The sequence below is a fragment of the Bradyrhizobium sp. B097 genome (assembly GCF_038957035.1).
In the GTDB taxonomy this organism is placed as follows: domain Bacteria; phylum Pseudomonadota; class Alphaproteobacteria; order Rhizobiales; family Xanthobacteraceae; genus Bradyrhizobium.
In genome coordinates, this window is sequence record NZ_CP152412.1 from 113,770 (window position 1) to 567,694 (window position 453,925).

The window sequence follows — 453,925 nt, forward strand, 5'->3', positions numbered from 1 at the left end:
GATCGCCGGCCGCCGCCTCGACCATCGCAAGATGCGATGCGATCAATGCGTAGTCGGCGGCATTGAGCCGGCGCAACAGGTTGTTGAACGGCCGGTCATTCGTCCCGGCCACATCGGTCCGTTTCGCAATCATTGGGAAATCCTGCAGAGCCAACGCGGACCATATTGAAGAAGTTCCAGCTTTTATGTGCACTAGTGAACAGACGCGGCAGCTTACGATGTGATGGGTTTCATCCCGGGAACAACCGGCGTGCTTTCGGGCGCCGGTCGCGGGCCATCCGGCCGGACTGATCCGGTCCTCTCATCCATCATCGAAGCAATGGACACCGAGCCATGGAATCCGCTCCCAATGCCGGCATGCCCGGTGACGTTCTCGTGGTCGAGGACGATCCGATCATCTCGCTCTATTTCGAGGACACCATCCTGGGCTTCGGCGCCCGGACGGTGCGCACCGCTGCGAACGTCGCCCGCGCGCTCGAATTGATCGCCGAGCGCGCGCCGGATTTCGCGCTGCTCGACGTCGGCCTCGTCAGGGGCGAGAAGACCTTCGCGATCGCCGAGCGGCTGGATGCGCTGAAGGTGCCCTTCGCGTTCGTGACGGGTTATGGCGCTGATATCAGGCTGCCGGAATCGCTCGCCGGCAAGCCGCGGTTGACCAAGCCGTGTTCGAGCGAAGCGCTGGAAGCCGCGCTGAAAAACGGACACTGACCGATCGGCGGGCTTCGGCCTCGCCGTCGGTGCGTTCGTCGTCTACCATCCGATCTATCGGATTCGGCGACGCACAGGCATCGGGAAGCCGTCATGGCGATCAGGACATCTGCCGCTGCGCCCGCAGCGGCGCTCTCTCTCGGGCTGCTCCTCGCGCCGGTTGCAACGCATCCGATGGCCGCTGTGGCGTTGTCGTCGCTGGCCTCGGCTGTCGCCATCGGTTTCGTGTCGCCGGCCATCGCCGAGCCGGCCGCGCTCACGAGCGAGCAATCGGCCGCGCTCAAGACTTACGACAATGCCCTGAAGAACTTCGTCTCGATCCTGCGCCAGCGGCGCGCGCAGATCGATTCCCGTCAGCCGCTGCCCGACCTGCCGGGCCAGGCCATCTACCTTGCCCGTGTCGAGATGATGAGCGCCTACAAGGATCTCACCGATGCGCTTCCGTCCAGGATTGGAAAACCCAACCGATTCGGAATCCCGCCGGCCTATTTCGACGCCGACAATGAGCCGCTGCTCGACGAGTACAGGAAGCTGTTCGATGTGATGGAGGCGCCGCCCGCGAACGCGCAAAGCTCCGAGACGCCGTTCAAGGACGTGGTCGACCTGGCGACGGTGATCGCGCGCGCCAGGGGCCTGGATGCCGTTGGCGCCGCTGCCGCCGGCCGGATCAGCCTCGGCCTGTTCTTTGCCGAGACAAGCGGCAAGCAGAATGCCGGGAATGCGCGGTCGAACACCTACAAGGGCAGCCTGCAGACCGGTCCGTCCGAAGATCGCAATGGTCGAAAGAAGTGGGCCGCCATCAAGCCATCGATCGCGGCCCTCGATCCTGCGCTCGGCCGTCGCGACGACATGGAAGAAGCGCGCGTCGGCAATCTCGATCACCGGTTCAATCACTGGACCGCGGTGCGCGATGCGCTCATGAACCAGCACGCGGATATTTTCCCGCAGGTCCCGGCGATCGCAAAGGCCCTGCCCAATCCGATCGATCAGATGAAGCTCTTCGAGCTCATCCAGATCATTCCCAGCCCGACCAGGTCAGCCCTGAAATCAGGCGACCTCGTCAACTACAGAATTTCCGAGCCCAGGATCATGGGATATCTGCGCAACAACAGCATCTTCGCCTTCGGTCGGGCCGACAGGGCAAGGACATCCGCGAGCTTCCGCGAAATCCTCGACGCGATGTGGCTCTTCAGCCCCAAGTTCGAACAGGCGCTGGCCAAATTCGCGGAGATCAAGGCCGGCAAACCGGGCTGAGCCGATCGCTCGGCGGTCAGAGCGGACCGAGGAGCGCCCATCGCGGCTCGCAGAATTCCTTGACGGCAGAGGCGACGCTGCTGCTGATCGCGTTGCGACGCTCGGGCGAGTCCATCTTGAGTTCTTCGTCCCGGTTGATGATCGATCCCGCCTCCAGCAGGACGGCGGGCATCGCGGTTTTTCGCAGCACGATGAGCTTATCGTAGCTGTAGACGCCGGTGTCCTTGTTCAGCAGGGGATGCTGGTCGTGGCCCATGATGGGCTGGCTGTATTGCTCGGCATATTGCAGCCCCTCGGCCTTCAACTCCCTGGCGACCAGCTCGGCGAACAGCAGGCTGGTCTCGAAGTCCGGATTGCTGCGGGAGACGAACACCGAGTAGCCGCTGAAGCGGTCGCTGAAGTGGCGTTTCTTGCCCTCGAATTCCCAGTCCTCGAGCATCTTGTTGGGCACGGAATCATGATGGATCGACAGCAGGAGATCCGCGTGCAGATTGTTGGCGGCGGCAACCCGCCTGAACAGGCTGGGCCTTGCCTTGCCTTCGGTCAGCAGCAGCCTGGTTTCGGCAAAGCCTTCGGCCTTCAGCTTCTCCTCGATCAGCCGCGCAAGGCGCAGGTTGAAGGCGAACTCGGCGACGTTGCGTGCGCTGATCGCGCCTTCCGATTCAGCGGTATGTCCGACGTCGAGAACGATCCGCAATGTCGAGGGATCGCATTTGGCTGAGGCCGGCTTTGAAGCGGAAGGCGGCAGGGCGACCGGCCCAAGGGCGGCAAGCCGCGTGGCGCGTGGCTTTGATGGCGCGTGGTGCCTTGCCAATCTGGCCGGCTTTGCCGATTTCGCGCGCCTTGGCGCTTTGGGATGCTTCGATGAGCTCTTGAAGAGATCAGGCAGCCAGCCGGCATCGCTGATCTCGATCGGCAGCAGCGCGAACACAGCGATCGCGACGACAAGCAAACGGTGCGGCCGAAGCCCCACGACGATGCCACCGAGCACGCGAATCAATTCGCAGCGCCTCATGCTCCGCCCCTCCGGGCCCCCAGCATAACGGCTCTGATAGAGGTACCGGAAGAGGCAGGTCGCGTCCATCCCCCGTCAATCGCGACGCCCCTGCCTTGGGGCAAGGGCGTTCAGCACGGGGAGGTGGTTCCGTCGCGGCTGCGACCTGATTACACCGGCTTCGGATCGAGCGTGATCGCCCACAGCTCGGCGTCGACGCGGTCGCGAAGGCTCACCGTCATCTGCCCGCTCTTGCCGTCGATCTTGACGTGACCGAAGAACTGCATGCCGGCCGACGGCGGCAGGTTCTGGTTGGCTTCGCCCGGCGCCTTGACGAACTTCACCTCGGGACCAAACGTGTTGTCGAGCTCGTTCGGACCGAATGTGCCCGCATGCAGCGGGCCGGAGACGAACTCCCAGAACGGATCGAACTCCTGGAACTGGGCCTTGTTCGGGTTGTAGTAGTGCGCAGCCGCATAGTGCACGTCCGCGGTCAGCCACACCGTGTTAGCGATGCCGGCGGTCTTGATGAAGCGCAGGATGTCGGCGATCTCGAGCTCGCGGCCGCGCGCCGGGCCGTCGCCCTGCGCGAAGGCTTCCGAGCCCTTCTTGTTGGCGGCATCGTCATAGACGATCAGCGACAGCGGCATGTCGGAGGCGATCACCTTCCAGGTGGCGCGCGAGTTGAGCAGCGCGCGCTTCAGCCAGGCCATCTGATCAGGCCCGATGAAATAGGCGTCGGGGCCGTAGGTCTCCTGCAGATTCGGACCGTTGGGGCCGCGATAGCTGCGCTCGTCGAGCATGAACACGTCGAGATGCGGGCCGTAGCTCAGCGTGCGATAGACGCGGCCCGGCTCGACGATGCTCTCGCGCATCGGATACATCTCGTGGAAGGCTTTTGCCGCGCGCGCGGCGAGCACGTTGATGTCGCGCTCCTTGTAGGCGGCCGGCAGCTGCTTCGACAGCGACCAGTTGTTGGTCACCTCGTGGTCGTCCCACTGCACGAAGATCGGCACCTCGGCATTGAAGGCGCGCAGATTGCCGTCGAGGAAATTGTATTTGTGCGCGGCGCGGTATTCGTCGAGCGTCTCGGCGACCTTGGCCTTCTCCGGGATCGTGATGTTCTTCCAGATCTTGCCGTCGGGAAGCTTCACTTCGGAGGAGATCACGCCGTCGGCGTAGATGGTGTCGCCGGAGTGCAGCAGGAAATCCGGATTGTGCTTCTTCATCGCGGCGAAGGTGATCATGCCGCCGTCGTCGGGGTTGATGCCCCAGCCCTGACCGGCGACGTCGCCGCCCCACACGAAGGAGACGTCGCGGCGGTCGCTCGGCGCGGTGCGGAAGCGGCCGACCACGGGCTCGCCGACAACGTCGATATGGGCGAGGTCGCGGAAGCGGACGCGGTAGAAGATGTCCTGGCCGGAGGGCAGATTCTCCAGCAGCATTTTTGCGGTGAAGTCGCTTTCCGGCAGCGCCGTGATCGGCGGCAGCGCGCGGGCATTCTTGAACGAGTCTGACGTCGCGACCTCGACCATCATCTGCGAGGGACGGTCCGCGCGCGCCCACACCACGCCGCCGTCGACGCCGACATCGCCGGACTGCACGCCATGGGTGATCACGGGGCGGTCGGCCGCGCGCGACAGATGAGGCATCGCGATCACGCCGGCGCCGGCCGCAGCAGCCGTCGAGAGAAAGCGGCGGCGGGTCAGATTTCGCGAGAACCGGATCGTCATGGGGAGCCTCCTCAGGTCACAGCGACAATGCGCCGCGGGTGAGCACAGACCTAGAAAAATTCCATGACGGAGAGATTACAGGGAGGGTGTGTGAGGCGAGCACGTCTGTCGGGCTCCCTCTCCCGCTTGCGGGGGAGGGTGGGGTGGGGGCTCTCTCCACGAGTCGTATCGCGGGGAGAGCCCCCACCCGCCGCGCTCTGACGAGCGCGTCGGCCTCCCCCGCAAGCGGGAGAGGCGAAGGGAGTTCGTGGATAGAGTGGCGATGCTTCTACGCCGTCCCCGCGGCCCTGAACTGGCTCGCGGTCCGCTGCAAATTCTGCGGCATGCTGAGCAGCAGCGCCTTGCGGTCGGCCACCGCGTTGTGGAACTGCTCGAGCGCGATGTTGAACGCGGTCAGCGTGCCTTCCTCGATCGCGCCATGCTCGAAACAGTCGAGCGTGTGGCGCAGGATGTCGTCGGCTTCCGCCTGCAGCTGGTCGAGCTCGTCGGTCGAATCACTCTGCCGCGCGGTCTTCAGCATCTCCAGCAGGCGCTCGCGCTGCGAGGTGTTGGTGTTGCGCTCGTCCTGCTTGAGATAACCGGCGAACCACGCGCCGGCCGAGCCCATCGCCGAGAACGCCATCAGGCTCCACCAGATGTAATCGCTGTAGCGGTCGAGGAAGGTCTTTTCCTCGCCGTCGACGAAGGCCGCCGCGCCCGGATGCACCGGGATGGTGGCGTCCTTGTCGGTGTCGGGCGTCTCGATCTTGGCAGCGAGCGGAAAATCGTTCTTGAGCGATTGCCGGATCGCGAACAATTGCCGCGTGAATGCCGCGACCGTCGCGTCCGACAGGCCCTTTCGCGCGACGATGTGGTGCGAGAAGCTGATCGTCTTCACCTCGTCGTCGGGCCGGTCGGCCGAGCCGAGCGAGCCGGCGGGAATTTCCGCGGCCTCATAGGCCGGATGGTTCTGCGCGATCGCCTCGGACGCATCGATCGGCAGGAAGGTGGGCTCGCCGCCGTCTTTGGTCGACGCCGTGATCGCATCGATCGTGAGCTTGCTGTTGGCCGGGCCGACGGCGAGATAGGCATCGGCCTTCAGGTTCTTGATGGCCTCGACCGCTTCATTGGCCGGGAATTGCACGATCTCGACCTTCATCGGGTCGACGCCGTATTGCTGCAGGATCAGTTTCAGCAGATTGACGTTGGCCGGCGTGCGGCCGACGACGCCGATCTTGCGGCCGCCAAGCTGCGCGATCTTGGTGATCTTTGCGGCCTTGCGGCTCTTGCCCTTGGCTGCGGGCGGCACCCACATCACCACGACGTTCTTGCGCAAGGTCGCGACCGCCTGCGCATTCTTTGGCACCTCGAGGTCGCCACGGATGATGGCGAGATCGGCCTTGCCGTCGGCCAGCGTCTGCGCGCTGGCGGTGGCGCCGTCGGTCTGCACCGGGCGCAGCTTGACCTGGGTGTGCTGCTGGTTGTTGAAGGCCTGCGCCAGCGCCTGCACGACCTTGAGGTCGTCGCTGCTTGCGGGGCCGACCGCGATCCGCAGCGTCACCGGACGCACCGCGAAATAATACCCGGCGGCCATCGCGCCGACGATGGCAAGCGCGCCGGCGATCAAGACGAACATCAGCCGTCGCTTTGCAGAGCGCAGCGGCTTGGGCGATATGCTGGCGGAGCCGTCTGTCATCGATCTCGCAAACAATCGTCGGGGCTCAATCTCGCAAAACTACCAACGCGCACACATTCTGCATTTGTAGCAAATTCCTGACCCCACAGATGTTACATCTCCGTCATGGTTACCAGCGGCGATAGGACGCTATTTCGGCCTTAATTTCGGCGTGGATCCCACCCCGGAGGCCGGTTGTTAGGCTAAGGTCGGCGTCAAACGGGAGGGTTGCCATGGTCGAAAGGCTGTCAGCGGAAGCAAGGAAGGCCGCGCTTTGGGAACTGGCCGGCTGGTCGGAGCTGGCCGGACGCGAGGCTATCGCAAAGACCTTCGTGTTCAAGGACTTCAACGAGGCCTTCGGCTTCATGGCGCGCGCCGCTTTGGTCGCCGAGAAGAGCGACCATCACCCCGAATGGAAGAACGTCTACAAGACGGTCGAGGTCGTGCTGGCGACCCACGATGTCGGCGGGGTGACCAAGCGCGATATCGACCTCGCCAAGGCCATGAACGCGATCGCGAGGCAGCTCGGGGTCAACTGACCCGGCTGCGCCCAACCTTGCGCCGGTTGGCCGACATCACCAGATTCGCATCGTCCGCCGCCGATCCGTCGCGCGGCGCCGAAGGGAACCTGGCGATGCCATCGACCGACACCGGCGTGGGATTCGGGCCTGCCGACCGGCTGGCGCAGGACCCGGAAAGCGTGCGCCGCCGCTTCTGGATCAAGTTCAAGAAAGTGGTGGCGCGGCTGCCGTTCGCCGAGGATCTGCTGGCCGCCTATTACTGCGCCTTCGACCGGCAGACGCCGCGCCATGTGCAGGCGGCGCTGCTCGGCGCGATCGCCTATTTCATCCTGCCGTTCGATTTCATCCCGGACATGCTGCCGGTGCTCGGCTTCACCGACGATGCCGCCGTGCTCGCAACCGCGATCCGCATGGTGGCAAGCCACATCACCCCGGAGCACCGCGAAGCCGCGCGCGCCGCGCTGAAGCGCGGGGTGCCGGAAAGCGCGGAATAGTAGCCCGGATGAAGCGAAGCGTAATCCGGGGTCTTTCTCACCATTCGATCGAGCGGCCCCGGATTTCGCTTCGCTCCATCCGGGCTACGACGCTCTCGATCCGTCATCCCCGCGCAACGGCTAAGCCGTTGTCGCTGGAGGTGCGAGCGGAGCGAGCCTCGAAGGATGCACGGCCGCGCCGGTGGCCGTCGACCCTTCGAGAAGCGCGCAAGGGCGCGCTCCTCCAGCGACAAAGGCGGAGCCTTTGCGCGGGGGTGACGGTGATAGGGCGACGCGCGCGGTCGCCCGTCCTCAGCTTCCCGGATGCAGGATCACCTTGCCCATCGCCTTGCGGCCGGCGAGTACCTTCAAGGCTTCCGCGGTCTGCGACAGCGGGAAGGTGCGGTCGACATGCGAGGAGATCTTGCCTTCCGCGGTCCACTGCACGAGCTTCTCGAGGTTCTTGCGGTTCTTCTCCGGGTTCAGCCGCGCCCACGCGCCCCAGAACACGCCGCGGATGTCGCAGCCCTTCAGCAGCGCGAGGTTGAGCGGAATCTTCGGGATGTCGCCGGCGGCAAAGCCGATCACCAGGAAGCGGCCTTCCCATGCGGTCGAGCGCAGCGCGGCCTCGGCATAAGAGCCGCCGACCGGATCGAACACGATGTCGGCGCCCTTGCCGTTGGTCAGCTTGCGCAGGCCTTCTTTCAGATCTTCCTTGGCGTAGTTCAGCGTCAGCTCGGCGCCGTGCTGCTTGGCGAAGGCGAGCTTCTCGTCCGACGATGCGCAGGCAATCACCTTCAGGCCCGTCAGCCTGCCGAGTTCGCACGCGGCGAGGCCGGTGCCGCCGGCAGCGCCGAGCACCGCGAGCGTCTCGCCCGGCTTCGGGCTCGCGCGATCTTCCAGCGCATGCAGCGCGGTGCCGTAGATGATGATGATGCCGGCAGCGCGGTCGTAATCGAGATTGTCGGGAATCTTCACGATCGAATTCGCAGGGAGCGCGATCTTGTCGCGCGCGCCGTTATGGCCGCATGACGCAACGACGCGGTCGCCGACCTTCAGATCGGTGACGCCGGCGCCGACGCTCTCGATCACGCCGGCGACTTCGGCAGCCGGCGAGAACGGGAACGGCGGCTTGATCTGGTACTTGCCCTGGATCATCAGGATGTCGAAGAAATTCAGCGCCGCCGCCTTGATCGCGATCACGGCTTCGCCGGGACCCGCCACCGGATCGGGCACGTCAGCCAGCACGAGATCGTCGGGTTGACAGTATTGCGAGCAGAGGATGGCTTTCATGGACACACCTGAGTTTCGGACGCAGAAAGAGCTGCAAGATCTTGGACTACAAGCTTCATGCCGGATTTGCGGCGGAGCGACAATACAGTGCGGAGGGATCAAACTATGTTTGAAAAAGGCCTGCTAGCGAAAAAGCGCATCCTTATCACCGGCGGCGGCTCCGGTCTTGGCGCAGCGATGGGCGCCCGCTTTGCCGAACTCGGTGCCGAACTGATCATCTGCGGGCGGCGGCAAGAGTTGCTGGAGGAAACCGCGGGCAAATTCCGCAGCGAGCTCGGTGCCAAGGTGTCGACCGCGCGCTGCGATATCCGCGACGGCGCCGCGGTCGAGGCGATGATGGATCAGGTCTGGCAGAAGGCGCCGATCGACGTTCTCGTCAACAATGCTGCCGCAACCTTTATTGCGCAGAGCGAACATTTGTCATTCCGTGCCGCGGACGCGATCCTCGCGCCGACGCTGCATGGCACGATGTACTGCACGCTCGCCGTCGGCCGGCGCTGGATCGACGGCAAGCACAAGGGCGTGGTGCTCTCGATCCTCTCGACCTCCACAATCACCGGCCGCGCCTTCACGGTGCCGTCGTCGATGGCCAAGACCGCGGTGCTGGCGATGACCAAGAGCCTGGCCGTCGAGTGGGGCCCGAAAGGCATCCGCACCGTGGCGATCGCGCCCGGCGCGTTCCCGACGCCAGGTGCCACCGGGCAGTTGCGTCCCGAAGCGCGCGGCGAGACCTGGTCGCAGCGCAATCCGCTCGGCCGCGCCGGCGAGCATTCCGAGCTTGCCAACCTCGCGGCCTTCCTGATTTCCGATCAGGCCGGCTACATCAACGGCGAGATGGTGGTGCAGGACGGAGGCGCGCATTTGCGCAGTTCCGGTGCTGAGGACCTGCTGCAATGGACCGATGCGCAGTGGGAGAGCCAGCGCGCGGCACGCGCCAAGGGCTGATCAGGCGCTGATCAAGGGCCGATGCGCGACAACAAGCGCTGAGCAAGAACTGAGAATCAACGGATGCGCGTGCGGCTGTGGCCAGCGCGCGCGTTCGGGCCTAACTGCCTTCCCAAAAAAGCGTTTCCCGGTTATCCATCCGAGCCGGCGGAGGGGAATCGCCGGGCCATCTTCCAGTCACAATGATGGGGGAACCAGTTGGCCGTGCGGCAGATTCTGACATCACTGGCTGTTTGTGTCGTGTGCGGGATCGTCTCCCTCGCGCCGGCGCAGGCTGCGCCCAAGAAAGATGCGGCGAAGGAAGCGGCCAAGCCGGCGCCTTCGGCTGCCGCGGTTGCCGCCGGCGGTGCGGAGCCGACGCTGATCGGCCAATTCGGCACCTGGGGCGCCTACACCGCATCGCCCAACGGCAAGAAGGTGTGCTTTGCGCTCGCCAAGCCGTCGTCGTCGAAGACCAACCCGCCGAACCGGCCGCGCGATCCGGCCTATGCCTTCATCTCGACCCGCCCGGCCGAGAAGGTCGTCAACGAAGTCTCGATCATGATCGGCTACACCGTAAAGCCGGGCTCGGAATCGACGCTCCAGGTCGGCGGCGGGACCTATGCGATGTACACCCAGGGCGACGGCCTCTGGATCAAGAATGCGGCCGAGGAGGAGCGGATGGTGGAAGCCATGCGCAAATCGGCCGATCTGACGGTAAAAGCCGTCTCGGCGAAGGGTACCGAGACGATCGACAGCTTCTCGCTGAAGGGCCTGGCGCAGGCGCTCGACCGGCTGGGGCAGGACTGCCGGCGTTAAGACCGGCTCAAGGACGTAAAAATTGAGGTATTTGGCGGCTTTCCAGCACCGGCTGGAAGGCCTATTTGAGGTTTCATGACCGACACCGTGACCACCCAAGCCGTGTCCGGCGCCAGCGCGCTGGTCGAAAAGGTTCCGCTCGAGACCTATGTGCCGCCGGCCAAGCCGTCGCTGATCGGGCTGTCGCGCGCCGAAATCGCCGATCGCCTGGGCGAGATCGGCGTGCAGGCCGCGCAGCGCAAGATGCGCACCCAGCAGCTCTGGAACTGGATGTATTTCCGCGGCGCCAAGAACTTCGGCGAGATGACCAACGTCTCGAAGGACATGCGCGCCGAGCTCGAGAAGCATTTTACCGTCGACCGCCCCGAGGTGGTCGCCGAGCAGATCTCCAATGACGGCACGCGCAAATGGCTGCTACGGCTACCGAGCGGCGACAAGGTCGAGCGGCCGCACGAGGTCGAGTGCGTCTACATTCCCGAGACCGATCGCGGCACGCTGTGCGTTTCCTCGCAGGTCGGCTGCACGCTGAACTGCTCGTTCTGCCACACCGGCACGCAGCGGCTGGTGCGCAACCTCACCGCCGGCGAGATCGTCGGCCAGGTGATGGTGGCGCGCGACCGGCTGAATGACTGGGCCGACCGCGAGGACGGCACGCGGCGCGTTACCAACATCGTGATGATGGGGATGGGCGAGCCGCTCTACAATTTCGACGCGGTGCGCGATGCACTGCTGATCGTCGGCGACAATGAAGGCATCGGCATTTCCCGCCGCCGCATCACGCTGTCGACCTCGGGCGTGGTGCCGAACATCCAGCGCACCGGCGAGGAGATCGGCGTGATGCTCGCGATCTCGCTGCATGCGGTGCGCGACGAGCTGCGCAACGAGCTGGTGCCGCTGAATCGCAAATATCCGATCAAGGAATTGCTGCAGGCCTGCCGCGACTATCCCGGCGCCTCGAACGCGCGGCGCATCACCTTCGAATATGTGATGCTCAAGGGCGTCAACGATTCGCTCGATGATGCCAAGCTGCTGGTGAAGCTGCTCAAGGGCATTCCGGCCAAGATCAACCTGATCCCGTTCAATCCGTGGCCGGGCACCGCCTACGAGTGCTCGGACTGGGAGCAGATCGAAAAATTCTCCGAATACATCTTCAACGCCGGCTATTCCTCGCCGGTGCGCACGCCGCGCGGCCGCGACATCCTCGCCGCCTGCGGCCAGCTCAAGTCGGAGACCGAAAAGCTCTCGGCCCGCGAGCGCCAGGCGCTGCGCGCGATGGCGATGACGGATTGATTAGATGGCCCTGATCGGCCGCCTGTTCGTCGTCGCCTTCGGCTTCCTGATGGCCTGCTTCGTGGCCGGGATCATCGTGGTCGTCGCGGTGCTGTATCCCGAGATCAGCGATTTCGGCGGGCAGATCGACCAGAGCGCTGTCAACGTCGTGCTCGGCTTCGGCTTCATCTTCATATCCGGCTTTGCATTGTTGCCCGCGCTGATCGTGGTGCTGATCACCGAGGCCTTTTTCATCAGGAGCGTGCTGGCCTACGCCGTCGGCGGCGCGATCGTCGGCGCGGCCTGCTATCTCGGCCTGGTTCCGTTCGATCCCGACATGATGCAGTTCCACGGCATCGTGCGCCGGCACATGGAGATCATGACCGGCGCCGGCATCGTCGCCGGCCTGGTCTACTGGTTGATCGCCGGCCGCACCGCCGGCGCCTGGCGCGAGCCGTCGCGCCCCTTGCCGCCGCCGCCACCCTTGCCGTCGCAATCGCCGCGGTCGTGATCGGGATTCTCATCCTCCCCTGGAGGGGGAGGATCGGTTCGCATGAAGCGCAAACGCAATGCGAACCGAGGTGGGGTGAAATCCCTCCACATGAGAACTGCCCGTGTTGAGAGATCACCCCACCCCGGCTCACGCTTCGCTCCGCTCAACGTGAGCCGACCCTCCCCCTCCAGGGGAGGGTAAGGCAAGCCGACGCACTTTCCATGCCCCACAGCCTCGGCTAAACCGCGCGCCATGAACCGGACCGGACTTGTCATCGCGCTGGCGCTCGCGCTCATCATCGGCATCCTGTTCGGGATCTATCCCGAGCTCGACCTGAAACTGGCGGCGCTGTTCTACGATGCCGCGCAGAACACCTTCCCGCTGAAGCTCGACGCGGTGGCGTCATTCGCGCGCGATGCGGCGATGTGGATCGCCTGGGCGCTGGTGCTGCCGGCGATCGTGACCATCGTCTGGAAATTCATCCGGCCGGATCGGCCGATGCTGATGTCCGGCCGCGCCGCGGTGTTCCTGCTCACCACGATGCTGCTCTCGGCCGGCGTGCTCACCAACCTCACCTTCAAGAACTATTGGGGTCGGCCGCGGCCGGTGTTCGTGACGCAGTTCGGCGGCGACCTGCAATTCATGCCGTGGTGGGACCCGCGCGGCGGCTGCCCGCGCAATTGCTCGTTCTTCTCCGGCGAGGGCGCCACGGCGTTCTGGACCTATGCGCCGGCGGCGCTGACGCCGCCCGCCTGGCGGCCGCTGGCCTTTGCCGGGGCGACCGTGTTTGGCATCGTTACCAGCGGGCTTCGAATGGCCTTTGGCGGGCACTTTTTCACCGATGTCGCGATTGCCGGCCTGGTGTCGTTCTTCACCGTCTGGCTGTTCTATGCGCTGATCTACCGCTGGGCCTCGACCCGGCTGACCGACGCCCAGGTCGATGCCGCGCTGACGCGGCTGGCGATGCCCGGCTACCGGCTGATGCAGCGCTGGCGCCGGGGCGGTAAGGCCGAGCCCGGCGGTACGGAAGCCTGATTAAAGGCGTGCTCCGCCTTCCGAAATTTGATATCGCCACCCCAGAAACCTCATCGATTTCGACCGATTGGACCGTCCCATGAGTACGATTCTGAAAAGCCTGCCCACTGGCGAAAAAGTCGGCATCGCATTCTCGGGCGGGCTCGATACGTCAGCGGCGCTGCTCTGGATGAAGCTGAAGGGCGCCAAGGTCTTTGCCTACACCGCCAATCTCGGCCAGCCCGACGAAGCCGACTACGACGCGATCCCGCGCAAGGCGATGGATTTCGGCGCCGAGAAGGCCCGCCTGGTCGATTGCCGCACCCAGCTGGTGCATGAGGGCATCGCCGCGATCCAGTCCGGCGCCTTCCACATCTCGACCGGCGGCATCACCTATTTCAACACCACGCCGCTCGGCCGCGCGGTGACCGGCACAATGCTGGTCGCGGCGATGCAGGAGGACGGCGTCAACATCTGGGGCGACGGCTCGACCTTCAAGGGCAACGACATCGAGCGCTTCTATCGCTACGGCCTGCTGACCAACCCGAGCCTGCGCATCTACAAGCCCTGGCTCGACCAGCAATTCATCGACGAGCTCGGCGGCCGTGCCGAGATGTCGGCGTTCATGACCGCGCAGGGCTTTGCCTACAAGATGAGCGCGGAGAAGGCCTATTCGACCGACAGCAATTTGCTCGGCGCGACCCATGAGGCCAAAGATCTCGAGAGCCTTGCGAGCGGCATCACCATCGTCAATCCGATCATGGGCGTGCCGTTCTGGCGCGCCGATTGCGACGTGAGGCCCGAGAAGGTCGTGGTGCGCTTCGAGGAGGGCCAGCCGGTCGCGCTGAACGGCAAGACGTTCGCCGATCCGGTCGCGCTGTTCCTGGAAGCCAATGCGATCGGTGGCCGCCACGGCCTCGGCATGAGCGACCAGATCGAGAACCGGATCATCGAGGCCAAGAGCCGCGGCATCTACGAGGCGCCCGGCATGGCGCTGCTGCACATCGCCTATGAGCGTCTGGTCACCGGCATCCACAACGAGGATACGATCGAGCAGTACCGCATCAGCGGCATGCGGCTCGGCCGCTTGCTGTACCAGGGCCGCTGGTTCGACTCGCAGGCCCTGATGCTGCGCGAGACCGCGCAGCGCTGGGTGGCGCGCGCCGTCACCGGCGAGGTGACGCTCGAGCTGCGCCGCGGCAACGACTACTCGATCCTGAACACCGAGAGCCCGAACCTGACCTATGCGCCGGAGCGCCTCAGCATGGAGAAGGTCGAGGACGCCGCCTTCTCGCCGGCCGACCGCATCGGCCAGCTGACGATGCGCAACCTGGACATCGCCGACACCCGCGCCAAGCTCGGGCTGTACAACAAGACCGGGCTGCTCTCGAGCGGCGAAGGTTCGCAGATCTTCCAGCTCGAGAACGACAAGGATTGAAGGCGACGCTCTTTCACCTCGTCGTCCCGGGCAAGCGAAGCGCGACCCGGGACCCATAACCACCGGCCATGGTGACGAAGCACGCTGGGGCCATGTCGTGCTTCAACGACTGCTCCCTGTGGTTATGGGTCCCTGCTTTCGCAGGGACGACGCCGGGAGAGAGTTCGGCTACTTCACCCTGAGCGCATCCAAGAGCGAACGGAACGCACGCGCGTAATCCGTGCCGGTCTTGCCGATGTCAGGGCCGGCGGAGACCGCGACTGCGGCTTCCGTCACCGCGCCGAGCAACAGCCGCGCCAGCGGCTCGATCGGCTGCTTCGCGATCACGCCGGCATCCATCGCGGCCGTCAGCGCGCGCGGAAACTTGCCGCCGAAATGCTTGGCGTCGATCTCGCGCCAGCGTTCCCAGCCGAGCACGGCCGGACCATCGCGCAAGATGATCTGGCCGGTCGGGCCTTTTGAACACGCCGCGAAATAGCCCTGCGTTCCCGCCGCCATCGCCGCGAGCGGATCGTTCTCGGCGCGCGAGATGCGGTCGAGATCGGCGACGAGGTCCATCGAGACCTGCTCGAACACGGCCTCGAACACCGCCTCCTTGGTTGCGAAGTGATGATAGACCGCGCCCTTCGCGACGCGTGCGCCACTGGCGATGTCGTCCATCGTCGTAGCTGCGAAGCCGCGCTCGCCAAAAATGCGCCGCGCCGCCTTGACGATGGCGGCTCTGGTTTTCTCGCGCCGTTCGGCCTGGGTTGCCATAGCGAATGTCTAGCCCAGGTTCCGGATCGGCGCCAGTTGACTTACCGACTCCTGGTCGATAAATACCGACCATCAGTCGGTAAATGGAGATTGCCCGATGCCCTCGCTCAAGACGCTGCAAGCCTTCGCTGATGCGGTCGAATCCAACGACCATGTCGGCGCGATCAGGAACTTCTATACCGCCGATGCCCGCACCCAGGAGAATGACGGCGAATGGCGCGTCGGCCGCGAGGCGCTGGCGGCGCGCGAGGCGGCGGTGCTGGCCGCGGTCTCCGGCGTGAAGACCACGCGGCTCGGACCGCTGCTGCTCGACGGCGATCATTCGGCGATCTGCTGGCGCTTCGAATTCACCGGCAAGGACGGCAAGGTCCGCCGCATGGAGGAGGTCGCCTGGCAGACCTGGCGCGGTGAGGAACTGGTCGAGGAGCGCTTCTTCTACGATCCGGCGCAGATGGCGCGCTGAGGTCGGGCCGGCCCTTGCGGCAATACGCCCCGGCGCCGCCTCATTGCGGCGTCATCCGCCGCCACTAGCCTCCGCCCCCGCGCGCATCATGCGCAAGGGGGCGGGAGCATCGATCATGATCAAGCTAGTTGCCGGCGTGGCCTTCATGCTGGTGTTGTCGGCGGCGCCGGCGCTCGCCCAGACCATCTATCCGATCGATCGCGCCGATATCCTCGTCGGCGCAAAATTCGACTTCAAGGTCGAACTTTCTGGCGTGGTCGATCAAGCCCGGCTGAAGGTGACGCTGAACGGCGCGGACTATGCCGCGGTGTTCGGCCAGGGCGGCACATTCACCGCGCGCGAGGCGGGCCGGGACCAGTCGGCGTTGCTGCTGCGCGACGTCTCGCTCGCCAAACCCGGCCCGGTGACCGTCGAAGTCAGCGACGGCACGCAGAGCCGCACGGTGAGCTGGACCGTCTACGACACCGGGCCACGCAAGGCGAAGAACGTGATCCTGTTCATCGGCGACGGGATGTCGCCGGCGCATCGCGTCGCCGCGCGGATCCTCTCCAAGGGAATCGCGGAAGGCAAGAGCCGCGGCAAGCTCGCCATCGACGACATGCCGCATATGGCGCTGGTGGCGACCGCTGGCTCGGATTCGATCATCACCGACTCGGCGAATGCCGCGAGCGCCTACGCCACCGGCCACAAGGCCGCGGTCAATGCGCTCGGCGTCTATGCCGATCGCACGCCCGATCCGCTCGACGACCCCAGGGTCGAGACCATCACGAGCCTCCTCAAACGGGCCGGGCTCGCCGTCGGCATCGTCACCAACACCGAAATCGAGGACGCGACGCCGGCAGCGATGGTTGCGCATACCCGACGCCGCGCCGCCTATGACGCGATCGTCGCGCATTATTTCGATGCCAGGCCCGACGTACTGATGGGCGGCGGCGCCGCGAACTTCCTGCCGCAATCGGCCGCGGGATCGAAACGCAAGGACGACATCGATTATCTCGCGCGCTTCCGCGACGCCGGTTATCCGGTCGCGACCACCGCAAGCGAGCTGAATGCGCTCGCCGCACGTCCGGAGACGCGGCAATTGCTCGGCCTGTTCGCGACCGGCAACATGGACGGCGCGCTGGACCGCAAGTTCCTCAAGGGCGGCGGCGTCAAAAAATTTCCCGAGCAGCCCGACCTGACCGAACAGGTCCAGGCTGCGCTCACGGTTCTGTCGAAGCACGAGTCCGGGTTCTTCCTGATGGTCGAGTCCGGCCTGATCGACAAATACGCCCATTTGCTCGACATGGAGCGCGCGGTCTACGACACCATCATGCTCGACAACGCGGTGCGGCTGGCAAAGGACTGGGCCAAAGCGCGCAATGACGACACGCTGATCCTGGTCGTCGCCGACCACAACCATCCGAACAGCCTGGTCGGCACCATCAATGACGACATGGCCACGACACCCAATGTGCCGCTGCGCGAGCGCGTCGGCGTCTATGACAAGGCCGGCTTCCCGAATTACCCGGCGCCCGATGCCGAGGGCTATCCGTCACGCGTCGATGTCAGCCGGCGGCTTGCGATCTTCTCGGCCAGCCTGCCCGACCATTACGAGACGTTCCGCCCGAAGCTCGACGATCCGAACGAGCCGACCGTGAAAGGCGATCAGCCCGACACCTTCAAGGCCAACGACAAGTACAAGGACGTTCCCGGCGTCGTGCTGCGTTTCGGCAATCTGCCGGCGATGATCGGTGCCAGCGTGCATTCTGGCGAGGATGTTATCCTTACCGCGACCGGGCCGGGCAGCGAGCGCGTCCACGGCTCGATGGACAACACCGAGGTGTTTCGCGTGATGGTCGACGCGCTGGGGCTGGGGGCGCGGAAGTGACGAACGACGCAACGGCATACTCGCTGCACCTCTCCCGCTTGCGGGGGAGGTCGGATTGCATCGAAGATGCAATCCGGGTGGGGGCTGCTTCCACAATGTGACTTGCGGAGAGACCCCCACCCCAACCCTCCCCCGCAAGCGGGAGAGGGGGCAGAACGATTGCGTGGCTGGCAGCATGCTTTCATCAAACAAAAATGGCCGGGATCGCTCCCGGCCATTTCGTAGCGTGATGTCGCGCCGGCTCAGCGCGGCGGCGCGGCGGAGGCGGTGCCGCCGTTGAGCAGCGGGGTGATGCGGCGGACGGTGACGCGCCGGTTGATGCGGCTCGGTCCGTCGGTCTGCTCCTTCAGATATTGCGAGCCGTAACCCTGCGAGGTCAGGTTTTCCGCCGGCACGCCGAATTGCTGCGTCAGCAGCTCGGCGGCGGACTGCGCACGGCGGTCGGACAGCGACAGATTGTCGGTGTCGTTGCCGGTCGCATCCGTGTGGCCTTCGATCAGGAACACCTCGCGCGGATTGCGCTGGATGGCCCGGTTGAGGCCGTCGGCGATCGCCTGCAGCTTCGCCGCCTGATCCGGCGGGATCTGCCAGGACCCTGAGTCGAAGTTGATGCTGTTGACGTCGATCGACGGCATCAGCATGCGGACGTTCGGGCTGTAGCGGATTTCGTCGAGCGAATAGCGTCGCGCGATCCGATCCACCGGCGGTGCCTCCATGGTGTCGTAGATCACGTCCGGCGCCGCGCTGTCGGACTCGACGATGTAGCGATCATAGGGGATGCGGACCACCGGCGGAGGCAGGTCGACATAGAAGCCGCCGACCGCGCCCGGATCGCGATAGCTGTTGTCGATGATGACGAGCTCGCGGCCACCGGGCTCCCTGCGGATCCGGCGCAGCATCTGGCCATCGGGACCGACCACGGTGATGATCTCGCTGCCGTCGGGACGAACCACGATGGTGCGGGTCTCGCCGCCGATCGTCTCGGTGCGAATGTCGCGCGCGCCATAGCGGAAGCGATAGACGTCGTCGCCGCGCACATAGGCCTGACCACCCGGATCGCGGATGATGATGCGGTCCGGCTCGGTGTAGATGGTGCGGCCGTCCTCGACGACTTCCTGCCGCTGGTTGTGCAGGTCGGCGATGGTCCCGCCGATGATCGCACCGGCGACCACGCCGACGCCGACAGCGGCACCGATCGCGAGCGGCGAGACGTTGTCACGTCGCGGAGGCGGCGGAAGCGGCGCCGTGACCGTTGGCGCGGCCCGGAACGCCGACGAGACGGTCGGCGGGGCGTATTGCGCCTGGCCGGGCGGGGGCGTTGCGGCCGCCGAGCCGGGGACGACACCCGGCGCGGCGGGGCCGGCCGGACGTGCCGCGGGCGCGCCCATGGCCGCTCCTTGGGCCGGCGGCACTGCGGGCGCAGCACCAGCAGCGGGCGGAATGCCCGGGCGTGCCGGCTGACCCGGAGCCGGTGTCGCGCCGGGGGCGCCCATTGCGGCGCCTGGGGTCGCCGGTGTTCCGGGCGGTGTGGCGGGACGTCCCTGCTGACCCGGCGCCGGTGGCGTCGGCGTCGCGCCGGGAGGCGTCACGGCTGGTGGGGTGCCGGGCGCGCCGGGCCGTGCGGGCGGCTGTCCGCCTGCTGCGGGAGGCGTTGTCGTTGTCGATGGCGTGGGCGTTGCCGGCGCCGTCGCGCCGGGCGGCGTCACCGCGGGCGGCGTGCCCGGCGGTTGCTTGGCACCGCCAGGACGTTCACCGATAGGACGTTCGCCACCCGGACGATCACCAGGCCGGCGCTCGGCCGGCGCCGGTGTTGCAGCTCCCGGAGCTGCCGGTGTCGGCGTTGCAGCCGGCGTGCCTGGGCGTGCTGCCGGAGCGGCAGCCGGTGCTGCGGGAGTAGCCGCCGGTGCGGGGGTCGGCAGCGTGTGCGCGGGTCCTGCGCCGGGCGGTGGCGTGCCCGGCCGCTGCGGTGCTGCAGCGGGCGGCGGAGGGGTCGGCGTGGGATGTGCGGGCGCTGCCGCCGGCGGTGGCGGTGTCGGCTTCGCCGGTGCAGCCGCGGGCGGCTCCGGCCGTGCAGGTGCTGGCGATGGTGCCGGCTTCGCGGCAGGCGGCTCGGGCCGCACAGGCGCGGCTGCCGGCGGAGGCGGAGCCGGGCGCGCGGCGGGCGGTTCGGGTCGTGCGGGAGCGGCCGGCGGAGCAGGATGTGCCGGGGCGGCCGCGGGCGGCGGAGGCGGAGCGGGGCGCGCAGGCGCGGCTGCCGGCGGAGCTGGTGGCGTCGGATGTGGCGGAGCGGCGGCAGGGGGCGGAGGTGGCGGAACGGGGCGCGCGGGCGCTGCGGCCGGCGGCGGAGCCGGATGCGGCGCGGCTGCGGGAGGCGGCGCTTGCGGATGCGGCGCGGCTGCCGGAGGTGGCGCTTGCGGATGCGGTGCGGCGGCGGGCGGTGCAGCTGCGGGCGGTGCCGGATGCGCAGGTGCGCCCGGTGCTGGCCGTGGCTTCGGCTTTCCGTCAGGTCCGAGCTCTTCCTTTGGCTGCGCCTGTGCGACGACCAGCGGCGAAGTTTGTGCGTGCGACGCTGAGGTGGCGAATTGCATCACCGTCAGCGCAGTCGTGGCAAGCAGCACGAGACGAAGCTTTGTCATAATCTTGGAGTCCCCGGCGGAAAGTCTGGGCAGGAAGGAAAGAAAGTCAGAGCCGAACAATTCGGCAGGACGATGAATTGCCAGCCGTTAGGCCGGATTGTGGCGAGCGCCGAATCATCGGCGAAGTTTATTTCGACATTATAACGGGTTGCATCTGCGCTTGTTCACTGCGCGTTCAGAAGAAACGCTCGGACACACTCACAATCGATCTGGAACCTGGGCGTGACGGCGAATCAGGGGACGGCGGGTCGATCTGTCGCAGGCGGCGGGCCGGTAGGTCCGGGCGGTCCGCGCACCGGTGATTCGTCGGTCTTGCCGGACGGCTCGTCCGGTCGCTGCGCCGTTTCCTGAGCGGGCTCATCCGGGCGCGTGGCAGACCGCCTCGATGTTGTGGCCGTCGGGATCGAGCACGAACGCGCCGTAATAGTTCGCATGATAATGCGCGCGAATGCCGGGCGCGCCGTTGTCGCGGCCGCCGGCCGCCATCGCGGCCTTGTAGAAGGCGTCGACGGTGGCGCGATCCTTGGCTGTGATCGCGATATGCACCGGCTTGTTCATCGCGCCTTCGCTGCCGATCCAGAAATCCGGCTTGCCGTTGGCGCCGAAGCCCGCCGCAGGCGCGTGCCCGGTCACTTCCGCTGGCACTTCCATGATCAGGCCATAGCCAAGTGGCGCCAGCGCCGTCTGGTAGAACGCCTTCGCGCGCTCGTAGTCGGAGACCGAAAAGCCGATATGGTCGATCATTGCGAGCTTCCCTCGTTGTGCCGCATTGGCATCCGCGCTTTCATTTCACCTCCCCTTGGAAAGGGGAAATGAAGATGTAGCCCGGATGAAGCGAAGCGCAATCCGGGGTTGCTCTAGCCGCGGATGGTCTGATCCCGGATTTCGCTGCGCTTCATCCGGGCTACGGTCCGTCTTCTTTCAGGGGAAGGAGGACGCAAGTCCGTCGTCCGGCGCGGCCGACCTCGGCCGCGGCTACACCTCAACCGCGTACAAGCAGCGTGTTGCTCCGCGTCCGGCCCCGATCGACGTAACCGCGCGCGTGCATGTCCGCAATACAGTCGTCGGTCCATTCGTCCTTTGACAGATGCTCGATCACGACCGCGCGCGGCCACAGCCGCTCCGGCGCGTCGCGGAAAAAGCCGGTGAGCACGCGGTCCTCGAACCCCTCGACGTCGATCTTCAGCGCATTGACGCTGGTCGCGCCGGCCTCGTCGAGGATGCGTTGCAGCCGCAGCGACGGCACCTTGAACGCCTTGCCCGTGGGCGTGCCGGTGACGATGTGGCTGGCGCCGAGATTGTCGCCGTCGGTCTCGATCATCAGCTCGCCGTCGGTCGGACCTGCGGCGGCTGCAACCAGCCGCACCTGCGGAAAGCCGGAGGCCTGCGTGTTGAATTTGAGCCGCGCATGCGTCATCGGATGCGGCTCGATCGCGATCACCTTGCCATCGGGCCCGACATCGCGCGCCAGCGCCAGCGCATAGGTGCCGACATTGGCGCCGAGATCGACGAAGGTGCCGCCGGCGCCGACATGCGCCCGCAGGAAGGCGAGCTCCTCCAGATTGTAATCGGGATTGAACAGCGCGCCGCGCTCGGTCGCGCTCGCCTGATGATAGAATCGGAACGATGCGCCCTGATAGGTCACATCAAGCGGTCCCGAACCGAACAGATTGACCAGCCGCGACAGCCAGGGCCGGAACGCGCCGCGCTTCAATCCTGAGCCATGCGCAAGCCGGATGATGGCGGCCTGCGCCCCATTCGGCGCCAGGGCGCCGAATGGGGCCGGCGAAATGTCGTTGCTCGGGATCACGCATTGCCTCATCAAAAAGCGCGGCATGCATAGCCGGTTTTGGTCGCAAACTCCAACGGTCGCGTGGTCGCCTTCTCCGTCATTCGGCGCTCAGTCCTGCAGAGCTCGGACAAATCATGTCGCGAGAACGCGGATGCACGCGCAAATCTATCCCCGTCATCCCCCGCGCAAAGGCTTCGCCTTTGTCGCTGGAGGTGCGAGCAGAGCGAGCCTCGACGGATGCACGGCCCGGCTGGTGGCCGTCGATCCTTCGAGACGCGCTACGCGCTCCTCAGGATGACGGAATTGACAATTGTGCTGTGGTTATGGGTCCCTGCTTTCGCAGGGACGACATCGCGTTTGAGGCGCGTGAACGCAATCACCTCACCCCGCTGCCGCCTGGTCCCGCTTCAGCCGGCGCGAGCGCGTGGCCTTGTGCAGTACGCGCGCCAGCTGCTCGGCCGAATACGGCTTCTGCAACAGCTCGAAGCCGCCGCTGCCTTGCTGCGACAGCACCTGACTGTAGCCGGAGGCAAGCACGATCGGCAGATCGAGCCGCTGCCGGCGGATCTCCTCCGCAAGCTCGATGCCGCTCATGCCGGGCATCACGACATCGGTGAACACCAGGTCGAACCTGTCGGGGTCGACGGCCAGCTCTTCCAGCGCGTGGGTTGCGTTCTCGACCAGCACGCAGGTGCAGCCGAGCTGGGTCAGGGTGTCGGCGGCGAACTTTCCGACCTCGGCATTGTCCTCGACGATGAGGACCGACGCACTGGTTTGATCGATCGAAGGTGCATCCTCCGTGAGCGGCGATTGTGCGTTGTGTCTGCCGACGACACGCGGGAGATACAGCGTGAACGTCGAGCCCTTGCCGACTTCACTGGTCACGGTGACCTCGCCGCCGGATTGCTTGGCGAAGCCGAACACCTGCGACAGGCCAAGGCCGGTCCCGTGACCGACCTCCTTGGTGGTGTAGAACGGCTCGAAGATGCGGCCGAACAATTCCTGCGGAATTCCGACGCCGGTATCGGCCACCGACACCGCGACATGGCCGTGCGGGCTCGGCGGCGTGATTGCCTCGGACGGCAAATTTTTCACGGCGCGGACCGCGATCGTAAGCCGGCCGACGCCGTCCATCGCGTCGCGCGCATTCACCGCCATATTGATGATGGCGGTCTCGAACTGGCCGGCATCGGCGTTGACGAGGCAGGTCTCGTCCGGCACCTGCGCTGTGATCTCGATGCGCGAGCCGATCAGCGTTGTGATCATCTCGCTCAGGGTGCGGACATTCTGGCAGACGTCGAACACCTCGGGCTTCAGGGCTTGCCGGCGCGCGAACGCGAGCAGCTGGTTGGTCAGCTTGGCGGCACGGTTCACGGTGTTGGAGATCGCATCGATGTAGCGCTGCCGCCGCGCCTCCGGCAGGTCCGGCCGCCGCAGCATGTCGACCGACGCGCGGATCACGGTGAGCAGGTTGTTGAAGTCATGCGCGACGCCGCCGGTGAGTTGCCCGAGCGCCTCCAGCCGCTGGCCATGCCGCAACGCGTCCTCGGCCTCGATGCGCCGGTCGGCCTCCTCCTGCAGGCGCTCGGTTCGCCGGAAGGCGAGCGCAAGCAGGCCAAACAGCAGCGCGGTGGCCGGTATGCCGAAGATCAGGTGCTGCGCCATGGTCGAGATCCAGCGCGCCTGGATCGCCGAGGTTTCGAGCCCGGCGCTGACATAGATCGGGTATTCGGCCAGCCGCTGATAGCGCATGCGCCGTTCGATACCGTCGGCCGGGGAACGGATCGTCATGCCGCCGGTCTCGGGATTGGCGACGACCTGTCGCCCCAGCGGCCCGCTCGGCTCGAACCTGGCGTCGTGGTCGATGACAGGGAAATGCGCCAGTATCGAGCCATCGGTCCGGATCAGCGCCAGGAAGCTGCCGGGCTCGCGGCCGATCTTGGCGTAGAAATTCTCGAAATATTCCGGAAGCACGGAGGCCTGGATCACGCCGCCAAAGCTGCCGTCCTCGTTGTTGCGGCGGCGGCCGACGCTGAAGAATCGCGAGCCCTGATAGGGTGGCCGCGGCGTCAGCACCTCGCCGATATAGGTGCCGATGTCGCGCTCGGCGTGGATGCGGAAGTAATCCCGATCCGAGAAATCGATGTCGGGGGCCGGTTGCACGAGGCTGTTGACCAGCGCATGGCCGTTGGCATCGAATACCCAGATCGATTTCACCTGGGGGAGCGTGTCGGCGACCCGGCGCAGCCGCTCGTGCAGGCTCTTCTCGCGCGCGGCGATATCGGCATCACTCATGCCGCGGACGACCTCGGTGATCTCGCCCAGGCTGCGGTCGATGGTCTCGAACACCTTGAGCGCGTGCTCATGGGCGACGTCAAGCGTGCGCTGGATTTCCTGGTCGGCGGCCTCGCTGGTCGAGATCCGGGACATCGCGGAAGCGAACAGGAACAGCGCCAGCGGAAGGGCCAGCGAGGCGGCCATCATCCATTGCAGCAGTCTCAGCGAATTGCGGTGTGCGGTCGGCACGTGCGCTCCGGCTCCTTGCGGACCTTAACGCAAACCGTCGCGCCGGAGGAAGCGAAACCCCGACCCGGATGGCGATCCGCCGTCCGCAGGCTGCGAAGGGTGTCCAGAGCGATCGGCCGCAGCCAGTCCGCGCTCGGGCCCGCCGCGGAGAGGCATGCCGCCCGCGTGGCCGACCCAGTCGTGCCGGCCGGGCGGATACCGCCCGGAGGGATCACGACCTCGTTAGCGAGGGCGCGGCAGTCAAGCGGAAAATCGGCCGGAATGACGATCGCGGACGCCGTTTTTAGGAGTTCTAAAACCACTCACGGGCAAATGCTTGACCCTGTGACTACCTGCTGAAACACAGGCCGCATGACAGGCGATCCAAACTCCTCCCAGGATAACTTACAGGACATCCGGCTCGGACATGCGGATCGCGGTTTTGTCGGAAAAATCATCAGGCTCGATGCGCTCGTGACGGGTTCATCGCTCTCTCCGCAGGAGCTCGAGCAGCGTCTGGTGGAGATGGGATTTGTCGAGGGCGCGCGCGTGGAAATCCTGCATGAAGGCACGATCCGGCGGGATCCGATCGCGGTGCGTGTCGACAACATCACGATCGCGCTGCGCCGGAGCGAAGCCATGGCCGTGATCGTCGAATGACAACTGCATCCCTGCGCCTGGCGCTGGTCGGCGCGCCGAACACCGGCAAGACGTCGCTGTTCAACCGGTTGACCGGCAGCAGCCAGAAGGTCGCCAATTATCCCGGCGTCACGGTCGAGCGCAAATCCGGCGGCTTCGTCACGCCGGAGGGCCGCAGCGTGACCGTGCTCGATCTGCCCGGCACCTACTCGCTGCGCGGCCGCAGCCCGGACGAGGAAATCACCCGCGACATCGTGCTCGGCCGCTTCGCCGGCGAGGCGGTGCCCGATCTCGTGCTCTGCGTCGCCGACGCCACCAATCTGCGGCTGACCTTGCGGCTGGTGCTCGAGCTGAAGCGCGTCGGCCGGCCGATGATGCTCGTGCTCAACATGATCGATATCGCCAGGCGCCGCGGCGTCACGATCGATCTCGATCGCATGTCGCAGGAGCTCGGCCTGCCGATCGTGACCTCGGTCGCGGTCCGCAAGGGCGGTGTCGACGAACTCTTGAAGCGGACCGACGAATTCCTGGCGCGGTCTCAAGAGGCGACGGCCAGCGAGTGGGCGGCGCCGACGATTGCCGATCTCAAGGCGGCGCAGCGCGAGGCGGACCGCATCATCGCGGCAGCCGTCACGCTGCCGACCAAGCCCGACACGCTGACCAACCGGATCGATTCGGTCGTGCTGCATCCGGTCTGGGGTCTCGTGATCCTGGCCGTGATCCTGTTCGTGATGTTCCAGGCGGTGTTCACCTGGGCGCAGCCGGCGATGGAATTGCTGGCGGACGGCTTCTCCGCGCTCGGGCAGCTGATCCACGATTTGCTGCCGGAAAGCTGGAGCCTGTTGCAGAGCTTCCTGCAGAACGGCCTGATCTCGGGCGTCGGCAGCGTCATCGTGTTCCTGCCGCAGATCATCATCATCTTCCTGTTCATCCTGCTGCTGGAAGATTTCGGCTACATGGCGCGCGCCGCATTCCTGATGGACCGCATCATGGGCGGCGCCGGGCTGCATGGCCGCGCCTTCATTCCGCTGCTGTCGAGCTTTGCCTGCGCCATTCCCGGCATCATGGCGACGCGGGTGATCGACAACCGGCGTGACCGCCTGACTACGATCCTGATCGCGCCGCTGATGACCTGCTCGGCGCGGATTCCAGTCTATACGCTGATCATCTCGGCCTTCGTTCCGGCGACCTCGCTGTGGGGCTTCGTCAACCTGCAGGGGCTCGTGATGTTCGGCCTCTATGCCGCCGGCATCACCAGCGCGCTGACGGTCTCGGCGATCGCAAAGTTCTTCCTGTGGCGCGACCATGCGCCGGCGCCGTTCATGCTGGAATTGCCCGACTACAAGGTGCCGCGGCTGCGCAGCATCGCGATCGGCGTGCTCAATCGCGCGAAGATGTTCCTGTATCGCGCCGGCACCACGATCCTCTCGATGATGGTGCTGATCTGGTTCCTGGCCTCGTTCCCGACCGCGCCGGCCGGCGCCGAGGGGCCGGCGATCAACTACAGCTTTGCGGCGATGATCGGTCACGCGCTCGAGCCGCTGCTGCGGCCGATCGGCTTCAATTGGCAGATCGCTGTGGCGCTGATCCCGGGCATGGCGGCGCGCGAGGTCGCGGTCGCGGCGCTCGGTACCGTGTATTCGATCGAGGGCGGCAAGGAGGCCGCCGAGCAGATCGGCCAGGTGCTGGCGCAGAAATGGACGCTGGCAACCGCGCTGTCGATGCTGGTCTGGTACATCTTCGCGCCGCAATGCGCCTCGACGCTCGCGGTGATCCGCCGCGAGACCGGCGGCGCGAAGTGGATGGTGGTGACGTTCCTGTACATGCTCGCGCTGGCCTATGTCGCGAGCTTCCTGACCTTCAATCTGGCGCAGGCGCTGGGGCTGCATTAGCCGGGCCGTCGCGTTCTGTCGCGGCGGCAATGGGTGCAACCGGGCGGGCGACGAAGTAGAGTTCGTTCGGGGCGCCTCTCGCGCATCCACGGGTTCCCTGCGAGACCACGCAATGTCGACGTTCGGCCTGGAGCGGGTATTTTCGCCTCGAAGCATCGCCATCGTCGGCGGCAGCCCGCGGCCGTCGTCGCTCGGCGCGGCGGTGCTGCGAAACCTCAGGGCGAGCGGCTTCCCCGGCAGGCTGGGCGTCGTCAACCGGCACTATGTGGATGTTGGTGGCGAGCCGACCGTTGCCGACCTGAAGTCGCTGCCGTTCGTTCCGGATCTCGTCGTCATCAGCGCACCGGCGGCGGCGATCCCGGAGATCGTGGCGGAGGCGGGGCTCGCCGGCGTTGCCGGCGCCGCGATCCTGTCGGCCGGCCTCGGCCATGGCGCAGGCTCGCTCGCGGAGATCGTGGAGCAGACGGCGCGGCGGCACGGCATGCGCCTGGTCGGGCCGAATTGCCTCGGCGTCATGGTGCCGCGTGCGAAGCTCAATGCGAGCTTCGCCTCCCATCAACCGTCGGATGGCCATGTCGCGCTGATCTCGCAGTCCGGCGCGGTCGCGTCGGCGATGATCGAGTGGGCGGCGGAGCGGCGGCTCGGCTTCTCGGGCATCGCCTCGATCGGCGACCAGCTCGATGTCGACGTCGCCGATCTCCTGGATTATTTCGCGCTCGACGATCATACCAGCGCGATCCTGATCTACCTCGAAGCGGTCAAGGATGCGCGCAAGTTCATGTCGGCGGCACGCGCCGCGGCGCGCATGAAGCCGGTCGTCGTCGTCAAATCGGGACGGATGGCGGAGGGGGCAAAGGCCGCCGCGACCCACACCGGCGCGCTGGCCGGCTCCGATGCGGTCTATGACGCCGCGTTCCGCCGTGCCGGCATGCTGCGCGTCTACGATCTTCGCCAGCTGTTCGACTGCGCCGAGCTGCTCGGCCGCGGCTTCGTGCCGCGCGGCAACCGGCTTGCGATCCTGACCAATGGCGGCGGGCTCGGCATCCTCGCGACCGACCGGCTGGCCGAACTCGGCGGCGTTCCCGCGACGCTGCTGCCGCAGACCATTGCGCGTCTCGACGAGTTGCTGCCGCAGGGCTGGTCGTCAGCCAATCCCGTCGACATCGCAGGCGATGCCGATGCCGCCCGTTACGTGGTGGCGCTCAACGCGCTGCTCGATGACGCGAACAACGACGCAGTGCTGGTCGCGAATGTCGAAACCGCGGTGGCGCCGGCCGAGGGCATTGCCGAGGCGGTGGCGCAGTGCGTGCGTGACCGCAGGACCAAACGAAGTGCGGTCGCCGCATTGGTGCTTGCAGCGTGGGTCGGCGCCGACGAGCGCACCGGCGCGATCTTCGAGGCGGCCCGCATCCCGCATTTTCCGACCGAGGACGATGCGGTGCGCGCCTTCATGTATCTGGTGCGCTATCGCGAAGCCTCCACGGCGCTCGCCGCGACCCCGCCGGGCGTCGCATCGGTATTCACGCCGGAGACGGCCGCGGCGCGGCATGTGATCGTGAGGGCGTTGTCGGAAGGGCGCGCCTGGCTCGATCCCGCCGAGATCGTCGCCCTGTTCGAGGCCTATCGCATTCCGATCGTGACGACGGTCGTCGCGGACAGCGCGGAGGACGCCGCCGAGAAGGCGGTGCCGTTCCTCGCCGAGGGGCACGCGATCGTGGTCAGGGTGTTCTCGCGCGACATCAGGCACGCATCCGATGTCGGCGGCGTGATCCTCGACCTGCGCACCAAGGACAGCGTCGTCGAAGCGGCAAGGACGGTGCTCGAACGCGCCCGAAGCGCGCGGCCGGATGCGACGCTGCAAGGCGTCACGATCCAACCGATGATCGTGCGGCGTGCGGCGCGCGAACTGGTCCTCGGCATCGCCGACGATCCGACCTTCGGCCCGGTGATCGTGTTCGGCCGCGGCGGCCCTGCGGTCGAGGTGATCAATGACAAGGCGGTGGCGCTGCCGCCGCTCGACATGAATCTCGCCCATGAGCTGGTCGGGCGGACGCGCGTCTCGCGGCTGCTCGGCGGCTATGGCGATGTGCCGGCCGTCCCGGCCGAACTGGTGCCGCTCACCCTGGTCAAGCTGGCGCAGATGGCGGCCGACATTCCCGAGGTCGCCGCGCTCGATATCAATCCGATGCTGGCGAACGAGACCGGTGTGCTCGCACTCGATGCGCGGGTGGCGATCCGCAAACCGGCGCGGCTGTTCGCCGGCCAAACCAGACTCGCGGTCAGGCCATATCCGTCGCAATGGGAGGGCGAGCTGGCGCTACGCGACGGCTCGCGCGTCACGGTGCGCCCGATGCGGCCGGAGGACGAGCCGATGGTCGCCGCGTTCTTCAAGCGCGTCACCGCCGAAGATCTCCGGCTGCGCTTCTTCCACGCGATGAAGGAATTCTCTCACGCCTTCATCGCGCGCCTCACCCAGCTCGACTATGCGCGCGCGATGGCGTTTGTGGCGCTCGATCCGGCGACCGGCGAGATGATGGGGGCGGTCCGGCTGCATTCGGACTCGCTGTACCAGAACGCCGAATATGCGATTCTTCTGCAGTCCGATCTCAAGGGCAAAGGGCTCGGCTGGGCGCTGATGCAGCTCCTGATCCACTATGCGCGGTCGGAGGGATTGAAGCGGCTGTCCGGCCAGGTGCTGACCGAGAACACCACGATGATCGGGATGTGCCGCGATCTCGGCTTCACCGCCACGATGGATCCGGAGGATCACAGCATCGTCGATGTCGTGCTCGACCTCGATCGACCTGCCGTCGATGCGGTCGGCGCTGATATCCTGATCCGGCGAGCTGCGGCTGGCCGCCTATCATAGCGCCAGCCGCGGCTGTGTCGGATCAGATCTGGCGTTCGACCATCTTGAACTTGAGCTCGGCGATCGCTTCCGAGGGGTTGAGGCCCTTCGGGCACGCCTTGGCGCAGTTCATGATGGTGTGGCAGCGATAGAGGCGGAACGGATCCTCGAGATTGTCGAGCCGCTCGCCGGTCGCTTCATCGCGGGAATCGGTGACCCAGCGCGTCGCCTGCAGCAGCGCGGCGGGACCGAGGAAGCGTTCGCTGTTCCACCAGTAGCTCGGGCACGAGGTCGAGCAGCAGGCGCACAGGATGCACTCGTACAGACCGTCGAGCTTCTCGCGGTCCTCGTGGCTCTGCCTCCACTCCTTCTGCGGCGTCGGCGTCGTGGTCTTCAGCCACGGCTCGATCGAGGCATACTGGGCGTAGAAATTGGTGAGATCGGGCACGAGGTCCTTGACCACCGGCTGGTGCGGCAGCGGGTTGACCTTCACCGCGCCGCCGGCGCCGACGTCGTGCATCGACTTCGTGCAGGCCAGCGTGTTCTGACCGTCGATGTTCATCGCGCAGGAGCCGCAGACGCCTTCGCGGCAGGAGCGGCGGAAGGTCAGCGTCGGATCGATGTGGTTCTTGATCCAGATCAGGCCGTCCAGCACCATCGGACCGCAATCATGGGTGTCGACATAATAGGTGTCGACGCTCGGATTCTTGCCGTCGTCCGGGTTCCAGCGATACACCCTAAATTCGCGGGTCTCGGTGGCGCCGGCCGGCTTCGGCCAGGTCTTGCCGCCGGAAATCTTCGAATTCTTCGGAAGTGCGAATTCAACCATGCTTGCTCGCCTTCGTTCTCAGTAGACCCGCGCCTTCGGCGGGATGTACTGCACATCATTGGTCATCGTGTAGTCGTGGACCGGACGATAATCGATCGCGGTCTTGCCGGCCGGATCAATCCAGGTCAGCGTGTGCTTCATCCAGTTCTTGTCGTCGCGCGCAGAGAAGTCTTCGCGCGCATGCGCGCCGCGGCTTTCGGTGCGGTTCGCCGCCGAATCCATCGTCACGACCGCCTGCACGATCAGATTGTCGAATTCCAGCGTCTCGATCAGGTCGGAATTCCACACCAGCGAGCGGTCGGACACCGAGATGTCGCCGACGCCGCCGTAGACCTTGTGGATCAGGTTCTGGCCTTCCTGCAGCACGTCGCCGGTGCGGAACACCGCGCAATTGTTCTGCATCACATGCTGCATGCTGTCGCGCAGCTTCGCGGTCGGCGTGCCGCCGGAAGCGTAGCGGAAGTGATCGAGCCGGCCGAGCGCGCGGTCGGCCGAATCCTTCGGCAGCTCCGGCTGCTTGGCGTTCGCCGTCAGCTTGTCGGCAAGGCGCAGCGCGGCGGCACGGCCGAACACCACGAGGTCGATCAGCGAGTTGGAGCCGAGGCGGTTGGCGCCATGCACCGAGACGCAGGCGGCTTCGCCGATCGCCATCAGGCCCGGCACCACCGAATTGTCGTCGCCGTTGCGCTTGGTCAGCACCTCGGCGTGATAGTTGGTGGCGATGCCGCCCATGTTGTAGTGCACGGTCGGCACGATCGGGATCGGCTCGCGGGTGACGTCGACATTGGCGAAAATCTTCGCTGATTCGGAGATACCCGGCAGCCGCTCATGCAGCACCTTCGGATCGAGGTGATCGAGGTGCAGGAAGATGTGATCCTTCTTCTTGCCGACGCCGCGGCCTTCGCGGATCTCGATCGTCATCGCGCGCGAGACGACGTCGCGCGAGGCGAGGTCCTTGGCCGACGGCGCGTAGCGCTCCATGAAGCGCTCGCCTTCGGAGTTGACGAGATAGCCGCCTTCGCCGCGGGCGCCTTCGGTGACGAGACAGCCCGAGCCGTAGATGCCGGTCGGATGGAACTGGACGAACTCCATGTCCTGCAGCGGCAGGCCGGCGCGCAGCACCATGCCGCCGCCGTCGCCGGTGCAGGTGTGTGCCGAGGTGCAGGACGCATAGGCGCGGCCATAGCCGCCGGTCGCCAGGATCGTGGTCTGGGCGCGGAAGCGATGCAGCGTGCCGTCGTCGAGCTTGAGCGCGATCACGCCGCGGCAGACGCCCTGGTCGTCCATGATCAGGTCGATGGCGAAGAATTCGATGAAGAACTCGGCCGCGTGGCGCAGCGACTGGCCATACATCGTGTGCAACATGGCGTGGCCGGTGCGGTCGGCGGCGGCGCAGGTGCGCTGCGCCTGGCCCTTGCCGTAGTCCAGGGTCATGCCGCCGAACGGGCGCTGATAGATCTTGCCGTCCTCGGTGCGCGAGAACGGCACGCCCCAATGCTCGAGCTCGTAGACCGCGTCGGGCGCGTTGCGCACCATGTATTCGATCGCGTCCTGGTCGCCGAGCCAGTCCGACCCCTTCACGGTGTCGTACATGTGCCAGCGCCAGTCGTCGGGATGCATGTTGCCGAGCGAGGCCGAGATGCCGCCCTGCGCCGCAACGGTGTGCGAGCGGGTCGGGAACACCTTGGTGATGCAGGCGGTGCGCAGGCCCGCTTCCGAGCAGCCGACCACGGCGCGCAGGCCCGCGCCACCGGCGCCGACCACGACGACGTCGTAGGTGTGGTCCTGGATCGGGTAGGCCTTGCCATTGGTAGCCGGGCCACTGCCGTTGGTGGCCTTGCCGTTTCCTTCACCGGCCATGGGTTATACTCCCGACGACAATTTGAGGATTGCGTAGATCGAGGCCAATGCGACCGCGACGCAGAAGAAGTTGTTCGCCATCACGCTGGCGATCTTCAGCTTCTCGTTATGGATGTAGTCCTCGATCACGACCTGCATGCCGATCTTCATGTGCCAGGTGCTGGCGACGATGAAGAGCAGCAGGATGATGGCGATCGGGATCGAGCCGAGGATCTGCGCCGCGCCGGCATGATTGCGGCCGATCAGCATGATCACCACGACGATCACGGGAACGATCAGGAGCGTCATCGCGACCGCGGTGAGGCGCTGGCGCCAGAAATCGCCTGTGCCGGTATGGGCAGACCCGAGGCCGCGGACGCGCTCCAGCGGCGTGCGCATCGAAGAGGGGCCGCTCATCGTCCACCTCCAACCGCATAGGCAATGATCCAGACCAGCACGGTCAGCGCGATGCCGGCGACCACGGCGCCCCAGGTCAGCGCTTCGCGCTCATTGGCCTTGAAGCCGTAGCCGAGATCCCAGACGAAATGCCGGATGCCGCTGCACAGATGGTGCATCAGCGCCCATGTGTAGCCGAACACGATCAGCTTGCCGATCGCGCTGCCGGTGAAGGCCTGCACGTTGGCGTAGGCGGTCGGGCCGGAGGCGGCCGCGATCAGCCACCAGGCGAGCAGCAGGGTGCCGAAATAGAGTGCCACACCTGTGGCGCGGTGGACGATGGACAGCGCCATCGTCAGCGTCCACCGGTAGGTCTGAATATGGGGTGAAAGCGGTCGTTCGATCCTGGCGGTCATCGGCGGGCTTTATGTTGTGAGGGACCGCGGCCGGCCCATCGGGGAACGCGGTAGAGGAGTTCTATTTACGGAGTCGGATCAGCCCGCGCAACGGCCAAATAGCCTTCGGTCGAACCGAAGTTCATTGTTAGCGTTGCCGAATTCTGATTGATCCGCAGTGTGGTATACCAGATGCAAGGTCGAGTGAACTAAAAAATGAATCAGGAAACCTGAATATTGATCGGCGGGTTTAGCTGCGCACGGACGGAGTCCGGAAGGCATCGATTTTGCCCCATTGTTCCACCAGATAATCGACGAATGCCCTGATCTTAGGCGATGCGAGGCGTGACGGCTGAAGCATCAGATGCAGCGGCGTCGGGGCCGGCTCATGATCGATCAGCAGGCGTTGCAGACGGCCGCTCGCGAGATCGGACTGCACCTGCCACGACGGCACGCGAACGATGCCCGCGCCCTCCCGCGCTGCACTGACCAGTGCCTCGAGGCTATTCATCCAGAGCCGACCGGATATGCGGAATTTGCGACCCGTCTTCGAGCCGTCGGCAAAGCGCCACTCGGCGCTCCCTGGCGAATCGGAAAACACCAGGCAGTCGTGCGACGAAAGCTCGTCCGGCGTCCGCGGCTCGCCGCGCCGCGCGAGATAGTCCGGTGATGCGCACACGATCATCTGCAGATCGGTGAGCTTGCGCGTGACGAGCTGCGAATCGCGCAGGCGGCCGATGCGGACAGCGAGGTGGATATCCTCCTCGACCATATCGACCGCGCGATCGATCAACAGCAGGTCGACGGCGAGTGCCGGATAGCGGCGCAGAAACTCGACCAGCAACGGCGCGATCACGAGCCGCCCGATCAGGCTCGGCGAACTCAACCGAATACGGCCCGACGGCTGATGCGGGTCGCGCGCCAACGCCGCCTCGATCTCCCTGACTTCGCCGAGAACCGATTTCGCGCGCTCATAGAGAATGCGCCCGTCATCGGTCAGCGCGAGCTGGCGCGTGGTGCGCAGCAGCAGGCGGGTGCCGAAATGCTCCTCGAGCGCGCTGATCTGGCGGCTGACCGAGGTCAGCGAGCTCGGCAGCGACCGCGCCGCCGCCGACAGGCTACCGGTCTCGACCGCGCGGACAAAGGCCGCCATCGCCGCAAGCTGGTCCAAGCCCGATCCTTCCGCATTTCGCAACAGAGCCTGCTCAACAGCATAGATACTCCCGAATCCCAAAAGGGGCTATTGCTCTCCGCGAACAGTCTCAAGACGGCGCCAATGCCTGCGTGCGGCGCCAACCACCGTGCGAAGGACATGATGGCCGGCCTCGATCCCAAGGAATTGCTCGAGCTTGCGCTGCTGCTGATCGCGGTCGGCGCGCTGTCCGGCTTTCTCGCCGGCCTGTTCGGCATCGGCGGCGGCGCGATCCTGGTGCCGGTGTTCTACGAATGCTTTCGTCTCGCGGGCGTGCCGCTCGAGGTGCGGATGCCGCTGTGCATCGGCACCTCGCTCGCGATCATCATCCCGACCTCGCTGAGCTCGTTCCGTGCCCATTATCGCCGCGGCGCGGTCGACATGGAGATCCTGAAGCGCTGGTGGCTGCCGATCGTGATCGGCGTTGCCGCCGGCAGCGTCACCGCGCGTTTCGCGCCGGAACGGCTGTTCAAGATCGTGTTCGTCGTGGTGGCGTGGTCGGCGGCAGCACGGCTGCTATTGGCGCGCGAGACCTGGAAATTCGGCGACGACGTGCCGAAGGGTTTTCTGATGCGCATCTACGGCTTCTTCGTCGGCCTGCTGTCGACGCTGATGGGGATCGGCGGCGGCCTGTTCGCCAACCTCTTGATGACCTTCTACGGCCGGCCGATCCATCAGGCGGTAGCGACCTCGTCCGCGCTCGCGGTGCTGATCTCGATCCCCGGCGCGCTCGGCTATGTCTATGCCGGCTGGCCCGCCGCTGCGCGCTTTCCCGACGTCACGGCGCTGCAACTGCCGTTCGCGCTCGGCTATGTCTCTCTGATCGGCGCGCTGCTGGTGATGCCGACCACGCTGGTCACCGCGCCACTCGGCGTCAAGGTCGCGCACGCGCTGTCGAAGCGCGCGCTGGAGGTGGCGTTCGGAGCTTACCTCTTCATTGTCGGCGGACGATTTGTGATCAGCCTGCTGGGCGGGCACTGATCGGCTCGTCGTTCAGCCGTACTTCGCTGTGACCCCACCGTCGGAGGTCTCCGACGCCCTCGATCCGACCGGCGTGGGACAGGAAGCGCAGGCGTGCTCCGATCATTTCAGGAGCTATTGGCAATTTCAGTTTATCGCAGTCTGCGATCGCGACCCCTATAATCATCGCGACCTTTTGCCATCGCGATGTCAGGGCCGACATGATGATGTCGTCGAGCGCTGCTTCCGTAGCTTCGCGGGGAAGACGCACGTCGCTCCACTTCAGTTCGGAGCTCGGGGGAGGCAGTTCTTCGCGAAGCTCCAGCTTCATCAGGTCGCGAAACTGTTCGTAAAGTGGCAGCATCACTTGCCATTCCAGCTCGAGCAGGAGGTCATAGAGCGGGCCATCCAATTCAAGCCGCTCCTGCTTTCCGAGCTCCGCAATCGCGATTCGAGCCTTCTTCATCGCCTCGTGCGCGATGACGAGTTGATCGTTAATCTGGATAGCCTGCTCCCGCTCCATCTACCCCTCACGACGTTCTCGCGGCTTCAACCCTTCGCGTAGATATCCTTATACGTATCCCGCAAAATATTCTTCTGCACCTTGCCCATCGCATTGCGCGGCAATTCGTCGACGACGAAGACGCGCTTGGGCATCTTGAATTTGGCGAGCCGCCCGTCGAGCGCCTTCAGCACCGAGGCCTCGCTGATGTCGGCGCCCTTGCTGCAGACCAGAACGGCGGTGACGCCTTCGCCGAAATCGGCATGCGGCACGCCGATCACGGCGGATTCGATCACGCCGGGCATGGCGTCGATCTCGCTCTCGATTTCCTTGGGGTAGACGTTGAAGCCGCCGGAGATCACGAGATCCTTGCCGCGGCCGAGGATGTGGACATAGCCCTTGCCGTCGATCTTGCCGAGGTCGCCGGTGATGAAGAAGCCGTCGCTGCGGAACTCGGCCTTGGTCTTCTCCGGCATCCGCCAGTAACCCTGGAACACGTTCGGGCCCTTGACCTCGATCATGCCGATGGTTTCGCGCGCAAGCTCTTTGCCGGTCTCGGGATCGGTGACCCGCACCGAGACGCCGGGTAGCGGGAAGCCGACCGCGCCGGGCACGCGGTCGCCCTCATAGGGGTTGGAAGTGTTCATGTTGGTCTCGGTCATGCCGTAGCGCTCAAGCACGGCGTGGCCGGTGCGGGCAGACCATTCGCGATGGGTGTCGGCGAGCAGCGGCGCGGAGCCCGAGATGAACAGCCGCATGTGTTTGGTGGCGTCCTTGTTCAGCCCGGGATTCTGCAACAGGCGGGTATAGAAGGTCGGCACGCCCATCATCACGGTGGCGCGGGCCATCAGCTTCAGGATCGCGTCCGGATCGAACTTCGGCAGGAAGATCATCGAGGCGCGCGAGAACAGCGTCACGTTGCTGGCCACGAACAGGCCGTGGGTGTGATAGATCGGCAGCGCGTGGATCAGCACGTCCTTGTCGGTGAAGCGCCAGTAGTCGACCAGCGAATACGAGTTCGACGCCAGATTGTCGTGCGACAGCATCGCGCCCTTGGAGCGGCCGGTGGTGCCCGACGTGTAGAGGATTGCGGCGAGGTCGTCATTGCCGCGCGGCACGGTGGCGAATTCCTTCGCCGCCTTGTCCGCGGCCTCGGTCAGCGAGCCTCTGCCGGTCGGGTCGAGCGTCTCGACCTTGGCACCCACCTTGGCGGCGATCGCCTTGATGCCCTCCAGCTTGGCGGGATCGCAGACCACCAGCGACGGCTCGGCATCGGTGATGAAGTATTCGAGCTCGTTCAGCGTATAGGCGGTATTGAGCGGCAGGTAGACGCCGCCGGCGCGCACGGTGGCGAGATAGAGCACGAGCGCTGAGACCGATTTCTCGGTCTGCGCCGCGACCCGGTCGCCCGGCTTGACGCCGCGTTCCACCAGCACATTCGCCATCTGGCCCGCGCGCGCGATCAGGTCGCCATAGGAGATCCGGCTGCCGTCGAGCTGCTCGATCGCCAGCCGATTGGTGTCGTCGAGGCCGTCGAACAGGCGGGAAAACAGGTTGGCGTTGGTGGTCGTGTTCATGCAACATCCCCTGAGGGGCGAAAGCGCCGGTAAAGGTCCGGTTGGATTAGCAAAAACGCCCTTCGGAAAGCAACGGAGACAGTTTGCATGACAAATAATGGGAAACGCGTGGCCTGGGTTACCGGCGGCGGCACCGGAATCGGCGAATCCGGGGCGGAATTCCTGGCTGCGGACGGCTGGACGGTGGTGGTCTCCGGCCGCCGCAAGGAAGAGCTCGACCGCGTGGTGGCCAACATCACGAAAAAGGGCGGCAAGGCCGAGGCGATCCCGCTCGACGTCAGCAACAAGGCCGACGTCAACAAGGCTGCCGACGCGATCGTCGGTAAACACGGCCGCATCGACCTGCTGGTCAACAGCGCCGGCATCAACGTGCCGAAGCGCAGCTGGGCCGACATGGAACTGGAAGGCTGGGACAAGCTGGTCGAGGTCAACCTCAACGGCGTGCTCTACTGCATGCGCGCGGTGCTGCCGACGATGCGCAAGCAGCAGGACGGCTGCATCATCAATGTCGCCTCCTGGGCCGGCCGCCACGTTTCGAAGATGCCGGGCCCGGCCTACACCACCACCAAGCACGCGGTGCTGGCGCTGACCCATTCCTTCAACATGGACGAATGCATCAACGGGCTGCGGGCCTGCTGCCTGTCGCCGGGCGAGGTGGCGACGCCGATCCTGAAGCAGCGGCCGGTGGTGCCGAGCGAAGCCGAGCAGGCCAGGATGCTGCAGCCGGAGGATTGCGGCCGCACCATCGCCTTCGTCGCCAGCATGCCGGCGCGGGTCTGCATGAACGAGATCCTGATCAGCCCGACGCACAACCGCGGCTTCATTCAGACGCCGACGAACAGGGATTAGGCTCAACTCCCTCAACGCGTCGTCCCTGCGAAAGCAGGGACCCATAACCACCGATGTCGATTGTTAGCAAAGGCTGGAGCCCCAACCTTCGCAAAACGACCATTCGTGGTTATGGGTCCCGGCTTTCGCCGGGACGACGGCGTGGACGGTTTTGCGATCTACGTCACTCGCTGATCTCGTTCAGCTCCTTGCCGGTATGCTCGGGCACGAACAGGTACACGCCGATCGCCATCGCGATCATCAGCACGGGGATGCAGAGGAACGATAGCGCGAACGAGCCGGTGTGCTGCTGGAGCGCGATCGAGACGAAGGGAAACAGCACGAAGCCGACGAAATAGGCGATCGCCCAGACCACGCCGTTGGCGGCGCCGCGGATGCGGGTCGGGAAGATCTCCGCCGTCAGCGTCGTGCTCGGGCCCCAGAAGCCGAGGAAACCGAGACACCAGGCGAGCCCGAATGCCCACAGCAGGACGCGGTCCTCGGAATAGACCCAGAGCGTCATGAAGATCGCGCCCTCGATCAGGGTCACGATGAAGGTGCGGCGGCGACCGATCTTGTCGATCAACCAGCCGACCAGGCACAGGCCAAGGAAGCCGCACAGGCCGTAGAACACGTAGAACAGGCTGTATTCCGCGGTCGACCAATGTTTCTCGGTCGAGAGGTAAAGCGGCATCCAGGCGCCGACCGTGCCGTAGATGCAGGTGCTGGCGCAGGCCACGAACAGCGCGACCAATGTCGACGGCAGCACGTCGGGCATGAACACCTGGCGGATGCCGACCGATTTGGCCTTGCCGAACCAGGCGCTGTCCTCGTTGTTGACCGTGCCGCCGCGCGCCAGCGTCTCCGAGATGCGCCGCTTGCGATCCTGCGCGCGCACCCAATAGGGCGATTCCGGGCAGGTGGAGCGGATATAGATCGCGAGCAGCGCGATCACACCGGGCACCATCACGGCGATGCGCCAGCCGTAATTGGCGGCAACCAGCCCGGTGATCGCGCCCGCGAGCGTGGCGCCGAGACACCAGGCCGAGCGCGTGATGCTGATGACGCGGCCACGCAGCCGGGCCGGCCAGGTCTCCGCCACCAGCATCGAGCCGAGCGACCATTCGCCGTTGAGCGCGAAGAACAACAGCGAGCGCGCGATCACGAAGACCGTAAAGGTCGGCGACAGCGCCGCGACCGGCATCAGGAGTGAGAACAGCGCGATGTTGACCGCGAGCAGCGTGCGGCGGCCGTAGCGGTCGGCGAGCCACGGCCAGAAGTAGAGCCCGGCGATTCCGACGAACAGCGCGATCTGCATGCCGGAGCGATATTCCGGCAGGCTCAGCTGGAATTCCTTGATCACCATCGGCGAGATGAGCGCGAAGATGACGCCGTCCATGCCGTCAAAGCCCCAGCCGAGCGCATTGGCGGTGGCGATATGCCAATGGGTTTTCGTCAGCTCAGTGCTGCCGGCGACGGCGCGATAGTTGGCGTATTGCAGGTGCTTTTGCTCGAGCGGGCCGACGTCGCTGCCAGCATCGTTCACCGCAGGCGTGGCGTGGCCATCAGCCGTGATGCTGCTCATGATTGCTTCTCCCCACGATCAACTGCCCGCGAAGCTGCGCCGCAATCTCAGGCTGAACCAATCAGGCAAGGGCGGCAAGCAAATTGCTCGCGGCAGCGCACCCGTCCATTCCGCTGAATGGAATGCGCGACGGCTGCGTGAAGCGCCGCATCTACGGAGCGCGCGCCAATCGGTTTCAGGAATCACAAAGAGTTATTTCCGGAAACCGCCCGGAAAACCTCCCGTAGCTCAGGACAACGACGACGCATTGATCAACCAACACGCGCCGTTGTTGCCCCTTCATCGCCGGCGATGACCAAGCCGGCTGGATACCTCATCGGGAGACGAACCATGTCGAAGCGTATTGCCTATCTCGCTGCCGCCGCCTTCAGCGCGCTCGCGATCACTGCCACTGTCGTGGCGCCGGTCCGTGCCGAGGAAAAGACCGTGATGGTCGGCGGCGCCGCGATGTTCCCGTCCAAGAACATCGTCCAGAACGCCGTCAATTCGAAGGACCACACCACCCTCGTCGCCGCGGTGAAGGCCGCCGGCCTGGTCGACACGCTGGAAGGCAAGGGCCCGTTCACGGTGTTCGCGCCGACCAACGCCGCGTTCGGCAAGCTGCCGGCCGGAACCGTCGACAATCTGGTGAAGCCCGAGAACAAGGCGACGCTGACCAAGATCCTCACCTATCATGTGGTGCCCGGCAAGCTCGAGGCCTCCGACCTCACCGACGGCAAGAAGCTGAAGACCGCCGAGGGCGAGGAACTGACCGTCAAGAAGCAGGACGGCAAGGTCTGGATCGTCGATGCCAAGGGCGGCACCTCGATGGTGACGATCTCCAACGTCAACCAGTCGAACGGCGTCATCCATGTGGTCGACACCGTGCTGATGCCGGCGACCTAACACCCGGCGGCCGATTCAGTCCCTGAGCGCCTGACGAAACAGCGAGCCGGAGCCTCGCCCCGGCTCGCATTTTTGTGACCAGATGGAGTGGCGTATATCGAACTGATGATGCGCACCCCCGTAACGGAACGCCGGTTCCCGGCGTATAAGCCGGTAACGACCACGAGCAGAGACATTCCATGACGAGCCTTGCCGTCAGCGACCACCAGGCAGAGACCGCGGCGCCCGCGAAGGTGATCCAGCCGGTCTGGGTGCGGATGGTGCACTGGATCAACGCGTTTGCGATGATCCTGATGATCATGTCCGGCTGGCAGATCTATAATGCCTCGCCGCTGTTCGGCTTCACCTTCTCGCGCAGCATCACGCTGGGCGGCTGGCTCGGCGGCGCGCTGCTCTGGCACTTCGCCGCGATGTGGCTGTTGATGGTCAACGGCCTGATCTATCTGGCGCTCGGTTTCGCCACCGGCCGCTTCCGCAAGAAGCTGCTGCCGATCACCCCCGGCGGCGTGATTGCCGACACCAAGGCGGCGCTGACCTTCAAGCTGTCGCATGACGATCTCAGCAAGTACAATTCGGTGCAGAAGCTGCTCTATACCGGCATCATCACCGTCGGCGTCGTCATCGTGCTGTCCGGCCTGTCGATGTGGAAGCCGGTGCAATTGCATTGGCTGGTGTCGTTGTTCGGCGGCTACGACATCGCCCGCTACGTTCACTTCACCTGCATGGCGCTGATCGTCGCCTTCCTGGTGATCCATGTCGCGCTCGCGCTGCTGGTGCCGAAGAGCCTGCGCGCCATGATCATCGGGCGCTAAGGGAGGGTGTGATGGGTCGTCTCAGAAAACTCCTGATCCCCGGTGTCGACAAGAAGCAGCTGGTGCGCGATGCGGTGAAGACGATGCCGGAGCTGACACGCCGCCGCTTCATCACGGCGGGGACCAGCCTCGGTGCGCTGACGCTGCTGACCGGCTGCGACGTGGTCGATTCGTCGTCGGCGGAGGAATTGCTGAAGAAAGTCTCGAAGTTCAACGACGCGGTGCAGGCCTGGATGTTCAATCCGGATGCGCTGGCGCCGACCTTCCCCGAGAGCATGATCACCAAGCCGTTTCCGTTCAATGCCTATTACGACCTCGACGATGCGCCTGACATCGCAGGCGCGGACTGGAAGCTCGAGGTGCGCGGGCTGGTCGAGAACAAGAAATCGTGGACGCTCGACGAATTGTACAAGCTGCCGCAGGTCAAGCAGGTGACGCGCCACATCTGCGTCGAAGGCTGGAGCGCGATCGGCAGCTGGACCGGCACGCCCTTGCGCGATTTCCTCACGCTGGTCGGCGCCGACACGCGCGCCAAATATGTCTGGTTCCAGTGCGCCGACAAGGACGGCTACAATTCGCCGCTCGACATGCGCACGGCGCTGCATCCGCAGACTCAGATGACGTTCAAATTCGGCGATCAGATCCTGCCGCGCGCCTACGGCTTCCCGATGAAGATCCGGGTGCCGACCAAGCTCGGCTTCAAGAACCCGAAATACGTGCTCTCGATGGAAGTCACCAACGACTACAAGGGCGGCTACTGGGAAGACCAGGGCTACAATTCGTTCAGCGGGAGTTGACTCATTGTCGTCCCGGCGAAGGCCGGGACCCATACTCCGCGGCCGTGGGAACGAGCAGGCGGGGAGACGCTTCCTTCCACCAAAACCGGTTGTGGTTATGGGTCCCGGCCTTCGCCGGGACGACGCTAGGAGGGGACCTTCCGCTGAAACGCCGACAGCACCGCCCCCAGCGCCAGCATCGCGGCCGAGACATTCAACGCAAATGACAGGCTGCCGACGGCGTCGGTGATGGCGCCGACCACGATCGGGCCGAGCGTCTGGCCGATGCCGAAGGCGATGGTCACCGCCGCAATCGCGGTCGGCCAGGCTTCCGGCGGGTAGTTGAGACGCACGAAAGCGGTGGTCGAGCCGACCACCGCAAAGAACGCGACGCCGAACACCAGCGCCGAGATTGCGAGCAGCAGCGGCGAATGCCCGAAGATCGGCAGAGCTGCGCCGAGCGCGTTGACGCCGAGGATGATGGTGGTGGCGAGCCCGCCGCGGTCGAGCGCCAAAACCCGCCGCCAGACCCATGGCGTCACGAACGCGCTGACGCCGATCAGGCTCCAGAACGCGCTCTGTGCACCCGCGCCGCCGCCACCGTCGCGGACATAGGCGATCATGAAGGTCATGTAGGCGATGTAGCCGGCGCCGAACAGGAAATAGGCGGCGAGGTAGATCAGGACCGGCATCGCAGCGAATTTGGTCCGCACGATGCCACCCGCGGCAGTATTGGCGTGCAATGGCGCAAGCAGCAGCGGCACGGTCATGATCGCGGAGAGCAAGGTCATCGCCCACCACACGATCCACCATGAGCCGGCGCCAAAACCCTGCAGCACGTAGGGCGCGATCAGGCCGGATGCCAGGATGCCGACGCCCGGCCCGGCATAGAACAGGCTGAGCAGGAAGTTGGCGCGTTCCGGCCGCGACTGCGCGATCGTCGCCGCCAGCGCGCCACCGCCGACGAAGCCGATCGCGGCGGCGAAGCCGACCAGCAGGCGGGCAAAGCTCAGCACGGCGAAATTGCCCGAGATCGCGCACAGCGCCAGCGACAGTACGCAGGCCAGCGTCGACCAGCGCACCGAGGTGGCCAGCCCGAAGCGCTGGATCAGGCGCGAGGCGAACAGCGCGCCGACCAGATAGCCGGCGGCGTTGATCGTGTTCATGAAGCCGGCGGCCGAATAGGACCAGGCCAGCGCGTCGCGCATGTCGGGCAGCACCAGCGAATAGGCGAAACGGCCGATGCCGAGACCGACCGTCGGTGCGAGCGACAAAATAAGGATCAGCCGCGCGGGATGCGGGTAGGACGGGGCGGGGGCTCTCACAATTTACTCCGGCAATGCGCCCATTGTGGCAGGCCGCGCCGGTCCTGCCCAGCGCCATGGGCAGCAACACTGTCTTGCGTATCGGGCAATCAGGCGATCAGGACCAGCGCGACGCCGGCGACGGTCAGCAGGGTTCCGGCGACGATCCGCGCGGTGATCTCGACATGCTTGAGCATCATCGCGCTCAGCGCCACGGTCACCAGCGGGTAGATCGCAGCGAGCGGCGCCACCAATGTGATCGGGCCGTTGCGGACCGCGGCGAACAGGCTGAGCGCGCTGAGCCCGTTGCTGATCCCGGTCAATGCAAACCAGAAGCGGCCGTCGCGCGGCGCCTGCACCATGAAGCTGCCTTTGCGGATCCGCTGGACTGTCAGCAGCACGATTGACGACATGATGTAGCCGACCAGGCAAGCCCATAGCGGGCTCGGCCAGATCGCCAGCCCGAGCTTGGCAATCGGGGGCACGATGCCGCGCACCAGCGCGCTGGCGAGCGGCAGCAGCAGGGCCCAGCTGCGCCAATGGCCGAGGTCGCGGGGTCGGGTCGCGGTGATGATCGCAGCCCCGGCCACCGCGACCACGAGGCTGATCAGCTGTTGCGGCTCGAGCGGCTCATGCAGCAGCACCACGGCGGCGGCGACCGCAAGCAGCGGCGCCAGATTGCCCAATGTCGAGGTGATGACAGGTCCGAGCGCCCGGTTCGAGGCGAAGGTCAAGAGCGTCAGCGAGGCCGGGAAGAACAGGCCGATCGCCATGAAGATCGGCAGGCCGCGCCAGACCACCGGCTCGCCATGCATGATCAGCGGCGACAGCACCAGGAACAGCAGGGTGAAGGACGGCACGCTGATCGCGGCGCCCGACAGCGGCTCGACAGTGCGCAGGCCAAGCTGCGCCAGCACGACGCCGGCGCCAAGAAAAATGGCCGAGGCGAAGGCGTAGATAATGGCTGCGGTCATGAGGTCCGTCTTGTTGGCTTCTTTTGGGGCGCGGTTGGCTCTTGGCGGGCCATTTTGGCCCTGCGACGGTGCCTTGCCAATCCGCCCGGGGCGTTTTAGCACTCGGCCGGATTTTCCTCCGCTCGTCATGCCCGGGCTCGACCCGGGCATCCATCCATCTTCAAGGGCTTCTTCGAAGCGGGATGGATTGCCGGGTAATCCGTGCGGGGACGCGCTTCGCGCTCTTGCCCGGCAATGACGACAAACAGCTACCTAGAGGTAACGACCATGGCGACCCATAAACTGCTGCTTCTCCCCGGCGACGGCATCGGCCCCGAAGTGATGGCCGAGGTGCAGCGCATGATCGACTGGCTGAATGCGCAGGGCATCGCGAAGTTCGAGACCGAGCAGGGCCTGGTCGGCGGCTCGGCCTATGACGCGCACAAGGTGTCGATCTCCGAGGGCGACATGGCAAAGGCCAATGCGGCCGATGCCGTGATCTTCGGCGCGGTCGGCGGTCCGAAGTGGGACAGCGTGCCCTACGAAGTGCGCCCCGAGGCCGGCCTGCTGCGGCTGCGCAAGGATCTCGGCCTGTTCGCCAATCTGCGTCCGGCGGTGTGCTATCCGGCGCTGGCAGATGCCTCGAGCCTGAAGCGCGAGGTGGTCGAGGGCCTCGACATCATGATCGTGCGCGAGCTCACCGGCGGCGTCTATTTCGGCGAGCCGAAGACCATCACCGATCTCGGCAACGGCCAGAAGCGCGCGATCGACACCCAGGTCTACGACACCTTCGAGATCGAGCGCATCGGCCGCGTCGCCTTCGATCTGGCGCGCAAGCGCAAGAACAAGGTGACGTCGATGGAAAAGCGCAACGTCATGAAGTCGGGCGTGCTCTGGAACGAGGTCATGACCCAGGTGCATGCACGCGAATACAAAGACGTCACGCTCGAGCACCAGCTCGCCGATTCCGGCGGCATGAACCTCGTCAAGACGCCGAAGCAGTTCGACGTCATCGTGACAGACAATCTGTTCGGCGACATGCTGTCCGACATCGCGGCGATGCTGACGGGGTCGCTCGGCCTGCTGCCGTCGGCTTCGCTCGGCAAGGAGGACGCCAAGACCAAGGAGCGCAAGGCATTGTATGAGCCGGTGCACGGCTCGGCGCCTGATATCGCAGGCAAGGGCCTCGCCAATCCGATTGCGATGATCGCCTCGTTCGGCATGGCGCTGCGCTATTCCTTCGGCATGGGCGAACTCGCCGACAAGGTCGATGCCGCGATCGCCGCCGTGCTCGCCAGCGGACTGCGTACCGCCGACATCAAGTCGGCTGGCACCACGTCCGTCAGCACGGCGCAGATGGGCGAAGCGATCCTGAGGGAATTGCAGAAGCTGCACGCGTAAGGCTTATGCGGTCATTCCGGGCGGCGCGATCCGTCCCGGAATGACAACACCAAGATACTCAAAAATGCCGGACTCGCCGGCATTTTTCTTGAAATTGCCGCGGCCCTTGCTAGGCGTGTGAATATCGGCGCAAAGCGAACACGCGGTGCCGGTCTACCCAGGAGCGCGATGCGTGCGTGCCGTCGGTATTGCCGTTGCATCGATATTGTTCGCGCATCCAGCCCTCGCGATCGATTGCGCGACGGCAAACAGTGCCGCGGAAAAAGCGATCTGTTCAGACCCTGAAGCACGCAGTGCCGATGAGGCGCTTGGCAAGGCATACATTCAACTGCGCAATTCGCTGTCCGCCAATGCCGCGGCCGTCTTGCGGCGTTCTCAGACCGAATGGATTCAATCACGCGACGCGGTCTGCGGCGCCCCCACGGCAATCAAGCCATTGTCCGAGTGCCTTGCGCTGCAATCCAGGGAGCGGCAAAGGTTTCTGGACGGAAGGCCGCGTGCCGGCGATGTCGCCGACCGTCTGTTCCGGCGGCTATTCATCGCGCGGCCGGCGAAGAACGGTTCGGCCGATCTTTCCATCAGCGCAATCGAATTCGTAGGCGGAGGCGATTGGCAATCGCGGCTGAACGGAGCGATCGACGCCGCAGTCAAGCGAGCGACCGCCACCGCCGAAGCGGCAAAAGAAAATCCGGGACGCCACGACAACTATGAGGTTGGTCTGGAGATCGACCTCCCCTACGCGTCCTCGCGGCTGGTTTCGGTGCACGTGACGAGCGAAAGCTATATCGGGCAGGCCCACCCGGATTCGGGCTCTTACAACATCAACTTCGACAGGACGCTGAACCGGCAACTGAGGTTCGACGATCTTCTCGCCGAAGCCAGCGCAAAGCCGATTTTCGAATTCTGCCGATCGGAGGTCGCGAAGCAGAAAAGGGAGCGATCGGATGACGCCGATCACTGGAAGGATGACGTCGAACTGACGGAAGTCAGCGAGAATTCAAAGGACCTTAAGTCTTGGAGTTTCGACGCCACGGCAGCCGTCGTCGACTATGGCTCCTACGGTTTCGGAGGGTACGGGCAATGCATGTGCAGCTGCACGATTCCGTATTCGATGCTGCGTCCGCTCGTGAAAAAGGACTTTCCGCTTCCCTAGTGGAAGGCAGGTCACAGGCGTTGCGCCATCAACAAAAAATGCCCGGCCAGAGCCGGGCATTTTTATATCGGCTGTTCGCCGAAATTCTCAGTACAGCGGGAAGCTCCGCGGATAGCCGCCGAGGTCGGCCGGCGGACTGAGCGGCTGGCGGTCGATCGGGCGGTTGTTGTTCTCGCGCGCGAACGACGGATAGCCGACATCCGGCGGGTAGGCGTAGTCGTTGAACTTGCGGTCGCCCGGCAGCACTTCGGTGCCGGCGTCGAGCCACGAGCGCGTGGTAACGTAAACGCGGGTGCGCGGACCCTGCTGATAGACGCGGTTCGGACCCTGCGCGCCGTAGTAGCGGCGGCCATCACGGTCATACTGCTCTTGCTGCTTGCGCTTGCTCGGGGTCTGCTGCGCGCTGGCCGCGGTCATGCCAAACGCGGTTGCGGTGACGGCAGCCGCGGCAAGCAACACCACGAGCTTGTTCGCGGCAGGGAATTTCAAGGTCATCGCATCCTCGTCATTACGGCCCCCTTGGGGGGCTGGCGCATCAGCCAAAATCACTCGGAACACATTGTAGCCATGGAGGGTGGGGCGTCACTAGGTCAATTGCGCCACACCATCAGAGATAATGCGTGTCCAAGCGCAAAAGTTTCATGAAAACCAGTGCCTTGCCACGGTCTCGCCATCAAAGAGCGCCGCGCAGAAGCGGGTTCTCGCTGCCCATCACCCAGTCGGCCGACAGGGCGGGCGGGCCGGAGGTAACGCAGTCGGTGCGCCGCAGCTCGGCATGCGCGAACAGCGCGGCGAGCCGCGGGTCGCTGCCAGCGGCCAGCAGGGTCAGCCGGTTCAGCATGCAAATGATCGTGGCGCGCTGGGCCGGCAGGCTGGCGCCCTGGCAGGTCCAGCCGGAGATGCGCAGATCGGGCGCGTCGGCCTGTTTGAGGAAGCCGAGGCAGGCGCGGCTGCCGTCCTGCCGCGTCGGACGCAGCAGGGTGACACCGCCGAACTTGCTGTCGACGGTGCCGGCGGCCTCGAGCTCGCGGGCACGGCCGGGGTCGAGCCGCCCGGCGATTTCGGTCACCGCAGGCCCCATGGCCTCGCTGCCGGGGCGGTAGATTTCCAGCTCGGCTGCCGGCGCGCCATTGGCATCGGTCCAGCGGAAGACGTCCTTGCGGCCGCCCTCGGGGTGCCTGAAGATTTCGTAAGTCTCTGTTTTATCTCGCGGATCGAGCCTGCTGACGGCAAAAGCCGGCGCCGAGCGGCCAGCCAGGCTCCAGCCTGCGGCCGGAGGTGCGGCCAGCGCGGTTGCGTCCGGCAGTTGCTTCCATAGATAGACGCCGAGGGCGGCGAACAGCGCGAGCACGGCGACATAGGCGAACAGCCGGGAGAGCGTGGCGTACACCTCGTCGACGAAGCTCGTCAGCGCTGACGGATTTCTCGTATGATGGGGCGCGGCCGGATCGGCCCGAAATAAACGCATCAAAACGCTCAAGAGCTACGCAACGTTGTCTTGACGGGGTTTCTCGCATAGAAGCGCTGCCTCTTCCCTTTCCGCAGCTTGCGGGGGAACGGGCATTTTTCGTCGGAGAGTGAACGATGGGTTACAAAGTCGCGGTGGTCGGAGCGACCGGCAATGTCGGGCGCGAAATGCTCAACATTCTCGACGAGCGCAAATTCCCCGCCGACGAGGTCGTCGTGCTGGCCTCGCGCCGCAGCGTCGGCGTCGAGGTCTCCTATGGCGACCGCACCCTCAAGGTGAAGGCGCTCGAGCACTATGACTTCTCCGATGTCGACATCTGCCTGATGTCGGCCGGCGGCTCGGTCTCCAAGGAATGGTCGCCCAGGATCGGCGCGGCCGGCGCGGTCGTGATCGACAATTCCTCGGCCTGGCGCATGGACCCCGACGTGCCGCTGATCGTGCCGGAGGTGAACGCGGATGCGGCCGCCGGCTTCACCAAGAAGAACATCATCGCCAACCCGAACTGCTCGACCGCGCAGCTCGTCGTGGCGCTGAAGCCGCTGCACGACAAGGCGACGATCACGCGCGTCGTGGTCGCGACCTATCAATCGGTGTCGGGCGCCGGCAAGGATGCGATGGACGAATTGTTCTCGCAGACCAAGGCCGTCTACACCAATGACGAGCTGATCAATAAGAAGTTTCCGAAGCGCATCGCCTTCAACATCATTCCGCAGATCGACGTCTTCATGGAAGACGGCTACACCAAGGAAGAGTGGAAGATGATGGCGGAGACCAAGAAGATCCTTGATCCCAAGATCAAGCTGACCGCGACCTGCGTGCGCGTGCCGGTCTTCGTCAGCCACTCCGAGGCCGTGAACGTCGAGTTCGCCAACCCGATCACGGCGGACGAGGCGCGCAACATCCTGCGCAACGCGCCGGGTTGTCTCGTGATCGACAAGCACGAGCCGGGCGGCTACGTCACGCCCTATGAGGCGGCCGGCGAGGACGCGACCTATATCAGCCGCATCCGCGAGGATGCGACGGTGGAGAACGGCCTGTCGTTCTGGTGCGTGTCGGACAATCTGCGCAAGGGCGCGGCGCTGAACGCGATCCAGATCGCGGAAGTCCTGATCAACCGCAAGCTGATCACCGCGAAGAAGAAAGCGGCCTAAAGGCGGGGACCAACGGGGGGGGCGCAACCATGTCGGAACAGCTGGCTCCCACCCCATCGAGCTCTCCGACGCCGCGCATCATGCGCGGCTTCGAATATGTGCTGTTCAACAGCCGCTGGCTGATGGCGCCGTTCTATGTCGGCCTGGTGGTGGCGCTTGCCGTGCTGCTGCTGAAATTCGCGCGCATGCTCTGGGAGTTCGTCCTGCATGCGTCCGGCTACAAATCGACGGAAGTCATCCTCGATGCGCTGGCGCTGATCGACGTCACGCTGGTCGCCAACCTCATTCTGATCGTGGTCTTTTCGGGCTACGAGAACTTCGTCTCGCGCATCGACACGTCGGGCAACCCGAACTGGCCGATCTGGATCACCAAGATCGATTTTGCCGGGCTGAAGCAGAAGCTGTTGGCGTCGATCGTCGCGATTTCAGCGATCCACGTGCTGGAAGCGTTCCTGAACATCGATGCCGCGTTCGACGCGACGCGGATGACCTGGCTCGTCGCCGTGCACCTGGTCTTCGTGATCTCGGCGCTGTTGCTGGCGCTCTCGGATCGCTGGGGCGGCTATCACGGTGACGAGTAGCCGAGCGGCTACGCGCCGGCCTTCATGGCATCGGCGACGCTGATGAATTCCTTCGCGACCCGGTCGAGCACGAACAGCGAGCCCTCGGCGACGCCGAAATAGGCGCCGTGCAATTGCGTCTCGCCGCTCTCGACGCGCTCGCGCACGAACGGGAACGTCATCAGGTTCTCCAGCGAGCGGAACACCGCGGCCTTCTCGATGCGGGTGACGAAGTCCTGCATGCTCTCGTGATCGCGCTGCTCGACGATCTCGCCGGGCTTGATGAACATCTGCATCCATTTGCCGATGAAGTCGCCGGGCGTGAGCGGCTTGATCCTGTCGACGAAGGCGCGGATGCCGCCGCACTGGGCATGGCCCAGCACCACGATGTTCTTCACCTTCAGCACGGTCACGGCATATTCCAGCGCGGCCGAGACGCCGTGCGCATTGCTGTCGGGCTGATAGACCGGAACCAAGTTGGCGATGTTGCGGACCACGAACAACTCGCCGGGGCCGGCATCGAAGATCACTTCCGGAGAGACGCGGGAATCGCAGCAGCCGATCACCATGGTCTCGGGAAACTGGCCGCGCTCAGACAGGTCCCGGTATCGCGACTGTTCGGTCGGCAACCGCTGGGTCGCGAAGGTCCGGTAGCCGTCGATCAACTGCTTCGGAAAGGAATTCATGGCCTCTGGCTAACCACATGCCGGTGACTGGAACAAGACTTTCGGCGTGCATCCTGAGATGATACGGCAGCGTTGAAAGATGGTTCCGCCCAATGCCCAAACAATGGACAGTGGCGGAGCCCGAGCCCCAAGGAGAATGCCGATGACCCGTCCGCGCCGCAGCCTGTTGTTCATGCCGGGATCGAATGCACGGGCGCTGGAGAAGGCCCGCACGCTGGCGGCGGACGGCATCATCCTCGACCTCGAGGATTCCGTTGCCCCCGACGCCAAGGCCACAGCGCGCGAGCAGATTGCCAAGGCGGTCGCCGCGAAGGGCTTCGGCAAGCGCGAGGTCCTGATCCGTATCAACGCGCTCGACAGCCCGTGGTGGGTCGACGACATCGGCATGGCCGGCAAGGCGCAGCCGGACGGGATCCTGGTTCCGAAGATTTCCACCGTCGACGATCTCAACGCGGTCGCCGATCGCCTCAGCGACATCAACGCGCCTGCCTCGATCCGGGTCTGGGCGATGATCGAGACCGCACGTGCCGTGCTCGACGCCGACAAGCTTGCCGCGGCATCGAAGGACTCCGAGGTCCGGCTCGCCGGCTTCGTGTTCGGGCCGAACGACATTGCGCGTGAAACCCGGATCCGGATGAAGCCGGGCCGGGCGGCGATGATCCCGATGATCACGCATTGCATCCTGGCGACCCGCGCGCACGGGCTCGAGATCCTCGACGGCCCCTATGGCGACATCAGCAATATCGACGGCTTCGCGGAGGAATGCGCGCAGGGCCGCGATCTCGGCTTTGACGGCAAGACGCTGATCCACCCGAGCCACATCGACGCCTGCAACGCGATCTTTACGCCGCCGGAGGCCGAGGTCGCTGAGGCGCGCAGGATCATCGCCGCGTTCGAGCAGCCGGAGAACGCCTCGCGCGGTGCGATCCAGCTCGACGGCCGCATGGTGGAGCGCCTGCACGCCGAGATGGCGAAGCGCACCATCGCGATCGCGGACGCGATCGCCGCGATGGGGCATTGACCTTACCCTCCCCTGGAGGGGGAGGGTCGACGCGAATGAAATGAGCGGCGGGGTGGGGTGACGGTCTCTCCACGGATACTCCGCCCGTGTTGAGAGATCACCCCACCCCGGCTCGCATTTCGCTACGCTCAACGCGATCCGACCCTCCCCCTCCAGGGGAGGGTGATTATCGTGCCCCAAGCCTCTCCGACGCCCATGATATGCCATGGCCGCGGGGCGTCCGCATGATTTCGGAATAATAGAAGAATACCGCTGATTTGCCCGACGAGTCAAGCTGCCATGCCGAGCGCCGGCAGCCGCCGGCTACTTTGCATGGGGTTGTTTTCGATATTTTGGTGGTGCGCCCCTCCAGGGGAGGGTGACTAACCTCCAAACTTCTCCGAAGCCCAGGCATAGAGGCTGCCCGGGATCGGCGCCTCCTTGCCGCGTCCCTTCGGGGAAATGTGAAGGCCGACAATTTCGGGATCGTTCAGGTAGCGCGAAAAATCCGACGGCTCGAAGAACAATCTTGGCTCGGCGTGAACCGCGTAGAACGAGCGCTTCGGCAGCGCGTGCTGTAACTCGCCTTCGCGGCGCGCGAGCGCGGTGAGCGCTGCGGGGCCGTAGATCGCGATGCGGATATCCGAGAGGCGATTGGATTTGCCGCGCAGCTTGCGCATCGCGAAGGTCAGGCGGTGACGCAGCGCCAGCCAGTCCGGCGTCAGCTCGTCCTGCTGCATCAGCGCTTCGAATGCGCGCACGATCGGATCGTTGTGCGGCAGATACAGCACGGAGTTGCCGAGCTGCCGCGGCCGTTCCCAGGCAAAATACGGCTTTGCCGGATCGATCTCGACCGGCTTCAAGAGCAACACATCGGCGTCGAGCCAGAGCCCGGCGCGCTGTGTCATCAGCCGCATGCGGAAGAAGTCGCTGAATTGCAGGATGGTCCAGTCGCGCCACGAACCGTCGCGCTCGGCCGGGCGCAGCCGCTCCGAGAACGCATGCGGCAGCACCGCCTCGGCCTCGGCATTGCCGATGCCGTCCGGCAGGCCGGGAATTGGATCGAAACTGTAGACGGTGACCTTGTGACCGGCCGCCACCTGCGAGCGCAGACAGGTCCGGCGCAACGCGTCCATCGAGCCGTGCCAGAAGGTGACGATGTCAGGCAGCATGGGCGTCAGCCATCAGCAGGTTCGTGAGAAGACAATCTCGCAAAGAAAAGCCCCGGCGCCTGAAGGCACCGGGGCGCGATGACAGGCTGCGCCTCAAGCCCAGGCGCGCTCCTTGAGCTTGGCCTCGTAGGTGTCGATCGACGACTTCTTCTCCATCGTCAGGCCGATGTCGTCGAGGCCGTTGATCAGGCAGTGCTTGCGGAACGCATCGATCTCGAACTTCACCGTGCCGCCGTCGGGGCCGCGGATCTCCTGGTTGGGGAGATCGATGGTCAGCGTCGCATTGGCGCCGCGCTCGGCATCGTCGAACAGCTTGTCGAGGTCCTCCTGCGACACGCGGATCGGCAGGATGCCGTTCTTGAAGCAGTTGTTGTAGAAGATGTCGCCGAACGAGGTCGAGATCACGCAGCGGATGCCGAAGTCGAGCAGCGCCCAGGGCGCGTGCTCGCGGCTCGAGCCGCAGCCGAAATTGTCGCCGGCGACCAGCACCTTCGCATTGCGATAGGCGGACTGGTTGAGGACGAAATCGGGGTTCTCGCTGCCGTCATCCTTGTAGCGCTGCTCGGAGAAAAGCCCCTTGCCAAGGCCGGTGCGCTTGATGGTCTTGAGGTACTGCTTCGGAATGATCATGTCGGTGTCGACATTGATGATCTTCAGCGGTGCCGCGACGCCTTCCAGCGTGGTGAACTTGTCCATCGGTGCTCTTCCCGGGCAAAAATAGGGGATAGGGGCCGGATGTTTATCGCGAATGCGACAGCGGTAAAAGGGCCATTTCTGCAGGCCTAGCCCGCATCGGCCTCAATAGCCTCCATATCGGCGTCGGAGAGGCCGAAATGGTGCCCAATCTCATGGATCAGCACGTGGCGGACGATGTGGCCGAGGGTCTCGTCGTGCTCCGCCCAGTAATCCAGGATCGGCCGCCGGTAGAGCCAGACCAGGTTGGGGAGGCGGGCCACATCGCCATGGCTCTGCTGCGGCAGGCCGATGCCGTGAAACAGGCCGAGCAGATCGAACTCGCTCTCGGCCTGCATCTCGTCGAGCACCTCGTCGGTCGGGAAGTCGTCGACACGGATGATCAGGCCCTCGCAGAGGACCCGGAACGCCTCTGGCAGGCGCTCGAAAATCTCGTGCGCCATGGCCTCCATCTCGGCGAGCGAGGGGGCTTTTGCTGTGGTCCACATGACACTCCTTTAGCGCGAGTGGCTCAGCCGGCGCCAGCGCAGTTGACCTTGGCGGTGCAATGGGAGACCGTGCGGCCCAAGATTGAGGCTCAAGAACGGGGCTTGGGTGGCGTGATGAAACGGATCGTGGCGGCAACGCTGTTGGCGGTAGCAGTCGGGCTTTCGCTTCCGGCCGGAGAGGCGCGGGCACAGAGCGCGGCGGCCGAAGCGCGCATCGGTGAGCCGGCGCCGGTTGTGCGCGAGCGGGTCGTCGAGCACCGCCGGCTCAGGCGGGTGCCGATCTACCGGTCGCGGCCCGATCATTGGGAACCGGATGTCATCCCGCGCTACAATCCCGGTCCGAACGCCGTGCGCGATTGCACCGCGACCTATGTGCAGGAGCACCGGCCGAGCGGCACCGTGATCACGCCGCGCATGAACTGCTTCTGGCGGCCGGGCTAGAGCGCATTCGCGCGAAGCGGAATCTAGTGCAAATGTCGGCGCGCTGCGCCGATCAGTCCGGCCGCGACGACCGCTCCCACCGTTCCATAGACCGCGAGCGCCATCAGCACTTGCGTGAGCTGGCTCGCCGTTCCCATGCCGCCGCCCGGTCCTTGCGAGGCGAGCGCGACATCAACTGAAATCATGGACCCAGCGAGCGTTGCCGCGCCGAGTGCCAGCCATTTGCGCGGGCCTTGTTGAGTCATCGGCGATCTCCTGCGCGAAGCTCCTTACAACATACGACCATTGTCTATGCCGGTTTTACGCACAGACACGAAAATTCCAGCGGCTGCGTTGGAACCTGCGTGCGCCAGCGGCATTCACCATCGTGGCGCAGTCATTCACATCCCATTCACGTCGCCTGCACTCTGCTTGCGATCTGCGTCGCGGCAACGGGGGTCGATTCGAATGCCAGAGCGTTTTCGAGCGAAGTTCTTCGCGTGAAGAAAACGTCAAGGCAAGAAGCTCGAGTCGTCGTTGCAAGACGTGACATCAAGGGATCAAGGAGAAAACGTATGAAGGTGATGAAGGTTCTGGGGCTTGCGGCCGTCGGTGCCGTGCTGGTTTTGGCGGCACCGGCCGAGCGCGCGAACGCGATGTCGCTTGCGACTCCGGGCGCCGCCGCAACGGTTCAGGACAACGCGAACCAGACGACCACGCAGGTCCGCTATGGTCATGGTCATGGCTGGCATCGTGGCTGGGGTCGTGGACATCACCGTGGCTGGGGCTGGGGCCATCGCCGCCACTGGCGCCGCTGATCGCGCGGCGTATCAGCGCAGTTGAGACACAGGCCCGTGAGCAGCGGGCCTGTTGCCGTTCTCAGCCATCAAACCGGCAGATTCGCGCGCGCGAGATGAGATCAATCGCAATCTGCAGGAGTTGATCATGATGAGATGGATCTGTGTTGCCGCGGTCGCTTGTGCATTCGCGCTGACGGCGCCGGCATTGGCAACCGCCGCGGCATCAGCCAAGCCGCAGGCCGCGACACAGCAGCGGCAGGCGGGCAAGGCGACCGACTTCAGCGCGCAGCGCCATCATCGCCATTACCATCGTCACCATTATCACCAAGGCTACTATTACCAAGGCTACCGGCCTTATTACCGGCCGTACTACCAGCCCTATTCCTATTACCGGCCGTACGGCTCCTATTATTACGGACGGCCCTATTACTATCGACCGTACCCATATGCGGTGCCGGCGCCGTTCACCTTTGGCTTCGGGTTCGGCCCGTTCTGGTGATGCAGCCGGCCGCGCTGCGATCGTCGCCGACATTCCCGCTCGGCCATACGGGGTCTATTGGTAAGGTCTGAAACGACAGCGGGCGCCAAGCGGCGCCCGTTTCTTCAGGTCACTCTCGCTGGAGAGCGCGCTAGTCCCAGTTCTTCAGCTTCCAGGACTTTATCTTCCACGGCGTCAGGTTTTCCATCCGCCATTGCGTCCAGCGCTCCGGCGGCCAGTGGCTGAGGCGCGAGGTTTCCTTCACCTCGGGAAGCGGATCGATGATGCGTGGTGCGGCGCGGCGGCGCTTCTGCCGCGTCGCCTCACTGATCATGTCGACGAATTCGTTCTTGTCGGCCACGTCCGGCTCCCCACGAAGCTTGTGTTCGCAAGGAGCCAGTGTGCGTGCGCCCCGTTAACGAGCCGTTTCCGAAACGGCTCGAGCTTGAGGCGAAAACCGCGCTTACCCTACCGCCAGTCGCGGACGTCGACGAAATGGCCCGCGATCGCGGCGGCCGCGGCCATCGCGGGCGACACCAGATGGGTGCGGCCCTTGAAGCCCTGGCGGCCCTCGAAGTTGCGGTTCGAGGTCGAGGCGCAGCGCTCTTCCGGCTTCAGCTTGTCCGGGTTCATCGCCAGGCACATCGAGCAACCCGGCTCGCGCCATTCGAAGCCGGCCGCAACGAAGATCTTGTCGAGGCCTTCGGCTTCCGCCTGTTCCTTCACGATGCCCGAGCCCGGCACGATCATCGCGTTGACGTTGGCGTTGACGGTCTTGCCCTCGGCGATCTTCGCGGCGGCGCGCAGGTCTTCGATGCGGCCGTTGGTGCAGGAGCCGATGAAGACGCGGTCGAGCTTGATGTCGGTGATCTTGGTGCCGGCGGTCAGGCCCATATATTTCAGCGCACGGTGCTTGGAGAGCCGCTTCGCCTCATCCGCGATCTTGTCGGGATCGGGCACGAAGCCGGTCACCGAGATCACGTCCTCAGGGCTCGTGCCCCAGGTGACGATCGGCGGCAGCTTTGCGGCGTCCAGCCGGAGTTCGTGGTCGAAATGCGCGCCCTCGTCGGAGCGCAGCGTCTCCCAGTAGCGCATCGCGGCATCCCAGGCCGCGCCCTTCGGCGCCTTCGGGCGGTCGCGGAGGAAGTCGAACGCCTTCTGGTCGGGCGCAACCAGGCCGGCGCGCGCGCCGCCTTCGATCGACATGTTGCAGACCGTCATGCGGCCTTCCATCGACAGCGCACGGATCGCCTCGCCGGCATACTCCAGTACATAGCCGGTGCCGCCGGCGGTGCCGATCTCGCCGATGATCGCCAGGATGATGTCCTTGCCGGTCACGCCTTCAGGCAATTTGCCGTCGACGATCGCGCGCATGTTCTTGGCCTTCTTCTGGATCAGCGTCTGCGTCGCCAGCACGTGCTCGACCTCGGAGGTGCCGATGCCGTGCGCGAGCGCGCCGAACGCGCCATGCGTCGAGGTGTGGCTGTCACCGCAGACGATGGTGGTGCCGGGCAGCGTAAAGCCCTGCTCCGGGCCGATGACGTGGACGATGCCCTGACGCTTGTCGAACTCGTTGTAATATTCGATGCCGAATTCCTTGGCGTTCTCCGCCATCACCCGCATCTGCTCGATGCTCTCGGGGTCGGGGTTCGGCTTCGAGCGGTCGGTGGTCGGGATGTTGTGGTCGACGACGGCGAGCGTCTTCTCGGGCGCGTGCACCTTGCGGCCCGCAGCGCGCAGGCCTTCGAACGCCTGCGGCGAGGTCACCTCGTGCACCAGGTGGCGATCGATATAGAGCAGGCAGGTGCCGTCCTCGGCCTCGTGGACCAGATGGTCGTTCCAGATCTTGTCGTACAGCGTGGTCGGTTTGGACATGAGCTTCAGCTCCAGAAGAAATTCAGTGGTGAATGGCGTTAAGCGCGTCTCGGCGCGCGAGCAGGCGACAGCGTCCAGGCAGCGTTACGCTGCGCGCGTAAGCTCAGACGTTGCCGACGTCGCAAAGCGTCCGAAGAAGCGGCCGGGCAACCGCGAGCGATCGTCGATCACGACGCGCTGGCAGGTCTGACTTGCTTGATCCGGAACCATTCTAAATTTCTAACACAGGGCTTGCGCCCGCGACAATCGATCGATGCTCGGGCCTGTCCATCAGATAGGTATGCCGCAACAAAAAAGCGCGGGGCAGGCCCCGCGCTTTTGGTCACATCCGGTTGTCGTTTGACGCGTTTTCTTGACGCGAACTGGTCCCCACTTCGCTCGAAAACGCTATGAAGGGGAACGTTACTCGCCGACGGCGGTCTGGCGGTCCTGCTTCTCGACGATGCGGGCCGACTTGCCGCGCAGGCTGCGCAGGTAATAGAGCTTGGCGCGACGAACCTTGCCGCGACGCACGACCTTGATCGAGTCGATCATCGGCGACATCACCGGGAAAACGCGCTCGACGCCCTCGCCGTACGAAATCTTGCGCACGGTGAAGCTCTCGTTGAGGCCGTGGCCGGAACGGCCGATGCAGACGCCTTCATAGGCCTGCACGCGGGTGCGTTCGCCTTCGACCACCTTCACGTTGACGATGACGGTATCGCCGGGGCCGAATTCCGGAATGGTCTTGGCGGCGGCGAGCTTGTCGAACTGCTCTTTTTCGAGCTGCTGAATCAGGTTCATCGAAATCTCCATCGGCGGCGCGCCCAGCCTGTGCGGGCTGCGCAAACGTCCATCTATCCTGCGCGTGTGCGGATTAGGCCGTGCCTATAAGGCAAAGCGCAGGGTTTGTCACCCGTCTGTCGTGTTTTTTGTCCCTCGCCGGGCCGCTTTTTGGCTGGCCTTCCGGGCCCAGAGATCGGGCCGCCGGGCCGCCGTCAGGGCCTCGGACTGGGCCAGCCGCCAGGCCGCGACCTTGGCGTGATCGCCGGAAATGAGGATTTCCGGGATCTGGCGGCCCTCGAACTCCTGCGGACGGGTGTATTGGGGGTATTCCAGTAGTCCTTCGGAAAAACTCTCCTCGGTTCCCGAGGCCAGCTTCCCCATCACCCCCGGCAACAGGCGGACGCAGCCGTCGATCAGGGCCATCGCCGCGATTTCACCGCCGGACAGCACGTAATCGCCGATCGAGACCTCCTCGAGCCCCCGAGCCTCGATGACCCGCTGGTCGATGCCCTCGAAACGGCCGCAGACGATCAGGGGGCCAGGTCCGGCCGCCAGCTCGGCGACGTGGCTCTGGGTCAATGGCCGACCCCGCGGGCTCATCAGGAGGCGCGGGCGGTCCTGCGCAATATCAGCGGCGTCGATCGCTGCCGCCAGCACGTCGGCCCGCAGCACCATGCCCGGGCCGCCACCGGCCGGCGTGTCGTCGACGCTGCGGTGCCTGTCGGTCGCCGACGCCCTGATGTCGCGCGCCTCCAGCGCCCAGAGACCACTGGCCAGTGCCTTGCCGGCCAGGCTCACGCCGAGCGGTCCCGGAAACATCTCCGGGAACAGGGTCAGCACGGTGGCGCGCCATGGGATCGCTTGGGATGGGGTCTCTTGCGATGTCATGGCCTCTGGTTACGGCACCACGGCCGTGAGGTCGAGGCTCTGCATCATCGCGGCCGCGTCCACCGCGCGGCGGAAGTCGGCGAGATTGAAGGTCGCGACGTTGATCTTGCGCAGGTCAAGCAGGCCTTCGGCGGCGAGGCCGGCCAGCTGGCCCGGCGCCGTGCGATCGTACATGAACTGCCCGACCACCTCCCAGTCGTTGGCCAGCATCTCGCGGAACGCGAGTTCGAGCGGCACCTCGGCGCTGCCCATCAGCACCATCCGGCCGCCACGCCGGAGCGCGCGCAGAGCGGACAGCGTGGTCGAGGTGCTCTTGGCGGCGCCGAGCAGGTCGAGCGCGACATCGGCGCTGCCGCCGGCGGCGCGGCGGATGATCTGAAGGTCGGCGGCGGCATCGCCGGTCACCACAGCGGGAATGACGCGCGGGCCGAATGCATCGCGCAACTGCTCGAGCGCGGCCTGCTTGCGTCCGACCGCAACGACGCGGCCCGCGCCCATCGCGACCGCGAGCATCACGCCGCCCGAGCCGAAATAGCCGGTCGCGCCGTTCACGATGATGGTCTGTCCGCCGCGCAGGCCGGTGCGCTGCAATCCGCCGAACGGCACGATCAGTTTTGCCAGCCCGATCAGCTCGGTCGCCGGTCTGTCGTCGAGATTGGCAAGCGGCGTGACGCAGGCGGCAGGCCAGTGCGCGATCTCGGCAAACACGCCGTCGCGCCAGCGCGCCTGCAACGCGAACGCCTCCGGCGTCGTCACCGTGGCGGTGAGGCCGATCAGGATCTGCGGCGGATCGCGATCCGGCACGTCGCCGCGCAGATGCGGGCTGAGGAACACGCGGTCGCCGCTCCGCACATGCGTGACGTTCTCGCCGGTGGCGACGACGCGCGCGATCGCGTTGGTGCCGGGCACGAACGGCATCGGCGGCAGGCTGTAGGGCAGCGCGCCGGATAGAAGCTTGTTGGTATATGACAGCACCATGCCGGCCTCGACCCGGACCACGACGCCATCGGGCGCGGGCCCGGGCGTTGCGACATCCTCGAAGCGAAGATCATTGTGGGCGTGTAGCCGCCAGGCCTTGTGCGTGCTTGTCATGGTTTTTGCTTTCAGTTGGTCGTCCCCATCGACACAACGGACTATGTATTGCGAAGCAAGGGCGGCGCCAGACCGGCGATGCAAAGTTACGCGTCAGGCGCCGGCGCGGTGTCCGCCGGCTCCGTCGGCAAGATGCCGCGCGAGCGCCACTGCAAGCGGGCAGATCGCCAGCGCCGTGAGCGCGGTCGCTGCCGTGGCGAGCGTCGGGCCGAGCGCATCACCGAGCAGGCCATAGAGCACCGGCGCGATCGCGCCCGATCCGATCGTCCCCGTATAGAACAGCGCGAAGGCGCGCTCGGTCTGATGTGGCGGCGTGAGCTCGGGCACCGTGCCATAGAGCACTGAGGAGGTGCCGTTGAGCATCACGCCGAGCAGCGGCAGCAGTACGATGGTGGGCGCCAGCGGCAATATCAGCACCGCAACGATCAACGCCGCCGTGCCGCCTTCGGTGATCAGCACGGTGCGCAGCATGCCGACGCGCTCGCCGAGCCAGCCGCAGGTGAATTTCCCGGCGGCGCCGCCGATGAAGACCAGCGCCAGCGCGAGGCCGTTGGTCGGCAGCGAGGCGCCCTTGTCGCGCAACAGGAACGGCAGGAAGGTGAGAAAACCCATCCTGACCGCGGTGTCGAGGATTCCGATCGCGAGCAGCCAATGAAAGCCGCCGCCGGCGCCGTCGCGGCGCGACGCTGCGGCCATCTTGTGCTCGGCGCCCCTGCCGACCGATGGCATCCAGAGCGCGATGCAGATCGCGACGAGCAGACCTGCAAGCGCGAGCACGAGCAGCGCGTGCCGCCACGACATGATCACGAGCAGGATCGATGTCAGCGCCGGGATCGCCGCCTTGCCGAGATCGCCACTGAAATTGTAGATGCCGAGCGGGCCGCGCGCCGCCGCGCCGTAGGCGCGCGACACCGCTGATGATGCGATCGGATGCTGCGTGCTCGAACCCGCGCCGGAGAGCGCCAGCGCCAGGCCAAGTCCGATGACGCCGCCGGAGAGTCCCGCGAACACATAACCGAGCGCCGATAGCGCCGTGCCAGCGATCAGGATGATCTTGCCGTCGATCCGCTCTGCGGTGCGTCCCACCGGAATCTGCAACCCGGCCATCGCGCCGGCATAGAGCCCGCGCAGCAGCGCCAGCAGCCCGTAGCTCAGCGCGAACTCCGACTGCCAGACCGGCAGCAGCACGTAGATCAGGTCGGTGTAGCCGTCATGGAGGGCGTGGTTGAGCCCGGTCACGGACAGTGTACGCGCAGCCCGGGCGTGGTCGGGGCTAGACGTGCCGGCTTCCACGGATACGCTCATCGTCGCCATCCAGAGCAAGAAAATCTAACGATGGAGCGACAGCGCATCGGAGGGGGCTTTCGAAAAGAAGAGATATGTAAGTGGCTTGCTGCGCAATATGCGCTCGAATGGCCACTGTCACAAATCAGTAATAATCGGATTATGCGTTAGAAAATCTGGTATTGAGCAGTTATGTTCATCCCACGCCGCAGCCTGCCGCCGCTCAATGCGGTCCGTGCCTTCGAGGCCGCCGCCCGGCTCGGCAGCTTCAAGGAAGCCGCTGCCGAGCTCAGCGTGACCCATGGTGCGGTCAGCCAGCAGATTCGGCTGCTCGAGGAGTGGCTGGGTGCGCCGGCGCTGTTCCGGCGATCAGTGCGGCGCGTGGTGCTGACGCCGGCGGGCGCGGCGCTATTGGCCGAGTTTGCTCCGGCGCTCGACCGGATCTCGGCCGCCGTGCAGCAGCATCGCGAGCGGCGCGGCGATGTCGCAGTGGCGGTGTTGCGGGTCAACGCGCTCGCGACCTTCAGCCTGCGCTGGCTGCTGCCGCGGATGAGCCGGTTTCGCGCCGAGCATCCCGACATCGAAGTGCGCTTGAGCACATCGAACGAGCCGGTGGATGCACTGCCGGAATCATTCGACGTCGTGATCCGCGGCGGTCCGGATACATTTCACGGCTTTTCGTCGCGCTTCCTGGTGTCGGAGCGGAGATTGCCGGTGTGCAGTCCCTTGCTGCTTGAACGACTGCCGCTGCACGAGATCGCGGATCTCTCCAGGCACACGCTGCTGCATGTCACGTCGATGCCGCGGCTATGGCGCGACTGGCTGACTGAAGCCGGGCACTCCGCGCTGGAGCCGGCGGCCGCGCTGACCTTCGATCATTTCTATCTGACGATCCAGGCCGCGCTCGATGGTCTCGGTGTTGCGATGGGCCCGACCGCGCTGATCTCGGACGATCTCGCGGCCGGGCGCCTGGTGACGCCGTTTCCCACCATCAGCCTGCCGGCGCGGAGCTACTTCGCGTATTTTCCGGCAGGCCGCAGCAACGATCCGCACAGCGCGGTGTTCTGCGACTGGCTCGAGCAGCAGGGCCGGATGACGGGTTGATATTTTCGGTTCAGACTGCCGACGGATCGTCGCCGTCGACTTCCTGCGGCAGCTCGATAACCACGCGGCCGCCGGCGAGATCGACAGTCGGCACCACGGCATTGGTGAAGGGCAGCAGCATCGTCGCGCCCTGCGGCGGGGCGATCTCGATGATGTCACCGGCGCCGAAATTATGGATCGCGATCACCTTGCCGAGCGTATGCTCTGATGTCGTCACGGCGGCGAGGCCGATCAGGTCGGTGTGGTAATATTCGCCGTCGTCGGTTTCCGGCAGCCGGTCGCGCGGAACATAGAGCTCGAGCCCGTTGAGCCGTTCGGCGTCATCGCGGCTGGCGACACCCTTCAGCGTCACCACCAGATGGTCCTTGGCCTCGCGCGCATGCGTGACCTCGAACTGGCGCGTGCCGTCCTTGGTCATCAGCGGGCCGTAGTCCTTCACGGCCAGCGGATCTTCGGTGAAGGTCCACAGCCGGACGGCGCCGCGCACGCCATGCGCAGCGCCGATACGGGCGACACAGACCGGTGCAGTCACCGTGGCCGCCGTTCAGCTTAAGCCTTGGCGGCGGCTTCGGCCTGCGCCTTGCGCTCCTTGCGCGGCACGGCCTTTTCCGGGTTGTTGCGCGCGGCGCGCTTCACGACGCCGGCGGCGTCGAGGAAACGGGTCACGCGATCCGACGGCTGCGCGCCCTTGGCGAGCCAGGCCTTCACCTTGTCCATGTCGAGCTTCAGGCGGGCCTCGTTGTCCTTCGGCAGCAGCGGGTTGAAGTGGCCGAGACGCTCGATGAAGCGGCCATCGCGCGGGAAGCGCGAGTCGGCGACGACGACGTGATAGACCGGACGCTTCTTGGTGCCTGCGCGAGCGAGGCGGATAACAACGGACATTTAGTTCTCCTTCAAAGGTCAATGTGTTCGATTGATTGGCATTCCGCGTCGCGCCGGCTGCATGTGAGCCGTCGCGACGAATTCCTCATTTCTTCTTGCCCGGGAAACCGCCGAGGCCCGGCAGCATCGGCTTGCCGGAAAGGCCGGTCAGGCCCGGCACATTCGGCAGGCCGCCGCGCAGCCCGGCCGGCAAATCCTTCGGCAGACTGGGCAGACCGCCGCCGGCGCCGCCCTGCATCTTCTCGGCGAGCGCCTTCATCTCCTCGGCCGAAGGCGGCTTCATGCCGCCGCCAAAGCCCATCGCCTGCGCAATGCCGGCGAGCGGGCCGCGCTTGCCGCTTCCCATGGCCTTCATCATGTCGGCCATGTTCCGGTGCATCTTCAGCAGCTTGTTGACCTGCTCGACGCTCTGGCCGGCGCCGGCCGCGATGCGCTTCTTGCGGCTCGCCTTCAGGATGTCCGGATTCTTGCGCTCCTGCCGCGTCATCGAATCGATCACCGCGACCTGGCGCTTGATGATCTTGTCGTCGATGCCGGCCGCCGCGATCTGGTTCTTCATCTTGGCGATGCCGGGCATCATGCCCATCAGGCCGCCGATGCCGCCCATGTTCGCCATCTGCTGCAGCTGTTCGCGCATGTCGTTGAGGTCGAACTGACCCTTGCGCATCCGCTCGGCGGTGCGCGCGGCCTTCTCGGCGTCGATGTTGGCGGCAGCCTTCTCGACCAGCGAGACGACGTCGCCCATGCCGAGGATGCGGCCGGCGATGCGGTTCGGATGGAAGTCTTCCAGCGCGTCGGTCTTTTCGCCGGTACCGAGCAGCTTGATCGGCTTGCCGGTGACTGCGCGCATCGACAGCGCGGCGCCGCCGCGGCCGTCGCCGTCGACGCGCGTCAGCACGATGCCGGTGAGGCCGACGCGTTCATCGAACGCGCGTGCCAGGTTGACCGCGTCCTGGCCGGTGAGAGAGTCCGCGACCAGCAGCACTTCATGGGGGTTGGCGGCGGCCTTGATCTCGGCCGCCTCCTTCATCATGTCTTCGTCGAGCGTGGTGCGGCCGGCGGTGTCGAGCAGCACCACGTCGTAGCCGCCGAGCTTGCCGGCCTCTAACGCGCGCTTTGCGATCTGCGGCGGCATCTGGCCGGCGACGATCGGCAGCGTCGGAATGTCGAGGTCGCGGCCGAGCACCGCGAGCTGCTCCATCGCCGCCGGGCGGTAGACGTCGAGCGAGGCCATCAGCACCTTGCGCTTGTCGCGCTGGACCATGCGGCGCGCGAGCTTTGCGGTGGTGGTGGTCTTGCCGGAGCCTTGCAGGCCGACCATCATGATCGGCACCGGCGGCACGGAGTTGATGTCGATGGTCTGGCCGTCGGAACCGAGCGTGGCGACCAGCTCGTCATGGACGATCTTCACGACCATCTGGCCCGGCGTCACCGACTTGACGACGGTGGCGCCGATCGCCTGCTCGCGGACCCGGTCGATGAAGCTGCGGACGACCTCGAGCGCGACGTCGGCCTCGAGCAGCGCGCGGCGCACCTCGCGCATCGCGGCATCGACGTCCTTTTCGGTCAGCGCACCGCGCCCCGTCAGACGATCGAGAATGCCACCAAGCCGTTCCGACAGATTGTCGAACAATGCCGTTGTCCTTCGTTGCGCCCGTGAGCGCGCTTCACTCGCTTCTCGTCATACCCGCCAAAGGGGGGTATCCAGTCCGTCGCGGCCTCCCGGTTCAATCCGGGCTGCCTCTGGCATACCGGATCCCCTGCTTCGCAGGTGATGACCAGATAGCCAGATAGATTGCCTCGGCACCGTGCCAAGACGATGGTCCAAACACTTTCGCGCCCGAGGGCGCATCGCGCTGTCGGGCGTTGGCCTCTGGCCTCCAGGACCAGTCGGCGGGTCGAAAAGACGGATCTTTCCGAGAAAGTCGCGGCGTTAAACGCTGCCGGGGCGGCAAAGTCAAGGAAAGTTTCGCTGCAATTTGCTCGGCTCAGACCCTAAGGCATTGAAATTGCGTCAATTTGCTGTGTTGGTTCGGAATTCGGCATCGTCACCCATATAAGCGGAGCCTGCCTCCTGTTTGGGAACCCGCGTGCCCATCGTCACCCGCCGCCGCCTTCTCGCAACCTTGACCGGAGCCGCTGCCGCGCTCGGCGTGCCCTCGATCTGGATGTCCCTGATGAAAACCTATGACGGCCCCGTCTCCGATCACTTCGACGGCCTGCACTTCATCGATCCGGACGGCGCGCCGCCGAAATCGCTCGGCGAGTTGCTGCGCTGGCAGTTCGGGGGCAGGCGGCAGCGCGCGGTCTGGCCGGAATGGGCGCCGAGCCCCTATGCAGATACGCCGCCGCCCCGGGTCGACGGCGACAAGGTGCGGCTCTGCTTTATCGGTCATGCCAGCTGGCTGATCCAGGCCGGCGGCCTCAACATCCTGGTTGATCCGGTGTGGTCGATGCGGGCCTCGCCGTTCGGCTTCGCAGGGCCGAGGCGGCACAACGATCCCGGCATCGCTTTCGAGAAGCTGCCCAAGGTCGACGTCGTGCTGGTGTCGCACGGCCATTACGATCATCTCGATGTCGCGACGCTGTCGAAGCTGACGGCGGCATTTGCGCCGCGCGTGATCACGCCGCTCGGCAACGACGTCACGATGCGCGCCTCCGATGCCGCGATCAAAGCCGAGGCGTTCGACTGGCATCAGCGCGTCGAACTTGGAGGCGGCGTTGCCGTGACGCTGGTGCCGACGCGGCACTGGTCGGCGCGCGGCCTGTTCGATCGCAACAAGGCGCTGTGGGCGAGCTTCGTGCTGGAGACGCCGGCCGGCAAGCTCTACATCGTCTGCGATTCCGGCTATGGCGACGGACGGCATTTCCGCCGCGTAGCCGAGGCGCATGGCCCGTTGCGGCTCGCGATCCTGCCGATCGGCGCCTACGAGCCGCGCTGGTTCATGCAAGACCAGCATATGAACCCGGAGGATGCGGTGAAGGCGCTGGCCGATTGCGGCGCCACCCAGGCGCTGGCGCATCACCACGGCACATTCCAGTTGACCGACGAAGCGATCGACGCACCGGCGATCGCGCTCGGTGAAGCGCTCGACGTGGCCAAGGTGCCGCGCGAGAAATTTGTGACGTTGAAGCCGGGGCAGGTGTTCGAAATCTAGCGTCGTCCCGGCGAAGGCCGGGACCCATTACCCCAAATATCGATTGTTGCGCGACGCTGGGGTCACGATTCCGTTCACAACCAAACTCGGTGGTAATGGGTCCCGGCCTTCGCCGGGACGACGGAGGCTACTTCTCCTTGATCGCCCAGGAGACGCTGACATTGACGGTCAGCGTTTCCTCGCCTTGCGCCACTGGCGTCGGGGCGGCGAAGCCTGCCGTGGCCATCTTGGCACGGAACATCGGGACCGGCGCCGAGCCGACCTCCGAGATATTCAACGGCGCGCCGAGCGTGACGCCGGCGGCCTTGGCGTAGATTTCCGCTTTGCGGCGGGCGTCGGCGATCGCCCGCTCGCGTGCGTCATCGAGCAGCTTCGAGGCCTGCGACACCGAGAAATTGAGCCCGCCGATATCATTGGCGCCGGCGCCCACCAGCACATCGATGACACCAGCGACCTTGCTCACATCGTGCAGCTTGATCGTGACGCGATTGCTCGCGTGATAGCCGACGATGCTGGGCGGGGCGTTCGGCGACGACGGCGGACGGTTGGCGAATTGCGGCTGCAGCGACAGCCGCGAGGTCTGATAGTCCTTTTCCGCGAGGCCGGCGCCCTTCAGCGCGGCCAGCACCTTGCCCATCGTCACATTGTTGGCGTCGGTGGCCTCGCGTGCGGTCTTGCCATCGGTGGTGACGCCCGCGTCGAGCTGCGCCTCGTCGGGCGCCGCCGAGACGGTCGCCTCGCCGGTGACCGAGATCGCCGGTGGAAAGTCGCTGTCGGCGAGTGCAGGCGCAGCCAGCAGCGTGGTTGCGATGAGGCTGGCAGCGATGGGGAGGCCCAGTGGGAGGCCGACGGGGAGGCGATAGGTCATCTGGCTCACTTCAGGGGTACGTAGACGTTGATCACAAGCTTGTCTTCGGCGGTCTTCAGCGGATCGGTGATGTATTCCTCGATAAAGGTGTCCTTGGCTTCGAGCTTCTTGTCATCGAGGTGATTGGTGATCGCCTCATAGGTGTTGTCCATGTTGTCGTAGGACCCGCGATGGACGAATTTCAGCGCCTTGCCGTCGGGCGAATTGCCCATGCTCATGTTCTTGCCGAGGTTCTTGACGTCCTGGTCGACCGGGATTTCGGCGATGAAGGTGAAGCCGGTGTCGTCGGTCGAGGTGTAGACGATCATCGGATTGCCCGATGCCTTGACGCCGTCCTTGTCGAGCAGCGCGGTGAGCTGCTTGAACGCCTCGATCAGCGCGTCGAAGGCCGAATCCCAATTGGCCGTGCCCTTCAGCATCACGACCTTCTTCGGTTCCAGCGTGAACGGCTCGCCGAACGGGTCGGCAGTCTGCACCGGGGCGGCCGGCGGCGGCGCCGGGGTCTGCGACGCGGCCGGGCTGTCGGCCGGCGACTTGGTCTCGGCCGGCGGGGGCACCGGCGTTGCCGATGGCGCAGGCGCAGGCGTTGGGCTCGGGCTTGCCGCCGGAGCGGGCGAGGCTGACGGCGACTGGGCAGGCGCCGGGCTTGCCAGGGTGATCGCGGCCAAAGGGAGCAGCGCGACCAGGGCGGCGCGGAGCGTCTTGATGCGGTTCATTTTGTTATTCTCCATCCCCTTCCCCAGACGGCGGCTCGATCTGTCCCGGCGCGCGGTCCCTGAGGTGCGATATTCCTAACACGCGAGTTCTGCATTCGTCCCATGACAGATGTGTCATAGCTGCCTGCAGACTGGCCAACGGCCCACCACTCGCCATATAACCGGGCGGAATTTAGGAAAATCGATGAGCGCGCTCGCCAATCACGCATTCGCCAAGATGAACGGCATCGGCAACGAGATCGTCGTCGTCGACCTGCGCGATTCAGAGGCGCAAGGTCGGGCGCAGGTGTCGGCGGCGGAGGCGCGCGCCATGGCGTCGCCGGCCGGCGGCGTGCCCTATGACCAGCTGATGGTGCTGCAGCCGCCGCGGCTCGATGGCACCGAAGCGTTCATCTCGATTTACAACAATGACGGCTCGGAGGCCGGGGCTTGCGGCAACGGCATGCGCTGCGTGGTGCGGCGGATCTTCGAGAAGACCGGCCAGACATCGGCGACGTTCCAGACCCGCGCCGGCCTGCTCAATTGCTGGCAGGGGCCGGCGCCCGATCTCTACACCGTAGACATGGGTGCGCCGAAGTTCGGCTGGCAGGACATTCCGCTGGCTGAGGAATTTCGCGACACCCGCTACATCGAGCTGCAGGTCGGGCCGATCGACAACCCGGTGCTGCATTCGCCGTCGGTGGTCTCGATGGGCAATCCGCACGCGATCTTCTGGGTCGATGACGTCAATGCCTACGACCTCGAACGTTTCGGGCCGCTGCTGGAAAACCATCCGATCTTCCCGGAACGCGCCAACATCACGCTGGCTCATATCGTCGATCGCGACCACATCACGATCCGCACCTGGGAGCGCGGCGCCGGCCTCACCAGGGCGTGCGGGTCGGCGGCCTGCGCGACGGCGGTTGCGGCGGCGCGGCTGAAGCGCACCAATCGCGTCGTCGAGATTACCCTGCCCGGCGGCAAGCTCGGCATTGAGTGGCGCGAGCGCGACGATCACGTGCTGATGACCGGCACCGCCGATTTCGAGTATGAGGGCCGCTTCGATCCGGCGCTGTTCGCCAGCGTCGTCTGATCGGGCGTGGGATCGATCATGAGCGTCGACGTCGTCACCTTTGGCTGCCGCCTCAACGCGTTCGAATCCGAAGTGATTCGTCGCGAGGCGGAGCAGGCGGGGCTCACCGACACCATCGTCATCAACAGCTGCGCCGTCACCAACGAGGCGGTGGCGCAGGCCCGGCAGTCGATCCGCAAACTGAAACGCGAACGCCCCGCGGCGCGCATCGTCGTCACCGGCTGCGCAGCGCAGACCCAAGCCGAGATGTTTGCCGAGATGGCCGAGGTTGATCGCGTCGTCGGCAATGGTGAGAAGATGCGCGGCGATGCCTGGCGGGCAACGCGCGCAGCTTTCGACATCGGCGCAAGCGAGAAGGTTGCGGTCGCCGACATCATGGCGGTGACGGAGATGGCGCCGCATCTGCTCGACGGCTTCGAGCGCGGCCTGCCGCGGGTGTTCGTGCAGGTGCAGAACGGCTGCGATCATCGCTGCACCTTCTGCATCATCCCCTACGGTCGCGGCAATTCGCGCTCGGTGCCGATGGGCGCGGTGGTCGATCAGGTCCGTACGCTGGTCGAGCGCGGCCACGCCGAGATCGTGCTGACCGGCGTCGATCTCACGAGCTATGGCGCCGACCTGCCGGGCGCGCCGAAGCTCGGCCAGTTGACCCGGCAGATCCTGCGCCACGTGCCCGAGCTGAAGCGGCTGCGCATCTCCTCGATCGATTCGATCGAGGCCGATCGCGACCTGCTCGATGTCATCGCCGACGACGCACGGCTGATGCCGCATCTGCATTTGTCGTTGCAGTCCGGCGACGACATGATCCTGAAGCGGATGAAGCGCCGGCATTCACGCCGGGACGCGATCGATTTCTGCACGCTGGTGCGCCGGCTGCGGCCGGACATCGCGCTCGGCGCCGACATCATCGCGGGCTTCCCGACCGAGTCCGAGGAGATGTTCACGCGCTCGCTCGATCTGGTCGCGGAATGCGATCTCACCTTCCTGCATGTGTTTCCCTATTCGAAGCGTCCGGGCACGCCGGCCGCACGGATGCCGCAGGTCGAGGGCGGGACGATCAGGGAGCGCGCCAAGCGACTGCGCGCAGCCGGTGAAGCCGCGCTGGAGCGGCGGCTTGCTGCGGAAGTCGGCGCGACGCGTGAGGTGCTGATCGAGAGCGACAGGCAGGGCCGCACCGAACATTTCCTGCCGATTGCGGTCGATGGGGACGTGCCGGGCATAGTGCGGCAGCTCGTTGTGACGGGCCATGACGGAGCGCGGCTCGTCGGGACGCGCGGCGTCAAAACAATGATCTAGCGCTCCGTTCCGATTCCGTTGGATCGGAAGTGGCTCCAGATCCGCCTTCGAAAGCGGGCGTGAATGCACGTCAGCTTTGCAGCCAACAGGCGACATCGCAATTGGTGAAGCGGCCATCCAGGTCGAACTGGGGATGATCTCGACGTCGTGCGATAATGTGGTCGACAAGACGATGCGCCTCTTCCGCAATCCCGAAGATGGTGCCTGATTTGCGGGTTGAGGAAAAATCGACACCTGCGAAATAGACCCCCGGTGCTTCAGTCAACCCCTCGCTCTCCAGCGGCTGGCCGTGTGCATTGAGCACGCCGGGCACCTGCACAAAGCTGTAATCACCCTTGAGACCAGTGCACCAGATCACCGTCGTAAGGTGGTGCGCGCTCGGGTCCAGGGACAAAATCGGCGGATCAGGCAGGCGCGGCGCAACAGTCTCGGCTGGATCGTCAATGGACGGCGGAGCATCGGGGCAGTTGCGGCCAATGTAATCGTCGATGTGCTGCCTTGTCCTGGCGGAGACCTCGTCGCCTAGCCGTAAACACTCGTGGACATCGTCCGCGAAAGTAAGCCGGCCGTTGGCGATCCCGGTGAAGCGGCCAAGCAGCACGACGCCCTGCGCGCTCAGCGATTGCAGGCTTATGGTGTGGAGCGCACCGAGCAGCGGCCGCCCCGCAATGCGACCATCGGGACCGACGAAGTCCTTGCGCGGGACGTCAAATAGACCGCTTTCCCGCTCCCAGAACCCGATATCGTGGCCCCGATATCGTCGTGGCTTCCGTCCGGTCCGTCCAGTGGACAGGAAGACGGTCCGCCCCGCCATGACCAGGTCTTCGGCAATCTGCCCCCCGGATTGAGCGCTTCCAACCACCAGGACCGCCCCCGCAGGGAGCGTCTGTGGATTGCGGTAGACAGATGAGTCGATCTGCAGCAGGTGCGGTGGCAGCGCTCGCGCCGCCTCCGGTCGCCGTGCGCAGTTCAGGCTGCCGCTGGCGATGATCACGGCTCGGGCCGTGAGTTCGCCGGCAGACGTGATGAGGCGGTAGATGCCGGCCTTGCCGTCGCGCGTCAGCGCCGTCACTGCCGTGTTGATCGCCACCGGAAGACGGTGGACCCTCGCATACTCCTCCAGGAGATCGACGAATTCCTCGTGCGTGAAAAACCCCTCAGGGTCGGATCCCTCATAACGGCTGCCCGGCATCAAGGTGAGAGACTTCGTCGTGTTCAAATGGAAGGAGTCCCAGCGTTGCGTAAGCCAGGTCTCGCCGATCCGGCCGCGCTCCAGCACGCGGTGCGAGAGGCCGGCTTTGGCCAACACATAGCTGACACCGAGCCCTGCCCAGCCAGCTCCGATCACCGCCGCGTCAAACGGTCTGATCATGCTGATTACTCAATGACGGCCAACCTCATGCGCTGCGATCGCCACCAAGGCGCCACCCGCTTGACCGTGATCTCGGTGATTGCTGCAAATGAGCGAGGCTTCGAATGACCTCCACCGTTCGGCTGCGAATGAAGGCGACCAATCCCGAAATCGTCGCGGCGTACAGATGGAAATGAAGTCGAAAAATCGAACGTCGCGATCTTGTTGCGGCGAGTGGGGAGGTCTCCTCCGGCTGTAGCCAGTATTCCTCATACCAATCAGGCCGAACCACAAACGCGCCCGTCCCACGCTCGAAATCTTCAAGAAAGTCTTTTGGCCTCATGACGCAACTCCTTGAGCCGATGGAGCGTCGCTTGTCGCTCACGCTTCTTGAGGTCGAGCATCTCTGTCATGGAGGGCAGACGGCGCTTCGTGGGTCGATTGCGCGGTTCGATGCGACGTAATCGATCTCGCCGCGTGAAATGCCGATGTCCGTCAGCTCACTGTCACTCAGGCCGGACAAAGCGGCGCGCAGCCGTGCGCGTTTGCGGCGTTCTTGAAACGTCTCCCAATGTCCTTCCAAAAGGCTGACGACGCGCCGGGCAGAAGCGAGCGGCCTGTCCCACCCCGTTGCGATATAGATCGTGCTCATTGCGCAATCTCCGGATGCTCAACTCGGCTGGGCGCGCGCATCGTCGGCGTCGCCTTGCGAAAATGAACTACCGCTGTGTCGCAATCGACCTGTGGCTCCGAGCGTGATAAATTCGCAAAATCTTCGGCCCGGGGCGCGCTTCGTGCCCCTAAAACCCAAGTGCGACCGATATGGCGAAGGTCAATCTCGCACTTCTTGGTGGTTTCCGGTTTCAGACCGAGCCCGGAGAGCCGATCTCGCTGTCGACCAAGAAGGCCGCGGCGCTGCTGGCTTATCTGGCGCTCCACCCGGGCCAGGCTCAGGCGCGTGCAAAATTGGCGACCTTATTGTGGGGTGACCGCAGCGAGGTGCAGGCGCGCGATAGCCTGCGACAGGCGCTGAGTCTGGTGCGCAAGGCGCTGTCGCACGTCGACCCAGGCGCCTTGATCGCTCACGAGGATACAATCAGCTTTGAGCCGACGGCGTTGACCATCGATGCGATCGCGTTCGGGCGTCTGGCTGCGTGCCAGGAGATCGCGAGTCTTGAGCAGGCGATCGCGCTCTATGACGGCGAACTTCTCGATGGCTTCGAGGTTGCCGCACCGGAGTTCGAAGGCTGGCTGACGGTGGAACGTGAGCGATTTCGCGAAATCGCGCTCGAAGCCATGACCAGACTGCTGGACCATCATTTGTCCAACGGCGCCATCGAGGGCGGCATTCACATCGCGGCGCGGCTGCTGGCGGCCGACCCCCTGCAGGAGCGCGTCCATCGCACCCTGATGGAGCTCTATTGCCGACAGGGGAGATACGGCGCGGCGCTTCGCCAATACCGTAGCTGCGCCGATTTGCTCGCAAAGGAGCTGGGGATCGACCCGGATGCGACGACCAAGGCGTTGCGTCGCGAGATCCTTCGCGAGTGGAATCAACGAAAGGCTGCGACCCCGGGCGGTGATGCCGCGGCGACATCTCTCGGAGAGCTCGACGAGACCGAAGCACCGACAGCGCCACGCTCGCCGGAGCGCCGCCAGGTTACGGTTCTCGCCTGTGATCTTGTCGGCACGAGCGCGCTTGCGGCTCGACTCGATCCGGAGGAATTGCGGTCGCTGATCGCTGCCTATCAGCGCTGCTGCATGCCGATCATCGCTCGATCCGGCGGTACGGCGGGCAGGCTCTCCGGGACCGGGATGCTGGCGTATTTCGGCCACCCACAGGCGCACGAGCATGACATCGAATGCGCGGTTCGCGCCGGCCTGAGCCTCGTCGATGCGGTCTCCCGGCTCGATGGCGGCGGCGCCGGCTCCTTTCAATTGCGTGCAGGCATAGCAACCGGTCCGGTCGTGGTCGGCGACCTTCCCGGCAGTGGCACCGATCCGCAGATGATGATCGGCGAGGCCGTGCAACTCGCCGGAGCTCTGGAAAGGATCGCCGAGCCGAACACCGTTCTGATCGCGGCGAGTACCCGCCGGTTGATCGGCAATCTGTTCGACTGCGACGACCTTGGGCCGATGGCGCTCAACGGATTCTCCGAGCCGGTCCCGGCATGGCGGGTGCAGGGGGCAAGCAGCATCGATAGCCGTTTCGAAGCATTGCGCGCGCCCACCACGCCGCTGATTGGTCGAGATGAAGAGCTCGAATTGCTGTTGCGCCGCTGGCGGCAGGCACCCAACGGGGGGCGCGTGGTGCTGCTGTCGGGCGAGCCCGGAATCGGCAAGTCGCGGCTCACGGTGGAGCTGGAGGAACGAGTCCAGGAGGAGCCGCGTACCTGCCTGCGTTATTTTTGCTCACCCCACCACCAGGACAGCACGCTTTATCCGATCAGCCACCAGCTGCAAGGGGCGGCCGGATTCCGGCGCGATGACACCGATGCGCAACGACTTGACAGGCTCGAGGCCGTACTGGCCAGGTCGATCGACGATTTCAGCGAAGCTGCCCCGCTCATCGCCAATCTGCTGTCCGTGCCGACGGGCGGCCGCTATGCGCACTTCGACCTTGCTCCCCAGAAGCGCAAGGAGAAGACGCTTCGGGTGCTTTTGACGTTGCTCGAAGGACTGGCTGCTCGGCAGCCGGTACTTGTTGTCTTCGAGGACATTCACTGGATTGACCCCACCTCACTGGAATTGCTGGACCTGATCGTCGACCGGGCGTCGACGATACCGGCCCTGGTGGTCATCACCTGTCGGCCCGAGTTCACGCCCTCGTGGATCGGTCGTCCCCAGGTGACTTTGCTTGCGCTCAACCGTCTGTCGCTTGCTCAGCGTGCCGAGATGATCGCGGCGGTGGCCGGCGGCAAGGCGCTGCCGCTGGAGGTGGCCGAACAGATCGTCGATCGCGCCGACGGAGTGCCGCTGTTCATCGAAGAGCTTACCAAGACGGTGGTAGAGAGCGGCTTTCTGGTTGAAGCCAATGATCGTTACGCGCTAACGGGGCCGGCAGCGGCGCTGTCGATCCCGTCGACGTTGCAAGGCTCACTGATCGCGCGACTTGATCGTCTTCCTGAGACACGAGAGGTGGTGCAAATCGGGGCGGCGCTTGGTCGCTCGTTCTCGCATGAATTGATCTCCGCGGTGGCGCAGATGCCGCAGCAACAAGTCGATGATGCGCTCGCACGGCTCGGGAGCGCGGAACTGATCTTCCGGCGGGGCGCTCCGCCCGATGCGGCCTATACCTTCAAGCACGCGCTGGTCCAGGACGTCGCGTACGGCACCCTGTCGCGCAACCAGCGGCATCTGCTGCACGAGCGGATTATCAGGACGCTGGAGCAACAATTTCCAGATACCGTGGCGGCGCAGCCTGCGTTGCTTGCTCACCACTGCGAACAAGCGCGGGTGATCGGAAAAGCGATCAGCTACCGACGGAAAGCCGGAGAGCTGGCGCTCGCACGCTCGGCAACGGCGGAGGCGGAAGTTCAATTGCGCAAAGGTCTGGGCCTTCTCGCCAACCTGCCCGAAGGCCCGGAGCGCCACAACAAGGAGCTCCGCTTGCAAGCGGAGCTTGGCGTGGCCCTGTGTGCCGCCCAGGGCTGGGGCGCGCCATCAGCAGGTCAGGCCTTCGACCGAGCCCGCGAACTCTGCGCCGCTATGGATCAAACAGATTGGCTCCCAAGCATAATGACGGGCCAATTTGCCCATCGCCTGTATCGCGCTGAGCTGAGGTCCGCATATCAGCTTTGTGACGAGCTTCTGAATTTGGGCAAGACGTGGAATAACAGCCCGGCTCCGTCGCCCGCCTGGCGATGGACCTCTGAAGCAATCACATGGCTGGGGCATTTCTCGAGGGCGCACAGTCAGCTTTGGTTGGGTGAGTTGGCCGCGGCTCGCGCCGGCGCCGAGGAGGCGCTTCGACTTTATGATCCAGCCAGCCTGGATATCGTCTCCGTCAGCGGGCGTTGGACCAATGATGTTCGAATTGCTCTGTTCTCGGTCAGCATCGAGTCGCTGACGTATCTTGGACACCTTGATCAAGCCTGCGGGCGACGTGATGAGGCGATAGAGCGCGCGCATCAGATCAAGCACGCGGGTTCGATGGGCTTCATACTTTCGTGCATTGCAGGTTGCGAAGCGCACACTGAAACCGATCCTGCCATCCGGTTGGACAATGTCCGGGAATTGGAGACTTTCTGCGCGCAGCACGGCTTTGCGCATTGGGAAAACTCAGCAAAATGGCAGCGTGCATGTTGCCTGATGGCCCTCGGCCGCACGGCGGAAGCGACCGAACTGCAGGCAGATGCCGGTACAGAGTTGCGCACCACGGGGAGCTATCTTCACAAACCGACGCGGCTTATGTCGCTTGCGGAAGCGCTTGGCAGGGCTGGTCGCCCGAAGGAAGGACTGAAGAAACTCGAAGAGGCTGCAAGTGAAATCGAGGTCACCGAAGAACGTTGGGCTGAATCAAATCTGCACCGCATTCGTGGCGAACTCCTGATTGCAATTGGCGACCTTGCGGGGGCGGAAGCAAGTTTCCGCCAGGCTATCGAAATTGGAATCGGCCAAAGCGCAAAATTGTGGGAGCTGAGAGCCGCCACTTGCCTCGCCCGTCTTTGGCGTGACCAGGGCAGCCGTGGGCAGGCGCGCGATCTGCTCGCGCCGGTTTACAATTGGTTCACGGAAGGGTTGGACACGGCCGTTCTGAGAGAAGCCAGGGCGCTACTGGCGGAGATCACCGATTGAGCCCGGCCATGCGAAATAATGCAATCGCGCATCGATGATGGCCGTGACAAATTAACCCGACGGGCAAAATTTCCCTGCGCCCTCTGTTCAGATGAGGGCGGATCGAAATCCAAGGCTCGGGCAGATCATGTCGCGAGGATGCGAAAGTTTGACTCACCGCCGCGCCAACAACCTCGATGTCATCCCTGCCTAGTGCGCAATTGCGCACTAGGCAGGGACGACGCCGGGAGGGGCCGCGGCCTCTCGGCTCAAGCTCCGACGCCGCTTATCAGTGCGCGCGGCCGCCGGGCTTTGGCGGCTGTGATGCGCGAACCTGCCAGAACCGCAGCAGGCGATCGGCGTCGCCGCGGGTCATCTTGGTGAACTGGCTCTTCGCATGGGCGAGCTCAACGGCGCCCATGGAGCCGGTCGTATAGCGGCATTCCATCACCGCGGCGGTGGTCGTCCAGCTCAGACCTGCCGCCCGGCACGGCACCAAAAGGCCTTCACTGCGCAGGCTTTGCATCAGGGAGCGGATCACCTCGATGTTCGACTGCGCAAGATCCGCCAGCGTCACGACGGTCTCTTCATATCTTCGCTGCCTGGCGAAGCCGAGCAGGGCGGCCTCGTCGAGCTCGCCGCTGTCCTTCAGCTTCGCGACGTGGCGCTTGGCTGCGGTGAAATCGCGGACCTGCGACATGTCGCGCTCGACGCCGGCGGCGACCGCGGCGATCGCGTGGCGGATTTCCTCGTACAGATACGGCGGGGCGCGTTCCAGCAAGCGGCCGCGAACCTCTTCCGTTGCCTGGCGCAGGAGCTGGAGACGGAGCTCCGCCGGCAGGTCCGCGCGGATGCCGGTCTCGACTGCGAGGGTCGGATCGTGCTCGGCCTGCGCCAGGATGATGGCAAATCCGTCCGGCGATACTTTGGCGCCGGGATTGGTGACCAGGCGGTGGCTCACGCTCGCAAAGCGACGGGCCAGAAGCGCGTCGGTGACGACTTCCTTCAGCCACCAGCGGCCGGCGACGGCGAGCAGGTGCTGCTCGCTCTTGGTCTGCGCGATCTCGACCAGATCCTCGGCACTGAGGCGCGAGGATTCCTGCAGCATCGGCCGCGCGATCCGGATCTCGTCGTTGCTGGCGAGGCGGCGAACGATCGCGGGCGGTGCCTGCGCGACCGGGGCGAGCTGCTCGCTGATCTCGGCAAGCGCCATCCGGGCGCTGATCTCGGCGAGTGCGCGCAGCTCGATGGTCTTGACCAGCCGTTCGAGCACATTGTCGAACAGTTCGATCTGCTCGCTGTTGAAGCTGCCGGCGGAGTGGAGAAACAGGTCAGTGACGCGCTTCGCCGTCGCTATGCATTTTTCGGCGGAGCCGGCGCGTATCGCAGCCTCGACCTCGTCGACAATTGCCTGCCCGGCAGTCAGCATTGCTCGTCCTGAGCCCGTCCCGATTGCTTGTTCTAAGCCGGCTTGCAGCTTTATCGGGCGGACCTGAACGTTTCGTAAGGATAATGATCAGTAGAATCCCGGAGGAAGCTCTACACTCTGACGCGTTTTCTTGACGCGAACCGGTATCCATCCCGGATCAAGTCCGGGACAGGCTTTCGCTGGAAAACGCTCTATTCACCGTTCCAGCCGCAGGCCTTGAGCCGCTCCTGCATGTGCGCCGGCGCCGGCGCGACGACATGCACCGGGTCCTTGTTGCGGGAAATCGGGATGCCGATTTCGCGGGAATGCAGATGCAGGGTCGGCTCGCCGAAGCGCGGACCGTTGCCATAGATATTGTCGCCGACAATTGGCCAGCCCATCGCCGCCGAATGCACCCGGAGCTGATGGGTGCGGCCGGTGACCGGCTCCATCGCGAGCCAGGTGAGGCCGTCGCCGCGTCCCAGCACCTTCCAGTTGGTGACGGCCTTCTGGCCATCCGGATCCGGCTTCTGCCACCAGCCGCGCTCGGCGTTGAGCCGGCCGAGCGGCATGTCGATGGTGCCTGCGTCCTCGGTGGGGCCGCCCTCGACCACGGTCCAATAGGTCTTCGAGATCTTGCTGTGTTTGAACAGCAGCCCGAGCGAGGCGGTCGCCTTGCGATGGCGTCCCAGGACGAGGCAGCCGGAGGTGTCCTTGTCCAGCCGATGCGCCAGCACCGGCGGCCGGGGCAGGCCGAACCGCAATGCGTCGAACGAGGCCTCCAGATTGGGGCCGCCCTTGGGGCCGCGATGCACCGGCAGGCCCGCCGGCTTGTCAATGACCAGCATCAGCCCGTCGCGGTGGAGCACCCGGCCAAGGATTTCTTCCGCGGTCAATTGGGGAACATCGATCAATTCGTCGAGACTTTCGTTTATGAGCCGAAACGGCTAACACACCCGCGCCATGAACGATACCACTGCGGGAACTCCCAAACAGAGCTGGTGGCAGCGGCTGAAAGGCGGCCTGAAGCGAACCTCGAGTTCGATCGGGACCGCGGTCGCCGACCTCGTCACCAAGCGCAAGCTCGATGCGGCCATGCTCGATGACATCGAGGATGTGCTGCTGCGCGCCGACCTCGGTACCGATGTCGCGGTCCGCATTGCGCAGGCGGTCGGCAAGGGCCGCTACGACAAGGCGATCTCGGCCGACGAGGTCAAGGACGTCGTTGCGACCGAGGTCGAGAAGGTGCTGGCGCCGGTGGCGAAGCCCCTCGAGATCGATGCGACGCTGAAGCCGTTCGTGATCCTCGTCGTCGGCGTCAACGGCTCCGGCAAGACCACGACAATCGGCAAGCTGGCCGCGAAATTCTCCGCCGAGGGCCGCAAGGTCATGCTGGCCGCCGGCGATACCTTTCGCGCCGCGGCGATCGAGCAGCTCAAGGTCTGGGGCGAGCGCACTAAATCTCCAGTCATCGCCGGGGCTCAGGGCTCGGATTCGGCAAGCCTCGCCTTCAACGCGCTGACCGCGGCCAAGGAGCAGGCGCGCGACGTGCTGCTGATCGACACCGCCGGCCGGCTGCAGAACAAGTCCGAGCTGATGAACGAGCTCGAAAAGGTCGTGCGCGTCATCAAGAAGGTCGATGCGTCGGCGCCGCATGCGGTGCTGCTCGTGCTTGACGCCACGGTGGGACAAAATGCGCTGTCGCAGGTCGAGGCGTTTCACCGTACCGCAGGCGTCACCGGCCTCGTGATGACCAAGCTTGACGGCACCGCACGCGGCGGCATCCTTGTCGCGCTGTCGGAAAAGCACAAGCTGCCGGTGCATTTCATCGGCGTCGGCGAAGGCGTCGAAGACCTCGCGCCCTTCACGGCGAAGGATTTTGCCAAGGCGATTGCCGGGATCGAATAATTCATCCTTCGAGACGCGCGCTAGTGCGCGCTGCTCCAGCAACAACGGCAAAGCCGTTGTGCAGGGATGACGGTGGGATACGAAAGGTCGTCATCCTGAGGAGGCGCGAAGCGCCGTCTCGAAGGATGGCCAAGACACGAGTTCAATGGACTGAATTGATGGACAAGACCCAGCCACATCCGCTGTTCAAGCTCGCGACCGAGCTCGGGCCGTTGCTCGTGTTCTTCATTGCGAACGCCAAATACCATCTGTTCTTCGCGACCGGCGCGTTCATGGTCGCGATCGTAGCTGCCATGATCGCATCCTATGTCGTGACCAGGCACGTGCCGATCATGGCGCTGGTGACCGGCGCGGTCGTGCTGGTATTCGGCACCCTGACCCTGGTGTTGCACGACGAGACCTTCATCAAGGTCAAGCCGACCATCATTTACGGTCTGTTCGCGGCCGTGCTCGGCGGCGGGCTGCTTTTCGGCCGTTCCTTCATCGCCGTCATGTTCGACCAGATGTTCAATCTGACGCCGCAGGGCTGGCGCATCCTCACCATGCGCTGGGCACTGTTCTTTGCCGGCATGGCTATTCTCAACGAGATCGTCTGGCGGACGCAGACCACGGATTTCTGGGTGAACTTCAAGGTGTTCGGCGTGACGCCGCTGACCATGGTGTTCGCCATCGCCCAGATGCCGCTGACCAAGCGCTATCATCTGGAGCCGGTCTCGCTGGAAACCAGCGAGGCGGACGCCGGCGACCTGCGAAAGTAAATCCGAACGCAGCGCGGGTGATTGTGCCGCGCTGCGTCCGACGCTTCGGAGATCAAGCCTTCAGAGCTCAGCTCTTCTGCTTGGCGACGATCTTGTCCTTGATCTTGTCGTAGGTCGCCTGCGGCAGGATGTTCTTCTGCACCAGTTCATCCTTGCCCTTGTAGGGGCGCCCCTTGATGATCGCGGCCGAATAGGCCTTGCCGACACCGGGCAGTGCGTCGAGCTGGTCGGTGCTGGCGCTGTTGATGTCGAGCAGGTCGTCCTTCGCCATCCCCGTCGTTTTCAGATCAGGGGCCGCCGCTTTCGGGGCGGGAGCCATGTGGCTCTCGGATTTGGCGGCGGGCGCGGCCGGCTGCGGCGACTGGGCCATCGACGGCGTGGCCGTCATCAGGCCGAGCGTGAGTGCGGTAGCAAGAAGTGAAGCGAGCGTGGTCTTGCGCATATGTCCTCTCCGAGGAATGAGTGAAGTCACGCCATGGAGTTAGGGTTGCGTTCGTGGCGTCGCCGTGGCCGTGAAATGAACCGCAGATAAACCCGTCGAAGTATTATGCCGCAGGTGTTTTCTCGCGTCGTTCATGCCCGATTCATGTTCGCGAGTTGCGGCGTGCCGATGCGGTTACGGTCTCGCGCGCAGCGCCTTCTCGATCTCGGCCTTGAGCACGGTGTTGACGTTATCAGGCGTCACCGGTCCGACCAGCTTGTAGACGATCGTGCCTTCGCGTCCGACCAGGAAGGTCTCGGGCACGCCATAGACGCCCCACTCGATGGAGGCGCGGCCGTTGCCGTCGACGCCGACGATGCCGAACGGATTGCCGTAGCGGCCGAGGAAGCGCCGCGCGTTCTCGGGCGAATCCTTGTAATTGATGCCGATGATCTGGAAGCGCTTGTCCCTGCCGAGCTCGGTGAGCAGCGGCGCTTCGTCATGGCAGGGCACGCACCAGGACGCCCAGACGTTGACGATGCTGACCTTGCCCTTGAACGCGGCGGGATCGAGACCGGGGACAGGCGCGCCGTCCTTCACGAGGCCGTCGAGCGCGGGCAGAACGGTCTGCGGTGCCGGCCGGCCGATCAGCGCCGACGGAATTTTGGAGGGATCACCGCCATAGAGCCGCAGCAGGAATAGTCCGGCGAGCCCGAGGAAAACCAGCAGCGGCAGCACCACCAGCAGGCGGCGGGCTTGCGGCGGGCCATTGGTCGCCTGCTCGCTCATCTTATATCCGCCGCGTTGCGGCCGGAGCGGCGCGTGATGCCGCTGGCCTCGATCTCCTTGAGGCGCCCCTGCTGGCGGCGATAGTCGGCGATGATCCAGATGATCAAGAGCAGCACGACCGCCGCGACCAGCGCATACGACGTCACGATGAAAGAGGCGTAGGGACCAAGCGACATCGTGTCACGCCGCCCCAATTTCGTTTGGCGCGGTTCCCTGCGAACCGCTGCCCGCTTCGCTGGTGAATGCGATGCGGCTCGCCTGCATCATCTGCAGGCTGCGCACGCGCCGGCGCAGGATCTCGTTGCGCATCGCCGCCAGATGCAAGGTGATGAAGAGCAGCGAAAACGCGATCGCCATCACCAGCAGCGGCCACAGGAAGGCCTTGTCGAGGGTCGATCCGCCCATGCGGAGCACCGAGGCCGGCTGATGCAGCGTGTTCCACCAGTCGACCGAGAACTTGATGATCGGGATGTTGATCGCGCCGACCAGGGTCAGGACCGCCGCCGCCCGCGCCGCGCGAGAGGGATCCTCCACCGCGCGCCACAGCGCCATCAGGCCGAGATACATCAGGAACAGGATCAGCACCGAGGTCAGCCGTGCGTCCCACTCCCAATAGGTGCCCCACATCGGCCGGCCCCACAGCGAGCCGGTGACCAGCGCAAGGAAGGTGAAGGCGGCGCCGATCGGGGCGGCGGCTTTCGCGGCGACGTCGGCGAGCGGATGCCGCCACACCAGCGTGCCGAGCGCGGCGACGCTCATGACGCCCCAGACGAACATCGAAAGCCATGCATTCGGCACGTGGATGAACATGATCTTGACCGTGGCGCCCTGCTGGTAGTCGTCGGGCGCCATGGCCGATTGGTAGAGGCCGATCGCGAGCAGGATCGCGGTCACGCCCGCGAGCCACGGCAGGATCCGCGCGGTCAGCGCCAGAAATCTGGTCGGATTGGCGAGGTCGGTCAGCGTCTCGGTCAGCTTCATGGCACCGTGATAATCGCCCGATGTGAGCGAGGCAATTGGCCGAACTGCTCTCGGCGAGATTTGATCGGATCCATCTCAGTCCAGTCCGTGCCGCAGGCTCGCGGCGGCGGCAAATGGGCCGATCACGAGGCTGGCGAGCGACAGCGCGCAGAGGATCGAGAACGGTGTTCCGAAGGGCAGGGGACCCGATATCGCCGCCTGCGAGGCGGCAACGCCGAAGATCAGCACCGGGATCGACAGCGGCAGCACCAGCACGGCGAGCAGCAGCCCGCCGCGATGCAGCGTCACCGCCAGGGCCGCGCCGATCATGCCGGTGAAGGTCAGCGCCGGAGTTCCCGCCAGCAGGGTCGCCGCAACCGCCAGTGTCGCCGTGCCGTCGAGATTGAGCAGCAGGCCGAGCACCGGCGTCGCGATGATCAGCGGCAAGCCGGCGGCGATCCAATGCGCCAGCGCCTTGGCCGCGCAGGCGAGTTCCAGCGGCGTCCGGCTCATCACGATCAGGTCGAGCGAGCCGTCCTCGTGGTCGGCCGTGAACAGCCGGTCGAGGGTGAGCAGGCTCGCCAGCAGCGCGCCGAGCCAGAGGATGGCGGGGCCAAGCTGCGACAGCAGCGCCAGATCGGGCCCGACCGCGAACGGCATCAGCACCGTGACGGTGAGGAAGAACAGCACGCCGATCAGCGCCCCGCCGCCGACGCGCAGCGCAATGCGGATGTCGCGGCGGATCAATGCTGCCAGCGCGCTCATGCCGCGCCTCCCATCCGCAAATCGCGCGCGTCGATGCCAAGCGGCAGATGGGTCGCGGCGACGATCAGGCCGCCGCTTGCGAGATGGTCGCGAATCAGGCCGACGAACAGCGCCTGTCCGGCCGCATCGAGCGCTGACGTCGGCTCGTCCAGCAGCCAGATCGGCCGCCGCACCGAGAGCAGGCGTGCGATCGACAGGCGGCGGCGCTGGCCGGCGGAGAGGTAAGCCGCCGGTAGATGCGCGGCGTGGTCGAGCGCCACGGCGGCCAGGCAGCGGCCGGCATCTTCCGTCTCGCCGCCGAGGAATTCCCGCCAGAAGGAAAGATTTTCCGCGACACTCAGCGCTGGCTTCAGCGCGTCGCGGTGGCCGAGATAGTGGGCCTGCTCAGGCAGGCTGAGCTCGGCGTCGCCGCCATCGAGCGCAATCGAGCCCTCGGCGGGAACCAGCAGCCCGGCGAGGACGCGCAGCAGCGAGGTCTTGCCCGCGCCGTTCGGGCCCGTGACAGCGAGCGCCTCGCCGGCCGTGGCCGACAGATCGAGGCCAGCAAACACCTCGCGTCCGCCGCGCACGCATTTCAGATTTCGTCCCGAGAGCCGCATGGTTCGTTGTGTCACAGCCCTCTGAAATCTTTCGCTACCGCGTGAGAATTTTTGGGTCGCGCAACGCTGTCGCACGCTTGTCGGTGTGGCGGTGCTTCTAGAAAGGTTCTATAAGCCCGGAACTTGATGCAGCACACACAATCGGCGGCCGCAAGCCATCCAGGCCATCCCTTGGCCCGTGTCGATCGCCGGTGTTTAGTTACCCTTGCCGGGTATAACTGAGAATTGGGATCCTCCGCATGACCTCACTCGACAGCTTCAAATGCCGCAAGACCATGAAGGTCGGCGGCAAGTCCTACGTCTATTACAGCCTGCCCCAGGCAGAGAAGAACGGACTGAAGGGTATCTCGAAGCTGCCGTATTCGATGAAGGTTCTGCTCGAGAACCTGCTGCGCAATGAGGACGGCCGCACCGTCAAGAAGGAAGACATCGTTGCGGTGTCGAAGTGGCTGAAGAAGCGCCAGCTCGAGCACGAAATCGCGTTCCGCCCGGCGCGCGTGCTGATGCAGGATTTCACCGGCGTTCCGGCCGTGGTCGACCTCGCCGCGATGCGCAACGCGATGCAGAACCTCGGCGGCGACGCCGAGAAGATCAACCCGCTGGTGCCGGTCGATCTCGTCATCGACCACTCGGTGATCGTCAACTTCTTCGGTGACAACAAGGCGTTCGCGAAGAACGTCACCGAGGAATACAAGCAGAACCAGGAGCGCTACGAGTTCCTGAAGTGGGGCCAGAAGGCGTTCTCGAACTTCTCGGTGGTGCCGCCCGGCACCGGCATCTGCCACCAGGTCAATCTCGAATATCTCGCCCAGACGGTGTGGACCAAGAAGGAGAAGATGACGGTCGGTAAGAAGACCGGCACCTTCGAGGTCGCCTATCCCGACTCGCTGGTCGGCACCGACTCGCACACCACGATGGTCAACGGCCTTGCCGTGCTCGGCTGGGGCGTCGGCGGCATCGAGGCGGAAGCCTGCATGCTCGGCCAGCCGCTGTCGATGCTGCTGCCGGAAGTGGTCGGCTTCAAGCTCAAGGGCCAGCTCAAGGAAGGCGTCACCGCGACCGACCTCGTGCTGACCGTCACCCAGATGCTGCGCAAGCTCGGCGTGGTCGGCAAGTTCGTCGAATTCTTCGGCCCGGGCCTCGATTTCCTGTCGGTCGCGGACAAGGCGACCATCGGCAACATGGCGCCCGAATACGGCGCGACCTGCGGCTTCTTCCCGGTCGACGCCGCGACCATCGATTACCTGAAGACCTCGGGCCGCAAGGCCGATCGCGTCAAGCTGGTGCAGGCCTATGCCAAGGCGCAGGGTCTGTTCCGCACCGCCAAGTCGACTGACCCGGTGTTCACCACCACGTTGACGCTCGACCTCGCCGACGTGGTGCCGTCGATGGCCGGACCGAAGCGCCCCGAAGGCCGCATCGCGCTGCCGGCGGTGTCGACCGGCTTCGCCACCGCGCTGGTCAACGAGTACAAGAAGCCCGATGGCGAGACGAAGCGCTTTGCGGTCGAGGGCCGCAACTTCGATCTCGGCCATGGCGACGTCGTGATCGCCGCGATCACCTCCTGCACCAACACCTCGAACCCGAGCGTGCTGATCGGCGCCGGCCTGTTGGCGCGCAAGGCGGCCGCCAAGGGCCTGAAGGCCAAGCCGTGGGTGAAGACCTCGCTCGCGCCGGGCAGCCAGGTGGTGGCGGAATATCTCGCCAATTCCGGCCTGCAGGCCGATCTCGACAAGGTCGGTTTCAACCTGGTCGGCTTCGGCTGCACCACCTGCATCGGCAACTCGGGCCCGCTGCCGGAGGATATCTCGAAGTCGATCAACGACAACGGCATCGTCGCCGCCGCCGTGCTGTCGGGTAACCGCAACTTCGAAGGCCGCGTCTCGCCCGACGTGCAGGCGAACTACCTCGCCTCGCCGCCGCTGGTGGTCGCGCATGCGCTCGCCGGCACCGTGACCAAGGATCTCGCGGTCGAGCCGATCGGCATCGGCAAGGACGGCAAGCCGGTGTTCCTCAAGGACATCTGGCCGACCACCAAGGAGATCAACGCCTTCATGAAGAAGTACGTCACCGCGACGATCTTCAAGAAGAAGTACGCCGACGTGTTCAAGGGCGACACCAACTGGCGCAAGATCAAGACCACGGAAAGCGAGACCTATCGCTGGAACATGGGCTCGACCTATGTGCAGAACCCGCCTTACTTCGAAGGCATGAAGAAGCAGCCGGACCCGGTCGTCGACGTGGTCGACGCGCGGATCCTCGCGATGTTCGGCGACAAGATCACCACCGACCACATCTCGCCGGCCGGTTCGATCAAGCTGACCTCGCCCGCCGGCAAGTTCCTCAGCGAGCACCAGGTGCGCCCCGCCGACTTCAACCAGTACGGCACGCGGCGCGGCAACCATGAAGTGATGATGCGCGGCACTTTCGCCAACATCCGCATCAAGAACTTCATGCTGAAGGGCGCCGACGGCAATATTCCGGAAGGCGGTCTGACCAAGCACTGGCCCGACGGCGCGCAGATGTCGATCTACGACGCCGCGATGAAGTACCAGCAGGAGAACGTGCCGCTGGTGGTGTTCGCCGGCGCCGAATACGGCAACGGCTCGTCGCGCGACTGGGCCGCGAAGGGCACCCGCCTGCTCGGCGTGCGCGCGGTGATCTGCCAGAGCTTCGAGCGCATCCATCGCTCCAACCTGGTCGGCATGGGCGTGCTTCCGCTCACCTTCCAGGACGGCACCTCGTGGTCCTCGCTCGGCCTCAAGGGCGACGAGAAGGTCACGATCCGCGGGCTGCAGGGCGATTTGAAGCCGCGGCAGACGCTGACGGCCGAAATCGTCTCCGCCGACGGCGGCAAACGGGATGTCCCGCTGCTCTGCCGCATCGATACGCTGGACGAGCTCGACTACTATCGCAACGGCGGCATCCTGCATTACGTGCTGCGCAAGCTCGCGGCCTAGGCCCCTTGTTTGAGCATGATCTATCCGGAAAACCGCTTCACACTTTTCCGGATCATGCTCCAGCGCGGATTTGTGATCGGTGCCTCACTGCTTAGTGAGTAGCGGCTAAAAAGAAGGCGGCCTATGACAAGGCCGCCTTCGGGCGTTCTGGGGCACGCAAGTTCAAGGGACAACTTCATGCTCCGTACAATTACGGATAGAAATCATCACGACTGGTTCGCAGTATGACAGCGATGATGGCCTATAATTCTATCTCACGATGGTCCAGCGCCCTTGGTTTCTGCGCGATCGTCGCAATCATCCGCCCCGCTCACGCCGACCCGCGTGCTGTCGTCGAACTCTTCACCTCGCAGGGATGCTCGTCCTGTCCGCCTGCGGACAAGATCATCGGCGATCTCGCGAAGGACCCCAACGTCATCGCGCTGAGCATGCCGATCGACTATTGGGACTATCTCGGCTGGAAGGACACACTGGCGGATTCCCGTTTCAGCGCGCGCCAGAAAGCCTACTCGCACATGCGCGGCGATCGCGACGTCTACACGCCGCAGGCCGTGATCAACGGCTCCGCCCATGTGATCGGCAGCGACCGTGCCAGCATCGAGGATGCTATCAAGGACACCGAGAAGAGCGGCAGCGTGATGTCAGTGCCGGTGACGATGACGCTGACCGGCAAGCAGATCAACGTGTCGGTGGCCGCATCGAAATCGCCCGCGGTGTCGCGCGGCGAAGTCTGGATCTGCTCGATCTCGAAGTCGGTGCCGATCTCGATCGCGCGTGGCGAGAATCGCGGCCGCGAGATCACCTACCACAACGTGGTGCGCAATCTCCTGAAGGTCGGTGACTGGAACGGCTCGTCCGGGAGCTGGACTGTGCCGCTGGAGAACATCACGCGCGATGGCGTCGATGCCGCGGCCGTCTACGTCCAGGACGGCAACCGCGACAAGCCGGGCCCGATGCTCGGCGCCGCATTCACCTCGCTTCACTAGAGCCTTTCGGTTCTGATTGATCAGAACCGAAGCTCTAGATTCTTGTTTGACGCGTTTTCTTCGCGCGAACCGGTGTCCACTTCACTCGAAAACGCTCTAACGCTGCGCGGCTAGCTCCTGCTGGTCGCGTCGTTGGGCCGCACGCATGTAGTCGTGCGACTCCGTGCGGCGGCAAGCGTGCATCCAGTGATCTGCTGAGAGGGAAGTGTCGAGGCTTTGCGCGTCTTGATCGCGCGTCATCGAGTAGGGCCCCAAAACAAAAAGGACCAACTTTCGTTGGCCCAGTGTTTGGGATTTGATTCCCCTGCGAACAGGCCCGATCCCGACGGCCCCGGGGGGCTGGGGGCTGAGGAATCCGGAACCGAAAGGACCGGGCCAACGCAGGATTTTCTTTTCGCAGGGCAGCGGGGCGGGCGATGGGCGGAAGTGGGGCAGCAATATGATTCCTCTAACGTTCCCGTGACTCTTCGGTTTTCCGGACAATCGGTCGCGCCTGGCCGTGGTTAAGGGCTGGTTGCGTTGCGAATGGCCCCTTGCAGGCTCTGTCGCTTAGCGCAATCATGTCACTCTCGTGACGATCCCGAAGTGGGGGCACCGGCCTTCGGAACCCGATCGTCACCGGGATGACAGGAGGCGCTCGATGAGTTTGATCTCGGAGGATAGTGATCCGAGTGGGAATCGTGCCGCGGCGCGTCCCGCCGCCGCGACCCCTCAGCCCAACCGCGTGACATTCAATCGACTTGAGCTCAACCGCATTCTCAATCTCTACGGCCGCATGGTCGCCGATGGTGAGTGGCGCGATTATGCGATCGATTTCCTGAAGGACCGCGCCGTGTTCTCGGTGTTCCGGCGTGCATCCGAAATGCCGATCTACCGGATCGAGAAGGATCCCCGGCTGGCGCGCAAGCAGGGCATGTACAGCGTGATTTCGGCGACCGGCCTGATCCTGCGCCGCGGCCACGAACTCGAACGGGTGCTGTTCGTGATCGATCGCAAGCTGTCGCTGGTGTAGGCGCGGCAAATTCAACAGACCGTAGCCCGGATGGAGCGAAGCGAAATCCGGGGCCGCTGCTAGCGCGGATGAACTTGCCCCGGATTGCGCTGCGCTCCATCCGGGCTACGGATCCCATTTAATCCGTCGGCACCGTCGCCGCGCCCTCGCCGAGCGCGCGCTGCATCATCACGGTATCGAGCCAGCGCCCGAATTTCAGGCCGACATTCGGGTGCGTCCCGATCATCTGAAATCCGCAGCGGCGGTGCAGTCCGATCGAGCCGGCATTGGCCTGGTCCCCGATCACCGCGATCATCTGCCGGAAGCCGCGCGCGTCGCATTCGGCGATCAGGCGCTCCATCAGCCGGAGGCCGATGCCGCGGCGATGGACCGCAGGGTCCAGATAGACCGAGTTCTCGACGGTGAAGCGATAGGCCGGCCGCGGCCGGTAGGGGCCGGCATAGGCATAGCCGGCGACGCGGCCGTCGAGCACGGCAACGAAATAGGGGAAGCCGCCATCGATCAGCGCCCGGTAGCGGCGGGTCATCTCGGCAAGGTCGGGCGGGATCAGCTCGAACGTTGCGGTGCCGAAGCGCACCGCGTGCGCGTAGATCGCCGTGATCGAGGGCAGGTCCGCCTCGGCGGTGGGCCTGATTTCCGGATTGGATCCCGCGGGATTGGACATAGCACGACAGTATTTTGCCCGGCGCAAAAGAAAAGCCCCGGCCGCAAGGCCGGGGCTTGGATTGCAAGGCTTGGATCGATCGCCCGGCTCGAGGCGCTTAGTCGCGCTGGCCGAGCAGCTGCAGGAGCAATGTGAACAGGTTGATGAAGTTCAGGTAGAGCGACAGCGCACCAGTGATTGCCGCACGTTCTGCCATCACGCCACCCTGCGAGGCGTAGCCGTAGATGTAGTCGTTCTTCAGCCGCTGGGTGTCCCAGGCGGTGAGGCCCGCGAACACCAGCACGCCGACCACCGACACGATGAACTGCAGCGCCGAGCTCGCCAGGAACAGGTTGACCAGGCTCGCGATGATGATGCCGATCAAGCCCATGAACAGGAACGAGCCCATGCCGCTCATGTCACGCTTGGTGGTGTAGCCGTAGAGGCTCAGCGCACCGAACGTCGCCGCGGTGATGAAGAACACGCGCACGATCGAGGTGTGCGTGTACACCAGGAAGATCGACGACAGCGACAGGCCCATCAGCGCCGAGAACACCCAGAACAGCAGCTGGGCGGTCGCAGGCTGCAGGCGGTTGATGCCGGCCGAGATGACGAACACCATCGCCAGAGGGGCGAGGATGAACAGCCACTTCAGCGGGCTTACGAACATCGCGTAGCCGAACTGCGTCAGATAGGCGTTGCCAAACTTGGCGACGGCGGCGGACTGGTCGGTGGTCACCGCGCCCATATAGACGCCGAGCGCGGCCAAGCCGGTGATGGCGAGGCCAATGCTCATGTAGTTGTAGATGCGCAGCATGTAGGCGCGCAGACCGGCGTCGACGGCCGCAGCGTCAATGCGCCCGGCGGCCCGGCCGAAAGGAGAAGCGTAGTTGCGGTCTAGGTCCGACATGGTCGAATTCCCGTGGTTGGTCCCGGTGGAGCGCAAGGGATTTGCGGCGCCGGTTCTAAATCTATCTCAGATGGCTCGGTTTGCGGAACATTAATTGCGTGTCATTCAAACCGACTATCCGACCCGAGTGGTATGTGGGAAATTAACACATCCGACGCAAGCTTCCACGCGCGGCCGAATGTCGCTCTAGCCTAGCATTTATAGGCAAAACGGCGCTGCCGCCGCTACAAATTGTCACAAATTCCGCAACACCGAGGCCGGCTTCTGGTTCAGCGCGAGCAGCGTTCCGGCCAGCCCCAATCCGACGGTGACGACCAGCGCGGCGACCACGACCAGCGCGGCGCTGCCGGCCTGCCAGATGAAACTCAGCGTCATCAGCCGCGTCACGATCAGCCAGGCCGCGACCGAACCGGCGATCACCCCGAAGATTGCGGTTGCAAAACCGATCATCAGATACTCCAGCGCGTAGGCGCCGAGCAATCGCGCCCGCGTGGCGCCGAGCGTCTTGAGGATCACGGCGTCATAGACGCGGTGGCGGTGCCCGGCGGCGAGCGCGCCGCCCAGCACCAGGATCGCCGAGATCAGCGTCACGGCGCTGGCGCCGCGGATCGCCAGCACCAGATTGCTGACAACGGTGCCGACCGTCTCCAGCGCCTCGCGGACCCGGACGCTGGTCACCATCGGGAACGCGTCGGCGACCTGCTTGATGATGCGCGCATCATCGGGGGCGTCACTATGGGGTTCCGTCAGGGTCGCGACGTGGCTATGTGGGGCGCCCTTGAAGGCATTCGGCGAGAACACCAGCACGAAGTTGATGCCGAGGCCCTGCCAGTCGATGTTGCGCAGATTGGCGATCTTCGCCGGCACATCGCGGCCGAGCACGTTGACCACGATCTCGTCGCCGATCTTCAACGACAGGCCGTCGGCGATCTTCTTCTCCATCGAGACCAGCGGAGGTCCGCTGTAGTCCGGCCCCCACCATTCGCCCTCGACGATCTTCGAGCCCTTGGGAACTTCGCCGGTGTAGGTCAGGCCGCGGTCGCTTTGCAGCACCCATTCCGAATCGACCGACGGCTTGAGCTGGTCGGTCTTGACGCCGCGCGCGGCGACGATGCGCCCGCGCAGCATCGGCACGTCCTCGACGGTCGAGCCCGCCGCGATCTGCGCCAGGAAGGCGGCAAAGCGGTCGGCCTCGGTGGAGGGGATGTCGATGAAGAAGAACGACGGCGCCCGCTCCGGCAATGCGGCCAGGAATTGCCGGCGCAGATTGCCGTCGATCTGGGTGATGGTGACGAGCACCGCGAGGCCAAGGCCCAGCGACAGCACGACCGACGGCGTCAGCGCGCCCGGCCGGTGGATGTTGGCGATTGCGAGCCGCAGCATGGTCATGCGGCTGCGCGGCAGCCGGCGTGCCACCGCCATCAGGATCTCGGCGATCCCGCGCAGCAGCAGGAACACCGCGATCGACGAGGCGACGAAGACGGCGGCAACCCGCTTGTCATAGGCGAGCCCGATCGCAACTCCGATCAGGAGCGCGACCACCACCGCCATCAGCGCGAGATAACTCCAGCGCGGGCGGTGCCATTCGCTGGCGACGGTCTCGCGGAACAACGCGGCGACCGGCACGTCGTGGACCCGGCCGAGCGGCCACAGCCCGAACGCCAGCGCGGTGAGCTGGCCATAGAGGAAGGAGAGCGCGAGCTCGTCGGGATGCAGCGCCGGCACCACCGGCAGCGGCAGCAGCTTGCCGAACAGGCCGACGATGACGAAGGGGAGCGCGGCGCCGAGCGCGAGCCCGATCAGCGAACCGATCCCGGCCAGCACCACCACCTGCGTGCAGTAGATCGTGAAGACGTCGCGGCCGGTGGCGCCGAGCGCCTTGAATGAGGCGATGACGTCGCGGCGCCGGTCGATATGGCTCTTCACCGCGTTGGCGACGCCGACGCCGCCGACCAAGAGGGCGGCGAGGCCGACCAGAGTCAGGAACTGGGTGAAGCGGTTGATGGTGCGTTCGAGCTGCGGCGAGGCGTTGTTGCGGCTGCGGACTTCCCAGCCGGCCTCCGGCGCGGCAGCCCGTGCGCCGTCGATCAACGCGGTGGTGGCGCGATCGTCGTTGGCGCCGTCGGGCAGCTTCACCCGGTAGATCCAGCGCACCAGGCTGCCCGGTTGCAGCAGATCGGTGGCGCGCAGGCTGGCTTCGCTGATCAGGAAGCGCGGCCCGAGGCCGACGCCGCCGGCAAGCTTGTCGGGCTCGGCCGCCACCACGCTGCGGATCTGGTAGGTCGCGCTGCCGATGCTGACGCGGTCGCCGAGCTTCAGGTCGAGCCGCGCCAACAGCGTTGAATCGGCGGCCGCGCCATAGACGCCATCGCGTTCGGCGAGCAGATCGGCAACCGGCATGTTCGGCTCGAGCGTCAGCTCGCCGAGCATCGGATATTTGCCGTCGACCGCCTTGAGCTCGACCAGCGCCAGCTTGCCGTCGCCGCTGCGGGCCATCGCGCGCAGTGTGGCTGCAACCGAAACCTCGCCGCGGGTGCGCAGATACGCGACCTCCTCGGGCTTGGCTTCGCGCGAGATCAGCGAGAAGGCGACGTCGCCGCCGAGCAGCGTGCGGCCCTCGCGCGACAGGCCGTCGCCGAGGCTCGCGGCGACCGAGCCGACGCCGGCAATCGCCATCACGCCGAGAGCGATGCAGGCGATGAACACGTAGAATCCGCGCAGGCCGCCGCGCAGTTCGCGCAGAGCATAGCGGAAGGCAAGCGACGACGCGCGGCCCTGCACCGCGACTTCGGACGCGATGCTCATGTGGTGGATTGTCCGTCGATGCGGCCGGAACGCAGCCGCACCACACGATCGCAGCGCTGCGCCAGCGAGAGGTCGTGCGTCACCAGCACCAGCGTCATGCCGCGCTCGGTGTGCTTGGTGAAGAGCAGGTCGATGATCTGCTTTCCCGTCGTCTCGTCGAGATTTCCGGTCGGCTCGTCGGCAACCAGGATCGCGGGATCGGGCGCCAGCGCACGTGCGATCGCGACGCGCTGCTGCTCGCCGCCGGACAGCTGCGTCGGGTAGTGATGCAGCCGTTCGCCGAGCCCGACTGATTGCAGCTCCAGCGCGGCGCGCGCGGCGGCATCGGGATTGCCGGCGAGCTCGAGCGGCACGGCGACGTTCTCCAACGCCGTCATGGTCGGGATCAGATGGAACGACTGGAAGACGATGCCGACCTGGCGGCCGCGGAAGCGCGCCAGCGCATCTTCATCGAGGGCATTGAACGACGTCCCGTTGACGACCACTTCTCCGCTGTCAGGACGTTCAAGCCCCGCCATCACCATCAGCAAGGTCGACTTGCCCGAACCCGACGGGCCGATCAGGCCGATGGCCTCACCCGCTGCCACACGAAGGCTGATATCTTTGAGGATATGGACCCGTGCCGCGCCGGTGCCAAGCGAGAGATTGACGTTCCTGACGGCAATGGTGTCCGGCTCGACGTCGGTCAGTGAAGAGGATTCGATGAGACTGTCCATGGTTCGGTCATATGGCACTTCCGCTGCTGCGGTCGAGGGCCGGTTGAGAATCTTCGTGCACATACTCGTGTTGCTTATGGGCTTGATGACGGCGGCAAGTGCGCAGACGCCGGCACCGGAGAATGGCCCGGCGCAAGGTTCGGCGAAACCGATCAAGATGGTGGTTCTGGGCGATTCCCTGAGCGCCGGTTACGGCCTTCCGGCCGCGGCGGCATTTCCGGTCCGGCTACAAAAAGCCTTGGAAACCAAGGGGATAAAGGTCAGTATGACGAATGCCGGGGTATCCGGCGACACCGCCTCAGGGGGCCGCGAGCGGCTCGACTGGTCGGTCGCTGACGGAACTGACGCCGTGATCGTCGAGCTCGGCGCCAACGATGCGTTGCGCGGCATCGATCCCGCGGTCACGCGTGCCGCGCTCTCCGACATCATCACAAAGTTGCAGGCGCGCAAGATCGCCGTGCTCTTGTGCGGCATGCTCGCGCCACCGAACTATGGCAGTGAGTATGCAGCGAAGTTCAACGCGATCTATCCCGATCTCTCGAAGTCGCTTGGCGTGCCGCTCTATCCGTTCTTCCTCGATGGCGTGGCTGCCGATGCCAAGCTCAATCAGGCCGACGGCATGCATCCGACGGCGGAAGGTGTGGACATCGTCGTGAAGAACATGCTGCCCACGGTGGAGGCATTTCTCGGCGCATTATCAGGGCAACGCAGTTGAAATGCAGGCAGCGCGCCGAGTTGTGCCCGTAGGTTTACGAGCTGTTAACGGGTCATGCTTCGCAGAGTCACATATCTCGGGTACAAATAGGCATCGGTGATTCGTCGCCGGGCTTGTTACAGGAGCGGGCTCCCAAAACCCGCGCCAAGCATCGAGGATTAATGCGATGCCGCGTCTGTTCACTGGACTGGAAATTCCGGCCGAGATCGGCCAGACACTTTCCAATTTGCGTGGCGGCCTTCCGGGCGCACGCTGGATCGATCCCGAAAATTATCACGTCACGCTGCGCTTCATCGGCGACATCGATGGCCTCTGGGCCAACGAGATCGCAACGATGCTGTTTCGGGTGAACCGAAAACCGTTCGAGGTCAAATTGCAGGGCCTTTCGAGCTTCGGTGGACGCAAGCCGCGCGCGGTGGTCGCCGCCGTCGAGCCCAGTCGGCCGCTGATCGAACTGCAGGCCGAGCTCGAGCGGATGATGCAGCGGATGGGGCTCGATCCCGAGGGCAGGAAATTCACCCCCCATGTCACGCTCGCGCGTCTGCATGACGCATCGAGCCAGGACGTCGCGGATTATCTGTCCGTGCGCGGCTACTTCCCGAGCCGCAGCTTCATGGCAGACCGCTTCGTGCTGTTCTCGTCGCGCGCGTCGACAGGCGGCGGTCCCTACGTGGTCGAGGATTCCTACGCGCTCTGCGCGTGAGGTTTCTGAGGATCGCGGCTTGAGGTGTCAGGCGGCGGCCGGTGCGGTCGGCCGTGGTATGCAAGGGCTTGCGCTTGCATACCCCATTGGCACAATTCACGGCTTGCAATTTTCCGCGCACTAGGGCCGTAAGGTGGGCCCATGCTGTCCACCTCGCCGAGTTCCTTTCTCGAACACTACAAGTCCCTGGTCGCCTCCGGCGCGATCGAGGCCGATCCGGCGCAGGCGCAAGCCGCCGAAGCGTTCGGGGCGCTGGAGGAGCGGCTCGCGAGCTACAAGCCGCAGCGCAAGCAGAGCCTGCTCGGACGGCTGTTCGGCGGCGACAAGGACGACAAGCCGCCGCGCGGGCTCTACGTCCATGGCGAGGTCGGCCGCGGCAAGACCATGCTGATGGACCTGTTCTTCCAGCAGAGCCCGGTCGAGCACAAGCGCCGTGCGCATTTCCACGAATTCATGGCCGAGGCGCATGAGCGCATCTATGGCTACCGCCAGCAGATCGCGCGCGGCGAGATCGCGGACGGCGACGTGATCGCGCTCACCGCGCAGGCGATCTTCGACGAAGCCTGGCTGCTCTGCTTCGACGAATTCCACGTCACCGACATCGCGGATGCGATGATCCTCGGGCGGCTGTTCGCAAAACTGTTCGATCTCGGCACCGTCGTGGTCGCGACCTCGAACGTCGCGCCTGACGATCTCTACAAGGGTGGTCTCAACCGCGCGCTGTTCCTGCCGTTCATCGCGCAGATTTCCGACCACATGGATGTGCTGCGGCTCGATGCACGCACCGACTTCCGGCTCGAGAAGCTCGTCGGCGTGAAGATGTGGCTGGTGCCCGCGGATGACGCGGCTCGCGATGTGCTCAATGCGGCGTGGCGCAAGATGACTGGCAACGCGCCGTGCAAGGCGCGCCTTATCGAGATCAAAAAGCGTTTGCTGACTGTGCCGTGCTCGTCGCATGGCGTCGCGCGCTTCAGCTTCGCCGATCTCTGCGAGAAGCCGCTTGCCGCGTCCGATTACCTGAGGCTTGCGCACGACTACCACACGATCCTGATCGACCATATTCCGGTGATGGACTACGCCGAGCGCAACGCCGCCAAGCGCTTCATCTCGCTGATCGACACGCTCTATGACAATGCCGTGAAGCTGATGGCCTCGGCCGAGGCCGATCCGGTGTCGTTGTACCTTGCGGAAGACGGCATCGAGGCGATGGAGTTCAAGCGCACGTCCTCGCGCTTGATCGAGATGAGCTCGGAATCCTATTTGGCGCTGCCGCACGGCCGCAAGGACTCCTCGGCCAGCGGCTCGTCAACCGGCCTGGTCGAGACCTGAAATCCAGCCTCGAAATTCGGACTTGAGATTGGCCTTGCGCGCGGTCCGGATCGGAGCAACTTTTCGTGTCTCCGCGCGGATGTTGCTGGCATGCCTGACCGAATTGCAGGCACGGCCCGCAATCGGGCAGGCCGCGACTTGAATGGATCATTCGAAAGGGATAACCACCCTTGCAACCGACTTCCCTCCCTCCTGCACCAGTTCAAAGGACTGATTTCCCATGGCACGCGACAAGATTGCTCTGATTGGCTCCGGACAGATCGGCGGAACGCTGGCGCACCTGGTTGGCCTCAAGGAACTCGGAGACGTCGTGCTGTTCGATATCGCCGAGGGCGTGCCGCAGGGCAAAGCACTCGACATCGCGCAGTCGTCGCCGGTCGACGGCTTCGACTCCAATCTGGTCGGCGCCAATTCCTATGAAGCGCTCGACGGCGCCAAGGTCTGCATCGTCACCGCCGGCGTGCCGCGCAAGCCCGGCATGAGCCGCGACGATCTCCTGTCGATCAACCTCAAGGTCATGGAGCAGGTCGGCGCCGGCATCAAGAAGTACGCGCCCGACGCCTTCGTCATCTGCATCACCAATCCGCTGGACGCGATGGTCTGGGCGCTGCAGAAGGCTTCCGGCCTGCCGCATAAGAAGGTGGTCGGCATGGCCGGCGTGCTCGACTCGGCGCGCTTCCGCTATTTCCTGGCCGACGAATTCAACGTCTCGGTCGAAGACGTTACCGCCTTCGTGCTCGGCGGCCACGGCGACACCATGGTGCCGCTGACCCGCTACTCGACCGTCGCCGGCATTCCGCTGCCCGACCTCGTCAAGATGGGCTGGACCTCGCAGGCCCGCATCGACGAGATCGTCGACCGCACCCGCAACGGCGGCGCCGAGATCGTCAATTTGCTCAAGACCGGCTCGGCCTTCTACGCGCCGGCGGCGTCCGCGATCCAGATGGCCGAGAGCTATCTGAAGGACAAGAAGCGCGTGCTGCCCTGCGCGGCCTATCTCAACGGCGAGTACGGCGTGAAGGACATGTATGTCGGCGTGCCCACCGTGATCGGCTCCAAGGGTATCGAGCGCATCGTCGAGATCGAACTCGCCGGCAAGGACCGTGAAGCCTTCGACAAGTCGGTTGCCTCGGTGCAGGGCCTGGTCGACGCCTGCAAGAAGATCGCGCCCGATCTGCTCGGCAAGTAATCTCAATCGGCAATGACCCGATAGGCGATTTCAATCGCCTGTCGGGTACAAGGTGATGAAATTCCGGCGGATTTTGTAGTTGCGCGAGCTTTGGTATATGGTATACCAGCGTCAAGGCTGACTTGAAGTTCGCCGCACGAGGGTTTGGGAGCGTCTTTCCATGAATATCCACGAATACCAGGCCAAGGCTCTGCTGCACGAATTCGGCGTGCCGATCTCGCGCGGCGTGCCGGTGCTGAAGCCGGAAGATGCCGACGCGGCGGCCAAGCAGCTCCCCGGCCCGATCTGGGTGGTGAAGAGCCAGATCCATGCCGGCGGTCGCGGCAAGGGCAAGTTCAAGGAAGCATCCGCCGGCGACAAGGGCGGTGTCCGCATCGCCAAGTCGGTTGCCGAGGTCGACGAGTTCGCCAAGCAGATGCTCGGCGCGACGCTGGTCACGGTGCAGACCGGCCCGCACGGCAAGCAGGTCAACCGCCTCTACATCGAGGAAGGCTCCGATATCGACAAGGAGTTCTACCTCTCGATCCTGGTCAATCGCGAGACCTCCGAGATTTCCTTCGTGGTGTCGACCGAAGGCGGCGTCAACATCGAGGACGTCGCGCATTCGACCCCGGAAAAGATCGTCTCGTTTTCGGTCGATCCCGCCACCGGCATCATGCCTCACCACGGCCGCACGGTTGCCGAGGCGCTGAAGCTGAAAGGCGATCTCGCCAAGCAGGCCGAGAAGCTGACCGGTCAGCTCTATGCCGCGTTCGCCGCCAAGGACATGGCGATGCTCGAGATCAATCCGCTCGTCGTCACCAAGCAGGGCCAGCTCCGCGTGCTCGACGCCAAGGTGTCGTTCGACAGCAACGCGCTCTACCGTCACCCGGACGTGGTCGCGCTGCGCGACGAGTCTGAGGAGGACGCCAAGGAGATCGAGGCGTCGAAATACGACCTCAACTATGTCGCGCTCGACGGCACGATCGGCTGCATGGTCAACGGCGCCGGCCTCGCCATGGCGACGATGGACATCATCAAGCTCTACGGCATGGAGCCGGCGAACTTCCTCGACGTTGGCGGCGGCGCCAGCGCGGAGAAGGTTGCAGCTGCCTTCAAGATCATCACCGCCGATCCGAACGTGAAGGGTATCCTGGTCAACATCTTCGGCGGCATCATGAAGTGCGACGTGATCGCCGAGGGCGTGGTCGCCGCGGTGAAGCAGGTCGGCCTCAAGGTGCCGCTGGTGGTGCGCCTCGAAGGCACCAATGTCGAACTGGGCAAGAAGATCATCCGCGACAGCGGCCTCAACGTCGTGCCCGCCGACAATCTCGATGACGCCGCGCAGAAGATCGTGAAAGCCGTCAAGGGAGGCTAACGATGGCCGATCATCTCGACGCTCCGACCCCGCTGGACGAACACCGCAAGCTCGCGGTTTTCGCGGGCGAGTGGAACGGCGACGAGATGGTCTATCCGTCGCGCTGGACCGCGGGCGGTCCGGCCACCTCGCATGTCGTCGCGCGCATCGCGCTCAACGGGTTCTACCTGATCCAGGACACCGTGCAGACCCGCGACGGCAAGGAGAGCTTCGCCACCCACGGCGTCTTCACCTACGACCGCGAGGATCGGGCCTACCGATTGTTCTGGCACGATTCACTCGGCTACTACCCGCCGTCGCCGGCGTCCGGCGGCTGGGCGGGCAAGTCGCTGATCCTGGTGCGCGGCTCGCTGCGCGGCAATGCCCGTCACGTCTACGAGGTCGTCGACGACAACACCTACAACATGAAGATTCAATTCTCGCCTGACGCGGAAGGGTGGGCCGACGTGCTCACCGGCGTGTACCGGCGTATCCACTGAGCATGATCCGGAAAAGTGGTCCCCGGTTTTCCGATATGATCATGCTCAAATCATAGAGTTCCTTCACCGACCGTCTCGCGAAAGCATCTCGAACCATGTCCATTCTGATCGACAAGAACACCAAGGTCATCTGCCAGGGCTTCACCGGCAAGAACGGCACGTTCCATTCGGAAGCGGCGATCGCTTACGGCACCAAGATGGTCGGCGGCGTGGCGCCGGGCAAAGGCGGCTCGACCCATCTCAACCTGCCGGTGTTCGACACCGTCGCGGACGCGCGTGCGAAGACCGGCGCCGACGCCAGCGTGGTCTATGTCCCGCCGCCGGGCGCGGCGGACGCGATCTGCGAGGCGATCGATGCGGAGATCCCGCTGATCGTCTGCATCACCGAGGGCATTCCGGTGCTCGACATGGTGCGCGTCAAGCGCTCGCTGTCGGGCTCCAAGTCGCGACTGATCGGGCCGAACTGCCCCGGCGTGATGACCGCCGGCGAATGCAAGATCGGCATCATGCCGGCCAACATCTTCAAGCCCGGCTCGGTCGGCATCGTCTCCCGCTCCGGCACGCTGACCTATGAAGCGGTGTTCCAGACCACCCAGGAGGGTCTCGGCCAGACCACTGCGGTCGGCATCGGCGGCGATCCGGTCAAGGGCACCGAGTTCATCGACGTGCTGGAGATGTTCCTGGCCGACGAGAAGACCAAGTCGATCGTCATGATCGGCGAAATCGGCGGCTCCGCCGAGGAAGACGCCGCCCAGTTCCTCAAGGACGAGGCCAAGCGCGGCCGCAAGAAGCCGATGGTCGGCTTTATTGCCGGTGTTACCGCACCTCCCGGCCGCCGCATGGGTCATGCCGGCGCGATCATCTCCGGCGGCAAGGGCGATGCCGGTTCCAAGACCGCGGCGATGGAAGCCGCCGGCATCAAGGTGTCGCCGTCGCCGGCGCGGCTCGGGCACACGCTCGCGGAGATGCTGAAGTAACCGCCGTCAGGCGAAGTTCCCGTCGAGGGTTTGATGTGGTTTTGGGCGGGTTCTCATGAGGGAACCCGCCCTTTTACTGCGTTTTGCCAGCAGAATGCCGATCAATAAAATATGAAAATAGGTTCATTTCTTGGTTCTTTTAGGCAGGAATATCTGTCCTAGATAGGGTAAAGGGTATCAATCCAGCCGGCGCACTTCCAGACCGGCACCAGCGCCGTCTCCTACGCGCGAACCGAAAAAAAATCACCAGGACTGCCCCATGTCTCGCCAAGACGCGAATGCTGCTTTTGCTCTCTCATCATTCCTGCAAGGCACCAACGCCACCTACATCGACGATCTCTATGCCCGCTACGAGCAGGATCCGTCGTCGGTCGACGCCGAATGGCAGGATTTCTTCAAGAGCCTGAAGGACGCCCCGGCCGACGTCCAGAAGAACGCCGACGGTGCCTCGTGGGGCCGGGCCAACTGGCCGGTGACGCCGCGTGACGAGCTGACCTCGGCGCTCGACGGCAACTGGGCCCAGGTCGAGAAGGCGGTCGGCACCAAGCTCGCCGCCAAGGCACAGGCCAAGGGCGCCGAACTGTCCGACGCCGACGTGCATCAGGCCACCCGCGACTCGGTTCGCGCACTGATGCTGATCCGCGCCTACCGCATGCGCGGTCATTTCCATGCCAAGCTCGATCCGCTCGGCATCGAGGCGCCGCGCGACCGCGAGGAGCTCGATCCGCGCTCCTACGGCTTCACCGAGGCCGACTTCGACCGCAAGATCTTCCTCGACCACGTGCTCGGCCTCGAATACGGCACGCTGCGCGAGATCGTCCAGATCTGCGAGCGCACCTACTGCCAGACGCTCGGCGTCGAGTTCATGCACATCTCCAATGCCGCGCAGAAGGCGTGGATCCAGGAGCGCATCGAAGGTCCGGACAAGGAGATCAGCTTCACGCCCGAGGGCCGCCGCGCGATCCTCAACAAGCTGATCGAGGCCGACGGCTTCGAGAAGTTCTGCGACACCAAGTTCACCGGCACCAAGCGCTTCGGCCTCGACGGCGGCGAATCGCTGATCCCGGCGCTCGAACAGATCATCAAGCGCGGCGGCAATCTCGGCGTGAAGGAGATCGTCGTCGGCATGCCGCATCGCGGCCGCCTCAACGTGCTGACCCAGGTGATGGGCAAGTCGCACCGCGCGCTGTTCCATGAGTTCAAGGGCGGCTCGGCCAATCCCGACGATGTCGAGGGCTCCGGTGACGTCAAGTATCACCTCGGCGCGTCCTCGGACCGCGAGTTCGACGGCAACAACATCCATCTGTCGCTGACCGCAAATCCGTCGCATCTCGAGATCGTCGATCCGGTCGTGATGGGCAAGGTGCGCGCCAAGCAGGATCAGCACGGAGATCCGCCGGACATGCGCATCTCGGTCCTGCCGCTCTTGATGCACGGCGACGCGGCGTTCGCAGGCCAGGGCGTGGTGGCGGAATGCTTCAGCCTGTCCGACCTGAAGGGCTACCGCACCGGCGGCTCGCTGCACTTCATCGTCAACAACCAGATCGGCTTCACCACCTATCCGCGCTACTCGCGTTCGTCGCCCTATCCGTCCGACGTGGCGAAGATGATCGATGCGCCGATCTTCCACGTCAATGGCGACGATCCGGAGGCCGTGGTGTTCGCGGCCAAGGTCGCGATCGAGTTCCGGCAGAAATTCCACAAGCCGGTCGTCATCGACATGTTCTGCTACCGTCGCCACGGCCATAACGAGGGCGACGAGCCGGCGTTCACCCAGCCGGTGATGTACAAGCGGATCGCCTCGCATCCGTCGACGCTGGAGATCTACGCCAAGCGGCTGGTCGCCGACGGCGTGCTGACCGAGGGCGAGGTCGAGAAGGCCAAGGCCGACTGGCGCGCACGGCTCGATGCCGAGCTCGAAGCCGGCTCGGGCTACAAGCCGAACAAGGCCGACTGGCTCGACGGCAAATGGGCCGGCTTCAAGTCGGCCGATCAGGAAGAAGACGCCCGCCGCGGCGTCACCGGTGTCGATGTCGCCGTGCTCAAGGAGATCGGCCGCAAGATCACCAAAGTGCCGGACGGCTTCCGCGCCCACCGCACCATTCAGCGCTTCCTCGACAATCGCGCCAAGGCGATCGACACCGGTGTCGGCATCGACTGGGCGACCGGCGAGGCGCTGGCGTTCTGCACACTGCTGCAGGAGGGCCACCATGTGCGCCTGTCCGGCCAGGATTCCGAGCGCGGCACCTTCTCGCAGCGCCATTCGGTCCTGATCGACCAGGAGGACGAGAGCCGCTACACGCCGTTCAACCATCTTGGCGGCGAGGATACCGGCCATTACGAGGTCATCAACTCGCTGCTGTCGGAAGAGGCGGTGCTCGGCTTCGAATACGGCTACTCGCTGGCCGAGCCGAATGCCCTGGCGCTCTGGGAAGCCCAGTTCGGCGACTTCGCCAATGGTGCGCAGGTGGTGTTCGACCAGTTCATCTCCTCGGGCGAACGCAAATGGCTGCGCATGTCGGGCCTCGTCTGCCTGCTGCCGCATGGTTACGAGGGGCAGGGACCGGAGCACTCCTCCGCGCGCCTCGAGCGTTATTTGCAGATGTGCGCCGAGGACAACATGCAGGTGGTCAATCCGACCACGCCGGCAAACTACTTCCACGTGCTGCGGCGCCAGCTGCATCGCGAGATCCGCAAGCCGCTGATCCTGATGACGCCGAAGTCGCTGCTGCGTCACAAGCGCGCCGTGTCGCGGCTCGACGAGCTCGGCAAGAACGCCACCTTCCACCGCATCCTGTACGATGACGCGCAGATGCTGCCGGACGAGAAGATCAAGCTGGTGCCGGACGACAAGATCCGTCGCGTCGTGCTGTGCTCCGGCAAGGTCTATTACGACCTGTACGAGGAGCGCGAGAAGCGCGGCGTCGACGACATCTATCTGATGCGCATCGAGCAGCTGTATCCGGTGCCGCTGAAGGCGCTGGTGCAGGAGCTCGGCCGCTTCAAGAACGCGGAGGTGGTCTGGTGCCAGGAAGAGCCGCGCAACATGGGCTCCTGGCACTTCATCGAGCCTTACCTCGAATGGGTACTGAACCAGATCCACGCAGCCAACAAGCGTCCGCGCTATGCCGGCCGTCCGGCATCGGCGGCGACCGCCACCGGCTTGATGTCGAAACATCTGGCGCAGCTCAAGGCGCTGCTCGACGACGCACTGAACTAACGGCCTTCACTGAAGCCATGCCCCGCCTTGTGCCCAATTGCGCACTGGAGCGGGGCATCCGGTATCCCGCGCCATCCAGCATCACCGCTGTCGTCACGGAGTACCGGGTCGTTCGCTTTGGCGGACGATGGCGGACAAGGTTTGCGACTGCCAAATTTGCGACCGCAAGGTTATCGAGGAAAAGATCATGACTGAAATTCGCGTTCCAACGCTCGGCGAATCCGTAACTGAGGCCACGATCGGCCGCTGGTTCAAGAAGGCCGGTGAGGCCGTCGCGGTGGACGAGCCGTTGGTGGAGCTGGAGACCGACAAGGTCACCATCGAGGTGCCCGCGCCGGTCGCCGGCACGCTCGGCGAGATCATCGCCAAGGATGGCGAGACCGTCGCTGTCGGCGCGCTGCTCGGCCAGATCAATGACGGCGCTGCCCCGGCCAAGTCCGCGGCTGCCGCAGCCCCCGCCAAGGCCGCCGCTGCCGCTTCCGCACCGGCCCCTGCCGCGCCCAAGGTGCCGCCGGCCGATGCGCCGCTCGCGCCTTCGGTGCGCAAGCTGTCCGCCGAAAGCGGCGTCGACGCCTCCACCGTCCCGGGCTCGGGCAAGGATGGCCGCGTGACCAAGGGCGACATGCTGGCCGCGATCGAGAAGGCCGCCTCGGCGCCGACCCCGGTCAACCAGCCGGCCGCCGCCGTGCAGGTCCGTGCGCCCTCGCCGGCGGACGATGCTGCGCGTGAGGAACGCGTGAAGATGACCCGGCTGCGCCAGACCATCGCGCGCCGCCTCAAGGACGTGCAGAACACCGCCGCGATGCTGACGACCTTCAACGAGGTCGACATGACCGAGGTGATGAAGCTGCGCGCCCTCTACAAGGATACGTTCGAGAAGAAGCACGGCTCCAAGCTCGGCTTCATGGGCTTCTTCACCAAGGCGGTCGTGCAGGGGCTGAAGGACATTCCGGCCGTCAACGCCGAGATCGACGGCTCTGACCTGATCTACAAGAACTACTACCATATCGGCGTTGCGGTCGGCACCGACCGCGGCCTCGTGGTGCCGGTCGTGCGCGACTGCGACCACAAGTCGATCGCCGAGATCGAGAAGTCGATCGCCGATTACGGCCGCCGCGCCCGCGACGGTCAGCTCAAGATCGACGAGATGCAGGGCGGCACCTTCACCATCACCAATGGCGGCATCTACGGCTCGCTGATGTCGACGCCGATCCTCAACGCGCCGCAGTCCGGCATCCTCGGCATGCACAAGATCCAGGAGCGGCCGATGGTAGTCGGCGGCAAGATCGAGGTGCGCCCGATGATGTATCTGGCGCTGTCCTACGATCACCGTGTTATCGACGGCAAGGAAGCGGTCACCTTCCTGGTTCGCGTCAAGGAGAGCCTGGAAGATCCGGCCCGCCTGGTGCTGGATCTCTAAGGTCATATCGCGCGCGACGCCCGATCTGTTCGGGCGTCGCGATTCTTTGGGTGCTCACGTTTGGGGATCAATGTGACGGACAAGGTCGTTGTCATCACCGGCGGTAGCCGCGGCATCGGCCGCGCCACCGCGCTTGCGGCTGCCGCGCGCGGTTATCGCGTGGTGGTCGGATATGCCTCTAACCAGGCTGCGGCCAACGAGGTCGTCGCCGCGATCGAGGCCAAGAACGGCAAGGCGATCGCGGTGAAGTGCGACGTCGGCAGCGAGCAGGATATCCTGGCGCTGTTCAAGGCGGCCGATGGGTTCGGCACGCTCGGCGCGCTCGTCAACAATGCCGGCATCGTCGGCAAAAGCGGCGTGCGTGTCGACGAGATGTCGGCCGAACGCATCCAGCAGATGATGGCGGTCAACGTCACCGGCAGCATCTTGTGCGCGCGCGAGGCGGTGAAGCGCATGTCGACCAAGCACGGCGGCCAGGGTGGCGTCATCGTCAACCTGTCTTCGGTCGCGGCAAGGCTCGGCGCACCCAACACCTATGTCGACTATGCCGCCTCCAAAGGGGCGATCGATTCCTTCACGGTCGGCCTCGGTTACGAAGTCGCGGGTGAAGGCATCCGCGTCGCCGGCATCCGGCCCGGCCTGATCGACACCGACATCCACGCCGCGGGCGGCGAGCCCGATCGCGCGCATCGGCTTGCCCATATGGTGCCGATGAAGCGCGTCGGCACCGCGGACGAAATCGCCAACGCCATCGTCTGGCTGATCTCGGACGAAGCCTCCTACGTCACCAGCGCGATCCTCGACGTGTCGGGCGGTCGCTAGAACACGATCAGGCGGGAAGCGGTCTTCCGACAAGATCGCGCGCCCGCCTAACTGTCACAGAGTTTAGCTACAGGACCTCAATCATGGCTTCTTACGATCTCGTCGTCATTGGCACTGGCCCCGGCGGTTACGTCTGCGCGATCCGCGCGGCGCAACTCGGCATGAAGGTTGCCGTCGTCGAGAAGAACGCGACGCTGGGCGGCACCTGCCTCAATGTCGGCTGCATGCCGTCGAAGGCGCTGCTGCATGCCTCCGAGATGTTCGAGGAAGCCGCGCACTCCTTCGCCAAGATGGGCGTCAGCGTCCCGGCGCCGAAGCTCGATCTGCCCGCGATGATGGACTTCAAGCAGCAGGGCATCGACGGCAACGTCAAGGGCGTCGAGTTCCTGATGAAGAAGAACAAGATCGACGTCCTCAAGGGCACCGGCAAGATCCTCGGTGCCGGCAAGGTCGAGGTCTCCGGCGACGGCAAGTCCGAGATCGTCGAGACCAAGAACATCGTGATCGCCACCGGCTCCGACATCGCGCGGTTGAAGGGCATCGACATCGACGAGAAGCGCATCGTGTCGTCGACCGGCGCGCTGTCGCTGGAGAAGGTGCCGTCAAGCCTGCTGATCGTCGGCGCCGGCGTGATCGGGCTCGAGCTCGGTTCGGTCTGGCACCGCCTCGGTGCCAAGGTCACCGTGGTGGAATTCCTCGACCGCATCCTGCCCGGCATGGACGGCGAGGTGGCGAAGCAATTCCAGCGCCTCCTGGAAAAGCAGGGTTTTGCCTTCAAGCTCGGCGCCAAGGTCACTTCGGTCGACACCTCGGGCAAGACGCTCCAGGCCAAGATCGAGCCGGCCGCGGGCGGCGCTGCGGAAACCATCGAAGCCGACGTCGTGCTCGTGTGTATCGGCCGCGTGCCGTACACCGAGGGCCTCGGGCTGAAGGAAGCCGGCGTTACGCTCGACAATCGCGGCCGCGTCGAGATCGACGCGCACTTCTCGACCAATGTGAAGGGCATCTACGCGATCGGCGACGTCGTGGCCGGGCCGATGCTGGCGCACAAGGCGGAAGACGAGGGCGTTGCCTGCGCGGAGATCATCGCGGGCCAGGCCGGCCATGTGAACTACGACGTCATTCCAGGTGTTGTGTATACCACGCCGGAAGTGTCGTCGGTCGGCAAGACCGAGGAAGATCTCAAGCAGGCCGGCGTCGCTTATACCGTTGGCAAATTCCCCTTCACCGCGAACGGCCGCTCCAAGGTCAACCAGACCACCGACGGCTTCGTGAAGGTTCTCGCAGATGCGAAGACGGATCGGGTGCTCGGCGTGCACATTGTCGGCCGGGAAGCCGGCGAAATGATCCACGAAGCCTGCGTCCTGATGGAATTCGGCGGCTCGGCCGAGGATCTGGCGCGCACCTGCCACGCGCATCCGACCCGTTCCGAAGCCATCAAGGAAGCCGCGCTTGCGGTGGGCAAGCGCGCCATCCATATGTGATCGAGCATCCGGCGCGCGAGCCGGGTAGAGATCATAGCGATGTTGCGCCGCCTGCTTCAGCCGTTCTGGGTTCTGCTTGCGATCATCTTCCTGATCGAGGCCTGGCTATGGGATCACGTCGAGCCGATCGTGGCCCGGGTGGTGGCGTGGATCCCGCTGCGCGCGCTCAAGCAATGGCTTGCCGAACGGGTCGATTCGCTGTCGCCGGCGATGACGCTGATCGTCTTCGTCGTGCCGCTGATCCCGCTGTTTCCGCTCAAGCTGGTCGGACTCTGGCTGCTCGCGAACCAATACTGGTTCAGCGCGGTCTCGCTGATCCTGTTCGCCAAGATCGTCGGCGTCGGCGTCACGGCTTTCCTGTTCGACGTGACGCGGTCGAAACTGCTGGAGATGCCCTGGTTCGAGGCGCTCTATAATTTCGTGATGGCGCTGCGCGCCAAGGCCACCGAGCTGGTCGAGCCGGTCAAGCGGCGTATCCTCGAGATGATCAGTGGCGATGGTGACGGCTGGACCGCGCGCACGCTGCGCCTGATCGCGCGCTTCCGCAAAAGCGTCCACCAGACCAGCAAGGTTCTCTGATCCAGCCTTTTTCCGTCATCCTGAGGTGCGAGCCTCTTCGGCGAGCCTCGAAGGATGAACGGCCCGGCTGCTGGCCGATTCATCCTTCGAGGCTCGCTCCGCTCGCACCTCAGGATGACGGTCAGAGAGCGAAGCCGCTCCGCGACCTCAATGCAAATGCAGCAGGTGCGGCTGGAGCAGGCCGAGCAAGGTCATCACGACGCCGGCGAGCGTCACCAGGCCGGACACCCAGGCCAGCGCGGCGATGCCGGTGATGATGGTCGCTGACGCCAGCACGATGGCGATCTGGAAGGCGGCGGAGGCAAGCTCGAAGTGATGATATTTCGCGGTGGCCTCGTCGCGCTCGTGCTCGGAGTGCTTGGCGCGTTCGGAGAGTTGTTCTGAACCTTCGCCGGTCTCCGGCTCCGAGCGGTAGCGCGCCGCGGTCTTCTGCCAGTCGTCGATCTGCTTCTGCAGCGCAGCCTTGGCCGCCTCGTCAGTGGTGGTCGCGAGGTTCAGCTTGCCCTGTTCGGCCGCGGTCTGCACCGCGGTGCGGCGGATGCTCTTGGCCTGGAAGAAGGCCCAGAGGTTGGAGGCTTCGACGTTCTTGCTGATCGATTCGGTCTGGGCGCCCTTGCCGAGCGTTTCCGACAGCGCCAGGCAGAGCGCGATCACGGCGATCAGGAGGGCGATCTTCTTGTTTTCGGCCGACGCATGCTCGGCATGCTCCGCGTGCTCCATACTTTCTTGTGCGCTCATGATTCCCCCTCCGGATGAGACCGCGCCACGATTGCTGAATGCGGCGCACAAGGCAAGTGCCGAGCGATTTGTGGCAGCCGTATGAATATGAACGGCGCAAGATGAACGGCGCATTGATGCCGGCCCCGCGCTGTATTTTGAACCCAGGTCCGGGTGCTCAGCCGCGCGGGTGCGCGGAGCGATAGACTTCCAGCAGGCGCTCGCTGTCGATGCCGGTGTAGATCTGCGTGGTCGACAGCGATGCGTGGCCGAGCAATTCCTGGATCGCGCGCAAATCGCCGCCGCGGCTGAGCAGATGCGTGGCGAAGGAGTGCCGCAACGCATGCGGCGTTGCGCTATCGGGCAGGCCGAGCGCGCCGCGCAGCCGCTCCATGGTGAGCTGGATAATGCGCGGGCTTAAGGGGCCGCCGCGCGCACCGACGAACATCGGCCCGGTCGGGTCGAGCTGATGCGGACAGATCGCCGCATAGTCCGCGATCAATTGCAGCACGTTGTGCAGCACCGGCACCATGCGGGTCTTGTTGCCCTTGCCGGTGACGACAAGCACGTCGCCCTCGCCCGGCTTCGGCACGTCGCGGCGCTTCAGCCCCAGCGCCTCGGAGATGCGCAGACCCGAGCCATAGAGCAGCGCCATCACGGCGGCGTCACGCACCAGGATCCAGGTCTCGCGGGTTTCGCCGGCGCGCTCGTCGGCATCGGCAAAGCGCTTCGCCGCTTCCATGTGGATCGGCTTCGGCAGGCTCTTCGCCACCTTGGGGGCGCGGATCGCCGAGAGCGCACCGACCTTGCCTTTGCCTTCGCGTTCCAGGAAACGTCCGAACGAGCGCAGCCCGGCCAGCGCACGCATCAGCGATCGGCCGCCGATCTCCTCAGTGCGGCGCATCGCCATGAAGGCGCGGACATCGCTGGCCTCGAGCGCGGAAAATGCCGCAAGCGTCACGCGCGCGCCCCAGTGCTCGGCCAGGAAGGTCAGGCATTGACGCACATCGCGGGCGTAGGCCTCGAGCGTCTTCGGCGATAGCCGCCGCTCGGCGCGCAGATGCGACAGCCAGCGCGTCATCTCCTGCGTGACCGACACGTCGGCGCAGTCGAGCTCGAGCGGTTGCATGGGCTGATCGGTCCGGGCCATGTGTTGAGGGCTATTGGCGCTGCGATTCTCCTGATTATATCGCACTGCCTTCGTTTACCGTTCGCTAAGACCGCGCTGCGGTGCTAGCCCGGCTTAAAGCTCTGATTCAATGGACCACACCACACGCCCCAGCCCAGCCTCCGCATCGACGACCCGCGTCGTCGACGTGCTGGTGCCTGTCGCGCTGAACCAGACCTACTCCTACCGCGTCCCGCGCGGCATGGAGCTTGCGCCCGGCGACGTGATCTGCGTTCCGCTCGGGCCGCGCGAGGTCGTTGCGGTGGTGTGGGCCGAGAATGCCAAGCCGGATCCGCGGCTGCACAACCGGCTCAAGGACGTCAGCGAGAAGCTCGATGTTCCGCCGCTCAGGGCGGAGCTGCGCCAGCTCGTCGACTGGGTCTCCACTTACACTTTGTCGGCGCGCGGCATGGTGCTGCGGATGACGCTGCGGATGGGCGAGAACCTTGGCCCGGAGCGGATGCGGCTCGGGGTCCGCCTTGTCGGCGAGCCGCCACGGCGCCTGACACCGGCGCGCCGGCGGCTGATCGAGGTGCTGTCGGATGGCTTGCTGCACGGCAAGTCCGAGGCGGCGCGGGAGGCCGGCGTCAGCTCGGGCGTGGTCGACGGCCTGGTCGACGAGGGCACGCTGACGGTCGAGGCGATGCCGCCGCCCGCGCCGCCACCCATTCCCGATCCCGCCTACGCGCAGCCGGATTTCTCGCGCGAGCAGCGCAGCGCGGTCGATATGATGCGGACGCTGGCGGCGAGCGGCAGCTTTCACGTCGCACTGCTCGACGGCGTTACCGGTTCCGGCAAGACCGAGGTCTATTTCGAGGCGATCGCGGAGAATATTCGTCGCGGCAAGCAGACGCTGATCCTGATGCCGGAAATCGCGCTGACTGGCCAGTTCCTCGACCGTTTCGCGCAGCGCTTCGGCGTGCGGCCGCTGGAATGGCATTCGGAGCTCACGCCGCGCACGCGGGCACGCAACTGGGCCGCGATTTCCGAGGGCAAGGCGCCGGTCGTGGTCGGCGCCCGCTCCGCGCTGTTCCTGCCCTATGCCGATCTCGGCCTGATCATCGTCGATGAGGAGCACGACCAGGCCTACAAGCAGGACGAGGGCGCGCATTATCACGCGCGCGACATGGCGGTGGTCCGCGCCCATATCGCAAAAATCCCGATCGTGCTGGCGTCGGCGACGCCCTCGGTCGAGAGCGAGGTCAATGCGCGCAAGGGGCGCTACCAGCGCGTTGTGCTGCCGTCGCGGTTCGGCGGCCAGCACATGCCGCATATCGAGGCGATCGACATGCGCCGCGCGCCGCCGCCGCGCGGGCGCTTCATCTCGCCGGTTCTGGCCGAGCAGATTTGCCATGCAATCGAGCGCCGCGAGCAGGCGCTGTTGTTCCTCAACCGTCGCGGCTATGCGCCGCTGACGCTCTGCCGCGCCTGCGGCCACCGCTTCGCCTGCACGATCTGCGACGCCTGGCTGGTCGATCACCGGTTCCGGCAGCGGCTGGTCTGCCATCACTGCGGCTTCTCGATGCCGCGCCCGAACATCTGCCCGCATTGCGCGGCCGAGGAATCGCTGGTCGCCGTCGGCCCCGGCGTCGAGCGCCTGCAGGAGGAGGCCGCCAGCATTTTTCCCGAGGCCCGCACCATGGTGCTGTCGAGCGATCTCATCACCTCGATCGAGACCATGCGCAGCGAGCTCAACGAGATTGCAGAGGGCCGCGTCGACATCATCATCGGCACCCAGCTGGTGGCCAAGGGACACAACTTCCCGCGGCTCAATCTGGTCGGGGTCATCGATGCCGATCTCGGCTTGAGCAACGGCGATCCGCGCGCCGCCGAGCGGACGTTCCAGCTGCTGAACCAGGTGGTCGGCCGTGCCGGTCGCGAGCAGGGCCGCGGCGTTGGCTATCTGCAGACCCACCAGCCGGAACATCCGGTCATCAAGGCCCTGATCGCGAACGACCGCGAGGCATTCTACGCCAGCGAGATCGATATCCGCGAGCGCACCGGCTATCCGCCGTTCGGCCGGCTGGCGAGCCTGATCGTCTCCGCCGGCGACCGTCCGACAGCAGAAGGATTTGCGCGCAAGCTCGCCGCGATGGCGCCGCTCGACGAGCGGATCCAGGTGCTCGGCCCCGCCGAGGCCCCGCTTGCCGTCATCAAGGGCCGCTACCGCTTCCGCCTGCTGGTGAAGTCGCTGCGCAATGTCGACCTGTCGCAATATCTGCGCGAATGGCTGGAAGCCGGTCCGAAGACCAAGGGCAATCTAAAGCTCGAGGTCGACGTCGATCCGCAGAGTTTCTTGTAGGGATGCCTTTAAAGAAAAAGCCTGCCGTCATTCGCGACGGCAGGCCTTTTGGCGCGAGGCAGGCCTCGCGGCCGTTACGCAACGCAACGCTTACTGAAGCGCTTACGAGACGACCTCGGCGGTGACGCGGCCGACGCCGGCACCGGTCAGGCCGATGGCGCGGGCTGCGCCGGTGGAGAGGTCGAGCACGCGGCCGCGGATGAACGGGCCACGATCGTTGATGGTGACGACGACGCTGCGGCCGCCATGGGTGACACGGAGCTTGGTGCCGAACGGCAGCGAGCGGTGGGCGGCAGTCATGGCGTTCTGGTTGAAGCGCTGGCCGGAAGCGGTGCGGCTGCCTGACTCATTGCCGTAGAACGAGGCCATCCCCGAGAACGTGTGGCCGCCGGACGGCTGGATCGATGCATTGGCATCGCGCCAGGACGAACCTTCAGCGCGGGCCTGGTGATGATGGTGGTGGCGATGATGGTGGTGCCTGGACTTCGCGGACGCCTCCGTCACGCTGCCCCCGACCAGGAGAGTTGCGGCGACAAACGCAAGCGCCGTACGCGAGCGGGTTACATTGCCCGCCGCCTTCTTGATATTCAGCATTGATAAGACCCTCAGACAGTATTGCCGCGAGCGCGGCAAGTGGACCCCCGTCCCTTCGTTGACCAAAGCCGTTTGGTTTCGCAATGAGGCACGAATTGGGCAGTAATTCCCGATTGTCTCGGGCTGAAATATCTTGTTACCGCCTTGGGGTATTCACTCGAGGTTCCGTAACCTTGGCCTTTAACCAATCTTTAACCAACAATATACTTCCGAATACTGATTAGCGGGCCGGCGGTAAGTTTTCAGTAAGTAATCGCCAAATGAAACGGCGGCCCGTTTCGGGTTCCTTGCGCGCCCGGCCATAGGCCCATGCAAATTTCGTTGGAACAAATCCGCGGTGGCGCGAATCGGAGCCCGCGCGCTGAATTTCCGCGCGCCGAATTTTTCTGATTCGAGCACCGGCTGCGGTCGCCAAAAACCGCATGCGACAAGGCGGCTCGCACGATGCCGTCATGTTGCACCTGCGCGATTGCTATGTTAGCAAAGCCGCGATTTTAACGATCCCGGCACGTCCTGTGCCGGTCGAAAATCGAAGTCCCGCTTGAATTCCAAGGGCTTGGATCGCTAGGCGCTGCTTTGGTGGCGACGGTTTTTCCCTTGCGAATTTGACAGCAAAAAAGAGCGAGCTCGTGGCTGCTGAAGATCCGTCCGTTTCGGGAGTGTCCGGTCGTTACGCAACGGCCCTGTTCGAGTTGGCGCGCGACGAGCAATCCGTCGATCAAGTCCGGGCTGACCTCGACAAGTTCGAAGCCATGCTCAACGAGAGCGCCGATCTCAAGCGCCTCGTCCGCAGCCCGGTGTTTGCCGCCGACGCCCAGCTGAAAGCGCTGACCGCGGTGCTCGACAAGGCCGGCATCGCCGGCACGTCGGCGAAATTCCTCAAGGTGCTCACCGCCAATCGCCGGCTGTTTGCCGTCGCCGATGTGATCCGCGCCTATCGCGCGCTGGTGGCGAAGTTCAAGGGCGAGGCGACTGCCGAAGTCACCGTCGCCGAGCAGCTCAGTGACAAGAATCTCGACGGGCTGAAGGCCGCACTGAAATCAGTGACGGGCAAGGACGTCGCGCTCAACGTGAAGGTCGATCCCTCCATTATTGGTGGCCTGGTGGTCAAGCTCGGCAGCCGCATGGTGGATAGTTCGCTTCGCACCAAACTCAATTCGATCAAGAACGCGATGAAAGAGGCAGGCTGATGGACATCCGCGCCGCAGAAATTTCTGCGATCCTCAAGGACCAGATCAAGAATTTCGGCCAGGAAGCCGAAGTCACCGAAGTTGGCCAGGTGCTGTCGGTCGGCGACGGTATCGCTCGCGTCTACGGTCTCGACAACGTCCAGGCCGGTGAAATGGTCGAGTTCGAGAACGGCACGCGCGGCATGGCGCTCAACCTCGAAACCGACAACGTCGGTATCGTGATTTTCGGCGCGGACCGCGAGATCAAGGAAGGCCAGACCGTCAAGCGCACCCGCGCGATCGTGGACGCGCCGATCGGCAAGGGCCTGCTCGGCCGCGTCGTCGACGCACTCGGCAACCCGATCGACGGCAAGGGCCCGATCCAGGCCACCGAACGCAAGCGCGTCGACGTCAAGGCACCCGGCATCATTCCGCGCAAGTCGGTGAACGAGCCGATGGCCACCGGCCTGAAGGCGATCGATGCGCTGATTCCGATCGGCCGCGGCCAGCGCGAGCTGATCATCGGTGACCGTCAGACCGGCAAGACCGCGATCGCGCTCGACACCATCCTGAACCAGAAGCCGCTCAACGCCCAGCCGGACGAGAACCTCAAGCTGTATTGCGTCTACGTCGCGATCGGCCAGAAGCGCTCCACCGTCGCGCAGTTCGTCAAGGTGCTCGAAGAGCAGGGCGCGCTGGAATACTCGATCATCGTCGCGGCCACCGCGTCCGATCCGGCCCCGATGCAGTACATCGCGCCGTTCACCGCCTGCACCATGGGCGAGTACTTCCGCGACAACGGCATGCACGCCGTGATCATCTATGACGATCTGTCCAAGCAGGCCGTCGCCTATCGCCAGATGTCGCTGCTGCTGCGCCGCCCGCCGGGCCGCGAAGCCTATCCGGGCGACGTGTTCTACCTGCATTCCCGCCTGCTCGAGCGCGCCGCCAAGCTCAACAAGGAGCATGGTTTGGGCTCGCTGACGGCGCTGCCGGTCATCGAAACCCAGGCCAACGACGTGTCGGCCTACATTCCGACCAACGTGATTTCGATCACCGACGGCCAGATCTTCCTGGAAACCGACCTGTTCTTCCAGGGCATCCGCCCCGCCGTGAACGTCGGTCTGTCGGTGTCGCGCGTCGGTTCGTCGGCGCAGACCAAGGCAACCAAGAAGGTCGCCGGCAAGATCAAGGGCGAGCTCGCGCAGTACCGCGAAATGGCGGCGTTCGCGCAGTTCGGCTCGGACCTCGACGCCTCGACCCAGCGCCTGCTCAACCGCGGCTCGCGCCTGACCGAGCTCCTGAAGCAGCCGCAGTTCTCGCCGCTGAAGATGGAAGAGCAGGTCTGCGTGATCTGGGCCGGCACCAACGGCTATCTCGATCCGCTGCCGCTCAACAAGGTGAAGGCGTTCGAGGACGGCCTGCTCTCGCTGCTGCGCGGCAAGAACGTCGAAATCCTCGACGCGATCCGCACCAGCCGCGATTTGTCCGACGACACCGCAGCCAAGCTCAAGACGGTGGTCGAGGGCTTCGCCAAGACTTTTGCGTAACAAGACGTTTGCGTAAGAAGACCTTCGCATAAGGGCATCGCCTGGCCGTTGGCCGGGCGATAGGAACAGAGAGGCTTGCGATCTGACCATTGCGGTCGGATTGCCGGGGTGGACGAAGAATGGCGTCACTGAAAGACATGCGGGTCCGCATCGCCTCGACCAAGGCGACGCAGAAGATCACCAAGGCCATGCAGATGGTCGCAGCCTCGAAGCTGCGCCGCGCGCAGAACGCCGCCGAGGCGGCGCGGCCCTATGCCACCAAGATGGACGCGGTGATTTCCAACATCGCTGCCGCGACCAACGGCTCGCCCGGCGCGCCGGCGCTCCTGGCAGGCACCGGCAACGACCAGGTGCACCTGCTTCTGGTCTGCACCGGCGAGCGCGGCCTGTCCGGCGCTTTCAACTCCGCCATCGTGCGTCTGGCGCGCGAGCGGGCGAACGCGCTGCTCGCGCAAGGCAAGGAAGTCAAATTCTTCTGCGTCGGCCGCAAGGGCTACGAGCAGCTGCGGCGGACGTTCGAGAAGCGGATTGTCGAGCACCTCGACCTGCGTTCGGTGCGGCAGATCGGCTTCGTCAACGCCGAGGACATCGCCAACAAGGTGCTGGCACGGTTCGAGGCCGGCGAGTTCGATGTCTGCACGCTGTTCTATTCGCGCTTCCAGTCGGTGATCGCGCAGATCCCGACCGCGCAGCAGATCATCCCGCTCGAGGTGGCTGCACCCGCGGCCAGCGTGGCTCCCGCGACCTCGTACGAATACGAGCCGGAAGAGGACCAGATTCTCGGCAGCCTGCTGCCGCGTAACCTCGCGGTGCAGGTCTTCCGTGCGCTGCTGGAGAACAACGCCTCGTTCTACGGCGCGCAGATGAGCGCGATGGACAGCGCGACGCGCAACGCCGGCGAGATGATCCGCAAGCAAACCCTGATTTACAACCGGACCCGTCAGGCCCAGATCACGAAGGAGCTGATTGAAATCATCTCCGGCGCTGAGGCGGTCTAAGACAGATTTCGAAGGAGAACAGTCCATGGCTACAGCAGCCAACCAGATCGGTCGCGTCACCCAGGTCACGGGCGCCGTGGTCGACGTGCAGTTCGAAGGCCACCTCCCGGCGATTCTGAATGCGCTCGAGACCAAGAACGGCGGCAACCGCCTGGTGCTCGAAGTCGCCCAGCATCTCGGTGAATCGACCGTCCGCACCATCGCGATGGATATCACCGAAGGTCTGGTGCGCGGCCAGGAAGTCACCGACACCGGTGAGCCGATCCGGGTGCCGGTCGGCGAAGGCACGCTCGGCCGCATCATCAACGTCATCGGCGAGCCGATCGACGAAGCCGGCCCGATCAAGTCCGAAGGCCTGCGCGCCATCCACCAGGAAGCGCCGAGCTACACCGACCAGTCGACCGAAGCCGAAATTCTCGTCACCGGCATCAAGGTCGTCGACCTTCTCGCTCCGTACGCCAAGGGCGGCAAGATCGGCCTGTTCGGCGGCGCCGGCGTCGGCAAGACCGTGCTGATTCAGGAACTGATCAACAACGTCGCGAAGGCGCACGGTGGTTACTCCGTGTTCGCCGGCGTCGGCGAGCGGACCCGTGAAGGCAACGACCTCTATCACGAGTTCATCGAATCGAAGGTCAACGCCGATCCGCACAATCCGGATCCGAGCGTGAAGTCGAAGTGCGCGCTGGTGTTCGGCCAGATGAACGAACCGCCGGGCGCCCGCGCCCGCGTCGGTCTGACCGGTCTGACGGTCGCCGAGCACTTCCGCGACCAGGGCCAGGACGTGCTGTTCTTCGTCGACAACATCTTCCGCTTCACCCAGGCGGGTTCGGAAGTGTCGGCGCTGCTCGGCCGTATTCCTTCGGCGGTGGGTTATCAGCCGACGCTCGCGACCGACATGGGCGCGCTGCAGGAGCGCATCACCACCACCCAGAAGGGCTCGATCACCTCGGTGCAGGCGATCTACGTGCCGGCCGACGACTTGACCGACCCGGCGCCCGCGACCTCGTTCGCGCACTTGGACGCCACCACGGTGCTGTCGCGCGCGATCTCGGAAAAGGGTATCTATCCGGCGGTGGACCCGCTCGACTCGACCTCGCGCATGCTGTCGGCGCTGGTCGTCGGCGAGGAGCACTACAACACCGCGCGTATGGTCCAGCAGATCCTGCAGCGCTACAAGTCGCTGCAGGACATCATCGCCATTCTCGGCATGGACGAACTGTCGGAAGAGGACAAGCTGACGGTGGCCCGCGCCCGCAAGGTCGAGCGCTTCCTGTCGCAGCCGTTCCACGTCGCCGAAGTCTTCACCGGCTCGCCGGGCAAGTTCGTCGACCTCGCCGACACCATCAAGGGCTTCCGCGATCTCTGCCAGGGCAAGTACGACCATCTGCCGGAAGCGGCGTTCTACATGGTCGGCACGATCGAAGAAGCCGTCGAGAAGGGCAAGAAGCTCGCCGCCGAGGCGGCCTAAGCTTCATGATGTCGTCATCGCCGGACTTGATCCGGCGATCCATCGAACGAGAACTTTTTTGACTGATGGACCCGCGGGTCGAGCCCGCGGGTGACAGCGCAAAGAACGGAAAGACCATGGCCACCTTCCACTTCGATCTCGTCTCTCCCGAAAAGCTCGCCTTCTCCGGCGAGGTCGATCAGGTTGACGTCCCCGGTGTGGAGGGTGATTTCGGTGTGCTCGCCGGACACGCGCCGGTCGTCGCCACGATTCGTCCGGGTATCCTGACGATCACGACCGCCGGCAAGCGCGAGAAGGTGATCGTGCTCGGCGGCCTCGCCGAGGTGTCGGACAAGGGCCTCACCGTGCTCGCCGACGTCGCGACCGCGCTTGCGGATCTCGATCGCGCGAAGTTCGCCGAGACGATCAACGAGATGCAGGAGAAGCTCTCCGAGAAGGAGGGCTCCGAACTCGACCACGCGATCGAGCGGCTCGACCACTTCAAGAGCATCCAGCACGAGCTCAACGCGACGGCTATGCACTAAGGCGCGGTTGCTGACCAGCGATCGCGCCATAGCGTCGAGTGAGCCGGCTCCTTTGTGAAATCGCTCACACTCTTCCAGTCATCGTCCGCCAAGACTTGAAGCAATCCACGCTCGCCGTACCCGGCGGGTGTTGAATGCTTGTTGCGCCCGGAAGCGTCTGGCGGCATTCTGCCCGGCATATTTGGGTTCCGGGGCTGGTGCTCATGAAGCGCAAGATCGCAGCGATCTTTGCGGCCGATATTGCAGGCTATAGTCGATTGGTTGCCGAGGATGAGGAAGAGACGCTGCGGCGGCTCGCCTCCTACCGGCAGGTCACCGACGACTTCATTGCAAAATGCGGCGGCCGCATCTTCAACACCGCAGGCGATGCGGTGCTCGCGGAATTTCCCAGCGCCGTCGAAGCCGTGCGTTGCGCGATCGACATCCAGGAGAGCCTGCGCACGCGCAACATGGCCTATCCGCCGAGCCGGCAGATGTCGTTCCGGATCGGCATCACCATCGGCGATGTGGTCGAGCGCGATGGCGATCTGCTTGGTGATGGCGTCAATATCGCAGCAAGGCTCGAGGGCCTCGCCGAGGTCGGCGGCATCTGCGTGTCGCGCGCGGTGCATGAGCAGGTCGCCAACAAGCTGTCGGTGCAATTCGCCGATATCGGCGCGCAGGAAGTGAAGAATATCCCGACCCCCGTGCATGCCTACATGGTGGCGATGCGGCGCGAGGACGGCACCTACGCGACGCCGCAGCTCAAGAAGCCGATCAAGGCTGCTGGCGCACCGGCCTGGATGTGGCCCGCTGCCATCACCGTGGTGCTGCTGGCCGCGATCGGCGTCGGCGGCTTCCTCTATTACACCAAGCTGGAAACGTCGGTGACGAAGCCTGCCGTCGTGGCCAGTTCTCCTCCGGCACCCGCGCCCTTGGTATCAGCTTCACCGGCACCATTGGTCGCACCGTCGCCGCCGGCCTCGAGCGTGCCGTCTGCAAAGCCCGCACCGCCTGTGCCGGCTGCACCGGCATCCTCGCTGCCGCCTCCGATCGCATCAGGCGACAAGCTCGCCACCGACATTGTTCCGTTCGTCAGCGACCGCACCCGCATCGCGCTCGCGACCGAGTTTTTGCCGGCAGGCAATTCCAAGGCGATTGCCCTCAACATCAACGGCTTCGTCGGCTGGAGCGTGGCGCAGCCCAGCGAGGACGTGGCGAAGACGGCAGCACTCGATCTGTGCCAGAAGCGCGCCGATAATGCAGGCTCGCCGCGCAAGTGCGAGCTGTACGCGGTCGGCAATGCCATCGTGTATGCCCATGGCCAGCCGCCGGTCCCGCCCTTGCCGTGGGTCAAGCGTGATGTGCTGGTCGAGAAGCCGTACGCCACCAAGGACGTTCCGCTGCTGCGCGAGGCGGCCAGGGCCCGGCTCGACAGCCTGTTTGTGCCGGGGCGCAAGACGCGAACCATCGCGCTCGGTCCGGGCGGTCACTACTTCTTCAATTCGGGTATCGATTCGCTCGAGGAATCGGCGCGGCGCAATTTGCAGGCCTGCGGCGCGGTGGCGGGCGTGCCCTGCACGATCGTCGTGGTCGACGATGTCTTTGTGGTGCCGATTCCGGCCACGTTCCGCGTGACCGGCTTCTTCAAGGCCGCCGACAGCCCGGTCATCACGCCGGGCGAGCGGAGCGACGTCGCGCGGAAGCTTGCCGATGCGGCGGCAGGCTGGAATGCGGTTGCGGTCGGGACGCAGGGACGGCCGGGACTGGGATTGAAGGCGGAGAACGAGCAGAGCGCGGTCAACGCCGCGCTCGGTGACTGCGCCAAGCGCGACAGCGATTGCCATGTCATCGCGGTCGGTCCGTTCACGGTCGGCCCGAACTAGAGCATGATCCGGGAAATGTGAGGCAGCTTACAGCGGGGATCGTCTACCGATGACAAGCTGCGGCGCGATGACGAATTGACCCGATCGCATCGTGATGCGACTTCGGATGTAACGGACAAGATGCTGTGCTGACTTTCTCCACCGATGCTCTCCGCCCACAGGACCGCTTCGAGCACTGGTGCGACGTGCGCGGCAAGAACCTGTTCGGGGTTACCATCGAGCTCGAGCGCGACAGGCGGCCCGATTTCAACGGACGGTTTTCCGCGACGCCGGTCGGCGGCGCCGTGCTGGCGGAAATGTCGGCGTCGTCCTACCGCGTCAGCCGGACGTCATCCGACATCGGACGTGTTCCGAGCAACAGCCTACATCTTGGCTGGCAGGTGCGCGGCCCCGGCCACATGAATATCGGCCGCGATCGCATCCAGTGGGTCGGCAACGGAGATATGGTGTTTGGCCATTCCAATCTTCCGTTTGCGTCGACGCCCGAACGGACCGACGGCTTTCGCTTCTTCAGCCTCAAGATTCCCGTCACCGAAGAGCTCGTGCTCGGTGCGCGGATCGAGGACGTGCCGCTGGTCGCGCTGGCGCGTGATGCGAGCCTGACCCGGCTTGTCGGCGCCATGTTCCGTTCCATGACGCGCGATGCGGCGCAAGCCGGGCAGTTCGCCGGCGAGGTCACGCATATGGTGCGCCTGGCGCTGCTTGCGCGCGGACGCTTGCGGCCACGCCAGGATGAGGTCCGTGCCGCGCTGCATGCCGGCTACCTTCATGCCGCGCGCGAAATCCTGCTGCGCGATCTGCATCGCGCCTCGCTCACGCCGGCCGCGGTCGCCACCGAGCTCGGCATTTCACTCCGGCAATTGCATGCACTGTTCGAGCCGACCGGCCTGTCATTCGCGCGAACGCTGACGGCAACAAGGTTGAAGGAGGCGCGGCGGCTTCTCTCATCGGTGCAGGAGCGCGGCATCGACGAGATCGCGTTCTCGTGCGGCTTCGACAGCATCGCGACCTTCTATCGCGTGTTCCGCGCAACCTACGGCATGACGCCGGGTGATGCACGGCGCCTTCCGCCGCAGGATCAGCTAGAGCATGATCCGGAAAAGTGTGAAGCGGTTTTCCGAAAAGATCATGCTCGAACGAGAATCTAAAGCGCGATGACGATTCAACCTAATCTCATTGCGCTTTAGCGAATTCCGCGAACCGGATCGCGACCGCGCGATAGACCTCGCGGCGGAACGGCACCACCAGATCGGCGACGCGATCGAGGCGCTCCCAGCGCCATCGATCGAACTCGGCGGGCTGGCCGTTGCGCGGCGTCAAGGGATCGATCTCCTCGTCGCGTCCGGTGAAGCGCAGCGCGAACCATTTCTGCCGCTGGCCGCGGAATCTGGCCAGCCGATGCGATGCCGGCCCGTCATAGGCCGGGAATTCGTAGGTCATCCAGTCGGTCTCGCCGAGATAGTCGGCGTTGACCGCCCCGGTCTCTTCCCACAATTCGCGCATCACGGCCTGGCGCGGATCCTCGCCGTCGTCGATGCCACCTTGCGGCATCTGCCATTCGAGGCCGGGCAGCACGATCTCCGGACCGTCGTCCTTGATCCGGTGGCCGATCAACACGCGTCCGTCGCCGTTGAACAGCGCGATGCCCACATTGGGGCGATAGGGCTTATCTGATGACATCTCGACCGGTGCGTCGCGCGTTGATCTGGCCGATCATCCGGCCAATTACTTGGCCGCCAGACCGGCGAATTCCTTCACGACGCGCTCATAGACCGGACGCTTGAACGGCACAATCAGCTCCGGAAGATTCTTCATCGGCTCCCAGCGCCAGGTGACGAACTCGGCCTTGTGGCCGCCGCCGGGGTGGGCGACGTTGATCTCGTTCTCGTTGCCGGTGAAGCGCAACGCGAACCATTTCTGCCGCTGGCCGCGATAGCGACCCTTCCAGGCGCGGCCTGCGACGGTGCGCGGGATATCATAGATCAGCCAGTCCGAGACCTCGCCGAGCTTTTCCACCGACTTGACGCTGGTCTCTTCATAGAGCTCGCGCCGTGCGGCCTGAAACGTATCCTCGCCGGGATCGACGCCGCCTTGCGGCATCTGCCAGACATGCGCGTCGTCGACATGCTCGATGCCGCCGGCGCGGCGTCCGATGAAGACCAGTCCCGCCGTATTCAGCAGCATGATGCCGACGCAGGTTCGATAGGGCAGGTCTTCATAACGTGCCATGCCGCCGCTACCTCGCACAGTTCCTGGCGCCATCAGACCCGGCCCCCCGGCAAGGTCTTAGGTTGCACCAACAGATTGATCTCTAGCCCGATTTTGATTTCAGCATCGCCGTTGTCAATGGCACAAGCATGATGCCCTTGGAGTCCAGTGTCTTGAGCCAGGCGCCGAGCCGCTCGATCGAGACCGGCAGCGCCGATGCGACGCCCACGGCCGTGCCGCGTTCCTTGGCGATCGTTTCCAGCCTGACCAGCGCGCGGTCGATTTCCGCCGATGTCGGCACCACGTCGATGGCGAAATCGGCCTTGGCGAACGGCAATGATTGGCCGGCGGAAAGGGCCTGCGCGAGGCTGCGCGGGGTGGAACCGTCGTCGAAGAAGCTCAAACCGCGCTTGGCCGCCTCGCGCACGATGGGCTGCATCACCGGATCGGTCGCGACGAACCGGGCTCCCATGAAATTGGCGATCCCGGCATATCCCTGCAGGCGGCTGAGGTGCCAATAGAGCCGGTCGAGGTTCTGCTCGCTGCTCAATGTGGTCAGCAGGGTCTGCGGGCCCGGATCGTTGTCGGGATAGTCGAACGGCTCCATCGGGATCTGCAGCAGGATCTCGTGGCGCTGGGTGCGGGCGCGTTCCGCGAGCTTGCCGGGATCGGCGCCGTAGGGCGTGAAGGCCAGCGTCACGGCCGGCGGCAGCTTCATGATCGCGTCAGTGGTCTTGGCGGCGCCGACCCCGAGGCCGGCGACCACGATGGCGACCACGGGCATCCGGGCCGCCTTGGCGCGGTCGGCTTCGGCCGCATAGACCGTGAACGGCTTCAGGCCGTCGGCAACCGCCGGGATCATGCCGTAGCGCGATTTTTCCAGCAGGCGCGGGTCGATCCCGGTCATCGCGAGTGGCGGCGTATCGCCATCCGTCGTCTTTTCGGCCGGATCGCCGGCGCCGATCACAACGTCCTGGCGCTTGCCGCTGGAGCCGTCGATGATGGTGACGGTCTTGGAATCGCTCGCTCCGGCCGGCGCCTTGGCGGCGGATTTGACCACCGGTTCGGCCGGGGCGTGCTTATCGTCGGCAGCGGCAGGCTGGGGATTGCGGAGCGTGATGCGGGCAATCGGTTCGCCGCCGAGCGGATTGTCGTTGAACAGGGCGACACCGGCGAAGCCGACCAGCACGAGGCCCAGCAGCACGGCGAGCGCCTGCATCGCCGTGAATGGCAAGCGGACACGGCGCGTCTTGCCCACGGTGTTCTGCCCAAGCGGCGTGCTCAGTTCGTCGGCCGCTTCTGCCATGACCCTCCCCGAATCAACAGCGCGAACGATAGCACGATGCGGTGCATTCCCGCGCGCCGGCCTCCCGGTCGAAGCACGGGCGACGGTGGACGGCGAAAGCAGAAAGGGCGGCCCGGGGGCCGCCCTGTTCGCCTAAACCATTGGATGGGATCAGTTCGCGGACTTGTTGGCCGGCTTGTCGGCGGCGGCCTTGTCGCCGGTCGGCTTGTCACCGGACGCGGTGGCCGGTGCCGGCGTGGCATTCGAGGTCGACTTGATGCCGTGCAGCAGGTCGTCCGCCATCTTGAGCGCCTTGTCGTCCTTGGCGTCCGGCGGGACGTAGGACTGCGAGCCGGTCTTCTCGTCGCCGTCGTTCTTCAGATGGCCGCGCAGCGAAGCCTCGCCCTTGGTGTCGGTGCGCGCCTTCAGCTCATCCGGCACGTCCTGCAGCACCTCGATGTCGGGCACGATGCCCTTGGCCTGGATCGACTTGCCCGACGGCGTGTAGTAGCGCGCGGTGGTCAGGCGCAGCGCGCCGTTGCCGGAGCCGAGCGGGATGATGGTCTGCACCGAACCCTTGCCGAACGAGCGGGTGCCGACCAGCGTCGCACGCTTGTGGTCCTGCAGCGCGCCGGCGACGATTTCGGAGGCCGATGCCGAGCCGCCGTTGATCAGCACGATGACCGGCTTGCCCTTGGTCAGGTCGCCCGGATGGGCGGCGCGGCGCTGGGTTTCCTCGGCATTGCGTCCGCGGGTCGAGACGATCTCGCCGCGCTCCAGGAAGGAGTCGGACACGGTGACGGCTTCTTCAAGCAGGCCGCCGGGGTTGTTTCGGAGATCGATGATGTAGCCCTTCAGCTTGTCGCCGATCTGGCTCTGCAGGTTGGCGACTTCCTTCTTCAGGCCTTCGGTGGTCTGCTCGTTGAAGGTGGTGATGCGGATGTAGGCGATGTCATCGGCCTCGACGCGCGCACGCACCGAGCGGACGCGGATGTTGTCGCGCACCAGCGTGACGTCGATCGGATTGTCCTGGCCCTTGCGGATGATCTTGAGCTTGATCTTGGTGTTGACCGGACCGCGCATCTTCTCGACGGCCTGGTTCAGCGTCAGGCCCTGCACGGCTTCGTCGTCGAGATTGGTGATGATGTCGTTGGCCATGATGCCGGCCTTCGAGGCCGGGGTGTCGTCGATCGGCGAGACGACCTTGATCAGGCCGTCTTCCATCGTGACCTCGATGCCGAGGCCGCCGAACTCGCCGCGGGTCTGCACCTGCATGTCGCGGAAGCTCTTGGCATCCATGTAGCTCGAGTGCGGATCGAGGCCGGACAGCATGCCCGAGATCGCCGACTCGACGAGCTTGCTGTCATCCGGCTTCTCGACATAGTCGCTGCGCACCCGTTCGAACACGTCGCCGAACAGATTGAGCTGGCGGTAGGTGTCCGACGTCGCGGCGCGCGCGCTCGATCCCATCAGCACAGCGCGGGGCTGCGTGACGAAAAGCGTCAGGGCCGCGCCGGTGGCGGCGCTAAGGAGAATTACCGAAGTCTTGCGCATCATCCGCGAACCTTTTCGCCTTCATTTGCGGCCCACCATGGACCTGGATCGATTGGAGTGCCGTCTTTCCGGAACTCGACATAGAGCACTGGCTGGCTCGCGTTGGTTGCGAGAATGGATGCAACCTGGGACGTCGACCCCATGGTCGCAACCGGCTCCCCGGTTAGCACAAACTGGCCGATGTTTACCGAAATACGCTCCATCCCGGCGATCAGGACATGATACCCGCCCCCGGCATTGAGGATCAAGAGTTGTCCGTAGCTGCGGAAAGGACCAGCGTAAACAACCCAGCCGTCACACGGGGTTGTGACCTGCGCCCCCGGTTTGGCGGCCAAAGAAATGCCCTTTTGTACGCCCCCTGCGCCGTCGGAACCGCCAAATTCGCGAATCTTGGTGCCATTCACGGGATAGGAGAACAGGCCTTTGGCCGAGGCGAAGGCGACTGCCGGGCTCATGCGGGCCGGGTCCTTGAGGGCTCCCAGATTCGGTTTGCCGTTAACGGTCGCCGGGGCCCCTTGGAGGCTGGCCGTGGCGGCGGCCTTGGCCGCGCTCTTGAGGTCCTGCTCCATCTTGGCGATCAGGCTCTGCAGATCGGCGGCCTGCTTCGACAGCGCGATGGCGCGGGCGCCTTCGGCTTCCATGTCCTTTTCGGCTGCGCTTTGCTGGCGCTGCCGTTCGTCGACCAGCGCCGCGAGGCGGGTCTGGTCTTCCCTGAGTTTGTCGCGGTCGGCCGCCAGCGCATCGCGCTCGGTCGAGATGGTCTTGCGCAGCGCCACCAGCTCGCCGAGATCGGACGCAAGCTTCTCGGCGCGGACGCGCAATTCCGGCACCACCGCGCCGAGCAGCATCGCGGTGCGCAGCGATTGCAGCGCGTCCTCGGGCCGTACCAGCAGCGCCGGCGGCGTGCGCCGCCCGGCGCGCTGCAGCGCGGCCAGCACCTCGATCACCTCGGAGCGGCGTGAATCGAGCGAGCCGCGGATTTCGCGCTCGCGGCCATCGAGCGGCTGCAGGCGTGCCTCGGCGTCGGCGATCCGCGTCTCGACGCCGCGCACCTGGCCGGCAATGTCGATCAGCTGCTGATTGAGCTTGCTGCGGTCCTGGCCGATCGCGGTGATGTCGGCCTTCAGCTTCTCCTGCAACTCGGTCGCCTTGCGCTGCTGTTCGCGTGCAGCCTCGAGCTCCTGCTCGCGCTGCTTGATGGCGTCGGGTGACGTCTCCGCTGTCGCGGCCTGTTGCGTGGGCGGGGCGGACTGTTGCGCGGGTGGTGTCGCCTGCGCATGCGCCGCGGTCAGCGGATACGCGACGAGCATGGCGATCGACAGAGGCAGGGATGCCGGCAACCAGCGGCGGCGCGCGATGCCGAGATGCGAATCCGAGGCTGTGTCCCGCTTGTGCTGCATTCGCGTGCGTTCAGCGCTTTCGACTGTCCGTCACCGCGCCTCAGGCGCGATGGTAGGGGTGGCCGGCCAAAATGGTCGCGGCCCGATAAATCTGTTCCAGAAGCATGACGCGGACCATTTGGTGCGGCCAGGTCGCGGAGCCGAATGCAATACGCAACGAAGCCTTGCGCTGCAATTCAGGCGAAAGTCCGTCCGCGCCGCCGATCACGAAGACAGTATGTGCTGCCCCCTCGTCGCGCCAGCGGCCGAGCTGCTGCGCAAAGCTCGTGCTATCGATGCTCTTGCCGCGTTCGTCGAGCGCGACCAGCATGTGCTTTTCCGGCAGCAGCGCCGCGATCGCCGCAGCCTCTTCAGTGATGCGCGCGGGCGTATCGCGCGCGCGGCTCTCCGCAATCTCATGGATCTCGAGGCCGCGAAAGCCGAGCTTGCGGCCGATATCCTCGAAGCGCTCGCGGTAACGCTCGGCGAGCTCCCGTTCGGGGCCCTGTTTCAGACGGCCGATGCAGATGACGACAAGGCGCATCAACGCAGACTAGCTGCGCTGCAGCCGATTCGCATCGGCTTCGATACGCCTTAGACCGCCGCGATCGCCGGGTTCTGAGTCCACAACCGCTCGAGATTGTAGAACTCACGCACCTCAGGCCTGAACACGTGCACGATCACCTCGCCGGAATCGATCAGCACCCAGTCGCAATTGGGCAAGCCCTCGACATGGATGTTCTTGACCCCGTTTTCCTTGAGGCTCTTCGTCACATTTTCCGCGATCGCGCCAACGTGCCGGTTAACCCGGCCGGTGGTGACGATCATGTAGTCGGAATATGCGGATTTGCCGCGAAGGTCGATGGTGACCGTCTCTTCCGCCTTCATATCGTCGAGGCGAGAGAGGATCAGGCTCAGCGTCTTGTTGGCATCCGGTTTGTCGGCATCCGGTTGCGCCAGCAAGGCCGCGGTTTTCGTCGATGTTTTACGCGCAGTCTTTGGACCTGAAGCCTTGGGACCTGAAGTCTTGGGAACCTTGGGTAAAACAGACTTGGACAATACAGATGTGGCCAGGGACCATTCCTTTCACTGTATCGCGGGCGCCGAATCCGGCCCCACGCACCATATTACGCATGTGGGGTTAATGGTTTCAATATTCCAGTAACCCTTTTGCGCCTCACGCCGTTCTCCAGCTCCCGTCCGGGTTCCGCAGTCCGGTCGAAGACAGATTGGATTTCATTCCTGTCAGGAACACCCATGCCGGCGCCTGTTGGTCGGCCAGCCGTGTCGCCTGATTTTCGGGCAAGCGATAGCGCATGAGCGCCTGCGCCGCCGGTGCGGCAAGGGCGCGGAAACTCTGGGGCGGACGGTCGATCACGGCAATCGGCACATCGGACGCGATGCGCCGCCAATCTTTCCAGCGATGAAATTGCGCGAGATTGTCAGCGCCCATGATCCAGACGAAGTGCACGCCGGAGACACGGCGGCGCAAGTGGATGATCGTGTCGACTGTGTAGCGGACACCGATGACAGCTTCGAGACAGCTGATGTCGATGCGCGGATCGTCGGCAACGCGACGCGCGGCCGCGGCACGCTCGTTGAGCGCATGCAGGCCATCATGGTTCTTCAGCGGATTGCCCGGCGTCAGCAGCCACCACACGCGATCGAGCTGCAGGCGCTTGAGCGCGAACTGGCTGATGGCGCGATGCGCGGCGTGCGGCGGATTGAACGAGCCGCCGAGCAGCCCGATGCGCATGCCGTTGGTATAGAACGGAAGCGCCTGGGCTGGGGATAACGGCACGGTGGAAGCTTGTTGCAATGGTCTACCGTGCGCGTGCGACAATGATCACGGCCGTGTCTGCCCGGTACCGTGGACGCGGTACTTGAAGCTCGTCAGCTGCTCGGCGCCGACCGGCCCGCGGGCGTGGAATTTGCCGGTGGCAATTCCGATCTCGGCGCCGAAGCCGAACTCGCCGCCGTCGGCGAACTGGGTCGAGGCGTTGTGCAGCACGATCGCCGAATCGACCTCGTTGAGAAATCTCTGCGCGGCAGCGGCATCCTCCGTCACGATCGCATCGGTGTGATGCGAGCCGTGATTTTGAATATGCGCGATCGCTTCATCGAGACTGCCGACGATCTTCGCCGAGATGATCGCGTCCTCATATTCGGTGTTCCAGTCCTCGTCGGATGCGGGCTTCACCCTGGCATCGGCGCCTTGCACGATGGCGTCGCCGCGCACCTCGCAACCGGCATCGATCAACAACTCGACCAGCGGTTTCAGCTTCGTCGCGGCAGCGTTGCGATCGATCAGCAGGGTCTCGACGGCGCCGCAGACACCGGGACGGCGCATCTTGGCGTTCAGCACGACCTCCTTGGCCATATCGAGTCTGGCGCTGGCATCGACATAGATGTGGTTGACGCCCTCCAGATGCGCGAACACCGGAACGCGTGCCTCCGCCTCGACGCGCGCGACCAGGCTCTTGCCGCCGCGCGGCACGATCACGTCGATGCCGCCGTTCAGTCCCGTCAGCATCAAGCCGACGGCCGTGCGGTCACGGGTCGGCACCAAAGTGATCGCGGCCTCAGGGAGACCGGCTTCACGCAGGCCCTGCACCAGACAATCATGGATCGCGCGGCAGGATCGGAAGCTGTCGGAGCCCCCGCGCAGGATCACGGCGTTGCCGGACTTAAGGCACAGCACGCCGGCATCGGCGGCAACGTTGGGGCGGCTCTCGAAGATCACGCCGATCACGCCGAGCGGCACGCGCACGCGCTCGATGGTCATGCCGTTCGGCCGCTGCCAGCTTTCGGTGACGGCGCCGACCGGATCAACAATCTCGCGCACGGTCGCCACGCCATCGGCCATGCCGGCGATGCGCACCTGCGTCAGTGTCAGGCGGTCGACGAAGGCAGCGGTCATGCCGCCCGCACGCGCCTCGGCGACATCCTCGGCATTGGCGGCGAGAATGGCCGGCGCATTGGCGCGGATCGCGCGTTCGATCGCGGCAAGCGCCCGGTTCTTCTGCTCCGGCGGCGCCAGCGCCAGCACGCGCGCGGCGGCGCGCGCCTTGGCGGCGAGGTCGGTCATCAGGGTGGCGAGATCGGCGTTGCCGTCGATCGCCTTCAGGGGCGCGCTCATGGAAGTCCCAGCTTTGGATTAAGGCCATGTTCTAGCATGGCAATTGAGGGGTGGCGAGGCGCGGAACCGGCATGGCAGGTGGGCGGCAGGCCGCCCCTCTCGGCCAATGGCCTATTTGGCCGGGATCGCGCCGGCCGGGCCGATCACAAGGTCGTCGCGGTGGATCATCTCCGAGCGGCCGCTGATGCCCAGAATGGCCATCACGTCCGGCGAGGAGCGGCCCTTGATCTTCTCGGCGTTCTCGGCGTCGTAGGCGACCAGGCCGCGGCCGATCTCATGGGTGTCGGGGCCGCGCACCACCACGGCATCGCCGCGGGCGAACTGGCCGTCGACCCGGATCACGCCGGCCGGCAGCAGGCTCTTGCCGGCACGCAGCGCCGCCACCGCGCCGGCATCGATGGTCAGCGTGCCCTTCGGCTCGAGCGAGCCCGCGATCCAGCGCTTGCGCGCGGTGACGGGATTGGCCGGGGTCAGGAACCAGGTGCAACGGCCGCCATCGGCGATCGCCTGCAACGGATGTTCGATCTTGCCGGAGGCGATCAGCATGTGGGTGCCGGCGGTGGTCGCAATCTTCGCGGCCTCGATCTTGGTGGTCATGCCGCCGCGCGACAGCTCGGACCCGGCTGAACCCGCCATCCCCTCGATCTCCGAGGTGATGCTCTCGACCACCGGGATCAGCTTGGCATCGGGATCGACCGCGGGCGGCGCGGTGTAGAGGCCGTCGATATCGGACAGCAGGATCAACAGATCCGCGCTCGCCATGGTGGCGACGCGGGCAGCGAGGCGATCATTGTCGCCGTAGCGGATTTCGGTGGTCGCGACCGTGTCGTTCTCGTTGATCACGGGCACCGCGCGCCATTCCAGCAGCTTGGCGATGGTCGAGCGCGCATTGAGATAGCGGCGGCGCTCCTCGGTATCCTGCAAGGTCACGAGGATCTGCCCGGCGCCGATGCCGTGATGGCCGAGCACCTCCGACCAGATTCGCGCCAGCGCGATCTGGCCGACCGCCGCAGCAGCCTGGCTCTCCTCGAGCTTCAGCGGGCCGCGCGGCAGCTTCAGGCGGCTGCGGCCGAGCGCGATCGAGCCCGACGACACCACCATGACCTCGCAGCCTCGCTTGTGGAGCTTTGCGATGTCGTCGACCAGCGCGGCGAGCCAGGACGCGCGGACTTCGCCGGCCTGCGAGTCGACCAATAGCGACGAGCCGACCTTGACGACGATGCGGCGAAAGTTCTTGAGCGCGGGGCGTTTCATGGGTTTGGTCTGGCAGGAAGGTGGAAGCAAGAGGCGCCACGATGTGGCTTAAGAAGTCGAGATGCCGCTCAACTCTGCGGCAGCGGCGTCGCCCACGGCTCCGCCTGGCTCTTGGCCTTGTTGGACACCGGCGCTTCGCCGATCACCTCGACCAGCGCGCGCAGCGCGTCCTGCACGCCTTCGCCCGTCACGCCTGAGACCAGCAGCGGCGTCTTCTTCGCCGCGCGCTTGAGGCGATCCTTCTGCTTCTTCAACTCGTCCGGCTCCACCGCGTCGATCTTGTTGAGCGCGACGATCTCGATCTTGTCGGCGAGATGGCCTTCGTAGGCTTCAAGCTCGGTGCGCACCGTCTTGTAGGCTTTGCCGGCATGTTCGCAGGTCGCATCGACCAGATGCAGCAGCACGCGGCAGCGCTCGACATGGCCGAGGAAGCGATCGCCGAGGCCCGCGCCCTCATGCGCGCCTTCGATCAGGCCGGGGATGTCGGCGAGCACGAATTCGCGGCCGCCGTAATTCACCACGCCGAGCTGCGGATGCAGCGTGGTGAAGGGATAGTCGGCGATCTTCGGCCGTGCCGCGCTGACCACCGAGAGGAAGGTCGATTTGCCGGCGTTGGGCAGGCCGACCAGGCCGGCATCGGCGATCAGCTTCAGCCGCAACCAGATCCATCGTTCTTCACCCGGCGCGCCGGGATTGGCGTTGCGCGGCGTGCGGTTGGTGGAAGACTTGAAATGCGCGTTGCCGAAGCCGCCATTGCCGCCTTCAGCCAGCACGAATTTCTCGCCGAGTTCGGTGAAATCGTGCAGCAGCGTCTCGCGGTCCTCGTCGAACACCTGGGTGCCGACCGGCACTTTCAGCACGATCGATTTGCCGTTGGCGCCATGGCGGTCCTTGCCCATGCCGTTGGTGCCCTTTGGCGCCTTGAAGTGCTGCTGATAGCGGTAGTCGATCAGCGTGTTCAGCCCGTCGACGGCCTCGATGATGACGTCGCCGCCGCGGCCGCCATTGCCGCCGGAGGGGCCGCCGAACTCGATGAATTTCTCGCGCCGGAACGCGACGCAGCCGTTGCCGCCGTCGCCGGAGCGAATATAGACCTTGGCTTCATCGAGGAATTTCATGATCCGTACTAGTTAGGGCAGGGGGGCCGCGGCGGCAACCCGGAAAGGCCCTGACTTCGGCGAAAAGCCTTAATTTTCGGGCCTTTTTGCGGCCCCCGAGCGGTTAAGTGGGCCGTCGGCGCACCAGGAATTTCTGCATCCCCTCCAGCACCAGCTCGCGGCGCTGGTTGTGCACGGTCGAGCGCAGCGTCACGACGCCGGTGGTCTTACCCGGGGCGAGCTCGATCACCTCCAGCGCGGGGTAGATGGTGTCGCCGGCATAGACCGGTTTCAGGAACTTGCTCGACTGTTCCAGGAAGCCGACCAGCGACTCCTCCACGTGATAGGGAAACAGCCCGGCGCCCGGCGCGGTGTGCACCAGGGTCTGGAAGCCATGCGCGAGCAGGTCCGGCATGCCGCGCGTGCGGCAATATTCGACGTCGTAATGGATCGGATGGGTGTCGCCGCTGGCGGTCTGGAACGCCGCAAACACGGCCGAGGTCTGGGTCCGGCTCGGAATCACGAAGCGCTCGCCGAGCACGAAATCCTCGAACCACCGCTGCGCGGGGACCATGCGATGCTGGGTGGGGTCGAATTCGCTCATGCGGCGTTTCCTGCTCTTTTTTGTTGCCGGGATGACCTACCGGTATCGCAGCAGTGCAGGTGCGGCAATCCGTTCAATTCGTCATGCCCGGGCTTGTCCCGGGCATCCACGTCTTTAAAACCGGACGACCGGGCATCGGCGAGCGGAAGCGACGCCGTTCTTCGAACGGCTATGCCCGGCCCATGAAGAAGAAGCGCAAGTCCATACATGAGCCTGTTCGCAAAACTGTCCTCCTACGACGATCGATCGGCGCGGCTCGCCGGCATCGGGTTGATGCTGCTGTCGATCTTCATGTTCTCGTTCGGCGACGCGACGGGCAAATTCCTCGTCGCCACCTATTCGGTCGGGCAATTGCTGTGGCTGCGCGCCTGCGCGGCGCTGCTGGTGCTGCTGCCGATCGTGTGGAAGCGGCGCGCGGATTTCCTGCACCTGGAGCGCCCGTGGCTGCAATTGCTGCGCGTCACGCTGTCGACGCTGGAGGTCGCGGCGTTCTTCCTGGCGACCGTCTATCTGCCGCTCGCCGACGTCATCACCTACTATTTGGCCGGACCGATCTTCGTCACTGCGATGTCGGGCCTCGTGCTCGGCGAGCATATCGGCTGGCGGCGCTGGACCGCGATCCTGGTCGGCTTTTGCGGGGTGCTGATCGCGCTGCGGCCATCGGCGCAGACCATCAGCTGGCCGGCGATGATCGCGCTCGGCGGCAGCCTGTCGTTTGCGGTGTTGATGCTGATCACGCGCTCGCTGCGCGCGACGCCCGACATCGTGCTGGCGACCACGCAATTCGGCGGCACGTTCATCCTGGGCCTCGTGCTCTCGCCGATCGGCTGGGTGACGCCGGCCCCTAGCAGCCTCGTGCTGTTCTTCACCGCCGGCATCATCTCGGTCGCGGCGCTGCTGTGCGTGAACCGCTCGCTGAAGCTTGCGCCGGCGAGCGTGGTGGTGCCGTACCAGTATTCGATGATCGTCTGGGCGGTGATCTTCGGCTTTGTGGTGTTCGGCGACGTGCCGTCCTGGGCCACGATCATCGGCGCCGCCATCATCATTGCGGCCGGCCTCTACATCTTCGTGCGCGAGCAGCAGCTCGGACGCCCGGATTCCTCGATCAATCCGCCGGCGTAACGGTGCAGGGTGGGCAAAGGCGCACCCGCATAACGGCTGTCGTCCCTGCGAAAGCAGGGACCCATAACCACCGTTGCTTGTCGTCACCTACGCTGGAGCCACAGCTCGGCCGAGCATGACCATTTGTGGTTATGGGTCCCCGCGTTCGCGGGGACGACGACCGTTGTTGTGGGGCGGGCCTCAGCTCTCCCGCCGGGTCGAGTTGTTCCAGCTCTTCAGCGAGGCCCAGACGCCGCGCGACAGCCGGAAGGCGTCGACCGGGCTCGATGAGCCCAGCGCCTCGAAGCGGTGCAGCTCGACGCCGCTCCACTGGAAGCCGCACTTCTCGAGGATGTTGCGCGACGACGGGTTGACGACGCGGGCGCCCGCGATCAGCTGGTCGAGATCGAATTCCTCGAAGAAGTAGTCGATCACCGCGCGCGCGGCCTCGGTGCCGAAACCCTGGCCCCAATGGTCGACCCCGAGCCAGTAGCCGAGCTCGGCCGCGGTCTCCTCGCGCCAGTCGACGCCGACCATGCCGATCGGTGTGTGATTGTTCTCGATCAGGAAGACGGTTTCGCGTCCGCCGGCGCCGAGCGCGCGCACGAAGTCGATGGCGTCGTCCTGGGTATAGGGGTGCGGCAGGCGGCGGGTGTTCTCCGCGATGCGGCGGTCGTTGGCGAGGCGTGCAATTGCTTTTACGTCCGCGAGCGTCGGCTTGCGCAATGTCAGCCGTTCGGTCTCGAGGACGCAAGCTCTTGCCTCGCGCAAGGTCGGCGTCGGGATGTCCTGCAACATGTCGAGCTCCTGTGATGCGACAATCGGTACGCAACGCTTGGAACGTCACGCGCGGTCGAACCGGATCGCGCGCAACGAAAAGGGGAGGCCGGTCATCCCGCCTCCCCTTAGAGCCCTTTGCGACTCCGCCGGTTCAACAGGACCCGGCGGACTCATGTGTGTCCACCGTCTACTCGGCCGCCTGTGCCATCGGAATAACCGATATGAACGTGCGGCCATTGGCTTTGGCGCGGAACTCGACATGACCCTCGACCTTGGCGAAGAGAGTATGATCGGTGCCCATGCCGACATTAAGGCCAGGATGCCAGGTGGTGCCGCGCTGACGCGCGATGATGTTTCCGGGGATCACGCGCTCGCCACCGAACGCCTTGATGCCAAGGCGCTTGCCCTTGGAATCACGTCCGTTGCGCGATGAACCGCCTGCTTTTTTATGAGCCATAGCTCGTCTCCGACTTCGCTTTGATCTCTAGATCAATTCCTTGACGGAATCATTTCACGTTTTGTCACGCTTCAAATCTGAAAGCGCGACGATCACTTCTCGCTCTTGGCCGCGGCCTTCTTGGCCGGAGCCTTCTTCGCGGCCGGCGCCTTTGCGGGCGCCTTCTTCTTGGCCGCCTTCGGTGCTGCGTCCTCGCCATCATCGGCGGGCGCTGCGACCTTTTCCTTCTTCGGCCGCGGGCCGACGGTCGGCTTGGCGTTATCGGCGAGGATCTCGGTGATGCGAAGCACCGTGAGCTCGTCGCGATAGCCGCGCTTGCGGCGTGAATTCTTGCGGCGACGCTTCTTGAACGCGATCACCTTGGCGCCGCGCTTGTGCTGCAGCACTTCGGCCGCAACGGTGGCGCCTGCCACGGTGGGTGTTCCCAGCACCGGCGTGTCACCGCCGAGCACCAGAACTTCGCCTAGCTGCACGATCGTGCCGACATCGCCGGCGATCTTGCCAATCTCGAGTACATCATTCGGAACGACACGGTACTGCCGGCCGCCGGTTTTGATGACTGCGAACATCGTTTGATTCCTTCGTGTTCGGTTCCGGCCTCGGACGGTTAGCCCGGGTCGGCTTTTTGTTCAGTCGCTATGGGTTATGTGTTTCGCGCGAAGGGAATGAATTCCCAAACTGGATCGCACAAAAACAATCGGCGCGAGAAAACTGCGCGCCGGATGGGCGGACTTATAGCTGCTGACGACGCGGAGTCAAGGTAAAGCAGGGCAAAAACCGGCCAAAAATGAAGGATTTGGCGTGTTTTTGGCCCGGATTGACGTTCAGGCGGCGGTCTTTGCCGCCGCCCGCGCGTGCCGACGGATGGTCTGCGGCGGCTGGCCCAGCACCCGCAAGAACGCCCGCCGCATCCGTTCCCGATCGGCAAAGCCGGTCTCACCGGCAATTTCGTCCATCGAATGGCGGCCATCGCCGATCAATTCTCTGGCAGCCTCGACCCGGAGCTGCTCGATCGCCTTGGCCGGCGACTGGCCGGTCTCGACACGGAAGGCGCGGCTGAACTGGCGCGGACTGAGCCGTGCCACCTCAGCCAATTCCTCGACCGAGAGCTCGTTGCGCAGATGCGCCTTGGCGTAGTGGAGAGCGTTCTGGACGCGGTCGGATTTCGGGTCGAGCTCGAGAAGTGCCGAGAACTGCGACTGTCCGCCAGTGCGGCGATGATAGACGACGAGCTTGCGGGCCACCGAACGGGCGACCTCGATGCCCAAATCATGCTCGATCATCGCCAGCGCCAGATCGATCGTCGCGGTCATGCCGGCCGAGGTCCAGATCGGTCCGTCGACGATGTAGATGCGGTCCTGCTCGACCTTGAGCCCGGGAAATCGGGCCTGCAATTCCGGGGCGAATTGCCAGTGCGTGGAGACGCGCCGGCCGTCCAGCAGGCCAGCTTCAGCCAGTGAGAAGGCACCGATGCAGGGCGCAGCGATACGCTGCGACGTCGTCATGGCGCGTCGCATATAGTCGATCAACTTCGCGGATGCCGGATGAAGCTCGTGGCCGGCGCCGATGAATACCGTGTCGAAGCTGCGATCGCCAAAGGCTTCGGTTTCGACATTGAAGCCGGCGGAGGATCGCACCGGGCCACCATTCTCCGACAGCAGCGTGACCTCGTAGAAGGGGGTGCCTGCGATCAAATTGGCGACCTCGAAGGCGGTGATGGCGGTGAAGCCCATCACCTGGAACTCCGGGAAGACGACGAAGCCGATCTCCTGCATGGAACTCTCCCACCGAGTCTATGTCCTAAAAAGGTGTATATATGACATTTGAGACATGCAAGGGGGCCTGTAAAACCTGAGCAGCGGCCAAATTCGGCCGTCCAAGGTCAAACAGGAGACCAACATGACCAAGTCAGCCAAAGGAACGGCGCTCGTTACCGGTGCGTCGTCCGGAATCGGTGCCATCTACGCGGACCGGCTCGCACGGCGTGGCTACGATCTGATCCTCGTTGCACGTAACCGCGAGCGCCTCGATGGGCTTGCCAAGCGTCTTTCGCAGGAGACTGGCCGATCGATCGAGATCGTTGCCGCCGACCTCGCCAAGCGCGGCGATGTCGCACGGGTCGAATCCATTCTGCGCAGCAACGAAGGCATCAGCGTGCTCGTGAACAACGCCGGCGTCGGCGCCACTGCGCCGTTGCTCGCATCCGATGTCGACAAGATGAGCGACATGATCGCGCTCAATGTCGACGCGCTGATGCGCTTGACCTATGCGGCGGTGCCGGGATTCGTCGCGCGCGGCGGCGGCACCATCATCAATATCGCCTCGGTCGTCGGCGTCCAGCCGGAACTGCTCAACGGCGTCTACGGCGGCAGCAAGGCCTTCGTGTTGGCGCTGACCCACTCGCTGCAGCACGAGCTGAAGGACAAGAACATTCGCGTCCAGGCCGTGCTGCCCGGTGCCACGGCGACCGAGTTCTGGGACATCGCCGGCACGCCGGTCGAGCATCTGCCCGGCGAGATCGTGATGAAGGCCGAGGACATGGTGAACGCTGCGCTGGCCGGCTTCGACCAGGGCGAAGTCTTCACCGTGCCGTCGCTGCCGGATGCCGCGGATTGGCAGGCCTATGAGGCGGCTCGCCAGAAGCTGATGCCGAACCTGTCGCGCAGCATGCCCGCGGCGCGTTATGGGGTGAAGGCGGCCTGAGGCCTTTGCGAAGTGGCGTCCCGCGCAGGCCGAGCGCCAGAGCGCGGGACGCAACCATTTGAGTTCCCCGTCGTTAGTGCATGATCCGGAAAAGTGTGAAGCGGTTTTCCGAAATGATCATGCGCAAGAAATAGTGCAGGGAATCTCAAGCGGGCAGGGCGAATGGCCGAAGACACCGGACTGACCACGGGAATCGCGCACCACGGTGCCGTGCGGCTGCCCTCCGTCGACATCGACAGCTTCAACATCGAGCTGAAGGACGACGAGGGTTTTCTCGGCGATCGCGCCTCCAAGGGCGCTTTCCGCAAGATCCTCGACCGCTGGCGCAAGCCGCTGCGCAAATCGGACGAGGATCCGTTCGGCGAGGAGCCGTCGGACCAGATCAGCAAGAAGAAGCTCGACGAATTGCTGGTCGGCGACGACACCGAGGCCTCTGCGATCGTGCACAGCGCAATCGAGGAGTTTGCGCAGGAGCTCGCCTATGTGACGCGGCGCTTCCTCGGCACCAAGGCCTGGGCCAAGACGGAGCGCATCGTGGTCGGCGGCGGCTTCCGCGACTCCAGGCTCGGCGAGCTCGCCATCGCGCGCACCGACATCATCCTGAAGTCGGAGGATTTCAAGGTCGACATGGTGCCGATCCGCTTTCATCCCGATGATGCCGGGCTGATCGGCACGCTGCATCTGGCGCCGTCGTGGATTTTCGAGGCCCATGACGGCGTGCTCGCCGTCGATATCGGCGGCACCAATATCCGCTGCGGCGTCGTCGAGACGCGCTGGAAGAAGGCGCCCGATCTCTCCAAGGCAACGGTCTGGAAATCCGAGCTGTGGCGCCATGCCGATGACGAGCCGACGCGCGAAGGCGCGGTGAAGCGGCTGGTGAAGATGCTGAAGGATCTGATCGCCGCCGCCGAGAAGGAGAACCTCAAGCTCGCGCCGTTCATCGGCATCTCGTGTCCCGGCGTCATCAACGAGGACGGCTCGATCGAGAAGGGCGCACAGAATTTGCCGGGCAATTGGGAGAGCAGCAAATTCAACCTGCCGGCGAGCCTGGTCGAGGCGATCCCGCAGATCGGCGATCATGACACCGCGATCGTGATGCATAATGACGGTGTGGCGCAGGGACTGGCCGAGGTGCCGTTCATGCAGGATGTCGCGCGCTGGGGCGTGCTGACGATCGGAACCGGGCTCGGCAACGCCCGCTACACCAACCGCAAGAAAGACAACGGCAAGGACGACAAGAAGGCCGAGAAAAAGGACAAGGACGACGAGGACGAAAAGAGCGAGAAAAAGGCCAAAAAAGCCAAGAAGGCCGATGCGTGAGACGACGCCTGAGCCGCTTGGGCTGGCCGATCGCTCGGTAAGGTTGATCGGTTAGGTTAAGATCGGGATCGCGTTGCCGTTTGGGCGCCGGCCGCTACCGTGGACCGTGTCGCTCCCGCCGACCGGCGAAGCCGCACTTCCCGGCCAGCAATACTGAGAAGCGGCACGGGACCGCCAGTTTTTGTCGCGTCCTGGCGGTCCCACCACTTTCTACTTCCAATTGATCCGCCCGAAGAAGCCGGCGATCTCGGCGGCGGCGTGGTCGGGGTCCTCGCGATGCGGGAAATGCCCGACATCGGGGAACATCTTCAGGTCCAGATTCGAGAAGGTCTCGCCCAGCCGGTCGGTCCAGGCATAGGGAAACAGCGGGTCGTGCTCGGCCCAGCGGATGCAGGTCGGTATGGCGATTGGCGGCAGCGCAAGCGCTTCGCCCTGCATCATCTTCACGCGCCCCGCATGCGACGCGCGATAATGCGCAAAGCCGCCGGCGAGGTTGCCGGGCTTGAAGAAGTTGCCGGCGAATTCCTCGATCACGTCGTCGAACGCGGCCTTGCGATGCGTCCAGTTGCGCAGGAAATGGCCGATATACGTGCGGCAGGTCTCTCTGTTAGCGCCGACCAGCGCGGGCGCCATCTCCATCTGGTGGAACGACTGGTACCAGATGTGGTTCAGCCGGTCCGGCGCGGCCATCCGCGGACCGATGCCGGGATAGACGAAATCGAAGAAGAACAGCCCGGCGATGCGCTCGGGCGCCTTGCGGGCAAGGGGCTGCATCACCGCGCCGCCGACGTCGTGGCCGACCACGCCGGCCTCCTCGATCTGAAGAGCGTCCAGCAGCGCCAGCATGTCGTCGGTATGCTGATCGGGGCCGAATGAGCCTTGCGGCTTGTCGCTGTCGCCGAAGCCGCGCAGGTCGGGCGCGATCAGGGTGTAGCGGTCGGCGAGGCGCGCCATGACAGGCTTCCAGGTCAGCCAGAATTCCGGCCAGCCGTGCAACAGCAGCAGCGGCGGGCCGCTCCCGGTCCGCGCGACGTGGAACGCCGCGCCATTGGCTCGAATCGTCACATGCTCCATGGGCCGCTCCTGCTACTTTTGCTTCGCCCGCGCGCCGACCGGACCCGAACCGTCCCGCTAGGGCTTTGTTTCCGCGCGCTTTCTTGCGCCACCCCGGTGCCTCGCGGGGGCGAGGCCTTGGCGACGGAAATATTATTGCAGCGCCTTGTCTGTCCCGCCATCCTCGCCTAGAACACGCCCGACCGCGGGTGGTGCAAATCACCTGGGCCGCTGGAGAGGTGGCAGAGTGGTTGATTGTACCGCACTCGAAATGCGGCATAGGTGCAAGCCTATCGGGGGTTCGAATCCCCCCCTCTCCGCCACCCTGCGCCTTGCCCGGTCTGAATTGCCTTTAAGACCCTGAAGGGCAAGGCTGTTTCTGGAGCTCGAAGGCCCTCATTTTTGCAGTAGGCCAAATACTCTGAAGAGTCAGGCGCAAGACCAGTCTTTTGATCTCGATGTTAATTTCCAAAGCTTTGGAGGACCTGCGAGATCAGGCCAGCCTCAGCTGCTTGGGGTCCACTCCTGATGCTGTCTGCAACGTCGGCGTGGACGCCTCGCTGAGGGACACGACCTCGATCGCGACGCACCCCTGATCGAACGCGGCCTGGACCGACTGTCCACTAGCAATAGCTCCGTAAAAATTCACGGCGAATGCAATAGCTGCGTTATCGCTGATGGAGTCCTGCATCACCACGATCGCCTTCGCGGATTTCAGGAGTGCGGCGCGGCCGCCTGCGCTTTGACAAGCGTTCAGGACTACCACCTCCGGGGGGCTGTCCGTTGCCTTCAAAGCCTTGCCGAGCAGATCGAAGTTTACGAACTGCGTCTTTGACCTTTTGCCATCGCGAGCGTCCATGGCAATACCGCCGGTATTGCCATGTCCGGAGAAATGAACGATCCGAGGCCGATGGTCGTTCAGCCCCCGGATAATGGCCTGAGGGTTTGCTGCCGGTGATTGGTGCAACTCGATATTGTCGCGGTACTTTGAACCACGGATCTCCTCGGCGACACGACTGACCTCGAGGTCAACGCGCAGCGCATGCTTTTTGATGGGATTCGACATCAGGTACAGCACGCCGAGGGTCTTGCGCCGCTTCAGATCCTGCTTTGTAACGATCGTGCGCTGAATCACCAGTCTCTGTGTCCCGCCTGCGGGACGCCGCTTCGTCGGCATTGCCTTCCTGATCTTTGGGTTGTCCGCCAGCGTGACGATACGATCTTTGTGCGCGCGCACGTGCTCGTCTTTCAGATAGAGATAGCGGCTGCCATCCTTCGCCGAGCCGTCATTCTCCATTCGCTCGATAAGGTCTTTGCGGTACATGTACTCCAGCTGGTTTTGGACGAGTTGCTTGGCTGCGTCCTTGATGCCGGCTTGAGCCATAAGCTGTCGGCGCGACCGAGGCCGAGTTCCGCGCCCATAGATCAGGTTAAAAAGCGTGCGACGCAATTTTGCGGTGCCGAGATTCTTTGCCCAATGATCAAGGTTTTCCTGATGATTTCCGGTCCGGTCAACGACAGCTGTCTTATGTCTCATTGCGCACCTTCTTGCCGGTCACCTTAGGAAGCATGCGGCTCACGGTCGGCTGGCTCACGCCAAGGATTTGCGCGAGTTGGCCCTGCGAATAGCCGCGATCCATCAGCTCCGCCATTTTCAGTTTTCGGAGCCATTCCAGTTCTTTGAGGATCGCGGCGGCTTGTTCGTCAGTCATCACGCGCTGATCTCCACACCACCGCGGCGCTCTGAAACTTTCGCGATTTCCTTCGCAAAGCCTTTCGGGAACATGCGGCTCAACGTGGCGTCGCTGATACCAAGCGCAGCGGCGACGTGTTTCTGCTGGCAGCCGAGGGCGAGCGCGTTGAGGATCAGCAGCATCTTCACCGCACGCACTTCATTGACAAGTTCGGGCGTCTCGTTCGTCATTCCTATTCCTCCCACTATTTGGCTTTTGCTGGCTTCCGCGCCTTCGACAGTGTCACGTTCACCGTGTTCGTCGAGGTCCCGAGGATGTTGGCGATAAGCGTCGGGCCCAAGCCCGCGTTGGACAGAAACAGAATCTTGTCTTTCGACGACTCCATCGGAGCGGTCAGCGCCGCCGCCTGCAATTTGATGAGGATGTCGAGCCTTTCTAAAACCTCTTCGTTCATGGCTATTTCCTTTCCGCAGCGGTGTCGGTCTTGTTAAGGGGGTACACGTGAAGCGGAAGGCGTTCGCCGCCGATGCGGATTACGACGCCAGACTCGATCCAGCGCGTGAGCGAGCGACTGAAGTTGCCGGGGTCTAGCTTCGCTTTCTTGCAAATCTCTGTCTGTGGCGTTGCCCCGTCGCACAGATTGTATGCAAGCAGATGCTTCGCACTGCCGTTATTGCCAACAACGATTTTGGCCAATGTCTGCGGCGGAAACGTCTGCCGCGCGACCGTGGCTAGAATTCCTCTCAGTAGTTCGTCCAATTTGCCCTCCCTGAATAGCTGGACGTGACTTATAAATTATAATCGCTTTTTCAAGTCCGAATTTTATTCATTGGCAATGTTTGCTAAGTTATGGAACCCAATAATATCATATAAGATATTGGTATTATTGGTATTTTCATATTTTCTGATAAGAGTATTACTTTTAACCGTGAATAATCTGGAGATGGAGTTTCGAGCTTTAAGGGGCTTCTGATACATCTTTCAGGCGCTTTCACCTGCTTAATAAACCTGCCCGCGGCGCACCCTTCGCATTTGGACGACGGGCAGCTCTTTCAGCGTCATTGAGGCGGATCGACGGGCGGGAACCCCTCATCGCCGCAGTTAATCGAAATTTATCCCGGACCGTTGAAGTTGATCGTTCCAGTCTGCTAGGACTTGGAAGAGATGGTTCGAACTGAATCCTCCCCTCTCCGCCACCCTTCGCCCTGTCCAGCCCTCCATAGCCATCCGGCTACTTCGGACCGGAGAGCGTGGTCGGCCGCTATTCGCCCTGCGGCGCGTGATGGCCGCTCATGACCGATGACATCCCAACCATCACGACCGACCGGCTCACGCTCCGTCCGCAGGTTGCCGGCGATTTTCCCGCCTATCATGCATTCCTGGCGTCGCCGCGCTCCGTCGGCATGGGCGGTCCGTTCGATGTCCGTTCGGCGTGGGGGATGTTCTGGCACGACCTGGCGTGCTGGCGCTTGTTCGGCCATGGCGCGCTGATGATTGATCTCGTCGCGGCGAAGCAATGCATCGGCCAGGTCGGCATCAACCACGGACCGCTGTTTCCGGAGCAGGAGCTCGGCTGGTTGCTCTATGACGGACACGAGGGATACGGCTACGCCACCGAAGCGGCGCTTGCCTTGCGCGACTGGGCCTTTGCGACGCTGAAGCTGTCTTCGCTCGTCAGTTACATGTCGCCTGACAATGCGATGTCCGCCGCGGTGGCGAAGCGATTGGGCGGCGAGCTCGATCCGTCAGCGCCGAGGGACGATCCGCATGATCTCGTCTACCGCTATCGGCCGCTGCGTGGAGATGCGTGAAGCGTGACCTGAACATCCTCCGGGTATTGGACGCGTTGGCGCTGACTTAACCCGAGATAACCGCTACCCGGCCTCTGGACAGTGATGCAACCTGCCGTTCGCGGCCGTCCTTCGAGGGGGCGCCCTCGATGCCGAACGTTGTGGCAAGTCCTCTAACACCAGCAGGCGTCACGACGAGCGCGCGGCTATCCCGGACATGCTCAACCCAATCGTGACCGAGAGCGTGATGAAGGATGGCAGCGCCGAGCGCCCCGGCCAGATGCGGCCGGCGCTCGCTCCAGTCGAGACACGGGCGACAGAACACTCGGCGCTTGGAGGCGAGGCGAAGATCAACGCCGAACTCATCGAAGAATGACCGACCGGCATCGGTCAGTTGTCCGCCATCCTCGTCGAGCAGAATAAACGACTGCTGGACAAGCCAGTCGGCGATCGCGACGGCGATACGGCCGGCCATGTGGTCATAGCACGTGCGCGCGTGTCGGAGCGTCTCTCCGCCGCGCCAGAGATCGCGCCGGGCGGGGCCTTCCTGGGCCACGACCATGAGACCTTCCAGCACGCGCGCGACGTGCGGAGAGGCCAAGCGAAAATATCGTCGTCGGCCCCGCTTTGCGAGCGCAAGCAATCCGGCGTCGCTGAGTTTCGCAAGATGGCCACTCGCTGTCTGCGGCGCCACGCCAGATACATAGGCGAGCTCCGAGGCGGTCAACGTTCGACCATCCATCAGCGCACTGAGCATGTTGGCGCGCGCCGGATCGCCGATGAGTGCCGCGACTTGGGCGATTTTGGGTCCCGTGTCCATGTCTTTCTCCTACGCCGATGAGGACGCGGTGCCAAGCACGAATACTTCGGCCAAGACCGTAGTGTTTCTGCAAGACCGATGCAGTCGCGGGACATAGGTTGTCCGGACACCACCAAGCCCAAGCGAAAGGCATCGCCGCGACGGGACGAAAGATCGTCTCGCGGCTCCAAGTCTTCGATTGGCATCGAATGATAATCGAAAAACGAGCTGGTCTGAGCCATCAAAATCTCACAGACAACCGAGTGTGATCAATGCAAGCAACTTCGCTGAACACAAGGCAGCCGGAGCAAGCCGGCTCTGACAGCGCGTCATCCCGTTCGCCTCTCGCCGCGGCGCTGGCGCTTGCCGCCACGAGCCTCGGCCTCGGCGTCGTGCAGCTGGATATCACCATCGTTAATACCGCGCTGAGCAGCATCAGCACCTCGCTCGGCGGCAGCGTGGCCGAGCTGCAATGGGTGGTGACCGCCTATACCATCGCATTCGCTGCCTTCATCTTGACCGCCGGTGCGCTCGGTGATCGCGTTGGCGCCAAGCGGATATTCATCGGGGGCTTTGCAATCTTCACGTTGGCTTCGCTCGCCTGCGCATTGGCTCCGTCGGCGATGTTCCTGATCGTTGCTCGCTCCGTGCAGGGCCTGGCGGCGGCAATCCTGGTGCCGAACTCGCTGACGCTGCTCAATCACGCCTATACCGATCCGAAGGCGCGCGGCCGCGCGGTCGGCTTCTGGGCCGCAGGTGCGAGCGTCGCACTAACTGCGGGGCCGCTCGTTGGCGGCGCGCTGATCGCGCTGGTCGGCTGGCGCGCGATCTTTCTGGTCAACCTGCCGATTGGCGCCGCCGGCCTCTGGCTCGCCTGGCGTTACGCCGAGGAGACGCCGCGGCTCGCGCAGCGCGAGATCGATCTGCCGGGACAGATCGCGGCGATCACGGCGCTCGGCGCGCTGGCCGGTGCCCTGATCGAGGGCGGCGCGCTCGGCTGGAGTCATCCGCTCGTCATCGCGGGCTTCGCCGGGGCGGCCGTAATCGGACTCCTGTTCGTATGGCGCGAGGCGCGCGCGCTGCAACCAATGCTGCCGCTGTCGCTGTTCCGCCATCGCATGTTCGCGCTGACCGCTCTGGTCGGGCTTCTCTTCAACATCGCCTTCTACGGCCTGATCTTCGTGCTCAGTCTCTACTTCCAGAACGTCAATGGCTGGTCGCCGTTCGCAACGGGCCTCGCCTTCGTACCCATGATGGCCATGGTGCTCCCCGCCAACCTGATCGCCGCGTCGGTCAGCGAGCGCCTTGGCGCGCCGCAAACCATTGCGTTGGCTTGTGTGATCGCCGCCGCGGGCTGCGTTGCGCTGCTGCCTATGGCCTCAGGCACCAGCTACCGGGTGATCGGCGCTCAGCTCATCATCCTCGGCGGCGGGCTCGGCCTGCTCGTGCCGTCCTTGACTTCGACGCTGCTCGGCAGTGTCGAGAAATCGCGATCCGGCATCGCCGCGGGTGTACTGAACGCGACGCGGCAGACCGGCAGCGTGCTTGGCGTTGCCCTGTTCGGTTCGCTGGTCGGAGGGGACAACGCGTTCATGGCAGGCGCGCATGCCTCGCTCGTGATATCGGCCGCTGTGTTGCTCGCAGGTGCGGTCGCAATCGTGCAGGGCCGGGCAAAGGAGGGGCGATGATGGGGAGGTGCAGGTCGAGTCCGTGTGGTGCCCGGAGACCGAAGACCAGGGCGTCGATGACAAATCATCATGATTGGGGTCTTGTGAATCAGGTCAGCGACACCCTGCGCACTTGGCGCGACCGGGTTCGGCAGCGCCGCGAATTGGCGCAATGGACAGACCGCGACTTGCATGATGTCGGCCTTTCCTGGAGCGACATCGCTCTGGAAGTCACGAAACCCTTCTGGCGGGCTTGATATGAGTATGCACCCTAATCTAGTGGCTCGGATCGTGGGTTCCCGATCGTCGGAGCGAAAAATTGCTTTTGCATCGACAGGGATTGACTGACTTAACCTATCGTAGCGTGTCGCCACTCGACGGTACTGTTTGATCCCGTTGAAGGACCGTTCAACCTGATCGCGAGCGCGGTAAAGATTCGGGCTGAAGCAGATCGGATCGCGGCGATTGCCTTTCGGCGGGCTCCTACGGCTGAAGCTGGAAAACCTCCGTCAGGAAATCTCGAACGAATAGGTGAGCCTGATTGCTCGCAGCTTCGTTGTAGGCGACCGTCGGATCCTTTTCGACGCAGGCATCGGCGTAGCTAAAGGGCTTCTGCGTCGCGTGGTTGACGATCTGATGATCGTCCGCTTCTACAAGCCGGCAACGCCGCGTCGTCGCGGCTCCCTTCAACGTCAGCGGGGTCCGGAGAGACGGGGCGTCGAAGACGTGATAGGCATCGGGAAACTCGATCAGCTTGACGTCCTTGTGCGCGCCGGTCAGTCGCTCAACATAGGCGCGGCAGGGTGCCACGGGATTGTAGTTGTCCGAGCTGCCATGGAGGATGCGGATAGGCTTGTCGCTGACGTCGGTGTCACCCCGGTACGTCGTCGTGCAATCGGGATAGAAGGCGATGTGCGCCGCGAAGCGCAGGTTGTTGGCCGGACCCAGCGTCCCATACAGTCGGTTCATGGCCGAGTACAATGCCGATTGTCCACCCCTGGAGAAGCCCATCACCGCTATGCGATTCGGGTCGATTCGCGGATGCTTGGCCAACAGGTCGAGGGCCCGATAGGCATCGGCAACCATGTTCAGACGACCAAGCCGCGCCTGATCGGCTACGGTTGAAACGATTCCCCGTGCCGAAAAGCTGTCGATGGCAAATGTCGCGATACCGAGTTGGTTGAGGGCTCTCGACCACTCGTCGATCGAGCCTCCCACGCCGCCCATACCTCCCGCGCCATGGAGCAGAATAACGGCGGGCAACCTGTCAGCGCCTGCCTTCGGGATCCGCAGCTCGCCCGCGATCGTCACCGATTGGCCGTTGCTGCGCCCCGCCAGGAATTCGGAATCAGCGAGCGTTACCGACGCAATGGGGTAGACCTCCAGGCGCGCCACTTGGGCCGCGGCCGACCCGACAATTGCCGCAAGAAAAGCAAGCGCTATCGCAGATTGCTTGATCACATCCCTCTCCCGTGTCGGATCAGCCCTGATTTTGAGATGAACCCTTAAAGACCTAGAGCTGCGGCGTTGTCGCGCTCGGCCTGACGTTGCCGAACCATTGCCAGTTCTCGGCGGCACGCGGCGAACCCCGCTGTTCCGGACTGTGCAGCGAATTGCTCGCAGAAGCTGCGATCCTCCTCCGCGATGGTCTGCGCAAGGCGCTCTCTCGTCGCTGCATGCATCGCGGGGCCGGAAATGAAAAGTATGTACAAGCCAACAGCGAGGAACGCTGTGGCGAACAGCACGTATCCGAGCACGGCACGCGACACTTTGCGCGGGCAGGGGTGAGAATTTGCTCTGGCTTCGGTCATGTGAGGTCTCTCGCAGAGGTTCCTGGCACAATCAGCGTGGAAATGCTCTCGATAGCAGACGGCCGGAATACTTTTCGCCCGACGCTTCGCGGCAGCCTCAAGCGGTTACGAGCTCTACGCCCGCAGAATAAGTCCGCGAGAGCCAGGCACGCATCACTGCTCGCAAAGCCGCTTGTATTCGATGCGGATGGCGTGAAAGGGCTTGTTGCCGGTGTTCTCGATCGCGTGCTCGGCTTGAGCCGGCAGCCGGACCATCAGCGGGAGTTCGACTGATTGCTGCCCCTGCACGACCGACTGGAATACTTTGCCATCCTTGTCGTAGTTGACGTAGGGAGGACGCGAATCCACCACCATTACACTGGGCCAGCGATGATGATGCGAGGCTTCGCACTCGCCCGGAAGAACAGTCACCTCCAGCACGCGCAGGTCTGCCGTTTCGTAGATCACCCTGTGATTCTTCGGTGCAGCCGTCACCGCTTCGCGGTCTTCCGCCCAAGACGCTGCGCCGGCCAGGCCCGCACACATTGCAGTGGTCTGAGCAAAGCTGGCCGACGTCACCATCGTGCCGACCAATGCGGCGATCGCAGCAAACGCAGGCTTCCTCATCACGCTTCCCCGACAAGCAAATTCTGGACGCAGCGTAGGCACGGAGGCCGGCCGCGTCGAGCAGCTTGGCCGAATTTCAGTCGTGAGTTAATATCACGAATAGGAAGAGCACCCGGCACGAGGGATTTCGTCTTGAATCGCGGTCATCGCCTTGAAATGCTAATTAGCGCGGCCGACAGCGGCAGCTTCGCTGCGGCGGCGCGGATCATGGACTTGACGCCGTCGGCGGTCAGCCGCGGCATTGCTGAACTGGAACGCGAGCTCAAGGTCCCTTTATTCAACCGGACGACGCGCCAGCTCAAGCTCACTCAGGAAGGGGCCGACGTCTATCGCAGGGCTGTGGACATCGTTGCACGCATTGCCGAACTAACCGATGGCTTCACGAACAGGCATGGGCGGGTCAGCGGTATCGTGCGAGTGGGCGTGCAGGCGCCGCTCAGCCGCTATGTCCTGATGCCGAGGCTGGCCAGTCTGAATGATCGGCACCCCGAGTTGCTCGTCGAAACGCGTCTGACGCAGGACCCTCGCGACATGCAGTCTGAGAACCTCGACGTTCTGCTGTACGTTGGCGAACCTCCTCCGTCGCGGCTCGTGGCGCAACGGCTAGGTCAAGGCAAGCCGGCAGCGTATGCCTCGCCGGACTACGTACGTCGTTTTGGTGCGCCGGTGCACCCTGCCGATCTCGTCAACCATCGCTGCCTGCTGTTTCGCCCAGCTTGGTCGACTGGTCCCTTCGACCATTGGAAATTCGAGCGCAAGGGGAGGCTTGAGACGATACGGGTGCGTCCTTCGTTCGTCACACCGGATCGCGAAGGCTTGATCGTCGCGGCCTGTGCTGGCGTTGGCGTCATCTACATGGCCTGCTTCGATCCGGCCATCCTGACGTCGGGCCGTCTCACTCGACTACTGCCGGGATGGTCTTGCCCACCGAGCTTCGGCATCCACCTGTTGTACCGTCGCGGCAGCATCGGCATTCCGCGCGTGGCGGCATTCTTGCGCTTTGCGCGAGAGGCCTTCGCCGACTTCGATCCTGGCGAACTCACGGTGCTCCATGCCGACACGGCGACGAAATCCAGCTCTCTGCCGCGGGTGGCCCTGGCGAAGGCGTGAACCTCCCTTGATCGGCGCTTCCGCATCCATAAGCCTATCCCAGTTCTGTTCCACGTTCTCGACAGGCACCAGAAGCGCCTCCGCGCGATTGATATCCTGGACGCCGGATCGAACGGCCTCCGCAGGCTGAAGCGGTGGCCTCTGGCTACTTTGCATGGGGTTGTTTTTGATATTTTGGTGGAAGCCGCGGCCGCTGGGCGCGATCGACGTCTGCCAAGGGATGACCCCGACAATCCCATCCATCGTCACCGGGTATAGGCGTCGAGCTCGAATCTGCGGGTGATCGCGATGGCTTCGAGGAAGGTCTCATCGTGGCTGACCACCAGCAGCGCGCCGTCATAGGCGCGCAGTCCGGCCTCGACCGCTTCCATGGATTCGATGTCGAGATGGTTGGTCGGCTCGTCGAGGATCAGGAGCGGTGGCGGCCTCACGCCACCGAGAACGCAGGCGAGGCCGGCGCGCAGCAACTGGCCGCCGCTGAGGCTGGAGACGGTCTGCAGGGCTGCATCGGCGCGAAACATGAAACGCGCCAGCGCGGCGCGACAGGCGTTCTCGCTCGCATCCGGATTGATGCGTCGGAAATTGTCCAGGATCGAGACGGACGCATTGAGCAGGCTGACCGCCTGATCGAACATCGCAAAGCGGGTCATCACCTCGACGGCGCCGCGCGCCGCGGTCAGATCGCCGCTGACGAGCTTGAGCAGCGTCGTCTTGCCGGCGCCGTTGGGGCCTGTGATCGCGACACGCTCCGGACCTGCCATGGAGAAGGTGAGATCCCGCAGGATCGGCGTTTCAGCCGTGTAGCCGGCATCGGCGGCTTCGATCCGCAGCACCATCCGGTTCGCCGGCAGCTGCGTCGACGGCAGTTGTACCGAGAACGGTTGCAGCACCTCGATACGCTGGCGCGCCGCGGTGGCCAATTCGAGCGCCTGCGTCCGCCGCCGCTCGGCGAGGCGGGCGTTCTCGCCGCCGGTGTCCTCGCTGCGATCCTTGCGCAGCCCGGCGGCGATGCGCGGCAGATCGCCCTTGGCGCGTTTCCTCGCACCGGCGCCATCCTTGCGCGCTTGCCGTTCGGACGTTTCCCTTGCCTTGCGGTCGATCTCGGCGACGCGCTTCTCGGCATCGGCCAGATCGTGTCGTGCCGCCGACAGCTCGATCGCCTTGCGGGCACGGTACTGGCTCCAATTGCCGCCGTAGCGCCGGGCTTCCAGCGAGGTCAGTTCGACGATCGCATTCATGGTCTCGAGCAGCTCGCGGTCATGGCTGACGATGATGGCGCCATGCCGCCAGTCGGCGAGCAGGTCGATCACCGTCTGGCGTCCGGCGCGGTCGAGATTGTTGGTGGGCTCATCCAGCAGCAGAAAGTCCGGCTGCGCGAAGGTCAGTGCGGCGAGGCGCGCCCTGGTGGCCTGTCCGCCCGACAGCGTCGCCAGCGGGGCGTCGAGCACGTCGTTCAGTCCGACACGCGCGAGCGCCGACGCGATGCGCGTATCGAGCGTCCAGTCGATATCCGCAAGCTCTTCCGTGCTCGCAAGGCCCTGTTCGGCGCGGCGCAACGCGGCGAGCGCACCGCGCGCGCCGAACAGATCGACGACGCCTTCGTCCGGCGTCACCTGAACTGACTGATGCAGCATCGCGACACGTCCCTGAACAGCGACCGTGCCGGATTGCGGCGCGCGCGTGCCCGCGATCAGGCCGAGCAGCGTCGTCTTCCCGACGCCGTTCCTGCCGACAAGGCCGGTCCGTTCGGGTCCGAAGTTCAGATCGATATTGGAGAGAAGAACCCGGCCGTCAGGCGCGGACAGGGTCACATGGGAGAGCGTGATCGATGCAGGCATGGCAATGGATATCCCGGTGGGCAAGGCTGATGGGCGTTGCGGTCCGGATGAAATCCATGGCTGTCGGCATCCTCTCGAATTGATGATTGAACTGATGTAGCCGCGTATTGGGCCGGGATCAAGGCGCGACGCGAACCGTCACGCCGCTTCCGCGAAGGTCCAACGGTCGGGATCCGGCGTGTGGCCGATCAAGGCGAGACCGTAGGCGATTGATTCGAACTGGTCCGCCGAGGTCAGCCGCGCTTCGCCGAAGCGCTCGGCGAACAGGCGCTGCACGGCCGGCACGAACGAGGTGCCGCCGGTCAAAAACACCTTTTCCACGTCGCGCGCGGTGATGCCGGACTTGGCCAGTGCTTCGTCGACGGTTGCGCCCAGCCGCTCGATGTCGTCGGCGATCCAGGATTCGAAATCGTCGCGCGTCACGGTCGCGCCGATATCGATGCCTTGCCGGGCGAAGCGGAACTCGACGCGGTCGCGGCTCGACAGCGCGACCTTGGTGTCGGATACGGCGCGGTACAGCGCGAAGCCGAGATCGTGGTCGACGATGGTGATGAAATCGTGCAGCGGCGCCGGATCGATCGCGGTGCGCGCGAGCTGCTGCAATTCGCGCAGATCGCCATTGCCTCGCATCATTGCGAGCTGATGCCAGCGCGCGAGGCTCGAATAATAGTGATTGGGGATCGGCAGCACCTTGTCGAACGAGCGGTAGTTGGTGCCCTTGCCGAGCCGCGGCGACACGATGTGGTCGACGATACGGTAGTCGAAGGTGTCGCCGGCGATGCCGATGCCGGAATGTCCCAGCGGCTCGGCGCGCAGCACACCGCCCTTGCGCGAGAAGCGCATCACGGAAAAGTCGCTGGTGCCGCCGCCGAAATCGGCGACCAGCACGGTCGCATCGTGATCGAGGCTGCGCGCGAAGGAGAACGCCGCGCCGACCGGCTCATAGACATAGCGCGCATGGCCGGCGCCGAGCCGCTCGAATGCGGCCCGGTAGCGCTGCATGGCGAGCTCGTCATTGGGATTGCCGCCGGCAAACTTCACCGGGCGGCCGACCATGATGGTCGGCGCGCCGAGGTCGAAGCCCTCGCCGGCATGGCGCGTCAGCGTGCGCAGGAACGCCGCGAGCAAATCCTCGAACTTGTAGCGTTGCCGGAATATCTGCGTGGTGTTGAACGCCGAGCTTGCCGCGAAGGTCTTGAACGACTGGATGAAGCGATGGATCGTGCGTCCCTCGAGGAACTGCTCGATCGCCCACGGGCCGCCCTCGGCGCGCGGATGCAGGCCGGCGCCGGGCCGGTCCTCCCAGAAGCACAGCGCGGAGACATAGACGTTATGCGTACGGCCGCCATGGTCGAATCGAACAGCCTCGACGCGGCCGTCGCCATCGGACAGCGCGACCACGGTGTTGCTGGTGCCAAAATCGACGCCAATCGAGACGGCGCGCGGGGCGCTCGACATGTCATGCTCGGATTGTCTGTGAAAGGGGCCGGACCTTTAGCGGCTTTGGCCACGTTTGCCAACCCTTCCGGACGTCGCGGAGGTCACGATGAAGTTAGGTTGAGTCGGTGCAGCGGCAAACTCGCTTCACCTCTCCCGCTTGCGGGGGAGGTCGCCGCGCGTAGCGCGGCGGGTGGGGGCTCTCTCCACGATGTGACTCGCGGAGAGAGCCCCCACCCCGACCCTCCCCCGCAAGCGGGAGAGGGAGGACACCTCGTTCGTGGCTGGATCTCGTTGCGCTCGGGCGTCAGAAATTCGCGACCGTCTTCAGGCCGAACACCAACGCGTTTGCGTTCCTGCTGGTCCCGCCGGGGTCGATCACGTACTGGACGTTCGGTCGCACCTGCAGGCCGGCGAGCGGCCGGTAGGTGTAGTAGAGTTCCATGACGTATTCATTGCCCTGGACGGCCACGGGGCCGAGGCCGGCCAGGTTCTGCAACTCTTCCGACCAGGCGATGCGGCCGTTGACATGGGTGGTGCCGACCGCAAATCCGATATCGTCCTCGGGTCGCAACCGGAATGGTCCGGTATAGGTCAGGCCGCCGGCGATCTGATAATCGGTGGTGGCGGTCCGGCGGTCGGCCATGGTCGCATTGAAGAACAGGCTGAGCATGCCCGCGGAGCTCGCTTGCGATGGCCGGATCACCTGCTGAATGAAGCTGACATAGGCGCCGTAACGTCCGCGGCTCTGCAACAGCGGTTGCCCGCTGAGCACGGCCGGGTTGCCGTTGACGTCGGTGACCACATCGGGGGCGGTCGAGGTGTCGTACCAGCCGCCGAACTTGTAGCTGCCATGCAGATCGCCGAACTTCGGCAGCCAGGCGAGCTCGGCCGGGATGAGCAGGCCGGTGGATCCCGAGTAGAATACCGGAAGCGCCGACTGCGAGACCTTCAGGTAATTGGGATTGGCGTCATAGACGCCGAACTGAAAGTAGCCGAAGCCCTGCAAGTTGAACTTCAGTCTCGTGGCCCATTGGCTGACCGGCCAGTTGTAGATGTAGTTGCCGACGAGGTTACCGGGCTGCGCGCCGCAGAAGGTCAGGTTCTGGAAGTCGCACGCGAATGATGCGAAGTCTTCGCCGAAGGTGATGCGTCCGATCTTCCAGTCGACCAGGCCGTCGATGAATTTCTGGTCGTACCAGAATTGGGTGAGCCGCAGCGTCTGCCCGCGTCCGAACAGCTCCTGCACCTGCTGTAGCGTGCCGAGGCGCGCGTCATCGCCCAGATTGCTGCCGTTGCGGTCGGTCCACGTGACCTGGATCGTGGCGCCGGGCACGACACCCAGCTTCGCAAGATCGAACGTGGTGCCGAAGGTCCATTGATCGGTGTAGGCGACCTGCTGCCGCTGACCGCCGGTTGCATTGCCGGCGAGCTCGCTGGTGTAGCCGAACTGAAAATCGATGCCGGCATTCAACAGCCGGGTTCGCGCGCCGTCCCAATCGCCGGGCAGCCAGGGGACCGGTGCCGGCGCCGGGTTGGCCGCGGCGCCTTGAGCCGTCAGATCGGCGGCATGTGCGAGCTCACCGCCTGCGCAGACCGCCAGCGCCGTGAGACCCAGCCAGAGACAAAACGCTGTCGGATGCTTCGCTCGGTCGCCGGACGCAAGCATGACGACGCTCCCGGGTTCAATCCTTCAACGCATAGGCGATGACGTAGTCGCCGCGTTTGGTGCCGAACGAGCCGTGGCCGCCGGCCGCGGTGACGACGTATTGCTTGCCGCCGGCCTCGTAGCTCATCGGCGTCGACTGCGCGCCGGCGGGCAGGCGATCTTCCCAGAGCACCTTGCCGTCGCGCACGTCATAGGCGCGGATCGTGTACTCATAGGTGCCGGTGTAGAACGCGACGCCGCCGGCGGTGGTGATCGGCCCGCCCAGCATCGGCACGCCCATCTTGAACGGGAGCGGAATGGGCGTGGTGTCCCGGATCGTGCCGTTGGGATGCTGCCAGACGATCTTCATCGTCTTCAGATCGATGGCGGCCATCGAGCCCCATGGCGGCCGGTAGCACGGCACGGAGAGCGGCGAGAGGAAGCTCGAGATATCCACCCCGAACGGCGTGCCGTACATCGGCTGCGTCCCGACCTCGCTGCCGACCGGCTTCTCGGCCGTCGGCGCCGGAGGATTTTGCGGGCCGCGCGGAATTAGCCTTGAGGCGAACGGTAGCGACATCGGATTGGCAATGGCGATCTGCCGCACAGGATCGACCGCGATGCCGCCCCATTCGAACATCCCGAGATTGCCCGGGAAGACCAGCGTGCCCTGCAACGACGGCGGCGTGAACGTGCCCTCGTAGCGCAGCCGGTGGAACATGATCCGGCACAGCAGCTGGTCGAAGATCGTGCCGCCCCACATGTCGGCGCCGGTCAGCTTCGCCTCGGGCCGGAATGTCAGCTCGGAGAACGGCTGGGTCGGCGCGGTGCGGTCGCCGGGCGCGGGGCCCTGCGGCACCGGACGTTCCGGCGCCGGCACGATCAACTCGCCGGTCCTGCGGTCGAGCACGAAGATGTTGCCGACCTTGGTCGGCTGGATGATCGCGGGAACGACGCCCTTGGCCGTCGTCACATCGACCAGGCTCGGTTGCGAGGGAATGTCCATGTCCCAGAGATCGTGATGCACGGTCTGGTACGACCAGGCGCGCTTGCCGGTGTTGACATCCAGCGCGACGATCGAGCTGGAATAGCGCTCGACCAGCGCATCGCGATTGCCGCCCCAGATGTCAGGTCCGTTGTTGCCGGTCGGGATGTAGACCAGATTTAATTTCGGATCGAACGAGGCCGTGATCCAGGAATTCGGTGACCCGTTGGTGTAATGACGCGTCGGCGACGGCAGCGCGTTCTCGTCGGCAGCGGCGGAGTCCCAGGCCCAGACCAGCTTGCCGGTGTAGACATCGAAGCCGCGGATCACGCCCGAAGGCACTTCGACCGCGTAATTGTCGATCACCGCAGCGGCGACGACCAGGATCCTGTCACTGACAACCGGCGGAGACGTCGGCTCGAAGAACCCTGCGGTCTTGATCCCCATCCCTTGCTGCAGGTCGAGGGTGCCGTGATCGGCAAAGCCGTCGCAAAGCTTGCCGCTGTCGGCATCGAGCGCGATCATGCGGCCATCATTGACCGGCAGGAAGATCCGGCGCGGGCATTCGGCCGGCGCCGGATTGCCGCCAGAGTCGACGGCGCCCTGTGCGGTCTCGTGATAGGAGACCCCGCGGCAAGTCATGTGCTGGAACGTCTTGTTGTGCACGAGCTTGGGGTCGTAGCGCCAGCGCTCGGTGCCGGTCCTGGCGTCGAGCGCGAACAGCACCTGGTGCTGCGAGCAGAGATAGAGCGTGTCGCGCACCTTGATCGGGGTGACCTCGAAGGTGGTCTCGCCAGAATCCTCTGGCGTCTTCACGTCGCCGGTGCGGAAGGTCCAGGCGACCTTGAGGTTGCCGACATTGTCTGATGTGATCTGCTTCAGCGGCGAATAGCGCTGGCCGAATTGCGTGCGGCCATAGGCGCGCCAATCGCCATCGGGTTGCGGGTCGGCTTCGCTCTGCGGCACGACAGGCCCGGCGTCGGCAATGGTGCCGTTGATGTCCTGATAGCTCGACAGCAGCCCGGCGATGAGGACGACTGCTGCCGCGACGACGCCGACCCAGAGCGGCGCCGTCGCGCGCGCGTAGGACCCCGGCTCGTTGCGCGAGAGGCCGCGAACGATCACGGGCGTCAGCAGCCAGAGTGCCATCGGGAAGATGATGTCGCCGCGCGCTGCGAGCGGCCACCAGTCGAATTTCACCTCATAGACGGCCCATGCCAGCGTGCCGACCAGCACGATCGCAAACAGCCAGAGCGCCTGATGGCGCTGCGCCAGCAAGAGCGCAGCCGTGGCGAGAATGCCGACGCCGATGACAATGTAGAAGATGGATCCACCCAGCGCGGCGAGCCAGATGCCGCCGCCCGCGAGGACCAAACCGATCAAGGCGTAGACGATACCCGTGACAAAGACGGCCCTGGATCGCTGCATGGCTGCACCAGTGCGGAAGAGGCACCGGGCTTGTCCTGCGCAAGCGCAACAGACCGCGTCCGCTCTCAAGAACTGTGGTTCAATCAACCGTAACTTGCAACCGGGAACTGCGACGTTGGTGCAACACAAGCGTGCAAAGTTGCGCTATCGATTCCTGGCGCAGCAAAATCACTCAAACTGCGTGCACTTTGTTCAACAAGGAGCAACGCCAGGCGCGTGGCACTGACGCAGAGGTGACGGGTGCTCAGCGAATCTTGACTCGATGCGCTCTTCCAGTTCTGCGCCGGCGCTGCTTTATACCGTTCCGCAGATCTCATCGCAGATGCCCGGCTCGCAGGAGAAGCACACATGACACTGAACCCTACGGCCAGGAATTATCGTGTCGCGGTCGCCGCCTACGAGGCGGGCCGTCCCAGCTATCCGGCGGAGATCGTCGCCGCGCTGCCGCTGCAGGCCGCGCGCTGTGTCGTCGATCTCGGCGCCGGAACCGGCAAGTTCACCCGCCTGCTGCTGCCGCATTTGTCCGAGACGGCGCGTCTGGTCGCGATCGAGCCGGTCGCCGAGATGTCGGCGAAACTCGCGAACGAAGCCGGGATCGAGGTGATCAACACCCGCGCCGATGCGATCGGCCTCGAAACCGGCAGCGTCGATCTCGTGACCTGCGCGCAGGCGTTCCACTGGTTCGACAACGAGCCGTCCGTCGCCGAGATCGCACGACTGTTGCGTCCCGGCGGTACGCTGGCGTTGGTCTGGAACAACAGGGATGACCGCGCGCCGTGGGTCGACGCCTTGTCGGTCATGATTGAAGGCTACGCCGGAGATACGCCCCGGCAGCGGACAGGGCGCTGGCGCTGGATATTGAAAGACCCTCGCTTCGTGCTCGAGAAGGAAATCGTGCAGGACCATCCGCATCGGATGGCGCGCCAAGGTGTCTATGAGCGCGTCGTGTCGACGAGCTATGTCGCCAATCTCCCTGATGCGGAGAAGGCGGTCCTTCGCGACAAGACCGACGCCATCCTGCGTGAGGCCGGTCTCGGTGATTCCGACGAGGTGGTGTTTCCTTATGTCACGCAGCTCTTTTTGCTGAAGCGGGTCTAGACCCCGCGCTATTGCGCGGTGCGTCCTTGCTCGACGGCCTGCTTCAGGCGCGGCAGCGCCATGCGCCAGTAGAACGCGACATGCTTCGCGCCGGAATCGGCGCCGATTTCCCACCCCGGGCCGCGCCGAATTGGCGACGGCGGCACTTGCTGGGTGACGGTCAGCAGCGTCTCGCCGCCGCTAGCTGCGAGCGTCATCGTGATCGTTGCATAGGATTGCGGAATATCCGGCAGGCCGGAGACCTGCGACCAATAGGAATATTCGAGCCGTGACGGCGGCTCGACGTGGAGGACGCGGCCCTTGTCGCGATAGCGCTTCGCGCCGATCTCGGCCTCGATCTCGATCGGTGCGCCGATCTGCCAATCGGTGTTGAAATGCGCGTTGCGCCATGTCTCGCCCGCTTTGGGGTCCGTGATCGCGTCCCACACCTGCTTTGGCTGCGCGGCAATGCGGATCGACTCGGTAACAGTCTGCAAGACCGAGGTTTCGTTCGTCATCAAATGCTCACTTGTCACTTACGACTTTCCATTTCCCATCCGCGTCGCGCCGCAGTGCCGGATCGCCGATGCGGACATTGCTTGCAAGAAAATCGATGAACGCCCGGACCCGCGCCGGCAGCGGACCGGCGTGGCCGACATAGACCGCGTGGATGTCCTCGCGATCGCCGGGATTGAGGTTTTGCAGCACCGGCACGAGGCGCCCGGCCTCGATGTCGGGGCCAATGTGAAACAGTGCCAGCCGTCCGAGTCCGATGCCGCCGAGCGTGAGCTGGCGCGCGGCTTCGCCGTCGCTGACGCGGGCGACCGGTGGCGGCAGCGCCTCCTCGATTCTTTCAGCGCGGCGGAACGGCCAGCCGCGGATGCTGCGCGGAAAGGTCCAGCCGATGCCGCGATGGGCGGCGAGGTCCGCCGGGGTCTTCGGCGTGCCGAAGCGCGCGAGATAGGAGGGCGCGGCGACCACCACCATGCGGCTGGTGCCGAGCTTGCGCGCGATCAGCCGCGAGGCGCCGAGCGGGCCGACGCGGATGGCGACGTCGGCGCGCGCCTGCATCAGATCGACCAGTGTGTCGGTCAGCACGATGTCGAGGGTGATGTCGGGATGTTCGCGCATGAAGCGCGGCAGCAGCGGCATCACATGCAGCATGCCAAACGGGATGTTGCTGTTGACGGTGAGATGGCCGCGCGGCACGCATGAGGCGGCCTCGCGTTCGGCCTCATCGATATCGGCCAGGATGCGCTGGGCGCGCTGATAGAAGGCCTGGCCCTCCTCGGTCAGTTGCAGCTTGCGTGTGGTGCGGTTGACCAGCCGCGTGCCGAGCCGCGTCTCGAGCCGGGAAACCAGCTTGCTGACGCCGGACGGCGTCTGGCGCAGGCTGTTCGCGGCCGCCGTGAAGCCGCCGAGATCGACGACGCGGACGAACACGTCCATCTCGCCGGAGCGGTTGGTGTCTGTTCGGGACATGTTGAATTCAAATCACAAATGATTGGATTGCGGCCATTCTAATCCTTCCTCGCCCGGACCGCTATCTCGCATTGCGGAATCCTCACCCTCCGGAGCGACACATGCCTCTCGCAGTCCTTGCCTTGACCGCCGGTGCCTTTGGCATCGGCACCACCGAATTCCTCATCATGGGGCTGTTGCTGCAGGTCGCCGCCGACATGCAGGTATCGGTCTCTGCGGCGGGGCTGCTGATCTCCGGCTATGCGCTCGGCGTGTTCGTCGGCGCGCCCATCCTGACGCTCGGCACGCGGCGGATGCCGCGCAAGGCGGTGCTGCTGGCGCTGATGGCGATCTTCACGCTCGGCAACGCGGCCTGCGCGCTGGCGCCGAACTACGAATTGCTGATGGCGGCACGCATTCTCACGTCATTGGCGCACGGCACCTTCTTCGGCGTCGGCTCGGTGGTCGCAACCAGCCTCGTGCCCGAGGACAAGCGCGCGTCGGCGATCGCGACGATGTTCATCGGTCTGACGGTCGCGACCTTGCTCGGTGTGCCCTTCGGCGCCTGGTTCGGACTGATGCTGGGCTGGCGCGCGGCGTTCTGGGCGGTGGCGGTGATCGGCGTGATCGCGTTCATCGTCCTGGCCGTGCTGGTCCCCGGCCATGTCGGTGCCAACGACAAGCCCGTGCCGCTGCGCGACGAACTCGCCGTGCTCGGCCGCCCGCAGGTCCTGCTCGGGCTTGCCATGACGGTGTTCGGCTTCGGCGGGCTGTTCGCGGTCTTCACCTATGTGCAGCCGATCCTGACCCGGCTCACCGGATTTTCCGACGCCGCGGTGTCGTCGATCCTCTTGGTGTTCGGCGCTGGCCTTGCGATCGGCAATGTCGCGGGCGGACGGCTCGCGGACAAGGGGCTCGCGCGTGCGTTGCTGGTGTCGCTCGGTGGCCTCGCGGCCGTCCTCGTCGCGCTGGCGGCGGTGATCTCGATCAAGGCGTTGGCGGTCGCCCTGTTGTTCGTGCTCGGCATCGCCGCGTTCGCAACCGTCGCGCCGCTGCAGCTTCGCGTGCTCGAAGCCGCCGGCGTGGAAGGGCGGACGCTGGCGTCCAGCCTGAACATCGCGGCCTTCAATCTCGGCAATGCGCTCGGCGCCTGGGCCGGCGGCGTCACCATCGATCGTGGCTTCGGCCTCGGCGCGCTGCCGCTGGTCGCCGCCGTCATCACCGCGGTCGGGCTGCTGCTCGCGCTGTGGAGCCTGCGCCTCGACCGGCCGGTCGTCCTCGCCACGCAGTGCCCGGCCGAATGAACTGGATCAAAGGAGTATGACCATGGAATATCGCAATCTCGGTGCGTCCGGCCTGAAGGTCCCGGTGCTCAGCTTCGGCACCGGCACCTTCGGCGGCCAGGGACCGTTGTTCTCGGCCTGGGGCCGCAGCGACGCCAGCGAGGCGCGGCGGCTGATCGACATCTGCCTCGAGGCCGGCGTCAATTTATTCGACACCGCCGATGTCTATTCGAACGGCGCATCGGAGGAGATCCTCGGCGCCGCGCTCAAGGGCCGCCGCGACAAGGTCTTGATCTCGACCAAGACCGGCCTGCCGATGGGTGACGGCCCGCTCGATGCCGGCACGTCGCGATATCGCCTCGTCGCTTCGGTCGACGCGGCGCTGAAGCGGCTCAACACCGACTATATCGATCTCCTGCAACTGCACGCTTTCGACGCCTTCACGCCGATCGACGAGGTGCTGTCGACCCTCGATGCGCTGGTGCGCGCCGGCAAGCTGCGCTATGTCGGCGCCTCGAATTTCTCCGGCTGGCATTTGATGAAATCGCTCGCCGTTGCCGAGCGGCACGGCTGGCCACGCTACGTCGCGCACCAGGTCTACTATTCGCTGATCGGCCGCGATTATGAATCCGAGCTGATGCCGCTCGCGCTCGATCAGGGCGTCGGCGCGCTGGTCTGGAGCCCGCTCGGCTGGGGCAGGCTCACCGGCAAGATCAGGCGCGGGCAGCCCTTGCCGGCGAACAGCCGCCTGCACGAGACCGCGCAGTTCGGGCCGCCGGTTGACGACGAGAAGCTTTACGCGGTCGTCGACGCGCTGGACGTCGTCGCCACCGAGACCGGCCGCAGCGTGCCGCAGGTTGCGATTGCCTGGCTGCTGGCGCGTCCCAGCGTGTCCTCGGTCATCATCGGCGCGCGCGACGAGACGCAGCTTCGCGACAATCTCGGCGCGGTCGGATGGTCGCTCTCGGCGGACCAGATCGCGCGTCTCGACCGAGCGAGCGCGGTGATGCCGGCTTATCCCTACTACCCTTACCGAATCCAGGACGGCTTTGCGCGGCTGAACCCGCCGCCGGTGTGAGCCGGCCGCGGGCCTGCCGGCGTCACGGTCTCACGCTTGTGCGGAATGTTTGCAGACTTGCCGGCGGTATTCCGCCGGCGTGACGTTCATGTGCTGGCGGAAGACGCGATTGAGGTGGCTCTGGTCGGCAAAGCCGCTCAGCAGCGCGATCTCCTTCAAGGCAACGCGGTCCTTGCGCAGATGCTGGCACGCGTGCTCCACCTTGCGCCGCAGGACATAGGCATGCGGCCGCGTGCCGTAATGCACGCGGAACTTGCGGGCGAACTGGATCGGCGTGCAATTGCAGATGTTCGCCAGCTCTTCCAGCGTGATGTTCCGGAAGATGTTCTGCTCGATATAGTCCTCGATCAGCCGGGCGTGCGCCGGGCGAAAGCGTCCTTGCGCGCACGGCATCTTGAATTCGATCGCCGCATATTTCCGCAGGATGTGCACGCTCGCCTGCAGCGCCAGCGCGTCGTAGCAGAGGCGTCCACCTGGACCGCCTGCGGCAACCTCCTGGACCATCTGGTCGTTGATCCAGGTCAGCATCGGGTCTTCGGCCTTGAGCAGGTCGTGCAGTTCGATCGCCTCGGCGTCGCGGTCGAAGGCGTCGCTCGCGGTCTTCATCATGAGGGAAGGGGCAATATAGAAATGGGTGACCTCGATGTCGTTCTTCCAGTGCCAGCTCGATGGCTCGGCGCGGGTCAGCAACGACGTGACGCCACGACCGACGTGATCTTGCTTCCAGGCGCCGGTGACGCGGCGGTTCATCGACGTCACGCCGTCGCGATAGAGCACGAGCAGGAAGTTTTCCGACGGTGGGACCCAGATATCCGATGGCTCATAGCGGAATATCCGCAGCCGGAAGTCGCTCCTCCCGACTGAGGCGCTGTCCAGCTTCAGCTCACCGGGCGCATAGCGCGGCAGCTCCTCGACCGTGATCAATTGGCCCATCGCGCGAGCCTCCTCCATGGATCCGTGGCGCGGTTGAGCGCTTCTTCTTGGCTGGACGTTTGCGCGCAGGATAGGCCGCTTTCGCCGTTTGCCAAGGCGACCAACGGCCGATGGCTCGATTGCACGGCCGCGTTCCAGAGATTGTCGGTTTCATCCAAGCCGCTCGGTCGCACGGCCCGTAGCCTGCTCTGCGTCCCGGCGACAGCGGCCGAGATCCAATTGACGCAACGCACCATCACCCGGCGACACGGTGGGTATGAGCGCGTGCGAAGCAAGACAACAGGAGGAAACGATGACCGAGACCGTCACAAGGTCGAATGGAAGCAATGGTGCGCGTGCAATGACCAAGCTCGACGCCGTGGTCGTCGGCGCCGGCGTCGCCGGCCTCTATCAATTGTTCCGCCTGCGTGAGCAGGGGCTGAACGTGAAGGCGATCGATGCCGGATCAAGCGTCGGCGGCACCTGGTACTGGAACCGCTACCCCGGCGCACGCTTCGATTCCGAAGGCCACACCTATCAGTACCTGTTCTCCGAAGAACTCTACAAAGGCTGGAGCTGGAGCGAGCGGTTCCCGGGCCAGCCGGAGATCGAGCGTTGGCTGAACTACGTCGCCGACCGACTCGACCTCAGGAAGGACATCCAGTTCGGCACCACGGTGAAGAGCGCGCACTTCAACGAGACGACGCAACGCTGGCTAGTGACGACGGATCAGGGCGATGTGATCGACGCGCAATTCCTGGTCACCTGCTGCGGCATGCTGTCGGCGCCGCATGTGTCCTTCCCCGGACAGGAGACCTTCAAGGGCGAGCTGTTCCACACCGCGCGCTGGCCCAAGGGGCCGATCGAGCTTGCGGGAAAGCGCGTCGGCGTGGTCGGCAACGGCGCGACCGGAATCCAGGTGATCCAGTCGATTGCCGGCGAGGTCGGCCATCTCAAGGTCTTCATCCGCACCCCGCAATACATCATTCCGATGAAGAACCCGAAATGGGATGCGGCGGATGCCGAGGCCTACAAGTCGAAATTCAAGTTCTTGACCGAACGGCTGCCGAAGACGTTCACCGGATTCGAATTCGACTTCGAGCACGCCTGGGCTGACCTGACGCCGCAGCAGCGCCGTCAGGTGATCGAGGACTGCTGGAATGACGGATCGCTCAAACTGTGGGTTTCGTCCTTCGCCGAACTGTTCTTCGACGAAGCCATCAACGCCGAGATCACCGAGTTCGTGCGCGAAAAGATGCGCGAGCGGATCAAGGACCCCAAGCTGTGCGAGCAGCTGATTCCGTCCGATTATGGCTTCGGCACGCACCGGGTGCCGCTGGAGAGCAATTTCCTCGAGGCCTTCCACCGGCCCAATGTCGAGATCGTTAGCGTCAAGAACAATCCGATCGCCCGCATCACGCCGGAGGGCATCCAGACCGCCGACGGCACGGTGCACGCGTTCGACGTCATCATCCTGGCCACCGGCTTCGACGCCGGAACGGGGGCGTTGACGCGGATCGACATCCGCGGCCGCGAGGGGCGATCGCTGAAGGACGATTGGGGCAGGGACATCCGCACCACGATGGGCCTGCAGGTCCATGGCTATCCGAACCTGTTCACGACAGCGGTGCCGCTCGCGCCCTCGGCCGCGCTGTGCAACATGACCACCTGCCTGCAGCAGCAGGTCGAGTGGATCGCCGATTGCATCAAATATCTGCGCGGCAAGAACCTCAACGTCATCGAGCCGACCAGGGACGCCGAGGATCAGTGGGTGACGCATCACGACGAGACCGCCAACGCCACGCTGATCGCCAAGACCAACTCCTGGTACCTCGGCTCGAATGTCGAGGGCAAGCCGCGCCGGGTGCTGTCCTATTGCGGCGGTGTCGGCACCTACCGCCAGAAATGCGACGAGGTCGCCGCGAGCGGCTATCAGGGCTTTGCCACGCAATAGCGCCTGATCGCAACTGGACTTCGTAGCCCGGATGGAGCGAAGCGCAATCCGGGGCCAGTGACACCGGCTGCATCAGCCCCGGATTTCGCTTCGCTCCATCCGGGCTACAGGTCAACATCACAAACATTATGGGAGGAATACAATGAGCATGAATTTTGGCGCGGCAGCAGATGCGATTCTCGACGGCGTCGTGACATCCAACCCGCGCGTTCCCGGCGTCGTTGCCATGGTGACCGACCGCCATCGCAACATCTACGAAGGCGCCGCCGGCAAGCGCCGCCTCGATCAGGCAGCGGACATGACCACTGACAGCGTGTTCGCCATCTTCTCGACCACCAAGGCGATCACCGGGACGGCGGTCCTGCAACTCGTCGAGGAGGGTAAGCTCGATCTCGACGCGCCGGCCAAGATCTACGCGCCCGACCTCGGCAAGCTCCAAGTCATCGAGGGTTTTGACGACAAAGGCGAACCACGGCTGCGTGCACCGAAGCGCGACATCACCACACGCATGCTGATGGTCCACAGCGCGGGTCTGGGCTACGACTTCATCAATCACACTTACAATCGCCTCGCGCAGGAGAAGGGGCAGCCCAGCGTGATCACGGCGTCCAAGGCTTCGTTGATGACGCCGCTGCTGTTCGATCCCGGCGAGCGATGGGAGTACGGCACCAATCTGGATTGGTGCGGCCAGATCGTTGAGTCGATCGCCGGCCGCCGGCTCGGCGAGGTGTTCAAGACGCGGATCTTCGAGCCGCTCGGAATCCGGGACACGGCATTCGAGCTCACCGACGCGATGCGCCGCCGCCTCGCCGGCATTCACGCCCGCAACGCCGACGGTTCGCTCACGCCGATGGATTTCGAGCTGCCGGCCAATCCGGAGATCCATATGGGCGGCCACGGGCTTTACGGCACCATCGGCGACTACATGCGCTTCATCCGGATGTGGCTGAACGACGGCGCCGGCGAGCATGGCCGGGTCCTGAAAGCCGAAACCGTGCGGATGGCGGAGAAGAATCATCTCGGCAACAACAAGGTCACCGCCATCACCGGCGTGATCACCTCGCTCGCCAACGACGCCGAGTTCTTCCCCGGCCAGTCGAAATCATGGGCGCTCAGCTTCATGATCAATGACGAGCAGGCTCCGACCGGCCGTCCCGCCGGCGCACTCGGCTGGGCCGGCCTCGCCAACCTGTTCTACTGGATCGATCGCCAGAACGGCTTCGGCGGATTCTGGGCGACGCAGATTCTGCCGTTTGGTGATCCGACATCCTTCGTCGGCTACATCAATTTCGAGACCTCATTCTACGAGGCCCTGAAACTGCGCAAGGCGGGTTAAACCTTCGGGAACACCATGCGCATGCAGGCGCCGCCGGACGAGGCTTGATCGACCTCGATCCGGCCGCCGTGCAGACGCATGATGCTCTGCACGAGATCGAGGCCGAGGCCGGCGCCGCGTCCGCCCGGATGCAGCCGGCGGAACGGCTCCAGGATCTGCTCGCGCTCGTCGGGCGGAATGCCGTCGCCGTCGTCGCAGACCTCGATCCGGCCGGCTGTCGCGACCCGAACCAGGATCGTGCCGCGCCGCTGACCGTGGTCGACGGCGTTCTGCACGAGATTGGTGAGGGCGCGTTCGAGCGAGGTCTGGTCGCCGGTCACCATGACCGTCTCGCTGTCGTGCTCGAAGGACATTTCATATCCGGCCGCGAAACCCAGCGGCGCGAGGTCGAGCACGACCTGCCGCGCGATGCCGACCAGATTGACGGGGCCGAGCGTGTCGGCGCGCTGATCGAGCCGCTGCAGGTCCAGCAGCTGGCCCGCCATCACGCTGAGGCGGGTCGCGTCTTCGAGCAGATGGGTCTTCTCCGGTCCGGCCTGCAGCGAAGCGACCCGGGTCGAGAGTATAGCGATCGGCGTGCGCAGCTCGTGTGCGGCATCGGCAAGGAAGCGGCGGTGGCGTTCGTAACCCTTGTCGAGGCGGTCGAGCGCGGCATTGATGGCCTTGACCAGCGGCGTGATCTCGATCGGCACCTCGTCGAGCGGCAACTGCGCGCCGCGCTGGTCGATGTCGATGCGCTCGGCCTGCGCCGCGACCTGTGCGAGGCCCTTCATGGCCCGGCGAACCACGAACGGGGTCGCGACCAGCGTCGCCAGCGTCATCAGCACGACGATCGGCAGGATCATGTTGAGGAATAGCAGCGGTGTGCTCTCCAGCGCGCGCCACATCGAGAGCTGGCCGTAAGTGCCGGTCAGGATCTGGATCTGTCCTGCCGAGGTGTCGACCCATTTGACGAGACCCGCGGGCCGCGTGGCTTCCGCTGCATTCCATTTGAGCCGCGCCTCGCTGACATGATCGAGGCTTGATGCGATCGGCGCGAATTGCGCGGGCACGGCGCCTTCGGCGAGCTGATGGCCGTCAGTGTCGCGGATGACGAACCAGAGGTCGGCGTGCTCGGCGCGCAGGGCGGCCAGCTCCGGCGTTTGGCGCAGCGTCAGTCCGCCCGCTTCATCGCGGGTGACGGCATCGCGCAGCGTATCGAGCGTGCTGCCTTCGTACTCGCCGATCAGCAGTCCCGCCCGCAGCAGCCCCATGGCTGCGGCTCCGATCAGCAGGATCAGGAGAGTCAACGCAACGGCCTGCAGACCCGCGAGGCGTCCGACCAGGCGCCAGGTGAGGGATCGTGGTCGCAGCACGCTCACGGTGTCTCTCGCAGCACATAGCCGAGGCCACGAACGCCGTTGATCGTGACGCCGGCGTCGGCCTCGGTGAGCCTGCGGCGCAAACGCGACACATGACTGTCGAGCGCATTGGGCTGCACCTCGTCGTCGAGGCCGTAGACCGCCTCCATCAGCGCAGAGCGCTGCACCATGCGTCCCATCCGATGCAGCAGCGTCTCGAGCACCAGCCGCTCGCGGCGCGGCATCTCCAGGGGACGTCCGTCGACGCTGGCCTCGCGATGGGTGAAGTCGAACGACAGGCGGCCGATCCGCGCGGCATGCTGCTGCACATTGGCGGGGCGGCGCAGCAGCGCGCGCAGCCGCGCCAGCAGCTCCTCGAACGCAAACGGCTTGCCGAGATAATCGTCCGCACCGCTGTCGAGACCCGAGATTCGGTCCGCCAGCTCGCCGCGGGCAGTCAGCACCAGCACCGGCACGGTGTTGCCGCTCGCGCGCAACTTCGGGATCAGCGACAGCCCGTCGCCGTCGGGCAACTGGCGATCCAGCACGATCGCGTCGTAACTTCCCGCTGCGGCAATCGCCTCGGCTTCCAGAAGATCTGGCGCGTGATCGACCAGCATGTCGTGGCGCGCGAGTGCCGCACGCAGCGCCGCGACCATATCCGGCTGGTCCTCCACCAACAGCACGCGCATTCGTCGTCCTTACCTCTGCCTTGGTTCGTCATTCGATCCGCCGGCTTTATGCCCGATTCATTGCGGCAACCTTGCGGTTTTCTCCACGCGAATGCGTCGCGGAGCGAAATTTCGCACGCGCGCGCATTCGCGACAGGCTGACGCAAGCTTCGCATGAGACAGAGGCGTGCATCGGGACGGTCGAATCGTCTCGACACCGACCGGCACTTCTCAACCGGCGGGAGCCTGCCACACATGATGGTGGGCACCCGCAATGCGAAAGACACGCGAATGGCCTTGTTAATGAATCCGTGGCGCCAGACCGATTGCGCGCTCATCGTGCGGGAGCTCCAGCATGTCGGCCGCTGACATCCTGCCGTTCGTCCGCGCCTGGGTGCGTAATCCGTTGCGTGTCGCCGCGGTCGCGCCGTCCGGGCCTGCTGTCTCGTCGCTGATGGCGCAGGAGATCACCGCGGACACCGGCCCCGTGCTCGAGCTTGGCCCCGGCACGGGCGTCTTCACCCGCGCGTTGCTGAAGCGCGGCGTCAGGCAGCAGGATCTGACGCTGGTGGAGTACGGCTCCGAGTTCATCCCGCTGCTGCAGCGGCGCTTCCCGGGCGCGCGGGTGCTCTGGATGGACGCGGCCTGGCTGCGGAGGGAGAGGCTGTTCGACGGAGCGCCGGTCGGTGCGGTCGTGAGCGGCCTCGGGCTCCTCATGATGCCGCCGGAGAAAGTCATAACCATCCTCCACGGCGCCTTCGGCTATCTCCGCGCCGGCGGGGCGTTCTACCAAATCACCTATGGTCCGCGTTGTCCGGTCGCAGACGCGATCCTGGATCGCCTCGATCTGCAGGCGAGCTGTATCGGGCAGACGTTCCTCAACCTGCCTCCGGCTTCCGTGTACCGGATCAGCCGCCGCCACTCCCACGCTTGATCGAGCCGCCATGGACACGTCGAGCACGATCGCGATGTTTCTGCACTTCGGCCTGGTGGGTGTCGGTTGCCTCGCCGTCGCCGAGAAGTTCGTTCCGCTGCTGCCGTCCTACGTGCTGCTGATGCTGCTCGGCTTGACGGTCCCCGACGGCACGATGCTCGCGATGACCATTCTGGCAACCAGCGCTGGGTCTGTCGTCGGTGCCGTCGGCTGGTACGGGCTCGGGCGCGTGCTCGGCTCGCGGCGCATCGAGGGGCTGGTGGCGCGCTATGGCAAGTTCGTGTTGCTGCGGCCCTCGCTCTATCGACAGCTCACCGACGCCTATCGCGGCAATCATTTCTGGGTGACGCTGATCGGTCAGACCTTGCCCACCGTGCGGATCTACCTTGCACTCCCCGCCGGCGTGCTGCGGCTGGAGCCGCGCGCCTTCGTGATGGCGACGGCGATCGGCACCGTGATCTGGAACATGCCGTTCCTCACACTTGGCTATGTCCTGCGCGGCACCGGCCACGATCCGATCAGCCTCGGCTTCTGGGTGGTGGTCATCCTGATTGCCGTGGAGGTCGCGCTGTTCCTGGGATTTCGCTTCTACAAGCGCTCGCTCGCGCGGCCCCCTCTCGGGGGGCCGCGCGCACTAACCTCACGCTTGCCGGTGGAGGAAGGCGTATGAGAGTCCTTTTGTCCCGCCTGCGGCCCGGCTCGGATACGCTCGAGCGCGCAGCCGCGACGCTGCTGGTCCTGGCCGCGAGCTATCAGTTCGGTCACGCTGCTTCCGGCGGGCGATATCGCGCGGCCGAATTCGCGCTGCTGGTGCTTATCGCAGGCATCTATTGGCACCGCTCGATCTTCAGGCGATGCGCAAGCCGCGATGTCACGAAGGTTCTTGCGGGATTGGCCGAGGCCATGGCGGCGGCGTTTCGGCCGGACGGCGGCAAAGTCTGCTCCCAATTTGCGATGCATGGGGCAAGCGCTCGCACGGAAGCGAGGCGGGTCGCGCCGCGGGATGTCGTCAAGGTCAGGAGCCTGTTCATCTCCGACGTCCATCTCGGGACCCGGGGATGCCAGGCCGAGCGGTTCATCGACTTCCTTCGCCACCATGATGCCGAAACCGTGTTCCTGGTCGGCGACATCGTCGATGGCTGGTGTCTGCGGTCGAGCTGGTACTGGCCCACGGCGCACAATGCGGTCGTGCGGGAGCTGATCGAGCTCGCGCAACGGGGCCGTCGCCTGGTCTACATTCCCGGCAATCACGACGAGTTCCTGCGTGACTATGCCGGCGCGGCGTTCTGCGGCGTCGAGATTGTCGAACGGGCGATCCATCATGGCCTCGACGGCCGCGACTACCTCGTCGTGCACGGCGATCATTTTGATCTCGTGGTGCGGCATGCGCGCTGGCTCGCGCTGATCGGCGATGTCGGCTATCGGGCCGCGCTGGCCTGCAACGTCTGGCTCAACTGGATCAGGCGCCGATTTGGGTTCGGCTATTGGTCGTTCTCGTCCTGGGCGAAATTGCGGGTCAAGAATGCGGTCAACCACATCGGTCGGTTCGAGGAGGTGCTGGCATCGGAGGCCGCGCGCAGCAACGTTCAAGGCGTGATCTGCGGCCACATCCATCACGCGGCGCTGCACGACGATTTCGGCGTCCGCTACATCAACACCGGGGATTGGGTGGAGTCGTGCACGGGCGTGGTCGAACGCTATGATGGGCAGTTTGAAATCGTCCGATGGACGGAAGCGCGGGCAGCGCTGGATGGGGCAGGCCTCGCGCCGCTCAGGCAGGCGGTCGCCTGATGCGCGTGCTGGTGGCAACCGACGCCTGGCGGCCGCAGATCAACGGCGTGGTCCGCTCGCTCGAATATCTCGCCAGCGAAGCGCCGTCGCTCGGCGCCGAGATCAGCTTCTTGACGCCGGCCGATTTCCGCACCGTGCCGTTGCCCGGCTATCCGGAAATCCGGCTCGCGCTGCCGTCGCTTGGGCGTATCGAGCGCGCCATCGCGGCTGCGCGCCCGGACTCGGTGCACATCGCGACCGAAGGTCCGATCGGCTGGATCAGCCGGCACGTCTGCCGGACACGCGGCTATCCGTTCACGACCAGCTACCACACGCGCTTTCCCGAATATCTCGCCGCGCGGCTGCCGGTCCCGCTGCGATGGAGCTACGCGGCGCTGCGCCGTTTCCATAATAGCGGAGCCGGCATCATGGTCGGCTCGCCGTCGCTCGAGCAGGCGCTGCAGGCGCACGGCTTCCGCAAGTTGATGCCGTGGTCGCGCGGCGTCGACGCCGAGCTGTTTTGCCCACGTACAGAGCGGCCGCTCGCCTTCCCGGCGCCGGTGTTCCTCTATGTCGGTCGCGTTGCGGTCGAGAAGAATCTCGATGCCTTTCTCGGTCTCGACCTGCCTGGCTCGAAAGTCGTGGTCGGGGACGGGCCGCTGCGCAGCAGCTTGCAGGCCCGGTTTCGGCACGTGCATTTCCTCGGCACGCGGACGGGTCGGGCGCTCGCCGATGTCTATGCGTCCGCCGACGTCATGGTGTTTCCGAGTCTGACCGATACGTTCGGGATGGTGATCCTGGAGGCGCTGGCCAGCGGCCTGCCGGTCGCGGCCTTTCCGGTGATGGGGCCGCTCGACGTGATCGGCAAGTCCGGCTGCGGTTGCCTCGATCACGACCTGCGTCGTGCGGCGCTCGGCGCCCTGCTGGTGCCGCGCGAGAAATGCCGCGCCCACGCTTTGACCTTTACCTGGCGGGAAAGCGTGCGGCAGTTCCTCGACAATATCGGGCGGGCGCACGCCTCGCCGACGCGCGCAGCAGCCGCGGGCTGATTGAAGTGCGATGAGATCAGGTTGAATCGTCGTCGCGCTTTGGCTTCTTGTTCGAGCATGATCTTTTCCGAAAACCGCTTCACACTTTTCCGGATCATGCTCTAGCTGCCGAGCAGCTCCGTGATCAGCCCGGCTGCCTTGATCCCGGTCCCGCTGATGATGACGACGGTGCGCTCGGCCGGCCGGATCGCGCCGCGCGCCGCCAGGACGTCGAGCGCGGCGGCGGCCGAGGCCGAGGTCGGCTCAACGAACAGGCCGGTACGCGCCATCCGCTTCAATGCGGCGACGATGCCGTCTTCGGGGATCGCGACGGTGCCGCCGCCGCTCTCCTTCAGCGCCGCGATCATCTGCTTCAGGCGCAGCGGATGCTTGATCGCGGTGCCTTCGGCGATGGTCTTGCGGACCGCGCGATCGACCGGCGTGTCGACGCCGGCGGCGAAGCTGGCATCGACCGGCGAGCAATTGAGTGGTTGCGCGGCAAAGAGGCGCGGCAGCCGCGTGATCTGTCCGGCCGCCAGCAGCTCCTTGAAGCCGATATAGCAGCCGAGCAGGCTGCTGCCGGCACCGACCGGCATGATGACATTGTCGGGCGCGGTGAAGCCAAAGTCTTCCCAGATCTCGTAGGCCAGCGACTTGGTGCCTTGCAGGAAGAAGGGCTGCCAGTTGTGGCTGGAGTAGAAGATCTGCTTCGACTGGCGGATCGCTTCCGCCTCGGATTCCTCGCGCGGGCCTTTGACCAGCTGCACCTCGGCGCCGAAGGCGTGCATCTGCGCCACCTTCATCGGCGATGTCGTCGCCGGCGCGAGGATCCTGACCCGCATGCCGCCCGCCGCGCCATAGGCCGAGACCGACGCGCCGCCATTGCCGGAGCTGTCCTCCAGCACCGCGTCGACGCCGAGCTGCCGCAGCAACGACAGCATCACCGTGGTGCCGCGATCCTTGAAGCTTGCGGTCGGGTTGAACCATTCGAGCTTGAAATGCGGCCGCAGGTCGCCCCACGCCTTCTCGACCGCGGGCGTGCAGCCTTCGCCCATCGTGATCGGCCGCTTGATCTCGACCGGCAGCGCCGCGCGGTAGCGCCACAGCGAGCGCGTCCCGCGATCGACCTCGTCGCGGGAGATGCCGGGCAGCGGTGTGACGAGCAGCGGCTTGCCCCCGTCGGAGCACCAGCGCGGGACATCCAGCGGATAGAGCTTTCCGTTGAGCGGGTCGATATAACCAGGTGAAGGCATCTCTATTCAGTCCTCAAGGCACGGTCCGGTCGGACACGTCGCGACCGAGCACGAAAGCCGGCAAGGTCGCTAGGTTGTCGTGAACCACGATCGGGGCGGGCGCCCCTTCCGGCAGGTTCATTGCGGCCCGATTATGCCACCAAGTCGGCAAGCGCACACGTGCCGTGCCGAACAGATCATAGCCCGATCCGGCGACGAACAGGCATCGATTGGCTGGGACCGGCAGTTCGTCGAGCGCGAGCTGATAGGGTTGCGGCTGCGGCTTGTAATAGCCGGCGCGCTCGGCCGTCACGAACACGGTGAAGGGAACGCCGATGCGACCGGCCGCGATGCGGCCGAGCCGCTCCGAGCAGTTCGTCACGACGCCGAGCGCGACGCCGGCCTCGTGCAGCGTTTGCAGGACATCGCGAACCTCGGGCCAGGGATCGAACTCCGCGTAGCGCGCGCCAAGCTCCTCGGCCAATTCGAACGGCAGCCCGACATTGCGCGCGGCCTCGCCCACCAGATCCTCATAGGGCCGGTAGCGTCCGGTGGCGTAGGTGTTCCTGAGATACTCGGCCCGCCAGCGCAGCCCGGCGTCATCGGAGCCCGCGACCTTGTTCCAGAGTGTCCAGCTGTCGAGCAGCGCGGTCAGCAGATCGAACAGAACGGCGTCATAGGCTCGGGTCAAGGGCTGCGCTCCGTCTGCTACCATCCGCGAAACCGCTCCCATTGCCTGACCGAGTCGGACCCGGCGGCGACGACATGATAGCGGTCGTGCTGGGCTCCGGTCGCGCAGGCATGGTTCGGCAGGATCCGCACCTTGGTGCCGACCGGCAGCGTCACTTGCGGCACTGTGCTGCCGGGGCGGAGGGCGATGATGCCGTGCTCCTGATTGGTTTCGGTCACGATCAAATCGGGATAGGGCCGTCCATCGATGTCGCAGACGATGCCGTAGCCCTGGTCGACCGGCTGCTTCGCGGTGCCGCGATCGCGCGACAGCGCCATCCAGCCGGCGTCGATAAAGGTCCAGCCGCGATCGGCGCGGTGACCGATCACCGTTGCGAGCACCGACAGCGCGATGTCCTCGACCGCGCAGACCCCGATCCCGGCCATCACAAGGTCGAACATCACGAACACGCCGGCGCGCACCTCGGTGACACCATCGAGCCGGCGCGCGAAATGGGCCGTCGGCGTCGAGCCGACGCTGACCGCGGGGCAGGGCAGTCCGGCCCCGCGCAGCGTTTCGGCGCAGGCGACCGCGGCGGCGCGCTCCTGCTCGGCGGCCTGCTCGAGCGCCGCCACGCTGCGGCAGGAATAGGATTCGCCGGCATGCGCCATGACGCCGCGCAACTCGGCGCCGCCTTGATGCAGCGCGCGGCCGATCTCGACGAGCAGCGGGTCGTGCGCGCCGACCCCGGCGCGATGGCCGTCGCAATCGATCTCGATCAGCACGGGAATGCGGTCGTTCGTCATGCGCGCCATCGTGGTGACGGCGGCCGCCTGCTCCATGCTGTCGAGCACCACGGACAAATCCAGGCCCTGCCGCCGCAGCGCCGCGACGCGATCGAGCTTCTGCGGCGCGATGCCGACGGCGTAGAGGATGTCCTTGACGCCTGCCGCGGCAAATACCTCGGCCTCCTGCAGGGTCGAGACCGCGGCCGGCCCGCCTGGGCCGTCCATGACGGCGCGTGCCGCCGGAATGGATTTCGCGGTCTTCAGATGCGGGCGAAGCGGCACGCCGAGCCGCGACAGCCGCGTCTTCAGGCGGGCGATGTTGTGCAGCATCCGGTCTTCGTCGAGGACGAGGCAGGGCGTCTCGATATCGGCAAGCGGATGCGAGGCGTTCAAGGCAGGGGCTGATGACATGCGGCGAGACTAGCCGTTTTCATGCTAAGTACAATTTACCGAATGTCATTCTTGGATTAAGCCTGAACTTAATGCTCTCGACCGACGATATCCGCTTCTTTCTGGCCATCGCGGCGGCCCGGTCGCTCGCGGCCGCGGCACGGGCGCTCGACGTGACGCCATCGGCGGTCTCGCAGCGGCTGCAGAGCCTCGAGCAGCGCCTGGGCGTTCAATTGGTCAGCCGTTCGGCCCGGCGCCTGACATTGACCGATGAGGGCGAGCTGCTGGTGCTGCGCGGCGGCACGCTGCTCGACGAGGCGACGGAGTTGACGGAAGCGCTGCAGGCGCGGCGCGGAACCATCGCCGGCCATCTGAAGTTACTCGCGCCGCTCGGCTTTGGACGCCGCTACATCGCGCCGGTCGTTGCCGGATTTCGAACACAGCATCCCGACGTGTCGGTCGAGCTCGAACTGTCCGATCGGCCGGGACGTGCCGCAGCGAGCGCATGGGATGTCATGATCCATATCGGCGCGTTGAAGGATTCCACGCTTCGCTTGCAGCGCCTTGCGCCCAATGAACGCGTTCTCTGCGCCTCGCCGGCCTATCTGAAGCGCCAGGGAACGCCGGCGAGCCCGCAGGAGCTACGCGGGCATCAATGCATTGCGCTCCGCGAAAACGAGGAGGACGTGACGCTCTGGCGCTTCTCCCGCAGGCGCGCGCCGGCGGAGCCTGATGTCATCAGGATCGAGCCGATGCTGTCGAGCAATGACGGCGAGGTGGTGAAGGCCTGGGCGCTGGCGGATCACGGTCTGATCGTCAGGTCGGAATGGGATGTCGCCGAGGATCTCGCCAGTGGCCGGCTGGTGCGGGTCCTGCCGAACTTCCGCCTGCCGCCGGCCGACATCGTTGCGCTGCTCAATCCCGGCCGCGGCGGGCGGGCCAGGCGCACGCAGGCTTTCGTCGAGCAGTTGCGCGCCACCCTCGCGCCGCCGCCCTGGCGCGGCAGGCCGCGCTGACGGACGGCGCGATCGCTTACGCCGCGCCGGCCTGCCGGCTCAGATAGCTCCTGGCAAAGTCGAGATACCAGTCGAGGCAGCCGGGATTGGCCATCGCATCGCGGTTGATGACCTTCTCGACGGGGTGGCCGAGCAACAGCTTCTTCACCGGCAGCTCCTGCTTCTTGCCGGACAGCGTGCGCGGAATTTCCGCTACCACGAAGATATCGTTAGGCAGGAAGCGGCGCGACAGCCCGGCTTCCACCGCTTTGTTGATCTTCGCCTTCATCGCGGCATCCAATGTGATGCCTTCGCGCAGCACCACGAACAGCGGCATGTAGCTGTCGCGGCCGAGATATTCGAGGTCGACGACCATCGAATCCAGCACCTCCGGCAGCGCCTCGATCGCCGAATAGAGCTCGCTGGTGCCCATCCGCAGGCCGTGGCGGTTGATGGTGGCATCGCTGCGGCCGTAGATCACGCAGGAGCCGTCGGGGTTGATCTTGAGCCAGTCGCCATGCCGCCACACCGGGCCGCGGCCGGTGCCGTCGAAATTGTCGGGATAGGTCTCGAAATAGCTCGCCATGTAGCGCGCATTGCCGGGATCGTTCCAGAAGCGCAGCGGCATCGAGGGCAGCGGCTCGGCGCAGACGAGCTCACCGACCTCGTCGATCACGGCACGGCCCTGCTCGTCGAAAGCCTCCACCGCACAGCCGAGCAGCCGGCATTGCATGATGCCCGGGGTCTGCGGCAATTCGCGATTGCCGCCGATGAAGGCGCCGGCGAAATCGGTGCCGCCGGAGATATTGGCCCACCACATGTCGGCCTGCGCGGCGTTGCCATTGCGCGTCGAAAGCGCGGCGAAGCGCTCGTTGAACCAGGCTTGCGTGTCGGCCGAGAGCGGCGAGCCGGTCGAGCCGAGCGCGCGCAGGCCCGAGAGGTCGCCGACCTCTGCGAGATCGATCTCGGCCTTGGTGCAGTTGGCGAAGAACGCCGCGCCCGCGCCGAAGAAGGTGGCCTTGGCGTCGGCGACGAAGCGCCACAGCGTGGTCCAGTCCGGCTTGTCCTTGGTGCCGCCGGGGCTGCCGTCGAAGATGCAGCAGGTCGTGCCGTTGAGCAGGCCGTTGGCTTGGCAGTTCCACATGATCCAGCCGGTCGAAGAGTACCAGTGGAAGCGTTCGCCGAACGAGTTCGGCTGGTAGCTGCAACCGATGTCGTTGTGCAGGGTCGAGAGCGGCAGCGCTACGACGATGATGCCGCCATGGCTGTGCAGGATCGGCTTCGGCAATCCGGTGGTGCCCGAGGAATAGACGATCCAGAGCGGATGATCGAACGGCAGCCATTCCGGCTCGAAGGCGTCGATCTCCGCACCCTGGCCCGCAAGGATGGACGACAATCGTGTCTCTGACGGCGCGGCATCGCTGTGCAGGATGACATGCTCGACCGTCGGCAGCGCGCGCCGCAGCTCCTCGATCACCGACTTCCGGTCATGGCGCTTGCCGGCATAGGTCACGGCGTCGCAGGCGATCAGCACTTTCGGCTCGATCTGCTTGAAGCGGTCGATCACCGCGGGTGCCGCCATGTCGGGCGCGCAGACGCTCCAGATCGCACCCAGGCTCGCGGTCGCCAGAAACGCGATGATCGTCTCCGGGATGTTCGGCAGATAGGCCGCGACGCGATCGCCGGCGCGGACGCCGTTGGCTTTCAGATGCAGCGCAAGCGCCGCCGATTTGCGCTGCAGCTCCGGCCAGCTCGTCTCCGACAGCTTGCCGTCCTCACCGCTCGAGATCAGCGCCGGCAGGCCGGCGGCATGCGCCGGCGCGACGTGCCGAAACACCTGACGCGCATAATTTACCGACGCGCCGGGAAACCACGCCGCGCCCGGCATCTTGCGCTCGGCCAGCACCGCTGCATGCGGCGTCGGCGAGCGCAGGTCGAAATAATCCCAGACGCTCTGCCAGAAGGCGTCGATATCGGTGACCGACCAGCGTCGCATCGCCTCGAAATCCGCAAACGCGAGGCCGCGCGTATCCTTCAGCCATTGGCGGTAAAGGGCCATTTGCGGGACGTAAGGTGCTGTCATGGGCGTTTCCGAAATGTCTTGTGTTGTGGCATGCGTGATCGCGGCGTGCCGGCGTGTCTTAACATAGTGATGCGAGCGCGGGGAATGCAGCCGCGCAGCAAGCTTGCGTCATATTCTTACCGCCGTCGCAACGTGCTATTCCGTAGGGGGCGGGCTGATTCCATGCGTATCCGGTGAGCGAGCGGCCATGACCGTCGGCGAACTTTTCATTCTCGGCTTCCATGGCAAGGTCATCCCGCCGTGGCTGAGGGAGTTTGCTGCGCAGTTCGGGCTCGGCGGGGTGATCCTGTTCGATTACTCGTGCCAGACCCGGCAGTACGACAACAACATCACCTCGCCCGCGCAGCTGCAGTCGCTCTGCGCCGAGATCGCGGCGCTGCCGTCGCGGCCGCTGGTCTTCATCGACCAGGAGGGCGGTCTGGTGCGCCGGCTCAAGGACGGCCTCGGCTTTCAGCCGCTGCCGAGCGCAAAGGATTTCAATCGGCTCGCGCATGCGGACAAGCAGGCGATCCTGGCCGCGAGCTATGGCGAGCTGCGCCGGCTCGGCATCCGCTATAATTTCGCGCCCGTCATCGACGTCGACTACAATCCCGATAATCCCAATATCGGCAGGATCAAGCGATCCTATTCGTCCGACATCGGCGAGGTCGCGGCCAATGCCCGACTGGTCGACGCTGCGGCGCGGCGGGCAGGCGTGGGTCTTTGCCTGAAGCATTATCCGGGCATCGGCGGGGCGCACGTCGATTCACATCTGGAGTTCATGGACATCTCCGATGCGCTGCGGCCGGAGCAGGAAGAGCTGTTCTACGCGTTGGCCCCGGATATCTTCGGCGATGCGGTGCTGGTCAGCCACGCCATCGTCCGCCAGTGGGACGCGCAGCAGCCGATGACACTGTCGTCGGCCGGAATCGCCCGGCTTCGCCGCCGGCTGCCCGAGACGCTGCTGATCACCGACGATATGCAGATGCAGGGGCTGCAGAAGGCGCTCGGCACAAGCGCGGCCAGCCTGCAGGCAATCGCCGCCGGCATGGACATGATCTGCATCGGCAACAATCTGCTCGACCAGGAGCAGGCGATGGCCGGCATCGCCACTGCGGTCGCGGGTGCAGTGCAGGACGGATCACTGGATCAGGCCGCGGTGCAGCGCTCCATTGCGCGGGTGCAACAGCGCAAGGCACTGCTCGCCTGACGGCATTGAACCAAATTTTCTGCCGGGCGACCATAGGGAGCGGAACCAAATTTCATTGCCGCGATTTAACAAAGACGCTCATCGGGGCTAACAACCATGAAGATGCTCAAGCGTCTCTTCCGATTGACTTGGCTACGCCGTGTCGCACGCAACCCAGCCGATTTGCCGCCTGCCTCCATCGATCCCGACGAATTCAGCCGCCTGCTTTGCAGCGGACGCCGCGAGGATTTGCGGATATTGGCGAAGCGGCTGAGCCAGCGTTCGCGGGCCCATGCCTAGAGCATGATCCGGAGAAGTGCGAAGCGGCTTTCCCTCGCGACAGACGCGGAACGCGTTTGCGCGGAAATCATGCGAGCTAAAGTACGCGTCTTCGTCTAGTTCTGCCCCCAGGCAGTCAGTGCCGTGGCGAAGGCTGAATCTCCCGCCGATCCTTTTTCGACCGCGAGGATCGCGCGATGCTGATTGCCGTCAACGATCGCGATATCGAACCAAGGTCGCTCCTTGAGCGCCTGGAGGTTGCGCTGCCGGTCCGCCTGGCCATTCGATAGGCCGATCATGAACATATTATCGGTGACCCTGGCGGAAATGCCGGCGAGCGCGGTACCGCGTCCCTGCTCGGTCGATTTCGTCAGCATCCCCGCCACGTTGTTGATGCGCTGCCCGATGAATCCAGGGACCGGCACGAATGTCAGCTCAATCAGATGGCTGGCCGGAAGAGCCTTATCCGTGTTGCGCTTGAGCGTCAGCGTCATCTTGAACCGTTTGGGGATATCGACGTCGGCGAGCACGATGGTTTCATCGGGCGCTCCAACCGATTTAATCGTATCAGTGTGCCAGACGACCGAGCCCAGAAGCTTCCGGCCATACGGATCGGTCGTATCTTCCTCGAACAGAACGGCCCAGGCGGCGGCCGGCGCTGGGTCGTCCGCGGCAGCGGGCGCTCTGCCTGGATGGACGGCGGTCGACACCAGCAAGGCAAGCGCGAAGACCAGTCGGCCGCGCAGCCAGCGCTTGCGGGGTGCGCTTAAGCTGTGCTCGGTTCTTGTCATGACAGGACTTCCGTCGCCGCGATGGTCTTCTCTACCGAAGCGGGAAATGTCCAGCAAGCGCGCTTGACCCGATCGGTTACTGCTTCGCCTTCTCGTGATTGCCGATCCCGACCGCCTTGTAGTCGTAGGTCGGATAGAACTCGGTGTGGTAGGCGCCCCAGGCACTGTTCTCGATGACGCGGTTGACCTCGCGCAGCCGCGAGGCCGGCAGCCGCAGGGTCACCACCTGGCCGACCCCCATCATCACGTACCAGCTCACCACCTCGACGCCTTCGGGTGGAAACGCCTTGTAGAAGCCCTGCCGCTCGAGCTGCGCATTCAACTCGCTGAGCGGGCGTGACTGATCATGCTTGAAGAAGATGGTGACCATGATCGCGTTGTCTGACGTCGGTGCCGCATTGCCGGTCGGCGTCGTCTGGGCCTGCGCGCCGGTGCTGACCAACAGTGCTGCGGCGAGCGCCGCAATCGTCATCCAGGATCCATTCCGCCCGTTCCGCCCTCGCTTCATTGTCGCGCCCTTTTGTTGTTGATCGAGAGGCGGCGATCATCGCGGCGCATGCCGGGGCTGTAAATTGACATTCGCCTGACCCGACGCCCACTGACACGCACCTGGGCCGATGTGATCCGTCTCACACGCGCGTCGGCCGGCGTGCGGTAAGCCGATGCGATCCCGATGCCCGGAGGGTTGGTCGATGACGACCCGGCGAATGGCGTATTGGTGGTTCAGGATCGTCCTTTCGGGACGCTTCCTGCAGAAATTCCTCCGGCTGCGGCGCCCTTGATGTCCGAGGGGCGGCGCGGATCCCGCCCATTTCAACCTGAAGCCGGGGGGCGGATGCGTCCGGGCCTCAGAGAAGGTAAATCCCCACCTGCGGGGATCATCGGGATGAAGCGCCTCGATGTCCCGTAAGACTACTGTCCTTCGGCTCAAACAAGCGAGATTCGTTGCCAAATCAGCGGTAATCTGCGCCTGCTTGGCAGGTCGGGGCCCGAAGTCACAGTTGCGTCACCCGTAGTTTTACGGAGTCCCGTGTTAACGCGGCCACAAGTTCACCTTCGGTAAACCATACTTATGACGCAACATGACAATCGAGCCGAGGCGCGCCTTCCGCCATGGATGGGCGGAACCGCGACGCTCGAGACGCAGCCGCCCGAGATTCAGGGAGCCGCCGTGCCGCGACCGCAGGTGACCGCGGACGCCGGGGCGGCGATCGTCCGGCAATTCAACGGGCCGGTGACGGCGCTGCTGCTCTACATGAACGAGCTTAAACAGCACAGTCAGCAGTTCGCGCATGCGCCCGGCAACGGCGTCTATCTGCGGCAGGTGATCGAGAACGCGCTCGAGCAGACCGAGCGAGTGTCCGCGATGCTGAAGCAGATCTCCGATCTCTATCCGAATGCGATACCGGCCACCGATCTCAGGCCGCCGCTCGACGACAAGCCGGCAGGCGCCCGGTCACCCGATGTCATGTTCACGCCGGAGGCAGGCCGCAAGCCGCTGACCAAGCGCGAGCGTGAGGTGCTCAGCCTGATCAGCGACGGCTATTCCAACAAGCAGGGCGCGTTGCGGATGAACATCAGCCCGCGCACGTTCGAGAGCCATCGCGCCGAAGCCATGCGCAAACTGGGTGCGCGCAACACCGCAGATCTCGTCCGCAAGGCCTTGTTGCATTCCGCATAGAGCGTTTTCAAGCGAAGCCTGCCCCGCACTTGATGCCGGGTGGGTACCCGTTCGCATAAAGAAACGCGTCAAAACCAAAGTCAGGGTTCGGCTCCGATTCCATCGGAACAGGGCTCTGAGTGGGCGAATTCGGTTCGCTAGAACCCGGTTCTCAGAAATCGTCTTCCGCGGCGAAGCACAGGCGCGGCGCGAACCGCGCGGCGGAGGCGGCTATCTTCGGCTCGTCCGGAACGATCGTGACCACCCATGCCGCCGTCGCGCCGGACTTGCTTTCGACGATCGCGCGCACACGTCCCGTCACTGTCGCGCCGGCCGACCTGATGGTGGCGGGCCGGCCGTTGAACTGGGCCATGCGGAAGCGCCGGGCTTCCTTCCGGTCGGTCGTCTCGTACGTGAACATCGGCTCCCCCGTGCGTCGACGCGACTCTGCGGATGCAGCGTTATCCGACAGTGAAAATCGTACGCCGTAGAAGTACGGCTTGTGCGCCGGCGGGCGCGTTTTCGCGCGAAGCGGGTGGCGGTTCGCGTGAACAAGACGCGCCAAGAATAGCAAGCTTTAGCCGCCGGTTTGCTGCCAACTCAGCAGCTCCGCATACTGCGCCTTGACCGTGGCGTAGCACTCGCACGCGGTCCGGATCAGTCCATCCGCATTGGTGATCTCGATGTGGCCGCGGCTGTAGTGGATGAAATTGGCCTGTTGCAAGGTATGCGCGACCAGCGACACGCTGTTGCGGCGTGCGCCGATCATCTGGGCCATCGCCTCCTGCGTCAGGGCGATCTTGTTGCTGCCGGAGAGATCGCGCGTGTGCAGCAGGCATCGCGCCAGCCGCGACTCCACGGTGTGCGCGGCGTTGCAGCCGGCCGTCTGCTGGATCTGGGCATAGACGGCGAGACCGTGCCGAATCAGCATCGCTCGCAGCGTCGGGCTTTGGCCAGCGGCCGCCCGCAAGGCTTCGACCTCGATCGTCGAAGCGACGCCCGGCACCAGCACCACGGCGCTGTTCTGCGTGGGGGCTTCACCAAGCCCTGCGAACGCACCATAGATGCTGCCGCGGCCGACCATCGCGATCTGCACGCACACGCCTCTTGCCAGCCTGACCACCAGCGAGATCACCCCTTTGTGCGGCATGTATGTCCGCTTGAGCATCTCGTCGGTCTCGATCAGGACCGAATCGGCGGCGAGGTCGATCGTCCGCAAATAGGGCCGGATCAGCCCAAAATCGCTCTCCGAGAGCGAAGACAGAAATCCGTTGGGCGATCGCGGAACCGTATCCAAAGCAACCTCCTGCCTCCCGGCAAAGCTTGTCTCTGGTCATCAGGGCTGACGCGTGCAGTTGGGTCGTTATGCAACCTATTCTGGCACGTCTTGGTTCCAATGGAAACATATCTTGGTTCCATTAGGAATACGCCGATCGCCGCGGCGTCACGTTATCCGCGGCTGCAGCGGGTTGCGGCGATCAATCTTCAGGCCCGATCAATTGTTCGGCGTGCGCCTTGACGGTCGCATAGCATTCACACGCCGCCTTCCGCAGACCGTCGATATCGGTGATTTCGATATGGCCGCGGCTGTAGCGCAGGATACCGGCTTGCTGAAACCCGTGCGCGACGATCGAAACCGCATTGCGCCGCACACCGATCATCTGCGCCAGCATCTCCTGGGTCAACGGCAAGGCTTCGCTGCCGCACAGGTCGCGCGCGCGCAGCAGCCAGCGCGACAGCCGTGCCTCCACCGGATGCGACACGTTGCAGGCGACGGATTGCTGGGTCTGTGCCATCAGCGCCTGCTCATAGAGAGCAACCAGGGTCCGGAACTCCGCACTGCGATTGGCGGCCTCGCGGAAATCTTCCGCCCGCACCATCGATGCCGTGCCCGGCACCACGACAATCGCGTCGGCGAGCAGTGGCCGCTCATGCAGGGCGGCGGATGCGCCGACGATGCCGTCACGACCGATGGTTGCAATCTCGACGGACTGCCCGTCGGAGAGATTGACCATCATCGAGACCACCCCGCCGTGCGGGAAATAGACCCGCTGCACCGGCGCGCCGGCATCGGCGAGCACCGTTTCCTTGATCAGGTCGACGGTTTCCAGAACGGGATGAAGTTGCGCGTATTCCGTGGAGGGAAGTGCTTGCAACAGACGATTGGGCGGACGCGATACCGCAGACATTGGAGCTCCTGCCGAGGGCGGGAGCACTACGGTCTCGCATCACCTACTCTTGGCGTGTGGAGAGCGAACATAGCTTGCCTGTCCAATAGCACAAGGGTTGTGGTGCGAACCTTATACCCTCTAGGGGGCAGACGGTCGGCAATCGCTTCGGCCCGTGCGGCGTTCGAGGCGATTCGAATGCCGCGCATCCGGACGATACGGTTGCGGCATTGTCTCGCATTTATTGATTTCCATTAACTCTGATGCGTACCCGAGCGTACGCCGTCGCGATGGCCATGGCGGATGTCGAAGCCCCCCGTCGGCAGCGCGAGCACGCGGCAAGTCCCGCAAATGCGAGGACAAATTCGTTGTCACGAGATCGGTCCGGCGGCGGATACGCGCCGTTTGGCCGGGCGTCTGCGCGGCGGCCGTAGAATTACCGGCAAAGCCATCCTGGGTATTTGTACGGAGCAGCCCTTTAACGAACGGGTAGCGCGGACAGACCAGTGTGGCAACGGTCGCCGTGCGAAATTTACGGCGTCGCGTCATCCGTGTTCATCCAGAAGGGTACCAGTATGTCCGGCATCGTCCTTTCGTCATCGGTCCGTCAGAACCTGCTTTCGCTGCAGTCGACGGCCGACCTGCTCGCCACCACGCAGAACCGCTTGTCCACCGGCAAGAAGGTCAACACCGCTCTCGACAATCCGACCAACTTCTTCACGGCGCAGTCGCTCGACAACCGCGCCAGCGACATCAACAACCTGCTGGACGGAATCGGCAACGGCGTGCAGGTGCTGCAGGCTGCCAACACCGGCATCACCTCGCTGCAGAAGCTCGTTGACAGCGCCAAGTCGGTCGCCAACCAGGCCCTGCAGGCCGCGGTCGGCTATTCCCAGAAGTCGCAGGTGACGACCGCCGTGGTCACCGGCGCGACCACCGACGATATCCGTGGCACCGCTACCTACAGCAATGCGACCCTCGCTGGTACGGTCGTCAACAACAATCTCACGACGCCCGTGCCGATCACGGCCGCCACCAAGCTCGTCACTGCGGCCAACTCCGATACCCTGGCGGCGACCCCGACCGGCACGATCAACGTCAACGGCAAGTCGATCACGTTCTCGACCTCGCAGACCACTGCGACGACCGATTCATCCGGCAACGTGACCCTCGGCACCGGCGCGGGCAGCAACCTGACCGTCGGCGACCTGCTCACGGCGATCGACGGCATCACCGGCACCGCCACCGCCTCCACCGTGGCGGCTGGTGCGCTCCAGATCAGCACCGGCACTAACCAGGACCTCAACATCTCCGGCTCGGGCCTCGCCGCTTTCGGCCTTACCGCCGGAACCAAGGCACGCACCGTGGCAACGCCTTCGCCGCTGGATGGCTTGACGCTGACGATCGGCGCGACCGGCAACGGCAAGGCCACCAACATTACGTTTGGTAGCGGCGCGGGCCAGGTGAAGTCCCTCAACGACCTGAACAACGCCCTGTCGGCCAACAACCTGCAGGCATCGCTCAGCGCGAGCGGTGCGCTCACCATCAGCACCACCAACGATGCCGCGTCCGCGACCATCGGCACGATCGGTGGCACGGCAGCCGGCGCCGGCAAGCTGTTCAACGCCCTTGTGGGCAGCGCCCCGGTGCAGGATCCGAATGGGCTGGCGAACCGCGCCAACCTGGTCAACCAGTACAACAACATCCTGGACCAGATCACCACGACCGCGCAGGACGCCTCGTACAACGGCATCAACCTGCTCAATGGCGATCAGCTCAAGCTGACCTTCAACGAGACGGGCTCCTCGACGCTGAAGATCCAGGGCGTCACCTTCGATGCCTCCGGCCTCAACCTCACCAAGCTGACCGCCGGCACGGACTTCATCGACAACGCTTCGGCCAACGCCACGCTGAAGACGCTCAACAGCGCGAGCGGCCTGCTGCGCACCCAGGCTTCGACCCTCGGTTCGAACCTGTCGATCGTGCAGATCCGCCAGGACTTCTCGAAGAACCTGATCAACGTGCTGCAGACCGGCTCGTCCAACCTGACGCTGGCCGACACCAACGAGGAAGCGGCCAACAGCCAGGCGCTGTCGACCCGCCAGTCGATCGCGGTGTCCGCGCTGGCCCTGGCCAACCAGTCGCAGCAGAGCGTTCTGCAGCTGCTCCGCTAAGCGTAGCCGCGACAGACAACGACTATCGAGGCGGCGGAGGAAACTCCGCCGCCTTTGCTTTTGGGTTTGCTTAACCATCCCGCCGGTTGCAACCCATGTTCAACCCTTGTTCAACCCTTGGGCGATCGCGTCCTGATGCAGGCGGATGTCATGGCCGCCAGCGCTTCGCTGGACTTGACGGCCCCTCGATCTCATTTCGTTCAAATTGCGACGACGGGTGGAACGGGCTCTTTCCCGTCCGGGTGGTATGGGCTCGTTGCTGTGAAACCGGCCGCGATGTCGTGATGCGTCGTCCTTGAAGGGCTTCATCGTCCGTATTTGCACGGACGACGAAATTAACGTCGCCGTGAAGCCGGCCAAGTTATCGGTGCGAGGCGTGCGTTCCGTAGCACCTTGAGGGGACCGATTCATGGACGATCTGTTGCGCGAGTTCCTGACGGAGAGCAGCGAGAGCCTGGACACGGTCGACAACCAGCTGGTGCAGTTCGAGCAGGATCCGAACAACGCGAAGATCCTGGATAACATTTTCCGCCTTGTGCACACGATCAAGGGGACCTGCGGCTTCCTCGGGCTGCCGCGGCTGGAAGCGCTGGCGCATGCCGGCGAGACCCTGATGGGCAAATTCCGCGACGGCATGCCGGTGAAGGCGGAAGCCGTGACGCTGATCCTGTCCTCGATCGACCGCATCAAGGAGATCCTTGGCGGGCTCGAGGCGACCGAGGCCGAGCCTGAGGGCAACGACCGCGATCTGATCGATCAACTCGAAGCGATGGTCGAGCGCGGCATGGCGGCCATGGCTGCCGGTGAGACTGCTCCTGAAGACATGCCTGTCGTTGAATCTCCATCCGTGCAGGCAGCAATGACCGAAGGCACACTGGTGGTGCAGACGCTGGAGCGTCCGCTGCGTCCGGGCGAGGTCTCGCTCGACGAGCTCGAGCGCGCCTTCCGCGAGACCGAGATTGAAGCCGCAGCGCCGGCGCCCGCGCCGGTCGCCAAGCCTGCCGCTGCGGTGCCCGCAGCCGAGCCGGCCGAGGCCGCAAAGAAGCCGGCCCGCAAGGCCGCCACCGAGGATGTCCAGGAAGGCGACAAGATCGCCAACCAGTCGATCCGGGTCAACGTCGACACCCTCGAACACCTGATGACCATGGTCTCCGAGCTGGTCCTGACCCGCAACCAGCTCTTGGAGATCTCAAGGCGCAACGAGGACACCGAGTTCAAGGTGCCGTTGCAGCGGCTCTCCAACGTCACCGCCGAGCTGCAGGAAGGCGTCATGAAGACGCGGATGCAGCCGATCGGCAATGCTTGGCAGAAGCTGCCGCGCATCGTCCGCGATCTCTCCGGCGAACTCGGCAAGCAGATCGAGCTGGAGATGCACGGCGCCGACACCGAGCTCGACCGCCAGGTGCTCGACCTGATCAAGGATCCGTTGACGCACATGGTGCGCAACTCCGCCGATCATGGCCTCGAGACCACCGCCGAGCGGGTCGCTAGCGGCAAGCCCGAACAGGGCACCATTCGCCTCTCCGCCTATCACGAGGGCGGCCACATCATCATCTGCATCGCCGACAATGGCCGCGGGCTCAACACCGAGCGGATCAAGGCCAAGGCGCTCCAGAACGGTCTCGTCACCGAGGCCGAGCTCGAGAAGATGACCGAGGCCCAGATCCACAAGTTCATCTTCGCGCCGGGCTTCTCGACCGCCGCGCAGGTGACCTCGGTGTCCGGCCGCGGCGTCGGCATGGACGTGGTGCGCACCAATATCGACCAGATCGGCGGCACCATCGACATCAAGAGCGTGGCCGGCGAGGGCGCCTCCGTCACCATCAAGATCCCGCTGACCCTGGCGATCGTCTCCGCGCTGATCGTGGAAGCCGGCGGCGACCGCTTTGCCATCCCGCAGCTCTCGGTGGTCGAGCTGGTGCGGGCCCGCGCCAACTCCGAGCACCGCATCGAGCGGATCAAGGACACCGCAGTCTTGCGGCTGCGCAACAAGCTGCTGCCGCTGATCCACCTCAAGAAGCTCCTGAAGATCGACGACGGCGCCACCTCAGATGCCGAGAACGGCTTCATCGTGGTGACGCAAGTCGGCAGCCAGACCTTCGGCATCGTGGTCGACGGCGTGTTCCACACCGAGGAGATCGTGGTCAAGCCGATGTCGACCAAGCTGCGGCACATCGACATGTTCTCCGGCAACACCATTTTGGGCGATGGCGCCGTGATCATGATCATCGACCCCAACGGGATTGCCAAGGCGCTCGGCGCGTCCGGCTCCTCGGCCCATGACATGGCCGACGACAATGCCGCGGCGCATGCCTCGAGCGGCGAGCAGCTGACCTCGCTGCTGGTGTTCCGCGCCGGTTCCAGCCAACCCAAGGCGGTGCCGCTCGGCCTCGTTACCCGGCTGGAGGAGATCGCAACCGACAAGATCGAGCTCTCCAACGGACGCTACATGGTGCAGTACCGCGAGCAGCTGATGCCGCTGGTGCAGATGGCCGGCGTCGAGGTGCAGACGCAAGGGTCGCAGCCGATCCTGGTGTTCGCCGACGACGGCCGCTCGATGGGGCTCGTGGTCGACGAGATCATCGACATCGTCGAGGAGCGGCTCAACATCGAGGTCGCGGGCTCGCAGGACGGCATTTTGGGCTCGGCCGTGATCAAGGGCCAGGCCACCGAGGTGATCGACGTCGGCCACTTCCTCCCCATGGCGTTCGCCGACTGGTTCTCGCGCAAGGAGATGCGTCCGTCGGCCTCGGCGCAGTCGGTGCTGCTGGTCGACGACTCCGCGTTCTTCCGCAACATGCTGGCGCCGGTGCTCAAAGCCGCCGGCTACAAGGTGCGGACCGCGCCGAATGCCCAGGAAGGGCTCGCCGCGCTGCGCTCGGGACAGGCCTTCGACGTCGTGCTGACCGACATCGAGATGCCCGAGATGAACGGCTTCGAGTTCGCCGAGAACATCCGCAGTGACCACAACCTCATCGGGCTGCCGATCATCGCGCTGTCGGCGATGGTGTCGCCGGCGGCGATCGAGCGCGGCCGGCAGGCCGGCTTCCACGATTATGTCGCCAAGTTCGATCGTCCCGGGCTGATCGCGGCGCTGAAAGAGCAGACCGCCGAACTGCGCCGGGCCGCCTAGAGCATGATCCGGAAAAGTGGGAACCGGTTTTCCGATCGGATCATGCTCAAAACAAAGGGATGCAAGGAACAGAACTGATGACGAGCAAGATCGAGACCAGTGAAGGCGCGATGGCCGAATACGTCACCGCGGTGATCGGCGGGCAGCTGTTCGGCCTGCCGATCTCGCGGGTGCAGGACGTGTTCATGCCGGAGCGGCTGACGCGGGTGCCGCTGGCCTCCAGCGAGATCGCCGGCGTGCTCAATCTGCGCGGCCGCATCGTCACCGTGGTCGACATGCGCGCCCGGCTCGGCCTGCCGAAGGCCGACGACGGCAAGCCGCCGATGGCGGTCGGCGTCGACCTGCGCGGTGAATCCTATGGCCTGCTGATCGACCAGATCGGCGAGGTGCTGCGGCTGCCCGACGACAGCCGCCAGGACAATCCGGTCAACCTCGATCCCCGCATGGCGAGGCTCGCCGGCGGCGTTCACCGCCTCGACGGCCAGCTCATGGTCGTCCTCGATGTCGATCGCGTGCTCGAACTGGTGCCCAAAACAGCAGCTGCAGCGTAACGCTCCGCCGCGGAGACGGCGGACTCTACAAGGAGGCCAACATATGAAGACATGTCTTGTCGTCGACGATTCCGGTGTGGTGCGAAAGATCGCACGCCGCATCCTCGAAGGAATGGAATTCACCGTCATCGAAGCCGAGGACGGCGCGGTCGCGCTCGAAGCCTGCAAGCAGGCGCTGCCGGACGCGGTGCTGCTCGACTGGAACATGCCTGTCATGGACGGCTTCGAATTCCTCGTGCAGCTCCGGCGCATGGCGGGCGGTGACGTGCCGAAGGTGGTGTTCTGCACCACCGAGAACGGCATCGACCACATCTCGCGGGCGCTGCATGCCGGCGCCAACGAGTACATCATGAAGCCGTTCGACAAGGACATCGTGATCGCGAAATTCCAGGAAGTGGGTTTGCTGGCGCTCGATGCGTCTGCCGAAGCCTGATACCCAGTCTCACCCTTTGCCTTTGCGAGGCTCCCGTGACGCCGCCCGACTACGAGTATCTGCGTAAGCTCCTGAAGGACCATTCCGGTCTCGATCTGTCCGCGGACAAGCAATATCTGATCGAGAGCCGCCTGCTGCCGCTGGCCCGCAAATGCGGCCTGTCCGGCATCCCCGACCTGATCGCCAAGATCAGGGCCGGCTCATCGACACACACCGTCCAGGTGGTCGAGGCCATGACCACCAACGAGACGTTCTTCTTCCGCGACAAGGTGCCGTTCGACCATTTCCGCGACACCATCATGCCGGAAGTGCTGAAGGCGCGTGCCGCGCGCCGCAGCGTCCGGATCTGGTGCGCCGCCGGCTCGACCGGCCAGGAGCCCTATTCGCTGGCGATGTGCCTCAAGGAGATGGGTGCTGCGCTTGCGGGATGGCGGGTCGAGATCACAGCGACCGATCTGTCGCAGGAGGTGCTGGAGAAGTCGAAGGCCGGCATCTACAGCCAGTTCGAGGTGCAGCGCGGGCTGCCGATCCAGCTGCTGGTCAAGTATTTCAAGCAGTCGGGAGAACTCTGGCAGATCAATCCCGAGTTGCGCGCGATGGTGCAGCACCGTCAGCTCAATCTGCTGCGCGATTTCTCCCAGCTCGGCACGTTCGATGTGATCTTCTGCCGCAACGTGCTGATCTATTTCGATCAGGACACCAAGATCAACATCTTCAACCGGCTCGCCCGGTTGATGGAGGCCGACGGCTTCCTGGTGCTCGGCGCCGCCGAAACCGTGGTCGGCCTGACCGACACGTTCAAGCCGATTCCCGAGCGGCGTGGCCTGTATCGGCCGAGCGGGGTGCGGGCAGCACTTGTGATGCCGAGGTCTGCCATGGCGGTCGGATATTGAGCGATGACGGAGGACGGCAAATCAATTGAGCGTGTCACGTTCAGCCGGGGCGTCGATGTCTGCATCATGGCCATCGACGGCACCTGGCGGCGCGACTGCCAGCTCAATGCCATCTCCGACAATGACGCGGCGTTGACCGTCGAGGGTTCCATTCAGGGGCTCAACCTGAAGGAGTTCTTCCTCCTGCTGTCGTCGACCGGGCTTGCCTATCGCCGCTGCGAGCTGGTCCGCGTCAACGGCACCGAAATGGACATCAGCTTCCTCAAGGGCAAGCCGAGCAAGCGGCGGTCGGGCTCCGACGAAGAGCGGGCCAGAGCCTGATATCAAGAACCGGCCGGGTGGGCGATGCCTGCCGCGAATCCGAACGTGGAACGGATCGTCGCCTCGAGGGTTGGGGCGTTGTCGGCATAATCTGCGTGATGGCGCCGAATTCGGTGGCGGCCGGTCCGGCCGGTCAGTTCAGGAGGCGGGCCGGGCCCTCTGGATCGCACAGCCGATCGAGCGCCATGCCGAGGCCGGCGTCACAGGCTTTCAGGGCCGTGGACGCCACGGCATAGCGAGGGGTGACGTCGTCAAGCACGAAGATGTCGGCGGCGGCGTCCTGCTCGGCCAGAAATGCCTCGCGCGCAATCGCCGCCTCGATCAGCCGCAGGCTCGCCTGGACATGGCCGATCAGCGCGACCAGGTCCGTCACGATCAGGCTGTAGGGATCGCTGCCCTCGTCCAGGCACACCGCAACGCCGTCCGCCGCTGCATTTTCCATGCATGTTTCTCCACTGCCCCCACTTTTAGGGACCGCGGTGCTACTTGTGCGTTAAGCGGACGTCCCGTACAAATACGGGTCCATTGATCGAGATGGTCGAGTTACTTCTTGTGCAGTCTGGCCAGCACGCTTCACCACTGATGGACGAGACATATGGTTGAGAATGGCGCTCCTCGCGGGGAAATCTTTGTAGTCGACGACGACCCCGCCGTTCGCGAGACGCTGTCCGTGGTCCTGTCGACCGCCGGCTACAAGGTGATCTGCTTTGCGGACGGCGCCGCGCTGCTCGCGGTGGCGCGCAGCCGGACGCCGGCCTGTATCCTGCTCGACGTGCACATTCCCGGCAAATCCGGCCTCGATATCCTGAAGGAGCTGCACGGCGAGGATTATCCGGCGCCGATCTTCATGATCTCCGGCCAGGGCGATATCACGATGGCGGTCAGCGCCATCAAGAACGGCGCGCTCGATTTCATCGAGAAGCCGTTCCGCGGTAACGAGATCGTCAGTCGCCTCAGTGAGGCGATCGACGCCTATACCAGGCGCCAGGCCGAGACCTCGGCATCGCGCATCGCCGCGCTGCACTTTCCGGGGCGCGAGCCGCTGACCCGCCGCGAACGCGAGGTGCTCGAGCAGTTCACCGCGGGCGCCTCCAACAAGGAGGCCGGGCGTCACCTCGGGATCAGCCCGCGTACGATCGAGGATCACCGCGCCAACATCATGAAGAAGCTCGGCGCGCGCAACGCCGCCGACCTCGTCCGCATCGTGATGACGGCGCAGCAAAAGTAAGCCAAGGTCGGCCAAGGCCGGTTTAGGCTCCGATTTCCACATCGCGGGGTTGTGTGCCGCACGCCCGGCACACCGGCGGCGAACGGTACGTCTGCGCCGCGCGCGGGACGAGGCGTCCGGAAATCCTGTATATGCGTTGCGCAGGGCATGCGTGCCGAGACCGCGCGCGTGCGAGCAATCTCGAGACACGCGATACCGAAACACGCAATATCGAAGCATATGGCGCATCCAAGATGACCAAGAAGAACAAGACCCCGGATCAATTGCGCAGCGCGCGCTGGTTTGCGCCCGATGATCTCAGAGCCTTCGGCCACAGATCGCGCGCGATGCAGATGGGCTACGCGCCGGAGGAATGGCGCGACCGGCCGGTGATCGCGATCATCAACACCTGGTCGGATGCGCAGCCCTGCCACATGCACTTCAAGAGCCGGGTCGACGACGTCAAGCGCGGCGTGCTGATGGCCGGCGGCTTTCCGCTGGAGCTACCGGCGCTGTCGCTGTCGGAATCGCTGCTGAAGCCGACCACCATGCTCTACCGCAACATGCTGGCCATGGATGCCGAGGAGCTGCTGCGCGGCCATCCGGTCGACGGCGTGGTGCTGATGGGCGGTTGCGACAAGACCACGCCCGGCCTGCTGCTCGGGGCCACCAGCATGAACCTGCCGGCGATCTATCTGCCGGCCGGGCCGATGCTGCGCGGCAACTGGAAGGGGCGCACGCTCGGCTCGGGCTCGGACGCCTGGAAATACTGGGACGAGCGCCGCGCCGGCAAGATCTCCGACAAGGATTGGGTCGACATGGAAGCCGGCATCGCCCGCAGCTATGGCACCTGCATGACCATGGGCACGGCCTCGACCATGACCGCGATCGCGGAAGCCATCGGCATGACGCTGCCCGGCGCCTCGTCGATCCCCGCGGCCGACGCCAACCATATCCGGATGAGCTCGGAAGCCGGCCGCCGGATCGTCGAGATGGTGTGGGAGGACCTCACGCCGCAGAAGATCCAGACGCGAAGCGCGTTCGAGAATGCGATCACGGTCGCGATGGCGATGGGCTGCTCGACCAACGCCATCATTCACCTGATCGCGCAGGCGCGCCGCGCCGGCCAGGACATTTCTCTCGATGACTTCGAAGTTGCGAGCCGCAAGGTGCCCGTGATCGCCAATGTGCGGCCGAGCGGCGACCTCTATCTGATGGAGGATTTCTTCTATGCCGGCGGGCTGCCCGGCCTGATGAACCGGATCAAGCAGCATCTGCATCTCGACTGCATGACCGTCACGGGCAAAACTCTCGGCGAGAACATCGCAGGCGCGGAGGTCCACAATGACGACGTCATCCGCACCGTCGACAACCCGATCTACAAGGAGGGCGCGCTGGCGGTGCTGAAGGGCAATCTCGCGCCCGACGGCTGCGTCATCAAGCCGTCCGCCTGCGATCCGCGCTTCCTCAAGCATACCGGGCCTGCGCTGGTGTTCGACGACTATCCCTCGATGAAGAAGGCGGTCGATGACCTCGATCTCGACGTCACGGCCGATCACGTGCTGATCCTGCGCAATGCCGGCCCGCAGGGCGGCCCGGGCATGCCGGAATGGGGCATGCTGCCGATCCCGACCAAGCTCGTGAAGCAGGGCGTGCGCGACATGGTGCGGCTGTCGGATGCGCGGATGAGCGGCACCAGCTATGGCGCCTGTATCCTGCACGTCTCGCCGGAATCCTTCATCGGAGGCCCGCTGGCGCTGGTGAGGAACGGCGACCGCATCACGCTCGACGTTGCCGCGCGCACCATCAATCTCGATGTGCCGGAGGCGGAGCTGGCCAAGCGCCGCGTCGAATGGAAGCAGCCGGAAAAGCGCTTCGAGCGCGGCTATGGCTGGATGTTCACGAAGCACATCAAGCAGGCCAATGAGGGCTGCGACTTCGATTTCCTCGAGACCGGTTTTGGCAAGCCGGTCGGAGAGCCGTCGATCTATTAGCCGTCGTTCCGGGGCGATGCGCAGCATCGAACCCGGAACCTCGAGATTCCGGGTCTGGTCCTTCGGACCATCCCGGAATGACAACCGGAAAAATCATATGTCAAAACTCAGCGACACCACCCGCAACAAGCTGAAATCCGTCTCCACCGCGACGGTCGCGACCGCGCTGTTCAAGCGCGGCTTGCGCATCCAGATGATCCAGGATGTTCACCCCTTGAGCCCGGACCAGCCGACGATGGTCGGCGAAGCCTTCACGCTGCGCTACATGCCGGCGCGCGAGGATCTCAACACGATCGAGGTGTTCCGCGACCGCGCGCATCCGCAGCGCAAGGCGATCGAGGACTGCCCGCCGGGCAGCGTGCTGGTCATGGACAGCCGCAAGGATGCGCGCGCGGCCTCGGCCGGCGCGATCCTGGTGACGCGGCTGATGAAGCGCGGCTGCGCCGGCGTCGTCACAGATGGCGGCTTCCGCGATTCGGCCGAGATCGCGCGGCTCGGTTTCCCGGCGTTTCATCATCGCCCCAGCGCGCCGACCAATCTGACGCTGCACCAGGCGATCGAGATCAACGTCCCGATCGGCTGCGGCGATGCGCCGGTGTTTCCCGGCGACGTGATCCTCGGCGACAGCGACGGGGTCATCGTGATCCCGGCCCATCTCGCCGACGAGATCGCGAACGAGACTTTCGAGATGACCGCGTTCGAGGATTTCGTCACCGAGCAGGTCCAGAACGGCCGCGGCATCTTCGGCCTCTATCCCGCGACCGACGAGCAGACGCTGAAGGATTTTGCGGCTTGGCGGAAGATGAAGGGGCGGTAGGGTTCCACATACTCCGCCGTCGTCCCGGCGAAGGCCGGGACCCATAACCACAGGGAGGGGTTTGGCGCAGATTGGCAGTTGCGTTGCGTGCCGTGGTACCGCGACTTCCCTGCTCGATAGGTCACGCGGTATGGGTCCCGGCCTTCGCCGGGACGACCCTGGGGAGGGGACCGCGCAAGCCAACCGGCGGCCTTACACCTCCGCCTTGTCCGCCATCCCGACCGCCCACAGCGCGAAGGCGTAGACAATCGCGACTTCGTCGAGGCGGTTGAAGCGGCCGGAGGCGCCGCCGTGGCCGGCGCCCATGTTGGTGCGCAGCAGCACCGGGCCGCCGCCGCGCATGGTGGCGCGCAGCCGCGCGATCCATTTCGCCGGCTCCCAATAGGTGACGCGCGGATCGGTGAGCCCGCCCATCGCCAGGATCGCCGGATAGTCCTTGGCCGCGACATTGTCGTAGGGCGAATAGGACAGGATGGTGCGGAAATCCTTCTCGCTCTCGATCGGGTTGCCCCATTCCGGCCATTCCGGCGGCGTCAGCGGCAGCGTGTCGTCGAGCATGGTGTTGAGCACATCGACGAACGGCACTTCGGCGACGATGCCGGCGAACAACTCGCCGGCGCGGTTGGCGCTAGCTCCCATCAGCATGCCGCCGGCCGAGCCGCCATGGCCGACGATGCGCTTTGCACCCGTATATTTCGCCTCGATCAAAGCGCGGCCGGCGGCGGCGAAATCGTCGAACGTGTTGGTCTTCTTCTCGCGCTTGCCGTCGAGATACCAGCCCCAGCCCTTGTCGGCGCCGCCGCGGATATGCGCGATCGCGTAAACGAAGCCGCGGTCGACCAGCGACAGCCGGTTGGCAGCAAACGACGCCGGCATCGCCATGCCGTAGGAGCCGTAGCCATAGAGCAGCAGCGGTGCGTTGCCGTCACGGGCAAAGTCCTTGCGGTGCAAGATCGAGACCGGCACCTGTGCGCCGTCATGCGACGTCGCCATGATGCGCGTGGTGACGTAATCCGCCGGGTTGTGGCCGGACGGAATCTCCTGCCGCTTGCGGAGCACACGCGTCCGCGTCGCCATGTCGTAGTCATAGACCTCCGACGGCGTCGTCATCGACGAATAGGCAAAACGCAGGTTGGTGGTGTCGAACTCGTAGCCGCCCATGGTGTCGAGCGAATAGGCCGCCTCGTCGAACGCGATCGCGTGCTCCTCGCCGCTCGTGAGGTCACGGATGATGATCGCCGGCAACGCGTTGGCGCGCTCCAGCCGCACCATGTGGCCGGCATAGAGCTCGACGTCGAGCACATAGACGCCCTCGCGATACGGAATCAGGTCGCGCCAATTGGCGCGCTCGGGCGCGGCGAGCGGCGCGGTGACGACCTTGAAGTCGATCGCGTCGTCGGCATTGGTCAGGATGAAGAGCTCGTCGCCGCGGTCGGCGATCGAATATTGCACCCCTTCCTCGCGCGCTGCGACGAGGCGCGGCGGCGCGTCGGGATTGGAAAGATCGATCAGCCGCTGCTCCGAGGTCTCGTGATCGCCACCGGCGATCACGCAGAAGCGGCCGCTCGCGCTCTCGTGCAGATGGGTGAACCAGCCGGAATCCTGCTCCTCATAGATCAGGGTGTCGTCGGCCTGCCTGGTGCCGAGCCTGTGTCGCCACACCTGCATCGGGCGGTGATTGTCGTCGAGCTTGACGTAGAAGAAGCTCTTGGAATCCGCCGCCCACACTACGCCGCCGTCGGTCTCCTCGACGAGGTCGTCGAAGTCGCCGCCGGTTGCCCAGTCGCGCACGCGAATCGAGAAATATTCGGAGCCCTTGGTATCGGCGCTCCAGGCGTGCAGGCGGTGGTCGTTGGAATGCCGGCTGCCGCCGAACTTGAAATATTTGTGGTCCTTGGCCAGCGCGTCGCCATCGAGCAGGACGTGCGCATCGCCGCCGTCGCGCGGCATGCGGCAGTACAGCTCGTGCTGGCCGCCCTCGCGGAACTTGCGGAAATAGGCGAACGGGCCGTCCGGCGACGGCACGCTGGAATCGTCCTCCTTGATCCGCCCGCGCATCTCCTTGACCAGTCGCTTCTGCAGGCCGTCGGTATGACCGAGCAGGCTCTCGGTGTAGCCGTTCTCGGCTTCGAGATAGCTGCGGATGTCAGGATCGAGGATCGAGGGATCGCGCAGCACCTCCTGCCATTTCGGATCCTTGATCCAGGCATAGTCGTCCGTCACCGTGATGCCGTGGGTGGTGAAGGAATGCGGCCGGCGCGGCGCGACAGGGGGCGGTGTTGTGGTGGCGGATTTGGTCACACGATCCTCATGGTGCGGGGTTCCGCTTTATATCGGGATGAATGTGGCGATTGCCAGATGGGACGGGTCGTCGATTGGCTTCCCACTCCATCCCCGTCATTGCGAGCGCAGCGAAGCAATCCATCCCTCCCCGACGGCATGGGATGGATTGCTTCGTCGCTTCGCTCCTCGCAATGACGGGGTGGAGCGTCGTCAGCTGTTCCTCAACTTCGCGCCCGCATTGCCGCCGGACATCGGGATCTGGTTCACCGCCAGCACCACGGCGAAGGTGATCACCAGCATCGCGATGCCGAGCACTGCGATCGCGGCGAGGTCGCCGCCCTCGTTGAGATCGTAGATCAGGACCGACAGCACCTTGGTCTGTGAGGTGAACAGCACGATCGCCGCCGACAGTTCCCGCATCACGCCGATGAAGATGAAGCACCAGGTCGCGATCACGCCGGTGCGCAGCAGCGGCGCGGTGATCTGGCGCAGCGCCTGCAGCCGCGTCGCGCCGAGGATGCGGCTCGCTTCCTCAAGCTCGGGATGAATGGTCGTGAATGCCGCCTGCAATTGCTGATAGGCCGACGGCAAATTGATGGTGAGGAACGCCAGCAGCAGGATCCACAGCGTGCCGTAGAGCACGAAGGGCGGCCGCGTGTAGCTCAGGAACAGGCCGACGCCGAGCACGATGCCGGGAACGGCGACCGGCGCGGTGGCGAGGAAGCCGAGCACGCGATGGCCGGCGATCACCTTGCGCGTCGTGACATAGGCGATCACGAGCGCGAGGATGGTGCCGATCGTCGCGGTGGCGGTGCCCAGGATTACGGTGTTCTTCAGCGCGAGCTGGGTCGACGACAGCTCGGTGAACACGAAGACGATGTTGTGCAGCGTTGCCGTCGACGGCGTCACCAGCGTGGTGGCGTTGGGCGAGAACGCGGCGTTGAGCAGCGCGAGGTAAGGCAGGAAGACGGGATTGAGCAGGACCAAAAGGCAGAAGCCGAGCGCGGCCCAGCGCCAGCCGCGTAACTCGACCCGGCGCGGCGCGCCATATTTGCCGCCGATCACCGAATAGCCGCGACGGCCGAGCAGCGCCTTCTGGCCCTGCAGCAGCAGGATGGTCAGCAGCAGCAGCGGCACCGCGGCGGCGGCGGCGAGCTCGAGTTTCGGCGGATACTGGAACAGGCTCCAGATCTTGGTGGTCATGGTGTGGAAGCCGGCCGGCAGCGCCAGGATCGCCGGCGAGCCGAACAGCGTCATCGCCTGCAGGAAGGCGATCAGCGCGCCCGCGACCAAGGCGGGCAGCGCGAGCGGAATGGTGACTCGTCGCGCCGTGGTCCAGGCATTGCCGCCGAGGATCGCGGAGGCGTCTTCCAGTTCGCCCGGCATGGTGTCGAGCGCATTGGCCACCAGCACGAACACGAACGGGAACGTGTAGCAGGAGATCACGAAGATGATCCCGGTCATCGAATAGATGTTGAACAGCGCGTCCGCATCCTCGCCCGCGAACAGCCGGTAGAGCTGGTTGAGCAGCCCCGAATTCGGCGCCGCCAGCAATTCCCAGGCGACCGCGCCGAGGAACGGCGGCGTCACGAACGAGGCGGTCACTAGCGCGCGGATGGTCTGCCGGCCCGGCATGTCGGTGCGCGACACCAGCCAGCTCAGCGGCGCCGCGACGATGCAGCAGATCAGCGCCGAGGTCGTCGCGATGATCGCGGTCGTCAGCAACGGATCGAGGAAATCCGGATTGCTGAACAGCGTGACGAAGTTCTGCAGCGTCGGATGGCGGTTCTTGTCGGTGAAGGCGTAGACCGCGAGCCACGACAGCGGCAGCAGGATCAGGAGAATGAGCACGGCCGCGAACAGCCACAGCACGGGGCGCGTCCAGTCGATGCGGGGGCGGATGGCAGGGGAGGTGGTAGGCGTGAAGGTCATGCGAGACATCTCCCCTCGTCATTCCGGGGCGCGCGCAGCGCGAACCCGGAATCCATACTCACGATCGTGGTTATGGATTCCGGGCCTGCGCCAAGAGGCGCATCCCGGAATGACGATTGTTGTGAGGGCCGTAGCATCTAAACCCTGAACAGCCGCGCGTAGCGCGTCTTGATCTCTTCGGTCATCGCTTCCACACCCGCCGGGTCCTCCTTCATCAGCTTGATGTCGGCGAGCTTGCGCCGGCCGGCCTTCGGCTGCACCTGCGCGTGCACCGAGTACTGCCCGGTGAAGTCGACGAAGAATTGCTGGGTCGCACGGGTGTGCAGCCAGGCCTGGAACAGCTTTGCCGCGTTCGGGTGCAGCGCGCCGGCGAAGATGCCGGTCGGCCCCGAGATCGTCGGCGTGCCTTCGGTCGGGTAGACGGGCTCGACCGGCTGGCCGGCCTCCTTCAAGAGCACGATGCCGTATTCATTGCCGTCGGCCATGACCGCGCGCTCGCCGAGCGAGAGCTTCTTCGGCGGATCGGTCGAGGACTGAACCTGCATCACGCGCTGCTTCGAAAGCTTCTCCAGGTAAGGCCAGCCGAGCTCGCGCACGATCTGGAACGTGGTGGTCATGATCGTGCCGCTATAGGCCGGATGGCCCTTCACCATCTTGCCGGCCCATTTCGGGTCGAGCAGATCGGCAAAGCTCTTCGGCGCATCCTCCGCCTTCACCAGGTTGGTGTTGTAGGCGATCGACGACAGCCACAGACGCGTGGTCACGGCCATGCCGTCCGGGTCGCGGTATCCGTCGGGAAAATGCTTCGCGACATCCTCGGGCACGAACGGCATCAGCCAGCCGCTCTTCTTCCAGGGAATGAAGTGTGAGGCATCGGCGCTGTTGACGACGTCGGCGGCGTGGATGTTGGCGTCGAATTCCTGCGCCACGCGCTGGAACAGCCGCTCCGAGCCGGAACGCTCGATCTGCACGGTGATGCCTGCATAGGCGGCCTCGAACGCCTTGCCGAGCTTTTCGCCGACCGGCAGGTCCATCGACGAGTAGAACACGAGCTTGCTTTCCTTGGTCGCGGCCGCGACGAGGTCGGGCGTGATCGCAGCCGGCTCGGGTGGCGCGGCGCGCGCCGGTGACGCGAATAACTTGCCGAACGCAAGCGCCGCAGAGCCTTTCAGGACGTGGCGTCTGGAGATTTGTTTCCGCATCGCGTCCCTCGGTTTCTTGCTCGTTATCGGCTGAGGGCGCGGCAGCGTTCCGCCGGCAGTATCAGCCAAACCTCGCTGCCCTTCTCGACCGCGGTCTCGGTCGGCGTGGTCACCCGCAGCGAGGTGCCGTCAGGCGTCTCGACCATGTAGTCGCGGTTCATGCCGAGATAGACCTGCCGCGTCACGACGGCCCTGAGGGTGTTCTGCGCGCCTGCGGGGGCCTGCGTCGAGAGCTGGATCTCATGCTGGCGGATCGCGACCGGCGCGCTGTGGCCGGCCGTGAGCCTGGCGCCGACCACCGCGAGAACAGCGCCGGCAAACTCCACATGGGTCGCATCGCGCGCGGTGCCCTTGATCACATTGGCCGCGCCGATGAAGCGCGCCACGAATTCGGATTCCGGCCGCGCATAGATGTCCTCAGGGCTGCCGAGCTGGTCGATCTTGCCGGCGTTCATCACCGCGATCAGGTCGGCGGTCGTCATCGCCTCGGATTGATCGTGGGTGACGTAGACGGTGGTGTAGCGATATTCGTCGTGCAGGCGGCGGATTTCGAACCGCATCTCCTCGCGCAGATTGGCGTCGAGATTGGACAGCGGCTCGTCGAGCAGCAGCGTCTCGGGGCCGACGATCAGCGCGCGCGCCAGCGCGACGCGCTGTTGCTGGCCGCCGGACAGCTCGCCCGGATAGCGCTGCGCCAGCGGCTCCAGTTTGGTGGTCGCCAGGATCGCGGAGAGCTTTTTCGCGATGGTGTCGCGATCCATTTTGCGCAAGCGCAACCCGTAGACGATGTTCTCGGCCACCGTCATGTGCGGCCACAGCGCGTAGCTCTGGAAGATCATCGACATGTTGCGCTGCTCGGGCGGCAGCGTGCGCGCTTTCGATGACACGACGCGGTCGCCGACGCGGATCTCGCCGCCGGATGGCTCGAGGAACCCGGCGATCAGCCGCAGCGTCGTCGTCTTTCCGCAACCGGACGGCCCGAGCAGGCAGACCAGCTGGCCGTGGTCGATCGTGAGCGAGACGTCATCAACCGCGACAAACGAACCAAACCGCTTGACCAGGCCGCGCAGTTCCACCGATGCCAAGCGATCCCTCCATCTTGTTCTGTCGCAGGGATCCGTGCCCGGCTGTTGCCGGCAGTAAAGCGGAAAACGATGACGACGAAAAGTGTTCGTGCCTTCTCAATAAGTCGTGGCTTGTCCTCGCTCCGTCACCCATCGAGCGATACCCCGTCATCCTGAGGTGCGAGCGAAGCGAGCCTCGAAGGATGCACGGCCCAGCCATTTCCGCGTCAAGAGCTCTTCGCGGGCCACAGCGAGGCCGTCGATCCTTCGAGGCTCGCAAGAGCTCGCACCTCAGGATGACGGGGAGGGATCGGCGGCTCAAGACTCAGCTCGTGGCGCGCCACCGCGACGACGCGCGAAGCGGCTGACGGTCTCCCAATCGGATTTGATGAGCGCTTCCTTCTTCGCCCGATTCCAGCCCTTGATCTGCCGTTCAGCCGCGATGCCGTCGGTGATACACTCGAAGTATTCCGACCAGACGAGAACGACCGGCCGCCGTCTATAGGTGTAGCCGGGAAAAGCACCCGCATTGTGTTGTTCAATACGCGGCGCGAGATCGTCGCCCGTCGCGCTGCCGACGTAGAACGAGTTGTCGGCACAGCGAAGCATGTAGACGTAGATGCCCATCGTGATGATCTCGCGCGTATCGCGCGAGGCATCATGGTGCAAGCATCGCCACGGTCAATAGGATGAGCGTCTATCTCTGATCCCGGCGGACGCCTATCCCGTCATCCTGAGGTGCGAGCGGAGCGAGCCTCGAAGGATGCACGGCCCCGCCGGTGGCCGTCGATCCTTCGAGGGCCGCTGAAGAAGCGGCCACCTCAGGATGACGGGTCTGGTAGCTGAAATTGCCTCAGCCTACGCCTTCACGTTCTCGCCGAGCCACTGGATGGCGGCGTCGGCGCCGGCCTTGCCGTGCGGGATATTCAGCGCTGTCAGCGCGACCTCGACGACGCCGAGCGTGCCGAGGATCATCGGCGCGTTGACGTGGCCCATATGCGCGATGCGGAACGCCTGGCCCTGCAGATCACCGATGCCGGTGCCGAGCACCACGCCGCATTTCTCGTTGGCATAGCGCTGGATCGCGGCGGGATCGGCGCCCTTCACGGTCACGGTCGTCACCGTGTTGGAGCGCTCAGCGGCTTCAGTGATGTTGAAGCCGAGCACCTGGCCCTCGCCCCAGACGGCGACGGCGCGGCGCACCGCTTCGCCGAGCAGCCGGTGCCGCTCGAAAGCATTCTCCAGGCCCTCGGCGTGCAGCATGTTGATCGCCTCGCGCAGCGCGAACAACAGATGCACCGGCGCCGTGCCGGCATATTTGCGGTAGTGCTCGGAGCCCTCACGCTCGGTCCAGTCCCAGTACGGCGTGCGCAGATCGGCCTTCTTGTGCGCGTCCCAGGCGCGATCATTGGCGGCGACGAAGCCGAGGCCGGGCGGCGTCATCAGGCCCTTCTGCGAGCCGGACATCGCGACGTCGACATACCATTTGTCCATCTCGAACGGCATGCAACCGAGCGAGGCGACGGTATCGACCATGAACAGCGCGGGATGGCCGGCGGCCTTGATCGCCCGCCCGATCGCCTCGATGTCGTTATAGGCGCCCGACGCGGTGTCGACCTGCACGGCGAGGATCGCCTTGATCTTGTGCTCCTTGTCGCGGCGCAGCCGCTCCTCGACCTCGGCCGGGCGGATCGCGCGGCGCCAGTCGCCCTTCAGCACCTCGACATCGGCACCCATCGCGGCCGCCGCCTGGCCCCAGCCGATCGCAAAGCGCCCGCTTTCCAGCACCAGCACCTTGTCGCCGCGCGACAGCACGTTGGAGAGCGTCGCCTCCCAGGCGCCGTGGCCGTTGGCGATGTAGATGTAGGATTTGCCCATGGTGGCGAACAGTTTCGAGAGATCGCGCAGCAGACTGTCGGTCAGTTCGAACATCTCGGCGGAGTAGATATCGAGCGCCGGGCGATGCATCGCCTGCAGCACCTGATCGGGCATTGTGGTGGGCCCGGGGATGGCCAGAAATTCCCGGCCCGCGCGAACGGTCATCGTCCTGTTCCTTTTGGGTAAAGCAACGCAAATCATGCGTCTGAGGGGTCAAGCGTGGAGGATATGCCATCGCGGCCGCGATTGCGAGCAGGTCCAAGCAATCCAGCGTTTCCAAAAGCGCGGGACACAGCCCTTATTTGTCGATGGTCTCGACCACCGCACGCCAGATCTGGTCCTTGAACTGGGTCGCGGCGGGACTTGGAATCTGCTCGACGGTGCCGTCGTTCTTGCGGCAGGCCTCGACCAGCCGCATCACCCAGATTTCACCGTCGGTGTAATAGAGGTCGCCGCCGCCATTATGCCCGTCGAAGGTCGGACCGATGCCGGTGACCTGGTATTTCGCGGTGACCATGCCGGCGGATTCGAGGTCGGTCGCAAGCAGCGCGCGTTCGGCGTCGAGGTCCGCCGCGATGTGATGCGTCACCGCGCCGGTGTAGCTACTGATGCCGACACTGCGGTCGAGCGTCGCAGCGCCAAGCCACACCGGGCGCTTCTCCTGACCCTGATCGAGCACCCGCCAGAACCGGACATGGTTGCGGCGATCCGCGCTCGATCCGACCGGCCGCTCGAAGGCGAGGTCCTCCCGGCGGCCGAGATAGAACAGGCTGCTCACCGGCGCCGCCTTGTAGGGACGGTCGAGCAGCACGCTGCCTACGATTTCGATCGAGGATTTCAGCGTGACCGGGTCGGCCGGGAACCAGCCGGCCTCGTGCATCGCGCAGACCACGTCCTTGGTGTCGCCGATCAGCCCGACATTCATGGGATCGCCGGGAATGCCCTGCGCGGTGCGGGTCACCATCGGCAGATTGGCGAGGCCCTTCTGGTGCTCGTAATGCGTCCACAGCGCCGGCAGCACCAGATAGGCCGCGATCAGATAGGTGACCAGGACGAACAGCAGCAGCTGCAGATAGCGCACGCGTTTGCGACGGCGCGTGGAAGGTGGATCGATCTCGACATCGGTCATGCCGTAGTCCTTCACCTCTCCCGCTTGCGGGGGAGGTCGGGTTGCATCGAAGATGCAATCCGGGTGGGGGCTCTCTCTTCATAACGAGTGTCGCAAGCGGTGACACCCCCACCCCAACCCTCCCCCGCAAGCGGGAGAGGGGGCGCACTGCCAACGCGGGTGCGTTTGAATCTCATTCTATCGAAGTCTGTCGCGTATCGGTCGCGCGCCTTAGCGCCGCGTCTCGCGGCAGCCGGCGGCTTCGGCTTCCTCGACCGAACAGAACCAGCGCGTGCCCTTGCTGATCTTCATCTCGATCTTGGCGTACCAGCGGCTGGTTTGCTGGTGGAAGATGCATTCGCCGGAGCGGTTGACGTTGCCCTTGATGGTGCAGTCGGGCGAGGGCGCGACCGGGCCGGAGGCGGAGGCGAGCAGGATCGCGTTGGCGCCTTCCGGCGGCTTCACGGTGCCGAGCACGGTGGTCTTCTTGTTGCGCACGCGCCAGTCCCACGGCGCGATGAATGCGCCCTGCCACATCCCGGCCTTGGCCTCGCGCGCCGCTTTCTCGTCCGGCTCGTAGTCATGCGAGATGCGGGTGTAGGCCAGCGCCCAGCCATTGCTGACCATCCATTTCTGGATGTCCTCGCCGTCGACCTCGCAGCGCGCAATGGTGCGGCCGCGGCGATCGACCGAACGGGCGTGGCAGGTCCAGCTCTTGTTGCCGGCATGCTTGATCAGCTCGTCGCGCGCGGCGACGCCGCAGGTCCAGCGCTCACCCTTGGTGTTGAGGCAGAGCTGGTCGGTCGACGGCGCGTCGATGCCGCCGAGCCGGATCTTGACGCTGCCGATCATGAGCTGGTCACCGTCGCGGATCTTCGGCACGCCGGTGATGTCGGCGGCGACAGCCAGCGTCGGCAGCGACAGCAGCAGGCCGGCAGTGAGCAGGGTCTTGAGCATCGGCGTTTCCGGCCAGTCTTTCGTTCAGCGTTCAGGGCCCAAAGGATCGGCGAGGATTGTGCGGGCAATTGGGCAACCCTGCCAGTGGTGTTGTGTTTCCTCCAGTTTCAACTTCGCGTCATCCCGCTCCGCGATGTCATCCTCCCCTGGAGGGGTCGAGACGAGCGAAGCTCGCTCTGGGATCGGTTCGCATGAAGCGTAGCGCAATGCGAACCGAGGTGGGGTGACAGTCTCTCCACAGAAGCGCTGCCCGTGTGGAGGGATCACCCCACCCCGTATCGCATCTTGCTTCGCGCGATGCGATACGACCCTCCCCCTCCAGGGGAGGGTGAACCGGGCGACTGCGCTCTACCCATCCTACGCGGCTACGCCGCAACCATCCGCTTCCTGGCCAGCGCAAGGGCCATCAGCACGAAGGCCGACGTCACCTCGGGCCCGCCGACCAGGATCCGCGTCGGGGTCTTCATCTTGTTCCATTCATAGGCCCTGTAGGGTCCCTTGCGGCCGCCTTCGCCGAGGCCCTGCACGATGCAGTGCAGCGCCGGCGTGAAGGTAGAAACCTCGGCGCCAAGATGCGCCAGCGCCATCAGCGCCAGCGCCGCGTCGAACGGGTTCATCTCATGCGCGATCAGCTCGCCCTGGACGTAGCCGAGCACGCGGGTACGGATCAGCGCGAACACATTGCCGGGATCGATCACGCGCTGCGCGGCCAGCGGCAGCGCGATGAAGGCGGCGTAGCAGCGGCCGAAATAGGCCGAATACAGCTCCGGCAGATAATAGATGTGCGAACGCGGATTCCTGAACGCGCCGCTTTCGACCAGATTTTTCTGGAAGGCGATGATGCGATGCACCGTCTCGAGCCGCTGCGGTGTCTCGATGATCCGCCAGCGGGCGAGGTTGCGGAACGAAACCTCGAGGATGTCGAGGTTCAGCGTCGGATCGAGGTCGTTGCCGTAAGGCCGCTCGCCGGCGAGATTGTCGATCCAGGTGACGACGCCGCCCTCATAGTCGATGTTGTCGTTGAGCGGCACGGTGACGCGCGGCTCGTTGGCGCCTGATCGCACCTGGTAGCCTCGGTAGAAATCCAGCAGCGGCTGCTGCAGGATCGGATCGTCGGAGCCGGCTTGCGTCGCGGCCGAGAACGCGCACGCCGTGGTGTCGCAGTCGGGCACATAGACGCCGAAGCCGAGGTCCTGCTTGATCTGGGCGAAGAAGCGCGAGAAGCGCGGATGCCGCCCCGGCGCCAGCGCGGTGATCACCTTCACGACCGAGCCGTCATGCGACGGCACCTCCTCGGCGCTGGTCTTCAGGCAGAACTCCACCATCTCGGCAATCGCGCGCCGCGCCGCGCCCGCCTCATCTGGAGACGCAAGTCCGGTCTCGACAAACCCGAGCAGCGCCTCGGTGAAGAAGGCGTCGTAATAGGCCGAGCGGTGGCGGATCTGCACCGGCTCCCACATCGGCTCGGCGATGCCGCGCCATGGCGGGTTGATCAGCGCGCGCGCCGGCGAATGCGCGATGAAGACCCGCGCCAGGCTGAACAGCAAGGTCGAGTTCTTGTAGCCGCGGGCGTTCAGCCCGGTCAGCGCCATCAGCATCTCGCGCCCGCTGATGTCGGGGTCACCGATCAAATTGAACGCGGCATAGGTCGGGATGAAGCCGCATCTGCCGAACGAGCCGAGCAGATGCGCGCCGGTCAAGCGGATCACGCGGTCGATCTCGGCCATCGCCGGCGGATGGTGAGGTGCGGTCGCGGCCGGCGGGGCGGGGTGGCGCACGCCGATGCCGTCCATCAGGTCGGCGACCGGGGCGCCGATCGCGGCCCAATCCGGCGCCGCGGCGTCGCGCGCCTCGGTCAACGCCGCGCGCAGGCCGGCCAGGCGGTCGGGGTCGTTCAGCGCCGGCAGGCCGGTGCGGCGGAGCAGCGCGCGCAGCGGCGGATTGCCGAGTGCGGTCCGGTAGAATTTTCCGAGATGGGCATCGCCGCCGCAATAGGTCTGCAGCACGGGGTCGCAGACGTCGTAAAGCGACGGGCCGTCCTTCTTGGCGGTCAGCGCCCGGCACACCGCGCCCGCGATCTCGTGAAGGCTCATGAATCCCTTTCTCAAGGAACCGGTTAACGCCGCCGCCCCCGGCGGTGTCTCCTCCGGTCCTTCCCCAAACTCGCAAGCCTTTGGAAAGCTACATGAATCCCTACAAAATACAAATGTGACCGAAGTCACGTAACGGGATCTTAACGGCGTCAATGGCCTGTGCCGGGCGGCAGCATGCTGCAAACCGGGTTGCTCCGGCGGTCCAGCCGGGTTAAGGGAGTGTTTGTTGCGGCGCCGCAAATTGAGCTGAATTCAACGGCACACACACCTCAACCCCATTAAACCTGATCGTCACTGACGCGACTAACTGGCGCGATTTCGTTCGAACGCCATCGGGATAGAGATTGGGACTAGAACGTTATGAACCTTAGGCAGCTTCATATTTCCCGTCGCACCATCGCCGTCTGCGTGGCGGTGGCCGGCACGGTGTCGCTGGCGATTGGCGCCCATGCCGCGCTCAACAAGCGGACACCGGATGTTGCCAAGGAGACGGTCGCAGGCGCCGTCACCGCCGGGCAGACCGGCAGCATTGCGGGCGGCTCCTCCCGCCTCGCGCTGATCATCGGCAACGGCCATTACCCGGACGCTGCGGCGCCTTTGGCGCAGCCGATCAACGATGCCCGCACTTTGTCGTCGGCGCTGCGCCGCGAAGGCTTTGACGTCGACGTGGTCGAGGACGCGACCAAGGACGATATGTTCCGCGCGGTCGAGCGCATGAAGGCCAAGATCCGCCCCGACACCGTCGTGATGCTGTTCTTCGGCGGCTACGGCGTGCAGGTCGGCCGCGAGAGCTACATGATCCCGGTCGATGCCACGATCTGGAAGGAAGCCGACGTCAAGCGCACCGGCGTCAGCGTCGAGTCCGTGCTCGATGCGATGAAGGAGCGTGGTGCGAAAGCAAAGCTCGTGGTGCTCGATGCCTCGCGCCGCAATCCCTATGAGCGCCGCTTCCGTGCGTTCTCGCACGGCCTCGCGCCGATCAGCCCGCCGGAAAATACAATCGTGCTGACCTCGGCGACACCGGGCAAGGTCGCCGACGATTCCAAGGCGCCGAACAGCGTCCTGGTCTCCGAGCTGATCAACAACCTCAACGCCCAGGCCGGCGCAGAGACCGCCTTCAACAAGACCCGCGTCGCGATCTCCCGCGCCAGCGAAGGCGAGCAGGTGCCGAGCGTGTCGTCCTCGCTGCTCGAAGACATCAAGCTCGGCGGCTGAGCCCGGGCTTTTCGGCGCGGGCTTGGCCCGCGCATTCATTCGCAAAATTACGAGCGTCCTGTGTGGAGAGAACCCCTCTCCCCAACCCTCCCCCGCAAGGGGGGAGGGAGCCTGACGTGTGTGCTCACCTCACATCGCGCGGCCCATCGCTCATCCGTCTCGACTTCTTGATGGCGTAAGGAAGCCACCGGCGGATGGGTTCCCTCCCCCCTTGCGGGGGAGGGTTAGGGAGAGGGGTGCCGCTTGCTCAGCTGAGTGACGTATCGCCCGGCCGCCTACTTCGCATCCGCGCTCGCACCTACCGGCCGCACGGGATCGCCCTCGCGCAGCAGCGCGCCGGCGCGGGCGACGACGATGTCGCCTTCCTGGATGCCGTCGCGGATCTCGACCTGGCCGGCCGACATCAATCCGGTCTCGACCCGCCGCGTCTCGACGCGGCCGCCGCGCACCACCTGCACCACGGTGCCGGCGGTGGAATAGAGGATCGCGGTCAGCGGCACCGCGACGCCGCAGCTCTGCCCGGTCTTGATCTGCGCGCGGCCGGACGAATTCACCAGCAGCCGCTTGTTGGAGGTGATGCCGACGAACACCTGGCCGAGCTGGCTGTTCGGCTCGATGGTCGGCGCGATCGTCCGCACCTTGCCGTCCATGTCGCCGGCGCCGATGACCTTCAGCCGCGCGGTCTGCTCGGTCTTCAGCTTGGCGATGTCGCGGGTCGGCACCATGCCGACCAGATCGTATTCGTTTCTGGCGATGATCGAGAACAGCGCATCCTTGCCGGAGGCCGGCGCGCCGACGACCGCCGAGGACGCCGAGATGGTGCCCGCCACCGGCGCTGTGAGGTTGATCGAATTGGTGCCGTCGGTCAGCCGCGCCAGCACCTGGCCCGCGGTGACGGTGTCGCCGGGATCGGCCTTCACCTCCGCCACCTTCAAGCCGAAGCGGTCCGGCCGGATCTGCTGCTCGTCGCGCGGCAGCACGATGCCGGAGACCTCGACGATATTGCCGAAGCAGAATTTCGAGGCCTTCAGCACCGTCACCGCCGCGCCCTTCGGCACCGCGTCGGCCTCGCCCGCGGCAAGCGCGGGAGAAGCCGCGAGCAGCAGCAGCGCGGAAGCGGCGAGGGCGGCAGCGCGCAGGCGAAGCAAAATCATCGGCAAATTATTCCCAAAATGCAGCGCGTTTTCGAGCGAAGTGGAGACCGGTTCGCGTGAAGAAAACGCGTCAATTGAAGCTCCTCCTGAATACCAGATGCGGCCTCGCCGAGCCAGCCGGCTGCGCCGCGGTGGCAGCCGCCTCAGTCGGCCCGGCGCACGCGGCGAGCTCCAGCTTCGCCAGCTCCTCGGCGCGCCAGATGTGCCGCAGGATCTCCGGATTGACCCGCTCGGCATGCGTCACCGGCAGCATGTGGCCGGCCGCCGGCAGATGCCGCATCTCGGCGCCATCAATGATCGCGGCGAGTTTTGCGACAATGCGCTGCGTCACATAGGGCGACAGCCCGCCCGACACCAAGAGCGTCGGCACCCGCAAGGCACGCGCGGCGGCCGCCACGCCGTCGAGATCGAGCGCGGCGTTGAAATCGTAAGGCAGCTTGTCGGCCTGCTCGATCATCCGCAGTCGTCCGCTCGGCGAGAACTGCTCGCGCGGGCCGGAGCCGGCCCAGAACGCGGTGAACGCCTCGACCGCCTCCAGCGCCGCGCCGTCGAAAATATCCTGCGACACCACCTGCGCGATCCGCGCGAAGCGATCGTACAGCCGCACGTCGGCGGAGCCGTCGCGCACAGCATGATCCGGAAAAGTGTGAAGCGGTTTTCCGACAAGATCATGCTCACCAAGAGAGCTCTTGCGTGATGCCCCATCACGCAAAAGCGTCGGCAGCACGGGCTCGATCAGCGTCAGGCTGCGGATGCGCTGCGCATAAGGCGATGCCGTCGCCAGCCGAAACGCGATAGCCCCGCCATAGGAATGCCCGACCAGATGGATCGGCCCCGTGGCCTTGGCGAGCCAGGGCTCGAGCCGCGCGATCTCGCCATCCAGCGTCCGCGGCCAGTCGCGCCCGCAGGCGGCGACGCCATAGCCGGAAATATCCGGCGCCATGAACGGCGTGCCACCGAGCGCGCCCGCAAGCTTCGTCCATTGCCGTCCCGACCCCAGCGAGCAGTGCAGCGCCACCACCACCGCCGCCGCAGCGTGCGTGCCGTCCAATCCTGTCATCAAACCGATTCCTCGCGTGTTCTTGTTCTAACGCACGCGCAGTTCCGCGCGGCCGTCATGACGCGAGCGAGGTGGGGGAGGGGTTATTCCTGGGAGGGGCGGGAGGGGGCGTGATCGTGATTGGGGGGACAACCAGATTCACTGGATGGTGATTTGAGGCTCGAAAGACGCGTGCGGCACATTGGCGTAGCCGCCAACGTTCATTTCGCTCGCGCTCTCCTCGGAATTTGCTTGAAAGGACTGCCAGATTGAAGCCAAGTCTTTAGTCGCTCGGCGACGACATTAGCCCCGTTGTCCTTGACGGAGCATTCCCAAACGATCGCTATCCTCCATCCAAGCCTTCGGAGAGCAAGACGGTTTCGTTCATCCCGCTTGATCGTTTCGTTGAATTTCCGGTGCCAAAACTCTTTATTGGACGATGGCGTGGTGCAGTAGATGCATCGCTCATGTCTGTGCCAGAAACATCCGCGCACCTCCACAACTGACTTGTGCTTGGGTAGTACGATGTCAGGTCTGCCCGGCAGGTCAGGTGCGTGAAGACGGTATCGGAAGCCCTCCCGGTGCAGTGCACGCCGCAGGGCTAGCTCGGGTTGGGTGTTCTTCCCTCGGATTCCTGACATCATCCGAGAACGAGTTATCCTGTCGACAACATCGATCATTCGACCGTTTTCCTCGCCGAACTGCTAGTTTGGTCAACGGTTGTAGTCATTTGAGATGCTTCATGTCTGCGAGATTTGCGGTCGTTGATCTGTTTGCTGGTCCCGGTGGGTTGGCGGAAGGCTTCTCCAGCATCCGAAACGATGATGGCTCGCGTCCCTTCCACGTTGCATTGTCGATAGAAAAGGAGCGGTCCGCATTCGAAACATTGCGCTTTCGAAGCTTCTTTCGGCAATTCGAGGGAACTGTCCCGGAAGAATACTATCAATTCCTGAACGGCGAAATTGCTGAACCCGATTGGGCAAAGCTCTTCCCGTCCGAATGGACCCGTGCCCGTCGTGAGGCACTTCAGCTCGAACTTGGGTCAAAAGCGGCAACCCAAGAAATCGATGCGCGCCTTAAGCAAATTTCAGAGCGGCATCGAGGCAATGTGATCCTCATAGGCGGGCCACCTTGTCAGGCTTATTCCCTTGTTGGCAGGGCACGCAACAAGGGTATCGAGGGTTACGATGCCAAGAGCGATCCCCGACATTTTCTCTACAAGGAGTACATAAGAATATTGGAGCGGCTTATGCCGGCTGTCTTCGTTATGGAGAATGTCAAAGGCTTGTTGTCCTCGTCTGTTGACGGCAAGCGTGTGTTTGATCAAGTTCTCGATGATCTACGGAAGGTCGGCAAAGGATCTTATAGGCTTCTCCCATTAACGCCACGCTCTGGGCGGTCCCTTTTTGACCATGCTGTTCATTGTCCGGCGTCCGATTTCGTCGTGAGAGCGGAGGATCATGGAATCCCACAATCACGACATCGCGTCATCATACTTGGAATTCGTAACGACGTTGCCTGTGGCTTGGACTCCGGAGCTCCGCTGCTCCCTCCGTCGGAGCGCTCTTCGACGGTGCAGCATGTGCTCCAAGGCATGCCAGTGCTTAGGAGCGGCTTGAGCAGTGGCGAAGACACGGAAGAGATTTGGCTGTCCAAGGTACTGCAAACAATTCGCGGCGTTGCGGGCATGACAGCCGAATTTGACGAGGAAGACGGGCGGTCATTCAAGCGCGCGGCGCGCAGGATTGCTAATGAGCTTTCAGAAGCAGAACGAATTCCTCATCGTTCAGGTGGTCGCTATGCAGGAATTCCCCGCGCCTGTTCTGACGAGCTGAGGGATTGGCTGTTCGATGGTAGGCTCCAGCGTTTTCCAAATAGCGAAACGCGTGGGCACATGTCGGCTGATTTAGGGCGTTACTTCTATGCCGCTCTGTATGGAGTGATGACTGGCGTCTCCCCCAAGGCGAAAAACTTTCCTCCAGAATTGGCTCCAGATCACCGGAACTGGGAAACGGGCAAGTTCGCCGACAGATTCAGGGTTCAGGTTTGGCACGAGCCGGCGACAACGATTACCAGTCATATCTCGAAGGATGGCCACTACTTTATCCATCCCGATCCTGCCCAGTGTCGAAGTTTGACTGTGAGAGAGGCTGCCCGACTTCAAACATTCCCCGACAATTATTTTTTCAAGGGGAATCGTACCCAGCAATTTGTTCAAGTTGGTAATGCAGTCCCTCCGTTCCTCGCCAAGAAGATCGCTGCGTCAGTCTATGGTCTAATTGCACGCCCTCGAGCATCAAAAATATCGCAGGCGAGTTGATCGCTTGAACGCTTAGCGCAAATGCTGGTGAATTTTCGAAATATTTTCAATAGCTTGATCGAATTTGCGCCTATTTTGTGCCGTGAACTGCGAAGAACGTACGTAGGACGCTGCGTTGATGTAGATCATATTTCAAGAATGTTATGGACATTTCAGATTTGTACGCCATATTTCGTTGAAATGGACGGCGGTAGACGAAGGATTGACTCAACTCATGCGTGACAAGCGGAAGAAGTTCATCCAGCTTGCGGAGGCGCGCGTCGCGCGAGCAATGAACGACATTCGGCTCATCGGCAATCTTTCAAACCGAAGCGCCTATGCCTACGACGACGATGACGTAAGGAAAATATTTCGAACTTTGCAGAAGGAGCTCGAAACTGCGAAATCTAGATTTGGCGGTGAAAGCTCTTCTCGAGACATTGAATTTCGTTTGGAGGATTAATGCCTGACTGGAATTTTGAAGAGCGAAATCCTCGCTACGTTGAACAGGAGCTCACGCAGCGCGATCAGTTCAACAATGACGAGGTTACGCTCGCCGAGGCTGTGGTACGCGAAGTCATTCAGAATTCAGCGGATGCCACCTTGGAAACCGGGCCTGTTAGGGTGCGTTTTCGTATCCACGAAGTTTCTACAGCCGACGCCAAATCATTCCGCGACCGATTCTCGGCTTTGCGGCCGCATCTCCAAGCATGCAAAATCAATGCTTGGGAGATCGATGAAAGGAAGCCTCGCGTATTAGTAATTGAGGATTTTTCCACCAAGGGATTGACGGGCGACCCCGGTTCTCTCGATGGCGGTCACTTCCATTGTTTCTGGCGGCGCCACGGAAAATCCGGAAAGAGCGGGCGCGCGGGAGGCCGTTGGGGGCTTGGAAAGCTGGTTTATTCGACTTCTTCCGACATTCGTTGTTTCTTCGGACTAACAGTTCAAGCGGGCAACACCAGCTCTCTCCTGATGGGACAAGCCGTACTCGCGAACCACGAGATCAACAGCAAGAAATATGTTGCGCACGGCTTCTGGTTCGGTGTCCGAAATGCTGCCGAGATGCAAATGCCCGTCACCGACCCCGCCCTCATTGAGGCCTTCAAGAAAGAGATCGGAATCACGCGAACAACAGAGAGTGGTCTGTCCATAGCGATTCCATTCGTCAACGAGAAGATTACCGAGCAGGTGATTATCCGTGGCGTAGTGGGGAACTATTACTTTCCCATTCTTGCAGGGCGTCTTGTGGTTGAGGTTGGCTCGACAACCATTGACGCGAAGAGCTTTGGCACAGTTGCGAAGCAGGTGATGATTGCGGAAAAGGACAATCCCGACCGCTACAGCTTCGTCGAGCAGGTCAGCGCTCGACTTACCCAGAATCCTGCGTTCGAAGCGAAGTTGTCTCAGGGGGCGGCCAAATCCCTTGTCGCGGATCAGTTCGGAAGCGATCAAGTAACGAAGATGAAGGAGCGGTACGGGCGCGGTGAAATCGTTCATGTCCGCGTGCCAATTCGCTTGCGGCGCAAAGACAATAGCGAAGAGAAGGTCAGTTGCGTCGACTTGTTTCTCAAGTCGCCGCCGGAGAACTCTAAGCCGTTTGTTCTCTTTGCGCGCGGATCGATCACGGTGCCGGGAGAGGCTCGGTATTTCAGCGGCGCGAACGCCTACGGCGCGTTCGTGGCGAGCCAGGAGGACATTGTCGGCTTCTTGGGTGATGCCGAGAATCCTGCGCATACGACCTGGAGCGGAACGGCAGAGAAGCTCAATGCGAACTGGAAGAATCCTGGTCAAACCCTGCGGTTTCTAAGGTATGCGCTCTGGGACCTCTATGCGATCGTGAGTGACCAGGGAGATCGAAAGGACGAAGATGCGCTCATCGACTTCTTCTCGCTCCTTGATCCGGTAAAATCGGAAGGCCGTAGTAAGGAAAAAGCCGTCGTGGTGCCACCCGGTTTGGTACCGTCCGAGAGGGCATTCCGTATCCAAAAACGGGGCCAGGGCGGCTTCGCAATAGTGCCGGGCCCCGGCGCCTCCAACTGGGAATTTCCAAAATCTGTGCGTGTGCGAGTTGCCTACGACGTCATAGGGGCGAACCCCTTCAACAAGCACAGTCCGCTGGACTTCGATCTGGCAAGTGATGACATCAAGGTTGAAACAACGAACATCGGCGTGAAAGCGCCGGAGGCAAACGTCCTTGAGTTGTCCGTTAACTCGCCTGAGTTCCTTTTGGAAGCAACAGGGTTTGATGTGAATCGTGACCTCATCATTGATGCGAGGGCCCGTCCATGACCAGTGCGAAGCGGCGCATTAACTCGACCGGAAGAAAAAAGATCACGCAAGACAGGATTGATCTTCGAGTTTTGCCTTCAGTTCCAGGCGAACCGATAAGAGCTAAGCTCCACCTCAATCTCGAATCTCTTGAGCTTCCACCGTCAGCCTCGATTTCTGTCGAGGCCTACCATCGCAGCAGTGCAATGCAGTTCGATTGCGGAACGGTAGCCGGCAAAAAGATTCCTGATGTGCTTTCGTTGAACGAGCTCGATGATACGGCACGGGTTCTTTTCCGCATCAAGATTGTTGATCGCGAAGCCCATGAGGGCAAGATCCTTGCATCGGCTGATCGCGTACGGCCGTTGGTCGAAGGAGAGCAGGACGGGCGCAGGAGCATCTTCCCCGTGGAGTACCGCGATCTCGGGCAAGAGGTGTGGCGTGTCGAGATCGACGATGGGGCCGGACCGTCCCTTCTTCTCAACAGCAAGATTCCGGCTTTGATGCATCGGATACATGAAAATCCTCTTGTTGCCGGTGCGGTCCTGCCAGCCGCGCTTCGCGTCGTTCTTCGGCACATCGCTTACGACCCCTCGGAGGATGATGAAGACGGTGACGGCTGGAAAGCGGATTGGAAGCGCTTTTGCAGTGAGGGACTTGGTGTTGAGGATGAGCCGGAGGAGTTGGAGGACGACGAGGCCAGAGATTCGTGGGTGGACGATCTAGTTCGCCGCTATTGCGAGACACGAGCTTTTGTTGAAAAAGCCAGACAGATGATCCCGGAGGCCACTCATGGCTGATGACTTGCGTCGACTTAATGAAGCAGGAATTGCTCAATTCGCCGAATACCTGAATCAGGGAGCGGTTGGAGCGCCGCCGCATCATCTGCTCGACCACCCAGATACGTCGGAGGCACTCGCTTTGCCCGTGAAAATGATGCTTCGGACCTACAAGAACCGATATGAGTTTGGGCGTGACCTCGGAATGCGTCTCGCATCGCTCGATCAGGCTAGGATATCCAACGACCGTGGCCTTTGGACGTGGCTCGCGCTTTACTTCTTCGATCAGCTGTGTCCGCCAGGTGCTGGAGGGAAGCGCAAGCTGGATAAGCATTATCGCTATATCTTAAGCGGTCATTTTCGGCACTACTACCGCCATCTCGTGCGTTCACCCTGGCAGCTGTGTCGCGATCATGGTCCGAATTCTCGCTTCCTGCTTTTGGCAGCAAACGACGATGGCGAGGAGCCGCTTCGTCGGCACGGAGATGTTCTTGAGCAGCTTGGTGGTACGCAGAGCATTATACGCAGTCGCCCGATTATTGCCGAGGCTTCTCGCCTGTACTCGGACCCCATCTCAGGTCGGCCTCGCAAGGGAGTGGCCGGGAAGGGCGGCGGGAGTATCAGGCGCTTTGCTAGAGTTTTGCGTCAGTTGGATTTGACTTTCGATCCAGAGTTCATGCCGGCTGGCGGCCTAAGTGCTGTCCTTCCCGTTGAGTTTAACGCTTGGAAGAAGACAATGCCGAAGCCCTTTCCCGCGCAAGGCACCGCGAAGCCAACCGTTCATCCCTGACTCTTTCCCCGAAAGTGGTTGCGCGGCAGCGTTTGGGCAAACTGGCTATCTCCCCATCCTAGCATTGATTCCGATTTTCGGAATTTTTCTTGACGTCACCCCCAACTCACCTGTACAACTTCCCCCGTCCCGCCCGGCAAGAGGGGCGTATCGCGATCGTCACGAACGTGCGGCGGGATGCGATGGACGCTGGCGGTGTGCGAGACGAAGCACGCTGATCGGCGGACGGTGAAGTCGTGTGGCTCTGGCGCCCCAGGGGCAGGTGCCTCCTCGCGAGACGCGAATGCGTTTTGCGGAGGGCGGTGACAAAGAAGCCCGGTCTCACCGGGAAGAGCACGAAGTAAGCCGTAACCCATTGCGCAGGGAAGGCCGGATGTTTCGGTTTCACCTGTGGTCCACCCTCCCGTGCTTTTTGTTGCCTGGGACCCATGGGTGCAATCGGCGCCCGGCCTTCCCTGCGCCCTCTCACGATCATTGAGGGTGAGTTGATCGCATCCCTCGGGCGCAACGCGCCACGAGAGCGCGAACGCATATCCCGTCTGCTATTTGACAATGTTGATCGGGGATTAGACTAGGCGTGGCACCGTCACCCCCGCGCAACGGCTTTGCCGTTGTCGCTGGAGGAGCGCGCTTTTGCGCGCGTCTCGAAGGGTCGACGGCCCGACTGGTGGCCGTGCACCCTTCGAGGCTCGCTGCGCTCGCACCTCAGGATGACGGAACTAACGGTGGTGCAAAGCTGTCATTGCGAGGAGCGCAAGCGACGCGGCAATCCATGGCTTCGCGTATGCTGAACTATGGATTGCTTCGCTTCGCTCGCAATTGTGCATGTTCACTAATTCGCTGATTGGATCGCGGTGGTCTTGGTAGCGGCGAAGGCCTTTGGCGTTTGTCCTGCTAGGGCTTGGTGAGGCCTGTGGTTGTTGTAGTAAATCAGATACTCGAACAGCTCATTGGCGAAGTGGTCGAGGTTGTCGAAGGTGGCGCCCTCGATCACGTCCTCGTCGAGGGTGCGCCAGAAGCGCTCGACCTTGCCATTGGTCTGCGGTCGATAGGGTCTGGTGTAGCGGTGCTTGATGCCAAGTTCGAGCAGCATGGCCTCGAAGGGATGTTCCTGAGGATTGTTGCGGGAGGCGAACTCGGCACCGTTGTCGGACAGGATTTCCTGGAAGGCGAGCCCATAGGTGACGTTGAGGGTGTTGATCATCTTCAGCGTCTTGAACATGACTGGCAGTGCCTTCTTGGAGGCCAGGACCTCGGCCCAGGCCAGACGCGAGCAACTGTCGATCAAGCTGACGATGTAGGCCGTGACCGAGGGTGGCGCGAGGAACATATCGCGCGGCAATTGATGCAGATCGACGTGGCCCAGTTCCCCGAGCTTGTCCTTGATAATGCGACGTTTCTCCTCACGCATCGCCGGCGTGCGGCGGTTTAGCTGATGGCGTCGCAGCACCCGGTAGATCGTCACCGGCGAAGGTACTGTGTCCCGCTGCTCGCGCAAGACCGCATGGATCTCGTAACGGTTCATCCCTCGCCTGCGGCAAGCGATGATCTCCGCCTCGATCCCTGCCGGCTCGCGCCGCTCCCGCCATTTGGGGCCGCGGCGGCGCGGCAACAAATCCGCTTCGTCGCCGCTCTGCAAATAGCGATTGTAATACTTACGGAACGTCTGCGAGCAGGTCCCATGGTGGCGGTAGAAATCCCCCACCCGTTTGAACAGCTCCGATCGGCCAGCCTTTACTGCCTCATACTCCGGGATCAGAAATCGCCACTTCTGCAGATAGTTACGTTCGATCGTCCGGTCGTAGCTGTTATCGCGCATCGGATCATCCTCCAGTCGAGCGATCCAATCAGCGAATTAGTGAACATCGACAGCAATGACGAGGGAGGCAGGCGGCTCATTCGGTTGTTGCCGCAATCAAAACAGCGCAACGTCAGCGCACGATGCGCTTCACGCGCGCTTTCTTCTTGGCGATGGGTGCCGGCGCCAGCTCGGCTTCGGCCGCAGCCTTGGCCTCGCGGGCTTCGCGCAGCGCCCGCAGGCGCTCCATGTTCTTGCGGATCGAGGCTGCGTCGCGCTCGACTTCGGCGATGGCGCGCGCGCCTTCCTCGGCCGCCAGCCGCTGGCGGTCGGCCCTGGCGAGGCTCGCGGGCGATGGCGTGGGCTTTCTGGCGGTCATTGGCAATCTCTCCTAGGCACGATCCTTCTGCGAACGCTTCGCGCCTGTTGCACGGAACGGCGCGATGCAGCGTGCTTGGGATCACGCGCAGCAAGACATGCTAAAACCCGCCCAATCCGGGTGGATCGAGCGGGCCGCAACGCCATCCCAGTACATCCGTGGAATGACGAACTGGCATGATCGCGACAAACGCGGAACGCGTTTGCGCGGATATCATGCCCAAGTAAGAAACTCAGACGATCTGAAGATTCTCAGCGCTGGTCTTGCCGCGCATCTTGTCGGTCTTCAGCTCGAACGAGACCTTCTGGCCTTCAGCGAGGCCGGTCAGACCGGCACGCTCGACTGCGCTGATGTGAACGAACACATCCTTGCTGCCGTCGCTCGGCTCGATGAAACCAAAGCCCTTCTGGCCGTTGAACCACTTCACAGTACCTGTCGCCATCTTCTCTTCTCCAAATTGCGCGTTTGCGCATGTGTTGCGCAGAATCGCGCGCCATCCATTCAACTGACGATGTCTTTGGAGGAGGGCCGTTCTGACCATTCAACAAGGCGCAACGGCTAATCGAATGGCCCCAATATACACACTTTCCGCGCGAATGCAAGGTTCGGGCGGTAGCGGGTTCCCGCTGGTAGACGGGGCGGACAGTCTTTCCTCGCGGAAGCGCCGCAGCGGAGCGGGCTCTCAAGCCGTCATCCTGAGGTGCGAGCGGAGCGAGCCTCGAAGGATAGACGGCCACCAGCCGGGCCGTGCATCCTTCGAGGCTCGCCGAAGGGGCTCGCACCTCAGGATGACGGGTTTTTTCTAGCGCTTCGGCGACATGCGTGCGTCGCTCACTCCGCCGCCGCTTCCGCTGACGGCTCGCCCTTCCAGCTCAGGATCTCCGCAGCGAGGATCGGGTGATTAAAACCCTTCAGCACGAGGTCGTCGATGGCGCGGCCTTCGACATGGGGTTCGACCATGCCGTAGACGCGGCGGCTCACCACGATCTGGCCGGCCTTGGCCTCGCCGCACAGCCGGGAGGCGAGGTTGGTGACGCTGCCGATCGCGGCATATTCCAGCCGCTGCTCGAAGCCGACCTGGCCGAGCGTGGCGTAGCCGAGCGCGATCCCGATGCCGAAGCCGAGGGTATGTCCGCGGTTACGCCACTTCTCGGTCAAAGGGCCGACCGTGTCGCGCATCTCCACCGCCATCCGCACCGCGCGCGCGGTGTGGTCGGCGAGCTGGATCGGCGCGTTGAACAGGATCATCACGCCGTCGCCGGCATATTTGTCGAGCGTGCCTTCGTATTTGAAGATCAGCTTGCCGAGCGCGGCGTGATATTCGCGCAGCACGTTCATCGCCTCTTCCGGCTCGGTCGCCTCGGTGAAGGCGGTGAAGCCGCGCAGGTCGCAGAACACGACGGTGACCTCGCGCCGGTGGCTGTCGAGCAGGCCCTCGGGATTGTCGGAGGAGGCGATCAGCTGCGCCACCTGCGGCGCCAGGAAGCGCTCGAGCCTGCGGATGCGCTCGATCTCGCCGAGCTGGGTCTCGACCCGCTGCTCCAGCGACTTGTTCCAATCCTTGAGCTGCTCGGTCTGCTCGCGTAGCTTGTCGGCCTGCTCGCGCACGGTGGTGTTGGCTTGCTCCAGCGCGTGGCTCTTCTGGTCCACTTCGGTGAACAGCCGCGCATTGCGCATCGCCAGCACGGCCTGGTGCGCAAAAGTCTTCATCAGTCCGATCAGGCTCGCGGGGAAATCGCCGGCCGTCTTGCGCAGCACCACCAGCGAGCCGAGCACGCCCTGCTGATCGACCAGCGGCACGACAAGCACCGAGTGGAAGCCGGCGCCGACCACGACATCGCGCAGCGGATGATCGGGCGGATCATCAGGGCTTGCGGCGAGATCAGGAAACGCCAGCGGCTCGCCCTTCGCCGCGGCCTCGCCGAGCGGGCTGTTCGCGGCGTCGATCGCGCGATGATGGCCCTCGGCTTCGGCGTCGATGCCGATCGATTGCGTCAGGTTGAACGTGCGGTGTGCGGCGTCGTAGCCATAGATCAGCACGGCGTCGGCATGGGTGATCTCGAGCGCGCGGGCGGCAACCGTCGGCAGCACGGCGTTGAGGTCGAGCGAGGACGCCACCGCGCGGCCGACCTCCTCCAGCACCTTCAGCTCGTTGATCGATTGCGCGAGGTCGCGGGTGCGCTCCTTCACCTTGCCTTCGAGGCCGGAATAGGTCTCGGCCAGCTGCGAGGCCATGCTGTTGAATTGCCCGGCGAGCTCTTCGAGCTCATCCGCGGTCTTCACCTCGATGCGGTGGCCGAAGTCGCCATCGCCGAGCCGCCGCGCGCCGGTGCGCAGCGCCGTGATCGGCACCAGCATGCGTCGCGCCAAAATCGTGCCGGCGATGATCGCGACCACGAGGCCGAGCGCGATCAAAAGCGCGATGCGCACCAGCTGGTCGCGGATCGGCGAGAGCGCCTGCGCGGTCGGCTGCTCGACAAACACGTGCCAGCCGAGGTCCGGCGCTGCGGTCGCGGTCGTCAGCACCGCGTTGCCGTCGACATCCTTGCCGGAGGCGATCCGTCTGCCGCTCGGCGACAGGACCGCCGCGACCTGCGGCAGCGCGGCGAGGTCCTTGCCGACCTCCGGGCCCTTCGACGAACTCGCCAGCACGCGACCCTTGGCGTCGACGAGATAGGCATAGGCCGTGCGGCCGATCTGGGAATCGCCGAAATAGTCGTTAAGGAAACGCAGGTCGATCTCGGCCACTGTGACGCCGGCATTGAAGCCGGAATGCTGCTCGCCGATCGACATATAGGGCCGCTCGTCGCGAAAATACGCCGGCGCGTAGGCGGTGCCGCGCTCGATCGCCTCGGTGAAGCGGAGGTCGCGGGAGAAGTCGGCGTTGGAATTCAGCGTGTAGGTCTGGCGCGACAGCCGCAGCACCTCGCGGCCCTGGCCGTTGATCAAAGTGAGCTGGTTCACCGCCGGCACCTGGCCGAGCAGCTGGGCATAGTCGGCGCGGCGCAGCTCGATCGTGTTGGAGGAGGCGCGGGTCACCCAGGAGATCTGCCGCTCGAGATCGGCGATCGACTGCTCGATGCGCTTGGCGGTGGCGTCCGCCTTCTCGCTCATCGCATCCGTCAGCGTGCTCCTGATGCCGCGATAGCTGATCCAGGTCTCGAGCGCGCCGTTGACCGCGAGCACGAACACGACGAGGCCGACCAGCGCGAGGACGTATTTGGCGAACAGGCCGCCGCGCAGGAACCAGTTCTTGCCCTTGTCCGGTGCCCCGTTCATCCAGCCTCGTCCGTTCCCCTCCGATCAGTCGGGTGCGCCACTGTATCGCTGCTGTTTAGCACGGATCGGCCGGGCAAAGCGGGGCCTCCCGTCGCATGGTTAGCCCTGCATTCCGGCGGGGGATATCCGGGAATATTCAGCGGTTGAACAGCTGACGCAGCACGTCGTTCATCGCGGGATTGTCGTGCTGTTCGGCGGTGTTGGCCGGCGGAGGGGCGGGCGGTGGCGCGGCCGCCGGCGGCGCGCCCGGGGTGGGCTGGGCCAGGCTGCGGCTCGGGCGGGAGGCGTTGCCCTGATTGAGGGTGGAGAGGCCCTGCTGCAGCAGGTTCCCGATGGTGTCGCCGAGCTGGCCGCCGAGCGGGTTGTTCTGGCCGGCGGCCGCACCGCCCGGAGCCTGACCCGTGCCGGGCTGCGCGCCGGTTCCGCCGCCCTGCACGCCGTTGAGGAGGTTGCTGAGCCCGTTGAGGCCTTGGTTCAAGCCTTGGCCATTCGCCCCGAACAGGCCCTTGCCCATCTCCTTGAGCTTGGCATAGGCGGCCTCTGGATTGTCGAGGATGCCCTGCATCTCCGGATAGATCCGCGGGGACACCCAGGGCCCCTCGATCATCACGGGGATGCCGAGGCCGACCGGATTGCCGACGCGGCCCTGGCCCTCGGTGGTCATCACGAGCTGCGGCTCGACGCGGAACCCGATCTGGCGGGTGTTGAGATCGACGGTGCCGACCCCGCCCATCTTCACCAGCGGGCCGATCAGATTGAGGTCGGTGGTCACGGCCTGGCCCTTGTCGAGCTTGAACGAGGCCGAGAGCTGGCTGAGATCGGTCGACAGTGCCTCACTCTGCTGCCAGCCCGACAAGGTGCTGGTGGTGAGGTTGCGGATCATCTGCGCGACGTTGAGGCCGAGGATCTTGCCGTCCTGGAACACGACGAACGCGGTGCCGCCGAGATTGCCGACGATCGCGCGTGCGCTGCTGCCTTGCGAGGTCAGCGCGAACTTCGCCTGCATCTTGCCGTCGAGCTTGTCGAACTCGGCGAGGCTCTTCAGCAACGGCAGCGCGCGCACGCCGGCGAGATCGAGCCGCAGCGCGTAGGTCGGCGTAGCGGCCCGCGCGTCGATCGTGACGTCGCCATTGGCGATGCCCTCATAGGCGCCGAGATTGCCGAGCCGGGCCTTCAGCACGCCGCTGTCAACAGACGCATCGATTGCCGCCTGCACGAAGCGACCGTCGCCGACCACGAGCTCCGGCGTCGAGATGCGCGCCTGCGCGTCGACATAATTGAGCCCGCCAAGGTCGATCGGTGCGTTGCTCCAAATGTTGGTGCCCAATGGCTGCGCCGCATCGGGCTGGCTCGGCGTTAGCGCCATCGTCATGCGCTGGAAGTCGAGATCGAGCTTCACCAGCGGCTTGTTGCTGGCGAAGTCGACCGAGGCCCAGCCGGTGAAGCCGCCATCGCCGAGCGTGCCGGATACGCCGTTGAACATCACCACCGTGCCGTTCAGGCGCACTTCGGCATTCGCCTTGACCGGCGCAGGCAACAAGTCAGGCGCGTCGATGCTGAACTCGGCCGGCACGCTCGAACGTTCCAGCGGCGCCTGCGGCGCGGTCGCGCGGATCTCGAACTTCAGCGGCTTGTCACTGGCGCGCGCATTGCCGGTGACGACGATCTTGCGGTCGCTGCCGATGGTCGCATCCGCATTGAGCGTCTCGATCCGGTTCTCGACCCGGTCGCGCACGTTGGAGAACACGATGGTGCCGCCGCTGACGCTGACATGCCGGATCGTGATGCCACCGCGCTCGGAGGCGGAAGACTTCGCCGGCGGATTGTGATCTCGGGTGCGCTCGCGCTGCAACGGCAGATTGATCACCGGCTTGACGATCACGAGATCGGTGATGTCGGGCTGGCCCGACCACAGGCTCGACAGCGTCATCTCGGCGTCGACCCGATCAGCCGCGAACCGGTTGTTGGCCTCGCGCTCGCGCGGGTCCTGCAACACGACGTCGCGCAGCGCCAGACTGACGGTCGGCCAGAGGCCAATCCTGGCGCCGCCATTGATGCTGAGCGTGTAGCCGGTCTCCCGCTCGACCCGCTCGGTGATGGCCGATGTGAGGAACGAGGACGGGATCCCGACCGCGGCCACCAGCGCGATGATCACGATCACGACAGCGATGGCGGCCCCGGCGAATTTTAGTGCTCTCATCTCGATATTCCAGCCCGGGCAGACAGGGTTCCGCCGCGGAAAGGCACGGCCGATCGCACGAGATTATCCCGCAAACGGGACCTCGCTCCAACGAGGTGAAAAATAATCCGTTACCAGCATGAACTTATGTGACCTCTCACACACTCTTATGAGGGTGATTGTTGCTAACCGGGCGGAGGGGACCGCTCGGATGGATTTGGAAGGCAATACAATGAGCAAACAGGCCGAATTTGCGGTCATTCTGAAAATGAACCCTATGTTCGCCGATCTCGGTGCGGACGAATTGGCGCGGCTTTCCGGCCTCTGCCACACCCAGCAGCTCGCCGCCGGCGAGGTGCTGTTCCAGAAAGGCGATCCCGGCGATGCCCTGTTTGGGGTCCGCCGCGGCCAGATGCGCATCGAAACCGGTGCCTCCGACGGCAGCCGGCTCACGCTGAACTTCATGGGATCCGGCGACCTGTTCGGCGAAGTCGCCGTCCTCGACGGTCAGGAGCGCACCGCGGATGCGACCGCGGGCGAGCCCACCGAATTGTTCGTCCTGCGGCGGGAGGATTTCCTCGGCTTCCTCGAGCGCGAGCCGAAGGTCGCGGTCCGCCTGATCGAATTGCTGTGCCAGCGCATCCGCTGGCAGAGCGAGCGGATGGAAGAATCCGTGTTGCAACCGTTGCCGGTCCGCCTCGCACGCCGGCTGTGCGCGCTGGCCGAGGATTTCGGTTCCGAGGTGCACATCTCGCAGGAACAGCTCGGCATCTTCGTCGGCGCGGCGCGCGAGAGCGTCAACCGGCAGCTGCAGACCTGGCGCAAGGACGGCATCGTCGACCTGCAGCGCGGACGGATCATGTTGCACAACATGACCAAGCTGACGGCGGTCGCACGCAACGACTAAACGGTTGCATGCAACGCGCGCGCGAGGATCGCCGTCCTCTCGCGCGCCTTGCTTGCGAATGTTGACGCACTCCTGCCTAAAAGACTTGCTTGCATGAGGAGGCGGGTATCGCTTTCATCCGCGTGCCGGTCCTTGGGGTGACACCCAGCCTTGCTGGCCTCACGCCATCCACCTGCAAACCCCTGCGGTCTTTCCCGTTGACCGCAGGGGTTTTGCGTTCCGCAGGTGTGCGAAGCGAATTCGCCTACCTCATCACCACTTCGGGATTGGCCCAGCGCAGATACTGGCGCGGCGCGGCGCCGAGTTCGCGCTTGAACATCGCGGCGAACGCGCTCGGGCTGTCATAGCCGACGTCGAGCGCGACGCAGGTGACGGCCTCGCCGGCGCCGAGCCGCGCCAACGCTTCGAGCAGCCGCACCCGCTGGCGCCAGGCCGCAAAGCTCTGTCCGGTCTCGCGCCGGAACAGACGCGTCAATGTTCGCCGGCTGAGCTGGCTGCGATCGGCCCATTGGTCGAGCGTGAGATCGGAACTCGGATCGACCAGCACCGCTTCGCAGATCGCGGCGAGCCGCGGATCGGGCGGCACCTGCACATGCAACGACACTTCGGGCATCCGGCCGATCTCATCGAGCAGGAAGTCGACCAGCCGGCCGTCGCGCCCTTCCGGATCGTAACGGGTCGGCATATGCACCGCTTCTTCCATCAGCGCTTCGACCAATGCGGAGACCCTGATCAGGCGGCAGGTTGCCGGCGCATTCCGCACGCGATCCGGCGTGACATAGATGGTCTGGATCTCGACCTCACCCCATGCACGCGATTGGTGCGCGACGCCGGCTGGAATCCACAGGCCATGGCCGGGCGGCACGACGAAATGGCCGCGCTCGGTCATCATCGAGGTCACGCCTGCGGTCTGCAGGATGAATTGATCGCGGCGATGCGCGTGTCGCGCGCTCGTGCTTTCGTTCGGATAAGAGGCCGCCATCGCTGCGAGCGGCCGTTCGACCTGTTGCAGTTGTCCGGCATAATGCGCGGCGGCTACGGGACCGGATTGCTTGCGGCACACGCGCAAGCCGGCGGTGTCATTTCGTCGCGCTGCGACTTTCAAGTGTCGTGAGCTCCTGATCGATCGTCGTTTTCGCAGGGTGCTCATGCATCTTCCGGGCCAGTTGGCCCGATCGCGATGGTTGTTGTCCCCATTCAGGTAGCGCGGGATACGGCGTTTGGCAACAATGCCTCACCCCGCGACATTCGCCGAAATCGAATGCCTGACGCGCGGCGACGGAGAGGTCCGATGAACAGACGCGAATTCACCAAGGCGATGCTGGCCTGCGGTGCAGCCATCCCGTTCGGCATCACGCGGGCGGCGGGCCAGACCCGCGGTGGAACGCTCAACACCATCATCCAGCCCGAGCCGCCGGTTCTGGTGACCGCGCTGAACCAGCAGCAGCCGACCCTGACGCTCGGCGGCAAAATCTATGAAGGCCTGCTGAAATACGGCGCCGACCTCAAGCCGATGCCCGGCATGGCGCAGTCCTGGGAGGTCTCGCCTGACGGCCTGACCTACACATTCAAGCTGTTTCCCGGCATCACCTTCCACGACGGCAAGCCGATGACCTCGGAGGACGTGGTCTTCAGCTGCATGAAGCTGCTGGTGGAGACGCATCCGCGCGCGCGGCAGAACTTCGCCCGCGTGGCATCGGCCGAAGCGCCCGACCCGCTCACCGTCGTGTTCAAGCTGAAGCAGCCGTTCGCACCGTTCATCGGCTGTTTCGATTGCACCTCCGCGCCGATCGTGCCCAAGCACATCTACGACGGCACCGACTATCGCAAGAACCCGGAGAACGACAAGGCGATCGGCACCGGTCCCTTCAAGCTGAAGGAATGGGTGCGCGGCTCGCACGTTCACCTCGTCCGCCACGATGGCTACTATCTGAAGGACGAGCCCTATCTCGACGAGATCGTCTACCGCGTGATTCCGGACGCGGCGTCGCGTGCGCTCGCGCTGGAGAACGGCACCGTGCAACTCGTGCAATGGTCCGACGTCGAATTCTATGACGTGCAGCGCTTCAAGGCGCAGAAGAACCTCGAATTCACCACCAAGGGCTACGAGTATTTCGCGCCGCATCAGTGGCTCGAGATGAACAACCGCATCGCGCCGATGAACGACAAGCGGTTCCGGCAGGCGGTGATGCACCTGATCGATCGCGAGGCGTTCAGCAAGCGCGTCTATTTCGGCAACGCCAAGATTGCGACCGGCCCGATCTCGTCGAAGACGCGGTTCTACGATCCGAACGTGAAGCGCTACGAGTTCTCCGTGGACAAGGCCAAGGCGCTGCTCGACGACATGGGATTGAAGGTCGGCGCCAACGGCAAGCGGGCCGAGATCAAGTACATCGTGCCGCCCTATGGCGAGTCCTATCAGCGCGCCGGCGAGTTCTTCCGCCAGAGCTTTGCACGCGTCGGCATCGACCTCGTGCTGGTCGGCACCGACATGGCCGGCTGGGCCGAGAAGGTCGGCAACTGGGATTACGAGATGACCCAGAACCTGCTCTACCAGCTCGGCGATCCCGCGCTCGGCGTGGCGCGCACCTATATCTCGTCGAACATCAAGAAGGGTATCCTGTTCTCGAACACGCAGGGCTATTCGAACCCGGAAGTCGACAAACTGTTCGACGAAGCCGCAATCACGCTCGATGAAGCCAAGCGCCAGGAGCTCTACAGCAAGGTGCAGCAGATCCTGGTCGAGGATGTGCCGGTGGCCTGGACGCTCGAGATCGAATATCCCATCATCTACGACAAGGCGTTCAAGAACATCGTGACCACGGGCATCGGCTCGCACGAAACCTTCGGGTCGGTCTACAAATCGTGACGCCACTCGGGAGCGCAGCGGCGATCGGGCTCCAGGCGATCAGCCGTATCGCGCAGCTCGTCGCCGTGATCCTCGTCATCGCGACGTTCAACTTCGTGCTGGTGCGGGCCGCCCCCGGCGACCCGGCGCAGGTCATGGCCGGGCAATCCGGCGCGTCCGATCCAAAACTGCTCGACGATCTGCGCAAGGAGTACGGGCTCGACAAGCCGTATTTCGTCCAGCTCGTGAGCCACCTCGGCCGCGTTGTCAGCCTCGATCTCGGCTATTCCTATCGGCAGCGCCGCCCCGTCGTCGATCTGATCCTCGAACGGCTTCCGGCGACGCTGCTGCTGACGGTGACGGCGTTCTGTCTCGCGCTCCTGATCGGCATCGCGCTCGGCGCGCTGGCGGGGCTCGCGGCCGGCAGCGTGCTCGATACGGTGTTCACCGTGCTCTCGCTCGTGCTCTATGCGACGCCGGTGTTCTGGCTTGGCCTGATGCTGGTGCTGGTGTTCTCGGTGACGCTCGGCTGGCTGCCGCCGTTCGGCTACGAGACCATCAACGTCCAGCTTTCGCCGATCGCGCACGCGCTCGACATCATGAAGCACATGATCATGCCGGTCACCTCGCTGGCGGCGATCTATCTGGCGATCTACGCGCGGCTGATGCGATCCTCGATCATCGAGGTGGCGCAACAGGATTTCATCAAGACGGCGCGCGCCAAGGGCCTGTCCGGAACGCGCATCGTGGTCGGCCATATGCTGCGCAATGCGCTGGTGCCGGTCGTCACCGTCGCCGGCATGCAGGCCGGCGCGCTGGTCGGCGGCGCCGTGGTGATCGAGACGGTGTTCGCCTGGCCCGGCCTTGGCCGCTTGACGTTTGAGGCGCTGTTGCAGCGCGACTATCCGGTCCTGCTCGGCATCTTCCTGATTCTCTCCATCGTCGTGATCGCGCTCAACCTCCTGACCGACCTGGTCTACCGGCTGATCGATCCGCGCATGACTACGGGAGCGGCGTGATGGAGACGGTGCGCGCCTTCCTGCGTCATCCCAGCGGCATGATCGGGCTCGTCCTGCTGCTGATCGTCGTTGTTGTCGCGATCATCGCGCCGATCGTGTTTCCGGTCTCGCCCTGGGAAATGGTCGGTGCGCCGTTCACGCCACCTGGCGAGGACGGGCTATGGCTCGGCGGCGATACGCTCGGCCGCGATGTCGCGGCCGGCGTCGCCTACGGCGCGCGCGTCTCGCTGCTGATCGGCATCGCATCGGCGCTCGCGGCGATGGCGATCGGCGTCGTGGTCGGCGCGATCTCAGGCTATTTCGGCGGCAAGGTCGATCTGGTGCTGATGCGGATGACGGAATTGTTCCAGACCATTCCGGCCTTCGTGCTCGCCATCCTGCTGGTCGCGACCTTCAATCCGTCTCTGCTCACGATCATCCTGACCATCGGGGCGGTGAGCTGGCCGCCGTTGGCGCGGCTGACGCGCGCGGAGTTCCTGCGCCTGCGCCATCGTGAATTCGTCGAGGCGGCGCTGTGCCAGGGCGAGCGCACCTGGCGCATCGTGCTCGGCCACATCCTGCCGAACGCGATCTCGCCGATCCTGGTCGTGACGTCACTGACGGTGGCGACCGCGATCCTGCTGGAAAGCGCGCTGTCCTTCATGGGGCTCGGCGACCCCAATTTGATGTCGTGGGGCTTCATGATCGGCGCGGGGCGCACCGCAATCCGCAATGCGTGGTGGATGAGCGTGTTTCCCGGGCTTGCCATCCTCGTCACCGTGCTGGCGATCAACCTGTTCGGCGAGGGCCTGTCCGATGTCCTCAACCCGCGCGTCTCGAGGCGCCGGTCATGAGCGAGCCCATGCAGTCCAGCGCGCCGGTTCTCGCCGTCGATCGCCTCTCGATCGCGCTCCCCAAAGGCGGCGATCGGCCCTTCGCGGTCGAGAATGTCTCCTTTGAGATCAAGCCGAACGAGGTGGTCTGTCTGGTCGGCGAATCCGGCTCCGGCAAGTCGATGATCGCCCATGCGGTGCTGCAGCTGTTGCCGCGGGGCGTCGATATCGTGTCTGGCACCGTGACGGTCGCGGGGCAGGATCCGTCCAAGCTCGACGGTCGCGGTCTTCGGAACCTGCGCGGCGGCAATGCCGCGATGATCTTTCAGGAGCCGCTGTCCTCGCTCAATCCGCTCAAGCGGATCGGCAAGCAGATCGAGGAGATGATCCTTGCGCACCAGCGGCCCACACCGTCGATGGCGGAGGTCCGCGAGCGGGTGCAGACGCTGCTGACGCAGGTCGGGCTGCCGAATCCGCTTCTGCTGGAAAAGAGCTATCCGTTCGAGCTGTCCGGCGGCCAGCGCCAGCGCGTGATGATCGCGATGGCGATGGCCAACCGGCCTGCGCTGCTGATCGCGGACGAGCCGACCACGGCGCTCGATGTCACGACTCAGCGCCAGATCCTGCGCCTGATCGACGATCTCCGGCGCGAGCGCGGCATGGGCGTGTTGCTGATCACCCATGATTTCGGCGTCGTCGCCGATGTCGCCGATCGCGTCGTGGTGCTGCGCCATGGCAAGGTGGTCGAGCAGGGCACGGCCAGCGAGGTGCTGCGCAATCCACAGGCCGCCTATACGCGCGAATTGATCGACGCGGTGCCGAAGGCGCGGCTCGCCGACATCCATGACACGATAGTGCGACCGGAGCCGCTGCTGGAAGTCGTCGGCCTGCAAAAGACCTTTCGGGTCAAGCGCGGCTGGTTGCAGCCGCCGCGTGAAGTCGTCGCCGCGGACGGCATCTCGCTGACCTTGCACGAGGGCGAGACGCTGGCCGTCGTCGGCGAATCCGGTTCCGGCAAGTCGACGCTCGGGCGCATGATCATGCGGCTGACCGAGCCGGATGCAGGTGCCATCCGCTTCGGCGGCGCCGACCTCCGGCTGTTGCGTGGTGAAGCGCTCCGCCAGGCGCGGCGGCACCTCCAGATCGTGTTCCAGGATCCGTTTGCCAGCCTCGATCCACGCCAGAAGGTCGGCGATGCCGTCGCGCGCGGCCCGATGGCTTATGGCACATCGCGCACTGAGGCGATGGCGCAGGCGCGGAAGCTGCTGGTCCGGGTCGGCCTGTCGGAGACCGCCGCGGATCGTTACCCGCACGAATTCTCGGGCGGCCAGCGCCAGCGCATCTGTATCGCGCGCGCGCTCGCGCTCAAGCCGCGGGTCTTGATCGCCGACGAGGCGGTGTCGGCGCTCGACGTCTCGGTGCAGGCCCAGGTGCTGGCGCTGCTCGCCGAACTGCGCCAGGAGATGCGGCTCGCGATGATCTTCATCACCCATGATCTGCGCATCGCCGCCGAGATCGCCGACCGCGTCATCGTGCTGCAGAAGGGGCGCATCGTCGAGGAAGGCACCACCGCCGAGGTCTTCACCGCGCCGCGTCAGGCCTACACCCGCGACCTGCTCGATGCGATCCCCGGCCGCGATTTCTTCGACCAGCCGGGGTTTGCGGCCGCGGCCGGCCCACGCCAGACAGCGAGGATCGATTCCGGCATCGACGCGGTGTAGAACTAACAACAAAGGGAGGTTCGCTATGGGTCACGAGGGCGCTGGCGGCAAGCCGCCGGTCAAGTCGCAGGAGGATCTTCGCGCGCATTTCGGGCAATTGAGCCCGCTTGCCGAGAAGAAGGTGCTCAACCATCTCGACAAGTTCTGCCGCGACTTCATCGCGCTGTCGCCGTTCCTGGTCATCGCCTCCAGCGACGGCAAGGGCCATGCCGACGCCAGCCCGCGCGGCGACGCGCCGGGCTTCGTCTCCGTGCTCGACGACAAGACGCTGCTGATCCCGGATCGCCGCGGCAACAACCGCGTCGATACGTTCGGCAATATCCTGGCCTCGCCCGGGGTCGGTTTGATCTTCATGGTGCCGGGCATCAACGAGACCCTGCGGATCAACGGGCGGGCCGAGATTTCGCAGGAGCCGGATCTCCTGACGCCGCTGACGGTGCAGAACGTCACCCCGATCATCGGCATCAAGGTGCATGTCGATGAGACCTACTTCCATTGCGGCAAGGCGCTGATGCGCTCAAAGCTCTGGAATCCGGCCGCGCAGGTCGAGCGCCACAGCTTCCCGACGCTTGGCCGGATCATCGCTGAGCAGACCGCGGCCGTCGAGGTCGAGGTCGCCGAGAAGACGATGGAAGAAGCGTATCGGACGAGACTGTACTAGAGTTTGAGATCACCCGCATGCGCGGGCGATGACACCGCCTGGTGCGACGCCTTGAATCGAGATCCTTCCTCATCGTCGTCCCTGCGAAAGCAGGGACCCATAACCACGCATGCCGATTGCTGGGCGATGCTGGAACGACGAGTCCCTTCAATAAGGTCCGCCGCGGAGTATGGGTCCCTGCTTTCGCAGGGACGACCCGTTGGGGGAGCCGCAGGGTCGCATCATAATTTCGGAATAATGGAAAATTACCCCTGAGTTGCCCGACGAGTCAAGCTGCCGTGTCGAACGCCGGCAGCTGCCGGCTACTGTGCATGGGGTTGTTTTCGATATTTTGGTGGGCACCCCTTCATCGTGCGCTGGCGCGCCGCGCCCCCAGCTCACTCCGCCGCAGGCGAGATCACGCTCGGCGGGCCGGGCGGCCGCTTGGTCTGGTCGGTCTGGTGCTCGCTCGGGGTCAGCTCGTGGTCGGCATGCGAGATCACGAGCCGCTTGCCGAAGCGCCAGATCAGGTTGCCGATATCGTCCATCACCATGAACATCGCCGGCACGAACACCAGCGACAGCACGGTCGAGAAGATCAGGCCGCCGATCACCGCGAGCGCCATCGGCGAACGGAATTCGCCGCCGGCGCCAAATGCAAGGGCCGACGGCATCATGCCGGCGGCCATCGCGATCGTGGTCATCACGATCGGGCGGGCGCGCTTCATGCCGGCGTCGATCATGGCTTCCTCGCGCGCCTTGCCGTTGCGGATCGCCTCCACCGCGAATTCCACCAGCATGATGGCGTTCTTGGTGACGATGCCCATCAGCATCAGGATGCCGATCCACACCGGGGTGGTGAGCTGCTTGCCAGTCAGCAGCAGCGCACCGATCGCGCCGCCGATCGAGAGCGGCAGCGAGAACAGGATGGTGATCGGCTGCAGGAAGGTGCCGAACAGCAGCACCAGCACGGCATAGACCATCATCAGGCCGGCGGTGATCGCGGTGGCGAAGCCGTCGGACAGCTCGGCGAGGCTCTCGGCGTCGCCGGACGGGCTGACCCTCACGCCCTTCGGCAGGCTCTTCATGACCGGCAGGTCGTAGATCAACTTGGTGGCGTCGCCGAGCGCGGCATTGCCGACGAGGTCGGCCGCGACGGTGGCCTGCCGCTCGCGGTCGTAGCGGTTGATGCTGGTCGGGCCCTGGTCGAGCTGGATGTCGGCGACGACGGAGAGCGGCACGCCGCCGCGCTCGCCACGCGCGCCGAGCGGCACCCGCAGCTGCTCCAGCATCTGCAAATCGCTGCGCGCATTGTCCTCGAGCTGGACGCGGATCGGCACCTGACGGTCGCCGGCGTCGAATTTCGCCAGCGCCGGGCCGACGTCGCCGATAGTGGCGACGCGGATGGTCTGCGACAGGCTTTCGGTCGAGACGCCGAGCCGCGCCGCGAGCTCGGCGCGCGGACGGATGCGCAGCTCGGGCCGGTCGAGCGCGGTCTCCGAGATCACGTTGGCGATGATCGGGATCCGCTTCATCTGCGTCGCCAGCTCGCTGGCGACGTTGTTGACGATGTTGCTGTCGGTGCCGGTGACGACCAGCGAGATGGCGCGCAGGCCGTTCTCGTCGAGGAACCAGAACCTGATGTCCGGGACGTTATCGAGCTCCTTGCCGATCGACAGCTCCAGCTCGCGCTGGGTGATCCTGCGGTCTGCCTTCGGCGTGTAATTGATGATCAGCGCGGCGCGGCGCACTTCCTGGATGCCCGGCGGCACGCGGCCGCCGTCGACGAACACGCTGCGCACCTCGGGCCGCTTGCGCAGGCGCGCCACGATCTCCTCGGTGACCTTCTCGGTATAGGCCAGCTGCGAGCCGGGCGGCAGCTCCATCGCGAGCAGCGAGCGCGCGGTGTCCTGCGCCGGCAGGAAGCCCTGCGGCAGCAGCGTGATGCTCCAGATCGACGCGGCGAACACCGCAAAGCCGATCAGCACGGTGATGTAATGGTGCTTCACCGACCAAGTGACGAGGCCGTGATAGCTGCGCAGGATGCGGCCGGGCGGCGGGTCGTCGTGGTCATGATGCTTGAGGAAATAGGCGGCCAGCATCGGCGTCACGAAGCGCGCGGCGAGCAGCGAGAAGAACACCTGCACCGACACGGTGATGCCGAACTGCTTGAAGAACTGTCCGGCGATCCCGGACATGAAGCTCGCCGGCGCGAAGATCGCGATGATGGTGAGCGAGATCGCGATCACCGCGAGGCCGATCTCGTCGGCGGCCTCGAGCGCGGCCCGGTAGGGCGTCTTGCCCATCCGCATGTGGCGGACGATGTTCTCGATCTCGACGATGGCGTCGTCGACCAGGATGCCGGTCGATAGCGTGATGGCGAGGAAGGAGACCAGGTTGAGCGAGAAGCCGAGCAGGTCCATCGCCCAGAATGCCGGGAAGATCGACAGCGGCAGCGAGACCGCCGCGATGATGGTGGCGCGCATGTCGCGCAGGAACAGCAGCACGATGATGACGGCGAGGATCGCGCCCTCGAACAGGGTCGAGATCGCGGCCTCGTAATTGCCTTTGGTGAATTCGACCGAGGTGTCGATCAGCTTGAGGTCGACGTCGGGATAGGCAACTTTCAGGGCGTCGATCCGCTTCTGCACCGCGGCCGCGACGACGACGTCGCTGGCGCCCTTGGAGCGCTTGATGCCGAGCGCCACCACCGGCTCGCCGTTGAAGCGGGCGAAGGTGCGCCGGTCGGCGATGGTGTCGGTGACGGTGCCGAGATCGTCGAGCCGGATCTCGCCGCCGCCGAACAGCGGAATCATCGTGCCTGCGAGCTCGTTCAGCGTCTTGGCGCCGGCCAGCGTTCGGATCGCCTGGTCGTTCTTGCCGATCTCGGCGCGGCCGCCGGCAACGTCGACATTGGTGCCGCGCAGGATCTGGCTGACATTGACCGCGGTGAGCCCCACCGCCTGCAGCTTGTCGGGATCGAGCGAGACCAGGATCTCGCGCTCGACACCGCCGATGCGCTCGACCTGGGCGACGCCGCGCACACCCTGCAACGCGCGCTTGACCACGTCGTCGACAAAATATGAGAGCTGCTCCGGCGTCTTGCCGGGCGAGATCGCCGCATAGGTCACGATCGGCAGGCCGATCACGTCGACGCGCTGGATCAACGGCTCGGTGACGTTCTGCGGCAGGTTGGCGCGCACCCGCGTCACCGCGTCCTTGACGTCGTTGAGCGCGCGGTCGGTGTTGGTCTCCAGCGCGAACTGGATCGTGGTCACCGACAGGCCGTCGGTGATCGAGGAGGAGATGTGGCGCACGCCCTCGACGCCGGAGACGCCGTCCTCGATGGTCTTGGTGACCTGCGACTCAAGTTCCGAGGGCGCGGCGCCGAATTGCGAGACCGCGACCGAGATCACCGGAATGTCGGCGCTCGGCAGCCGCGTCACGGCGAGCTTGGTGAAGGAGACCCAGCCAAGCACCAGCAGGATGATCGAGAAGACGATCGAGGGAAGCGGGTTCCGGATCGACCATGCCGAGATGTTCAAAGCCATTAGCGTGCCCGAATTAGCGTGATCGCGTGCGATCGAGTTCGTCGGCGAACATGGTCTTGATCTGGTCGCCGTCATGCAGCGAGGTGCCAGCATCGGCCACGACGATTTCGCCGACGTCGAGGCCTTCAAGGATTTCGGTCGAGGTGTCGGAGGTCAGCCCGACGCGCACCCTGCGGGTCTCGACGGTGTTGCCCTTCACGACCTGCAGGGTCAAGCGGTCGATCGCGGTGCGCGGCACCGCGACGCCGCAGGAGCGCTTGGCGTCGATATTGGCGCGCGCGAACATGCCGACCTTCAGCGTCGGATTGTTGTTGATGGTGATGCGGACGTGCCCGAGCTGGGTGGCGCGGTCGATCTGCGGTGAGATCTGGCGGACCTTGCCGACGATATCGGGCGCGTCGTCGCGGCTGATCCGGACATTGGCGCCGGGATTGAGCTTCAGCAGCTGGAAGCCCGGCACCTCGGCGTCGAGCTCGATCTCGTTGTTGACGGAGATCTTGAACATCGCCGGCGCCTGCGGCGAGGCCGGAGCGCCGGGCGCGGTGCGCACCTCGGTGACCAGGCCGGCAGCCGGCGCGCGCAGCACGATCGGCTTGGCATTGCCCTGCGCCGCCTGCTGTGGCGGCGGGGTCAACCGCACCAGTTCCTGGTTCTCGGTCACGATGTCACCCTCGCGGACCAGCACGTCGGTGACCTTGGAGCCGTCCTGGTCGACATTCACCTGCGCCTCGCGGCGCGGCACGATGAAGCCGGTGACGCGGACCATGTCGGAGAAGCAGGCATTGGTCGACTTCGTCACCACGACCAGCGCCTGGCCCGGCGTCTCCTTCTCCTCCGGATGGGAACGGTGCTCGAACGCGTAATAGGCGACAGCCAGCGCGAGGAAAACCACCGTGCCGAGCGCAGGCTTGAGGTATTGGGAAAAATTCATCGCCTGATCAATCCAGAGCTTGGCGCGTATCGACAGTGATTGTCTTGGGCGCTCGTCGAAGTCTTATCTCGCCGTCGTATTGTGTCGGCATCGGAAAGGCCGGGGTCCATTGTTCCGGATCATGCCCTGATGTCATGTGAGGCGGGTCACCTGTGGGCCGCCTTGGGGCTCGGCCCTAAAGCAAATGCGCCCCGCCGGGGTGCGGGACGCATTGTAACCTCAAAAAGGGCCCACGCCACCGCCCATCACCTCTAGATCACTTGGCGGCGGTGTCCTTGTTTTCCATGTTCACGACCTGCACGCGCCGGTTGACGTCCGCCATCGGGTGGCTCGGGTCCTTCAGCTTGCTCTTGCCGTAGCCGACGGTGACGAGATCGGTGCCGTTGATGCCGTATTTGTCGACCAGATAGCGCTTGATGGCGTCGGCGCGGCGCTCCGAGAGGCCCTGATTGTAGTCCTCGCCACCGGCGGCGTCGGTGTGGCCGGCGACCACGAAGGTCGAGCCCTTCAGGTCCTGATTGGTCAGGGCGCGGCCGAGCGCCTGCACCGACGGAAGCGACTTGGCGCTGATGTCGGCGGAGTTGTAATCGAAGTTGATCTCGAGATCGATCTTCGGCTTGTCCTGGACGATGGTCGCGATTTCCTCGCGCTCAGTCGAGGATAGCGAGCGGGTGGCGCGGCCACGGACGCTTTGCACGAATTTGGCCTGGTCGGCGTTCAGCCCGGGCGAGGTCTGCGGGCCGGCCGAAAGGCCGCGGGTCAGCGGCTTCTTCTCGGGCGTCAGTGCCTTGATGATTTGATCCTCGGTGACGTCACCAGCGCGGGCGGCCGCCATGCCGAACGACAGCACGGCGCCGACGGTCGCGATTGAAAGCATCGCGGCCTTTGCCGACGGCTTGAACATTTCGGTCCCTCCTGCGCCGGCCGGCGCGGTTCCATACAACTGTTCGGATTGATCGCGGGCATCGCTGCCCGGCGCGCACCCTCTGATTAGTCGCGCAATTTCATCAGTGGTTCGAGCCGCGGGCAGGCCTCGTTCATTTGTCACTGCACGCCGTAGTCGGCGAATTCCTTGACGATGTTCGGGTCCATCGCCTTGGCATTGGCGATGTCGAGATCGCCTTCCGCGACCGCGCCGTTGCGCTTCTTGGCAAGGCCGCGCCCGTACAGCGACGAGGTCAGCCGCGGGTTGATCTTCAGCGCGGCGTCGAAATCGGCGATCGCGTTCTTGTTCTGCCCGCCCTTCAGGTTCATCAGCCCGCGGCTGTCGAGCGCATCGACGAAATTCGGGCGCAGCCGCAGCGCCTCGTTGCAGTCCTTCAGCGCCGCCTGCAGGTCGCCGATCACGGTGCGGACCCAGCAGCGGTTGTTATAGGCCTCGACATCCTTCGGGTTCAGCCGCAGCGAATTGGTAAAATCCTTCACCGCGAGGTCGTAGGCGCCCTTGCTGGCAAAGACCTGGCCGCGGCGATACAGCGCAGCCGCGTCATCCGGGTTCTTGTCGAGCTTTTCGTTCAGGCCCTTGATCGTCGGATCATCGGCGAGAACAGGCGAATTGCTCGGAGCCGGCGTGGGCTGGATCACCACCGGCGGCGGAGGCGCGGGAGGCGGCAGCGCGATCTCGGGCGCTTTTGGCGCAGGCGGCGGTGCGGCCGGTGCTGTCGCGACCGATGGCTTCGGCGGCGCTGGTGGTGGAGCCGGTGCCGTTGCTGCCGGTGGCGTCGGGGCCGCCGCGGGCGGTACCGGCGTTGCTGCGGGCGGAACTGGCGGTGGGGAAACCGGCGGTGCCGTAGCCACCTCGGTCGATGGCGACGCGGCAGGCGCGGGCGCAGCATTGGACGGCGCCGGCGCGACGCTCGGATTGGCTGCGCCGCCTGGAGTGGCTGCGCCGCCCGGACTGAACGAGAAATCCTCGGCCAGCGACGACGAGATCCACGGCACCTGTTCCTGCCGCGAGGCCCGGGTGACGCCGACGCGGGTGCGGTTCAGCGTTTCCTCCGCCATCAGGTCGGGGGTGCGGATCTCCTTCAGCAGTTCCCGCACGAACAGGCTGCGGTCGCTGCCATTGTCCGAGACCACCGACGACAGCGCGGCCGAATACATCACCAACGTGCCGTTGGGGGCGATCACCGGGGCGAGCCCGGCCGAGAAGCTGCGGAAGCGGCGCTCGAACGGGTTGCGCCGCGAGGCGTCGACCAGGGCGATCTTCACCCCGGCGCCGCGGCTGTTGATCTCGCCGAGCACGGTCTCGAGGCTGAAGCCGTCGCGGCGGACGTCGGCCTCGGCCCAGATCTGGGCGTCGATCGGGATCATGTAGCTCTGCCGGTTCGACTGGATGCCGTAACCCGAGAAGAAGATCAGCGCGACCGAGCCGGGCTTGATCTTGCCATAGAGCCGGTCGAAGGCGCGGCGCATGCCGTCGCCGGTCAGGTTTTCGCCGACCTCGACGGTGAAGCCGTCACGCTTGAGCTCGTCGGCGACGTCACGGGCGTCGTTGACCGGCTCCTTCAGCGGCGCGTCGGCGTCGGGATATTTGGCGTTGCCGATGACCAGCGCGAAACGATCGCCAGCGGCGACGGACAGGGTGGGCGACGCGATTGAAAAAATCAGCGTGGCGAGCAAGGCAAGGCGGATTTTCATAATCGCAGCAAATCCAGATCGCGGCATTGCAGTGAAATGGCGCCGCTTTCGGCCTGCGCCCCGGGGACCTTACTCTAGCGAAAATCCATTATCAAACCACGGCCAAACCCCCGTCAACGGCTTGCTGCACCATCGCTTATTGCAGTGATATCAGCGAGACCGCAGTGCAACAGCACGCGGTCATGGCGGCCATCGCCAACACGGCATGGTGCCGGTTCCTATGGGCCGATAATGTGATTGCACTCACAGTGGCATGAGCTGACCCGTCATGCGCTCGTCGCACTCCGCGCAGTTTGACCTTTGCGCGAGGCGATGGCTTTGTGGTCGGGACGCCAAGCCAATCAAGAACAACCCGTTCAAAACACGTGCTGCCAACAAGAGCGAAACCGATGGGAAACGCCTACGAAATCTACGCCCTGCGCTATGCGACGATGTCGCCGCGCACGCCTCACCTCAACTTCCTGGTGCCCGATCCGCATGACGCCACGGCGCAGGATCTCGATTATTTCGTCTGGCTGATCCGCGGCCACGGCCGCGACGTTCTGGTCGACACCGGCTTCAACGCCGAGGAGGCCAAGGCCCGCGCCCGCAAGCTGACGCTCAACCCGGTCGATGCGCTGGCCGGTTTCGGCGTCAGCGCCGATGCGATCCGCGACGTCATCGTCACCCATCTGCATTATGACCACGCCGGCAACCTGGATCGCTTCCCGAACGCCAAATTCCATCTGCAGGAACGCGAGATGAGCTATGCGACCGGCCGCTGCATGTGCAACGGCATGCTGCGCCATCCGTTCTCCATTGAACACGTCACGCAGATGGTCCGCCACGTCTATGGCGAGCGCGTCACCTTCCATTCCGGTGACGGCGAGATCGCGCCCGGCGTCACCGTGCATCGCGTCGGCGGCCATTCCGATGGCTTGCAGGTGGTCCGGGTCGAGACCGCGCGCGGCCCGGTCGTGCTGGCGTCGGACGCCGCGCATTACTACGCGAACCTGCACAAGAAGAGCCCGTTCCCGATCGTCTACAATGTCGGCGACATGGCGCAGGGCTGGGAGACCGTCGAGCGGCTGGCCGGTCATCCCGACCGCTTCATCCCCGGTCACGATCCGATCGTCAGCGAGATCTATCCGCGCGCCAGCGACAAGGTCGATGCGTTCGCGCTGCATCTGGCGCCATCGCGATCGTTCGCGAAATAGCCTCGCCGATCGGGCGAGGCGTATCCACAACACCTCAAGAAGCGTCCAAAAGAAGAAGCGATATGACTGAATACAAGACTCTCGGATTCATCGGTCTCGGCGTGATGGGCGAGCCGATTTGCCGCAACCTGGTCAAGAAGAGCGGCAAGCGCGTCGTCGTGTTCGACCTGTCGACTGAGCCGCTGCAACGGCTACGCGCCGACGGCGCCGATGTGGCTGAAACGGTCGCTGACGTCATCAAGCAGAGCGATGTGCTGTTCCTCTGCCTGCCGAGCGCCAGGCATGTCCGCGCGGTGTTCGAGGGCGACGGCATTTTGAAGAACATCAGAAGCGGCCAGGTCGTGGTCGATCTCGGCACGTCTTCGGTCAGCCAGACCCGCGACTTCGCCGGGCAGTTGCAGGCCAAGGGCGCGGCCTGGGCCGACGCGCCGATCGCGCGCACCCGGCAGGCGGCACAGGACGGCACGCTCAGCGTGATGGTCGGCGCGGTGCCCGCGCTCTATGCCGCGATCGAGCCCTTGATCCGCTGCTTTGCCACCGACGTCACCAATTGCGGCGATGTCGGCGCGGGGCAGGTGACCAAGATCCTCAACAACATGGTGCTGTTCGAGACCGTGAACGCGCTGGCCGAGGCGGTTGCGGTCGCGAAGCGCAATGGCGTCGATCCGAAGCTCTTGCTGGAAACCCTGTCGAAGGGCTCGGCCGACAGCTTTGCGCTGCGCAACCACGGCATGAAGGCGATCGTGCCGGGCGTGTTTCCGGAGCGTGCGTTCTCGACCGAATATGCGCTGAAGGATCTGTCCTACGCGCTGGAGCTCGCCGCCGACGCCGGCATCAAGATCCGCGGCGCGGAGCTGATCGGCACGGTGCTGCAGGAAGCGATCGACAAGGGATCGAAGGATAATTATTTCCCGGTGATCGCGAAGCATATCGATCGGGCGTAGGGCAATATTTCACGCCGGCATTGCGCACGTAGTCCCATCACCGTCATGCTGAGGAGGCCGCGCAGCGGCCGTCTCGAAGCACGACGGCCCGACTATGGCCGTGCATCCTTCGAGGCTCGCTCCGCTCGCACCTCAGGATGACGGGTTTGGTAGCTATGCTCGTGTTGTTCTGGGACGCCAGCCAACTCCTGCCGTCGTCCTGGCGAAAGCCAGGACCCATAACCACAAATGTCCTTTGTTGCGCTTGGCTGGAACGACGAGTCTCGTTCACAACACCGGCCGCGGCGTATGGGTCCTGGCTTTCGCCATGACGACAGCGGAGTGTGAGGCTAATACACGTCCTTGGCGTCGGCTTCTTCGCTGGTCTGCACCAGTTCGAGGCTGGTCTCGACCTTGCCGAGCAGGCGTCCGAGATCGCGGCGCTCCTGTGCGGACAGGCAGGACAGGATCTCCTGCTCCTTGCGCAGCAGGCGCGGGATCAGCTCTTCGTAGAGTACCTGGCCCTTCTTCGTCAGGCGCAGGCGGAATTCACGGCGGTCGTCCGCGTTCTCGACGCGCTCGACGATTTCGCGCTCCATCAGCGCCGAGACCGCGCGGCTAATGGTTGATTTATGCGTGCGGGTGCAATGCGCGATGTATTGCGCGCTGCAGGGATCGCTGCGGAAACCCAGCGTCGCGAGCACCCGCCATTCCGGAATGTCGAGGCCGTAGCGCGCCTGATATTCGCTCGATAGCGCCGAGGACACCTCCGCCGCCAGCCGGTTCAGGCGGAACGGCATGAAGTGGAACAGGTCGAGACGCTTCTTGGTCGGCGCGATAGTGTCGCGCGCATCCGCTTCCACGGCACTGCGCGGCCGGGCTGGAGGCTGGCTTGCGGAGGTCCTGGCCAAAAATTCCTCCAATTTGAGTTGACGGCGGGGCCGACTGGGAGTTTAAGATAGTTGCAAGTGAGACTAATTTAGCAAGGTCGCGGCCGGCTCGCAAGGTCTTGTCGCAAGCCGGTCACACAAGCCGCAGTCCGTGCCACAGACAAGGGCCGGCGCCAGGGAACATCCAGGGTCAAGCAATGGCAGCCAACACGGCACAGGCCAAAACCCAGTTCGGCTATCGCCGTCACCCCGACCAGGAACGGTCCGGCGCCAACGTCGCCGAGCATCCGGTCGTGGTGGTCGGCGCCGGGCCGGTGGGATTGTCGCTCGCGATCGACCTCGCGCAGCGCGGCCAGCGCGTGGTGCTGCTCGACGATGCCGACCGGATCGGCGAAGGCTCGCGCGCGATCTGCTTCTCGAAGCGCTCGCTGGAATTCTGGGACCGCCTCGGGGTCGGCGACCGCATGGTCGAGAAGGGCGTGGTGTGGAGCGTCGGCAAGATTTTTCACGGCGCCTCGCAGCTTTACCAGTTCAATTTGCTGCCCGAGGAGGGCCACAAGCGGCCGGCCTTCATCAACCTGCAGCAATTCTATGCCGAGGCCTATCTGGTCGATCGGGTCGAGCAGCTGCCTGAAATCGATCTGCGCTGGCGCAACAAGGTGATCGCGCTGGAAAGCCGCAACGACGGCGTCGCGCTGACCATTGCGACGCCTGAAGGCTCCTATCAGGTCCATGCCTCCTTCGTCGTCGCCTGCGACGGCGCGCGTTCCTCGCTGCGCCAGATGGTCGGGGCGGACTTCGCGGGGCAGGTGTTCGAGGACCAGTTCCTGATCGCCGACGTCAAGATGACCGCGGCGTTCCCGACCGAGCGCTGGTTCTGGTTCGATCCGCCGTTCCATGCCGGACGCTCGGCGCTGCTGCACAAGCAGCCGGACGATATCTGGCGGATCGATCTGCAGCTCAATCCGGATGCCGATCCGGTGGCCGAGAAGCAGCCGGAGAATGTGCGGCCACGGATCGAACGCATGCTCGGGCACGACAAGTTCGAATTCGAATGGATCTCGCTCTACAAGTTCCAGTGCCGCCGGATGGCCAAGTTCATCCATGGCCGCGTGATCTTTGCCGGCGATTCCGCGCACCAGGTCTCGCCGTTCGGCGCGCGCGGCGCCAATTCCGGGCTCGAGGACGCCGAGAATCTGGCGTGGAAGCTCGATCGCGTGTTGCGCCGGCTGTCTCCGGAAGGCCTGCTGGAGACCTATCACATCGAGCGTAGCGCGGCGGCGGACGAGAACATCCGCGAGTCCACCCGCTCGACCGATTTCATGGCGCCGGTGACCCGGCAGGAGGCGCGGCTCCGCGAAGCGGTGCTCTCGCTTGCCAAGGATACCGAGTTCGGCAAGCGCATGGTCAATGGCGGCCGGCTGTCGGTGCCGTCGGTCTACGACACACCGCTGTCGAGCGGCGATCGCGACGACTGGCGCGGCGGCCCGCGGCCGGGCGCCTCGATGCTGGACGCGCCGGTAACCGAGCAGGGCGGCGGTTCTAGCTATCTGACCGATGTTTTCATCAGGCAGGGAACGCGGTTCACGCTGCTGGAGTTTGGCAACGGCGCTGCTGTCGACGTGCCTGACGGCGTCGGCAGCATCCGGGTCGGAGGCGAGGGCGGGCTGGTCGACGCCCAGGGCCTTGCCGGCAAGCGCTATGATGCCGAGCCCGGCACCGCCTATCTGCTGCGGCCGGACGGCTACGTCGCGGCGCGCTTCCGCAATGCGGCGCGGCCGGCACTCGATGCGGCGCTGGCGCGCGCCGCCGGCCTGAACTGAGGAGCAGTCATGGCGCTGTCGACCAGTTCGAATTTTGCAAAGCCCGACGACGCCTTTCGCGCCATCGTCGAGGCACATCGCGGCCTTACCGAGGCGCAGAGCGCCGATCTCGATGCCGCGCTGGTGCTGGTGCTCGCCAACCACATCGGCGATCTCGACGTGCTGCGCGAGGCGATCGCGCTGGCGAAGCGGCGGACGCTGGACGCGAGCCAGCAACAACAGCAGCAACAGCAGCAACAACAATAGCACTGATCAAACGGACAGGATTGAACTGATGGCCAAAGGTTTCGCATCGACCACGGATCTCGCGGAGAAGAAGGTGACCTTCTCCGAGATCGGAACCGATCTCTACGCCTTCACCGCCGAGGGCGATCCCAACACCGCCGTCATCGTCGGCGAGGACGGCTGCCTGGTGTTCGACGCGCAGGCGACGCCCGCGATGGCCAACAAGGTGATCGAGCGGGTCAAGACCGTCACCGACAAGCCGATCAAATACGTCGTGCTGTCGCATTATCACGCGGTGCGCGTGCTCGGCGCCTCCGCCTATCACGCGCAGGGCATCGTCGCCTCGCAGGAGACCTATCGCCTGATCCAGGAGCGCGGCCAGCAGGACTGGGATTCCGAGTACGGCCGCTTCCCGCGGCTGTTCCAGGATGCCGCGAGCATTCCCGGACTGACCTGGCCGACGCTGACCTTCGAGGGCGAGATGTCGATCTATCTCGGCAAGCGCGAGGTGCGGCTGATGCAGCTCGGCGCCGGCCACACCTCGGGCGATATCGTCGCCTGGGTGCCGGACGCCGAGGTGATGTTCTCCGGCGACCTCATCGAATATCACTCGGCCTGCTATTGCGGCGATGCGCATCTGCGCGAATGGCCGATGACGCTGAACGAGATCCGCGCCTTCAATCCGAAGGCAATCGCGCCGGGCCGCGGCGATGCGCTGAAGGGCCTCGAGACCGGACGCGATGCGATCGCGATGACCCGCGATTTCGTCACCACGCTCTACGGCGCCGCCGAATCCTCCGTCGCCAAGGGCCGCAGCTTGAAGGAATCGATGGCAGCGACGCGCGAGGTGATGGACCCGAAATTCTCGAAGTTTGCGATCTACGAGCACTGCCTGCCGTTCAACGTTTCGCGCGCCTATGACGAGGCGTCCGGGATCGACGATCCCGTGATCTGGACCGACAAGCGCGACCAGGAAATGTGGGCCGCCCTGCAAGGAGGATCATGATGAACATCAATACCTCGCCTGATCAGATCGTTCGCAGCTCGGGGCAAGTCACGCCGGGCTACATGTCCGGCTTCGGCAACAGTTTTGAGACCGAGGCACTGCCCGGCGCGCTGCCGATGGGGCGCAACTCGCCGCAGCGCTGCGCCTACGGGCTCTATGCCGAGCAGCTTTCGGGCTCGCCGTTCACGGCGCCGCGCGGCACCAATGAGCGCTCCTGGCTCTATCGTATCCGCCCGTCGGTGCGGCACTCCGGCCGTTTCGCCAAGGCAGATAGCGGGCTGTGGCGCACCGCGCCGTGTTACGAATACGACATGCCGATCGCGCAGCTGCGCTGGGACCCGGCACCGATCCCGAAGCAGGACATGACCTTCCTGCAGGGCGTGCAGACCATGACCACGGCGGGTGACGCGAATACCCAAGCCGGCATGGCGGCGCACATCTATCTCATCACCAAATCGATGGTCGATCAGCATTTCTACAATGCCGATGGCGAGATGATGTTCGTGCTGCAGCAGGGCAATCTGCGCCTCGTCACCGAGTTCGGCCGCATCGATGCCGAGCCGGGTGAGATCGTGGTGATCCCGCGCGGCGTTAAATTCCGCGTCGAGATTCCTGACGGACCGGCGCGCGGCTATCTCTGCGAGAATTACGGCGGCGCGTTCACGCTGCCGGAGCGCGGTCCGATCGGCGCCAATTGCCTGGCCAATTCGCGCGACTTCCTGACGCCGGTGGCAAGCTACGAGGACAAGGACACGCCGACCGAGCTCTACGTGAAGTGGGGCGGCGCGCTGTTCAAGACCACATTGCCGCATTCGCCGATCGACGTCGTCGCCTGGCACGGCAATTACGCGCCCTACAAATACGACCTGCGCACCTTCTCGCCGGTCGGCGCGATCGCGTTCGACCATCCCGATCCGTCGATCTTCACGGTGCTGACCTCGCCGTCGGAGACCGCCGGCACCGCGAACATCGACTTCGTGATCTTCCCGGAGCGATGGATGGTGGCCGACAACACCTTCCGCCCGCCGTGGTACCACATGAACATCATGTCGGAGTTCATGGGGCTGATCTACGGCGTCTACGATGCCAAGCCGCAGGGCTTCGTGCCCGGCGGCATCTCGCTGCACAACATGATGCTGCCGCACGGCCCCGACCGCGAAGCCTTCGAGCACGCCAGCAACGGCGAGCTGAAGCCGGTGAAGCTGACCGGCACGATGGCCTTCATGTTCGAGACCCGTTTCCCGCAGCGCGTGACGCAGCACGCCGCGACGTCGTCGACGCTGCAGGACGATTACTCGGATTGCTGGAAGGGGCTCGAGAAGAAGTTCGACCCGACCAAGCCGTAATCTTACCCTCCCCTGGAGGGGGAGGGTCGGTTCGCATGCAGCGAAGCGGAATGCGAAACGGGGTGGGGTGATCTCTCAACTCGGGCGGTGTGTTCGCGGATAGACCGTCACCCCACCCCGCCGCTCATTTCATTCGCGTCGACCCTCCCCCTCCAGGGGAGGGTGAAGAAGATCAGCTGTTGCACCAGATTGCATATCGGAACCACCATGACCCACCCCAACGACCCATCCCTCCGCTCCTTCATCGACGTCGCGCCGACCTCCGATTTCCCGATCCAGAACCTGCCCTACGGCGTGTTCTCGTCGAAGGACGGCCTTGCGCCGCGCGTCGGCGTTGCGATCGGCGACTATGTGCTCGACCTCTGGGAGCTCGAACAGGACTCGCGGCTCGATGTCGGGCCGCTCGGCGTGTTCTCGCAGCCGTCGCTCAACGCCTTCATGGCGCTCGGGCCAAAAGTGTGGTCGGCGACGCGGGCGCGGATCAGCGAGCTGCTGCGCGCCGATCATCCGGAGCTGCGCGACAACAGGGAGTTGCGGGCCCGGGCGCTGGTGCCGATGGCGGACGTCCGGCTGCACATGCCGTTTGCCGTTTCGGGCTACACCGATTTCTATTCGTCGAAGGAGCACGCCACCAATGTCGGCGTCATGTTCCGCGGCAAGGACAATGCGTTGCAGCCGAACTGGCTGCACATGCCGATCGGCTACAACGGCCGTGCCTCGACGGTGGTGGTGAGTGGCACCAAGGTGCGGCGGCCGCGTGGCCAGCTGAAGCCGCCGACCGCTGAGGTGCCGAGCTTCGGCGCCTGCAAGCGGCTCGACTTCGAGCTCGAGATGGGCGTGGTGGTGGGGCAGGCGTCGCCGATGGGCGAGATGCTCACCGAGAAGCAGGCCGAAGAGATGATCTTCGGCTTCGTCATTCTCAACGACTGGAGCGCGCGCGATATCCAGCAATGGGAGTACGTGCCGCTCGGCCCGTTCCAGGCGAAGGCATTCGCGACCTCGATCAGCCCGTGGGTGGTGACGCGCGAAGCGCTGGAGCCGTTCCGGATACCAGGCCCGGCGCAGCAGCCGGAGCCGCTGGCCTATCTGAAGCAGACCCAGCCGAACAATTACGACTTGCAGCTCGACGTCGCGCTGCGCGCCGGTGCGATGAACGAAGCGAAGACGATCTGCAGCACCAACTTCAAATACATGTACTGGTCGTCGGTGCAGCAGCTGGTGCATCATGCCTCCAGCGGCTGCGCGATGAATGTCGGAGATCTCTTGGGGTCCGGCACGATCTCCGGCCCCGAGAAGCACCAGCGCGGCAGCCTCCTGGAAATCAGCTGGAACGGCACCGAGCCGGTCGAGCTTGCCAGCGGCGTGACGCGCTCGTTCCTGGAGAACGGCGACTCGCTGGTCATGCGCGGCTGGTGCCAGGGCGACGGCTATCGCGTCGGCTTCGGCGAGGTTGAAGGCACGATCGTCGCGGCGGAGTAAGTTGTTTCCACGTCATTGCGAGGAGCGAAGCGACGAAGCAATCCACCTGTGCTCGTGCATGGAGAGGATGGATTGCTTCGCTTCGCTCGCAATGACGAAAGATCACCGCTCCTCGGGCCTAATATCCCTCAGCCGCGCCGTATTCGCCGCACAGTCCTCGAGGCTGTATTTCAGATGCACCCGCTTGTCCGACGGCGGCTGGTTCACGGTGCAGACACCCGGCCGCCACGGCTTGGCCGGGCGGATCGGCCGTGGCGCAAAGCCGCCGCCGCAGTTCGGGCAGACATTGCCGAGCTTGGTCTCGGCGCAGTCAGCGCAGAACGTGCATTCATAGGAGCAAATCCGCGCCTCCAGCGCGCTCGGTGGCAGGTCCTTGTCGCAATATTCGCAGTTCGGTCGCAGCTGCAGCGCCATGGCTTTCCTCTGATTCTTGGATGCCGCGGACACCGCTGCACCTCTCCCCTTGTGGGAGAGGCACAGGCCGCCTTCGGCGGCCGTCACCAGGAACGCCGAAGCGAGGCTTCGGCTATGTCACATCGCTAAATGTGATCCGGGTGAGGGGGCGCGGTCTCTCGACGGAGTGTGCTCGGCGGAGAGAACCCCTCACCCCAAACCTCTCCCACAAGGGGAGAGGGAGCCCACCGCCGATGCCGCGGCATCGAGCCGATTCATGCGAATGATCGCAAATCGGGCCGGGAAAGCGAATGACGGAATTCCCTCGATTTGCGCCAGGTCAGGTCGGTAACGCCTTCAGCGGCAGCTTGGTGCTTTCCTTCAGGCGGTCGAGCACGATCGACGAGCGCACATGCGCCACGCTCTGGTGCGGCATCAGCACGTTGTTGACGATGTCGGACAGGCTCTTGAGGTCGCGCAGCATCACCTTCAGCACGTAATCGGCATCGCCGGTCAGCGCATACGCCTCCTGGATGTCGTCGACGCGGTTGACCAGCTCGCGAAACCGCTTGGCGTTGTCGGGCGAATGGGTCGCAAGCGTGATGTGGATGAAGGCGATCAGGCCGAAGCCGAGCGCCTCGCCGGCGAGGTCGGCGTGGTAGCCGGAAATCACCTTCTCCTCCTCCAGCCGCATCCGCCGCCGCGAGCATTGCGAGGCGGAGAGCCCGACCAGGTCGGCGAGCTGCTGGTTGGTCAGCCGGCCGTCGTCCTGCAGCGCGGCGAGCATTTTAAGGTCGAAGGCATCGACGTCAGGCATGCGTCAAATGTCCATATCATGCACGGATCGTGCGTGATTCTAGCAAATCAGGGGCCATTTTGCACGCACGTTGCGCCACGAGTGACGGAAACTGATCTCCAGACAAATCAGGGAGTTACCGCCATGGGTCCGTTTCCGCACGATACGCCGCCGGCTGAAATCAGCGCCGAGAATCCGATGGGCACCGACGGTTTCGAGTTCGTCGAATATGCCCACCCCAATCCCGGCGAACTGCACGCTTTGTTCAAGCTGATGGGCTTTGTCGCGGTCGCCCGCCACAAGACCAAGGCCATCACGGTCTATCGCCAGGGCGATATCAACTACCTCGTCAATGAGGAGCCAGGCACTCACGGCTTCAACTTCGTCGCCGCGCACGGCCCCTGCGCGCCGTCGATGGCGTTCCGTGTGGTCGATGCGAAGCACGCCTATGAGCGCGCGATCGCGCTCGGCGCCGAGCCGGCGGATGTGTCGTCCGCGGAGAAGACGCTCGATGTGCCCGCGATCAAGGGCATCGGCGGCAGCCTGCTGTATTTCGTCGACCGCTACGGCGCCAAGGGTTCGGCCTATGATGCCGAGTTCGAGTGGCTCGGGGCGGAGAATCCGCGTCCCGCGGGCTCGGGCCTTTATTACGTCGATCACCTCACTCACAACGTCCATCGCGGCCGCATGGATGTCTGGACCGGCTTCTATGCGAAGCTGTTCAACTTCCGCCAGATCCGCTTCTTCGACATCGAGGGCCGCGCGTCGGGGCTGTTCTCGCGCGCGCTGACCAGCCCGGACGGCAAGATCCGGATTCCGATCAACGAGGACGCCGGCGATTCCGGGCAGATCGAGGAATATCTCAACATTTATCATGGCGAGGGCATCCAGCACATCGCCTGTGGCGCGCGCGATATCTATGCGACGGTCGAGACGCTGCGCGCGGATGGCCTGCCGTTCATGCCGTCGCCGCCCGAGACCTATTTCGAGCGGATCGATGCCCGCCTGCCGCAGCATGGCGAGGACCTGGCGCGGCTCAAGGCCAACGGCATCCTGATCGACGGCGAGGGCGTGGTCGACGGCGGCCAGACCAAGGTGCTGCTGCAGATCTTCTCGGCGAACGCGATCGGGCCGATCTTCTTCGAATTCATCCAGCGCAAGGGCGACGACGGTTTTGGCGAAGGCAACTTCAAGGCGCTGTTCGAATCGATCGAGGAAGACCAGATCCGCCGCGGCGTGTTGAAGGTCGATCACGCGGCTTGAAGCCGTCGCAGGAGTGCCACGCTAGCGCAAAATGAACAGGTGTCGTCCCTGCGAAAGCAGGGACCCATAACCACCGGGCGTGGTGTGAGGGCAAGCTGGAGCCACAGCCTTGTTCAACAACGAAGCCCTGTGGTTATGGGTCCCGGGTCGCGCTGCGCTTGCCCGGGACGACAGCGAGATTTATTTTCCCGCCTTCCACGCACTCGTCACGTCGCCGATGCTCGCCAGCTCCGGCTCGCGGATCGCGGACGGCGTGCGCGAGAAGCGCGGCGCGGGGGCGGGCTGGGTGACGCCGTGGCGCTCGACGAACACCTGGCGTGCCGCCATGTGCGGATGTGTCGGAGCCTCTTCCATGGTCAGGATCGGCGCGAAGCAGATGTCGGTGCCTTCCATGATTGTGCACCAGTCCGCGCGCGACTTGCTCTTGAACACCTTGGTCAGCTTCTCCTTCAGCGCCGGCCAGGCCTTGCGGTCCATCTGCGCGTCGAAGTCGGCGTCGGTCAGGTCGGCATGCTTGCGCAACAGCGCGTAGAACTGCGGTTCGATCGAACCGATCGAGATGAAGTTGCCGCAGGAGCATTCGTAGACGCCGTAGAAATGCGCGCCGCCGTCCAGGAAGTTCTGGTCGCGGCCGCCGCTCCAGCGGCCCTGCGCGCGCATGTCGTAGAACATCGACATCAGCGAGGCTGCGCCGTCGCACATCGCGGTATCGACCACCTGGCCCTTGCCGGACTTCTGTGCTTCCAGCAGCGCTGCGAGCACGCCGACCACGAGATAGAGCGCGCCGCCGCCGAAATCGCCGACCAGATTGAGCGGCGGCACCGGCTTCTCCTTGGTGCCGATCGCAGCCAGTGCGCCGGTGATCGAGATGTAGTTGATGTCGTGGCCGGCGGCGTTCGCCAGCGGGCCTTCCTGGCCCCAGCCGGTCATGCGGCCGAAGACCAGCTTCGGATTGCGCGCGAGCACGACGTCAGGGCCGAGGCCGAGACGCTCCATCACGCCAGGGCGGAAGCCTTCGATCAGCGCATCGGCATGGCTGAGCAGGTCGAGCACTTCAGCGATTGCCGCCTTGTTCTTGAGGTCGAGCTCGATGACCTTGCGGCCGCGGGTCGCCACCGCCTTCAAATTCTTCCCCGCACCGACCCGATCGAGGGTGATGACCTCGGCACCCATATCGGCGAGCAGCATGCAGGCGAACGGGCCGGGGCCGATGCCGGCGAATTCGACGATGCGGAAGCCGGCGAGCGGGCCCGAGGTGCGAGCGGCGGTTTGGGAGGCGGGTTTATCGAGCACGTTGTTATCCGTTCGTTGTGGAGCGTTAAGCGGCTGAGCTGTTTGCGGCTGGCTTGGTGCCGAATGTCATGCGTTCCCCCAGCCGTCCGTGGGACGGTATTTTTAATTAGCTGATTAGCTAAATTGTCTCGCCGAACGCGCGATGAGGCAAGCGTCTTTTGCCTGGAAGCGCCGGTAAAACGAGGCGCCGGTAAAACGCGAACGGCGCGCATCGCTGCGCGCCGCCGCTCGACTTGTGTTTAGGCGCTATCAGCCGGCGGCAGTCACCGCCCGCTGTCCCATCACCTTCACCAGATTCGCGCGGTAGTCCGCCGAGCCGTGGATGTCGGCGAGCAGGCCGCTTGCCGCGATCGTGACGCTGTCGAGTGCCGAAGCCGCCCAATTCGCCTTCAGCGCCTGCTCGATCGGCCCCACCCGCATGACGCCGCTTTGCGATGCACCGGTCGCGGTGACGCGGACGTCGCCCGACTTGGTCTTGGCGACGAACACGCCAGTCAGGGCGAAGCGCGAGGCCGGGTTCGGAAACTTGGCATAACCCGCCTTGGCCGGGATCGGGAACGCGACTTGCGTGATGATCTCGCCATCCTCGAGTGCCGTCGTGAACAGGCCCTTGAAGAAATCATCCGCCGCGATCGACCGCTTGTTGGTCTTGATCGTTGCGCCGAGCGCCAGCACCGCCGCCGGATAATCCGCCGCCGGGTCGTTGTTGGCGAGCGAGCCGCCGATCGTGCCGCGATAGCGCACGGCGGGGTCGCCGATCATCGACGCCAGATTGGCAAGCGCGGGGATCGCTTTCTTGACCGCATCGCTTTGCGCTACATCGTAATGCGGCGTCGCTGCCTTGATGGTGACGGTGTCGCCCGAAACCTCGATGCCGATCATCTCCTGCACCTTGGAGAGGTCGATCACGTCGGACGGGGCGGCGAGGCGCTGCTTCATCACGGGGAGCAGGGTTTGTCCGCCGGCAAGGAATTTTGATTCCGTGCCCTTGGCAAACGTGGCTGCGGCGTCGGCGACCGAGGAAGCACGGTGATAATTTGTCTCGTACATGGCTCTTCCTCCCTCAACCGTGAATGGCGTGCCAGACGCGATCGGGCGTCGCCGGCATTTCCAGCTTGTTGTTGCCGATGGCGTCCGTGATCGCGTTGATCACGGCAGCGGAAGCACCGATCGCGCCGGCTTCGCCGCAGCCCTTGACGCCGAGCGGATTGCCCGGACACAGCGTTGTGGTGTGGGAGAGCTGGAACGACGGCAGGTCGTCGGCGCGCGGCATGGTGTAATCCATGAACGACGCCGTCACGAGCTGACCGGTATCGTCATAGACCGCGCCCTCGAGCAGTGCCTGGCCGATGCCCTGCGCAAGGCCGCCATGGACCTGGCCCTCGACGATCATCGGGTTGATCAGCCGGCCGAAATCGTCGGCCGCGACGAAGTCGACGAAGGTGGTCTTGCCGGTGCCGGGATCGACCTCGAGCTCGCAGATATAGGCGCCGGCCGGGAAGGTGAAGTTGGTCGGGTCGTAGAACGCCGTCTCCTTCAGGCCGGGCTCCATGCCGTCAGGCAGGTTGTGCGCGGTGTAGGCCGCGAGCGCGACCATCGGCAGCGCGATCGCCTTGTCGGTGCCGGTGACCTTGAACTCGCCGTTCTCGATCACGATGTCGCTCTCGGACGCCTCGAGCGCGTGCGCCGCGATCTTCTTGGCCTTGGCTTCCACCTTCTCCATCGCCTTCACGATCGCCGCACCGCCGACCGCGATCGAGCGCGAGCCGTAGGTGCCCATGCCGAACTGCACCTTGTCGGTGTCGCCATGGACGATCGAGACCTGGCTGATCGGCACGCCGAGCCGCTCCGCGATGATCTGGCAGAACGTCGTCTCGTGGCCCTGGCCGTGGCTGTGCGAGCCGGTGAGCACCTCGATGGTGCCGACCGGATTGACGCGGATTTCCGCCGATTCCCACAGGCCGACGCCGGCCCCCAGGCTGCCGACCGCCTTCGACGGCGCGATGCCGCAGGCCTCGATGTAGCAGGAGACGCCGATGCCGCGCAGCTTGCCACTGGCTTTCGCCTTGGCCTTGCGGGCCGGGAAGCCGGCATAGTCGATCGCCTTCATCGCCGCATCGATCGAGGCGTGGAAGTCGCCGACATCATACGCCATGATCACAGGCGTCTGATACGGGAACGCGTTGATGAAGTTCTTCTTGCGCAGCTCGGTCGGATCGACCTTCAGCTGCCGCGCCGCCGTCTCCATCATGCGCTCGAGCAGATAGCTCGCCTCGGGGCGACCGGCGCCGCGATAGGCGTCGACCGGCGTGGTGTTGGTGTAGACGCCGATCACCTCGGCATAGATCGAGGGGATCACATACTGGCCCGACAGCAGGGTCGCGTAGAGATAGGTCGGAACTGCCGAGGAGAACAGCGACATATAGGCGCCGAAATTGGCGTGGGTCTTCACCCGCAGGCCGAGGATCTTGTTGTCCTTGTCGAACGCCATTTCCGCCTTCGAGACGTGGTCGCGGCCATGCGCGTCGGTGAGGAAGGCCTCCGAGCGGTCACCGGTCCACTTCACCGGGCGGTTGACCTTCTTCGAGGCCCACAGCGCCACCATCTCTTCCGGATAGATGTAGATCTTGGAGCCGAAGCCGCCGCCGACATCGGGCGCGATGACGCGCAGCTTGTGCTCGGGCGCGATATTGTAGAACGCCGACAGCACGAGGCGGGCGACGTGCGGATTTTGCGAGGTCGTGTAGAGCGTGTAGTGCTCTTCGGCCTGGTCATATTGTGCGATCGCCGCGCGCGGCTCCATCGCGTTCGGCACCAGGCGGTTGTTGGTGAGCTCGAGCGTCACCACGTTGGCGGCCTTGCTGAAGGCGTCGCCGACCGCGGCCTCGTCGCCGATGTGCCAGTCATAGACGATGTTGCCGGGGGCTTCGGGATGCAGTTGCGGCGCGCCCGACTTGATCGCGGCCCTGACGTCGGCCACCGCGGGAAGCTCTTCGTAGTCAACGACGACGGCTTCGGCCGCGTCCTTGGCCTGGTTCTTGGTCTCGGCGATCACGACCGCAACCGCCTGTCCAACGAAGCGCACGGTCTCCGGCGCCATCGCAGGCCACGCGCCCATTTTCATCGGCGAGCCGTCCTTCGAGGTGATGGCCCAGCCGCAGATCAGATTGCCGACCTTGTCGTCGACGATCTGCTGTCCGGTCAGCACCGCGATCACGCCCGGCATCTTCATGGCATCAGTGGAGTTGATGCCCTTGACCTTGGCATGTGCATGCGGGCTGCGGATGAAGTGAGCGTAGCTCATGCCGACCATTTTAACGTCGTCGACGTAACGACCCTGGCCGGTAATGAACCGGCGATCTTCCTTGCGCACGACACGTGCGCCAATTCCTTCAACACCCATAGTCTAGTCCTCCCGACGGAGATTCGATTTGCCGCCGTTTCCATCGAGACCGGCGGTGATGAGCTTGATTCGTGTGTACTGCGTGGGCCGGCTATTCGGCGGCCTGCGCGACGTTCATGCGGCCGGCTGCATCGAGCACCGCCTTGACGATGTTGTGGTAGCCGGTGCAGCGGCAGATGTTGCCTTCGAGCTCGTGGCGAACCGTTTCCTCGTCGAGCTTGCCGCCATGGCGGTGCACGATATCGACCGCGGACATGATCATGCCGGGGGTGCAGTAGCCGCACTGCAGGCCGTGATTGTCGCGGAACGCCGCCTGCATCGGGTGCAGCTCGTCGCCCTTGGCGAGGCCTTCGATCGTGGTGACATTGGAGCCCGCGGCCTGGCCGGCCAGCATGGTGCAGGATTTGACCGCCCGTCCGTCGACATGGACGACGCAGGCGCCGCACTGGCTGGTATCGCAGCCGACATGGGTGCCGGTGAGGTTGAGGTTTTCGCGCAAGAGATGCACGAGGAGGGTCCGGTCCTCGACGTCGACCGAAACCGCCCTGCCGTTTACCGTCAGTTTGACTGTAGACACGCGTTTCTCCCAATAGCTTCGTTATGGGCCCAGTAGACCACGCTTCATATGGGACGTAACCGCGATCAAAGTCGTAGGTGCGGCCCTGTCATGAAGGCGCCGGGCAGTGCCTGCGATCCTAGCAGGCAGCCGTTCAATGGGCAATTTGCAAGCTGCCAGGAGCATGCTCCGGCGCGGTGAAATCACCCCGCAGTGCAAGCGGTTTTCGGCAGGCGGATGGTGCTACGGCGCGCCGAAAATCGCCGCCGCGGTCGCTACTACCTTCCGCCTATAACGACGCAAAAGCGTTGCTGTCATTTTCATCGCCGACGCAGCGACACAAGATCGCTGGTTCATGAAATTGGGTATCGATCCGCGCGCGCGATGCATCCATCGCGGCAACGAAACCATATTGGAGGAAGCCAATGAAGCTGAGGAGCGGGATTTTCTTTGCCGGTGTGTCGCTGGTCGCCATGGTGATGGCAAGCATTGGCGCGTCGGAAGCCAATGATTCAGTGGTGAAGGCGGCGTCCGATCCGAACGGATGGGCGATCGCCGGCCACGACTACGGGAATACGCGCTTCAGCCCTCTGAAGCAGATCAATTCCGAGAATGCCGGCAAGCTGCAGCTGGTTTACTCGCTGTCGCTGGCCTCGCTGCGCTCCAACGAGTCGTCGCCGCTGGTGATCGGCAAGACGCTGTACGTGTCGACGTCGTGGGGGCCGAAATACGTCTACGCGGTCGATGCCGCGACCGGCGCGCGCAAATGGACCTGGCAGCCGGATATTCCGGATGACGTGCTGCAATACGCCTGCTGCGACGTGAATAATCGCGGCGTGTCCTATGCCGACGGCAAGATCTTCGTCGGCCGCCTCGACGGCAAGCTGACCGCGCTCGATGCCGAGACCGGCAAGGAGCTCTGGACCTCGACCGTGGTCGACTACAAGCAGGGCTCGGTGATCACCTCGCCGCCGCTGATCGTCCGCGACAAGGTGATCACCGGCTTCGGCGGCGGCGAATATGGCGTCCGCGGCTCGTTGCAGGCCTTCAATCTCAAGGACGGCAAGCTGCTCTGGCAGACCTTCACGGTGCCGGCGCCGGGCGAGCCCGGCAGCGACACCTGGAAGGGCGACACCGGGCTGCACGGCGGCGGCGCCGCCTGGCTGGTCGGCTCCTACGACGCCAAGTCCGACACCGTCTACTGGGGTACCAGCAATCCGGGACCGTGGAATACCGGCGTGCGCTCCACCGGCGACGGCAATTTCGGCAAGCTGACCAACCTCTACACGGCCTCGACGCTGGCGATCGATCCCAACACCGGCAAGATCAAGTGGCACATCCAGGGCACGCCGGCCGACGCCTGGGATTATGACGGCGTCAACGAGCTGCTGCTCGCCGACCTCAAGATCAAGGGCAGCGAGACGCCGGTTCTGATGAAGGCGGACCGCAACGGCTTCTTCTTCGTGGCCAACCGCGAGACCGGCAAGATGATCTCGGCCGAGAAGTACGTCTTCGCCAACTGGGCCAAGAAGTGGGACATCAATACGATGCGGGCGGAAGAGGATCCGGACAAGCGTCCGGGCCCCGGCCATCCCGCCAAGGACATCTGCCCGAACCTGATCGGCGGCAAGAACTGGCAGCCGATGTCGTTCAACCCGCAGACCGGCCTGGTCTATATCCCGACCAACAATGTCTGCATGGATTGGTCGGTCTCTGATGTGAACTACAAGCGCGGCGTGTTCTATCTCGGCGCCGAATTCCCGACCAAGGAAGGCCCCGGCGGCTTCCTCGGCGAGCTGGTGGCCTGGGATCCGGTCGCCAACAAGAAGGTGTGGAGCATCAAGGAAGATCTGCCCTTCAACGGCGGCACCCTGACGACGGGCGGCAATTTGGTGTTCTCCGGCAATCTGCACGGCGACTTCCGCGCCATCGATGCCAAGAACGGCAAAGTGCTGTGGAGCAAGAACCTCGGCAGCGGCATCGGCGCGGGTCCAGTGACCTATTCGGTCGACGGCAAGCAGTATGTCGCGATCGTGGTCGGCCGCACCGCGGCGCTGCCGGCCTTCCTCGGTGACATCGGCAAGAAGATGGTCGCCGCGGCGCCTGAAGGCGGCTCGCTGTTCGTGTTCGCCCTGCAATAACGATCGTCAAGGAGGCAGCATTGTCCGTGTCCTGCATCGCCCGAAACGAACTGCGCACCCCCTCGCGCAACACGCGGTTGGAACATGCAATCCGGACCGTGCTGCTCTCCGCCCTGCTTATGGTGCCGGCCCTGGCGGCCGGCGCCGACGAGACAAAACCGCCGCTGCGGCTTTGCGCCGACCCGACCAACCTGCCGTTCTCGAGCGACCAACCGGGCAAGCCCGGCCTCTATCTCGAGATCGGCCAGGCGGTGGCGCAAAAGCTCGGCCGCACGGTGAGCACCAACTGGTACAAGTCGTATTTCGGCAAGCGCACCGTGCGGGAAACGCTGCTCAGCAAGCAGTGCGACGCCATGGTCGGCCTGCCGCTGGTCGACGATTTCATGGGCCCGGCGGTGATCTTCTCGAAGCCGATCGCCCATGAAGGCTATGCGCTGGTCGGCAGCAAGGATCGCAAGCTCGCCGGCATCGACAACCTCAGGGGATTGCGGGTTGCGGTGCAATATCAATCGACGCCGCAGAACCTGCTGGCGCTGCGTGACGATATCCAGAAAGTCACCGTGCTGAGCCCGGAGGAGGGCATGGCGGCCCTCGAACAGGGCAAGGTCGACATCGCCTTCATCTGGGCGCCTGTGGCGGGGTGGCTCAACAAGACCAGCTACGGCGACAAGTACCAGATCGTCTCGACCGAGGGCGACGGCCTGCTCTGGGCGACCGCGATCGGCTTCGCCAAGGCGTCCGGCGGGCTGCGCGATGAGGTCGACGGCGTGCTGCCGTCGCTGCAGCCGGAGATTTCCGCCCTGTTTGCCAAATATGGCGTGCCGAACGGCGCTCCGGTGAAGTTCGGCGAGGCAGACCGGGCGACGACGTCGTCCGTCGGAGCCGGCGAACCCGTCACGGTCGGGCAGGCGGCTTCGGCCGACAAACCGGTCCAGACGGCCGCAACCTCCGGGGATGCCAAAGGCGACGCCAAGGGAGACGCCACCGCGGGGCGGGAGGTCTTCAATGGCACCTGCGCCCATTGCCACGGTCCGGACGCGGTGCAGGCCGAGCGAAAGATCGATCTCAGGCTGCTCAGGAAGCGCTATGCTGACGAGATGGAACAGACATACTGGAAGACGGTCCATGACGGGCGGCCGGCCAAGGGCATGCCGGCCTGGAAGGACGTCTTCAGCGACGACGAGCTCAGAAACGTATATGCCTATCTGCAGAGTGTGCAGGATCCCGGCGGGTCGAACTAACTGCTGCGATCTGCAATAGAAGCGTTTTCGAGCGAAGTGGATACCGGTTCGCGTGAAGAAAACGCGTCAGAACATGAATCGAGTGCCCCGTTCCGATTCAATCGGAACGGAAGCGGCTCGAGCAGTGCGAGGGTCCTCATGATGGGGTTCCTGATCATCGACGATCACCCTCTATTTGGGGAGGCGCTTGGCAACGCCATCCGCATCTCGCATCCCGATGCCCGGATCTATGAGGCCACCTCGATCAAGGGGGCCCTTGGCATCCTCGCCAGCGAGCCGAATATCGACCTCGCGCTGCTCGATCTGTTGCTGCCCGACGTGGTCGGCTTCTCCGGCTTCCAGAAGATCAGGGATCGTTATCCGCGGCTGCCGATCGCCATCGTCTCGAGCGAGGAGGATAAGCATACGATCCGCGAGGCGCTGGAAATGGGCGCGGTCGGCTATCTGCCGAAATCGACCTCGCTCGGCGAGCTGTCGCAGGCGATCGCGCGCGTGCTGAGTGGATCGGTCTCGGCGCCGCGGGATTTCGTTGCCGTCGGTGCGCTGGATCAGTCCGAGACGGCGCGGACGCTGCGCGAGCGGATCCAGAAGCTGACGCCGCAGCAAATTCGCGTGCTGCACTTGATCATCCGAGGTCTGCAGAACCGCGAAATCGCCTCCGAGCTCAAGCTCGCGGAATCCACCGTGAAGGCGCATGTGACCGAGATCCTGCGCAAGCTGAAGCTGTTCAGCCGCAACAAGGCGATCATCGAGCTCGGCAAGATCCCGCTTCCGGTTCCTGACGCCTGCGCGGGAGCGAAGGCAGAGAAGGCACCTTAAGCTTGCTGCACTGCGAGGCGGGCGCATTGACTATCCGCCTATAGGCTGACGATCGGCTTTGAGATAACGTCGTGCGCACAATGGCTGTCATGAGCATCCGAGGGAGGACGGCGCAGCATTGACCACGACCGCACCCCTGGCGGACGAGCCGCCGGTCGATAGAGCGGGTGCGCCTCGACTGCTGATCGTCGAGGATCACCCGCTGTTCCGTGCCGCCTTGATCGGTGTGATCGGGGCCGAGTTTCCCGACGCCGAGGTGCTGCAGGCGACCTCGATCGATGGCGCGCTCGACGTGATCGCCGCGCGCGACGGCCTCGATCTGATCCTGCTCGATCTGTCGATGCCGGGAACCACGGGCCTGCTCGGCGCCTACCGGGTGCGTGCGGCCGCGCCGCGGAGCGCGCTCGTGATCGTGTCGGCGCATGACGATTCCCGGATCATCGGCGGCGCCATCTCGCTCGGCATTTCCGGATTCATTCCGAAGTCGACGCCGAAGCTCGAGCTGGCGCGCCTGCTGCGCGGCATTCTCGAAGGCGAGGTGTGCCTGCCGACCCGTTTTCGGGATTCGGCTGCCGCAAAGAAGGGCCAGGCCGACACCAAGCAACTGGTGCAGCAGCTCGGCCAGTTCACCGCACAGCAGCTTCGCGTGCTCGACATGATCTGCCGCGGCCTGCAGAACAAGCACATCGCCTATCAGCTCGACATCTCGGTCACCACCGTGAAGGTGCACGTCTCCGAGATCCTGCGGAAGCTCGGCGTGCGCAGCCGGACCGAGGCCATCATCGCGCTGTCGAAACTGGATTTCGGCAAGCACGACCACGCGCCGGTGACGGCCGCGCCGCCGCATAGCGACTAGAGTCCCGTTCCGATGGAATCGGAACGGGGCTCTAGGTTCTTATCTTGACGCGTTTTCTTCACGCGAACCGGTATCCACTTCGCTCGAAAACGCTCTGATCATAACCGCGCGCTCGACTGCTCCGCCGCCAGCAGGAACGACAGCAGCGAGCGCATCTCGGCGGGCTTGATCGGTTTCTTCAGCAATTCGTGGCCGAAGGCCGACACGTCGGAGGCGGCCTTGGCCGAGTAGTCGGCGGTCACGATGATCGCCGGAACCTTGGCGTTGATTTCGCCGCGGATCACGTCGACAGCCTGGATGCCGGTCTCGCCATTGTCGAGGTGCAGGTCGGCGATGATGGCATCGGGGATGCCGTCCAGCGCGTGGATGCGCTCGAGCGCCTCGGTCTTGGAGATCGTCACGGCGACGTCGCAGCCCCATTTCTCCAGCAGATGGGCGAGGCCCTCGGCGCTCGAAAGGTCGTTCTCGATTAGCAGGATCTTCGCGCCTTCCATGCCGCCATAGCGATAGTCGACGCTGGCTTGTTCGCGCACGGGGATCGCAACCGGATCGAAGGTGCGGGGCACGGTGACCGAGAACACCGAGCCCTTGCCGGCGCGCGAACTCAGCCTGATGTTGTGGCCAAGCAAATCGGCAAACCGGCGCACGATCGAAAGGCCAAGCCCGATGCCCGCCTTGTCGCCGGCGCCGGCGTCGCCGCGCTGAAACTCGACGAAGATGGCTTCGCGCTGGGCTTCCGGGATGCCCGGCCCGGTGTCATGCACCTCGATGCAGATGTCGTCGCCCTTGAGGCGGCATCCCATCAGCACGGTGCCGCGCTGGGTGTAGCGCAGCGCATTGGCCACAAGGTTTTGCAGGATCCGGCGCAGCATCAGCGGATCGGAGCGAACCACCGCCGACGACGGCATGATCTTGAAGCCGAGGTTGCGCTTGGCGGCGGTCGCCACGAATTCCTGCTCGAGCTGCTCGAACAGCGAGGCGATTGCGACCGGACCGAATTCGGGCCTGAGCACGCCGGCATCGAGCTTCGAGATGTCGAGCAGCGTCCGCAACATGTCTTCCAGCGTCGCCAGCGAACGGTCGATCTGGTCGGCCAGCGCGACGCTCTTGGGCTCGTTGGCCATCTCGGCCAGCGCGGATAGTGTCAGCCGCGCCGCATTGAGCGGCTGTAACAGGTCGTGCGTCACCGAAACCAGCACCGATGATTTCAGCGAGCTTGCCGCCTCGGCCTGCTGTTTGGCCTGCAGCAGGCGTCCGTTGGTTTTCTCCAGCGATTGCAGCGCCTGCTTGAGCTGCTGGGTGCGGTCGCGCACCTGCTGATCCAGCGCAATCGCGGTCTCGAACAGGGAAAAGGCGTTGAGCTGCTGGTCGGTCGAACGTTCGACCCGCGACATCAGCGCCGCGTTGATCTTGCGGAGCTTCTCGGCTTCGCGTTCGAGGGCCGCAATGCGCGTGGTCTTGCTGTCGGTCATTGCGGCGCGACAGCCCGCTTGCCGATGGCGATGCCGGTCAGCGTCTGGTTGACATGCATGGAGCGATACTGCTCGCCATAGGTCTGAAAGCCAATCACTTTGTTGCGGCGGTAGAGCTCCGACATCTCCCGCGACAGCTGGCGTTGCTCGACATCGAGCCGGCGCAGCACGCATTCGAAACCGATGAACATCGAGACCTCGCCGAGCTCCTCGGTCAACTCCTGGAGCAGGCGGCTTGTCACGTCGATCGGGTCGCGCTCGCGCGCCACCGTCAGTACCATGCCCTCGTCGATGGCGCAGAAGAACTGCAGCGACCCGTCGGGATTGGTCCGCTGGATCGACCGCGCGTAATAGGCACCGCCGACGCGGACCAGGACCGGATGCGCGGCGAACGAGAACAGCTCGAGCTTGCTGTCGCTGAGGCCGACGGCGCGCGAATATTCCAGCGCGGCGGGCTCGGCATTCAATTCCTTGACGATGCGGTGCTCGATGTCGGCCTCGGTCACCACCATCTTGGTCGAGGTCGGCTCGAAATGGTCGCACTTGAAGGTGCGGAACGGCAGCCGGGTCCGGATCAGGATCAGGACGGCCGCGTCGGTATGGGCCTCGCCGCCGTGGAAGACCCACGACTTCTCGAAGCGCAGGCCGTCGCCGGCGGAGCCGCCGACCACCGGGATGTCGCCGAGCGATGCGTAGATCGCCGACATGATGGTTTCCTCACGCTGGCACATGCCATCGATGAAGAGCAGCCCGAAGGAATCCTCAGTGTGATCGCAATGCTCGGTGCGTTGCGCGAATTCGTTCTGCAACTCCGTGCACATCGAGCGGCCGTGATCGACCCGGAACGTCGCTAGATCGAACAGCGGCCGGGCCGCGATGACGAAATCAGCGGCGTTGAAGCCCATCGCGACGACGCTGTCCTCGTCCCAGCCGCCGGGCGAGAGTTCGCCGGCCGTGGTGCAGCCGAAGATCGGAATGTCGGGCATCTGCCGCGACAGCTCGGCAATGAATTCCTTCGGGTCATAGAACGGCGACACGAACACCACGAGCATGGCGAGATCAACCGCCGCCAATTGGCGCGCGATCTCGTCGGCTGCTTGCCGCGGCCCGTCGGTCTTTGCCTGCACCACGACAATGCTGTCGGCGGTGCTGCCGTTCTGCTTCGCCAAAGGCGTTCTCCCTGACCAGAATTTTTTGCTTTTCTTGGCGCGGCCTATCGTGACAGCGCGGGTCGTAAGGGCATACGGGCCATGCCGCGATCTGGTTGCGGTCAGGCCTGCCGGTTCTAGGTCGTGAGGGGAAATGTCATGGGCCGGGCGACTTTGCCGGCAGCTGCGCTCGCCGCAAGCGCCAATGGCGCCGCTCGACGCGATGACATGGGACACCTCCCGATGTGTTCTCCCGGCCCGGGCAGGGACAGGTTTGATCGGTTCTAAACTATCGGGCCGGACCCGCGCGTCAATCACCTTGCCCACCCCCCGAGCCCGACCAAGGTAGTAGCGCGCCGAATTGGCCGACCTGTTGCCCATTTACCGGGCCTTATTGATTCTGCCTTAGTTTTGCCCTCCGGGGGCTGGGGCGGGTTGCTGCCGGACCCCGCGTGGTTTTCAGAATGAAGACGGGGGTTGGAATGCCGGGACTCAAGCGATCGCTGTCGATCAGGTTCCCAACCCTCAGATTTCAAGCCAAGATCATGCTCGGCTTTGCCGTCACGCTGGCGCTGTCGGCGGCCACCATGGGCTTTGCCTATATGGGCTTCGAGCGGGTCTCCGCCGGTGTCGGCTCCTACCGCCAGAGCGTCGCGGAAGCCGACCTCGCGCGCAACATCGATCGCGAATTGATCTCCTACCGTTCGCTGGCGCGCTACTACGTCGCCACCGGCAAGGAGGACGACGCCAAGGCCGCGCTCGCCGCGGAGGCCAGCCTGAAGGACGCCATCGTGGCGTCGATGAAGGGCACCAGTAATCCGGCCCGACTCGAGCAGGTCACCAAGCTGGAGCGCGAATTCCGCGCCTTCACCAAGATCTTTGCCGAGATCGTCCGCATCAAGGACGAGAGCGCCCAGACCGCGCAGAACAGACTGGTCCGCAGTGCGACCTCGATGCGCTACAAGCTCGACGATCTGCCGAGCAATGCCGACGATTCCGAGCTGCAGTCGATTCAGTTCGGCGCCAAGAAGGTCGCCGACCAGCTGCAGTCGATCACCGGCGCCGTCAACACGTTCGTCGTCAACGGCGACAAGACCGTTGCCACCAGCGCGCTCGCCCGGCTGAAATTCGCCGACAATCTCGTGAAGGGGATCGTCTCGAAGAACGAGCGGATCGCCCAGGCCGTGAAGGACATCACCGGGTTGCTTGAAGAGTACCGCGAGGCGTTGGCCAAGCTGATCGCGAACGCGAAGTCGATTGACGAATTGACCGTCGAGATGACGGAATCCGCGGCCGCCATCAGCCAGGGTGCGGCGGCGATGAAGTCCGACCTGCTCGCCGACCAGAAGCGGCTCGAGAACGAATCGCACTCGATGATCGGCGAAACCGAGCAGCTGATCCTGATGCTTGCCGCGGGCAGCTTCGTGCTCGGGTTGGTGTGGGCATTCCTGCTCGGCAAGGGCATTTCGCGCCCGATCGCGGCGATGTGTGCGGCGATGCGCGAGCTTGCTGCCGGCAATTTCGACGTGGTGCTGCCGGGCCTCGGCCGTCGCGACGAGCTCGGCGAGATGGCCGGCGCCGTCGAAGAGTTCAAGGTCCAGGCGGTCGCCAAGGCCGAGCGCGATGCCGCGACCCAGGAAGCCCAGAACAAGGCGAGCGCTGCCGCGCGGCGCACCGAGCTGATTCGTTTCGCCGATGAATTCGAATCCGCCGTCGGCTCGATCGTCTCCAATGTATCGGCTTCCGCCGTGCAGCTCGAATCCGCAGCCGGGACGCTGACCCGCACTGCGGAGACCACGCAGAACCTGTCGAGCCAGGTCGCCGGCGCCTCCGAGGAGGCCTCCAGCAACATGCAGTCGGTAGCCTCCGCGACCGAGGAGCTGTCGGCGTCGGTCGACGAGATCGGCCGGCGCGCCAAGGAATCCAGCCAGATCGCCGATTCCGCCGTGCGTCAGGCCGAGCAGACCGACGCGCGGATCGGCAAGCTCTCGCGCGCCGCGCAAGAGATCGGCGACGTGGTCAAGCTGATCACGGCGATCGCCGAGCAGACCAACCTCTTGGCGCTGAACGCCACCATCGAGGCTGCGCGCGCCGGCGATGCCGGCCGCGGCTTCGCGGTGGTCGCCGCCGAGGTGAAGTCGCTGGCGAGCCAGACGGCGAGAGCCACCGACGAGATTTCGACGCACATCTCGGGCATGCAGGCCGCGACGCAGGAATCGGTCGCCGCGATCAAGGAGATCGGCGGCACGATCGGGCAGATCTCCGGGATCGCGACCAACATCGCGAGCTCGGTCGAGCAGCAGAGCGCGGCAACGCAGGAGATCGCACGCAGCGTGCAGAACGTCGCGCAGGGCACCCAGGAAGCCGCTTCCAGCGTCACCCAGGTCAACCGCGGCGCCACCGAGACCGGAGTCGCCTCTGAAGAAGTGCTGAACTCGGCCCGCTCGCTGTCTGTCGAGAGCTCGCGGCTGCGCGAGGAGCTCGACCGCTTCATGGCGAACATCCGCGCGGCGTAAGGGGCGCGCTGGTCTATCCATTATCGTCGTCCCGGCGCAGGCCGGGACCCATAACCACCGCCGCTCGTTGGCGTACGGATAACTCGCCGCTTGCCCTTTCCGATGGCCGCGGCGTATGGGTCCCGGCCTGCGCCGGGACGACGGGATCAATTGCTTTCGAACCGTTATCAGCGATACGGCGATTTTCCTCGCTCTCCCGCACTGCGGGAACCGTTGCCCGCCTGCGGCGTTGACATCGCGTGGCGGGCACTCCGTTTGCCGCAATCCTGGGAAAGCGAGCCTTGGAACACACCGTTCCGGGGCGTTTCTCATTGGTCCATTCTGATGACATTGCAGCGGACACAGTTGAGCTCTGCGACGACGCACGAGGCGGCGGCGCCAGTCACGCCAAATGACGACCGCATCATCGAGACCTCGATCCCGCTTCGGCTCGACAATCTCAGCTGGAGTGGCTTCCACACCCGCGTCGTGCTGGCGCTCGGTATCACCTGGATTCTCGACGGGCTCGAAGTGACGCTCGCCGGTGCGCTGTCGGGCGCGCTGAAGGAGAGCCCGACGATGAGCTTTTCCAACGCCGATGTCGGGCTTGCCAGCAGCGCCTATCTCGCCGGCGCCGTGCTCGGCGCGCTCGGCTTCGGCTGGCTCACCGACCGGATCGGCCGCAAGAAGCTGTTCTTCATCACCCTTGCGCTCTATCTCTCGGCGACGGCTGCGACCGCGCTGTCGTGGAATGTCGCGAGCTACGCGCTGTTTCGCTTTCTCACCGGCGCCGGCATCGGCGGCGAATACACCGCGATCAATTCGACCATCCAGGAGCTGGTCCCGGCGCGCTATCGCGGCTGGACCGATCTCGTCATCAACGGCAGCTTCTGGATCGGCGCCGCGATTGGTGCGGTGAGCGCGATCGTCCTGCTCGATCCCGCGTTGCTTGCGCCGGATCACGGCTGGCGGATCGCCTATTTCACCGGCGCGGTGCTCGGTCTCGTCGTGCTGTTGATGCGGATGTGGATTCCGGAAAGCCCGCGCTGGCTGATGATCCATGGACGCCCCGAAGAGGCCCACAGGATCGTGGCCGAGATTGAAACTTCCGTGCTCGGTCAGGAACAGCCGGGCGAAGGCTTCGCGAAGATCAAGCTCCGGATGCGCGATCACACGCCGCTACGCGAGGTCGCGGTGACGTTGTTCTCCACCTACCGGCAGCGTTCGCTGGTCGGGCTCACGCTGATGGCCGCGCAGGCATTCTTTTACAATGCGATCTTCTTCACCTTCGCGCTGATCCTGACCGATTTCTTCGGCATCGCCGCCAGCAATGTCGGCTGGTACATCCTGCCGTTCGCCGCCGGCAATTTCCTCGGGCCGCTGCTGCTCGGCCGCCTGTTCGACACGCTTGGCCGCCGCACCATGATCGCGCTGACCTATGGCATCTCGGGCGTGCTGCTGGCGCTGTCCGGCTATCTGTTCTCGATCGGCGTGCTCAGCGCGCAGACCCAGACCATCGCCTGGATGGTGATCTTCTTCTTCGCCTCGCCGGCCGCGAGCGCCGCCTATCTCACCGTTAGCGAGACGTTTCCGCTCGAGGTCCGCGCGCTCGCGATCGCCGTCTTCTATGCTGTCGGCACCGGCATCGGCGGCGTGATCGGACCGGCGCTGTTCGGCGTGCTGATCGACACCGGATCGCGCAACAGCGTGTTCGCCGGCTACCTGTTGGGGTCGGCACTCATGATGGTCGCCGCAGCCGTCGCATGGCGCTATGCCGTCGCGGCCGAGCGAAAACCGCTCGAATCCGTCGCGCGGCCACTGGCATTTGTGGAGTAGACTATGACGAAGCATGAATTGGCCGAAATGCCTCTGGATGACGACATCACCCCCAACGCTAGGACCGGCAGCGTGCCGGCGCCGGCATCGCTGATTCCGCCGCTGGATCGCACCGCGGTGCTGCTCGACATCGACGGCACCTTGCTCGATTTCGCGCCGACGCCGCGCGAGGTCTGGGTGCCGCCGGAGCTCGCGACCACGCTGAAGCAATTGCATGAGCGCACGGGCGGCGCGCTGGCGCTGGTCAGCGGCCGTTCGCTCAACGATATCGATCTGATCTTCGCGCCGGAGCAGTTTCCCGCGGTCGGCGGCCATGGCGCCGAGATGCGGCTGCAGCCGGACAGCGAGGCGGTCGCCGCGCACGCGCCGCCGCTGGACAAGGAATTGAAACGCCGCCTCGCGGCGATCGCCAAGCTGAGCCCTGGCATTCTGCTCGAGGACAAGGGCTATTCACTGGCGCTGCACTATCGGCTAGCGCCGCAGGCGGAGAGGGCGATCTATGAGGCGGTCTCGCTGATCCGCGCCGAGTTGCCGAATGCGCCGATCGAGGTGCTGCCGGGCAAGAGCGTCTGCGAGATCAAGCATTCGGGCTTCACCAAGGCGACCGGCGTGCGCGAGCTGATGACGCATGAGCCCTTCAAGGGACGCCGCCCGTTCTTCATCGGCGACGACGTCACCGACGAGACCGTGTTCGCGATCATGCCTGACTTCAACGGTCTCGCATTCTCCGTCGGACGTCGTGCGACTGGCGTCGCCGGACATTTCGACGGGCCGAGCGATGTGCGCACATTCCTCGCGCAGCTGCTCGATGACGATAGGGACGTTAACCTGTCCTAACCAAATCATCTGCATCGCACGCTTGAATCGAATGCGGTCGTTTTGCGTCGTGGCGCACGTTTGGCGTGAATTTTTCTTTTCGCGAGTTCCCGCGAGTTCCATGCGCGTTTGTCAGAATTTGGTTTCAATTGGGAGATTCCTTGATCAGGAACCATCTTGATGAATGGTTGTTAATACGCGAGTTGACCAACAGGAGGGGACCGGGTGAACCTCGTCGTCGTATCGAACCGCGTCTCGCGCGGAAAACCCAATGAACCCATGACGGGGGGGCTGGCTGCGGCATTGTTGCCGGTGGTGGAAAAGACAGGGGCAATATGGGTTGGTTCCAGCGGACGTGTTCGCGACGGGAACCACAAGGAACCTTTCGCAGAGGTCGAAGCTCTCGGCGCCGGCGCGCTGGCGATGCTCGATCTGCCGGCCGCGCACTATGGCGGCTACTACGAAGGCTTTGCCAATTCGGCGCTGTGGCCCGCGATGCATTCGCGCGCGGATCTGATCCGTGCGTCGCACGAAGACTACAAGAGCTATCGCGAAGTGAACGCGTTCATGGCGCGCGCGTTGTTGCGCTTCCGCAAGCCCGATTCCGTGTTCTGGATCCAGGACTATCATTTCCTCGCGCTCGGCGCCGAGCTGCGCGATCTCGGCGTCACGCAGCCGATCGGCTTCTTCCTGCACACGCCGTGGCCGGCGCGGGCCGTGATCGCTGGCGTGCCCAATCATCGCGAGCTGATCGAGGCGATGCTGTCCTATGATCTGATCGGCTTCCAGACTGATGAGGATTGCGAGAACTTCCTGAGCTACGTGCAGAACGATCTCGATTTCGCGGTGCGCGACGGCGTCATCAATTCGTCGTTCGGCCACACCCGCGCTGCGGTGTTTCCGATCGGGATCGATCCCGGGAAGTTCGCGCAGCAGGCGACCAAGGCGATGATGCATCCCGACGTGACGCGGCTGCGGCGCAGCCTCAATGGCGAGAAGCTCGCGATCGGCGTCGACCGGCTCGATTATTCCAAGGGCCTTGTCAACCGCATCAAGGCGTTCGACAAGATGTGGACGCTACACCCGACGCTGAAGCGATCGGTGTCGCTGCTGCAGATCGCAACGCCGTCGCGCGGTGCGATCGAGGCCTACGGCAATCTCGCGAGCGAGGTGGCGAAGCTCGTCACCGACGTCAACGGCGTGCATGGCGAGGTCGATTGGACGCCGATCCGCTACCTCAACAAGGGTTTTGGCCAGGGCGTGCTCGCAGGGCTCTACCGCACCGCGCAGGTCGGCGTGGTGACGCCGCTGCAGGACGGCATGAACCTTGTCGCCAAGGAATATGTCGCGGCCCAGAATCCGGCCGACCCCGGCGTGCTGGTGCTGTCGAAATTCGCCGGTGCCGCGAACGAGCTCGACGCCGCGTTGCTGGTCAATCCGCATGACATCGACGGCATGGCACGCACCCTGGCGATAGCGCTCGCGATGCCGCTGACCGAGCGGCGGATGCGCTGGGAAGCCATGATGGAGAAGCTCAACAGCGGCACCATCCAGCAATGGTTCGCCGATTTCATCGAGGCGCTGCAGGATACGCACAATGCGGGTGCCGCGGCGCTGCCGGAGCCACCAACCCTGTGGCCGCGCCGCACGGCGGATCTTGCCGCGCGATATCACTAGTCGCATCGCATAGCAGGATGGGCACGCCAGCGCATGCCCATCGTCGTGCATCGTTGTCTTCCGATTCAAAACGTCAAACAGTCTCTCGGCGTCATCACCCGCGCATGCGGGTGATCCAGTATTCCAGAGGCGGCTGTACTTGAGCCGAGAGGCCGCGGCTTATTCCGCGCGTCGTCCCTGCGTAAGCAGGGACCCATACTCCGCGGCCTGTGTAGTGAACGGGACTCGTCGTTCCACCATCCTTCAATGAGAACCGTCTGTGGTTGATGGGGTGGACGGCCCCCTACGGCATCAGTGTGCCAGAATGAGGTTGTTGCAAATCTCAGACAAGGGAGCCGTCCGTGAGAGAGATTATCCGTATAGGCATGGATACGTCGAAGCATATTTTTGTGCTGCATGGAGTTGATGCAGCGGAACAGCCGGTGTTGCGCAAGAAGCTGTCGCGCAAGCAGGTGCTTGAGTTTCTTGCCAAGCTTCCGCCGACGGTGATCGGGATGGAGGCCTGCGGCGCGGCCCATTACTGGGCGCGCGAGCTTGGCAAGCTTGGCCATGAGGTGAAGCTGATAGCTCCGCAGTTGGTGAAGCCTTATGTGCTGCGGAACAAGAACGACGGGCGAGATGCGGATGGGGTGTGCGAAGCGATGGGCCGACCGCGGATGCGGTTTGTGCCGGTGAAGAGCGCCGAACAGCAGGCCGCGCTGATGCTTGCGGGTGTCCGCGACGGGCTGATCGGCCGCCGTACCCAGCTCAGCAATGCGATCCGCGGCTACGCGGCGGAGTTTGGCCTGATCGCGCCGAAGGGGTTGGACAAGATCGAGCCGCTGTTGGCCCGGATCACGCAGGACGAGAGCGTTCCCGCTATGGCGCGCGAGCTGTTCGCCATGCAGGGCCGTGACTATGCGCAGTTGCAGGGTGAGCTGAAGGCGGTCGAGGCCAGGCTGCTGGCCTGGCACCGGGCCAACGCCACGAGCCGTCGTCTGGCCCAGATCCCCTCGGTCGGTCCGATCATCGCAACCTCGCTTGTGATGAAGACGCCGGACCCGCACGCCTTCCGCTCCGGCCGCTTGTTCGCGGCCTGGCTCGGCCTGACGCCCAAGGACCATTCCACCGCCGGCAAAACCAGGCTCGGCAAGATCACCCGCGCCGGCGACGAGACCCTGCGTCGCCTGCTCGTGGCCGGGGCGACCGCGGTGATCCGGCAGGCAAGGCTCGGGCGCGGCCACCCCTCGCGCTGGCTGGTGGCGTTGCTCAGGCGCAAGCCGCCGAAGCTTGCGGCCGTAGCGCTCGCCAACAAGGTGGCCCGCATTGCCTGGAAGCTGATGGCGACGGGCGAGAGCTATGATGCCGCACGCATGAGCGCTGTCACCTAACAGTTTGGCCGGCCGGACGCAGCGCTCGCCGGACGAACCGGAGCTGCAAGAGCAGATGGAATGATCGATCGATCCAGAACGCGAGACAAGCCGCGGGACCCATTGGCCTTCACAAGGTCGCCAGGTTGTTTGGCACTCGCGTCGCGGAAACCATCTTGGCCCAGCGATCAACACCATCGCATCAAACAGGCCGGACATATGGATGACAGCGATCCGACCAAGTCCAGAACGCTCTTGTGCCACGGGGGCCGTCCACATATGGGTCCCTGCTTTCGCAGGGACGACACCGAAGTTGTGGCACGGTCGGCAGGCCATGCATTCGCGTTCTCGCGACATGATCTGTCCGAGTTTTGCATCTTGCTTCGCCCTCTCTTGAAGAGAGGGCACAGGGAAAGCTGGGCGCGGATCGCACCCATGGGCCCCGGGCAAAGGTAGAAAGCTCGGGGGTAAAGCCGCACGCGTCGGGTATGCAATTGCGCACCTGGGCGTGAGGAGGATCGGCCGATCGATTGCATGGCCTGATTTGCGCGGGTCTTTGACCGGCCAGCGGCCAAAATCGCGCGCCACGGCACGCGAGGCCGCCGGGCGCAGCTGATATCGCCGCCAATTTACCTAATATTTTCAATCCATTGGGGAAATTTCACGCTCCAGCCGCGCGCCCCTTGCAAAATCCGCCTCAGCCCTTCAAGAGAGGCCTCCCGGAGAGATGGCCGAGTGGCTTAAGGCGCACGCTTGGAAAGCGTGTGTGCGGGAAACCGTACCGTGGGTTCGAATCCCACTCTCTCCGCCACCGCTCGATTTTGCGCGCCAGATTACGATCTCGCGCGATTTCCTACGACCCGCGAAAATGGCCAGGCGGCGGACCCTGGCATTGTCGACGAGGTGTCGGGAATCCGGCGGGTGGTCAGCATGGCGTCGAGGGCACGTCGGGCGCTAGAGACCCGCCGTATTGTGATCAAGCGCGCGCGAAGTCTCGATGCCCATGCTGCCGTCAAACCTCGGCTGAGACCTAGCGTCGTGTTGCGGCTTGGCCGATCGGTCGATGCGTCGGGAGCTTGAATGAGACGACTTGATCTGAACGGGCTGGTTCGAGTCGATCGGAAGCACCGTCTTGTGAGAAATCCGCTTCAATGCCAGATTTGAACGGATGCTGGTAACGCCTTGTATGCGCGAGAGCTTGTTTACGATGAGGTCTTCGAGAGCCGCGATGTCGGACACCATCACGCGGAGAAGGTAATCACTGTCTCCCGTCATCAGGTAACACTCCATCACCTGGCTCAGGCGATCGATTGAGCGCGTGAAGTTCTCAAGTGATAGCTGAACCTGCTTCTCAAGCTTAACCTGGATGAAGGCGGTGACGCCGATGCCGAGGACTGCCGGATCGAGTACGGCGATCCGTCGATCGATCACGCCGAGCTTCTCGAGCGTACGAACTCGGACAAGGCACGGCGACGGCGAAAGGTTGACGCGGGAAGCAAGCTCGACATTGGTCAGACTGGCGTTCTGCTGGAGCTCATTCAAAATCTTGATGTCGATCCTGTCGAGAGCCGTCGTTGTCATGTCGTTCTCCCATGGGCGAATGGTCGTTGTATCGAGGCCCGGTGCCGCGCGTTATCTCGCGTGGTGACATCTCGATGACGCGAATGCTAACCGCAGCCGCGGTTGTAGAATTTCGACGAAATGACGACTTATATCGAAAAACCGTCAATCCCCTTCGGACTGGCCGCCTATCCGGCGCCGCGGAGTCGGCAGGGACGTCGTGGTCGGCTTCGGGTATCCGGAGCACGCGATCGCCGACCCGCGGCCGATGAGGAATGACGTCAAAGGCCGGATGCGGCAGCATAAGATGCCGATTGATCATGCGGGAGGTGAACAGTTTGAGCATTCATGCCGGGGCCGCCGCGCCACGATCGCAGGACAGCCGAAGTCTGCGGAGAAATCGCAGATCAACGGGGCGCTCGGAATCGGGAGTGACACATGAAGCTCAAGCAGGCCTACCTCACCGCCGCGAAGCCCGAAGCGCTGGCCGGGTTTTACGAGGCGCTCGGATTGCCGATCCGCTTCGCTGACGGCGGAAAGTGGATTCAATTCGCAGGCGAGAAAGCCGCCCTTTGCATCGCAAGCCCAGCCGAATCCGTCTCCGTGCCGTCCCGGAATGCCGTCCTCGTGTTCGAGGTGGATGATCTGGAAGGGGCTCTGAAGCGCGCGCAGGCGCAGGGCGCGCAGGCGCTTGGCGAGGTCCGTGACATGGGCGCGCACGGCCGGGTCGCTGATTTCAGGGACCCGGAAAACAATACGATCCAGCTCTTTCAAGCCGCACTCGTATAGGCCGGCGAATCAGCTCTCTGGAGAGCTTGGTCTCTATGTATCGGAGCAATCCATCATGATGAACTTCCGAGTGTCGCCCATGCCCAGTCATGAAATCCCGGTGTTCAGCAGCACGGACTTCCGTAGCGCCATGCGCAACGTGCCGGGTGCCGTGTCTATCGTCACGACAGGCGCGCGGCCGGGCAGGCACGGTTTGACATTGACGGCCGGCTGCTCGGTGTCGACCGAGCCATCGAGCGTGCTCGTCTGCGTCAACAAGTCGGCCGGCGCCCACGATACGATCAAGCAGAGCGGATCATTCTGCTGGAACATCCTCACGGCGGATCACGCTGCGTTGGCGCAGAAATTCGCAGGCCAGGACGGCAGCAAGGGCGACATACGGTTCAGCGAAGGCTTGTGGCGCGAGCTCGCGACGGGAGCGCCGAGTCTCGTCGAGGCGATCTGCAGCTTTGATTGCCGGGTGTCCGGTTCATACGATGCCGGCAGTCATACGATCTTCGTCGGCGAGGTGGTCGCGCAGGCGACAAACGCCGATCGCGAACCCCTTGTCTATGTGAAGGGTGAATTCACCGTGCCCAAGCGCTAGTGACCACCGATGCTGTCACTCTGGCTCAATGTTCTCGCGAGCGGCATTCTGCTCGGTCTCGTCTACGGGCTCGTGGCGCTCGGCCTGACGATCATTTTTGGCGTCATGCGCGTCGTCAACTTCGCACACGGTGAGATGGTCGTGTTCGGCGTCTACATCGGTTATTGGGCCGTCCGCCTTTGGGACGTGCCGATCATCGTCGCGGCAGCGATCGCAGCGGTCGTGATGTTCATCTTTGGATATTTTCTGGAGACAATGATCGTCAAGCGGTTCGTCGGCCGGCCGCATCACTATCAATTCATCGTCTTCATCGGTCTGTCGCTGCTCTTCAGCGGCACTCTGCTGGTGGCATTCGGGCCGGATCCGCGCCCGACCGCATCACAGCTCTCGTTTCACACCGTGTCGCTCGGCTTCGTGACGCTGGATCTGGCGAGACTTCAAGCGGCGGCAACCGCAGGCCTGCTCATCACGCTGTTAGGCGTGTATCTGAAGTTTTCATCGTTCGGCCGGTCCTTGCGCGCGGCCGCGGACAACCGCTTGGGCGGCCTTGTCGTCGGGCTGAACATTCCTCGGATCTATGCGGTGACGTTTGGTATCGGAGCGGCCTGCGCGGGCGTTGCCGGCGCATTGATATCTCCCTTGTTCGACGCCCAGCCATATCTCGCGGTCGACTTTACCCTGCTGGCTTTCGTGACAGTCATCGTCGGTGGTCTCGGTAGTTTCAGTGGAGCGCTGCTGGGTGGCCTGATGATTGGCGTCGCCGAAGCGATTGCTGCGTTGATGTTCGCTCCGTCGATGAAGACGGCGCTTCCCTATGCGCTCCTGATCCTCGTCCTGATTTTCCGTCCGAGAGGGTTTTTTGGTGCAAAAGAGACTTGATGGCGGGACCGAAATGAAGCGGTGGCTCGCCGGGGGATCGGTCCTTGTTGTCCTTGCCTTGGTCGGCGCGCTGGCAAGCCCGTACCTCATCTCGTTGCTGACGATCGTGTTGCTGTTCACGTTCCTTGGGCAATCCTGGAATTTGATGCTGGGGATCGGCGGGCAACTGTCGATCGGTCATGCCCTCTTTGTCGGTCTGGGCGCCTATTCGGTGGCCGTCCTCGACGTCAAGTACGGCGTCTCTCCGTGGATCGGCCTTTTGCTCGGAATGGTCATTGCCGGGTCTGCCGGCGCGGTGCTGGCGTGGTTGAGCTTCCGGTTTGAAGTGCGTGGAATCTATTTCGCCCTGCTGACGATTGCCGCGGCCGAATTCGCCCGGATCATGTTCGGTGGCTGGGAGTTTGTTGGCGCCATGCAGGGGCTGTTCTTTCCCGCGCCGACGGGTGCAATCGACATCTCGATGCTCCGGGGTGACGCGCGCTTCTACTACTTCATAGCTCTTGCTCTGGCGGCATTGGGGATCGTTGGAACCGAAATGATCTCGCGATCGTACTTCGGATATGTCTGGCGAGCGATGAGGGACGATGAACAGGCCGCGCGCGCGCTCGGTGTCCGCGCATTCCGGCACAAGATCCTCGTGATTGCGATCTCGGCTGCGACTGCGGCCGTGGGTGGTGGAATTCTGGCGCTGGTGCAGGGATCGATATTCCCGGATTCGATCATGGGCATGGGGCTCTCCGTCGACGTCCTGATCGGGCCCGTGGTCGGCGGGTTGGGCACGACGTTTGGTCCGCTGGTCGGCTCGCTCGCAGCTATTCCCCTGAACCATCTGATGAGTGCTCTCGGCGACAATCTTCGGATCCCGGGACTGAACAGTATCGCGTACGGTTTCGTGCTGGTGCTGGTCGTCTGGTTCCTGCCCGACGGCATCTGGCCGGCGATTGTGCGGCTCTGCAAGGCAATCCAGATGCCGTCCCGGCTGTGGCTGCCGCAACCGAGAAAGGCCGAGGAATGACTGTCTTGCTCGAGGTGAAGAATCTCTCCAAATCGTTCGGCGGCTTGGTCGCGGTGAACAATGTCAGCTTCGCGTTGGAAGCCGGACGTATCACCGCACTGATCGGGCCGAACGGGGCAGGAAAGACGACATGCTTCAATCTCGTCGCGGGCGCCATGCGGCCGACCTGTGGGCAGGTGGTCTTCGAGGGACACCCGATCGAGCATGCACCGCCTGAGCTTGTTTGCAGGATGGGCATCGCGCGGACATTCCAGATCGTGCGGCCGATGCGCGACATGTCGGTGCTCGAGAACGCCATGGTCGGAGCCTTCAGCTGGACCAGGAGCGTCGACGAAGCCAGATCGAAGGCGTACGAATCCCTTGAAAGCGTTGGACTGGCCGGCAAGGCCGATGCGAGGACCGACCAACTGACGCTGCCGGATCGCAAAATGCTGGAAACCGCCAAGGCGCTATCCACGCGACCTAGGCTACTGCTGCTGGACGAGGTCATGGCGGGCCTCCGCCCCACCGAAGCCGCGGGCGTTGTCCGCGTGCTGCGGAAACTTGCCGAGGGCGGACTGACGATCCTGCTCGTCGAGCACGTCATGCGGATCGTGATGGAGGTCGCGTCGCGTATCGTCGTCCTTCATCACGGCGCCAAGATCGCCGAAGGACGCCCTGAAGAGGTGGTCGCAGATCCGATGGTCCTCGAGAGCTATCTGGGAGCGGGCTTCCATGCCTGACGAGGCGCTCTTATCGATCGACGGCCTTTCCGTCGCCTATGACGGATCGAACGCCCTGAACGGTGTTTCCTTGCGGATCCGCAAGGGCGAGCTGATCTGCGTCGTCGGTGCGAACGGTGCGGGAAAGACCTCGCTGATCAGATCGATCTCGGGCATCGTGCCATCTTCCGCCGGCGTGGTGAAACTGAATGGCGTCGATATCACCGGGATGCCGCCATGGGAGGTCTGCGAACGCGGCATTGCGCAGGTCGCCGAAGGCCGGCAGATTTTCGGGAGCCTTTCCGTCGAGGAAAATCTGCTCCTGGGTGGTTCCCTGAAACGTGCGAAAGCAGGCCGACTTGAAGCGCTTGAATGCGTCTATCAATTGTTTGAGCGGCTTCGAGAGCGCAGGCGGCAATTGGCCGGGACGCTATCCGGTGGCGAGCAGCAGATGCTGGCGATCGGGCGCGCGATCATGTCGAAGCCTGAAATCGTCATGTTCGACGAGCCGTCCATCGGGCTGTCGCCGGCCTTGACGGACGTGATGTTTGGCGTGGTGAAATCGCTGCACGAGCAGGGGATCACGGTGTTGCTGGTCGAGCAGAACGTCGCCAAATCCCTTGCGTTGAGCAATCGTGGCTATGTCCTGGAGAACGGCTCGATCGTGCTGCACGGACCGAGCGACGAACTGCTGAGCAATTCCGAGATGCAGCGCGCTTATCTTGGAACGTAGTGGCGTTTCGCGGCTGCGGCATTGATCCGACTGGCGAGGAACACGGAGCGTATGAAGCAGAAAATGCTGCGATCCAGCGCTGCGGTGGCGATTTGTGTCGACGCTCGCCGATGCGGATGCGTTGTATGGCAACCGATTCGGGGGTGCGTCGCATAGGTTGACCCTATGCAGAACGACGACACCCTTCGCGTCGAGCGCGACCTCGACATGGTTACGATGACCATGAACCGGCCGCCGGCGAATGCCTTGAACAACGGACTGGTCAAGCGCTTGTTGGACACGATTCGTGCGCTGTCCGCTGAAGTGTCACCGCCAGGTATCGTCTTGACCGGCGGAGGCGATCGCTTCTTCAGTGCGGGTGGCGATATCAAGGAAGTCGCCGGCCTCGAGATATCCAGACCTCGCATGCGGGACTTCCACGCGCTGTTGTGCGAGATGGAGAGCTATCCGGGCCCGCTCGTTTGTGCCGTCCGTGGCTATGCGGTCGGAGGCGCCCTGGAATTCCTGCTTCACGCCGATTACGTCGTCGCAGATCACGCCTGCATGATCGGGTTTCCCGAGATCAACCACGGTCTCCTGCCGGCGGCCAAGGGAATGCGGCAAGCCGTGCGGAAACTGGGGCTTCGGGAAGCACAGGCATTGCTTTACTGGGGCGACTTGGTCGACGCCCGGAAGGCGCTCGAAATCGGAGCGATCAGCGAGGTCACAACCACCGCTGATGTGATGGACCGTGCCGTGGAGGTATGCAGGCATCTTCGCGGGAAGGAACCGAAACTATTCGCCGCGATCAAGCGCTCGTTGAACTTGACGGGACAAATGGATGACGCTTCGCTTGAGGCGATGACGATCGAGGATCTCGGCGCCTATTTGACCGGGGATAGCTCGGCAGACGCGCGCGCCCGTTTCCTGTCGAAGAATTCAAAGAAGGCTTGAATGGCCGTACTGCCACCCCTTGAAGAAATCCGCTTGGAGCTGATGAGCTTCGAGGACGTATCGGCTGCTCTGGCGCAGGGACGTTCGACCGTCATGATACCGTGCGGCGCTGTCGAGCAGCATGGGCCGCATCTTCCGCTTTGCATGGATGCCGACCATGCTGACGCCCTCGCGGCCAAAGTGGCACGGCATCTCGGCGATGCCCTGATCGCCCCGACGATCAAGGTCGGCTGTTCGGCCCACCATCTTGTCTTCCCCGGTACGATCTCGCTTCGACCGGAAACCTTCGAATCGATCTGCCTCGATTACTGCACAAGTCTTGCCCAGCACGGCTTCAAGCGGATCCTGCTGTTCTCCGGGCACATCGGAAACTTTCCCGTCCTGCGCGACATGCTTCCTCGATTGAGGCGTGCGGTTGCGCCCGACGTTGAGATCGATGCGTTCTGCGACGCAATTGCCTGGGTCGACAGGTGGCGAAGCGCCGTCAGCGATGCCGGGGGTGATCCCAACGCAGTTGGCGGGCACGCCGATATCGCGGAGACGTCGCTCATGATGTGGCTCCGCCCCGATAGCGTGCGGCTGGACCGATTCGAAGTGGGGTACCTAGGCGCGCTGTCTGAACAGCAGCTTCAGTCCATGTGGAAGAATGGGATCAAGTCGATCACGCACAACGGGATCATTGGCGATCCTCATGGATCGACCGTCGAGATCGGTGCTCAATGCCTCGAGGCGATCGCGGATCTTCTGGCGACCTCGTTTGCCAGATGAGGCGACGCCGGCCTCTTACGCGGCGCCTGGCGCGGGAAACTGCCAGCGGTGGTGTTGATTGCAGACAGGATGTGATCCGCCTGCCTGCAGCACAAAATTTGGAAGGATGCGCGGCCGCCACCAGCATTCGGACGAAAATGTCGCCGTGCCTATGAAATCCTCTGCCATCTCGAATTTCCCTGAGGACTTTAGAAGATGGCACTTTCGTTCGGGTTCTGGTCGGAGCAGGAAACCCAGGTCGGGCAGAGCTATGCGCGGCGACTGCACGAACTGGTTGACGAGGTGCGCCTCGCGGAAAAGATGGGGTTCGACTGCGTCGCGCTGTCCGAGCAGCACGTCGCGCTCGGCGGCATCTCGAGCTCCGCTCCGGAAGTGGTCTACGGCTATCTCGCCGCGGTAACCTCGCGCGTGAAGCTGCGGTCTGCGGTGACCCTGATGCCGCAGAAGATCAATCACGCCTTGCGCTCGGCGGAGCGGCTGGCCGTTACCGATATTCTGTCGCATGGCCGCATGGAGTTCTACGCCGGCCGCGCCAACACGACCATCGCAATGCGTGCCTTCAACGTCGATCCCAGCGAAACGCTTGCCCAGATGGAAGAGGGGATCGCGCTTCTGAAGAAATCGATGCGCGAGGATATCTTCACCTTCGAGGGGAAGTACTACCAGATTCCGCCGCGGATGCTCGTGCCAAAGCCCCTGCAGAAGCCGCATCCGGTCATCGGCATCGCCGCGACGAGCGAGCGCAGTCACGCCTGGGCGGGATCCGAGGGCCTCGCCCTGATGAGCGCCTCGATCTACCAGGGGTGGGACGTTCAGCAAGGGCTTCTCGATACCTATCGACGCGCCTGGAAGCGCGACGAGCAGGGTCCGCTCGAGCGTCCGCGCGTCGGCCTTCCGCTGTTCTTCGGCATTGGTCCGACGGACCAGAAGGCGAAGGACGACTACGCCGAGCCGCTGATGCACTACGCGAGGATCTCCACCGACGCGTATCCCCGCCTGGCGAAGCTCGCGGATGACTATGCGTACATGAGCGAGAGCGTTCCGGCCATGGAGCGCGCCGGAAGAGACTGGGACTATCTACTCAACCATTCAGCGACAACGGTTTGCGGGAGTCCCGACACCGTTATTCGCCAGATTGAGAAGTTCCAGGAGCTGGGCATCGACGAAGTGCTGCTGCATCTCGACTCGGTCAGCCACGAGAAGATCATGGAAGCGATCGAAATGTGCGGCCGTTACATCATTCCGCACTTCAACGACAAGAACAACGTCGTGCGGCCCACGGAAGACATTCTCGCGCAAATCCGGGCCATGCGGCCTCAAAGGTGAATTCACAGAGAAACGGAACGGAACCAGCAATGTCACAGCATAGCTACAAGTATCTGATCGTCGAGAAGCGCTCCAGCGGCGTTGCCGTAGTCACGATGAACCGGCCGGAGAGCCTGAACGCCATCAATTGGGACATGCACGAGGAGCTGGAGCGGCTCTTCGTCGACCTGGATCACGACAACGACGTTCGCGCAATCGTCTTGACCGGCGCAGGGCGTGGCTTCTGCTCGGGCGGCGACCAGAAGTCGCTCGACAAAGGCCCGCTGCCGTCGCCGACCAGGAGCGGACGCCATCTGGTCCGCAATATGCTCGAGGTCGAGGTGCCGATCGTGGCGGCGGTCAACGGTGTTGCCGTCGGGCTCGGGGCGACGCTTGCCCTGTTCTGCGATGTCATCTTCGCGAGTCCGACCGCGCGATTTGCCGATACGCATGTGACGGCGGGCGTGGTTGCGGGTGATGGCGGTGCGGTGATCTGGCCGCTGCTGATGGGGCCGGTACGCGCCAAGCACTACCTGATGACGGGAGAGTTCATCTCCGCCGAGAAGGCCGCCGCCATGGGCATGATCAACGAGGTCATTTCGGGCAGGGACGTCAAGGACGCGGCGATCGAATACGCGGAGATGCTTGCAAGCGGCCCTCGGGAGTCGATCATCTGGACGAAGTACAGCGTCAACAAGATCATCAAGCAGTATGCGCATCTGGTGCTCGACACCTCGGCCGCGCTGGAGATGCTGACCTTCGCGCTACCCGAGCGCCGCGAGGCCGTCGCCGCATTCGCTGAGAAGCGAAAGCGCTTCGCGGAGCGCTGAGATGGACGTCGAATCCATCACCTCAGGCGCTCAACTCGTCGACGTGACCATTCCGCAGCTTCTGAACGCGCGACGGGCGGAGCGGCCCGAGACGGTCGCCTACAAGCAAAAGCGTCGCGGCGCATGGATCGCCGCGACCTGGCGGCAGTATTCGGGTCATGTGGCGAATCTGGCGGCCGCCCTGCAGCAGGCCGGGCTCGCGCGCGGTGACCGTGCGGCCATCATGGGCGATGTGTCCCAGGAATGGCTGCTGGCCGACATGGCGACGATCTGCGCCGGCGGCGTCATGGTCGGCGTGTATTTTACCTCGTCGCCGGAGGAAGTCGGTTACTACCTGAATGATTCCGGCGCCTCGTTCGTCTTTGTCGGCAGTGAGTTGCAGCTTGGCATCGTCCTGGCGTCCGGCCAGGCCGAAAGGTTGCGGAAGATCATTGTGCTCGATCCGGAATGGAACGGGATCGATGCGGCGGCGAACGTCATCTCGCTCAGCGCCTTTTGCGAAGGGATCTCGATCGACGCCGATGGATTTCTTCGCAAGCAGGTCGAGAAAGCGAGGGCCAGCGACCTGGTCAGCATCGGATACACATCCGGCACCACCGGCTTTCCGAAGGGCGCGATGCTGACCCATTTGTCGCTGCTCGCCGGTGCGCACAGCGTGACGACGTTCAGCCCGAGGATGCGTTCCGACACGCACCGCGTCGTCGTGCATCTGCCGATGTCGCACACCGTCGCGCGCGCGCAAGCGACGACGTTGCCTTTGCTGGCCCGGATGGTGCCGCATTTCGGCGAGACCAGCATGGAGTTCGCCCAGACCATCAAGGATGTGAAGCCGACGTATTTCACGGCGCCGCCCCGCTTCTATCAGCGGTTTGCCACCCAGATCCTCAGCATTGTCCATTCCGGATCGGCGAAGCAGAAGCAGGACTATCAGTTTGCCATGACGATCGCCCGCAAGGCGCTCGACGACCGCCAGGCTGGCGGCACGCCGGATCCCCTGATATCGGCGCTGTTCGCCGTGTGCCAGGACCAGATCTTTCGACCGCTGCTTGCTGAAGTCGGGTTCGAGGAGCTCGCGATCACCTACACATCTTCGGCTGCGATGCCGTCCGAACTCATGTCCCTTTGGCAGCTTTGGGGACTGCAGCTGAAGGAATGCTACGGCCAGACAGAACTGGTCGGCGCCAATCTGGTCCAGATGGCGGAATGGCCGGAAGCCGGCACCGTTGGCGTGCCCGTGCATGATGCGGCCTGGGAGACGGCGGTTCTCGAGGACGGGGAGATGATTGTCCGGGGTCCGGGGCTCTTCGTCGGGTACTGGAACAAGCCGGAGGAAACCAAGGCAGCGCTGCGCGATGGGTGGCTCTACACCGGAGACATCGTGGATATCGGCCCGACAGGCCTGTTCAAGCTGGTCGATCGGAAGAAAGAGATCATCAACACGTCCAACGGAAAGTCCATCAGCCCGACGCAGATCGAGAATGAAATCCGGCACAGCCCGTTCATTTCCGAAGCCGCGGTGATCGGAGAGGGAAAGAAGTATCTCACCGCGTTGATTGAAGTCGACGCTGTTGCGACGATGGAGTGGGCGAGATCGCGCGACCTTCAGATCGTGCAGTACGCGGATCTGGCGGATTCCGAGATCGTCGTCCGGATGATCGAAGCCGAGATCGGCAAGGCCAACAGCAGGCTGGCCAGGGCGGAGCAGATCAAGGCCTTCCGGATCTTGCCGGAAGAGCTGTCCCCCGAGAATGGCGTGATGACGCCGACCAGGAAGAAGCGCCGGAGGCAGATCATCGAGAGATATCGCTCGTTGATCGATACGCTTTACGACGAGAGTGAAGACGATCTGGTCAAGGCCGAGATGAGAAGGTGATCTGAGCGGACGCATCTGCCGCGTGCGTCGCCAGTCATCGAGCTTTTCGATTGGATCGCCTCAATATTCATGCAGCCGACTGAGGGGAAACGTCACATGATGAATCGCAACGAAAGTGGTCTGACGCGCCGTGCGCTGCTCGGCAGCAGCGTTGGCGCCGCCGCCGGGCTGGTATCGTGGCCGGCGAAGGCAACCGCTCCCGGCAAGGTGCGGGTCGGCGCGATCAATCCGAGCAGCGGCGTTTTGGCGTTTCCCGGCCAGGCCTGTGTGCGCGGGATCGACGCCGGTGCGAAGTTCGCCAAGGAGAAGTTCGGAATAGACATGGAAATCAACCATGCCGATACGCAGAGCAGGCCGGAGAACGGGCGAATTGCCGCCGAGAACCTGATCCGGCAGGGCTGCACGGTGCTCATCGGGGCCTGGGACTCCGGCGCAACCATATCCGCGCTGCAGGCCGCGGAAGCGGCAAAGGTCCCGATGGTGGTGCATATCGCGAGTGCGACCCAGGTGACTTCGCAGGGTTTCACCCAGGTCTTTCGTTACTATCCGACGTCGCTGACGGTCGTCAGGAAGTCGCTGATCGAACTGAAGTCGCTCTTGTCGTCGCTCAAGGATGTGCCGACGAGTGCGGCCATCATGCATCTCAACAACACGATGGGGCAATCGACCGCGGCCAGCATCGATCAGGCCTGGACGGAGCTCGATGTCCCTCTGAAGATTGCCCAGTACATCCCATACGACGAGAAGGCCAGGGATCTCTCGGTCGAGGTGGCAAAGGCGAAAGCCTCGGGCGCCGACGCGCTGGTATCGGTGACGCGCGTCAACGATGCCATCATGATCATCCGGGAATGCGTCAAGCAGGGATGGAATCCCAAATTGATCTTCTCGCCGAACTCGAATGGCGTGCAGGACAAGGCATACTACGACGCATTGGGTAAATACGGCGACGGCGCGATCCTGTCGACGCTGTGGCACAACCCGAAGGCTCCCGACGCCGCAGCGATCCTCAAGCAGTTTGCGTCCGACTATCCAAACGACTGGCTTGACGCCAATTCGGGATGCGCGTTCGAAGCCGTGCAGATCGTTGCGGATGCCGTGAGCCGCGCCGGTTCTTCTGAATCGGCGGCCATCCATGCCGCGCTCAAGACGACCGATATGACGCCGATCCTGATGTCCAGCGGCAGGATCAAGTTCGATGCCAGCGGTCAAAACATGGGAGGCGACGTGACTCTGCTGCAGGGGCAGAACGGCAGGCCGCGCGTGGTAGCGCCGCAAGCCGTGGCCGAGGCAACCCTCCAGTACCCGCTGGTGCCGTTCAATTCGAGATAGAGCATCGCCGGCCGCGGCTCAGGATACGAAGTCGCAAGCTGCTTATTCGACCGGCTCGCGGCTGACGAAGCTGGACCGCTCGGCGAGGAAGCGACGAGGGCTCTTGCCCATCGCCTTCTTGAACATGGTGATGAAAGCGCTGGGCGTCTCGTAGCCCAGATCGAGTGATACGGCTTGTACGGAAGATCCGTCCGATAGTCGCTGCAACGCGACCAGGATGTGAAGCCGCTGTCGCCAGCGCCCGAACGTCATCCCGGTTTCCTTGAATACCAGACGGGCGAATGTGCGCTCGCTCATCGCGTATCGAGCAGCCAACTCGTCGACCGTACTCCGATCGGCCGGATCATTGAGCAGAGATGCGGCCAGATGCTGCAATCGGCTATCCGCGGAGATCGGCAGGTACATCTGTTCGGTCGACATCTGCACCAGTTCGTCGAGCAGGACGCGACCCAGTCGGCTTGTCGGCCCGTCGATCGGATACAGGGGCGGGAAGAGCGACAATCGATGGATCAACTCGCGCACCAGCGACGATATCGTGAACGTGCAGCAGGTGGTCGGAAGCGTGCTGGCCTGCGGATCGATGAAGACGACGTAGACCTTTTTCGCGCCTGACATGCAGTTGCTGTGCAGGACTCCGGCGGGTATCCACACCGCACCCTGCGGCGGAACGATCCACAGTCCTCCCGGTGCGCGGCACATGACCGATCCATGAGAGGCCACCACCAACTGGCCCTTCTTGTGCGAATGGAGCGGCAGCTCATCGTTGCCCTGACCTGTCTCGATGGACATGGAGACAATCGGCCGGTCGAACTGGTCCGGATCGATCGGATCGTAATTGATCCGAACGTCGGGCACGTTCATTCGGGCAAAGCCCGGATCTGTTTCAAAGGCGGGCGACGTGCGCATCGAATTCGCTCGTGGAAACCGCAGTTGCAATCTGTTGGGCGGCCGTGAGGCCGGCGGAGGATTCCTTCAGAGGATAGCCCTCAGGCACATGATCGTCACGGGAAAGTAGGGCGATCGAGAGAAAATGCCGCGGCAGGCTGAATGCGGGCCGCCTGACGCCGGCCGCGAGGCGATTTGCCCTCGTTGGTTGCGGTCGCCGCTTGGCATCCCGCCTGCGGATCGTTGAGAGAGCCTCGGCCTAGTAAGCTCGCGCGTTGTTGCGCGGCCAGAGCGAACGCAATTGATGCGCGCGAATCCGGTAGCGGCAGAACGGCCCGCTCCATACGTCTCCGTGCAGAAGGTTCCCTATCGGCTCTGCTCCTAAATGCGGTATGGCGAAGAATACCGAGTATGGGCGATAGCGCGCCCCCAACCAGTGAGAGTGTCCATGAAGAAAAAATTTGATCCTGCCCCCGTCGACAAGCTCGCGGTAGACCCCAAGAAGGCGATCGAGGCGGATATGAAAATGACGAAGCTCGAAGAAGGCCTCGAAGAGACTTTTCCGGCCTCCGATCCTGTGAGTGAAACTCAGCCGAAGCCCTCAAGAGACTGACCGTTGAGACGTCTTCCGCGGTAGAGGACCTCGCTACGGCCTGGCCAGGTGCCGGGATGGCGGCACATGCCTTTTGGCGGTTGATGACCAGCCACCGCAGTTTCCTCGTCACAAGGATGCTTCCCCAACGGCGGCCTGCCTTCGACATTCTGTCCCGTGGCGCGCGGACAAATTGTCCTTCGTGAATGCGGTCGAATCACCAAGCGTCTGATGTGACGTGGTTTCCTGATTGGCATGTCTGTTGCTCCGGTGTGCCGTGGCGAGTGTGCTGTGGCGGGAGGCCTTCACGCCTGAGTGCCGGTTGCACATGGCTGAAGCGGGCTCGCCGGTTCGACTCTCGGAGGGTCCTATGACAACCACAAATCATGCGTCCATGCTGTCCCGCGCGTTTGCGGACGTGCACGCCAAGTGGGGCTGGTTCGTCGGCCTCGGGCTCGTCTTCATTGTCCTGGGTGCCGTCGCAGCCGGCAACCTGCTGCTGGCGACAATCGTGACGGTCTACTACGTGAGCGCGGGAATGATCGTCGCCGGGGTCATGCAGATCGTGCAGTCGCTCCGCGTGAAGACCTGGGGCGGCTTCCTGTGGTGGATGCTCAGCGGCGTCCTTTACACGGCCGCCGGCGTCGTGACATCGATGAATCCGCTGCTTGCCTCGGTCTTTCTGACATTGATGCTGGCTCTGCTCACGGTTGCTTCGGGCGCTGCCCGTCTCTGGCTCGGATTCCAGGCGCGAACGGACCACGGCTGGGGCTGGATCGTTGCCTCGGGTGTCGTCACCGCGATCGCAGGGCTCGTTTTCTTGCTTGGCTGGCCGGTCAACAGTCTGTGGTTGCTTGGCCTTGTTCTGGCGCTCGATCTCGTTTTCCAGGGGTGCGCGCTTGTCGGCCTCGGCCTGCGGTTCCGCGCAGCCTAGCGCATACGCCGGTGGAACAGGAAAGCGCTGTCCGCTTGCAAGGGAGGACTAGATGACGGAGCGAAAATGGCCACCCGACGACGATCCGCGCGGACACCGCCCGGGAGGTTCGGCTCACACGTTGCCGACCGCGAGCGATGCCCTGCCTGACCCCGGAGGCGCGGCGGATTCCGGGAGAGCCGTAGCAAGCGATCGTTCGTCGGAGGATCGCACCCAACTCCTCGCTGAGAATGCCGAGCTCAAGGACCGCTTGCTGCGTGCATTGGCCGAGGTGGAGAACACACGCCGTCGCGCCGAGCGCGATCTCGACAACATGCGCCAATACGCGATCACGAAATTTGCCGGCGATATGCTCATCGTGGCCGATAACCTGGAGCGAGCCATTGCCAGCATCCCCGCCGGTGTCCGGGAACCGGAGGCGGCGCTGAGGGCTCTGGTTGAAGGTGTCGGCCTCACCGAGAAGGAGTTGCTGCGCGCGTTGGAAGAGCACGGCATCAGGAAGCTCGATCCCGTCGGCGAACGGTTCGATCCCAATTTCCACGAGGCATTGTTCGAGGTACCGGATCCGTCCGTACCGCGCGGCACCGTGATGAAGGTTCTGCAGCCGGGCTACGCGATCGGCTCCCGCGCATTGCGTCCCGCGAAGGTCGGCATCGCGAGTGGGGCATGAAAACCCATCCCGCTCCACCGACAACTTGTCCTGCACGGCAGAGACAAAATGTCCGCCGTCGCGATCGATGGGCCTCTAAGTCGTTGTTACCGTTGGCGGCAGGGGATGGCATGCCCGTTGCAAAGAAGAGCCCGGATTAAAGAGTCCGTCGTCTTACAGGGAGAGAATGATGGCGCCGAATTCCACCGCACCTGTTCGATCAGGCGTTCCGATTCAGCGTGATATCGAAGCTCCCTTCCATTCGCTCCATCACGAGATCAATCGGCTGTTCGGCGAGGTCTTCCTGCATGGCCGTCTTCATCATCAGTCGCGTCCCAACGTCGATCAGCAGGGCCCCTTCATGCCCAGCATCAATGTGAGTGAGACCGATGGCGAGATGCGGATCAGCGCCGACCTCCCCGGTGTGAGGGCGGAGGATATCGACGTTACGCTCGTCGATGACATCCTCACCATCCGCGCGGAGAAGACGCTGGATCGGACGGACGACAAGGAGAACTTCCACGTCCTCGAGCGCTCCTACGGCACATTGCTCCGCACGTTGCGCCTGCCTTATTCGGTCGACGCCGACAAGATGAAGGCCGACTTCGACAATGGCGTTCTGACGGTGACGTTGCCGATCAACAGGGAGAAGGAACACGTCCGCAGAATACCCGTTCATGCTGCCGCGCAGAGTAGCGAAGCGCCGGCGCCGGACCGGAACAAAGCCGGCGCGGCCGCACCGGAAGTGGCGTACAATGCCGATCCGAAGCCGAAGGCGTCATGAGACGTGCATCGTGCTGGAGATCGAGCGGGTCTGCGCCAGGCCTTGCTGGCCATTGCGCCACCCATATCGACGAACGACACGCACACGCATTGGACGCCGATAGCTTCGCCGCGCCGGAATGGTGGTCAGGCGAGCAACCTGCACCAGTTCGGTGAAGAACAGCGAAACAGGAAAAACAGGAGGGTGCGACAGTGGGAAAAGTAATCGGTATTGATCTCGGAACGACGAACTCCTGCGTTGCCGTCATGGACGGCAAGAACCCGCGCATCATTGAGAATGCGGAAGGAATGCGCACAACACCGTCGGTCGTGGCGTTCACGAGCGACGGCGAGCGCCTCGTGGGTCAGCCCGCACGCCGCCAGGCGGTGACAAATCCCACCAACACCATCTTCGCGGTGAAGCGCCTGATCGGCCGTCGCTATGACGATCCGATGGTCGAGAAGGACAAAAAGCTCGTCCCCTACACGATCATCAAGGCCTCGAACGGCGATGCCTGGGTCGAGGCCGGCGGGAAGTCCTATTCGCCGTCGCAGATATCGGCGTTCATCCTGCAGAAGATGAAGGAGACCGCCGAGGCCAACCTTGGCGAGAAGATCACGCAGGCGGTCATCACCGTCCCCGCCTATTTCAACGACGCGCAACGGCAGGCGACCAAGGATGCCGGCAAGATCGCAGGCCTGGAGGTGCTGCGCATCATCAACGAGCCGACGGCCGCAGCGCTCGCCTATGGTCTGGAGAAGAAGAAGCAAAGCAAGATCGCGGTTTACGATCTCGGCGGCGGTACGTTCGACATCTCCATTCTCGACATCGGCGACGGCGTGTTCGAGGTCAAGGCCACCAACGGGGACACCTTCCTCGGCGGTGAAGATTTCGACATGCGGCTGGTGAATTACCTGGCCGACGAGTTCCAGAAGGAGCAGGGCATCGATCTGCGCAAGGACAACCTCGCCCTGCAGCGGCTCAAGGAAGCCGCAGAGAAGGCCAAGATCGAGCTCTCGACCACGACGCAGACCGAGATCAACCTTCCGTTCATCACGGCCGACGCATCAGGTCCCAAGCATCTCCAGGTCAAGCTGACCCGCGCAAAGTTCGAATCCCTGGTCGACGACCTCGTGCAACGGACCATCGAGCCCTGCCTCAATGCCCTCAAGGACGCGGGCCTCAAGGCCCAGGATATCAACGAGGTCGTTCTGGTCGGCGGAATGACCCGCATGCCGAAGATCCAGGAGATCGTGCAGAAGATCTTCGGGAAGGAGCCGCACAAGGGTGTCAACCCCGACGAGGTTGTAGCGATCGGCGCGGCGATCCAGGCCGGCGTGCTGCAGGGTGACGTCAAGGACGTTCTGCTGCTGGACGTCACGCCCCTGTCGCTTGGTCTCGAGACGCTGGGTGGTGTGTTTACGCGCCTGATCGAGCGAAACACCACCGTTCCGGCGAAGAAGAGCCAGGTGTTCTCGACAGCCGAAGACAATCAGAATGCGGTGACCATTCGCGTCTTCCAGGGCGAGCGCGAAATGGCCGCCGACAACAAACTGCTCGGGCAGTTCGACCTGATGGGTATTGCCCCGGCGCCGCGCGGTGTGCCGCAGATCGAAGTCACGTTCGATATCGACGCCAACGGCATCGTCAACGTTTCGGCGAAGGACAAGGCGACTGGCAAGGAGCAGCGCATCCAAATCCAGGCGTCCGGCGGCCTCTCCGAAGCCGACATCGAGCGCATGATCAGGGAGGCCGAGGCGCACGCGGTCGAGGACAAGAAGCGCAAGGAAGCGGTCGAGGCGAAGAACACCGCAGAGGCGCTGCTGCATTCCGCGGAAAAGACGGTCGCTGAGCATGGCTCCAAGCTTTCCGACACGGACCGTCGCGGCATCGAGAACGCCATGTCGGATCTGCGCGAGGCGCTGAAAGGCGACGATGCGGCTGCGATCACCACCAAGGCGAGTGTGCTCCAGCAGAGCGTGATGAAGCTGGGTGAGGCGATCCACACCGCGTCGCAAGGGACATCCGGCGCCAGCCCGGGTCACGATGACAGCAACGTCGTCGATGCCGAGTTTACGGAGATCGGCGACGACGAGAAGAAGTCGATGTAGCGAGGCTGCGGCCGGGGTCTCCCGCGCATACACAAATGTCGGCTGGTCCGGGCGACGCGAATTGCCCGGGCCGCCTCGATCGGATCACTCAGGCTCTATCCTTGATGCCCAGTAGGCATCGTCTTCCAACTCACAAAAGGGGGTTTCTCATGCGACGTCATCGGGGTCTTTCCATCGTTATTGCCGCCACCATGCTGAGCGCGCTGGTGTCGTCCGGCCTTGCGCAGCAACCGGCGCAACCGGCACAGAAGGTGCAAGTCGGCGTGCTCGAGTGCCTTGGCGGCGCGACCGTCGGATTCCTCGTGGGGGCTGTTGTCAATCTTCGATGTGTCTTGCGGATCAACGGAATGCCGGAAGACTACTACGTAGCGACAATGCAGAAGCTCGGTCTCGATATCGGCTTCACGGAGACCACGGCGCTTGCCTGGAATGTATTTGCACCCGTAGTGCAGCCCGGTCGCGGCGACCTTGCCGGTACCTATGTCGGGGTCGATGCCATGGCGGCGGCCGTGGTGGGTGTGGGCGGAAACGTGCTGCTCGGCGGCTCGAACAACAGCATCGCGCTGCAACCGCTCAGCGTTCAGGCGTCGACCGGCGTGATCATTGCCGCCGGCGTCGAGAGCCTCACCCTGCAACCGGGGCGATGACGCGGAGCGTTGCGTTCAAGAGCCGTTCGGTCTTCTGAATCGAATGCCAGCCACAAGGCTCCTCGCAGGATCAGGGAGAAACCATGGCGATAGATCACGGAGGCAATGGACAGCTAGACGACGGCAAGCCGCGTTTGACGGAGGATGACATCGCGCGGGCCAAGCTCGGCCCGCGGGGTGTGCCGGAGGCGCCGGATCAGGCGCGGATGACGCCGCAGCAGGCCAAGAACTATCCAAGATACGTGGACCCGGGACATGTTGCGTAACATCAGCCTGCCATCGAATAGCACCGCGGCTCGCGAACTCCTCCGTCGCGCGATCCAGACATGCCGATGGCGATGCCGGGAGAGCTGAGGTGGCGACCAATCCATACGATGTGCTCGGCGTCTCATCGTCGGCTTCCGCCGCCGACATTCAGAAGGCTTATCGCAAGCTGGCGAAGAAGCTTCATCCGGATCTCAACCCCGGTGACAAGAAGGCCGAAGAGAAGTTCAAGGAAGTTGCAGGCGCCTACGATCTGCTCGGCGATGCCGAGAAGCGGAAGCGGTTCGACGATGGAGAGATCGACGCGTCAGGTGCGGAGCAGCCGCAACATCATTTCTACCGGGATTTCGCCGGCGCGGACGACGGTCATCCCTACACCAGCGGTGCCGGCTTCGCCGATTTCATAGACGGCGAGGACCCGTTCGCCGAGCTTCTCAAGCGCAGTCAACGGGCGCGCGCGAATCGTCGCGGCGCAGATCTGCACTACCGGCTCGCGATCGATTTCGTGGATTCGATCACGGGTGGGAACAAGCGCATCACGTTGCCGGACGGCGGCGCATTGGATGTGAAGATCCCACCCGGGCTGGTCGACGGTCAGATCCTGCGCCTCAAAGGCAAAGGTGCGCCCGGCACCGGCAAGGGCGGGCCTGGCGATGCGCTGATCGATGTGGAAGTCCTGCCCGACCGACGCTTCACGCGCGACGGTGACAACATTTCGCTGGAATTGCCGATCTCGCTGCCCGAGGCCGTTCTGGGTGGGCGGGTGCGCGTCCCGACGCCAACCGGCGAAGTGACCATGTCAGTCCCGAAGGGATCGAACACCGGGACAATGCTTCGACTGCGCGGAAAGGGCGCGCCGCGCCATGGCGGCGGAAGCGGCGACGAACTCGTGAAGTTGAAGATCGTCCTGCCGAACTCGCCGGACCCGGAGCTTGAGGCGTTCGTGTCGGGATGGGGCAAGGGCAAGGAATTCAACCCGCGCGAAGGCGGTGCATCATGATCATGAGCAGGCAGGAGTTTCTGATCGCTTCCGGTGTGCAGGGGCAGACCCTGGAATTCTGGCTCGAGCAGGAGTGGCTGATCCCCGAGCGGACCATCACCGGGATGACATTCACCGAGGGCGACGTTGCCCGTGCGCGCTTCATTCAGGATCTTGCGGCCGGAATGGGCGTCAACGACGAAGGCATCGATGTGGTGCTTCATCTCGTGGACCAGCTTCATGGCATGCGGCGGGTGCTTGCGCGGCTGCATGACGAGGTCAGCGGCGAGGCGACCTAGTCGTCGCCGTGGCCGGCAGCCGGAATTCCGGTCGGCGCCGGCGTGAGACCGCGTTGAAACGGGCTTTTGCACGGATGTGATGCTGTGGTTCTTGGGCCTGTCCCCTGTTAGGGTACAGGCGGCGTCAGGAGAAGGGCCGAATGTCGGAGGATTCAACCCAGGAAGTTGTCGAACCCGTCGGCGGCCCGGAGTTCGGCCCCTGGCTCTCGCAGGCGTCGATATTGGTCATCGATGATGAGCCCGGTATCCGCAACTTTCTCGTCAAGATTCTGCGGCCGCGTTGCAAGCTGATCGAGGAGGCGGCAGATGCCAAGGAGGCGTCGCGCAAGCTCGACAGCCGGCATTTCGACGTGGTCATTCTTGACAACGTCATGCCCGGGAAAGCGGGTCTTGACTGGCTTGCCGAACAACGAGCGATCGGCTTCTTCGCCGATGTGATCCTGATGACGGCTTACGCCGACCTCGATACAGCTATCGTGGCTTTGCGGGCCGGTGTCGTCGATTTCGTTATCAAGCCGTTCCGTTCCAATCAGTTGCTCAACGCTGTCGCCCGATGCCTAGACCGAACGCGGCTGCAGCGAGAGAACTACGTGCTGCGTCATGAATTGACATCCGCTTCATACGAAACGTTCCTGCGTAACAAGCTACTGGGTCAGTCGGGCGCAATACAACAAGTGCGCGATATCATCGCGCGAGTTGCTCCGTTGCCTACGCCAGTCTTGTTTACCGGCGAATCAGGAACCGGCAAGGAGGTTGCCGCCCGCTCGCTTCATTCCCTCTCCAATCGCGCGGACAAGCTCTTCGTGCCGATCAATTGCGGCGCGATTCCAGCCGATATGATCGAGAGCGAGCTGTTCGGCCATCTCAAGGGAGCGTTCACGGGTGCAGGACGGGCTCGCGAGGGTCTGTTCATGCACGCACAGGGCGGGACCGTATTTCTCGATGAGATCGGCGAATTGCCTTACACGCTTCAAAGCAAGCTGCTGCGGGTTCTCGAGGATCGCCGCGTGCGTCCCGTTGGGGCGGAACGAGAGGTCCCGTTCGACGCCCGCTTCGTCTTCGCCACCAATGCCGATCTGCCAAGCCGGGTCGAGGCCGGCAGTTTCCGCGCTGATCTCTACTTCCGAATGAACATCATGCAAATCGGCATGCCGCCGCTTCGTAACCGCGGCGAGGACGTCCTCGAGCTCGCCGCAATATTCATGCGCGATATTTCCCAGCAGCTCGGCATGCCCGCCGTGCCCATGGGCGAGCGCGTGCGCGCGGCCCTGACGCACTACGAGTGGCCCGGGAACATCCGGGAGCTGCGCAATCTGATCGAGCGGACCATCATTCTCGGAACTTTCCCGGAGGATTTCGAGAGAGCCCTTGATCATGGCGAGAGCGGAGGGGAGAGTCTTGCTCAAGTGGAGCGACGCCATATCCTGGCTATCCTTCGCGAGACAGGCGGAGATCGCGACGAAACTGCGCGGCGGCTTGGCATCTCGCGCAAGACGGTCGACCGCAAATGCGCAAGCTGGAAAGTATAGCTGTTCGCTCGATGAGCAATCGACGCTCGGTTCGCTATCGATTGCTGGCGATCGCTCTCGTGCCGATGCTCGTGATTCTCCCGCTACTGCTGGGGATCAGCATCTATCGTTGGAACACCAAATTCGACGAGGCGCTGCTCTCCAAAGTCCACGACGATCTGACCATCGCGCACCAATATCTCGCTCGTATCATGGAGAATACGGAAGACCAGTTGGCTTTCGTCACCGGCTCCGCGCGGTTTCAGACGACGTTGCAAAAGCAAGGTGGTTCTGACGGCGATCTTGCGGCGCTTCTCAGGGAAACTGCGCAGGCCCGCGGGTTTGATTTTCTCTATATCGTGGTCGACGGCGGACATATCGTGGCAAGCGAATATCCGCTTGCGTCGGCCTCCGTCCGCTGGAACTGGCCGGTCATCAGCACCGCGCTTGAAGGGCACGCAAGGACGGCGATCGACGTTTTCGAGGCGACCGAGCTTTCGGCGGTATCGCCTGATCTCGCGCAACGGGCACGGATCGATCTCGTTCCGACCGTCGGAAGCGCTCCGAGCACAAAGGCGGAGGAAACGCGCGGCCTGATCCTTCAGTCGGCCAACCCCCTGATGCTGCCCGACGGTCGGCGTGCTGCGCTGGTGGGCGGCATCCTCTTGAATCAGAATCTCGCCTTCGTCGATACGATCAACGATCTGATCTATCATGGCCTGGGCCTGCCTCAGGAGAGCCGTGGCACCGTCACCCTGTTTCTCGATGACGTGCGCATCAGCACCAATGTGGAGTTGTTCGAGACGCAGCGTGCGATTGGCACCCGTGTGTCTGCGGCGGTCCGCAAGGCCGTCCTCGACGACGGCGGCAGCTGGTTCGACAGCGCATTCGTCGTCAACGACTGGTATGTCTCGGGTTATGAGCCGCTGCTCGATAGCTACAATCATCGCGTGGGCATGCTCTATGCCGGCTTTCTTCAAAAGCCCTTTACCGAAGCGAAGCGCCGGACGCTGATCGAGATCGCGGTTGCTTTCCTGGTTGCCGTTGCCGCCACTGTTCCATTGTTTCTGAGGTGGGCCGCGGCGATCTTCCGTCCTCTCGAGAGCATGACGGGTACAATTACCCGGGTCGAACGGGGTGAGCTCGACGCCCGAACCGGGCATGCTGGCGATCAGGACGAAATCGGCCGGGTTGCGCTCCACCTCGATCGGCTCCTGGACCAGCTTCACGAGCGCGATACCCAGCTGCGGCAATGGAATGAGGAGCTCAATCAGCGCGTCGAGGAGCGCACCAGCAAGCTGCAACTCGCCAATCAGCAACTGGAGGCGACCACGAAGCAGCTCATCATGTCGGAGAAGCTCGCCGCGATCGGCGAAATCACCGCCGGCATCGCGCATGAGATCAACAATCCGATCGCCGTCGTGCAGGGCAATCTCGAAGTCATCCGCGACCTGATGGGGAGCAAGGTCGATGATGCGAAGACCGAGTTCCGGCTCATCGACGAGCAGTTGCGACGGATCAGCGAGATCGTCACCAGACTGCTTCAGTTCGCCAAGCCGCAGGAATACGCAGGCTTCGTGGAGCAGTATCAGCCAGACGAGATCGTGAACGATACGCTGCCACTGGTCCAGCACCTGCTGAACAAGACGACGATCACCGTCGACAAGGAGTATCGCGCATCGCGTCCGATTTCGATGAACAGGACCGAGCTTCAGCAGGTGCTGGTGAATCTGATCGTCAATGCGATTCACGCAATGCCCGACGGCGGACGGCTGACACTGCGGACGTTCGATCGCCAGGAAGGTCTCCGTCGCGGTGTCGTGATCGAGGTCGGCGACACCGGCGCCGGCATGACGCCCGATATCATGCAGCGGATCTTCGATCCCTTCTTCACGACCAAGAGACGGGAAGGCACCGGCCTCGGGCTGTCAATTAGCCAGATGCTCGTGACCCGACAAGGTGGTAGGATCTCGGTCGAAAGCGAATTGGGAAAGGGCACGACCTTTTCCGTCTGGCTGCGGGAAGCTCCCGGCTGACCGCGAGAGATGGCCTGCTCGACGTTCTGAAGTCGAGGCTATCGCGGTGCAACGATTTGCTGTGGCGCAGCGTTGGACATGTGAAAGCGGGCGTGGCGTGAATTGCGTCGCGCGATGGTTCAGTCCAAGGGAGGATTTCGAGGAGTAGGTTCGCCGGACAGTTTGTCTGACCTGACATCGACAAATTGTCTTCGTCCGGGTGAGAACTGTCACGCTATGAGGCTGATTTCGTTGCTGGTTCGATTTGGCACGTCAGTTGCTCGATCTCCCACGATATCGGCGCGAGTCTCGATCCGTTTTCTTCAAAGGGAGTTGCCGCCATGTCACGTCACAACAAGATGCCGCCTGTCCCGCCCGCGAACCGGAGTCCAAAGGGGACGGGATCGGAACCCGACCGCAATGCCGGGCCGCAGCCGAAGGGAAAGGCAAAGAACACGGCGGAGCAAGGCGAAACGGCCAATATTCGTGAGAGCACCACGAATGCCGGGTTCTTCCATGGCCGCAGGGTCAAGTAGAGACCTGCGCGCGTCGTTATCCGATCAGGCGGCCAGAGCCAGGGACCAATCAAACCTGGGCCGGTCGAGGATCCGCTTTCACGGGTGAGGAGATCCGCAATGCCTGTCGTATCGCTGAGCCAACTCACGACCGATCTTCAATCATGCGCCAAGCAGCTCATCGAGCGGGTCGGCCTCGTGCCCCAGGCGATGGATCGCCCCGTGGAGGCGGGCGACCTGCTGTTCTACCTCAGCGAAACGTCGATGCCGATGGCCGCGTTCCTGCGCAAACACGGTCTGTTTTCGGATGCCGACGGCCTGCACTACGACCTTGCGCAGTTCGGCGTCGTTAGTGACGTGGCCACCAAGGTCATCAACGAAAGAAGGGCCGGTAATCTTGACGGTGTCTGGAGGGAATTTGATCTCTCCACAGATGACGACATGGACAGTGATGGCGGGTACATCCTGACTGCCCTTGCAGCACTCGAGTTGATGTACGGACCGAAGACGTAGGACGGCGGGCGGGTCGCGCATCAAGGCTTGTGCGCAGCATCCGATGCGTGGAGTGAACCGCGCGCGTCGCGTGCCGTCGCAAGAACGTCCGTTCAAGCCTCGGCTGGCTTCTGCCGTCTCGGACAGTTTGTCCCGCGCTGTTTCGACAACTTGTCCAATGGCGCCTGCTTGTCGCTCTGTAACGTATTGATATTTCGCGCCGTTTGAGTTGGCACGTCGGTTGCTCAGGAACTATCCGTCGGATCGGCGCGATTGCGACTTGGCGGATCGCGATACGCACTATCGGCATGAGCGATCGAGCCCACGTCGCAAACCCGGATGTTCGCTCACACAGCAGATCATGAGCCGGAGAAGTCCCATGTCGTTTTCCCTCCCCGATCTACCCTATCCCCATGATGCGCTCGTTCCCTATATGTCGAAGGAAACGCTCGAGTATCATCACGACAAGCATCATGCAGCCTACGTCAACGCCCTCAATACGCTGATCAAGGGCACGCAATGGGAAGGTAAGAGCCTCGAGGAGGTCGTCGTCGGCTCCTTTGGAAGGAGCACGCCGCTCTTCAACAATGCGAGCCAGGATCTCAATCACACGTACTTCTGGAAGTGGATGAAGCCAGCGGGCGGCGGCGCGATCCCTGGCAGCCTCGAGAAGCGGATCAACGCGGATATCGGCTCTGTCGAGAAGATGAGGGATGACTTCGTGGCAGCCGGTGTTGGCCAGTTCGGCTCGGGATGGTGCTGGCTGGCAGTGAAGGATGGAAAGATCGTCGTGATGAAGACCGCAAACGGCGAAAGTCTGCTTGTGCACGGCGCCAAACCCATTCTCGGCTGCGATGTCTGGGAGCACTCGTACTACATCGACTATCGCAATCGCCGGCCCGATTACATCAAGGCGTTTCTCGATCACCTCGTGAACTGGGACTATGTCGAGGAACTGTTCCAGAGGGCGGTGTGAAACATGAAGCCGGTGCCTCTTGGCGCAAAGGGCCGCTTCACGCTCGACGTGAAGCCGCAACATCTGGCCAGCCAGTTCAAGGACCCGACGCTGCCGCCGGTTCTCGCGACGCCGGTGATGATCCTTGCGATGGAAAACGCGGCGCTCAACGCCATCCGGAGCTGTCTCGAACCCGGTGAGGCGGCGGTCGGGACGGCGGTCGACGTCCGACACATCGCCGCGACGCCGGCGGGACAGCGGGTGACCGCAGAGGCCGAAGTCACCAGCGTCGATGGACGGCGCCTGGTCTTCGCGGTGACCGCGCATGACGAAACTGAAGAGATCGGCGGCGGCACCCATCAGCGCATGGTGATCGATCTCGGTCGATTGGAACAGCACCTCGAGGCGAAAAGGGCGCGTTCGCCGACAGGTCGATGAAATCGGAATGAGGACGACATGCGCCGGTGTTGCTGGTGTGAGGTGATTCCATGAATGTTGAAAAATATACCGATCGCGCGAGAGGCTTCATCCAGTCGGCACAGTCGCTGGCGACGCGGGAAGGCAACCAGCAGTTTACGCCTCTTCACATCCTCAAGGTGCTGCTCGATGACGGCGAAGGTCTGGCGGGCGGCCTGATCGACCGCGCCGGCGGCAATTCGCGGGCGATCCTCAAAGCAACGGAAGCGGCGCTGAACAAGCTCCCGAAGGTATCGGGAGCCGGCGCGGGACAGGTCTATCTCGCGCCCGAGACCGCTCGTGTGTTCGCCGCGGCAGAACAGGCCGCGGAGAAGGCGGGAGACAGCTTCGTCACGGTCGAGCGGCTGCTTCAGGGCCTGGCTTCGGATCGGAACAGCGATGCGGCTGGACTTCTGAGGGATGGCGGCGTCACACCGCAAAATCTGGAAGCCGCGATCAACGCGCTGCGCAAGGGGCGCACGGCCGACAGCTCATCGGCGGAGAACGCCTATGACGCGCTGAAGAAGTACGCCCGTGACCTGACGCAGGCCGCGCGCGACGGCAAGCTCGATCCGGTGATCGGTCGCGACGAGGAGATCCGCCGCACCATTCAGGTGCTCTCACGCCGGACCAAGAACAACCCGGTGCTGATCGGCGAACCCGGCGTCGGCAAGACCGCCATCGTCGAAGGGCTGGCGCTGCGCATCGTCAACGGCGACGTGCCGGAGAGCCTAAACGACAAGAAGCTGCTGGCGCTCGACCTTGGCGCCTTGATCGCCGGTGCAAAGTACCGTGGCGAATTCGAGGAGCGGCTGAAGGCGGTCCTGAACGAGGTGACGGCAGCCGAGGGCGGCATCATCTTGTTCATCGACGAGATGCACACGCTGATCGGCGCCGGCAAGACCGACGGCGCGATGGACGCCTCCAACCTGCTCAAACCGGCGCTGGCCCGCGGTGAGCTGCACTGCATCGGCGCCACCACGCTGGATGAGTACCGCAAGCATGTCGAGAAGGACGCGGCATTGGCGCGACGCTTCCAGCCGGTGTTCGTGTCGGAGCCGACGGTCGAGGACACCATCTCGATCCTGCGCGGTCTGAAGGAGAAGTACGAGCTCCATCACGGGGTTCGTATCTCGGATTCGGCGCTGGTCGCGGCGGCGACGTTGTCGAACCGCTATATCACGGACCGCTTTCTGCCAGACAAGGCGATCGACCTCGTCGACGAGGCGGCTGCCCGGCTGAAGATGCAGGTCGACTCCAAGCCCGAGGAGCTCGACAACCTCGATCGTGAGATCGTCCGGCGGAAGATCGAGCAGGAAGCGCTCAAGAAGGAGAACGATGCCGGCTCGAAGAGCCGCCTGCAGACGCTGGAGACGGAATTGCTCGATCTCGAGAAGAGGTCGGCCGATTTGACGTCGAAATGGCAGGCCGAAAAAGGCAAGCTTTCCGACGCACAGAAGATGAAGAGCGAGTTGGAACGGCTTCGCACCGAACTCGCGAATGCACAGCGAAAGGGCGAATTCCAGAAGGCGGGCGAGCTTGCCTACGGCAGGATCCCCGAACTCGAGAGGAAGCTTGCCGCGGTCGAAACCAGCGAGAGCACGTCGATCGGCGAAACGGTGACCGCCGACAACATCGCGCAGGTCGTGTCGCGCTGGACCGGGATTCCGGTCGACAAGATGCTGGAAGGCGAAAAGGAGAAGCTGCTGCACATGGAGGGGGCGCTCGGCAAGCGCGTCGTCGGCCAGGCCGAGGCCGTGCGCGCCGTATCGACGGCGGTACGCCGCGCGCGTGCGGGATTGCAGGATCCCAATCGCCCGATGGGCTCATTCATGTTCCTCGGACCGACCGGCGTCGGCAAGACCGAGCTCGCCAAGGCACTCGCGGAATTTCTGTTCGACGACGAGACGGCGATGGTCCGGATCGACATGTCCGAGTTCATGGAGAAGCACTCGGTCGCGCGGCTGATCGGCGCGCCGCCCGGCTATGTCGGCTATGACGAGGGCGGCGTATTGACGGAGGCGGTACGTCGGCGGCCCTATCAGGTGGTGCTGTTCGACGAGATCGAGAAGGCGCATCCGGATGTGTTCAACGTCCTGCTGCAGGTGCTCGACGACGGACGGCTGACCGACGGCCAGGGTCGCACCGTCGATTTCCGCAATACGCTGATCATCATGACCTCGAACATCGGGGCGGAGCTGCTCGTCAACCAGGGAGAAGGCGAGAAGACCAGCGCGGTGCGCGAGCAGGTCATGACGATGGTGCGGGCACATTTCCGGCCCGAGTTCCTCAACCGGATCGACGCCATTATTCTTTTCCACCGGCTCCAGAAGAACGAGATGGGCCGGATCGTCGAAATCCAGTTTGCGCGGCTCCGCCGGCTTCTGGACGATCGCAAGATCGAGCTGTCGCTCGACGCCAAGGGGCGGGATTGGCTGGCCAACAAGGGATGGGACCCCGCATACGGTGCTCGTCCGCTGAAGCGCGTCATCCAGCGCTACCTGCAGGACCCGCTGGCGGAGATGCTGCTCGCGGGTGAGGTGCGCGACGGTTCGCAGGTCAAGATCTCGGCAGGCAAGGACGGCCTCACCTTCAACGGCAAGGCCGCGCCGACCGCGGACCAGGACGATGAAGGCATGATTTGAGGCCGCGCTACGGCGGCACGCGGGCCAGGATCCAGTCGACGAGGAAAAGATGGCGATGCACGAAATCAGGGAGAACATGGAGGTCGTCGGCTTCGATGGCGATCATCTGGGCACGGTGGACTGCATCGAGGGTGATCGTATCAAGCTCAAGAAGCGCGACGGCGGTCCGCACAAAAAGCATCATCACTATATCGGCCTCGATCTCGTGAACAATGTCGAGGGCCAGAAGGTTCGGCTTTGCTGCGACGCCGACATCGCCAGGCTTTTCGAGGACTGACGGCGCAGCGGCGGGCGGAGTGTCGATGGATTCTGAAATTGGACAGGAGAACCAACTCATGGCGAACGCGATCAGAGAGAACATGGAAGTGATCGGCGCGGACGGCGTTCACGTCGGTACAGTCGATCGCGTCGAGGGTGATCGCATCAAGCTCAAGAAGTCCGACAGCTTTGGCCACCACGAAGGCCATCATCACTACATTGAAATGGGCTTCGTGGCGGGTGTCGAGGGCGACAAGGTTCGCCTCTCCGCCAATGCCGATATTGCCGTCACGCTGGAGGAGGAGAAGTCGGGGCGGCCGGTCAAGCTGTGACCGGCAATCATATTGCTCGCGCCGGTTCAAGAGACAGTTTGTCCGATTTGGCACTCCCGGAGCGGCGGACGATGGATTCCCTGTGTCAGGAAGGTTGGTAAAAAATGGAAGAGTACGATCTCTACATCAATGTGAAGAAGCCGGCGATCGGACTGTATGTGCGCAAGGGCGCAAATCTCCCTGACCTCGCGGACAAGGGCGATTGGGTGTTCGACGGCACCTGTGCCCAGGACCTGGTGCCCTCGAGCGTCATCTTGGGCGTGAGAGCTGACGGGCACGCTTTTCGAGACATGGATTAGAGACCTCTCAGAGGTCACAAAGGAGCAAGTTGTGCCGTCTGCTGTTCCGCAACCGGTCGTCGCGCGTCTCACGCGGGCAGCCATCTTCCTTGTCGTGACGGTCAATTCGGGACCGGAAAGCGACGTCGCCGTGCGTGGTCTCTGCGCCGACCTGTCCTCGCTGTTACGGGCCGTCGGCTTCCGTGACCTCAAGGGGCGGTTGTCGTGTGTCATGGGTATAGGCTCCAGCGTCTGGGACCGGCTGTTTGGCGCGCCGCGACCGAAGGATCTGCATCCGTTTCAGGAAATTCGTGGCGTGCATCATGCGGTTTCGACGCCGGGCGATCTTCTCTTCCATATCCGGTCCGCTCGTATAGATATGTGTTTCGAGCTCGCAGCGCAGATCATGTCACGGCTCGGGAACGTCGTGACCGTTGTCGACGAGGTGCACGGCTTCAAATACTTCGACGACCGCGATCTGATGGGCTTTGTCGATGGCACCGAAAACCCCGTCGGCGAAGGCGCCGAACGCGCAACCGTTGTCGGCGAGGAGGATGCGCCCTTTGCCGGTGGCAGTTACGTCATCGTGCAGAAGTATCTGCATGATTTGGCGCGCTGGAATGCAGTGCCGGTCGAGCAGCAGGAAAACATCATCGGTCGGCACAAGCTCTCCGATATCGAGCAATTGGAGGCGGCGAAGGCGCCTTATGCGCACAACGTCCTGACGACCATTGTCGAGGATGGAGAGCAGCTGGAAATCGTTCGCGACAACATGCCGTTCGGCGAGTTCGGCAAGGGCGAGTTCGGCACCTACTTCATAGGATACGCGCGATCGCCGCATCGTATCGAGCAGATGCTCGAAAACATGTTCGTCGGCCGGCCGCCCGGAAACTACGACAGGCTGCTGGACTTCAGCCGCGCCGTGACCGGCGCATTGTTCTTCGTGCCATCGGCAAGCTTCCTCGACGACGTCGAGCCGGAACTTGCGTCGAAGGTGCCGGCTGCCAAATCCAAATGATGGAAATCCGTGCAATTTCGACATGGCGACGGGGTAATCGAGGCAGTCTCGTAACCGCACAGTCCCCGCATGCTTGACCTTGACGTGTACGAAGACGAACGCGATGTGGTGGTCCTTGCGGAGCTGCCTGGCCTGAGCGAAGACGAGATCGAGGTCATGGTGGACGATGACGTGCTCACCATTCTCGCCGAACCGAGCCTCGGGCGGCACAAGCCGGAAGGCCATTGCCGCGTGGGACGCTCGTTCAGATTTCTGGGCGTGATGCGATTGCCGTGTCCGATCGACCCCGATCGAATGCGAGTTGACTTCGACCATAGCGTGCTGATGGTGCGGCTGCCGAAGCGGAGAGGCCGCGAGCAGAGCTGAGCGCGCTGCGATCCGGCCGACGGATCGCCGACCGGTTCGTCTTCACGCACGCTGACCGATTCATCTTTCCGCGGCGGTGACGTCAGCCTGTCAGGACGAGGCGGATCAGGCCGGCGACCAACCCGAGCGAGATGACGCTCGCTCCCCAGATCGCGGCCATCCAGGCGAGCCGTTTCCAGAGCGGGAGCCGGCTCTCCATCAATGGTATCCGTGAACGCCGGCCTTGCCGCGGAACACCCAATAGGCCCAACCGGTATAAGCGAGGATCACAGGCACGATGACCAGCGCGCCGACCAGCATGAAAGACTGGCTCGAGGGCGGTGCGGCGGCGTCCCAAATCGTCACCGCGCGGGGCACAATATAAGGATAGATGCTGATGCCAAGCCCGAGGAACCCGAGCAGGAACAGCGCGAGCGCCATCGCGAAGGGCAGCCGTTCGAAGTTGCGTTTGAGGCTCCAGAACAATGTCGCCGCGCAGATCGCGACGAGCAGCGGCACCTGTGCCGTCAGCAGCACGCCGGGCAAGGCGAACCAGCGCCGCCAGTAGTCGTAGTGCAGGAAGGGCGTCGCGGCACTCACCGCCGCAAGCGCGGCGAGGGTGCCGACGCCGAGCCAAAAGGCGAGGCGGCGCGCGTGACGCTGGCTGGTTCCTTCGGTCTTCCAGATCAGCCAGGTTGCGCCCAACAGGGCATAGCCGATGACGACGGCAATCCCGGTGAGCAGGCTGAACGGGCTCAGCCAGTCGAGCCAGCCGCCGGCATAGGCATCATTCTCCACCCGGACGCCCTGCAGGATCGCGCCGAGCGTGATACCCTGTGCCAGCGCCGCGACCACCGAGCCCAGCGAAAACGCCATGTCCCACAGCGCGCGGTGGCCTGCATCGCGCCAGCGGAATTCGAACGCGACGCCGCGGAAGACGAGGCCGAGCAGCATCGCGATGATCAGCGGATAGGTCGCCGGAAGCAGGATGGCATAGGCCAGCGGGAAAGCTGCGAGCAGCCCGCCGCCGCCCATCACCAGCCAGGTCTCGTTGCCGTCCCACACCGGCGCGATCGAGTTCATCGCCTGATCGCGCTCGTCGCCGACCGCGAAACTCGGGAACAGGATGCCGATGCCGAGGTCGAAGCCGTCCATCACGACATAGGCCATCACGGCGAAGCCGATGACCGCCGCCCAGAAGATGGTGAGGTCGATGCTGATCATGGCGTTTACTCCCCGGCCGTCAGCGGCGCCCCGACACCCGCCGCCGGCGTGATGCCAGCCGCGCGCTGCGGCAGGTTCGGCAACTCCGGCTCCTTCCGCTCCGGCGGCTTGGCCATCAGCCGCAGCAGATAATAGGTGCCGGCCCCGAAGGCGCTGAAATAGACCAGCACGAAGGCGACGAGCGAGGCGGCAACCGCGGGTGCCGCGAGCGGCGAATGCGATTCCGCGGTGCGCAGCAGGCCGTACACTGTGAAGGGCTGACGGCCGACTTCGGTCGTGACCCATCCGGCGATCACGGCGATGAAGCCGGCCGGTCCCATCGCAACCGCGACGCGATGCAGCCAGCGCCAGTCGTAGAGCTTGCCGCGCACCCGGGCGAAGAGGCTCCAGAGGCCAACGCCGAGCATCGCAAATCCCAGCGCCACCATGATCCGGAACGACCAGAACACGACATGCGCAGGCGGCCAGTCCTCGCGCGGGAAGTCGGTGAGGCCCTGAAGCGGCGCATATGGATCATGCTTCAGGATCAGCGATCCGATGTGCGGTATCGAGACCGCGTAACGGACGCGCGCCTCCTCATTGCTCGGGAAGCCGAACAGGATCAGCGGGGCACCATTGGGGCTCGGCTGGTAGTCGCCCTCCATCGCCAGCACCTTGGCCGGCTGGTGCTCCAGCGTGTTGAGCCCATGGGCGTCACCGGCCAGGATCTGGATCGGCGCGACGATCGCGGCCATCCACATCGCCATCGAGAACATCTTGCGCGCGCCCGGATTGCCGTGGTCCCTGAGCAGATGCCAGGCGCCGACGGCGCCGACGACGAAGGCGGTGGTGAGATAGGCCGCGATCACGGTATGGACGAGGCGAAACGGAAAGCTCGCGGTAAAGATGATCGGCAGCCAGGAGTCGGCGGGCACGAACTGCCCCTTGGCGTTGATCGCAAAGCCCGCGGGCGTCTGCATCCAGCTGTTCACCGCGATGATCCAGGTCGCCGAGATCAGCGTGCCGAGCGCCACCATGCAGGTCGCGAAGAAATGCAGGCCCTTGCCGACCTTGCTGATGCCGAAGAGCATGACGCCGAGGAAGCCGGCTTCGAGGAAGAACGCCGTCAGCACCTCATAGGCCATGAGAGGACCGATGATCGGTCCTGCCTTGGTGGAGAACACCGACCAGTTGGTGCCGAACTGGTAGGACATGACGACGCCCGACACCACGCCCATGCCGAATGTGACCGCGAAGATCTTGAGCCAGTAGCGGTAGAGATTGGCGTAGACGCCTTCCCCCGTCTTCAGCCAGAGCGCCTCCAGCACCATCAGGTAGCTTGCGAGCCCGATCGAGAAGGCCGGGAAGATGAAATGGAAGGAGACGGTGAACGCGAACTGCGCACGCGCCAGGATTACCGGGTCGAGCTGCCCAAGCAATGTTGCCTCCCTATGAAACCGAAGTTCTCCGCAATCCGTGGAGTCGCCGCCCGCTAGGCGACGACACGAACTGGAATGGACTTGGCGGCCGGCGTGCCGCTGATCTTGTCGTAATATTCGAGCGGCAGCAGCGGGTTCAGCTCGGGATAGTATCCCGCGACCGCGCCGCGCGGCATCGGATAGTCCAGCACGGTGAGACCATCGACACGGCGCCGCACGCCGTCATCGCTGATCGTCTCGAGCGCGATGCGCGCGCCCGAAGCGAGCCCTCTCGCGGCCCGGTCATCGGCGTTCATGAACAGCACCATGCGGTCGTTGTAGACGCCGCGATAGCGGTCGTTATAGCTGTAGATCGTGGTGTTGAACTGGTCGTGCGATCGGACTGTCGCCAATCGCAACATCGCCGGATCGGAAACCGGAGCGTTGACCTCAAGGCCGGGCATCAGCAGGAAATTGGCCTTGCCGTTGGGGGTCGGCCAGACCAGCCGGCGCGGCGGCACGTCGAGATGGAAGCCCTGCGGGCGCTTGATTCTCTCCGAAAAGTCGCTGTAGATCTCGGGATAGACCTCCGCGATCTTGTCGCGGATCAGACTGTAGTCCTCGATATAGCTCTCCCACGGAATCTCGCTGTCGGGAAGCGTGGCGCGTGCCATCCGGCAGACGATCTCGACCTCGGGGAGCAGATCGGAGCTTGCCGGCGCCAGCACCCCGCGCGATGCGGTGACCGTGGACATCGAGTCCTCGATCGTCACGAACTGCTCGCCGGCCAAGGTGTAGATGGCCTCGGACCGCGCAACCACCGGCAGGATCAGCGCATCACGCCCGTGGACGAGATGTCCGCGATTGAGCTTGGTGTTGATGCCAACCGTCAGGGCAAGCTTTCTCATCGCCGCGTACGATCTCTCGGTGTCGGGGACCGCACGGACGAAATTGCCGCCCATGCCGATGAAGACCTTGGCTGTGCCGTTCTGCATCGCCTCGACGGTCTCGACGGTGTGATGGCCGTGTCCGCGCGGCGGTTCGAAGCCAAAGACGTCGCGCACGCGGTCGAGATAGTCGTCGGCCGGCTTCTCGTCGATGCCGACGGTGCGGTCGCCCTGGACGTTCGAATGGCCGCGGATCGGCGCGATGCCGGCGCCGGGCTTGCCGAAATTGCCCTTGATCAGCAGCAGATTCACGACTTGCTGAAGCAGCCGCGATCCTTCCTGGTGCTGGGTCAGTCCCATCCCGTAGCAGATCATTGTCGCCCGGGAGCGCATGTAGATCTCGGCGCAACGGCGGATCTGTGCCTCCTCGATGCCAGAAATCTCGACAATGTCGCGCCACGACTGGGCCAGAACATCCCCCCGGATCAGATCGAATCCGACAGTGTGCTCGCGGATGAAATCGTGATCGAGGACCGTCTCGCCCTGCGCTTCGCGCTCGAACATCACCTTCATCATGCCCTTGAAAAGGGCAAGATCGCCGCCGATCCTGATGTGAACGAACTCGCTGGCGATCGGGGTCGATCCGAAGGTCGCCATCTGAACGACATCCTGCGGCTCGGTGAAGCGGATCAGTGCGCGCTCCGGCATCGGATTGACAGCCACGATCGGCACGCCGCGCTTTCGCGCCTCGACCAGATTGGTCATCATGCGCGGCGAGTTGGTGCCGGTGTTCTGCCCGATCACGAAGATGGCTTCGGCGTGCTCGAAGTCCTCCATCACCACGGTGCCCTTGCCGACGCCGATCGCGGGAGGCAAACCGCGGCTGGTCGGCTCGTGGCACATGTTCGAGCAGTCGGGAAAATTGTTGGTGCCGAATGCGCGGACGAAGATCGAGTAGAGGAACGCCGCCTCGTTGGGCGTGCGTCCCGAGGTGTAGAATTCCGCGTGGTGCGGGCTCTCCAGCGCACGCAAATGATTTCCGATCATCGTGAAGGCCTCGTCCCACGCGCATGGCACATAGCGATCGGAAGCCGCGTCGTAGCGCATCGGCTCGGTCAGGCGGCCTTGCATCTCAAGCCAGTAGTCCGACTTCTCCATCAGTTCGGACACCGCGTGGCTTGCAAAGAACTCCCGCGTGACCCTGCGTTTGGTTGCTTCGAACGCCAGCGCCTTGGCGCCGTTCTCGCAGAACTCCAGCGTCTTCTTGCAGTCAGGGTCGGGGAAAGCGCAACTCGGACATTTGAAGCCGCCGGGCTGGTTCATCGCCAGCAATGCGCGCGATCCTTTGGTGACGACGCTCTGCTCGAGCAGCACCTTGGCGGTTGCGCCGGCTGCGCCCCAGCCGCCCGCAGGATGATGATAGGCCTTGTAACGAGGCTTGTGGTCGGTCATTGCAAGCACTCCCCAGTCATCCGCGATGCCGGAAGTAGATCATGCTATCATATTGATTTCTATGGACAATTTGTCCTTTTGCGCGGACAAAATGTCCGGCATCGAAAGCCTATCGCGTGCTAAGTGACTGACCAGACTTCATTCCGGAATTGGCGCGGAGGTTGCTTCAGTACGCCCCGTTGAATCGGGGAGACTGCGTGAACCACCAATCGTCCATGTCGGAAGGTCGCTTCCGACGATGTCCAAACTTGATCGTGGCGACCGATGTGCTCGGCATCGCCGGTGACGATGCGCGCGCGGCGTCGGGCTCGAGCTGCAATCTCGAGGAGGGCTCCTGCGTGCCGCGGAGGTCGACATGATTGTGCGCTCCAAGCCCGGCTTCAGGGACATCGTGTTTGCGGTCAACGGTTCGATCCTGCCGCGGATCGCGCCGCATCTGGTCGCGATTGCCTTGATCAGCGTTCTGGCAGTGCTCGCCGCAATGGAGCATCCGGGCATCTTTGCGCGGATCAGCGCCGTTCCCTTTACGCTGATCGGCATCGCGCTATCGGTCTTCATGAGCTTCCGGAACAGCGCCTGTTATGAACGCTGGTGGGAAGGCCGGGAGCTTTGGGGCAAGCTGATCATCGCCTGTCGCTCGTTCGCGCGTCAGACCTCCACCCTCGATGATGACGAGCGGCGCGTGCTGCTTCGCGGCCTGTGCGGCTTCTGCGCCGGACTGGCAGCCCGCTTGCGCGGTGAGGACGAACTGGCGGCGATCAGGCACTGGCGCGATATCGATGCCGCGTCAGGCGGGCCCAACCCGACCAATACCGTGCTCAACCAGATCGGAACACAGTGCCTGACATTGATGAAGCGAGACCGGATTGAGCCGATCCACTATTCCGTTCTCGAGGGGCAGCTGAGCGCGCTCTCCGACGTGCAAGGCGGATGCGAACGCATCGCGTCCACGCCCGTGCCGTTCGCCTATTCCCTGCTGCTGCACCGAACCGCTCTGATCTTCTGCGTGACGCTGCCGTTCGCGCTTGCCGGATCGCTGGACTGGTGGACGCTGCTGCCGGTCTTGCTGGTCGCTTACACCTTCTTCGGCCTCGACGCGCTCGGCCATCAACTCGAGGATCCGTTTGGGCTGGAGCCTAATGCTCTCCCGCTGGATGCAATGCGGCGCATGATCGAGCGCGAGATGCTGTTCCTGCTCGGAGAGCGGGATCTTCCCGCACCGATCGAGGCGCGTGACAATGTGCTCAAGTAGGCGGAACGTCTGATCCAAGCAAGTTGGCGCGAGATTCCCTTCGATCGTGCAACGCCTCGACCTTCATATGAAGGTTGCCATCAGCATATACTGAATAAGCGTATCCGAGTGGGATCGAGGTCCAGGAGGTGCCATATGACGATGAATGAACTCGCTGACGCGCTCGAAAAGATCGACGAGGATGCGTTTGCCTCGTTCCTTCTGGAGTATGAGATCACACACGATGACGGACTAGAGGCAATGAAGACGATGATCGTCGAGGCGCTTCGGTTCGCGGACGCGCACGGCTTTCATGCGAGCCGACCGCCGCTCGACGAGGCCGACTAGGCTCGAGGAAAAGTCTATCCGCCACGAAGATGCCGAACGCGTGCATGCCTCCGCCTCACAAAAGCGTGCGCAGGGCAGGTGAGGCATCGCCGATGGACAGCCTGTCCTCGACGGGACGGACAAAATGTCCGTCGTCGCCAGGCGTCTCGCTTCCAAGCCATTGACATTGTTTCTGTGCCCAAGTTGGCGCATTCTTTGCCATCAGGACTTTCGATGCTCCGGCGGATCGGAATTCCTGTTGGTTCGAGCAATCCGGTTGAGCGCAACGTTGATCGTCATTGATAGCGACAAGGAGGAACCTCAATGTCCAAGGATCATGACAAGGCCTCCCACGGATCACAGGACGCACGGCGGCACAAGATAGACCATCAAACCCGAAACGAATGGCTTCACAGGGACGCTGGCCTACAAGCCTTGTGGCAGGCCTCCGGGATGTCGCGAGACGAGTTCATCCAGCATAATGAGGGTGTCATCGACAAGGTCATTGCCGATAACCTTGACGCGAACCGCTAACCGGAAGCGGCACGTTGGAAGAGGCTACATGTCGACGAATGTTCGCTGAATCGATCCTGCCGCCAGGCCGTCCAAGTGCCTTGTGTGAGGACACGCCATGACTGCTGACGAGAGCACTTCCGATTTCTGGCCGGCCCTTTCCTGCTCAGCCTTCGAGCCGACGCGAAATCTTCTGCACATGGCGTTGCAGGCCGTCGGCAAGCTCAAGCTGGCCGAACCGTTTCAAGCGCAGTGGGCCGAGGTGCCGTTGTGGCTCAGCGCGAGAGGGCTGACCACTGGCCCGATCCGTTATGCCGGTGGCGCTTACGAGGTCCGCGCGGACTTCATCTCGCACGAGCTGCAGTGGCTCACGAGTTCGGGCGCATCGGGACAATTGCCGCTGCGGCCAACGTCCATTGCCGCGCTCGTCGAGGCTCTGCTCGGTCAGCTTCGTGGCGGCGGCATTGACGCTTCAATCACCCTCCTGCCGCAGGAGCTACCCCGTCCGATCCCCTTCAATGAGGACAAGGAACCGCGCCCGTACGATCGCGACCTGGTCAACGCGTGGTGGCGTATCCTCCTCAGCACGCAACGCGTTCTCCAGATCTTTCAGGGCCGGTTCACGGGCAAGACGCAACCCATCGGCCTGATGTGGGGGACGCTGGACATTCGCGTGGTGTTCTACAACGGCAAGCCCGTCAGACCCGCGCAAGATATCGGCTTCATCAGGCGCAATGCGATGAATGCGGAGTTGATCGAGATGGGGTGGTGGTCGGGCGATGCCTCCTATCCAAGGCCCGCGTTCTACTCGTTCACGTACCCGCAGCCGAAAAGCATCGAGAACGCCAAGGTCGCTCCGGCCGCCGCCCGCTGGGACGCCGGCATGGGCGAGTTCCTTCTCGACTACGATGACCTTCGCCAGTCCGGTGATCCGGAACGAGACCTGCTGAACTTCCTCGAATCCACCTATCACGCTGGCGCAACCGCTGCAGAGTGGGATTCCGGGCTGTTGGGTGGCGGCCGGCCGGAGTGACACGCGACCTTGCACCCACAACCGCTTGTGTATCACTACGGCGTGCTGGAGGCGAAACGCCAGACTTCGGTAGTAGCTCAATTGGTAGGTTTTGGCCCAGGACGCTCGAATATGCCCTATCTTTCAACGGGGATTGACTGACACTCTCTCCGCCACCCCACGCCAGAGCTTGGTCTGAGTGTCGGTTTGTTGGCGGCCAGCTAGTTCATTCGCGAACGAAGGTCTTGATTCTGCTCAGATGGCCACATCAGTCTGCGACCTTATCGAAGTCGCACGCCATGAGTGCGGTTTCGGCCAGGCTGACGATGTCCACCCGCAGATCCGTGGTGGTCCCCTGACCGATAATGCCTTGTAGCGTCAGTTCTCCTGTGAGCGCTTCGATCATCCGCTTCATGCGTCGCTGGTACTTGATGCTCGAGCATTCGTTGTCGTGACTGAACATGTCGCAGGCTGCAATTTGCTCTTGATCGATGAATCGCCGGGGATCCAAAAATTGACATGTCCAATGAACATCGATTCCCGAAAAGGTGCTGTCAGACCAAATTGGGAGTGATTTTGGGACATGGCCGATCGGGATTTCCGGCTGGCGCCGTCGGTCGGTCGGGGCAAGTTCGCTGCAGCGTCAGTCCTTGAGCAACCGCCGCAACAGCTTGCCGGCCGGTGAGCGCGGCAACTCGGTAACGAAGCTGACATCGCGCGGTACCTTGTAGGGCGCCATGTTCTGGCGCGCCCATGCCACGAGCTGAGCGGTGTCCAGTTCGGCACGCGGGACCAGGACGATGAAGGCCTTGACCACCTCGCCCTTGGTTGCGTCGGGCGCGCCGATCACGGCTGACGCCGCCACGTCGGGGTGCTTGTTCAGAATCGATTCGACCTCTTCCGGGAAGACGCTGTAGCCGGAGACCTTGATCATCTCCTTGAAGCGCCCCATGAAGGTCAGATAGCCCTCGGCATCGAGGCGGCCCATGTCGCCGGTGTGCAGCCAGCCATTGCGCAGCGCCTCCGCGGTCGCATCGGGACGATTGCGGTAGCCCTTGAATACGCCCGGGCCGCGGATCACGATTTCGCCCGGGACGCCGGCTGGCTGGTCTGCGCCGGAGTCGGGATCGACGATCCGGATCTCGTTGCCGGGGACCGGCCTGCCATGGGTACCCCAGCGTATTGCGTTGCGCGGCATGAAGGTGTCGACCGTGTGGGTCTCGGTCAGCCCGTACGCCGCCTCGAAGCTCTCGCAGTTCGGCGCGACGGCCTGCCATTGCCTGGCAAGCGCTTCGGTCCAGTCGATACCGAAACTGGTCACGGGATTGACGCGGAGGCTCCTCAGAGCGAAGTCGGAAATGTTCGGGAGCTGCGTGATCGCGACGTTCATCGGCGCCACGCTGTACCACCAGCTCACCTGATAGCGGTCGATCGCCTGTGCCGTCACGCGCGGATCGAACCGGTACAGCAGCACGGACGTCGCGCCGGCATAGACCGGTGCATTCACGCCCATCACCATGCCGGCGATGTGATACAGCGGCGCGATCGAGAGCAGGACGTCATCGGTGCCGATCCCGTTGCAGTTCACGGTCGCGGCCGTCTTGAAGATGACGTTGCGATAGGACAGCATCGCGCCCTTGGGCCGGCCCGTGCTGCCCGACGTGTAGATCATCAGCGCTGTATCGTTCATGTCGATGGCGACATCGCGGGGCGACGCGCCGCTTGCAGCGACGGAGAGGAAGTCCTCAGTTTCGCCGGCCGTACCGGCCGGCTCGGAGCCTGATGCGAGCAGCTCATCCGGAACGCCGATCGGTGGCCGCTCGGGCAGCAGGTCCGGGTAGCGGACCACGAAGACATGCTCGAGCTTCGTCTTGTCGCGGACCTGAGCTACGATCGGCAAGAGTGGTTCGGCCGCGACGATCACGCGCGCGCCGAGATCGTCGAGCTGGTAGGCGAGCTCGTGCTCCTTGTTCAGCGCCCCGCAGGGCGAGGCAATGGCGCCGATCTTCTGGATGCCATATTGCGCCATCAGATATTGCGGGCAGTTGTTCATGAACAACGCGACCGGCTCGCCCTTGGCGACACCGAGCTGTTGCAGGCGCGCCGCGAATGCATCACTCGCGCGGTCGAGCTCGAGAAACGTGATGGCGCGGCCATACCAGATGCAGGCCGGTTTCTCCGGCCGCTCACGGGCATGCCTTCGCAGTATTTCGTGCAGCGGTCGTTCGAGGTTGTCGTTGGAAGCGCTCATGGTCATTGTCGCCAGGCTTATGTGCTCATATCGGGACGGAAGGGTGCAAACGGGCCGTTTCAGGAGTTATATTAGGACATTGGTACACCCGGCTTGCCTGATCTGGCGCCTGCGTGCAGGACAGGCGGGAAACGCGCTGCGATCCCCGCAAGGTGGTTGTGGCGAAGTCTGGATTTCGGATTGAGTGAACGATCTGCATGAGGAACACCAAGATGCGATCCTATCCGCGTCGCGTCAACTTCGAGAGCGGGGACGTCGAGTTTCGGTTGATGGGGCCTGCCGACGAGGCCGCCGTCCTGAAATTTGCCAACGCGCTTGCCGTGCACGACATGCTGTTCCTGCCGCGGAATATCCGCGAGCCGAAAGTGCTCTCGGCATGGATCAAGGAGATCGAGCGCGGTTCGATCGTCAGCCTGCTGGTGGTCAAGGACGACATCGTGGTGGGGTGCGGCACGATCGTACGGGACCCCATGTCGTGGTCGGCCCATGTCGGTGAGATCAGGACCGTGATCGCCTCGGATGTGCGCGGCACCGGCATCGGACGGGCACTTTCCAATGAGGCGTTCGACCTCGCGCTGTCGATGGGTCTGGAACGCCTGACCGTGCAGATGACGTCCGACCAGACCCGCGCGATCGCGATTTTCGAAGCACTCGGCTTCCGCGCCGAAGCTCTGTTGCGCGACCAGGTGAAAGACCTTCAGGGCAAGACGCACGACATCGTCGTGCTTGGCGTCAACGTGGCGGATGTGCAGAAGCTCGAACCGGGCGGCTCGTCCGGAGCGATCGACTAGCACGGGGACTAGCCGAGGAACGGCTTCGCCGTCCTCGCACCGTTCGTATCCATGACGGCAACGGTCGCGGTCATGCTGGCTTTCGCGGGCTGGATCTTGGTCCCGCCAGTGTTGCAAAAAATGCAACAAAGACGGGACGGTACGATCATTGATGCAAGATGCTTTCTCCCCGATGCTGCGCGGGCAAGTTGGTTCACCGTTCACCGCATTGCCTCGCAATCATTTTCTGGAGGTGTCCAGCATCATGACGTCGACCTCTTCGCCTTCCGCAGACCTGGCCGCCCCGGCGGTCAATCCCGCAAGCAGCGGCAAGCTCACGCTGTTCGTTGCCGTTCTGATCATCGTCGCCGTCGCCGAGACGATCGGGATCGTCCAGTTCCAGATCGGACCGGGCAAGGTGCTGCTTCAACCGATGGTGTGGGCGCTGCTGATCGCGGCCGCATGGGGCCTCTCAGCGCGTTATCTGCCTGCCGCCGCGCGGATCGGGCCCGGCCTGCAGACCTATGCAGGACAACTGCTCAACGCAGGCCTGCTGCTCTTCGTGATCAAGATGGCTTTCACGGTCGGCGGCGCGCTGCCGGAGGTGCAGAAGGCCGGCTGGGCGTTGATCTTCCAGGAGCTCGGGCACACCTTCGGCACGCTCGTCCTCGGCCTGCCGATTGCGCTCCTGCTCGGGGTCAAGCGCGAAGCGGTCGGCGCGACCTTCTCGATCGGCCGTGAAGGCAACATGGTGATCATCGGCGAGAAATACGGCATGAACTCCGCCGAAGGGCGCGGCGTGCTGGCCGAGTACATCACCGGCACCGTGCTCGGCGCGCTGTTCATCGCGTTATTGGCCGGCTTTGTCGCCAGCCTGCACATCTTCGATCCGCGGTCGCTCGCGATGGGCGCCGGCGTCGGCTCGGGCAGCATGATGGCGGCCGCGATCGGCACCATCAACGGCCACAATCCGCCCGAGATGGCGAAGGAGCTGATTGCGATCGCCTCGGCGGCGAACCTGATGACCGCCGTACTCGGCTTCTATTTCGCCTTGTTCTTCTCGCTGCCGGTGTGCTCCTGGCTGTATGACAGGCTGGAGCCCGTGCTCGGCCGGTTCTCGAACTTCTCGTCGGGAAACCTCGGGCCCTCGATCGCCAGCGCCGGCGAGACAAAGCACGGCACATTCGGCTTCTCCGACTCGCTGCTCGCCTGGATCACCGTCGCGGGCGGCGTCCTGATCGGCAATTCGCTCACCTACAAGGTTCCGCTGCTGGAATCGGGCGCAGGTCTGCTGGTCGTGCTCGCGGTCGTGCTGCTGGTCGACGTCCTTGCCCGTCTGCTGTCGAAAGTGCCGCACATCCTCATCCTGGTCGTGGTCACCACCGTGCTCGGTATTCCCGGCCTGCTGCCGTTCTCTAACGCGATGATCGGCTCGGTCGACAAGCTGAACTTCCTGGCTTTCACGACCCCCGTGCTGACGCTCGCCGGCTTCTCGGTCGCCAAGGATCTTCCGATCTTCAGGAAGCTGAGCTGGCGTATCGTGGTGGTCTCGCTGACGGCCGCTTCGGGCACGTTCCTTGGTGCGACATTGATCGCCGAATTCTTCCATCGCTAACCAACGACAGGTGGACCAACGCATGCCAAAGAAGTTTGGAATCGCCGACGATATCTGTGCCCGGATGCTGGATTGGCGTCATGATATCCATGCCAACCCGGAAACCGCGTTCCAGGAGCACCGCACCGCCCAGCTCGTGGCCGATGCGCTGATGGAGATGCAGATCCCGGTCCATCGCGGCCTCGGCGGAACCGGCGTGGTCGGAACGCTGAAGAACGGCGAAGGCCCGACGATCGCGCTGCGCGCGGACATGGACGCGCTTGATCTCCAGGAACTCGGGGACCGCGTCCACAAGTCAACACGCGCCGGCAAGATGCACGGCTGTGGCCATGATGGCCACACCACAATGCTGCTCGGAGCTGCCGTGCAGCTCGCCCGTCACCGGCCGTTCCGCGGCACCGTCCATTTCGTTTTCCAGCCCGCCGAGGAGAATGAAGGCGGCGGCAAGAAGATGGTCGAGGAGGGGTTGTTCAAGATGTTTCCGGCCGACGCGGTCTACGGGATGCACAACATCCCGAATATCCCGCGCGGAAAATTCGCGATCCGGACCGGCATTGCGACGGCCTTCCTCGATACCTTCGAGATCGTGGTGACCGGGAGCGGTTGTCATGCCGCGACGCCGGAGAAGGGCATCGACCCGATCCTGGTATCGGCCGATCTCGTCTCCGCTCTACAAGGCATCGTGAGCCGCCGCATCGGCGCAATGGACGCCGCCGTCGTGAGCGTCACCCAGATCCATGGCGGCGACACCTGGAACGTGGTGCCCGAAACCGTTACACTACGTGGCACCGTGAGAACGCTGGACGCCGAGATACAGGATCAGGTCGAGGCCGCCATGAAGCAGGTCTGTACCGGCGTAGCGCAAACCCATGGCGCAAAGATCGATCTGAGCTACATGCGGGGATACCCCGGGGTGATCAACACGCCCGCGGAAACCGATGCCGCCGCGTCGGCAGCCGCAAACCTCGTCGGCGTCGAACAGGTGCAAACCGACATCAAGCCGGCGATGGGATCGGAGGATTTCGCTTTCATGCTGCAAGAGCGCCCGGGCGCGTACATCTGCATCGGTGCGGGCGAGACCGCCAATGATCCGCCGTTGCACAATCCATACTACGATTTCAATGACGCCATCCTGCCGCTCGGCGCCGCCTATTGGGTCGAGCTGGTGAAGCAACAACTGCCTGCTGCCTGATGCTTTCGGTCTTCGACATATTCAAGATCGGTATCGGCCCCTCGAGTTCGCATACGGTGGGGCCGATGCGCGCGGCCGGGCAATTCGTCCGTGCGCTCGAGCGCGATGGCCTGCTTTCGAGCACGGCGCAGGTCCGCGCCGACCTCTATGGCTCGCTGGGCGCGACCGGGCGCGGGCATGCGACCGATCTCGGCGTGATCCTCGGCCTGCTCGGCGAAAAGCCCGATACGGTCGATCCGGCCCAGGTGGCGCCGCAGCTTGCGGATATCCGGCGCTCCGGCGAGTTGCGGCTGCTCAATGTTCACCCGGTCCCGTTCCGGCGCGGGCGCGATATTATCTTTCTGCCCGACAGCGCGCTGCCGGAACACCCCAACGGGATTCATCTTGTGGCGTTCGCGGCCGACGGCAGTCTGCTGGCGGAGCGCTATTACTTCTCGATCGGCGGCGGGTTCGTGATCGAACGTGGCTTGGGCGACGTGGCTGGCGGCGCAGGCGGCGAGCTTCCGGTTTGGCCGTATCCGTTCGGCACCGGCGCCGAGCTGGTCGCACGCGCGCAGTCGAGCGGGCGCTCGATCGCCGACATGGTGCTGGCCAATGAGTGCGTGCATCGCACCGACGCTGACGTCCGTGCCGGCCTCCTGAAGATCTGGGAGACGATGAAGCAATGCGTCGACCGCGGCTTCGGGATCGACAATGCGGGCGCGGCTGAACCGCTGCCTGGGCCGCTGAACATTCGCCGTCGCGCGCCGGCTCTCTATCGCGAACTGTCGGCCCGCAACAGCGACACCGAGAGCGTCGATCCGCTGGCGGCGATGGATTGGGTCAACGCCTTCGCGATGGCGGTGAACGAGGAGAATGCAGCGCGCGGACGGATCGTGACCGCGCCGACCAACGGCGCCGCCGGCGTGATCCCGGCGGTGCTGCATTACTACGTCAAGTTCTGTCCGGGCGCGACCGACGACGGCGTCGTTACCTTCCTGCTCACCGCGGCTGCGATCGGCATGCTCTACAAGGCGAATGCCTCGATCTCCGGCGCGGAAGTCGGCTGTCAGGGCGAGGTCGGCGTCGCCTGCTCGATGGCCGCAGGCGGCCTGACGGCCGTGCTCGGCGGTGCGCCGGCCCAGGTCGAGAACGCCGCCGAGATCGGGATGGAGCACAATCTCGGTCTCACCTGCGATCCGGTTGGGGGCCTCGTGCAAATCCCTTGCATCGAGCGCAATGCGATGGGAGCCGTCAAGGCCATCAACGCCGCCCGAATGGCGCTGCGTGGCGACGGCAAGCATTATGTCTCGCTTGATGCCGTCATCAAGACGATGCTGCAGACCGGCGAGGACATGAAGTCCAAATACAAGGAGACGTCGCTGGGCGGGCTCGCGGTGAATGTTGTGGAGTGCTGACCAGAACACGGCGGCGCCGACGAAATACCTCGCGACCGAATTCGGCGTCGCCGGATGCGGTCCGCGTGCGCGCTGCCCGTTGCTGGGGATAGGGGTAGCCGGCCAGCTGCCGCCAGCATTGCGAATGATTTCGATTTAAGCAAGACTCCAAGCCTAGGGAGGAATACGACCATGAGCGCTGGAAGGCGTCTGCGAGACGCCGTGCCGGAATGTCAATTGCCGCCGGATTTCGACCAGCATGTGTATTCGGCGCAGCTGATTGCTGCCATCATCGCCGAGCTCGGCAGGCAACAGGTTCGATCGTCCGTGGCGCTGGCGGGCACCGGCTTGACCGAGGATCAGCTCGAAGCTCACACGACGCGTATCTCGTACCGGCAGATCGACATCGTGGTTCGCAACGCATTGCGGCTGTCGAACGAACCGACCGTTGCACTCCATGCCGGACAGCGCATGCGGGTGACGGCGCACGGAATGTACGGATATGCATTGCTGAGCAGCGCGACCTATGACGATGCGCGCGCCTTCGCCAATCGATACCTTCGGGTCGTTGGCCCACTGTGCGATGCGAAATACTCGTATGACGGCGCGGCGGTCGTCTGTGCGTTCGAGCCGTTGCATTGGCCGAATCCGACGCAGGACGTGCATCGCTTCGCAGCCGAGTTCGCCCTTTCGTCGCATTTGACAACGATGAAGGACCTGGCGGGCGAGTCATTCCGCTTCTCGCAGATTTCCCTCGCCTATGGCGAACCGGCGCATGCCCGCGCCTACCAGGTGATCTTTGACTGCCCGGTCTTGTTTCGCCAGCGCGGCAACGAGTACAGGTACCAGCTGTCGCAGGCCGACGGGCCGGTGGCGTTGGCGGATTCTCGCACCCACGGAATGGCGCGCGAGATGTGCGAGCAGGTGTTGTCCGAGGTCAATCATGCCGGCGGGATCGCTGCCGATGTCAGGCGGGTGCTGATCGAGCAGCCCGGCAGGTATCCGAACATCGAGGCGATCGCCGAGAGGCTTTCGATGCATCCTCGCGCGCTGCGGCGGAGGCTCGAAGCGGAGGATACATCATATCGTGAGCTGCTCGCCGAGGTGCGGACGCGGCTTGCGATCGAATATCTGCGCAAGACCGCGATGACCAACGAGGAGATCGCGAACCGGCTGGGCTATAGCGACGCCGCCAACTTCCGGCATGCCTTCATCCGCTGGACCGGAAAGAGCCCCTCCGACTTCCGGGTCTCTTCGCCGATGTGAAGACCGCGCTGGCAGGACAACGCTCCGTCTGACCGTTCGTTACGCCGCGCTGTCCATAAGTCACCTCCGAACCGGCCTCGTCGAACCTCCTCGTGGTCGAACTCCACGCATAGATTGGCGATCGACAGTAAGCGCGATGGCTGGTCAAGAAGTAACGGACGCGTCGGGCGCTGATCGTTTCTGCTCGGGGGCGTCCTCCGAACCTCAGCTGCGCCGCATCGCCGCTGTGGTGCCCCCCGGTTCGGGCGCCTCGAGACTGGCCGCGCTCCTCACCCGAGGGCGCGGCCTTTTTCTTGTGCGCGCGATGAAGGCGGCCGGTGGTCAGCGTATCATGCCAGGATCTTGTTTTCGCGCATCCCGGCGATGGCCGCGTCATCGTAGCCGGCCTCGCGCAAGATCTGCGTGCTGTGCTCGCCGACCGCGGGCGCCTTGCGCGGCTTCACCTTGGTCGCACCGTCGACAAAGAACGGGCTGTCGATGGTCAGCATCTCGTCGTTCTCGAACGGCACCAGCACGCCGGATGCCAGCATTTGCCGGTCGGTGCACAGGTCGCCCATCTCGGCAACGCATTCGAAGACGACCCCTGCTTCATCGAGGCGCGCCCGCCATTCGTCCCGGTCCCGTGTCGCGAATGCCGCGTCGAACAGTGCGATCAGTTCCGCGGAACGGGCGAAGCGATCGGCCTGCTTGGCAAAGCGCGGATCAGTGAGCAGGTCGTCGAGGCCGAGGCATTTCGCCACGGTCGGAAAGTCACGCTGCTCGTTGACGATCGCGAGCAGCAGCCAGCGGCCGTCGCGGCAGCGGTAGTAGCAGCCGAGCGCATTGAACAAATTCTCGCGTGGTGGCCGCGGCGTGAACGTCGCCCCGCACAGCGCCGCCTGCGCCATGATGCCGTTCGACCAGACGCCGTTGGCGAGCAGCGAGGAGCCGACCTGGGTGCCGCGGCCGGTGCGCTCGCGTTGATACAGCGCCACCGCGACGGCCGCGAACAGCGAAACGCCCGACGGGTGATCACCCATGCCGGCGAGCGCCCGCGCCGGCGGCGTACTGGCGTCGCTTCGCACCATGTCCATCAGGCCCGAACGCGCCCAGTAGGCAGTGACATCGAAGCCCGGCTTTCCCGCCTCGTCGCCGGTTTCGCCATAGCCGGTGAAGGATGCGTAGATCAGCCGATCATTCGCCGCGGCAAGTCGCTCGTAGCTGATCGCGAGCTTCCTGCGGACGGCAAGCGGATAATTGGTGATGAAGACATCGGCGGTGGAGGCCAGGCGATGCAGCACCGCCTGGCCTTCGGGCTTCGATAGATCCAGCGCAAGGCCGCGCTTGTTGCGGTTGTCGAGCAACCAGCCATAGGGTTGGTCCGATCTCGGCATGCCCGGCAGCTTCGGCACCTGACGGAACGCGTCGCCTGCGCCGGGCGGCTCGATCTTGATCACGTCGGCGCCGAAGTCTCCCAACAGTGTCGCGGCGGTTGGCGCGGCGATGAAGCTGCCGCAGTCGATGACCTTCAATCCCTCGAAGATGCTCATGAGCGTTCGTCTCCGCTTGATGCCCGAGGATCCTCCCGGGCGCGTCTGGATTCCGAAAGATCGCGAGCGCCTGTGTCTGCGAGCGCGCGCAGCTTTGAGAGCTCGACTATGTGCGATCCTTGCCGTTGCGTGCCGCCAGTACGTGCAGCAGCGCCACCTGCGTGTCGTCACGTTCGCGCTCCATCCGCGGGATCGGCGTCCTGCCGAAAGACGCCGCGGCCTGGTCGATGATCCTGCGCTGTAGCGCCTCGTCGAGATCGACCTGCGGAATCACCTTGAACGACGCGGCCATGTTCTTGCCGAGGTGCTGGAAGAACGATTCGAGTCCCTTCGGTCCGCCGCCCATGTGGAACGAGCTGAACGGCCCGTTCACGGCCCAGCGCAACCCGATCGAGCTGGTGACGATGTCGTCCAACTCGTCGACCGTCACGACACCTTCCTGCACGAGATAGCAGGCCTCGCGCATGATCGCGCGCTGCAGCCGGTTGGCGACAAAGCCCTGAATCTCCTTTTTGAGCACCCGCGGCACCTTGCCGAGCGCCTCGTAGAACGCCACGGCGTCGGCGGTGGCCTGCGGATCGGTTTGCTCGCCGGGAACGACCTCGACGAGCGGGATCAGATGCGGCGGGTTGAAGGGATGACCGACGAGCAGCCGGCTGGCATCCTTCATCTCCTGCGCCTGCTCGGTGGCCGGCCGCGCCGAGCTCGACGACAACAGCAACGCATGCCTCGGCACCGCTGCCTCGATCTGTGCCCAGAGCTGCTGTTTCCATTCGGGTTTCTCCGGGCCGTTCTCCTGCACGAGGTCGGCACCGGCGACGGCGCGCGCAAGATCCGGCTCGAAGCGCAGGTTGCGCTCCAACCCCTCGTGCGGCAGGCCGAGCTTCAGCAATGTCGGCGCGATCTTGATCAGGGCGTCTTTGGTCGTGGCCTCGATGCCGGGCTGCGGATCGTTGATCACGACATTGAGCCCGTGCGCGAGAAACAGCGCCGCCCAGGAGGAGCCGATGACTCCGGCCCCGATAACGCACACATTGCGATAGCGGTTGAGCGCCGCTGCGCGATCTGCGGATGATGGCATGGCTTTCTCCGACGTGTCCGCTTACCGCGGCTGATCGAGATAGTTGTGGCAGCGCTTGGCGCGGGACAGCGTCAAGTCGGTCATGATGTGGCTGCACGCGACGATCTCGCGCACCGGAAAATCGGCCATCGGGGCCAATGCGTGGGCGAACAGCTCCAGCCGGGCCGGGCCGGTCCAGGCGCCCTTGACGGTGATGTCGGTGATCTCGGAGCGCAGCAGCTCGCAGATGCGCGGCTCGCCCGCCGGCTTCGGACTGTCATAGGTCCACAGGATCTTCAGCATGAAGGTCGGTACGCAGATCTCGGCCTTTGCCTTTTCGAGGTCCAGCGCGCGGTGCTTGTAACCCATCGTCGCGGTGGCCACGCGCAGGCTGCCATAATCCATTGTGCCGACCAGCGTGTCGGAATCGATATAGAGCTTCGGCTTGCCGATCACCTTGGGATAGCCGCTGATTTCGCGGCCGGACGCCAGCGCCGGCAGGCTATCGAGGTACATCGCGTGCAGGTACTCACCCTTTTCGTCGCCAAGGCGCACCTGGACGGCCTGGCCGCATTCGGTGTAGTCGCCGAGACCGGAGGTGTCGGGCATCCGCATGATTTCCCAGCGGACCAGCGGATCGTCGATCTCGAGCGGCTCGGGAACGACGGCGCGCAACGCCTCGATGTCGGTGCGATACAGGATGTTGAGGTATTCGCGGTTGGTGAAGCGAAACGGCCCGCGGGGAAATGCCGGGGCGCCGATTGGCGTCGTCAGCTGCTTGAGAATGTCCTCCCGTCGCATCCGCTCCTCCCTTGATGGCGCTTGCCGTGGTCCGTGCGGGCCCTCCGGCTGCGTGCCGGTTGTCGAGCAAGGCATCGCGAGCCTAGCGATCTCGCGAGGCGGAGAAAGGTGCGATTGGACCGCCGACCGGGTGACTTCCGGACGCGGAATGCGGCGCGCGCAGCGCGCGGGTACCCGATCATTGCGTCGCGCACGCGATCGGGCTTACGCTTGGAGCGGTAAATCAATCGTGGAGCGGGAACGCGCGGAATGCGAGGGACATGCGATCGGAATGACTAGGCAAGACTCGCACGCAAGCCAATCGCCGAGCCGAATGCTGCCCAGCTTCGCGCAGCGAATCTTCCCGCCTCATTCGATCGCGGCCATCGCGGCCGAGCTTCGCGAGCAGGGCATTGATCCATCTGAGGTTCTCGAGGGCACCGGGCTTGTGATCGGCCAGCTCGAGTCGCATACGACGCGAATATCCTATCGGCAGCTGGACACGGTGATCCGCAATGCGCTGCAACTGGCAAGGGACCCCGCCATCGCGCTGCGCTCCGGCGCGCGAATGCATGTTACCGCCTATGGCATGTACGGATACGCGCTGCTGAGCAGTGCGACCCACGCGGAGGCCCGCGACTTCGCAGCGCGATACATCCGCGTGGTGGGTCCCTTCTGCGATTTTGGCCTCTCTTATGATGGTGGGACGGTGGTGGCGACGTTCCAACCCATGCACTGGCCGAATCCGACCGAGAGTGTGCATCGCTTCGCGGTGGAGTTCGCACTGGCCGCGCATCTGACGACCATTCGCGACCGCTCCGGTCAGGGCTTCGGGTTCTCGCGCGTGCTGCTCGACTATGCGCCGCCGCAGCCCACAGCGGCGTATCGTGATCTTTTCGGATGCCCAATTCTGTTCAATCAGCATCACTGTGGATACGAATACGTACGCAATGACGGCCCGCGGGCGCTGGCAAATCCGCGTACCCACGCCATGGCGCGGGAGATGTGCGAGGAGATCCTCGGCGAGGTGAACCGCGCCGGCGGCGTTGCCGCCGATATCCGCCGGATACTGATCGAGCAGCCCGGCAGTTATCCAAGTATCGAGGCGATCGCCGAGCAGCTCGACATCTATCCCCGCGCGCTGCGGCGCAGGCTCGAGGCGGAGGGAACCTCATATCGCGGCTTGCTTGCGGAGGTGCGCATGCGGCTCGCGATCGAGTATCTGCGCAAGACGCGCATGACCAATGAGGAGATCGCGAGCCGCCTCGGCTACAGCGACGCGGCCAACTTCCGTCACGCCTTTTCGCGCTGGACCGGCAGAAATCCATCCGAGTTCCGGGGCGACGCGGGTCTTTAGAGCCCGAGATATCCAAGCGACGCTTCGCCGGCTCTGTCCGTAGTTCACCGGCAAATTGGTTCAATCGAACCTTTTGCGCGGCCGAAGCGCGCGTAAGCTCGGCGCCGTGGTTGCGCTCGCGATCGCGTTCTCCCAACCTGGACCGCCCTCCCTCGGCGGTCTTTCTTTTGGCCGGTCTTGTCCGGAACTCACCCCCAAACGCGACCAATCGAACCTTCCGCTGCCTGGTCCGGCTTACTACCCTCCCGGATTGCGGGACCGGAAACGGGCGCGCAAGGCGGACGAGGAAGCTCGTGTATCACCCGTCACCAAATCTCCTGCAGTGTCTCTATTCGCCGCAACGGATCGCTGCGGTGGTGGACGTCCTGGCCGAGGACGGGATCTCCGCGTCACGCGCGCTCGGCGGGGCCAATTTGACGCGTGCCGACCTGAGGGATTCGTCGGTACGCGTCTCCTATCGGCAGGTCGCGACGGTCTTTCGCAATGCGATGCGGCTGTCGCGGGATCCGTCGGTCGCGTTTCGCGCCGGAGAACGAATGCATGTCATGGCTTACGGCATGTATGGCTATGCCATGCTGAGCAGCCGGACCCGAGCCGAAGTCATCGACTTCGCGGCCAAGTATGGTCGCATCCTCGGAACGGTCGCCGACATCGACCTTGCCCGCAAGGACGATACGGTGAGCTGTCTGCTCGAGCCTCTGCTCTCACGCGATCCGGCCGATGACGTCTATCGCTTCGCGCTTGAATTCGCCTTTGCGACCTATCAGACGCTGAGCCGTGACGTCTATGGCAGCTCGTTCCGTTTCTCGAAGCTGAGCGCCGCCTATGCGCCGCCGCCGCATGCCGGGACCTACGATCGCATCTTCCAGTGTCCGGTCGAGTTCGGTCAGTGCAAGAACGCACTGGAATTCGACGCGGCCTGGATCGACCGTCCGGCGGTCTGCCCCGACGAGATGACCAGGGCGACGGCAGGTCGATTCTATGATCAGCTGTTCGATCATGTCGCGCGGGACGACGGCCTCGCCGCCGACATCCGGCGACGGCTCGTCGAGCATCCCGGCCGCTTTCCGAGCATCGAGGCAATGGCGGCGGAACTCGCGATTCATCCGCGGACGTTCCGCCGCAGGCTACAGCTGCAGCGGAAAACCTACCGGCAGATCGTCTCCGAGGTCCGTATGCAGCTCGCCGTCGGCTATCTGCGCAACACGCAAATGACCAATGACGAGATCGCCGCGCGGCTCGGTTACAGCGACGCGGCGAACTTCCGTCACGCTTTTGTCCGCTGGACCGGCAAGAGCCCTTCGGACTTCCGCGATCGCCCGGCATCAAGCATCGCAGCAGGGACGCAAGATTTATTGGCGGATGTCCCAAACTAACCGGTCAAGCGGGCCAATTGCACCTTTTACGGGTCTGACCCGCTCGATAGCGTTTTGAGACCAAGAGGATGCGCGGTTGCGCGATCGGGTCCGCACGGAGCCGCTCGCGGAGCGAGGCAGCAATCATAAAATGTCGGGTCGTGCGGGACACACTGCATGATCCGGGAGGGGACATTCTGCATGAATACGGTCGTCGACCGCTCTGCGCCGCCGTCGCAATTGCTGCTCGCGCTCGAGGTGCGTGGGATCTGGGAGCTGCAGGCGTTCTTCGCAAGCTACCCGCTGCTTCGCCGCGCGCCGCGCGGCGACGGACATCCGGTCCTCGTATTGCCGGGGCTCTCCGCCAGCGATATCTCGACGCGACCGTTGCGCGCCTACCTGAAGGCGCAAGGCTACGCAGTACATGGCTGGAAGCTTGGACCCAATCGCGGACCGCGTCCCGGCGTCGAGGCAGCCATGGACGCAAGGCTGGCCGAGCTTGCCGAGCGATACAAGCGCAAGGTCAGCCTGATCGGCTGGAGCCTCGGCGGCGTCTTTGCCCGCGAGATTGCGCGGCGCACACCCGATCTGGTCCGCCAGGTGATCACGCTCGGCAGCCCGTTCGCCAACGAGCCGAAGGCAAGCAATGCCTGGCGTCTCTACGAGATCCTGAGCGAGCGCCAGGTCGACGACTGGCCCGACAGGGACATGATGAAGTTGCCGCCGCCGGTACCGAGCACGGCGATCTACTCACGCACCGACGGCATCGTCTCGTGGTGGGGTTGCCGCGAGCAGCATGCCGACCGGACGCAGAACATCGAGGTCGAAGGCAGTCATTGCGGGCTCGGACACAATCCGGCCGTGCTCTATGCGATCGCGGACCGGCTCGCGCTCGGGGAGGGTGAATGGTCGCCATTCGACCGCAGCGGTCTCCGCGGCATGGTTTACCCCGATCCGGATCGAGCCAATGACAGCGTCGCCCTGTTTCGGCCGCGCTGGCCGGCGGCCTGACGCGTAGTCCAAGGATCGGCGTTTCGGCGCCGCCAGCCAAGCACCAGAGGGAGGACGTCGATGGGGACCGATGACAGGCAATCCGACGCAGGTGGCACGGGCGCGATGCCGTGGCTCGGCGATCTGAAGAAAATGGCCGAGAAGTTCGCGCTGCCCGGGTTCGATATGGCCGCGTTGGTCGAGTGGCAGCGCAAGGACATGGAAGCGTTGGTGGAGGCGAACCGGCAGGCCTACGAAGGCATCCAGGCGCTGGTCAGCCGGCGCAACGAGATCCTGCAGGAGACGCTCGCGCAGTGGCAGGCGGCGATGAAGGGCTTCGCGAGCGGTGAAGCCATGACGAAGCAGACGGAGACCGCCAGACAGCAGGTCGAGAAGGCGGTCGCGGATTTCCGCGAGCTGTCGCAGCTGGAGGCGCAGGCGCGCAACAACGCCTGGAAGGTCATGCAGGAGCGCATGCAGGAGAACCTTACGAACCTTCAGAAGCTGTTGCAGCCGAAGTAGTGCTGCGCGTGCGAGGCGCCAACCATCGGGGGAAAGCCATGAGTCTGGCCAAGTTGCAGGACTTGACGGGTCGCGTCGCGCTCGTCACGGGCGGATCGCGAGGTCTCGGTCTTCAGATCGCCGAGGTGCTGGGCGAGCTCGGCGCCAAGGTCGCGATCACCGCGCGCAAGCGGGATGAGCTCGATGCCGCGGCTGCTCACCTCAAAGGGCTTGGCATCGAGGCGCTCCCGGTGGTTTGCGACATGGGCAGGCTGGAGACAATCGCGCCGATGATCGAGCAGGTCGTGGCCGCGCTGGGCCCGATCGACATCCTCGTCAACAATGCCGGGACGTCCTGGGGTGCCGCCACGATCGAGCATACGCTCGACGGCTGGAACAAGGTGATCAACCTGAATGTAACCGCGATCTTCATCGCCACCCAGGAGGTCGGCCGCCGCTGCATGGTGCCGCGGCGGAGCGGTAAGGTGATCAACATCGCGTCGATCCAGGGCCTTACCGGCTGCTATCCGGAAGGCACGCCGACGCTGGCCTACAACACGAGCAAAGGCGCGGTCGTCAACCTGACCCGCACGCTCGCCAATGAATGGGCGCCGCTCGGCATCAACGTCAACGCGATCGCGCCGGGCTATTTCCCGACCAAGATGACCGCGCAGCTCGACCAGAGCGCGACCGCGCATATGGCGCCGATGAATCGCGAGGGCGGCCCCGAAGACCTCAAGGGCGTCGCCGCGCTCCTCGCCTCCGATGCCTGTGCATTCATCACCGGCCAGACCATCGCGGTCGACGGCGGCGTGACCGCCGTCTGATCCGAGAGACCATAGAAGGGAGAGATCTCATGAACGACATGCCCTGGATCCGATCCTATCCCGACGGCGTGCGCTGGGACATCGAGATCGCTGCCGGACCCGTGCAGAAGATATTGGGCGATGCCGTTGCCAAATGGCCGGATCGTCCCGCGATCGATTTCATGGGCAAGCGGATCAGCTATGCCGAGCTCGGGCGGCTCACCGATCGTGTGGCCAAGGGGCTGCAGCTGCTCGGCGTGAAGCCGGGCGTTCATGTCGGCCTCTATCTGCCCAACACGCCGCACTACATCATCTCGTTTTTCGGCATCCTCAAGGCAGGTGGCACGGCGGTCAATTACTCGCCGCTGGACGCCGCCATGGTGCTCGAACACAAGATCGAGGACAGCAAGACCGACATCCTGATCACGCTCGACATGGTTTCGCTCTATCCGCAGATGGCGGCGATGCTGGGCAAGACGAGATTGAAGAAGCTGGTGGTCGGCTCGCTTGGCGAGATCACGGCCGACCCCGACACCGTCGTCAACGAGATGAAGGCGACCAAGCAGCTGAGCGAAGTCGCCTGGGATGATCATCACATCAGCTTCGGCCAGCTGACCCATAATGATGGCGCCTACCGGGCCTATCCGATCGATGATCCGCGCGAGACGATCGCCGTGCTGCAATACACCGGCGGGACGACAGGGTTGCCGAAGGGGGCGATGCTCACCCACGCCAACCTGACCAGCGCGTGCCAGCAGTACCGGGCGACCACGGCCGGCTCGCCACCGGTGTTGGTCGATGGGCAAGAGCGCTTCCTGGCCGTCTTGCCACCGTTCCACATCTACGCGCTTTCCGTGAACGTGCTGTTCGGCGTCTTGATGGGTGCGGAGATCATCCAGCACGTCCGTTTCGATCCGAAAGCCGCGCTCGAGGAAATCTCGACGAAGTCGGTCAGTGTCTTCTGCGGGGTCCCGACCATGTTCACCGCGCTGATCAACCATCCGGAGACGCCGAAGCACAGCCTGCGCGCGCTGAAATATTGCGGATCCGGCGGCGCGCCGCTGCCGCTCGAGGTGGCGCAGCAATTTGCCTCGATCACCGGCTGCAATTTGAGTGAAGGCTGGGGCATGACCGAGACCTCGCCGAGTGGCACCTACACGCCGGCGCAGCATGGCGCCATGCGCAAGGCCGGCTCCTGCGGCATGCCGATGCCCGGCATCGTCATCAAGTTCCTCAACGTCGACGACGGCAGCGGATACGTCCCGCTCGGCGAGCGCGGCGAGATCTGCATCAAGGGCCCGAATGTCATGAAGGGCTACTGGAACAAGCCGGACGCCACTGCCGAGGTGACGACCGCAGACGGCTACCTGCGCACCGGCGACGTCGGCTACATGGATGAGGATGGCTTCATCTTCATCGTGGACCGCACCAAGGACATGCTCCTGTGCAGCGGATTCAACGTGTATCCGCGCGTCCTCGAGGAGGCGATCTACAAATATCCGGCGGTCGAGGAGGTCGCCGTGATCGGCATCCGTGACGAATATCGCGGCCAGTCGCCGAAGGCGTTCATCAAGCTGAAGGCGGATGCCAAGCCGTTCAAGCTCGAAGAGCTGCAGGCGTTCCTGAAGGACAAGCTCGGCAAGCACGAGATGGTGCAGGCGCTCGATATTCGCGCCGAACTGCCGAAGACCGCGGTCGGCAAGCTTTCGAAGAAGGAGCTGTACGACGAGGAAGAGCGCGCGGCCCGGGCGCGGGCCTGAGAGCGCCTGCGTGAACCGGATCGGCAGCGGCGGAGAGGTATCAGGCCTGACCGCAATGCAATGACCGTGACGCGCGAGATATCGGCATACGGTCATCAAGACGGCGATCGCCGTCACAGAGTTATCGGAGGGAAGAATGGATCAACTCAGCAGCATGGATGCATCGTTCCTGCATCTCGAAACGCCGGAGACGCCGATGCATGTCGGCAGCTTGATGGTCTTCGATCTCCCCGAGGGCTATCAGGGCGACTACTACGAGGATGTCAAGGAGATGCTCGGCAAGCGTCTCCATCTCTCGGCATTGCTGAACCGCAAACTGGCGCAGATGCCCTTCCAGCTCGCGGAGCCGGTCTGGATCGAGGACGATGATATCGAGCTCGATTATCATGTGCGGACCGTCACCTTGCGGCGGCCAGGCACCATGGCGCAGCTCGAGCAACTCGTTGCGCGGTTGCACGCCTCGCTGCTCGACCGCAGCCGTCCGCTGTGGGAGATGTATGTCATCGATGGCCTCGAGAACGGCCAGGTCGCGTTCTACACCAAGGCGCATCACAGCGGCGTCGACGGCAAGGCCGGTGTCGAACTCGCCAAGGTGCTCTATGATGTCTCGCCCAAGATGCGCGAGGTGCCGCCGCCACGGCGCAAGCGCGCCGCCGTGCAATACCAGCTCGGCGTGACCGAGCTATTGCAGGCGGCGGCCAACAACGCGGCCCAGCAATATCGCAAGCTCGCGGAGCTCCTGCCGACGGCGGCCAAGGCGCTCGGCACGGCCGCGAGCGTGGTTGCCAGCCAGCGGTCGCAAAAGGGGGAGCGCTCGCTCAGCCTCGGGCTGGCCCCGAAGACGGTGTTCAACGACTCCATCACCAATCAGCGCTCCTACAGTACGATGTCGTTGCCGCTTGCCGACATCAAGGTCCTGGGCAAGCGTGTCGGCGGCACCGTCAACACCATCGTCATGGCGATGTGCAGCATCGCGCTGCAACGCTTCCTCGCCGAGCGCGGCCTGCTGCCCAAGGAGGCCCTGATCGCGATGGTGCCGGTTAGCCTGCGTGCCGAAGGCGACAAGGCGATGAACAACCAGGTCTCCGCGGTACGCGTCGACCTGGCGACCGATATCGATGACCTGCCGACCCGCTTCAAGGCGATCCATGCGTCATCCGAGGCGGCCAAGGCGGTGGTGCGCGAACTCAAGCCGGTGCTCGGTGTCGATGTGCCGATCACGGGTTCGCCGTGGCTGATGACCGGGCTCGCCTCACTGCTTGGGCGCTCCAACCTCGCCAGCCGCATGCCGGCGGCGGGCAACGTGCTGATCTCCAATGTGCCGGGACCAGGGCAGAATCTCTACATGGCCGGCGCACGGATGGTGCATTATTTCCCGGTCTCGATCCCCTATCACGGCAGCGCGCTGAACATCACGGTGCACAGCTATGCCGGCCTGCTCGAATTCGGTCTGACGGCATGCCGGCGCGTCCTCACGCAGGACGAGTCCTACGAGATGATCGAGCATCTCCGGGCGGCCTTGCGCGCGATCGAAGCCCTGCCGCCGGTCGAGGCCGAGATCGTCGAGCTGACAACGCAGGCTGCGGCTCAACCGAAGGCGGCATCGGCGGCCGCGGCGTCGGTGACGGTCATCCAGACAGACGAGGTGCCGCCGGCCGCCGCAAACGACAAGGCGAGCCGGGCCAGCTAGGCGCCCGGGCCTTCAACGCGTCACATCGCCGGGGCTGGGGACGCCACCGCGGTCTCCCGCTCGGCGCCGGAATCAAAAGAACATTTGGAGGACACCAGGATGCACCCACCCGCCGCAAAGGGATCTCTGTCGGTACTGGAAAGCCCGGCGCACAAATCCCTGTTCTCGAAGATCGATTGGCGCCTGATCCCGCTTTTGTTGATCGCCTATATGATCGCCTATCTCGACCGCATCAATATCGGCTACGCACAGCTGCAGATGAAGCAGACGCTGCCGTTCGACGATGCGGTCTACGGTCTGGGCGCAGGCATCTTCTTCGTCGGATATTTTCTGTTCGAGGTGCCGAGCAACCTGCTGCTGGAGCGGATCGGTGCGCGTAAGACCCTGCTGCGCATCATGGTGCTATGGGGGCTCGCGGCCGCCGCCATGATGTTCGTGTCGACGCCGTTCCAGTTCTATCTCGTCCGGTTCCTGCTCGGTGTGTTCGAGGCCGGCTTCTTTCCCGGCGTGATTCTGTACTTCACCTATTGGTATCCGTCGGCGCGGCGCGGGCAGGTGATCGCCACCTTCATGTCGGCGACAACGATCGTGTCTGTGATCGCCGGCCCGCTATGCGGCTCGATCTTGAAATATCTCGACGGTGCCGGCGGCCTTCACGGCTGGCAGTGGCTGTTCCTCGTCCAGGGTCTGCCGGCGTTGATTCTTGGCATCCTGGTTTACGCCTTGCTCGAGGACAAGCCCGCGCAGGCCGCGTGGCTCTCGAAGGACGAGAAAGCCCTGCTCGAAGATACCTTCCAGCACGATGAGAAAGACATCGCGAGCGAACCCTCTGGAACGTTCGGGCAGATGCTGAAGGACCCCAAGGTCTATGTGCTGTCGTTCGTCTATCTCCTCCTGCTCGGCGCGACTTATACGATGGTGTTCTGGATGCCGACCCTGATCCAGAGCTGGGGTGTCAAGGATCTGTTCCTTGTCGGCGTTTATGCCGCGATCCCGAATGCCGCCGGCGTCATTGGCATGATCCTGATCGGCCGCCACTCCGACAAGTGGCACGAGCGTCGCTGGCACTATGCCGCCTGCGTCGCGATCGCCGCTTTCGGCCTGTTCATCACCACGATGCTGCAAGGCAACCTCGTCGGATCAATCCTTGCGCTGTCCTTTGCGGTGATCGGAATTGCGTCGGCGACGCCGCTGTTCTTCGCGCTGACCAGCGAATATCTTTCCACCGGCGCCGCCGCCGGAGGGCTTGCGCTGATCAGCAGTCTCGGCAACCTCGGTCCGGCGATCAGCCCTTCGATCAATGGACTGATCGTGCGAGGCACCGGCGACAACATCTACAGCATGTACTTCGTGATGGCGCTCTACGTGTTGTCGGGATTGCTGTTGCTGCTGTCGATGCGGCCTGCTCCCAGTGCGCGGCTGGCGATGGCATGAGGATCATTCGGGCGACCCGGCCCGCACGGAGCCGGGTTGCTCGACGCTCCGTCGGAAATCTGCCGGTGATCAAGCGAATATCGGGACACATGCGATGAGGATCGTTCTGCTGGGGCCGCCCGGTGCGGGCAAGGGAACGCAGGCGAGGCGCCTGGTCGAGGAGTACGACATACCGCACCTTTCGACTGGCGACATGCTGCGTGCTGCGGTCGACGCGGACACCGGCATCGGACGGAAGGTCAAGGATATCATGGTGAGTGGTGGGCTGGTTCCGGATCAGCTCGTGATCGCCGCGGTGATCGAACGCATCTCGCAAGCGGATGCCGAGCGTGGCTTTGTGCTCGACGGCTTCCCGCGGACGATGGCACAGGCGGTCAGATTCGACGATCTGCTCGATACCGAAGGTCTTGCGATCGACCACGTCGTTGAGCTCCAGGCCGACGAGACGGTGTTGCTGGATCGGATCGAGGCGCGGGCCCGCGAAGCGCGAGAGCAGGGCGGCGCGGTGCGCGCCGACGACAACCACGAAACGCTCAAGCTGCGTATCGACGCCTACAACGAGCAGACCGCACCGCTGGTCGACTACTATCGATCGCGGAACATCCTCAGAACCGTCGACGGACTGCAGCCGGTCGAGGCCGTCGCCCTCGACGTTGTCAGGGCGATCGGCCAAGATCGTTCGGTGATGTGATGCCGGCGACGCAAAATCGCGATCCGCAGGCCCGACTGTCGGGCCATGTCGACCGGATCGAGGTGCTGGAGCCGTTGCGCAAATCGCTTGGCGAGGTGAACGAAACGGCCGATCAATTCGAGCAGGCCCAGGCGTTGCTGCGGGCGATCGAACGGTTCTCCCGCACATATGCTGCCGACCGGAAGTGCGCCGGCACGCCTGCCGGGCTGGCGCAGCGCGACGAACGTCGGCTGGCGCGGGGTCGGCTTGTTGCGCGCGCCGTTCGTGGATTGCGCAGAACCGTTCTGGCAGCGAAGGGAGGCGCCTCATGTCGGTGAGCGGAAATGAAGGTCAATGCGCGCTGGTGACCGGCGCATCGGGCGGCATTGGGCTCGAGCTCGCGCGCGTGCTCGCGGCCAATCGCTTCAGCCTTGTGCTGCTGGCGCGCAGCCGCGACAAGCTGCAGGAGCTCGCCCGCGAGCTCAAGGCCGATCATGGCACCAAGGTGACCATCGTTGCCGCCGATCTGAGCGAGCCGGCGGCGCCGCAGGCGGTGTTCGATTCGCTGAAGGACGCCGGCGTGCGGGTCGACCTCTTGGTGAACAACGCCGGCATCTTGCTCGAAGGACGCGTCAGCGCAATCGGCCTCGATGACCAGTTGCGGCTGCTGCAGGTCAATGTCGTCGCCATGACGGCATTGACTCGTCTCTTCCTCGCGCCGATGCTCGAGCGCAACAGTGGACGGATCCTGAATGTTGCGTCAGTCGCGGCGTTCATGCCGGTGCCAAACCTTGCGGTCTACGCCGCGTCGAAGGCCTATGTGCTGTCGTTCGGCGAGGCGTTGTCCCAGGAATTGAGCGGCAGCAAGATCACGCTGACGACGTTATGTCCCGGCGTGACGGATACCGGGATGGTCCACGGCACCAATCTCGGCAACATGCCGAGCATGATGATCATGGATGCGAAGACCGTCGCACAGGAGGGCTACCGCGCCTGCATGGCGGGAAAGCCGGTACATGTCGCAGGACTTGCCAACGAGCTGGCGGTCCAATGGATCAAGTATCAGCCGAGTTGGCTGTTGCGGGCCATCGGCGGGGTGTTCGGAAAGGCCGCACCGCCGAACTGACGTCTCGTGCTCGCCGGGCGATGCACAGTTGCAAGGGCTCTTCTTGACCATCAACAACGGACGTTACTCATGGGACGTGACGAGCAGACCGTCGAACCACCCTCGCTCGCTCTGCTTGCCGCGGAAGGGCGCGGCTTTCTCGACATCCCGGCGCTGCTTGCCGTGGCGGCGCCGCTTCTGGCGACCGCGCCGCGGGGGCAGCGGCATCCGGTCATGGTTCTGCCTGGGCTCGGCGCCGATGACCGGTCGACGTTGGCCATACGCTCATTCCTCGAGTTCCTCGGTTATCAGGTTCATGGATGGGGCCGCGGCCGCAATGTGCGCGCGCCGGACGCGGACCTTTCCGCCGTGGTGGCGCGGGTCATCGAACTCGAAAGGCAGGGCGGCTCGAAGGTCAGTCTGGTCGGCTGGAGCCGCGGCGGCATCATCGCGCGAGAGGTTGCGCGGCAGATCCCCACGGCGGTGCGGATGGTCATCACGCTCGGCAGTCCGTTCGCGGCTCCGGGTGCGAGCAATGTCCGCGCGATCTGGCGGCTTCTGACCGGCCAGAAATATGAGTCGCCGACCGCCGAGCGGATCAGCCGCCTCGCGCAACCGATTCCCGTGCCGACAACATCGATCTATACCCGCACCGATGGAGTGGTGGCGTGGCGCGCCTGCCTGGAGCAGGAGGGTGGGGAGCGCGAAAACGTCGAAGTGAACACGACGCATATCGGGCTTGGCTTTCACGCGCCGGCGCTGTGGGTGATTGCCGATCGCCTCGCCCAGCCGACGGGCAGCTGGAAGCCGTTTCGACCGCCTCCGCAGGTCGCGATCTGGTTTCCGGCAACGGCGCGTCGCGATTGAGGTCGCAAAGGCGCGGCCTGCCTCAGTCTACCGCGCACTGCTTCCCGGTGATCGCATCTCGCCGACCATCATCCGCAGCAGCTGCATCGCGGCAGGCGACAACGTACGTCCCTGACGCGAGACCACATGGGTGCGGCCACGATGCAGCAGCGCGTTCTTCATCGGCAGCGCCACCACCTTGGCGGCATCGGCCTCCGTCATCGCGAGGCGCGATGCCAGCGCATAGCCAAGTCCGGCGGTCACGTAATGGGCGAGCGCATCGAACGAGGCGGTCGTAAACGCGAAATTGAGGCGGACGCCTTCGCTGATCTCGGCGGCCTGGACATGCTGGCGCAGGCCGAAATTCGGATGCATTGCGGCTCCCGGGTAGGGTGCGAGGTCGGCGAGCTTGAGCGGCCGACCGAGCTGGGTCAGCGGATGCCCGCGCGGCACCACGGCCCTGATCGGATGCGGCTGCGAATGGTGCGAGCGCAGTCGATCGTCGCGAGGCGGATTGAACAGGACACCGATATGCGCGCGTTCTCCGACGACTTGCTGGACGATCTCGTCGGTGCTTCCGATGTCGAGGCTGATCGTGATCTTCGGGTGGGTTTGCATGAAGCGGCACAGGCAGCTCTTGGCCAGCCAGTCGACATAGCCTTCACCCGTCACGAGATCGATATGACCCGACTCGACCTTGCGGATGCTGTCCATCTGCGCGAGCAACGCCTGTCGTTCGCCCTGCTGGCGGTGCAGGTAGGCGGCCAGCAGCTGGCCGGCGTCGGTTGGCGCAACGCCGCGGCCCCGCCGTTCGAGCAGGCGCGAGCCATATTCCTTCTCGAGCAGGCCGAGCGCCCGGCTGACCGCCGAGGCATCCATGCCAAGCGCACCAGCGGCGCCGCGCACGGAGCCGCTATTGAGCACCTCCATGAAATAGTGCAGTCGACGCGGCTCCAGCTTGGCGCTCATCGGCATGGTCCTGATCGTTGCAAACAGTGCAACGAATATTCAATCGTGCGGCCATTTATGCAAGCACGTTGGGGCGGGGTCGCGATAACGGCCAGGCATCGGGAGTTGGGTTCGCGATGCGGTCACGCATCAGTTTGCGCCGAAGCTCCAGCTTGTCGGATTGACGCGTTTTCCTCACGCGAACCGGTGTCCGCTTCGCTCGAAGCCGCTGTGATCGGTCTACAAGATTGTATCCTGCATCATGGCCTTGAGCATCTCGGCGAGAACACTCGCAATGGCGCTGCTGCCGCGCTCGTGACCGATCAGCATCAGCGCCTGGGCATCACTGGTGAGTTCGCGAACCGGAACGTAAGCCAGCCGCCCCGCCCGGCGTTCGAACTCGATGTCGAACGGAGTGAGGAACGTGATGCCGTTGTCCAGGATTGCGGCGTGCCTCATGATCTCGATGGAATTCGTCTCGATGATCGGCCGGAGATCCAGCGCGGCCCTGGTGAAAGCGGCGTCGAGGTAGGGTCGTATCGCGCTGCTGGTGTCAGCAATGATAATCGGAAAGTCGACACAGTCGTTGAGACGAATACTGGCGCGTTTCGCCAATGGATGGTCCGGGGCCATGACCCCGCCAAGCTTGGCGACCGCGCGCGCGAGCAACTTCAGGTTCGCATCTTTGGCGAAATCGAAGCCGATCCCGAGATCGGCCTCTCCATTTGCGACCGCCGATTGGATCTCTGTCCCGGTATTGAAGAGCGTCAGGTTCAGCTTGACGCGGGGGTTGGCGAGGCGGAATTCCTTCACCGTGCCCGGTACGAGGTTGGAGGCGAGCCCGCTCATCATCGCGACCGTAATCTCGCCGCGGCGCAGTCCCTTGAGTTCCTCGATCTTTGCCTGAGCCCGCGTCAACTCCTTCAGCGTCTGCCGGATGTGCCCGATCAGGACTTCGCCCGCGGCGGTCAGGATCAGCTTCTTCGGCAGACGCTGGAAGATCGGGGTGCCCAGTTGCGTTTCGAGGGCGAGGATCTGGCGGCTGATGGCGGAGGCTGCGACGTTGAGGTGGTTTGCCGCCTTGCGGATCGACCCGGTCCGCGCGACCTCGTCGATGTAGCTCAGGAGGCGGCTGTGCAGCATGGTTACCGATCCGAAAGACGATGCGGCGACCATGGCGCGGCGTTGCCCAAAAGGCAACGGGGTTGCCGAATCTAAGCGCTTTGAAGTGATGGATGCGCGTGCAAGATCCTCCGTCGGTGGCCGACGCATGTGCGCGGCTGGCCAACGGCTTGGGTCTTGCAATGGCAGTCAAATCTCGCTGGTGGTGGGATCTCTCGACACGTGACTTTGCCGAACTCGATGGCGAACGAGCGGTCGCGATCCTTCCGGTCGGCGCCGTCGAGCAGCATGGACCGCATCTGCCGGTCAAGGTCGATGCGGCGATCGGATGGGGGATCGTGACCCGCGCGGTCGAGTTGATGCGCCCCGATTGTCCCGCGCTTGTGCTTCCGCCGTTGCCGTACGGCAAGTCCGACGAGCACCTGGCTTTTCCGGGCACGCTGACGCTCTCGTATGAAACGCTTGGGAAAGTGTGGTCCGAGATCGGAGAGTCGGTGTACCGCGCCGGGATCCGCAAGATCCTGTTCCTGAACTCGCATGGCGGTCAGCCGCAGCTGCTCGAGATCGTTTGCCGCGACCTTCGCGTCCGCTTGGGCATGTTCGCGGCGACGGCGATGTGGCCGCAACTGATCGACATGACCGATCTGTTCGACGCGGACGAGATCCGTCACGGGATTCACGGCGGCCAGATCGAGACCAGCGCGATGTTGCATTTGGCGCCGGACTCCGTGGTGATGAGCCGGGCCGAAAACTTCGAGCCCGCGACGACACGGATCGCGCGCGATTTCGAGATGCTGGGGCTCGAAGGCGTCGTCAAATTCGGCTGGCAGACCCAGGATCTCCACCCCAAGGGTGCCTGCGGCGATGCCACCAGGGCTACCGCCGAGCTCGGCAGGGTGGTGGTCGAGCGCGCGGCCGCGCGCCTGGTCGCGCTCGTCGACGAGATTGCCCGATATCCGCTGGCCGCGGTTGCGACCCGCACCGCGTTTGATCGGGCCGGGCCGATCTGACCACGACAGGAGCCGACGCATGGCATTCGGTATCGCGCAACTTGCCAAGGCCAAGGCCTTTCGCATCTCGCCGAACGACACGAACTACTTCGCAATCCTGTTCGATCATACGACCGATCAAATAGACAACATCTTCGTCATCGAGATTTTCCGGCCCGGCGGCGCCACGCCGCCGAACGAGCACGCCATTGCGCATGAGTTCTTCCACGTCCTGCACGGCGAAGGACTTGCCAGCTGTGACGGCAGGACGGTGCCGATCCGGAAGGGCGATTCGCTGCTGCTGCATCCAGGCTCCGAGCACGTGATCGAGAATACCGGTGCCGGCAAGCTCTACACGCTCACGGTGATGACGCCGAACGAGGGATTTGCGGAGCTGATCCGTGGCGGCGAGCCGGCCGAGCTCGATGCGGAGGATCTTCGCGTGCTGCAGGGGCACCAGGCATGAACTTCGCTCCCCGCCGTGACCCGGCCGCCGAACCGCTGACGCCGTTGGGCTCGAGCGAGCGCAACCGCTGGCTGGTGTCGGACAGCCGCGCCGATTTGGTGCGACAGCCGGCCGCGCCGCGCCCGGTTACGCTCCGGACCGACGGCAAGGTGATTTCGATCGACCTTGCGCGCAGCGCAATCATCATCGTCGATATGCAGAATGATTTCTGCCATCCGGACGGTTGGCTGGCCCATATCGGGGTCGACATTGCGCCGGCGCGTGCACCCATCGAACCGTTACGGCGCCTGCTGCCGGTGCTGCGCGATTGCCGACTGCCGGTGATCTGGGTCAACTGGGGTAACCGGCCCGACCGGCTCAATCTCAGCCCGGCATTGCTGCATGTCTACAAGCCGAGCGGCGCCGGCGTCGGGCTCGGCGACGCGCTGCCGCGCTCCGGGGCGAAAGTGCTGGAACGTGGCAGCTGGTCTGCCGCCGTCGTCGAGGAACTCGCCGTCGGCTCCTCCGATATCGAGGTCGCAAAATACCGGATGTCGGGTTTCCAGGATACCGAGCTCGACAGCATTCTGCGCAATCTCGGCGTCACGACGCTGATGTTTGCCGGCGTCAATGCCGACCAGTGCGTGCTGTGCACGCTGCAGGACGCCAATTTCCGCGGCTACGATTGCCTGCTGCTGCAGGATTGCACGGCCACGACGTCGCCGGACTATTGCCTTGCCGCCACGCTTTACAACGTTCGTCAGTGCTTTGGCTTTGTCGTCAAATCGGACGAGGTCCTGTCCGAGCTCAGCCAGGTGCACTGCAGCGGGGGCGAGACATCGTGAGCGAAGTTTCAGCCGGCGCGCTGGACGGGCTGGTCGCCGATCTCGGCGACATGACGGTGATCAGCGACCACAAGGTGGTGCGGCGCCGTTCGCGTGACTTCTTCTGGTACAGCCCCATCCTGAATGATCTGCTGAATGATAAATCAGCGGACCTGATCGTCGTCCCGCGGGACGAGCGCGACGTCCTTCGGCTCGCCGCGGCCTGCGCGCGCCATCGCGTGCCGCTGACAGTCCGCGCCGGCGGTACGGGAAACTATGGTCAGGCCGTGCCGCTCCAGGGCGGCGTGCTGCTGGATATCACGGCGTTGTCAGCCATTGAATGGACGGCGCCCGGAGCGATACGGGTTGGCGCGGGCGCCAAGCTCAATGCCATCGACGCCGAGCTGCAGCCGACGGGCTGGGAACTGCGCATGCATCCGTCCACCAAGCGCACGGCGACGATCGGTGGCTTTGTTGCCGGCGGCTCCGGCGGCATCGGATCCGTGACGTATGGCGGATTGCGCGAACCGGGCAATATCCAGGCGGCGCGGGTCGTCACCGTCGAGGAAACGCCCCGGATCATCGAATTGCGCGGCGAGGCGGCACAAAAGATCAACCGCGCCTATGGCACCACCGGTATCATCACGGCACTGGAAATGCCGCTGGCTCCAGCCTGGCGCTGGATCGACGTCGTTGTCTGCTTCGACGACTTCCTGGATGCGGTGGCGGTCGGCTACGAGGCAGCTCTTGCCGATGGCATCACGAAGAAGTTGCTGTCGCCGGTCAGCTGGCCGCTTCCCTCCTACTTCGGTGCGTTGAGACCATGCGTGGCCGAGGGACAGAGCATCCTGATCGCGATGATCGCCGAGCCGTCGCTCGAAAGCTTTAAATCGCTGCTCGGTCGTCGCGGGACCATCACGCTGGAGACCCCGACCGACGACAGCCCGGGCCAGGTGCCGCTCTACGAATACACCTGGAATCACACCACGCTGCAGGTCCTGAAGTCCGATCGCACCGTCACCTATCTGCAATGTCTCTATCCGCATGATGCCCTGATGGAGAAAGTTGCCGAGATGAGGGCGCTGTTTCCCGATGAGGTGCTGCAACATCTCGAGTTCATCCGCTTTGGCGGCCGGGTCACCTGCAGCGGCTTGCCGGTCGTTCGCTACCGCGGCGCTGAACGGCTGAACGAGATCATCCGGATGCATGAGGAGCGCGGCGTTTTCATCGCCAATCCGCACGTCTACACGGTCGAGGACGGCAGCCGCTACAAGCGCGCCGACGCCGATCAACTGGGCTTCAAGCGCGAGGTCGATCCGCACAATCTGCTCAATCCCGGCAAGATGCGGAGTTTCGTCGCTGCCGGGCCGTGACATGCGCGTCCTCTATGTCTACTGCCATCCGCTTGCCGACAGCTTCCACGCCGCGCTCCGTGGGGAAGCGCTGGCCGGGCTCGCCGAAGCCGGCCACGCCGTTGATCTGCTCGATCTCTATGCGGAGGGGTTCGATCCGATCCTGACGGCCGAACGTCGGCGCGACTACCATGATCCCGTGCGCAACCGGCACAACAATCAGGCCTACGCCGACCGCCTGATGGCGGCCGACGCGATCGTGGTACAGTTTCCGACCTGGTCGTTCGGGCCGCCGGCCATGCTCAACGGCTGGTTCGATCGCATGTTCGGCCCCGGCATCGCGCTCGATCTGTCCGATCCCGCGCGGGCGCGGCCGATGCTGCATCACATTCGCCGCATCTCCGGCATTGCGACCTACGGCCGCCCGCGCTGGCAGGCGATTGCGATGGCCGATCCGCCGCGCAAGCTCATCAAGCGATATCTGCCGTGGTTCACCGGGGCAAAGGCGACGACGCGCTATCTCGCGCTCTATCACATGAACGTTGCCACGCCGGCCAAGCGTGCGCACTTTCTGGCCAGGGTCAGGCGCGAAATGCGCCGGTTCTAGAGCCTGTTCCGTCCCAAGACGCGCTTTCTCCGCAACGAGATGCACTCCGCGCGGAAGCTCTCTAGCTCGGGTTCGGCGCGGCCGCGACCGCTTCGATCTCGACCAGGAATTCCGGCCGGCTGAAGCCGGACACGATCATCAGGGTCGAGGACGGCGGCGTCCCGGGAAAGTGCCGGTCACGCGACCGCATGTAGCCCTGCATGTGCTCGCGGGCCGTCACATAGGCGTTGAGCCGAACAATGTCCGCCAGTGTCATCCGATCTTCGGCGAGGATTGCTGCGATGTTCGCAAAACAGAGATCGGACTGCGCCTCGCTGTCCGGCGGGACCGTCTCGTCGTCGCCAGCGATGCCGAGCTGCCCGGACGTGAACACGAGGCGGTGTCCGGCCGGCACGACGATGCCGTGGCTGTATCGTGCGAACGGGGGACGAATTGCAGGAGGGGAAAGCGCGCGGAAGCTCATCGCTACAGGCTCAAAAGTTGTCATTGCTGCTGCGAGCTTAGGCCAAGGCGGGCGACGCCGGCATGCCGAAATTTGGCTGATCCGCGCCGCCATTTGATGCCCCTTGCTCAAAAAATCGGCGTTGCCGGAAAGGCAACGGATCGCTCGAATCAAAATGCTTTCGGGCGACAGTGGTCGCGTGCATCCTGAGTTCATCGAGGATGCGGTCCGTGCGCGAGCACATTCCCGTCCAGACAGTATTGACGTCATCCGCAGCCGGCATTCACCGGACGATCAAAGGTAGCCACGATGGCCATGACGATTGCCTCCCGAACGATTGCTTCCGCCCTGGTCGGGACCGCCATGTTTGCGATGTCGTTCGCACCTGCCCTGGCCGCCGACAAGGTCACCTTCCTCACCAGCTGGTTCGCGCAGGCCGAGCATGGCGGATTCTACCAGGCCAAGGCGACCGGTCTCTATGACAAGGCCGGTCTCGACGTGACCATCAAGATGGGTGGTCCCCAGGTCAACGGCACGCAGCTCCTGCTCGCAGGCGATGCGGATTTCATCATGGGTTACGACATCCAGGTGATGAAAGGACGCGAGCAGAACCTGCCGCTCGTGACTGTCGCGTCGTCGTTCCAGTTCGACCTGCAGGGGATCATGACCCATGATGACGTGCCGGACCTGGCGGCGCTGAAGGGCAGGCCGGTGCTGATCGCGGGATCCTCGCGGGTGACGTTCTGGCCGTGGCTCAAGGCCAAGTACGGTTACAGCGACGACCAGATCCGGCCCTACACGTTCAACCTGCAGCCGTTCTTCGCTGACAAGACTATGGCACAGCAGGCCTACCCGTCATCCGAGCCATATCAGGCGCAGGAGCAAAAGGAGAAGGTGAAGTTCTTCCTGCTGGCCGATGGCGGGTATCCACCCTACGGCTCGACAATCGTGACGACTGAGAAAATGGTCGCCGAGAAGCCGGATGTGGTGGCTCGCTTCGTCAAGGCGTCGCTCGAAGGTTGGCGCGACTATTTGCAGAATCCTGCTCCGGCCAACGGCCTGATCAAGGCCGACAATCCCAAGATGACCGACGGTCAGATCGCGTTTGCGATCGAGAAGCTCAAGGAGAGCAAAGCGGTCGACGGCGGCGACGCAGCGAAGCTCGGTATCGGCATCATCACCGCCGAGCGCTACAAGCAAGTCTACGACTTCCTGGTGGCCGGCGAGCTGCTCGATCCCAAGACCGCCTGGCAAAAGTCGTTTGACGACCGTTTCGTCAAGGATCTCAGGATTGGCGTGAAATAGGAGCGTCCATGAACGTTCTGCCGCCGCCCTACACGTTCGACGACGACACCGAACCGATGACGACCTCCGAAGGCCGCCCGCCCGTCGTCGAGGTGCTCTCGGCGGAGAAGCTGTTTCCGAACGGCACGCGGGGCCTTGCGCCGATCGATCTCACGATCGCGGACGGCGAATTCCTGACGCTGATCGGCCCCTCCGGCTGCGGCAAGAGTACGCTGCTCAAGCTGATCGCCAACTTGATCGAGCCAACCGACGGTCGGCTGTTGTGGTGGCGCGGCGACCACCGCCAGGTCGGGCAGCAGGGGAGGCGGCTCGCCTTCGTGTTCCAGGAGCCGACCCTGATGCCCTGGGCGCGTGTCGAGACCAATGTCCGACTGCCTCTGGAGCTTGCCGACATGCCCAGGGCGAAGGCGGCCCCGCTGGTCGAGGATGCGATCGCGCGTGTCGGCTTATCGGCGTTCACACAACACTACCCGCGGCAGCTGTCGGGCGGCATGAGGATGCGGGTATCGATCGCCAGGGCGCTGGTGACGCAGCCCAACCTCCTCCTGATGGACGAGCCGTTCGGCGCGCTCGACGAGTTCACGCGAAACAGACTGGACGACGATCTGGTTCGGCTATGGTGGGAACGCAAGCTCACGACAGTGTTCGTCACCCATTCGATCTATGAGGCTGTGTTTCTCTCGACCCGGATCATCGTCATGGCTGCCGGTCCCGGCCGCATCTTCCGCACCATGACGATCGACGAGCCGCAGCCGCGCGAGGTCGGGTTTCGCGACAGCCCGAAGTTCGCCGCCTATTGCCGGGAGCTCTCGACCTGGCTCGCTGAAGCTTCGCTGCCTCGGTCGGGCGGGAGCGAAGCATGAAGCCGCTCCTGCAATCGGACGCCTTCGTCCGGGTCGCGGCTCCGGTCGCCGTCGGGATCGTGCTGTTCGGCCTGTGGGAGGCCAGTTTCCGCCTGGCCTCCGTTCCCGTGTACCTGTTTCCCAAGCCGAGTGATATCTTCATAAGTCTTGTGCAGCACGGGCCGTCACTGCTGCGAGCCCTGCTGGTGACCCTGCGGGTGACGCTGCAGGCCTTCATCGCGGCGACCGTGCTCGGCACCCTGATCGCATTCATGTTTGTGCAGAGCCGGGCGATCGAGGTCAGCCTGTTTCCCTATGCGGTCCTGCTGCAGGTGACGCCGGTGGTCGCGATTGCGCCGCTGATCATCATCCTCGTGAAGAACACCCAGCTGTCGCTGACGATCTGCGCAACCCTGGTCGCGCTATTCCCGATCATCTCGAACACCACGCTGGGTCTGCGCAGCGTCGATCCAGGCCTTGCCAATTACTTTCGGATGAACCGGGCGAGCCGCTTGAAGACCTTGATCAAGCTTCGCATCCCCGGCGCGTTGCCCTACTTTTTCGGCGGGCTGCGCATCTCGAGCGGCCTCGCGCTGATCGGCGCAGTGGTCGCGGAATTCGTGGCGGGCACGGGAGGGCGGTCGTCGGGCCTCGCCTATGAGATCCTCGATGCCGGCTTCACGCTCGATATTCCCCGCATGTTCGCGGCGCTGTTCCTGATCACGTTGACCGGCGTCGTGCTGTTCAGCGTCATGGCGGCGCTTTCGCGGTTTGCGTTATCAAACTGGCATGAAAGCGAGATCCGGGCCGAGACATGACATCAATGCTGATCGAGAATGCCGCCGGGATCTTCACGGGCCTGCCAGGCGATGCGATGCGAACGACGGGTGCGATCCGGATTCGCAACGGTGTGATCGTCGCAATCGGCATGTTGCAGCCGGAGCCAGGCGAACGCAGGCTCGACGCAAAAGACTGCGTGATCTATCCAGGTCTCGTATCGACCCATCACCACATGTTCCAGAGCGTGATGAAAGGCGTCCGCGAAGGCATCAATCTTCCGCTCGCAGGGTGGCTGCGTTCGGTGCCCTACCGCTTCTGGTCGGCCATCGACGAGGAGGCTTTGGCGGTTGCCGCGCGGATTGCGCTCGCCGAACTGCTTCTCTCGGGCACCACCACGGTCGCCGATCACCACTATCTGTTCAGCGACACGTTTCGCTTTGATCCGGCGCAGGTGATTTTCGATGTCGCCCGCAGCCTCGGCATCCGCCTCGTGTTCTGCCGCGGGGGTGCCACCGTCAGCCGCCATTTCGATACCGATCAGTCCGTGCCGATGCCGGTCGAAACGCTGGACCGGATGCTGCAATCGGTCGAGGCCTGTGCGCAGCGCTTCCACGATCCGTCGCCGGACAGCCTGACCCACGTCGCGCTGGCGCCGACCACGCCCACCTGGTCGCTGGATCCTGGCGAGTTGCGCGAGGTGATCGCCGCCGCGCGGCGAATGAAGCTGCGGCTGCACAGCCATCTTTCGGAAACGTCGGATTATGTCGACTTCTGTTTGTCGGTTCATGGCAAACGGCCGGTCCACTGGCTCGCAGAGCACGACTGGCTCGGCGAGGACGTCTGGTTCGCGCACCTCGTACATCTCGATCCGGAGGAGGTGGAGATCCTGGCCCGCTCCGGCACCGGCATGGCGCATTGTCCGCAATCCAATTGCCGTCTCGGTTCCGGCGTCGCACCGGCGGACGCGATGGCGCGGCTCGGCGGCGCGGTGTCGCTCGGCGTGGATGGCGCAGCCTCCAACGAGGCGGCCGACATGATCAGCGAGATGCATAGCTGCTGGCACACACATCGCGCCGTGAAGGGAGCCGACGCGGTGACCGCGGAAGACGTGGTGCATTGGGCCACGGCGGGAGGTGCGCGCGTGCTGGGCCTGCCGCGGATCGGTACGCTGGCGCCGGGCCAGCAGGCCGATATCGCCATCTTCGGCCTGGACCAGCCGCGCCACTTCGGCATGCACGATCCCATGATCGCGCCGGTGACGTGCGCAGGTTCGGCGCACGTTCGCCATTTGCTGGTCGGTGGTCGCCCTGTCGTCGAGGACGGCGCGATTCCCGGCCTCGACGTGCAGAAGCTGAAATTCGATGCGGCCCGCGTTGTCTCGCGTCTGGCTGCCTGAACCGCGGAGGAAATGATGCTCGTTACCAAGCAACCCGTGTTGCGCCGCTTCTGGTACGCAACGATGCCCGTCGACCATCTCAAAGACGGCCCGCAGCCGTTCACCCTGCTCGGGGAGCCGATCGTGCTGTTCCTGGATGCCAATGGCGAGCCGGCCGCGCTGGAGGATCGCTGCTGCCATCGCACCGCCAAGCTGTCGAAAGGCTGGTGCAACAACGGGAATATCGTCTGCGGCTATCACGGTTGGGAGTACGACCGCGACGGCAAGCTGGTCATGGTCCCGCAGTTTCCCTTCGAGCAGCCGATTCCCGACGCCAGGGCGCGCTCGTTCCGGGCCAGCGCACGGTATGGTTATGTCTGGGTCGCTCTGGATGAGCCACTGCGCGGCATTCCCGACATTGCCGAGGAGAACGAGGCGGGCTATCGCCGCATCCATCAGTTTTATGAAAAGTGGGACACGGCGGCGCTCCGCCTGATGGAAAACTCGTTCGACAATGCCCATTTCGCATTCGTGCACAAGGGGACGTTCGGCGACATCAATCAGCCAAAGCCCGAGAAGTACGAGATCACCGAAACCGAGGATGGCTTCGACGCCGAGACGATCATCACCATCCGCAATCCGCCGAACGCTTTCCGGATCAGCGGCACAACCGATCCGACCACGAAGCGTCATCAGCGCAACAAATGGTTCATGCCGTTCTGCCGCCGCCTCGACATGGAGTATCCGTCCGGCATTCGTCACATCATCTTCAATTGCGCGACGCCGATCTCCGATGGCCAGATCCAGGTCGTGCAGCTGCTGTTCCGCAACGATACCGAAGCCGATTGCTCCACCCAGGAGCTGATCGATTGGGACGCCGCCATCATCGCAGAGGATCGCGAGATGCTCGAATCGACCGACCCTGACGCGATCGTCGACATGAGCCGGAAGCTCGAAATGCACATGCCTTCCGATCGGCCCGGAATGATCATGCGAAAGCGCCTGCTCGACCTCTTGGGCGAGCACAACGAAAAGGAGCAGCCGAGGGACAGGGTCGCTTGAACCGAGGCGAACTTCCACCGTTGAGGCCTGGAGAGCCTGCGTTGCTTCGGCGGAATCAGGTCTGGCAATTCACCGACAAGATTGGCCGCACGCTGCCTCCGACGCTTGGAGCATAGACCGATCGATGCGCCTGGGACTTGGAGTGGTTCTGTGAGATACACGGCGGGTGTTGTTCGGACCGCGCTCGTGCAGGAGTGCCTTCGGCAGATCCGGCTCTGGCCGGGATGCGAAGCCGTGGAGGAGGTCGGGGTGCTCGGAGACCCCAGCGGCGGCTTCTCGGTTCATGTCGTCCAGTACGGCACTGCAAAAAAGTGGCTCGCTGATCGCGCCATTCGTTGCATCACACGTGAGAAGCTCCGGTGGTACCACCTTGAAGCAGAGTAGCCATGTCTGACGGTGAAACGGATGTTGGATGAACGGCTCGCGCAGCGAGCCGTTGCGGGCGCGACTGCGGCCGGACGGGCAGGCATCGGGCCGAAGTTGTCTTGGCGCGCCAGAGTCTGGAATTCGCCTAATGTCCGGCCGGAGCCGAATAGCCGCCGGTGTAATAAGAGGAAACGGGGCTGTTTACCCTGGGTTGCTGCCAAGCCGCATAGGCGTCGGTCGGACGGGACAGCGATTGCTGAACCGGTGCAACCTGTGGCTTGCGATGGCGCTCTGAGGCCATAGCGCTTTGCAAGGTCGATCCGAGCAGCAGACCGGCCGTCACGACGTAAATAACGCGAGTGTTTTTCTTCATTGGGTTCTCCCTTGGGCTCCCGGCCGGAGGAATCGCTCGGCCTGGTTTTCCGCAAATAGTGCTTGCAACAGCGTTGCTTAGCCCGGCGGCGATCACGAAGTGGTGCGCAAAATAATTGGGCGCGACTAAACTTTTGGCAGGGTCTATCGTTGGCAGAGTCCAATCGCACGCACCATCCGAGAACACACAGCCGATGAAGACGAAAATCTTGTTAGTCATGCTGTTGGCCGCTTCGCCGGCGGCGGCCGAGACCCGGACGGCGCCCAAAGCCGCTCCGAAAGCTGCGGCCGTACCAGCAGACATTTGCGCCCCGATCGGCCGGACTGCGAAAGGCGAGCTGGTCTATTCGATGAAATGCCAGGACGTGCCGGTCGCTGCAGCGCCGGCGGCCGAGTCCAAGGAAGCTGCGCCGCCGCCCGAACCGGAAACGCAGCGGACCGGATTGTTCGGTTTGTCCTACGACCGGCGGAAACCGGGAGACTAGTGCATTGCAGCGTGCGGTGCATCGCGCGGAATGACCCTGCGCGCCGCATGTCGAAGAGCCATCCATCGATGGACCAGCGGACGAATTCATGACGACGTTGATCGATCTCAACAATGCGAGCCGAGATGACTTTGTCGCGGTCCTCGCCAATGTCTTCGAGCATTCGCCCTGGGTTGCCGAACAGGTTGCGATGAAGCGGCCGTATGCCGGGATCGCTCAATTGTTCATGGCGATGAAGGCGGCGGTCGAGCAGGCGCCGTCCGAACTGCGACTGGCACTGATCAAGATGCATCCCGATCTCGCCGACAAGACGCAGCGTGCAGCGGGTCTCACCAGCGAGTCCAACGCCGAGCAAAACAGCGTGGGGCTCGATCGGCTGTCCGAGGCGGAGTACGACGCGTTTCAACGCGTCAATAGTGCCTATCGCGCCAAGTTCGGCTTCCCCTACATCGTCTGCGTGCGCCGCCACACCAAGGATTCCATTCTACGTGATTTCGAGCGACGCCTGCCGAATGACGCCGCTGTCGAGATGCAAAACTCGGTTGAGGAGATCTGCCGCATCGCGGCGCTGAGGCTCGACCAGACGGTGGCGGCCGACGACAGGCTTGCCGTGCATGGGCGTCTTTCAACCCATGTGCTGGATACTCACAGCGGCAAGCCCGCGGCGGGTGTTACGGTCGAACTGATCGAACTCGCCGAACAGGGCGCGAGCCGCACGGTGACGCGTACCGCGACGAACGCCGACGGACGCACCGATCACCCCTTGATCGGTGGACGTCCCGTTCCCGCAGGACAGTACGAGTTGCTGTTCGAGGTGGGCGATTACTTCGCCAAGCGTGGCGTGCCCTTGTCCAATCCGCCGTTCCTGGACAAGATACCGTTGCGCTTTTCGGTCAGCGAACCCGAAGGCCATTTGCATGTACCGCTCCTCGTGACGCCATGGAGTTACGCGACCTATCGCGGAAGCTAGGTACGGAATCGCAAGCGGCTGATGACTGCTGAAAGGTGCGGCAGGGATGGTGAAGATTCCGGCAGCGAGGCCATACCGTGGGTGCCACTTCCGGTGATCGAACCTGGTCTATCCATGACGCGGTGGGTGGCGCGAGCTTGCTGATGGCACAAACGTTGCTCAATACTGGCCACGACGGGCGGCGAGCCATGCCAGCCCTGGTGCCATTGCTGGAGACTTTGACGTGCCGCTGATCAAGAACCGATATGGCAAGGGCCGCGTCCGCGTGATGCGGATTCACCGCGATGGAGAGCGGCAGGAGGTCAGTCAGCTCAACATCAAGGCGATGGTCGAAGGCGACTTCGCGCGCACCTATACCGATGCCGACAATATCATGACGGTCTCGACCGACACCATCAAGAACATCGTCAATGTCGTCGCTCGCGAAAACACCGGTCTGTGCGCCGAGGAGTTCTGCCAGGTGTTGGCGAGAAAATATCTCGACACCTATCAGCAGATTTCATCGGTCGCGATCACCTCGCACGAGACCAAATGGAGCCGGCTGAGTTTTGACGGCAAGCCACACCCGCACAGTTTCGTGCTCGATGGCAACGGCCGCCCGACGGTCGAGGCCACGATGACGCGCGATGGCTCCTCGACGCTGAGTTCGGGTGTCGATGGGCTCGCATTCATGAAGTCGACCCAGTCGGGCTGGGAGAACTATGTCAAGGATCGCTACACCACGATCCCGGAGACCGCGGATCGCATCTGCGCGACCAGCATGGTCGCGTCGTGGGCATGGTCCGCAAAGCCCGAAAGCTATCCGGCGACGAACGCGAAGATCCTTGACACCATGCTAAGGGTCTTCTCGACGACCTACAGCAGGAGCGTGCAGGACAGTCTTTACCGCATGGGCGAGGCGGCGCTTGCCGCGGTCCCTGAGATATCCGAGATCAGCATGGCCTGCCCAAACATGCACTTCATCCCGATCAACCTCTCTGCTTTCGGACTGGATAACAACAACGACGTATTCCTGCCCACCGACGAGCCTCATGGACAGATCGAGTGTACGGTGGGGCGGAAGTAGGCCGGTGCTCCTGCCCCGCGTTGCGAGCCGCGTTGACGGCGGCCACCCCGCAGCGGGCGCGCTGCCAAAATATCGAAAACAACCCCATGCAAAGTAGCTGGCGGCTGCCGGCGTTCGACGAGGCAATTTGACACGTCGGGCAACTCAGGAATATATTTCCAATATTCCGAAATCGTGCACCCTCCTCGCCCGCACCGGAGCTATTTCCGTTCCGATGGAATCGGAACGGAGCTCTAACAAGCGGGGAAGACCAAAGCTCAAATTTTATGAGTTTAAGCAATCGAAACGTGACCGACGTCAAGCCACGTCCCCGCCGTTAAAGTCGCTTTAATCGCCTGCGCGGCAGTCTCCGGCAGCAGTCCTGAAGCAAGACGATACGCTTAAGATTGATCGTCGCGGCGGCTGTGGACGGATTTGTCGCTTGCTTCGCGGCTGAGGCTGGCGCGTTTCCCGAACGATCGGAAATTGCATTCGCGCGACATTCCCAGGGTGCTTGCCTCGAAGGACCAGGCAGACAAACGCCCGAACTTTATGCGGGTCCGACCGGAAGCAGAGGTATGAGCATGACATGGGTCGAGCGCCAGATACGCAACACGAGCTTGCGTCAGCTCGGCGCATGCCTTCTGCTGTTCGCGTTTGCGGCTGTCATGGTGCTGGAAAACGTACAGTTTCTCGGCAACTACGCCAGAGGCGTCGTTGCGATGTCGCAAGACCAAGTGCGCGCGGTGACGAATCTTCCGCAACTGTCGCGCAACTGGGTCGCGCTGCAGGCCGATAAAGTCGTTTCGACCGGCGTCTACTCCCGGCACAAACATGACCGCGCGATCTTCTCTATTGCTCAGCTCGGAGACCGCTTGCTCTTGATCAAGGCGGCTCCGGATCGCGTTCTCGACGCGAGAGCGCTGAGCGGCGGCCTGCTTGCCGCCGACATTGAGACAATCGACCGGATCAGTCGCCTCGTTAAGCGGAGTGGCGATGCCAGCGCGGCGTTCCTCCCTGTCATGCTCGACACGGAGAAATACACCTCCGCCGCCGTTGCGGCCGTGCTGATCTTGATTGCGGTACCATTGGCGCTCGTTGCCTGGATCGGCGGGCGAGCACTATCGCGATTAAACGCGCCATCATCGCATCCCGATTTGCGTGCGGTCTGCAGCCAGTCCGCCAATGCGTTGGAAATGCTCAGCGCGCGGCTGGAGCACGACATTGTGACAGCCAGATCTGCCTTGAAGCTTCGCGGCCACGTGCGGATCACTGACACGCACGTGTTGCAAAGGGGCTGGTTCAGGTTCCGACTGATGCCGCTGTCGGACATGCTCTATGCCTATAGCATGACGACTACGACACTGATGTACGGCGTGATACCGACCAGCCGCTCGCATTCGCTGATGCTTTACTTCTCCAACCAGAAGATGCGGGCTTCTGTCCGGAAGGCGCAAACTGCTGAGGTCATGGAGCACTTGGGGAGAGTGGCGCCATGGGTGTTGCTCGGCCACGTCCGTGAGCTCGACAAGGCGTACAAGAAAAACAGGTCCAGGCTCATTGACCTCGTCGCGGCGCGGCGCAAGCTAGTCGCGGCCGGTTCGCCATAAAACGAGGCTGCATTCCGCGCGGGCATTTGCTTCCGACTTGCCGCTTTTGGCCCATCGCGACATATTGCGCTGCCGCGCTAACTTGGTCGCGATATGGGGAAATCGACGTAGTCACCAGTCACGTCACGCCGCGCGGCGTTTATAGGCACACGGCCTAGCCAAATTTCTTCAGTAGTTCCGGAAACAGCCGGTCAGGCTTGAAGGGAACGTCGGTAAAGCGGATGCCGGTGGCGTCGGCGATGGCGTTGCCGAGCGCGGCGGCGACGGGGTTGTAGGGGCTCTCGCTCATCGATTTCGCTCCCATCGGGCCGACGCTGTCGGACGTGTCGGCAAAATAGACGTCGGTGCGCGGCACGTCTGCGAAAGCTGGTAAGTGATAGTCCCGGAAGCTCGGATTGATCACGCGGCCGCCGCTGTCGATCACCAACTCCTCAAAGAGTGCCGCGCCCAGCGATTGCGCCACGCCGCCCTCGACCTGACCGCGGCACTGCATCGGGTTGGCGACACGGCCGGCATCGGCGGCCTGCACGCTCCTCAGGATCTTGAGCGCGCCGGTACCCTTGTTCACTGCGACACGGAACCCCTGCACGTTGAATGCGACCGAACGCGGCGTTCCCTCCGACGTGCCGCTGGCTTGCAGGAGCTGGCCGCTGCCGCGCGCCGAGCGCGCAAGCTCGATATAGGGCAGTCGCTCCTTGCCGCAGACCGCGTGATCGGCCTCCAGCACGCAGGTGCCAGGATCACCTCCAGCCAGACGGCAGGCCAGTGCCTTCAGGTCGCCCGCCAGATTCTCGGCCGCGGCCTGCGTCGCGCTTCCGGCCACGAAAATCCCCGCGCTGCCATAGGCGCCGGTGTCGTGGCCGCCATGCGCGGTGTCGGATTGTCTCAGGCGGATGCGATCGACCGACGTGGCGAGCGCGGTGGCCGCGATCTGGCGATGCACCGTGCTGGTGCCGTTACCGAATTCCGCGGTGCCGACGGTCAGCTCGAAATGCCCGTCGTCGCAGAGCCTGATCCTGCAATCCGCGAGGTGGCCGGCGGGTGGTACGGTATCGATCATGGTCAGGGCGATGCCGTCGCCGACCAGCCAGTCAGCGGAGAGCTGCGGTGTCGGGGTTTCCGCTGACATCGCGCGCTCAACCAGGTCGAGACACTGGTCGAGGCCGTAGGAGCCGTACGTCACGTCGTGATATTCGGAGCCGGGTGGCGCGAGCATCGGGTCGCCTGGCTTGACCACATTGCGACGGCGCATATCGAACGGCGAGATGCCGAGCTGTCTGGCGAGTTCGTCGATGGCCGCCTCGACGGCGATCAGCGTCTGCGGCAGACCATAGCCGCGGAAGGCGCCGGCCGGCAGCGTGTTCGTGTAGCAGGCAATCGCATCAACCTTCTTGTTCGGGCAGTTGTAGACGCTGATGGATTCGCTGACCGCGTGGAAGAGCACAGGGCCTGCGTGATTGCCATAGGCACCCGTGTTCGAGAGCACATCGAGCTGCAGGGCCGTCAGATTGCCGTCCTTGTCTGCCCCGGCCTTGACTGTCACTTGCATTGGATGCCGCGTCGAGGTCGCCGTGAATTGCTCTTCGCGTGTGAATTCGAGCTTGACCGGCCGCCCCGTGCGGAGTGCGGCGAGCGCCAGGATGTCCTCGACGAGCATCTCCTGCTTGCCGCCGAAGCCGCCGCCGACGCGCTCGCAGAACACCCGGACCTTGTCGGCCGGCAGCTTGAAAAGGCTGGCCAGCGCGCGGCGGGTCAGGAATGGGACCTGCGTGCTGGAACGGACGTTGAGCACGCCCGAGGCGTCAAGCCATGCCAGCCCGCCATGGGTCTCGAGTGCGGCGTGCTGGACGCGCTGGGTGGTGAAGGTCCCCTCATAGGTGACAGCCGCCTCGGCGAATCCGCGTGTGACGTCGCCAAATTCGCCATGCGTTTCGGCGACAATGTTGCGCGCGGCATTGGCGACGCGATGCGCGGTCGTCTTGTCGGCATGAATGGCCGGAGCGCCCGCGGCGATGGATTCGGTGGGATCGAACACGGCGGGAAGGATCTCATACGCGACCTTGATCAGCCGGCAGGCATTTTCCGCGGCGGCTTCGCTGTCCGCCACGACAGCTGCGACCTTCTGACCGATGAAGCGGACGGTGGTGTCGAGCACCCTGGTGTCATCGGGATCCATCCAGTCGCGCTCGTGGCGCGCGGTCGAGAACAGGCAATCGGGCGCGTCCTCATGCGTCAGCACCGCGTGGACGCCGGCGGCCTTCAGCGCATCCGTCTTGTCGATCGCGACTATTCTCGCGTGGGCGTGAGGAGAGCGCAGCAGCTTGATGTGCAGCAGGCCGTCGATCGTCGTGTCGAAGGTGTAGGGCGCTGCACCGCGCACGATCAGGGGGCCCGCGGGGGCGGGCAGGCTGCGGCCAAAGGCCGTGCCGGCCGTGGCATCCTCTATGTTGGTCTTGCCGTCGAGCGCGTCCTGGATCGAACGATAGCCGGTGCAGCGGCAGATATTGCCCTTCAACGCCGCGTCCAGGTCCTGCCGTTGTGCCTGGTTCAGCGAGGCACAGGTCAGGATCATGCCGGCAGTGCAGAAGCCGCACTGAAATCCCTGCGCATCGAGAAACGCCTGCTGCAGCGGATGCGTGCCGGTGATGCCGGCAAAACCCTCGATGGTGGTTATCGCATGGCCGTCGGCGCGGAATGCCGGGATCAGGCAGCTATGGACCGGCTCGCCGTCGAGCAGCACCGTGCAGGCGCCGCAGTCGCCGGCATCGCAACCCTTCTTGACGCCGAGATGACCGAGCTCGCGCAGGAACGTGCGCAGGCATTGTCCGGGACGTGGTGGATTCGAGAACGTCTTGCCGTTGATCTCGAACGTCATGGGTGCGCCTGCAATTCGTCGCGGATCTCCTCGGCAAGCCGCAACGTCATGTGCTTGCGCCACAGCGGCCTGCCATGAACGTCGGCGTGGTAGAGGCCATCCGCAATGCGCCGCTGGATCGTGTCGCGGAGTTGGTCGGCACGAGGCATGGCAGGAAACGACAATTGCACCGGCCGCACCGTCGAGGCGGTGACGGTCAGTGTGAAGCTGCCGTTGTTGTCGACGCTGCCGATCAGCAGCACGGCTGAGCGGCCGACCGGCGTCAGCGAAATCTGGCGGAATGCCGAGCGCCGCTTCAGGGCAGCGATCGGGATATCGATTTGCCGCAGCAGGTCACCGGGGGCCAGCACGTTTGCATGATCGCCGGTCACGAAGTCCATGACCGGGATGGTTCGCTCGCCGCCGCGGGCTGGCCAGATCGTGCACACGCCATCGAGCGCCGAGGTCAGTGAAATCATCGGTCCCGCCGGCAGCGACATGCAGATGTTGCCGCCGATGGTCGCGGTCTTCCAGATCTTGAACGAAGCGAGAAAAGCACGGCAGCACTGGTTGATCAGCGGCGCGGCCATCCAGTCCGGCGGACAGGCCAAGGCATCGAGCTGCGCGACCGTACAGGTCGCCGCAATGCTCAGATGCGTGTCACCAATCGTGAGGGCCGGCCAATTCAGCTCAGCGAGATCGATCAGGCGGATGAGATGCACCTGGGGCTCCGAGAACAGCCAGGTCCCGCCCGCGAGCCAGGCATCGCCTGCCGTCCAAACGGGCAGTTGCGCCCGCGAGAGCGGATGGACAACCTCGGTGATGGTGTTCAAGTCCATGGATACGCCAGCGCTTTCAACGAGATGCATCATTGACTATGAAGTCCTGCAAGAGCAACGCCAAGTCTCGTGGACGTGGGACGGTCCTTGCAGGTCAGGAATGGCGTTCGCCGGCTCGGGAGACGAAAATGACGGATCAAATGCAGGCAATCTGGATCAAGGATCCCCTGTCGATTCTCGCCAACGGAGCCGAACGCGGCGTTGTGGTCCATGGCGGCAAGATCGTCGAGTGCGTGGGCGCCGGGCAACAGCCGACGACGGCGAATGTTGCGGTCTACGACGCGAGCGCCCATGTCGTGCTGCCCGGGCTGATCAATACCCACCATCATTTCTATCAGACGCTGACGCGGGCGCTGCCCGCTGCGATGGATCGCGAGCTGTTTCCATGGCTGCAGGCGCTGTATCCGGTGTGGGCGCGACTGACCCCGCAATCGCTCGAACTCGGCGTCAGCGTCGCGATGTCCGAGCTGCTGCTGTCCGGTTGTACCACGACCACCGATCACCACTACGTGTTTCCGGCGGGGCTCGAGGAGGCGATCGACATCGAGGTCGCGGTGGCCAGGCGACTGGGTATCCGTGTGCTGCTCACCCGCGGCTCGATGAACCTCTCGCAGCGTGACGGTGGATTGCCGCCGGACAGTGTGGTGCAGGACGAGGATGCGATCCTTGCCGACAGCGAGCGGCTGGTGTCGAAGCATCATGAGCGCGGCGGGGACGCGATGGTGCAGATCGCCCTGGCGCCGTGTTCGCCGTTTTCGGTGACGACGTCGCTTATGCGCTCGACCGCCGATCTCGCCGGCAGGCTCGACGTCCGGCTGCACACGCATCTTGCCGAGACCGAGGACGAGAACAGGTTTTGCCAGCAGATATATGGCTGTCGCCCGCTCGATTACCTCGAGCGGTGCGGATGGCTGAATGCCCGGACCTGGCTGGCTCACGGCATCTTCTTCGATGCACAGGAGATGAAGCGGCTGGCCGGGGCCGGAACGACCATCAGCCATTGCGCCTGCAGCAACCAGATCCTGGCGTCCGGTTGCTGTCCGGTCTGCGAGATGGAGGAGGCCGGCGTGGTGATCGGGCTCGGTGTCGACGGCTCGGCGTCGAACGACGGATCCAACCTGATGCAGGAAGTCCGCGCCGCGTTCCTGTTGCAGCGCGCCCGTTACGGCGTCACGAAGGTCAGCCACAAGGATGCGTTGCGATGGGCGACCAGGGGCTCCGCCGCCTGCGTCGGCCGTCCGGAACTGGGCGAGATCGCCGTCGGCAAGGCGGCTGATCTCGCGCTGTTCAAGCTTGATGAGCTGCGCTTCTCCGGCTCCGGCGACCCGCTTGCCGCGTTGGTGCTTTGCGGCGCACATCGTGCTGATCGGGTGATGGTCGGAGGGAGATGGGTCGTGATCGACGGAGCCATTCCCGGGCTCGATGTTCCGGACCTGATCCGACGTCACAGCGCAGCCGCGAATGCAATGCACGCGGGATAGCGCGCAAGGAGACTCGGGCCGGATCACCCGAGCCCGAGCCTGGTCGTGATCGGGGTCTATTTCCCGGGGAGCTTGTCGTCGATCCCTTTGACGTAGAAATTCATGCCCAGGATCTGGGTGTCCTCGAGGTGATCGCCGCCCTTGCACTCGACGTCCTTGCCGTCCTGCGTGACGACGGGGCACTTGAATGGATGCAGCTTGCCGGAGGCGATAGCGGCCTGCGTGTCCTCCGCCATCTTCTTCACGTCGTCGGGCATGTTGGTGTAGGGAGCCATCTCGAACATCTTGCTGTCGAGGCCGCCCCAGGTGTCTTCGGATTTCCAGGTGCCGGCGAGCTCGGCCTTGACGCGCTCAATGTAGTAGGGCGCCCAAGTGTCGAGGATCGAGGTCAGCTGCGCCTTGGGACCGAACTTGATCATTTCAGAGTCCTGGCCGAATGCGAGCTTGCCGCGTTCGCTTGATACCTGCATTGCAGCCGGGCTGTCGGTGTGCTGCATGATCATATCGGCGCCCTGGTCGAGCAGGGCCTTGGCGGCGTCGGCTTCCTTGCCGGGATCGAACCAGGAGTTCACCCAGATGATCTTGACCTTGATGTTCGGGTTGATGGTCTGGGCGCCCAGCATCGTCGCGTTGATGCCCGACACGACCTCCGGAATCGGGAACGAGCCGATGTAGCCGAGCACGCCGGCCTTCGACATCTTGGCCGCGATCTGACCCTGGATGTAGCGGCCCTGGTACCAGCGCGCCGAATAGGTCGACATGTTCTTGTCGCGCTTGTATCCCGAGCAATGTTCGAAATGCACATTGGGATATTTCTTCGCAACCTTCAGCGTCGGGTCCATGTAGCCGAAGGATGTGGTGAAGATCAGCTTGTTGCCGGCACGCACAAGCTGTTCGACCGCGCGTTCGGCGTCCGGTCCTTCGGGCACGTTCTCGAGGAATGTCGTTTCGATCTTGTCGCCGAGTTCCTTCACAAGAGCCTGGCGCGCCAGTTCGTGCTGATAGGTCCAGCCGAGGTCGCCGACCGGTCCGAGATAGATAAAGCCAACCTTCAGCTTGTCGGCGGCCCAGGCGCCGCTGTTGATGCATCCGGCCAGGAGAATCGCGGCCGCCGCAAATAATGTTCTCTTCATCTCAATCTCCAAACGGGGAAACCATAGTTCGGAACGTGGGCGCCCCATCGCGGCACGTACCGACATCAAGCTAGCGGTCCGGCACGAATACGGTTCCGAGCGCAGCGGGCGCCGTCGAGCCGCCGGTGCGCGCGCGCGAGAGCAGAACCAGAACGATGATGGTCGCGAGATAGGGCAGCGACGACATGAACTGCGAGGGAATTCCGATGCCGGCGCCTTGCGCGTGGAGCTGAAGAATGGTGACGGCGCCAAACAGGTAGGCTCCGACGACCAGCCGGGCCGGTCGCCAGCTCGCGAAAACGGTCAGCGCCAGTGCGATCCAGCCGCGGCCTGCCGTCATGCCGGGAATGAAGAAGGGCGTGTAGGCGAGCGGCAGATAGGCGCCGGCAAGCCCGGCGCAGGCGCCGCCGAACATCACCGCATAGAGCCGGATCCGGAGCACCGGATAGCCCAACGCATGGGCGGAGACGTGGTTGTCGCCGCAGGCGCGCAAGATCAGCCCGGCCCGCGTCCGATACAGGAACCACCAGACGCCGACCACCAGGGCGATCGAAAGATAGACAAATCCGTCCTCCCCGAAGAGGATTCGCCCCGCCAGCGGAATGTCGCTGAGGCCCGGAATGCGGAGATGCGGTGCAGGTGTGATGCGTTCACCGACGAAGCCGGCGCCGATCAGGCCGGACAACCCGATTCCGAGGATGGTCAGCGCGAGGCCGGTTGCGACCTGATTGACCGCGAGCCCGAGCGCCATCAACGCAAAGATCAGCGACATCAGGATGCCGGCGACCATGCCGCAGAGCGCGCCGACGATGATCGAACCGGAGAGCCACGCGCCGCCGAAGCCGCAGGCGGCGCCGACGATCATCATGCCTTCGACGCCGAGGTTGAGCACACCCGAGCGCTCGGTCACGAGTTCGCCGGTGGCTGCGAGCAACAGCGGCGTGGAAGCCGCCAGCACCGACAGGATGATGGCCTCAATGAGCCCCACTTTGCACCTTTGGCGATGAGGAAATAAGCCGAAAGCGGTAGAGGATCAGGGAATCGCAGGCGAGCACGTAGAACAGCAGAATGCCCTGGAACACCTTGGTGACGTCCAACGGGATTTTCATCGCGATCTGGGCCTGCTCGCCGCCGATAAAGGTCAGTGCGAGGAACAGTCCTGCAATTAATATTCCAATTGGGTTCAGTCGTCCGAGGAAGGCGACGATGATCGCAGTGAAGCCATAACCCGGCGAAATGCCGGGCTGCAGATGGCCGACCGGGCCGGCCACCTCGATGATGCCGGCGAGCCCGGCCAGCGCGCCGGAGATTGCAAAGGTCAGCAGCACCAGCTGATTGGCGTTGAACCCGCCGAACCGCGCTGCCCGCGGCGCGGCGCCGACGACGCGGATCTCGAAGCCCTTGATGGTCCTGCCGAGCAGCACCGCGCCGGCGGCCACCACGAACAGTGCGATGATCGAGCCAAGATGCAGCCGGCCGCCTTCGATCAGCGTCGGCACGGTCGCCACCGGATCGAACTCGGCCGTGGTCGGAAAGTTGAAGCCTTGCGGATCACGCCAGGGCCCGCGCACGAGATAGTCCAGCAGGAGGTCGGCGACATAGACCAGCATCAGCGAGGTCAGGATCTCGCTGGCGCCGAACCGCACCTTGCAGATCGCCGGAATCAGTGCGTAGAGCGCGCCCGCGGCCGCGCCGAGCACGAGCATCGCCGGCAACACCCAGTGGCCGGCATCGGTGCCCTGGGTCTTCACCGCGAGCCAACTCCCGGCCACCGCGCCGATCAGGAATTGGCCTTCGGCACCGATATTCCAGGCGTTGGCGAGATAGCACAACGACAGGCCGATCGCGATCATGATCAGCGGCGTCGCCTTGACCGCGATTTCCTGCAGCGAGTAGCCGTCGGTCAGAGGGGCGATGAAGTAGACGGCGAGCGCGGCAATCGGATTCTTGCCGAGCACCGCGAACACGATGCACAAGGTGGCGATCGTCAGCCCGATTGCGATCAGCGGCGAGATGAGGGCGATCGTGGCGGAACGCTCGGCGCGCTTCTCAAGCACGAGTTGCATGAGGTGTCTCCGGAGCTTCGATGCTGCTGCCGCCCATCAGCAGGCCGAGTGTCTCGCGGCTGGCTTCGGCGGTTGGCACGGGGACCGACAAGCGGCCATGGAACATCACGGCGATGCGGTCGGTGATTTCGGCAAGTTCATCGAGGTCCTGGCTCGTCACCAGCACCGCGGCGCCGCCTGCGGCAAGATCGAGCAAGGCCTGCCGGATCACGGCGGCCGCGCCCGCGTCGACGCCCCAGGTCGGCTGGTTCACGATCAGCACGACGGGATCGCGGAGGATTTCGCGGCCGACGATGAATTTCTGCAGGTTGCCGCCCGACAGGCTCGCCGCTTCCGGGTCGCGCTTGGCTTTACGCACGTCGAAAGTCTCAGTGGTGCGGTCGACGGTCTTCAGGGTCGCGGCCGTGTTCACGAAGCCATGAAGCACCATATTGCCGATGGCGTGGCCGGTCAGGAGGGCGTTTTCCGAGAGCCGCATGCGCGGCGCCGTGCCGTGGCCGAGCCGTTCCTCCGGGATGAAGGCCGCACCCAGCTTGCGGCGCCTGGTGATCGACAGGTGACCCGCCGCGTGTCCGTCGATCACGATCGTGCCCGGGTCTTTCGCCAGTCGCTCGCCGGAAAGGGCTGCGAACAGTTCGTCCTGTCCGTTACCGGCAACACCGGCGATGCCTAGAATTTCACCACCCCGGAGCTCGAACGAGATGTGCTCGAGCCGTATGCCGTGCGGATCGTCGGGTGCGAGGCTGAGATCGTTGACCAGCAGGCGAGGCACGGTGATCTGGCGGCTCGCCGCAGCCTTCACTTCCATGATCTCGCCGCCGACCATCATGCGCGCAAGGGACGCCGCGGTCTCAGCCCTGGGATTGCAGGTCTCGACCTTGCGTCCGCCGCGCAGGATCGTTGCGGTGTCGCAGAGCCGCTTCACCTCGTCCAGCTTGTGGCTGATGTAGAGGATCGCGCGGCCTTCGGCCTTGAGGCGATTGAGCACGATGAAGAGCTGATCGGCCTCCTGAGGTGTCAGCACGGCAGTCGGCTCGTCGAGGATCAGGAATTGCGGATTCTGCATCAGCGCGCGCACGATCTCGATACGCTGCCGCTCGCCGACCGAAAGCTGCCAGACCTCCCGCTTCGGATCGAGTGGAAGTCCGTATGTACGCGACACCTGCTCGAGGCGCGCCGACATGTCCTTGAACGGCTCCTTGCCGTCGAGGCCGAGCGCAACATTCTCGGCGACAGTCAGATTGTCGAACAGCGAGAAATGCTGGAACACCATGCCGATTCCATGTGCGCGCGCATCCGATGGCCCAGACAGCACGATCGTCTTGCCCTGCCAGCGGATCTCGCCCTCGCTCGGCTGGATCAGGCCGTAGATCGTCTTCACCAGGGTGGATTTTCCGGCGCCGTTCTCGCCGAGCAACGCATGGATCTCTTGCGGCCGAATATCGAGATCGATCTTGTCGTTGGCGAGAAACGAACCGTAGCGCTTGGTCAAGCCGACCGTCTGCAGAAGCGGCGTGGCACCTGTGTGCTGCGCGGCAGATGTCGTGTCTGGCATCCCGGGATATCGCATGCGTGGAGAGAGGAGCCGCAATAGTGGGCCAGTTTTCACGCACGCGTAAGTAGGGAAAAAGCGCCAGTGCTTGCTCAAGGCTTCGGCACGATTGAATCGTCCCGTAAATTTGCGGGGGCGACGGTCAGTCGGCCTTGCTGCCACGTCCGCGGAAGTTGTTGCAGAAATGTGACTGTCGATCCAATTCGAAAGTGGAGCGGTCAACGATGACGCAAAGTTGAGCAGCGTATCGCTGCAGGATTCCAGCGGATTTCCCGCGCCCCGGCGGTACGTCCCCGCGCTGCGCGCAAATGTCGCGGAAGTCTAGCAATGATGGGCATAATTCGAAAAATCCAGAATTCTGTCGAAGCGAATTTTGCGGCCGTCAACCGCTACGGGACTGACCCAATCAAACTGATCTCGCGGAGGTTGCTGATCAAACACGCGTCAGCGCGTGGAGAAACTTCGGGCTTCCCGTTCGCCCCGAAGCTGCGCCACGCTCCTGCATCAGCACGAATTCGTTGCGTTCACTCCTGGGGGTCTTTCACAATGTTCAACATCCGCCGAACCTTGTCGGCCGCGGCACTATCATTGGGGTTGATGCCGGTCGCTCACCTTGCAAGCGCCGCAGATCTGCCAGTCAAGGCACCCAAGCCGGCAGCTGATCTGCCATTCTTCCTGGTCATCGACGACCGCGTGACCTACTCCTACATCTTCTCCGGCACTGATCCGGGCGTATTCTCCGTCCGCCCCGACGGCAGCATCAACGGAAAGACCGCCAAGCAGGTCTACTCGTTCACGCATTTCGATATCTGGGCCTATGGCCAGAACTTCTTCACGATCTCGATGTACAAGTCGGATCACAACGACCCGGCGTCGCCGTGCTCGAATGTCGGTGTGACCATCACGGGAGCTCCGGCAATCTGCGCCGGCGCGACCGAGATCTACGGCCTGTTCCGCTCGACCTTCGGCTGGAATCAGATCTTCAACACGAAGGCGTTCAGCATGGGGCCGCTGAACAACATCTCGTTCGAAGTCGGCATGGACGCCAACACGGAAAACAACTTCCTGGCGCCCGCCAAGCGTGACGTCGTCGCCGGTCTCCAGTTCGAATTCAATCTTCCGTACAAGGGTTACATCAACGTGTCGCCGTTGATGTACTACGAGTTCTCCAATCACAATGCGTTCGACCAGTGCGGTCTGTTCGGCCCGGGCGTGCCCGGCGTGACCTGCCTCACCGACGGCAATACCAAGTTCAACCCGACCTGGGCTGTCGAAGTGAACTACTACATGGATCTCGGCTTCCTGCCCGAGAACATGCAGTACTTCTCGATCAGTGGTCGCGCGGGCTGGTACGGCAAGAAGGGCACCGAGAACGAACCGATGGCGTTCAATCCGGTCACCAACATCAGCACGGCCGTCGAGCTCAACTCCGAACCGATCCGTCTGACCTTTGACGCGAGCAAGGCGCTCTGGGGTCCGAAGTATTCACATTTCGTGGACGTCTGGGTGGCCTACCGGTATTGGCAGAACAAGTTCGGCCTCGATCACGCCAAGAGCGTCGTCTGCAATGTCTCGCCCGGCGTCAGCAACAATTCCTGTACCGAAGAATCGCTCTACTCCGGTATCTCTGTGAAGTTCTGATCCACCCGATCCGTTCCACGGGTGGCTCCTGGTGGCGCCGCGACACACCGCGGCGCCACTTTTCACGTTCCTGCACGGCGGGATTCCGGCCGGCAGGGTCGCTGCGCGACTATCGGCTCCAGATGCCCTCATGCACGACCGCGGCCTCGTCTTCAAGCAACGGGCCGACGACTTCGGTTGTGCGTTGACCGCTATCGAACACGTTGCGGCAGGGCAGATCGAGCGTCGGATTATCGGGGTGATTGCCGGTCAGTTCGCGCAGACGGTGTTCGCTCAGTCCGTAGACGACGCGGCCGATGCCGGCCCAGTAGATCGCGCCAGCACACATCGCGCACGGCTCGGCGGATGAATACAGCGTCGCAGTCGCGCGGACCTCAGCGGACAACGTCGTGCATGCCAGGGTCGCCAGCAGTCGCTCGGCGTGGGCCGTGCCGTCGCGCGACGGCATGAAGCCGTTCTCGGCCTCGAGCAGGACGCTGCCTTCGCGACTCACGAGAACGGCGCCGAACGGATGATTGCCATGGCCGATCGCGCGGCGCGCAACCGCGAACGAGTGCCGCAGAAAGCTCCCGTCGTCGAGCAGGTGGTTCGCGTTGTTCGCGTCGCTCATGAACGATCTCCTTGCCAGTCATATCTGCGCGGCCGCGAATTGCCGGCCGGCGTCTTCCTTGCCTGAAATCGTGACGACGGCAATCTCGGCTCTCACGGCTGCAATAGCGTCACTGGCCCGGCCATTCTCTCCCGGTCAGGGCGGCGGTGCCATTCGACGATCCGGATGCGTGTGAGGATTTTACACCAGTCCCTTGCCCGCGTCCGATCCGTGACGTCGCTGCCGGGCCTGAAGCACAAGAATGACAACCAGCGCCAGAAAGATGACGAGAAAGGAAACCGCGCTCGTCAATGTTCCGAGCGCATAGATATCTGGCTTCGTGACGGTGGTCGTCAGGCCCTGCAGGTCAAGGGGCAGTGTATTGACAGGGCCGATGGTCTGGCTTGAGCGCGCGAGTTCGTCCCAGGACAAGGTGAACCCAAACAGGCCGATACCGACGACCGACGGCAATATGATCGGCAGCACAACATGCCAAAATGTCTGCCACGGTGTGGCGCCGAGGTCGCGCGCCGCTTCTTCAAGCCGGCTATCGAACCTGTTGAAGATCGCAAACATGATCAGGAGACCAAACGGCAAGGTCCAGGTCAAATGCGCACCGAGGCCCGATGTAAAAAGCCCCATTGCCGTTGTCCAATCTGTGGCGCCGCTCTTGATGACGAAGTCGTCGAGCAGCCTGAATTCCAGGGCGATGCCGAGCGAGGTAATAATCGACGGCATGATCAGGCTGGCAATAGCCACGTAGAATAGAAAGGTTGCGCCGCGGAACGATCTGCGGAAGGCCAGACCTGCCGAAACCGAGAGAACGACCGTCAGCACCATGACGACGAGGCCGAGCTGAAGCGATCGCCTGAAAGCCGCAGCGATGTCGACGATGCCTGAGCCGGAGAACACCTTGCCGAACCACACCAGGGACACCCCATTCATGGGGAATGTCAGGCCGCCATCCGGCCCCTGAAACGACAGGATGTAGATCGCGAACATCGGTCCGTATAAAAACAGGACGTAAGCGGTGAAAAATGCGGCGAGAAGATAGAAGGATCGCGATCGCTTCTCGTTCATCTCACAGCTCCTTGCGAACATCGACGATTCGGGTCAGCGCCGAAATGATCAGGATCGTGATGCCGAGCAGGATGACCGCATTGGCCGCAGCGGCCGGGAATTGCAGCGCATTCAGGCGCGTCTCGATGATCTTGCCTGCAGATGCAATCTGCTGGCCGCCCATCACGCCGATCGTGACAAAATCGCCCATTACGATCGTGATCACGAAGATCGAACCAATGACGATTCCGGGTTTTGCCAGCGGAATAACGACGTTCACCAGCGTCTGCCATCCGGTGGCGCCGGCGTCATAGGCGGCTTCGATCAAACGCTTGTCGATGCGAATCATCGAGTTGAAGATCGGCACCACCATGAAGAATGTGAAGAGGTGAACGAGGGCAAGGACGACGGAAAACTCCGAGAACAAGAGCCACTCCAGCGGTTGCCGGATCAGTCCCACGCCCTCGAGCCCTCTGTTGACCAACCCGTTCCGGCCAAGCAACGGAATCCATGCGATCATGCGGATCACATTCGACGTCCAGAACGGGATGGTGCAAAGCAGGGTAAGGACGATCTGCCAGGTTTTGGACCGGACGTGGAACGCGAGAAAGTAGGCGACGGTGAAGCCGATCAGAAGGGTCAGGCACCAGGTCAGCAGGCACAATTTCAGCGTCTTCAGATAGGTCTTCAAGATAGTGCAGAGGTTGGGCAGATCGGCGATGCATCCCTCGAACGTGTCGCTGTAGCCACGCAGGCTAAAGGCCGGGATCATTTCATACTCGTTGTAGTCCCACGCGCTGACTATCGTCACAAGGAGCAGCGGCAAGAGAAAGAACACCGAGAAAACAACCATCATCGGTGCAGCCTGAAGCCAGGCAACGAAGGTCTTGCGGCCTTGCATCATCGAACGGTGAATCGCGGTGATGGCGCGGTAGGACTTGTCAAACGCCTTGGCCTCCTTTGGATTGCATCAGGCGGCGATGAATTCATTCCACTTGCGCACCATGTAGTCGTTCTCGTCCATAACGGCGTTCCAGCAGGCGACCGCGCCCATGCGGTCTTCGTAGGATCCCCCGTCACGCTTGGTGCCGGCCTTCTCGAGAACCGTGCCGTCGGGTGCCTTGATGTCGCTGACGGCGGCCTTGCCTTCCATCCAGTAGCCCCACTCGTCTGCCGTCATGTTGGCCTTCGCAGTGGACAGCACAGCCGAATAGTAACCCTGGCGGTTGAGATAGGCGCCGGCCCAACCCGACAAGTACCAGTTCACGAACTCATAAGCCCAATCGAGCTTTGGCCCCGAAACCGCCTTCGATACGCAGAACCCCGACGCCCATGAGCGATAGCCTTCCTTGAGCGGCTGGAATGTGCAGGCGATCCCCATCGAGCGTACCTTGGTGACCGCGGGCGACCACATCGACTGGATGACGGTTTCACCCGAGGCCATCAGGTTGACGGATTCGTTGAAATCCTTCCAGAACGCGCGGAACTGGCCGGCCTTCTTGGCTTCCGTCATGATCTTCATGGTGAGATCGATCTCGGCCTTCGTCATGTTGCCCTTGTCGGCATAGGTGTGCTGACCGCTGGCTTCGACCACCATCGCGGCATCCATGATTCCGATCGACGGAATGTTGAGAATCGAGGCTTTGCCCTTGAATTCGGGATTGAGCAATTCGGTCCACGATGAAATTGGCCGCTTGATCAGATCCGGCCGGATGCCGAGCGTATCGGCATTGTAGACCGTCGGGATCAGCGTCACGAATTCGGTCGGCGTTTTTGAGAACGTCTTGGAGTTTGCACCCTCAAGATAAAGCACCTTCCACGGCGCGGTGCCCTGATCGCCGATCTTCTTGCCGTTCGGCAGCTGACCCTTGGTGAACACCGGGGTGATGTTGTCGAATTCCTTGATCTTCCTGGCGTCCAGCGCAAAAATGTTGCCCGACGGCACCAGCTTCCTCAGCGAGAAATATTCGGTATCCAGCACATCAAACGAGTTCGGCTGGGTGATCACGCGTTTGGTCACGTCGTCGGTGGTTGCCGTGATGTATTCGATCTTGATTCCGGTATCTTCCAGACACTTCTTTGAGATCTCGTCACCTTCGTTCACCGCCGTTCCGAGATAACGCAGAACCTTCGGATCGGCTGAATGGACGTAGGGAAATCCGGTAATTGCGCCCGAACCCGCCGCAAGGCCGACCGCTCCGGCCGCACCCTTCAGCATGGTGCGACGGCTCATGCGACGATCGAATTTCGAGGATTTGCTCATGATTGTCTCCTTGGGTGTCACGCCGCCCTTTCAGGCGACCGGGCGATTACAGAACTCGTGGTTTTGAGAAGGCTGGCCTGCGTCGGGTCCCATGTGGCGAGAACACGTTCACCGACAGCGTAGTTGGCCGCATCGAATTGAGTTTCCGTGACCTGGGCCGAGATCTCGGTGCCCGCCTCGACGGCAATGACGACGCGCACATAGGTTCCCTGGTATTCGACCTCGCTGATAGTGCCTGCAACCGATGGACCAGCGACAGCTTCGTTCGGCCGCTTCAGCGTCAGCCGGTCAACCCGAACGGCGAAGGTCTCGGGACCCACAGCAATGACATTGTGGCCGCCGATGAATTTCGCCGTGAATTCGGTTCGCGGGTGGTTGAAGATTTCACGCGGCGAACCCTGCTGCTCGATCCGGCCCGCGTTCATGAGAACCACGATATCGGCCAGCGCCATCGCCTCGTCCTGGCCATGCGTCACATGGATGAAGGTAAGCCCGAGCTCGCGCTGCAGCTTCTTCAGTTCGGCTCTCATCCGCAGCCGCAAGAACGGATCGAGCGCCGACAGCGGCTCGTCGAGGAGCAGGATTTGAGGAGAGGTGATCAGCGCGCGCGCGAGTGCGACGCGCTGCTGCTGGCCTCCGGAAAGCTGACCTGGCAGCCTTGCCGCATAGGGCTGCATGTCGACGAGCTCCAGCAACTTGTTGGCCTCGGCATGGCGTGCAGCCTTGGCAACGCCTTTCATCTTCAAGGCGAAGGCAACGTTGTCGATGACCGAGAGATGGGGGAACAGGGCGTAAGACTGGAACATCATCGCCGTGCTTCGATCGGCTGGGGGCAGGCCGGTTACATTCTTCGGCCCGACCAGGATGTCGCCTGAAGTGACCGATTCGTGGCCGGCCACCATGCGCAGCGTCGATGTCTTGCCGCAGCCGGACGGCCCGAGCAGGCAGCAATAGGAGCCGGGGGGAATCCTGAGGTTGATGGCGTCAACGGCGGTGACGCCGCCATACATCTTGGTCAACTGTACGAGTTCGAGCGCCGCCGTCGTCGTCATCCGCACCATTCCGCATAGTCTTGCCAGGGATCTTGAACGACATTGTCGCCCCGGCGCGCGACCCGGAATTCGATGCAACAGATGTGCCAAATCTTGCGACAGGCCGGACAAAAATTGGGCAGATTCCGCCGGCCGACGAGGTCGACCGCGCCGCTTCGACCGAGATCGGGGGGCAGTTGCCAGGCACGCTGTCTGCGAAGCTTGAGTTCCGGACGTGGGCGATCGAGGCGATGTTGAAGGTCGATCCCTTTGCCAAAGCCATCTCGATGCGATCAACCGGTCCCGTGCCCGCAGGCGCCGGGAGACGTTTTGGCTTGCCATGTCTTTTCGCGAGCCCGAAGATATCCGAGAGGAAGAGCATGCGTACAAAATCGGTCGACGTCGTTCGAATTTCCACCAAGGGCCCCGGTGATGTCTCCGGCCTGCTGAGCCTGATCGAGCAAGGCAGGATCGATCCAAAGTCGATCGTCGCGATCTTGGGGAAGACTGAGGGCAATGGTGGCGTCAACGATTTCACGCGTGAGTTCGCCGTTTCGGCTCTCCGTACGGCCCTGGCGCCTTATCTAGATCTGCCGCCGCATCGCGTTGAGCAACGGATTGCGTTCGTGATGTCGGGCGGGACGGAAGGTGTGCTCAGTCCACATATCACCGTGTTTACGCGTGACGGTGCCGCCAATCACGATTCAGGTATCTCCGGGAAACGCCTTAGCATCGGGATGGCACAGACGCGGGATTTTCTGCCCGAGGAGATCGGTCGCGACGTGCAGATCAGGGAAACCGCAAGGGCGGTGGCTGCCGCCATGGCCGATGCTGGGATCGTCGATCCGCAAGACGTTCATTTTGTGCAGATCAAATGCCCGCTTCTGACCAGCGACCGCATCGAGGCAGCGGTGGCGCGGGGTCATGAGACCGTGACCAACAGCGCTTACGGTTCGATGGCGTATTCCCGTGGCGCGTCAGCGCTGGGCGTGGCCGTCGCGCTTGGCGAGGTTGAGAGCGAGATTGACGACGAACACGTTCTCCGGCGGTTCGATCTGTTTTCGTCGGTCGCCTCCACGTCGGCGGGCATCGAACTGATGCATAACGTGGTCATCGTGCTGGGCAATACGACGTCGTCGGCGGCTCCATTCGAGATCGGACACGCCGTGATGAACGACGCCATTGATTCGGCAGCGGTGATCGATGCGTTGAAAAGCGTGGGGCTGCACATCGACGGCGCCTCCAGGCCGCCGCCGGCGTCGCGGCAGCTCGTCAATATCTTTGCCAAGGCGGAAGCCGCGCCGAACGGGAGCATCCGCGGATTTCGTCACATCATGCTTGAGGATACCGACATCAGCTCAACCCGGCACGCTCGCGCGGCCGTCGGCGGATTGATCAGCGGCTTGTCGGGAACCAGCGCTGTGTATGTTTCCGGCGGAGCCGAACATCAGGGACCCCCAGGTGGCGGGCCGGTTGCCGTCATCGCTCGACTGTTGGCAAACGGGTCCGACTGAGCATAGGGCGTCGGGTGGCGTTGCGAACGGCATCTGTTCACCCTTCAGCACGAACGCGCTGCAGACGGCTCACCTGGTGCCGAACATTCTGTCTCCTGCATCGCCCAAGCCTGGCACGATATACCCGTGATCATTCAGTCTTTCGTCGATCGCAGCGGTCCAGATCGGAACGTCCGGACACTCGTCCTGGAATCGGGCAATTCCTTCGGGGGCTGCGAGCAGGCAGACGAACCGAATGTCTTGCGCGCCTCGCGATTTGAGCAGGCGGGCCGCCGCGCTGGCGGAATTTCCCGTAGCAAGCATTGGATCCAGCAAGATCACGATGCGCTCCGAAACATCCTGCGGCGCCTTGAAGAAGTACTCGACGGCCTGAAGTGTTTCCGGATTCCGGTAAAGGCCGATGTGCGCGACGCGTGCCGATGGGACCAGCGCCAACATTCCGTCGAGAAACCCGACACCCGCCCGCAAGATCGGAGCGAATGTGAGTTTCTTGCCCGCAATTTTGGGTGTCCTCATTGCAGCGAGCGGCGTATCGATGTCGACCATCTCCAGGGGCAGATCCCGGGTGACCTCATAACAGAGCAGCATTCCGATCTCGTTCAGGAGCTCGCGAAACCCTTTGGTGGAACGATCCTTGTCGCGCATCAGCGAGAGCTTGTGCTGGACGAGGGGATGGCTGACGAGGTTCACGTTCTTGCTCATGATATCGCTTTCTCAATAAAGGGGCGCGTGCGAGTTCGTCCAAGTCGTCGCGTGTGCAAGTAGCGTGCCCGGCTTTTTCTGACCGTCGAGCGCGGCCGCATTCATTGGCGGGAGGGCCATTCGGAGGATAGGGAATCTGCTCGTCGAAACCAACGCATGACTGCGCAAGGTCTACCAGGCTGTCGAAAGTCCGGTGTCGAGGTTAAGCTGCGCCTGCCGAACGCGAGCTTGTCGCCGCGGATGAGGCTAGCGATTGGTGTTCTCGCCGAGATCACCGGTGACGCCGCTCACGCGACCGGGCGCCGGTTGCGCGAACTTCCCATGATGCCCGAGCGCGTGAAGGCGCGCTGTCCCGATCGCCGCTGCGCGAATGCGCTGGCGGCCTCCCGCACGGATCGGTCGGCGTCTGCCGACGTCAATTGTTCCACCTGCAGGACACACCGTTCCATTTGACGTTCCCGCGGCGTGAAAATTATACTTTACGATCGTAAAGTAGAATGCGATGGTTGGTGCGGCCAGAGGGAGAGGCCTGCCTCTCCCTTGTGATGGTCGAAGTCGACGGAAAGCGTCGCGGAAACGCCGGGGAGAAACGATGATCGAGGAGCGGGACATCAGCGTCGTGATGCGGGACGGCACCCGGCTGGCGGTCGACGTCTACCGCCCGGATGCGACCGGCAAGTACCCGGTGTTGTACGCGTCAGCGCTGCACAACAAGGACATCCAGGGGCCCGACATCGCGGACATCCTGCCGCCGCAGCCGGCGCATGCGCCGCTCTGGTTCGGTCCGATCGAGGCCGGCGATACGCGGCGCTTCATCGCCAACGGCTACGTCCATGTGATCGCGCAGCCGCGCGGCTCAGCCAAGTCGGAAGGGCATTACGGCCATGAGGATACCGACCACTACGACCTGATCGAGTGGATCACGCAGCAGCCCTGGTCGGACGGCAAGGTCGGGATGGTCGGCATCTCCGGATTTGCCGGCGAACAGTGGCGTGCCGCAGCCCAGGGACATCCGGCGCTCAAGGCGATCTTTCCCTACGACGCCTGCAGCGCCTATGGTGGCATGTTCGGATTCCGGGATTTCAATCCGGGCGGCGTGCTGCACAGCTTCCCCTATCTGCTCGACGTCTTCAGCACGGTTCACGAGTCGCGTGACCGTCCCGCCGAGCTGCCCGCCGCGGAAGAAGCGCTCTGGCGCCGGGCAATGCAGAATCCGGACTTCAAGCAGTACATCAACCTCTACAACATCCTCACCCAGAAGGGGCAGCGGACGTTCGTCATGTATCTCATGATGACCCACCCGTGGGAGCTCGACGGCACTGTCGAGCGCGCCGAGGAGATTTTCAAGAAGATCAAGATTCCCTTCTACACCGGCTCCGGCGCCTATGCGTACACCTACAAGCTGCACTGGCTCGGGGCGCAGCATTACTTCCAGAACGTCGATGCGCCCAAGAAGCTGCTGTTCACCGGGCCGGCGCATCTCGAGCGGCCGTTTCACCAGCACCATGACGAGATCATCCGCTGGTACGACCATTGGCTGAAGGGCCATGACACCGGTATCATGAACGAGCCGCCGGTGCGCTATTGGCTGATGGGGGCCAACGAGTGGCGAACCGGAACCAACTGGCCGCTGCCGGAGACGCAGTGGACCAAATACTATCTCTCGCATTGGGAGACGCTGTCGACCGAGCCGCCACGGCCGGCCTCCGAGGTCGGAGCTTCGGCACGGGAGCCTGACGTCTTCACGCAGATGCCTGTCACGCGCACGACCAAGATCGAGCGGCTGCGCTACATGACCGAGCCATTGCCGCATGACGTCACCGTCGCCGGCCCGATCACACTGACGCTCCACGCGGCGATCGACCAGGACGACACCAACTGGATCGTCGTGCTCAAGGATGTCGGCCCCGACGTTTCGGTTCGGACCGCGCGGGAAGGCGAGCGGGACGTGCCGTCGACGTTACCCGAGCGCGAGCTGACGCGGGGGTGGCTGAAGGCATCCTATCGTGCGCTCGACGAAAAGCGCTCCAAGCCGTGGGAGCCGTTCCACAAGCTGACGCAGGATGCGATTGCGCCGGTCAAGCCGGGTGAGGTGGTCGAGTATCAGATCCAGATCCTCGCCACTGCGAACCAATTCAAGGCGGGTCATCGCATCTGCGTCGACATTACGTCCATGGATGTCCCGACCGGGACAGGAGCCATGACCAACGTCGAGTACATCCCGTACCACGTCTGCAGCAGCAGGACCGTCACTCACAAAATCTACCGCGACGCGGAGCGGCCGTCACATCTGCTGCTGCCGATCATTCCCGAGCCTGCCGACCGGCGTCCGGCCTGACACCTCATAGAAGGAGACGCGACCATGAAGACGATCCGATTTGAACGAGATGGCGCCATCGGCAACATTGTCCTGGCCAATCCGCCGTTCAATCGCCTCGACGCGCGCTTCGCGGAGAACCTGCGAGCCGCGGTGCATGAAGCCAGTCAGAGCGACATCCGCGTGCTGGTGGTTCGTGCCGAGGGGCCGCATTTCAGCTTCGGCGGCGAGGTGCGGGAATGGCCGGGCAAGGACATCAACTGGTTCCGGACATTCGTCGCGGACGTGAACGTCTCCTATCGCGCAATCGAGTTGCTGAAGATCCCGACCGTCGCCGTCGTGCAGGGAATAGCCTTCGGCGGCGGCTTTGAGCTTGCGTTGGCGTGCGACTTCCTGGTTGCCGCCGACAATGCGACCTTCCGTTGCGTCGAGGTCACGACTGCGATGCTGCCGATCGCAGGTGCACTGCAGCGGATCGCCGAGCGCGCCGGGCGGGCGCGCGCCTCGCGACTAGCCATGCTCGGCGAGCCGATTTCCGGACGTGAAGCCGGAGCGCTCGGAATTGCGACGCATGTGGTGGCCGAGCACGATCTGACGGCGACGGCGACGGCATTGGCCCGCCAGCTCGCGACCGGGCCGACCAGGTCATACGCTGCGACACGCACCCTGCTCAAGGCGTGGTCGAGCGGAGGGGTGGCTGCGGCCGATCTCGTGATGCTCGACGTCGCGATGGAGCTCTACAACGGCGCGGACGCCCAGCGCGGCTTTGCGAGCACGGCGGATGCCTTCAACAAGGACATCGAGCCGCCGACACTTGTCTTCGAAGGAAAATAGGCCGGCGCAGGATGGGCTTGCGTAAGCGACGGAGGGATTCGTGCGGCGCGAAAGCCTTTCGACGCGCCGCTTGGCGGCCGGTCCGGAACCATGTTAATCGAAGATCAAATGGCGAAGAAAACGGGGCCGGCAGCCGGACGCCGGGAGCGGCCGCGCAAGAGGGCCGAACAACAGCGTTCGATTGAAACGCGTACCTCGATCCTCGATGCCGCCATTGCGGAGTTTGCCGAGCGAGGATTCGACGGCGCCAGTATTCGCGCCATCGCCGACCGGCTTGGCTTGCAACACCCGCTGATCACCTATCATTATCGAAGCAAGGACATTCTGTGGCGTGCCGCCGCCGAGCACGCCTTCACGCAGATCCGTGCCGAATGGGATAGATCGGTGGAGGAGGGGATCAATCCATCACCGTTGGCGCGGCTGCGCCAGGAATATACGACGCTGTTCCGCTACACGGTCGCATTTCCCGAGTTTCATCGGTTCATGCGCCAGGAGACCCTGACCAACAATCCGCGGCTGAAATGGGTGGCAGAAGCGGTCCTGGCCCCGCTTCTGGGCCGGTTATTGCCCCAGATCACCGAGGCTCAGAAGCAGGGTCTGCTTCCCGCCGCGGACCCGATTCTGTTTCACTACATGATGGTCAGTCTCACCGCCACGCTTTCGGAATTCGGTCCTGAAATGCAGGTGACCAGCGGACTGTCATCCGGCGACCCGAAGGTTGTTGCCGCCTATTGGCGGCTTGTCGAGGAGATGGTCTTCGGCGGCGAGCCAAACGATGGTCGGCGTCGAAGGCAGCCATGACGCTGCGCCGAAACGGTTCGAGATGTGGCCCGCGTCAGGCGGGCGCGCCGCGTTTGCGAGGCAGGCTTTCGGGCAGATAAGCCTCGCCTGGTTTCGCCTTTGCGGATTCCTGAGCCGTCTCGCGCCCGGCCAATACGGAATCGAGGATGACCTTCGTGGTCATTTGCAGGTGCTGGTTCATCAGCGTGACGGCGCGTTCGCTGTCCCGCGCCAGAGTGGCTTCAGCGATCTCCCGATGTTCCCTGTCCAGGTCCCTGTCGACTTTGGACAAGGGACCGGAAAACGCGCGGTAGCGTTCGGAGTGATTGTAAAGTGTCGTGCGCAAGTGAAGCAGCCAGGGGCTGCCGCATCCCGACGCGAGCGCTTCATGAAAAATCTCGTGCGCCCGCGAATACTCTTCGCTGTAGCGTCGCGCGGCCTTATCTGCCCATACCGGCGTGTGCGACAGGCGATGCAGCGCGGCGACCACCTGCGACTGCCACTCGATCCCGCCTTTCTCGATCGCGCCCCGAAGACACAACGCCTCGATGCTGCATCGAACATTCGTGAGGTCGCTGAGGGCGTCGACGGACAGCGGCGCCACGCGGAAGCCGCGCTGCGGCTCGCTGACCACAAACCCCTCTGATGCGAGGCGCGATAGTGCCTCGCGCACGGCGCTCGAGCCGACCTCGAAGCGGCGGCACAGATCGTCGATCTTCAGCTTTTCTCCGGGCGCGAAGCGGCATGCCAGCAATTGCGAGCGAAGCTTGGCATAGGCCCCGTGGGTCAGACTCGTCGGTGATTCCATGGGCTTAGCCATAACAAAAGGGGTGATGCGAGTCATTCAAAATATGCACGCTTCCAAAATAATGCATTTTTATTTATAAAGTGCATTTTATATGCTACAGGAGACGAACACGGAGGAAACACCCCATGCGGTTCATCGCTTACGAAAGAAACGCGAAGCGCGGCCTCGCCGTGGCCGATCCAGCCGGCCGATATCGGGGACTTGATGATGGCGCCGCGCACGGCCGGCTGGAGCGCGCCCTCGCCGGCGGGCATGAAGGGCTGAAGGATCTCGCGGCGGCGCTTCTCAAGGGCGAGCCGCTCGATCCGGACGCCGTGACCTTCCTTCCTCCGCTGTCCTCACCCGGCAAGATCATCTGTGTTGGACTGAACTACGCGGACCACACCGCCGAAAGCAGCATCCAGCAGCCCGACTACCCGACGCTCTTCGGCCGGTTCTCGTCGAGCCTGATCGGGCACGGTGCGCCGATCGTGCGGCCGAAGGTTTCGGCAGCGCTCGACTATGAAGGCGAGCTTGTCGCGGTCATCGGGCGCGGCGGCCGCCATATCCCTCAATCCGCGGCCCTCGATCATGTCGCCGGCTATTCGATCTTCAATGACGGCACGATCCGGGATTATCAGTTCCGGACGCCGCAATGGACCATGGGCAAGAACTTCGACGGCACCGGAGCGTTCGGGCCCGCGCTCGTGACGGCCGACGAACTTCCGTCCGGCGCCCGCGGCCTGACGCTCGAGACGCGCCTGAACGGCACGGTGATGCAGAAGACATCGACCTCCGACCTCATCTTCGATGTCGCAACGCTGGTCGCGCTGATCAGCGAGGGTATAACGCTGTATCCGGGCGATCTGATCGTGACCGGCACGCCGTCCGGCGTCGGCGCAGCCCGCAAGCCGCCGCTCTACATGAAGCCCGGCGACGTCTGTGAGATCGAGATCGAGGGATTGGGGGTCCTCCGCAATCCGATCGTGCAAGAGGGCGATGATGCGGTACGCGCAGCTGCCTGACCTTCGCCGGCATCGCTGCGCGCGGCTGCACACTGCCCGGAGTTGAGGAGTCGATCAGACCAGTTCTTGATCTGGTGTCATGCGGAAGCGGCAACACAAAACAATCCGCCGCCGGTCCTTATGGGAGGAAAGAATGAAATCGGTTCCGGTTTTGATTGCAGGGGGCGGTCCCGTCGGGATGACGCTTGCGAACGTCCTGGCCCATTTCGGCATTCGCTCCATGCTGGTCGAGCGGAATGCGACGACGACCCGTCATCCGAAGATGGACATCACCAACAGCCGCAGCATGGAGCTGTTCCGCCGGTTCGGCCTGTCGGATGCGTTGCGAAAGGTCGCGGTAGCGGAAGATCATCCCTTCGACGTCTCCTGGATCACGAGCCTCGCGGGATATGAGCTGCATCGGTTTCGGTACATGAGCCCGAGCGAGTTTCGAAAGCACAGCCGAACCCGTAACGACGGCACCCAGCCGCTCGAACCGCCGATGCGCGTTTCGCAGGTCGAGATCGAACCTGTCCTGAAGAAGGCGATCGACGCCCGTCCGGAAGTCGAGTTGCGGTTCGGCGTCGCCTTTGAAAGCTTTGAAGCGAAGGACGATGGCGTCGTCGCCGTGCTGCGGGAGCAGGGCAGTGGCGCGCAAGAGCAGGTCAGCTGTCAGTATCTGATCGGTTGCGACGGCGGCTCCAGCCGCGTCCGCGCGGGACTGGATATCGCGCTGGAGGGCCAGTCGCGCGTCGGCGAGCTCTACATGATCCACTTTCGATCGACGGAGCGCGACCTGTTGCAGCGCTGGGGTGTCGCCTGGCACTACCAGTCGCCGCTTGGAACCATGATTGCCCAGAACGATGATGATATCTGGACCGTGCACGTTCCCGTGCTGCCCGGGCAGGATGCGACCAAGCTCGATCCACGCGCGCTCGTCGAGGCCTATGCCGGCCGGCCGTTTGCGTTCGAGATCCTGGTCGCGAATGCCTGGACGCCGCATCTCCTTGTCGCCGAATCCTATGGCAAGGGACGTGTCCTCCTCGCCGGCGACTCCGCGCATCAGTTCATTCCGACCGGCGGCTACGGGATGAACTCCGGGGTCGGCGACGCCATCGACCTCGGCTGGAAACTGGCCGCGACGCTGCAAGGTTTCGGCGGGCCCGGCCTGCTCGCCTCATACGAAGTCGAGCGGCGCCCCGTCGCCGCACGAAATCGCGACGCGTCCGGCCGCCATATGCAAGTGCGAATGCAGATTGCCGAAGCCTATGGAAACCTGCTGCAAGGCGACAACAGCGAAAATCCCGTGCGCCGCGCCGAAGTCGGCGCAGAGCTCGCCAGGCTCGGCAACGCCGAGAACGAATCTTTCGGGATCGAGCACGGCTTCGTCTATGAAGGATCGCCGATCGTCGCCGACGCGGCGGCCGCTCCGTTTCCGTTCAATCCGGTCGTCTACAAGCCGACGACCACGCCCGGTGCCCGCCTGCCCAGCACGTATCTGAAGGACGGGACGGCGCTGTACGATCGGCTGGGTGCGCATTTCACGCTGATCGATTTCCGCGGCGCCGACTTGTCGCCCTTCGTCGATGCCGCGGCGCGACGCCGGATCCCGCTGTCGATCCTGCAACTCGACGAGCCCGATCTGAAGGGCGTCTATGGCCGGGACATGCTTCTGGTGCGCCCCGACCATCACATCGCGTGGCGCGGAACGGGCGGCAAGGCACCCAATGCAGATGCGATCCTCGCGACGGCTCTCGGCTGGGGAGGCGAGCGGTGAAGCCGCTGCATGCTCTCGTGATCGGGGCCGGCATCGGCGGCACGGCCGCCGCCATTGCGCTGCGCCGGGCTGGTCTCGACGTTTCCCTGTTCGAGCAGACGATGGCGCAACGCGAGGTCGGCGCCGGCATCCAGATCAGCCCCAACGCTTCCCGGCTGCTTCGGCGCTACGGGCTTGGCGACGCCATGGCGCGAGCCGCCGTTCGCCCAGCCGCGGTGGTCTTTCGTCGCTGGCAGGACGGCCGTGTGCTGGGGCGCGAGGAATTGGGCGACGTCCTCGAGGACCGCTACGGTTCGCCCTACTACCATTTCCACCGGGCGGACCTCATCGCTCTCCTGGCGGACGCGTTCGGCCGCAAGGAGATCAAGCTCGGACGTCGCCTGATCAATGTCGCGCAAGACGATAGCGGCGTGACCGCCCATTTTGACGATGGCACGTCCGCGCGCGGCGATCTCCTGATCGGAGCCGACGGCATCCACTCCAGGGTTCGCGAATGTCTGTTCGGCGAGGAAAAGCCGAGGTTCTCGGGGCAGATCGCGTATCGCGGGCTTGCGCCTGTGGAACGCGTCGCGCATCTCGACCTGCCGCTCGATGTCACGAACTGGGTGGGGCCGGGCGGACACTTTGTCCATTACTTCGTTGCCGCCGGCCGCTTTCTGAACTTTGTGGCGGTGAGCGAAGCGGCGACCTGGACGCGGGAGCAGTGGTCCGACCGCGGTTCGATCTCCGATGCCGTCAAGATCTATGAAGGGTGGCATCCGCAGATTGCGACGATCCTCAACGCGGTCGACGAGACGTTCAAATGGGCGCTGTTCGATCGCAATCCATTTCCGGAATGGACGAAGGGGCGCATCGCGCTTGTCGGGGACGCCTGTCATCCCATGCTGCCGTTCATGGCACAAGGTGCCGCACAGGCCATCGAGGATGGCGCGGCGCTGGCGGCCTGCCTGAAACACGCCGCCTTCGACATTCCGTCCGCGTTTCGCGCTTACGTCACCTTGCGCAAGCCGCGTGCGACCGAGGTGCAGGAAAGATCCCGTGCCAATTCCACGAGCTTCCACATGCCGGATGGACCGCAGCAGATCGAGCGGGATCACGTCCTCGCCACGCGCGGCGTGCGCGGCAGCCCCGAGGCAATGAACCGACTTTATGGCTACGACGCAGAAGCCGTCGCGGCGACGCTGGAGGAAAAACCATGACCCGCGCTTTCCAAATCGCCTATGTCGATCTCGATACGCCCGCCGCAGAACAGGAGATCGCCTATTATGATCGCGTGATCGGCGCAACTCAGACCGAGCGTGGTTCCGACGGCCGCACCTATTTCAGCCTCGGTGTCGATCACCACAACATCACCATCAAGCCGGCGTCCGATAAACGCCTCACCGCGCTCGGCCTGAGGATCGGTCAAGAAGCGGTCGACGAGACCATCCGCTCCCTGCGCGATCTCGGACTTTCTGCGGAAAGGAAGAGCGATGCGCGGCCGGGCGTTCCGGAGCTGGTGGAGGTCGTCGTCGCCGGGCACACACTTCACCTGGTGCCGGAGATGGCGATGCCCGGTCCCGGCTTCCGCACCTCGGGCGTCATTCCGACGCGCCTCGGGCATGTCGCCCTGATGGCGCCGGAGGCGGACAAGCTGATCAAATTCTGTTCGGCGATCGGGTTTCGTGCGACCGATTGGTTCGAGGGCATAGCGACGTTCCTGACCTGCAACCACGATCACCACGTGCTCAATATCATCGCGGCACCGGAGGCACGCGTTCACCATCTCGCCTTTGAGCTGCGCAGCCGCGCCGCGCATCACGATGCGGCGGATTTTCTCGCGACGACAGGGCATCCGATGCTTTGGGGCCCGACGCGGCACACCGCGGGCCACAACCTTGCCTCCTATCACTATGACCCCAGCCGCTTTCTGATCGAGCTCTACTCCGACATGGACGTGCTCGTTCCAGAACTCAATATTTTCCAACCGCGGCCGTGGCACGATGCATTTCCGCAACGCCCTCGGGTGTGGACGATCGATCAGCTCACGACGTGGGGAACCCGCTTCGAGTTCGACTTGAAGACGGCGTAGCGCCCGGCAGCTTGCCGATTGAATATCAAAATCGCGAGGAAAGAGATGCCACGGCACGCGCGCGAGGCGAGATCCGCTTGTTTTGGGGTCGCGCTGACGATCCTGACCGGCCTGGCGGTTGCGGCGCCGGGCTCGGCTCACGAAGAGAAGCGCTACGATCCCGGCGCATCCGACACGGCGATCAAGATCGGCAACACGGCTCCCTATAGTGGGCCGTTGTCCTCGAATGGCATCATCGCCAGGACCGAAGCCGCCTACTTCAAGATGATCAACGATCAAGGCGGGGTGAACGGCCGCAAGATCGAGTTCATCTCCTATGACGATGCTTATAGTCCCCCGAAGACCGTCGAGCAGACCCGCAAGTTGATCGAGAGCGACGAGGTGCTGCTGCTCTTCAATCAACTCGGTACGCCGACCACCATGTCGGTCATCAAATATGTCAACGCCAAAAAGGTGCCGCAGCTGTTCATCGCGGCCGGAGCAACGGTCTTCGGCGATCACACGGCACATCCCTGGTCGATGGGCTTTCAGCCAAGCTACCAGAGCGAAACGCGCATCTACGGGAAATACCTGCGCGACAACTATCCCGACGGGAAGATTGCCGTGTTGTCGTCCAATGACGACTTCGGACGGGACAACATCAAGGGCTTGAAAGACGGTCTGGGCGATGCGGCCGGCAACATCGTCGCCGAGGTCACCTACGAGACGAGCGCGCCGACCATCGATTCCGAGCTCGTGAAGCTGAAATTCTCGGGCGCGAGCATCTTCGTCAATTTCGCCTCCGCGAAATTTGCGGCGCAAGCCATCAAGAAAGCGGCGGAGATTGGCTGGAGGCCCGTGCATATCCTGCATGGAAACTCGCAGTCAATCAGCGCCGTGCTGAAGCCCGCCGGCCTCGAGAACGCCAGGGACATCATCACCGCAAGTTACAGCAAGGACCCCGCGGATGCGGCCTGGAAGGATGACCCCGGCCTGAAGAAATTCTCCGATTTCATGGCCGAGCACATGCCGGGCGAGGATAGAGATAACTCTTACGTGGTCTATGGATACAACGCTGCGCAGGCGCTGGTCGAAGTGCTCAACCAATGCGGGGATGACCTGACGCGCGCCAACGTCATGAGGCAGGCCGAGGCTTTGAACGGGGCTCACCTCGACATGCTGCTTCCGGATATCGCGTTGACGACATCGCCGAGCGACCACTATCCGATCGAGCGAATGCAATTGCAGAAGTTCGATGGGCGGAACTGGGTGCGATTTGGCGCCGGCGTTGAAGGCGCGCTGGACAAGAAGTGAAGGGCCATTGGCGGAGGTTCGAGACGGCGTCCCGGGTGGTGATGCTTGCGCGTACGCCTGACGATGTCGGCAAGGCAGCCCGGCATTGGGTCGCCATGTCGCCGGATCCGGCCAGCGCACTCTGGACGGACGATTACTCGAATCTCCTTGGCCCCATGCTGCGGGCGAAGTTCGGCTCCTGAGCGCGCGTAGAGCTGCGCGCGGCCAACTTCTACGGTCATGTTTGCTGCGGCACGACAGAGGATCGGAAAGCCTGGATTGGCTAAAGGAGTGTTAAGAGCCACGTCCGACTTTCGTTGATCGCGCTGAACTGACATTAAATTGTCATGCTGTAGGAATTGGGGAGGCTTGCCACAAGCGGCGTGAGGACAACATGACGGCCTTCATCACTTGGAAGGCGGAAGTTGGAATACCCTCGCAAATGAGGTCGGCACCGGATGAGTGCCAAGTGTGCCCGGATGGTCTTCTAAAGCGCTTTGCGCGCGACCAGTCCGGCAGCTACGCAATTATCATCGCGTTGCTGATGCCAGTCCTGGTGGGAACCGCAGGACTCGGTACCGAGGTCGCGTGGTGGTTCTACAAGCACAAGAATATGATGAGTGCGGCCGACTCGGCGGCGGTCAGTGCAGCCACCGCCGGCACCAATTTCGCGACCGAAGCCAACGCCATCACGACGTTCTACGGCTACGCGAACGGGATCGGCAACGTCACTGTCACCGTGAACCAGCCGCCGTCCACGGGAAGCTTCACTTCCAGCTCCCAGGCGGTCGAAGTCATCATCACCCAACCGCAAGCGCGGCTCATGTCGGCGTTGTTTGGCTCCGGGGCGGTGCGGGTCACGGCCCGTTCCGTCGCACTGGGCAATGTCGGGACAGGCTGCGTGCTGGCGCTCGACCCGACCGCCAATCCCGCCGTGACGGTGAAGGGCAACACCCAGCTCAACCTGATCAACTGCAACCTCTATGACAACTCCAACGGCGGCTCGGCACTCAATGTCAGCGGGACGGCAACGATATCCGCGGCCATGGTTGGCGTCGTCGGCGGGGTTTCCGGCACGAGCAGCATCACGGCGACCAACGGCATTCGGACCGGCATCAGGGCGATCGCGGATCCCTATGCCAACGTCACGCCCACGATGCCGACATGGTGCGACTACTCGAACAAGTTCAACGTGAAGGGGACGACGACCCTCAGTCCGGGCAGCTATTGCGGCGACATCTCGGTGGCGGCAGGTGCCACGCTGACATTCAATCCGGGGATTTACTATTTCAACGGCGCGAACCTGTCGGTGGCCGGCAACGCCACGATCACGGGAACGGGCGTCACCTTGGTGTTTACCGGCTCGGCCGGCAACTGGGGCTCGGCGACGATCGGAAGCAACGCCAATGTCAGCCTCACGGCGCCGACGAGCGGAACGACTGCGGGAATCGCAATCTATGGCGATCGCAGGATGCCGGTCGGTAGCAGCTTCAATCTGACGGGCGGCGGTACGCAAAATCTGCAGGGAGCGGTCTACCTGCCGAAAGGGGCGCTGAGCTTCAGTGGCGGTAACGGCACGAGCACGACATGTACGCAAATCATCGCCGACACGGTCTCGATCGTCGGAAATTCCAATGTCCAGGTCAATTGCGCTGCGATGGGCGGTAATGCCATCGGTACGGCGACAGCGCAGCTTGTCGAGTAAGCTGGAGGGATGAGATGAAAACGGGCATGATAGGTAGTGAGCGTCGTTCTCAACGCCGCCGCACACTCTTCCGTCGCAGGTTCGGAAATGACACGCGCGGTGTCGCGGCGATCGAATTCGGCGTCCTGGTTCCGCTGCTTTCGCTGATGGTCGTCTCTGTGACCGATATCGGCCTTGCGATCTACCGCAAGATGCAGGTGGAGGGTTCGTCGCAAGCAGGCGTCGAGTATGCCATCGCACATGGGTTCGACGCCAATGCGATTTCGACCGCCGTGACAGCCGCGACGAATTCCAATGTGATCAACGCCTCGCCTGTTCCGATCAAGTTTTGCGGGTGTGCGACCAGCTCGGGCGTCACCAGCATGACCTGCGGGGGAGTGTGTCCCGGAGGCGGAATGGCGGGCACATACACCATCGTCTCCGCGCAAGGCAGCTACTCGACCATCATCAACTATCAGGTCGTTCCGAACACCTATGTCATCAGCACGCAGTCGACAGCGAGGCTGCAGTGAAACGCGCATTCTGGCCCGACCGGAGCGGGGCGTCGGCGCTTGAATTCGGCCTGATCGCGCCGCTCTTCTTCGCGTTCCTGTTCGGCGTGATCGAGTTCGGGCTGTTGATGTGGACGCAGGTGGGAATGCAACACGCGGTCGCGGTCACGGCGCGATGTGCCAGCGTCAACACCGCGCTTTGCCCGACCAGCAATCCGAGCGCGATCGCCACCTACGCAACCCAGCAGGCGTTTGGACTGAGCCTGCCGTCCTCGACGTTCACCTACAGCGCCGCGGCGTGCGGCAGCCAGGTGAGCGCGAACTATCAATTCCAGTTTCCCCAGATCCTCAATCTGGCGCCGTTCACGCTGACGGCCGCGGCCTGCTTCCCGGCCTAAGGCATGATGAGACCAGGTTGATCGGGTACGGCGGCGGAAGTGCACCTCTCCCTTGGGAGAGGCATAGGCCGCCTGCGGCGGCCGTCCACGAAGAGAACGCCGAAGCGAAGCTTCGGCTATGGCGCAGCGCCGGGTGAGGGGTTACGCTCTCTCCTTGGAGCCGCGGCCCCTCACCCGATTTGCTGCGCAAATCGACCTCTCCCCAATGGGGAGAGGGAAACCCAGTCCGCGGATCCACTTCAACCCAAACTCATCCCACGTTAGGAGTTCGTCTCCAGAGGCGCGCCGCAAAGATATCGGCGCCCCATGCCCGGGGCGCCGATAAGTTAAGCCATTCGGTGCGTTGCTCGCTTTGCGCTTTACTTCAGCTTCAGGGCCTCGACACCTTCGTCGCGAACCGCTTGGAGGCTGCGCGGATTGAGGTCGAGCGCATGAAGGATCGTCGGCGCGATCTGGGTGGTGAAAGCCGTCTCCTCGACGACCCTCGCGTGCTTGATGTGCGGCGAAGAGAGCAGCAGCAGCACGTTGCGATCGTCGTTGGAGAAGCCGCCATGCTCGGCAAGCTTGCTGCCGCCGGTGCAGATGACGCCATGATCGGTGATGGCGATGAAGTCCGGCACCCGGCTGTTGTGGAACGGATCCTCGTAGAGCTTGGTCAGTTCGTCGCGGTCGAGCAGCTTCTGGATATGCAGATCGGCGGCGTGGGCGAGGATGTAGGCCTTGGCATCTGCATAATAGGGATGGCCGGTCGCCGGATTGGTCGCCTGCTGCAGCTCAGGCGACAACCAGACCAGCGCCTCGTCGTCGCAGATCTCGAAGCCGTTGGTGCCGAAACCGGGCGCGTTGCTGTACAGGGCGTCGGAGATCGCCACGCGGTCCTTGACGTCGATCGGTGACTGGCCGTGCTTCGCGCTGACGATGATCAGCGTCGAATCGTAGAGGTTTTGCGCCTTGAGTTCATTGACGAACTTGCCGAGCGCGTCGTCCACGAACTGGAATTGCAGCGTGAGCGCATTGCCGGGCGTTGCCTTGCCGTCGGCATAGCCGCCGACGAGCGACTTGTCGGCATCCGCATGGCCGGCCTTGGCGAGCTTCTGGCCGACGCTGACCGCCTGGAAGTTCATGCCGAAGATCGCGGGCACCGGCTGACGCTGGGTTCGCGTGCCGTCATAGCCGTCGATCCAGTTCAACACCGCCTTCACTTTCAGCGAGTCGTAGGAGCGGACACCGGTGTAGCTCTTGGTGTAGTCGTCGCCGGGCTGGGCGCCGGCGTCGATGGTGTCCTGCGAATTGATCTCCGGCGTGAAGAGCTCGTCGAGGCCCTTGCCCGACGGGCCTGCGAGGTCCTCGTAGGCTGGGTGCTTGTCGGACCAGGCCGTGCGCATTCCGGCTTCCTTGATGACTTCGAAGACCGTGTTGGTGCGTACGTATTCGTGGGGATAGACCGGCACGCACTGGCCGTTCACGAGCTTGCGCTGCATGTGATCCGGATCGAGCTGGGTGTAGACCTGACCCAGCGTTCCGCCGGCGGTGTAATCGGCGACCAGTCCGCTGGAGTAATTGTAGGTCTTGTCGAGCGCTTCGAAGTTGGTGAGCTCGGTTCCCGCCGGGCCGACGCAACCGGGGTCCGCAAGACCCTGGCTGGTATAGAAGGCCTTGGCCGGATATTCGGTGCGGTCATAGCTGTCGTCATAGAACAGGCCGCCGCCCTTCGGCGTGGCGCCCGTGACCTGCGCGAGCATGCCGGGAAAGCTGTCGGATGGTGCGGTGGTCAAAGCGTTCGGATAGACGACGCCCTTTCCGGTGAGCTGGGCGAAGTTGCCGCCGGGGCGGCTTTCGACCCAACGCTTCAAATCGACGGCGTGCATGCCGTCGACGCTGATCAGCAGGACGTGCTTGTAGCCATGTCGCTGCGCATGATCATTGTCATCATCTGCATGTGCGACGGCGACGCCGCAAGCCAACATGGCCGCCGCGATCGCGGCAGTTGACAAGAAATAGTCACGAAAGCCACTCATGAGTTCGCCCCTCTCTATTTTCGGTAAGTTTGGAATCGCCTGCATTGGCCGCGACAACTTGTCGCGGTCAATTGACGGCGGGATGACGCTTTGATGCGAGTTCGATGACCGTGGTCGGGGCTGACCGGCATCCAATGGTTGCAGGATTTCCCAATTTGGGTGACGCGCCGGCCGGGCGACGCCGCGCAACGGCAAGCTTTGCCGTTCAAATACGGATATCGCGTCTCTGACGTCTGACGCTGGACCGCGCGACACTGCCGGCTCTATGAGAGCATGAGGGGGAACGCGCATGCCCAACATGTCTCGCCGGCCATTCCTGCAACTCGCGCTCGGCGCGGCGACGCTGCCGCTTGCTTCCCGCGGCACGCGCGCGGAAACGCTTGCGCGCCCGATCACGATGATCGTGCCGTTCGCCGCGGGCGGCCCGACCGACGTGCTGGCGCGGATCCTCGCCGAATATATGCGCAATACGCTCGGGCATCCCGTCATCATCGAGAATGTCACGGGCGCCTCCGGCACGGTCGCGGGCCTGCGCGCCTCGCGCGCGGCGCCGGACGGCACCACGATCACGATCGGGCATTGGGGTACGCATTGCCTCAACGGCGCGATCTATCAGCTGCAATATGACGTGCGCGAATTCGCACCGATTGCACTAATCGCGAGCGGACCGCAGCTCATCATCGGACGGCCCGATCTGCCGGCGACAAATCTGAAGGAGCTGATCGCCTGGCTCAAGACCAATGGCGACAAGGCGACGGCCGGCACCGCGGGCCCGGGTTCGGGCGCGCATGTCGCGGGCGTGTTCTTCCAGCAGCTGACGGGCACGAAGTTCTCCTTCGTGCCGTATCGCGGCGCCGGTCCCGCGCTGAACGATTTGATGGCCGGGCATATCGACATCATGTTCGATCAGGCCTCCAACTCGCTGCCGCAGGTGAAGAGCGGGACCGTGAAGGCTTTTGCGGTGACCGCATCATCGCGGCTCGCATCGGCACCCGAGATTCCGACGGTCGACGAAGCCGGATTGCCGGGCCTCTATATCGCCTATTGGCACGGCATCTGGGCGCCGAAGGGAACGCCGGCCGATATCGTGTCGACGTTGTCGAAGGCGGTGACGTCGGCGCTCGCCGAGCCGGTCGTTCGGCAACGCTTCGCCGAGCTCGGCCAGGAGATCCCGTCACCGGACAGACAGAGCCCCGCTGCGCTGCGCGACCATCAAGCCGCCGAGGTCGAGAAATGGTGGCCGATCGTCAAGTCGGCCAACATCAAGGCGGAATAGGCGCAATCGTCTGATTCAAAAAGTGTTTTTGACCGGCCCCGATCCGGGCTCGTTGCCTTGAAAAGGCGGTTCATGCTCCTATATGTGCAATCGTACATATAAGAGCGATGATGACTGATCCGAGTAAATTGGTGGCGGCGCCGGCCTCCCGGCCCAAGGGACGCCGCAGCAGGGATCTGCCCGACGGCCGCCAGGCGCTGCTGATCGCGGCGACCGAGGCCTTTGCGAGTCTCGGCTTCGACGGCGCCGACCTGCGCAGCGTCGCCGCGGCGGCGGGCGTCGCGCCGAACCTCGTGCGCGTCCACTTCGGTAACAAGGCCGCGCTGTGGGAGGCCTGCCTCGACCGCGTCGTGACGTTTGCGGAGCCTGTGATGGCCGAGGTGCACACCATCGCCACCGACACGCGCCGTTCGCTGGCTGACCGGCTGCGCGATCTCATCATCCGCGTCGCCACGTTCTATGCCGCGCATCCGCAGGTGAGGGACTTCGTGGTTCGCCACGGCGCGGAAGCGCCGGAGCGCTCCGCGATGGTGACCGAAAAGCTGCTGCGTCCGGCCTATGAGAGCGCGCGCGAACTCTTCGAGGCCGGCATCGCGGCGGGCATCATCCGCAGCAGCCATCCGGCGCTGTTCTTTGCGCTGCTCAACGCGGCGCTCAACCAGCCGCCGGCCTTTCCGATGCTGCTCGGCCGGTTCGCGCCCGAGATCGATCCCGAGACAGCGCGGGCGCAGCTGCTCGATACGACGATCGCAACGCTTCTGCATCTTCCGCCGTCGCAAGCCGACGCCGAACCCGCAGCCGGCAACGGCCGCACGCCGCCGTCGTGACATCCAGTCTCGACCAACACTTCGACCTGCCAGTGAGAGAGTGATCCATGAAACTTCGTCTTGCCCTCGTGCTTCTCAGTGCGACCGTCGCGCCCGTTATGGCCCAGTCCGGTCCAAACGAATCGATGCAGCGTCAGGCCTGCATGGGTGACGCGGTGCGCTTGTGTGGCGCCTACATTCCGGATCGCGGCCGGATCAGGGATTGCATGGCCTCGCAAGTCGAGCAGCTCAGCCCGTCATGCCGCGCGGTGTTCGATGCATCCGTGCAGGCCGAACGGTCGCCGTCGTTGCGGCGGTGATCCGCGCCCGCCGGTCTCAGAATCATGCGTCCAGGCAACAGGTCGCAGCCAGCGGCGATTGCGGGAGGGGCAGCCCTCGCAAATCCGTGAAAACACCCCCCTCTGTTAACCTTTGGTTAACCATGCGGTCCGATTGTTAACCATTCGACAAGACAACCGAGTCAGAGGCGATGGACGCAACTCCACAGGTGGCACGTCAGCAGGTCCGCATGCGCGGCCGTTCCTATGTTGCGTTCGTTTTCTCGCCCGTCGTGCCTGTGGTGTCCTGGCTGGCCGAGATCGACGCGACGCTGGGGAAGTCGCCGGGCTTCTTCACCGGCAAGCCTGTGGTGCTGGACCTCTCGGCGGTCGACCTCAGCCAGGCCGCGATCGCGCATCTGGTCGGCAGCCTCGCTGAACGCAATATCCGCATTCTCGGCATCGAAGGCGTCGACGAATCCAGGCTCGGCGCCAACCTGCCGCCGCTTCTGACCGGCGGCCGCGCCTGCGCGATCACCCATGTCGAGCCGAAGACGCCGCCGGCGCAGGAAAAGAACAAAGACAAGGACAAGACCAAGCTGCCGTCGCTGCTGCTGGAGAGCCCGGTGCGTTCCGGCCAGTCGATCGTGTTTGCCGAGGGCGATGTCACCGTGCTCGGCTCGGTCGGCTCCGGCGCCGAGATCGTCGCGGGCGGCTCGATCCATGTCTACGGCACGCTGCGCGGCCGCGCGATGGCCGGCATCAACGGCAATTCGGCGGCCCGGATCTTCTGCCAGAAGATCGAGGCCGAACTGCTCGCCATCGACGGCTACTACCAGACCGCAGATGAAATCGCCGACAGCTTGCGCAACCGGCCCGCCCAGGCGTGGCTCGAGGGCGAAATGCTGCGCATCACAGCTTTGAACTGATCGACCACAAGGAGAGAGAGAATGGCCAAGGTATTGGTCGTGACGTCTGGGAAGGGCGGGGTCGGCAAGACGACCTCCACCGCTGCGCTTGGCGCGGCGCTCGCGCAAATGGGCCAGAGCGTCGTCGTCATCGATTTCGACGTCGGCCTGCGTAACCTCGATTTGGTGATGGGCGCGGAACGGCGGGTCGTGTTCGACCTCATCAACGTGGTGCAGGGCGTCGCCAAGCTGCCGCAGGCGCTGATCCGCGACAAGCGGCTGGAGAATCTCTGGCTGCTGCCGGCGTCGCAGACCCGCGACAAGGACGCGCTGACCGAAGAAGGCGTCAAGCGCGTGATCGCCGATCTCAAGACCAAGTTCGACTGGATCCTGTGCGACAGCCCGGCCGGCATCGAGCGCGGCGCGACGCTCGCGATGCGCTATGCCGACGAGGCCATCATCGTCACCAATCCGGAAGTGTCGTCGGTGCGCGATTCCGACCGCATCATCGGCATGCTGGATTCCAAGACGGCCCGCGCCGAGCGCGGCGAGCGGGTCGAGAAGCATCTGCTGGTCACCCGCTACGACAGCGCCCGTGCCGCGCGCGGCGAGATGCTGTCGATCGACGATATCCTGGAAATCCTTGCCACGCCGCTGCTCGGCATCGTCCCGGAAAGCCAGGACGTGCTGCGCGCCTCCAATGTCGGCTGCCCGGTCACGCTGAACGCTGCGAGCAGCGCGCCGGCGCGGGCCTATACCGACGCGGTGCGGCGCCTGATGGGCGAGCAGGTGGAGATGACCGTGCCGGTCGAGCGCAAGGGATTGATGGACCGGCTGCTGCGACGGAGGGCGGCATGATGAACGTAATGCGGCTGTTCGGCGGCCGCTCTGCATCGGCGCCCGTCGCGCGGGAGCGGTTGCAGATCCTGCTGTCGCATGAGCGCGGCCGGACCGGCACGCCGGACCTTCTGGAGATGCTCCGCTCGGAAATCCTGGGCGTGGTCTCCAAGCATATCGACGTCGATCCCGACAAGGTCGTGGTTCGGATGGACCGGGGCAAGTTTGTCTCGATGCTGGAAGTCGACATCGAGGTTCCCAACGGCGTGCAACGATCGAAGATGGTGGCGGCCACATGACAGCAGACAGCAACAGTCACATTGCCTGGCAGCGCGCGCAGCTCAAGAAGCTGCGTGCGGCGTTGAAGGCGATCGAGGTCGATCAGCTCGGCAAGGCCAATTGCGGCCGCGCGACGCAGATGACGATCGACGAATTGCAGCGCAAGATCGGCGAATCCGGCCGCTGCATCGCCGAGTACGAGCGCCGCACGCGTCGTCCGTTGGCAACGGACCGGGGCAGCCTCGCCAGCGTCAGCTGGACGCACTGGAACGCCAACATGCCGATGGCCAAGTCGCAGCGCCATCGCGCGTGACGGGATAATCTATCCCGTCGTCATTGCGAGGAGCGACAGCGACGAAGCAATCCATGCTTCAACGTGTGCGGCACGATGGATTGCTTCGCTTCGCTCGCAATGACGTGGAGAGTGCGGCGCGCTACAGCAAAAACGCCAGCGCGGTCTCGCAACTATCCTCGACCTTGAGCGTGAGCAGATCGTCGGCGCGGGTCCGGCCGAGATTGACCGCGGCGATCGGCAAGCCGCGCTGCTCCGCCATCCGGACGAAGCGAAACCCGGAATAGACCATCAGCGAGGAGCCGACGATCAGAAGAGCGTCGGCCTGTTCGAGATGCGCCTGCGCCGACGCGACGGTATCGCGCGGCACGTTCTCGCCGAAGAACACCACGTCGGGTTTCAGCACGCCGCCGCAAGCCTCGCAGGCTGGCACCACGAACGACGAAAAATCCTGCTCGAGATCGGCATCGCCGTCAGGGGCATCGACGGCATCGAGCGTGAGCCAGGCGGGATTCAGCCGCGTCAACTGACCCTGAAACTGCTCGCGTGGCGTCGTCGCGCCGCAGCCGAGGCAGCGCACCACATCGAGCCGGCCGTGCAGGTCGATCACGCGCTGGCTGCCCGCGGCCTGGTGCAGGCGGTCGACATTCTGCGTCAAGAGCAGCTCGCAGCGGCCTTGTTGTTCGAGCTTCGCCAGGGCGCGATGCGCACCGTTCGGCGCCGCGCGGCCGAATCGTCGCCAGCCGACCATGCTGCGCGCCCAGTAGCGCTGGCGCGTCGCTGCCTCACCCAAAAATGCCTGGATCGTCACCGGCCGCGTCCGCTTCCAGTTGCCGTCGCTGTCGCGATAATCGGGAATGCCGGAATTGGTGCTGCAGCCGGCCCCGGTCAGGACAAACAGGCGCTGGTGGCCGGCGACGAAATCCTCGAGGGCGGGGTGCTGCATGGCAGCACATCTAGTGTGGCGCGCGCGCGTGCGCCAGACCTGCCACACCGCCAAGGACGGCAACAACCGGGGTGGCCCTGCGGCAGGGATCGATGGCGGAATGTTGGCCTTACCGAGCCGGCAGGACGAACACCTGGCCGGGATAGATCAAATTGGGATTGCGGATCTGCTGCATGTTGGCCCGGTAGATCACCGCGTAGCGCTGGCCGGCACCCAATGCGCGCTGGCTGATCCGCCACAGGCTGTCGCCACGGGCGACGGTGGTGGTGGTGATCTTCGGCACGATCACGGCGGAGGGGGAGCTCAATGCGGCGGTGGTTGCCGCCGCGAGCCGCTGCGTGGTCCCATCCGTACGGCCGGACGATGCCGCAGGCGCCCGGATCGATGCGGTCGTCGTCGTGTCCGGAACGTTGAACGGCACTTCGGCACGCGCGCGGACCTTGCCGGAGCCGGGGTCGACGTCGTCAAGCCGGATCCGATAATCGCCGGTCGTTACGCCCTTGTTGATCGTGACCGAGAGGTGCCCCGCCGCGTCGGCAGTCGCGGATGTGATCAGACTGTCGTTGAGATAGAGCCTGACGTTCGCGCCGGGAGTTGCCTGCGCGCTGACATGGAGCTTGCCGCCCGGTTCGGTCTCGACGGCCTCGACAGCCACCTTCCCGTGCGTCGCCGCCGCAGGTTGCGACAGCACGCGGATCGGCTTGTCCGGCGCCATCAGCGCCACCATCGGCCGCTCGCTGGCCGCAGCGTCGAGCGCCACTGCCACACTCTGCTTGGAAGTCACCTGCTTGCCGTCATGCGTGATGCGCAGGGTGAGGTCGTAGTTTCCCGGCGGAAGCGGGCGCGGCACCATGACGAACTGGCCGGACTTGTCCGCCACGGCGCGATCGTGCACCTCGCCATTGCGCAGCAATTCCACCGTCGCGCCAGGGAGCGCACGGCCGGCGACAACGGTCTCACCGGTCGGCTCGATGCTCACGACGTCGAACTCCGGCACCGCGTTGCCGCCCGGTGTTGGCGACGGTCCTGCCAACGCGTTGGCCAGCGCCGCGGTCTCGGTCTGCGTCTTTGCCAGCGCAGTCTTGTCTTGGTTTCCCGCGGGAGCCGCTGGCGCCGTCGCGATCAAGCGGGTGTTTACGCCCAGGATCTGCTGGGTTTGGTGGATGCCGAAGATGAACGCAGCGGTTCCGCCGGCCGCAAGTGCCAGCAACGGTATGGCCAGTCTCATCGCCGTGACGTTCATGACTGTCATCCCCGGATGAATCGACCCGCGCATCGGCGCGCGCGACCCAGCGGCTCTGTGGGGAGTCCGGGAGAGACTGCGCCGATTTGCGCGGCCCATCAAGTCGAATGAAAGGACTACTCCTCTCGGGCAGGCTGGCCGACGCAGCAGCTGTTGGGGATCGCGTCTGGCTCAGACCTCCGGCGCCGCGTTGCCTATTGCGAGTACGTCAGCTGCTCTTCCGTTACCACGCGCTCGATATTGCCTGCCTTGCTCCTGATTCGGTATCGAAGCCGCCCGTCGGCTTCAATCGGCATGCGTTGAATGATGGTGTAGACCGCCGGCTCATCGGCCTCGGCACGACCTTGCGGCCCCTGGGCCCGGTGGTGAACGTCTTCATTCAGCTTGTAGGCATATGACATCTGTCCACCTCTGCAGTTGGGGGTGCTCTCACGCAGGACTGTGCTGTGACGCAATGGAGCTGTGGCTTCCCGTATGGACGCGGCTTGCTGTTCGATGGCCGCGTCAGGCCTCTCCGGAGTCCGCAGGAGCACGTTGGTTACATTGACCGAATACGCCGCAAATAGCCACCGAATACTCGCCTTCGACCAAGGATGGGTGAGAGCGCTGGGTGGGTTCCCGGCCGTTTGCGGCCTCAATTGCCATTTGATCTCCGCAGGCAGATGCTGCCGGCCAATGACACAAGGGAGAGCAACATGAGCAAGGCAGGTCTCGACCACCGGCATCCCAACAAGGATGGCGAAATCAGCGGCAAGCACGGAAACACGCTGCTCCGCACCTTGCGCAAGGTTTACGGACCAGGTTTCGCGGCGGGTTATCCCGAAACCGAGAAGCTGAGCGATGTCCTGGCTGCGTTGAACGAGACCTCGCTGAGCCAACTCCGCAGAGATCATCAGACCGGCCATCTCGCGCACAAGATCGCCAAAGCTTCGAAGTAGGTTGCCGAGCGGAACTAAAGCTCAGAACTCCAGCTCCGCATTGTCCACCACCTCCTTCATCACGAAGAAGGTACGCGTCTGCCGCACGCCGGGCAGCGCGATCAGCTGGTCGCCATGGATGCGGTTGAAGTCCTCCATGTCGCCGACGCGGATCTTGAGGAAATAATCGAAGTCGCCGGCGACGAGGTGACAGTCGAGCACGAACTTCAGCTTCGCCACTGCCTGCTCGAAGCTCGCAAAGCTCTCCGGCGTCGAGCGGTCGAGCACGACGCCGACCATCACCAGCGCGCCCTTGCCGACCTTGCGCGGCGCCACCATGGCGCGGACGCCGCTGAGAAAGCCCTCGTCGAACAGCGCCTGGGTCCGGCGATGGCAGGTGGCGGGGCTGACGCCGACCTGGTCGGCCAGCTCGGCGTTGCTGAGCCGGCCGTTCTTTTGCAGCAATCTCAACATCTTGAGGTCGATGCGGTCGAGTCGGGCGGACATGGAAGAATCTCTCATTATTGGCCGGTAATGTGAGAGAAAACATATCATCTGGTGAAAATTCAGCAATCTTCGACGATCGGGTGGCCTGACTTAGAGAGCACCTTTCGCAGCTGGAGTGATAGTTCTGACCACCGTTCCAGACCACCAAAGAGGATGCCAGTATGCTGGAGAAGTTCGCACGCTACCCGCTCACCTTCGGGCCGACCGCCATCGAGAAGCTCGATCGGCTGTCAAAGCACCTCGGCGGCAAGGTCGAGCTCTATGCCAAGCGTGAGGATTGCAATTCCGGGCTCGCCTTCGGCGGCAACAAGCTGCGCAAGCTCGAATACATCATCCCCGACGCGATCGCCTCCAACGCCGACACGCTGGTGTCGATCGGCGGCGTGCAGTCGAACCACACGCGCATGGTTGCGGCGGTTGCGGCCAAGATCGGCATGAAGTGCCGGCTGGTGCAGGAAAGCTGGGTGCCGCATGAGGACGCAGTCTATGACCGCGTCGGCAACATCCTGCTCTCGCGCGTGATGGGCGCGGATGTGCGCCTGGTCGACGAAGGTTTTGACATCGGCATTCGCCAGAGTTGGGAGCAGGCGATCGAGGAAGTGAAGGCGGCGGGCGGCAAGCCCTACGCGATCCCGGCCGGCGCCTCCGTGCACAAATATGGTGGGCTCGGCTATGTCGGCTTCGCCGAAGAGGTGCGCGCGCAGGAGCGCCAGCTCGGCGTCAAGTTCGACTACATCATCGTCTGCACGGTGACCGGCTCCACCCATGCCGGCATGCTGGTCGGCTTCGCCGCCGACGGGCGCGCGCGCAACGTGATCGGCATCGATGGTTCGTTCACGCCTGCGCAGACCAAGGCACAGGTGCTGTCGATCGCGCAGAACACCGCTGATTTGGTCGAACTCGGCCGCGACATCGTCGAGGATGATGTCGTGCTGATCGAGGACTACGCCTATCCCGCCTATGGCGTGCCGTCGGAGGAGACCAAGGCGGCGATCCGGCTCAGCGCACGGCTGGAAGGCATGATCACCGACCCTGTCTACGAGGGGAAATCGATGCAGGGCATGATCGATCTGGTGCAGAAGGGTTTCTTCCCGGCCGGGTCGAAGGTGCTCTACGCCCATCTCGGCGGCGCGCCGGCGCTCAACGGCTACGCCTACGCGTTCAGGAACGGCTGAGGCGGGCCAGAGTTTTCGATTTCGTAGCCCGGATGGAGCGAAGCGAAATCCGGGATTCTCGCCACGGAGAGATTGCCCCGGATTACGCGGAGCCTGTCATCGGGCGCGCGTTCGCGCGACCCGTTGGCTTCATCCGGGCTACGCCCCTACCACGTCAGGTCGGCGTCAGCTTCTCCCGATATCCTGCCCAGGCCGGGCGAGTCGGGAGACCTTCGCGTGAGGATGATGAATGCGGCCGGCCGAGCCATCGCCGCGCTCGGCGTCGGCATCGTCGCGGTGGGGCATTGGTTTTGGGCTTACCCGGGCCACGGCGCCGTGTTGCGCGCCCGCCTGCTGGCGCTGAACCACGCGGTCGAACTCTATGCCGGCATTTTCCTGATCGGTGTCGGCGTTCATGGGCTGGCATCCCGCTACTGGTTCAGCGATCCAAATCCGCCGGCGCAGTCTTCGGTTCGGGAGCCGCAATAGCGTCCGCTTGGCGCGGCGGCTGGAATGTGTCCGGGTTGACATTTTAGGAACATAATAGGAACATGCCATCTGTAACCAGAGGGTGTGGCGATCGCCTCATCTGCGGCGGTATTGCGTGGCCGCTGGACCAAAGGCCAAGCCGCGCACCACTTGCGGATGAATTTCTCCGCCTCCTATAAGGGGTTGTGGCTGGGGAGTGCATGTCATGAGAGTTGCGATCTGGGCGGCCGTTGTGGCCGTGTGGCTGTTTGCGTCCGCAACTCCATCGAGCGCCCGCGGTCCCTACGGCTCGATCACGGTCGGCAATTGGAAGGGCGGCGCCTTTACCGACGACAAGAGCGGTGCGTTCACGCATTGCTCGGCGGGGAGCACCTACCAGAGCGGCATCTTCTTCATGGTGGCGGTTGCCGCGAATGGCAGCTGGCGGCTGGGCTTGGCCCATGACAGCTGGCGTTTGACGCCGGGCGAAGCCTTTCCGCTTGCGCTGACCTTCGACGGCCAGCCCGCGTTCAATGTCTACGGCATGCCGCTCGGCGAGAAGCTCGTGAATGTCGAGATGCCGGTGAATTCGGCGCTGATCAATCAGTTCCGCAAGGCGCGCCAGATGACGGCGTTCGCGCAGGGGCAATTGTTTCAGTTCAATCTCAATCAGACCGCGCAGCTGCTGCCGGCACTGCTCAACTGCGTCGTCTCGGTGAAGAAGAACGGCGTCTCCAGTGCCGGTGAATTTGCGGTCGCGACAAAGCCTGCGGCCGCGCCGCCGCAGCAGGCTGCTGCACCCAACACGCCGCCCGCGAAGCAGGCGAGATCAGGCACCGGCACCGGCTTCGTCGTCAGCGATAGCGGCCACGTCGTTACTAACCATCATGTGGTCGATGGTTGCAGCGAGATCACGGGCAATCTGAGCGGCGCGGCGGCGGTCAAATTGCGGTTAGTGTCCGACGACGAGACCAACGATCTCGCGCTGCTGCAGGCGCCGTCCCCGTTCAAGGATGTCGCGAGCATCCGGCAGAACTCGATTCGGGTTGGCGACGGAGTCGTGGCAATCGGCTATCCCTATCACGGCCTGCTGACATCCGATTTCACCGTGACCACGGGCATCGTCTCGTCGCTGAGCGGCATCCTCAACGACACGCGTCATCTGCAGATCAGCGCCGCGGTCCAGCCCGGCAACAGCGGCGGACCGCTGTTCGATCTCGGCGGCGCCGTGGTCGGCGTGGTGGCCGCGAAGCTCGACGCGGTCAGGATGGCGCGGGCCACGGGATCGATCCCGGAAAACATCAACTTCGCCATCAAGACCGGGGCGCTGCGCGATTTCCTCGACAACAGCGCGGTGATGTACCGGACCGCCGAATGGCGCGACGGGACGAAGAAGGAGACGTCCGATATCGCCAAGGATGCGCGCGGCTACACGCTGTTGATCACCTGCACGGTGAACGAGCAGAGCGCGACCGCGAAACGGGGAAATTGAGACCTCCGCCGGCTCCTTTGTATGCGGTCGTTTTTCGAAATTTTGGCTATGCGTCGCCTGCGACGGCACGGCGGGTCGTTCGTAGGATGGTTAGAACGAAGCGAAACCCATCATCGTTCCGCGTGTGAGATCGATGGGTTTCGCTTCGCTCTACCCATCCTACGCCTGCAACGTACGGGCGGATATCGGAGCTCAGCCGAGCCGCCGCAGCGTATGCACGGTGATCTCGGCCGGGCAGTTGAGCCGCACCGGCGCGAGGCTGGTGCCGGCGCCGGTTGACGTGTATCCGGCGAGCGTCTCGAAACGCCAGGCGCCCCGGCCCATCCTGCGCGGCAGCCGCGCCTCCAGCTTGATCGCGATGCCGCCGGGCAGGCAGAGCTGGCCGCCATGGGTATGGCCGCTCAGCATCAGGTCGAAGCCTACCGCTGCGGCCTCGCGATAGGATTCCGGCGTATGCGCGAGCAGGATCGAGAACGCATCGCGCGGGATCGCTGCGGCAGACTTTGCAATGTCGTCGGTGCGATAGAAATGCGCATCGTCGATGCCGGCGAGATGGATCGTCGCGCCATCGCGCGTGATCGGCTCCTGCTCGTTGAACAGCATCCTGATGCCCATCGCCTCCAGCGCCGGCGTCATGCGGATGCTGTCATGATTGCCGAGGATGCCGTAGAGCGGCAGCTTGATCCGTGCGCAGAGATCCCTCATCAGCGCGAGGCTGGTCTCGAACGGGCCGAACGTCTTGCCGCGATAATCGCCGGTCAGGACGCAGACGTCGCAGGCGACATAGCGCACGATGTCCGTCAGATGCCGCATCGCGCCCTGGCTGATGTCGGCGTGGAGATCGCTGAGCTGCAGGATGGTGAAGCCGTCGAACGCCTCCGGCAGGCGCGTTGACGTCACCAGGTTGCGCCGGATCTCGACCCGGTCGGCGTTGCGGCGCGCGCGGCCATACAGGCCGGCGACCTTCAGCGCGGTCTCGACGACCCACGGCGCCAGCTTCCAGTTCTCGACGTTGAACACGAGCGTGCCCTGGCCGAACAGCTGCTTCTCATGCGCGGCCTCGATTCCAAGCCGGCGCACGACGTGATCCGCGCCGATCCGCTCGACCAATCCCTGCAATGCCGTGTCGGCCATCGTCCCCCGTGCGGCCCGCGGTGCGAAACGCGGGGCGGCAACGACACTATCACGCGCAATCCCGGCCGGGATACCGCTGAGGCTCAGACCATGGGGACGCGCTTGGCGGCGACCGCGGCCGGCGAGATTACCTCGATGTCGAGCGGCACCTGCCAGCGCTCGGTGAAGCGGACCTGCGGCGGCGCGTTGCCGTTGCGCCCGCCCTGCAGCACGAAGCCGTCATAGCCCGAATTCATCACCTCATTGCATTTCTGCACATAGATCGGGAAGCCGCCGATATAGGGCATGAACACGCGGGGGCGGCCCGGGATGTTGGCGCCGACATACCAGGAGCTGCAGGTCGAACGCAGCGAGACCGTGGAGACGTCGTTGACATGGGCGACCCAGGCGTCCTCGTCGTCGCGGACCGCCTCGATCGTTCCGGCGCCGATGTCGCGCATGTGGCTGATGCAATCCGCCAGCCAGTCGACATGCTGCTCGATCGCCTGGATCATGCTCGCGAGCACCGACGGGCTGCCGGGCCCGGTGATCATGAACAGGTTCGGAAATCCCTCCGAGGCGAGGCCGAGATAGGCGCGCGGGCCGGCCTGCCATTTTTCGGCGAGCGTCTGCCCGCCGCGGCCGGTGATCGCGATCTTGTCGAACGAGCCCGTCATGGCGGCAAAGCCGGTGGCGGAGACGATTGCATCGAATTTGTATTCGGTGCCGTCGACCACGATGCCCTCGGTGGTGAAGCGCTCGATCGGCGTTGTCGACACGTCGACCAGCTTCACATGCGGCAGATTGTAGGTCTCGAAGTAGTTGGTATCGACGCAGAGCCGCTTGCAGCCGAACACGTTTCGAGGGGACAGCAGCTCGGCGGTCGCGGGATCCTTGACGATGCCGCGTATCTTCTCGCGCGCGAAATCGGCGATGGTGTCGTTGGCGGCCTTCTCGAACAGGAGGTCGCCGAACGCGCCGAGGAAGGGCAGGCCGCCGCGTTGCCAGGCTTCCTCATAGAGCCGCTCGCGTTCGTGCTCGCTTGCCTGCAATGCGGGCTGGGCGTTGAACTGAAAGTAGAAGCCGGTTGGGCGCGCTCGCGCTTTTGCGCGCAGCTCCGGATAATGCGCCTTGGCTTCCTTGAGATACTCCGCCGACAGCCGCTCGTTCCATGCCGGCACCGACCAGGTCGCGGTGCGCTGGAACACGGTGAGCTCCGACGCCTGCTGCGCGATGATCGGGATCGACTGGATCGCCGACGAGCCGGTGCCGATGACGCCGACGCGCAGGCCGGTGAAGTCGACACCCTGATGCGGCCATTCGCCGGTGTGATAGATTGGTCCGCGGAAATCCGCCATCCCGGCGAAAGCGGGCCGGTTCGGCGCCGACAGGCAGCCGACCGCCATGATGCAGAATTTGGCGGTGACCCTGTCGCCGCGATCGGTTTCGATCAGCCAGCTGCCTGCCTGCTCGTCGAAGGTCGCCGCCGTGACGCGGGTGTCGAACACGATCTGGCTGCGCAGGTCGAAGCGGTCGGCGACGTGGTTGGCGTAAGCGAGAATTTCGGGCTGCGGAGAATATTTCTCCGACCAGCTCCAGTCCTGGTCGAGTTCCTCGGAGAACGAGAAGGAGTATTGCAGGCTCTCGACGTCGCAGCGCGCGCCGGGATAGCGATTCCAGTACCAGGTGCCGCCGACGCCGCTGCCGGCCTCATAGACCCGTGCGGTGAAGCCGAGCCCGCGCAGCCGATGCAGCATGTACATGCCGGCGAACCCTGCGCCGATCACGACGGCGTCGAACGTTCCAGTTTCGGCAGGGCGCGCAGCTTTGCGCGCGGTGCTCTCCTGAGCCATGGCCCGTCTCTTCCCTATCTTTTGTCGTTATGTCTTGTCGGCAAGTCTTGTCGTTAGGTCTTGGCCGCGCCTCGTTGGACGCGACGACCGAAAGATTAGGGCGAGGGCGGCGCGGCCCGCAAGCGCATGCGTTGCCGCGCCGGGTATGGCTCCTATGCCGGGCCGAGGGTCCGAAGGTGGTTCGGTACGGGCTCTCTTGTGCGGGCTGTTCGACACGCAAAGGCCAAGTTCCATAAGAAGGGAAGAGTTGGAGACTGCCCTCGGCCCGTCGATAATGCGGTTGGAAACCTGCAAGTTGTGTCGAGACGCGAGCGTGCGATGGTTATAATGAAACGAACGAAGCTCGATCAGTGTTCAGGGGCCCATGCCAATGGTGCAAACGCCGGGGCGCGCTCTCCTCAAGAGCGGAGCTGTCACTCGGTTCGATGTCGCTGTATTGCGGGACGCCGTCGGCGAAAAGGCCTTCGAGCGAGGACACGCCTATCATCTGGACGGGCGGGTCGAGATCATCGCGATCGACGAAGCCCGCGTCGTGGCACGGGTTGTCGGTACCGATGTCTATCGATGCGAGGTCAAAGGCCAAGGCAGGACGCTTTCCGGCAACTGCACATGTCGGGCTTACGGCGACTGGGGCTCATGCAAGCATATGGCTGCAACCGCTCTGGCCGCCAACAGTCTTGAGCCGGCTGCTGCGGAGCATGCTTCCAGTCGTCTTGACAAGATTCGCAATCATCTGCGTGCCAAGGGCGTCGAGAATCTCGTCGAGATGATTCTGCAGCTCGCTGAGAAAGATACCAAGCTGTTTGAACAATTGGGACTGTCGGCCGAATTGGACACGGGCGACGAGACTACGCTGCTCGCGGGCTTCAAGAAGGCTATCACCGATGCGACCCGTGTTCGTGGCTACATCGAATATCGCGATATGCGCGATTGGACCCGTTCGATTGACGGAGTCCTTGATCGCATTTCGGGGCTGCTCGAAGGTGGGAGAGCCTCGCTTGTCCTGGAGCTGCTCGATCATTTTTTCGCGCGAATGGACGATGCGCTGACCAAGGTCGATGATTCTGACGGTGGCGGAGGGGCGTGCTACGTGCGGGCCTGCGAGATTCACGTAAGTGCTTGTGAGAAGTCGGGGCCCGATCCTATTGAACTGGCGCGAACGCTGTTCGCGCGCGAAGTCGACTCGGACTCTGATTTCTTCTTCGGCGCAAGCGAGACCTACGCCGATATACTCGGTGAGGCTGGTCTTGCCGAGTATCGCAAGCTCGCAACCATGGCATGGCAAAAGGTGAAGTCCAGGCGGGGAAGAGGAGCGGAGACCCGTCGGGCTCGTGAATATGCGATCCGAACCATGTTGGAGCGCTTTGCCGAAAGAGACAACGACATCGATGCGATCATCGCCATTCGATCGAACGATTTGTCGAGCGCCGGTGACTATCTTGGCATTGCTCAGGTTTGTCTCGATGACGGGCGGGAGCAAGAGGCGTTGAAATGGGCCGAAGAGGGGCTGTGGAAGTTCGAGGACGACCCCGACCGGCGTCTGGTTCTCTTTGCTTGCGATCTCCTTGGGCGCAATGGACGGAACGAAGACGTCGACAGGCTGCTTTGGAGAATGTTCAGCAGGGAGCCCAGCGTCGAACTGTACCAGCGATTGAAATCTACCGCCCGCGATCGCAAGCAACAGAGTTTGGTTCGCGACGGGGCCCTTACCGTCCTGAACGACCGAGCTGCAAAATCGGGCCCGCAGACGGAATGGGTTTGGCTAAGGGCGGCCGATATTCTCGTTCGAGTGCTGATGTTGGAAGGGCTGCTGGCGGACGCATGGGCGGCCGTGGGCAAGCATGGGTGCCGCGAAGATCTCATGGAAGAGCTCGCCAGAGCCAGCGAACCGGACCTTCCCGCTGAGGCGCTGAAGGCCTATGCCTACCTGGTAGAACGCAAGGTTCGGATGGGAGGGCAGGCCAACTACGGCTCCGCACATGCCCTGATCAAACGCATGCGGCGGCTTGATGGAGCCGCTCAACATTCGACCTATCTCGCCGATCTCATGATGCGCCACAAGGCGAAGCGGAATTTTATCAAGTTGTTGACGTCCAAGCCTTCCTGAGACGAGCAGATTTTGTGAGGCGACGTATGTCGTTGCCAAATTCCTATTCGAGGAGATCGCGATGAAAATCGGTTGGCAACCACAGAAATGGCTGGAAAAGAAGAGCAAATCAGGCTTTCGCGGTTATCCGGTGGGGACCGTGGCGTTCTACGGGCCTGACAATACCCGTGGCAGTAAGGTTGCAGTTGCGGTGATCACGGCGCCGGAGGCGCCGCCATTCGCGTTGCGCAGATGGGTTGTCGAAACTGGTGACATCCGCGCCAATTCGACGATCATGGAAGAGGTCGCCACCTTTCTTCGGGCCGAGGAGGTTCGTTCGGTGGCGCTGACTTCTGAGCTGCTGGGATGCCCTCACGAGGAGGGAACTGATTATCCCGAAGGTGAGGTCTGTCCTCAATGTCCTTACTGGGCCAATCGGGAGCGGCCATGCCCAAGTGACGGATGATTAGGGCAATCAGCCGTCGTTGGACTTCACGATCCGGATCAGCTCGTCGCCGTAATGCTCGAGCTTCTTGTCGCCGATCCCGGCGATGTTGCGCAGTTCGCCCAGCGTATCGGGACGCATCGCGGCGATGCCGTCGATGGTCGAATCATGCAGCACCACATAGGCCGGCACGCCGCGCTGGCGCGCGACCTCCGAGCGCCAGGCGCGCAAGGCCGCATGCAGGGCGGGGTTGGCGATCCCGCCGGGGCTGTCGGCTGCGGGCGCGAGCTCGCCGCGGCGTGACTTGCCGCGCACCGCGCGGTTGCGCGCGCCTTCCGGCTGCTCGCGCAGCATCACCGCGGTCTCGCCCTTCAGCACGCCGCGGGCGCTGTCGGTCAGCTTCAGCGCGCCAAAGGCGTCGCTGTCGGCGCGCAGATGGCCCATCGCCACCAGCTGGCGCAGCACCGCGCGCCATTGCTTCTCATTGAGCTCGCGGCCGATGCCGAACACCGACAATTGGTCGTGACTGAACTGCTTGACGCGTTCGGTCAGCCGCCCGACCAGCACGTCGATCAGGTGCATGGCGCCAAACCGCTGCCCGGTGCGATAGACGCAGGACAATAGCTTCTGTGCGAGCACCTTGCCGTCGCGGACCCGCGGCGGAGTCAGGCAGTTGTCGCAATTGCCGCAATTTTCGTGCGCGTCCGTCTCGCCGAAATAGCCGAGCAGGCGTTGCCGCCGGCAATGCACGGTCTCGGCAAGCGCAACCAGCGCATCGAGCTTGCCGATCGAGACGCGCTTGAAGGCGTCGGAGCCCGTCGATTCGTCGATCATGCGGCGCTGCTGCACGATGTCGGAAAGGCCATAGGCCATCCACGCCGCCGATGGCTTGCCGTCACGGCCGGCGCGTCCGGTTTCCTGGTAGTAGGCCTCGATGCTCTTCGGCAAATCGAGATGCGCGACGAAGCGCACGTCGGGCTTGTCGATGCCCATGCCGAACGCGATCGTGGCAACGATCACGATGCCGTCCTCATTGAGGAAGCGGTCCTGATGCCGGGCACGCACGCTGGCGTCGAGCCCGGCGTGATAGGGCAGCGCGGGAATGCCGGCCTCGCTCAGCGAAGCCGCGACGTCCTCGACCTTGGCGCGCGACAGGCAATAGACCACGCCGGCATCGCCGGCATGCCGCTCCTTGATGAAGTTCTTCAGCTGCGTGGTGGCGTTCTGCTTGTCGATGATCTCATAGCGGATGTTGGGGCGGTCGAAGCTTGCGACGAACTCCGGCGCGTCGGTGAGTGACAGCCGCTCGGCGATCTCCTTTCGCGTCAGCGCGTCCGCGGTTGCGGTCAGCGCGATACGCGGCACCTTGGGGAAGCGCTCGGCGAGTGCGGACAGGCCGATATATTCCGGACGGAAATCATGGCCCCATTGCGAGACGCAATGCGCCTCGTCGATCGCAAACAGCGCGATCTGCGCCTGGCCGAGCAGGTTGAGGCAGCGCGGCGTCAGCAGCCGTTCCGGCGCGACATAGAGCAAATCGAGATCGCCGGCGAGCAGCCGCCGCTCGACCTCGGAGGCTTCCTGATAGGACAGCGTCGAGTTCAGCACCGCCGCGTTGACGCCGGCCTCGGTGAGGCCCGCGACCTGGTCGCGCATCAGCGCGATCAAGGGCGACACCACGATGCCGCAGCCGTCGCGCAGCAGCGACGGCAGCTGGTAGCACAGCGACTTGCCGCCGCCGGTCGGCATCAGCACCAGGCAATTGCCACCATCGGTGACGTGGCGGACGATCTTCTCCTGCGCGCCGCGGAAGCCCGACAGGCCGAACACGGAACTGAGCACGGACCGCGCGTCGCGAGGCGAAGCGGATGCATGATCGAGGGCTGGTTGGGCGGTCATGATCCCTGGGAGGGCGATTCGGGTTCCCGGATCGAACGATTCCGGAACGAAACGTGTTAATACACCGTCCTGCGATAAACTCAATTGAGGCAATGGCTGCCGCCATCGCGCGCGCCGATGCGTCGGCTGAGCTCAGCCGCATGCGGATCAAGGATACCGATCGATGCGCAAAGCGCTTTCCAGCGAAGCGGATGCCGGCTCGCGTAAAGAAGAGCGCCTCAAGATGGGAAACTCTGACGTTGTCAGGCGGTCGGAGCGGGCCGCGCCGGCGGCGGCGTCATTGGCTCGACCTTGTAGGTCTTCGGCAGGTTGATCGGCCGGTAGGCCGGATCCTTCTCCATGCGCTCCAGCACCGAGGCGTGGATGGTCGCCCCTTCCGGTATAGGCCGCGGCTCGCCGCGTGGCAGATAGAAGCCGAGGAAGGACTTCCGCTCCGGCCATTCCTTCCATTTGTCGCTCTTCGGAATCCATTCCAGGATTTCCCAGGCGGCGGTCAGCGAATTGTGCAGCGGGGCCGTCGCGCTCGGCGGCACATAGTCGTGCTTGTGCGGCGGCAGCGGCATCCCCCAGGCGAGATGATCGATCAGCGCCTGATCCATGTGCAGCCCGGCGGACCCGGCCTGCTCGAGCATCCAGATCAGCGGAAATTTTGACGGCCCGCTCTGGTCCTCGGGATAGCCGCCGCCGACGTCGGAGTGCACGCCGGCGAACCAGACCTGGCGAATGTCCTGCTCCACCTCCCTTGCCGGATTGAACGGATCGGAGCGGAATTTCTGCGGTTCAATCCAGCGGTTGAGGCGGAACATGCGCCTGCGTTCATCGATCGAGATCGCCTGGCGGAATCGCCTGACGCTGGAATTGGTGCGGGTGAACAGCAGCGTCTGGATGTCGAACAGGAAGTTGTCCTGCCGCGGCACGATGATCGAGGCCACGGTGTCCCAGACCCCGACGAACTCGATGTCGATGTTGCGCCCCCCGGCGATCTGGCTGAAGTGCCAGGCTTCCTTCAGCGGGGCATCGTCGAAAGTGCCGTCCGATTTCTGGGAGTCGGAGCTGGCTTTCTTGTAGGTGTTGAACGCGTAGTCCGCGATATCGAGCTGGTCGACCGGCAACAGGCCCATCACATGGACGAAGGCCGCCAGCGTGCGCACGGTATAGGCGCCGCGGCTGAAGCCGAACATCCAGACCCGGTCGCCGGGCTCCCAGAGCCGGCACAAAAACCGGTAGGCGCCAAGCGTGTCCTCGTCGAGACCGGCGCCGAAGGCCAGCCCGAAAAGGCCGCGCACCTCCTGCTTGAAGCGGCCCCAGCTGTTCTGCAGGCCGATCGTGCCGAGACCCGGATGATAGTAGATCCGCTGCCGGTCGTCCTTGTCGGCGACGCGAAACAGCTTCAGGACGTTGGAAATATTGGCGCCGATCTCGTTGCCGGTGCCATCGCAACAAATCACAAGATCCTTCGGCATCCGTTGCCCCCGCGGCCGCCGTGAAAATTCGTGACCTCTATGTACGGCAGAATACGGGGAGGATTCAATCTCCAATTGAAGACGGTTCTGTGTACGCGGCATGAACGCCGATCGTCGTTCTGGAGTCTGCGGCCGGCATCGGGCGCGCGTGCGCGCACTCCGCAGTGATCCGCAGAATTCAATTGCAACACTTCGGAAAAGGTGGAAATCTCATCGTAAGTCATTGCGATATTGCGTTGATATTCTTCTCCCCTTCAGGATTTCGCCGGTGCGCGCGATCATCTTGTCCGCTGCCTTCCGCAGCTTCCGCAGCCCTAACAGGAATGGATCGGCATGAGCCACCAAGCTCTCGTGACGATCATTCTCGCGGGATTGGTGGTGAGTGCGTTCGGACTGTTCTGGTGGGTCGGCCGCTACTCCGATCGCGTTTTCGTGGGCAGATTCCGAACCCGCTTTCCGGAGAAGACGCTGAGCTACACCGGCGATCAGCTCGGCGAGCTGGTGCAATCCGATCTGCGGATGAAATATGTCTTCCCGATTCTGTTCCCGCTCGATCTTATCGTCATGCTGGCGCTGGCGGGCGCAATGGGCGCGGCGTCATCATACTGGCTCAACCAGATCTATCCGGCTGCAGCGTGGCTCGGCCTGGTCGTGCCGGCGGTGTATCTGCTCAGCGACCTGATCGAGGATTGCTTGCTGGCCTGGTTGTTGCTGCACGGCGACCCGCATGCGGCGGCACGTTCCGTCTCGATCCTGAAGGCGATCACGACGATCAAGCTCGTCAGCATCTTTGCCTCGATCGCGCTGACGCTGGTTGCGTTCGCCGGATGGCTATTTCACGGCGACTCGCTTCGCCTCTAGAGCTTCGGTTCTGATTGAATCAGAACCGAAGCTCTGGATTTTTGTTTGACGCGTTTTTCTTCACGCGAACCGTTGTCTACTTCGCTCGAAAATGCTGGCGATCTACTGATAGGTCGCCACGATGTCGGAGACGGCGCGCTCGAGCTGCCGGGCGGTCGCGCATTGGCGCACCACGGTGCAGAAGGTCGCGTAGCGCGGCATCTCTGAATCGCCGAAGCCCCAGACCATGCGGCCTTCGGGGTTGAGCCATACCAACCGCTTGGAACGTTCGCCGATGCGGCGCAGGATGTCGGCGCGCGGGTCGAGATTGTTGCTGCGGGCGTCGCCGAGCACGATCACCGTGGTCTGCGGCGTGATCGCGCTCATCCAATTGTGCTCGAAATCGGCGAAGGAATTGCCGTAGTCGGACGAGCCGAAGCCGACCTTGGACATGATCTCCTTCATCGCCTCTTCCGGCGATTTCGATTCCAGGATGTCGCTGACCTCGATCAAATGGCCCGAGAAGGCGAACGAGCGGACGTCGTCGACCACCTCGTGCAGGCTGTGGATCAGGAGCAGGAAGAAGTCCGAGACGCGGGCGACCGAACCCGAGACGTCGCACAGCGCTATGATCTTCGGCCGGTCGCGATGCTTGCGCTTCCACGCGGTGAGGAACGGCACGCCGCCCCAGGCCGCGTTCCGGCGCAGCGTGCGGCGGACGTCGAGATGGCCGCGGCGCTGACGCTTGCGCGGTTTGGAATAGCGCTCGCGCAGCCGGCGCGCGATCTGGCGGATCAGCGCGCGCATCTGCTCGACCTGACGCGGCTCGATCCGCGCCAGCGGGGCGTTGCGCAGGATCTCGTTGCGCAGGTTTTCGGTCTCTTCGCGCCCGTAGAGCAGCAAGGCTTGCGAGACCGCGTCGCGAACCGTGCCGCGCAGGCCGTTGAGCGCCTCCTGCAGCCGCTCGGCGAGCGCCGGATTGCGCGTAGTCTGCTCGTCGATGTCGTCGCGCAGGCGCTGGATGCCCATCGCATCGAGGATGCGGGTCTGGAAGATGCCGCGCTGGGTAAAGTAGCGGATATCGGGCAGCGAGGCGGCGCCGGAGGCATTGGCGATCGCCGTCGATATCGCGGCGCGATCTTGCGACAGCAGCATCTGCGCCAGCGGCCCGACATTCTCGTTGGCGGCGCCGCCTGCCGTATCGCCATGCTCATCGGCCGACGGGTTGGCGCCGGATTCGCTGTTGTCGTCGGTCTTGTTCTGCTCGGCGCTTTCCTGCTGCGGCTCGGGCTGGCTGAAGAACAGGTCAAAGCACTCGCCGAGCGAGCGCTTCTCGTCCTGGGTCTTGGCAAGCGTCAGCAGGAATGTGTCGCGCAGGATGTCGCGGTCGGCAAAGCCGACCTGAGCGACCGCCCGCATCGCATCGATGCTTTCGGCGGGCGAGACCCGGACCCCGGCTCCCCGCGCCGCACGAAAGAAGCGATGCAGGTTCTCGCGCATCTTGGTCTAGCTGAACACGCCTTGGCGCGACGCCTTGGCGATGAAGGACGAAATCTGCGGCGTCGCGGCCTCGATATCGGCCTCGTATTTCAGGAGCACGTTGAGCGTGTCCTTGACGATCTCGTGGTCGAGCTCGCTCGCCTGTAGCAGCACCAGCACGCGCGCCCAGTCGATCGCCTCGCTGACCGAGGGCAGCTTCTTCAGATCCAGCGAGCGGATCTCGTGGATGAAGCCGATCATCTGCTTGCGCAATGTCTGCGAGATGCCGGGCACCCGGCTCTCGACGATACGCTCCTCCAGCTTCTGCTCCGGAAAGCCGATATGCAGATGCAGGCAGCGCCGCTTCAAGGCATCGCCGAGATCGCGTTCGCTGTTCGAGGTCAGGATCACGGTCGGCGGCGCCACCGCGGAGACGGTGCCGAGCTCGGGGATCGTGACCTGGAAGTCGGAGAGGATTTCCAGCAGCAGTGATTCGAATTCGGCGTCCGACTTGTCGATCTCGTCGATCAGCAGCACGCAGCCGGCCTCTTGCTCCAGCGCCTGCAGCAGCGGCCGCGGCTCGACGAATTCCTTGGAGAAGAACACGTCGCCGAAGGTGTGGAGCTGGTCGAGCGCCGCAGCCAACGTCTGCGCGCCGCCGAGCACCTCGCCGAGCTTGTCCTTCAGGATCTGGGTGTAGAGCAGCTGCTTGGCATATTTCCACTCATACAGCGCCTTGGCTTCGTCGAGGCCTTCATAGCATTGCAGGCGAATCATCTTCAGGCCGCGCCAGGCCGCGATCGCCTTCGCAAGCTCGGTCTTGCCGACGCCGGCAGGACCTTCGACCAGGATCGGCTTCTCGATCTGCTGCGACAGATAGACCGCGGTCGCGATCTGCCGGCTCGCAATATAGCCTTGCGCGGCGAGGCCGCTTTCCACGGCCTCGATCGAGGCGGTGGGCCTAGTGTCAGCCACGAGGATCAGCTCCGAATTTGCCTTGAACTCGGACCTGTTCTGCTCCCGTTGCGGGCAAAGCACAAGGCTCGTTTGGCCCGCAACGGCATGGGGTTAAGGGCTGGGGTAGCGCATAGTTCCGGGATATTTCCGCCGAGCGCAATACGGGGAGCGTAGCCCGGATGAAGCGAAGCGCAATCCGGGAAGGTCTCTCCGCGGATAATCTGTCCCGGATTTCGCTTCGCTTCATCCGGGCTACGGAACCTCCCCTTGAAAAGGGGAGGTCGCTTTGCTCGCCAGAGCAAAGCGGGGGGATCTGCTCTCTCCATAAACACCGGCGTCTGCGGCTGACCCCCATCCCGACCTTCCCCCTTTCAGGGGGAAGGAGAAGAATCTCGTAGCCCGGCTACCGTCAGCCCGCGCAGCTCTTCACGAAATCCTTGCGCTGTGGGCCGACGATCTTCTGGTCGATCGCCTGCTTCAGGCAGTCGAGATGCGCCTGCGCCATGCAGAGCTGCATCTGGTCATGCCGGTCCTGTCCCTTCAGCGCCTTCGCCGCGCTCTGGCAGGCCGCGCGCTTGGCACCGGGGACGGGCGCTGCCGCCGACGTGTTCTCTTGCGCGGGAGCCGCCGGCGGCGCGGGGGTTGAAGTCGATTGCGCGAACGCTGCGACCGAGACCAGCAGCGAACCAGCCGAGACCAGGGCGACGACGAGATGTTTCATGGGATGTGCCTCCGCGGGCATGATCCGGAGAAGTGAACGTCGGCTTTTCCGGAACGTCATGCTCAGACCAGGAATGGGATCACGATGCGATTTCATCGTCGCGCCGTGACCCAGGGGAGGCTGAGAATTAGCGACTGCCGCCTGAATGCGGAGTGAATATGCCGGGAGGCTGTTTCACCTCAGCGTGACGCCGGTCGCCGCTTCGAGTTCGGAGATCGCCTGCGCGGCGTTCGTGACCTTGATCGTGGTCATGCCCATCTCGCGCGCCGGCTTCAGGTTGACGCCGAGATCGTCGAGATAGACGCAGTTCTTCGGGTTCACCTGCAGCGTCTCCACCATCATCTGGTAGATGCGCGGATCGGGCTTGCGCAGGCCGATCTTCGCGGACTCGATGACATGGTCGAACAGCGACATCACTTCGGCAACATAGAGCGTGCGTCCGCTGTGGCTGCCGATTGCATTCGACGGCAGATTGTTGGTGATGCAGCCGGTCTTGAACTTCGCCTTGATGCGCTTCAGCGCCTCGACCATTTCCGGGCGCAGGTCGCCGGAGAGCAGCGGCAGCACGTCCTTGCCGCGCACCTCGGCGCCGAGCGCCTTCGATTCCGTGGCGAACAGCTCGTCGAACGCGTCGATTCCGATCTCGGCGCGCTCGAACTTGGCCCAGGCGTTTTCGAGATGGTTGGCTGCGTTGGTGCGGCGGATGATGTCGACCGGCAGGCCGCGCTCGGTCTCGTAGCGTGCGAAGGCCTCGAACGGCGAGGTGGTCAACACGCCGCCGAAATCCCAGATCACTGCCTCGATCATCAATGTCCTGCCCGTTGCAAAGCGGCGGCTTCGCCTCGGGTCGTCCGGCCATTTTGGCCGAAGACAGGGAAACGCGCGTTCAGCCTTCTTTATTGGAATTGCCGCCGATCAGGCAAGCCGCCAGTTTGCGGCAAACTCCGCCATACGGAACGGTCTCACCAGACCATCGGAACCAGGCGGTAGCGCACGCGCCCGAGATATTCGGCATAGCCGTCGAGCTCGGCGGCGAGCATCCGCTCCTCCATCATGGACCTCAGGCCGAGCAGCGCCGCCATGACAGGCACGATGCCAAGGCCCCACCAGGATCCGAGCAGCAGCGGGGTGCCGACATAGGTCAACAGGCCACTGGCATAGATCGGGTGCCGCACATAGGCGTACGGCCCCGTGGTCACCGCAGCATGCCCGCGCTCGCGCTGGATCTTCACGACCGGGGCGGCGTAGCTGTTTTCCTGGTAGGTCCGGTAGACGATGTAGAACGATGCGGCGATCATCACCGCGCCGGCGCATTGCAGCCAGAACGGGATGAACGATGTCTGGTAGCGCACCGCGTCGAGCGCCATCAGCGGCAACCATGTCAGCCACAACAGCGGCATGATCGTCGTGATGGCGCGATCCCACCCGGCCTGGCCGCGCGCCGTGCGGCGCTCCGCCAGCAGCCCCGGATCATGTCTGGCGAGCCATGCCTCGGTGATCAGTCCACCGATCGTGATCTCGAGCAGGAACATCCAGGCGCCGGCCCATCGCAGGGTGCCGGCCGCGAGAAACAGGAGGGTCCCGAGGCCCACGAATGTGCCGGCGGCACGGCGCAGATTGATGCCAGGGGGATTGCCGTTAGGATTGCCGTTCTGGTTCATGTCTCTCTCCGACGAGCGGCAACGGCCGCGCCGCCGGATCGGGCGGGCCGTTGCATATCCGGGTAGCGGATCGAAGCGCCGCTCAGTGCGTGGACCTGGTTACGGTCTGCGGGTCCAGTTTCGTGCCTGTCCGGAATAGACCTTGCTCGGCAATCCGCGGGCTGCGGGATCGAGCAGGATCTTCATCGCGGTGTTGAGCCGCTCCTCCGAGCGCGGCGAGCCATCATGGCGCATCTGCTGCGGAGCACCGGGGCCCTGCGGCGGCGCCATGTAGGCCGACGTTGTCGGCGGGGCGGGCGTGGTGGCGATCTTCGGACGGGCGACAACGGCCGCCTCCAACGGGCGCCGCGCGTCGGCAAGGCTTGACGCTGCGGATGCTTCCGCGGGCGGCGGAGAGGCGGCGCTGTCGGATCCGGATTTGCGGGGCGGTTTTGCCATGGCATCGGCTCCATAGGTTGGGTGATGACGACGACGTCAGGATTTGTCTTCGTCGGATGTGGTGCGTTTGGCGATGATCGGGTTGCGGTCGCTGATCGCGGCGAGCAGCGAGGCGTGGGTCACGACTGACGACACGACGATCTTTCCGGAGGGCTCGATCCGGCGACCGTTCTTCTGCTGTTGCTGTGGGCTTCCGGCGGTGGATTTCTGCATCATGTCGGCCTCCTCGAGGACAGGGGTGGGGCCCGACTGCGCCGGGCCCCGAGTTTGGCGATCAGATGCCGAAGGCACCGAGGACGCCCGGCAGCGCCTGCACGGCCGTACCGAGGATGTCCTGCCAACCCTGCGGGTTGACCGACCCGTTGGTCGCCACTTCGGCAATCCGCTTCGGACCGCGCTCGATGCCCTCACACTGGATCGGGCTACGCACGCTGCCGAAGGTCTCAAAGTCGTTCCTTGCGTACATGTTCAGCTCCTTCTTTCGGTTTGAATTGACGGCAACTACGGGAGGTGGGCACCGACCGGGGCAGCCGTCGCTGGACGTCGCCCAGGGGATCGCTCATCGCGTCGATCCCCTGGACCACGTGACGCTAATTCGCGCCACGTTCTGATCTCCTCCGGACGCAGAGGAGCAATCGCGTCAATAGACCTGCCACTGCCGCAGCGGCCCGACCGCCACCGGCACCACGTCGCTCACGTCGATCGTGTACTGATAGACTTCGCGCGCCTGGGTCAGGACCTGCGTCGGGTTGAAGAAGCGGTAGGTCACGTCGTGGCAAATCGATTCCGGACGGCAGATGAGACTCTGGTCGACCTCGACGGTGTCGAGCCGCAAGCCCTTCTTGGCGACGTCGGTGAAGATCTTCCGCGTATTGTAGGCATTCATCGCCGAGTAGTTCAGCGCGCGATCCTGCGGCGAAAGGCCGACATTGCGGAATTCGTTGTAGATGCGGTCGAGGAAGCCCTCGGCGCCGTCCGGCCAAGTGGTGGGGTCGGGCCCGAACAGCGTGTAGAGATCCCACTGGTAGAAGCCGCGCCAATCGGTCACCAGCGTCGGAACGACCGTGCCGTTGAGCAGTTTGGTCGTGTTGGTGCTGTCGACCCAACCGGCCATCGAGACCCGCGCGACGCCGCCGCGCGGCGGGAATGCGGGGGGCGTGATCGGTCGTGCGTCAGCGCCGGCGGCAGCCGCATTCGCCAGCACCACGGTGCGGGTCGTCGCGGGATCGTCATGCGAGACTTCCTGATGCCACAGCGCCAGGATCAGCGCGGCGAAGAACCCGAGACCGAACACGTCGAGCGGCTTGATCGCATAGATCGGGATCGAATCGATCGTCATCGTCCAAGTGATGGCGTCGGCGTCCGGGAAGTTGTTGCCGGCCCCGGCCGGTGTCGCGGTCTCGCCTTCGGCCTGATTCAGCAGATAGCGCGCCATGATCGCCGGATTGTACGGCGCCGAGGTATCGCCGGAGTGGTCGCGCTCGGGCCCGAACGCCGGATCGCCACGTCCGATCAGGCTGTCGCGCCAGTTGGCGATCGCCTGCACGAAGTAGTCGAGGCGGGCTTCCTTGCCGAAATCGTAGAACAGCCGGCCGATCGGGAAGGCGAGCTGACCGGTGGACTCGGCCGTCGCGCCCCGCGGACGCATGCCGCCGCCACAGCCGCAGTTCTTCTCGCTGGTTCGAACCGCGGGCGCTTCATACATCGGCAGCGCCTGGGGCATTGCGACGGGAAGCGCATTGCTCGGCATCAGCGCGTGCAGCTGCTGCGGCTGCAGCCAGGTTTGCGGCATCATGCCGGCCGTTGGCATTGCCATCTGCGGCATCATCATCGGCGGCATCACCATCTGGGGTGCCGGTGCAGGCATCCAGACCATGTCGCCGCCCGCATGGGGGGCGTGATACGGATAAGGCGCGGGTGCGGCGATCGGCGCGGCGACGACGCCGTGATCAACTGAAGCGGCCATGGCCGCAGGTGCCGTCGGCGCGGCGGGCTGCGCCTCGCTTGGCATGATCCCGGCGTTGCTTCGCAGGACCGAGCCGTCCGGCCCGAATATGCGCGGAGCCGATGGTGCAGACATTGCTGATAGATCTCCCATGGAACCCTCTCTGGTTGCAGTTGGCTGAGCGGCGGATGACGGTTGGACGAAAGGGCGCGCGGACACTCCCCAGAAGCGGGGAGGCGCGGCCGTGGTACCCGACGGCATGACGGCGTCCGCCTGCTCGCCAAGCAGGGCGGCGACAGCCGCGGGAATATCGAGCCGTCCGGCGAGACAGCGCGAGGCGCTGCCGTCGTTGCGGCACGGCGCCGCGCTTTCGAGCAGCGCGGCACGGACGGCTTGCGGATCGGCCTTGCGTCCGTTCTGGCGCAGGCATGAAAGCAGCAGCGCGACGACGCCGGTGACGATCGGCGCCGCGTAGCTCGTTCCGGAACGCAGGCTGACGTTGCGGACCGGCGAGGCGCCGGCGATGTTGTCGCCCGGCGCCAGGATGCCGTTCTCGAGATAGGCGTCGCCGAAATTGCTGAACGGCAGCGGGTTGCCGGCCAGATCGCACGCGCCGACCGCAAGCACCGAAGCGAGGCTGCCCGGCACCTGGACGCAGCGGCAGCCATCATTGCCGGCGGCGGCGACGATCAGCTTGCCGGCGCGCTCGCAGGCCCGCACCGCGTCGACCAGAATGCGATCGGCCTGTCCCGTCGCGGATTGCTGACCGCTGCTGATGTTGATGATGTCGGCGCCCACCGCCAGCGCCTGGTTGATTGCGAGCGCCAAGGTGCTTTGCGAGGACGGCTCGATCTGTCCGGCGGCATTCTCGCGATAGATCGAGAACACGGTTGCGCTGCAGTTCGGCGCGACGCCGAGCACCGGGCTGCCGGGTGTCCCCATCAGCACGCTCGTGACATGCGTGCCGTGCTCGGACTGGATGATCGACGACGACGGCGCGACGAACTCGCCGCCCATGGCGACACGGGCCTGCCTGAGCGAGGGATGATTGAGATCGACGGGGCCGTCGATGATTGCGATCTTCACCGCGGGGTCGCCACCCGACGTTCTCTGCCACAAGGCAGCCAGACCAGCGATGTCGGCAACTGGATTCATGAAATCGATCCTGGCCGATCTGCTGCGAATGCGTGCAGCCGATCCGTCTTCCACGGCAATCTGCAACCGGGCAGCGAACGAAAAGAGCGGCATGTCGCTGCGTTGCTGCTATTGTGGCAGGTGTGCCGCGAAAGGCCTATTCACCGCGGTGGATCAGAAAGGATCGAGCCGATGATACGGATCGACCGATCCATGAGATCGATCCTGCGCCTCGAAGGATCGATCAAAGGGTTTAGTCGGGATCGATCTCGCGGCGTGATGCGGCGCGCATGCGTGCAAAGCCGCGCAGCATCTGCGCACCAATGCGTGCGCGCGCTGCGGTCAGTCGAATACGGAATTCAGGTCGCTGGTGTCAGTCGAGCTCGCGGCGACGATCGAGAGCCGGCGCAGATGATGCGAGCCACGGCGCTTCGCGGACCCGCCGCATCGCCTGCGCCCGGCGCGGCAGGCCGAGCTTTTGCAGCACGTGATGGACGTGATGCTTGACGGTTGCAAGACTGAGTTTGAGATCGCGTGCGATCTCCTTGTTCGACATGCCCTGCCCGATGAGCTTGAGAACCTCGCCTTCGCGGCGCGTCAGTCCCTGGTCGGTATCGATCGTATCCGTCTGACGTTCCATGCAAAACAGCGCGCGCAGCAAGCCGCCGGAAATCTCGGCGCTGCAGGCAAGCCGCCCTGACGCCACGTCCGACAGTGCGCGGCACAGCTCGTCGAAGCTGGCATTCCGGGAAATGTAGCCGCTGAACCCGGCCCGACCGCAGCGGACCACGTCGCGCCGGTCCTCGTTGAGGCCGAGCGCCACCAGCGCGATCTCCGCATGCTCGCTCGCAATCACGCGCACCTCGTCGAGATCGATGCCCTGTGTGACGTCGATCAGAATGACGCTCACACTTCCGGTCTCGAGGGTCGCGCGCAGGCCGGCAAGATCGGCGACCGCCGCCTCGACGGCAAACTCGGCGTGGTTTTGGAAACTCGAGGCAAGCCCCTCGCTGAACAGCCTGATCGGCGTGACGACCGCGATCCTCATCATTATCCTCGAAACTCAACGAAATGGCGGATGAAAAGCCGTCTGTAAGTCAACGGCACCGGCATCCAGAAAGTCATGAAGGTAAGTATGCGGTATGCTGCCAGAGGTTGTATTATTATCGGGTCGAAACTACGGCCCCGATAGGCGCGTGATCAAGAGATACAGTTCACATTCGAACGTTATGCCGGCAACGCGACGCAGGATACGATGTGATGGAGATCGCGGCAAGGCGGCGACACGCAGCGCGTGCGCACCATGGGCTGCAGGAAATCTCGTGGCGACTTCAACGCCGTAGTGATCGACGCCTAGATATTTAGATAATTGACGCGTGCGGGCCCGGATGCTCTGTACAAGATTGTGTGTTCTTCGGCCGAGTGTGAGCGACGCAATGCCGCGCCTCGGATGTGCTCAATACAGATGCAGATCGACAGGGTTCCATGACGAGCGTGATTCGAGCGACAGCCTTTCTGACCCTGTTGATGGCAACGCCGGCCTTCGCGATCGTCGGTGGTGGCGCGCCGTCGACCGATGGCGTCGCGCGCGCCGTCGTCACCATCGTCGGCTCGCGTGGCAATTTCTGCACCGGCGCGCTGATCGCGCCGAAGGTGGTGCTGACCGCGGCGCATTGCGTACAGCCCGGTGCCGACTACAAGATCGTCGACTATGGGCCGGATCGGCAGCCGAAGCTGCAGGACGTCAAGACGGTTGCGATCCATCCCGGCTTTCGGATGCAGGCGATGACCAATCATGTGGCGACCGCCGATGTCGCGCTGCTGCAGCTTGCGGACCCGGCCGCAGGCAAGGCGCCGGCCGTGCTCGGCATGCCCAACATTCCGATCCTGGTCGGCGGCCGCTTCACCGTCGCAGGCGTCGGTGTCACCGTGCGCGGCGACGGCAAGAGCGGCGGCAGCATTCGCGTCGCCGGCCTGATCGCGAGCGGCAAGCCCGGCACGCTGCAGATCCGCCTGGTCGATCCGGTCGGGCAGGGCGTGCGCGACGGGCTCGGCGCCTGCACCGGCGATTCCGGTGCGCCCGTGTTCGAGGACAAGCCAGGCGGGCCCGTCATCGTCGGCGTGGTGAGCTGGTCCACCGGCCCGAACGGCACCACGGGCTGCGGCGGCATCACCGGGGTGACGCCGCTCACGCTCTATCGCGACTGGGTGATGCAGACCGCGCGGCAGTGGGGCGCGAGCTTTTAGCCGAGCGGTGGCGGGCGAAGCGCTGACGCGCTCATAGTTCCGTCATCCTGAGGAGCCGCGAAGCGGCGTCTCGAAGGATCGACGGCCACCAGCCGGGCCGTGCATCCTTCGAGGCTCGCTCCGCTCGCACCTCAGGATGACGGTGATGAATTCGCGATCAACCTAATGCCCCGCCGCCTTGTTCGCGGCGGCGTTGTTCAGCACGATCAGGCCATCGACGGCGACGCCGAGCTTGCTGTTGATCAGGAACGGGTTGACGTCGATCGAGGCGATGCGGCCATTGGCGTCGGCCATCAGGTTGGAGAGCCCGACCAGCGCCTTCACCGCCGACGGCTCGTGCAGCGCGGGCTTGCCGCGATAGCCCTTCAGCTTGACGCCGGCCTTGGTCTTGGCGATCAGTTCTTTGGCCTCGGCAGCGTCGAGCGGCGCGCCGGCAAGGGCGACGTCTTTCAGCAGCTCGATATCGACGCCGCCGGTGCCGAACAGCACCACGGGGCCCATCTCGGCATCGAGCGAGGCGCCGACCACGAGCTCGAGGTCGGCCTTGACCTGTTGCGCAATCAGGATGCCCTCAAGCTTCGGCTTGCCCTTCAGCTTCCTCACGCGCGCGGTGATGTCGTTGAACGCCTTCTTCACCTCGGCGGCGTTGGCAAGGTTTAGCACCACGCCGCCGATATCCGACTTGTGCAGGATATCGGGGCTGACGACTTTCGCGACCACCGGGAAGCCGATCGCCTTGGCGATCTTGACGGCCTCCGCCGCGGTCTGCGCGACGTCCTCCTTGGAGATCGGGATGCCATAGGCCTTGAGCAGCTGCTTCGAGGCAACCTCGTCGAGCGCGGCGGCGCCGTTGGCGGCCTTCAGCGTCTTCTCCAGCACCGCGCGCGCGGACGCCTTCGAGCTCGACACGATGTCGGGCACTTCCTTGCGCAGACCGGCATATTCGATCAGCGACTTGATCGCGCCGACCGCGCGGTCGAGCCCCTGCATGACGGCGATATCGGGCAGCGACTTGCGCAGTCCCTTGGTGAATTCAGTGAAGCCGATCGACATCGCGCTGATATAGATCACCGGCTTGTTGGCCTGGCCCGCCATCTCGTTGACGATGCGCAGATTGCGCTCGCGCAGCTCATGCGGCGCCTTCGGCAGCTCGGCATCGATGATGACGATGTCGGTGTCAGGATCGTCGATCATGATCTTGATCGACTTCATGTAGACGGAGGGATCGACCACCGCGGCGAAGCCGGCGTCGAGCGGGTTGCCGACGATGCTGCCGGGCCCGAGCATCTTCGCCAGCTGCTCCGTCGCGTTCGGGCTCAGCGGCGCGAAGTTCAGGCCGGCGGAATAGAACGCGTCGATCAGCAGCCCGCGCTTGCCGCCCGACAGCGACACCGCCGCGAGGCGGTTGCCCTTCGGCGGATCGGCATGGACGAAGCACTCGGTGGTCTCGATCAATTCATCCAGCCCGCGCACGCGGATCACGCCTTCGCGGGTCGAGATCGCATCGAATGTCTCGATCGAGCCGGCGAGCGCGCCGGTATGGGCCATCGCGGCGGCGCGCCCGCCTTCGGAGGCACCGAGCTTGAGCGCGATCACCGGCTTGCCCGCGGCGCGCGCGGCCTTGCAGGCTTCGCGGAACACTTTTGTGTTCCTGACGCCCTCGAGATAGACCACGATGACGCGGATGCTAGGATCGGCGGCGAAATAGCTCATCAGGTCCGGGGTCTCGAGGCCGGATTCGTTGCCGGTCGTGACCATGTAGCCGACGCCGACGCCGCGATCCTCCAGAGCCTGGCGGATCGCCATCACGATCGCGCCGGATTGGCCGGCGATCGCCACCGCACCCGGCTCCATGGTGACGATGCGGTCGTCGATATTGGTGAACAGGTTCTCGCCGGCGCTGAGATTGCCGAGGCAATTCGGACCGGTAACCGCAAGTCCGGTCTCCTTGATCGCCTGCTTCAGCTCCTCCGCAAGCCGCTGGCTTTCCTCATCCTGCAGCTCGCTGAAGCCGGAGGTGACGATGGTCGCCGAGCGGGCGCCGGCAGCGGCCGCGTCGCGGATCACCTGCACGGCAAAGCGGGCCGGTACCAGCACCAGCACATGGTCCGGCTTTTCGGGAAGGCTGGCGAAATCTTTGTAGCAGGTGACGCCCCAGATGGTTTCGCGCTTGGCGTTGATCGGAAACAGGCCGCCGGCATATTGGTATTTGATCAGATTGTTCCAGATCCGTTCGGCGTAGTTGCCGGGCTTGTCGGTGGCGCCGACCAGCACGATGTTGCGCGGGTGCAGCATCGCATGGATGCTCTTGACGATGTCGCTGGCGTCAGCGGGCGGTGCCCATTTGCGGGACGAATGTGACGCGGTGCCTGCGAAAGCTTCCATGGAGCCTGCCCTTATCCTTGTTCTGTTCGTTTCCTGTGGCCCACGGCGGATTACCGCAGAACGCGATTTTTCATTGTTTTTATGGCTGATGGAAGGGGGTGGCAACTCACGCTGCTGCAAGTCAGGGCATCGCTTGCAATATCCCGGCAGGCGCAAAATCGATGCGGATCAGGAACCTGATTCGGGTCGGCTCGAATTCGGGTCGATCATGGTCGCGTGCAGCAGATAGCGCTCGGGGCCGGACGTCAGCGCGTCGAACGGCCAGCAGGTCGACAGCACCAGCTCATACCGGTTGGTGAGCGGATCGATGCCGGACTGGTCGAAGCGGACGATCGAGCTGCGATCGGCGAGGTAGCGAAACATCTTGCCGTCGCTTCTCGTGACGTCGATCTCGTCACCGATTGTGACATCCTTCAGAAATCGGAAATGGGTGTCGCGATGCGCGGAATAGACCGCAACGCCCGGCTCGCCGGCATCGACGGTCTCTTCGACATGGCCGGGGCCGAACGCCAGCGCCTGACCGCTGCTGCCGGCAAGCGCAACCGCGGACGCGTGCAGGCGCTTCACCTCGATCCGCGCCACCGGCCAGGTATCGGCCCAGCGCCAGGGCTTCACGGGATGGCCGGTCGCGATGCTCTGCGCGAAAGCGCGCTCCAGTAGCACCTGCGCGAGCACCGCCTTGGCGTGGATATAGGCGCCCTGGCCGAACAGGATCAGGCCGATGAGGGCGAAGGCGAGGGGGAGGATGAAGCGGTGCATGTTCTCCAATCCTCGTCATTGCGAGGAGAGTAGCGACGAAGCAATCCATACTTCCCCGCGCGGTGACATGGATTGCTTCGCTTCGCTCGCAATGACGGTTGAGAAAGAGTGGCGCGCGCGGCCCCCGGGGGGACGGGTGAGAAGGCCGCGCGCGCTCTTGAAAGAGGAGGTCGGGGGCACCTCCTCCTTTCATCCGACGTCAGTGGGACGACGTCTGACGTCGGTTGAACACCAGAAGCAGAAGGCTGACCGTGAGCAGGATCACACCCGCGATCATCTTCAATTCGGCATCGGTCGCGGTCTTCGGCAGCCGGATCGTGCCGGGACCTGGCGTCGCGACCGGTGACCGCTTCAGTGCGGCGAGCTGCACCTTGCCGTCGCCGGCGTCGGCGCGGCGTTCGGTCGGTGCAACCGGCAGGCGCGGACGCTCGCCGAATACCTTTGCGAACTCCCAGCCCGCGGGCAGGTTGAGCGGCAGTTCAGCAAGCTTCAGCGGCTCGCCTTCGGGACGGCTCGGCGTCTTGTCGACCGCAACCAGGCTGGTCAGCCGCGTCACAAGCTGATGCTCCAGCGCCAGTGCAAGGATGGTCTTGTCGGCATCCTCCGGGCTCGCCTGCCGCGTGGTGCGCGCAACCTCGGCATCCGCGATCTTGCGGCGCGCCCACAGCTTGGAGAGGCCCTTGCCTTCGGCGGCATTCGCGAGCGGCAGCGTCACGCTCCACGGACGATCGCCGATGCGGCCCTTGATCTCGACCGAGCCGGCAAGCTTGTCGAGCTTCGCGGCCAGCACCAGCGGCTCGTCGCGGTAGACATCGGGCAGTGCCGACGGCGTCAGGTCGGCCGCCGCCGCGGAGAACTTTGCGGACAGGTTGGTCACCGCCGGATTCTCCAGCTTGGCGAACAGGTCGCGCATCCGCTCGTCGACCTGCTCGACCGAGCCGATATGGGTGAAGGTGCCGCGGCCGAGCTCGGCGGCGCGCGTCATTAAATAGGTGTTCGGCGCCGAGCCGATGCCGACCATGAAAACGCGCGAGCGGCCGCGCAGCGCGCTGATGGTCTCGAACAATTGCTGCTCGTTGCCGATGGCGCCGTCGGTCAGGAACACGACCTGGCGGACGTGGTCGGCATCGTCATGGTTGGTGTCGGAGAGCGCTGCGCGCATTGCCGCTACCATTTCGGTGCCGCCGCGCGCCTGCAACGCGCTGACGAACGCCGTCGCGTTGCCGATATTGGCACTGTTGGCCGCAACCGGCGCCGGGAACAGCGTGTCCATGGTGTCGTCGAAGCGGATCACGTTGAAGCGGTCGGTCGGCTGCAGGCGGCCGAGCGCGTAGATGAGGCTCGCCTTGGCCTGGATGATCGAGGTGCCGCCCATCGAGCCGGAATTGTCGATCACGAAGATCACTTCACGCGGCAGGGCCTTCTGTTGCGCCTGTTCGACCGATGGCGGGGTGACGAAGGCCAGCAGATAGTCGGAATTGCCGACATGCTCGCGGAACAGCCCGACCGACGGCGCCTTCTCGGCGGTCGGCTTCCAGCTCAGCTCGAAATCGCGATCGGCCGGCACCGGGCCTTCGGCGAGCTTGACGATGCGCGTGGTGCTGTCGGGGCTCTCGATCCTGACCTGGTGGAAATGGCTTTTCACTTCGCCGAGCGCGAAGCCGGCGTTGAGGTGCACCGTGATGTTGGTTGGATTGACCGGGGCGTTCGTTGCGGGATCGAGCACTTCGGAGGTGATGCGATCGCGATCCGAAACGGGATCGGTCGTGGTGGCGCCCCAGCCGCTGCCATCGGCGCGGAGGTCGACGCTCTGCACCACCGGCCGCGGATTGTAGCGCGGGCCGACCACCATCGGCACCCGCAGCGAGAACTCGTTGCCGTTCTGCTGCACCGGCTCCTGATATTCGATCTGCACCAGCACGGTCTCGCCGGGGCCGATATTGGCGACCGAATTGGTGAAGATGTTCGGCCGCTCCTGCTCGGTGAGCGCGGCCTTCTGGCCATTCTGTTTGGCCTGTTCGTAGATCGCGCGGGCCTGCTGCCGTTCTTTGATGTCGCCGACCACGATGCGGTCGCCGACCACCATCTTCAGCGTGTCGACCGCGCCGCCGGCCGGCAGCGGATAGACATAGGTCGCTTCCACCCAGTCCTTGGTCGGATTGCGGAAGATCTGCGTGACGCGGGCACGGACCGTCGGACCGGACACGGTGAGGTCGACATCGATGCCGAGCCTGGTCGCGTCGGCATAGCCGTCGTCGGTCTCGAACAGCAGCGAGCCGGAGCGCGCCTCGCTCGGCCGCAGCACCGCCTGCTGCGGCAACTCGGCCGACCACACCGGATCAAAGCTCACGAACAGCGCCGCGAAGCCGATCACCAGCGCGGCGACACCTTCCACCAGGAAGAACAGCGCGATGCGCATCCGGCGCGATAGGCGGATCTGCGGGCTGCTCTCACATGCATCGTAAATCGTCATTTTCGTCACTCCCGAGCGAGGCTTTCGCTGCTTCGCGATCATGGAGAGCGGCGGTTTTGGCGCGAGCAGAATGATCGGCAATGATTGGCCGCCGTCCGGCGCGGCCCGCCGCCGTCCGAGGCGGGTTTGTGCGGCTTTGTGATGGATTGTCCGGTCTGCTAGACTGCGCGGATTGATGGGGAATCAGCGCAGGACCACGATGCCGACGCCGGACAAGCAGCTTTCCGCCGAGCAGAGCCAGCAGGTCGCGGAGACCATCCGGGAGGAAATCGCGCGCCGCCGCATCTCGCGGCAGACGCTTGCCGAGCAGGCGAAGCTCAGCTTGTCGACACTGGAGAAGGTGCTCGGCGGCCGCCGCCCGTTCACGCTGGCGACCACCGTGCGGCTCGAGCAGGCGCTCGGCGTGTCCCTGCGCAAGCTGCCGGAGGCGATCAGCTTGGCCGCGCCTGCCAATGGCGGGATCGCACCCGACAGCCTCGGATCCTATTCGCGCCGCTCGGTGGCGCGGATCGAAGGGACTTACATCACGGTGCGCCCGTCGTTCGGCGAGCAAGGCTCGTTCTATGCCTATCGGACCGAGATCGCCTGGGACGATGCGGCGTCATCGCTCGGCTTCCGCGAGGGCGAGCGGCAGGATGCCGATTACACCCAGTATGGCGAGGTGGCGGTGCCCAATGAATCGGGCTTCGTCTATCTCGTCACCAACCGACAGGGCCAGCATCGCGTGATCACGGTCTCGCGCCCGCGCAATTCCGGTGAGATGTACGGCATCATCACGACGCTGCTCGCCGGCCGCGGCTCGCTCCTGACGCCGGTCGCCGCGGCGATCGCATTCCTGCCGGTGAAGAACGTGCCGAAGCCGAGCCTCGGCCGGGTATCGGCCGACGATGCCAACTACGCCCTCTATCGCGAGCATCTGCGCCGCACGATCGACGAGCCGTTCGCGATCTTCCTGCCGGGCTGACGTCGACAAAAACTTGCCCCGTCATCCTGAGGTGCGAGCGCAGCGAGCCTCGAGGGATGCACGGCCACCTATCGGGCCGTCGACCCCTCGAGACGCCGCTTCGCGGCTCCTCAGGGTGACGGTGAGAGTGCTCGCCGAAACAACGAAGCCGCCCGGATGGGCGGCTTCGCGGTACCTGATGCTCGCTGTTCGAGCGCGTGGCGCTAGCCGCCGGTCTCGGCGCTGATGATGTCGCCGAACAGCTCCCACTGTCCGTTCTTGAACTGCATCATCTTGAGCTGCTCGACCGGGGCGAAGTCGGTCGCGCTGGTGTTGATCCGGATGCCGGGGATCAGCGTGTCGGGCGTGAAGTCCTTCAGGCTGGCGGCCTGCTTCATCACGTTCTCACGCGTCAAATTGTCACCGGCCTGCTTCAGCACCTGCACCATGGTCTGTGCCGCGGCGTAGCCATAGACCAGATTGGCGTCGGACAGATTGGCGCCCGGCATGTACTTCTCGGCGAAGGCCATGAACTTCTTCATGCCCTCGTCATTCTTCCACTGCGGATCGGACGCGTCCTTGAGATAGCCGGCCGACAGCACGCCTTCGGAAGCCTCGAGTCCGGCGGGCTTCATGACAGCGCCGATCGAGATCGAGACGTCGGTCATCACGTGCATCGGTTTCCAGCCGAGCTCCGCGATCTTCTTGATCGCCTGCGCGGCGAATTTCGGCGTCGAGATGTTGACGAACACGTCGGCGCCGGTGTCCTTCAGCTTGACGATGTGGGAATCGATCGACGGCTCTGTGGTCTCGTAGCTTTCCTCGGCGACGATCTTGACGCTCGATTTGTCGAGCACCTCCTTGAGGCCGACCAGGTAGTCCTTGCCGAAATCGTCATTGGCATAGAAGATCACGACCTTGGCATCCGGCTTGGCCTTGAGGATGTACTTGCCGAAGATCCGCGCCTCGACGCGATAGCTCGGCTGGAAGCCCATGGTCCACGGAAAATCCTTCGGATCGTTCCACTTGCTGGCGCCGGTGGCGAGGAACAGCTGCGGTACCTTCTTGGCGTTGTGATACTTCTGCACCGCGGTCTGGGTCGGCGTGCCCAGCGCGTTGAACACCAGGAACACCTCGTCGCTTTCGATCAGCTTGCGGATCTGCTCCACGGTCTTCGGCGGCGAGTAGCCGTCGTCATAGGAGATCCAGTTGATCTTGCGGCCGTTGATGCCGCCCTGATCGTTGATCATCTTGAAATAGGCTTCTTCGGTCTTGCCGATGATGCCGTAGGCGGAGGCGGGACCGCTATAGGCCTCGACATTGCCGATCTTGATCTCGGTGTCGGAGGCGCCGGTGTCATACTTCTTTTGTGCAAAGGCGGCCTGGGTGGAGAGCAGGCAGAGCGCCGCGGCGGCGGCCAGCAGCGACAATTTTGTGGTTTTCATAAAGGCAATTTCCTCGATTGATTCTGGTTGGGGACTTACGCAACGAACCCGCAGCCGGTCCCGGCAGACGGTTGCGGGCAACACTTCTCTCGATATGGCCAGGGAGACGCGACACGCGTCCCCGGGCTTATGCGGCCGTATCAGTTGGCTTCGGCCGGCTGAATTGCTGCCGGAGCGTCGGCTTATGAATTTTGCCTGTCGCATTCCGCGGCAGGGCATCGATGAATTCGATCAGGCGCGGGCACTTGAACCGCGCCAGATTGGCTTGGCAATGCGCGTGAATCTCGGCCGGCGTCAGCGTATGGCCCGGCTTCACGGCGATCACGGCCATCCCGACCTCGCCCCATTGCTCGTTCGGGATGCCAATGACGGCGGCCTCGGCGACGGCTGTCAATTGATGCAGCACGCTCTCGACCTCGGCCGGATAGACGTTCTCGCCGCCGGAGATGTACATGTCCTTCCAGCGGTCGACGATGTAGTAGAAGCCTTCTTCGTCGATCCGCGTGGCGTCGCCGGTGTGCAGCCAGCCGTCGGTGAAGGACGAGGCGTTGGCGTCCGGCCGGTTCCAGTAACCCGGCGTGATGTTCGGGCCCTTGACCCAGAGCTCGCCGAGTTCACCGACCGCCGCATCGCTGCCGTCGGGCCGCACGATTCTCACTTCCGTGTGCAGCACCGGCTTGCCGGACGAGCCGGCCTTGCGCGCGGCATCCTCGCGGTCGAGCACCATCACCGCAGGCGAGGTTTCGGTCATGCCGTAGCCCTGCTGCAGCGCGACGCCGCGCGCCTCCCAGGTTTTCAGCAGCGGCACCGGCATAGGCGCGCCGCCGACCCCGCCGATCATCAGGCGGCTGAAATCCACTGATGCGAAGGCCGGATGCTGCGCCATGAACTGGTAGATCGCGGGCACGCCGAAGAACACGTTGATGCCTTGCGCGGGATCGCCGATCAGCTTCAGCGCCTCGCCGGGATCGAACGCGCGCATGATCAGCACCGTGCCGCCGGCATGCAGCACCGGATTGGTGTAGCAATTCAGCCCGCCGGTGTGGAACAGCGGCAGCACGGTCAGCAGCACCGAGGCCGGTGAGATGTAGGCGGGGCCGCCGAGATTGACGCAATTCCAGAACGTCATCCCATGCGTGATGATCGCGCCCTTGGGCTGGCCCGTGGTGCCCGAGGTGTACATGATGGTCGAGATGTCATCGAGCGTGACCTCCTCGAACCGTTCGAGCGGTTTCGCCGCCGCGATGCCGGCCTCATAGGCACCGCCCGGGCCGAGCCGCACGGTCGATGCGACATCGCAGAGTTTGGCGACCGCAAGTGCGGTCTCGGCGAGCTCGTCGTCATGGATCATCACCTTGGGCGCGGCATCGCCGGTGATGTAGCGCAGCTCAGGAACGGTGAGGCGGGTGTTGAGCGGTAGGAAGACCGCCCCGATCCGGAAGCAGGCGAACTGCACCTCCAGCGTATCGGTCGTGTTCAGCGCCAGCACCGCGACCCGGTCGCCACTGGCGACCTTGAGGGTGTCGCGCAGATAGCCCGCCAGCCGCGACACGCGGGCGTCGAGTTCCGCATAGCTGAAGCGGCGACCGCTCGCGAGATCGACAAGCGCCATCTTGTCCGGCGTGCGCCGGCGATGATGCGCGATCCAGTCGTAATAACGAACCGGCAAATTTCCCTCCTCTGGAACGGCAGTCTTGCGCCGCCTGTTCCTGGCTCGATTGATGCCATGAATTGGCAGTGGAGGGGGCGTATTAGGATACTGTCTTGCGTTTAGTGGCTGGCGAGTGGCCAGATGGAAACCCGATCCGGCGAACAGCGACTCGACGCAAGTGAACAGGGAAAAATCCGGACATCGTCGGAGGCGGGAATCAACGGAGCACGCGGATGGCAAACCCGTTCTACACCAGCGAGCATGAGGCCTTTCGCGAGGTGATGCGGCGCTTTGTGGCCAAGGAAATCGAGCCTTATGCCCACCAATGGGACGAAGAGGGCGAGTTTCCACGCGCGCTCTATGCCAAGGCGTCCGAAATCGGGCTGCTCGGCCTCGGGTTCCCGGAAGAATATGGCGGGATCGCCGCCGACCAGTTCATGAAGATCGTGGCCTCGCAGGAACTGGCGCGCGCCGGCGCCGGCGGCATCTCCGCGAGCCTGATGAGCCACACCATCGGCTCGCCGCCGATCGCCCGCGCCGCCCGCCCGGAGGTCAAGGCGCGGGTACTGCCGGAGGTGCTTGCGGGCAAGAAGATCTCCGCGCTGGCGATCACCGAGCCGAGCGGCGGCTCCGATGTCGCGAACCTGCGCACCAAGGCGCAGCGCGACGGCGACCATTACGTCGTCTCCGGCGAGAAGACCTTCATCACCTCGGGGATGCGCGCCGACTATCTGACGGTCGCGGTGCGCACCGGCGGCGAGGGGCCGGGCGGCGTCAGCCTGCTCTTGATCGAGGGCAATACGCCGGGCCTGTCCCGCACCAAGCTGAAGAAGATGGGCTGGTGGGCGTCGGATACCGCCACCTTGAATTTCGACGAATGCCGCGTGCCGGTCGAGAATTTGATCGGCGAGGAAGGCCAGGGCTTCAAGCAGGTCATGTACAACTTCAACAGCGAGCGCATGGGCATGGCGGCGAGCTGCACCGCCTATGCGCGCGTCTGCCTCGACGAGGCGATCGCCTATGCCAAGGAGCGCAAGACGTTCGGCAAGCCGATCGCCCAGCACCAGGTGATCCGGCACAAGATCGTCGACATGGCGCAGAAGGTCGCAGCCTCGCAGGCGATGCTGGAAATGCTGGCGTGGCGGCTCAGCCAAGGCGAAAGCCCGGTCGCCGAGATCTGCATGATGAAGAACCAGGCCACACAAACCATGGCGCACTGCGCCTCCGAGGCGGTGCAGATCTTTGGCGGCGCCGGCTTCATGCGCGGCATCAAAGTCGAGCGCATCTACCGCGAGGTCAAGGTCAACGCCATCGGCGGCGGCACCGAGGAGATCATGAAGGATCTCGCGTCAAGGCAGATGGGGCTCTAAATGAACCCGACCCAATCGTCGTCATTCCGGGGCGCGCGTAGCGCGAGCCCGGAATCCATCAGGCCGCAGATTCGATGTGAAATGGATTCCGGGCTCGATGCTTCGCATCGCCCCGGAATGACGAGGTAAGAACAATGCTTTTCACCGCCGACCACGACGAGCCACGCCGCGCGCTCCGGAAATTCATCGCGGCCGAGATCAATCCCCATGTCGACGAATGGGAAAAGGCCGACATCTTCCCGGCACATGAGCTGTTCAAGAAGCTCGGCAATCTCGGCTTCCTCGGCCTCAACAAGCCGGTCGAATTCGGCGGCCAGGGGCTGGATTATTCCTACGCGCTGATGATGGCCGAGGAGTTAGGGGCCATCACCTGCGGCGGTGTGCCGATGGCGATCGGGGTGCAGACCGACATGGCAACGCCGGCGCTGGCGCGGTTCGGCTCCGACGAGGTGCGGCGCGAATTCCTGGTGCCTGCGATTGCAGGCGATCAGGTCGCCTGCATCGGCGTCTCCGAGCCCGGCGCCGGCTCCGACGTCGCCTCGATCAAGACCAATGCGCGCTCCGACGGCGACGACTACGTCATCAACGGCGGCAAGATGTGGATCACCAACGGCACCCAAGCCGACTGGATCTGCCTGCTCGCCAACACCAGCGACGGTCAGGTCCATCGCAACAAGTCGCTGATCTGCGTGCCGATGAAGACCAAGGGCGTGCAGGTCGCGCGCAAGCTCGACAAGCTCGGCATGCGCTCCTCCGACACCGCGCAGATCTTCTTCGACAATGTCCGGGTGCCGAAGCGCAACCGGATCGGCGAGGAAGGCCAGGGCTTCAACTACCAGATGGTCCAGTTCCAGGAGGAGCGGCTGTGGGGTGCGGCCGCCTGCCTGAAGGCGCATGAATTCATCATCAACGCGACCATCGACTACACCCGCAATCGCAAGGCGTTCGGCGGCTCGATCCTCGACAACCAGGTGGTGCACTTCAAGCTGGCGGAGATGCAGACCGAGGTCGAGCTGCTGCGCTCGCTGATCTACCGCGCCGGCGAGGCGCTGGTCGCCGGCGAGGACGTTACGCGCCTCGCGACCATGGCCAAGCTGAAAGCCGGCCGGCTCGGCCGCGAGCTCACCGACGCCTGCCTGCAATATTGGGGCGGCATGGGTTTTACCAACGAGACGCCGGTCAGCCGCGCCTATCGCGACAGCCGCCTGACCTCGATCGGCGGCGGCGCCGACGAGGTGATGCTGATGGTATTGTGCAAGATGATGGGTACGCTGCCCGGGATGAAGCAAAAGGGAAACGCCTGATGATCACGCTCTATCACTGCGATGCCGCGCGCTCGTTCCGTCCGCTGTGGATGCTGGAGGAGCTCGGGCTGCCCTATGAGCTGAAGATGCTGCCGTTCCCGCCGCGCGTGTTCGCCAAGGAATATCTCGGCATCAATCCGCTCGGCACCATCCCGTTCATGGTCGACGGCGAGACGAAGATGACGGAGTCCTCCGGCATCTGCCACTATCTCGGCACCAAATATGGCCCGACGCCGTTGATCGTAGGCCCCGACGAGCCGGCCTATGGCGCGTTCCTGAACTGGATGTATTTTTCCGACGCGACGCTGACCTTTCCGCAGACATTGGTGCTTCGCTACAGCCAGCTCGAGCCGGAGGAGCGGCGCAACCCGCAGGTCGCGGGCGATTATGCCAAATGGTTCCTGGGCCGCCTGCGCGCGGTGGAAGCCGCCGCCGCGAACTCGGAATTCCTCTGCGCGGAACGCTTCACCGCCGCCGACATTGCCAACGGCTATGCGCTCCGGCTCGCCAGCAATATCGGCCTCGCCAAGGATTTCGGGCCGAATGTCGCGGCCTATTGGGCGCGGCTGCAGCAGCGCGAAGGTTACAGGCGCGCGGTGGCGTCTGAGCAAAAAGCCGGGCAGGAACAGAACGTTGCGCCGCGGGCGCGGCCGTAACTTCTTCGTCATTCCGGGGCGATGCGTTAGCATCGAACCCGGAATCTCGAGATTCCGGGCTCGCATCTTCGATGCGCCCCGGAATGACGACGTTTAGCCTCGGTGACAGTCTCCGAATTTGCGCTATGGTAGCCCCGCCGCAGCGGCCCAAAGAGCCGCGCGAGGAGGAACCGCCATGGACGCGATCGTGGACGCGAAGTGCCAGAACTCAGGCCAGCCGTCCGGCCACCGGATGCTGATCACGCCGGAACGGGTGTTCTATGCCGGGCTGCTCGGTCGCCCGCGCGAGCGCTGTCCGGGCGCATTCCATGTCTATGTCGCGATCCGCGACGGCCTGCATCTGTCGACCAGCGAAGGCCGCGAGTCCCACGGCGAGCTCGCGGTGACGATGCCGAACCTGCGTCACACCATCACCAGCGAATATCGCTCCGCGATCTGCGTTGCGATCGAACCGGAAAGCGTGCCTGACGGCACGCTCGAAGCCGTCGCCCGCCGCCTGCAAGGACCCGACTCGCATTTGTTCGCGAACCGGATCCGCAACGCCTATGCGACGCTTGCCGAGATGCAGCATCGCGACGCGATCGCGAATGCCGAGTTCGACACCATGTGCTTCGGCGACGCGCTGCCGCAGCGTGTGCTCGATCCGCGGGTGGTGCGCGCGATCAGCCGCATCGGGCAGTTCTCCGGCGAGCCGGTAACCGCGGCAGGCTGCGCCACCGAGGCCGGGCTGTCGCCCTCGCGCTTCCTGCATCTGTTCAAGGAGGAGACCGGAATCTCGTTCCGCTCCTTCCGTGCCTGGAAGCGCGCGCGGCATCTGCTGCATTTCGCCAACCAGGACATCAACCTCGCGCATCTCGCGCAGGATATCGGCTATCCCGATAGCACGCATTTCAGCCACTCGATCCGCCGCTTCTATGGCTTGAAGCCGCGCGCGATCTTCTCCGGCTCGCGGGATCTCGCGATCTACCGGACGGGGCAGGAGCGCGCGCTGACCTGACCGTCCGTCGTCCCTGCGAAAGCAGGGACCCATAACCACCGATCTCAGTCGTTTAGACGGCTGCGGCTCCAGCGGGCTCAAATAACTACCATACGTGGTTGTGGGTCCCGGGTCGCGCGGAGCCTGTCATCGGGCGGCGCTTTGCGCCGACCCGTTGGCTTGCCCGGGACGACGGTCATAAATTCGCGCCTTGGATCACTTCGCCGAACCGCAACCAGCCGGGCCCTTCGATCCGCTGCAGCTGAAGCTGCTGCAGCGGATGGTGATTGGTCGGGCTGGTGTTGACGCGAATGCCGGGCAACAGCGTCGGGACCTCGACATCTCTGAGATTGTTCGCCTGCGCCATAATGTTGTCGCGGGTGAAGTTGCCCTTGCACTGCTCGAGCACGATCTTCAGCACCTGCGCCACCGTGTAGGCATAGAGGCTGTAGCCCTCCTTCGGATTGCCGTCCGGGAAGTACTTCGCCATGAAGGCGAGGAAATCCTTCACGCCGGGGTCGTTGGCCCAGGCCGGATCGGCGACGTCCTTCACATAGGCCGACGAGATCGTGCCCTGCGACTTGTCGAGGCCGACAGGCGCAATGGTCGAGGAGATCGAGGCAGCGCCGCTGGCAATGAAATGCATCGGCTTCCAGCCGAGCTCGTAGATCTTGCGGATCGACTGCGCGCAGAACTTCGCCGTGGAGCCCGAGATCAGCACGTCGGGGTTGGCGCCGCGCAGCGCGACGATCTGGGAATCGATCGTGGGATCGGTGACCTCGTGCGAGGCCACCACCGCCGAGGTCGCGAACCGCTCGCCGAGCACATCCTTGGTGCCGGCGACGAAATCCTTGCCGAGATCGTCATTCTGGTAGAGCACCGCGAACTTCGCGTCCTTGTTCTGGCTCAGCGCATATTTGACGAACACCTGCGCCTCGGTCCGCGCACTCGGCGCGAAGCCCATGGTCCAGGGATAGCTCTTGTAGTCGCCCCATTTGTCGCCGTTCACCGACAGGAACAGATGCGGCACCTTGGCGGCGTTGATGTATTTGACGACCGACGAGTTCGGCGCGGTGCCGAGCATGTTGAACAGGAAGGCGACATTGTCGCTCTCGATCAGGCGGCGCACCTGCTCGACCGTCTTCGCCGGATTGAAGGCGTCGTCGTAATAGATGTATTTGATCTGCCGGCCGGCGATGCCGCCCTGCTCGTTCAGCATTTTGAAATAGGCTTCCTGGCAGCGCGCCTGCACGCCGAGCGCGGACACCGGGCCGCTGAGCGAGGTGGTGCTGCCGATCCTGATCTCGGTCGCGGTGACGCCGGGCGTATCTTCGGCAAGCGCGGGCTTGAGGCCCGCGACCGCGGCAAGTCCCGCGCCTGCGGCGCCGGTGAGCCAACTGCGCCGGTTGATCGAGACCATGATTTTCTCCCCGTGATGCCGGCTTGTTGCGCCGCTTCTGCTTTGCAAGCAAGGCTACGCGCCATATGGCCGTCACGTCTTGTGTTAACCGGCTGACGGCGGATTCCGTCGTGAGCGCATCCACTTAGCCAGTCAACGCAAGATGGCGCACAGACAAATTTCTCATCATGGGAAAATCAACCGCGCAGGTGCGCCGCAACCCGGACGAGAGACCCATGAGCGACAAGGCCGTCATCACCTGCGCGCTGAACGGCGTGCTTACCGACCCGAAGCAGCACAACGTTCCGGTGACGCCGGAAGAGATGGCGCGCGAGGCCAGGGCCGCGTTCAACGCCGGCGCCAGCATCATGCACATCCATCTGCGTCAGCAGGCGCCGAACAAGGGCCACCTGCCGTCGTGGGAGGTCGGCGTCAGCAAGGAGATCCAGCAGGCGATCCGCGAGGCCTGCCCCGGCGTGATCATCAACCACACCACCGGCACCTCGGGCCCGAACTACCAGGGCGCGCTCGACTGCGTGCGCGAGACAAAACCCGAGATCGCCGCCTGCAACGCCGGCTCGCTGAATTATCTGAAGGTCAAGGCCGACAACACCTGGGCCTGGCCGCCGATGATGTTCGATAACGCCGTCGAGAAGGTGCAGGACTATCTCGATGTGATGAAGGCCGCCGGCACCATTCCCGAATTCGAGTGCTTCGACGTCGGCATCGTGCGCTGCGTCGGCATGTACCGGCAGACCGGCATGTATTCCGGCCCGCTCGAATACAACTTCGTCATGGGCGTCGCCTCGGGCATGCCGGCCGATCCGGAACTGCTGCCGATCCTCTTGAAGCTGAAGGCGCCGGATGCGCATTGGCAGGTCACCGCGATCGGCCGCGCCGAGATCTGGCCGCTGCACCAGCGCGCCGCCGATCTCGGCGGCCATCTGCGCAGCGGGCTGGAAGATACGTTCTATCTCGGCGACGGCACCAAGGTGACGTCGAACGGGCAACTCGTTGAAGGCCTCGCCGCGTGCGCGAAACGAGCGGGGCGCGAGATCGCGAGCCCGGCCGAGGCGCGGCAGATTTTTGGGGTCAGGCATTAGGCCGCACCAGCCGTCATTGCGAGCGAAGCGAAGCAATCCATCGTTCCGCAAATGCGGCAGCATGGATTGCTTCGTCGCTTCGCTCCTCGCAATGACGAGGCAGGAGGAAGCACATGGACAATCTCGCAGCAACCGGCGGCGTCATCGGCCCGGGCCGCATCGGGCGGGTCGCGATCGGCGACCTCCTGAAGCGCGCCGCGCGGCGGTTTCCGGAGCGCGTCGCGCTGACCGATGGCGGCAGGCAGGTCACCTTCACCGAGCTCGAGCGCGACGCCAATCGCTTCGCCAATCATCTGGTGCAGCGCGGGCTGAAGCCGGGCGAGAAGATCTCGACCATCTGCAACAACTCGGTCGAGTTCGTCAAAGCGCTGTTCGGCATCCACCGCGCCGGCCTGGTCTGGGTGCCGATCAACACCATGCTCGGTCCGTCGGACATGGATTACATCCTCGGCCATGCCGAGGTGCGCTTCGCCGTCATCGACGACAATCTCCACGGTCAGGCTGACCGGCGCGCCGTGCTGGAGGCCCGCGGCATGGAGATGATCGCGATCGATCTGACCGGTAATGTCGGCAAGACCGGCTTGCAGGAGTTCAACGGCCTCCTCGAAGGGCAATCCGATATCGAGCCCGACGTCGAGATCAGCGACCGCGATCTCGCGATGATCATCTATACGTCAGGTACGACCTCGCGACCGAAGGGCGCGATGCATTGCCACCTCGCGGTGGTCATGGCTGTAATGAGCAACTGCATCGAGATGCAGCTTTCGCGCGATGACGGGATCACCGGGCAGTTTCCGTTGTTCCACTGTGCCGGCCACGTGCTGCTGCTGAGCTATCTCTCGGTCGGCGGCCGCATGGCGCTGATGCGCGGCTTCGATCCGGTGGTCTGCATGGAAGCGATCGTCCGCGACCGGTTGACGGTGTTCGTCGGCCTGTCGCTGATGTACCAGGCGATCCTGGATCATCCGCGCCGGCGCGACTACGATCTGTCGGGCCTGCGCTGCTGCATCTACACGATGGCGCCGATGGGCAAGCCGCTGCTCGAACGCGCGATCGCGGACATGTGTCCGAACTTCGTGCTGACCAGCGGCCAGACCGAAATGTACCCGGCGACGACGATGTCGCGGCCGGAGGTGCAGCTTGAGCGCTTCGGCAATTACTGGGGCGAGTCGCTGATCGTCAACGAGACCGCGATCATGGACGACAACGGCAACCTGCTGCCGCGCGGCGAGATCGGCGAGCTGGTGCATCGTGGACCCAACGTGATGATGGGCTATTACAAGGACCCCAAGTCGACGGAGGAGGCGCGCAAGTTCGGCTGGCACCATACCGGCGATCTTGCCCTGATCGACGCCAATGGCGAGGTGTTGTTCCTCGATCGCAAGAAGGACATGATCAAGTCGGGCGGCGAGAATGTCGCGTCCGTCAAGATCGAGGAGACATTGCTGGCGCACCCCGCGGTGCAGAATGCCGCCGTGGTCGGCCTGCCGCATCCGCAGTGGGGCGAGGCAGTCTGCGCCTTCGTCAAGCTGAAGCCCGGTGCGGTGGCCGACGAGGCCGGCATCGAGGCGCATTGCAGGAAGCATCTCGGCGGCTTCCAGGTGCCGAAACTGGTGCGTATTCTCGAGGAGATGCCGATGACCGCGACCGGCAAGCTGCGCAAGGTCGAGCTGCGGCAGCAGTACAGTGCATATTTCGACGGAAAGAGCGCGTGATGATGGCTATCTCTATCCTCGTCATTCCGGGGCGCGCGCAGCGCGAGCCCGGAATCCATAACCACGATCGAGAGTATGGATTCCGGGCTCAGCCCTTCGGGCTGCCCCGGAATGACGAAGAAGGTTAGAATCATGGCCATCATCGAGAACACCATCGCCACCGGCAGCGCCGCGTTCCAGGGCAATCGCGACGGCATGCTGGCGCTGATCGCCCGGATGCGGGGGCTGGAGGAGCGCACGCGCGCGGCCTCCGCCGTGGCCAAGGACCGCTTCCACAAGCGTGGCCAGCTGCTGCCGCGCGAGCGCGTCGCGCTGGTGCTCGATCCCGGCTCGCCGTTCCTCGAGCTCTCGACGCTCGCCGGCTATATGTTCGATGTGCCGGACGCGGAGAAGAGCGTACCCGGCGGCGGCCTCGTTGCCGGCATCGGCTTCGTCTCCGGCATCCGCTGCATGGTCAGCGCCAATGATGCCGGCATCGACGCCGGCGCGCTGCAACCCTACGGTCTCGACAAGACGTTGCGGGTGCAGGAGCTCGCGCTGGAGAACAAGCTGCCTTATGTGCAGCTGGTCGAGAGCGCCGGCGCCAATCTGCTGCGCTACCGGGTCGAGGATTTCGTCCGCGGCGGCAACATCTTCCGCAATTTGGCGCGGCTGTCGGCGGCGGGGCTTCCCGTCGTCACCGTCACCCACGGCTCCTCGACCGCGGGCGGCGCCTACCAGACGGGGCTCTCCGACTACATCGTGATGGTGCGCGGCCGCACCCGCGCGTTCCTCGCCGGCCCGCCTTTGCTCAAGGCCGCCACCGGCGAGATCGCGACCGAGGAGGAGCTCGGCGGCGCCGAGATGCACACCCAGATCTCCGGCCTCGGCGACTATCTCGCCGAGGACGACCGCGATGCCCTGCGCATCGCGCGTGACATCATGGCCAAGCTGCCGTGGGATCGGCCGACACCGGAGACATCCTCGTTCAAGCCGCCGCGTTATGACGCGGAGGAATTGCTCGGCATCATGCCGATGGACCACAAGCGTCCGGTCGACATGCGCCAGGCGATCGCGCGCTTTATCGACGATTCCGACTTCACCGAGTTCGGCGCCAATTACGGCCCGGCCACAGTCTGCGGTCATGCCCGCATCGAAGGGCAGGCGATCGGCATCATTACCAATAACGGGCCGCTCGATGTGCCCGGCGCCAACAAGGCGACGCACTTCATCCAGGCCTGCTGCCAGTCGCGCACGCCGATCCTCTACATGAACAACACCACCGGCTACATGGTGGGCAAGGCCTATGAAGAGGCCGGCATGATCAAGCACGGCTCGAAGATGATCCAGGCCGTGACCTCGGCGACGGTGCCGCAGATCACGCTGTATTGCGGCGCCTCGTTCGGCGCCGGCAATTACGGCATGTGCGGCCGCGGTTTCCATCCGCGCTTCTGCTTCTCCTGGCCCAACGCCAAGACCGCGGTGATGGGCGGCGAGCAGGCCGCCGAGACCATGGCGATCGTCACCGAGGCGGCGGCCGCGCGGCGCGGCAAGCCGATCGAGAAGGAGAAGCTGGAGGCGATGAAGGCGCAGATCACCGGCGTGTTCGATGGCCAGATGGACGTGTTCTCGACCAGCGCCCGCGTGCTCGACGATGGCGTGATCGATCCGCGCGATACGCGGACGGTGCTGTCAGAGGTGCTGGCGATCTGTCGCGAGGCCGAGGCACGCAGCCCGCAGCCCATGCAGTTCTCAGTGGCGCGGCCATGAGCGGAGCAATCGTGAAGCGGACACCGTTCTTCAAGATACTGATCGCCAATCGCGGCGAGATCGCGCTGCGCGTCATGCGTACGGCGCGGCGGCTCGGCTACGGCGTCGTTGCGGTCTACTCCGACGCCGATCGCGACGCGCTGCATGTGCGCGAAGCCGACCAGGCCGTGCGGATCGGCGAGGCGCTGCCGGCGCAATCCTATCTGAAGATCGACGCGATCATCGCCGCGGCGAAAGCGAGTGGCGCCGGGGCCGTGCATCCCGGCTACGGCTTTCTCGCCGAGAACGAGGACTTTGCACAAGCCTGCCGCGATGCCGGGCTGGTGTTCATCGGTCCGTCGCCGGAGGCGATCCTCGCGATGGGCAACAAGGCCGGTGCCAAGGAGATCATGCAGAAGGCTGGCGTGCCCTGCGTGCCCGGCTATCAAGGCGCTGACCAGAGCGACGCCATCATGCTGGCGGAAGCCAAGGCGATTGGTTTTCCGGTCATGATCAAGGCGGTCGCCGGCGGCGGCGGCCGCGGCATGCGGCTGGTCGCGGATGCCGCGGCATTTCCGGATGCGCTGCGCAGCGCGCGCTCGGAAGCGCAGGGGGCGTTCGGCGATCCCACCGTCATCCTCGAGCGCGCGATCGTCGATCCCCGCCACATCGAGATTCAGGTGTTCGGCGACCGCTACGGCAACGCCGTCCATCTCGGCGAGCGCGATTGCTCGGTGCAGCGGCGGCACCAGAAGCTGATCGAGGAGGCGCCGTCGCCGGCGGTGACGCCGGAGCTGCGCGCGCGGATGGGTGCGGTTGCCGTGCAGGCAGTCAAGGCGATCGGCTATGAGGGCGCCGGCACGCTGGAGTTCCTGCTCGATCGCGCCGGCAATTTCTACTTCATGGAGATGAACACGCGGCTGCAGGTCGAGCATCCCGTCACCGAGGCGATCATCGGGCTTGATCTGGTCGAATTGCAGCTCCGCGTCGCCCGCGGCGAGCCGCTCGGCCTGAGGCAAGAGGACATCACCTTCTCCGGTCACGCGATCGAGGTGCGGCTCTGCTCGGAGGATGCCGGGCATGACTTCATGCCGCAATCCGGCACGATGGCGCGGTGGCAGATGCCGGATGGTATCCGCGTCGAGCACGCGCTGCAGTCCGGCTCGGAGATTCCGCCGTTTTATGATTCGATGATCGCCAAGGTCATCAGCCACGGCGCAACCCGCGATGAGGCGCGGGGCAGGCTGATCTGCGCGCTGGAGCAGGTCACGGCCTTCGGCGTCACCACCAATCAGGGCTTCCTGATCGACTGCCTGCGTCATCCGGTCTTTGCCAAGGGCGAGGCGAACACGGCCTTCATCGGCAACAACCGCGATGTGCTTTTGGCGCCGCGGCCTGATCGCGGCAGCGACCTCGCGCTCGCGGCGTTGTTGCTTTACGTCACCAATCCGCACGCGCCGCCATGGCAGCGCGGACGGTCGTTGTCAGCGACATTCCCGCTCGGCTTGCGGATCGACCTCGGCCACGGCGTGCAGGAGATCGAGATTGTCCGCGAGCGCGATGGCAGCTATCGCTCGACCCGCAATGGCGATCGTTTCGGCTTTGTGATCGACGAACTCGATCAGGACCGCATTCGCTTCCACCACGATGGCTTGATGGAGCAGGCCAGGTTCCTGCGCGATAGCGACCGGCTCCACATCCTGCATCGCGGCGTCACGCTGTCGGCGCGCGATCTCACGCTGGCGCCGCCGGAGAACGCGACCGCCGCTGGCGGTGACGGTAAGGTCCGCGCGGCGATGAACGGCCGGGTCGTCGCGGTGCTGGTGAAGGCCGGCGACAAGGTCGCGGCCGGCCAGCCCGTGATGACGCTGGAGGCGATGAAGATGGAACACGTGCATACGGCGGGTGTCGCGGGCACGGTGTCGTCGATCGACGTCGCCGAGGGCGAGCAGGTGACGACGGGGAAGATCGTCGTGGAGATCGAGGCGGCGGCGTAACCGCCGTCGTCCCGGGCAAGCGAAGCGCGACCCGGGACCCATAACCACCGAACGATGTTGTTGAAAGCGCTGGAGCCGCAGCGTCGCTCAACATCGAGCGGTCGTGGTTATGGGTCCCTGCTTTCGCAGGGACGACATCGAGTTACTGATCAATCCGCCCCGTCCCGTCATTCAGCCAGCAGGCGACCTGATGCGCGGTGCCGGCCGCCAGCAGCGGCGGGCGTTCGGTCTTGCAGCGATCCATCGCGTAGCGGCAGCGGGTGTGGAAGGCACAGCCCGAGGGCGGGTTGATCGGGCTCGGCACGTCGCCGTCGATCATCGGCGCCAGCCGCCTGGCCTTGGGGTTGGCGATCGGCACCGAGGCGAGCAGTGCCTGGGTGTAGGGATGCCGCGGATTGGCAAACAGCTCGTGCTTGTCGGCGATCTCGACAATGCGGCCGAGATACATTACGGCGACGCGGTGGCTGATATGGGCGACGACCGCGAGGTCGTGCGCGATGAACAGGTAGGAGAAGTTCTGCTTGCGCTGCAGGTCGATCAACAGATTGATCACCTGCGCCTGGATCGAGACGTCGAGCGCGGAAACCGGCTCGTCGCAGACGATCAGCCGCGGGCCGAGCGACAGCGCACGCGCGATGCAAATGCGCTGACGCTGTCCGCCGGAGAACTGATGCGGAAAGTTCTTCATCTGGTCGGGCCGGAGACCGACCTGCTGGAACAGTTCCGCGACGCGCTCCTGCTTCTTCGCGCCGGTCGCGAGCCCATGCACGATCAGGGGCTCACCGACGATATCGCCGGCCGTCATGCGTGGATTGAGCGAGGCGAACGGGTCCTGGAACACGATCTGCATCGAGCGACGGTACGGCCGCAGTGCACTCTTGCTGAGCGGTGCGATGTCCTCGCCATCCAGCTTGATGGCGCCGCTGGTCGGCTCGACCAGCCGCAGCACGGTGCGCGCCACCGTCGACTTGCCGCAGCCGGATTCGCCGACCAGCCCGAGCGTCTCGCCGGCGCCGAGCGAAAAGCTGACGCCGTCGACCGCATGCACGGTGCCGACCTGCCGGCGCAGCACGCCGCCGCGCACGGCGTAGTGCTTGACGAGATCGGTCACCTCGAGGAGCGGGCGTTGCTCGGTCATGGCGCCTCCGCCATCTCGCCGGCGCGCCAGCACGCCGCCCAGTGATCGCTTTTGACCTCGTTGAGCGGCGGATACTCCTTGAGGCAACGGTCGATCGCGAACTTGCAGCGCGGCGCGAAGGCGCAGCCGGGCGGCAGATTGGTCAGCGACGGCACCATGCCGGGAATTTCGGTCAGTCGCGCATCGGTCTTCGCGCCGAGCGCGATCACCGCCGGCATCGAGGCCATCAGCCCGCGCGTATAGGGATGCAGCGGCGTCTCGAACAGCGACTCGACCGTCGCCTCTTCGACCTTCTTGCCGGCATACATCACGATCACGCGCTGCGCGGTCTGCGCGACGACGCCGAGATCGTGGGTGATCAGGATCAGCCCGGTGCCGAGCCGCTGCTGCAAATCGACGATCAGCGCAAGGATCTGCGCCTGGATGGTGACGTCGAGCGCGGTGGTCGGCTCGTCCGCGATCAGGAGCGCCGGCCGGCACGCCAGTGCCATCGCGATCATGGCGCGCTGGCGCATGCCGCCGGAGAGCTGATGCGGATATTCCTGCGCACGGCGCTCCGGCTCTGGAATCCGCACCAGCCGCAGCATGTCGACCGCCTGCGCCCACGCTTCCTTGCTGCTCATCTTCCGATGCAGGCGCACCGCCTCGGTGATCTGGTCGCCGATCCGCATCACCGGATTGAGCGAGGTCATCGGCTCCTGGAAGATCATCGAGATGCGGTTGCCCCTGATGGCGCGCATCGCGGCATCGTCGAGCTTTAGCAGGTCGGTGCCTTCGAGCGTCACCGAGCCGCCGACGATGCGGCCGGGCGGATCGGGCACCAGGCGCATGATCGAGAGCGCGCTGACGCTCTTGCCGCAGCCGGATTCGCCGACGATCGCGAGCGTCTCGCCGCGGCGGACCGAGAACGAGACGTCGTCGACCGCGCGGAACAGGCCGGAGTTGGTGAAGAACACCGTCTCCAGGTTCTTCACGTCGAGAACCGTCTCTGCCGGGGGTGCCTCGCTCATCAGCCGCGCTGCCTCGGATCGAGGATGTCGCGCAGCGCGTCGCCGAACAGGTTGGTGCCGAACACCGCGAGACTGATCGCGATACCAGGGAAGATCACCAGCCACGGCGCGGTACGGACATATTCAGCGGCGGATTCCGACAGCATGCGGCCCCAGGACGGATACGGCTCGGGAATGCCGAGGCCGAGGAACGACAGCGACGCCTCGGTCAGGATGGTCGAGCCGAGCTGCGCGGTGGCCAGCACGATCAGCGGCGCCATCGTGTTCGGCAGCACGTGGCGCAGCGCGATGCGCGTCTCGCTCATGCCGATCGATTTGGCGGCCTCCACGAACGGTTGCTCGCGCAGCGCCAGCGTGTTGGCGCGGATTACGCGGGCAACCGTCGGGATCAGGGGAATCGCGATCGCAAGGATCACGTTCGGCAGCGACGGGCCGAGCGCCGCGGTCATGACAAGCGCGAGCACCAGCAGCGGCAGCGATTGCAGGATGTCGGTCACGCGCTGGAACACGAGGTCGACCCAGCCGGAGAGATAGCCTGAGGTGAGACCCACAATGACGCCGAGCGTGGCGCCAAGCGTCGTTGAGCCGATGCCGACCGCAAGCGAGATCCGCGCGCCATGGACGATACGGCTCCAGACGTCGCGGCCGAACGAATCGGTGCCGAACCAGTGCAGCATGGAGGGCGCGGCCAGCCGGTGCGCGGAATCGACGGTGAGCGGATCGTAGCGGCTGATCAGGTCGGCAAAGATCGCGGTCAGCAGGAACAGCAGCATGATGATCAGGCCGATGGTGCCGAGCACATGGCGCTGCGCGAGGAACGCGAACCGCCCCCAGCCGCTGGTGGCGTTGGCCCCGGCGCGTCGCAGTTCGCTGTCGAAATTGATCGTCGCCATCGGGCCTCTTTAGTTGAGCATGATCTTATCGGAAAACCGGTTCCCACTTTTCCGGATCATGCTAGTCCCCAAACCGGATACGTGGGTCGATGGCCGCATAGAGCATGTCGACGATAAAATTCACGACCACGACGACGACCGCGATGAACATCACGAGGTTCTGCACGATCGGGTAGTCGCGCCAGCGCAGCGCCTCGACCAGGAAGCGCGCGATGCCGGGGATGTTGAACACAGTCTCCGTCACGATAAGGCCGCCGATCAGGAATGCGGCCTCGATGCCGATCACGGTGATGACCGGCAGCACGGCGTTCTTCAGCGCGTGGTGGTAGTTCACCGAGGCTTCGGAGGCGCCCTTGGCGCGCGCGGTGCGGATGTAGTCCTGGCGCAGGATCTCCAGCATCGAGGAGCGGGTGATGCGCATGGTCAGCGCCGCGCTGCGGAAGCCGACCGCCATCGCCGGCACCGCATAGATGGTCAGCGCCTCGAGCCAGGTCTTCGGGTTCGGATTGAAGATCGGCATGGTGCCGAACAGCGAGACCGAGGCCATCAGGATCAAGAGGCCGAGCCAGAATGACGGCAGCGACAGGCCGCTGAGGCTGACGACGCGCAGCGCATAGTCGAGCTTCGATCCCTGATGCACGGCGCTGATGACGCCGAGCGGGATGCCGATCGAGGCGGAGAACAGCAGCGCCAATGCCGCAAGCCGCGCGGTGATCGGAATCCGCGGCAGGATCTCCTCCAGCGCCGGCTTCTCGGAGACATAGGAATAGCCGAGGTCGCCGTGCAGCAGGCCGCCGATCCAGTGCAGATACTGGATCACGATCGGCTGGCTGAGGCCGAGCTCGCGCTCGAGATTGGCCTTGTCGGCGGGATCGACGAACCCTGCGGCGTCGAACAGGATGTCAACGATGTTGCCCGGAACGACGCGCAGCAGCACGAAGATGATGACCGAGATCCCGAACAGGGTCACGAGCATCAGGAACAGCCGCCGCACGATATAGGCAAACACCCTGGCTTTCTCCCTTCGCCGATGTGCTACGGAACGATGCTTGCGATGAGTTGCATAGGCGAGGTCTTCACCTCTCCCCAGCGGGGAGAGGTCGGCGCGAAGCGCCGGGTGAGGGGGCACAGGTCCCACGATAGGGCATGACCCCTCACCCGCGCCTTCGGCGCGACCTCTCCCGATGGGAGAGGTGAAGTTCTGGGTACGCCAGCGCTCATCCGATCTGTACCTTCTTACTTGTCCAGCCAGACGTCTTCGTAGCGATAGCCGTTATAGGAGCTGTTGGACATGATCGTGACATTCTTCACGTAAGGCTTCCAGCAGGTGCCGGTCCGGGCATGGAAGATGATCGGGCGCGCGACGTCTTCCTGCAGCTTCTTGTCGATCTCCCAGACCAGCTTCTTGCGCTTGGCGAGGTTGGTCTCCTCGGACTGCTGGTCGAACAGCTTCTCGATGTCCTTGTTGCAATAGTTGGTGTAGTTGCGTTCCGAGCCGCAGGCATAGTTTTCGTAGAAGGACTGATCGGGCTCATCGACGGCGTTGCCGGTGAGGTTGAGGCCGAGCGAATAGTCCTTGCGTGCGACCTTCGGGAACCACTGCGCGGTATCGACAACGTCGAGTTCGGCGTCGATGTAGATGCTCTTGATCTGGTCGATCAGGATGATCGCGGGATCGCGGTAGACCGCGATGTTGCGGGTCGACACCTTGATCTGCAGGTGCTTGTCCGGGCCATAACCTGCTTTCTGCATCAGCTTGCGGGCTTCCTCGCGGTTCTTCTCGATGTCGGGACCGTAGCCGGGAATCTGCTCCAGCATCTCCTTCGGCATCGCCCACAGGCCGTCGGGTGCCGGCTCCATGGTGCCGCCGATGTCGCCCTGGCCCTCGAACATGATCTGGATGAACGCCTTGCGGTCCAACGCCAGCGCCAGCGCGCGGCGGATGTCGAGATTGTCGAACGGCGGTCCGCTCGAATTGATGATGATGTTGGTGGAGACGTTGTTCGGTTCCACCACACAGACCGCATTAGGGTCCTGCGACTTGACGTCCTTGAGCAGCGGGATCGAGACCTCGGTCGGGAACGTCATGTCGAACTTGCCCGAGACGAATCCGAGGATCGCCGTCGAGCGGTTGGTGATAATGGTGAACTCGATGCCGTCGAGATAGGGCAGGCCCTTCTTGAAGTAGTCAGGGTTCTTGGTGAGCTTGATCGATTCGTTGGCCTTGAACTCGACGAACTTGAACGGGCCGGTACCAACAGGCTTGGTGCGCATCTCCGCCGGCGACACATGGCAGGGATAGACCGGCGAATAGCCCGAGGCGAGCAGCGACAAGAGCGCGGGCTGCGGCCGCTTCAGCTTGAACGATGCTTCATAGTCACCGTTGGTGGTGACCTCGTCGACCTGGTCGTACCAGGACTTGCGCGGGTTCTGCCGGAACTTCTGCTGCGACTTGCCCATCAGCATGTCGAAAGTGCATTTGACGTCAGCCGCGGTGAACGGCTTGCCGTCATGCCACTTCACGTCCTTGCGCAGCTTGAAGGTCAGCGTCTTGTTGTCGCCGCTCCAGGCCCAGCTCTCCGCAAGCTCGGGCCGGATCGTGCTGGCGCTGTTCTGCGCGATGTGCTGATCGAAGATGACGAGATTGTTGAAGATCGGCATGAACGGAATGTTCACCGAATAGGTCGCGCCCTCATGGATCGAGGCGCTGCCGGGGCTGTCGCGGTGATAGATCCTGAAGATGCCGCCGGATTTCGGCTCGGCTGCGCGCGAAACGTCGCTGATGGTCAGCACAGACAACACCGCGACGGCCAGCGCTTGCACGCTCCGCATGGTCCCCTCCACGAATTTCGGTCTCAATGGCCGATTGGCATCGACGATACCACGGTGAGGCTGTCGGGCAACCAGCGAGGGCGGTGCGGGGATTGGCAATTCGGATGACGTGGCAGCATTAAGATTTCCACGGACGGGGAATAATGACCGTGATTGCACGGAACTCAGTCTGTTTTGCTATGAAGCTACGAATCTTCGTTCGAATTCGATTGCTGGCGTCGATGCGTGCGATGTACGACCTTCGGCAATCAGCGACAGTTTGTCGCCGATATGATCGCGGTTCTGCTCCGTCATCCTGAGATGCGAGCCTTGCGGCGCAATTGCGCCGCTGGGCGAGCCTCGAAGGATGCACGGCCACCTGTCGGGCCGTCCATCCTTCGAGACGCGCTTCGCGCTCCTCAGGATGACGGGGAGGGAGTATTCGCTTCACTCCGCCGCCTGCGTTGAGGGCGGCCGCATGTTCGCGACGCCGTCGGCCTCGGTTGCCGAGATCGTGGTGCGGATCATCAGGCGGCCCTCATGCGCCGGCCAGGGGCGGCCGCGATGCATGGTGGCGCGGTTGTCCCACATCACGACATCGCCCTGCTTCCATTGATGCAGATAGCTGACGCCGGGCGCGGTCGCAGCTTCGGTCAATTGCTCGATCAGCGTCTTGCCGGCATCGGCATCCATGCCCTCGACGCCAAAGGCATGGGAGGCGAGATACAGCGCGCCGCGGCCATTGACGGGATTGCGCCAGACCATGCGCCAGCACACCGGCGGCAGCGCATCGACCTCCTCAGTCGTTGCGAGCCCAGTGGCGACCTTGCTGCGCGAATGCGCGTAGGAGTGCCAGGCGAACGAGTTCTCCAGCCGCGTCGCCACATCCTTGTCGAGCCGCTCGAAGGCCAGCCGCATCGAGACATACTCGGTCTCGCCGCCATGTTCGGGGATGATGCGCGCGGACAGGATCGAGGTCAGCGCCGGTACGCGCTTGAAGGAGGAGTCGGTGTGCCAGAGCTGGTTGGCCTTGGCGCGCAGCTGCTGCCGATGGTCAGACGGAACCACCTTGCCGTCGGGGCCGAAGGTCGAGAGGATCACGAAATGCGAGCCGGTGCCCATCGAGCCGACCTTGGTCGTCTCGGGCGGGCCGAAGCGGCGCGAGAAGGCGAGCTGGATGTCGTCGCTGACCTCCTGGCCGCGGAACACCAGCACCGAATGTTCCTCGAACGCCGCGCGCACCGCGGCATAGGCGGCATCGCTGGCGGCAACATCCGAAAGCGTGACGCCGCGCAGTTCGGCTCCGAATCCCTCGCGCAGTGGGATCACTTCCATCGGCAAATCCTCCCTGACTTTTCTTGTTGAGGCGAGGTTAGGGGAAAAGCCCGCCAGCGGCAACGCGGCTCGCGCCGCCTCACCCCATCGCGATCAGATTGTGCCGCGTGCGCCGGTCGGCGGCCTCCATGCGCTGCGTGACGAAGGCGAACAGCGCCCAGCTGGAATGGAAGGCGACGCCGGCCAGAACCACGATGGCTCCGGGGATCGGGCCGATCGAGGCGCGGTCCCAGATCTCGCTGATCGTGGTCAGCGGCAGCGGATGGATCGCCAGCTTGCCGTAATAGGCGATGGCCTGGATCGCGAAGATCCAGCCATAGGTTCGTCGTAGCCGCCGGCCGATCGCCCGGGCAAGGCTGATGTGATAGCTCGGGTGGCGGTAGTCGTTGGCGAGCAGCTCGGTCCAGGCCGAGCCCGGCGAGGGACCTTCGCCGCGGATCATCGGCGCGTAGAAATCGGTTTCGAGCAACCGCGCGCGGGCACGCCAGACGTTGAAGTAGCGATAGCGCCGCGCCTCGAACAGTAGGAAGACCGTGACCAGCAGCCCGACCAGCACCATCGGCAAAGGCGAGGCCTCCGCGCTGCTGTAGGTCGCCGACAGCGCGATGCCGGTCGTGACCACCGCCCAGTTGGTGGAGCTGTCCAGGCGGGTGCGCCAGACCGTGCTGCGGTAGACCTCGCCACGATAGAGATGGGCGAGCGCACCGATCTCGGCGGCGGTGAATTCGAGCCGTCCAGCCTGTACCGGCTCGGGCTCGCGCGGTTGGGGCGACGGCATGGCGGCCTCCGGCGAAGCGGGCTTGCGATCCCGGAGCATAGCGCGAAATCCGCGCGAGGAGCGAGTCTGTTACGCCGTGCGGCGTCCTTGGCTGCGACGGCCCGGCTCGCCGCATCGCCTGTTCACACGATCCGCGAGGTCTTGTTGCCCCAATAGCGATCGCGCAGCAGGCGCTTGTAGAGTTTTCCGGTCGGCAGCCGCGGCAGCTCGGCCTCGAAATCCACCGAGCGCGGCACCTTCTGGCGCGACAGCGAGCTTGCGCAGAACGCGATCAGCTCCTCGGCGAGATCAGGCCCCGGTGCGATGCCGTCGACCGGCTGCACCACCGCTTTCACCTCCTCGCCGAGATCGACATTGGGCACGCCGAACACTGCGGCGTCGGCGACCTTGGGATGGGTGATCAGGAGGTTCTCGCATTCCTGCGGGTAGATGTTCACGCCGCCGGAGATGATCATGAAGGTGGCGCGATCGGTCAGATAGAGGAAATTGTCGTCGTCGACATAGCCGACGTCGCCGACCGTGCTCATGCTGCCGTCCGCCGAGCGGGCCTCGCTGGTCTTGGCCGGATCGTTGAAATACTCGAACGGCGTTGCGGTCTTGAACCACACCGTGCCCGGTGTGCCCTTCGGACAGGGCTGCATGTTCTCGTCGAGGATATGCAGGTCGCCGAGCAGCACCTTGCCGACGGTGCCGCGATGCGCGAGCCATTCCTCGCTGTTGCAGGCGGTGAAGCCGAGGCCCTCGGTCGCACCGTAATATTCGTGGATGATCGGGCCCCACCATTTGATCATGTCGTCCTTGACCAGCGCCGGGCAGGGCGCCGCGGCATGGATCGCGATCTCGAGCGTCGACAGATCGTAGCGGGCGCGAACCTCCTCGGGCAGTTTCAGCAGGCGCGAGAACATCGTCGGCACCAGTTGGCTGTGAGTGATGCCCCATTTTTCGACGAGCTGGAGATAGCGCTCCGGATCGAAGCTCTCCATGATGACGACGGTGCCGCCCATCCGGATGGTGAGATTGACCGCGGCCTGCGGCGCCGAGTGATAGAGCGGTGCCGGCGACAGATAGACCATGCCCTCGCGGTAGTGCCAGAGCTTGGTCAGGAAATCGAACAGCGGCAGGTTTTGCGACGGCGGCTGCTCGGGCAGCGGCCGCACGATGCCCTTCGGCCGGCCGGTCGTGCCGGAGGAATAGAGCATCGCGGTGCCCGCATATTCGTCCGCGATCGGCGTCGCCGGCAGCCCCGCGGTCGCCTGTTGCAGTCCGACGATGCGATCGCTCTCGCTGTCGCCGTCGACCACGATGCAGAGCTCGACCTGCGGGCACTCCTTCAGCGCCTCGCGCGCGATGTCGAGCTTCAGCTTCGAGGTGATCAGGATCCGCGACTGGCTGTTGGTCAGGATGTAGGCGAGCTCACTGGGCGTGAGGTAGGAATTGACGCAGGTGAAGTAGAGGCCGGACCGTTCACCGGCGCCGCAGGCCTCGAGGTAGCGGTTGTTGTTCTCCATGAAGATCGAATAGTGATCGAGCCGCTTCATGCCGCGGTTGCGGAACAGATGCGCGAGACGGTTGTTGCGCGCCTCGAGCTCGCGATAGGTGACGATCTCGCCGGTCCCGGCCATGATGAAGGCCGGTTGCAGCGGGCGCAGGTAAGCATGCTTGCCGGTGTACATCGAAGCTCAGATCTCCCCTCAGTGTTGTTTTAAGCGGCCATCACCAGAATCTCGCGGACCTGGGATGGACCGTCGATCTTGCGCGGGTTGCGCGGCACCCAGGGCGTGCGCATCGCACCCGCCGCGATGCGGTCGAAATGCTCGGGTCCGACGTGGACCTCTTGCAAACTGCGCGGCATGCCGAGGTCGCGGATGAAGCGGTCGAGCACGTCGCCGGCGTCCGCGCCCGGATGTCCCATCGCGGCCGCGACCAGCGCCTGCCGGTCGGCATTGTCGCGTTTGTTCCAGCGCATCACCGCCGGCAGCATTACGCATGAGGTGTAGCCGTGCGGCACGTCGAACTCGGCGCCGAGCACGTAGCCGATGCCGTGGCTCGCGCCCATCGGCACGCCGGAGGCGAGCGGGCCGGTCGAGAGCCAGGTGCCGATCTGGCAATCCATCCGCGCCGATATGTCGTTCGGATCGGCCTTCACCCGCGGCAGGCCCTGCGCCAGCATCTCCAGCCCCTTCAAGGCTTGCGCATCGCCGTAGGGATGCGCCTCGCGCGAGCAGATGCCCTCGACGCAATGATCGACGGCGCGGATGCCGGTCGACAGGAACAGCCAGTTCGGCGTGTGCACCGACAGCTCCGGATCGAGGATGGTGGCGCGCGGCATCACCAGGGGATGGCGCAGCATCTCCTTCTGCCGCTTGGTTTCGTTGGTGACG

At 64.1% G+C, this 453,925-nt stretch carries 417 protein-coding genes, 2 tRNA genes and 1 pseudogene (2 of these 420 running past the window's edge); 226 read left to right on the forward strand and 194 right to left on the reverse strand.

All coding sequences use genetic code 11. The features are described from left to right. On the reverse strand, positions 1-133 hold the 5' portion of the coding sequence (locus tag AAFG07_RS00565; protein ID WP_342725543.1) for a Crp/Fnr family transcriptional regulator. It extends 632 nt beyond the left edge of the window; 133 of the gene's 765 nt are visible here — the first part of the coding sequence; its start codon is at positions 131-133; its stop codon lies beyond the left edge, outside the window. A gap of 200 nt (positions 134-333) precedes the next feature. On the opposite strand from AAFG07_RS00565, the gene AAFG07_RS00570 reads away from it, so the two are divergent. Next, entirely contained in the window at positions 334-708 is a 375-nt protein-coding gene (locus tag AAFG07_RS00570) for a response regulator (RefSeq protein WP_342725545.1), read from the forward strand. Positions 709-801: 93 nt separating this feature from the next. Continuing rightward, positions 802-1,962 (forward strand): hypothetical protein, encoded by a 1,161-nt coding sequence (locus tag AAFG07_RS00575; protein WP_342725546.1) that lies wholly within the window; start codon positions 802-804, stop codon positions 1,960-1,962. A 16-nt stretch (positions 1,963-1,978) separates the two neighbouring features. Here the strand turns inward: AAFG07_RS00575 and AAFG07_RS00580 are convergent, their stop codons facing one another. The 3 genes from AAFG07_RS00580 to AAFG07_RS00590 form a co-directional block, all read right to left on the reverse strand. After that, the gene (locus AAFG07_RS00580) at positions 1,979-2,977 is read right to left on the reverse strand and encodes an N-acetylmuramoyl-L-alanine amidase (RefSeq protein WP_342725547.1); all 999 of its coding nucleotides are present in this window, start codon (positions 2,975-2,977) and stop codon (positions 1,979-1,981) included. A 149-nt stretch (positions 2,978-3,126) separates the two neighbouring features. Continuing rightward, on the reverse strand, positions 3,127-4,689 hold the full coding sequence (locus AAFG07_RS00585) for an alkaline phosphatase D family protein (RefSeq protein ID WP_342725548.1): 1,563 nt from the start codon (positions 4,687-4,689) through the stop codon (positions 3,127-3,129). A 268-nt stretch (positions 4,690-4,957) separates the two neighbouring features. Further along, positions 4,958-6,364 (reverse strand): TAXI family TRAP transporter solute-binding subunit, encoded by a 1,407-nt coding sequence (locus AAFG07_RS00590; protein WP_342725549.1) that lies wholly within the window; start codon positions 6,362-6,364, stop codon positions 4,958-4,960. Positions 6,365-6,576: 212 nt separating this feature from the next. Between AAFG07_RS00590 and AAFG07_RS00595 the strand changes: the two genes are divergently transcribed. Then, positions 6,577-6,882: a 4a-hydroxytetrahydrobiopterin dehydratase gene (locus AAFG07_RS00595; RefSeq protein ID WP_229185893.1), complete on the forward strand. Its 306-nt coding sequence runs from the start codon at positions 6,577-6,579 to the stop codon at positions 6,880-6,882. A gap of 95 nt (positions 6,883-6,977) precedes the next feature. Next, positions 6,978-7,358: a YkvA family protein gene (locus tag AAFG07_RS00600; protein ID WP_342729412.1), complete on the forward strand. Its 381-nt coding sequence runs from the start codon at positions 6,978-6,980 to the stop codon at positions 7,356-7,358. A gap of 291 nt (positions 7,359-7,649) precedes the next feature. Here the strand turns inward: AAFG07_RS00600 and AAFG07_RS00605 are convergent, their stop codons facing one another. Further along, entirely contained in the window at positions 7,650-8,630 is a 981-nt protein-coding gene (locus AAFG07_RS00605; protein ID WP_342725550.1) for an NADPH:quinone oxidoreductase family protein, read from the reverse strand. 105 nt (positions 8,631-8,735) lie between these two features. On the opposite strand from AAFG07_RS00605, the gene AAFG07_RS00610 reads away from it, so the two are divergent. The 6 genes from AAFG07_RS00610 to argG all read left to right on the forward strand — a co-directional run bounded on the left by AAFG07_RS00610 (position 8,736) and on the right by argG (position 14,587). After that, positions 8,736-9,575, forward strand: a complete 840-nt coding sequence (locus AAFG07_RS00610) for an SDR family oxidoreductase (protein WP_342725551.1) — start codon at positions 8,736-8,738, stop codon at positions 9,573-9,575. A 198-nt stretch (positions 9,576-9,773) separates the two neighbouring features. Next, positions 9,774-10,373, forward strand: coding sequence for an invasion associated locus B family protein (locus AAFG07_RS00615; RefSeq protein ID WP_342725552.1), 600 nt, complete (start codon positions 9,774-9,776; stop codon positions 10,371-10,373). A 75-nt stretch (positions 10,374-10,448) separates the two neighbouring features. Then, positions 10,449-11,663: a 23S rRNA (adenine(2503)-C(2))-methyltransferase RlmN gene (rlmN, locus tag AAFG07_RS00620; protein WP_342725553.1), complete on the forward strand. Its 1,215-nt coding sequence runs from the start codon at positions 10,449-10,451 to the stop codon at positions 11,661-11,663. A gap of 4 nt (positions 11,664-11,667) precedes the next feature. After that, positions 11,668-12,153 (forward strand): hypothetical protein, encoded by a 486-nt coding sequence (locus AAFG07_RS00625; protein WP_342725554.1) that lies wholly within the window; start codon positions 11,668-11,670, stop codon positions 12,151-12,153. Between the two features lie 234 nt (positions 12,154-12,387). Continuing rightward, positions 12,388-13,170, forward strand: a complete 783-nt coding sequence (locus AAFG07_RS00630; protein ID WP_342725555.1) for a phosphatase PAP2 family protein — start codon at positions 12,388-12,390, stop codon at positions 13,168-13,170. Positions 13,171-13,249: 79 nt separating this feature from the next. Continuing rightward, a complete protein-coding gene (gene argG / locus AAFG07_RS00635; RefSeq protein WP_342725556.1) occupies positions 13,250-14,587 on the forward strand; it encodes an argininosuccinate synthase in 1,338 nt (445 codons plus the stop codon). A gap of 168 nt (positions 14,588-14,755) precedes the next feature. Here the strand turns inward: argG and AAFG07_RS00640 are convergent, their stop codons facing one another. Next, entirely contained in the window at positions 14,756-15,343 is a 588-nt protein-coding gene (locus AAFG07_RS00640; protein WP_342725557.1) for a TetR/AcrR family transcriptional regulator, read from the reverse strand. Positions 15,344-15,440: 97 nt separating this feature from the next. On the opposite strand from AAFG07_RS00640, the gene AAFG07_RS00645 reads away from it, so the two are divergent. Both AAFG07_RS00645 and AAFG07_RS00650 read left to right on the forward strand, forming a co-directional pair. Then, the gene (locus AAFG07_RS00645; RefSeq protein ID WP_342725558.1) at positions 15,441-15,806 is read left to right on the forward strand and encodes a nuclear transport factor 2 family protein; all 366 of its coding nucleotides are present in this window, start codon (positions 15,441-15,443) and stop codon (positions 15,804-15,806) included. A 115-nt stretch (positions 15,807-15,921) separates the two neighbouring features. Beyond that, positions 15,922-17,676 carry an alkaline phosphatase gene (locus AAFG07_RS00650; RefSeq protein WP_342725559.1) on the forward strand — a complete coding sequence of 585 codons (1,755 nt, stop codon included), beginning with the start codon at positions 15,922-15,924 and terminating at the stop codon, positions 17,674-17,676. 242 nt (positions 17,677-17,918) lie between these two features. On the opposite strand, the gene AAFG07_RS00655 is transcribed toward AAFG07_RS00650, so the two are convergent. Next, complete coding sequence (locus AAFG07_RS00655; protein ID WP_342725560.1) at positions 17,919-19,064, reverse strand: OmpA family protein; 1,146 nt, start codon at positions 19,062-19,064, stop codon at positions 17,919-17,921. Between the two features lie 578 nt (positions 19,065-19,642). On the opposite strand from AAFG07_RS00655, the gene AAFG07_RS00660 reads away from it, so the two are divergent. Further along, on the forward strand, positions 19,643-20,314 hold the full coding sequence (locus AAFG07_RS00660) for a hypothetical protein (protein ID WP_342725561.1): 672 nt from the start codon (positions 19,643-19,645) through the stop codon (positions 20,312-20,314). Between the two features lie 355 nt (positions 20,315-20,669). Here the strand turns inward: AAFG07_RS00660 and AAFG07_RS00665 are convergent, their stop codons facing one another. The 3 genes from AAFG07_RS00665 to AAFG07_RS00675 form a co-directional block, all read right to left on the reverse strand. After that, positions 20,670-21,056 (reverse strand): VOC family protein, encoded by a 387-nt coding sequence (locus tag AAFG07_RS00665; protein ID WP_342725562.1) that lies wholly within the window; start codon positions 21,054-21,056, stop codon positions 20,670-20,672. A 238-nt stretch (positions 21,057-21,294) separates the two neighbouring features. Beyond that, positions 21,295-22,122: an FkbM family methyltransferase gene (locus AAFG07_RS00670; RefSeq protein WP_342725563.1), complete on the reverse strand. Its 828-nt coding sequence runs from the start codon at positions 22,120-22,122 to the stop codon at positions 21,295-21,297. Positions 22,123-22,485: 363 nt separating this feature from the next. Next, positions 22,486-24,630, reverse strand: a complete 2,145-nt coding sequence (locus AAFG07_RS00675) for an ATP-binding protein (protein WP_342725564.1) — start codon at positions 24,628-24,630, stop codon at positions 22,486-22,488. 351 nt (positions 24,631-24,981) lie between these two features. Between AAFG07_RS00675 and AAFG07_RS00680 the strand changes: the two genes are divergently transcribed. From AAFG07_RS00680 to AAFG07_RS00690, 3 genes are all read left to right on the forward strand, one after another. Continuing rightward, positions 24,982-25,269, forward strand: coding sequence for a FeoA family protein (locus tag AAFG07_RS00680; RefSeq protein ID WP_029081252.1), 288 nt, complete (start codon positions 24,982-24,984; stop codon positions 25,267-25,269). After that, the gene (locus AAFG07_RS00685) at positions 25,266-27,140 is read left to right on the forward strand and encodes a ferrous iron transporter B (RefSeq protein WP_342725565.1); all 1,875 of its coding nucleotides are present in this window, start codon (positions 25,266-25,268) and stop codon (positions 27,138-27,140) included. The genes AAFG07_RS00680 and AAFG07_RS00685 overlap by 4 nt, the downstream gene beginning before the upstream one ends. A 112-nt stretch (positions 27,141-27,252) precedes the next feature. Then, positions 27,253-30,009, forward strand: a complete 2,757-nt coding sequence (locus AAFG07_RS00690; protein WP_342725566.1) for a bifunctional acetate--CoA ligase family protein/GNAT family N-acetyltransferase — start codon at positions 27,253-27,255, stop codon at positions 30,007-30,009. A 22-nt stretch (positions 30,010-30,031) separates the two neighbouring features. On the opposite strand, the gene AAFG07_RS00695 is transcribed toward AAFG07_RS00690, so the two are convergent. The 5 genes from AAFG07_RS00695 to AAFG07_RS00715 all read right to left on the reverse strand — a co-directional run bounded on the left by AAFG07_RS00695 (position 30,032) and on the right by AAFG07_RS00715 (position 34,618). Continuing rightward, on the reverse strand, positions 30,032-30,817 hold the full coding sequence (locus AAFG07_RS00695) for a succinate dehydrogenase iron-sulfur subunit (protein WP_050402509.1): 786 nt from the start codon (positions 30,815-30,817) through the stop codon (positions 30,032-30,034). An 18-nt stretch (positions 30,818-30,835) separates the two neighbouring features. Continuing rightward, positions 30,836-32,677: a succinate dehydrogenase flavoprotein subunit gene (sdhA, locus tag AAFG07_RS00700; RefSeq protein ID WP_229169595.1), complete on the reverse strand. Its 1,842-nt coding sequence runs from the start codon at positions 32,675-32,677 to the stop codon at positions 30,836-30,838. A 3-nt stretch (positions 32,678-32,680) separates the two neighbouring features. After that, complete coding sequence (gene sdhD / locus AAFG07_RS00705; protein ID WP_083992366.1) at positions 32,681-33,055, reverse strand: succinate dehydrogenase, hydrophobic membrane anchor protein; 375 nt, start codon at positions 33,053-33,055, stop codon at positions 32,681-32,683. 14 nt (positions 33,056-33,069) lie between these two features. Continuing rightward, entirely contained in the window at positions 33,070-33,468 is a 399-nt protein-coding gene (gene sdhC, locus AAFG07_RS00710) for a succinate dehydrogenase, cytochrome b556 subunit (protein WP_342725567.1), read from the reverse strand. A 229-nt stretch (positions 33,469-33,697) separates the two neighbouring features. Further along, positions 33,698-34,618 carry a LysR family transcriptional regulator gene (locus AAFG07_RS00715; RefSeq protein WP_342725568.1) on the reverse strand — a complete coding sequence of 307 codons (921 nt, stop codon included), beginning with the start codon at positions 34,616-34,618 and terminating at the stop codon, positions 33,698-33,700. 141 nt (positions 34,619-34,759) lie between these two features. Between AAFG07_RS00715 and AAFG07_RS00720 the strand changes: the two genes are divergently transcribed. After that, entirely contained in the window at positions 34,760-35,620 is an 861-nt protein-coding gene (locus AAFG07_RS00720; RefSeq protein ID WP_342729416.1) for a sulfite exporter TauE/SafE family protein, read from the forward strand. Here AAFG07_RS00720 and AAFG07_RS00725 read toward each other — a convergent pair. Together AAFG07_RS00725 and AAFG07_RS00730 are read right to left on the reverse strand one after the other, a co-directional pair. Beyond that, complete coding sequence (locus AAFG07_RS00725) at positions 35,598-36,122, reverse strand: DUF3658 domain-containing protein (RefSeq protein ID WP_342725569.1); 525 nt, start codon at positions 36,120-36,122, stop codon at positions 35,598-35,600. The two genes, AAFG07_RS00720 and AAFG07_RS00725, sit on opposite strands and share 23 nt — an antisense overlap. Positions 36,123-36,148: 26 nt before the next feature. After that, positions 36,149-37,678, reverse strand: a complete 1,530-nt coding sequence (locus AAFG07_RS00730) for a malonyl-CoA synthase (protein WP_342725570.1) — start codon at positions 37,676-37,678, stop codon at positions 36,149-36,151. A gap of 87 nt (positions 37,679-37,765) precedes the next feature. Between AAFG07_RS00730 and AAFG07_RS00735 the strand changes: the two genes are divergently transcribed. After that, entirely contained in the window at positions 37,766-38,527 is a 762-nt protein-coding gene (locus AAFG07_RS00735; protein ID WP_342725571.1) for an SDR family oxidoreductase, read from the forward strand. 163 nt (positions 38,528-38,690) lie between these two features. On the opposite strand, the gene AAFG07_RS00740 is transcribed toward AAFG07_RS00735, so the two are convergent. Further along, positions 38,691-40,091, reverse strand: a complete 1,401-nt coding sequence (locus AAFG07_RS00740; protein ID WP_342725572.1) for an MFS transporter — start codon at positions 40,089-40,091, stop codon at positions 38,691-38,693. Between AAFG07_RS00740 and AAFG07_RS00745 the strand changes: the two genes are divergently transcribed. From AAFG07_RS00745 to AAFG07_RS00760, 4 genes are all read left to right on the forward strand, one after another. After that, positions 40,078-40,386: a hypothetical protein gene (locus AAFG07_RS00745; RefSeq protein ID WP_342725573.1), complete on the forward strand. Its 309-nt coding sequence runs from the start codon at positions 40,078-40,080 to the stop codon at positions 40,384-40,386. The genes AAFG07_RS00740 and AAFG07_RS00745 overlap by 14 nt on opposite strands. Before the next feature lie 35 nt (positions 40,387-40,421). Next, entirely contained in the window at positions 40,422-40,976 is a 555-nt protein-coding gene (locus AAFG07_RS00750) for a fasciclin domain-containing protein (protein WP_342725574.1), read from the forward strand. Between the two features lie 179 nt (positions 40,977-41,155). Continuing rightward, positions 41,156-41,788, forward strand: coding sequence for a cytochrome b/b6 domain-containing protein (locus AAFG07_RS00755; protein WP_342725575.1), 633 nt, complete (start codon positions 41,156-41,158; stop codon positions 41,786-41,788). A gap of 11 nt (positions 41,789-41,799) precedes the next feature. Then, positions 41,800-42,585 (forward strand): molybdopterin-binding protein, encoded by a 786-nt coding sequence (locus AAFG07_RS00760; protein ID WP_342725576.1) that lies wholly within the window; start codon positions 41,800-41,802, stop codon positions 42,583-42,585. Positions 42,586-42,710: 125 nt separating this feature from the next. Here AAFG07_RS00760 and AAFG07_RS00765 read toward each other — a convergent pair whose 3' ends face one another. Further along, positions 42,711-43,889: a YbfB/YjiJ family MFS transporter gene (locus tag AAFG07_RS00765; protein ID WP_342725577.1), complete on the reverse strand. Its 1,179-nt coding sequence runs from the start codon at positions 43,887-43,889 to the stop codon at positions 42,711-42,713. Positions 43,890-43,978: 89 nt separating this feature from the next. Beyond that, positions 43,979-44,842, reverse strand: a complete 864-nt coding sequence (locus tag AAFG07_RS00770) for an EamA family transporter (protein ID WP_342725578.1) — start codon at positions 44,840-44,842, stop codon at positions 43,979-43,981. A 267-nt stretch (positions 44,843-45,109) separates the two neighbouring features. Between AAFG07_RS00770 and leuB the strand changes: the two genes are divergently transcribed. Together leuB and AAFG07_RS00780 are read left to right on the forward strand one after the other, a co-directional pair. Further along, a complete protein-coding gene (gene leuB, locus AAFG07_RS00775) occupies positions 45,110-46,222 on the forward strand; it encodes a 3-isopropylmalate dehydrogenase (protein ID WP_342725579.1) in 1,113 nt (370 codons plus the stop codon). 172 nt (positions 46,223-46,394) lie between these two features. Beyond that, the gene (locus AAFG07_RS00780) at positions 46,395-47,375 is read left to right on the forward strand and encodes a lysozyme inhibitor LprI family protein (protein WP_342725580.1); all 981 of its coding nucleotides are present in this window, start codon (positions 46,395-46,397) and stop codon (positions 47,373-47,375) included. A gap of 87 nt (positions 47,376-47,462) precedes the next feature. Here the strand turns inward: AAFG07_RS00780 and AAFG07_RS00785 are convergent, their stop codons facing one another. Then, a complete protein-coding gene (locus AAFG07_RS00785; protein WP_229169609.1) occupies positions 47,463-47,870 on the reverse strand; it encodes a hypothetical protein in 408 nt (135 codons plus the stop codon). A gap of 178 nt (positions 47,871-48,048) precedes the next feature. Then, positions 48,049-48,843 (reverse strand): hypothetical protein, encoded by a 795-nt coding sequence (locus AAFG07_RS00790; protein WP_342725581.1) that lies wholly within the window; start codon positions 48,841-48,843, stop codon positions 48,049-48,051. Positions 48,844-48,959: 116 nt separating this feature from the next. Between AAFG07_RS00790 and AAFG07_RS00795 the strand changes: the two genes are divergently transcribed. Both AAFG07_RS00795 and AAFG07_RS00800 read left to right on the forward strand, forming a co-directional pair. Beyond that, complete coding sequence (locus AAFG07_RS00795; protein WP_092121443.1) at positions 48,960-49,994, forward strand: aspartate-semialdehyde dehydrogenase; 1,035 nt, start codon at positions 48,960-48,962, stop codon at positions 49,992-49,994. A gap of 29 nt (positions 49,995-50,023) precedes the next feature. Then, positions 50,024-50,575: a TIGR00645 family protein gene (locus tag AAFG07_RS00800; RefSeq protein WP_342725582.1), complete on the forward strand. Its 552-nt coding sequence runs from the start codon at positions 50,024-50,026 to the stop codon at positions 50,573-50,575. Between the two features lie 8 nt (positions 50,576-50,583). Here AAFG07_RS00800 and AAFG07_RS00805 read toward each other — a convergent pair whose 3' ends face one another. Next, complete coding sequence (locus AAFG07_RS00805) at positions 50,584-51,240, reverse strand: carbonic anhydrase (protein ID WP_342725583.1); 657 nt, start codon at positions 51,238-51,240, stop codon at positions 50,584-50,586. Positions 51,241-51,382: 142 nt separating this feature from the next. Between AAFG07_RS00805 and AAFG07_RS00810 the strand changes: the two genes are divergently transcribed. After that, positions 51,383-52,261 (forward strand): CoA ester lyase, encoded by an 879-nt coding sequence (locus tag AAFG07_RS00810; RefSeq protein ID WP_342725584.1) that lies wholly within the window; start codon positions 51,383-51,385, stop codon positions 52,259-52,261. 362 nt (positions 52,262-52,623) lie between these two features. On the opposite strand, the gene AAFG07_RS00815 is transcribed toward AAFG07_RS00810, so the two are convergent. From AAFG07_RS00815 to AAFG07_RS00825, 3 genes are all read right to left on the reverse strand, one after another. Then, a complete protein-coding gene (locus AAFG07_RS00815; protein WP_342725585.1) occupies positions 52,624-53,412 on the reverse strand; it encodes a hypothetical protein in 789 nt (262 codons plus the stop codon). Between the two features lie 93 nt (positions 53,413-53,505). Continuing rightward, positions 53,506-54,108 (reverse strand): 3-isopropylmalate dehydratase small subunit, encoded by a 603-nt coding sequence (leuD, locus tag AAFG07_RS00820; protein WP_092121464.1) that lies wholly within the window; start codon positions 54,106-54,108, stop codon positions 53,506-53,508. An 86-nt stretch (positions 54,109-54,194) separates the two neighbouring features. Beyond that, entirely contained in the window at positions 54,195-54,593 is a 399-nt protein-coding gene (locus AAFG07_RS00825) for a metallopeptidase family protein (RefSeq protein ID WP_342725586.1), read from the reverse strand. Positions 54,594-54,707: 114 nt separating this feature from the next. Here AAFG07_RS00825 and AAFG07_RS00830 point away from each other — a divergent pair, with 114 nt between their 5' ends. Continuing rightward, the gene (locus AAFG07_RS00830) at positions 54,708-55,034 is read left to right on the forward strand and encodes a hypothetical protein (protein ID WP_097676939.1); all 327 of its coding nucleotides are present in this window, start codon (positions 54,708-54,710) and stop codon (positions 55,032-55,034) included. Between the two features lie 23 nt (positions 55,035-55,057). On the opposite strand, the gene AAFG07_RS00835 is transcribed toward AAFG07_RS00830, so the two are convergent. After that, entirely contained in the window at positions 55,058-55,279 is a 222-nt protein-coding gene (locus AAFG07_RS00835) for a hypothetical protein (protein WP_342725587.1), read from the reverse strand. 309 nt (positions 55,280-55,588) lie between these two features. Here AAFG07_RS00835 and AAFG07_RS00840 point away from each other — a divergent pair, with 309 nt between their 5' ends. Next, positions 55,589-55,831 carry a hypothetical protein gene (locus AAFG07_RS00840; RefSeq protein WP_342725588.1) on the forward strand — a complete coding sequence of 81 codons (243 nt, stop codon included), beginning with the start codon at positions 55,589-55,591 and terminating at the stop codon, positions 55,829-55,831. Positions 55,832-55,958: 127 nt separating this feature from the next. Continuing rightward, positions 55,959-56,312: a hypothetical protein gene (locus AAFG07_RS00845; protein ID WP_342725589.1), complete on the forward strand. Its 354-nt coding sequence runs from the start codon at positions 55,959-55,961 to the stop codon at positions 56,310-56,312. 130 nt (positions 56,313-56,442) lie between these two features. Here the strand turns inward: AAFG07_RS00845 and AAFG07_RS00850 are convergent, their stop codons facing one another. Beyond that, complete coding sequence (locus tag AAFG07_RS00850) at positions 56,443-56,652, reverse strand: hypothetical protein (protein ID WP_298374211.1); 210 nt, start codon at positions 56,650-56,652, stop codon at positions 56,443-56,445. Between the two features lie 107 nt (positions 56,653-56,759). After that, complete coding sequence (gene leuC / locus AAFG07_RS00855; RefSeq protein WP_342725590.1) at positions 56,760-58,166, reverse strand: 3-isopropylmalate dehydratase large subunit; 1,407 nt, start codon at positions 58,164-58,166, stop codon at positions 56,760-56,762. Positions 58,167-58,194: 28 nt separating this feature from the next. Here leuC and AAFG07_RS00860 point away from each other — a divergent pair, with 28 nt between their 5' ends. Continuing rightward, the gene (locus tag AAFG07_RS00860) at positions 58,195-58,356 is read left to right on the forward strand and encodes a hypothetical protein (RefSeq protein WP_342725591.1); all 162 of its coding nucleotides are present in this window, start codon (positions 58,195-58,197) and stop codon (positions 58,354-58,356) included. A gap of 212 nt (positions 58,357-58,568) precedes the next feature. On the opposite strand, the gene rplS is transcribed toward AAFG07_RS00860, so the two are convergent. The 4 genes from rplS to AAFG07_RS00880 form a co-directional block, all read right to left on the reverse strand. Further along, a complete protein-coding gene (gene rplS, locus AAFG07_RS00865) occupies positions 58,569-58,949 on the reverse strand; it encodes a 50S ribosomal protein L19 (protein WP_342725592.1) in 381 nt (126 codons plus the stop codon). A 108-nt stretch (positions 58,950-59,057) separates the two neighbouring features. After that, positions 59,058-59,819, reverse strand: coding sequence for a tRNA (guanosine(37)-N1)-methyltransferase TrmD (trmD, locus tag AAFG07_RS00870; RefSeq protein WP_342725593.1), 762 nt, complete (start codon positions 59,817-59,819; stop codon positions 59,058-59,060). A 9-nt stretch (positions 59,820-59,828) separates the two neighbouring features. Beyond that, positions 59,829-60,911 (reverse strand): zinc-binding alcohol dehydrogenase family protein, encoded by a 1,083-nt coding sequence (locus AAFG07_RS00875; RefSeq protein WP_342725594.1) that lies wholly within the window; start codon positions 60,909-60,911, stop codon positions 59,829-59,831. Positions 60,912-61,004: 93 nt separating this feature from the next. Then, positions 61,005-62,216, reverse strand: coding sequence for an MFS transporter (locus AAFG07_RS00880; RefSeq protein WP_342725595.1), 1,212 nt, complete (start codon positions 62,214-62,216; stop codon positions 61,005-61,007). Positions 62,217-62,387: 171 nt separating this feature from the next. On the opposite strand from AAFG07_RS00880, the gene gcvA reads away from it, so the two are divergent. After that, positions 62,388-63,299 carry a transcriptional regulator GcvA gene (gcvA, locus tag AAFG07_RS00885; protein ID WP_342725596.1) on the forward strand — a complete coding sequence of 304 codons (912 nt, stop codon included), beginning with the start codon at positions 62,388-62,390 and terminating at the stop codon, positions 63,297-63,299. A gap of 10 nt (positions 63,300-63,309) precedes the next feature. On the opposite strand, the gene rimM is transcribed toward gcvA, so the two are convergent. The 3 genes from rimM to ffh form a co-directional block, all read right to left on the reverse strand. After that, positions 63,310-63,831, reverse strand: a complete 522-nt coding sequence (gene rimM / locus AAFG07_RS00890; protein ID WP_342725597.1) for a ribosome maturation factor RimM — start codon at positions 63,829-63,831, stop codon at positions 63,310-63,312. A gap of 17 nt (positions 63,832-63,848) precedes the next feature. Then, positions 63,849-64,181: a 30S ribosomal protein S16 gene (gene rpsP / locus AAFG07_RS00895; RefSeq protein WP_050402543.1), complete on the reverse strand. Its 333-nt coding sequence runs from the start codon at positions 64,179-64,181 to the stop codon at positions 63,849-63,851. A gap of 85 nt (positions 64,182-64,266) precedes the next feature. Further along, complete coding sequence (ffh, locus tag AAFG07_RS00900) at positions 64,267-65,814, reverse strand: signal recognition particle protein (RefSeq protein ID WP_342725598.1); 1,548 nt, start codon at positions 65,812-65,814, stop codon at positions 64,267-64,269. 457 nt (positions 65,815-66,271) lie between these two features. Between ffh and AAFG07_RS00905 the strand changes: the two genes are divergently transcribed. Beyond that, a complete protein-coding gene (locus AAFG07_RS00905; RefSeq protein WP_342725599.1) occupies positions 66,272-67,339 on the forward strand; it encodes an MBL fold metallo-hydrolase in 1,068 nt (355 codons plus the stop codon). Positions 67,340-67,466: 127 nt separating this feature from the next. Here the strand turns inward: AAFG07_RS00905 and AAFG07_RS00910 are convergent, their stop codons facing one another. Further along, positions 67,467-68,207, reverse strand: coding sequence for an SIMPL domain-containing protein (locus AAFG07_RS00910; protein WP_342725600.1), 741 nt, complete (start codon positions 68,205-68,207; stop codon positions 67,467-67,469). 5 nt (positions 68,208-68,212) lie between these two features. After that, positions 68,213-68,923, reverse strand: coding sequence for a GyrI-like domain-containing protein (locus AAFG07_RS00915; protein ID WP_342725601.1), 711 nt, complete (start codon positions 68,921-68,923; stop codon positions 68,213-68,215). A 184-nt stretch (positions 68,924-69,107) separates the two neighbouring features. On the opposite strand from AAFG07_RS00915, the gene dapF reads away from it, so the two are divergent. Both dapF and mtaB read left to right on the forward strand, forming a co-directional pair. Continuing rightward, complete coding sequence (gene dapF / locus AAFG07_RS00920) at positions 69,108-69,995, forward strand: diaminopimelate epimerase (RefSeq protein ID WP_342725602.1); 888 nt, start codon at positions 69,108-69,110, stop codon at positions 69,993-69,995. Between the two features lie 18 nt (positions 69,996-70,013). Then, on the forward strand, positions 70,014-71,291 hold the full coding sequence (gene mtaB / locus AAFG07_RS00925; protein ID WP_342725603.1) for a tRNA (N(6)-L-threonylcarbamoyladenosine(37)-C(2))-methylthiotransferase MtaB: 1,278 nt from the start codon (positions 70,014-70,016) through the stop codon (positions 71,289-71,291). A gap of 70 nt (positions 71,292-71,361) precedes the next feature. Here mtaB and AAFG07_RS00930 read toward each other — a convergent pair whose 3' ends face one another. Both AAFG07_RS00930 and AAFG07_RS00935 read right to left on the reverse strand, forming a co-directional pair. Continuing rightward, positions 71,362-72,663: an NAD(P)/FAD-dependent oxidoreductase gene (locus tag AAFG07_RS00930; protein ID WP_342725604.1), complete on the reverse strand. Its 1,302-nt coding sequence runs from the start codon at positions 72,661-72,663 to the stop codon at positions 71,362-71,364. A 388-nt stretch (positions 72,664-73,051) separates the two neighbouring features. Further along, entirely contained in the window at positions 73,052-73,294 is a 243-nt protein-coding gene (locus tag AAFG07_RS00935) for a DUF1127 domain-containing protein (RefSeq protein WP_342725605.1), read from the reverse strand. A 170-nt stretch (positions 73,295-73,464) separates the two neighbouring features. Between AAFG07_RS00935 and AAFG07_RS00940 the strand changes: the two genes are divergently transcribed. Then, on the forward strand, positions 73,465-77,439 hold the full coding sequence (locus tag AAFG07_RS00940) for a BTAD domain-containing putative transcriptional regulator (RefSeq protein ID WP_342725606.1): 3,975 nt from the start codon (positions 73,465-73,467) through the stop codon (positions 77,437-77,439). A gap of 268 nt (positions 77,440-77,707) precedes the next feature. On the opposite strand, the gene AAFG07_RS00945 is transcribed toward AAFG07_RS00940, so the two are convergent. Next, positions 77,708-78,847: a DUF2336 domain-containing protein gene (locus tag AAFG07_RS00945; protein ID WP_342725607.1), complete on the reverse strand. Its 1,140-nt coding sequence runs from the start codon at positions 78,845-78,847 to the stop codon at positions 77,708-77,710. Positions 78,848-79,038: 191 nt separating this feature from the next. Beyond that, the gene (locus AAFG07_RS00950; RefSeq protein ID WP_342725608.1) at positions 79,039-79,740 is read right to left on the reverse strand and encodes an RNA pseudouridine synthase; all 702 of its coding nucleotides are present in this window, start codon (positions 79,738-79,740) and stop codon (positions 79,039-79,041) included. Positions 79,741-79,789: 49 nt separating this feature from the next. On the opposite strand from AAFG07_RS00950, the gene ftsY reads away from it, so the two are divergent. Beyond that, positions 79,790-80,734 carry a signal recognition particle-docking protein FtsY gene (ftsY, locus tag AAFG07_RS00955; protein WP_342725609.1) on the forward strand — a complete coding sequence of 315 codons (945 nt, stop codon included), beginning with the start codon at positions 79,790-79,792 and terminating at the stop codon, positions 80,732-80,734. Between the two features lie 158 nt (positions 80,735-80,892). Next, complete coding sequence (locus AAFG07_RS00960) at positions 80,893-81,492, forward strand: septation protein A (RefSeq protein ID WP_173639649.1); 600 nt, start codon at positions 80,893-80,895, stop codon at positions 81,490-81,492. Between the two features lie 67 nt (positions 81,493-81,559). On the opposite strand, the gene AAFG07_RS00965 is transcribed toward AAFG07_RS00960, so the two are convergent. From AAFG07_RS00965 to ccmA, 6 genes are all read right to left on the reverse strand, one after another. Further along, positions 81,560-81,934, reverse strand: a complete 375-nt coding sequence (locus AAFG07_RS00965; RefSeq protein ID WP_342725610.1) for a helix-hairpin-helix domain-containing protein — start codon at positions 81,932-81,934, stop codon at positions 81,560-81,562. A gap of 174 nt (positions 81,935-82,108) precedes the next feature. After that, the gene (locus AAFG07_RS00970) at positions 82,109-82,702 is read right to left on the reverse strand and encodes a DsbE family thiol:disulfide interchange protein (protein WP_342725611.1); all 594 of its coding nucleotides are present in this window, start codon (positions 82,700-82,702) and stop codon (positions 82,109-82,111) included. Further along, positions 82,699-82,878, reverse strand: a complete 180-nt coding sequence (ccmD, locus tag AAFG07_RS00975) for a heme exporter protein CcmD (RefSeq protein ID WP_342725612.1) — start codon at positions 82,876-82,878, stop codon at positions 82,699-82,701. The genes AAFG07_RS00970 and ccmD overlap by 4 nt, the downstream gene beginning before the upstream one ends. 4 nt (positions 82,879-82,882) lie before the next feature. Further along, positions 82,883-83,683: a heme ABC transporter permease gene (locus AAFG07_RS00980; protein ID WP_342725613.1), complete on the reverse strand. Its 801-nt coding sequence runs from the start codon at positions 83,681-83,683 to the stop codon at positions 82,883-82,885. Positions 83,684-83,758: 75 nt separating this feature from the next. Beyond that, positions 83,759-84,427, reverse strand: a complete 669-nt coding sequence (gene ccmB, locus AAFG07_RS00985) for a heme exporter protein CcmB (protein WP_342725614.1) — start codon at positions 84,425-84,427, stop codon at positions 83,759-83,761. Continuing rightward, complete coding sequence (gene ccmA, locus AAFG07_RS00990; RefSeq protein WP_342729418.1) at positions 84,424-85,026, reverse strand: heme ABC exporter ATP-binding protein CcmA; 603 nt, start codon at positions 85,024-85,026, stop codon at positions 84,424-84,426. The genes ccmB and ccmA overlap by 4 nt, the downstream gene beginning before the upstream one ends. A gap of 239 nt (positions 85,027-85,265) precedes the next feature. On the opposite strand from ccmA, the gene acnA reads away from it, so the two are divergent. From acnA to AAFG07_RS01005, 3 genes are all read left to right on the forward strand, one after another. Next, complete coding sequence (gene acnA, locus AAFG07_RS00995) at positions 85,266-87,986, forward strand: aconitate hydratase AcnA (protein WP_342725615.1); 2,721 nt, start codon at positions 85,266-85,268, stop codon at positions 87,984-87,986. A gap of 224 nt (positions 87,987-88,210) precedes the next feature. Continuing rightward, entirely contained in the window at positions 88,211-88,972 is a 762-nt protein-coding gene (locus AAFG07_RS01000) for a DUF1223 domain-containing protein (protein WP_092121555.1), read from the forward strand. A 640-nt stretch (positions 88,973-89,612) separates the two neighbouring features. Then, on the forward strand, positions 89,613-89,984 hold the full coding sequence (locus tag AAFG07_RS01005) for a DUF2794 domain-containing protein (RefSeq protein WP_229169766.1): 372 nt from the start codon (positions 89,613-89,615) through the stop codon (positions 89,982-89,984). Positions 89,985-90,102: 118 nt separating this feature from the next. Here AAFG07_RS01005 and AAFG07_RS01010 read toward each other — a convergent pair whose 3' ends face one another. The 4 genes from AAFG07_RS01010 to AAFG07_RS01025 all read right to left on the reverse strand — a co-directional run bounded on the left by AAFG07_RS01010 (position 90,103) and on the right by AAFG07_RS01025 (position 95,058). Continuing rightward, positions 90,103-90,648: an N-acetyltransferase family protein gene (locus AAFG07_RS01010; protein ID WP_342725616.1), complete on the reverse strand. Its 546-nt coding sequence runs from the start codon at positions 90,646-90,648 to the stop codon at positions 90,103-90,105. A 97-nt stretch (positions 90,649-90,745) separates the two neighbouring features. Beyond that, the gene (locus AAFG07_RS01015; protein WP_021078796.1) at positions 90,746-91,537 is read right to left on the reverse strand and encodes a Bax inhibitor-1/YccA family protein; all 792 of its coding nucleotides are present in this window, start codon (positions 91,535-91,537) and stop codon (positions 90,746-90,748) included. 234 nt (positions 91,538-91,771) lie between these two features. After that, a complete protein-coding gene (locus AAFG07_RS01020; RefSeq protein WP_342725617.1) occupies positions 91,772-94,342 on the reverse strand; it encodes an ABC transporter permease in 2,571 nt (856 codons plus the stop codon). Further along, complete coding sequence (locus AAFG07_RS01025; protein WP_342725618.1) at positions 94,339-95,058, reverse strand: ABC transporter ATP-binding protein; 720 nt, start codon at positions 95,056-95,058, stop codon at positions 94,339-94,341. The genes AAFG07_RS01020 and AAFG07_RS01025 overlap by 4 nt, the downstream gene beginning before the upstream one ends. 55 nt (positions 95,059-95,113) lie before the next feature. On the opposite strand from AAFG07_RS01025, the gene AAFG07_RS01030 reads away from it, so the two are divergent. The 12 genes from AAFG07_RS01030 to AAFG07_RS01085 all read left to right on the forward strand — a co-directional run bounded on the left by AAFG07_RS01030 (position 95,114) and on the right by AAFG07_RS01085 (position 109,332). Next, complete coding sequence (locus tag AAFG07_RS01030; RefSeq protein WP_342729420.1) at positions 95,114-95,773, forward strand: arylesterase; 660 nt, start codon at positions 95,114-95,116, stop codon at positions 95,771-95,773. Positions 95,774-95,939: 166 nt separating this feature from the next. After that, positions 95,940-96,476 (forward strand): RNA 2',3'-cyclic phosphodiesterase, encoded by a 537-nt coding sequence (gene thpR, locus AAFG07_RS01035; RefSeq protein WP_092121595.1) that lies wholly within the window; start codon positions 95,940-95,942, stop codon positions 96,474-96,476. A 141-nt stretch (positions 96,477-96,617) separates the two neighbouring features. Continuing rightward, positions 96,618-97,805 (forward strand): cell division protein ZapE, encoded by a 1,188-nt coding sequence (gene zapE / locus AAFG07_RS01040; protein ID WP_342725619.1) that lies wholly within the window; start codon positions 96,618-96,620, stop codon positions 97,803-97,805. Positions 97,806-98,025: 220 nt separating this feature from the next. Continuing rightward, entirely contained in the window at positions 98,026-98,994 is a 969-nt protein-coding gene (mdh, locus tag AAFG07_RS01045) for a malate dehydrogenase (protein WP_223977725.1), read from the forward strand. 160 nt (positions 98,995-99,154) lie between these two features. Next, positions 99,155-100,351, forward strand: coding sequence for an ADP-forming succinate--CoA ligase subunit beta (gene sucC, locus AAFG07_RS01050; protein WP_342725620.1), 1,197 nt, complete (start codon positions 99,155-99,157; stop codon positions 100,349-100,351). 2 nt (positions 100,352-100,353) lie between these two features. After that, the gene (locus AAFG07_RS01055) at positions 100,354-100,830 is read left to right on the forward strand and encodes a DUF1579 family protein (RefSeq protein WP_342725621.1); all 477 of its coding nucleotides are present in this window, start codon (positions 100,354-100,356) and stop codon (positions 100,828-100,830) included. A 95-nt stretch (positions 100,831-100,925) separates the two neighbouring features. Next, on the forward strand, positions 100,926-101,807 hold the full coding sequence (sucD, locus tag AAFG07_RS01060) for a succinate--CoA ligase subunit alpha (protein WP_092121610.1): 882 nt from the start codon (positions 100,926-100,928) through the stop codon (positions 101,805-101,807). Between the two features lie 259 nt (positions 101,808-102,066). Continuing rightward, positions 102,067-105,027 carry a 2-oxoglutarate dehydrogenase E1 component gene (locus AAFG07_RS01065; protein WP_342725622.1) on the forward strand — a complete coding sequence of 987 codons (2,961 nt, stop codon included), beginning with the start codon at positions 102,067-102,069 and terminating at the stop codon, positions 105,025-105,027. Between the two features lie 187 nt (positions 105,028-105,214). Then, the gene (gene odhB, locus AAFG07_RS01070; protein ID WP_342725623.1) at positions 105,215-106,447 is read left to right on the forward strand and encodes a 2-oxoglutarate dehydrogenase complex dihydrolipoyllysine-residue succinyltransferase; all 1,233 of its coding nucleotides are present in this window, start codon (positions 105,215-105,217) and stop codon (positions 106,445-106,447) included. Positions 106,448-106,519: 72 nt separating this feature from the next. Further along, complete coding sequence (locus AAFG07_RS01075; protein WP_342725624.1) at positions 106,520-107,269, forward strand: SDR family oxidoreductase; 750 nt, start codon at positions 106,520-106,522, stop codon at positions 107,267-107,269. 83 nt (positions 107,270-107,352) lie between these two features. Continuing rightward, positions 107,353-108,753: a dihydrolipoyl dehydrogenase gene (lpdA, locus tag AAFG07_RS01080; protein WP_342725625.1), complete on the forward strand. Its 1,401-nt coding sequence runs from the start codon at positions 107,353-107,355 to the stop codon at positions 108,751-108,753. Between the two features lie 39 nt (positions 108,754-108,792). Continuing rightward, positions 108,793-109,332 carry a hypothetical protein gene (locus tag AAFG07_RS01085; protein ID WP_229165767.1) on the forward strand — a complete coding sequence of 180 codons (540 nt, stop codon included), beginning with the start codon at positions 108,793-108,795 and terminating at the stop codon, positions 109,330-109,332. A 147-nt stretch (positions 109,333-109,479) separates the two neighbouring features. Here AAFG07_RS01085 and AAFG07_RS01090 read toward each other — a convergent pair whose 3' ends face one another. Both AAFG07_RS01090 and AAFG07_RS01095 read right to left on the reverse strand, forming a co-directional pair. Then, on the reverse strand, positions 109,480-110,070 hold the full coding sequence (locus tag AAFG07_RS01090; RefSeq protein ID WP_342725626.1) for a DUF4337 domain-containing protein: 591 nt from the start codon (positions 110,068-110,070) through the stop codon (positions 109,480-109,482). A 157-nt stretch (positions 110,071-110,227) separates the two neighbouring features. Beyond that, positions 110,228-111,199 carry a tyrosine recombinase XerC gene (locus AAFG07_RS01095; RefSeq protein ID WP_342725627.1) on the reverse strand — a complete coding sequence of 324 codons (972 nt, stop codon included), beginning with the start codon at positions 111,197-111,199 and terminating at the stop codon, positions 110,228-110,230. 109 nt (positions 111,200-111,308) lie between these two features. On the opposite strand from AAFG07_RS01095, the gene AAFG07_RS01100 reads away from it, so the two are divergent. Further along, positions 111,309-113,519 carry a primosomal protein N' gene (locus AAFG07_RS01100; protein ID WP_342725628.1) on the forward strand — a complete coding sequence of 737 codons (2,211 nt, stop codon included), beginning with the start codon at positions 111,309-111,311 and terminating at the stop codon, positions 113,517-113,519. Between the two features lie 102 nt (positions 113,520-113,621). Here AAFG07_RS01100 and AAFG07_RS01105 read toward each other — a convergent pair whose 3' ends face one another. Next, positions 113,622-114,113 carry a septal ring lytic transglycosylase RlpA family protein gene (locus AAFG07_RS01105; protein ID WP_342725629.1) on the reverse strand — a complete coding sequence of 164 codons (492 nt, stop codon included), beginning with the start codon at positions 114,111-114,113 and terminating at the stop codon, positions 113,622-113,624. 629 nt (positions 114,114-114,742) lie between these two features. Between AAFG07_RS01105 and AAFG07_RS01110 the strand changes: the two genes are divergently transcribed. From AAFG07_RS01110 to AAFG07_RS01140, 7 genes are all read left to right on the forward strand, one after another. Beyond that, on the forward strand, positions 114,743-115,303 hold the full coding sequence (locus AAFG07_RS01110) for a F0F1 ATP synthase subunit delta (protein WP_050400899.1): 561 nt from the start codon (positions 114,743-114,745) through the stop codon (positions 115,301-115,303). Continuing rightward, positions 115,303-116,832 (forward strand): F0F1 ATP synthase subunit alpha, encoded by a 1,530-nt coding sequence (gene atpA, locus AAFG07_RS01115; protein WP_092121635.1) that lies wholly within the window; start codon positions 115,303-115,305, stop codon positions 116,830-116,832. Before AAFG07_RS01110 ends, atpA begins: the two co-directional genes overlap by 1 nt. A gap of 119 nt (positions 116,833-116,951) precedes the next feature. Then, complete coding sequence (locus tag AAFG07_RS01120; RefSeq protein ID WP_212318930.1) at positions 116,952-117,830, forward strand: F0F1 ATP synthase subunit gamma; 879 nt, start codon at positions 116,952-116,954, stop codon at positions 117,828-117,830. 25 nt (positions 117,831-117,855) lie between these two features. Continuing rightward, positions 117,856-119,298 (forward strand): F0F1 ATP synthase subunit beta, encoded by a 1,443-nt coding sequence (gene atpD, locus AAFG07_RS01125; protein ID WP_092121637.1) that lies wholly within the window; start codon positions 117,856-117,858, stop codon positions 119,296-119,298. 116 nt (positions 119,299-119,414) lie between these two features. Beyond that, positions 119,415-119,822, forward strand: coding sequence for a F0F1 ATP synthase subunit epsilon (locus AAFG07_RS01130; protein WP_342725630.1), 408 nt, complete (start codon positions 119,415-119,417; stop codon positions 119,820-119,822). Positions 119,823-120,025: 203 nt separating this feature from the next. Further along, entirely contained in the window at positions 120,026-121,687 is a 1,662-nt protein-coding gene (locus AAFG07_RS01135; protein ID WP_342725631.1) for an adenylate/guanylate cyclase domain-containing protein, read from the forward strand. 125 nt (positions 121,688-121,812) lie between these two features. Continuing rightward, a complete protein-coding gene (locus tag AAFG07_RS01140) occupies positions 121,813-122,835 on the forward strand; it encodes an AraC family transcriptional regulator (RefSeq protein ID WP_342725632.1) in 1,023 nt (340 codons plus the stop codon). 25 nt (positions 122,836-122,860) lie between these two features. Here the strand turns inward: AAFG07_RS01140 and AAFG07_RS01145 are convergent, their stop codons facing one another. The 12 genes from AAFG07_RS01145 to AAFG07_RS01200 all read right to left on the reverse strand — a co-directional run bounded on the left by AAFG07_RS01145 (position 122,861) and on the right by AAFG07_RS01200 (position 134,207). Continuing rightward, positions 122,861-123,367, reverse strand: a complete 507-nt coding sequence (locus AAFG07_RS01145; RefSeq protein WP_342725633.1) for an RNA pyrophosphohydrolase — start codon at positions 123,365-123,367, stop codon at positions 122,861-122,863. 45 nt (positions 123,368-123,412) lie between these two features. Next, entirely contained in the window at positions 123,413-123,916 is a 504-nt protein-coding gene (locus tag AAFG07_RS01150) for an RNA pyrophosphohydrolase (protein ID WP_223977761.1), read from the reverse strand. Between the two features lie 82 nt (positions 123,917-123,998). Continuing rightward, entirely contained in the window at positions 123,999-125,201 is a 1,203-nt protein-coding gene (locus AAFG07_RS01155; RefSeq protein WP_342725634.1) for a divergent polysaccharide deacetylase family protein, read from the reverse strand. 150 nt (positions 125,202-125,351) lie between these two features. Continuing rightward, positions 125,352-126,737, reverse strand: coding sequence for a S41 family peptidase (locus tag AAFG07_RS01160; RefSeq protein WP_342725635.1), 1,386 nt, complete (start codon positions 126,735-126,737; stop codon positions 125,352-125,354). Continuing rightward, positions 126,734-128,134, reverse strand: a complete 1,401-nt coding sequence (locus tag AAFG07_RS01165) for a peptidoglycan DD-metalloendopeptidase family protein (RefSeq protein WP_342725636.1) — start codon at positions 128,132-128,134, stop codon at positions 126,734-126,736. The genes AAFG07_RS01160 and AAFG07_RS01165 overlap by 4 nt, the downstream gene beginning before the upstream one ends. Before the next feature lie 40 nt (positions 128,135-128,174). Continuing rightward, complete coding sequence (gene rlmH / locus AAFG07_RS01170) at positions 128,175-128,657, reverse strand: 23S rRNA (pseudouridine(1915)-N(3))-methyltransferase RlmH (RefSeq protein WP_342725637.1); 483 nt, start codon at positions 128,655-128,657, stop codon at positions 128,175-128,177. 50 nt (positions 128,658-128,707) lie between these two features. Continuing rightward, positions 128,708-129,076, reverse strand: coding sequence for a ribosome silencing factor (gene rsfS, locus AAFG07_RS01175; RefSeq protein WP_342729421.1), 369 nt, complete (start codon positions 129,074-129,076; stop codon positions 128,708-128,710). Between the two features lie 214 nt (positions 129,077-129,290). After that, a complete protein-coding gene (locus AAFG07_RS01180) occupies positions 129,291-129,869 on the reverse strand; it encodes a nicotinate-nucleotide adenylyltransferase (RefSeq protein WP_229165810.1) in 579 nt (192 codons plus the stop codon). A gap of 90 nt (positions 129,870-129,959) precedes the next feature. Beyond that, entirely contained in the window at positions 129,960-131,252 is a 1,293-nt protein-coding gene (locus AAFG07_RS01185; protein ID WP_342725638.1) for a glutamate-5-semialdehyde dehydrogenase, read from the reverse strand. A gap of 111 nt (positions 131,253-131,363) precedes the next feature. Beyond that, entirely contained in the window at positions 131,364-132,506 is a 1,143-nt protein-coding gene (gene proB, locus AAFG07_RS01190) for a glutamate 5-kinase (protein WP_342725639.1), read from the reverse strand. Between the two features lie 68 nt (positions 132,507-132,574). Next, on the reverse strand, positions 132,575-133,624 hold the full coding sequence (gene obgE, locus AAFG07_RS01195) for a GTPase ObgE (RefSeq protein WP_342725640.1): 1,050 nt from the start codon (positions 133,622-133,624) through the stop codon (positions 132,575-132,577). A gap of 103 nt (positions 133,625-133,727) precedes the next feature. Next, positions 133,728-134,207 carry a MaoC family dehydratase gene (locus AAFG07_RS01200; protein WP_342725641.1) on the reverse strand — a complete coding sequence of 160 codons (480 nt, stop codon included), beginning with the start codon at positions 134,205-134,207 and terminating at the stop codon, positions 133,728-133,730. A gap of 207 nt (positions 134,208-134,414) precedes the next feature. On the opposite strand from AAFG07_RS01200, the gene AAFG07_RS01205 reads away from it, so the two are divergent. Further along, positions 134,415-135,329 (forward strand): DMT family transporter, encoded by a 915-nt coding sequence (locus tag AAFG07_RS01205; protein WP_342725642.1) that lies wholly within the window; start codon positions 134,415-134,417, stop codon positions 135,327-135,329. 180 nt (positions 135,330-135,509) lie between these two features. Here the strand turns inward: AAFG07_RS01205 and AAFG07_RS01210 are convergent, their stop codons facing one another. The 4 genes from AAFG07_RS01210 to AAFG07_RS01225 form a co-directional block, all read right to left on the reverse strand. After that, on the reverse strand, positions 135,510-136,106 hold the full coding sequence (locus AAFG07_RS01210; protein ID WP_342725643.1) for a GNAT family N-acetyltransferase: 597 nt from the start codon (positions 136,104-136,106) through the stop codon (positions 135,510-135,512). A gap of 169 nt (positions 136,107-136,275) precedes the next feature. Next, a complete protein-coding gene (rpmA, locus tag AAFG07_RS01215; RefSeq protein ID WP_342725644.1) occupies positions 136,276-136,545 on the reverse strand; it encodes a 50S ribosomal protein L27 in 270 nt (89 codons plus the stop codon). Between the two features lie 92 nt (positions 136,546-136,637). Further along, on the reverse strand, positions 136,638-137,114 hold the full coding sequence (gene rplU / locus AAFG07_RS01220; protein ID WP_342725645.1) for a 50S ribosomal protein L21: 477 nt from the start codon (positions 137,112-137,114) through the stop codon (positions 136,638-136,640). Between the two features lie 255 nt (positions 137,115-137,369). After that, on the reverse strand, positions 137,370-138,320 hold the full coding sequence (locus AAFG07_RS01225) for a GlxA family transcriptional regulator (protein WP_342725647.1): 951 nt from the start codon (positions 138,318-138,320) through the stop codon (positions 137,370-137,372). A 124-nt stretch (positions 138,321-138,444) separates the two neighbouring features. Here AAFG07_RS01225 and AAFG07_RS01230 point away from each other — a divergent pair, with 124 nt between their 5' ends. Continuing rightward, positions 138,445-139,248 (forward strand): SDR family oxidoreductase, encoded by an 804-nt coding sequence (locus tag AAFG07_RS01230; RefSeq protein ID WP_342725649.1) that lies wholly within the window; start codon positions 138,445-138,447, stop codon positions 139,246-139,248. Between the two features lie 162 nt (positions 139,249-139,410). After that, the gene (locus tag AAFG07_RS01235; protein WP_342725650.1) at positions 139,411-140,568 is read left to right on the forward strand and encodes an ROK family protein; all 1,158 of its coding nucleotides are present in this window, start codon (positions 139,411-139,413) and stop codon (positions 140,566-140,568) included. Between the two features lie 210 nt (positions 140,569-140,778). Here the strand turns inward: AAFG07_RS01235 and AAFG07_RS01240 are convergent, their stop codons facing one another. After that, a complete protein-coding gene (locus AAFG07_RS01240) occupies positions 140,779-141,642 on the reverse strand; it encodes an alpha/beta hydrolase (protein WP_342725651.1) in 864 nt (287 codons plus the stop codon). Positions 141,643-141,854: 212 nt separating this feature from the next. Between AAFG07_RS01240 and AAFG07_RS01245 the strand changes: the two genes are divergently transcribed. Next, positions 141,855-141,944: transfer RNA gene (locus AAFG07_RS01245), tRNA-Ser, on the forward strand. A gap of 170 nt (positions 141,945-142,114) precedes the next feature. On the opposite strand, the gene AAFG07_RS01250 is transcribed toward AAFG07_RS01245, so the two are convergent. The 5 genes from AAFG07_RS01250 to AAFG07_RS01270 are packed head-to-tail and all read right to left on the reverse strand — an operon-like array spanning position 142,115 to position 144,074. Beyond that, positions 142,115-143,158, reverse strand: a complete 1,044-nt coding sequence (locus tag AAFG07_RS01250; RefSeq protein WP_342725652.1) for a CHAT domain-containing protein — start codon at positions 143,156-143,158, stop codon at positions 142,115-142,117. Then, a complete protein-coding gene (locus tag AAFG07_RS01255; RefSeq protein ID WP_342725653.1) occupies positions 143,148-143,333 on the reverse strand; it encodes a helix-turn-helix domain-containing protein in 186 nt (61 codons plus the stop codon). Before AAFG07_RS01255 ends, AAFG07_RS01250 begins: the two co-directional genes overlap by 11 nt. Then, the gene (locus AAFG07_RS01260) at positions 143,333-143,545 is read right to left on the reverse strand and encodes a hypothetical protein (RefSeq protein WP_342725654.1); all 213 of its coding nucleotides are present in this window, start codon (positions 143,543-143,545) and stop codon (positions 143,333-143,335) included. Before AAFG07_RS01260 ends, AAFG07_RS01255 begins: the two co-directional genes overlap by 1 nt. 14 nt (positions 143,546-143,559) lie before the next feature. Beyond that, positions 143,560-143,769 carry a hypothetical protein gene (locus AAFG07_RS01265; RefSeq protein WP_342725655.1) on the reverse strand — a complete coding sequence of 70 codons (210 nt, stop codon included), beginning with the start codon at positions 143,767-143,769 and terminating at the stop codon, positions 143,560-143,562. A 2-nt stretch (positions 143,770-143,771) separates the two neighbouring features. After that, the gene (locus AAFG07_RS01270) at positions 143,772-144,074 is read right to left on the reverse strand and encodes a MarR family transcriptional regulator (RefSeq protein WP_342725656.1); all 303 of its coding nucleotides are present in this window, start codon (positions 144,072-144,074) and stop codon (positions 143,772-143,774) included. A 533-nt stretch (positions 144,075-144,607) separates the two neighbouring features. On the opposite strand from AAFG07_RS01270, the gene AAFG07_RS01275 reads away from it, so the two are divergent. Next, on the forward strand, positions 144,608-145,126 hold the full coding sequence (locus AAFG07_RS01275) for a GNAT family N-acetyltransferase (RefSeq protein ID WP_342725657.1): 519 nt from the start codon (positions 144,608-144,610) through the stop codon (positions 145,124-145,126). A gap of 46 nt (positions 145,127-145,172) precedes the next feature. On the opposite strand, the gene AAFG07_RS01280 is transcribed toward AAFG07_RS01275, so the two are convergent. After that, positions 145,173-145,925, reverse strand: coding sequence for a helix-turn-helix transcriptional regulator (locus AAFG07_RS01280; RefSeq protein ID WP_342725658.1), 753 nt, complete (start codon positions 145,923-145,925; stop codon positions 145,173-145,175). Between the two features lie 251 nt (positions 145,926-146,176). Between AAFG07_RS01280 and AAFG07_RS01285 the strand changes: the two genes are divergently transcribed. Together AAFG07_RS01285 and AAFG07_RS01290 are read left to right on the forward strand one after the other, a co-directional pair. Beyond that, positions 146,177-147,592 (forward strand): MFS transporter, encoded by a 1,416-nt coding sequence (locus tag AAFG07_RS01285; protein ID WP_342725659.1) that lies wholly within the window; start codon positions 146,177-146,179, stop codon positions 147,590-147,592. Positions 147,593-147,648: 56 nt separating this feature from the next. Next, a complete protein-coding gene (locus AAFG07_RS01290) occupies positions 147,649-147,828 on the forward strand; it encodes a DUF1127 domain-containing protein (protein ID WP_342725660.1) in 180 nt (59 codons plus the stop codon). A 90-nt stretch (positions 147,829-147,918) separates the two neighbouring features. Here the strand turns inward: AAFG07_RS01290 and AAFG07_RS01295 are convergent. The 4 genes and pseudogenes from AAFG07_RS01295 to AAFG07_RS01310 all read right to left on the reverse strand — a co-directional run. Then, positions 147,919-148,050 (reverse strand): annotated as a pseudogene (locus AAFG07_RS01295) (IS5/IS1182 family transposase); the annotation flags it as partial. Positions 148,051-148,054: 4 nt separating this feature from the next. Continuing rightward, entirely contained in the window at positions 148,055-149,032 is a 978-nt protein-coding gene (locus tag AAFG07_RS01300; protein WP_342725661.1) for a dienelactone hydrolase family protein, read from the reverse strand. 44 nt (positions 149,033-149,076) lie between these two features. Then, entirely contained in the window at positions 149,077-149,382 is a 306-nt protein-coding gene (locus AAFG07_RS01305; protein WP_342725662.1) for a hypothetical protein, read from the reverse strand. Between the two features lie 153 nt (positions 149,383-149,535). Further along, positions 149,536-149,988, reverse strand: coding sequence for a hypothetical protein (locus AAFG07_RS01310; protein WP_342725663.1), 453 nt, complete (start codon positions 149,986-149,988; stop codon positions 149,536-149,538). 132 nt (positions 149,989-150,120) lie between these two features. On the opposite strand from AAFG07_RS01310, the gene AAFG07_RS01315 reads away from it, so the two are divergent. Then, positions 150,121-151,098 (forward strand): LysR family transcriptional regulator, encoded by a 978-nt coding sequence (locus AAFG07_RS01315; protein ID WP_342725664.1) that lies wholly within the window; start codon positions 150,121-150,123, stop codon positions 151,096-151,098. A gap of 245 nt (positions 151,099-151,343) precedes the next feature. On the opposite strand, the gene AAFG07_RS01320 is transcribed toward AAFG07_RS01315, so the two are convergent. The 4 genes from AAFG07_RS01320 to AAFG07_RS01335 all read right to left on the reverse strand — a co-directional run bounded on the left by AAFG07_RS01320 (position 151,344) and on the right by AAFG07_RS01335 (position 158,434). Beyond that, positions 151,344-152,936 (reverse strand): ABC-F family ATP-binding cassette domain-containing protein, encoded by a 1,593-nt coding sequence (locus tag AAFG07_RS01320; protein WP_342725665.1) that lies wholly within the window; start codon positions 152,934-152,936, stop codon positions 151,344-151,346. A 138-nt stretch (positions 152,937-153,074) separates the two neighbouring features. Continuing rightward, complete coding sequence (locus AAFG07_RS01325; RefSeq protein WP_342725666.1) at positions 153,075-154,394, reverse strand: Hsp70 family protein; 1,320 nt, start codon at positions 154,392-154,394, stop codon at positions 153,075-153,077. A gap of 286 nt (positions 154,395-154,680) precedes the next feature. Beyond that, a complete protein-coding gene (locus tag AAFG07_RS01330) occupies positions 154,681-156,042 on the reverse strand; it encodes a carbohydrate porin (protein ID WP_342725667.1) in 1,362 nt (453 codons plus the stop codon). Positions 156,043-156,058: 16 nt separating this feature from the next. Beyond that, the gene (locus AAFG07_RS01335; protein WP_342725668.1) at positions 156,059-158,434 is read right to left on the reverse strand and encodes a glucose/quinate/shikimate family membrane-bound PQQ-dependent dehydrogenase; all 2,376 of its coding nucleotides are present in this window, start codon (positions 158,432-158,434) and stop codon (positions 156,059-156,061) included. A gap of 348 nt (positions 158,435-158,782) precedes the next feature. Between AAFG07_RS01335 and AAFG07_RS01340 the strand changes: the two genes are divergently transcribed. Then, complete coding sequence (locus AAFG07_RS01340) at positions 158,783-159,532, forward strand: class I SAM-dependent methyltransferase (protein ID WP_342725669.1); 750 nt, start codon at positions 158,783-158,785, stop codon at positions 159,530-159,532. Between the two features lie 8 nt (positions 159,533-159,540). Here the strand turns inward: AAFG07_RS01340 and AAFG07_RS01345 are convergent, their stop codons facing one another. Then, the gene (locus AAFG07_RS01345) at positions 159,541-160,029 is read right to left on the reverse strand and encodes an SRPBCC domain-containing protein (protein ID WP_342725670.1); all 489 of its coding nucleotides are present in this window, start codon (positions 160,027-160,029) and stop codon (positions 159,541-159,543) included. 7 nt (positions 160,030-160,036) lie between these two features. After that, entirely contained in the window at positions 160,037-160,993 is a 957-nt protein-coding gene (locus AAFG07_RS01350; protein WP_342725671.1) for a LysR family transcriptional regulator, read from the reverse strand. 101 nt (positions 160,994-161,094) lie between these two features. Between AAFG07_RS01350 and AAFG07_RS01355 the strand changes: the two genes are divergently transcribed. Further along, a complete protein-coding gene (locus tag AAFG07_RS01355) occupies positions 161,095-162,276 on the forward strand; it encodes an MFS transporter (RefSeq protein WP_342725672.1) in 1,182 nt (393 codons plus the stop codon). 22 nt (positions 162,277-162,298) lie between these two features. After that, a complete protein-coding gene (locus tag AAFG07_RS01360) occupies positions 162,299-163,333 on the forward strand; it encodes an aldo/keto reductase (protein ID WP_342725673.1) in 1,035 nt (344 codons plus the stop codon). Between the two features lie 30 nt (positions 163,334-163,363). Here AAFG07_RS01360 and AAFG07_RS01365 read toward each other — a convergent pair whose 3' ends face one another. Beyond that, positions 163,364-164,266 carry a helix-turn-helix transcriptional regulator gene (locus AAFG07_RS01365; protein WP_342725674.1) on the reverse strand — a complete coding sequence of 301 codons (903 nt, stop codon included), beginning with the start codon at positions 164,264-164,266 and terminating at the stop codon, positions 163,364-163,366. A 292-nt stretch (positions 164,267-164,558) separates the two neighbouring features. On the opposite strand from AAFG07_RS01365, the gene AAFG07_RS01370 reads away from it, so the two are divergent. Both AAFG07_RS01370 and AAFG07_RS01375 read left to right on the forward strand, forming a co-directional pair. Then, positions 164,559-166,199: an NAD(P)/FAD-dependent oxidoreductase gene (locus tag AAFG07_RS01370; protein ID WP_342725675.1), complete on the forward strand. Its 1,641-nt coding sequence runs from the start codon at positions 164,559-164,561 to the stop codon at positions 166,197-166,199. A 142-nt stretch (positions 166,200-166,341) separates the two neighbouring features. Next, positions 166,342-167,535 carry a serine hydrolase domain-containing protein gene (locus AAFG07_RS01375; RefSeq protein ID WP_342725676.1) on the forward strand — a complete coding sequence of 398 codons (1,194 nt, stop codon included), beginning with the start codon at positions 166,342-166,344 and terminating at the stop codon, positions 167,533-167,535. Here AAFG07_RS01375 and AAFG07_RS01380 read toward each other — a convergent pair. Together AAFG07_RS01380 and AAFG07_RS01385 are read right to left on the reverse strand one after the other, a co-directional pair. Next, positions 167,532-168,887: a HAMP domain-containing sensor histidine kinase gene (locus AAFG07_RS01380; protein ID WP_342729422.1), complete on the reverse strand. Its 1,356-nt coding sequence runs from the start codon at positions 168,885-168,887 to the stop codon at positions 167,532-167,534. The genes AAFG07_RS01375 and AAFG07_RS01380 overlap by 4 nt on opposite strands. 5 nt (positions 168,888-168,892) lie before the next feature. Further along, complete coding sequence (locus AAFG07_RS01385; RefSeq protein WP_342725677.1) at positions 168,893-169,567, reverse strand: response regulator transcription factor; 675 nt, start codon at positions 169,565-169,567, stop codon at positions 168,893-168,895. A gap of 334 nt (positions 169,568-169,901) precedes the next feature. Here AAFG07_RS01385 and AAFG07_RS01390 point away from each other — a divergent pair, with 334 nt between their 5' ends. The 4 genes from AAFG07_RS01390 to AAFG07_RS01405 all read left to right on the forward strand — a co-directional run bounded on the left by AAFG07_RS01390 (position 169,902) and on the right by AAFG07_RS01405 (position 173,299). After that, the gene (locus AAFG07_RS01390; protein WP_092121744.1) at positions 169,902-170,480 is read left to right on the forward strand and encodes a methyltransferase domain-containing protein; all 579 of its coding nucleotides are present in this window, start codon (positions 169,902-169,904) and stop codon (positions 170,478-170,480) included. 10 nt (positions 170,481-170,490) lie between these two features. Then, positions 170,491-171,150 carry a DedA family protein gene (locus tag AAFG07_RS01395; protein WP_342725678.1) on the forward strand — a complete coding sequence of 220 codons (660 nt, stop codon included), beginning with the start codon at positions 170,491-170,493 and terminating at the stop codon, positions 171,148-171,150. 284 nt (positions 171,151-171,434) lie between these two features. Next, positions 171,435-172,271, forward strand: a complete 837-nt coding sequence (locus tag AAFG07_RS01400) for a UDP-2,3-diacylglucosamine diphosphatase (RefSeq protein WP_342729423.1) — start codon at positions 171,435-171,437, stop codon at positions 172,269-172,271. Beyond that, a complete protein-coding gene (locus AAFG07_RS01405) occupies positions 172,271-173,299 on the forward strand; it encodes a glycosyltransferase family 1 protein (protein ID WP_342725679.1) in 1,029 nt (342 codons plus the stop codon). The genes AAFG07_RS01400 and AAFG07_RS01405 overlap by 1 nt, the downstream gene beginning before the upstream one ends. 101 nt (positions 173,300-173,400) lie before the next feature. Here AAFG07_RS01405 and AAFG07_RS01410 read toward each other — a convergent pair whose 3' ends face one another. The 3 genes from AAFG07_RS01410 to AAFG07_RS01420 are packed head-to-tail and all read right to left on the reverse strand — an operon-like array spanning position 173,401 to position 176,379. Then, entirely contained in the window at positions 173,401-174,531 is a 1,131-nt protein-coding gene (locus AAFG07_RS01410) for a pyridoxal-phosphate dependent enzyme (RefSeq protein WP_342725680.1), read from the reverse strand. Positions 174,532-174,544: 13 nt separating this feature from the next. Continuing rightward, entirely contained in the window at positions 174,545-175,201 is a 657-nt protein-coding gene (locus tag AAFG07_RS01415) for an HAD-IA family hydrolase (RefSeq protein ID WP_342725681.1), read from the reverse strand. Between the two features lie 17 nt (positions 175,202-175,218). After that, positions 175,219-176,379 carry a DSD1 family PLP-dependent enzyme gene (locus AAFG07_RS01420; RefSeq protein ID WP_342725682.1) on the reverse strand — a complete coding sequence of 387 codons (1,161 nt, stop codon included), beginning with the start codon at positions 176,377-176,379 and terminating at the stop codon, positions 175,219-175,221. Between the two features lie 71 nt (positions 176,380-176,450). On the opposite strand from AAFG07_RS01420, the gene AAFG07_RS01425 reads away from it, so the two are divergent. Then, positions 176,451-177,374 carry a LysR substrate-binding domain-containing protein gene (locus AAFG07_RS01425; protein WP_342725683.1) on the forward strand — a complete coding sequence of 308 codons (924 nt, stop codon included), beginning with the start codon at positions 176,451-176,453 and terminating at the stop codon, positions 177,372-177,374. Between the two features lie 16 nt (positions 177,375-177,390). On the opposite strand, the gene AAFG07_RS01430 is transcribed toward AAFG07_RS01425, so the two are convergent. Beyond that, positions 177,391-179,436 carry an acetoacetate--CoA ligase gene (locus AAFG07_RS01430; RefSeq protein WP_342725684.1) on the reverse strand — a complete coding sequence of 682 codons (2,046 nt, stop codon included), beginning with the start codon at positions 179,434-179,436 and terminating at the stop codon, positions 177,391-177,393. A 187-nt stretch (positions 179,437-179,623) separates the two neighbouring features. Here AAFG07_RS01430 and AAFG07_RS01435 point away from each other — a divergent pair, with 187 nt between their 5' ends. Next, complete coding sequence (locus AAFG07_RS01435) at positions 179,624-180,625, forward strand: glycoside hydrolase family 3 N-terminal domain-containing protein (protein ID WP_342725685.1); 1,002 nt, start codon at positions 179,624-179,626, stop codon at positions 180,623-180,625. 96 nt (positions 180,626-180,721) lie between these two features. Then, complete coding sequence (locus AAFG07_RS01440; RefSeq protein WP_229170512.1) at positions 180,722-180,904, forward strand: hypothetical protein; 183 nt, start codon at positions 180,722-180,724, stop codon at positions 180,902-180,904. Positions 180,905-180,999: 95 nt separating this feature from the next. Here the strand turns inward: AAFG07_RS01440 and AAFG07_RS01445 are convergent, their stop codons facing one another. Both AAFG07_RS01445 and AAFG07_RS01450 read right to left on the reverse strand, forming a co-directional pair. Continuing rightward, positions 181,000-181,674 carry a hypothetical protein gene (locus AAFG07_RS01445; RefSeq protein ID WP_342725686.1) on the reverse strand — a complete coding sequence of 225 codons (675 nt, stop codon included), beginning with the start codon at positions 181,672-181,674 and terminating at the stop codon, positions 181,000-181,002. Between the two features lie 76 nt (positions 181,675-181,750). Beyond that, positions 181,751-182,182 carry a hypothetical protein gene (locus tag AAFG07_RS01450; protein WP_342725687.1) on the reverse strand — a complete coding sequence of 144 codons (432 nt, stop codon included), beginning with the start codon at positions 182,180-182,182 and terminating at the stop codon, positions 181,751-181,753. Between the two features lie 564 nt (positions 182,183-182,746). Between AAFG07_RS01450 and AAFG07_RS01455 the strand changes: the two genes are divergently transcribed. Next, positions 182,747-183,355, forward strand: a complete 609-nt coding sequence (locus AAFG07_RS01455) for a helix-turn-helix transcriptional regulator (RefSeq protein WP_342725688.1) — start codon at positions 182,747-182,749, stop codon at positions 183,353-183,355. A 151-nt stretch (positions 183,356-183,506) separates the two neighbouring features. Here AAFG07_RS01455 and AAFG07_RS01460 read toward each other — a convergent pair whose 3' ends face one another. The 3 genes from AAFG07_RS01460 to AAFG07_RS01470 all read right to left on the reverse strand — a co-directional run bounded on the left by AAFG07_RS01460 (position 183,507) and on the right by AAFG07_RS01470 (position 185,523). Beyond that, positions 183,507-183,899: a hypothetical protein gene (locus tag AAFG07_RS01460; RefSeq protein ID WP_342725689.1), complete on the reverse strand. Its 393-nt coding sequence runs from the start codon at positions 183,897-183,899 to the stop codon at positions 183,507-183,509. 12 nt (positions 183,900-183,911) lie between these two features. Next, on the reverse strand, positions 183,912-184,631 hold the full coding sequence (locus AAFG07_RS01465) for a Crp/Fnr family transcriptional regulator (RefSeq protein ID WP_342725690.1): 720 nt from the start codon (positions 184,629-184,631) through the stop codon (positions 183,912-183,914). 181 nt (positions 184,632-184,812) lie between these two features. Further along, positions 184,813-185,523: a Crp/Fnr family transcriptional regulator gene (locus AAFG07_RS01470; protein ID WP_229170507.1), complete on the reverse strand. Its 711-nt coding sequence runs from the start codon at positions 185,521-185,523 to the stop codon at positions 184,813-184,815. 554 nt (positions 185,524-186,077) lie between these two features. Here AAFG07_RS01470 and AAFG07_RS01475 point away from each other — a divergent pair. From AAFG07_RS01475 to AAFG07_RS01500, 6 genes are all read left to right on the forward strand, one after another. Further along, the gene (locus tag AAFG07_RS01475) at positions 186,078-187,676 is read left to right on the forward strand and encodes a flagellin (protein ID WP_342725691.1); all 1,599 of its coding nucleotides are present in this window, start codon (positions 186,078-186,080) and stop codon (positions 187,674-187,676) included. 409 nt (positions 187,677-188,085) lie between these two features. Next, entirely contained in the window at positions 188,086-190,809 is a 2,724-nt protein-coding gene (locus AAFG07_RS01480; protein ID WP_342725692.1) for a hybrid sensor histidine kinase/response regulator, read from the forward strand. Positions 190,810-190,886: 77 nt separating this feature from the next. Further along, on the forward strand, positions 190,887-191,360 hold the full coding sequence (locus AAFG07_RS01485) for a chemotaxis protein CheW (protein WP_342725693.1): 474 nt from the start codon (positions 190,887-190,889) through the stop codon (positions 191,358-191,360). 43 nt (positions 191,361-191,403) lie between these two features. Then, positions 191,404-191,793, forward strand: a complete 390-nt coding sequence (locus tag AAFG07_RS01490) for a response regulator (protein ID WP_176534294.1) — start codon at positions 191,404-191,406, stop codon at positions 191,791-191,793. 35 nt (positions 191,794-191,828) lie between these two features. Further along, positions 191,829-192,686: a protein-glutamate O-methyltransferase CheR gene (locus AAFG07_RS01495; protein WP_342725694.1), complete on the forward strand. Its 858-nt coding sequence runs from the start codon at positions 191,829-191,831 to the stop codon at positions 192,684-192,686. 3 nt (positions 192,687-192,689) lie between these two features. Next, complete coding sequence (locus AAFG07_RS01500) at positions 192,690-193,007, forward strand: hypothetical protein (RefSeq protein ID WP_050404430.1); 318 nt, start codon at positions 192,690-192,692, stop codon at positions 193,005-193,007. Between the two features lie 133 nt (positions 193,008-193,140). On the opposite strand, the gene AAFG07_RS01505 is transcribed toward AAFG07_RS01500, so the two are convergent. Further along, the gene (locus tag AAFG07_RS01505) at positions 193,141-193,449 is read right to left on the reverse strand and encodes a hypothetical protein (protein ID WP_342725695.1); all 309 of its coding nucleotides are present in this window, start codon (positions 193,447-193,449) and stop codon (positions 193,141-193,143) included. A 153-nt stretch (positions 193,450-193,602) separates the two neighbouring features. Between AAFG07_RS01505 and AAFG07_RS01510 the strand changes: the two genes are divergently transcribed. The 3 genes from AAFG07_RS01510 (at position 193,603) to AAFG07_RS01520 (ending at position 197,025) form a co-directional block, all read left to right on the forward strand. Next, entirely contained in the window at positions 193,603-194,235 is a 633-nt protein-coding gene (locus AAFG07_RS01510) for a response regulator (protein WP_342725696.1), read from the forward strand. Positions 194,236-194,468: 233 nt separating this feature from the next. Continuing rightward, positions 194,469-196,208 carry an L-arabinonate dehydratase gene (gene araD / locus AAFG07_RS01515; protein WP_342725697.1) on the forward strand — a complete coding sequence of 580 codons (1,740 nt, stop codon included), beginning with the start codon at positions 194,469-194,471 and terminating at the stop codon, positions 196,206-196,208. A gap of 97 nt (positions 196,209-196,305) precedes the next feature. Continuing rightward, positions 196,306-197,025 carry a ribonuclease activity regulator RraA gene (locus AAFG07_RS01520; protein WP_342725698.1) on the forward strand — a complete coding sequence of 240 codons (720 nt, stop codon included), beginning with the start codon at positions 196,306-196,308 and terminating at the stop codon, positions 197,023-197,025. Positions 197,026-197,217: 192 nt separating this feature from the next. Here AAFG07_RS01520 and AAFG07_RS01525 read toward each other — a convergent pair whose 3' ends face one another. The 9 genes from AAFG07_RS01525 to AAFG07_RS01565 all read right to left on the reverse strand — a co-directional run bounded on the left by AAFG07_RS01525 (position 197,218) and on the right by AAFG07_RS01565 (position 209,542). Continuing rightward, entirely contained in the window at positions 197,218-199,326 is a 2,109-nt protein-coding gene (locus AAFG07_RS01525) for a S9 family peptidase (protein ID WP_342725699.1), read from the reverse strand. A 192-nt stretch (positions 199,327-199,518) separates the two neighbouring features. Continuing rightward, positions 199,519-201,240: an iron ABC transporter permease gene (locus tag AAFG07_RS01530; protein ID WP_342725700.1), complete on the reverse strand. Its 1,722-nt coding sequence runs from the start codon at positions 201,238-201,240 to the stop codon at positions 199,519-199,521. A 137-nt stretch (positions 201,241-201,377) separates the two neighbouring features. Beyond that, positions 201,378-202,442 (reverse strand): extracellular solute-binding protein, encoded by a 1,065-nt coding sequence (locus AAFG07_RS01535; RefSeq protein WP_342725701.1) that lies wholly within the window; start codon positions 202,440-202,442, stop codon positions 201,378-201,380. A 23-nt stretch (positions 202,443-202,465) separates the two neighbouring features. Next, on the reverse strand, positions 202,466-203,518 hold the full coding sequence (locus AAFG07_RS01540) for an ABC transporter ATP-binding protein (protein ID WP_342729424.1): 1,053 nt from the start codon (positions 203,516-203,518) through the stop codon (positions 202,466-202,468). Between the two features lie 306 nt (positions 203,519-203,824). After that, positions 203,825-204,133 (reverse strand): GIY-YIG nuclease family protein, encoded by a 309-nt coding sequence (locus AAFG07_RS01545; protein WP_342725702.1) that lies wholly within the window; start codon positions 204,131-204,133, stop codon positions 203,825-203,827. A 231-nt stretch (positions 204,134-204,364) separates the two neighbouring features. Next, a complete protein-coding gene (locus AAFG07_RS01550; RefSeq protein WP_342725703.1) occupies positions 204,365-205,549 on the reverse strand; it encodes an aminotransferase class V-fold PLP-dependent enzyme in 1,185 nt (394 codons plus the stop codon). Positions 205,550-205,682: 133 nt separating this feature from the next. Next, on the reverse strand, positions 205,683-206,513 hold the full coding sequence (locus tag AAFG07_RS01555; RefSeq protein ID WP_342725704.1) for an LssY C-terminal domain-containing protein: 831 nt from the start codon (positions 206,511-206,513) through the stop codon (positions 205,683-205,685). Positions 206,514-206,723: 210 nt separating this feature from the next. Continuing rightward, positions 206,724-207,449: a thermonuclease family protein gene (locus tag AAFG07_RS01560; RefSeq protein ID WP_342725705.1), complete on the reverse strand. Its 726-nt coding sequence runs from the start codon at positions 207,447-207,449 to the stop codon at positions 206,724-206,726. Between the two features lie 365 nt (positions 207,450-207,814). Next, positions 207,815-209,542 carry a hypothetical protein gene (locus tag AAFG07_RS01565; RefSeq protein ID WP_342725706.1) on the reverse strand — a complete coding sequence of 576 codons (1,728 nt, stop codon included), beginning with the start codon at positions 209,540-209,542 and terminating at the stop codon, positions 207,815-207,817. Between the two features lie 360 nt (positions 209,543-209,902). Here AAFG07_RS01565 and AAFG07_RS01570 point away from each other — a divergent pair, with 360 nt between their 5' ends. Next, positions 209,903-210,757, forward strand: coding sequence for a caspase family protein (locus AAFG07_RS01570; RefSeq protein ID WP_342725707.1), 855 nt, complete (start codon positions 209,903-209,905; stop codon positions 210,755-210,757). Positions 210,758-211,032: 275 nt separating this feature from the next. Here the strand turns inward: AAFG07_RS01570 and AAFG07_RS01575 are convergent, their stop codons facing one another. The 3 genes from AAFG07_RS01575 to vsr form a co-directional block, all read right to left on the reverse strand. Next, on the reverse strand, positions 211,033-211,911 hold the full coding sequence (locus AAFG07_RS01575) for an HlyD family efflux transporter periplasmic adaptor subunit (RefSeq protein ID WP_342725708.1): 879 nt from the start codon (positions 211,909-211,911) through the stop codon (positions 211,033-211,035). A gap of 70 nt (positions 211,912-211,981) precedes the next feature. Continuing rightward, the gene (locus tag AAFG07_RS01580; RefSeq protein ID WP_342725709.1) at positions 211,982-212,971 is read right to left on the reverse strand and encodes an alpha/beta hydrolase; all 990 of its coding nucleotides are present in this window, start codon (positions 212,969-212,971) and stop codon (positions 211,982-211,984) included. 200 nt (positions 212,972-213,171) lie between these two features. Then, a complete protein-coding gene (gene vsr, locus AAFG07_RS01585; protein ID WP_342725710.1) occupies positions 213,172-213,630 on the reverse strand; it encodes a DNA mismatch endonuclease Vsr in 459 nt (152 codons plus the stop codon). A gap of 62 nt (positions 213,631-213,692) precedes the next feature. On the opposite strand from vsr, the gene AAFG07_RS01590 reads away from it, so the two are divergent. The 5 genes from AAFG07_RS01590 to AAFG07_RS01610 all read left to right on the forward strand — a co-directional run bounded on the left by AAFG07_RS01590 (position 213,693) and on the right by AAFG07_RS01610 (position 219,089). Further along, a complete protein-coding gene (locus AAFG07_RS01590) occupies positions 213,693-215,270 on the forward strand; it encodes a DNA cytosine methyltransferase (protein WP_342725711.1) in 1,578 nt (525 codons plus the stop codon). Between the two features lie 214 nt (positions 215,271-215,484). After that, positions 215,485-215,712, forward strand: a complete 228-nt coding sequence (locus AAFG07_RS01595; protein WP_342725712.1) for a hypothetical protein — start codon at positions 215,485-215,487, stop codon at positions 215,710-215,712. Continuing rightward, complete coding sequence (locus AAFG07_RS01600) at positions 215,712-217,541, forward strand: hypothetical protein (RefSeq protein ID WP_342725713.1); 1,830 nt, start codon at positions 215,712-215,714, stop codon at positions 217,539-217,541. The genes AAFG07_RS01595 and AAFG07_RS01600 overlap by 1 nt, the downstream gene beginning before the upstream one ends. Then, the gene (locus AAFG07_RS01605; RefSeq protein WP_342725714.1) at positions 217,538-218,320 is read left to right on the forward strand and encodes a hypothetical protein; all 783 of its coding nucleotides are present in this window, start codon (positions 217,538-217,540) and stop codon (positions 218,318-218,320) included. Before AAFG07_RS01600 ends, AAFG07_RS01605 begins: the two co-directional genes overlap by 4 nt. Then, on the forward strand, positions 218,313-219,089 hold the full coding sequence (locus AAFG07_RS01610; protein WP_342725715.1) for a hypothetical protein: 777 nt from the start codon (positions 218,313-218,315) through the stop codon (positions 219,087-219,089). Before AAFG07_RS01605 ends, AAFG07_RS01610 begins: the two co-directional genes overlap by 8 nt. Before the next feature lie 832 nt (positions 219,090-219,921). On the opposite strand, the gene AAFG07_RS01615 is transcribed toward AAFG07_RS01610, so the two are convergent. The 5 genes from AAFG07_RS01615 to AAFG07_RS01635 form a co-directional block, all read right to left on the reverse strand. Continuing rightward, a complete protein-coding gene (locus AAFG07_RS01615) occupies positions 219,922-220,908 on the reverse strand; it encodes an IS481 family transposase (RefSeq protein ID WP_342725716.1) in 987 nt (328 codons plus the stop codon). Positions 220,909-221,020: 112 nt separating this feature from the next. Then, a complete protein-coding gene (locus AAFG07_RS01620; protein ID WP_176534279.1) occupies positions 221,021-221,266 on the reverse strand; it encodes a hypothetical protein in 246 nt (81 codons plus the stop codon). A 232-nt stretch (positions 221,267-221,498) separates the two neighbouring features. Further along, positions 221,499-221,708 (reverse strand): cold-shock protein, encoded by a 210-nt coding sequence (locus tag AAFG07_RS01625; protein ID WP_029084280.1) that lies wholly within the window; start codon positions 221,706-221,708, stop codon positions 221,499-221,501. 389 nt (positions 221,709-222,097) lie between these two features. After that, positions 222,098-224,545 carry an adenylate/guanylate cyclase domain-containing protein gene (locus AAFG07_RS01630; protein ID WP_342725717.1) on the reverse strand — a complete coding sequence of 816 codons (2,448 nt, stop codon included), beginning with the start codon at positions 224,543-224,545 and terminating at the stop codon, positions 222,098-222,100. A 136-nt stretch (positions 224,546-224,681) separates the two neighbouring features. After that, positions 224,682-226,745, reverse strand: a complete 2,064-nt coding sequence (locus tag AAFG07_RS01635; protein WP_342725718.1) for an AsmA family protein — start codon at positions 226,743-226,745, stop codon at positions 224,682-224,684. A gap of 211 nt (positions 226,746-226,956) precedes the next feature. On the opposite strand from AAFG07_RS01635, the gene AAFG07_RS01640 reads away from it, so the two are divergent. Beyond that, on the forward strand, positions 226,957-227,631 hold the full coding sequence (locus AAFG07_RS01640; protein ID WP_342725719.1) for a Crp/Fnr family transcriptional regulator: 675 nt from the start codon (positions 226,957-226,959) through the stop codon (positions 227,629-227,631). Between the two features lie 244 nt (positions 227,632-227,875). Here AAFG07_RS01640 and AAFG07_RS01645 read toward each other — a convergent pair whose 3' ends face one another. After that, positions 227,876-228,736 carry a helix-turn-helix transcriptional regulator gene (locus AAFG07_RS01645; RefSeq protein ID WP_092121857.1) on the reverse strand — a complete coding sequence of 287 codons (861 nt, stop codon included), beginning with the start codon at positions 228,734-228,736 and terminating at the stop codon, positions 227,876-227,878. Positions 228,737-228,922: 186 nt separating this feature from the next. Here AAFG07_RS01645 and AAFG07_RS01650 point away from each other — a divergent pair, with 186 nt between their 5' ends. The 5 genes from AAFG07_RS01650 to AAFG07_RS01670 are packed head-to-tail and all read left to right on the forward strand — an operon-like array spanning position 228,923 to position 234,692. Next, positions 228,923-230,500, forward strand: a complete 1,578-nt coding sequence (locus AAFG07_RS01650; RefSeq protein ID WP_342725720.1) for an ABC transporter substrate-binding protein — start codon at positions 228,923-228,925, stop codon at positions 230,498-230,500. Further along, complete coding sequence (locus AAFG07_RS01655; RefSeq protein WP_342725721.1) at positions 230,497-231,498, forward strand: ABC transporter permease; 1,002 nt, start codon at positions 230,497-230,499, stop codon at positions 231,496-231,498. Before AAFG07_RS01650 ends, AAFG07_RS01655 begins: the two co-directional genes overlap by 4 nt. Further along, complete coding sequence (locus AAFG07_RS01660) at positions 231,498-232,331, forward strand: ABC transporter permease (RefSeq protein ID WP_223974473.1); 834 nt, start codon at positions 231,498-231,500, stop codon at positions 232,329-232,331. Before AAFG07_RS01655 ends, AAFG07_RS01660 begins: the two co-directional genes overlap by 1 nt. Next, positions 232,328-234,031, forward strand: a complete 1,704-nt coding sequence (locus AAFG07_RS01665) for an ABC transporter ATP-binding protein (protein WP_342725722.1) — start codon at positions 232,328-232,330, stop codon at positions 234,029-234,031. Before AAFG07_RS01660 ends, AAFG07_RS01665 begins: the two co-directional genes overlap by 4 nt. 25 nt (positions 234,032-234,056) lie before the next feature. Continuing rightward, positions 234,057-234,692 carry a pyridoxamine 5'-phosphate oxidase family protein gene (locus AAFG07_RS01670; protein WP_342725723.1) on the forward strand — a complete coding sequence of 212 codons (636 nt, stop codon included), beginning with the start codon at positions 234,057-234,059 and terminating at the stop codon, positions 234,690-234,692. A gap of 377 nt (positions 234,693-235,069) precedes the next feature. Here the strand turns inward: AAFG07_RS01670 and AAFG07_RS01675 are convergent, their stop codons facing one another. The 4 genes from AAFG07_RS01675 to AAFG07_RS01690 form a co-directional block, all read right to left on the reverse strand. Then, positions 235,070-238,222 carry an efflux RND transporter permease subunit gene (locus AAFG07_RS01675; RefSeq protein WP_342725724.1) on the reverse strand — a complete coding sequence of 1,051 codons (3,153 nt, stop codon included), beginning with the start codon at positions 238,220-238,222 and terminating at the stop codon, positions 235,070-235,072. Positions 238,223-238,235: 13 nt separating this feature from the next. After that, entirely contained in the window at positions 238,236-239,153 is a 918-nt protein-coding gene (locus tag AAFG07_RS01680; protein ID WP_342725725.1) for an efflux RND transporter periplasmic adaptor subunit, read from the reverse strand. A 256-nt stretch (positions 239,154-239,409) separates the two neighbouring features. Then, entirely contained in the window at positions 239,410-240,057 is a 648-nt protein-coding gene (locus tag AAFG07_RS01685; RefSeq protein ID WP_342725726.1) for an OmpA family protein, read from the reverse strand. A 140-nt stretch (positions 240,058-240,197) separates the two neighbouring features. Then, positions 240,198-241,793, reverse strand: a complete 1,596-nt coding sequence (locus AAFG07_RS01690; RefSeq protein WP_342725727.1) for a caspase family protein — start codon at positions 241,791-241,793, stop codon at positions 240,198-240,200. A gap of 389 nt (positions 241,794-242,182) precedes the next feature. On the opposite strand from AAFG07_RS01690, the gene AAFG07_RS01695 reads away from it, so the two are divergent. Then, on the forward strand, positions 242,183-242,989 hold the full coding sequence (locus AAFG07_RS01695; protein ID WP_342725728.1) for an N-acyl homoserine lactonase family protein: 807 nt from the start codon (positions 242,183-242,185) through the stop codon (positions 242,987-242,989). Between the two features lie 62 nt (positions 242,990-243,051). Continuing rightward, positions 243,052-243,933: an NAD(P)-dependent oxidoreductase gene (locus AAFG07_RS01700; protein WP_342725729.1), complete on the forward strand. Its 882-nt coding sequence runs from the start codon at positions 243,052-243,054 to the stop codon at positions 243,931-243,933. Between the two features lie 329 nt (positions 243,934-244,262). Here AAFG07_RS01700 and AAFG07_RS01705 read toward each other — a convergent pair whose 3' ends face one another. Beyond that, complete coding sequence (locus tag AAFG07_RS01705; protein WP_342729425.1) at positions 244,263-244,712, reverse strand: MarR family transcriptional regulator; 450 nt, start codon at positions 244,710-244,712, stop codon at positions 244,263-244,265. Positions 244,713-244,999: 287 nt separating this feature from the next. Between AAFG07_RS01705 and AAFG07_RS01710 the strand changes: the two genes are divergently transcribed. The 5 genes from AAFG07_RS01710 to fahA all read left to right on the forward strand — a co-directional run bounded on the left by AAFG07_RS01710 (position 245,000) and on the right by fahA (position 250,681). Continuing rightward, positions 245,000-246,625: an FAD-dependent oxidoreductase gene (locus tag AAFG07_RS01710; protein ID WP_342725730.1), complete on the forward strand. Its 1,626-nt coding sequence runs from the start codon at positions 245,000-245,002 to the stop codon at positions 246,623-246,625. Between the two features lie 9 nt (positions 246,626-246,634). Continuing rightward, on the forward strand, positions 246,635-246,871 hold the full coding sequence (locus AAFG07_RS01715) for a DUF2783 domain-containing protein (protein WP_342725731.1): 237 nt from the start codon (positions 246,635-246,637) through the stop codon (positions 246,869-246,871). A gap of 28 nt (positions 246,872-246,899) precedes the next feature. Beyond that, positions 246,900-247,856: an MBL fold metallo-hydrolase gene (locus AAFG07_RS01720; protein WP_173639538.1), complete on the forward strand. Its 957-nt coding sequence runs from the start codon at positions 246,900-246,902 to the stop codon at positions 247,854-247,856. Next, a complete protein-coding gene (gene hmgA, locus AAFG07_RS01725) occupies positions 247,856-249,202 on the forward strand; it encodes a homogentisate 1,2-dioxygenase (RefSeq protein WP_342725732.1) in 1,347 nt (448 codons plus the stop codon). The genes AAFG07_RS01720 and hmgA overlap by 1 nt, the downstream gene beginning before the upstream one ends. A 207-nt stretch (positions 249,203-249,409) precedes the next feature. Continuing rightward, on the forward strand, positions 249,410-250,681 hold the full coding sequence (fahA, locus tag AAFG07_RS01730) for a fumarylacetoacetase (RefSeq protein ID WP_342725733.1): 1,272 nt from the start codon (positions 249,410-249,412) through the stop codon (positions 250,679-250,681). Between the two features lie 102 nt (positions 250,682-250,783). Here the strand turns inward: fahA and AAFG07_RS01735 are convergent, their stop codons facing one another. Further along, on the reverse strand, positions 250,784-251,095 hold the full coding sequence (locus tag AAFG07_RS01735) for a DUF1272 domain-containing protein (RefSeq protein ID WP_342725734.1): 312 nt from the start codon (positions 251,093-251,095) through the stop codon (positions 250,784-250,786). Positions 251,096-251,414: 319 nt separating this feature from the next. Next, complete coding sequence (locus tag AAFG07_RS01740) at positions 251,415-251,891, reverse strand: Lrp/AsnC family transcriptional regulator (RefSeq protein WP_207833878.1); 477 nt, start codon at positions 251,889-251,891, stop codon at positions 251,415-251,417. 123 nt (positions 251,892-252,014) lie between these two features. On the opposite strand from AAFG07_RS01740, the gene hppD reads away from it, so the two are divergent. After that, positions 252,015-253,133, forward strand: coding sequence for a 4-hydroxyphenylpyruvate dioxygenase (gene hppD, locus AAFG07_RS01745; protein ID WP_342725735.1), 1,119 nt, complete (start codon positions 252,015-252,017; stop codon positions 253,131-253,133). A gap of 180 nt (positions 253,134-253,313) precedes the next feature. Here hppD and AAFG07_RS01750 read toward each other — a convergent pair whose 3' ends face one another. The 4 genes from AAFG07_RS01750 to AAFG07_RS01765 form a co-directional block, all read right to left on the reverse strand. Further along, positions 253,314-254,426, reverse strand: coding sequence for a CaiB/BaiF CoA-transferase family protein (locus tag AAFG07_RS01750; RefSeq protein ID WP_342725736.1), 1,113 nt, complete (start codon positions 254,424-254,426; stop codon positions 253,314-253,316). Positions 254,427-254,675: 249 nt separating this feature from the next. After that, positions 254,676-255,476, reverse strand: coding sequence for a xanthine dehydrogenase family protein subunit M (locus AAFG07_RS01755; protein ID WP_342725737.1), 801 nt, complete (start codon positions 255,474-255,476; stop codon positions 254,676-254,678). Between the two features lie 13 nt (positions 255,477-255,489). After that, entirely contained in the window at positions 255,490-257,829 is a 2,340-nt protein-coding gene (locus AAFG07_RS01760; protein ID WP_342725738.1) for a xanthine dehydrogenase family protein molybdopterin-binding subunit, read from the reverse strand. A 91-nt stretch (positions 257,830-257,920) separates the two neighbouring features. Beyond that, positions 257,921-258,406: a (2Fe-2S)-binding protein gene (locus AAFG07_RS01765; RefSeq protein ID WP_342725739.1), complete on the reverse strand. Its 486-nt coding sequence runs from the start codon at positions 258,404-258,406 to the stop codon at positions 257,921-257,923. 404 nt (positions 258,407-258,810) lie between these two features. Here AAFG07_RS01765 and AAFG07_RS01770 point away from each other — a divergent pair, with 404 nt between their 5' ends. From AAFG07_RS01770 to AAFG07_RS01785, 4 genes are all read left to right on the forward strand, one after another. Beyond that, positions 258,811-260,526, forward strand: coding sequence for a PQQ-dependent dehydrogenase, methanol/ethanol family (locus tag AAFG07_RS01770; protein ID WP_342725740.1), 1,716 nt, complete (start codon positions 258,811-258,813; stop codon positions 260,524-260,526). A 26-nt stretch (positions 260,527-260,552) separates the two neighbouring features. Continuing rightward, the gene (locus AAFG07_RS01775) at positions 260,553-261,767 is read left to right on the forward strand and encodes a transporter substrate-binding domain-containing protein (protein ID WP_342729426.1); all 1,215 of its coding nucleotides are present in this window, start codon (positions 260,553-260,555) and stop codon (positions 261,765-261,767) included. A gap of 138 nt (positions 261,768-261,905) precedes the next feature. Next, positions 261,906-262,586: a response regulator transcription factor gene (locus AAFG07_RS01780; protein ID WP_092121932.1), complete on the forward strand. Its 681-nt coding sequence runs from the start codon at positions 261,906-261,908 to the stop codon at positions 262,584-262,586. Positions 262,587-262,704: 118 nt separating this feature from the next. Then, positions 262,705-263,442, forward strand: a complete 738-nt coding sequence (locus AAFG07_RS01785; protein WP_342725741.1) for a response regulator transcription factor — start codon at positions 262,705-262,707, stop codon at positions 263,440-263,442. A 98-nt stretch (positions 263,443-263,540) separates the two neighbouring features. On the opposite strand, the gene AAFG07_RS01790 is transcribed toward AAFG07_RS01785, so the two are convergent. Then, positions 263,541-264,914 (reverse strand): hybrid sensor histidine kinase/response regulator, encoded by a 1,374-nt coding sequence (locus tag AAFG07_RS01790; RefSeq protein WP_342725742.1) that lies wholly within the window; start codon positions 264,912-264,914, stop codon positions 263,541-263,543. Continuing rightward, positions 264,911-266,083: an FIST N-terminal domain-containing protein gene (locus AAFG07_RS01795; protein ID WP_342725743.1), complete on the reverse strand. Its 1,173-nt coding sequence runs from the start codon at positions 266,081-266,083 to the stop codon at positions 264,911-264,913. Before AAFG07_RS01795 ends, AAFG07_RS01790 begins: the two co-directional genes overlap by 4 nt. Before the next feature lie 461 nt (positions 266,084-266,544). Between AAFG07_RS01795 and AAFG07_RS01800 the strand changes: the two genes are divergently transcribed. The 6 genes from AAFG07_RS01800 to AAFG07_RS01825 all read left to right on the forward strand — a co-directional run bounded on the left by AAFG07_RS01800 (position 266,545) and on the right by AAFG07_RS01825 (position 275,046). Further along, positions 266,545-268,578 carry a methyl-accepting chemotaxis protein gene (locus AAFG07_RS01800; RefSeq protein ID WP_342725744.1) on the forward strand — a complete coding sequence of 678 codons (2,034 nt, stop codon included), beginning with the start codon at positions 266,545-266,547 and terminating at the stop codon, positions 268,576-268,578. A 345-nt stretch (positions 268,579-268,923) separates the two neighbouring features. Next, positions 268,924-270,393, forward strand: a complete 1,470-nt coding sequence (locus AAFG07_RS01805) for an MFS transporter (protein ID WP_342725745.1) — start codon at positions 268,924-268,926, stop codon at positions 270,391-270,393. Between the two features lie 27 nt (positions 270,394-270,420). Further along, entirely contained in the window at positions 270,421-271,230 is an 810-nt protein-coding gene (otsB, locus tag AAFG07_RS01810) for a trehalose-phosphatase (RefSeq protein ID WP_342729427.1), read from the forward strand. A 204-nt stretch (positions 271,231-271,434) separates the two neighbouring features. Further along, positions 271,435-272,886, forward strand: a complete 1,452-nt coding sequence (locus AAFG07_RS01815) for a trehalose-6-phosphate synthase (RefSeq protein WP_342725746.1) — start codon at positions 271,435-271,437, stop codon at positions 272,884-272,886. A 341-nt stretch (positions 272,887-273,227) separates the two neighbouring features. Further along, positions 273,228-274,256 carry an IS110 family transposase gene (locus tag AAFG07_RS01820; protein WP_342724746.1) on the forward strand — a complete coding sequence of 343 codons (1,029 nt, stop codon included), beginning with the start codon at positions 273,228-273,230 and terminating at the stop codon, positions 274,254-274,256. A 700-nt stretch (positions 274,257-274,956) separates the two neighbouring features. Next, positions 274,957-275,046 (forward strand) — tRNA-Ser (locus AAFG07_RS01825). Between the two features lie 143 nt (positions 275,047-275,189). On the opposite strand, the gene AAFG07_RS01830 is transcribed toward AAFG07_RS01825, so the two are convergent. After that, entirely contained in the window at positions 275,190-275,816 is a 627-nt protein-coding gene (locus AAFG07_RS01830; protein WP_342725747.1) for an Lrp/AsnC family transcriptional regulator, read from the reverse strand. Positions 275,817-276,233: 417 nt separating this feature from the next. Between AAFG07_RS01830 and AAFG07_RS01835 the strand changes: the two genes are divergently transcribed. The 12 genes from AAFG07_RS01835 (at position 276,234) to AAFG07_RS01890 (ending at position 287,536) form a co-directional block, all read left to right on the forward strand. Further along, positions 276,234-276,584 (forward strand): VOC family protein, encoded by a 351-nt coding sequence (locus tag AAFG07_RS01835; protein WP_342725748.1) that lies wholly within the window; start codon positions 276,234-276,236, stop codon positions 276,582-276,584. A gap of 79 nt (positions 276,585-276,663) precedes the next feature. Further along, a complete protein-coding gene (locus AAFG07_RS01840) occupies positions 276,664-277,170 on the forward strand; it encodes a flavin reductase family protein (protein WP_342725749.1) in 507 nt (168 codons plus the stop codon). Between the two features lie 9 nt (positions 277,171-277,179). Beyond that, complete coding sequence (locus AAFG07_RS01845; protein WP_342725750.1) at positions 277,180-278,049, forward strand: branched-chain amino acid ABC transporter permease; 870 nt, start codon at positions 277,180-277,182, stop codon at positions 278,047-278,049. A gap of 13 nt (positions 278,050-278,062) precedes the next feature. Next, entirely contained in the window at positions 278,063-279,064 is a 1,002-nt protein-coding gene (locus tag AAFG07_RS01850; RefSeq protein WP_342725751.1) for a branched-chain amino acid ABC transporter permease, read from the forward strand. Then, complete coding sequence (locus AAFG07_RS01855; protein WP_342729428.1) at positions 279,061-279,786, forward strand: ABC transporter ATP-binding protein; 726 nt, start codon at positions 279,061-279,063, stop codon at positions 279,784-279,786. Before AAFG07_RS01850 ends, AAFG07_RS01855 begins: the two co-directional genes overlap by 4 nt. Beyond that, the gene (locus AAFG07_RS01860; RefSeq protein ID WP_342725752.1) at positions 279,779-280,498 is read left to right on the forward strand and encodes an ABC transporter ATP-binding protein; all 720 of its coding nucleotides are present in this window, start codon (positions 279,779-279,781) and stop codon (positions 280,496-280,498) included. The genes AAFG07_RS01855 and AAFG07_RS01860 overlap by 8 nt, the downstream gene beginning before the upstream one ends. Positions 280,499-280,663: 165 nt before the next feature. Continuing rightward, on the forward strand, positions 280,664-281,431 hold the full coding sequence (locus AAFG07_RS01865; RefSeq protein ID WP_342725753.1) for an enoyl-CoA hydratase/isomerase family protein: 768 nt from the start codon (positions 280,664-280,666) through the stop codon (positions 281,429-281,431). Continuing rightward, complete coding sequence (locus AAFG07_RS01870; protein ID WP_342725754.1) at positions 281,432-282,199, forward strand: creatininase family protein; 768 nt, start codon at positions 281,432-281,434, stop codon at positions 282,197-282,199. It begins immediately after the preceding gene. A gap of 195 nt (positions 282,200-282,394) precedes the next feature. After that, positions 282,395-283,525: an LLM class flavin-dependent oxidoreductase gene (locus AAFG07_RS01875; protein WP_342725755.1), complete on the forward strand. Its 1,131-nt coding sequence runs from the start codon at positions 282,395-282,397 to the stop codon at positions 283,523-283,525. A 29-nt stretch (positions 283,526-283,554) separates the two neighbouring features. Then, positions 283,555-284,334, forward strand: a complete 780-nt coding sequence (locus AAFG07_RS01880) for an enoyl-CoA hydratase-related protein (protein WP_342725756.1) — start codon at positions 283,555-283,557, stop codon at positions 284,332-284,334. 1 nt (position 284,335) lies between these two features. Continuing rightward, positions 284,336-286,207: an AMP-binding protein gene (locus AAFG07_RS01885; protein WP_342725757.1), complete on the forward strand. Its 1,872-nt coding sequence runs from the start codon at positions 284,336-284,338 to the stop codon at positions 286,205-286,207. Between the two features lie 96 nt (positions 286,208-286,303). Further along, on the forward strand, positions 286,304-287,536 hold the full coding sequence (locus AAFG07_RS01890; protein ID WP_342725758.1) for an ABC transporter substrate-binding protein: 1,233 nt from the start codon (positions 286,304-286,306) through the stop codon (positions 287,534-287,536). Between the two features lie 42 nt (positions 287,537-287,578). Here AAFG07_RS01890 and AAFG07_RS01895 read toward each other — a convergent pair whose 3' ends face one another. Next, positions 287,579-288,442, reverse strand: coding sequence for a helix-turn-helix transcriptional regulator (locus tag AAFG07_RS01895; protein ID WP_342725759.1), 864 nt, complete (start codon positions 288,440-288,442; stop codon positions 287,579-287,581). Between the two features lie 427 nt (positions 288,443-288,869). Here AAFG07_RS01895 and AAFG07_RS01900 point away from each other — a divergent pair, with 427 nt between their 5' ends. The 20 genes from AAFG07_RS01900 to AAFG07_RS01995 all read left to right on the forward strand — a co-directional run bounded on the left by AAFG07_RS01900 (position 288,870) and on the right by AAFG07_RS01995 (position 306,497). Then, positions 288,870-289,034 (forward strand): hypothetical protein, encoded by a 165-nt coding sequence (locus tag AAFG07_RS01900; RefSeq protein WP_171947950.1) that lies wholly within the window; start codon positions 288,870-288,872, stop codon positions 289,032-289,034. 349 nt (positions 289,035-289,383) lie between these two features. After that, on the forward strand, positions 289,384-289,947 hold the full coding sequence (locus AAFG07_RS01905; RefSeq protein WP_342725760.1) for an HdeD family acid-resistance protein: 564 nt from the start codon (positions 289,384-289,386) through the stop codon (positions 289,945-289,947). A gap of 121 nt (positions 289,948-290,068) precedes the next feature. Further along, the gene (grpE, locus tag AAFG07_RS01910) at positions 290,069-290,617 is read left to right on the forward strand and encodes a nucleotide exchange factor GrpE (protein WP_342725761.1); all 549 of its coding nucleotides are present in this window, start codon (positions 290,069-290,071) and stop codon (positions 290,615-290,617) included. Between the two features lie 340 nt (positions 290,618-290,957). After that, the gene (locus AAFG07_RS01915; protein WP_342725762.1) at positions 290,958-291,380 is read left to right on the forward strand and encodes an Hsp20/alpha crystallin family protein; all 423 of its coding nucleotides are present in this window, start codon (positions 290,958-290,960) and stop codon (positions 291,378-291,380) included. A gap of 191 nt (positions 291,381-291,571) precedes the next feature. Further along, on the forward strand, positions 291,572-293,470 hold the full coding sequence (dnaK, locus tag AAFG07_RS01920) for a molecular chaperone DnaK (RefSeq protein WP_342725763.1): 1,899 nt from the start codon (positions 291,572-291,574) through the stop codon (positions 293,468-293,470). Between the two features lie 149 nt (positions 293,471-293,619). Next, entirely contained in the window at positions 293,620-294,117 is a 498-nt protein-coding gene (locus AAFG07_RS01925) for a DUF992 domain-containing protein (RefSeq protein WP_342725764.1), read from the forward strand. An 83-nt stretch (positions 294,118-294,200) separates the two neighbouring features. Further along, positions 294,201-294,383: a hypothetical protein gene (locus AAFG07_RS01930; RefSeq protein WP_342725765.1), complete on the forward strand. Its 183-nt coding sequence runs from the start codon at positions 294,201-294,203 to the stop codon at positions 294,381-294,383. An 89-nt stretch (positions 294,384-294,472) separates the two neighbouring features. Further along, entirely contained in the window at positions 294,473-295,381 is a 909-nt protein-coding gene (locus tag AAFG07_RS01935; protein ID WP_342725766.1) for a DnaJ C-terminal domain-containing protein, read from the forward strand. Then, positions 295,378-295,659: a chaperone modulator CbpM gene (locus AAFG07_RS01940; RefSeq protein WP_342725767.1), complete on the forward strand. Its 282-nt coding sequence runs from the start codon at positions 295,378-295,380 to the stop codon at positions 295,657-295,659. The genes AAFG07_RS01935 and AAFG07_RS01940 overlap by 4 nt, the downstream gene beginning before the upstream one ends. A 140-nt stretch (positions 295,660-295,799) precedes the next feature. Further along, positions 295,800-297,188 (forward strand): sigma-54 dependent transcriptional regulator, encoded by a 1,389-nt coding sequence (locus AAFG07_RS01945; protein WP_229165124.1) that lies wholly within the window; start codon positions 295,800-295,802, stop codon positions 297,186-297,188. Next, positions 297,167-299,203: a cache domain-containing protein gene (locus AAFG07_RS01950; protein ID WP_342725768.1), complete on the forward strand. Its 2,037-nt coding sequence runs from the start codon at positions 297,167-297,169 to the stop codon at positions 299,201-299,203. Before AAFG07_RS01945 ends, AAFG07_RS01950 begins: the two co-directional genes overlap by 22 nt. Positions 299,204-299,817: 614 nt before the next feature. Further along, positions 299,818-300,210, forward strand: a complete 393-nt coding sequence (locus tag AAFG07_RS01955; RefSeq protein WP_342725769.1) for a hypothetical protein — start codon at positions 299,818-299,820, stop codon at positions 300,208-300,210. Positions 300,211-300,568: 358 nt separating this feature from the next. Continuing rightward, on the forward strand, positions 300,569-301,165 hold the full coding sequence (locus AAFG07_RS01960; protein ID WP_342725770.1) for a superoxide dismutase: 597 nt from the start codon (positions 300,569-300,571) through the stop codon (positions 301,163-301,165). A 3-nt stretch (positions 301,166-301,168) separates the two neighbouring features. Next, entirely contained in the window at positions 301,169-301,582 is a 414-nt protein-coding gene (locus AAFG07_RS01965) for a thioesterase family protein (RefSeq protein WP_342725771.1), read from the forward strand. A gap of 50 nt (positions 301,583-301,632) precedes the next feature. Beyond that, the gene (clpB, locus tag AAFG07_RS01970) at positions 301,633-304,245 is read left to right on the forward strand and encodes an ATP-dependent chaperone ClpB (RefSeq protein ID WP_342725772.1); all 2,613 of its coding nucleotides are present in this window, start codon (positions 301,633-301,635) and stop codon (positions 304,243-304,245) included. A 49-nt stretch (positions 304,246-304,294) separates the two neighbouring features. Then, positions 304,295-304,522 carry a DUF2171 domain-containing protein gene (locus tag AAFG07_RS01975; RefSeq protein WP_342725773.1) on the forward strand — a complete coding sequence of 76 codons (228 nt, stop codon included), beginning with the start codon at positions 304,295-304,297 and terminating at the stop codon, positions 304,520-304,522. A gap of 58 nt (positions 304,523-304,580) precedes the next feature. Then, positions 304,581-304,835: a DUF2171 domain-containing protein gene (locus AAFG07_RS01980; protein WP_342725774.1), complete on the forward strand. Its 255-nt coding sequence runs from the start codon at positions 304,581-304,583 to the stop codon at positions 304,833-304,835. Between the two features lie 104 nt (positions 304,836-304,939). Then, complete coding sequence (locus AAFG07_RS01985) at positions 304,940-305,134, forward strand: hypothetical protein (protein WP_342725775.1); 195 nt, start codon at positions 304,940-304,942, stop codon at positions 305,132-305,134. 31 nt (positions 305,135-305,165) lie between these two features. Then, a complete protein-coding gene (locus AAFG07_RS01990; protein WP_342725776.1) occupies positions 305,166-306,131 on the forward strand; it encodes a Dyp-type peroxidase in 966 nt (321 codons plus the stop codon). Positions 306,132-306,200: 69 nt separating this feature from the next. Further along, complete coding sequence (locus AAFG07_RS01995; RefSeq protein ID WP_342725777.1) at positions 306,201-306,497, forward strand: Hsp20/alpha crystallin family protein; 297 nt, start codon at positions 306,201-306,203, stop codon at positions 306,495-306,497. 82 nt (positions 306,498-306,579) lie between these two features. On the opposite strand, the gene AAFG07_RS02000 is transcribed toward AAFG07_RS01995, so the two are convergent. Genes AAFG07_RS02000 through AAFG07_RS02015 form a run of 4 tightly spaced genes read right to left on the reverse strand, consistent with a single transcriptional unit; the run spans position 306,580 to position 311,436 of the window. Then, the gene (locus AAFG07_RS02000; protein ID WP_342725778.1) at positions 306,580-306,696 is read right to left on the reverse strand and encodes a DUF2474 domain-containing protein; all 117 of its coding nucleotides are present in this window, start codon (positions 306,694-306,696) and stop codon (positions 306,580-306,582) included. Further along, a complete protein-coding gene (gene cydB, locus AAFG07_RS02005; RefSeq protein WP_342725779.1) occupies positions 306,696-307,700 on the reverse strand; it encodes a cytochrome d ubiquinol oxidase subunit II in 1,005 nt (334 codons plus the stop codon). The genes AAFG07_RS02000 and cydB overlap by 1 nt, the downstream gene beginning before the upstream one ends. A gap of 5 nt (positions 307,701-307,705) precedes the next feature. Then, entirely contained in the window at positions 307,706-309,118 is a 1,413-nt protein-coding gene (locus AAFG07_RS02010) for a cytochrome ubiquinol oxidase subunit I (RefSeq protein ID WP_342725780.1), read from the reverse strand. 53 nt (positions 309,119-309,171) lie between these two features. After that, complete coding sequence (locus AAFG07_RS02015) at positions 309,172-311,436, reverse strand: FdhF/YdeP family oxidoreductase (RefSeq protein ID WP_342725781.1); 2,265 nt, start codon at positions 311,434-311,436, stop codon at positions 309,172-309,174. 355 nt (positions 311,437-311,791) lie between these two features. Between AAFG07_RS02015 and AAFG07_RS02020 the strand changes: the two genes are divergently transcribed. The 4 genes from AAFG07_RS02020 to AAFG07_RS02035 all read left to right on the forward strand — a co-directional run bounded on the left by AAFG07_RS02020 (position 311,792) and on the right by AAFG07_RS02035 (position 314,540). Next, on the forward strand, positions 311,792-312,688 hold the full coding sequence (locus tag AAFG07_RS02020; RefSeq protein ID WP_342725782.1) for a bestrophin family protein: 897 nt from the start codon (positions 311,792-311,794) through the stop codon (positions 312,686-312,688). 135 nt (positions 312,689-312,823) lie between these two features. Beyond that, positions 312,824-313,015, forward strand: a complete 192-nt coding sequence (locus tag AAFG07_RS02025) for a hypothetical protein (protein WP_342725783.1) — start codon at positions 312,824-312,826, stop codon at positions 313,013-313,015. 303 nt (positions 313,016-313,318) lie between these two features. Beyond that, positions 313,319-313,528, forward strand: a complete 210-nt coding sequence (locus AAFG07_RS02030) for a hypothetical protein (RefSeq protein ID WP_092122139.1) — start codon at positions 313,319-313,321, stop codon at positions 313,526-313,528. Between the two features lie 97 nt (positions 313,529-313,625). Then, complete coding sequence (locus tag AAFG07_RS02035) at positions 313,626-314,540, forward strand: DUF5996 family protein (RefSeq protein WP_342725784.1); 915 nt, start codon at positions 313,626-313,628, stop codon at positions 314,538-314,540. A gap of 247 nt (positions 314,541-314,787) precedes the next feature. Here AAFG07_RS02035 and AAFG07_RS02040 read toward each other — a convergent pair whose 3' ends face one another. Both AAFG07_RS02040 and AAFG07_RS02045 read right to left on the reverse strand, forming a co-directional pair. Continuing rightward, a complete protein-coding gene (locus tag AAFG07_RS02040) occupies positions 314,788-314,982 on the reverse strand; it encodes a hypothetical protein (protein ID WP_342725785.1) in 195 nt (64 codons plus the stop codon). A 180-nt stretch (positions 314,983-315,162) separates the two neighbouring features. Then, a complete protein-coding gene (locus AAFG07_RS02045; RefSeq protein ID WP_342725786.1) occupies positions 315,163-316,770 on the reverse strand; it encodes an AMP-binding protein in 1,608 nt (535 codons plus the stop codon). Between the two features lie 212 nt (positions 316,771-316,982). Here AAFG07_RS02045 and AAFG07_RS02050 point away from each other — a divergent pair, with 212 nt between their 5' ends. The 5 genes from AAFG07_RS02050 to AAFG07_RS02070 all read left to right on the forward strand — a co-directional run bounded on the left by AAFG07_RS02050 (position 316,983) and on the right by AAFG07_RS02070 (position 322,989). Continuing rightward, positions 316,983-317,561, forward strand: coding sequence for a GNAT family N-acetyltransferase (locus AAFG07_RS02050; protein ID WP_342725787.1), 579 nt, complete (start codon positions 316,983-316,985; stop codon positions 317,559-317,561). Between the two features lie 244 nt (positions 317,562-317,805). Next, positions 317,806-319,155 carry a DUF3100 domain-containing protein gene (locus AAFG07_RS02055; protein WP_342725788.1) on the forward strand — a complete coding sequence of 450 codons (1,350 nt, stop codon included), beginning with the start codon at positions 317,806-317,808 and terminating at the stop codon, positions 319,153-319,155. 22 nt (positions 319,156-319,177) lie between these two features. Then, on the forward strand, positions 319,178-320,347 hold the full coding sequence (locus AAFG07_RS02060) for a M20 aminoacylase family protein (RefSeq protein ID WP_342725789.1): 1,170 nt from the start codon (positions 319,178-319,180) through the stop codon (positions 320,345-320,347). Next, positions 320,344-321,744: an L-serine ammonia-lyase gene (locus AAFG07_RS02065; protein WP_342729429.1), complete on the forward strand. Its 1,401-nt coding sequence runs from the start codon at positions 320,344-320,346 to the stop codon at positions 321,742-321,744. The genes AAFG07_RS02060 and AAFG07_RS02065 overlap by 4 nt, the downstream gene beginning before the upstream one ends. A gap of 171 nt (positions 321,745-321,915) precedes the next feature. Then, positions 321,916-322,989: an AraC family transcriptional regulator gene (locus tag AAFG07_RS02070; RefSeq protein WP_212316675.1), complete on the forward strand. Its 1,074-nt coding sequence runs from the start codon at positions 321,916-321,918 to the stop codon at positions 322,987-322,989. Between the two features lie 329 nt (positions 322,990-323,318). On the opposite strand, the gene AAFG07_RS02075 is transcribed toward AAFG07_RS02070, so the two are convergent. From AAFG07_RS02075 to AAFG07_RS02085, 3 genes are all read right to left on the reverse strand, one after another. Continuing rightward, positions 323,319-324,518: a CoA transferase gene (locus AAFG07_RS02075; RefSeq protein ID WP_342725790.1), complete on the reverse strand. Its 1,200-nt coding sequence runs from the start codon at positions 324,516-324,518 to the stop codon at positions 323,319-323,321. A 106-nt stretch (positions 324,519-324,624) separates the two neighbouring features. Continuing rightward, positions 324,625-325,599 carry a 3-hydroxyacyl-CoA dehydrogenase NAD-binding domain-containing protein gene (locus AAFG07_RS02080; RefSeq protein WP_342725791.1) on the reverse strand — a complete coding sequence of 325 codons (975 nt, stop codon included), beginning with the start codon at positions 325,597-325,599 and terminating at the stop codon, positions 324,625-324,627. A 21-nt stretch (positions 325,600-325,620) separates the two neighbouring features. Further along, on the reverse strand, positions 325,621-326,379 hold the full coding sequence (locus AAFG07_RS02085; RefSeq protein WP_342725792.1) for an acetoacetate decarboxylase: 759 nt from the start codon (positions 326,377-326,379) through the stop codon (positions 325,621-325,623). A gap of 313 nt (positions 326,380-326,692) precedes the next feature. On the opposite strand from AAFG07_RS02085, the gene AAFG07_RS02090 reads away from it, so the two are divergent. The 12 genes from AAFG07_RS02090 to AAFG07_RS02145 all read left to right on the forward strand — a co-directional run bounded on the left by AAFG07_RS02090 (position 326,693) and on the right by AAFG07_RS02145 (position 338,893). After that, complete coding sequence (locus AAFG07_RS02090; RefSeq protein WP_342725793.1) at positions 326,693-327,715, forward strand: AraC family transcriptional regulator; 1,023 nt, start codon at positions 326,693-326,695, stop codon at positions 327,713-327,715. 293 nt (positions 327,716-328,008) lie between these two features. Then, positions 328,009-329,091, forward strand: coding sequence for an AraC family transcriptional regulator (locus tag AAFG07_RS02095; RefSeq protein WP_342725794.1), 1,083 nt, complete (start codon positions 328,009-328,011; stop codon positions 329,089-329,091). 180 nt (positions 329,092-329,271) lie between these two features. Next, entirely contained in the window at positions 329,272-330,081 is an 810-nt protein-coding gene (locus tag AAFG07_RS02100) for an alpha/beta hydrolase (RefSeq protein WP_342725795.1), read from the forward strand. 60 nt (positions 330,082-330,141) lie between these two features. Next, complete coding sequence (locus AAFG07_RS02105) at positions 330,142-330,582, forward strand: phasin family protein (protein WP_342725796.1); 441 nt, start codon at positions 330,142-330,144, stop codon at positions 330,580-330,582. A gap of 38 nt (positions 330,583-330,620) precedes the next feature. Beyond that, the gene (locus AAFG07_RS02110) at positions 330,621-331,388 is read left to right on the forward strand and encodes an SDR family oxidoreductase (protein WP_342708499.1); all 768 of its coding nucleotides are present in this window, start codon (positions 330,621-330,623) and stop codon (positions 331,386-331,388) included. 29 nt (positions 331,389-331,417) lie between these two features. After that, on the forward strand, positions 331,418-333,127 hold the full coding sequence (locus AAFG07_RS02115) for a long-chain fatty acid--CoA ligase (RefSeq protein WP_342725797.1): 1,710 nt from the start codon (positions 331,418-331,420) through the stop codon (positions 333,125-333,127). Between the two features lie 136 nt (positions 333,128-333,263). Continuing rightward, entirely contained in the window at positions 333,264-334,817 is a 1,554-nt protein-coding gene (locus AAFG07_RS02120) for a wax ester/triacylglycerol synthase family O-acyltransferase (RefSeq protein ID WP_342725798.1), read from the forward strand. A gap of 99 nt (positions 334,818-334,916) precedes the next feature. After that, the gene (locus AAFG07_RS02125) at positions 334,917-336,251 is read left to right on the forward strand and encodes an MFS transporter (RefSeq protein WP_342725799.1); all 1,335 of its coding nucleotides are present in this window, start codon (positions 334,917-334,919) and stop codon (positions 336,249-336,251) included. A gap of 94 nt (positions 336,252-336,345) precedes the next feature. Further along, positions 336,346-336,942, forward strand: a complete 597-nt coding sequence (locus tag AAFG07_RS02130) for an adenylate kinase (RefSeq protein ID WP_342725800.1) — start codon at positions 336,346-336,348, stop codon at positions 336,940-336,942. Further along, on the forward strand, positions 336,942-337,259 hold the full coding sequence (locus AAFG07_RS02135; protein ID WP_342725801.1) for a hypothetical protein: 318 nt from the start codon (positions 336,942-336,944) through the stop codon (positions 337,257-337,259). The genes AAFG07_RS02130 and AAFG07_RS02135 overlap by 1 nt, the downstream gene beginning before the upstream one ends. Next, a complete protein-coding gene (locus AAFG07_RS02140) occupies positions 337,250-338,047 on the forward strand; it encodes an SDR family oxidoreductase (protein ID WP_342725802.1) in 798 nt (265 codons plus the stop codon). Before AAFG07_RS02135 ends, AAFG07_RS02140 begins: the two co-directional genes overlap by 10 nt. A 6-nt stretch (positions 338,048-338,053) precedes the next feature. Further along, positions 338,054-338,893, forward strand: a complete 840-nt coding sequence (locus AAFG07_RS02145) for an alpha/beta fold hydrolase (protein WP_342725803.1) — start codon at positions 338,054-338,056, stop codon at positions 338,891-338,893. A gap of 27 nt (positions 338,894-338,920) precedes the next feature. Here the strand turns inward: AAFG07_RS02145 and AAFG07_RS02150 are convergent, their stop codons facing one another. Both AAFG07_RS02150 and AAFG07_RS02155 read right to left on the reverse strand, forming a co-directional pair. Next, on the reverse strand, positions 338,921-339,841 hold the full coding sequence (locus AAFG07_RS02150) for a LysR family transcriptional regulator (RefSeq protein WP_342725804.1): 921 nt from the start codon (positions 339,839-339,841) through the stop codon (positions 338,921-338,923). A 219-nt stretch (positions 339,842-340,060) separates the two neighbouring features. After that, entirely contained in the window at positions 340,061-340,963 is a 903-nt protein-coding gene (locus AAFG07_RS02155) for a LysR family transcriptional regulator (RefSeq protein WP_342725805.1), read from the reverse strand. 161 nt (positions 340,964-341,124) lie between these two features. Between AAFG07_RS02155 and AAFG07_RS02160 the strand changes: the two genes are divergently transcribed. From AAFG07_RS02160 to AAFG07_RS02180, 5 genes are read left to right on the forward strand one after another with little or no spacing between them, the layout of a single operon-like run. Next, the gene (locus tag AAFG07_RS02160) at positions 341,125-341,952 is read left to right on the forward strand and encodes a creatininase family protein (RefSeq protein ID WP_342725806.1); all 828 of its coding nucleotides are present in this window, start codon (positions 341,125-341,127) and stop codon (positions 341,950-341,952) included. A 19-nt stretch (positions 341,953-341,971) separates the two neighbouring features. Beyond that, complete coding sequence (locus tag AAFG07_RS02165) at positions 341,972-342,397, forward strand: cupin domain-containing protein (protein ID WP_342725807.1); 426 nt, start codon at positions 341,972-341,974, stop codon at positions 342,395-342,397. After that, positions 342,394-343,221 carry a cysteine hydrolase family protein gene (locus tag AAFG07_RS02170; protein WP_342725808.1) on the forward strand — a complete coding sequence of 276 codons (828 nt, stop codon included), beginning with the start codon at positions 342,394-342,396 and terminating at the stop codon, positions 343,219-343,221. Before AAFG07_RS02165 ends, AAFG07_RS02170 begins: the two co-directional genes overlap by 4 nt. Before the next feature lie 50 nt (positions 343,222-343,271). Beyond that, a complete protein-coding gene (locus AAFG07_RS02175) occupies positions 343,272-344,573 on the forward strand; it encodes an FAD-binding oxidoreductase (RefSeq protein WP_342729430.1) in 1,302 nt (433 codons plus the stop codon). A 1-nt stretch (position 344,574) separates the two neighbouring features. Further along, entirely contained in the window at positions 344,575-345,159 is a 585-nt protein-coding gene (locus AAFG07_RS02180; RefSeq protein ID WP_342725809.1) for an NAD(P)H-dependent oxidoreductase, read from the forward strand. 61 nt (positions 345,160-345,220) lie between these two features. On the opposite strand, the gene AAFG07_RS02185 is transcribed toward AAFG07_RS02180, so the two are convergent. Next, the gene (locus AAFG07_RS02185; protein ID WP_342725810.1) at positions 345,221-345,622 is read right to left on the reverse strand and encodes a RidA family protein; all 402 of its coding nucleotides are present in this window, start codon (positions 345,620-345,622) and stop codon (positions 345,221-345,223) included. A gap of 288 nt (positions 345,623-345,910) precedes the next feature. Between AAFG07_RS02185 and AAFG07_RS02190 the strand changes: the two genes are divergently transcribed. From AAFG07_RS02190 to AAFG07_RS02210, 5 genes are read left to right on the forward strand one after another with little or no spacing between them, the layout of a single operon-like run. Continuing rightward, complete coding sequence (locus tag AAFG07_RS02190) at positions 345,911-346,906, forward strand: ABC transporter substrate-binding protein (RefSeq protein ID WP_342725811.1); 996 nt, start codon at positions 345,911-345,913, stop codon at positions 346,904-346,906. A gap of 56 nt (positions 346,907-346,962) precedes the next feature. Continuing rightward, positions 346,963-347,769 (forward strand): ABC transporter ATP-binding protein, encoded by an 807-nt coding sequence (locus AAFG07_RS02195; protein WP_342729431.1) that lies wholly within the window; start codon positions 346,963-346,965, stop codon positions 347,767-347,769. Then, entirely contained in the window at positions 347,766-348,566 is an 801-nt protein-coding gene (locus tag AAFG07_RS02200; protein ID WP_342725812.1) for an ABC transporter permease, read from the forward strand. The genes AAFG07_RS02195 and AAFG07_RS02200 overlap by 4 nt, the downstream gene beginning before the upstream one ends. Further along, positions 348,563-349,924, forward strand: a complete 1,362-nt coding sequence (locus tag AAFG07_RS02205; protein ID WP_342725813.1) for an amidohydrolase family protein — start codon at positions 348,563-348,565, stop codon at positions 349,922-349,924. Before AAFG07_RS02200 ends, AAFG07_RS02205 begins: the two co-directional genes overlap by 4 nt. Before the next feature lie 15 nt (positions 349,925-349,939). Continuing rightward, a complete protein-coding gene (locus tag AAFG07_RS02210; protein WP_342725814.1) occupies positions 349,940-350,965 on the forward strand; it encodes an aromatic ring-hydroxylating dioxygenase subunit alpha in 1,026 nt (341 codons plus the stop codon). Between the two features lie 511 nt (positions 350,966-351,476). Here the strand turns inward: AAFG07_RS02210 and AAFG07_RS02215 are convergent. Then, positions 351,477-351,704: a hypothetical protein gene (locus tag AAFG07_RS02215; RefSeq protein WP_342725815.1), complete on the reverse strand. Its 228-nt coding sequence runs from the start codon at positions 351,702-351,704 to the stop codon at positions 351,477-351,479. A gap of 193 nt (positions 351,705-351,897) precedes the next feature. Here AAFG07_RS02215 and AAFG07_RS02220 point away from each other — a divergent pair, with 193 nt between their 5' ends. The 4 genes from AAFG07_RS02220 (at position 351,898) to AAFG07_RS02235 (ending at position 355,813) form a co-directional block, all read left to right on the forward strand. Next, positions 351,898-352,188, forward strand: a complete 291-nt coding sequence (locus tag AAFG07_RS02220; protein ID WP_342725816.1) for a hypothetical protein — start codon at positions 351,898-351,900, stop codon at positions 352,186-352,188. A gap of 88 nt (positions 352,189-352,276) precedes the next feature. Further along, positions 352,277-353,158, forward strand: coding sequence for a 2-oxo-4-hydroxy-4-carboxy-5-ureidoimidazoline decarboxylase (uraD, locus tag AAFG07_RS02225; RefSeq protein WP_342725817.1), 882 nt, complete (start codon positions 352,277-352,279; stop codon positions 353,156-353,158). Positions 353,159-353,381: 223 nt separating this feature from the next. Next, positions 353,382-354,224, forward strand: a complete 843-nt coding sequence (gene pucL / locus AAFG07_RS02230) for a factor-independent urate hydroxylase (protein ID WP_342725818.1) — start codon at positions 353,382-353,384, stop codon at positions 354,222-354,224. Between the two features lie 563 nt (positions 354,225-354,787). Continuing rightward, positions 354,788-355,813, forward strand: coding sequence for a hypothetical protein (locus tag AAFG07_RS02235; protein WP_342725819.1), 1,026 nt, complete (start codon positions 354,788-354,790; stop codon positions 355,811-355,813). 154 nt (positions 355,814-355,967) lie between these two features. Here AAFG07_RS02235 and AAFG07_RS02240 read toward each other — a convergent pair whose 3' ends face one another. After that, the gene (locus tag AAFG07_RS02240) at positions 355,968-358,688 is read right to left on the reverse strand and encodes a molybdopterin-dependent oxidoreductase (protein ID WP_342725820.1); all 2,721 of its coding nucleotides are present in this window, start codon (positions 358,686-358,688) and stop codon (positions 355,968-355,970) included. Further along, the gene (locus tag AAFG07_RS02245) at positions 358,685-359,506 is read right to left on the reverse strand and encodes an FAD binding domain-containing protein (protein WP_342725821.1); all 822 of its coding nucleotides are present in this window, start codon (positions 359,504-359,506) and stop codon (positions 358,685-358,687) included. Before AAFG07_RS02245 ends, AAFG07_RS02240 begins: the two co-directional genes overlap by 4 nt. Before the next feature lie 128 nt (positions 359,507-359,634). Here AAFG07_RS02245 and AAFG07_RS02250 point away from each other — a divergent pair, with 128 nt between their 5' ends. Then, positions 359,635-360,987 (forward strand): 8-oxoguanine deaminase, encoded by a 1,353-nt coding sequence (locus AAFG07_RS02250; RefSeq protein WP_342725822.1) that lies wholly within the window; start codon positions 359,635-359,637, stop codon positions 360,985-360,987. Positions 360,988-361,043: 56 nt separating this feature from the next. Here the strand turns inward: AAFG07_RS02250 and AAFG07_RS02255 are convergent, their stop codons facing one another. The 4 genes from AAFG07_RS02255 to AAFG07_RS02270 all read right to left on the reverse strand — a co-directional run bounded on the left by AAFG07_RS02255 (position 361,044) and on the right by AAFG07_RS02270 (position 365,741). After that, on the reverse strand, positions 361,044-362,120 hold the full coding sequence (locus AAFG07_RS02255) for a BMP family ABC transporter substrate-binding protein (RefSeq protein ID WP_342725823.1): 1,077 nt from the start codon (positions 362,118-362,120) through the stop codon (positions 361,044-361,046). Between the two features lie 70 nt (positions 362,121-362,190). Beyond that, entirely contained in the window at positions 362,191-363,108 is a 918-nt protein-coding gene (locus tag AAFG07_RS02260) for an ABC transporter permease (protein ID WP_342725824.1), read from the reverse strand. Next, positions 363,095-364,186 carry an ABC transporter permease gene (locus AAFG07_RS02265; RefSeq protein WP_342725825.1) on the reverse strand — a complete coding sequence of 364 codons (1,092 nt, stop codon included), beginning with the start codon at positions 364,184-364,186 and terminating at the stop codon, positions 363,095-363,097. The genes AAFG07_RS02260 and AAFG07_RS02265 overlap by 14 nt, the downstream gene beginning before the upstream one ends. Further along, positions 364,170-365,741: an ABC transporter ATP-binding protein gene (locus tag AAFG07_RS02270; RefSeq protein WP_342725826.1), complete on the reverse strand. Its 1,572-nt coding sequence runs from the start codon at positions 365,739-365,741 to the stop codon at positions 364,170-364,172. The genes AAFG07_RS02265 and AAFG07_RS02270 overlap by 17 nt, the downstream gene beginning before the upstream one ends. 594 nt (positions 365,742-366,335) lie before the next feature. On the opposite strand from AAFG07_RS02270, the gene AAFG07_RS02275 reads away from it, so the two are divergent. Further along, entirely contained in the window at positions 366,336-367,379 is a 1,044-nt protein-coding gene (locus AAFG07_RS02275) for a hypothetical protein (RefSeq protein WP_342729432.1), read from the forward strand. 109 nt (positions 367,380-367,488) lie between these two features. Here the strand turns inward: AAFG07_RS02275 and AAFG07_RS02280 are convergent, their stop codons facing one another. The 5 genes from AAFG07_RS02280 to AAFG07_RS02300 form a co-directional block, all read right to left on the reverse strand. Further along, positions 367,489-367,989 (reverse strand): nucleoside deaminase, encoded by a 501-nt coding sequence (locus tag AAFG07_RS02280; RefSeq protein ID WP_342725827.1) that lies wholly within the window; start codon positions 367,987-367,989, stop codon positions 367,489-367,491. A gap of 180 nt (positions 367,990-368,169) precedes the next feature. Further along, positions 368,170-369,048, reverse strand: a complete 879-nt coding sequence (locus tag AAFG07_RS02285) for an ABC transporter permease subunit (protein WP_342725828.1) — start codon at positions 369,046-369,048, stop codon at positions 368,170-368,172. A 1-nt stretch (position 369,049) separates the two neighbouring features. After that, on the reverse strand, positions 369,050-369,931 hold the full coding sequence (locus AAFG07_RS02290) for an ABC transporter permease (protein WP_342725829.1): 882 nt from the start codon (positions 369,929-369,931) through the stop codon (positions 369,050-369,052). 66 nt (positions 369,932-369,997) lie between these two features. Beyond that, a complete protein-coding gene (locus AAFG07_RS02295) occupies positions 369,998-371,290 on the reverse strand; it encodes an extracellular solute-binding protein (protein ID WP_342725830.1) in 1,293 nt (430 codons plus the stop codon). A gap of 17 nt (positions 371,291-371,307) precedes the next feature. Then, positions 371,308-372,342, reverse strand: coding sequence for an ABC transporter ATP-binding protein (locus tag AAFG07_RS02300; protein ID WP_342729433.1), 1,035 nt, complete (start codon positions 372,340-372,342; stop codon positions 371,308-371,310). A 359-nt stretch (positions 372,343-372,701) separates the two neighbouring features. On the opposite strand from AAFG07_RS02300, the gene AAFG07_RS02305 reads away from it, so the two are divergent. Further along, positions 372,702-373,835 (forward strand): ring-opening amidohydrolase, encoded by a 1,134-nt coding sequence (locus AAFG07_RS02305; protein ID WP_342729434.1) that lies wholly within the window; start codon positions 372,702-372,704, stop codon positions 373,833-373,835. A 69-nt stretch (positions 373,836-373,904) separates the two neighbouring features. On the opposite strand, the gene upp is transcribed toward AAFG07_RS02305, so the two are convergent. Continuing rightward, a complete protein-coding gene (gene upp / locus AAFG07_RS02310) occupies positions 373,905-374,540 on the reverse strand; it encodes a uracil phosphoribosyltransferase (RefSeq protein ID WP_342729435.1) in 636 nt (211 codons plus the stop codon). A 589-nt stretch (positions 374,541-375,129) separates the two neighbouring features. On the opposite strand from upp, the gene AAFG07_RS02315 reads away from it, so the two are divergent. From AAFG07_RS02315 to AAFG07_RS02325, 3 genes are all read left to right on the forward strand, one after another. Further along, on the forward strand, positions 375,130-376,875 hold the full coding sequence (locus tag AAFG07_RS02315) for a CocE/NonD family hydrolase (protein ID WP_342725831.1): 1,746 nt from the start codon (positions 375,130-375,132) through the stop codon (positions 376,873-376,875). Between the two features lie 24 nt (positions 376,876-376,899). Then, positions 376,900-377,688 carry an enoyl-CoA hydratase/isomerase family protein gene (locus AAFG07_RS02320; protein WP_342725832.1) on the forward strand — a complete coding sequence of 263 codons (789 nt, stop codon included), beginning with the start codon at positions 376,900-376,902 and terminating at the stop codon, positions 377,686-377,688. A 108-nt stretch (positions 377,689-377,796) separates the two neighbouring features. Continuing rightward, positions 377,797-378,489: a TetR/AcrR family transcriptional regulator gene (locus AAFG07_RS02325; protein ID WP_342725833.1), complete on the forward strand. Its 693-nt coding sequence runs from the start codon at positions 377,797-377,799 to the stop codon at positions 378,487-378,489. A 34-nt stretch (positions 378,490-378,523) separates the two neighbouring features. On the opposite strand, the gene AAFG07_RS02330 is transcribed toward AAFG07_RS02325, so the two are convergent. After that, entirely contained in the window at positions 378,524-379,312 is a 789-nt protein-coding gene (locus tag AAFG07_RS02330; RefSeq protein WP_342725834.1) for an FCD domain-containing protein, read from the reverse strand. Positions 379,313-379,401: 89 nt separating this feature from the next. Between AAFG07_RS02330 and AAFG07_RS02335 the strand changes: the two genes are divergently transcribed. From AAFG07_RS02335 to AAFG07_RS02370, 8 genes are all read left to right on the forward strand, one after another. Beyond that, positions 379,402-380,280, forward strand: coding sequence for a fumarylacetoacetate hydrolase family protein (locus AAFG07_RS02335; protein ID WP_342725835.1), 879 nt, complete (start codon positions 379,402-379,404; stop codon positions 380,278-380,280). 133 nt (positions 380,281-380,413) lie between these two features. Further along, complete coding sequence (locus tag AAFG07_RS02340; protein WP_342725836.1) at positions 380,414-382,036, forward strand: FAD-dependent monooxygenase; 1,623 nt, start codon at positions 380,414-380,416, stop codon at positions 382,034-382,036. Then, a complete protein-coding gene (locus AAFG07_RS02345; RefSeq protein WP_342725837.1) occupies positions 382,033-383,235 on the forward strand; it encodes an FAD-dependent monooxygenase in 1,203 nt (400 codons plus the stop codon). The genes AAFG07_RS02340 and AAFG07_RS02345 overlap by 4 nt, the downstream gene beginning before the upstream one ends. After that, positions 383,232-384,107: a VOC family protein gene (locus tag AAFG07_RS02350; protein WP_342725838.1), complete on the forward strand. Its 876-nt coding sequence runs from the start codon at positions 383,232-383,234 to the stop codon at positions 384,105-384,107. Before AAFG07_RS02345 ends, AAFG07_RS02350 begins: the two co-directional genes overlap by 4 nt. 45 nt (positions 384,108-384,152) lie before the next feature. After that, the gene (locus tag AAFG07_RS02355) at positions 384,153-385,400 is read left to right on the forward strand and encodes an ABC transporter substrate-binding protein (RefSeq protein ID WP_342725839.1); all 1,248 of its coding nucleotides are present in this window, start codon (positions 384,153-384,155) and stop codon (positions 385,398-385,400) included. 523 nt (positions 385,401-385,923) lie between these two features. Continuing rightward, positions 385,924-387,084, forward strand: a complete 1,161-nt coding sequence (locus AAFG07_RS02360) for a hypothetical protein (protein ID WP_342725840.1) — start codon at positions 385,924-385,926, stop codon at positions 387,082-387,084. Between the two features lie 14 nt (positions 387,085-387,098). Next, positions 387,099-387,596: a TadE/TadG family type IV pilus assembly protein gene (locus AAFG07_RS02365; RefSeq protein WP_342725841.1), complete on the forward strand. Its 498-nt coding sequence runs from the start codon at positions 387,099-387,101 to the stop codon at positions 387,594-387,596. After that, complete coding sequence (locus AAFG07_RS02370) at positions 387,593-387,973, forward strand: TadE/TadG family type IV pilus assembly protein (protein ID WP_342725842.1); 381 nt, start codon at positions 387,593-387,595, stop codon at positions 387,971-387,973. Before AAFG07_RS02365 ends, AAFG07_RS02370 begins: the two co-directional genes overlap by 4 nt. Positions 387,974-388,332: 359 nt before the next feature. Here the strand turns inward: AAFG07_RS02370 and AAFG07_RS02375 are convergent, their stop codons facing one another. Beyond that, positions 388,333-389,991, reverse strand: a complete 1,659-nt coding sequence (locus AAFG07_RS02375; RefSeq protein WP_342725843.1) for an alkaline phosphatase family protein — start codon at positions 389,989-389,991, stop codon at positions 388,333-388,335. Between the two features lie 298 nt (positions 389,992-390,289). On the opposite strand from AAFG07_RS02375, the gene AAFG07_RS02380 reads away from it, so the two are divergent. From AAFG07_RS02380 to AAFG07_RS02410, 7 genes are all read left to right on the forward strand, one after another. Then, on the forward strand, positions 390,290-391,267 hold the full coding sequence (locus tag AAFG07_RS02380) for a tripartite tricarboxylate transporter substrate-binding protein (protein WP_342729437.1): 978 nt from the start codon (positions 390,290-390,292) through the stop codon (positions 391,265-391,267). Between the two features lie 110 nt (positions 391,268-391,377). After that, a complete protein-coding gene (locus tag AAFG07_RS02385; RefSeq protein WP_342725844.1) occupies positions 391,378-392,094 on the forward strand; it encodes a TetR/AcrR family transcriptional regulator in 717 nt (238 codons plus the stop codon). 47 nt (positions 392,095-392,141) lie between these two features. Then, on the forward strand, positions 392,142-392,393 hold the full coding sequence (locus AAFG07_RS02390) for a hypothetical protein (protein ID WP_342725845.1): 252 nt from the start codon (positions 392,142-392,144) through the stop codon (positions 392,391-392,393). A 170-nt stretch (positions 392,394-392,563) separates the two neighbouring features. Continuing rightward, positions 392,564-393,280, forward strand: a complete 717-nt coding sequence (minC, locus tag AAFG07_RS02395; RefSeq protein WP_342725846.1) for a septum site-determining protein MinC — start codon at positions 392,564-392,566, stop codon at positions 393,278-393,280. Positions 393,281-393,301: 21 nt separating this feature from the next. Beyond that, positions 393,302-394,117 carry a septum site-determining protein MinD gene (minD, locus tag AAFG07_RS02400; RefSeq protein ID WP_342725847.1) on the forward strand — a complete coding sequence of 272 codons (816 nt, stop codon included), beginning with the start codon at positions 393,302-393,304 and terminating at the stop codon, positions 394,115-394,117. Beyond that, the gene (gene minE / locus AAFG07_RS02405; protein WP_171948207.1) at positions 394,117-394,395 is read left to right on the forward strand and encodes a cell division topological specificity factor MinE; all 279 of its coding nucleotides are present in this window, start codon (positions 394,117-394,119) and stop codon (positions 394,393-394,395) included. Before minD ends, minE begins: the two co-directional genes overlap by 1 nt. Further along, positions 394,392-394,688 carry a hypothetical protein gene (locus AAFG07_RS02410; RefSeq protein WP_092122321.1) on the forward strand — a complete coding sequence of 99 codons (297 nt, stop codon included), beginning with the start codon at positions 394,392-394,394 and terminating at the stop codon, positions 394,686-394,688. Before minE ends, AAFG07_RS02410 begins: the two co-directional genes overlap by 4 nt. Before the next feature lie 121 nt (positions 394,689-394,809). On the opposite strand, the gene AAFG07_RS02415 is transcribed toward AAFG07_RS02410, so the two are convergent. The 3 genes from AAFG07_RS02415 to AAFG07_RS02425 form a co-directional block, all read right to left on the reverse strand. Continuing rightward, a complete protein-coding gene (locus tag AAFG07_RS02415) occupies positions 394,810-395,613 on the reverse strand; it encodes an NAD-dependent protein deacetylase (RefSeq protein WP_342725848.1) in 804 nt (267 codons plus the stop codon). 109 nt (positions 395,614-395,722) lie between these two features. Next, positions 395,723-396,856 carry a LysM peptidoglycan-binding domain-containing protein gene (locus tag AAFG07_RS02420; protein ID WP_342725849.1) on the reverse strand — a complete coding sequence of 378 codons (1,134 nt, stop codon included), beginning with the start codon at positions 396,854-396,856 and terminating at the stop codon, positions 395,723-395,725. 194 nt (positions 396,857-397,050) lie between these two features. After that, positions 397,051-397,257 carry a hypothetical protein gene (locus AAFG07_RS02425; RefSeq protein WP_092122331.1) on the reverse strand — a complete coding sequence of 69 codons (207 nt, stop codon included), beginning with the start codon at positions 397,255-397,257 and terminating at the stop codon, positions 397,051-397,053. Between the two features lie 294 nt (positions 397,258-397,551). Between AAFG07_RS02425 and AAFG07_RS02430 the strand changes: the two genes are divergently transcribed. Beyond that, positions 397,552-397,794, forward strand: coding sequence for a hypothetical protein (locus AAFG07_RS02430; RefSeq protein WP_176534192.1), 243 nt, complete (start codon positions 397,552-397,554; stop codon positions 397,792-397,794). A gap of 21 nt (positions 397,795-397,815) precedes the next feature. Here AAFG07_RS02430 and AAFG07_RS02435 read toward each other — a convergent pair whose 3' ends face one another. Then, positions 397,816-398,280 (reverse strand): Lrp/AsnC family transcriptional regulator, encoded by a 465-nt coding sequence (locus tag AAFG07_RS02435; protein WP_092122337.1) that lies wholly within the window; start codon positions 398,278-398,280, stop codon positions 397,816-397,818. 161 nt (positions 398,281-398,441) lie between these two features. Here AAFG07_RS02435 and AAFG07_RS02440 point away from each other — a divergent pair, with 161 nt between their 5' ends. From AAFG07_RS02440 to AAFG07_RS02450, 3 genes are all read left to right on the forward strand, one after another. Continuing rightward, positions 398,442-399,455, forward strand: a complete 1,014-nt coding sequence (locus tag AAFG07_RS02440) for a 1-aminocyclopropane-1-carboxylate deaminase (protein ID WP_212316739.1) — start codon at positions 398,442-398,444, stop codon at positions 399,453-399,455. 222 nt (positions 399,456-399,677) lie between these two features. Beyond that, positions 399,678-399,923: a hypothetical protein gene (locus AAFG07_RS02445; protein ID WP_342729438.1), complete on the forward strand. Its 246-nt coding sequence runs from the start codon at positions 399,678-399,680 to the stop codon at positions 399,921-399,923. A 205-nt stretch (positions 399,924-400,128) separates the two neighbouring features. After that, on the forward strand, positions 400,129-401,394 hold the full coding sequence (locus tag AAFG07_RS02450) for a trypsin-like peptidase domain-containing protein (RefSeq protein ID WP_342725850.1): 1,266 nt from the start codon (positions 400,129-400,131) through the stop codon (positions 401,392-401,394). A 192-nt stretch (positions 401,395-401,586) separates the two neighbouring features. Here AAFG07_RS02450 and AAFG07_RS02455 read toward each other — a convergent pair whose 3' ends face one another. Both AAFG07_RS02455 and AAFG07_RS02460 read right to left on the reverse strand, forming a co-directional pair. After that, positions 401,587-402,528, reverse strand: a complete 942-nt coding sequence (locus tag AAFG07_RS02455; RefSeq protein WP_342725851.1) for a metallophosphoesterase — start codon at positions 402,526-402,528, stop codon at positions 401,587-401,589. Positions 402,529-402,611: 83 nt separating this feature from the next. Further along, a complete protein-coding gene (locus tag AAFG07_RS02460) occupies positions 402,612-404,360 on the reverse strand; it encodes an NAD(P)/FAD-dependent oxidoreductase (protein WP_342725852.1) in 1,749 nt (582 codons plus the stop codon). 370 nt (positions 404,361-404,730) lie between these two features. On the opposite strand from AAFG07_RS02460, the gene AAFG07_RS02465 reads away from it, so the two are divergent. Both AAFG07_RS02465 and AAFG07_RS02470 read left to right on the forward strand, forming a co-directional pair. Further along, positions 404,731-406,467 (forward strand): DUF6880 family protein, encoded by a 1,737-nt coding sequence (locus tag AAFG07_RS02465; RefSeq protein WP_342725853.1) that lies wholly within the window; start codon positions 404,731-404,733, stop codon positions 406,465-406,467. A gap of 61 nt (positions 406,468-406,528) precedes the next feature. Beyond that, entirely contained in the window at positions 406,529-406,912 is a 384-nt protein-coding gene (locus AAFG07_RS02470) for a hypothetical protein (RefSeq protein WP_342725854.1), read from the forward strand. A gap of 9 nt (positions 406,913-406,921) precedes the next feature. Here AAFG07_RS02470 and recQ read toward each other — a convergent pair whose 3' ends face one another. Both recQ and AAFG07_RS02480 read right to left on the reverse strand, forming a co-directional pair. Then, a complete protein-coding gene (gene recQ, locus AAFG07_RS02475; RefSeq protein WP_342725855.1) occupies positions 406,922-408,790 on the reverse strand; it encodes a DNA helicase RecQ in 1,869 nt (622 codons plus the stop codon). Positions 408,791-409,032: 242 nt separating this feature from the next. Then, positions 409,033-410,253, reverse strand: coding sequence for a DUF2235 domain-containing protein (locus AAFG07_RS02480; protein ID WP_342725856.1), 1,221 nt, complete (start codon positions 410,251-410,253; stop codon positions 409,033-409,035). Positions 410,254-410,586: 333 nt separating this feature from the next. Between AAFG07_RS02480 and AAFG07_RS02485 the strand changes: the two genes are divergently transcribed. Further along, on the forward strand, positions 410,587-411,114 hold the full coding sequence (locus AAFG07_RS02485) for a hypothetical protein (RefSeq protein ID WP_342725857.1): 528 nt from the start codon (positions 410,587-410,589) through the stop codon (positions 411,112-411,114). Positions 411,115-411,216: 102 nt separating this feature from the next. Here AAFG07_RS02485 and AAFG07_RS02490 read toward each other — a convergent pair whose 3' ends face one another. From AAFG07_RS02490 to AAFG07_RS02535, 10 genes are all read right to left on the reverse strand, one after another. Beyond that, entirely contained in the window at positions 411,217-412,593 is a 1,377-nt protein-coding gene (locus tag AAFG07_RS02490) for a VWA domain-containing protein (RefSeq protein WP_342725858.1), read from the reverse strand. A gap of 6 nt (positions 412,594-412,599) precedes the next feature. Continuing rightward, a complete protein-coding gene (locus AAFG07_RS02495) occupies positions 412,600-413,547 on the reverse strand; it encodes a MoxR family ATPase (protein WP_342725860.1) in 948 nt (315 codons plus the stop codon). A 391-nt stretch (positions 413,548-413,938) separates the two neighbouring features. After that, on the reverse strand, positions 413,939-414,250 hold the full coding sequence (locus tag AAFG07_RS02500; RefSeq protein WP_342725861.1) for a hypothetical protein: 312 nt from the start codon (positions 414,248-414,250) through the stop codon (positions 413,939-413,941). 174 nt (positions 414,251-414,424) lie between these two features. After that, the gene (locus AAFG07_RS02505) at positions 414,425-415,057 is read right to left on the reverse strand and encodes an HAD-IA family hydrolase (RefSeq protein WP_342725862.1); all 633 of its coding nucleotides are present in this window, start codon (positions 415,055-415,057) and stop codon (positions 414,425-414,427) included. Between the two features lie 155 nt (positions 415,058-415,212). Beyond that, positions 415,213-415,911: an isoprenylcysteine carboxylmethyltransferase family protein gene (locus AAFG07_RS02510; RefSeq protein WP_342725863.1), complete on the reverse strand. Its 699-nt coding sequence runs from the start codon at positions 415,909-415,911 to the stop codon at positions 415,213-415,215. A gap of 99 nt (positions 415,912-416,010) precedes the next feature. Beyond that, positions 416,011-416,349 (reverse strand): hypothetical protein, encoded by a 339-nt coding sequence (locus AAFG07_RS02515; RefSeq protein ID WP_342725864.1) that lies wholly within the window; start codon positions 416,347-416,349, stop codon positions 416,011-416,013. Positions 416,350-416,385: 36 nt separating this feature from the next. Beyond that, positions 416,386-416,565: a hypothetical protein gene (locus AAFG07_RS02520; protein WP_342725865.1), complete on the reverse strand. Its 180-nt coding sequence runs from the start codon at positions 416,563-416,565 to the stop codon at positions 416,386-416,388. A gap of 58 nt (positions 416,566-416,623) precedes the next feature. Beyond that, positions 416,624-416,815: a hypothetical protein gene (locus AAFG07_RS02525; protein ID WP_029080476.1), complete on the reverse strand. Its 192-nt coding sequence runs from the start codon at positions 416,813-416,815 to the stop codon at positions 416,624-416,626. Positions 416,816-416,989: 174 nt separating this feature from the next. Further along, the gene (locus tag AAFG07_RS02530; protein ID WP_342725866.1) at positions 416,990-419,449 is read right to left on the reverse strand and encodes a S8 family serine peptidase; all 2,460 of its coding nucleotides are present in this window, start codon (positions 419,447-419,449) and stop codon (positions 416,990-416,992) included. Between the two features lie 352 nt (positions 419,450-419,801). Then, entirely contained in the window at positions 419,802-420,476 is a 675-nt protein-coding gene (locus AAFG07_RS02535) for a response regulator transcription factor (RefSeq protein WP_342725867.1), read from the reverse strand. A gap of 437 nt (positions 420,477-420,913) precedes the next feature. On the opposite strand from AAFG07_RS02535, the gene AAFG07_RS02540 reads away from it, so the two are divergent. Further along, positions 420,914-421,675 (forward strand): trypsin-like serine protease, encoded by a 762-nt coding sequence (locus tag AAFG07_RS02540; protein WP_342725869.1) that lies wholly within the window; start codon positions 420,914-420,916, stop codon positions 421,673-421,675. A 162-nt stretch (positions 421,676-421,837) separates the two neighbouring features. On the opposite strand, the gene AAFG07_RS02545 is transcribed toward AAFG07_RS02540, so the two are convergent. From AAFG07_RS02545 to AAFG07_RS02555, 3 genes are all read right to left on the reverse strand, one after another. Further along, on the reverse strand, positions 421,838-424,060 hold the full coding sequence (locus AAFG07_RS02545; protein WP_342725870.1) for an acetate--CoA ligase family protein: 2,223 nt from the start codon (positions 424,058-424,060) through the stop codon (positions 421,838-421,840). Positions 424,061-424,228: 168 nt separating this feature from the next. After that, entirely contained in the window at positions 424,229-424,819 is a 591-nt protein-coding gene (locus AAFG07_RS02550; RefSeq protein WP_342725871.1) for a class GN sortase, read from the reverse strand. Positions 424,820-425,018: 199 nt separating this feature from the next. Then, entirely contained in the window at positions 425,019-427,292 is a 2,274-nt protein-coding gene (locus AAFG07_RS02555; RefSeq protein ID WP_342725872.1) for a marine proteobacterial sortase target protein, read from the reverse strand. Positions 427,293-427,491: 199 nt separating this feature from the next. Here AAFG07_RS02555 and AAFG07_RS02560 point away from each other — a divergent pair, with 199 nt between their 5' ends. Then, complete coding sequence (locus AAFG07_RS02560; RefSeq protein WP_342725873.1) at positions 427,492-428,256, forward strand: helix-turn-helix transcriptional regulator; 765 nt, start codon at positions 427,492-427,494, stop codon at positions 428,254-428,256. Between the two features lie 203 nt (positions 428,257-428,459). Here the strand turns inward: AAFG07_RS02560 and AAFG07_RS02565 are convergent, their stop codons facing one another. Both AAFG07_RS02565 and AAFG07_RS02570 read right to left on the reverse strand, forming a co-directional pair. Then, positions 428,460-429,680, reverse strand: a complete 1,221-nt coding sequence (locus tag AAFG07_RS02565) for an ABC transporter substrate-binding protein (protein WP_342725874.1) — start codon at positions 429,678-429,680, stop codon at positions 428,460-428,462. Between the two features lie 127 nt (positions 429,681-429,807). After that, on the reverse strand, positions 429,808-431,349 hold the full coding sequence (locus AAFG07_RS02570) for a long-chain fatty acid--CoA ligase (protein WP_342725875.1): 1,542 nt from the start codon (positions 431,347-431,349) through the stop codon (positions 429,808-429,810). A gap of 215 nt (positions 431,350-431,564) precedes the next feature. On the opposite strand from AAFG07_RS02570, the gene AAFG07_RS02575 reads away from it, so the two are divergent. From AAFG07_RS02575 to AAFG07_RS02590, 4 genes are all read left to right on the forward strand, one after another. After that, a complete protein-coding gene (locus AAFG07_RS02575) occupies positions 431,565-432,701 on the forward strand; it encodes an acyl-CoA dehydrogenase family protein (RefSeq protein WP_342725876.1) in 1,137 nt (378 codons plus the stop codon). 134 nt (positions 432,702-432,835) lie between these two features. After that, positions 432,836-434,005, forward strand: a complete 1,170-nt coding sequence (locus AAFG07_RS02580; protein WP_342725878.1) for an acyl-CoA dehydrogenase family protein — start codon at positions 432,836-432,838, stop codon at positions 434,003-434,005. Further along, positions 434,005-434,661, forward strand: a complete 657-nt coding sequence (locus AAFG07_RS02585) for a glutathione S-transferase family protein (protein WP_342725879.1) — start codon at positions 434,005-434,007, stop codon at positions 434,659-434,661. The genes AAFG07_RS02580 and AAFG07_RS02585 overlap by 1 nt, the downstream gene beginning before the upstream one ends. A 175-nt stretch (positions 434,662-434,836) precedes the next feature. Next, positions 434,837-435,658: a helix-turn-helix domain-containing protein gene (locus tag AAFG07_RS02590; protein WP_223974643.1), complete on the forward strand. Its 822-nt coding sequence runs from the start codon at positions 434,837-434,839 to the stop codon at positions 435,656-435,658. A gap of 175 nt (positions 435,659-435,833) precedes the next feature. On the opposite strand, the gene AAFG07_RS02595 is transcribed toward AAFG07_RS02590, so the two are convergent. Then, the gene (locus tag AAFG07_RS02595) at positions 435,834-437,057 is read right to left on the reverse strand and encodes an ABC transporter substrate-binding protein (RefSeq protein ID WP_342725880.1); all 1,224 of its coding nucleotides are present in this window, start codon (positions 437,055-437,057) and stop codon (positions 435,834-435,836) included. Between the two features lie 215 nt (positions 437,058-437,272). Between AAFG07_RS02595 and AAFG07_RS02600 the strand changes: the two genes are divergently transcribed. The 4 genes from AAFG07_RS02600 to AAFG07_RS02615 all read left to right on the forward strand — a co-directional run bounded on the left by AAFG07_RS02600 (position 437,273) and on the right by AAFG07_RS02615 (position 443,579). Further along, complete coding sequence (locus tag AAFG07_RS02600; RefSeq protein WP_342725881.1) at positions 437,273-438,139, forward strand: 3-keto-5-aminohexanoate cleavage protein; 867 nt, start codon at positions 437,273-437,275, stop codon at positions 438,137-438,139. 113 nt (positions 438,140-438,252) lie between these two features. After that, complete coding sequence (locus AAFG07_RS02605) at positions 438,253-439,854, forward strand: AMP-binding protein (protein WP_342725882.1); 1,602 nt, start codon at positions 438,253-438,255, stop codon at positions 439,852-439,854. Positions 439,855-439,986: 132 nt separating this feature from the next. Next, complete coding sequence (locus tag AAFG07_RS02610; protein ID WP_342725883.1) at positions 439,987-441,603, forward strand: carboxyl transferase domain-containing protein; 1,617 nt, start codon at positions 439,987-439,989, stop codon at positions 441,601-441,603. Beyond that, entirely contained in the window at positions 441,600-443,579 is a 1,980-nt protein-coding gene (locus AAFG07_RS02615; protein ID WP_342725884.1) for an acetyl-CoA carboxylase biotin carboxylase subunit, read from the forward strand. The genes AAFG07_RS02610 and AAFG07_RS02615 overlap by 4 nt, the downstream gene beginning before the upstream one ends. 142 nt (positions 443,580-443,721) lie before the next feature. On the opposite strand, the gene AAFG07_RS02620 is transcribed toward AAFG07_RS02615, so the two are convergent. From AAFG07_RS02620 to AAFG07_RS02660, 9 genes are all read right to left on the reverse strand, one after another. Next, positions 443,722-444,717 carry a dipeptide ABC transporter ATP-binding protein gene (locus AAFG07_RS02620; protein ID WP_342725885.1) on the reverse strand — a complete coding sequence of 332 codons (996 nt, stop codon included), beginning with the start codon at positions 444,715-444,717 and terminating at the stop codon, positions 443,722-443,724. Beyond that, positions 444,714-445,727, reverse strand: coding sequence for an ABC transporter ATP-binding protein (locus AAFG07_RS02625; protein ID WP_342725886.1), 1,014 nt, complete (start codon positions 445,725-445,727; stop codon positions 444,714-444,716). Before AAFG07_RS02625 ends, AAFG07_RS02620 begins: the two co-directional genes overlap by 4 nt. After that, positions 445,727-446,620, reverse strand: coding sequence for an ABC transporter permease (locus AAFG07_RS02630; protein ID WP_342725887.1), 894 nt, complete (start codon positions 446,618-446,620; stop codon positions 445,727-445,729). The genes AAFG07_RS02625 and AAFG07_RS02630 overlap by 1 nt, the downstream gene beginning before the upstream one ends. Positions 446,621-446,681: 61 nt before the next feature. Then, a complete protein-coding gene (locus tag AAFG07_RS02635; RefSeq protein ID WP_342725888.1) occupies positions 446,682-447,629 on the reverse strand; it encodes an ABC transporter permease in 948 nt (315 codons plus the stop codon). 227 nt (positions 447,630-447,856) lie between these two features. After that, positions 447,857-449,452 carry an ABC transporter substrate-binding protein gene (locus AAFG07_RS02640; protein ID WP_342725889.1) on the reverse strand — a complete coding sequence of 532 codons (1,596 nt, stop codon included), beginning with the start codon at positions 449,450-449,452 and terminating at the stop codon, positions 447,857-447,859. Positions 449,453-449,878: 426 nt separating this feature from the next. Then, positions 449,879-450,766, reverse strand: coding sequence for a TauD/TfdA family dioxygenase (locus AAFG07_RS02645; RefSeq protein ID WP_342725890.1), 888 nt, complete (start codon positions 450,764-450,766; stop codon positions 449,879-449,881). A gap of 79 nt (positions 450,767-450,845) precedes the next feature. Next, positions 450,846-451,544, reverse strand: a complete 699-nt coding sequence (locus AAFG07_RS02650) for a DUF2270 domain-containing protein (RefSeq protein ID WP_342725891.1) — start codon at positions 451,542-451,544, stop codon at positions 450,846-450,848. Between the two features lie 122 nt (positions 451,545-451,666). Beyond that, complete coding sequence (locus tag AAFG07_RS02655) at positions 451,667-453,217, reverse strand: AMP-binding protein (protein ID WP_342725892.1); 1,551 nt, start codon at positions 453,215-453,217, stop codon at positions 451,667-451,669. A gap of 29 nt (positions 453,218-453,246) precedes the next feature. Further along, a protein-coding gene (locus AAFG07_RS02660) for an iron-containing alcohol dehydrogenase (protein WP_342725893.1) crosses the window boundary here: on the reverse strand, positions 453,247-453,925 show its 3' portion. 476 nt of this gene lie beyond the right edge of the window; the window shows 679 of its 1,155 coding nt (coding positions 477-1,155); its start codon lies beyond the right edge, outside the window — the gene reads right to left on this strand; its stop codon occupies positions 453,247-453,249.

Coding starts and splice junctions, on each gene's coding strand:
- AAFG07_RS00570 (WP_342725545.1), top strand. CDS start 334: ATGGAATCCGCTCCCAATGCCGGCATGCCCGGTGACGTTCTCGTGGTC.
- AAFG07_RS00575 (WP_342725546.1), top strand. CDS start 802: ATGGCGATCAGGACATCTGCCGCTGCGCCCGCAGCGGCGCTCTCTCTC.
- AAFG07_RS00580 (WP_342725547.1), bottom strand. CDS start 2,977: ATGAGGCGCTGCGAATTGATTCGCGTGCTCGGTGGCATCGTCGTGGGG.
- AAFG07_RS00585 (WP_342725548.1), bottom strand. CDS start 4,689: ATGACGATCCGGTTCTCGCGAAATCTGACCCGCCGCCGCTTTCTCTCG.
- AAFG07_RS00590 (WP_342725549.1), bottom strand. CDS start 6,364: ATGACAGACGGCTCCGCCAGCATATCGCCCAAGCCGCTGCGCTCTGCA.
- AAFG07_RS00595 (WP_229185893.1), top strand. CDS start 6,577: ATGGTCGAAAGGCTGTCAGCGGAAGCAAGGAAGGCCGCGCTTTGGGAA.
- AAFG07_RS00600 (WP_342729412.1), top strand. CDS start 6,978: ATGCCATCGACCGACACCGGCGTGGGATTCGGGCCTGCCGACCGGCTG.
- AAFG07_RS00605 (WP_342725550.1), bottom strand. CDS start 8,630: ATGAAAGCCATCCTCTGCTCGCAATACTGTCAACCCGACGATCTCGTG.
- AAFG07_RS00610 (WP_342725551.1), top strand. CDS start 8,736: ATGTTTGAAAAAGGCCTGCTAGCGAAAAAGCGCATCCTTATCACCGGC.
- rlmN (WP_342725553.1), top strand. CDS start 10,449: ATGACCGACACCGTGACCACCCAAGCCGTGTCCGGCGCCAGCGCGCTG.
- AAFG07_RS00625 (WP_342725554.1), top strand. CDS start 11,668: ATGGCCCTGATCGGCCGCCTGTTCGTCGTCGCCTTCGGCTTCCTGATG.
- AAFG07_RS00630 (WP_342725555.1), top strand. CDS start 12,388: ATGAACCGGACCGGACTTGTCATCGCGCTGGCGCTCGCGCTCATCATC.
- argG (WP_342725556.1), top strand. CDS start 13,250: ATGAGTACGATTCTGAAAAGCCTGCCCACTGGCGAAAAAGTCGGCATC.
- AAFG07_RS00640 (WP_342725557.1), bottom strand. CDS start 15,343: ATGGCAACCCAGGCCGAACGGCGCGAGAAAACCAGAGCCGCCATCGTC.
- AAFG07_RS00645 (WP_342725558.1), top strand. CDS start 15,441: ATGCCCTCGCTCAAGACGCTGCAAGCCTTCGCTGATGCGGTCGAATCC.
- AAFG07_RS00650 (WP_342725559.1), top strand. CDS start 15,922: ATGATCAAGCTAGTTGCCGGCGTGGCCTTCATGCTGGTGTTGTCGGCG.
- AAFG07_RS00655 (WP_342725560.1), bottom strand. CDS start 19,064: ATGGGCGCGCCCGCGGCACGTCCGGCCGGCCCCGCCGCGCCGGGTGTC.
- AAFG07_RS00665 (WP_342725562.1), bottom strand. CDS start 21,056: ATGATCGACCATATCGGCTTTTCGGTCTCCGACTACGAGCGCGCGAAG.
- AAFG07_RS00680 (WP_029081252.1), top strand. CDS start 24,982: ATGACAGGCGATCCAAACTCCTCCCAGGATAACTTACAGGACATCCGG.
- AAFG07_RS00685 (WP_342725565.1), top strand. CDS start 25,266: ATGACAACTGCATCCCTGCGCCTGGCGCTGGTCGGCGCGCCGAACACC.
- AAFG07_RS00690 (WP_342725566.1), top strand. CDS start 27,253: ATGTCGACGTTCGGCCTGGAGCGGGTATTTTCGCCTCGAAGCATCGCC.
- AAFG07_RS00695 (WP_050402509.1), bottom strand. CDS start 30,817: ATGGTTGAATTCGCACTTCCGAAGAATTCGAAGATTTCCGGCGGCAAG.
- sdhA (WP_229169595.1), bottom strand. CDS start 32,677: ATGGCCGGTGAAGGAAACGGCAAGGCCACCAACGGCAGTGGCCCGGCT.
- sdhD (WP_083992366.1), bottom strand. CDS start 33,055: ATGCGCACGCCGCTGGAGCGCGTCCGCGGCCTCGGGTCTGCCCATACC.
- sdhC (WP_342725567.1), bottom strand. CDS start 33,468: ATGACCGCCAGGATCGAACGACCGCTTTCACCCCATATTCAGACCTAC.
- AAFG07_RS00720 (WP_342729416.1), top strand. CDS start 34,760: ATGATGGCCGGCCTCGATCCCAAGGAATTGCTCGAGCTTGCGCTGCTG.
- AAFG07_RS00725 (WP_342725569.1), bottom strand. CDS start 36,122: ATGGAGCGGGAGCAGGCTATCCAGATTAACGATCAACTCGTCATCGCG.
- AAFG07_RS00730 (WP_342725570.1), bottom strand. CDS start 37,678: ATGAACACGACCACCAACGCCAACCTGTTTTCCCGCCTGTTCGACGGC.
- AAFG07_RS00735 (WP_342725571.1), top strand. CDS start 37,766: ATGACAAATAATGGGAAACGCGTGGCCTGGGTTACCGGCGGCGGCACC.
- AAFG07_RS00740 (WP_342725572.1), bottom strand. CDS start 40,091: ATGAGCAGCATCACGGCTGATGGCCACGCCACGCCTGCGGTGAACGAT.
- AAFG07_RS00750 (WP_342725574.1), top strand. CDS start 40,422: ATGTCGAAGCGTATTGCCTATCTCGCTGCCGCCGCCTTCAGCGCGCTC.
- AAFG07_RS00755 (WP_342725575.1), top strand. CDS start 41,156: ATGACGAGCCTTGCCGTCAGCGACCACCAGGCAGAGACCGCGGCGCCC.
- AAFG07_RS00760 (WP_342725576.1), top strand. CDS start 41,800: ATGGGTCGTCTCAGAAAACTCCTGATCCCCGGTGTCGACAAGAAGCAG.
- AAFG07_RS00770 (WP_342725578.1), bottom strand. CDS start 44,842: ATGACCGCAGCCATTATCTACGCCTTCGCCTCGGCCATTTTTCTTGGC.
- leuB (WP_342725579.1), top strand. CDS start 45,110: ATGGCGACCCATAAACTGCTGCTTCTCCCCGGCGACGGCATCGGCCCC.
- AAFG07_RS00785 (WP_229169609.1), bottom strand. CDS start 47,870: ATGACCTTGAAATTCCCTGCCGCGAACAAGCTCGTGGTGTTGCTTGCC.
- AAFG07_RS00790 (WP_342725581.1), bottom strand. CDS start 48,843: ATGCGTTTATTTCGGGCCGATCCGGCCGCGCCCCATCATACGAGAAAT.
- AAFG07_RS00795 (WP_092121443.1), top strand. CDS start 48,960: ATGGGTTACAAAGTCGCGGTGGTCGGAGCGACCGGCAATGTCGGGCGC.
- AAFG07_RS00800 (WP_342725582.1), top strand. CDS start 50,024: ATGTCGGAACAGCTGGCTCCCACCCCATCGAGCTCTCCGACGCCGCGC.
- AAFG07_RS00805 (WP_342725583.1), bottom strand. CDS start 51,240: ATGAATTCCTTTCCGAAGCAGTTGATCGACGGCTACCGGACCTTCGCG.
- AAFG07_RS00810 (WP_342725584.1), top strand. CDS start 51,383: ATGACCCGTCCGCGCCGCAGCCTGTTGTTCATGCCGGGATCGAATGCA.
- AAFG07_RS00815 (WP_342725585.1), bottom strand. CDS start 53,412: ATGCTGCCTGACATCGTCACCTTCTGGCACGGCTCGATGGACGCGTTG.
- leuD (WP_092121464.1), bottom strand. CDS start 54,108: ATGGACAAGTTCACCACGCTGGAAGGCGTCGCGGCACCGCTGAAGATC.
- AAFG07_RS00825 (WP_342725586.1), bottom strand. CDS start 54,593: ATGTGGACCACAGCAAAAGCCCCCTCGCTCGCCGAGATGGAGGCCATG.
- AAFG07_RS00830 (WP_097676939.1), top strand. CDS start 54,708: ATGAAACGGATCGTGGCGGCAACGCTGTTGGCGGTAGCAGTCGGGCTT.
- AAFG07_RS00835 (WP_342725587.1), bottom strand. CDS start 55,279: ATGACTCAACAAGGCCCGCGCAAATGGCTGGCACTCGGCGCGGCAACG.
- AAFG07_RS00840 (WP_342725588.1), top strand. CDS start 55,589: ATGAAGGTGATGAAGGTTCTGGGGCTTGCGGCCGTCGGTGCCGTGCTG.
- AAFG07_RS00845 (WP_342725589.1), top strand. CDS start 55,959: ATGATGAGATGGATCTGTGTTGCCGCGGTCGCTTGTGCATTCGCGCTG.
- leuC (WP_342725590.1), bottom strand. CDS start 58,166: ATGTCCAAACCGACCACGCTGTACGACAAGATCTGGAACGACCATCTG.
- rplS (WP_342725592.1), bottom strand. CDS start 58,949: ATGAACCTGATTCAGCAGCTCGAAAAAGAGCAGTTCGACAAGCTCGCC.
- trmD (WP_342725593.1), bottom strand. CDS start 59,819: ATGACATCGCAAGAGACCCCATCCCAAGCGATCCCATGGCGCGCCACC.
- AAFG07_RS00875 (WP_342725594.1), bottom strand. CDS start 60,911: ATGACAAGCACGCACAAGGCCTGGCGGCTACACGCCCACAATGATCTT.
- AAFG07_RS00880 (WP_342725595.1), bottom strand. CDS start 62,216: ATGAGCGTATCCGTGGAAGCCGGCACGTCTAGCCCCGACCACGCCCGG.
- gcvA (WP_342725596.1), top strand. CDS start 62,388: ATGTTCATCCCACGCCGCAGCCTGCCGCCGCTCAATGCGGTCCGTGCC.
- rpsP (WP_050402543.1), bottom strand. CDS start 64,181: ATGTCCGTTGTTATCCGCCTCGCTCGCGCAGGCACCAAGAAGCGTCCG.
- AAFG07_RS00910 (WP_342725600.1), bottom strand. CDS start 68,207: ATGACCTATCGCCTCCCCGTCGGCCTCCCACTGGGCCTCCCCATCGCT.
- AAFG07_RS00915 (WP_342725601.1), bottom strand. CDS start 68,923: ATGAACCGCATCAAGACGCTCCGCGCCGCCCTGGTCGCGCTGCTCCCT.
- dapF (WP_342725602.1), top strand. CDS start 69,108: ATGAGCGCGCTCGCCAATCACGCATTCGCCAAGATGAACGGCATCGGC.
- mtaB (WP_342725603.1), top strand. CDS start 70,014: ATGAGCGTCGACGTCGTCACCTTTGGCTGCCGCCTCAACGCGTTCGAA.
- AAFG07_RS00930 (WP_342725604.1), bottom strand. CDS start 72,663: ATGATCAGACCGTTTGACGCGGCGGTGATCGGAGCTGGCTGGGCAGGG.
- AAFG07_RS00935 (WP_342725605.1), bottom strand. CDS start 73,294: ATGAGCACGATCTATATCGCAACGGGGTGGGACAGGCCGCTCGCTTCT.
- AAFG07_RS00940 (WP_342725606.1), top strand. CDS start 73,465: ATGGCGAAGGTCAATCTCGCACTTCTTGGTGGTTTCCGGTTTCAGACC.
- AAFG07_RS00945 (WP_342725607.1), bottom strand. CDS start 78,847: ATGCTGACTGCCGGGCAGGCAATTGTCGACGAGGTCGAGGCTGCGATA.
- ftsY (WP_342725609.1), top strand. CDS start 79,790: ATGAACGATACCACTGCGGGAACTCCCAAACAGAGCTGGTGGCAGCGG.
- AAFG07_RS00960 (WP_173639649.1), top strand. CDS start 80,893: ATGGACAAGACCCAGCCACATCCGCTGTTCAAGCTCGCGACCGAGCTC.
- AAFG07_RS00965 (WP_342725610.1), bottom strand. CDS start 81,934: ATGCGCAAGACCACGCTCGCTTCACTTCTTGCTACCGCACTCACGCTC.
- AAFG07_RS00970 (WP_342725611.1), bottom strand. CDS start 82,702: ATGAGCGAGCAGGCGACCAATGGCCCGCCGCAAGCCCGCCGCCTGCTG.
- ccmD (WP_342725612.1), bottom strand. CDS start 82,878: ATGTCGCTTGGTCCCTACGCCTCTTTCATCGTGACGTCGTATGCGCTG.
- AAFG07_RS00980 (WP_342725613.1), bottom strand. CDS start 83,683: ATGAAGCTGACCGAGACGCTGACCGACCTCGCCAATCCGACCAGATTT.
- ccmB (WP_342725614.1), bottom strand. CDS start 84,427: ATGAGCGCGCTGGCAGCATTGATCCGCCGCGACATCCGCATTGCGCTG.
- ccmA (WP_342729418.1), bottom strand. CDS start 85,026: ATGCGGCTCTCGGGACGAAATCTGAAATGCGTGCGCGGCGGACGCGAG.
- acnA (WP_342725615.1), top strand. CDS start 85,266: ATGACCTCACTCGACAGCTTCAAATGCCGCAAGACCATGAAGGTCGGC.
- AAFG07_RS01000 (WP_092121555.1), top strand. CDS start 88,211: ATGACAGCGATGATGGCCTATAATTCTATCTCACGATGGTCCAGCGCC.
- AAFG07_RS01005 (WP_229169766.1), top strand. CDS start 89,613: ATGAGTTTGATCTCGGAGGATAGTGATCCGAGTGGGAATCGTGCCGCG.
- AAFG07_RS01010 (WP_342725616.1), bottom strand. CDS start 90,648: ATGTCCAATCCCGCGGGATCCAATCCGGAAATCAGGCCCACCGCCGAG.
- AAFG07_RS01015 (WP_021078796.1), bottom strand. CDS start 91,537: ATGTCGGACCTAGACCGCAACTACGCTTCTCCTTTCGGCCGGGCCGCC.
- AAFG07_RS01020 (WP_342725617.1), bottom strand. CDS start 94,342: ATGAGCATCGCGTCCGAAGTCGCGGTGCAGGGCCGCGCGTCGTCGCTT.
- AAFG07_RS01025 (WP_342725618.1), bottom strand. CDS start 95,058: ATGGACAGTCTCATCGAATCCTCTTCACTGACCGACGTCGAGCCGGAC.
- thpR (WP_092121595.1), top strand. CDS start 95,940: ATGCCGCGTCTGTTCACTGGACTGGAAATTCCGGCCGAGATCGGCCAG.
- zapE (WP_342725619.1), top strand. CDS start 96,618: ATGCTGTCCACCTCGCCGAGTTCCTTTCTCGAACACTACAAGTCCCTG.
- mdh (WP_223977725.1), top strand. CDS start 98,026: ATGGCACGCGACAAGATTGCTCTGATTGGCTCCGGACAGATCGGCGGA.
- sucC (WP_342725620.1), top strand. CDS start 99,155: ATGAATATCCACGAATACCAGGCCAAGGCTCTGCTGCACGAATTCGGC.
- AAFG07_RS01055 (WP_342725621.1), top strand. CDS start 100,354: ATGGCCGATCATCTCGACGCTCCGACCCCGCTGGACGAACACCGCAAG.
- sucD (WP_092121610.1), top strand. CDS start 100,926: ATGTCCATTCTGATCGACAAGAACACCAAGGTCATCTGCCAGGGCTTC.
- AAFG07_RS01065 (WP_342725622.1), top strand. CDS start 102,067: ATGTCTCGCCAAGACGCGAATGCTGCTTTTGCTCTCTCATCATTCCTG.
- odhB (WP_342725623.1), top strand. CDS start 105,215: ATGACTGAAATTCGCGTTCCAACGCTCGGCGAATCCGTAACTGAGGCC.
- lpdA (WP_342725625.1), top strand. CDS start 107,353: ATGGCTTCTTACGATCTCGTCGTCATTGGCACTGGCCCCGGCGGTTAC.
- AAFG07_RS01085 (WP_229165767.1), top strand. CDS start 108,793: ATGTTGCGCCGCCTGCTTCAGCCGTTCTGGGTTCTGCTTGCGATCATC.
- AAFG07_RS01090 (WP_342725626.1), bottom strand. CDS start 110,070: ATGAGCGCACAAGAAAGTATGGAGCACGCGGAGCATGCCGAGCATGCG.
- AAFG07_RS01095 (WP_342725627.1), bottom strand. CDS start 111,199: ATGGCCCGGACCGATCAGCCCATGCAACCGCTCGAGCTCGACTGCGCC.
- AAFG07_RS01100 (WP_342725628.1), top strand. CDS start 111,309: ATGGACCACACCACACGCCCCAGCCCAGCCTCCGCATCGACGACCCGC.
- AAFG07_RS01105 (WP_342725629.1), bottom strand. CDS start 114,113: ATGCTGAATATCAAGAAGGCGGCGGGCAATGTAACCCGCTCGCGTACG.
- atpA (WP_092121635.1), top strand. CDS start 115,303: ATGGACATCCGCGCCGCAGAAATTTCTGCGATCCTCAAGGACCAGATC.
- AAFG07_RS01120 (WP_212318930.1), top strand. CDS start 116,952: ATGGCGTCACTGAAAGACATGCGGGTCCGCATCGCCTCGACCAAGGCG.
- atpD (WP_092121637.1), top strand. CDS start 117,856: ATGGCTACAGCAGCCAACCAGATCGGTCGCGTCACCCAGGTCACGGGC.
- AAFG07_RS01130 (WP_342725630.1), top strand. CDS start 119,415: ATGGCCACCTTCCACTTCGATCTCGTCTCTCCCGAAAAGCTCGCCTTC.
- AAFG07_RS01135 (WP_342725631.1), top strand. CDS start 120,026: ATGAAGCGCAAGATCGCAGCGATCTTTGCGGCCGATATTGCAGGCTAT.
- AAFG07_RS01145 (WP_342725633.1), bottom strand. CDS start 123,367: ATGTCATCAGATAAGCCCTATCGCCCCAATGTGGGCATCGCGCTGTTC.
- AAFG07_RS01150 (WP_223977761.1), bottom strand. CDS start 123,916: ATGGCACGTTATGAAGACCTGCCCTATCGAACCTGCGTCGGCATCATG.
- AAFG07_RS01155 (WP_342725634.1), bottom strand. CDS start 125,201: ATGGCAGAAGCGGCCGACGAACTGAGCACGCCGCTTGGGCAGAACACC.
- AAFG07_RS01160 (WP_342725635.1), bottom strand. CDS start 126,737: ATGATGCGCAAGACTTCGGTAATTCTCCTTAGCGCCGCCACCGGCGCG.
- AAFG07_RS01165 (WP_342725636.1), bottom strand. CDS start 128,134: ATGCAGCACAAGCGGGACACAGCCTCGGATTCGCATCTCGGCATCGCG.
- rlmH (WP_342725637.1), bottom strand. CDS start 128,657: ATGCGCCTTGTCGTCATCTGCATCGGCCGTCTGAAACAGGGCCCCGAA.
- AAFG07_RS01180 (WP_229165810.1), bottom strand. CDS start 129,869: ATGCGCATCGGGCTGCTCGGCGGCTCGTTCAATCCGCCGCACGCCGCG.
- AAFG07_RS01185 (WP_342725638.1), bottom strand. CDS start 131,252: ATGAGCGCGCCCCTGAAGGCGATCGACGGCAACGCCGATCTCGCCACC.
- proB (WP_342725639.1), bottom strand. CDS start 132,506: ATGAAACGCCCCGCGCTCAAGAACTTTCGCCGCATCGTCGTCAAGGTC.
- obgE (WP_342725640.1), bottom strand. CDS start 133,624: ATGAAATTCCTCGATGAAGCCAAGGTCTATATTCGCTCCGGCGACGGC.
- AAFG07_RS01200 (WP_342725641.1), bottom strand. CDS start 134,207: ATGAGCGAATTCGACCCCACCCAGCATCGCATGGTCCCCGCGCAGCGG.
- AAFG07_RS01205 (WP_342725642.1), top strand. CDS start 134,415: ATGAGCCTGTTCGCAAAACTGTCCTCCTACGACGATCGATCGGCGCGG.
- AAFG07_RS01210 (WP_342725643.1), bottom strand. CDS start 136,106: ATGTTGCAGGACATCCCGACGCCGACCTTGCGCGAGGCAAGAGCTTGC.
- rpmA (WP_342725644.1), bottom strand. CDS start 136,545: ATGGCTCATAAAAAAGCAGGCGGTTCATCGCGCAACGGACGTGATTCC.
- rplU (WP_342725645.1), bottom strand. CDS start 137,114: ATGTTCGCAGTCATCAAAACCGGCGGCCGGCAGTACCGTGTCGTTCCG.
- AAFG07_RS01225 (WP_342725647.1), bottom strand. CDS start 138,320: ATGCAGGAGATCGGCTTCGTCGTCTTCCCGGAGTTCCAGGTGATGGGC.
- AAFG07_RS01230 (WP_342725649.1), top strand. CDS start 138,445: ATGACCAAGTCAGCCAAAGGAACGGCGCTCGTTACCGGTGCGTCGTCC.
- AAFG07_RS01235 (WP_342725650.1), top strand. CDS start 139,411: ATGGCCGAAGACACCGGACTGACCACGGGAATCGCGCACCACGGTGCC.
- AAFG07_RS01240 (WP_342725651.1), bottom strand. CDS start 141,642: ATGGAGCATGTGACGATTCGAGCCAATGGCGCGGCGTTCCACGTCGCG.
- AAFG07_RS01250 (WP_342725652.1), bottom strand. CDS start 143,158: ATGAGACATAAGACAGCTGTCGTTGACCGGACCGGAAATCATCAGGAA.
- AAFG07_RS01255 (WP_342725653.1), bottom strand. CDS start 143,333: ATGACTGACGAACAAGCCGCCGCGATCCTCAAAGAACTGGAATGGCTC.
- AAFG07_RS01260 (WP_342725654.1), bottom strand. CDS start 143,545: ATGACGAACGAGACGCCCGAACTTGTCAATGAAGTGCGTGCGGTGAAG.
- AAFG07_RS01265 (WP_342725655.1), bottom strand. CDS start 143,769: ATGAACGAAGAGGTTTTAGAAAGGCTCGACATCCTCATCAAATTGCAG.
- AAFG07_RS01275 (WP_342725657.1), top strand. CDS start 144,608: ATGACCGATGACATCCCAACCATCACGACCGACCGGCTCACGCTCCGT.
- AAFG07_RS01280 (WP_342725658.1), bottom strand. CDS start 145,925: ATGGACACGGGACCCAAAATCGCCCAAGTCGCGGCACTCATCGGCGAT.
- AAFG07_RS01285 (WP_342725659.1), top strand. CDS start 146,177: ATGCAAGCAACTTCGCTGAACACAAGGCAGCCGGAGCAAGCCGGCTCT.
- AAFG07_RS01290 (WP_342725660.1), top strand. CDS start 147,649: ATGACAAATCATCATGATTGGGGTCTTGTGAATCAGGTCAGCGACACC.
- AAFG07_RS01305 (WP_342725662.1), bottom strand. CDS start 149,382: ATGACCGAAGCCAGAGCAAATTCTCACCCCTGCCCGCGCAAAGTGTCG.
- AAFG07_RS01310 (WP_342725663.1), bottom strand. CDS start 149,988: ATGAGGAAGCCTGCGTTTGCTGCGATCGCCGCATTGGTCGGCACGATG.
- AAFG07_RS01320 (WP_342725665.1), bottom strand. CDS start 152,936: ATGCCTGCATCGATCACGCTCTCCCATGTGACCCTGTCCGCGCCTGAC.
- AAFG07_RS01325 (WP_342725666.1), bottom strand. CDS start 154,394: ATGTCGAGCGCCCCGCGCGCCGTCTCGATTGGCGTCGATTTTGGCACC.
- AAFG07_RS01330 (WP_342725667.1), bottom strand. CDS start 156,042: ATGCTTGCGTCCGGCGACCGAGCGAAGCATCCGACAGCGTTTTGTCTC.
- AAFG07_RS01335 (WP_342725668.1), bottom strand. CDS start 158,434: ATGCAGCGATCCAGGGCCGTCTTTGTCACGGGTATCGTCTACGCCTTG.
- AAFG07_RS01340 (WP_342725669.1), top strand. CDS start 158,783: ATGACACTGAACCCTACGGCCAGGAATTATCGTGTCGCGGTCGCCGCC.
- AAFG07_RS01345 (WP_342725670.1), bottom strand. CDS start 160,029: ATGACGAACGAAACCTCGGTCTTGCAGACTGTTACCGAGTCGATCCGC.
- AAFG07_RS01350 (WP_342725671.1), bottom strand. CDS start 160,993: ATGTCCCGAACAGACACCAACCGCTCCGGCGAGATGGACGTGTTCGTC.
- AAFG07_RS01355 (WP_342725672.1), top strand. CDS start 161,095: ATGCCTCTCGCAGTCCTTGCCTTGACCGCCGGTGCCTTTGGCATCGGC.
- AAFG07_RS01360 (WP_342725673.1), top strand. CDS start 162,299: ATGGAATATCGCAATCTCGGTGCGTCCGGCCTGAAGGTCCCGGTGCTC.
- AAFG07_RS01365 (WP_342725674.1), bottom strand. CDS start 164,266: ATGGGCCAATTGATCACGGTCGAGGAGCTGCCGCGCTATGCGCCCGGT.
- AAFG07_RS01370 (WP_342725675.1), top strand. CDS start 164,559: ATGACCGAGACCGTCACAAGGTCGAATGGAAGCAATGGTGCGCGTGCA.
- AAFG07_RS01375 (WP_342725676.1), top strand. CDS start 166,342: ATGAGCATGAATTTTGGCGCGGCAGCAGATGCGATTCTCGACGGCGTC.
- AAFG07_RS01385 (WP_342725677.1), bottom strand. CDS start 169,567: ATGCGCGTGCTGTTGGTGGAGGACCAGCCGGATATGGTCGCGGCGCTG.
- AAFG07_RS01390 (WP_092121744.1), top strand. CDS start 169,902: ATGTCGGCCGCTGACATCCTGCCGTTCGTCCGCGCCTGGGTGCGTAAT.
- AAFG07_RS01395 (WP_342725678.1), top strand. CDS start 170,491: ATGGACACGTCGAGCACGATCGCGATGTTTCTGCACTTCGGCCTGGTG.
- AAFG07_RS01400 (WP_342729423.1), top strand. CDS start 171,435: ATGCATGGGGCAAGCGCTCGCACGGAAGCGAGGCGGGTCGCGCCGCGG.
- AAFG07_RS01405 (WP_342725679.1), top strand. CDS start 172,271: ATGCGCGTGCTGGTGGCAACCGACGCCTGGCGGCCGCAGATCAACGGC.
- AAFG07_RS01410 (WP_342725680.1), bottom strand. CDS start 174,531: ATGCCTTCACCTGGTTATATCGACCCGCTCAACGGAAAGCTCTATCCG.
- AAFG07_RS01420 (WP_342725682.1), bottom strand. CDS start 176,379: ATGTCATCAGCCCCTGCCTTGAACGCCTCGCATCCGCTTGCCGATATC.
- AAFG07_RS01425 (WP_342725683.1), top strand. CDS start 176,451: ATGCTCTCGACCGACGATATCCGCTTCTTTCTGGCCATCGCGGCGGCC.
- AAFG07_RS01430 (WP_342725684.1), bottom strand. CDS start 179,436: ATGACAGCACCTTACGTCCCGCAAATGGCCCTTTACCGCCAATGGCTG.
- AAFG07_RS01435 (WP_342725685.1), top strand. CDS start 179,624: ATGACCGTCGGCGAACTTTTCATTCTCGGCTTCCATGGCAAGGTCATC.
- AAFG07_RS01440 (WP_229170512.1), top strand. CDS start 180,722: ATGAAGATGCTCAAGCGTCTCTTCCGATTGACTTGGCTACGCCGTGTC.
- AAFG07_RS01445 (WP_342725686.1), bottom strand. CDS start 181,674: ATGACAAGAACCGAGCACAGCTTAAGCGCACCCCGCAAGCGCTGGCTG.
- AAFG07_RS01450 (WP_342725687.1), bottom strand. CDS start 182,182: ATGAAGCGAGGGCGGAACGGGCGGAATGGATCCTGGATGACGATTGCG.
- AAFG07_RS01455 (WP_342725688.1), top strand. CDS start 182,747: ATGACGCAACATGACAATCGAGCCGAGGCGCGCCTTCCGCCATGGATG.
- AAFG07_RS01470 (WP_229170507.1), bottom strand. CDS start 185,523: ATGTCTGCGGTATCGCGTCCGCCCAATCGTCTGTTGCAAGCACTTCCC.
- AAFG07_RS01475 (WP_342725691.1), top strand. CDS start 186,078: ATGTCCGGCATCGTCCTTTCGTCATCGGTCCGTCAGAACCTGCTTTCG.
- AAFG07_RS01480 (WP_342725692.1), top strand. CDS start 188,086: ATGGACGATCTGTTGCGCGAGTTCCTGACGGAGAGCAGCGAGAGCCTG.
- AAFG07_RS01485 (WP_342725693.1), top strand. CDS start 190,887: ATGACGAGCAAGATCGAGACCAGTGAAGGCGCGATGGCCGAATACGTC.
- AAFG07_RS01490 (WP_176534294.1), top strand. CDS start 191,404: ATGAAGACATGTCTTGTCGTCGACGATTCCGGTGTGGTGCGAAAGATC.
- AAFG07_RS01500 (WP_050404430.1), top strand. CDS start 192,690: ATGACGGAGGACGGCAAATCAATTGAGCGTGTCACGTTCAGCCGGGGC.
- AAFG07_RS01505 (WP_342725695.1), bottom strand. CDS start 193,449: ATGGAAAATGCAGCGGCGGACGGCGTTGCGGTGTGCCTGGACGAGGGC.
- AAFG07_RS01510 (WP_342725696.1), top strand. CDS start 193,603: ATGGTTGAGAATGGCGCTCCTCGCGGGGAAATCTTTGTAGTCGACGAC.
- araD (WP_342725697.1), top strand. CDS start 194,469: ATGACCAAGAAGAACAAGACCCCGGATCAATTGCGCAGCGCGCGCTGG.
- AAFG07_RS01520 (WP_342725698.1), top strand. CDS start 196,306: ATGTCAAAACTCAGCGACACCACCCGCAACAAGCTGAAATCCGTCTCC.
- AAFG07_RS01530 (WP_342725700.1), bottom strand. CDS start 201,240: ATGACCTTCACGCCTACCACCTCCCCTGCCATCCGCCCCCGCATCGAC.
- AAFG07_RS01535 (WP_342725701.1), bottom strand. CDS start 202,442: ATGCGGAAACAAATCTCCAGACGCCACGTCCTGAAAGGCTCTGCGGCG.
- AAFG07_RS01545 (WP_342725702.1), bottom strand. CDS start 204,133: ATGGGCATCTACGTCTACATGCTTCGCTGTGCCGACAACTCGTTCTAC.
- AAFG07_RS01550 (WP_342725703.1), bottom strand. CDS start 205,549: ATGACCGTTCGCGCGGGCCGGGAATTTCTGGCCATCCCCGGGCCCACC.
- AAFG07_RS01555 (WP_342725704.1), bottom strand. CDS start 206,513: ATGACCGATGTCGAGATCGATCCACCTTCCACGCGCCGTCGCAAACGC.
- AAFG07_RS01560 (WP_342725705.1), bottom strand. CDS start 207,449: ATGCTCAAGACCCTGCTCACTGCCGGCCTGCTGCTGTCGCTGCCGACG.
- AAFG07_RS01565 (WP_342725706.1), bottom strand. CDS start 209,542: ATGAGCCTTCACGAGATCGCGGGCGCGGTGTGCCGGGCGCTGACCGCC.
- AAFG07_RS01570 (WP_342725707.1), top strand. CDS start 209,903: ATGAACCTTAGGCAGCTTCATATTTCCCGTCGCACCATCGCCGTCTGC.
- AAFG07_RS01575 (WP_342725708.1), bottom strand. CDS start 211,911: ATGATTTTGCTTCGCCTGCGCGCTGCCGCCCTCGCCGCTTCCGCGCTG.
- AAFG07_RS01580 (WP_342725709.1), bottom strand. CDS start 212,971: ATGACAGGATTGGACGGCACGCACGCTGCGGCGGCGGTGGTGGTGGCG.
- vsr (WP_342725710.1), bottom strand. CDS start 213,630: ATGATCGATGTTGTCGACAGGATAACTCGTTCTCGGATGATGTCAGGA.
- AAFG07_RS01590 (WP_342725711.1), top strand. CDS start 213,693: ATGTCTGCGAGATTTGCGGTCGTTGATCTGTTTGCTGGTCCCGGTGGG.
- AAFG07_RS01595 (WP_342725712.1), top strand. CDS start 215,485: ATGCGTGACAAGCGGAAGAAGTTCATCCAGCTTGCGGAGGCGCGCGTC.
- AAFG07_RS01600 (WP_342725713.1), top strand. CDS start 215,712: ATGCCTGACTGGAATTTTGAAGAGCGAAATCCTCGCTACGTTGAACAG.
- AAFG07_RS01605 (WP_342725714.1), top strand. CDS start 217,538: ATGACCAGTGCGAAGCGGCGCATTAACTCGACCGGAAGAAAAAAGATC.
- AAFG07_RS01610 (WP_342725715.1), top strand. CDS start 218,313: ATGGCTGATGACTTGCGTCGACTTAATGAAGCAGGAATTGCTCAATTC.
- AAFG07_RS01615 (WP_342725716.1), bottom strand. CDS start 220,908: ATGCGCGATAACAGCTACGACCGGACGATCGAACGTAACTATCTGCAG.
- AAFG07_RS01620 (WP_176534279.1), bottom strand. CDS start 221,266: ATGACCGCCAGAAAGCCCACGCCATCGCCCGCGAGCCTCGCCAGGGCC.
- AAFG07_RS01625 (WP_029084280.1), bottom strand. CDS start 221,708: ATGGCGACAGGTACTGTGAAGTGGTTCAACGGCCAGAAGGGCTTTGGT.
- AAFG07_RS01630 (WP_342725717.1), bottom strand. CDS start 224,545: ATGAACGGGGCACCGGACAAGGGCAAGAACTGGTTCCTGCGCGGCGGC.
- AAFG07_RS01635 (WP_342725718.1), bottom strand. CDS start 226,745: ATGAGAGCACTAAAATTCGCCGGGGCCGCCATCGCTGTCGTGATCGTG.
- AAFG07_RS01640 (WP_342725719.1), top strand. CDS start 226,957: ATGAGCAAACAGGCCGAATTTGCGGTCATTCTGAAAATGAACCCTATG.
- AAFG07_RS01650 (WP_342725720.1), top strand. CDS start 228,923: ATGAACAGACGCGAATTCACCAAGGCGATGCTGGCCTGCGGTGCAGCC.
- AAFG07_RS01660 (WP_223974473.1), top strand. CDS start 231,498: ATGGAGACGGTGCGCGCCTTCCTGCGTCATCCCAGCGGCATGATCGGG.
- AAFG07_RS01665 (WP_342725722.1), top strand. CDS start 232,328: ATGAGCGAGCCCATGCAGTCCAGCGCGCCGGTTCTCGCCGTCGATCGC.
- AAFG07_RS01670 (WP_342725723.1), top strand. CDS start 234,057: ATGGGTCACGAGGGCGCTGGCGGCAAGCCGCCGGTCAAGTCGCAGGAG.
- AAFG07_RS01675 (WP_342725724.1), bottom strand. CDS start 238,222: ATGGCTTTGAACATCTCGGCATGGTCGATCCGGAACCCGCTTCCCTCG.
- AAFG07_RS01680 (WP_342725725.1), bottom strand. CDS start 239,153: ATGAATTTTTCCCAATACCTCAAGCCTGCGCTCGGCACGGTGGTTTTC.
- AAFG07_RS01685 (WP_342725726.1), bottom strand. CDS start 240,057: ATGTTCAAGCCGTCGGCAAAGGCCGCGATGCTTTCAATCGCGACCGTC.
- AAFG07_RS01690 (WP_342725727.1), bottom strand. CDS start 241,793: ATGAAAATCCGCCTTGCCTTGCTCGCCACGCTGATTTTTTCAATCGCG.
- AAFG07_RS01695 (WP_342725728.1), top strand. CDS start 242,183: ATGGGAAACGCCTACGAAATCTACGCCCTGCGCTATGCGACGATGTCG.
- AAFG07_RS01700 (WP_342725729.1), top strand. CDS start 243,052: ATGACTGAATACAAGACTCTCGGATTCATCGGTCTCGGCGTGATGGGC.
- AAFG07_RS01705 (WP_342729425.1), bottom strand. CDS start 244,712: ATGCCGTTCCGCCTGAACCGGCTGGCGGCGGAGGTGTCCTCGGCGCTA.
- AAFG07_RS01710 (WP_342725730.1), top strand. CDS start 245,000: ATGGCAGCCAACACGGCACAGGCCAAAACCCAGTTCGGCTATCGCCGT.
- AAFG07_RS01715 (WP_342725731.1), top strand. CDS start 246,635: ATGGCGCTGTCGACCAGTTCGAATTTTGCAAAGCCCGACGACGCCTTT.
- AAFG07_RS01720 (WP_173639538.1), top strand. CDS start 246,900: ATGGCCAAAGGTTTCGCATCGACCACGGATCTCGCGGAGAAGAAGGTG.
- hmgA (WP_342725732.1), top strand. CDS start 247,856: ATGAACATCAATACCTCGCCTGATCAGATCGTTCGCAGCTCGGGGCAA.
- fahA (WP_342725733.1), top strand. CDS start 249,410: ATGACCCACCCCAACGACCCATCCCTCCGCTCCTTCATCGACGTCGCG.
- AAFG07_RS01735 (WP_342725734.1), bottom strand. CDS start 251,095: ATGGCGCTGCAGCTGCGACCGAACTGCGAATATTGCGACAAGGACCTG.
- AAFG07_RS01740 (WP_207833878.1), bottom strand. CDS start 251,891: ATGCCTGACGTCGATGCCTTCGACCTTAAAATGCTCGCCGCGCTGCAG.
- hppD (WP_342725735.1), top strand. CDS start 252,015: ATGGGTCCGTTTCCGCACGATACGCCGCCGGCTGAAATCAGCGCCGAG.
- AAFG07_RS01755 (WP_342725737.1), bottom strand. CDS start 255,476: ATGTACGAGACAAATTATCACCGTGCTTCCTCGGTCGCCGACGCCGCA.
- AAFG07_RS01760 (WP_342725738.1), bottom strand. CDS start 257,829: ATGGGTGTTGAAGGAATTGGCGCACGTGTCGTGCGCAAGGAAGATCGC.
- AAFG07_RS01770 (WP_342725740.1), top strand. CDS start 258,811: ATGAAGCTGAGGAGCGGGATTTTCTTTGCCGGTGTGTCGCTGGTCGCC.
- AAFG07_RS01780 (WP_092121932.1), top strand. CDS start 261,906: ATGATGGGGTTCCTGATCATCGACGATCACCCTCTATTTGGGGAGGCG.
- AAFG07_RS01790 (WP_342725742.1), bottom strand. CDS start 264,914: ATGACCGACAGCAAGACCACGCGCATTGCGGCCCTCGAACGCGAAGCC.
- AAFG07_RS01800 (WP_342725744.1), top strand. CDS start 266,545: ATGCCGGGACTCAAGCGATCGCTGTCGATCAGGTTCCCAACCCTCAGA.
- otsB (WP_342729427.1), top strand. CDS start 270,421: ATGCCTCTGGATGACGACATCACCCCCAACGCTAGGACCGGCAGCGTG.
- AAFG07_RS01830 (WP_342725747.1), bottom strand. CDS start 275,816: ATGACAACGACGGCTCTCGACAGGATCGACATCAAGATTTTGAATGAG.
- AAFG07_RS01835 (WP_342725748.1), top strand. CDS start 276,234: ATGAAGCTCAAGCAGGCCTACCTCACCGCCGCGAAGCCCGAAGCGCTG.
- AAFG07_RS01840 (WP_342725749.1), top strand. CDS start 276,664: ATGCCCAGTCATGAAATCCCGGTGTTCAGCAGCACGGACTTCCGTAGC.
- AAFG07_RS01845 (WP_342725750.1), top strand. CDS start 277,180: ATGCTGTCACTCTGGCTCAATGTTCTCGCGAGCGGCATTCTGCTCGGT.
- AAFG07_RS01850 (WP_342725751.1), top strand. CDS start 278,063: ATGAAGCGGTGGCTCGCCGGGGGATCGGTCCTTGTTGTCCTTGCCTTG.
- AAFG07_RS01855 (WP_342729428.1), top strand. CDS start 279,061: ATGACTGTCTTGCTCGAGGTGAAGAATCTCTCCAAATCGTTCGGCGGC.
- AAFG07_RS01860 (WP_342725752.1), top strand. CDS start 279,779: ATGCCTGACGAGGCGCTCTTATCGATCGACGGCCTTTCCGTCGCCTAT.
- AAFG07_RS01865 (WP_342725753.1), top strand. CDS start 280,664: ATGCAGAACGACGACACCCTTCGCGTCGAGCGCGACCTCGACATGGTT.
- AAFG07_RS01870 (WP_342725754.1), top strand. CDS start 281,432: ATGGCCGTACTGCCACCCCTTGAAGAAATCCGCTTGGAGCTGATGAGC.
- AAFG07_RS01875 (WP_342725755.1), top strand. CDS start 282,395: ATGGCACTTTCGTTCGGGTTCTGGTCGGAGCAGGAAACCCAGGTCGGG.
- AAFG07_RS01880 (WP_342725756.1), top strand. CDS start 283,555: ATGTCACAGCATAGCTACAAGTATCTGATCGTCGAGAAGCGCTCCAGC.
- AAFG07_RS01885 (WP_342725757.1), top strand. CDS start 284,336: ATGGACGTCGAATCCATCACCTCAGGCGCTCAACTCGTCGACGTGACC.
- AAFG07_RS01890 (WP_342725758.1), top strand. CDS start 286,304: ATGATGAATCGCAACGAAAGTGGTCTGACGCGCCGTGCGCTGCTCGGC.
- AAFG07_RS01895 (WP_342725759.1), bottom strand. CDS start 288,442: ATGCGCACGTCGCCCGCCTTTGAAACAGATCCGGGCTTTGCCCGAATG.
- AAFG07_RS01900 (WP_171947950.1), top strand. CDS start 288,870: ATGAAGAAAAAATTTGATCCTGCCCCCGTCGACAAGCTCGCGGTAGAC.
- AAFG07_RS01905 (WP_342725760.1), top strand. CDS start 289,384: ATGACAACCACAAATCATGCGTCCATGCTGTCCCGCGCGTTTGCGGAC.
- AAFG07_RS01915 (WP_342725762.1), top strand. CDS start 290,958: ATGCCCAGCATCAATGTGAGTGAGACCGATGGCGAGATGCGGATCAGC.
- AAFG07_RS01925 (WP_342725764.1), top strand. CDS start 293,620: ATGCGACGTCATCGGGGTCTTTCCATCGTTATTGCCGCCACCATGCTG.
- AAFG07_RS01930 (WP_342725765.1), top strand. CDS start 294,201: ATGGCGATAGATCACGGAGGCAATGGACAGCTAGACGACGGCAAGCCG.
- AAFG07_RS01940 (WP_342725767.1), top strand. CDS start 295,378: ATGATCATGAGCAGGCAGGAGTTTCTGATCGCTTCCGGTGTGCAGGGG.
- AAFG07_RS01945 (WP_229165124.1), top strand. CDS start 295,800: ATGTCGGAGGATTCAACCCAGGAAGTTGTCGAACCCGTCGGCGGCCCG.
- AAFG07_RS01950 (WP_342725768.1), top strand. CDS start 297,167: ATGCGCAAGCTGGAAAGTATAGCTGTTCGCTCGATGAGCAATCGACGC.
- AAFG07_RS01955 (WP_342725769.1), top strand. CDS start 299,818: ATGCCTGTCGTATCGCTGAGCCAACTCACGACCGATCTTCAATCATGC.
- AAFG07_RS01960 (WP_342725770.1), top strand. CDS start 300,569: ATGTCGTTTTCCCTCCCCGATCTACCCTATCCCCATGATGCGCTCGTT.
- AAFG07_RS01965 (WP_342725771.1), top strand. CDS start 301,169: ATGAAGCCGGTGCCTCTTGGCGCAAAGGGCCGCTTCACGCTCGACGTG.
- clpB (WP_342725772.1), top strand. CDS start 301,633: ATGAATGTTGAAAAATATACCGATCGCGCGAGAGGCTTCATCCAGTCG.
- AAFG07_RS01975 (WP_342725773.1), top strand. CDS start 304,295: ATGGCGATGCACGAAATCAGGGAGAACATGGAGGTCGTCGGCTTCGAT.
- AAFG07_RS01980 (WP_342725774.1), top strand. CDS start 304,581: ATGGCGAACGCGATCAGAGAGAACATGGAAGTGATCGGCGCGGACGGC.
- AAFG07_RS01985 (WP_342725775.1), top strand. CDS start 304,940: ATGGAAGAGTACGATCTCTACATCAATGTGAAGAAGCCGGCGATCGGA.
- AAFG07_RS01995 (WP_342725777.1), top strand. CDS start 306,201: ATGCTTGACCTTGACGTGTACGAAGACGAACGCGATGTGGTGGTCCTT.
- AAFG07_RS02000 (WP_342725778.1), bottom strand. CDS start 306,696: ATGGAGAGCCGGCTCCCGCTCTGGAAACGGCTCGCCTGGATGGCCGCG.
- cydB (WP_342725779.1), bottom strand. CDS start 307,700: ATGATCAGCATCGACCTCACCATCTTCTGGGCGGCGGTCATCGGCTTC.
- AAFG07_RS02015 (WP_342725781.1), bottom strand. CDS start 311,436: ATGACCGACCACAAGCCTCGTTACAAGGCCTATCATCATCCTGCGGGC.
- AAFG07_RS02020 (WP_342725782.1), top strand. CDS start 311,792: ATGATTGTGCGCTCCAAGCCCGGCTTCAGGGACATCGTGTTTGCGGTC.
- AAFG07_RS02025 (WP_342725783.1), top strand. CDS start 312,824: ATGACGATGAATGAACTCGCTGACGCGCTCGAAAAGATCGACGAGGAT.
- AAFG07_RS02030 (WP_092122139.1), top strand. CDS start 313,319: ATGTCCAAGGATCATGACAAGGCCTCCCACGGATCACAGGACGCACGG.
- AAFG07_RS02035 (WP_342725784.1), top strand. CDS start 313,626: ATGACTGCTGACGAGAGCACTTCCGATTTCTGGCCGGCCCTTTCCTGC.
- AAFG07_RS02040 (WP_342725785.1), bottom strand. CDS start 314,982: ATGTTCAGTCACGACAACGAATGCTCGAGCATCAAGTACCAGCGACGC.
- AAFG07_RS02045 (WP_342725786.1), bottom strand. CDS start 316,770: ATGAGCGCTTCCAACGACAACCTCGAACGACCGCTGCACGAAATACTG.
- AAFG07_RS02050 (WP_342725787.1), top strand. CDS start 316,983: ATGCGATCCTATCCGCGTCGCGTCAACTTCGAGAGCGGGGACGTCGAG.
- AAFG07_RS02055 (WP_342725788.1), top strand. CDS start 317,806: ATGACGTCGACCTCTTCGCCTTCCGCAGACCTGGCCGCCCCGGCGGTC.
- AAFG07_RS02060 (WP_342725789.1), top strand. CDS start 319,178: ATGCCAAAGAAGTTTGGAATCGCCGACGATATCTGTGCCCGGATGCTG.
- AAFG07_RS02070 (WP_212316675.1), top strand. CDS start 321,916: ATGAGCGCTGGAAGGCGTCTGCGAGACGCCGTGCCGGAATGTCAATTG.
- AAFG07_RS02075 (WP_342725790.1), bottom strand. CDS start 324,518: ATGAGCATCTTCGAGGGATTGAAGGTCATCGACTGCGGCAGCTTCATC.
- AAFG07_RS02080 (WP_342725791.1), bottom strand. CDS start 325,599: ATGCCATCATCCGCAGATCGCGCAGCGGCGCTCAACCGCTATCGCAAT.
- AAFG07_RS02085 (WP_342725792.1), bottom strand. CDS start 326,379: ATGCGACGGGAGGACATTCTCAAGCAGCTGACGACGCCAATCGGCGCC.
- AAFG07_RS02090 (WP_342725793.1), top strand. CDS start 326,693: ATGCTGCCCAGCTTCGCGCAGCGAATCTTCCCGCCTCATTCGATCGCG.
- AAFG07_RS02100 (WP_342725795.1), top strand. CDS start 329,272: ATGAATACGGTCGTCGACCGCTCTGCGCCGCCGTCGCAATTGCTGCTC.
- AAFG07_RS02105 (WP_342725796.1), top strand. CDS start 330,142: ATGGGGACCGATGACAGGCAATCCGACGCAGGTGGCACGGGCGCGATG.
- AAFG07_RS02110 (WP_342708499.1), top strand. CDS start 330,621: ATGAGTCTGGCCAAGTTGCAGGACTTGACGGGTCGCGTCGCGCTCGTC.
- AAFG07_RS02115 (WP_342725797.1), top strand. CDS start 331,418: ATGAACGACATGCCCTGGATCCGATCCTATCCCGACGGCGTGCGCTGG.
- AAFG07_RS02120 (WP_342725798.1), top strand. CDS start 333,264: ATGGATCAACTCAGCAGCATGGATGCATCGTTCCTGCATCTCGAAACG.
- AAFG07_RS02125 (WP_342725799.1), top strand. CDS start 334,917: ATGCACCCACCCGCCGCAAAGGGATCTCTGTCGGTACTGGAAAGCCCG.
- AAFG07_RS02130 (WP_342725800.1), top strand. CDS start 336,346: ATGAGGATCGTTCTGCTGGGGCCGCCCGGTGCGGGCAAGGGAACGCAG.
- AAFG07_RS02135 (WP_342725801.1), top strand. CDS start 336,942: ATGCCGGCGACGCAAAATCGCGATCCGCAGGCCCGACTGTCGGGCCAT.
- AAFG07_RS02140 (WP_342725802.1), top strand. CDS start 337,250: ATGTCGGTGAGCGGAAATGAAGGTCAATGCGCGCTGGTGACCGGCGCA.
- AAFG07_RS02150 (WP_342725804.1), bottom strand. CDS start 339,841: ATGAGCGCCAAGCTGGAGCCGCGTCGACTGCACTATTTCATGGAGGTG.
- AAFG07_RS02155 (WP_342725805.1), bottom strand. CDS start 340,963: ATGCTGCACAGCCGCCTCCTGAGCTACATCGACGAGGTCGCGCGGACC.
- AAFG07_RS02160 (WP_342725806.1), top strand. CDS start 341,125: ATGGCAGTCAAATCTCGCTGGTGGTGGGATCTCTCGACACGTGACTTT.
- AAFG07_RS02165 (WP_342725807.1), top strand. CDS start 341,972: ATGGCATTCGGTATCGCGCAACTTGCCAAGGCCAAGGCCTTTCGCATC.
- AAFG07_RS02170 (WP_342725808.1), top strand. CDS start 342,394: ATGAACTTCGCTCCCCGCCGTGACCCGGCCGCCGAACCGCTGACGCCG.
- AAFG07_RS02175 (WP_342729430.1), top strand. CDS start 343,272: ATGACGGTGATCAGCGACCACAAGGTGGTGCGGCGCCGTTCGCGTGAC.
- AAFG07_RS02180 (WP_342725809.1), top strand. CDS start 344,575: ATGCGCGTCCTCTATGTCTACTGCCATCCGCTTGCCGACAGCTTCCAC.
- AAFG07_RS02185 (WP_342725810.1), bottom strand. CDS start 345,622: ATGAGCTTCCGCGCGCTTTCCCCTCCTGCAATTCGTCCCCCGTTCGCA.
- AAFG07_RS02190 (WP_342725811.1), top strand. CDS start 345,911: ATGGCCATGACGATTGCCTCCCGAACGATTGCTTCCGCCCTGGTCGGG.
- AAFG07_RS02195 (WP_342729431.1), top strand. CDS start 346,963: ATGACGACCTCCGAAGGCCGCCCGCCCGTCGTCGAGGTGCTCTCGGCG.
- AAFG07_RS02200 (WP_342725812.1), top strand. CDS start 347,766: ATGAAGCCGCTCCTGCAATCGGACGCCTTCGTCCGGGTCGCGGCTCCG.
- AAFG07_RS02205 (WP_342725813.1), top strand. CDS start 348,563: ATGACATCAATGCTGATCGAGAATGCCGCCGGGATCTTCACGGGCCTG.
- AAFG07_RS02210 (WP_342725814.1), top strand. CDS start 349,940: ATGCTCGTTACCAAGCAACCCGTGTTGCGCCGCTTCTGGTACGCAACG.
- AAFG07_RS02215 (WP_342725815.1), bottom strand. CDS start 351,704: ATGAAGAAAAACACTCGCGTTATTTACGTCGTGACGGCCGGTCTGCTG.
- AAFG07_RS02220 (WP_342725816.1), top strand. CDS start 351,898: ATGAAGACGAAAATCTTGTTAGTCATGCTGTTGGCCGCTTCGCCGGCG.
- uraD (WP_342725817.1), top strand. CDS start 352,277: ATGACGACGTTGATCGATCTCAACAATGCGAGCCGAGATGACTTTGTC.
- AAFG07_RS02235 (WP_342725819.1), top strand. CDS start 354,788: ATGACATGGGTCGAGCGCCAGATACGCAACACGAGCTTGCGTCAGCTC.
- AAFG07_RS02240 (WP_342725820.1), bottom strand. CDS start 358,688: ATGACGTTCGAGATCAACGGCAAGACGTTCTCGAATCCACCACGTCCC.
- AAFG07_RS02245 (WP_342725821.1), bottom strand. CDS start 359,506: ATGGACTTGAACACCATCACCGAGGTTGTCCATCCGCTCTCGCGGGCG.
- AAFG07_RS02250 (WP_342725822.1), top strand. CDS start 359,635: ATGACGGATCAAATGCAGGCAATCTGGATCAAGGATCCCCTGTCGATT.
- AAFG07_RS02255 (WP_342725823.1), bottom strand. CDS start 362,120: ATGAAGAGAACATTATTTGCGGCGGCCGCGATTCTCCTGGCCGGATGC.
- AAFG07_RS02265 (WP_342725825.1), bottom strand. CDS start 364,186: ATGCAACTCGTGCTTGAGAAGCGCGCCGAGCGTTCCGCCACGATCGCC.
- AAFG07_RS02270 (WP_342725826.1), bottom strand. CDS start 365,741: ATGCCAGACACGACATCTGCCGCGCAGCACACAGGTGCCACGCCGCTT.
- AAFG07_RS02275 (WP_342729432.1), top strand. CDS start 366,336: ATGCCGGTCGCTCACCTTGCAAGCGCCGCAGATCTGCCAGTCAAGGCA.
- AAFG07_RS02280 (WP_342725827.1), bottom strand. CDS start 367,989: ATGAGCGACGCGAACAACGCGAACCACCTGCTCGACGACGGGAGCTTT.
- AAFG07_RS02285 (WP_342725828.1), bottom strand. CDS start 369,048: ATGAACGAGAAGCGATCGCGATCCTTCTATCTTCTCGCCGCATTTTTC.
- AAFG07_RS02290 (WP_342725829.1), bottom strand. CDS start 369,931: ATGATGCAAGGCCGCAAGACCTTCGTTGCCTGGCTTCAGGCTGCACCG.
- AAFG07_RS02295 (WP_342725830.1), bottom strand. CDS start 371,290: ATGAGCAAATCCTCGAAATTCGATCGTCGCATGAGCCGTCGCACCATG.
- AAFG07_RS02300 (WP_342729433.1), bottom strand. CDS start 372,342: ATGACGACGACGGCGGCGCTCGAACTCGTACAGTTGACCAAGATGTAT.
- AAFG07_RS02305 (WP_342729434.1), top strand. CDS start 372,702: ATGCGTACAAAATCGGTCGACGTCGTTCGAATTTCCACCAAGGGCCCC.
- AAFG07_RS02315 (WP_342725831.1), top strand. CDS start 375,130: ATGATCGAGGAGCGGGACATCAGCGTCGTGATGCGGGACGGCACCCGG.
- AAFG07_RS02320 (WP_342725832.1), top strand. CDS start 376,900: ATGAAGACGATCCGATTTGAACGAGATGGCGCCATCGGCAACATTGTC.
- AAFG07_RS02325 (WP_342725833.1), top strand. CDS start 377,797: ATGGCGAAGAAAACGGGGCCGGCAGCCGGACGCCGGGAGCGGCCGCGC.
- AAFG07_RS02330 (WP_342725834.1), bottom strand. CDS start 379,312: ATGACTCGCATCACCCCTTTTGTTATGGCTAAGCCCATGGAATCACCG.
- AAFG07_RS02335 (WP_342725835.1), top strand. CDS start 379,402: ATGCGGTTCATCGCTTACGAAAGAAACGCGAAGCGCGGCCTCGCCGTG.
- AAFG07_RS02340 (WP_342725836.1), top strand. CDS start 380,414: ATGAAATCGGTTCCGGTTTTGATTGCAGGGGGCGGTCCCGTCGGGATG.
- AAFG07_RS02350 (WP_342725838.1), top strand. CDS start 383,232: ATGACCCGCGCTTTCCAAATCGCCTATGTCGATCTCGATACGCCCGCC.
- AAFG07_RS02355 (WP_342725839.1), top strand. CDS start 384,153: ATGCCACGGCACGCGCGCGAGGCGAGATCCGCTTGTTTTGGGGTCGCG.
- AAFG07_RS02360 (WP_342725840.1), top strand. CDS start 385,924: ATGCCAGTCCTGGTGGGAACCGCAGGACTCGGTACCGAGGTCGCGTGG.
- AAFG07_RS02365 (WP_342725841.1), top strand. CDS start 387,099: ATGAAAACGGGCATGATAGGTAGTGAGCGTCGTTCTCAACGCCGCCGC.
- AAFG07_RS02375 (WP_342725843.1), bottom strand. CDS start 389,991: ATGAGTGGCTTTCGTGACTATTTCTTGTCAACTGCCGCGATCGCGGCG.
- AAFG07_RS02380 (WP_342729437.1), top strand. CDS start 390,290: ATGTCTCGCCGGCCATTCCTGCAACTCGCGCTCGGCGCGGCGACGCTG.
- AAFG07_RS02385 (WP_342725844.1), top strand. CDS start 391,378: ATGACTGATCCGAGTAAATTGGTGGCGGCGCCGGCCTCCCGGCCCAAG.
- AAFG07_RS02390 (WP_342725845.1), top strand. CDS start 392,142: ATGAAACTTCGTCTTGCCCTCGTGCTTCTCAGTGCGACCGTCGCGCCC.
- minC (WP_342725846.1), top strand. CDS start 392,564: ATGGACGCAACTCCACAGGTGGCACGTCAGCAGGTCCGCATGCGCGGC.
- minD (WP_342725847.1), top strand. CDS start 393,302: ATGGCCAAGGTATTGGTCGTGACGTCTGGGAAGGGCGGGGTCGGCAAG.
- minE (WP_171948207.1), top strand. CDS start 394,117: ATGAACGTAATGCGGCTGTTCGGCGGCCGCTCTGCATCGGCGCCCGTC.
- AAFG07_RS02410 (WP_092122321.1), top strand. CDS start 394,392: ATGACAGCAGACAGCAACAGTCACATTGCCTGGCAGCGCGCGCAGCTC.
- AAFG07_RS02415 (WP_342725848.1), bottom strand. CDS start 395,613: ATGCAGCACCCCGCCCTCGAGGATTTCGTCGCCGGCCACCAGCGCCTG.
- AAFG07_RS02420 (WP_342725849.1), bottom strand. CDS start 396,856: ATGAACGTCACGGCGATGAGACTGGCCATACCGTTGCTGGCACTTGCG.
- AAFG07_RS02425 (WP_092122331.1), bottom strand. CDS start 397,257: ATGTCATATGCCTACAAGCTGAATGAAGACGTTCACCACCGGGCCCAG.
- AAFG07_RS02430 (WP_176534192.1), top strand. CDS start 397,552: ATGAGCAAGGCAGGTCTCGACCACCGGCATCCCAACAAGGATGGCGAA.
- AAFG07_RS02435 (WP_092122337.1), bottom strand. CDS start 398,280: ATGTCCGCCCGACTCGACCGCATCGACCTCAAGATGTTGAGATTGCTG.
- AAFG07_RS02440 (WP_212316739.1), top strand. CDS start 398,442: ATGCTGGAGAAGTTCGCACGCTACCCGCTCACCTTCGGGCCGACCGCC.
- AAFG07_RS02445 (WP_342729438.1), top strand. CDS start 399,678: ATGATGAATGCGGCCGGCCGAGCCATCGCCGCGCTCGGCGTCGGCATC.
- AAFG07_RS02450 (WP_342725850.1), top strand. CDS start 400,129: ATGAGAGTTGCGATCTGGGCGGCCGTTGTGGCCGTGTGGCTGTTTGCG.
- AAFG07_RS02455 (WP_342725851.1), bottom strand. CDS start 402,528: ATGGCCGACACGGCATTGCAGGGATTGGTCGAGCGGATCGGCGCGGAT.
- AAFG07_RS02460 (WP_342725852.1), bottom strand. CDS start 404,360: ATGGCTCAGGAGAGCACCGCGCGCAAAGCTGCGCGCCCTGCCGAAACT.
- AAFG07_RS02465 (WP_342725853.1), top strand. CDS start 404,731: ATGGTGCAAACGCCGGGGCGCGCTCTCCTCAAGAGCGGAGCTGTCACT.
- AAFG07_RS02470 (WP_342725854.1), top strand. CDS start 406,529: ATGAAAATCGGTTGGCAACCACAGAAATGGCTGGAAAAGAAGAGCAAA.
- recQ (WP_342725855.1), bottom strand. CDS start 408,790: ATGACCGCCCAACCAGCCCTCGATCATGCATCCGCTTCGCCTCGCGAC.
- AAFG07_RS02480 (WP_342725856.1), bottom strand. CDS start 410,253: ATGCCGAAGGATCTTGTGATTTGTTGCGATGGCACCGGCAACGAGATC.
- AAFG07_RS02485 (WP_342725857.1), top strand. CDS start 410,587: ATGAGCCACCAAGCTCTCGTGACGATCATTCTCGCGGGATTGGTGGTG.
- AAFG07_RS02490 (WP_342725858.1), bottom strand. CDS start 412,593: ATGCGCGAGAACCTGCATCGCTTCTTTCGTGCGGCGCGGGGAGCCGGG.
- AAFG07_RS02500 (WP_342725861.1), bottom strand. CDS start 414,250: ATGAAACATCTCGTCGTCGCCCTGGTCTCGGCTGGTTCGCTGCTGGTC.
- AAFG07_RS02505 (WP_342725862.1), bottom strand. CDS start 415,057: ATGATCGAGGCAGTGATCTGGGATTTCGGCGGCGTGTTGACCACCTCG.
- AAFG07_RS02510 (WP_342725863.1), bottom strand. CDS start 415,911: ATGAACCAGAACGGCAATCCTAACGGCAATCCCCCTGGCATCAATCTG.
- AAFG07_RS02515 (WP_342725864.1), bottom strand. CDS start 416,349: ATGGCAAAACCGCCCCGCAAATCCGGATCCGACAGCGCCGCCTCTCCG.
- AAFG07_RS02520 (WP_342725865.1), bottom strand. CDS start 416,565: ATGATGCAGAAATCCACCGCCGGAAGCCCACAGCAACAGCAGAAGAAC.
- AAFG07_RS02525 (WP_029080476.1), bottom strand. CDS start 416,815: ATGTACGCAAGGAACGACTTTGAGACCTTCGGCAGCGTGCGTAGCCCG.
- AAFG07_RS02530 (WP_342725866.1), bottom strand. CDS start 419,449: ATGAATCCAGTTGCCGACATCGCTGGTCTGGCTGCCTTGTGGCAGAGA.
- AAFG07_RS02535 (WP_342725867.1), bottom strand. CDS start 420,476: ATGAGGATCGCGGTCGTCACGCCGATCAGGCTGTTCAGCGAGGGGCTT.
- AAFG07_RS02540 (WP_342725869.1), top strand. CDS start 420,914: ATGACGAGCGTGATTCGAGCGACAGCCTTTCTGACCCTGTTGATGGCA.
- AAFG07_RS02545 (WP_342725870.1), bottom strand. CDS start 424,060: ATGGAAGCTTTCGCAGGCACCGCGTCACATTCGTCCCGCAAATGGGCA.
- AAFG07_RS02550 (WP_342725871.1), bottom strand. CDS start 424,819: ATGCACCGCTTCATCCTCCCCCTCGCCTTCGCCCTCATCGGCCTGATC.
- AAFG07_RS02555 (WP_342725872.1), bottom strand. CDS start 427,292: ATGACGATTTACGATGCATGTGAGAGCAGCCCGCAGATCCGCCTATCG.
- AAFG07_RS02560 (WP_342725873.1), top strand. CDS start 427,492: ATGCCGACGCCGGACAAGCAGCTTTCCGCCGAGCAGAGCCAGCAGGTC.
- AAFG07_RS02565 (WP_342725874.1), bottom strand. CDS start 429,680: ATGAAAACCACAAAATTGTCGCTGCTGGCCGCCGCCGCGGCGCTCTGC.
- AAFG07_RS02575 (WP_342725876.1), top strand. CDS start 431,565: ATGGCAAACCCGTTCTACACCAGCGAGCATGAGGCCTTTCGCGAGGTG.
- AAFG07_RS02580 (WP_342725878.1), top strand. CDS start 432,836: ATGCTTTTCACCGCCGACCACGACGAGCCACGCCGCGCGCTCCGGAAA.
- AAFG07_RS02585 (WP_342725879.1), top strand. CDS start 434,005: ATGATCACGCTCTATCACTGCGATGCCGCGCGCTCGTTCCGTCCGCTG.
- AAFG07_RS02590 (WP_223974643.1), top strand. CDS start 434,837: ATGGACGCGATCGTGGACGCGAAGTGCCAGAACTCAGGCCAGCCGTCC.
- AAFG07_RS02595 (WP_342725880.1), bottom strand. CDS start 437,057: ATGGTCTCGATCAACCGGCGCAGTTGGCTCACCGGCGCCGCAGGCGCG.
- AAFG07_RS02600 (WP_342725881.1), top strand. CDS start 437,273: ATGAGCGACAAGGCCGTCATCACCTGCGCGCTGAACGGCGTGCTTACC.
- AAFG07_RS02605 (WP_342725882.1), top strand. CDS start 438,253: ATGGACAATCTCGCAGCAACCGGCGGCGTCATCGGCCCGGGCCGCATC.
- AAFG07_RS02610 (WP_342725883.1), top strand. CDS start 439,987: ATGGCCATCATCGAGAACACCATCGCCACCGGCAGCGCCGCGTTCCAG.
- AAFG07_RS02615 (WP_342725884.1), top strand. CDS start 441,600: ATGAGCGGAGCAATCGTGAAGCGGACACCGTTCTTCAAGATACTGATC.
- AAFG07_RS02620 (WP_342725885.1), bottom strand. CDS start 444,717: ATGACCGAGCAACGCCCGCTCCTCGAGGTGACCGATCTCGTCAAGCAC.
- AAFG07_RS02625 (WP_342725886.1), bottom strand. CDS start 445,727: ATGAGCGAGGCACCCCCGGCAGAGACGGTTCTCGACGTGAAGAACCTG.
- AAFG07_RS02630 (WP_342725887.1), bottom strand. CDS start 446,620: ATGGCGACGATCAATTTCGACAGCGAACTGCGACGCGCCGGGGCCAAC.
- AAFG07_RS02640 (WP_342725889.1), bottom strand. CDS start 449,452: ATGCGGAGCGTGCAAGCGCTGGCCGTCGCGGTGTTGTCTGTGCTGACC.
- AAFG07_RS02645 (WP_342725890.1), bottom strand. CDS start 450,766: ATGGAAGTGATCCCACTGCGCGAGGGATTCGGAGCCGAACTGCGCGGC.
- AAFG07_RS02650 (WP_342725891.1), bottom strand. CDS start 451,544: ATGCCGTCGCCCCAACCGCGCGAGCCCGAGCCGGTACAGGCTGGACGG.
- AAFG07_RS02655 (WP_342725892.1), bottom strand. CDS start 453,217: ATGTACACCGGCAAGCATGCTTACCTGCGCCCGCTGCAACCGGCCTTC.